At 39.7% G+C, this 393,112-nt stretch carries 360 protein-coding genes, 10 tRNA genes, 1 pseudogene and 1 riboswitch; of the genes and pseudogenes, 128 read left to right on the top strand and 243 right to left on the bottom strand.

From position 1 onward, the window contains the following. The first annotated feature begins 155 nt into the window (after nt 1-155). The 3 genes from PVK63_RS08155 to grxB all read left to right on the top strand — a co-directional run bounded on the left by PVK63_RS08155 (nt 156) and on the right by grxB (nt 1,945). Entirely contained in the window at nt 156-344 is a 189-nt protein-coding gene (locus tag PVK63_RS08155) for a hypothetical protein (RefSeq protein ID WP_130045558.1), read from the top strand. A gap of 87 nt (nt 345-431) precedes the next feature. Further along, the gene (gene xthA, locus PVK63_RS08150) at nt 432-1,238 is read left to right on the top strand and encodes an exodeoxyribonuclease III (protein ID WP_130047451.1); all 807 of its coding nucleotides are present in this window, start codon (nt 432-434) and stop codon (nt 1,236-1,238) included. A gap of 56 nt (nt 1,239-1,294) precedes the next feature. Then, nucleotides 1,295-1,945 (top strand): glutaredoxin 2, encoded by a 651-nt coding sequence (gene grxB, locus PVK63_RS08145; RefSeq protein WP_130086161.1) that lies wholly within the window; start codon nt 1,295-1,297, stop codon nt 1,943-1,945. Nucleotides 1,946-2,284: 339 nt separating this feature from the next. Here grxB and PVK63_RS08140 read toward each other — a convergent pair whose 3' ends face one another. The 4 genes from PVK63_RS08140 to PVK63_RS08125 all read right to left on the bottom strand — a co-directional run bounded on the left by PVK63_RS08140 (nt 2,285) and on the right by PVK63_RS08125 (nt 5,464). Then, a complete protein-coding gene (locus PVK63_RS08140; protein ID WP_130045555.1) occupies nt 2,285-2,962 on the bottom strand; it encodes an ABC transporter permease in 678 nt (225 codons plus the stop codon). A 2-nt stretch (nt 2,963-2,964) separates the two neighbouring features. After that, a complete protein-coding gene (locus PVK63_RS08135) occupies nt 2,965-3,705 on the bottom strand; it encodes an ABC transporter permease (protein ID WP_130045554.1) in 741 nt (246 codons plus the stop codon). Nucleotides 3,706-3,840: 135 nt separating this feature from the next. Continuing rightward, nucleotides 3,841-4,617: an ABC transporter substrate-binding protein gene (locus PVK63_RS08130; protein WP_130045553.1), complete on the bottom strand. Its 777-nt coding sequence runs from the start codon at nt 4,615-4,617 to the stop codon at nt 3,841-3,843. Nucleotides 4,618-4,693: 76 nt separating this feature from the next. After that, the gene (locus PVK63_RS08125) at nt 4,694-5,464 is read right to left on the bottom strand and encodes an ABC transporter ATP-binding protein (protein ID WP_130045552.1); all 771 of its coding nucleotides are present in this window, start codon (nt 5,462-5,464) and stop codon (nt 4,694-4,696) included. 610 nt (nt 5,465-6,074) lie between these two features. Here PVK63_RS08125 and PVK63_RS08120 point away from each other — a divergent pair. The 4 genes from PVK63_RS08120 to PVK63_RS08105 all read left to right on the top strand — a co-directional run bounded on the left by PVK63_RS08120 (nt 6,075) and on the right by PVK63_RS08105 (nt 12,276). Continuing rightward, on the top strand, nt 6,075-7,583 hold the full coding sequence (locus tag PVK63_RS08120) for a DUF3360 family protein (protein WP_130045551.1): 1,509 nt from the start codon (nt 6,075-6,077) through the stop codon (nt 7,581-7,583). A 285-nt stretch (nt 7,584-7,868) separates the two neighbouring features. Continuing rightward, nucleotides 7,869-10,145: a formate C-acetyltransferase gene (gene pflB / locus PVK63_RS08115; protein WP_130045550.1), complete on the top strand. Its 2,277-nt coding sequence runs from the start codon at nt 7,869-7,871 to the stop codon at nt 10,143-10,145. Nucleotides 10,146-10,306: 161 nt separating this feature from the next. After that, nucleotides 10,307-11,044 carry a pyruvate formate lyase 1-activating protein gene (pflA, locus tag PVK63_RS08110; protein ID WP_130045549.1) on the top strand — a complete coding sequence of 246 codons (738 nt, stop codon included), beginning with the start codon at nt 10,307-10,309 and terminating at the stop codon, nt 11,042-11,044. 65 nt (nt 11,045-11,109) lie between these two features. Further along, complete coding sequence (locus PVK63_RS08105; RefSeq protein ID WP_165371145.1) at nt 11,110-12,276, top strand: cupin domain-containing protein; 1,167 nt, start codon at nt 11,110-11,112, stop codon at nt 12,274-12,276. 275 nt (nt 12,277-12,551) lie between these two features. On the opposite strand, the gene oppF is transcribed toward PVK63_RS08105, so the two are convergent. From oppF to PVK63_RS08080, 5 genes are all read right to left on the bottom strand, one after another. Further along, the gene (oppF, locus tag PVK63_RS08100) at nt 12,552-13,547 is read right to left on the bottom strand and encodes a murein tripeptide/oligopeptide ABC transporter ATP binding protein OppF (RefSeq protein ID WP_130047445.1); all 996 of its coding nucleotides are present in this window, start codon (nt 13,545-13,547) and stop codon (nt 12,552-12,554) included. After that, nucleotides 13,547-14,512 (bottom strand): ABC transporter ATP-binding protein, encoded by a 966-nt coding sequence (locus tag PVK63_RS08095; protein WP_130047444.1) that lies wholly within the window; start codon nt 14,510-14,512, stop codon nt 13,547-13,549. The genes oppF and PVK63_RS08095 overlap by 1 nt, the downstream gene beginning before the upstream one ends. Nucleotides 14,513-14,562: 50 nt before the next feature. Next, a complete protein-coding gene (gene oppC / locus PVK63_RS08090; RefSeq protein ID WP_130047443.1) occupies nt 14,563-15,465 on the bottom strand; it encodes an oligopeptide ABC transporter permease OppC in 903 nt (300 codons plus the stop codon). Between the two features lie 14 nt (nt 15,466-15,479). Then, on the bottom strand, nt 15,480-16,400 hold the full coding sequence (gene oppB, locus PVK63_RS08085; RefSeq protein ID WP_130060003.1) for an oligopeptide ABC transporter permease OppB: 921 nt from the start codon (nt 16,398-16,400) through the stop codon (nt 15,480-15,482). Nucleotides 16,401-16,504: 104 nt separating this feature from the next. Next, on the bottom strand, nt 16,505-18,169 hold the full coding sequence (locus PVK63_RS08080; protein WP_130047441.1) for an ABC transporter substrate-binding protein: 1,665 nt from the start codon (nt 18,167-18,169) through the stop codon (nt 16,505-16,507). A gap of 619 nt (nt 18,170-18,788) precedes the next feature. Between PVK63_RS08080 and PVK63_RS08075 the strand changes: the two genes are divergently transcribed. Next, nucleotides 18,789-21,326, top strand: a complete 2,538-nt coding sequence (locus PVK63_RS08075; protein ID WP_130086159.1) for a glycosyl hydrolase family 18 protein — start codon at nt 18,789-18,791, stop codon at nt 21,324-21,326. Between the two features lie 95 nt (nt 21,327-21,421). Here PVK63_RS08075 and PVK63_RS08070 read toward each other — a convergent pair whose 3' ends face one another. Both PVK63_RS08070 and cysS read right to left on the bottom strand, forming a co-directional pair. Continuing rightward, nucleotides 21,422-22,000, bottom strand: a complete 579-nt coding sequence (locus PVK63_RS08070) for a thymidine kinase (RefSeq protein ID WP_122033096.1) — start codon at nt 21,998-22,000, stop codon at nt 21,422-21,424. Nucleotides 22,001-22,089: 89 nt separating this feature from the next. After that, nucleotides 22,090-23,478, bottom strand: a complete 1,389-nt coding sequence (gene cysS, locus PVK63_RS08065; protein ID WP_130047439.1) for a cysteine--tRNA ligase — start codon at nt 23,476-23,478, stop codon at nt 22,090-22,092. Between the two features lie 148 nt (nt 23,479-23,626). Here cysS and PVK63_RS08060 point away from each other — a divergent pair, with 148 nt between their 5' ends. From PVK63_RS08060 to PVK63_RS08045, 4 genes are all read left to right on the top strand, one after another. After that, on the top strand, nt 23,627-24,124 hold the full coding sequence (locus PVK63_RS08060; RefSeq protein ID WP_130047438.1) for a peptidylprolyl isomerase: 498 nt from the start codon (nt 23,627-23,629) through the stop codon (nt 24,122-24,124). Between the two features lie 66 nt (nt 24,125-24,190). Further along, on the top strand, nt 24,191-24,916 hold the full coding sequence (lpxH, locus tag PVK63_RS08055) for a UDP-2,3-diacylglucosamine diphosphatase (protein WP_130086158.1): 726 nt from the start codon (nt 24,191-24,193) through the stop codon (nt 24,914-24,916). A 114-nt stretch (nt 24,917-25,030) separates the two neighbouring features. Next, on the top strand, nt 25,031-26,233 hold the full coding sequence (locus PVK63_RS08050) for an EAL and HDOD domain-containing protein (RefSeq protein WP_130086157.1): 1,203 nt from the start codon (nt 25,031-25,033) through the stop codon (nt 26,231-26,233). After that, nucleotides 26,217-26,648 carry a YchJ family protein gene (locus PVK63_RS08045; protein WP_242511036.1) on the top strand — a complete coding sequence of 144 codons (432 nt, stop codon included), beginning with the start codon at nt 26,217-26,219 and terminating at the stop codon, nt 26,646-26,648. The genes PVK63_RS08050 and PVK63_RS08045 overlap by 17 nt, the downstream gene beginning before the upstream one ends. Nucleotides 26,649-26,995: 347 nt before the next feature. Here the strand turns inward: PVK63_RS08045 and PVK63_RS08040 are convergent, their stop codons facing one another. After that, nucleotides 26,996-28,426, bottom strand: coding sequence for a sodium-dependent transporter (locus PVK63_RS08040; protein WP_165367179.1), 1,431 nt, complete (start codon nt 28,424-28,426; stop codon nt 26,996-26,998). A 308-nt stretch (nt 28,427-28,734) separates the two neighbouring features. Here PVK63_RS08040 and cls point away from each other — a divergent pair, with 308 nt between their 5' ends. Then, nucleotides 28,735-30,189 carry a cardiolipin synthase gene (cls, locus tag PVK63_RS08035; RefSeq protein ID WP_130047435.1) on the top strand — a complete coding sequence of 485 codons (1,455 nt, stop codon included), beginning with the start codon at nt 28,735-28,737 and terminating at the stop codon, nt 30,187-30,189. Between the two features lie 71 nt (nt 30,190-30,260). Here the strand turns inward: cls and folE are convergent, their stop codons facing one another. After that, nucleotides 30,261-30,914 carry a GTP cyclohydrolase I FolE gene (gene folE / locus PVK63_RS08030; RefSeq protein WP_130086156.1) on the bottom strand — a complete coding sequence of 218 codons (654 nt, stop codon included), beginning with the start codon at nt 30,912-30,914 and terminating at the stop codon, nt 30,261-30,263. A 154-nt stretch (nt 30,915-31,068) separates the two neighbouring features. On the opposite strand from folE, the gene moeA reads away from it, so the two are divergent. The 8 genes from moeA to PVK63_RS07990 all read left to right on the top strand — a co-directional run bounded on the left by moeA (nt 31,069) and on the right by PVK63_RS07990 (nt 38,206). After that, entirely contained in the window at nt 31,069-32,313 is a 1,245-nt protein-coding gene (gene moeA, locus PVK63_RS08025) for a molybdopterin molybdotransferase MoeA (RefSeq protein ID WP_130086155.1), read from the top strand. A 10-nt stretch (nt 32,314-32,323) separates the two neighbouring features. Further along, on the top strand, nt 32,324-33,073 hold the full coding sequence (moeB, locus tag PVK63_RS08020; RefSeq protein ID WP_130086154.1) for a molybdopterin-synthase adenylyltransferase MoeB: 750 nt from the start codon (nt 32,324-32,326) through the stop codon (nt 33,071-33,073). 257 nt (nt 33,074-33,330) lie between these two features. Further along, nucleotides 33,331-34,152 (top strand): phosphate ABC transporter substrate-binding protein, encoded by an 822-nt coding sequence (locus PVK63_RS08015; RefSeq protein ID WP_130046078.1) that lies wholly within the window; start codon nt 33,331-33,333, stop codon nt 34,150-34,152. A gap of 75 nt (nt 34,153-34,227) precedes the next feature. Then, nucleotides 34,228-35,154, top strand: coding sequence for a phosphate ABC transporter permease subunit PstC (gene pstC / locus PVK63_RS08010; RefSeq protein WP_130046077.1), 927 nt, complete (start codon nt 34,228-34,230; stop codon nt 35,152-35,154). A gap of 4 nt (nt 35,155-35,158) precedes the next feature. Then, nucleotides 35,159-36,016 carry a phosphate ABC transporter permease PstA gene (pstA, locus tag PVK63_RS08005; protein WP_130086153.1) on the top strand — a complete coding sequence of 286 codons (858 nt, stop codon included), beginning with the start codon at nt 35,159-35,161 and terminating at the stop codon, nt 36,014-36,016. 53 nt (nt 36,017-36,069) lie between these two features. Next, entirely contained in the window at nt 36,070-36,819 is a 750-nt protein-coding gene (gene pstB, locus PVK63_RS08000) for a phosphate ABC transporter ATP-binding protein PstB (protein ID WP_130046075.1), read from the top strand. A 148-nt stretch (nt 36,820-36,967) separates the two neighbouring features. Next, nucleotides 36,968-37,600 (top strand): YccT family protein, encoded by a 633-nt coding sequence (locus PVK63_RS07995; protein ID WP_130086152.1) that lies wholly within the window; start codon nt 36,968-36,970, stop codon nt 37,598-37,600. A gap of 42 nt (nt 37,601-37,642) precedes the next feature. Next, nucleotides 37,643-38,206, top strand: a complete 564-nt coding sequence (locus tag PVK63_RS07990) for a pilin (RefSeq protein ID WP_130086151.1) — start codon at nt 37,643-37,645, stop codon at nt 38,204-38,206. A gap of 62 nt (nt 38,207-38,268) precedes the next feature. Here PVK63_RS07990 and PVK63_RS07985 read toward each other — a convergent pair whose 3' ends face one another. Both PVK63_RS07985 and torS read right to left on the bottom strand, forming a co-directional pair. Beyond that, nucleotides 38,269-39,909 (bottom strand): methyl-accepting chemotaxis protein, encoded by a 1,641-nt coding sequence (locus PVK63_RS07985; RefSeq protein WP_130086150.1) that lies wholly within the window; start codon nt 39,907-39,909, stop codon nt 38,269-38,271. A 133-nt stretch (nt 39,910-40,042) separates the two neighbouring features. Beyond that, nucleotides 40,043-42,922: a TMAO reductase system sensor histidine kinase/response regulator TorS gene (gene torS, locus PVK63_RS07980; RefSeq protein WP_130086149.1), complete on the bottom strand. Its 2,880-nt coding sequence runs from the start codon at nt 42,920-42,922 to the stop codon at nt 40,043-40,045. 74 nt (nt 42,923-42,996) lie between these two features. Between torS and torT the strand changes: the two genes are divergently transcribed. Both torT and PVK63_RS07970 read left to right on the top strand, forming a co-directional pair. Next, nucleotides 42,997-43,992: a TMAO reductase system periplasmic protein TorT gene (gene torT, locus PVK63_RS07975; protein ID WP_130086148.1), complete on the top strand. Its 996-nt coding sequence runs from the start codon at nt 42,997-42,999 to the stop codon at nt 43,990-43,992. 70 nt (nt 43,993-44,062) lie between these two features. Further along, entirely contained in the window at nt 44,063-44,518 is a 456-nt protein-coding gene (locus tag PVK63_RS07970; protein ID WP_130046070.1) for a methylglyoxal synthase, read from the top strand. Nucleotides 44,519-44,598: 80 nt separating this feature from the next. Here the strand turns inward: PVK63_RS07970 and helD are convergent, their stop codons facing one another. Beyond that, nucleotides 44,599-46,662, bottom strand: a complete 2,064-nt coding sequence (gene helD / locus PVK63_RS07965; RefSeq protein ID WP_130086147.1) for a DNA helicase IV — start codon at nt 46,660-46,662, stop codon at nt 44,599-44,601. A gap of 167 nt (nt 46,663-46,829) precedes the next feature. On the opposite strand from helD, the gene yccS reads away from it, so the two are divergent. Then, nucleotides 46,830-49,007, top strand: coding sequence for a YccS family putative transporter (gene yccS, locus PVK63_RS07960; protein WP_130086146.1), 2,178 nt, complete (start codon nt 46,830-46,832; stop codon nt 49,005-49,007). A 130-nt stretch (nt 49,008-49,137) separates the two neighbouring features. Then, nucleotides 49,138-49,635, top strand: a complete 498-nt coding sequence (locus tag PVK63_RS07955; RefSeq protein WP_130086145.1) for a glycine cleavage system protein R — start codon at nt 49,138-49,140, stop codon at nt 49,633-49,635. A 124-nt stretch (nt 49,636-49,759) separates the two neighbouring features. On the opposite strand, the gene nspC is transcribed toward PVK63_RS07955, so the two are convergent. The 13 genes and pseudogenes from nspC to PVK63_RS07890 all read right to left on the bottom strand — a co-directional run bounded on the left by nspC (nt 49,760) and on the right by PVK63_RS07890 (nt 63,191). After that, nucleotides 49,760-50,908 (bottom strand): carboxynorspermidine decarboxylase, encoded by a 1,149-nt coding sequence (nspC, locus tag PVK63_RS07950; protein WP_130086144.1) that lies wholly within the window; start codon nt 50,906-50,908, stop codon nt 49,760-49,762. A 65-nt stretch (nt 50,909-50,973) separates the two neighbouring features. After that, a complete protein-coding gene (locus PVK63_RS07945) occupies nt 50,974-52,218 on the bottom strand; it encodes a carboxynorspermidine synthase (RefSeq protein ID WP_130086143.1) in 1,245 nt (414 codons plus the stop codon). Next, nucleotides 52,218-53,717, bottom strand: a pseudogene (locus tag PVK63_RS07940) (pyridoxal phosphate-dependent decarboxylase family protein); the annotation flags it as partial. The gene PVK63_RS07945 and the pseudogene PVK63_RS07940, both read right to left, overlap by 1 nt. A gap of 618 nt (nt 53,718-54,335) precedes the next feature. Then, a tRNA-Gly gene (locus PVK63_RS07935) sits at nt 54,336-54,411 on the bottom strand. Nucleotides 54,412-54,443: 32 nt separating this feature from the next. Then, nucleotides 54,444-54,530, bottom strand: a tRNA-Leu gene (locus PVK63_RS07930). Nucleotides 54,531-54,638: 108 nt separating this feature from the next. Continuing rightward, nucleotides 54,639-54,714, bottom strand: a tRNA-Gly gene (locus tag PVK63_RS07925). 22 nt (nt 54,715-54,736) lie between these two features. Further along, a tRNA-Cys gene (locus PVK63_RS07920) sits at nt 54,737-54,810 on the bottom strand. Nucleotides 54,811-55,127: 317 nt separating this feature from the next. Beyond that, complete coding sequence (pgsA, locus tag PVK63_RS07915; RefSeq protein WP_130047417.1) at nt 55,128-55,682, bottom strand: CDP-diacylglycerol--glycerol-3-phosphate 3-phosphatidyltransferase; 555 nt, start codon at nt 55,680-55,682, stop codon at nt 55,128-55,130. Between the two features lie 45 nt (nt 55,683-55,727). Then, a complete protein-coding gene (uvrC, locus tag PVK63_RS07910) occupies nt 55,728-57,554 on the bottom strand; it encodes an excinuclease ABC subunit UvrC (protein ID WP_130047416.1) in 1,827 nt (608 codons plus the stop codon). Then, the gene (uvrY, locus tag PVK63_RS07905) at nt 57,554-58,198 is read right to left on the bottom strand and encodes a UvrY/SirA/GacA family response regulator transcription factor (protein ID WP_060991346.1); all 645 of its coding nucleotides are present in this window, start codon (nt 58,196-58,198) and stop codon (nt 57,554-57,556) included. Before uvrY ends, uvrC begins: the two co-directional genes overlap by 1 nt. Before the next feature lie 150 nt (nt 58,199-58,348). Then, nucleotides 58,349-60,718 carry a DNA polymerase II gene (locus PVK63_RS07900; protein WP_130086141.1) on the bottom strand — a complete coding sequence of 790 codons (2,370 nt, stop codon included), beginning with the start codon at nt 60,716-60,718 and terminating at the stop codon, nt 58,349-58,351. Nucleotides 60,719-60,721: 3 nt separating this feature from the next. Further along, complete coding sequence (locus tag PVK63_RS07895) at nt 60,722-61,498, bottom strand: nucleotidyltransferase domain-containing protein (protein WP_130086140.1); 777 nt, start codon at nt 61,496-61,498, stop codon at nt 60,722-60,724. A 106-nt stretch (nt 61,499-61,604) separates the two neighbouring features. After that, nucleotides 61,605-63,191: a Na+/H+ antiporter NhaC family protein gene (locus PVK63_RS07890; RefSeq protein ID WP_130086139.1), complete on the bottom strand. Its 1,587-nt coding sequence runs from the start codon at nt 63,189-63,191 to the stop codon at nt 61,605-61,607. 79 nt (nt 63,192-63,270) lie between these two features. After that, a riboswitch (Lysine riboswitch) is annotated at nt 63,271-63,454 on the bottom strand. Between the two features lie 244 nt (nt 63,455-63,698). Here PVK63_RS07890 and PVK63_RS07885 point away from each other — a divergent pair. After that, nucleotides 63,699-64,103 (top strand): H-NS family histone-like protein, encoded by a 405-nt coding sequence (locus tag PVK63_RS07885; RefSeq protein ID WP_165367178.1) that lies wholly within the window; start codon nt 63,699-63,701, stop codon nt 64,101-64,103. Nucleotides 64,104-64,273: 170 nt separating this feature from the next. On the opposite strand, the gene PVK63_RS07880 is transcribed toward PVK63_RS07885, so the two are convergent. Next, nucleotides 64,274-65,026 (bottom strand): MipA/OmpV family protein, encoded by a 753-nt coding sequence (locus PVK63_RS07880; RefSeq protein ID WP_130086137.1) that lies wholly within the window; start codon nt 65,024-65,026, stop codon nt 64,274-64,276. 245 nt (nt 65,027-65,271) lie between these two features. After that, nucleotides 65,272-66,114 carry a fatty acid metabolism transcriptional regulator FadR gene (gene fadR / locus PVK63_RS07875; RefSeq protein ID WP_130086136.1) on the bottom strand — a complete coding sequence of 281 codons (843 nt, stop codon included), beginning with the start codon at nt 66,112-66,114 and terminating at the stop codon, nt 65,272-65,274. A gap of 448 nt (nt 66,115-66,562) precedes the next feature. Here fadR and nhaB point away from each other — a divergent pair, with 448 nt between their 5' ends. Together nhaB and dsbB are read left to right on the top strand one after the other, a co-directional pair. Next, nucleotides 66,563-68,158: a Na(+)/H(+) antiporter NhaB gene (nhaB, locus tag PVK63_RS07870; protein WP_130047409.1), complete on the top strand. Its 1,596-nt coding sequence runs from the start codon at nt 66,563-66,565 to the stop codon at nt 68,156-68,158. Between the two features lie 72 nt (nt 68,159-68,230). After that, nucleotides 68,231-68,746, top strand: coding sequence for a disulfide bond formation protein DsbB (gene dsbB, locus PVK63_RS07865; protein ID WP_130086135.1), 516 nt, complete (start codon nt 68,231-68,233; stop codon nt 68,744-68,746). An 83-nt stretch (nt 68,747-68,829) separates the two neighbouring features. Here dsbB and PVK63_RS07860 read toward each other — a convergent pair whose 3' ends face one another. After that, nucleotides 68,830-69,444, bottom strand: a complete 615-nt coding sequence (locus PVK63_RS07860) for an SEC-C metal-binding domain-containing protein (protein WP_130086134.1) — start codon at nt 69,442-69,444, stop codon at nt 68,830-68,832. 102 nt (nt 69,445-69,546) lie between these two features. On the opposite strand from PVK63_RS07860, the gene PVK63_RS07855 reads away from it, so the two are divergent. Together PVK63_RS07855 and dusC are read left to right on the top strand one after the other, a co-directional pair. Next, on the top strand, nt 69,547-70,077 hold the full coding sequence (locus PVK63_RS07855) for a type II secretion system protein (RefSeq protein WP_130086133.1): 531 nt from the start codon (nt 69,547-69,549) through the stop codon (nt 70,075-70,077). 55 nt (nt 70,078-70,132) lie between these two features. After that, nucleotides 70,133-71,080: a tRNA dihydrouridine(16) synthase DusC gene (gene dusC / locus PVK63_RS07850; protein ID WP_130047405.1), complete on the top strand. Its 948-nt coding sequence runs from the start codon at nt 70,133-70,135 to the stop codon at nt 71,078-71,080. Between the two features lie 26 nt (nt 71,081-71,106). Here dusC and PVK63_RS07845 read toward each other — a convergent pair whose 3' ends face one another. The 4 genes from PVK63_RS07845 to PVK63_RS07830 form a co-directional block, all read right to left on the bottom strand. Further along, a complete protein-coding gene (locus PVK63_RS07845; RefSeq protein ID WP_130086132.1) occupies nt 71,107-72,579 on the bottom strand; it encodes a sensor domain-containing diguanylate cyclase in 1,473 nt (490 codons plus the stop codon). Between the two features lie 170 nt (nt 72,580-72,749). Then, nucleotides 72,750-73,574, bottom strand: coding sequence for a DUF5718 family protein (locus PVK63_RS07840; RefSeq protein WP_130086131.1), 825 nt, complete (start codon nt 73,572-73,574; stop codon nt 72,750-72,752). Between the two features lie 85 nt (nt 73,575-73,659). Next, nucleotides 73,660-75,603, bottom strand: a complete 1,944-nt coding sequence (locus tag PVK63_RS07835) for a DNA topoisomerase III (protein ID WP_130086130.1) — start codon at nt 75,601-75,603, stop codon at nt 73,660-73,662. Nucleotides 75,604-75,696: 93 nt separating this feature from the next. Continuing rightward, entirely contained in the window at nt 75,697-77,700 is a 2,004-nt protein-coding gene (locus PVK63_RS07830; RefSeq protein WP_130086129.1) for an NADPH-dependent 2,4-dienoyl-CoA reductase, read from the bottom strand. A 215-nt stretch (nt 77,701-77,915) separates the two neighbouring features. Between PVK63_RS07830 and sppA the strand changes: the two genes are divergently transcribed. Further along, complete coding sequence (gene sppA, locus PVK63_RS07825; RefSeq protein ID WP_130086128.1) at nt 77,916-79,772, top strand: signal peptide peptidase SppA; 1,857 nt, start codon at nt 77,916-77,918, stop codon at nt 79,770-79,772. 92 nt (nt 79,773-79,864) lie between these two features. After that, nucleotides 79,865-80,878 carry an asparaginase gene (gene ansA / locus PVK63_RS07820; protein ID WP_130046044.1) on the top strand — a complete coding sequence of 338 codons (1,014 nt, stop codon included), beginning with the start codon at nt 79,865-79,867 and terminating at the stop codon, nt 80,876-80,878. 109 nt (nt 80,879-80,987) lie between these two features. On the opposite strand, the gene asd is transcribed toward ansA, so the two are convergent. After that, nucleotides 80,988-82,103 carry an aspartate-semialdehyde dehydrogenase gene (asd, locus tag PVK63_RS07815; protein WP_130047399.1) on the bottom strand — a complete coding sequence of 372 codons (1,116 nt, stop codon included), beginning with the start codon at nt 82,101-82,103 and terminating at the stop codon, nt 80,988-80,990. A 623-nt stretch (nt 82,104-82,726) separates the two neighbouring features. Here asd and nhaC point away from each other — a divergent pair. Beyond that, the gene (gene nhaC, locus PVK63_RS07810; protein WP_130086127.1) at nt 82,727-84,163 is read left to right on the top strand and encodes a Na+/H+ antiporter NhaC; all 1,437 of its coding nucleotides are present in this window, start codon (nt 82,727-82,729) and stop codon (nt 84,161-84,163) included. A gap of 127 nt (nt 84,164-84,290) precedes the next feature. On the opposite strand, the gene PVK63_RS07805 is transcribed toward nhaC, so the two are convergent. Further along, nucleotides 84,291-85,496 (bottom strand): chemotaxis protein, encoded by a 1,206-nt coding sequence (locus PVK63_RS07805; RefSeq protein ID WP_130086126.1) that lies wholly within the window; start codon nt 85,494-85,496, stop codon nt 84,291-84,293. A 143-nt stretch (nt 85,497-85,639) separates the two neighbouring features. Further along, nucleotides 85,640-86,656: a nucleoid-associated protein YejK gene (gene yejK / locus PVK63_RS07800; protein ID WP_165367181.1), complete on the bottom strand. Its 1,017-nt coding sequence runs from the start codon at nt 86,654-86,656 to the stop codon at nt 85,640-85,642. Between the two features lie 76 nt (nt 86,657-86,732). On the opposite strand from yejK, the gene PVK63_RS07795 reads away from it, so the two are divergent. From PVK63_RS07795 to PVK63_RS07750, 10 genes are all read left to right on the top strand, one after another. Then, nucleotides 86,733-86,963: a YejL family protein gene (locus tag PVK63_RS07795; protein WP_130046040.1), complete on the top strand. Its 231-nt coding sequence runs from the start codon at nt 86,733-86,735 to the stop codon at nt 86,961-86,963. A 19-nt stretch (nt 86,964-86,982) separates the two neighbouring features. Beyond that, nucleotides 86,983-88,791: a DUF3413 domain-containing protein gene (locus PVK63_RS07790; protein WP_130086125.1), complete on the top strand. Its 1,809-nt coding sequence runs from the start codon at nt 86,983-86,985 to the stop codon at nt 88,789-88,791. Between the two features lie 207 nt (nt 88,792-88,998). Continuing rightward, a tRNA-Ser gene (locus PVK63_RS07785) sits at nt 88,999-89,089 on the top strand. Nucleotides 89,090-89,127: 38 nt separating this feature from the next. Next, a tRNA-Asp gene (locus PVK63_RS07780) sits at nt 89,128-89,204 on the top strand. 362 nt (nt 89,205-89,566) lie between these two features. Next, nucleotides 89,567-89,657 (top strand) — tRNA-Ser (locus tag PVK63_RS07775). Between the two features lie 38 nt (nt 89,658-89,695). Beyond that, nucleotides 89,696-89,772: transfer RNA gene (locus PVK63_RS07770), tRNA-Asp, on the top strand. A 347-nt stretch (nt 89,773-90,119) separates the two neighbouring features. Then, entirely contained in the window at nt 90,120-90,827 is a 708-nt protein-coding gene (locus PVK63_RS07765; RefSeq protein WP_130086124.1) for a carbonic anhydrase, read from the top strand. A 121-nt stretch (nt 90,828-90,948) separates the two neighbouring features. Next, a tRNA-Ser gene (locus PVK63_RS07760) sits at nt 90,949-91,039 on the top strand. 249 nt (nt 91,040-91,288) lie between these two features. After that, nucleotides 91,289-91,630, top strand: a complete 342-nt coding sequence (locus PVK63_RS07755) for a hypothetical protein (RefSeq protein ID WP_242511035.1) — start codon at nt 91,289-91,291, stop codon at nt 91,628-91,630. Between the two features lie 552 nt (nt 91,631-92,182). Further along, a complete protein-coding gene (locus PVK63_RS07750) occupies nt 92,183-95,029 on the top strand; it encodes an Ig-like domain-containing protein (protein ID WP_130086123.1) in 2,847 nt (948 codons plus the stop codon). 664 nt (nt 95,030-95,693) lie between these two features. On the opposite strand, the gene PVK63_RS07745 is transcribed toward PVK63_RS07750, so the two are convergent. Continuing rightward, on the bottom strand, nt 95,694-96,182 hold the full coding sequence (locus tag PVK63_RS07745; protein WP_130086122.1) for a GNAT family N-acetyltransferase: 489 nt from the start codon (nt 96,180-96,182) through the stop codon (nt 95,694-95,696). Nucleotides 96,183-96,497: 315 nt separating this feature from the next. On the opposite strand from PVK63_RS07745, the gene PVK63_RS07740 reads away from it, so the two are divergent. Further along, the gene (locus PVK63_RS07740) at nt 96,498-98,852 is read left to right on the top strand and encodes an AAA family ATPase (protein WP_130086121.1); all 2,355 of its coding nucleotides are present in this window, start codon (nt 96,498-96,500) and stop codon (nt 98,850-98,852) included. Nucleotide 98,853: 1 nt separating this feature from the next. Continuing rightward, complete coding sequence (locus PVK63_RS07735; RefSeq protein WP_130086120.1) at nt 98,854-99,729, top strand: mechanosensitive ion channel family protein; 876 nt, start codon at nt 98,854-98,856, stop codon at nt 99,727-99,729. Nucleotides 99,730-99,791: 62 nt separating this feature from the next. Here PVK63_RS07735 and PVK63_RS07730 read toward each other — a convergent pair whose 3' ends face one another. The 3 genes from PVK63_RS07730 to PVK63_RS07720 form a co-directional block, all read right to left on the bottom strand. Next, complete coding sequence (locus tag PVK63_RS07730; RefSeq protein ID WP_130086119.1) at nt 99,792-100,631, bottom strand: 2OG-Fe(II) oxygenase family protein; 840 nt, start codon at nt 100,629-100,631, stop codon at nt 99,792-99,794. A 250-nt stretch (nt 100,632-100,881) separates the two neighbouring features. Further along, the gene (locus tag PVK63_RS07725) at nt 100,882-101,181 is read right to left on the bottom strand and encodes a hypothetical protein (protein ID WP_130048169.1); all 300 of its coding nucleotides are present in this window, start codon (nt 101,179-101,181) and stop codon (nt 100,882-100,884) included. Beyond that, nucleotides 101,181-101,621 carry a YcgN family cysteine cluster protein gene (locus PVK63_RS07720; protein WP_130086166.1) on the bottom strand — a complete coding sequence of 147 codons (441 nt, stop codon included), beginning with the start codon at nt 101,619-101,621 and terminating at the stop codon, nt 101,181-101,183. Before PVK63_RS07720 ends, PVK63_RS07725 begins: the two co-directional genes overlap by 1 nt. Nucleotides 101,622-101,944: 323 nt before the next feature. Between PVK63_RS07720 and PVK63_RS07715 the strand changes: the two genes are divergently transcribed. Further along, on the top strand, nt 101,945-102,196 hold the full coding sequence (locus PVK63_RS07715; protein WP_045102448.1) for a YkgJ family cysteine cluster protein: 252 nt from the start codon (nt 101,945-101,947) through the stop codon (nt 102,194-102,196). An 18-nt stretch (nt 102,197-102,214) separates the two neighbouring features. Here PVK63_RS07715 and PVK63_RS07710 read toward each other — a convergent pair whose 3' ends face one another. After that, nucleotides 102,215-102,445 carry a TIGR02647 family protein gene (locus tag PVK63_RS07710; protein WP_130045460.1) on the bottom strand — a complete coding sequence of 77 codons (231 nt, stop codon included), beginning with the start codon at nt 102,443-102,445 and terminating at the stop codon, nt 102,215-102,217. Nucleotides 102,446-102,591: 146 nt separating this feature from the next. Continuing rightward, nucleotides 102,592-103,485 carry a Tim44 domain-containing protein gene (locus PVK63_RS07705; RefSeq protein WP_130086118.1) on the bottom strand — a complete coding sequence of 298 codons (894 nt, stop codon included), beginning with the start codon at nt 103,483-103,485 and terminating at the stop codon, nt 102,592-102,594. Nucleotides 103,486-103,709: 224 nt separating this feature from the next. Between PVK63_RS07705 and PVK63_RS07700 the strand changes: the two genes are divergently transcribed. Further along, nucleotides 103,710-104,309 (top strand): TetR/AcrR family transcriptional regulator, encoded by a 600-nt coding sequence (locus PVK63_RS07700; RefSeq protein ID WP_130048171.1) that lies wholly within the window; start codon nt 103,710-103,712, stop codon nt 104,307-104,309. A 22-nt stretch (nt 104,310-104,331) separates the two neighbouring features. Beyond that, entirely contained in the window at nt 104,332-106,200 is a 1,869-nt protein-coding gene (locus PVK63_RS07695; RefSeq protein ID WP_130086117.1) for an MFS transporter, read from the top strand. On the opposite strand, the gene menE is transcribed toward PVK63_RS07695, so the two are convergent. The 6 genes from menE to PVK63_RS07665 all read right to left on the bottom strand — a co-directional run bounded on the left by menE (nt 106,180) and on the right by PVK63_RS07665 (nt 113,322). Beyond that, nucleotides 106,180-107,580: an o-succinylbenzoate--CoA ligase gene (gene menE / locus PVK63_RS07690; protein WP_130086116.1), complete on the bottom strand. Its 1,401-nt coding sequence runs from the start codon at nt 107,578-107,580 to the stop codon at nt 106,180-106,182. The two genes, PVK63_RS07695 and menE, sit on opposite strands and share 21 nt — an antisense overlap. Further along, on the bottom strand, nt 107,568-108,542 hold the full coding sequence (gene menC, locus PVK63_RS07685; protein WP_130045465.1) for an o-succinylbenzoate synthase: 975 nt from the start codon (nt 108,540-108,542) through the stop codon (nt 107,568-107,570). Before menC ends, menE begins: the two co-directional genes overlap by 13 nt. A 77-nt stretch (nt 108,543-108,619) precedes the next feature. Further along, nucleotides 108,620-109,486 carry a 1,4-dihydroxy-2-naphthoyl-CoA synthase gene (gene menB, locus PVK63_RS07680; protein ID WP_012533733.1) on the bottom strand — a complete coding sequence of 289 codons (867 nt, stop codon included), beginning with the start codon at nt 109,484-109,486 and terminating at the stop codon, nt 108,620-108,622. Between the two features lie 5 nt (nt 109,487-109,491). Continuing rightward, entirely contained in the window at nt 109,492-110,286 is a 795-nt protein-coding gene (menH, locus tag PVK63_RS07675) for a 2-succinyl-6-hydroxy-2,4-cyclohexadiene-1-carboxylate synthase (RefSeq protein WP_130086115.1), read from the bottom strand. Continuing rightward, nucleotides 110,270-112,003, bottom strand: a complete 1,734-nt coding sequence (gene menD, locus PVK63_RS07670) for a 2-succinyl-5-enolpyruvyl-6-hydroxy-3-cyclohexene-1-carboxylic-acid synthase (protein ID WP_130086114.1) — start codon at nt 112,001-112,003, stop codon at nt 110,270-110,272. Before menD ends, menH begins: the two co-directional genes overlap by 17 nt. Beyond that, nucleotides 112,000-113,322 (bottom strand): isochorismate synthase, encoded by a 1,323-nt coding sequence (locus PVK63_RS07665; protein ID WP_130086113.1) that lies wholly within the window; start codon nt 113,320-113,322, stop codon nt 112,000-112,002. Before PVK63_RS07665 ends, menD begins: the two co-directional genes overlap by 4 nt. 382 nt (nt 113,323-113,704) lie before the next feature. Here PVK63_RS07665 and PVK63_RS07660 point away from each other — a divergent pair, with 382 nt between their 5' ends. Next, nucleotides 113,705-114,919, top strand: a complete 1,215-nt coding sequence (locus PVK63_RS07660) for a pyridoxal phosphate-dependent aminotransferase (protein WP_130045469.1) — start codon at nt 113,705-113,707, stop codon at nt 114,917-114,919. An 80-nt stretch (nt 114,920-114,999) separates the two neighbouring features. Here PVK63_RS07660 and PVK63_RS07655 read toward each other — a convergent pair whose 3' ends face one another. Both PVK63_RS07655 and PVK63_RS07650 read right to left on the bottom strand, forming a co-directional pair. Further along, on the bottom strand, nt 115,000-115,533 hold the full coding sequence (locus PVK63_RS07655) for a dihydrofolate reductase family protein (RefSeq protein WP_130086112.1): 534 nt from the start codon (nt 115,531-115,533) through the stop codon (nt 115,000-115,002). 48 nt (nt 115,534-115,581) lie between these two features. Continuing rightward, nucleotides 115,582-116,466 (bottom strand): AraC family transcriptional regulator, encoded by an 885-nt coding sequence (locus PVK63_RS07650; protein WP_130086111.1) that lies wholly within the window; start codon nt 116,464-116,466, stop codon nt 115,582-115,584. A gap of 355 nt (nt 116,467-116,821) precedes the next feature. Here PVK63_RS07650 and PVK63_RS07645 point away from each other — a divergent pair, with 355 nt between their 5' ends. After that, entirely contained in the window at nt 116,822-117,970 is a 1,149-nt protein-coding gene (locus tag PVK63_RS07645) for an iron-containing alcohol dehydrogenase (protein ID WP_130086110.1), read from the top strand. A gap of 104 nt (nt 117,971-118,074) precedes the next feature. Here PVK63_RS07645 and PVK63_RS07640 read toward each other — a convergent pair whose 3' ends face one another. Together PVK63_RS07640 and PVK63_RS07635 are read right to left on the bottom strand one after the other, a co-directional pair. Then, complete coding sequence (locus PVK63_RS07640; protein WP_130086109.1) at nt 118,075-118,959, bottom strand: DMT family transporter; 885 nt, start codon at nt 118,957-118,959, stop codon at nt 118,075-118,077. A gap of 101 nt (nt 118,960-119,060) precedes the next feature. Next, nucleotides 119,061-120,458, bottom strand: coding sequence for a coniferyl aldehyde dehydrogenase (locus tag PVK63_RS07635; RefSeq protein ID WP_130086108.1), 1,398 nt, complete (start codon nt 120,456-120,458; stop codon nt 119,061-119,063). A gap of 170 nt (nt 120,459-120,628) precedes the next feature. On the opposite strand from PVK63_RS07635, the gene PVK63_RS07630 reads away from it, so the two are divergent. Continuing rightward, nucleotides 120,629-121,975, top strand: coding sequence for an anti-phage deoxyguanosine triphosphatase (locus PVK63_RS07630; protein WP_130086107.1), 1,347 nt, complete (start codon nt 120,629-120,631; stop codon nt 121,973-121,975). Nucleotides 121,976-121,998: 23 nt separating this feature from the next. On the opposite strand, the gene PVK63_RS07625 is transcribed toward PVK63_RS07630, so the two are convergent. Then, on the bottom strand, nt 121,999-122,625 hold the full coding sequence (locus PVK63_RS07625) for a tRNA-uridine aminocarboxypropyltransferase (protein ID WP_130086106.1): 627 nt from the start codon (nt 122,623-122,625) through the stop codon (nt 121,999-122,001). A 14-nt stretch (nt 122,626-122,639) separates the two neighbouring features. On the opposite strand from PVK63_RS07625, the gene rrtA reads away from it, so the two are divergent. Beyond that, entirely contained in the window at nt 122,640-123,203 is a 564-nt protein-coding gene (rrtA, locus tag PVK63_RS07620) for a rhombosortase (RefSeq protein ID WP_130048185.1), read from the top strand. Here the strand turns inward: rrtA and recR are convergent. The 6 genes from recR to PVK63_RS07590 all read right to left on the bottom strand — a co-directional run bounded on the left by recR (nt 123,175) and on the right by PVK63_RS07590 (nt 128,766). Next, a complete protein-coding gene (gene recR / locus PVK63_RS07615; RefSeq protein ID WP_130045478.1) occupies nt 123,175-123,777 on the bottom strand; it encodes a recombination mediator RecR in 603 nt (200 codons plus the stop codon). The two genes, rrtA and recR, sit on opposite strands and share 29 nt — an antisense overlap. Before the next feature lie 103 nt (nt 123,778-123,880). Next, nucleotides 123,881-124,216, bottom strand: coding sequence for a YbaB/EbfC family nucleoid-associated protein (locus PVK63_RS07610; protein ID WP_130045479.1), 336 nt, complete (start codon nt 124,214-124,216; stop codon nt 123,881-123,883). Nucleotides 124,217-124,319: 103 nt separating this feature from the next. After that, nucleotides 124,320-126,449, bottom strand: a complete 2,130-nt coding sequence (gene dnaX / locus PVK63_RS07605) for a DNA polymerase III subunit gamma/tau (protein ID WP_130086105.1) — start codon at nt 126,447-126,449, stop codon at nt 124,320-124,322. A 103-nt stretch (nt 126,450-126,552) separates the two neighbouring features. Further along, nucleotides 126,553-127,098 (bottom strand): adenine phosphoribosyltransferase, encoded by a 546-nt coding sequence (apt, locus tag PVK63_RS07600; RefSeq protein ID WP_130045481.1) that lies wholly within the window; start codon nt 127,096-127,098, stop codon nt 126,553-126,555. Between the two features lie 143 nt (nt 127,099-127,241). Then, on the bottom strand, nt 127,242-127,607 hold the full coding sequence (locus tag PVK63_RS07595; protein WP_130086104.1) for a YbaN family protein: 366 nt from the start codon (nt 127,605-127,607) through the stop codon (nt 127,242-127,244). A 58-nt stretch (nt 127,608-127,665) separates the two neighbouring features. Further along, on the bottom strand, nt 127,666-128,766 hold the full coding sequence (locus PVK63_RS07590; RefSeq protein ID WP_130086103.1) for a response regulator: 1,101 nt from the start codon (nt 128,764-128,766) through the stop codon (nt 127,666-127,668). Between the two features lie 251 nt (nt 128,767-129,017). Here PVK63_RS07590 and PVK63_RS07585 point away from each other — a divergent pair, with 251 nt between their 5' ends. Beyond that, on the top strand, nt 129,018-129,893 hold the full coding sequence (locus PVK63_RS07585) for a LysR family transcriptional regulator (protein WP_130045484.1): 876 nt from the start codon (nt 129,018-129,020) through the stop codon (nt 129,891-129,893). An 83-nt stretch (nt 129,894-129,976) separates the two neighbouring features. Here the strand turns inward: PVK63_RS07585 and purF are convergent, their stop codons facing one another. From purF to fabB, 10 genes are all read right to left on the bottom strand, one after another. After that, the gene (gene purF / locus PVK63_RS07580; protein WP_130048190.1) at nt 129,977-131,491 is read right to left on the bottom strand and encodes an amidophosphoribosyltransferase; all 1,515 of its coding nucleotides are present in this window, start codon (nt 131,489-131,491) and stop codon (nt 129,977-129,979) included. A 34-nt stretch (nt 131,492-131,525) separates the two neighbouring features. After that, a complete protein-coding gene (locus PVK63_RS07575) occupies nt 131,526-132,017 on the bottom strand; it encodes a CvpA family protein (RefSeq protein WP_130045486.1) in 492 nt (163 codons plus the stop codon). 61 nt (nt 132,018-132,078) lie between these two features. After that, on the bottom strand, nt 132,079-132,639 hold the full coding sequence (locus PVK63_RS07570) for an SPOR domain-containing protein (protein WP_130086101.1): 561 nt from the start codon (nt 132,637-132,639) through the stop codon (nt 132,079-132,081). 9 nt (nt 132,640-132,648) lie between these two features. After that, nucleotides 132,649-133,929: a bifunctional tetrahydrofolate synthase/dihydrofolate synthase gene (folC, locus tag PVK63_RS07565; RefSeq protein ID WP_130048193.1), complete on the bottom strand. Its 1,281-nt coding sequence runs from the start codon at nt 133,927-133,929 to the stop codon at nt 132,649-132,651. Nucleotides 133,930-134,029: 100 nt separating this feature from the next. Further along, the gene (gene accD, locus PVK63_RS07560; protein ID WP_130086100.1) at nt 134,030-134,914 is read right to left on the bottom strand and encodes an acetyl-CoA carboxylase, carboxyltransferase subunit beta; all 885 of its coding nucleotides are present in this window, start codon (nt 134,912-134,914) and stop codon (nt 134,030-134,032) included. Nucleotides 134,915-135,091: 177 nt separating this feature from the next. Beyond that, nucleotides 135,092-135,880 carry a tRNA pseudouridine(38-40) synthase TruA gene (truA, locus tag PVK63_RS07555; protein WP_130048194.1) on the bottom strand — a complete coding sequence of 263 codons (789 nt, stop codon included), beginning with the start codon at nt 135,878-135,880 and terminating at the stop codon, nt 135,092-135,094. Nucleotides 135,881-135,970: 90 nt separating this feature from the next. Continuing rightward, complete coding sequence (locus tag PVK63_RS07550) at nt 135,971-140,203, bottom strand: FimV/HubP family polar landmark protein (protein WP_274440184.1); 4,233 nt, start codon at nt 140,201-140,203, stop codon at nt 135,971-135,973. Nucleotides 140,204-140,387: 184 nt separating this feature from the next. Then, entirely contained in the window at nt 140,388-141,401 is a 1,014-nt protein-coding gene (locus PVK63_RS07545; protein WP_130086098.1) for an aspartate-semialdehyde dehydrogenase, read from the bottom strand. Next, a complete protein-coding gene (locus PVK63_RS07540; protein ID WP_130086097.1) occupies nt 141,401-142,531 on the bottom strand; it encodes a 4-phosphoerythronate dehydrogenase in 1,131 nt (376 codons plus the stop codon). Before PVK63_RS07540 ends, PVK63_RS07545 begins: the two co-directional genes overlap by 1 nt. Before the next feature lie 126 nt (nt 142,532-142,657). After that, the gene (gene fabB, locus PVK63_RS07535; RefSeq protein ID WP_069593894.1) at nt 142,658-143,869 is read right to left on the bottom strand and encodes a beta-ketoacyl-ACP synthase I; all 1,212 of its coding nucleotides are present in this window, start codon (nt 143,867-143,869) and stop codon (nt 142,658-142,660) included. Between the two features lie 120 nt (nt 143,870-143,989). On the opposite strand from fabB, the gene mnmC reads away from it, so the two are divergent. Beyond that, on the top strand, nt 143,990-146,032 hold the full coding sequence (gene mnmC, locus PVK63_RS07530) for a bifunctional tRNA (5-methylaminomethyl-2-thiouridine)(34)-methyltransferase MnmD/FAD-dependent 5-carboxymethylaminomethyl-2-thiouridine(34) oxidoreductase MnmC (RefSeq protein WP_130086096.1): 2,043 nt from the start codon (nt 143,990-143,992) through the stop codon (nt 146,030-146,032). A 125-nt stretch (nt 146,033-146,157) separates the two neighbouring features. Here mnmC and PVK63_RS07525 read toward each other — a convergent pair whose 3' ends face one another. Together PVK63_RS07525 and PVK63_RS07520 are read right to left on the bottom strand one after the other, a co-directional pair. Continuing rightward, nucleotides 146,158-147,132 (bottom strand): lytic murein transglycosylase, encoded by a 975-nt coding sequence (locus PVK63_RS07525; RefSeq protein WP_130086095.1) that lies wholly within the window; start codon nt 147,130-147,132, stop codon nt 146,158-146,160. 3 nt (nt 147,133-147,135) lie between these two features. Further along, the gene (locus tag PVK63_RS07520) at nt 147,136-147,417 is read right to left on the bottom strand and encodes a YcgL domain-containing protein (RefSeq protein ID WP_130045496.1); all 282 of its coding nucleotides are present in this window, start codon (nt 147,415-147,417) and stop codon (nt 147,136-147,138) included. 183 nt (nt 147,418-147,600) lie between these two features. Here PVK63_RS07520 and minC point away from each other — a divergent pair, with 183 nt between their 5' ends. From minC to minE, 3 genes are read left to right on the top strand one after another with little or no spacing between them, the layout of a single operon-like run. After that, on the top strand, nt 147,601-148,266 hold the full coding sequence (gene minC / locus PVK63_RS07515; protein WP_130086094.1) for a septum site-determining protein MinC: 666 nt from the start codon (nt 147,601-147,603) through the stop codon (nt 148,264-148,266). A 24-nt stretch (nt 148,267-148,290) separates the two neighbouring features. After that, a complete protein-coding gene (gene minD, locus PVK63_RS07510) occupies nt 148,291-149,103 on the top strand; it encodes a septum site-determining protein MinD (RefSeq protein ID WP_130048201.1) in 813 nt (270 codons plus the stop codon). Between the two features lie 2 nt (nt 149,104-149,105). Then, the gene (gene minE, locus PVK63_RS07505; RefSeq protein ID WP_130086093.1) at nt 149,106-149,366 is read left to right on the top strand and encodes a cell division topological specificity factor MinE; all 261 of its coding nucleotides are present in this window, start codon (nt 149,106-149,108) and stop codon (nt 149,364-149,366) included. 84 nt (nt 149,367-149,450) lie between these two features. Here the strand turns inward: minE and rnd are convergent, their stop codons facing one another. The 7 genes from rnd to PVK63_RS07470 form a co-directional block, all read right to left on the bottom strand. Next, nucleotides 149,451-150,572, bottom strand: a complete 1,122-nt coding sequence (rnd, locus tag PVK63_RS07500; protein ID WP_130048202.1) for a ribonuclease D — start codon at nt 150,570-150,572, stop codon at nt 149,451-149,453. Between the two features lie 141 nt (nt 150,573-150,713). After that, nucleotides 150,714-152,396, bottom strand: a complete 1,683-nt coding sequence (gene fadD / locus PVK63_RS07495) for a long-chain-fatty-acid--CoA ligase FadD (RefSeq protein WP_130045501.1) — start codon at nt 152,394-152,396, stop codon at nt 150,714-150,716. A 182-nt stretch (nt 152,397-152,578) separates the two neighbouring features. After that, nucleotides 152,579-153,448, bottom strand: coding sequence for an alpha/beta fold hydrolase (locus PVK63_RS07490; RefSeq protein ID WP_130048203.1), 870 nt, complete (start codon nt 153,446-153,448; stop codon nt 152,579-152,581). Between the two features lie 5 nt (nt 153,449-153,453). Continuing rightward, entirely contained in the window at nt 153,454-154,005 is a 552-nt protein-coding gene (locus PVK63_RS07485; RefSeq protein WP_130048204.1) for a Slp family lipoprotein, read from the bottom strand. Nucleotides 154,006-154,025: 20 nt separating this feature from the next. Further along, nucleotides 154,026-154,325: a chromosome partitioning protein ParA gene (locus PVK63_RS07480; RefSeq protein ID WP_130045504.1), complete on the bottom strand. Its 300-nt coding sequence runs from the start codon at nt 154,323-154,325 to the stop codon at nt 154,026-154,028. A 59-nt stretch (nt 154,326-154,384) separates the two neighbouring features. Then, nucleotides 154,385-155,086, bottom strand: a complete 702-nt coding sequence (gene tsaB / locus PVK63_RS07475) for a tRNA (adenosine(37)-N6)-threonylcarbamoyltransferase complex dimerization subunit type 1 TsaB (protein WP_130086092.1) — start codon at nt 155,084-155,086, stop codon at nt 154,385-154,387. A 7-nt stretch (nt 155,087-155,093) separates the two neighbouring features. Beyond that, nucleotides 155,094-157,055: an ATP-dependent DNA helicase gene (locus tag PVK63_RS07470; RefSeq protein WP_130048206.1), complete on the bottom strand. Its 1,962-nt coding sequence runs from the start codon at nt 157,053-157,055 to the stop codon at nt 155,094-155,096. Nucleotides 157,056-157,399: 344 nt separating this feature from the next. On the opposite strand from PVK63_RS07470, the gene purU reads away from it, so the two are divergent. Next, a complete protein-coding gene (gene purU / locus PVK63_RS07465) occupies nt 157,400-158,233 on the top strand; it encodes a formyltetrahydrofolate deformylase (protein ID WP_130048207.1) in 834 nt (277 codons plus the stop codon). Between the two features lie 74 nt (nt 158,234-158,307). Here the strand turns inward: purU and PVK63_RS07460 are convergent, their stop codons facing one another. The 10 genes from PVK63_RS07460 to PVK63_RS07415 all read right to left on the bottom strand — a co-directional run bounded on the left by PVK63_RS07460 (nt 158,308) and on the right by PVK63_RS07415 (nt 167,084). Further along, nucleotides 158,308-159,105, bottom strand: a complete 798-nt coding sequence (locus PVK63_RS07460; RefSeq protein WP_130045508.1) for an alpha/beta fold hydrolase — start codon at nt 159,103-159,105, stop codon at nt 158,308-158,310. Nucleotides 159,106-159,233: 128 nt separating this feature from the next. Then, the gene (locus tag PVK63_RS07455) at nt 159,234-160,091 is read right to left on the bottom strand and encodes a hypothetical protein (RefSeq protein ID WP_130086091.1); all 858 of its coding nucleotides are present in this window, start codon (nt 160,089-160,091) and stop codon (nt 159,234-159,236) included. Continuing rightward, nucleotides 160,088-161,230: a beta-ketoacyl synthase N-terminal-like domain-containing protein gene (locus tag PVK63_RS07450; protein WP_165371144.1), complete on the bottom strand. Its 1,143-nt coding sequence runs from the start codon at nt 161,228-161,230 to the stop codon at nt 160,088-160,090. The genes PVK63_RS07455 and PVK63_RS07450 overlap by 4 nt, the downstream gene beginning before the upstream one ends. Nucleotides 161,231-161,235: 5 nt before the next feature. Further along, nucleotides 161,236-161,505, bottom strand: coding sequence for an acyl carrier protein (locus PVK63_RS07445; protein WP_130045511.1), 270 nt, complete (start codon nt 161,503-161,505; stop codon nt 161,236-161,238). Then, a complete protein-coding gene (locus tag PVK63_RS07440) occupies nt 161,502-162,668 on the bottom strand; it encodes an ABC transporter permease (RefSeq protein ID WP_274440183.1) in 1,167 nt (388 codons plus the stop codon). The genes PVK63_RS07445 and PVK63_RS07440 overlap by 4 nt, the downstream gene beginning before the upstream one ends. Then, entirely contained in the window at nt 162,661-163,578 is a 918-nt protein-coding gene (locus tag PVK63_RS07435) for an ABC transporter ATP-binding protein (protein ID WP_130086088.1), read from the bottom strand. Before PVK63_RS07435 ends, PVK63_RS07440 begins: the two co-directional genes overlap by 8 nt. After that, entirely contained in the window at nt 163,578-164,594 is a 1,017-nt protein-coding gene (locus PVK63_RS07430) for a BtrH N-terminal domain-containing protein (protein ID WP_130086087.1), read from the bottom strand. Before PVK63_RS07430 ends, PVK63_RS07435 begins: the two co-directional genes overlap by 1 nt. A gap of 9 nt (nt 164,595-164,603) precedes the next feature. Then, complete coding sequence (locus PVK63_RS07425) at nt 164,604-165,020, bottom strand: hypothetical protein (protein WP_130086086.1); 417 nt, start codon at nt 165,018-165,020, stop codon at nt 164,604-164,606. Next, on the bottom strand, nt 165,020-166,168 hold the full coding sequence (locus PVK63_RS07420) for a beta-ketoacyl-ACP synthase III (RefSeq protein WP_130086085.1): 1,149 nt from the start codon (nt 166,166-166,168) through the stop codon (nt 165,020-165,022). The genes PVK63_RS07425 and PVK63_RS07420 overlap by 1 nt, the downstream gene beginning before the upstream one ends. A gap of 1 nt (nt 166,169) precedes the next feature. Further along, complete coding sequence (locus tag PVK63_RS07415; RefSeq protein ID WP_130086084.1) at nt 166,170-167,084, bottom strand: dialkylrecorsinol condensing enzyme; 915 nt, start codon at nt 167,082-167,084, stop codon at nt 166,170-166,172. A 323-nt stretch (nt 167,085-167,407) separates the two neighbouring features. Here PVK63_RS07415 and PVK63_RS07410 point away from each other — a divergent pair, with 323 nt between their 5' ends. Continuing rightward, nucleotides 167,408-167,566, top strand: a complete 159-nt coding sequence (locus tag PVK63_RS07410) for a YqaE/Pmp3 family membrane protein (protein ID WP_122033882.1) — start codon at nt 167,408-167,410, stop codon at nt 167,564-167,566. A gap of 119 nt (nt 167,567-167,685) precedes the next feature. On the opposite strand, the gene metE is transcribed toward PVK63_RS07410, so the two are convergent. After that, on the bottom strand, nt 167,686-170,019 hold the full coding sequence (gene metE, locus PVK63_RS07405; RefSeq protein ID WP_130086083.1) for a 5-methyltetrahydropteroyltriglutamate--homocysteine S-methyltransferase: 2,334 nt from the start codon (nt 170,017-170,019) through the stop codon (nt 167,686-167,688). A gap of 220 nt (nt 170,020-170,239) precedes the next feature. On the opposite strand from metE, the gene PVK63_RS07400 reads away from it, so the two are divergent. Beyond that, on the top strand, nt 170,240-171,151 hold the full coding sequence (locus PVK63_RS07400; protein WP_130045518.1) for a LysR substrate-binding domain-containing protein: 912 nt from the start codon (nt 170,240-170,242) through the stop codon (nt 171,149-171,151). A 35-nt stretch (nt 171,152-171,186) separates the two neighbouring features. On the opposite strand, the gene PVK63_RS07395 is transcribed toward PVK63_RS07400, so the two are convergent. Both PVK63_RS07395 and PVK63_RS07390 read right to left on the bottom strand, forming a co-directional pair. After that, nucleotides 171,187-171,381: a DUF4250 domain-containing protein gene (locus PVK63_RS07395; protein ID WP_130045519.1), complete on the bottom strand. Its 195-nt coding sequence runs from the start codon at nt 171,379-171,381 to the stop codon at nt 171,187-171,189. 67 nt (nt 171,382-171,448) lie between these two features. Next, nucleotides 171,449-172,156 carry a hypothetical protein gene (locus tag PVK63_RS07390; RefSeq protein WP_130086082.1) on the bottom strand — a complete coding sequence of 236 codons (708 nt, stop codon included), beginning with the start codon at nt 172,154-172,156 and terminating at the stop codon, nt 171,449-171,451. A gap of 341 nt (nt 172,157-172,497) precedes the next feature. Here PVK63_RS07390 and dcuC point away from each other — a divergent pair, with 341 nt between their 5' ends. Next, complete coding sequence (gene dcuC / locus PVK63_RS07385; protein ID WP_130086081.1) at nt 172,498-173,865, top strand: anaerobic C4-dicarboxylate transporter DcuC; 1,368 nt, start codon at nt 172,498-172,500, stop codon at nt 173,863-173,865. A 387-nt stretch (nt 173,866-174,252) separates the two neighbouring features. Continuing rightward, a complete protein-coding gene (locus PVK63_RS07380; RefSeq protein ID WP_274440182.1) occupies nt 174,253-176,628 on the top strand; it encodes a YgiQ family radical SAM protein in 2,376 nt (791 codons plus the stop codon). Nucleotides 176,629-176,747: 119 nt separating this feature from the next. On the opposite strand, the gene tyrS is transcribed toward PVK63_RS07380, so the two are convergent. Further along, nucleotides 176,748-178,028: a tyrosine--tRNA ligase gene (tyrS, locus tag PVK63_RS07375; protein WP_130048214.1), complete on the bottom strand. Its 1,281-nt coding sequence runs from the start codon at nt 178,026-178,028 to the stop codon at nt 176,748-176,750. Between the two features lie 358 nt (nt 178,029-178,386). Here tyrS and PVK63_RS07370 point away from each other — a divergent pair, with 358 nt between their 5' ends. From PVK63_RS07370 to PVK63_RS07345, 6 genes are all read left to right on the top strand, one after another. Further along, a complete protein-coding gene (locus tag PVK63_RS07370; protein ID WP_130048215.1) occupies nt 178,387-179,157 on the top strand; it encodes a phosphoribosylglycinamide formyltransferase in 771 nt (256 codons plus the stop codon). Between the two features lie 15 nt (nt 179,158-179,172). Further along, the gene (locus PVK63_RS20035; RefSeq protein WP_443111683.1) at nt 179,173-179,385 is read left to right on the top strand and encodes a hypothetical protein; all 213 of its coding nucleotides are present in this window, start codon (nt 179,173-179,175) and stop codon (nt 179,383-179,385) included. A 158-nt stretch (nt 179,386-179,543) separates the two neighbouring features. Further along, nucleotides 179,544-180,125, top strand: a complete 582-nt coding sequence (locus PVK63_RS07360; protein ID WP_274440181.1) for a porin family protein — start codon at nt 179,544-179,546, stop codon at nt 180,123-180,125. A gap of 359 nt (nt 180,126-180,484) precedes the next feature. Continuing rightward, nucleotides 180,485-181,951, top strand: a complete 1,467-nt coding sequence (locus tag PVK63_RS07355) for a sodium-dependent transporter (RefSeq protein ID WP_130045527.1) — start codon at nt 180,485-180,487, stop codon at nt 181,949-181,951. Between the two features lies 1 nt (nt 181,952). Next, entirely contained in the window at nt 181,953-182,048 is a 96-nt protein-coding gene (locus tag PVK63_RS07350) for a MetS family NSS transporter small subunit (protein WP_130045528.1), read from the top strand. Nucleotides 182,049-182,140: 92 nt separating this feature from the next. Next, complete coding sequence (locus tag PVK63_RS07345) at nt 182,141-182,767, top strand: glutathione S-transferase (protein ID WP_274440180.1); 627 nt, start codon at nt 182,141-182,143, stop codon at nt 182,765-182,767. Between the two features lie 91 nt (nt 182,768-182,858). Here the strand turns inward: PVK63_RS07345 and ptsG are convergent, their stop codons facing one another. The 14 genes from ptsG to yceD form a co-directional block, all read right to left on the bottom strand. Then, entirely contained in the window at nt 182,859-184,286 is a 1,428-nt protein-coding gene (gene ptsG, locus PVK63_RS07340; protein WP_130045530.1) for a PTS glucose transporter subunit IIBC, read from the bottom strand. A 450-nt stretch (nt 184,287-184,736) separates the two neighbouring features. After that, entirely contained in the window at nt 184,737-185,507 is a 771-nt protein-coding gene (locus PVK63_RS07335; protein ID WP_274440179.1) for a TatD family hydrolase, read from the bottom strand. Between the two features lies 1 nt (nt 185,508). Continuing rightward, entirely contained in the window at nt 185,509-186,480 is a 972-nt protein-coding gene (gene holB / locus PVK63_RS07330) for a DNA polymerase III subunit delta' (protein WP_130045532.1), read from the bottom strand. Continuing rightward, the gene (tmk, locus tag PVK63_RS07325; protein WP_130048219.1) at nt 186,470-187,102 is read right to left on the bottom strand and encodes a dTMP kinase; all 633 of its coding nucleotides are present in this window, start codon (nt 187,100-187,102) and stop codon (nt 186,470-186,472) included. Before tmk ends, holB begins: the two co-directional genes overlap by 11 nt. A gap of 2 nt (nt 187,103-187,104) precedes the next feature. Then, complete coding sequence (gene mltG / locus PVK63_RS07320; protein WP_130048220.1) at nt 187,105-188,115, bottom strand: endolytic transglycosylase MltG; 1,011 nt, start codon at nt 188,113-188,115, stop codon at nt 187,105-187,107. After that, nucleotides 188,109-188,915 (bottom strand): aminodeoxychorismate lyase, encoded by an 807-nt coding sequence (pabC, locus tag PVK63_RS07315; RefSeq protein ID WP_130048221.1) that lies wholly within the window; start codon nt 188,913-188,915, stop codon nt 188,109-188,111. The genes mltG and pabC overlap by 7 nt, the downstream gene beginning before the upstream one ends. A gap of 107 nt (nt 188,916-189,022) precedes the next feature. After that, nucleotides 189,023-190,267 carry a beta-ketoacyl-ACP synthase II gene (gene fabF, locus PVK63_RS07310; RefSeq protein ID WP_130045536.1) on the bottom strand — a complete coding sequence of 415 codons (1,245 nt, stop codon included), beginning with the start codon at nt 190,265-190,267 and terminating at the stop codon, nt 189,023-189,025. A 92-nt stretch (nt 190,268-190,359) separates the two neighbouring features. Next, nucleotides 190,360-190,593: an acyl carrier protein gene (gene acpP / locus PVK63_RS07305; protein ID WP_017051317.1), complete on the bottom strand. Its 234-nt coding sequence runs from the start codon at nt 190,591-190,593 to the stop codon at nt 190,360-190,362. Nucleotides 190,594-190,762: 169 nt separating this feature from the next. Then, a complete protein-coding gene (fabG, locus tag PVK63_RS07300) occupies nt 190,763-191,497 on the bottom strand; it encodes a 3-oxoacyl-ACP reductase FabG (RefSeq protein ID WP_165366894.1) in 735 nt (244 codons plus the stop codon). Between the two features lie 19 nt (nt 191,498-191,516). Beyond that, nucleotides 191,517-192,440, bottom strand: coding sequence for an ACP S-malonyltransferase (fabD, locus tag PVK63_RS07295; protein ID WP_130045538.1), 924 nt, complete (start codon nt 192,438-192,440; stop codon nt 191,517-191,519). A gap of 68 nt (nt 192,441-192,508) precedes the next feature. After that, complete coding sequence (locus tag PVK63_RS07290) at nt 192,509-193,462, bottom strand: beta-ketoacyl-ACP synthase III (RefSeq protein WP_130086073.1); 954 nt, start codon at nt 193,460-193,462, stop codon at nt 192,509-192,511. 5 nt (nt 193,463-193,467) lie between these two features. Further along, on the bottom strand, nt 193,468-194,493 hold the full coding sequence (plsX, locus tag PVK63_RS07285) for a phosphate acyltransferase PlsX (RefSeq protein WP_130048223.1): 1,026 nt from the start codon (nt 194,491-194,493) through the stop codon (nt 193,468-193,470). Between the two features lie 10 nt (nt 194,494-194,503). Beyond that, nucleotides 194,504-194,674, bottom strand: coding sequence for a 50S ribosomal protein L32 (rpmF, locus tag PVK63_RS07280; protein WP_060991458.1), 171 nt, complete (start codon nt 194,672-194,674; stop codon nt 194,504-194,506). 16 nt (nt 194,675-194,690) lie between these two features. After that, the gene (yceD, locus tag PVK63_RS07275; protein ID WP_130045541.1) at nt 194,691-195,212 is read right to left on the bottom strand and encodes a 23S rRNA accumulation protein YceD; all 522 of its coding nucleotides are present in this window, start codon (nt 195,210-195,212) and stop codon (nt 194,691-194,693) included. Nucleotides 195,213-195,509: 297 nt separating this feature from the next. On the opposite strand from yceD, the gene PVK63_RS07270 reads away from it, so the two are divergent. Continuing rightward, the gene (locus PVK63_RS07270; protein ID WP_130086072.1) at nt 195,510-196,091 is read left to right on the top strand and encodes a Maf family protein; all 582 of its coding nucleotides are present in this window, start codon (nt 195,510-195,512) and stop codon (nt 196,089-196,091) included. A 71-nt stretch (nt 196,092-196,162) separates the two neighbouring features. On the opposite strand, the gene rluC is transcribed toward PVK63_RS07270, so the two are convergent. Then, a complete protein-coding gene (gene rluC, locus PVK63_RS07265; RefSeq protein WP_130048225.1) occupies nt 196,163-197,110 on the bottom strand; it encodes a 23S rRNA pseudouridine(955/2504/2580) synthase RluC in 948 nt (315 codons plus the stop codon). 443 nt (nt 197,111-197,553) lie between these two features. Between rluC and rne the strand changes: the two genes are divergently transcribed. The 3 genes from rne to cobO all read left to right on the top strand — a co-directional run bounded on the left by rne (nt 197,554) and on the right by cobO (nt 202,998). Further along, on the top strand, nt 197,554-200,544 hold the full coding sequence (gene rne, locus PVK63_RS07260) for a ribonuclease E (protein ID WP_130086071.1): 2,991 nt from the start codon (nt 197,554-197,556) through the stop codon (nt 200,542-200,544). A gap of 175 nt (nt 200,545-200,719) precedes the next feature. Then, on the top strand, nt 200,720-202,267 hold the full coding sequence (locus PVK63_RS07255; RefSeq protein WP_130086070.1) for a SulP family inorganic anion transporter: 1,548 nt from the start codon (nt 200,720-200,722) through the stop codon (nt 202,265-202,267). A 125-nt stretch (nt 202,268-202,392) separates the two neighbouring features. Next, nucleotides 202,393-202,998, top strand: a complete 606-nt coding sequence (gene cobO / locus PVK63_RS07250) for a cob(I)yrinic acid a,c-diamide adenosyltransferase (protein WP_130045545.1) — start codon at nt 202,393-202,395, stop codon at nt 202,996-202,998. Between the two features lie 85 nt (nt 202,999-203,083). On the opposite strand, the gene PVK63_RS07245 is transcribed toward cobO, so the two are convergent. The 3 genes from PVK63_RS07245 to apbC form a co-directional block, all read right to left on the bottom strand. Then, a complete protein-coding gene (locus tag PVK63_RS07245) occupies nt 203,084-205,210 on the bottom strand; it encodes an AsmA family protein (RefSeq protein ID WP_130086069.1) in 2,127 nt (708 codons plus the stop codon). Between the two features lie 173 nt (nt 205,211-205,383). Next, nucleotides 205,384-206,031, bottom strand: coding sequence for a uridine kinase (gene udk, locus PVK63_RS07240; protein WP_130044231.1), 648 nt, complete (start codon nt 206,029-206,031; stop codon nt 205,384-205,386). A 105-nt stretch (nt 206,032-206,136) separates the two neighbouring features. Further along, a complete protein-coding gene (gene apbC / locus PVK63_RS07235) occupies nt 206,137-207,204 on the bottom strand; it encodes an iron-sulfur cluster carrier protein ApbC (protein ID WP_130048229.1) in 1,068 nt (355 codons plus the stop codon). A gap of 133 nt (nt 207,205-207,337) precedes the next feature. Between apbC and metG the strand changes: the two genes are divergently transcribed. Beyond that, on the top strand, nt 207,338-209,398 hold the full coding sequence (metG, locus tag PVK63_RS07230) for a methionine--tRNA ligase (RefSeq protein ID WP_130086068.1): 2,061 nt from the start codon (nt 207,338-207,340) through the stop codon (nt 209,396-209,398). A 126-nt stretch (nt 209,399-209,524) separates the two neighbouring features. On the opposite strand, the gene pyrF is transcribed toward metG, so the two are convergent. The 7 genes from pyrF to aroA all read right to left on the bottom strand — a co-directional run bounded on the left by pyrF (nt 209,525) and on the right by aroA (nt 216,115). Beyond that, nucleotides 209,525-210,229, bottom strand: a complete 705-nt coding sequence (gene pyrF / locus PVK63_RS07225) for an orotidine-5'-phosphate decarboxylase (RefSeq protein ID WP_130086067.1) — start codon at nt 210,227-210,229, stop codon at nt 209,525-209,527. 66 nt (nt 210,230-210,295) lie between these two features. After that, nucleotides 210,296-211,465 (bottom strand): lipopolysaccharide assembly protein LapB, encoded by a 1,170-nt coding sequence (gene lapB, locus PVK63_RS07220; RefSeq protein ID WP_130086066.1) that lies wholly within the window; start codon nt 211,463-211,465, stop codon nt 210,296-210,298. 7 nt (nt 211,466-211,472) lie between these two features. After that, nucleotides 211,473-211,757, bottom strand: coding sequence for a LapA family protein (locus PVK63_RS07215; protein WP_130044226.1), 285 nt, complete (start codon nt 211,755-211,757; stop codon nt 211,473-211,475). Between the two features lie 134 nt (nt 211,758-211,891). Further along, the gene (gene ihfB, locus PVK63_RS07210) at nt 211,892-212,173 is read right to left on the bottom strand and encodes an integration host factor subunit beta (RefSeq protein ID WP_045102545.1); all 282 of its coding nucleotides are present in this window, start codon (nt 212,171-212,173) and stop codon (nt 211,892-211,894) included. 59 nt (nt 212,174-212,232) lie between these two features. After that, a complete protein-coding gene (gene rpsA / locus PVK63_RS07205) occupies nt 212,233-213,906 on the bottom strand; it encodes a 30S ribosomal protein S1 (RefSeq protein WP_130048233.1) in 1,674 nt (557 codons plus the stop codon). Nucleotides 213,907-214,001: 95 nt separating this feature from the next. Further along, nucleotides 214,002-214,676, bottom strand: a complete 675-nt coding sequence (gene cmk, locus PVK63_RS07200; RefSeq protein ID WP_130044224.1) for a (d)CMP kinase — start codon at nt 214,674-214,676, stop codon at nt 214,002-214,004. 158 nt (nt 214,677-214,834) lie between these two features. Further along, nucleotides 214,835-216,115: a 3-phosphoshikimate 1-carboxyvinyltransferase gene (gene aroA / locus PVK63_RS07195; RefSeq protein WP_130044223.1), complete on the bottom strand. Its 1,281-nt coding sequence runs from the start codon at nt 216,113-216,115 to the stop codon at nt 214,835-214,837. A 197-nt stretch (nt 216,116-216,312) separates the two neighbouring features. On the opposite strand from aroA, the gene aat reads away from it, so the two are divergent. The 3 genes from aat (at nt 216,313) to infA (ending at nt 218,030) form a co-directional block, all read left to right on the top strand. Beyond that, nucleotides 216,313-217,026, top strand: coding sequence for a leucyl/phenylalanyl-tRNA--protein transferase (gene aat, locus PVK63_RS07190; protein ID WP_274440178.1), 714 nt, complete (start codon nt 216,313-216,315; stop codon nt 217,024-217,026). 2 nt (nt 217,027-217,028) lie between these two features. Continuing rightward, complete coding sequence (locus PVK63_RS07185) at nt 217,029-217,721, top strand: arginyltransferase (RefSeq protein WP_130086064.1); 693 nt, start codon at nt 217,029-217,031, stop codon at nt 217,719-217,721. Nucleotides 217,722-217,811: 90 nt separating this feature from the next. Next, nucleotides 217,812-218,030, top strand: coding sequence for a translation initiation factor IF-1 (infA, locus tag PVK63_RS07180; RefSeq protein WP_005420180.1), 219 nt, complete (start codon nt 217,812-217,814; stop codon nt 218,028-218,030). A 93-nt stretch (nt 218,031-218,123) separates the two neighbouring features. Here the strand turns inward: infA and clpA are convergent, their stop codons facing one another. After that, nucleotides 218,124-220,376 (bottom strand): ATP-dependent Clp protease ATP-binding subunit ClpA, encoded by a 2,253-nt coding sequence (gene clpA, locus PVK63_RS07175; RefSeq protein WP_130044220.1) that lies wholly within the window; start codon nt 220,374-220,376, stop codon nt 218,124-218,126. A 42-nt stretch (nt 220,377-220,418) separates the two neighbouring features. After that, nucleotides 220,419-220,739 carry an ATP-dependent Clp protease adapter ClpS gene (gene clpS, locus PVK63_RS07170; RefSeq protein ID WP_130044219.1) on the bottom strand — a complete coding sequence of 107 codons (321 nt, stop codon included), beginning with the start codon at nt 220,737-220,739 and terminating at the stop codon, nt 220,419-220,421. Nucleotides 220,740-221,135: 396 nt separating this feature from the next. Here clpS and cspD point away from each other — a divergent pair, with 396 nt between their 5' ends. Further along, nucleotides 221,136-221,357 (top strand): cold shock domain-containing protein CspD, encoded by a 222-nt coding sequence (gene cspD, locus PVK63_RS07165; RefSeq protein WP_130044218.1) that lies wholly within the window; start codon nt 221,136-221,138, stop codon nt 221,355-221,357. A gap of 122 nt (nt 221,358-221,479) precedes the next feature. Beyond that, a complete protein-coding gene (locus PVK63_RS07160; protein ID WP_274440177.1) occupies nt 221,480-222,022 on the top strand; it encodes a DUF4136 domain-containing protein in 543 nt (180 codons plus the stop codon). 37 nt (nt 222,023-222,059) lie between these two features. Here PVK63_RS07160 and PVK63_RS07155 read toward each other — a convergent pair whose 3' ends face one another. Continuing rightward, nucleotides 222,060-223,517 carry a protein adenylyltransferase SelO gene (locus PVK63_RS07155; RefSeq protein WP_274440175.1) on the bottom strand — a complete coding sequence of 486 codons (1,458 nt, stop codon included), beginning with the start codon at nt 223,515-223,517 and terminating at the stop codon, nt 222,060-222,062. 110 nt (nt 223,518-223,627) lie between these two features. Then, nucleotides 223,628-223,704: transfer RNA gene (locus PVK63_RS07150), tRNA-Arg, on the bottom strand. A gap of 266 nt (nt 223,705-223,970) precedes the next feature. Between PVK63_RS07150 and folD the strand changes: the two genes are divergently transcribed. The 4 genes from folD (at nt 223,971) to PVK63_RS07130 (ending at nt 229,871) form a co-directional block, all read left to right on the top strand. After that, entirely contained in the window at nt 223,971-224,828 is an 858-nt protein-coding gene (gene folD / locus PVK63_RS07145; RefSeq protein ID WP_130044215.1) for a bifunctional methylenetetrahydrofolate dehydrogenase/methenyltetrahydrofolate cyclohydrolase FolD, read from the top strand. A gap of 185 nt (nt 224,829-225,013) precedes the next feature. After that, the gene (locus PVK63_RS07140) at nt 225,014-226,948 is read left to right on the top strand and encodes a PrkA family serine protein kinase (protein WP_274440173.1); all 1,935 of its coding nucleotides are present in this window, start codon (nt 225,014-225,016) and stop codon (nt 226,946-226,948) included. A 127-nt stretch (nt 226,949-227,075) separates the two neighbouring features. Next, on the top strand, nt 227,076-228,344 hold the full coding sequence (locus PVK63_RS07135) for a YeaH/YhbH family protein (RefSeq protein ID WP_274440172.1): 1,269 nt from the start codon (nt 227,076-227,078) through the stop codon (nt 228,342-228,344). A gap of 9 nt (nt 228,345-228,353) precedes the next feature. Then, nucleotides 228,354-229,871 carry a SpoVR family protein gene (locus PVK63_RS07130; protein ID WP_274440171.1) on the top strand — a complete coding sequence of 506 codons (1,518 nt, stop codon included), beginning with the start codon at nt 228,354-228,356 and terminating at the stop codon, nt 229,869-229,871. A 104-nt stretch (nt 229,872-229,975) separates the two neighbouring features. Here PVK63_RS07130 and PVK63_RS07125 read toward each other — a convergent pair whose 3' ends face one another. After that, a complete protein-coding gene (locus tag PVK63_RS07125) occupies nt 229,976-232,204 on the bottom strand; it encodes an NADP-dependent isocitrate dehydrogenase (protein WP_274440170.1) in 2,229 nt (742 codons plus the stop codon). Nucleotides 232,205-232,374: 170 nt separating this feature from the next. Between PVK63_RS07125 and PVK63_RS07120 the strand changes: the two genes are divergently transcribed. Together PVK63_RS07120 and PVK63_RS07115 are read left to right on the top strand one after the other, a co-directional pair. Next, complete coding sequence (locus PVK63_RS07120) at nt 232,375-232,995, top strand: pseudouridine synthase (RefSeq protein WP_274440169.1); 621 nt, start codon at nt 232,375-232,377, stop codon at nt 232,993-232,995. 102 nt (nt 232,996-233,097) lie between these two features. Continuing rightward, on the top strand, nt 233,098-233,271 hold the full coding sequence (locus PVK63_RS07115) for a hypothetical protein (protein ID WP_054776060.1): 174 nt from the start codon (nt 233,098-233,100) through the stop codon (nt 233,269-233,271). Between the two features lie 94 nt (nt 233,272-233,365). On the opposite strand, the gene PVK63_RS07110 is transcribed toward PVK63_RS07115, so the two are convergent. Genes PVK63_RS07110 through norV form a run of 5 tightly spaced genes read right to left on the bottom strand, consistent with a single transcriptional unit; the run spans nt 233,366 to nt 237,563 of the window. Then, a complete protein-coding gene (locus PVK63_RS07110; RefSeq protein WP_274440168.1) occupies nt 233,366-233,638 on the bottom strand; it encodes a hypothetical protein in 273 nt (90 codons plus the stop codon). Nucleotides 233,639-233,698: 60 nt separating this feature from the next. Further along, a complete protein-coding gene (locus PVK63_RS07105; protein ID WP_130049185.1) occupies nt 233,699-234,034 on the bottom strand; it encodes a DUF1971 domain-containing protein in 336 nt (111 codons plus the stop codon). 46 nt (nt 234,035-234,080) lie between these two features. Further along, on the bottom strand, nt 234,081-234,854 hold the full coding sequence (locus PVK63_RS07100; protein ID WP_274440167.1) for a ferredoxin--NADP reductase: 774 nt from the start codon (nt 234,852-234,854) through the stop codon (nt 234,081-234,083). Between the two features lie 13 nt (nt 234,855-234,867). After that, nucleotides 234,868-236,013, bottom strand: a complete 1,146-nt coding sequence (gene norW, locus PVK63_RS07095) for an NADH:flavorubredoxin reductase NorW (RefSeq protein WP_274440190.1) — start codon at nt 236,011-236,013, stop codon at nt 234,868-234,870. A 14-nt stretch (nt 236,014-236,027) separates the two neighbouring features. Next, nucleotides 236,028-237,563: an anaerobic nitric oxide reductase flavorubredoxin gene (norV, locus tag PVK63_RS07090; protein ID WP_274440166.1), complete on the bottom strand. Its 1,536-nt coding sequence runs from the start codon at nt 237,561-237,563 to the stop codon at nt 236,028-236,030. Between the two features lie 188 nt (nt 237,564-237,751). Here norV and norR point away from each other — a divergent pair, with 188 nt between their 5' ends. From norR to purB, 4 genes are all read left to right on the top strand, one after another. Next, the gene (gene norR, locus PVK63_RS07085; protein ID WP_274440165.1) at nt 237,752-239,290 is read left to right on the top strand and encodes a nitric oxide reductase transcriptional regulator NorR; all 1,539 of its coding nucleotides are present in this window, start codon (nt 237,752-237,754) and stop codon (nt 239,288-239,290) included. A 116-nt stretch (nt 239,291-239,406) separates the two neighbouring features. Continuing rightward, nucleotides 239,407-240,531 (top strand): tRNA 2-thiouridine(34) synthase MnmA, encoded by a 1,125-nt coding sequence (mnmA, locus tag PVK63_RS07080; RefSeq protein ID WP_130044209.1) that lies wholly within the window; start codon nt 239,407-239,409, stop codon nt 240,529-240,531. 11 nt (nt 240,532-240,542) lie between these two features. Then, on the top strand, nt 240,543-241,160 hold the full coding sequence (gene hflD / locus PVK63_RS07075; RefSeq protein ID WP_274440164.1) for a high frequency lysogenization protein HflD: 618 nt from the start codon (nt 240,543-240,545) through the stop codon (nt 241,158-241,160). 67 nt (nt 241,161-241,227) lie between these two features. Beyond that, the gene (gene purB, locus PVK63_RS07070) at nt 241,228-242,598 is read left to right on the top strand and encodes an adenylosuccinate lyase (protein WP_130086050.1); all 1,371 of its coding nucleotides are present in this window, start codon (nt 241,228-241,230) and stop codon (nt 242,596-242,598) included. Between the two features lie 102 nt (nt 242,599-242,700). On the opposite strand, the gene PVK63_RS07065 is transcribed toward purB, so the two are convergent. After that, complete coding sequence (locus PVK63_RS07065; protein ID WP_130086049.1) at nt 242,701-243,129, bottom strand: hypothetical protein; 429 nt, start codon at nt 243,127-243,129, stop codon at nt 242,701-242,703. Nucleotides 243,130-243,436: 307 nt separating this feature from the next. Here PVK63_RS07065 and PVK63_RS07060 point away from each other — a divergent pair, with 307 nt between their 5' ends. The 5 genes from PVK63_RS07060 to PVK63_RS07040 all read left to right on the top strand — a co-directional run bounded on the left by PVK63_RS07060 (nt 243,437) and on the right by PVK63_RS07040 (nt 250,288). Further along, entirely contained in the window at nt 243,437-245,530 is a 2,094-nt protein-coding gene (locus PVK63_RS07060) for a methyl-accepting chemotaxis protein (RefSeq protein ID WP_274440163.1), read from the top strand. Between the two features lie 292 nt (nt 245,531-245,822). Continuing rightward, nucleotides 245,823-246,800: a tripartite tricarboxylate transporter substrate binding protein gene (locus PVK63_RS07055; protein WP_274440162.1), complete on the top strand. Its 978-nt coding sequence runs from the start codon at nt 245,823-245,825 to the stop codon at nt 246,798-246,800. Nucleotides 246,801-246,924: 124 nt separating this feature from the next. Beyond that, on the top strand, nt 246,925-247,425 hold the full coding sequence (locus PVK63_RS07050; protein ID WP_274440189.1) for a tripartite tricarboxylate transporter TctB family protein: 501 nt from the start codon (nt 246,925-246,927) through the stop codon (nt 247,423-247,425). Between the two features lie 16 nt (nt 247,426-247,441). Next, nucleotides 247,442-248,968 carry a tripartite tricarboxylate transporter permease gene (locus PVK63_RS07045; RefSeq protein ID WP_274440161.1) on the top strand — a complete coding sequence of 509 codons (1,527 nt, stop codon included), beginning with the start codon at nt 247,442-247,444 and terminating at the stop codon, nt 248,966-248,968. A 123-nt stretch (nt 248,969-249,091) separates the two neighbouring features. Further along, complete coding sequence (locus PVK63_RS07040; protein WP_130044198.1) at nt 249,092-250,288, top strand: DEAD/DEAH box helicase; 1,197 nt, start codon at nt 249,092-249,094, stop codon at nt 250,286-250,288. A gap of 90 nt (nt 250,289-250,378) precedes the next feature. Here PVK63_RS07040 and PVK63_RS07035 read toward each other — a convergent pair whose 3' ends face one another. The 4 genes from PVK63_RS07035 to PVK63_RS07020 are packed head-to-tail and all read right to left on the bottom strand — an operon-like array spanning nt 250,379 to nt 254,102. Next, nucleotides 250,379-251,263, bottom strand: a complete 885-nt coding sequence (locus tag PVK63_RS07035) for a patatin-like phospholipase family protein (RefSeq protein ID WP_130086044.1) — start codon at nt 251,261-251,263, stop codon at nt 250,379-250,381. Nucleotides 251,264-251,283: 20 nt separating this feature from the next. Further along, a complete protein-coding gene (gene ybaK / locus PVK63_RS07030) occupies nt 251,284-251,754 on the bottom strand; it encodes a Cys-tRNA(Pro) deacylase (RefSeq protein ID WP_130044196.1) in 471 nt (156 codons plus the stop codon). Nucleotides 251,755-251,780: 26 nt separating this feature from the next. After that, nucleotides 251,781-252,455 carry a response regulator gene (locus tag PVK63_RS07025; RefSeq protein WP_130044195.1) on the bottom strand — a complete coding sequence of 225 codons (675 nt, stop codon included), beginning with the start codon at nt 252,453-252,455 and terminating at the stop codon, nt 251,781-251,783. Nucleotides 252,456-252,500: 45 nt separating this feature from the next. Further along, a complete protein-coding gene (locus PVK63_RS07020) occupies nt 252,501-254,102 on the bottom strand; it encodes an ATP-binding protein (RefSeq protein WP_274440160.1) in 1,602 nt (533 codons plus the stop codon). A gap of 215 nt (nt 254,103-254,317) precedes the next feature. Between PVK63_RS07020 and PVK63_RS07015 the strand changes: the two genes are divergently transcribed. Both PVK63_RS07015 and PVK63_RS07010 read left to right on the top strand, forming a co-directional pair. Continuing rightward, entirely contained in the window at nt 254,318-256,072 is a 1,755-nt protein-coding gene (locus tag PVK63_RS07015; protein WP_274440159.1) for a formate--tetrahydrofolate ligase, read from the top strand. 103 nt (nt 256,073-256,175) lie between these two features. After that, nucleotides 256,176-256,676 carry a YfbU family protein gene (locus PVK63_RS07010; protein WP_130044192.1) on the top strand — a complete coding sequence of 167 codons (501 nt, stop codon included), beginning with the start codon at nt 256,176-256,178 and terminating at the stop codon, nt 256,674-256,676. 217 nt (nt 256,677-256,893) lie between these two features. On the opposite strand, the gene PVK63_RS07005 is transcribed toward PVK63_RS07010, so the two are convergent. After that, the gene (locus tag PVK63_RS07005; protein ID WP_274440158.1) at nt 256,894-257,934 is read right to left on the bottom strand and encodes a porin; all 1,041 of its coding nucleotides are present in this window, start codon (nt 257,932-257,934) and stop codon (nt 256,894-256,896) included. A 506-nt stretch (nt 257,935-258,440) separates the two neighbouring features. On the opposite strand from PVK63_RS07005, the gene rlmA reads away from it, so the two are divergent. Then, nucleotides 258,441-259,253, top strand: a complete 813-nt coding sequence (gene rlmA / locus PVK63_RS07000; RefSeq protein WP_274440157.1) for a 23S rRNA (guanine(745)-N(1))-methyltransferase — start codon at nt 258,441-258,443, stop codon at nt 259,251-259,253. Nucleotides 259,254-259,344: 91 nt separating this feature from the next. Here the strand turns inward: rlmA and clcA are convergent, their stop codons facing one another. Together clcA and lpxM are read right to left on the bottom strand one after the other, a co-directional pair. Further along, nucleotides 259,345-260,781: a H(+)/Cl(-) exchange transporter ClcA gene (gene clcA / locus PVK63_RS06995; RefSeq protein WP_130048719.1), complete on the bottom strand. Its 1,437-nt coding sequence runs from the start codon at nt 260,779-260,781 to the stop codon at nt 259,345-259,347. A gap of 251 nt (nt 260,782-261,032) precedes the next feature. Then, nucleotides 261,033-261,974: a lauroyl-Kdo(2)-lipid IV(A) myristoyltransferase gene (gene lpxM / locus PVK63_RS06990; protein WP_130048718.1), complete on the bottom strand. Its 942-nt coding sequence runs from the start codon at nt 261,972-261,974 to the stop codon at nt 261,033-261,035. A 78-nt stretch (nt 261,975-262,052) separates the two neighbouring features. Here lpxM and PVK63_RS06985 point away from each other — a divergent pair, with 78 nt between their 5' ends. Beyond that, nucleotides 262,053-262,478, top strand: a complete 426-nt coding sequence (locus tag PVK63_RS06985; RefSeq protein WP_130086037.1) for an HIT domain-containing protein — start codon at nt 262,053-262,055, stop codon at nt 262,476-262,478. 444 nt (nt 262,479-262,922) lie between these two features. Further along, a complete protein-coding gene (locus tag PVK63_RS06980) occupies nt 262,923-264,815 on the top strand; it encodes a methyl-accepting chemotaxis protein (protein ID WP_274440154.1) in 1,893 nt (630 codons plus the stop codon). Between the two features lie 182 nt (nt 264,816-264,997). Here PVK63_RS06980 and PVK63_RS06975 read toward each other — a convergent pair whose 3' ends face one another. Both PVK63_RS06975 and PVK63_RS06970 read right to left on the bottom strand, forming a co-directional pair. Next, on the bottom strand, nt 264,998-265,258 hold the full coding sequence (locus tag PVK63_RS06975) for a YfcL family protein (RefSeq protein ID WP_130044184.1): 261 nt from the start codon (nt 265,256-265,258) through the stop codon (nt 264,998-265,000). Between the two features lie 7 nt (nt 265,259-265,265). Then, on the bottom strand, nt 265,266-265,796 hold the full coding sequence (locus PVK63_RS06970; RefSeq protein ID WP_274440153.1) for an elongation factor P hydroxylase: 531 nt from the start codon (nt 265,794-265,796) through the stop codon (nt 265,266-265,268). A gap of 173 nt (nt 265,797-265,969) precedes the next feature. Here PVK63_RS06970 and PVK63_RS06965 point away from each other — a divergent pair, with 173 nt between their 5' ends. Further along, complete coding sequence (locus tag PVK63_RS06965) at nt 265,970-266,503, top strand: MgtC/SapB family protein (protein ID WP_274440151.1); 534 nt, start codon at nt 265,970-265,972, stop codon at nt 266,501-266,503. 105 nt (nt 266,504-266,608) lie between these two features. Further along, on the top strand, nt 266,609-267,247 hold the full coding sequence (locus PVK63_RS06960) for a trimeric intracellular cation channel family protein (RefSeq protein ID WP_130048710.1): 639 nt from the start codon (nt 266,609-266,611) through the stop codon (nt 267,245-267,247). Between the two features lie 184 nt (nt 267,248-267,431). Here PVK63_RS06960 and aroC read toward each other — a convergent pair whose 3' ends face one another. Together aroC and prmB are read right to left on the bottom strand one after the other, a co-directional pair. Further along, the gene (gene aroC / locus PVK63_RS06955; protein WP_274440148.1) at nt 267,432-268,517 is read right to left on the bottom strand and encodes a chorismate synthase; all 1,086 of its coding nucleotides are present in this window, start codon (nt 268,515-268,517) and stop codon (nt 267,432-267,434) included. Between the two features lie 598 nt (nt 268,518-269,115). Beyond that, complete coding sequence (gene prmB, locus PVK63_RS06950) at nt 269,116-270,048, bottom strand: 50S ribosomal protein L3 N(5)-glutamine methyltransferase (protein ID WP_274440146.1); 933 nt, start codon at nt 270,046-270,048, stop codon at nt 269,116-269,118. A gap of 52 nt (nt 270,049-270,100) precedes the next feature. Between prmB and smrB the strand changes: the two genes are divergently transcribed. Next, the gene (smrB, locus tag PVK63_RS06945; protein WP_130048706.1) at nt 270,101-270,634 is read left to right on the top strand and encodes an endonuclease SmrB; all 534 of its coding nucleotides are present in this window, start codon (nt 270,101-270,103) and stop codon (nt 270,632-270,634) included. Nucleotides 270,635-270,694: 60 nt separating this feature from the next. Here smrB and sixA read toward each other — a convergent pair whose 3' ends face one another. Further along, nucleotides 270,695-271,165 carry a phosphohistidine phosphatase SixA gene (gene sixA / locus PVK63_RS06940; protein ID WP_130044177.1) on the bottom strand — a complete coding sequence of 157 codons (471 nt, stop codon included), beginning with the start codon at nt 271,163-271,165 and terminating at the stop codon, nt 270,695-270,697. A 165-nt stretch (nt 271,166-271,330) separates the two neighbouring features. On the opposite strand from sixA, the gene PVK63_RS06935 reads away from it, so the two are divergent. Then, nucleotides 271,331-274,108 carry an insulinase family protein gene (locus PVK63_RS06935; RefSeq protein WP_274440145.1) on the top strand — a complete coding sequence of 926 codons (2,778 nt, stop codon included), beginning with the start codon at nt 271,331-271,333 and terminating at the stop codon, nt 274,106-274,108. 123 nt (nt 274,109-274,231) lie between these two features. Here PVK63_RS06935 and fadJ read toward each other — a convergent pair whose 3' ends face one another. Together fadJ and fadI are read right to left on the bottom strand one after the other, a co-directional pair. Beyond that, complete coding sequence (gene fadJ, locus PVK63_RS06930; protein WP_274440144.1) at nt 274,232-276,331, bottom strand: fatty acid oxidation complex subunit alpha FadJ; 2,100 nt, start codon at nt 276,329-276,331, stop codon at nt 274,232-274,234. Continuing rightward, the gene (fadI, locus tag PVK63_RS06925; RefSeq protein WP_274440142.1) at nt 276,331-277,659 is read right to left on the bottom strand and encodes an acetyl-CoA C-acyltransferase FadI; all 1,329 of its coding nucleotides are present in this window, start codon (nt 277,657-277,659) and stop codon (nt 276,331-276,333) included. The genes fadJ and fadI overlap by 1 nt, the downstream gene beginning before the upstream one ends. A 901-nt stretch (nt 277,660-278,560) precedes the next feature. Here fadI and PVK63_RS06920 point away from each other — a divergent pair. From PVK63_RS06920 to PVK63_RS06910, 3 genes are all read left to right on the top strand, one after another. Further along, nucleotides 278,561-279,832 (top strand): outer membrane protein transport protein, encoded by a 1,272-nt coding sequence (locus PVK63_RS06920; RefSeq protein WP_274440141.1) that lies wholly within the window; start codon nt 278,561-278,563, stop codon nt 279,830-279,832. 537 nt (nt 279,833-280,369) lie between these two features. Next, nucleotides 280,370-281,680 (top strand): outer membrane protein transport protein, encoded by a 1,311-nt coding sequence (locus PVK63_RS06915; RefSeq protein ID WP_274440140.1) that lies wholly within the window; start codon nt 280,370-280,372, stop codon nt 281,678-281,680. Nucleotides 281,681-281,845: 165 nt separating this feature from the next. Then, nucleotides 281,846-282,448, top strand: a complete 603-nt coding sequence (locus PVK63_RS06910) for a DUF2238 domain-containing protein (RefSeq protein ID WP_274440139.1) — start codon at nt 281,846-281,848, stop codon at nt 282,446-282,448. A gap of 160 nt (nt 282,449-282,608) precedes the next feature. On the opposite strand, the gene PVK63_RS06905 is transcribed toward PVK63_RS06910, so the two are convergent. From PVK63_RS06905 to flhA, 22 genes are all read right to left on the bottom strand, one after another. Further along, nucleotides 282,609-283,391 carry an MlaA family lipoprotein gene (locus tag PVK63_RS06905; protein ID WP_443111684.1) on the bottom strand — a complete coding sequence of 261 codons (783 nt, stop codon included), beginning with the start codon at nt 283,389-283,391 and terminating at the stop codon, nt 282,609-282,611. 109 nt (nt 283,392-283,500) lie between these two features. Continuing rightward, a complete protein-coding gene (gene ccmI, locus PVK63_RS06900) occupies nt 283,501-284,715 on the bottom strand; it encodes a c-type cytochrome biogenesis protein CcmI (protein WP_274440135.1) in 1,215 nt (404 codons plus the stop codon). After that, nucleotides 284,712-285,227 (bottom strand): cytochrome c-type biogenesis protein, encoded by a 516-nt coding sequence (locus PVK63_RS06895; RefSeq protein ID WP_274440134.1) that lies wholly within the window; start codon nt 285,225-285,227, stop codon nt 284,712-284,714. The genes ccmI and PVK63_RS06895 overlap by 4 nt, the downstream gene beginning before the upstream one ends. Then, nucleotides 285,227-285,778 carry a DsbE family thiol:disulfide interchange protein gene (locus tag PVK63_RS06890; protein ID WP_130048692.1) on the bottom strand — a complete coding sequence of 184 codons (552 nt, stop codon included), beginning with the start codon at nt 285,776-285,778 and terminating at the stop codon, nt 285,227-285,229. The genes PVK63_RS06895 and PVK63_RS06890 overlap by 1 nt, the downstream gene beginning before the upstream one ends. A gap of 3 nt (nt 285,779-285,781) precedes the next feature. Then, the gene (locus tag PVK63_RS06885; RefSeq protein WP_274440133.1) at nt 285,782-287,740 is read right to left on the bottom strand and encodes a heme lyase CcmF/NrfE family subunit; all 1,959 of its coding nucleotides are present in this window, start codon (nt 287,738-287,740) and stop codon (nt 285,782-285,784) included. Continuing rightward, nucleotides 287,737-288,222 carry a cytochrome c maturation protein CcmE gene (gene ccmE / locus PVK63_RS06880; RefSeq protein ID WP_130048690.1) on the bottom strand — a complete coding sequence of 162 codons (486 nt, stop codon included), beginning with the start codon at nt 288,220-288,222 and terminating at the stop codon, nt 287,737-287,739. Before ccmE ends, PVK63_RS06885 begins: the two co-directional genes overlap by 4 nt. Then, a complete protein-coding gene (gene ccmD, locus PVK63_RS06875; RefSeq protein WP_130044165.1) occupies nt 288,219-288,425 on the bottom strand; it encodes a heme exporter protein CcmD in 207 nt (68 codons plus the stop codon). The genes ccmE and ccmD overlap by 4 nt, the downstream gene beginning before the upstream one ends. Before the next feature lie 21 nt (nt 288,426-288,446). Then, complete coding sequence (locus PVK63_RS06870) at nt 288,447-289,199, bottom strand: heme ABC transporter permease (RefSeq protein WP_130048688.1); 753 nt, start codon at nt 289,197-289,199, stop codon at nt 288,447-288,449. Between the two features lie 42 nt (nt 289,200-289,241). Continuing rightward, nucleotides 289,242-289,910 (bottom strand): heme exporter protein CcmB, encoded by a 669-nt coding sequence (ccmB, locus tag PVK63_RS06865; protein ID WP_130048687.1) that lies wholly within the window; start codon nt 289,908-289,910, stop codon nt 289,242-289,244. Beyond that, nucleotides 289,911-290,525, bottom strand: coding sequence for a cytochrome c biogenesis heme-transporting ATPase CcmA (gene ccmA, locus PVK63_RS06860; protein WP_130048686.1), 615 nt, complete (start codon nt 290,523-290,525; stop codon nt 289,911-289,913). It lies immediately after the preceding gene. 287 nt (nt 290,526-290,812) lie between these two features. After that, entirely contained in the window at nt 290,813-291,274 is a 462-nt protein-coding gene (locus PVK63_RS06855) for a DUF2802 domain-containing protein (protein WP_274440130.1), read from the bottom strand. After that, entirely contained in the window at nt 291,274-291,768 is a 495-nt protein-coding gene (locus tag PVK63_RS06850; protein WP_130044160.1) for a chemotaxis protein CheW, read from the bottom strand. The genes PVK63_RS06855 and PVK63_RS06850 overlap by 1 nt, the downstream gene beginning before the upstream one ends. Before the next feature lie 28 nt (nt 291,769-291,796). Continuing rightward, on the bottom strand, nt 291,797-292,936 hold the full coding sequence (locus PVK63_RS06845; RefSeq protein WP_274449249.1) for a chemotaxis protein CheW: 1,140 nt from the start codon (nt 292,934-292,936) through the stop codon (nt 291,797-291,799). Beyond that, entirely contained in the window at nt 292,936-293,703 is a 768-nt protein-coding gene (locus PVK63_RS06840) for a ParA family protein (RefSeq protein WP_130048683.1), read from the bottom strand. Before PVK63_RS06840 ends, PVK63_RS06845 begins: the two co-directional genes overlap by 1 nt. Before the next feature lie 10 nt (nt 293,704-293,713). Continuing rightward, nucleotides 293,714-294,847 (bottom strand): protein-glutamate methylesterase/protein-glutamine glutaminase, encoded by a 1,134-nt coding sequence (locus PVK63_RS06835; protein WP_274440127.1) that lies wholly within the window; start codon nt 294,845-294,847, stop codon nt 293,714-293,716. A 15-nt stretch (nt 294,848-294,862) separates the two neighbouring features. After that, nucleotides 294,863-297,064 carry a chemotaxis protein CheA gene (locus PVK63_RS06830; RefSeq protein ID WP_274440126.1) on the bottom strand — a complete coding sequence of 734 codons (2,202 nt, stop codon included), beginning with the start codon at nt 297,062-297,064 and terminating at the stop codon, nt 294,863-294,865. Between the two features lie 9 nt (nt 297,065-297,073). Beyond that, entirely contained in the window at nt 297,074-297,790 is a 717-nt protein-coding gene (locus PVK63_RS06825; RefSeq protein ID WP_274440125.1) for a protein phosphatase CheZ, read from the bottom strand. 33 nt (nt 297,791-297,823) lie between these two features. Further along, nucleotides 297,824-298,192 carry a chemotaxis response regulator CheY gene (cheY, locus tag PVK63_RS06820; protein ID WP_011262352.1) on the bottom strand — a complete coding sequence of 123 codons (369 nt, stop codon included), beginning with the start codon at nt 298,190-298,192 and terminating at the stop codon, nt 297,824-297,826. 48 nt (nt 298,193-298,240) lie between these two features. Then, on the bottom strand, nt 298,241-298,972 hold the full coding sequence (locus PVK63_RS06815; RefSeq protein ID WP_151654725.1) for an RNA polymerase sigma factor FliA: 732 nt from the start codon (nt 298,970-298,972) through the stop codon (nt 298,241-298,243). Further along, nucleotides 298,965-299,855 (bottom strand): MinD/ParA family protein, encoded by an 891-nt coding sequence (locus PVK63_RS06810; RefSeq protein WP_130048679.1) that lies wholly within the window; start codon nt 299,853-299,855, stop codon nt 298,965-298,967. Before PVK63_RS06810 ends, PVK63_RS06815 begins: the two co-directional genes overlap by 8 nt. After that, on the bottom strand, nt 299,852-301,360 hold the full coding sequence (flhF, locus tag PVK63_RS06805) for a flagellar biosynthesis protein FlhF (protein ID WP_130086018.1): 1,509 nt from the start codon (nt 301,358-301,360) through the stop codon (nt 299,852-299,854). Before flhF ends, PVK63_RS06810 begins: the two co-directional genes overlap by 4 nt. Before the next feature lie 32 nt (nt 301,361-301,392). After that, nucleotides 301,393-303,486 carry a flagellar biosynthesis protein FlhA gene (gene flhA / locus PVK63_RS06800; RefSeq protein WP_130048740.1) on the bottom strand — a complete coding sequence of 698 codons (2,094 nt, stop codon included), beginning with the start codon at nt 303,484-303,486 and terminating at the stop codon, nt 301,393-301,395. Between the two features lie 264 nt (nt 303,487-303,750). Between flhA and PVK63_RS06795 the strand changes: the two genes are divergently transcribed. After that, nucleotides 303,751-304,428, top strand: coding sequence for a flagellar brake protein (locus PVK63_RS06795; RefSeq protein ID WP_274440124.1), 678 nt, complete (start codon nt 303,751-303,753; stop codon nt 304,426-304,428). A 31-nt stretch (nt 304,429-304,459) separates the two neighbouring features. Here the strand turns inward: PVK63_RS06795 and flhB are convergent, their stop codons facing one another. The 41 genes from flhB to PVK63_RS06590 all read right to left on the bottom strand — a co-directional run bounded on the left by flhB (nt 304,460) and on the right by PVK63_RS06590 (nt 346,308). Next, nucleotides 304,460-305,590 (bottom strand): flagellar biosynthesis protein FlhB, encoded by a 1,131-nt coding sequence (gene flhB / locus PVK63_RS06790; protein WP_130048997.1) that lies wholly within the window; start codon nt 305,588-305,590, stop codon nt 304,460-304,462. Between the two features lie 30 nt (nt 305,591-305,620). Beyond that, a complete protein-coding gene (gene fliR / locus PVK63_RS06785; RefSeq protein WP_130048996.1) occupies nt 305,621-306,403 on the bottom strand; it encodes a flagellar biosynthetic protein FliR in 783 nt (260 codons plus the stop codon). A 38-nt stretch (nt 306,404-306,441) separates the two neighbouring features. After that, entirely contained in the window at nt 306,442-306,711 is a 270-nt protein-coding gene (fliQ, locus tag PVK63_RS06780) for a flagellar biosynthesis protein FliQ (RefSeq protein ID WP_130048995.1), read from the bottom strand. Nucleotides 306,712-306,720: 9 nt separating this feature from the next. Beyond that, a complete protein-coding gene (fliP, locus tag PVK63_RS06775) occupies nt 306,721-307,590 on the bottom strand; it encodes a flagellar type III secretion system pore protein FliP (protein ID WP_274440123.1) in 870 nt (289 codons plus the stop codon). Then, nucleotides 307,577-307,963 carry a flagellar biosynthetic protein FliO gene (gene fliO, locus PVK63_RS06770; RefSeq protein ID WP_130048993.1) on the bottom strand — a complete coding sequence of 129 codons (387 nt, stop codon included), beginning with the start codon at nt 307,961-307,963 and terminating at the stop codon, nt 307,577-307,579. Before fliO ends, fliP begins: the two co-directional genes overlap by 14 nt. A gap of 32 nt (nt 307,964-307,995) precedes the next feature. After that, a complete protein-coding gene (fliN, locus tag PVK63_RS06765; protein ID WP_443111682.1) occupies nt 307,996-308,385 on the bottom strand; it encodes a flagellar motor switch protein FliN in 390 nt (129 codons plus the stop codon). A gap of 21 nt (nt 308,386-308,406) precedes the next feature. Then, complete coding sequence (gene fliM, locus PVK63_RS06760) at nt 308,407-309,441, bottom strand: flagellar motor switch protein FliM (RefSeq protein WP_130044143.1); 1,035 nt, start codon at nt 309,439-309,441, stop codon at nt 308,407-308,409. Between the two features lie 7 nt (nt 309,442-309,448). After that, on the bottom strand, nt 309,449-309,934 hold the full coding sequence (gene fliL / locus PVK63_RS06755) for a flagellar basal body-associated protein FliL (RefSeq protein ID WP_130048991.1): 486 nt from the start codon (nt 309,932-309,934) through the stop codon (nt 309,449-309,451). Between the two features lie 66 nt (nt 309,935-310,000). Beyond that, entirely contained in the window at nt 310,001-311,308 is a 1,308-nt protein-coding gene (locus PVK63_RS06750; RefSeq protein WP_274440122.1) for a flagellar hook-length control protein FliK, read from the bottom strand. Between the two features lie 166 nt (nt 311,309-311,474). After that, nucleotides 311,475-311,918 (bottom strand): flagellar export protein FliJ, encoded by a 444-nt coding sequence (gene fliJ, locus PVK63_RS06745; protein ID WP_130044140.1) that lies wholly within the window; start codon nt 311,916-311,918, stop codon nt 311,475-311,477. 56 nt (nt 311,919-311,974) lie between these two features. After that, entirely contained in the window at nt 311,975-313,294 is a 1,320-nt protein-coding gene (fliI, locus tag PVK63_RS06740; protein WP_130048989.1) for a flagellar protein export ATPase FliI, read from the bottom strand. Beyond that, nucleotides 313,295-314,092 (bottom strand): flagellar assembly protein FliH, encoded by a 798-nt coding sequence (fliH, locus tag PVK63_RS06735; protein WP_151654714.1) that lies wholly within the window; start codon nt 314,090-314,092, stop codon nt 313,295-313,297. Nucleotides 314,093-314,192: 100 nt separating this feature from the next. Next, the gene (gene fliG, locus PVK63_RS06730) at nt 314,193-315,245 is read right to left on the bottom strand and encodes a flagellar motor switch protein FliG (protein WP_274440121.1); all 1,053 of its coding nucleotides are present in this window, start codon (nt 315,243-315,245) and stop codon (nt 314,193-314,195) included. Beyond that, on the bottom strand, nt 315,238-316,968 hold the full coding sequence (gene fliF, locus PVK63_RS06725; RefSeq protein WP_274440120.1) for a flagellar basal-body MS-ring/collar protein FliF: 1,731 nt from the start codon (nt 316,966-316,968) through the stop codon (nt 315,238-315,240). Before fliF ends, fliG begins: the two co-directional genes overlap by 8 nt. Before the next feature lie 17 nt (nt 316,969-316,985). Next, a complete protein-coding gene (gene fliE / locus PVK63_RS06720) occupies nt 316,986-317,297 on the bottom strand; it encodes a flagellar hook-basal body complex protein FliE (protein ID WP_130048985.1) in 312 nt (103 codons plus the stop codon). 100 nt (nt 317,298-317,397) lie between these two features. Next, nucleotides 317,398-318,831: a sigma-54-dependent transcriptional regulator gene (locus tag PVK63_RS06715; RefSeq protein WP_130048984.1), complete on the bottom strand. Its 1,434-nt coding sequence runs from the start codon at nt 318,829-318,831 to the stop codon at nt 317,398-317,400. Between the two features lie 2 nt (nt 318,832-318,833). Next, entirely contained in the window at nt 318,834-319,895 is a 1,062-nt protein-coding gene (locus PVK63_RS06710) for a sensor histidine kinase (RefSeq protein ID WP_274440119.1), read from the bottom strand. A gap of 129 nt (nt 319,896-320,024) precedes the next feature. Continuing rightward, nucleotides 320,025-321,506, bottom strand: coding sequence for a sigma-54 dependent transcriptional regulator (locus PVK63_RS06705; RefSeq protein WP_274449248.1), 1,482 nt, complete (start codon nt 321,504-321,506; stop codon nt 320,025-320,027). Between the two features lie 216 nt (nt 321,507-321,722). After that, a complete protein-coding gene (gene fliS, locus PVK63_RS06700) occupies nt 321,723-322,133 on the bottom strand; it encodes a flagellar export chaperone FliS (protein WP_065624088.1) in 411 nt (136 codons plus the stop codon). A gap of 15 nt (nt 322,134-322,148) precedes the next feature. Further along, a complete protein-coding gene (locus tag PVK63_RS06695) occupies nt 322,149-322,439 on the bottom strand; it encodes a hypothetical protein (protein WP_065624089.1) in 291 nt (96 codons plus the stop codon). Between the two features lie 30 nt (nt 322,440-322,469). After that, nucleotides 322,470-324,437, bottom strand: coding sequence for a flagellar filament capping protein FliD (gene fliD, locus PVK63_RS06690; RefSeq protein ID WP_274440117.1), 1,968 nt, complete (start codon nt 324,435-324,437; stop codon nt 322,470-322,472). Between the two features lie 23 nt (nt 324,438-324,460). Then, nucleotides 324,461-324,880 carry a flagellar protein FlaG gene (locus PVK63_RS06685; protein WP_274440115.1) on the bottom strand — a complete coding sequence of 140 codons (420 nt, stop codon included), beginning with the start codon at nt 324,878-324,880 and terminating at the stop codon, nt 324,461-324,463. Nucleotides 324,881-325,004: 124 nt separating this feature from the next. Further along, nucleotides 325,005-326,141, bottom strand: a complete 1,137-nt coding sequence (locus PVK63_RS06680; protein WP_274440114.1) for a flagellin — start codon at nt 326,139-326,141, stop codon at nt 325,005-325,007. 241 nt (nt 326,142-326,382) lie between these two features. Further along, entirely contained in the window at nt 326,383-327,510 is a 1,128-nt protein-coding gene (locus PVK63_RS06675) for a flagellin (protein WP_130048978.1), read from the bottom strand. Between the two features lie 447 nt (nt 327,511-327,957). Beyond that, nucleotides 327,958-329,091, bottom strand: a complete 1,134-nt coding sequence (locus PVK63_RS06670) for a flagellin (protein WP_130048977.1) — start codon at nt 329,089-329,091, stop codon at nt 327,958-327,960. Nucleotides 329,092-329,479: 388 nt separating this feature from the next. After that, nucleotides 329,480-330,613 (bottom strand): flagellin, encoded by a 1,134-nt coding sequence (locus tag PVK63_RS06665; RefSeq protein WP_274440111.1) that lies wholly within the window; start codon nt 330,611-330,613, stop codon nt 329,480-329,482. 56 nt (nt 330,614-330,669) lie between these two features. Next, the gene (locus PVK63_RS06660; RefSeq protein WP_274440109.1) at nt 330,670-331,050 is read right to left on the bottom strand and encodes a hypothetical protein; all 381 of its coding nucleotides are present in this window, start codon (nt 331,048-331,050) and stop codon (nt 330,670-330,672) included. 251 nt (nt 331,051-331,301) lie between these two features. Then, complete coding sequence (locus PVK63_RS06655) at nt 331,302-332,441, bottom strand: flagellin (protein WP_274440108.1); 1,140 nt, start codon at nt 332,439-332,441, stop codon at nt 331,302-331,304. A 607-nt stretch (nt 332,442-333,048) separates the two neighbouring features. Then, nucleotides 333,049-334,242: a flagellar hook-associated protein FlgL gene (flgL, locus tag PVK63_RS06650; RefSeq protein WP_130048974.1), complete on the bottom strand. Its 1,194-nt coding sequence runs from the start codon at nt 334,240-334,242 to the stop codon at nt 333,049-333,051. Between the two features lie 16 nt (nt 334,243-334,258). Further along, a complete protein-coding gene (gene flgK / locus PVK63_RS06645; RefSeq protein WP_274440106.1) occupies nt 334,259-336,139 on the bottom strand; it encodes a flagellar hook-associated protein FlgK in 1,881 nt (626 codons plus the stop codon). Between the two features lie 273 nt (nt 336,140-336,412). Further along, complete coding sequence (gene flgJ / locus PVK63_RS06640; protein WP_274440103.1) at nt 336,413-337,417, bottom strand: flagellar assembly peptidoglycan hydrolase FlgJ; 1,005 nt, start codon at nt 337,415-337,417, stop codon at nt 336,413-336,415. 129 nt (nt 337,418-337,546) lie between these two features. Next, nucleotides 337,547-338,668, bottom strand: a complete 1,122-nt coding sequence (locus tag PVK63_RS06635; RefSeq protein ID WP_130044120.1) for a flagellar basal body P-ring protein FlgI — start codon at nt 338,666-338,668, stop codon at nt 337,547-337,549. 2 nt (nt 338,669-338,670) lie between these two features. Beyond that, nucleotides 338,671-339,462 carry a flagellar basal body L-ring protein FlgH gene (gene flgH, locus PVK63_RS06630; RefSeq protein ID WP_130044119.1) on the bottom strand — a complete coding sequence of 264 codons (792 nt, stop codon included), beginning with the start codon at nt 339,460-339,462 and terminating at the stop codon, nt 338,671-338,673. 12 nt (nt 339,463-339,474) lie between these two features. Further along, nucleotides 339,475-340,263 carry a flagellar basal-body rod protein FlgG gene (gene flgG, locus PVK63_RS06625; RefSeq protein WP_130048971.1) on the bottom strand — a complete coding sequence of 263 codons (789 nt, stop codon included), beginning with the start codon at nt 340,261-340,263 and terminating at the stop codon, nt 339,475-339,477. 55 nt (nt 340,264-340,318) lie between these two features. Next, a complete protein-coding gene (locus PVK63_RS06620; protein WP_130044117.1) occupies nt 340,319-341,068 on the bottom strand; it encodes a flagellar basal body rod protein FlgF in 750 nt (249 codons plus the stop codon). Nucleotides 341,069-341,281: 213 nt separating this feature from the next. Then, on the bottom strand, nt 341,282-342,580 hold the full coding sequence (gene flgE, locus PVK63_RS06615) for a flagellar hook protein FlgE (protein WP_274440102.1): 1,299 nt from the start codon (nt 342,578-342,580) through the stop codon (nt 341,282-341,284). 161 nt (nt 342,581-342,741) lie between these two features. Beyond that, nucleotides 342,742-343,452 carry a flagellar hook assembly protein FlgD gene (flgD, locus tag PVK63_RS06610; protein WP_274440100.1) on the bottom strand — a complete coding sequence of 237 codons (711 nt, stop codon included), beginning with the start codon at nt 343,450-343,452 and terminating at the stop codon, nt 342,742-342,744. Between the two features lie 15 nt (nt 343,453-343,467). Then, nucleotides 343,468-343,884, bottom strand: coding sequence for a flagellar basal body rod protein FlgC (gene flgC / locus PVK63_RS06605; RefSeq protein WP_045102654.1), 417 nt, complete (start codon nt 343,882-343,884; stop codon nt 343,468-343,470). Between the two features lie 2 nt (nt 343,885-343,886). Further along, a complete protein-coding gene (gene flgB, locus PVK63_RS06600) occupies nt 343,887-344,282 on the bottom strand; it encodes a flagellar basal body rod protein FlgB (RefSeq protein ID WP_130048968.1) in 396 nt (131 codons plus the stop codon). Between the two features lie 194 nt (nt 344,283-344,476). Further along, nucleotides 344,477-345,304: a CheR family methyltransferase gene (locus tag PVK63_RS06595; protein ID WP_130048967.1), complete on the bottom strand. Its 828-nt coding sequence runs from the start codon at nt 345,302-345,304 to the stop codon at nt 344,477-344,479. A gap of 83 nt (nt 345,305-345,387) precedes the next feature. Further along, nucleotides 345,388-346,308, bottom strand: coding sequence for a chemotaxis protein CheV (locus PVK63_RS06590; RefSeq protein ID WP_130086015.1), 921 nt, complete (start codon nt 346,306-346,308; stop codon nt 345,388-345,390). Between the two features lie 98 nt (nt 346,309-346,406). On the opposite strand from PVK63_RS06590, the gene flgA reads away from it, so the two are divergent. The 3 genes from flgA to PVK63_RS06575 all read left to right on the top strand — a co-directional run bounded on the left by flgA (nt 346,407) and on the right by PVK63_RS06575 (nt 348,121). Next, nucleotides 346,407-347,129 carry a flagellar basal body P-ring formation chaperone FlgA gene (gene flgA, locus PVK63_RS06585; RefSeq protein ID WP_274440098.1) on the top strand — a complete coding sequence of 241 codons (723 nt, stop codon included), beginning with the start codon at nt 346,407-346,409 and terminating at the stop codon, nt 347,127-347,129. A 199-nt stretch (nt 347,130-347,328) separates the two neighbouring features. Further along, entirely contained in the window at nt 347,329-347,640 is a 312-nt protein-coding gene (flgM, locus tag PVK63_RS06580; protein ID WP_151654688.1) for a flagellar biosynthesis anti-sigma factor FlgM, read from the top strand. 52 nt (nt 347,641-347,692) lie between these two features. Next, nucleotides 347,693-348,121: a flagella synthesis protein FlgN gene (locus PVK63_RS06575; protein WP_130086013.1), complete on the top strand. Its 429-nt coding sequence runs from the start codon at nt 347,693-347,695 to the stop codon at nt 348,119-348,121. 352 nt (nt 348,122-348,473) lie between these two features. On the opposite strand, the gene PVK63_RS06570 is transcribed toward PVK63_RS06575, so the two are convergent. Next, nucleotides 348,474-348,905: an LPP20 family lipoprotein gene (locus PVK63_RS06570; protein ID WP_130044108.1), complete on the bottom strand. Its 432-nt coding sequence runs from the start codon at nt 348,903-348,905 to the stop codon at nt 348,474-348,476. 11 nt (nt 348,906-348,916) lie between these two features. Next, nucleotides 348,917-349,552 carry a FlgO family outer membrane protein gene (locus tag PVK63_RS06565; RefSeq protein WP_130044107.1) on the bottom strand — a complete coding sequence of 212 codons (636 nt, stop codon included), beginning with the start codon at nt 349,550-349,552 and terminating at the stop codon, nt 348,917-348,919. A gap of 162 nt (nt 349,553-349,714) precedes the next feature. Between PVK63_RS06565 and PVK63_RS06560 the strand changes: the two genes are divergently transcribed. Continuing rightward, a complete protein-coding gene (locus tag PVK63_RS06560; protein WP_130047655.1) occupies nt 349,715-350,851 on the top strand; it encodes a flagellar assembly protein FlgT in 1,137 nt (378 codons plus the stop codon). A gap of 139 nt (nt 350,852-350,990) precedes the next feature. Beyond that, nucleotides 350,991-352,469 (top strand): tetratricopeptide repeat protein, encoded by a 1,479-nt coding sequence (locus PVK63_RS06555; protein ID WP_242511032.1) that lies wholly within the window; start codon nt 350,991-350,993, stop codon nt 352,467-352,469. 249 nt (nt 352,470-352,718) lie between these two features. On the opposite strand, the gene gltX is transcribed toward PVK63_RS06555, so the two are convergent. The 8 genes from gltX to PVK63_RS06515 form a co-directional block, all read right to left on the bottom strand. Further along, a complete protein-coding gene (gltX, locus tag PVK63_RS06550) occupies nt 352,719-354,146 on the bottom strand; it encodes a glutamate--tRNA ligase (protein WP_130086012.1) in 1,428 nt (475 codons plus the stop codon). A 169-nt stretch (nt 354,147-354,315) separates the two neighbouring features. Further along, nucleotides 354,316-355,110 (bottom strand): hypothetical protein, encoded by a 795-nt coding sequence (locus PVK63_RS06545; protein ID WP_130086011.1) that lies wholly within the window; start codon nt 355,108-355,110, stop codon nt 354,316-354,318. A gap of 104 nt (nt 355,111-355,214) precedes the next feature. Continuing rightward, complete coding sequence (locus PVK63_RS06540) at nt 355,215-356,264, bottom strand: porin (protein ID WP_274440095.1); 1,050 nt, start codon at nt 356,262-356,264, stop codon at nt 355,215-355,217. Between the two features lie 407 nt (nt 356,265-356,671). Next, nucleotides 356,672-357,466 (bottom strand): hypothetical protein, encoded by a 795-nt coding sequence (locus PVK63_RS06535; RefSeq protein ID WP_130086009.1) that lies wholly within the window; start codon nt 357,464-357,466, stop codon nt 356,672-356,674. Nucleotides 357,467-357,563: 97 nt separating this feature from the next. Further along, nucleotides 357,564-358,628, bottom strand: a complete 1,065-nt coding sequence (locus tag PVK63_RS06530; protein WP_274440094.1) for a porin — start codon at nt 358,626-358,628, stop codon at nt 357,564-357,566. Nucleotides 358,629-359,154: 526 nt separating this feature from the next. Then, a complete protein-coding gene (gene ligA / locus PVK63_RS06525; protein ID WP_130086007.1) occupies nt 359,155-361,161 on the bottom strand; it encodes an NAD-dependent DNA ligase LigA in 2,007 nt (668 codons plus the stop codon). A 153-nt stretch (nt 361,162-361,314) separates the two neighbouring features. After that, entirely contained in the window at nt 361,315-362,283 is a 969-nt protein-coding gene (locus tag PVK63_RS06520) for a phage integrase (RefSeq protein WP_274440093.1), read from the bottom strand. A 42-nt stretch (nt 362,284-362,325) separates the two neighbouring features. Beyond that, entirely contained in the window at nt 362,326-362,622 is a 297-nt protein-coding gene (locus PVK63_RS06515) for a helix-turn-helix domain-containing protein (protein WP_274440092.1), read from the bottom strand. A gap of 101 nt (nt 362,623-362,723) precedes the next feature. Between PVK63_RS06515 and PVK63_RS06510 the strand changes: the two genes are divergently transcribed. From PVK63_RS06510 to PVK63_RS06455, 12 genes are all read left to right on the top strand, one after another. Next, the gene (locus PVK63_RS06510; protein WP_274440091.1) at nt 362,724-362,975 is read left to right on the top strand and encodes a hypothetical protein; all 252 of its coding nucleotides are present in this window, start codon (nt 362,724-362,726) and stop codon (nt 362,973-362,975) included. Nucleotides 362,976-362,977: 2 nt separating this feature from the next. Continuing rightward, nucleotides 362,978-363,205 carry a hypothetical protein gene (locus PVK63_RS06505; RefSeq protein WP_274440090.1) on the top strand — a complete coding sequence of 76 codons (228 nt, stop codon included), beginning with the start codon at nt 362,978-362,980 and terminating at the stop codon, nt 363,203-363,205. Beyond that, on the top strand, nt 363,192-363,452 hold the full coding sequence (locus PVK63_RS06500; protein WP_274440089.1) for a hypothetical protein: 261 nt from the start codon (nt 363,192-363,194) through the stop codon (nt 363,450-363,452). Before PVK63_RS06505 ends, PVK63_RS06500 begins: the two co-directional genes overlap by 14 nt. 14 nt (nt 363,453-363,466) lie before the next feature. Continuing rightward, complete coding sequence (locus tag PVK63_RS06495) at nt 363,467-364,390, top strand: hypothetical protein (protein ID WP_274440088.1); 924 nt, start codon at nt 363,467-363,469, stop codon at nt 364,388-364,390. Next, nucleotides 364,387-364,521, top strand: a complete 135-nt coding sequence (locus PVK63_RS06490; protein ID WP_274449247.1) for a hypothetical protein — start codon at nt 364,387-364,389, stop codon at nt 364,519-364,521. The genes PVK63_RS06495 and PVK63_RS06490 overlap by 4 nt, the downstream gene beginning before the upstream one ends. Then, entirely contained in the window at nt 364,518-364,646 is a 129-nt protein-coding gene (locus PVK63_RS06485; protein WP_274440087.1) for a hypothetical protein, read from the top strand. Before PVK63_RS06490 ends, PVK63_RS06485 begins: the two co-directional genes overlap by 4 nt. A gap of 59 nt (nt 364,647-364,705) precedes the next feature. Further along, on the top strand, nt 364,706-365,266 hold the full coding sequence (locus PVK63_RS06480) for a hypothetical protein (RefSeq protein WP_274440086.1): 561 nt from the start codon (nt 364,706-364,708) through the stop codon (nt 365,264-365,266). 147 nt (nt 365,267-365,413) lie between these two features. After that, nucleotides 365,414-365,602, top strand: a complete 189-nt coding sequence (locus PVK63_RS06475; protein ID WP_274440085.1) for a hypothetical protein — start codon at nt 365,414-365,416, stop codon at nt 365,600-365,602. 15 nt (nt 365,603-365,617) lie between these two features. Then, nucleotides 365,618-366,601 carry a replication initiation protein gene (locus tag PVK63_RS06470; RefSeq protein WP_274440084.1) on the top strand — a complete coding sequence of 328 codons (984 nt, stop codon included), beginning with the start codon at nt 365,618-365,620 and terminating at the stop codon, nt 366,599-366,601. Between the two features lie 656 nt (nt 366,602-367,257). Next, the gene (locus tag PVK63_RS06465; RefSeq protein ID WP_274440083.1) at nt 367,258-367,635 is read left to right on the top strand and encodes a hypothetical protein; all 378 of its coding nucleotides are present in this window, start codon (nt 367,258-367,260) and stop codon (nt 367,633-367,635) included. Nucleotides 367,636-367,760: 125 nt separating this feature from the next. Further along, nucleotides 367,761-368,039, top strand: a complete 279-nt coding sequence (locus tag PVK63_RS06460) for a hypothetical protein (protein WP_274440082.1) — start codon at nt 367,761-367,763, stop codon at nt 368,037-368,039. 792 nt (nt 368,040-368,831) lie between these two features. Further along, nucleotides 368,832-369,083: a hypothetical protein gene (locus PVK63_RS06455; protein WP_274440081.1), complete on the top strand. Its 252-nt coding sequence runs from the start codon at nt 368,832-368,834 to the stop codon at nt 369,081-369,083. An 86-nt stretch (nt 369,084-369,169) separates the two neighbouring features. On the opposite strand, the gene PVK63_RS06450 is transcribed toward PVK63_RS06455, so the two are convergent. From PVK63_RS06450 to PVK63_RS06335, 25 genes are all read right to left on the bottom strand, one after another. Next, on the bottom strand, nt 369,170-370,156 hold the full coding sequence (locus PVK63_RS06450; RefSeq protein WP_274440080.1) for a hypothetical protein: 987 nt from the start codon (nt 370,154-370,156) through the stop codon (nt 369,170-369,172). Beyond that, the gene (locus tag PVK63_RS06445) at nt 370,141-370,821 is read right to left on the bottom strand and encodes a hypothetical protein (protein WP_274440079.1); all 681 of its coding nucleotides are present in this window, start codon (nt 370,819-370,821) and stop codon (nt 370,141-370,143) included. Before PVK63_RS06445 ends, PVK63_RS06450 begins: the two co-directional genes overlap by 16 nt. Then, nucleotides 370,818-371,405, bottom strand: coding sequence for a baseplate complex protein (locus PVK63_RS06440; protein ID WP_274440078.1), 588 nt, complete (start codon nt 371,403-371,405; stop codon nt 370,818-370,820). The genes PVK63_RS06445 and PVK63_RS06440 overlap by 4 nt, the downstream gene beginning before the upstream one ends. Next, a complete protein-coding gene (locus PVK63_RS06435) occupies nt 371,402-372,214 on the bottom strand; it encodes a hypothetical protein (RefSeq protein WP_274440077.1) in 813 nt (270 codons plus the stop codon). The genes PVK63_RS06440 and PVK63_RS06435 overlap by 4 nt, the downstream gene beginning before the upstream one ends. 16 nt (nt 372,215-372,230) lie before the next feature. Beyond that, nucleotides 372,231-372,665, bottom strand: coding sequence for a hypothetical protein (locus PVK63_RS06430; RefSeq protein WP_274440076.1), 435 nt, complete (start codon nt 372,663-372,665; stop codon nt 372,231-372,233). Further along, complete coding sequence (locus tag PVK63_RS06425) at nt 372,665-374,548, bottom strand: phage tail-collar fiber domain-containing protein (RefSeq protein WP_274440075.1); 1,884 nt, start codon at nt 374,546-374,548, stop codon at nt 372,665-372,667. The genes PVK63_RS06430 and PVK63_RS06425 overlap by 1 nt, the downstream gene beginning before the upstream one ends. Nucleotides 374,549-374,567: 19 nt before the next feature. Beyond that, nucleotides 374,568-375,101, bottom strand: coding sequence for a phage tail protein (locus tag PVK63_RS06420; protein ID WP_274440074.1), 534 nt, complete (start codon nt 375,099-375,101; stop codon nt 374,568-374,570). Then, entirely contained in the window at nt 375,094-376,287 is a 1,194-nt protein-coding gene (locus PVK63_RS06415) for a baseplate J/gp47 family protein (RefSeq protein WP_274440073.1), read from the bottom strand. Before PVK63_RS06415 ends, PVK63_RS06420 begins: the two co-directional genes overlap by 8 nt. Further along, nucleotides 376,278-376,595 (bottom strand): DUF2590 family protein, encoded by a 318-nt coding sequence (locus PVK63_RS06410; protein ID WP_274440072.1) that lies wholly within the window; start codon nt 376,593-376,595, stop codon nt 376,278-376,280. Before PVK63_RS06410 ends, PVK63_RS06415 begins: the two co-directional genes overlap by 10 nt. Continuing rightward, nucleotides 376,595-378,931: a phage tail tape measure protein gene (locus PVK63_RS06405; protein ID WP_274440071.1), complete on the bottom strand. Its 2,337-nt coding sequence runs from the start codon at nt 378,929-378,931 to the stop codon at nt 376,595-376,597. The genes PVK63_RS06410 and PVK63_RS06405 overlap by 1 nt, the downstream gene beginning before the upstream one ends. Continuing rightward, nucleotides 378,928-379,590, bottom strand: a complete 663-nt coding sequence (locus PVK63_RS06400) for a DUF7217 family protein (protein WP_274440070.1) — start codon at nt 379,588-379,590, stop codon at nt 378,928-378,930. Before PVK63_RS06400 ends, PVK63_RS06405 begins: the two co-directional genes overlap by 4 nt. Nucleotides 379,591-379,601: 11 nt before the next feature. Beyond that, entirely contained in the window at nt 379,602-379,733 is a 132-nt protein-coding gene (locus tag PVK63_RS20030; protein WP_443111681.1) for a DUF6890 family protein, read from the bottom strand. A gap of 53 nt (nt 379,734-379,786) precedes the next feature. Continuing rightward, nucleotides 379,787-380,140, bottom strand: coding sequence for a putative phage tail assembly chaperone (locus PVK63_RS06395; RefSeq protein WP_274440069.1), 354 nt, complete (start codon nt 380,138-380,140; stop codon nt 379,787-379,789). Continuing rightward, nucleotides 380,130-380,312 carry a hypothetical protein gene (locus tag PVK63_RS06390; RefSeq protein WP_274440068.1) on the bottom strand — a complete coding sequence of 61 codons (183 nt, stop codon included), beginning with the start codon at nt 380,310-380,312 and terminating at the stop codon, nt 380,130-380,132. The genes PVK63_RS06395 and PVK63_RS06390 overlap by 11 nt, the downstream gene beginning before the upstream one ends. Before the next feature lie 7 nt (nt 380,313-380,319). After that, entirely contained in the window at nt 380,320-380,670 is a 351-nt protein-coding gene (locus PVK63_RS06385; RefSeq protein ID WP_274440067.1) for a hypothetical protein, read from the bottom strand. Next, nucleotides 380,667-381,092 (bottom strand): M15 family metallopeptidase, encoded by a 426-nt coding sequence (locus PVK63_RS06380; RefSeq protein ID WP_274440066.1) that lies wholly within the window; start codon nt 381,090-381,092, stop codon nt 380,667-380,669. The genes PVK63_RS06385 and PVK63_RS06380 overlap by 4 nt, the downstream gene beginning before the upstream one ends. Before the next feature lie 10 nt (nt 381,093-381,102). Beyond that, the gene (locus PVK63_RS06375; RefSeq protein WP_274440064.1) at nt 381,103-381,432 is read right to left on the bottom strand and encodes a hypothetical protein; all 330 of its coding nucleotides are present in this window, start codon (nt 381,430-381,432) and stop codon (nt 381,103-381,105) included. Further along, nucleotides 381,433-381,900, bottom strand: coding sequence for a phage protein (locus PVK63_RS06370; RefSeq protein ID WP_274440063.1), 468 nt, complete (start codon nt 381,898-381,900; stop codon nt 381,433-381,435). A gap of 2 nt (nt 381,901-381,902) precedes the next feature. Then, nucleotides 381,903-383,060 carry a DUF2586 domain-containing protein gene (locus PVK63_RS06365; RefSeq protein WP_274440062.1) on the bottom strand — a complete coding sequence of 386 codons (1,158 nt, stop codon included), beginning with the start codon at nt 383,058-383,060 and terminating at the stop codon, nt 381,903-381,905. A gap of 3 nt (nt 383,061-383,063) precedes the next feature. Beyond that, nucleotides 383,064-383,717, bottom strand: coding sequence for a hypothetical protein (locus PVK63_RS06360; protein ID WP_274440060.1), 654 nt, complete (start codon nt 383,715-383,717; stop codon nt 383,064-383,066). Then, a complete protein-coding gene (locus tag PVK63_RS06355) occupies nt 383,707-384,225 on the bottom strand; it encodes a phage tail protein (RefSeq protein ID WP_274440059.1) in 519 nt (172 codons plus the stop codon). Before PVK63_RS06355 ends, PVK63_RS06360 begins: the two co-directional genes overlap by 11 nt. Further along, nucleotides 384,222-384,683: a head completion/stabilization protein gene (locus PVK63_RS06350; protein ID WP_274440058.1), complete on the bottom strand. Its 462-nt coding sequence runs from the start codon at nt 384,681-384,683 to the stop codon at nt 384,222-384,224. The genes PVK63_RS06355 and PVK63_RS06350 overlap by 4 nt, the downstream gene beginning before the upstream one ends. Before the next feature lie 95 nt (nt 384,684-384,778). After that, nucleotides 384,779-385,471: a phage terminase small subunit gene (gene gpM, locus PVK63_RS06345; protein ID WP_274449246.1), complete on the bottom strand. Its 693-nt coding sequence runs from the start codon at nt 385,469-385,471 to the stop codon at nt 384,779-384,781. A gap of 50 nt (nt 385,472-385,521) precedes the next feature. Beyond that, nucleotides 385,522-386,850, bottom strand: a complete 1,329-nt coding sequence (locus PVK63_RS06340) for a phage major capsid protein, P2 family (protein ID WP_274440055.1) — start codon at nt 386,848-386,850, stop codon at nt 385,522-385,524. Between the two features lie 39 nt (nt 386,851-386,889). Then, nucleotides 386,890-387,918 (bottom strand): GPO family capsid scaffolding protein, encoded by a 1,029-nt coding sequence (locus PVK63_RS06335; RefSeq protein WP_274440054.1) that lies wholly within the window; start codon nt 387,916-387,918, stop codon nt 386,890-386,892. Nucleotides 387,919-388,075: 157 nt separating this feature from the next. On the opposite strand from PVK63_RS06335, the gene PVK63_RS06330 reads away from it, so the two are divergent. From PVK63_RS06330 to PVK63_RS06310, 5 genes are all read left to right on the top strand, one after another. Beyond that, nucleotides 388,076-389,875 carry a terminase large subunit domain-containing protein gene (locus PVK63_RS06330; protein WP_274440053.1) on the top strand — a complete coding sequence of 600 codons (1,800 nt, stop codon included), beginning with the start codon at nt 388,076-388,078 and terminating at the stop codon, nt 389,873-389,875. Beyond that, entirely contained in the window at nt 389,875-390,903 is a 1,029-nt protein-coding gene (locus PVK63_RS06325; RefSeq protein WP_274440052.1) for a phage portal protein, read from the top strand. The genes PVK63_RS06330 and PVK63_RS06325 overlap by 1 nt, the downstream gene beginning before the upstream one ends. A 394-nt stretch (nt 390,904-391,297) precedes the next feature. After that, nucleotides 391,298-391,633, top strand: coding sequence for a hypothetical protein (locus PVK63_RS06320; protein WP_274440051.1), 336 nt, complete (start codon nt 391,298-391,300; stop codon nt 391,631-391,633). A 1-nt stretch (nt 391,634) separates the two neighbouring features. Then, the gene (locus tag PVK63_RS06315) at nt 391,635-391,826 is read left to right on the top strand and encodes a hypothetical protein (protein ID WP_274440050.1); all 192 of its coding nucleotides are present in this window, start codon (nt 391,635-391,637) and stop codon (nt 391,824-391,826) included. A 174-nt stretch (nt 391,827-392,000) separates the two neighbouring features. Then, complete coding sequence (locus tag PVK63_RS06310; RefSeq protein ID WP_274440048.1) at nt 392,001-393,062, top strand: DNA-methyltransferase; 1,062 nt, start codon at nt 392,001-392,003, stop codon at nt 393,060-393,062. The last annotated feature ends 50 nt before the right edge of the window (nt 393,063-393,112 follow it).

Here is a 393,112-nt window from a genome sequence, read left to right as displayed (position 1 = left end):
ATCTCGTAAGAGATCGAAAAGCCAATTCAGAAATGAATTGGCTTTTTTTGTGTCTGTAAGAAATAAAACGTCTGATTCTCTTTTTATTCCTTGCCAAAACCACTGTTCAAATATACAGTTAGTTTGTTTTCGATAATATAAATAGAGGCATTAAAATGCACATAGCACAAACTCAAAAGCAGCAAGAGCCTTCACAATGGAAAACCTGTAGCTTATGTAACAAAGAGGCTTTTTGTAACCCATCGACTAGCGTAACAATGGCATGGATAAAAGCGGGCTTTGGACAACAGAAATGCACATGGCATTGTGAGACATGCAAGCCTACGGCTAAGTTAATGAATTAACTTATCTATCAAATTAATGGTAATATCGTTGTATTAAAAGATCCTTTCTTCATAGGATTCAAAATAAAAACAAGGATTTTAACCATAATGAAAGTAATCTCATTCAACATAAATGGCCTCCGTGCTCGCCTTCATCAACTTCAAGCGATTATTGATAAGCACAACCCTGATGTTATTGGTCTTCAAGAGATCAAAGTACATAACGAAATGTTCCCTGTCGAAGCCGTCGAGGCGATGGGCTATAAAGTGTACTTCCATGGCCAAAAAGCACATTACGGTGTTGCTATGCTATGTAAACAAGAGCCTATCTCTGTTCAGTATGGGTTTGATACGGATACCGAAGAACATCAAAAACGTATGATCATGACAACACATCAACGTGAAGATGGCTCACAATTCACGGTTATGAATGGTTATTTCCCACAGGGTGATAACATCAAGCATGAAACTAAATTCCCGTACAAACGCCAGTTCTATAAAGATCTCATGACTCACCTAAACACTCACCATAAGAGCGATGAAGAACTGATCATTATGGGTGACATTAATATCAGCCCTATAGATTCAGATATTGGTATTGGTGAACCAAATGCGAAGCGCTGGTTAAAAACAGGTAAGTGTTCATTCCAGCCAGAAGAGCGAGAATGGTTACAAACATTAAAAGACTGGGGTTTTGAAGACACCTTCCGTAACCTTCATCCAGAAGTGACCGATCAGTACTCATGGTTTGATTACCGCTCTAAAGGCTTTGTTGATAACCGTGGCCTTCGTATTGATGTGGTAATGGCTACACCAACACTTGCAGCTAAATGCACAGAGTCGGGTATTGATTACGAACTACGTGGCATTGAAAAACCGTCTGATCACGCCCCAATCTGGTCTACATTTAAATAACGATTTAAAGCCCTACCTTATATTCTAGTGTGGGGCTTTTTTAATAAGGAAGTAGTATGAAATTATTCTTATTTGAACATTGTCCGTTTTGTATGAAAGCTAAAATGGTTGCTGGTATTAAAAATCAGTCTATTGAATTCATCTATATGCAGAATGATGATGTAGATAGCCGAATTGAGAAAGTCGGTGCAAACATGGTACCTATTTTAGAGAAAGAAGACGGCAGCTACATGGCGGAAAGCTTGGATATCGCAGAGTTTCTGGATAAGCACGATCATCACTCTGTTATTGAGCAAGCGACTCACGCCGATGAGATTTCTGAGTGGTTAGATACAGCTCGTCCTTTATTCTTTAATCTTACCTTCCCTCGCTGGACTCAACTAAATTTACAAGAGTTTCAACGACCTGAAGCAATTACTTGGTATACAGAGAAAAAAGAAGCGTTTATTGGTATGCCCTTTGAGCAAGCGCTAGCTCAAAGTGATGATTATATTAAACAATTAAATCCATTATTGGTTGATGTTAATTTCATTACGCTACCATCAGAAAAAGGCAATAAAATCACATGGGATGATATTAACTTTTTCCCATTTATTCGTAATTTAACTGTCGTTAAAGGATTAGACTTCCCACCTCATTTAAAGAATTATCTTGATGAGGTCAGTGAACTGACTGGTGTTAATTTATTTTTAAATGACGCAATATAGTCATCATTTTAATTAGTGGTTATAAAGTAAAAAAGAGCACAGGACAGTGCTCTTTTTTATACTTAGAACCAACGTTGGTACCAAAGAATTTCGCCATGCTCAATAAAATCAAAAACGCTTAAAAATACAGCACAGATAATCGCTAATTTAACTAGTCTCACCAATAAAAACGATAATCCCATAATCACCACCTCAAAAGTATAATCTGACCATACTATCATGATATCTATCTGGATAAATATCTGACTATATACTTATGCGATTTGCTCTTATACCACGGATTGATATGAATAAAAAAAGAACACATCTTGTGCTCTTTTTTCTGTGTTTAAAATACAGTTAACTTAACGGCCTCATAAATCTAAGCAGTCGAGTTTCTAATTGCTTAAATACAAAAATGATAATAAACGTTAAGCACATATAGAATAAACCAGCCGCTATATATGACTCAAATGGCGCGTAATATCGTGAATTCACTAAGCGAGCTGCGCCTGTTAAATCCATTAAAGTAACGATACCTGCAATCGCTGAACCATGGAGCATAAAGATCACTTCATTACTGTAAGCGGGAAGCGCTCTACGCAAAGCACTTGGTAAAATAATGCGCTTATAGGTCTGAAATTGACTCATTCCATACGCTTTTGCTGCTTCTATCTCACCTTGTGGTAATCCATTAATTGATCCACGAACAATTTCAGCTGTATATGCGCCCGTATTTAATGCAAATGCCACTAAAGCACAAAATGATGCGTGCTCCCATAGTGTATCTTTCACGGGAAAAAACTGATCCATCCCATAATAAATTAGGTATAGCTGAATAAGTAATGGTGTCCCACGGAAAAAGTAAATATACGCCCAAGCGGGCACCCAAATTAATGGATTATTACTGTTTCTTGCTATTGCTGAAGGGACAGCAATACATAAGCCAACAATAAGAGAAAGAGTCACTAACCAAACCGTAGTCCAAAGCCCTTCTAAATACACAGGTAGGCTCTCAATAATGATTGAAAAATCCATGCTTACCTCATATGAATGCTGAATTTACGCTCAACAAGTTTTAAAGCACCTGTTGATATAGCAGTAAATAGTAAGAAAATACACGCGACGGACATATAGAAAGTAAATGGCATTTTAGTCGTACCAGCAGCCATTGAGCTGACTCGAACCATATCTTCTAAACCAATAATTGAAACCAGCGCAGTGGTTTTTAATAAAACTAACCAATTATTACCAAAACCTGGTAAGGCATGGCGAAGCATTTGAGGAAAGAGGATACGACGAAAAGCCATCGCTCCACTCATACCATACGCTTTTGCAGCTTCCATTTCACCACGGTCAACCGCCATAATGGCACCGCGAAATGTTTCAGCCATGTAAGCACCAAAGATAAAACCAATAGTTAAAATACCTGCAATAAACGGACTGATTTCAATATAATCTGGAAGGTAAGATATCCATTCATGGTCAGGATTAGAGTTGGTCATCCACTCATTAATCCATTCATTAGTTGCGTATAACCCATTATTAAGCAGCATTTGACCGCCAAAAAATAACAGCATCATCAAAACAAGATCAGGGATACCACGAACAACCGTAGTATAGAGAGTAGCAATACCTCTAGCCCAACGATAAGGTGCCATTTTAGCGAGCGCCCCTAATAGACCTAAAAAAACTGCTAAGATAAGAGACAGTATAGCTACTTGAAGTGTAACCATGGCTCCGTCTAAGATGGAGGATTCATATCCTTGTAAATCTAACATACTGCTTCCAAGCTTTCGCTTTAATACTTAAACCAATAAAAATAATTATCCTTTATTGGTATAAATATAAGTATTAGAAATAGTGGAAGAGACAAAGCTATTGCCTCTTCCCTTTTTATGCTTACCTATTGGCTTTTATTCACCATAAACATCATAGTTAAAGTATTTAGCTGCAATCTCTTGATAAATACCCTTTTCGCGTAAAGATTGAATTGCTGCATTCAGCTGCTTAGTTAAATCTTTATCTTGCTTACGAGTTGCAATACCAAAACCATCGCCAAACCACTTTGGATCCGTTAGTGATGGACCAACAAACTCATAGGCTTTGCCACCTGGTTTATTAATCAGCCCCTCTTCTAATGCTGATGCATCACCAAGAACCGTATCAATACGACCTGCTTTTAGATCCAAATACGCTTCATCAAATGAACCGTAACGCTTAAGATCAACACCTTTACCAAAATTATCAGTTAAATATTTGTCGTGTGTTGTCGCACGCTGAACACCAACAGTGACGCCTTTAAGACCCTCTTTAGTCATGACTAAATCAGTGCCTTTCTTAGCGACAAATTTATTTGGGATCAGTGCGTATTTTTCTGTAAAATCAATTTTCTTTTTACGTTCTTCAGTAATCGACATAGCTGCGATAATCGCATCGTATTTACGAGCCAGCAATGATGGAATAATGCCATCCCAATCTTGCGCTACGATTTTACAGCGCGCTTCCATCTCTTTGCATAAGGCATTTGCCATATCAACATCAAACCCTTTTAGTTCACCTGAAGGCTCAGTCCAACTAAAAGGAGGATATGCTCCTTCAATACCAAATCGAATTTGCTTCCATTCTTTTGCTTGAGCTGCACCAGTGACTGCTGTAGATGCCACAACGGCTGCTAATAACCACTTCTTCATTTCCTTGCTCCTGTAACTAACGATTTTTATATTTATAAGCTGTGTTTCTTTATATTACTCAGCCATCTATCGATTTCTAATAGATAGATGAGATAAACTGCTTTAAACGATCTGATTCTGGATTAGTAAATAGCTTAGCGGGATCGCCCTGCTCTTCTACTAAACCCTGATGTAAAAACATCACATGATTAGAAACATCTCGTGCAAACGCCATTTCATGCGTCACTACCAACATAGTTCGGCCTTCTTCAGCAAGATCTCGCATAACCCCAAGAACTTCACCAACCAACTCAGGATCAAGTGCTGAAGTTGGTTCATCAAATAACATCACTTCAGGATCTACCGCTAATGCTCGTGCTATTGCTGCACGTTGCTGTTGGCCTCCTGATAAGTGCCCAGGGTAATAGTCCCTACGCTCGTAAAGACCGACTTGTTTTAAAAGTTGTTCCGCTTTTTCAATAGCTTCGGCTTTCGGCACACCCAAAACATGTATTGGTGCTTCGATTACATTTTGTAACACCGTCATGTGTGACCATAGATTAAAGCCTTGAAAAACCATAGCAAGACGTGAGCGTATTCGTTGAACTTGTTTTTCATTGGAGGGGATTGCTTCACCTAAACGATTGTTTTTCATCTCAATCAATTCACCATTGACCCAAATTTCGCCATGAGTTGGTGTTTCAAGTAAGTTGATACAACGCAGGAAGGTACTCTTACCTGAACCAGATGAGCCAATAATTGAGATTACATCACCCTTATTAGCCTCTAGGGAAATACCTTTTAAGACTTCATTTTGTCCAAAATGTTTATGTAAGTCTTTCACTTCTAGCGCGACAGCATCCTTCATGCGCCATAACTCCTAATTCAATACACATTAATCGTTTGCTTTTCACTTTATTCTTAGAATTTAACACTCAAAATTATCACAAGCAACAATTTATTAACCAAAGTATGAATAGCGAACAAAAATTAGACACGATAAAAATTTAAATTTAATTTTAAAAGAATATCATTCACTTTTGGCCATTATTTTATAATTTCTATTCAATTTCACATTAACAATATTAAAACATTTATTTTCTGTGTATTTATGTTTAAGTACAGTAAAACTAGCACATAGTATATGTACTACATGTAAACGAATTACTGCTATAATTTGTTTTTTATTAAGAATTATTAACAAGTTCAATATTGTTGATACCATTAATAAAATGCATCAAAAACACTGTAGAGAACTGTTATTAAAGGAGAAATTTAATAACAACTCTATCATTAACATAATAACACCAAAGTATTAACCGTTTCATTTTGTAGTTTTCTTTCATATACAATTATATAGTGATCAAGATCAATCATTGGCTTAATTTTCGTGTGCTACACTCGGCGAAAATAACAAGAACAACATCAATATCTACTTATTGATTTTTTAATACTTAAAATTCTATTATGAGGATTCTATGTCTATAGACAAAGAGCAGAACGAAAAGAGCTATAGCGAGTTACATCGCCCAGCTTCTGAGTTCGATAGCCGTTCAGATTACCTAGATCATGAACTGCAAATTATGAAACCACGCCGCTTTGGTTTAAACCTACCTGGTCGTGACTTCCGCTTTGAACTTGAAGATCTTGTTCCTGCTTTAGCCGGAACTATCGGCATCATTGCAATGTACTCTGCGGTAATGATGTCTTGGGCTGATGGCCTTACTCAAGCATGGCCACACATCAACTTAGGTAAAGAATTTGCCATTGAAGTTGCTCGTGTAGAAATGCTTATCCCTGCTTTTTTATTCTGTATTCTAGCCTCTGGTTTCTTTAACCCTCGCGCTAACCTTGCAGGTAACCATGGCCCAATGATCCCACTTATCGGTGCGATCGCGTTAGCTGGTGCACACCCTCTTGCTCTTGCCATTTTATTAGGTGTATTCGGCTTACTATTGAGTTATTTCAAAGGCGGTTCCAAGTTAGTCAACTTAACCTCTGAAGGGGTTGCTGGTGGTCTTCTTGTCTTCCTTGGCTTCAGTGGAGCAATGGGTCAGATTAGCAATATACAAGCTTGGTCTACTGGTCTTGAAGGCGAGTTAGGCTACATTGGTTTAATCGTATTAGCAGTAAACATTGTTCTATACGCTTATCTTGCTCGTATTAACAAACGCTGGTTAGCAATCCCTGCTTGTGCGTTTGCTGGTTTAGCAGTTGCACTTGCTCTTGGTGCTGGTTTTGATCTTAAGTTTGAAACTGAGATGGGTATCCCTAACCTAAACCCTGTTTACTGGTGGGGGTCAACTGAAGAAGGTTGGATGCTTGGTTTACCAAACCTGCAGCACTTCTTAGCTTCTCTACCTTTTGCTATCCTAGCGGTTGCAATGTGGTCACCTGATTTCCTTGGTCACCGTATCTTCCAAGAACTTAACTACCCTCGTCGTACTGAAAAAGTACTAATGGACGTTGATGACACGATGACAATGTGTTCTATCCGTCAAATGGTAGGTACTGCAGTTGGTGGTGGTAACATCACATCTTCTTGGGGTACGTATATGATCCCAGCAGCAATTGCTAAGCGTCCGATCCCAGGTGGTGCTATCCTTCTTGGTACAATCGTAATGATTATTGCTATCCTTGGCTTCCCTATGGATGTTGCAGTATGGCCACCAGTAATGTGTATGGCTCTATTAGTTGGTGTATTCTTACCAATGCTTGAAGCCGGTGTTCAAATGGTTAAAGAAAACAAAGACGCACAATCTGCAGGTATTTGTATCTTTGCCGCAGCAGTAGCAAACCCAGTTTTAGCTTGGGCTATGACTATGCTTCTTGATAACAATGGTTTGATTGGTGATAAAGAACGTCCTAAGACACTTTCTTTTGTTGACCGTATTGTTATTCCTGGCGGTGTATTAGTAATTTGTTTAATTGCAATGCTTGCAGTTGGCATGCTTGAAGGTCAATACGGCATCAAGGCACTACTATAATAGTGACACCTCACGTATAATACTTATGGGGTAATAAAATAAATTACCCCATTTTATTAAAAAAATTGAAGATTTATTGATTTAGTTTAAGGTTTGCAAAAAAAGTTTAAGGTAGTATTGAAAAATCGAACGGTTAGTCGCAATATAAATGCTTATAGGCTAAATTTTATAATCATTTATATTGTTATTAAATTGAGTGTACTGTTTTACCTCTAACGAGGATGTGGGCAGCTCAAGCCCATTATGAATAGTACGAATTTTTTCTACTAAAAAGGTAGGTATATCATGGCAGAGCAATTTGCTAAAGCTTGGACAGGTTTTGCAGACGGTGAGTGGCAAAACGAAGTTAACGTTCGCGATTTCATCCAAAAGAACTATGCACCTTATGAAGGTGACGAAGAATTCCTAGTTTCTGAAGGTACTGAAGCAACTAACAAGCTTTGGGCTAAAGTAATGGAAGGCATCAAACAGGAAAACGCAACTCACGCACCTGTTGATTTTGATACTTCAGTTATCTCTACCATCACATCTCACGATGCGGGTTACATTGAAAAAGACCTTGAAACAATCGTTGGTCTTCAAACAGAAGCGCCTCTAAAACGTGCAATCATCCCTAACGGCGGTGTGCGTATGGTTGAAGGTTCTTGTAAAGCATACGATCGCGAACTTGATCCTATGGTTTCAAAAATCTACTCTGAGTACCGCAAAACACACAATGCTGGTGTTTTCGATATCTACACTAAAGACATCCTAAACTGTCGTAAATCAGGTGTTCTAACTGGTCTTCCTGATGCATACGGCCGTGGTCGTATCATTGGTGATTACCGTCGTGTTGCACTTTACGGTATTGATTTCCTAATCAAAGACAAACTAGCTCAATTCGCTTCTTTACAAGAACGTTTTGAAAAAGGCGAAGATCTAACTGCTACAATGCAACTTCGTGAAGAAATTGCTGAGCAACACCGTGCTCTAGGTCAAATCAAAGTTATGGCAGCTAAATACGGTTGTGATATCTCTGAGCCAGCAACTACTGCACAAGAAGCAATTCAGTGGACTTACTTCGGCTACCTAGCTGCTGTTAAATCTCAAAACGGTGCTGCAATGTCTCTAGGTCGTACTTCGACTTTCCTAGACATCTACATCCAACGTGATATCGACGCTGGTCTTCTAACTGAAGAACAAGCTCAAGAAATGATCGACCATTTCGTAATGAAGCTACGTATGGTTCGTTTCCTACGTACTCCTGAATACGATGAACTATTCTCTGGTGACCCAATCTGGGCTACAGAATCTATGGGTGGTATGGGTCTTGACGGTCGTACTCTAGTTACACGTACTAACTTCCGTTTCCTAAACAGCCTTTACACAATGGGTCCTTCTCCAGAGCCAAACATCACGGTTCTTTGGTCTGAGCAACTGCCTGACGGCTTCAAACGTTTCTGTGCGAAAGTATCTATCGATACTTCTTCTATCCAGTACGAAAATGATGACCTAATGCGTCCTGACCTAGCATCAGATGACTACGCAATCGCTTGTTGTGTATCTCCAATGATCGTTGGTAAGCAAATGCAGTTCTTCGGTGCTCGTGCTAACCTTGCGAAAACGATGCTTTACGCAATCAACGGCGGTGTTGATGAGAAGCTAAAAATCCAAGTTGGCCCTAAAGAAGCGCCAATGACTGATGAAGTTCTTGATTACGCTAAAGTAATGGATCGTCTAGATCACTTCATGGATTGGTTAGCAACTCAATACGTTACAGCATTGAACTCTATCCACTACATGCACGACAAGTACAGCTACGAAGCGTCTCTAATGGCTCTTCATGACCGTGACGTTCGTCGTACAATGGCTTGTGGTATTGCTGGTCTATCTGTTGCTGCCGATTCTCTAGCTGCAATCAAGTACGCTACAGTTAAACCAATTCGTGACGAAGATGGCATCGCTATCGATTTCGACATCGAAGGTGATTACCCTAAATTTGGTAACAACGACGCTCGCGTTGATGATATCGCATGTGAACTAGTTTCTACGTTCATGGGTAAAATCCGTAAGCTTAAAATGTACCGTAACGCTATCCCTACTCAATCAATTCTTACTATTACATCTAACGTTGTATACGGTAAGAAAACTGGTAACACGCCAGATGGTCGTCAAGCAGGTGCTCCTTTTGCTCCTGGTGCTAACCCAATGCACGGCCGTGATGAGAAAGGTGCTGTAGCATCTCTAACTTCAGTAGGTAAACTACCGTTTGCTGATGCACAAGATGGTATCTCTTACACATTCTCTATCGTTCCTAACGCACTAGGTAAAGACGATGACAACCGTCGTTCTAACCTTGCTGGCCTAATGGATGGTTACTTCCACCACGAAGCTAACGTAGAGGGTGGTCAACACCTTAACGTAAACGTTCTTAACCGTGAAACTCTAGAAGACGCAGTTAAGCACCCAGAGAACTACCCACAACTGACTATCCGTGTATCGGGTTACGCTGTGCGTTTTAACTCTCTAACTACTGAACAACAAAAAGACGTAATCGCACGTACTTTCACTGAAACTCTATAATTTCAGCGTTAATTAAGTAGCATTAAGCCCTGCCATTTTGGTGGGGCTTTTTTATTTCCACTTTCCTCATAATTCCCCCTATTTCTCTCTGGTTTGCCCTACTTAATTGGTCCAAAGTGTAATAAAATGGCCACATAATTATAGTTCGGAGAAATGTCGTCATGTCTGTAGGTCGTATTCACTCTTTTGAATCTTGTGGTACCGTTGATGGTCCAGGTATTCGCTTTATCATCTTTTTACAAGGTTGTTTAATGCGTTGTATGTATTGCCATAACCGCGATACTTGGGACACGCATGAAGGTAAAGAAGTTACCGTTACTGAATTAATTGAAGAAGCAAAAAGCTATCGTCACTTTATGAAAGCATCTGGCGGTGGCATTACCTGTTCTGGTGGCGAAGCAATGCTTCAACCTGAGTTTGTACGTGACTTCTTCCGTGCTGCACAAGCCGAAGGTATGCATACCTGCCTAGATACGAATGGCTACATTCGTAAACACACTGATGTGATTGATGAAGTATTAGAAGTTTCAGATCTTGTTATGCTTGATCTAAAACAAATGAAAGATGATGTTCATAAAGAGTTTATTGGCGTATCTAACACTCGAGTTCTTGATTTTGCTCGTTATTTACATAAAATCGGCCAAAAAACATGGATCCGTTACGTTATTGTCCCAGGTTACACTGATGATGAAGAATCCGCTCATCTACTTGGTGAGTTCATTAAAGACATGGACAACATTGAGAAAATAGAGCTGCTTCCATACCACCAATTAGGTGCCCACAAATGGCAAGCTATGGGACTTGATTACCCTCTTGAAGGGGTTAATCCTCCTTCTAAAGAAACCATGGAAAAAATGGTAGAGATCCTGAGCCAATACCATAATAACGTGAAATTCTAAGCTCTACTTTCACTTTACATTTATTTTAAATGCCCGACTATCGGGCATTTTTATTGGAAACAATTATGTATCAATTAAGCTTTTCGTTAAAAGAATTCCTTGCTGAATATTGGCAAAAGAAACCCGTCATTATCAAAGGCGGTTTTGAAAACTTTCAAGATCCTGTTACACCTGAGGAACTCGCTGGCTTAACGCTAGAAAATGATGTGGATTCTCGCTTTGTTTCTAACTTAAACAACGAATGGAAAGCGGAACACGGCCCATTAAGCGAAGAACTGTTCGATACGCTTGGTGAAACCAATTGGTCTATTATTGTTCAAGCGGCTAACCACTGGCACGAAGGTGCGGCTGAACTATTCAAGCCATTCAAACAAATGCCAAACTGGTTATTTGATGACATCATGATCAGCTATTCAGTACCTGATGGTGGCGTAGGTCCACACATTGACCAATACGATGTATTTATCATTCAAGGTCAAGGGAAACGCCACTGGCGAGTTGGTGATATTGGCGAATATCAAGAAGAACACCGCCATAGTGCACTAAAACAAATCACGGGTTTTGACCCTATTATCGATCAAATCTTAGAACCTGGTGATATTCTTTATATCCCACCAGGCTTCCCACATGACGGTTATGCATTAGAACCATCAATGAGTTATTCTGCAGGTTTTCGTTCACCAAAAGAACAAGAGCTAGTGAGTAACTTTGCTGACTTCATTATTGAGAATGACAAAGGTGATGTGCATTACCACAATCCAGATCTTCAAGCGCAAAGTCACGGTACTGAAATTAGCACGCAGAGCTTTGAAGATTTAAAAGCAATGATGTTAAATGCTATGTCGGATGAACAAACGCTAAAGCAATTTATGGGTGAATATTTAAGTAATTCACGCCATCATTTAAATATCCTTCCTGATTCTGAAAAATGGACAACTGAGGAATTAATTAGCTATTTACAGTCAGGTCAAGCTCTGATTAAAGTCGCTGGAATTCGAGCTTTCTATCATGAAATCGAAACATGTGAAGATAACATGACACTTTATATTGATGGTGAAAGCTATGTTTTCCCTTTAAGCGTAAAAAATGATGTGATTGCTTTATGTGAAACGTCAGAATTCACACAACTCGATGTTGAGGGTTTATTGCAAGATCCACATTCAGTGGCTAATTTACTGCAATTTGTAAATATCGGTTACTGGTTTGCTGACATTGACGGCGAAGCAGAATAATACCATTCTGGATAAGTAGTTGTTCAGATAATTGCGTAGGAAAAATCGATTAGAGCAAGGCATAAATTGCAGTAACTAGTGGATCTAATTACAAAAGTTATAACGCAGATATAATCGATTTTAACAAGTAAGAATGATCAAATACTTATGTAGATTGGTATAGACATAAAAAAAGCGCGATATAAATAGATTATCGCGCTTAAGCCTGTCACAGGCTGAATGATTAAAAACTGAAATTGCCATCATAATTCATCGAATTATGATGGCTTTTTACATTAGATATCGGTTACCGCTAAACAAGAAACGGCGTGTACATCTGTTCCTTTTAGCTCTGGTTTAGTCTGTGCACATATATCTGTAGCTTGAGGGCAACGAGTACGGAATACACAACCAGATGGTGGATTAATAGGTGAAGGTAAATCCCCTTCTAGCATCTCAATCACTTTTGCTCTCTCAAGCTTTGGATCTGGAATTGGAACCGCTGACATCAGCGCTTTAGTGTATGGGTGCTTAGGGTCACTAAACAACGCATCAGACTCGCCAAGCTCAACCTCATTGCCCAAATACATAACCAATACGCGATCTGAGATATGCTTAACGACAGATAAATCGTGGGCAATAAAGACTAAACTTAAGCCAAGCTCTTTTTGCAACTCTTTAAGTAAGTTTACTACCTGTGCTTGAATCGATACATCTAGAGCAGATACAGGCTCATCACAGATGATCATTTTAGGCTTTAGAATTAGTGCACGAGCAATACCGATACGCTGACACTGACCACCAGAGAATTCATGAGGGTAACGGTTGATTACGTTTGGTAATAACCCCACCTTTGCCATCATCTCTTTTACTCTATCTTTCACTTCATCTTTTGTCAGTTTTGGATAGAAAGTCTGTAGTGGCTCAGCAATGATATCGCCTACCGTCATACGTGGGTTAAGAGATGCCAATGGATCTTGAAAGATCATTTGGATCTCTTTACGTTTTTGACGCAAAGGCTCGTCATCTAATTTAGTTAAATCTTCACCCAGCCAAACTACTTCGCCTTCTGTTGCTTCTACCAAACCGATAATTGCACGAGCAAATGTTGATTTACCACAGCCGGACTCACCTACGACACCCAGTGTTTCGCCTTCATATAAGCGAACATTTACACCATCTACTGCTTTTAAGTTCGCAGGTTTAGCCCATGGCCATACTGATTTTGATGCAATGCTAAAGTGAACTTTTAGATTCTTTACATCTAAGATTAAATTTTTATCTGCTGACATTACCACGTCTCCTGATCAGAAAAACAAGCACGTAATCTATCTTGACCAAACGGCAATAAGATCGGAGCTTCTTGCTTACAACGGCTCATTACTCGATGGCAGCGCTCTTGATAAGGGCAACCCGTAGGTAAACGAAGTAAGTTAGGTGGATTACCAGGAATCGTTGGTAAAATCTCACCTTCTTGATCTAAACGCGGAATCGCTTTTAATAGACCTTCTGCATATGGGTGACTTGGTTCATAAAATATTTCATTTACTGTGCCGTATTCCATTGTACGACCAGCGTACATTACAAGCACTTTGTCACATGACCCTGCAACCACACCCAAATCGTGGGTAATCATAATAATTGCCGTATTAAATTCACTCTTCAGCTCATTCAATAATTCCATGATTTGTGCTTGTACAGTTACATCAAGAGCGGTTGTTGGCTCATCTGCAATAAGTAACTTAGGACGACATAATAACGCCATTGCTATCATCACACGCTGACGCATACCACCTGAGAATTCATGTGGGTACATAGTAATACGCTTACGAGCTTCTGGAATTTTAACCGCTTCTAGCATTCGGACAGATTCTTCAAACGCTTCTGCTTTACCCATGCCTTTATGTAGCATTAATACTTCCATTAGCTGGTCGCTAACTTTCATGTATGGATTAAGCGATGTCATTGGATCTTGGAAAATCATCGCCATCTGTTCAGCACGAATACTGTTTAGCTCTTTTTCAGGAAGGTTAAGAATTTCTTTGCCTTCAAACTTTGCACTACCCGTAATAATACCGTTTTTAGCTAATAGGCCCATTAGTGCAAATACTGTCTGTGACTTACCAGAGCCAGATTCACCAACAATGCCTAATGTCTCACCTTGTTGAAGTGAGAAGTTTAAATCGTTTACTGCGGTTACGTTACCATCTTGAGTTGTAAACTCTACACGCAGATCTTTTACATCTAATAAACTCATAATTCTTTCCTGCTCAAATTTGTTTAATAATTAACTGTCCACACAGAGAGTTATCTGTCTTTTGGATCCAGCGCATCACGTAAACCATCACCCACATAGTTAAAGCAGAATAAGGTAACGACCATAAATAAAGCGGGGAAAGTTAACTGCCAAATTGCCACTTCCATTGTTTGAGAGCCCTCTTGAAGCAAGGCACCCCAACTTGTCATCGGCTCTTGAACACCTAGACCTAGGAAAGATAGGAAAGATTCAGTTAGGATCATACTTGGAATAAGCAATGTTGAATAAACAGCAACAATACCTAATACGTTTGGTACGATATGGCGAGTGATGATGCCCCACTTACTCACACCACACACGTGTGCAGCTTCGATAAACTCTTTGCTACGTAAACTCAGTGTCTGACCTCGAACGATACGAGCCATATCTAGCCAAGCAATCGCACCGATAGCAACAAAGATAAGTACGATATTACGACCAAAGAATGTCACTAATACGATGACTAGGAACATAAATGGAACCGCGTATAAAATCTCAATGAAACGCATCATAACTCGGTCAACTTTACCGCCAACAAACCCTGATGTTGCGCCATAAAGAGTCCCGATAAGTACCGCAACTAACGCACCTAAGATACCAACCATCAATGAGATGCGGCCACCAACTAAAGTACGAACAAACAAATCACGACCTAAGCTATCGGTGCCAAATAAATGCTCTGCACTTGGAGCAGCATGCAGCGCATACCAATCGGTATCATCATATGCATATTGACTGAACATCGGCAGAAAAATAACCGCTAACGTCATTAAAGTAAGAATAAAAAGACTGATCATCGCCGCTTTATTTCGCATAAAACGCAGACGAGCATCTTGCCATAAACTTCGACCTTCAATCTCAAGATTTTCTGAGAACTTTTCGATCGCTTCTAAATTTTCTTTTTTAGTTAACATACGTCCGTTCCCTATTAATAACGAATTTTCGGGTCAATTATTGCTAGTAACACATCAACAATGGCGTTGAATAAAATGAATAGGAAACCAATTAAGATGGTCACCCCCATTACTAACGAATAATCACGGTTAAAGGCTGCGTTTACGAATAACTTACCAATGCCTGGTAGACCAAAAATAGTTTCGATAACGACTGAGCCAGTAATAATACCTACAAACGCAGGACCCATATAAGAAACAACAGGCAGCATTGCTGGTTTTAACGCATGTTTTAGAACGATATAGCGGTAGCTTAATCCCTTTGCTCGAGCTGTACGGATAAAGTTACTGTTAAGAGTTTCAATCATGCTACCGCGGGTAATACGAGCGAAAGTTGCAACGTAAAGAAATGACATACCCAAGATTGGTAAGAACATGTATTTGAATGAACCATCATGCCAGCCACCTGCAGGGAACCAACCAAGTTCAATTGAGAATAAATAAATAAGGGCTGGTGCCAACACAAAGGATGGCATTACCACCCCGACCATGGCGGTGGACATGATACTGTAATCGAGCCAGGTATTTTGCCTTAATGCTGCTAAGGTACCAATAGATACACCAAGTACAACGGTAAAGATAAAGGCAAAGAAACCCACTTTTGCAGATACAGGTAACGCCGCTTCAACCAACTCATTAACTGTGTAATCTTGGTATTTAAATGATGGTCCAAAATCACCTTGCAGAATGTTTCCAAGATACGTTGTGTATTGTTCAAAGACAGGCTTATCTAAACCATACTTTGCATTGATGTTCGCCATTACTTCAGGCGGAAGTGGGCGCTCTGTAGAAAATGGATTACCCGGTGCGAATCTCATTAAGAAAAATGAGATAGTGATCAAAACCAACATAGTTGGGATTGCTTCAAGGATCCGTTTGATAATGAATTGAAACATAATTCACTCTTCCAGTCTGTGACAAAAATAAAATAGAGGTAGATCTAGTCACTACACGCTATCCTGCGTGCAGTGACTTTTTTTATAGTTTTATTTGCTAATGATTAATTAGCTTTGATGTATAGATCTTTTGAGTAGATTTTTTCTTCCGCATTTTCTGCTGGGAAGCCGCCTACTTGTGGAGACAATAGACGAGAACGAACATACTGATAGATAGGTGCGATTGGCATGTCTTCTGCTAAAAGCTGTTCAGCTTGTAGATAGATAGCAGTGCGCTCTTCTTCAGATGTTGATTTTAGTGCTTTGTCAATTAATGCATCATACTCAGCGCTTAGGTAGTGTTTACCACCTGTTGTGTTCTTACTTACCATTAAAGTTAAGAAAGAAGACGCTTCATTATAATCACCACACCAACCGGCACGGGCAACTTCAAATTGACCTTGATCTTTTGAGTCTAGGTACGTTTTCCATTCTTGGTTTTCTAGTGAAACTTCTAGACCAAGCGTCTTCTTCCACATAGAACCAGCGGCAACTGCGATTTTTTTATGGTTTTCAGATGTGTTGTATAGAAGGGTAAACTTAAGTGGATTCTCAGGACCGAAGCCAGCTTCTGCTAGTAAACGTTTCGCTTCAGCATTACGCTCTTCTTGAGTCATCTTACCGTAAGCAGGAAGCTCAGGATTAAAGCCCGCTGTGATTTCAGGTGTTAAGAAGTAAGCCGGTTTTTGACCTTGACCTAAGATAGCACCTGACACGATATCACGGTCGATAGCGTAAGAGATTGCTTTACGAACACGTACATCATCAAATGGTTTCTTTTGAGTATTGAACGAGTAGTAATAAGTACACAGGCTGCCTTCAACAGATACAGACTCTGGTTCTTCTTTTTGAAGACGCTTAAAGTGCTCTGTTGGAAGCGTAGAAGTGAAGCTGATTTCACCAGATAAGAAACGGTTCATTTCAGCTACTGGGTTTTCGATTGGTAAGAACGTTACTTTATCAAGTTTTGTATCTTTATTATCCCAGTACTGTTCGTTACGAACTAGCTCTAAGCGCTCGTTTACAACCCAGTTTTTAACAACAAATGCACCATTACCAACAAAGTTACCTGGTTTAGTCCACTTATCGCCAAATTCTTCAACTGTTGCTTGATGCACAGGCTTCACTGTTGTGTGGCCCATCATCATTACAAAATATGGTACTGCTGTATCAAGTTGAATCTCTAGTGTATTAGCATCAATCGCTTTAACACCTAATTCACTCTTATCTTTTTTACCAGCAATGATGTCTTTTGCATTTACCATCTTAGTATATTCCATATACCAAGAGTATGGAGATGCTGTAGCAGGATCAACAGCACGTTGGAAACTGTATACAAAATCATCTGCTGTTACAGGATCGCCATTTGACCATTTAGCATCTTTACGTAAATGGAAAACAAAATTTTTGTTATCTGTCGTTTCCCAGCTTTCAGCCACACCTGGGATCGTATTACCGTCAGCATCTTGATTTACAAGACCTTCCAGCAGATCACGGATTACGTGGGATTCGGGAACACCTTGCGATTTATGAGGATCAAGCGTTGCGACTTCAGTACCGTTACCACGAGTCAGTTCTTGAACGTCAGCGTAAACAACTTCTGTTGATACTGGTTTTTCAGCAGGTTTTGTTTCTTTCACTGGTTGCTCTGCAGGTTTATCTCCACAGCCAGCTAGTGTTAGTGACAGGCCACCAAGCAAGATTGCTTGTGTAATTTTATTCTTATACATGCATTAACTCCAATACATTCTATTTTGCATCCATGACATACTTCGGGCAGAACGACTTGCCAATCATTTATCATCTAAAAAACGTTAAATGCGTCTTAAAAAAGATAAATCCATCGAAGATTCGAGGGCAACATTATCAATCATTGAAGGAATTTGCCACATTTTTGTCACAAAACACCTGATAATTTTTAAAAACATCACAATTAACAGCATAAATGACCAACTTTTAAACTTATTGCGGATTGAATATATAGAAAACTATAAAAATATAGAATCCATCGCTAATCAATCTAAAAAACACTCATTATTTAGAATAAAAACCCAACAAAAATGCTACATGTCGCATTAAAAAACAATATAAATGAACACAAATTAGACAGATATTTATATTTTTAGAAGCAAAATAAGCCTAATGCATCTAATGCAATCTTTAAAAATCATAATTTAGAACCACCCTTCAAAAAAAATCATCGCTTACAAATTAACCTCTTCAATACTTTTAGGCTGCTGCCAAACAGCTACAACCAACTGGAAGTTTATAAAATATGAATAATTATAAATAGCACTGCGAATATTTTGCGGTAATCCGTTTTTGGATTCATTATCAAGGATGTTATTTATGTTAAAGAAAAAACTTGGGCTTTGTTCTGGAGCTGTCGCTCTTGCTCTATCAATGCCTACCTATGCTGCAGCACCAGGCCAAGCGATTATCTCTTGGATGGAAACCGATTTTGCCATTATTGAAGTTGATCAAGCCGCAACATCATATAAAAATCTTGTCACAGTAAAAGACTTTGCTGAAGTCCCTGTTACTTGGGATCGTTGGTCTGGTGAATCTGCAGAAAAATGGCGCGTGTTATTAAATGGCGTTGTTGTTCATGAAGAAGTGATTTCTCCTACTGCTTCACAAAAAGCCTCTACGGTTCTACAAGTTCGTCAAGGTGGCCAATACGAAATGACGGTAGAACTTTGTAATGGTTCAGGTGCAACAGAAGAATGTAGCACCAGTGCAGCCAAAGCAATTGTTGTTGCCGATACTGATGGTAGCCATTTAGACCCGCTACCAATGAATGTCGATCCTGCCAATGGAAATTACACCACACCTGATGGAATGGTTTCTGGAGCTTATTTTGTTGAATGGGGTGTTTATGGTCGTAAATTTGCCGTTGACCAAATTCCAGCACAGAATCTAACGCATATTCTTTATGGGTTTGTTCCTATCTGTGGCCCTAACCCTTCTTTAGGTGAAATTGAAAATGGTAATAGTCTAGCAGCATTAAACCGCGCTTGTGCTGGGACGCCTGATTATGAAGTCGTTATTCATGACCCATGGGCTGCAGTTCAAATGCCACAACCTCAATCTGGCCATTCTTTTAGTACGCCTTATAAAGGGACTTATGGTCAAATGATGGCACTGAAACAACGCTATCCAGATCTTAAAATTGTTCCATCAATCGGCGGTTGGACTTTATCAGACCCTTTCTACGACTTTGTTGATAAATCCAAGCGAGATATTTTTGTCGCGTCAGTTAAACAGTTCCTTAAAACATGGAAGTTTTATGATGGTGTAGATATTGATTGGGAATTCCCTGGTGGTGACGGTGCAAGTGCAACCGGTGGTGACCCTGTTAATGACGGCCCTGCTTATGTTGCTTTAATGCAAGAACTAAGAGCAATGCTTGATGAATTAAGTGCCGAAACAGGAAAAACCTATGAGTTAACTTCAGCAATCGGTGCTGGTTATGACAAAATTGAAGATGTTGACTATGCTGCTGCATCGCAATATATGGATTACATTTTTGCAATGACATACGATTTCTTCGGCGGTTGGAATAATGTTGTTGGTCACCAAACAGCACTAAACTGTGGAACACATATGTCTCAAGGCGAATGTGATGGTACAGGTCTTGATGATAAAGGCGAACCTCGTAAAGGACCTGCTTATACAATCACTAATGCGATTGACTTATTACTTGCTCAAGGTGTTGATGCTAAGAAGCTGGTTGTAGGTGCTGCTATGTATGCACGTGGTTGGACTGGTGTTACACGTGATAGCATGACCGATCCGACAAATCCAATGACAGGGGTTGGTAACGGTAAAGTTGCAGGCTCATGGGAAGCTGGCGTAATTGATTACAAAGATGTGGTGACTAATTACGTAAATAAAGCAGGCGTTGAAGTGGGTTATGATGATATTGCTCAAGCCGCTTACGCTTATGATCCAAGCAATGGTGACTTAATCACTTATGATAATAAACAATCTGTACTCGCTAAAGGTGAATACGTTCGTTCACTTGGCTTAGGTGGTTTATTTGCATGGGAAATCGATGCAGATAATGGTGACATTCTAAATGCGATGCAAGAAGGTCTTGCTGGCGACGGAACGGTTACGCCTCCTGCAAACAAAAAACCTATAGCTAAAGCCGGCGTAGATCTTTCAGTGACTGCACCTGCATCTGTACAACTTGATGGTTCATTATCATCTGACAGTGACGGTTCTATCGTTTCTTATGCATGGACACAAACTTCTGGACCAAAAGTGACATTAACTGGGGCAGATTCAGTTAACCCAAGCTTTGCTACTGATACCTTTGCTCAATCTGAAACACTTCAGTTCACGTTAACCGTTACAGATGATAAAGGTGCAGCGGCATCTGATTCAGTAGCAGTCTCAGTAACAGTTGAAGGTACAGGACCGGTAAATACCGCGCCTGTAGCTGTTATCGTTGCTCCAACATCGGTAAACAAAGGCGATGTTGTTACTCTTGACGCATCAACATCAACTGACGCAGACAATGATCCATTAACCTATTCATGGGTAATCCCTACTGGTATTGATGCTACTGTTGTTGGTTCTCAAGTAACCTTTACAGCAGGCTCTTATACTGTAGATACGCCTTTCACCTTCTCTGTAACAGTTAATGATGGTCAAGCATCAGATACTTCAAATGTTACCGTGACTGTTCTGAAAGATGCTGGTGACCCACCATTAACTTGTGACAACGCATGGGATGCTTCAGCCGTTTATACTGGTGGTGATCAAGTATCACAAGCAGGTAAAGTATGGGAAGCGAAATGGTGGACAAAAGGTGATGAACCATCAAAATCTGGTGAGTGGGGAGTATGGAAAGAAGTCGGTATTTCTACTTGTAACTAACCTTCGACATTAACCTTATAAATAATAAAAAGACCAAGTTCATTCATCTGAGCTTGGTCTTTCTTTTCAAAACAATAGAATTACTTAAGTAAACTTTACTTACCTAGCGCTTCTTTATAATGCAAACGGCAAACTGATACATACAATTCATTACCACCAATAGCAACCTGATCGCCATCAGCAATAGCAACCCCATGCTCATCAGTACGAATAACCATATTCGCTTTACGCCCACAATGGCAAATCGTTTTTAACTCGACTAATTTATCTGCCCAAGACAATAAGTATTTACTGCCTTCAAACAACTCACCTAAAAAGTCCGTTCTTAAACCATAACACAATGCTGGAATATCTAATTTATCAACCACTTCAGTCAATTGATAAACCTGCTCTTTCGTTAAGAATTGGCATTCATCGATTAAGACACAATGAAGCTTCTCTTTTTCATGAAGCGTTTTAATTGCTTCAAATAAATTCATATCAGTATTAAATAAATGCGCATCAGCATCTAGACCAATACGAGAGCTTACTTTACCCACACCGTAACGGTCATCAATCGCTGCGGTAAAAATAGCAGGATTCATACCTCGTTCTTGATAATTAAAAGACGATTGAAGAAGTGTCGTTGATTTACCCGCATTCATTGCTGAGTAATAAAAGTACATTTGAGCCACAAATGTGTCCTCTATTAAAGTTTAAAAATTTATAAAATTGGCAATAAAAAAGGCTGGAAAACCAGCCCCTTTAATAAAATTAGTTAAGATTACTTACGACGCCATGTCGTCCCTTCAGGGCCATCTTCAAGTACAATATTTAGTGCAGCAATTGCATCACGAGCCGCATCAGCAGCTGCCCAATCTTTTGCGGCACGAGCGTCATTACGTGCTTTAATTAACGCTTCAATTTCAGCGACTTCATCATCACTGCCATTATTACCTTGTAAGAAAGCTTCTGGCTCTTGTGATAACAAACCTAACACATCAGCAAGTTCGCGCATTAACGCACCCAATTTAGAAGCGGCTTCTACATTTTCAGTCTTCAGGCGGTTTACTTCACGAGCCATTTCGAATAATACCGAATAAGCTTCAGGCGTATTAAAGTCATCATTCATTGCCGTAGAAAAACGGGTAACAAACTCTTCGCCACCAGCAGGAGTTACCGTTAAATCAAGACCACGTAATGACGTATATAAACGCTCTAATGACGCACGAGCTTGGTTCAAGTTATCTTCACTGTAGTTTAATTGGCTACGGTAGTGACCAGACATTAAGAAATAACGAACCGTCTCTGAATCGTAGTGTGCTAACACATCACGGATAGTAAAGAAGTTACCTAATGATTTAGACATCTTCTCACGATCAACCATAACCATGCCACTGTGCATCCATGTATTTACATACTTAGAGTCATGAGCACAGCATGATTGCGCAATTTCATTTTCGTGGTGTGGGAACATTAAATCAGATCCACCACCATGAATATCAAAATGATTACCCAGAATAGAAGAGTTCATCGCTGAACATTCAATATGCCAGCCAGGACGACCAGGTCCCCAAGGTGATTCCCATGTAGGTTCACCCGGCTTAGACATTTTCCATAAAACGAAATCCATACCACTGCGTTTAACGCTTGCTTCTTCAATGGTTACACGAGAGCCCGCTTGAAGCTGTTCAAGATCTTGGCGAGAAAGGCGACCATATTCATCGTATTTTTTCACTTCAAACATTACATCACCATTTGATGCAACATAAGCAAAGCCGCGTTCAATTAGACGATCAACCAATTCAATAATTTCTGAAATGTATTCAGTCGCTCTTGGTTCAACATCTGGACGTTTCATATTTAACGCATCAAAATCAGCGTGCATATCGGCAATTAAACGCTCAGTAAGTGCATCACATGTTTCACCATTCTCAGCAGCACGCTTAATGATCTTGTCATCAATATCGGTAATATTACGCACAAAAGTAAGGTCGTAACCTAAGAAACGTAAATAACGAGAAATCACATCAAAAGAGACAAACGTACGGCCGTGACCAATGTGGCACAAGTCGTAAATGGTAACCCCACACACATACATACCGACTTTACCTTCGGTAATTGGTTTAAATTCTTCTTTTTGACGTGTAATTGAGTTATATATTTTCAACATGCTCTTTTTTTACTCATTATTTGTTTAAAGGATATATAAAGGCTATTAAACCTATATTAAGTAATGATAGCAAGAAAATTCCCTGTAGATCCTCGTTAATCTTAGGTAAAATCAAATTCTATTTAAATACAATTACAAAGGTAATTTCATGATCATCCTTCACACATCATTTGGTGACATCACAGTTAAGCTTCATGAAGATAAAGCACCTGCAACTTGTGCTAACTTCCTACAATACTGTCAAGATGGTTTTTACGACAATACACTTTTCCACCGTGTAATTGATGGCTTTATGGTTCAAGGCGGCGGCATGACTTCTGGTCTTGAAGAGAAAACAGGTCGTGCTACGATCAAAAATGAAGCAAATAATGGCCTAAGCAATAAAGTAGGTACATTAGCAATGGCTCGTACTATGGAACCGCATTCAGCAAGTTCTCAATTCTTCATCAACGTAAACGACAATAAATTCCTAGATTTTAAATCTGAGTCTATGGATGGTTGGGGTTACTGTGTATTCGCTGAAGTAGTTGAAGGCATGGACGTAGTAAACAAGATCAAAGGTGTTGCTACTGGTAACTACGGTTACGTACACCAAGATGTTCCAGTTGAAGAAGTATTCATTACTGGTACTACAATTACAGAATAATTCTGTTTATGCTGGCTCTTATTCCTTAAGGGCTAGCATCTTCATCACTCCAACAAAAAGCATTCTATGACTATTTTATTTATTTCTGATCTTCACCTCTCGCCTCTTCGCCCTGATATTACTGATTGTTTTTTAGACTTTATGAATACAGAGGCTATCCATGCAGAGAAACTGTATGTGTTAGGTGATTTGTTTGAGTTTTGGATCGGTGATGATGATAACTCTCCCTTTAATGTAGTAATTAAAGAAGCATTTAAAGCATTAACCCAACATGGTGTTAAGTGTTACTTCATTCAGGGTAATCGTGACTTTTTATTAAATAAACGCTTTTGTAAAGAAACTGGAGTTCAACTCCTAGCCGATCACACGGTGATTAATATCAATAACGAAAAAGTACTTATCATGCACGGTGATACTTTATGTATTGATGATATCAAATATCAAGAGTTCCGCGCTAAAGTCCATCAGCCATGGTTACAATGGGTATTTAACCGTATTCCTCTGTTTATTCGCCAGCGTATTGTGAAAAATGTGCAAGATAAAATCAAAGAAAAGAAACAGCACAAAAAACTCACGATTATGGACGTTACTCAAAGTGAAGTAGAAAGAGTAATGCGACAAGAAGGCGTTAAAAGGCTGATCCACGGGCATACACATCGTCCCAATGTGCATACTTTTAATCACAACTCAGAAGAGATGACGCGTATTGTGCTTGGTGATTGGTACACTCAAGGATCTATTCTTGAATTTAAGAACAATAAATATACACTTCAGAATAAAAGTTTTAAATAAATCACATTAATTACCGCTCCTTATCTATCCAATAAGGAGATTTATAGTCTTTTTACCGTAAAAAGACTATGATGAAACAAGTTTCGATCCAACACGCTGTAGAGAATAGTTGTTATGTACTCATATGTTGCTCGTCAACCGATCCTAGACTTGAAAAAAAATACGATTGGTTATGAATTATTGTTCCGTGATGGTCCAAAAAACACCTTTCCTGCAGTTGAAGCAGAAGCAGCAACGAGCCGATTACTGTCAGACCACTTTCTAAGCTCTCAGTGTAATGCAACAAATAACAAACTTGGATTTGTAAATTTTCCTCACCAAAGCTTAATTAATTTGGTACCTACTCTATTCAGCGCCAATAATTTAGTGGTTGAAATCCTCGAAGATTGCATTCCAAATCAAGAGCTACTAGATGCCATTAAAACATTATCTGAACGTGGCTATAAACTCGCTCTAGATGATTTTGAGCCAAACCCACTATGGACGCCTTTTTTGCCTTACATCGATATCATCAAGTTTGATATTCGAGCAATCCCTATTTTAAAAGCAAAATTATTTATCCGTCATTGTGAAAAATATAACATCACATTTTTAGCGGAAAAAGTAGAAACTTACGAAGAATTCGAACAAGCAAAAGCAGCAGGTTTTACTTATTTTCAAGGCTATTTTTTTAGTAAACCTGAAATGTTGCAACAGCGAGCGATTCAACCAAATCAATTGTCAATAATGCAGCTATATAAAGAAATCTCAGCACCTATTGTTGACTTTAATGCCGTTGAAAAATACTTAGTTCAAGATGTCTCATTATCTTATAAATTACTGCGTTTTGTTAATGCCTCTTCAGTCATTGATAAACCAATCACCTCTTTTAAGCAGGCTCTTGTCTATTTAGGTGAAACTAAGTTACGTCAATTTATCTCTTTAGTTGCCGTTGCTCATGCCACGCAACATAAACCGCAATCACTGTACACATTGTCGATTCATAGAGCGAAATTGTGTGAGCTGATCGTAACCAAAACAAACATTAAACTTGAACCAAGCCAAGCATTCTTAGTCGGCTTATTTTCATTATTAGAGCCATTATTAGACCAACCTTTAAATAGCTTAATTCAGCACTTACCTATTTCGACAGAGATAAAACTCGCTCTTACTGAACGTAAAGGGGCACTTGGTATGCTCATTTTAGCCATTGAAAGTTATGAGAAAGCGAATTGGAGCGTCGTTTCAAAATGCTGTGCCACCTTGAAGATTACTGAAGAAGAATTTACAAACTGCTACAAAGAATCTGCCGAATGGGTAGATGACATGGAAAATTAAAGAGCAAATATTATCAATGTCTAAATCGAATCATTGCCCGTGTGGTACTAAAAAAAATTATTCAGTGTGCTGTGAGCCTATTCACAACAACCATGCTTTAGCAATAACACCAGAGCTATTGATGCGTTCACGCTACAGTGCTCATGTAAAGAAACTTACTCAATATATTATTGATACTTATCACCCAACTTGTAACGCCGAAGAGTTTAGAGAAGGTATTGAAGATTCAATCCAACTCGATTGGCGCAAGTTAAAAGTAATCTCTGCACACCTATCTGACCAAATTGATAATGAAGGTTTTGTTTCATTTAAAGCAACCTATTCAGAAGATGGTCAACTGCATCAATTGAAAGAACACTCTCGTTTTTTAAAGGAAGGTGGAAAGTGGTATTACATTGATGGTGACGTTGAATAACCTAATTGAACATGCATAGTAAAATTAAAGCCTGATTATTTATCAGGCTTTTTTATGTTTGTATAAATAAAGTAAGAGTTACAATCATCTACTACTGATTAATATCCCTATATTTAGTTAGGTATAAAAAAACGAGAACCATCAGGCTCTCGTTTCTATTTATTTCTTTATACCATTCTGGATAAGTCGTTGTTCAGATAATTGCGTAGGAAAAATCGATTAGAGCAAGGCATAAATTGCAGTAACTAGTGGATCTAATTACAAAATTTATAACGCAGATATAATCGATTTTAACAAGCAAGAATGATCACATACTTATGTAGATTGGTATTACTGGTTATTTCAGATTAAAACTTCTTCGAGATTAACGCTGAGCCAGCAATAATAGCTACACCTAGCAGCATGATAGGGCCTTTACCACTATCAAAACCAGATGAAATACCCATGAATGCAACGATTGCGATTGCAACAGGGATAACGTACTTAACTAAAGCGTACCATAAGCCGAACAGTGGGAACTTCACTTCGCCGCCGTTTGTCACTTCATTTTCTAAATCTTCACGCGTCAATCTCCAACCGGCAAAGATACATACCAACATACCGCCAACCGCTAAGAAGATCTTATCTGTAAGAAGATCGAAGATATCGAACGCACCAGTATCAAACAATGTTGGTCCAACACCGCCTAAAGATAGTGAAGCAAAGATACATAGAATTGCCATCACTGAACTTGCTGTAATAACCGCTTTAACTCGTGATAAGCCTTTCTCATCAATTAAGTAAGAAACTACAACTTCTAGTAGTGAAACAGAAGATGTTAATGCAGCTACACTTAAACCAATGAAGAACATCAGAGCAAGTAGAAGGCCAATAACGCCACCCATTTCAGCAAACAGCTGAGGTACAACTACAAATACAAGACCAGGGCCTGCTGTTGGGGCCATACCAAACGCAAACATTGCAGGGAACATTGCTACACCAGCAAGGATCGCCACACCCGTATCCATTGCTGTAACCATTGCTGTTGTTTGAACTAGGTTTTCTTTCTTCTTCAGATAAGAGCCATATGTCATCATACAACCCATACCAAGAGATAATGAGAAGAATGCTTGACCAAGCGCAGCAAGAATAACGTTACTATCAATTTTAGAAAAGTCAGGACTGAACAAGAATTCAAGACCCGCCATCGCTCCTGGAAGCATGAGTCCCTTAACAGAAACAATAATCAGGATAATGAAAAGTAACGGCATTAATACCTTACCCGCTTTTTCAATACCGCCTGAAATACCCTTCATTACGATAACGATGTTTAGAAGTAAATATGCGCCCATCCACATTAACGGTTGAACCGGATCAGAAATGAATCCACCGAAACTATCTCCAATCGCCTCAGGAGCATCTAAAAGACCTGTCCCTACTTTACCGATATAAGCAATTGCCCAACCACCAACAACTGGGTAAAAGCCCATGATCAACAGACCACTCACGACACCAATCACACCAGCGAACGTCCAACGACGATCCGTCGACTTAAATGCACCAACTGCCGATTTTTGAGTACGACGGCCGATAGCAAACTCGGTTAGCATTACGCTAAAACCAATAAAAATCACAAAGAATAGATAAATAGCAACAAATGCACCACCACCATTCTCACCCGCTGTATATGGAAATTTCCAAATATTACCTAGACCAACAGCAGAACCTGCTGCAGCCATTACAAATCCTAATTTTGAACCCCAGGTATCACGGGGCTTAGTGGTATTACTCATAGCCACAAATTCTCCAAATATTCTATATTGTTGTGTATGCACTGTGTTTATATATGAGCATCAAAATGGTGTATAAAATTATGTACACTCTAAAAAATGTTGAATAACGCTCAATATTTGCAAGTAAAACAGTTTGAGAATAAAATTGAAACCCCAGCAATCATATTTTTTAACGTACAGCCCTCTTTTTTAACTTAAGTGTTTACAAAATCATCAATACGCTTTATTTTGTAAATATTTTCCTTATACCCTACTTATTTCCTTCGACTCCTGATTTAATATAGATTCACTTACCACTCTTGCGATCAAGGTTAATGGATAAATTTTATCAAGCGCTTACTCTTATCGGTTTCATCTTATATTGGTTATTAGTAGCTGGTGTAACAATACGGGTGGTTTTCAAACCAAGACCTGTTGGTGTCTCACTTGCGTGGCTAATGATCATATATATCATTCCTGTTCTTGGCGTTATCGCCTACTTTCTGATCGGTGAGCTAAACTTAGGACGAACAAGGGGAGAGCGTGCAAAGGCCATGTTTACGCCTTATGAGGAGTGGTTCGCACAAGTCCACCATTGTCAGCACCACCAACCACAATCAATCTCTCATCGAATTTCGTCAATACATAATCTCTGCTCAAATCGTGTGGGCATACCTGCACTCAGTGGGGACACTTTATCTTTACTTAATACACCATCAGAGATCCTCACCGCTATTGTTCGAGATATTGAAAAAGCTGAACATGAAATCAATATGGAATTTTATATTTGGCACCATGGTGGCTTGGCAGATAGTGTTGCGAGTGCATTAATTAAAGCAGCTAAACGTGGAGTGACCGTCAACGTACTTTTAGATTCGGCAGGCAGTATCGATTTTTTCAAAAGTCATTGGCCAAAGCTGCTTAAAGATTCAGGTGTTAACATAGTAGAAGCGTTAAGTGTAAGTCCATTTCGTATGTTCTTTCGTCGACTGGATCTGCGCCTACACCGTAAAATTGTGGTTATCGATAATCAGGTTGCTTACACAGGTTCAATGAATCTCGTTGACCCACAATACTTCAAGCAAAATTCAGGAGTTGGGCAATGGGTTGACGTCATGATCCGCATTACTGGCCCTAATGTTGCTGTTTTAAATACGATTCATGCATGGGATTGGGAAGTGGAGACAGGGATCAGAGAATTGCCTGCACTGCCTGAATGTCCAATATCGATTGACCCATTCAACCATACGACACAAGTTGTTCCATCAGGCCCAGGGATGCCTGACGATATTATTCAACAAGTATTGATTACCGCGATTAATCAAGCAAGAAAATCAATCACTATTACTACGCCTTATTTTGTACCTAGTGAAATATTGCTGCATACGTTACGAACTACGGCTCATCGTGGCGTGGAGGTAAAGCTTATTTTACCAAAGAAAAATGACTCTTTAATGGTCAGTTGGGCATCTAAATCATTTTTTGAAACGCTATTAAAAGCAGGCGTTCATATTTATGAGTTTAATGGTGGCTTGCTACATACCAAATCAGTAGTGATTGATGATAGCTATTGTATTATTGGTACCGTAAATTTAGATATGCGTAGCTTTTGGCTAAATTTTGAAGTCAGTTTGATCGTTGATGATCCTGAATTTACCAAACAATTATCATGGGTATTAGACGGTTATCTAGAACAATCTACCCCGATAGAACTCGCAATATGGCAACAGCGTAACTTACCTCATCGCTTTACTGAACGATTCTTCTCAATGTTCAGTCCGCTGCTTTAAATACATATTAAAAAAGCCCGTAACTTATCGACTAAGTTACGGGCTTTTTACTGTCTATGCTGTCGTAATATCTAGCGGATACCGCTTAAAAATTCATGCCTTGTTGCTGGGTTTCTCTTAAAAATCCCACCAAGCGCAGTCGTTGTTGTGCTGCTTGTTGCATCCATAACGCCACGAGACTTAACACAATAATGCGTCGCTTCCATTGTGATCGCTACATCATCACAACCTAATAAGGTTTGCAGAGCCACTAAAATTTGTTGAGTCATGCGCTCTTGTACTTGTGGACGCTGCGCAAAAAATCGAACAATGCGGTTAATTTTAGATAATCCGATGATCTTTCCTCGCGGGATATAAGCCACTGTAGCCTTACCATCAATAGTCACTAGATGATGCTCACAAGTACTGGTTAACGTAATATCGTTAACACGCACCATTTCATCACAATTCATTTTATTTTCAATCACTGTGATTTTCGGAAAATTTGCATAATCTAAACCAGAGAAAATTTCATCCACATACATCTTTGCAATACGGTGTGGTGTCTCCTCTAAGCTATCATCACTAAGATCAAGGCTTAATAGCGTTAGAATTTCACGCATATGCTCTTCTATGCGCTCTTTTTTTTCTTCTCGACTAACACCATTTTCTTTCATTGGCGTCTCAAGACCACGTGCAACAAGGGCATCACGCACTAATACGGCTGATTCACTAAGTGATGACATCGTATACTCCAAAATTCCATAATCAATTGAACTTCGCTAAGGATACCTGCTCTGTCAAATAAATACACCCTGATTTTATTAGGTCTATTAGATGTTAAAGGTCAAAATATGGTAATGTTCAATCATTATTACGATTAATGTAGAGAGTACCCTAATGGATTGCTGCGCAACTCAAGGTTTAATTCCAGTAGAAACCGCTTTAGAAACCTTATTATCTCAAGTTTCTCCAGTATCAAAGACCCATTCTTTAGCGCTTGCTGACGCCATTGGCTTTGTATTAGCTGAAGATATTCGTTCTCCTATTAATGTTCCCCCATTTGCTAACTCGGCAATGGACGGTTATGCGGTACGTATTGCAGATTTAGAGCAATCTTTAACCTTACCTGTCGCTGGTAAATCTTTTGCTGGTGTGCCATTTGAAGGTGAATGGCAAACACAAACTACCATTCGCATTATGACAGGAGCTAAAATCCCTGAAGGCTGTGATGCGGTGATTATGCAAGAATTAACAGCAGAATCAGATGCCGGCATTACCTTTGAACTTAATCTTGCAGATGTAAAACCACAGGCGAACATTCGTCCGATTGGCGACGATGTATCTCAAGGTCAAACTGTCCTTGCTAAAGGTCATCGTTTAACGCCACGCGACATTCCGTTAATTGCATCATTAGGTATTAATGATATTCCCGTAGTAAATAAGCCAAAAGTCGCTTTCTTCTCAACAGGTGACGAGCTTAAGCCCCTTGGTCAGCCATTAGAAGATGGTCAAATCTACGACAGTAATCGCTACGGTATTAAAGTATTAATTGAACGTTTTGGTTGCGAAGCGATCGATCTTGGCATTATCCCAGACTGCCCAGAAACACTAAAAGAAGTATTCTTAAAAGCTGACAAAGAAGCCGATGTTGTTGTTACTTCTGGCGGCGTAAGTGTTGGCGAAGCGGATTATACTAAAGATATTTTGGATGAATTAGGTCAGATCGGTTTTTGGAAATTGGCGATTAAACCTGGCAAACCTTTTGCGTTTGGCCAGTTACCTAACGCTTACTTCTGTGGTTTACCTGGAAACCCAGTATCAGCAATGTTAACCATGTATGTACTTGTACAGCCAATGCTTGCAAAACTTGCGGGCCATACAAAATGGGAAGCACCAAAATCAATCCCTGCAAAAGCAACATCTGCATTTAAAAAACACCCTGGCCGTACTGACTATCAACGTGGCATTTATTCTATTAATGAACAAGGCCAATTTGAGGTATCGACGACGGGTAATCAAGGTTCTGGTGCCTTCAGTTCAATGAGTGTTGCCAATTGCTTCGTTGTATTAGAACGTGAGCGTGGCCGTGTTGAAGCGGGTGAAACAGTTAACATCGAACTTTTCAACGCATCACTATACTAAGAGCTTATTCATGAGTGAATTAACTGATAATGAAATGCTTCGTTATAACCGTCAAATCATCTTACGTAATTTTGATTTTGATGGCCAAGAAGCATTAAAAACAAGCTCTATACTTATGATTGGTGCCGGTGGCCTTGGTTGCGCATCCAGCCAATATTTAGCGGCAGCGGGTATTGGAAATTTGACTCTGGTTGATGATGATACCGTAGAGCTTTCAAATCTTCAGCGTCAGGTATTACATTGCGATGAGACCATTGGTGAAAAGAAAGTTGTATCTGCTAAAATGGCGTTAAATCGAATTAACCCAAACTGCCACATCAACACTGTAGATAAGCGTCTATCTGATGACGAGTTACGCTCATTAATTGCCTCTCATGATCTTGTCCTTGATGGCACCGATAATGTCGATACACGTAACCAATTAAACCGATTATGTTTTGAATCTAAAACACCATTAGTTTCTGGTGCTGCAATTCGTATGGAAGGTCAAGTCAGTGTTTATACTTATCAAGATGATGAGCCTTGCTACCAATGTTTAAGCAGCTTATTTGGCCAACAAGCATTAACTTGTGTAGAAGCGGGGGTAATGTCTCCTGTTGTTGGAATTATTGGCTCAGTCCAAGCCCTAGAAGCGATAAAAGTATTAGCCAATTACGGTCAACCTTTAATCAGTAAACTGCTAATTCTTGATGCCCTATCGATGAATTGGCGAGAAATGAAGTTGGCTAAAATGACTAATTGCTCTGTTTGCAGTCATTAAAAACACATTTAATTATTTATTTAAAGGCGGTGAAACCATAAAAGGTTACCGCCTTTTTTATTTTCAATATCCATAAAATCCCCAATAAAAACAAACACAAATATAAACCTTCCCCCTCGAAATGGTAAGAATCAGAGTTAACCTTTCTTCTCATGTAATACACATTTAAGAAAACTGAAATATAACTGTCACATAATTTTCCTAAAGTGACCTCGTCAACTTAATTACGGCATGAATGCCAGACAAAGGAAATGAAAATGAAAAAGTCAGTAATCGGCGCACTAGCAATTATTAGTTCAGTAGTAGCAGCACCAACTTTAGCAAAGGAAACCATTTCTGCAGTAGGTTCAAGCAGTGTCACTCCTCTTATGGAAGTGTTTTCTGAAACTTACATGAAAGACCATTCAAACGTATTTATCGAAGTTCAAGGTCCAGGCTCCTCTGCTGGTGTAAAAGCAGCAAAAAATGGGTCTGCTGATTTAGGTATGTCTTCACGTAATCTAAAATCATCAGAAAAAGAACCAGCACTTAAAGAGCTGATTGTCGCTCATGATGGTATCGCTGTTGTAGTAAACCCAAGTAACAAACTTAAAGGGTTAACATCAGAGCAAGTAACGGCTATCTACAAAGGTGAAGTGAAAAACTGGAAGGAAGTAGGCGGCGCAGACAAACCTGTTGTTGTAATTACTCGTGATACTGCATCTGGTACTCGTGGTGCATTTGAAGACATCATGAGCCTGAAGAAAAAAGTATCAGGCATGAAAGTATCAGCGATTTCACAACGAGCTCAAGTTGCTAACGGCAACGGTGCTCTAAAAACAATGGTAGCAAGTAACCCATACGCAATTGGTTACATCTCTTTAGGTACTGTTGATAGCTCAGTACACGCACTAGCAATTGATAATGTAGAGCCAAGTATTGCAGATATCAAAAACGGGACATACAAAGTATCACGTCCATTCCTTGTTCTATACAAAGAAGGCCAACCATCAGCTGAAGCACAAAAATTCCTTGATTGGATGACAGCTGAAACCGCTCAAAACCTTGTTGAAAAGAAAGGCTACATCTCAGTTAACTAATTTCTACCCTATTGCCTGACCTGCGAAGGTTGGGCATTTTTCCATTTCGAATTTTTCGACATGTGAGTATTTATTATGACCATCGCAATGAATAATCAAAATACAGAAAATCAAGTAAAACCATCTAACAGTCCATTACGAGAAAAGAAACGAGTAGATTGGAGAGAACGCATTTTCCACGGCTTATTTTTAAGTTGTGCTGTTATTGGTATTGTTTCACTAGCGACTATCGCTTATTTCATCATTAAAGAAAGTATCCCTGCATTTCAGCAAGCTGGTGTGAGTGGTATTGTATTAGGCCAAGATTGGTTGCCACCTGCACTGTATGGTGTATTCACCATGATCGTTGCCTCAGTTGTGTCTACTTTTGGCGCGGTATTAGTTGGGGTTCCCGTTGGTATTCTTACCGCTATTTTTATTGCTGAAATTGCACCTAAACGAGTCGCTGATATTATTCGTCCAGCCGTTGAACTTCTCGCGGGTATCCCATCAGTTGTTTATGGCTTCTTTGGCCTTGTTATTATTGTTCCATTAATTCAAGACATATTCCAAGTCCCTGCAGGTAACACTATTCTTGCTGGTATTATTGTTCTTGGTGTGATGATCCTTCCAACGGTAATTACGGTATCTGAAACATCCATCCGTGCGGTTCCGTCAACATACCGAGAAGGTTCACTGGCACTTGGCGCTTCTAAAATATTTACTATTTTTCGTATCCTTCTTCCTGCTGCTCGTTCAGGTATCATGACAGGCGTAATTCTTGGTATTGCTCGTGCATTAGGAGAAACCATGGCAATCATCATGGTAATGGGTAACGCCCCAGCAATGCCGGAAGGAATTTTAGATTCAGCTCGAACATTAACCGCAAATATCGCAATTGAAATGTCATACGCAAGTGGCATTCACGCCAACGCCCTATACGCAACCGGTGTGGTATTGCTTGTATTTATCATGTCTCTTAATGGCATTCTTCTTTACTTAAACCGTGAAACGGCGAAATAAGATCATGAATAAATTAAAGAAACAGCGTCAAATTAAAGACCAGATTGCTTCAGGATTCATTTGGTTATCTGCTGCAATTACCGTAGGTTTCCTATTTTGGATTATCTGGTACATCCTTTCGAATGGCATGCAACACGTAAGTTGGTCATTCATTACCGATAACTACACACGAACAGGCGAAGAACACGGTATCTTCCCTATGATAGTCGCAACCTTATACATGGTGCTTGCTTCTATTGCTGTTGCTGCCCCGCTTGGGATCATGACGGCAATTTACCTAACCGAATATGCAAAGGTAGGCAGTAAACTGGTTAAAGTGATTCGCTTTTGTACTGAATCGTTAGCGGGTATTCCATCGATTATCTTTGGTTTATTTGGTATGACTTTCTTTGTGGGTATTCTAGGTCTTGGATTCTCTATCCTATCTGGCGCTCTAACACTGAGTATTTTGATACTGCCAGTAATAATTCGTACAACAGAAGAAGCATTAATGGCTGTGCCTCAAACATTTCGTGAAGGTTCATACGGACTTGGCGCATCAAAAATTTATACGATTTGGCGCTTAATCTTACCAAGTGCAATGCCAGGTATTTTAACTTCCGTTATTTTGAGTATTGGTCGTGTTATCGGTGAATCGGCGCCTGTATTTTTAACGGCTGGTATGGTGGCTCGTATTCCTGATTCATTACTGGATTCAGGTCGTACTCTAACCGTTCACCTTTATAAGCTAACGACAGAATTATTTACTATCGACGAGTGGAACCAAGCATATGGAACGGCAACCGTACTTATCGTTCTTGTTCTTATCATTAATATGCTAACCAAGCTATTGGCTCGAAAAATCAATAAAGCATCTTACTAAAATAAATTAAATCAGTGGCACGACAATAAGTTGCGGCTGATAAGGAAAATACAATGAATAAATTTAATATTGAAAACCTAGACCTTTTTTACGGACAAAACCAAGCGCTTAAAAACATCAATTTGCCAATCCCTGCAAAGCAAGTAACGGCACTTATTGGTCCTTCTGGCTGTGGTAAATCAACCCTTTTACGTTGTTTAAACCGCATGAATGATTTGATTGAAGGCGTAAAAATCACAGGTCTTGTCAGTCTAGATGGTAACGATATTTACGGTAACATTGATGTTGCTGACCTACGCATCAAGGTTGGAATGGTTTTCCAAAAAGCGAACCCATTCCCAATGAGCATTTATGAAAACGTCGCTTACGGCTTAAAAGCACAAGGCGTTAAAGATAAGAAAGAGTTAGATGCTGTAGTAGAGAAATCATTACGCAGTGCAGCATTGTGGGATGAAGTGAAAGATCGCCTAAAATCACATGCTTTTGGATTATCTGGTGGTCAACAACAACGCCTATGTATTGCACGAACGATTGCAATGCAACCAGACATTATTTTAATGGATGAGCCAACATCAGCACTTGATCCAATAGCAACGCATAAAATTGAAGAGCTAATGGAAACCCTAAAGAAAGATTACACCATTGTTATTGTGACTCACTCAATGCAGCAAGCACGCCGCATCTCAGATAAAACGGCTTTCTTCCTAATGGGTGAATTGGTTGAGCACGATGACACTCAAATTATTTTCTCAAAACCAAAAGATGACCGCACACAAGGTTATGTAAACGGTGACTTTGGTTAATTGATTCAAAGAATAATAACAAAGCGATGGAAACTCTTGCCCCTCTAGTTAGGGGCTTTTTTGTTTTCTACATTCTCTTTTATAACCATTTCCTTATCTTCATAATCTAAGTACACTTGGTTAAAATTATTATGATGAGGTGTACTCAATGAAAATTCATTCTCTTTTTGCTGCTAGTTTCTGTCTTCTTTCATCCATTTCAGCAAACGCTGCCATTCAATTAACGGTGCCAGACAACGTTGAACTATTATTAGTTGATAACCAAGAAGTTGAGCTTAAGAGCTCTTTTTTCTCAACCACATCAACCCTTGAGTTAGAGAATGGCGAGCATCAAATTGCATTCCGATATAACCCTGTATTTAAGCAAGGTAAAGACAACATTATTGTATCTAGTGATATTATCGTCTCTAAATTTTCAGCTTCAGATAAAGAGTTAGCCTTTAAATTCCCTACGTATAATTCTCCAGAGAAAGCCGAAGCCTTTAATACTGAACTGAATTGGAATTTAATTGACCAAAATGGCGAAACCGTCCCATTTACTCAGGCGCAATTAATACATCATGGTGTTCAAGTGGGTCGCAATATTCAATTTGAATTAGCTCAATTTAATTCCACTGATGCGCCAGCAGCCTTTAAAGAAGGCATGGTGACAGTAACTCATAAAGAAATTAAAAATGAACAAGGCGAAAATACAGCAGAACAAATGCTGCATTATTGGTATGAAAAAGCAGATAAAGAAACAAAGGAACGCTTTGCCTCTTTTGTATTAAAAACAAAATAATACCTATACTTCTTTTGTATGTCATAAAACACGGAGGTTTATATGAAAAAGAAGGTTATTGGTTTTACGCTTATTGAATTAATAGTGGGTATTGTTCTTATTGCTATTCTAGCGATTGTTGCCGTACCTAAATTTCTTAACTACTCCTATAATGCCTACGTATCTCAAGCAGAGGGAATTGCCGCTAACTTTGAACAATCTGTTATTTTTACGCAATATCGCTGGATAACTAGCGGGGATTTAATTGCACAAACGGATCTTGAAGGGTTTGCAAGTGAGGACTTAGATGTAAATACATTGGGCTTTCCTCTTGGTATCAAAAAGAATCGAGTTATGGCCCAACCTAAAAATATTGGTAAGGGCAAACAAGGCTGCAATGATTTATGGAATGCTCTTTTGATCGATCCACCAACAGTTTCTCATCGCCAGAAGGATGAAACCGATTTTCTTTCAGTTCGTTATCGCAGTGAAGGGCAAAGTTTTCAAGATTCATGTTATTACATAAATCGCTTGTACGGTTTTAATAGCAGTAACCCTGAAGAGTCACAAATTAAAATCTCTTATAACTCCTCCAAAGGAACCGTTGTCGTTATTACTAAAAAATAAAAAAATAGCCTACCGTTAATGGTAGGCTACTTGTTTTCAATTTATTGAATCTATTGAATTTATTACACTTTAAATTGAGATACCAAATTATCCAACTGTTGACACTGCTCAGAAAGTGATTCGCACGCATTACCTGAGTTGCTCACCATGGTAACCATTTGTGAACTATTATCCGCAATGCGTTGAACATTTACGTTTACATCATGGCTAACATGACTTTGCTGATTTGCTGCTGTTGCTATTTGCGTATTCAAATCATTCATAGTAACAATTGCATTCGTAATTTGTTGTAATGACTGTGAAGCTTGGTTTGCTAACTTAATGGTATTTTCACCACTCTTTGTGCTAGATTCCATAGCAACAACCGCTTCTTTCGCTCCTGACTGCAGGCGTTCAATCATTTTCTGAATCTCGCCAGTACTGTCTTGAGTCTTACTCGCTAGCGCCCTAACCTCATCAGCAACAACGGCAAAGCCACGTCCTTGCTCTCCAGCACGAGCCGCTTCAATCGCTGCATTCAATGCTAATAAATTCGTTTGCTCTGCAATCCCTTTAATCACATCAAGAATAGATGCAATATTAGATACATCGCTGTCCAGCGTTTGAATGACATCCCCTGCTTGTGAAATCTCATCAGCTAAGCTCTGAATTGAAACTACCGTTTGTTGTAAAATTGCCTCTGTCGTTTCAGATTCAGTTGTTGCTCCAAGACTTGCTTGTGCTGCCTCATTCGCATTTTCATTAACCGTATCACTGGTTACCTGCATCTCATGGACAGCCGCTGCAACAACTTCACTCTCTTGTTGCTGGCTGGTAGAAAATTCAGCAATGTTTCGTGTTATTTCTTGAATATTGTCCATTTCAGAGCGAACCGCATTAGATGAGACAATCACATTCGATACTGTACCGTGAATTCTTGATACAAATTGGTTAAACGCTTGTGCCAACTTACCTATTTCATCTTCAGATGATACGGCAATTCGCTGCGTTAAGTCAGCATCACCAGAGGCAACCTCTGACATGGCTTTCTCAAGTGATTTAATCGGTCTTACAATTCCATTACCTAATGACCAAATGGCTAGCAAAGCAAGAATAACAGCACCCGCGGCACCAATTTCTGAAATTAATTTTACGGATTGAACCCCTTCGTAGCTCTGCTCCCTAAGCTTAACCTGTTCTGCTACAATAAGACGGCTAATTGACTTTAACTGCTTACGCATCGTCTTAAATTGCTCATCTAATTGATCGCTATTTTTTTGATAATATTCTTGTGAATTATTCGGGTCAGAGAATAGAGGTTCGTATAACTGTATCCACTTTTCAGCCGCTTTAATCAAGGTAGTTAATTCAAACTGGGTATGAGAAGGTAAAATATTGGCTTCATAAAGCTCTTGAACTTTCTTCATTCGAGGGAGTGCTTTATATGCATTATCTTTAAATTCAAAAGTATGGTGCTCAATATCAGCCACAGTTGTCGATAGCATTAGTCCTTGTGCTGCTGCTGTGACTTGATAAAGATCTCGATAAGCATCTTCCAAACTTTCATTAACTGGTTGAACAAGATCAACAAGTTTATAGTTAATGCCTTCCTGTTGATTCAACTTAATTACATTTAGAATTGAAATCGTACTAAATAATAAAACAATCGCCAACAATGGAATTGCGATTTTATGACCTACTGATAAACGTCCAATTAGTTTCATGACCTCTCCTAAGGCAAACCAGTTCTGATATCCTCGGACATTATCATTAGAATTCTCAAAAACAATACATAAAGAGGGCGAATAATCGACGCAGTTCACAATTCAATGAAGACTTTCACTATCTACATGTTTATTAAGTAAAAAATTTATTTATCGCCAAAATTGCAGCGCCATAAATCTGACTTAGTTCATCATTTTTACACTGTGATATATCATTATTTTTTCCATGCTGCTCGTAAGCATGGCAAAGCGAATGAAATTGCATTAGTCCTAAACTTCCTGCTGAACCTTTTAATTTATGTGCTAGTTGATTAACTTGATGCGCATCAGAACTGTCTATTGCTTCTTTTAGTTGAAGTACATTCTCTTTAGAAGACTGTTTAAATAAATTAATGATTTTAAGCATTCGCTCTTCACCTAATACCGCTAAATCACTTTGAAGTACTTTCTCGTCTAATATCATTGCTATTGTCTCTTCTTTCACACCATTATTCATTTGAATCACTTTTTCAGATTCAGAAATCTTACTCAATTCTGAAACTTGATGGGCATCACTCAAAAAACGATTCAACATTTTTATAAGTTGGTTTTCCACCAATGGTTTTGCCAAGAACCCATCAAACCCTGCAGCTAAATAGCTCTCAACATCTTCATTAAATACGTGCGCAGAAACAGCCAACATCGGTGTATTTCCTTCAGTATTCTCTTTTGATTTCTCAATATCTCTTAATCTTTTTTGTAATGATACGCCATCAGTGTCTGGTAAATTAATATCTAGAAGTAACATATCAAACTGCGTCTCTTTCACAGCTTTTTCCGCAAGAGCCCCTGTATCTACCGCCGTTACTTTATGACCTAAGCGCTCAAGAAAACCAACCGCGACCATTTGATTAACAGGGTTATCCTCAACTAAAAGTAAATGGGCTGGCGCCACAGTAGGTTCTATTCCTTCATCATTAGAGGTTGTAATACTATGGCCCTCTTCTAAATCTAAAGAGAACCAAAAAGTACTGCCTAACCCTTCTTTAGAGTCCACCCCAATTTCACCACCCATAGCTTCAATAAGGCGCTGGCTGATAGCTAGTCCTAATCCTGTCCCGCCATACACTTTCTGGCCTTCTTCTGCTTGAGTGAAGGCCTCAAATAAACTATTAATTTCATGCTCAGCAATCCCAACACCAGTATCCACCACTTCAAATAATAAAGTACTGTCTAAAATAGTATGCAACTGGATAGTCACGCTTCCGGTATGAGTAAACTTAACCGCATTTCCCACAAAATTATTAAGAACTTGCCTAATTCGAGTGCAATCCCCTAACCACCATGCTGGGATATCAGCAGGCACGTCAAATGATAAGGTTATTCCTTTTTGTTGCGCTCTTGAGCTAAATAAATGATGGACATCGGTGATCATTGAATGGACATTAAAGTTCACCGTTCGGATCGATAAATGACCCGCTTCTATTTTTGAGTAATCCAAAATGTCATTTAATAAATCAAGAAGGTTTTCACCACTGCGATTAATGATATCTACATATTGCTTTTGCTGTGCTGTTAAACCACTGCCACGAAGGAGTTCTCCCGTACCTAAAACGCCATTAAGAGGTGTTCTAATTTCATGGCTCATTGTGGCTAAAAAAGCAGATTTAGCTCGGTTAGCTTGTTCGGCTAAATCTCGCGCTTTATCATGATTAATGATCTCAACATTTAGTCTTTCATTACTTGATTTAAGCTCTTGTGTTCGCTGAGCAATTTGTAACTCTAAACTGTCTTTATAATCTTGAAGCTCTTGAGCGGTATCGCGAGCAACTAAGATTGATCGTCCCATTTGTGCCAATTCATCATCACCGGAGGTATCTAATTCAATATCAAGCTGTCCATTAGCAACATCCGTAATCGCTTGTTCATATTGGTTCAACCTCATGATCACTCTGGCATATACATAACGCCACATGATATAGATAACTAAACAGAGCCCTAACAAAGTAATAGAGATAAGCAGTTGTTGCACCACTTTAAGAACAAAATTCACATCAGCAACCGCCTGCTGAGTCACATCATTAGCTTGGTCAAGTAGTTGAGCAATCGTAAGGTTTAACTCTTGAAATTTATGTATGTTTTCATCACTTAATGCTTTCAATTTTTTATTAATATTAACTAGCTGAATAAGTTCACTAAAAAGACGTTCACTTTTTGTTAGGTTATTTGCCAACGTTAACATTTGTTGAGTGCGACTCGGATCTTCAACCGCTTGCACACGACGAGTAATGATGGTCATATCGCGAGTAAAGTCTTGACGCAATTTTTCTACTTTAGCAATATCATTACTGTTTCTTGCATCATCAAGAGTATTAACGACTTTGAACGTCAATAAACGCAATTCATGTAATCGTTCCGCTAGGTCTAGGTCGATTTCAACAAGCGTATCAAGCGCTCTATAAACAGAGTCTTTATCTCCGTTGTCAACTAAATCATAAATTTTAACGACATTGGCAATAGTGATGGTATTAGAGTTCAATACTTGAGAGCGAGATAACTCCTCTAGCTGCAGTGCGGCTTTTGTTAGTTTTTTGCTTTTTTCTTGAATGAGGCGATGTAAAACTACCTTTTCACCAACGTTATTACCCATTGTTGCTAAGTTATCGACAATATCTTGTACTTGATGATCCAACCGTGTCAGTAAGGCTTTATCAAACGGATAAACACCTAACCCTTTTAAACGGTCGTATAAGCTTTCAATTGAGGTGAATAACTCTTTACCATAAGTCTTTCTCTCTTTTTCAGAATCAACTTGAGAGAGCAGTTGAGAGGTCGAAATGATTTTAGTACTTAAGTCTGAAATATATCGAGCTTCAATGACGGCTGGGATAGCAGAATCAATTACGGTTCTTTCGGTTTTTTCAACGTATGAGAACCCTAAAACCCCCACCACGGACCCAAAAGCCATGAGGGCAATCATTACCATAAAAGTAAGAAACAGCTTGCGACCGATCCCTGTAGAAGCAAATAACATAATCTTGAATGCACTTTAGAAAAGAGAGTAATGCGAGTATCATATCACCAACCTAAAGTCAGTGCGAAGAGACCATGAAACTTACTTTTCATTCAATAGCAATTCTATTACTTTCCATTTTATTATCCCCTATTGCCTCAGCAAAAGAACCTTGGAAGATATGCGCTATTTATCCTCATTTAAAAGACTCATATTGGCTATCAGTTAATTATGGGATGGTAAAAGAAGCAAAACAAAATAACGTTGAACTCACCGTATATGAATCAGGTGGATACCCAAATGTTAACCGTCAAAAAGAACAAATTAAACAATGTGTGGCTATTGGTGCAGACGCGATCATTTTAGGTACCGTTGACCCTGTTGCCTTTCAATCAGACTTAAAAAAACTAACTAAAAATATCCCTGTCTTTGCTAGTGTAAACGAATTAGTGAGTTCGCTTCCACCTCGCCCTCCTCTTCATCTTGGCGAAGTGGGAGTAGATTGGTACAACATGGGGTTTAAAGCTGGCGAGTTTCTAGCAAAGCAGCACCCAAAAGGGTCAGGTATTACCTATATTGGCTGGTTACCAGGGCCTAAAACTCGAGGTGGAACCAAACCTGTGACTCAAGGGTTTAATGATGCTATTAAAGAAAGTGACATTATTGTTAGTGCAACTTATTGGGGAGATAATAGTAAAGAATTACAACGAAACCTAATTCAAGATGCGCTTGAGAATGAAAAGCTAGATTACTTAGTTGGCGGAGCTGTGGCCATTGAAGTTGCGATCAGTGAGTTAGCTAGCAGAAAAATGCAAAACCAAGTTGGTTTAGTTTCAACTTACCTAAGTCATGCGGTATATCGCGGTTTATTACGAGAACGTGTGCTATTTTCCCCTACAGATCAAATGGTACTGCAAGGTCGATTAAGCATTCAGCAAGCTATTGGCTATTTAAACCACCACCCCTTGCCTTTTAAAATATCACCAACGATTGAAACGTTAACACCCGATCATTTACCTAAAAATATATTGCAAGATTCTTTATCTCCAGCGGAATATCGACCTACATTCTTTGTTGCTGCTCAAGATTAGTATGATTGTCATGTAATTGAGATGAAGAAACACTAGGCTAGGTTAAAGTAAAACTAAATAAGGAACCTTAATGAAAAAAACAACACGGATTATCCCTGCGCATAAAAATATTGCACTTGTCGCTCATGACCATTATAAACCAGAGCTACTGCGCTGGGTTAAGGAGAACAAAGACGCATTGCAGGGACATTTTTTATTTGGGACAGGGACAACAGGAAACCTACTCAGCCGTGAAACAGGACTTGCTATTAAGAGTTTATTAAGCGGCCCTATGGGAGGCGACCAACAATTAGGTGCATTAATCTCTGAAGGTAAAATCGACATGATGATTTTCTTCTGGGACCCTTTAAATGCAGTACCTCATGACCCAGATGTAAAAGCATTACTACGTATTGCAACGGTTTGGAATGTCCCGGTTGCCATGAACCGTGCTAGCGCAAAATTAATGATCACATCCCCTAATATGACGCAAGAAGTTGAAATTGAAATTCCTGATTACGATGCTTATTTAGCTGAACGCTTATAAATATTAGTGGAAATCAAATACAAAAAATCCCTTACTGCACCAATAGCTCAGTAAGGGATTTTTTATTGGTTTCTAGTTAATTATTCAATGATCACTGGATAATCTTTATCAACTAACTCTTGAACAAAAGGAGAAGGCTTACCATGGTATACCACCCACACTTTTCTTTTTGCTCTAGTTAGAGCTACATAAAATAAACGACGCTCTTCTGCATAACTAAAATCTTCTTCATGAGGAAGCAGTGCGCCATCCAATGACTCAGCTCTTGATTTCATTGGGAACTGGCCATCGGTCATCTCCACAATAAAGACGTAATCTGCTTCTGTTCCTTTACTGGCATGACAGGTTTTATATTCTAAGTTTAAGCCTGGATAATACTTTAACCATTCATCAAAATTATCTGGCTTATGGTTGTGATTGCGCCCTAAAATAACGACATTTTCACCTTTGCGCGCATTTTTAGATAAAGACAGTAACTCTTTTTCTATTGAACAATGCTCAATAACTTTAACTGCCTTTCTCTTCTGCTTAGTAAAACTAATCAGCTCTTTTTTAAGCTGCATAGGGTTTTCTTGAATAAAGCGATTCGCGACTGCACCAATTTGATCATTAAAACGATACGTTGTAGATAAATGTGCAATTTGAGTCGATTGAAAACGTTTCTCAAACCCAGTTGTTAATGATACATCTGCCCCGGCAAAACGATAAATAGCTTGCCAATCATCACCCACAGCAAACAACGTCGCTTTGGTATTGTGCGTATTTTCGTTATGACAAATCGCTTCAATTAAATCTAAGCGTTGAGGTGAAATATCTTGGTATTCATCAACCATGACAAAAGACCAAGGCAAATCGTATTTTTTATCATTAATGTACTGCTTCGCTTTTGATATCATCAATTCATAATCAATCGCATCTTCATGCTTTAACGTTCGCTCATACGCTTTGAAAAATGGCCAAACAATATTTAGCTCACTTTTTAAACGAGCAGCATCTATATGCGTTTCTATTCGTTCAATGATCTCTTTTTTATCAAGTTGTAATGCATTCAATTGGCATATTTGCTTATATAGCCATTCTTGCAATTTCTCATTATGCGATTCTTCTTTTAAATCGACATCCCCTCTCAAATAAGCAATTGGCCACTTTTTAAGATGTTTTTTCCAGCGATTACTTGCTGTCGCATTTTTCCATTCAGAATCAAGTACATGGATAAACCACTCTTTACGCGATTTAACATCCGTTACTAAACAAGAAAGTCTTGGCTGTTGATATTCAACATGGCGAATAATATCCAAACCCAGTTGATGAAAAGTGGCGACTTTTACTTTTTGTCCAATGTCGAATCCCAATTTTTCGATAATACGAGCTGACATTTCTTGTGCCGCTTGACGACCAAAAGCAAGTAATAAAATTTCGTCTGCTTGTGCATGGCCACTTTCAATTAAATAGCGCACTCGTGCTACAAGTACACTGGTTTTTCCAGAGCCTGCGCCTGCAAGTACTAACGTATGGTCTTCATTTAATAATAGCGCGCTTTGCTGAGATTCATTTAATGGCTGAGACTCACACTCAGAAAAGAAGGTTTTCCACTCTACTTTTTGTTCTTCTAACCATACTTCATTTAACTTTTTCAGCTGCTCTTCAGGCTCAGTTAACCAATTTAATACTGGTGCAATACTGTCTGGTTGCAGTTGCTCAGCCAATGGTATTGAAAGGCCTGTTTGCTCAAAAAGATCGTACAGTTTTTCGACCATCATTAAGGCTTCGGTTTGTTTAAGAAAACGGCGTTGAGAAACAAAATCATCAACCAATTCCAACATTTGTGGTTTTAATTGATTTAACATTACTATCTTTGATTCTTTCCAATCGGCATACGCATTTAAGACGTTATTAATAATAGCGTCACACTCTTGCCACGGTAGCCCTGAAACTCGCCATGCGACCTGATCATTTCGATTGTAAAAACAAAGAGAACTCCAAACCAACCCTCTTTGAAAAGTCACCTTCCCACTCCATTTATCAAATGGGACTGATACTTGGAATTTATGTGAGGTAAACAACAGCTGCTCTGGTTCTAATTCAAGTTGATAATAATCACCCTGAACTAACCACTGAGCGAAAGTGGTTGCTTTGATCTGCATTATTCAATACTACCTAAAGAAAATTTAACTCGAAGAGTGCCTAGGATATCAGGTTCTTTTTTTGTTGTCCCAGATCAGTATTAAGACAATGATCTTGTCGCTTATACTTTTTTCTCGATAGGACTTTGTTATGATAGATTTTTTCCACTCGTTAGATACTGCTTATTGTGACTTATCGACAAATTTTTCGCCAATACTGGGCTAATAAAACCATCAACTTTAGTGTTCGTGTATTGCTCGCTTTAGTCGGTGCCGTCATTCCATGTTGGTATTTGGAACAAAACACAGCTATTACTCCTTTAATTCTGGGTATCATCGCTGCTGCTTTAGCTGAAACAGAAGATAAATTATCAGGCCGACTTAAAGCATTATTTTTAACCTTTATTTGTTTTGCTATTGCCGCATTTTCTATCGAGTTGCTTTTCAATACACCTATTTTATTTGCGATTGGTCTCTTCTGTTCAACCGTCTCCTTTATCATGCTTGGTGCATTAGGGCCCCGTTACGCCAGTATCGCGTTTGGTTCATTATTAATTGCGATTTATACCATGTTAGGCGCAGCCGACAGCCCAAACCTTTGGTACCAACCAATGTTATTATTGGGGGGGGCTGCTTGGTATTATTCGATATCCCTGACTTGGCAGATTTTCTGGCCTCTGCAACCGGTACAACAAAATCTAGCGACCGTATTCGAAACGATGGCACGATATTTAGAAATTAAAAGTGAACTGTTTCACCCTGTAACTAACTTAACGCCTCAACCTTATCGTATTCAAGAAGCTAAGAATAACGCACAAATGGTAACGGCATTAAACAACAGCAAAGCCTCATTACTTACTCGAGCTCAAGGCGGGCATGTTGTCGGTGCTAGCGACCGATTTTTAAAAATATACTTCATTGCTCAAGATATTCATGAACGTGTCAGTTCTAGCCATTACCGCTACCAAGACCTTGCGAATACGTTTAATCGTAGTGACATTCTTTTTCGTTTTAAGCATTTACTTCATAGCCAATCTTTAGCCTGTAAAGAGGTTGCTCGCTGCTTATCTCTAGGTTTATCCTACCAACATGCACAAACGTCCATTTTTGCATTAGATGAACTACAGCAATCTTTAATCGCAATAAAAGAACAACAACGACCTGAATGGCGACTCTCCGTTATTCAACTTGAATATCTGTTTAATAACTTAGCAACCGTTGAGCGTCAATTCGCTAATATTAGTAATCCAGAACGTAGTCTTGATATTGAAGAAGATACGGTATTAGCAGACCAAGGAGCACACACACCAAAGGCAATGTGGCAACGCTTAAAAGCCAATATGACTACTGATTCCGTTCTATTTCGCCATGCTATTAGAATGGCTCTCGCACTTACTGCCGGTTATGGCATTATCCAAGCGTTTGATTTAGAACGTGGGTACTGGATTTTATTAACCACTCTTTTTGTGTGCCAACCAAACTACAGTGCAACTAAAGAGAAATTAGTCGCTCGTGTTGCAGGCACGATTATTGGTTTATTGGCAGGAACGGCACTCTTAGTTCTGTTTCCCTCTCTTGATAGTCAACTGGTTCTCATGGTTATCGCTGGAGTGTTATTTTTTGCTTTCCGTCTTGCTAACTATGGCTTTGCAACAGCCTTTATCACCATTTTGGTTTTGTTCTGCTTTAACCAATTAGGTGAAGGCTATGCGGTTATCCTTCCTCGTTTAGGTGATACCATTGTTGGCTGTATTTTAGCGGTTATCGCTGTCACTTATATCCTACCCGACTGGCAATCAAAACGTTTGCATAAGGTAATGGCTGATACAGTGAATGCGCATCAGGATTATTTAGCTAACATAATTTCGCAATATCGAGCTGGTAAAAAAGATTCCTTACAATATCGATTATCCCGCAGACAAGCACATAATAATGAGGCGGCACTCAGCTCTGCCATCAGTAATATGTTGATTGAACCGGGTAAATATCAAACAGCGGTGGATGAGTCATTCCGTTTTCTTTGTTTATGTCATGCCATGCTGAGTTACATTTCGGCACTTGGTGCTCATCGAACCCGTTTAAAAGATGAAGAAACACATCAGTTAGTCGCAGAATCTCATCGCATTATCCATTCACATTTGAACCAAATTCAATGCCAACTCAGTAATACGGATTGTAATGATAAATTGAATATTATTGCTGAAGAAAGTATTGAACAACGCCTCTCAGAATGGCGAGATGAGGATGAAAATTCAGTAAGAATGGTGCTGCAGCAACTGCATTTAATTCATCAAATTTTACCTGAAATGCATTCACTCTCTGAAATACTAAGCTCACGCACTAAAGAGGTAAAAGTAGAGCGATAAAGTTTGAAGTAGATCATTGTCTTACCTCGGTAAGTTGATACTTATCAAACATTTTTCTACTTAGGCGTCTACACTAAATAGTAGCTACTCTTTACTATAAAAAGATAATAACTCTGTTGGAGGCGTCACTATGAAAAGTGTATTTATTGCTGCGTTTGTTGGTATTTCTAGCCCTGACTTAATTAAGCGCCTTGCTTCTGTAACTCATGAAGAAGGGGGAAAGTGGTTAGTCAGTAAGGTTCACTATCTTGATGCGCATATTTCAGCGGTCATTAAAATTGAAGTACCTACAAGCCGTAAAAAAGCTGTGCAAGATTATTTTTCTTCTCAAGATGATCTCATCGTTACGTTTAGTGATGCCTTAGAAACCATTGTAGAGCATCAGCACACTCGTCTAAAAGTCGATGCTGAGGACAGAGCTGGTATCGTAAATGACATCAGTAATATACTGCAAAAAGAGTCTATTGAATTAATAGATATGGATAGCCATCGTATTGGTGTTCCCGCAAATGGCAGCAGCGTGTTTACGGCAACATTAAGTTTAAAACTACCAATCAGCGCCAATATTAATGACTTAGCCGCTGAGATCGAAGCGCTAAGTGAAGATATGGTCGTTACCGTTATCTAATGCTAACCAGCGTAGCTCTTTGATTATTTTTGTTAACTCATAAAAAATGACCGCCTAAAAACGGTCATTTTTACTGTGTTTGATACTTACACCAATTCCATTAATTATCTGATCTATTTAGAATTTACGAGCTTACCGCCCATTGGGATAAAGAACGTTTAAAATCAGTGTAACCAAACTCATTTAATTTTTCGATCTTTCCTGTTGTACGTTCACAGTACACCGATGGCATTTTCAAACCATTAAACCAGTTTAGCTTCACCATGGTATAACCCGCACTATCCAAAAAATGCAGTTTTTGACCTATTTTTAGTGGTTGCTCAAATTGCGTTTCGCAAAACTGATCGCCAGCTAAACATGAACATGAACCAATAACATAATGGTGCTGCCCCTTCTCTGACGCTTCTAATATTGAGGCTGGCTCATTATAAATTAATGTATCAAGACGATGAGCTTCAGTAGCGGAATCTACAATGGCCGTTTTTTTGCCGTTTTCAACAATATCTACCACACTTACCACTAAGTCTGTCGTTTTGGTAATGATCGCCTCGCCCGGCTCCAGGTATAATTGAACTTGATGTTTTTCAGAAAACGCTTTTAACACCAACGCCAATTTCTCTACATCATAATTAGGCCAAGTAAAGAAGACACCGCCGCCTAAACTAACCCACTCCAAGCCATCCAAGTATGTGCCGAATTTAGCTGAAATAGCCTCTAGCAACGATGAAAATGCATCTACGTCTTTATTCTCACAATTCATGTGAAACATAACGCCATTCAAATTTTCAAACACAAGAGGATCGAGTTGATCAGCTTGTACGCCTAAACGTGAAAATTCACGTGCAGGATTAGCAAGATCTTGCCCTGCATAACTAACCCCTGGATTTAAGCGAAGACCAATCGATGCTTTACCTTCAACTAAGTGGCGATAAGCAGCCAATTGCGACTGCGAATTAAAGATCATCTTATCGCAAATATCGACCACTTCTTTTACATCATCCTCGCTGTAACCCACACTGTACGCATGTGTTTCTCCACCAAAGGTTTCATGGCCTAATTTGACTTCATATGGACCACTGCTAGTTGACCCATCAAGGTAAGGCTTAATGATGTCAAAAACGCCCCATGTTGAAAAACATTTCAATGCTAGTACAAGCTTTACACCAGAAAGATCTTTTAAGCGTTTAGCGACTTCAAGATTAGCGATTAGCTTACCTTCATCAATCATGAAATATGGCGTTTTTAACTCAGTTTTATTTAATTGAGTTGTCATTATTATCTTCTCTAAAAATCGAACAAAGCCAATGTGTAATACATCGGCCTATAAATTATTGATTATTATTTTAGAATATTAATCTTTGGTTGCTCTGGCGTTAACTCTTGCACATGCCAATCTAAACCAATACTTGGCATTGTTTCTAAAAATGGATCGGGGTTTAACTGCTCCATATTAAATACACCGGCATCAGCCCATTCACCACGGAAGAATTGCAGCGCCGCAGTAATCGCTGGCACTCCTGTCGTATAAGAAATCGCTTGGTGCTCTACGTCTTTATACGCAACTTCATGATCAGCATTATTGTAGATAAATACGCTACGCTCTTTTCCGTCTTTTTGGCCTTGCACCCAAGTACCGATACAAGTTAACCCGGTATAACCCGGAGCTAATGAAGTTGGATCGGGTAATAGCGCTTTTAATACATGCAGTGGTTGAACAACTGTACCATCATGCAATGTCAGCGGCTCAGGACTTAACAAACCAATATCGCGCATACAGTTAAAGTAATTTAAATATTGATCACCAAAGCCCATCCAAAATTCAATCCGTTTTGCCGGAATAAACTCTTTCATGGAGCGCACTTCATCATGTGCCATTGAATATACTTTATGGCGACCACAATGTGGGAAATCAAACTCTAGCATACGAGTATGGCAAGGTACTTGTTTCCACTCTTCGTTTTCCCAATAAAAAGAATCACCTTGGATTTCTAGCATGTTGGTTTCAGGATCAAAGTTTGTCGCAAACTTTTTACCGTGATCACCATTGTTAATGTCCATGACATCAATCGTTTCAATCTCATCAAACAAATGCTTAACTGCATACGCAGCAAATACACTGACTACGCCTGGGTCAAAGCCTGCACCTAAAATACCGGTAATGCCTACTTCTTTAAACTTCTGACGATAACTCCACTGCCAATCATAAGCCTCGGGTACTTGTTGTCCCTCTGAGCATAAATCCACTGCGACTGATGTATCTAGGTAAGAAACCTTTGCTTGATAACACGCTTCCATGATTGAAATATTAACCCAAGGAGGACCCGCATTAATAACAAGATCAGGCTTAACTTCTTTAATAAGAGTAACGAGTGCCTCAACGTCATCAGCATTCACAACTTTTGCTTCCAGTTTCTTAGTCGTATCTTTTAAGTTGCTTTTGCCCTTAATTGATTCGATAATTTTTTCACACTTTTCAATTGTGCGAGAAGCAATCGTAATGTCGCCCAGTGTGTCATTATTTTGGGCTGCTTTATGTGCAATAACCCATCCAACACCACCTGCACCAATTTGTAGAATAGACATTATTGTTTTACCCTTATTTTTTCTTGTTCAATTACTAAGTTATCAATTTGCTTCAATAAAGATTCAAAATCTGACATATTCAAACATGGATTTAAGATGGTGAGTTTTAACGCGACATTATGATTAACGATCGTTTCGCCTAAAACGGCTATACCACGCGTTAACGCTTCTAGCCTGACCGTTTTATTTAGATCATCTAACTCTTTGACCGTTGTACTTTTAGAGCGGAATAATACGGTTGAAAGTGATGGTTCTGCCAGTAACTCAAACCGATCATTATTTTGAATTAAGGTTGCAACTTGCTTGGCTTGAATTAGCAGATGGTCATACATTTGTCCTAATTGTTCTGCCCCTACATTTTGCATTGTCATAAACACTTTTAAGGCGTCAAAACGTCTTGTTGTCGCGATGGATTTATCGACCAAATTGGGCAGTTCATCATCTTCACGATTTAGATAATCAGCATGATGTCGTAGATAACCGAAATTAGATTTATCTTTTATTAAGATCGCACCACAACTGACAGTTTGATAAAACAATTTATGAAAATCGACACTAAGAGAATCAGCATGTTCAATACCCGTTAATCGCCGCTTGTCCTGACTTAATATTAACGCTCCACCATAAGCGGCATCTACATGAAACCACATACCTTCAGCCTGTGCTATGGAAGACAACGTAGATAAATCATCAATAGCCCCATGATCTGTTGTACCAGCGGTCCCCACTAAAACAAACGGAATTAACCCTTCTGCTTTCAATTCACCAAGTGTTTCCTCTAATGAATTGATATCAATAGTGCCATTTGAATGTGTTTCAACACAGCATACAGAACGCTCACCTAACCCTAATAAAGAGGCCGATTTTTGTACGGTGAAATGTGATTTTTTAGAACATATTATGCGTAATTTATTTGAATACTCTGGTAAGCCCATTTTTTGAATTGAATGTTGGCTTATTTTGTCAGCTATCCAATCACGAGCGAGTAATAATCCCATTAAGTTACTTTGCGTACCACCACTGGTAAATACGCCATCAGAGCACATACCTAACTGGTATTTCTCACATACCCAATCGATTACCTTTTGTTCTACATAGGTTGCTGACGAAGCTTGATCCCAAGAATCCATTGATTGATTAAGCGCTGCAATCATCGCTTCGGCAGCGATAGATGAAAGTAATGGCGGAGTATGAAGATGCGCAATACAGTTTGGATGCTGAACAAATATTGAGTTTTTAACAACTAACTCTGTTGTTCTATCAATAACATGTCGTAGATCTGATGGTTCACTATCTAGATTTACGCTTTGAATGGCTTTTTCAATCAGCTCAGGCTTTACTCCTGAATACGGTGATTGTACTTTTTCAAATACTGCAGCTAATGTCCGATTGGTATGATTCAACATAGAAAGAAATTCATCGCTGCCCCCCTCACCTGTTTGAATAAAATATTTTTGCCATTTTTCCTTCTGGCTAGGCTCTTTTTGACTATTTTCTTCTACGAATTGAGTTGATAAATGCGATACAGAAATAACAGTATTCGCATCGATAAGTGTGCTCATTTTTATAACCCTGAAAACTCGTTTTCTTTATACTTCTGTGATCTCTAGTTAGGCCTATATGCATTGATATAGTCTAAATAAGAAATTTAAGATGTGGAAATGCTGTCCATAGCATGATAGATATGGATTGATATATGCCATAAAGACAGTAAGTTTTTAAAGGATCAAGGCTCGGTGATGCTTCCTGTTTCTAATACAGGGCATAATGGAAGTATTAAGCAGATTTGAGTGTGTAATTTAAATGTATTCAATGTTGGGTTTCCCATAAATATGACGTTTCCGTCACTAGTATCCCTTCTATCAACAAGCTTTTGTTGATACCTACCCTACGTATTCACTCTTTAAGTTTTAGACAAATATAAAGGTAAAACGCGTCTCCCCCAGAACAGTTCCGAGATTGTGAAGAAAAATAACACAGCTGTTCATATTTTGGAAATTTTTATTCATAATCATGAAATTGATACGCAAAAACAATTATTTCTGGCGGAGCTTGCCGCTTTTTATCTTGCTTTAAACGTAAAAAAGCCTGCTCATTTCTGAACAGGCTTTCTTGTTTGGAGCGACACACGAGGTTCGAACTCGTGACCTCAACCTTGGCAAGGTTGCGCTCTACCAGCTGAGCTAGTGTCGCATGCTATATTTTTCAATATAGACTTTTATCGATGGTGCCCCGGGCCGGACTTGAACCGGCACAGCGCGAACGCCGAGGGATTTTAAATCCCTTGTGTCTACCAATTCCACCACCAGGGCACGCAATTCTTTATTGCGATGCTCCTAACCAATGTGTTCTAAAAAGAACGGTTAGACACCATCTTTAAAACAGTCTGCCAATGTTACGTGACTGCCTTTTACAAAATCTGGAGCGACACACGAGGCTCGAACTCGTGACCTCAACCTTGGCAAGGTTGCGCTCTACCAGCTGAGCTAGTGTCGCAAAGTCATCTCTAAAAAGAGATTGGAGGCGCCTCCCGGAGTCGAACCGAGGTCCACGGATTTGCAATCCGCTGCATAGCCACTCTGCCAAGGCGCCAATGTATCCTCAATTGGCTAGCTGCTTATTTACTGCCTTCCTCTTGGGTACGGGATGCATTCTACTGAATCAGAACTTAGAGTCAACACTATTTTTCTGTTTTTGTTCCGTTTGGATAAAATGCGATCAAAATGAATATAAAACAAACGAAAAGATGTGTTTCTTGGCACAGATAACACTAGATAAGTTAAAAAATAAGCTCTAATCATTCCAATTAAGAGACAACAAAAGTAAGGAATATCAATTCACTATAAAAAACGAAATGCATTAACATAAAAAAAGCGAACCTAAGTTCGCTTTTCATATATTTAATTCAATCAATCGTCTGCATTAAGCAAATCATCTTTCGCAGCAGCCAAGTATTGGATCATAGACCAGTACGTTAGAATAGTTGCGACATACAAAGCAACATAACCAACCCAAATCATCCAATCATCATAGCGCCAAATTAGCACCCATAGTGCAAACATTTGAGAAACTGTTTTTACTTTACCAACCCAAGAAACAGCAACACTGGCTCTTTTTCCAATCTCTGCCATCCACTCTCTCAAGGCAGAAATAATCAGTTCACGCCCAATCATAGTGATGGCTGGAATTGTCACCCAAATCGAATGATAATGCTCTGTTATCAAAATTAAAGCAGCAGCTACCATAACTTTATCAGCCACTGGATCTAAAAAAGCACCAAAGCGAGAAGTTTGGCCTAACTTTCTTGCTAATAGCCCATCAAGCCAATCAGTAAAACCTGCAACCCAAAAAACCATTGCAGCGGCAAAAGCCGACCATTCATAAGGCAGATAGAAAACAACAACAAACACTGGAATAAGTGCAAGTCGGATAAACGTGAGTATATTTGGTATCGTTAATCGCATAATAATTCTTTAGTTTTGGTCCGCTGGGCCTATGGTGCGCTTTTTTTATCCGTGTTTCAACGCATCCTGTATTTTTTCTGCCAAAGAACGGCTAATGCCGGGGACTTTGGCTATTTCTTCAACACTTGCACTTTTTAATTCTTGTAGACCACCTAAATACTGCAATAATGCTTGTCTTCGTTTTGGACCAACACCGTCAATGTTTTGCAATGTACTGGTTTTCCTCACTTTAGCTCGTTGAGCTCTGTGTCCACTAATTGCATGATTATGACTTTCATCCCTAATATGCTGTATTAAGTGTAACGCAGGAGAATCACTTGGCATAGAAAACTCTTCACCAGATACTTTGACTAATGTTTCAAGCCCATGTTTACGTGTTACACCTTTGGCTATACCTAACAACAATGGTTGCTTTGGCCAATCAACCCAATGCTTAGAAATGACTTCATAAGCTCGGTTTAATTGCCCTTTCCCTCCATCAATAAAAACAATATCAGGAATTTTATCTACATCAAGCTGCTTACTATAACGACGCTCAAGCACTTGAGCCATTGCAGCGTAATCATCGCCTCCTGTAATACCTGTTATATTATAACGTCGATACTCTGCTTTTACTGGTCCTTCCTGATTAAACACAACACAAGAAGCAACGGTTTTCTCCCCCATAGTATGACTAATATCAAAACATTCCATTCGTTGAATTGAATTTAACGACAGTGCTTCTTCTAATTGCTTAAAGCGTTGATGAATCGTTAACTTATGGTTTGATTTACTGGTTAGTGCCGTCAATGCATTGGTATCAGCTAACTTTAAATAGCGCCCTTTCATTCCTTTAGGGTTTAACTGAAATTGTACTTTACGACCAGAAAGCTCGGTTAATGCTTGCTCTAGTCCTTTTTCATCAAACTCAAAACTGGTTACAACACGATTAGGAATGGTTCGCCCTTGTGAGTGATTCAAATAATACTGAGTTAAAAAACTTGAAAACACTTCCTCTTTATCTGTCTTAGCCGGTATTTTAGGAAAAAAACTTCTGCTTCCAAGTATCTTACCTTGTCGGATCATTAATAAGTGTATGCAAGCCAAGCCATTTTCAATAGCAAAACCTAATACATCCAAATCATCACCGCTGTCGTCTGATACGTATTGCTGCTCTTGCATACGTCTCATTGCTTGAATTTGATCACGAATAATCGCAGCCTTTTCAAATTTAAGCGATTGACTTGCCTCTTCCATTTGTTCTACAAGAGTTTGAATCACCTGCCGATCTTTGCCTTGTAAAAACAAACGAATAAACTCGGTTTGCTCTTTATATTCATCGTCACTCACAATGCCTTTTACACACGGTGCTAAACAACGACCAATTTGGTGCATTAGGCAAGGACGAGCACGATTCGAATAAACAGAATCTTCACACTGACGAATAGGAAACAACTTTTGAATTAAGTGGAGGCTTTCTCGTACCGCTCCAGAATCAGGATATGGCCCAAAATATTCCCCTTTCTTTCGTTTCGTACCACGGTGGATTGAGATCCTAGGATGCTTATGGTTTGAAATAAAGATATAAGGATAAGATTTATCATCTCGCAGTAACACATTATATTTAGGCAAATATTGCTTGATATAATTATGCTCAAGAATAAGAGCTTCCGTCTCAGTATGGGTTACCGTCACATCAATATGATCAATATGACTGACTAAGGCTTTGGTTTTTTCAGATGGGATATTGCTACGAAAATAGCTAGATAATCGTTTTTTTAAGTCTTTTGCTTTACCAACATAAATAACCTCAGCCTCGGTGTTATACATACGATAAACACCGGGCTGATGTGTTACAGACTTTAAAAAAGCATTTGAATCAAAAGAAGGCACTAAAGCGTCTCAGCATCTAAAATACCATGACGAATAGCAAGATGGGTTAATTCAACATCCCCACTTATATTCAATTTACTGAATAAACGATAGCGATAGCTGTTTACCGTTTTAGGGCTTAAGTTTAATTGCTCGGAAATATCCGTCACTTTTTCGCCTTTGGTAATCATCATCATAATCTGCAATTCACGCTCTGAAAGCTCCTTGAATGGATTTTCAGAATCAGGTGTAAATTGACTTAATGCCATTTGTTGCGCGATTTCTGGTGATAAGTAACGCTGACCACTCTGAACCATACGAATGGCATTAACCATTTCGTCCGGACCAGCCCCTTTTGTTAAGTAACCAGCAGCTCCGGCTTGCATTACTTTTGTTGGGAATGGATTTTCAGTATGAATAGTTAATACGATTACTTTCATATCTGGGTTGAAGCGTAAAATCTTTTTCGTGGCTTCTAAGCCACCAATACCAGGCATGTTCATATCCATTAGGACAATATCTGCCTGCTCTGTTCGACACCATTTTACGGCGTCTTCACCGCTGTGAGCTTCCCCTACTACTTTAATTCCACGGACGTCTTCAAGAATACGTCGAATCCCTGTGCGAACCAGCTCATGATCATCTACAAGGAAAACTTTAATCACAACTGACACTCCGATATAAATCTACTGCAACCTCACTTGAGGTTAATTTCAGTACCTATTTTACCTTAAAAAATAAGACTGTCGCATATTGATTATGCGTTAGGACGCAAATTTTTACTATTAAAAATCTATTGACTTTATAAGTGATTGTTAAAACAAACCTAATTGCGATGCTGATAGCTCAGAAAAATCCAAACCAATAAAAGGCAGTATCCCATCAGCAATTGGTTTTAGTTGTTTTTCAACATAATGGTCATAATCGACCGGATTTTTTCTATATTCAATTGGCTCAGGACCTGCTGTTGTTATCACATACTCAATCCAACCACCATATTGATATTGAGCAGGTTTACCCGCTTGTTGATTATAATAATCTGCTAATCGAGCAGCTTTAACATGAGGCGGTACATTTTTTTGGTAATCGTCTAATTTTCTTCTAAGGCGCTTGCGATAAATAAGTTGTTCGTCCAGTCGTCCTGATTTTGTATCGTCAACATACTTACGAACATACTCTTTTACCTCTTGCTGATGGAATACTTTGTCAAAAAGCACTTTTTGAAAAGTTTGTGATAAAGGAGTCCAGTCAGTACGAACGGTCTCTAACCCTTTAAAAACCATTTTCTCTACGCCATCTTTTCGGATTAAACCTGCATATCGCTTTTTTGATCCTGTTTCAGAACCACGAATAGTAGGCATTAAAAAAGTACGGTAGTGGGTTTCATATTCAAGCTCTAGTGAAGACTCTATGGCGTAAGTCAAAAGTAAGTATTCGCTCCACCACTCATTAATATGTTTCACTAAATCATGTCCAATTCTGTCAGCCTCTTTAGAAGATACTTTTTGTCCTAATGTGACAAATGTTGAATCCGTATCACCATAGATTACCTCATAGCCTTTCTCTTCTATCAACTCACGAGTGGTTTTCATGATCTCATGCCCTCTCATCGTAATAGAAGAGGCCAAGCGATGATCAAAAAAACGACAGCCTGACGAGCCTAAAACCCCATAGAAAGAGTTCATGATAATTTTTATCGCTTGAGAAAATGCTTTCTCATCATTCTTTTTAGCGACATCTCGTGCTGACCATAAAGATTCAATTAAACTCGGTAAGAAATGCTTTGTTCGATGAAAACGTCCACCTCTAAAGCCATCAATCGCTTGATCTTTTTCTATTCCAACTTCCTGCTTTAACCCCTCTATAAGACCGAGAGGATCAATCCGAAACGTTCTAATTATTGAAGGGTAAAGTGATTTAAAATCGAGCACCAATACAGAGTCATATAACCCTGGTTTTGAATTCATCACATAGCCACCAGGGCTAGCAATCCAATTTTCACTTTCAAGATTAGGCGCAATATAGCCCGAGCGATGCAACCTTGGTAAATATAAGTTTGTAAATGCAGCAACAGAACCACCAACGCGATCCAGCTCTACCCCTGTTAGTTTTGTTCTTTCAATCGCAAACTCTAACAAATGGGTTTTATCAAAAATTCGTGATACTAAAATACAATCTTGAAGATTATAATTGGCAAGCGCTTGCTTATCTTCTCGATACATACGGTTAATTTCACCCATACGATCGCTTGGATCATGAATTGATTTACCTTCATTAAGTAACTCTTGCGCAACATTCTCTAGAGACCAACTCGAAAAGTGATAAGTCGCTGTTTTTAAAGCATCAATACCATCAAGAACCACTCGACCAGGAAACGAAAGAAAACCTTGCTGGCGATTCTTATCTGAATCCCGCCAATACAAATTACTGTTACTTCGCCCTAATCGAAATGAGAGGTTATGCCATTTAGCACGCTGAATAAGCAAACGAAAATCAAAATTAACGACATTCCAGCCAATAACGATATCGGGGTCAAAGGTTTGAAACCAACGCTCTAATGCAAGTAATAATGCTTTTTCATTTTCTACCCATTCAATTGATAACTCAGTTTCTTCTGGTTTTCCAACCATAATGATACGAGTGTCTAAGTCGCTATGTAGGGCAACGGAATACAGAATACCTTTTTCAGAACACTCTATATCCAATGATACTTTACTGAAAGACGGGGTTACCTCGGCGGCTTTAATTTTGACATTTCGATACTCAATATGGTTTTTTCGTTGTATAGAAGTTCCTATAAAAGAAAGCCCTCCACAGATAAATCGCTCCATTAAATAGCGATCAGCTAATCTAATATCGTTTTCAAAAATGGGTAATTCGGCTTGCTCAAAATACTGAGCGACTTGACGCTTTTGATGTGTGCTTGTGAAATAAATAGCAGTGACGGCTTGATGATGAAAAGTACTTAATTGTGTTTCTTTAAGTGTGTATGAGATCTGTTGGCTATGTAAAACACGCTTATACTCAGATAAACGCTCTGTCAAAATAAAAGCGACAGCAAGTTCACTCTCAATTAAAAGATGAGCAATATGGTTATCACACTTAACCCATAAATCGACCAAGCTTTGTGAGTTTATTTCTTTGTTTTGTCGAGTAAGTAAAAAGCCTGTCTGATGTGAATTCAATCTTTAGCCTATTCTTCTTTCTATTTTATTAAATTCACTAACAACCCAACCACCAAACTCTTGTAATAAAGCGATGGTTGAGCGTTTTGGTATTTTACGTCCCTTCAATAACATAACAACACGTTCAATTTCCGTTTGTTTTTCTGGGTAATACTCTAAAAATTTTCTTGCACATAATATAGGGTGATCATACCAACCTTTATCTTTATGCATAACCAAAGAATAACAACTACGTAATAGCTTTTTAGCGATCGTTTTTTGCAGCTCAACTTGAAGATCAATGTCTTGGCTAGCTAAGATTTTTTTCGTGTAAGCATCTAACCACTCTTCAATATCCATATTCATATTCTTAGCAATTTCCCAACTTGGTTCAAAATCACCAAATCGAGTCGATAAATCATCGCCAAAAATACATACACAGCAATGACGAAGCCAAAAACCCCAACTAAAAATAGATTCAAGTTGTAATACATCGTTTGTTTCACCGATATTAAATGTCACGCCAGTAATTTGTGGATATTTAGATTGAAAACGTATTTTTATTGTATTTATTAAGGTTTGCTCTTTATTTGTTAACGGTACGGTGGTTATTAAGGTTACGTCTAAATTTGAACGTGTTGGAATTGCTTCACGTCGTGCCACACTGCCATATAGGTAAATACTATGAACCGATTTAGGGGCTGCTGAGCGAATATGCAGAATGAGATCTCGAATGACAGGTTCAAACTCTATTTGAAAAGGAGAATGTTTATCAATAATAGGTAAAGTATAACGAGACACAAAGAACTCCAATCATAAATAACTTAATGTAATGATCGCGACTTCATGAATAAAAAGCAATAAAAAACCGGCCATATAGACCGGTTTGTTTATATAATAATTAACACTATGCTGTAACTGCACGTTTTTTGGACAGAACCATTAAACCACCACATACACAGATGAATGCGGCTGTTGCTGCTATAAAGGCAATTAACACAGAAGCGGTAAAGCCAAGAGCAATATAACCAACAGCAGAAACCCCTGCAATTGAAAGCGCATAAGGTAATTGTGTAGCTACGTGGTCAATATGGCTACAACGAGCACCAGTAGAAGACAGAATCGTTGTATCTGAAATTGGAGAACAATGATCACCAAATACAGAACCCGCTAATACCGCACCTAGCATTGGCAAAATAAGAGCAATGTCTGTCGCACCTGCCATGTCACCTGCAATTGGTAACATGATACCGAATGTACCCCATGATGTACCTGTACTAAATGCCATCAAACCTGATAGTAAAAATAGGATAACGGGGATCCAGTGAATACCAATACTGCCTTGCGCTAAACTAGATAAGTAAGAGCCAGTTTGCATATCACCAATTACAGAACCAATTGTCCATGCAAAGAAAAGGATCAAAATAGCACCGAACATTGACTTCGCACCAATCCACATTGTCATACCAATGTCTCTTGGAGAGATACCTTGACGGAAAACAGTGATAAGCGCAGAGCCTAGACCGATTAATCCACCGTAACACAATGACGCGCCAACATTCGTATTTTCAAAAGCACCAAGAATATTAAATTCTTTACCGTCAGCAATTAATGCTTGTCCGCCGGTATAAATCATAAAGAATACCGTTGCGACAATTAACGTAATGATAGGGAAAATAAGATCAGACACTTTACCCGTTTCACTTTCCGTAATATTCAGTTCTTCGTTTAAATCTTTAGATTCTTTATTAACTGTTTGATCATCAAAACCATTACCACGAGCGGCTTCATTTTCATGATCGCGCATTGGCCCTACATCAAGTTGGAACCAAACTACTGCAAACACCATTAATAAAGCAAAGACTGCATAGAAGTTCATTGGAATTAAACGAACATACGCACCTAGTGCAGAGTATTCAGTAACACCATGCGACACCAAAATACCACCAATAATAGTAATGATGTACGCACCCCAACTTGATGCTGGCATTAATACACACATAGGGGCAGCAGTTGAGTCAAGGATATAAGCTAGCTTTGCTCTTGATACATAAAAACGGTCAGTTACAGGGCGGGATATTGAACCAACAGCTAAGCTATTAAAATAATCATCAACAAAAATGAAAACACCAAGGAAGGCGGCAAGAAGTTTCGCACCACGCTTGCTTTTAATTCTTGTCTGAGCCCACTCAGCAAAAGCGCGAGTACCACCAGAAAGAGTCAGAAGCGCAGTTGTCATTCCCAATAAAATAAGGAAAGCAACAATACTCATGTTCCAGCTATTAATTGCGCCATCATCGATGAACACGCCTTTAACAGAAGTAAATACATAAGAAGCGGTACCAGAAATAGAATAATTAGACAGCAAAATTGCGCCTAAAACGATACCAACACCAAGAGAAAGTAAAACTCGGCGAGTTAAAATTGCTAAACCCAATGCGATTAATGGGGGCAATATTGATATCGGAGAATTTGAAAAATCAGCTAAGTTCATGATCTACAACAACCAGTTTGGTTGGAGATCTACTGTTGATACGGCAATGCCGTTAAAGGAAGTGAATGTTAAAACAATTCCCCACAGTAGCGCTCCATAGTTAAAAAATAAAATTGACTATGGCAGTGTTATTCCTTTTCGAAATAACCCCAGCTAACACGTCTGATTAACGTAATTAACTTCGGCACTGACTCCTTTCGATTGCTGTCATCAGAATCACCCTCTAACAATCTACTCTTAGGCAATGCGCCTCTACCCGTTTAGGTGAAAGTCATTGTACGGACTGAACACAATTTTGCAATACTATATCTGAGTATTTTAACATTAACTCATCACTACGGTCAGAATGAGATACTTTATCTTGGCGAATAGTCTACAAATGTATTATTAAATCTCACTTTTAATATTTCTATCACTATCAAATTATTATTTCTTTATTGGAAAGTTTGTTATATTATTTTCTTGTTATATAATAAATGTATTATCAAAATAATTATGGAATCAATCATGTCTGATACAATTAAAACACTATTAAACCTACGTAGCCTTCGTGTATTATCTCGTGAAATGACACTAGAGCAACTAGAAGAAGCTCTTGAGAAATTACAATCAGTTGTTGCTGAACGCCAAGAATCTGAAGCTGAAGAACGCTCTCAACTTGCTGAAAAACAAGCAAAACTTGAAGAGTTCCGTCAAATGATGCTTGAAAGTGGTATCGCTCCAGAAGACCTACTAGATACTATGTCTTCTACTACTGTTAAAACAAAACAAAAACGTGCACCTCGCCCTGCAAAATACAAATTCTTAGATCATGCTGGCGCAGAAAAAACGTGGACAGGCCAAGGTCGTACTCCATCAGCACTACAAACTCAACTAGATGCAGGTAAAGCACTAGAAGATTTCTTAATCTAAGATTAATATGCTTTTGATTCAAAAAAAGCCACTCATTGAAGTGGCTTTTTTATTACTACTACTTACTTTTTTTTCATAAAAGTATTCGATTAAATTGTTTCAAAATTTTAATCATATCAATACTCTTTAATTAAAATGCTTCGTTATTGGTATTCAACACATTACTTGCTCTAAAATACATACGCTATACCAACATTACCCGTCGTACTTGCCGTGTGTTCTATCATTGAACTCTTTTCTAAATTGCCTTCTAAGTTCACATATCGAAGACCACCAGTTACACGAATATTTGACGTTAAATGAAAATAAGTAGATAAGCCAACAAAGAATTGTCCATCCCAATCAGCATCAAATTCTTCAATACCACTTCGTTGCGCCTCTTCAGCAGACACGCCATATAAATGATTATTTAGGCGCTCACTATTATATGAGTAACCCAGTGACGGAGTAATTGCCCAGCCCTTTCTTCGAATTGGTAATTTCCATACTGCTTCTGCATAAATTCCATTATGCGTATTACCAATATCTGATCCTGCACCTATTTCAAATAAGCCAATATGAGTAATTGCTTGATAAGTAACACCTCCTAAAATAGTTGCTTTACGTTCATCCAATTTCTGCATTTGAATATTATCGGAATCTTCAGGCTTAAAGGTACGTGGGTCATAAACAAAACGAAGAATAATATTTTGAGGTGTTCCTACAGGGTAAAGACGATATCCACCGCTAAAACCACGTAAAAAAAGGTGCTCTCCCTCATAACCAACAACTGGAATTACCGTTGTATTTGAAGGAGTTTCTTTATAAAAAGAAGGCGAATAGGCTGCTGCTGCACCAATCGACCATTGAGAAATATTTGCACTTACGTTAGCAGCAGCAACTAATGCTGCTCCAACAATCAATCCATTTACGAGTTTATTCACGATAAAAACCTTTTTATTACTTTGTATATTTTAAACACTCTAGAACATAACAAAGACACCATACAGCACGTCGTACCATTTTAACAGTTTTTTAGGTTTATTTTGTAAATTAATCGTGAAAATACAATTATTGAACTCAAATAAAATAACAATCAGTATTAGTTATCCCTTCATTTATCTTCAAATTTCAGATATAAAAAAAGCAGGCTTTTATAGCCTGCTTTTTTATATTTTTAGCTAATAAATTAACTATCATCTTCTCTAAAGTTACTTGGTAAGTTCAGTTTCATCTCATTCCAAATAAGATTACCTTCCATACCATATTGACGCATTCTTGGCATTACTGCGTCTTTTCTTTCTTCTTCACAAATTTGTTTTAAATCACGGTAAAATTGTAACGCAAGTTCACGTGCTTCTGGGTTTGAAAAGTAATAACTACCAACCCGTGCATATAGCTTTTTAAGTCCGTTAAAAATTAGTCCATAAATTTGGTTTCCAGATTTAAAAGCCACGCCTTGAAATAACATATAATCGTAATAATTAAATGTTTTAGCGATTAAGATTTCTTCACGCTTAGCAGGATCTTTTTCATTATCTTCTTTTACTTCAGCTTTAATTTTAGCGCCAAAAGGTGACTCTTCGATAAATGCATTCCAACTTTCAGCCGCTAAAAGTTGATCGCATGAATCAATAACACGGTCAAGAGTACGCAATGAACCTTCTTTATTAGCTTTAAAGGCTTGTCTCATGAATATACAACTAATATTAGTTCGAGCGGCTAATAAGTCTTCTACGATTGATGTCGCATTGTTCGCATCAACCAATGTCATTAACGTATCTAAAATATGAAGACCCGATGTCTCCATATAATTATTTACCTTCGTTGGCTTACCATGTTGAATTGTTAACCAACCATCACGAGCTAAACGCTGAAGAACTTCACGCAATGTTGTTCTAGTCACACCTATAAGCTCAGAAAGCTCACGCTCAGCGGGCAAAATCGACCCTGGTGGGAAACGACCGTTCCAAATACTTTCAATAATGTATTTTTCAGCAAATGCTGCTGGACTTTTAGCCTTAATAACCATACAAGTTTACAATCCAATCTTTATATAAAATAACTTCACTCATCATACCACCAGTTCAATAAATTCTTAACCACTTATTAATTTAACTCTCAATGTAGAAACATTTGCTCTATTTCTTAACCCTTACTTACCTTGAACAATCAAGCAGTAGCTATCTTTTTTTTATCGCTTTCTATCAGTTTTACTCATAAAACCGAGCAAAGGCACATTTTGATCAATTTACCTCTTTTCGAATATTGACTATTAATGATTTAAGAGTAAAGTTCAGGCGTTTGGTATAAGGGCGGATTTATATAGGTAGTTATTTGGCAAAGCAGTAAGGTATTTTTTGTTGTTTTTCTAAATAGTTGTTTATCTTTCAAAAAAAATAATACGTTAGGCGATTATTATCAACTTCCTACACCTCCTTATGTTTATAGAATCAATGTAATAATCTAGAGAGCATCACATGTCTATTTCACTAGGGAATGCATTTATCAAAAACTTTCTTGGTAAAGCCCCCGACTGGTACAAAATTGCAATACTGTCATTTTTAGTTATTAACCCTTTTGTATTTTTCCTAATCGACCCATTTACTGCTGGTTGGTTATTGGTTATTGAGTTCATTTTCACACTGGCAATGGCTCTTAAATGTTACCCATTACAGCCAGGTGGTCTACTTGCCATCGAAGCGATTGCAATAGGAATGACAAGCCCTGAACAAGTAAAACATGAACTTGTGGCTAATATTGAAGTATTACTTTTACTTGTCTTTATGGTTGCTGGTATTTATTTCATGAAGCAATTGCTTCTATTTATCTTTACCAAAATTTTGATTGGCATAAAATCGAAAGCAGCTCTTTCTGTTGCATTCTGCTTTACTGCTGCTTTCTTATCCGCGTTCCTTGATGCTTTAACCGTTATTGCTGTTGTTATCAGTGTTGCTGTTGGCTTCTATGCTATTTATCACCGAGTGGCTTCTGGTCAAGGTGGTACTCCAAGCCACGATCATACATGTGATTCAAATGTAACCGATGAACTGACTCGTGATGACCTTGAAAACTACCGTGCATTTTTACGCAGTCTTCTTATGCATGCAGGTGTGGGTACTGCACTTGGTGGCGTAATGACCATGGTAGGCGAACCTCAAAACTTAATCATTGCAGATCAAGCTGGTTGGATGTTTGGTGAATTCATTATTCGTATGCTACCAATCACTGCCCCTGTATTTATTTGTGGTATGTTAACGTGTTTTGTCGTTGAGAAATTAGGCATCTGTGGCTACGGTGCAAAACTTCCAGAAAACGTACGTAAAATTCTAGAAGAATACGATGCGGAAGAAAGCAAAAACCGCACAAATATCGATAACGCTAAATTAATCATCCAAGGTTTAATTGCAGTATGGTTAATTGTAGCACTTGCTATGCACCTTGCAGCTGTTGGCCTAATTGGTCTATCTGTTATCATTTTAGCGACGGCATTCACTGGTGTTATTGAAGAGCACTCAATGGGTAAAGCGTTTGAAGAAGCATTACCATTTACCTCACTGCTTGCTGTATTCTTCGCGGTTGTTGCGGTAATCATTGATCAAGAGCTATTTAAACCTATTATCGACGCTGTACTTGCAGTTGAAGATAAAGGCACTCAACTTGCGCTTTTCTATGTTGCGAACGGTTTACTGTCAATGGTATCGGATAACGTATTCGTAGGTACCGTTTACATTAATGAAGTAAAATCGGCATTATTAGATGGTGCGATTACTCGTGATCAATTTGATCTATTAGCGGTAGCGATCAATACAGGTACTAACTTACCTTCTGTTGCGACACCAAATGGTCAAGCGGCATTCTTGTTCCTATTAACATCAGCTCTAGCACCGTTAATTCAATTATCATACGGTCGTATGGTATGGATGGCATTGCCATATACGATTGTCTTGGCTCTTGTTGGCTTATTCGGTATTGTATTCTTCCTTGAACCAATGACTGCAATGTTCTACGATTTAGGCTGGATCACACCAGGTGCAATTGAAAGTGCAACTTCTGCGGTTTCTAGTGGTCATTAAGAAGGTATAATCACTTTTGATATGAAAGGCTCTGTTTATACGGAGCCTTTATTTTTTATTAAGGAATAATTAATGCAAGCCCTCAACCATTTCTCCCGCATTCGCTTATCTTGGCTGCTATTGCTTCTTTGTATCGCTGCTTTTGAAGCTGCAGCTCTTACTTTTCAACACGTCATGAAATTACCACCTTGTGTAATGTGTATTTATGAACGTGTTGCTATGATGGGAATTGGTGGTGCCGCAATTATTGGATTATTAAACCCAAATAATCTCATTATTCGCTGGTGTGGTTTTGTTGCTTGGGGGATCAGTGCAGGATGGGGATTAAAGCTCGCTCTTCAACATGTGGATTTCCAATTAAACCCATCACCTTTCGCTACCTGCGATTTATTCGTCACCTTCCCTTCATGGGCACCACTCAACAAATGGGCACCATGGATGTTTGAAGCGTATGGTGACTGCAGTAAAATTGTATGGCAATTCTTAACGTTAACTATGCCTCAATGGTTAGTTATTATCTTTGCTGGTAACTTAGTGGCTTTGGCTATTTTTGTTGTCGCTCAATTTTTTAATAAGAAATCAGCCTAACAACCTTTTGATTTAACACAAAAAAGCCATCAATCAGTTGATGGCTTTTTTATTCTATTTTTTACTAAGAAATAGCTTCGTGTTTATTTACCACAACACTTCTTAAACTTCTTACCGCTTTCGCACGGGCAAGCATCATTACGGCCCACATCTTTATATGGATTTACCTTTTGGCCTTTATAGCCAATTTGGTATTCATCCGCAGCCATTGCTACTTCTTGTATCATAAAATCAATTTTCGGTAACATCTGCTCTAGCGTTGGTGGCGTATCAATTCCTGTTTCAGCCATTTGACGATGAGTTTCTTTTTCATCAACGGCAAGCATCATAGTCGTCAGTAATGCAGACAACATTCGCATCGTACCATCCGCTACTTGAAGATCTGCCCATAACTCTTCAACCGTTGGCCATAGCGTCATAAAGCCTTCAGCAAATTCTGCTACATCATCAAGATTATCAAAATTTACAACCTCAGTGACTTCATATTCATGACGCTTTAGTAATGTGTATTGATGCTCTATTTGCTGAGATACTGGTTTTAGTATTGCTTGTACATTATCAGCACCAACCAAGTCGCTTAACCACACTTCAGGGTCTAATGGCTTGGTTGCCATATTTGCAGCAAGTACCGCTCCTTCAAGAAAGAGGCCAGAGCAGTTCAAATCAACACCATCTAGTGCAATTAATTGATACTTCATTATTTATTCACTTCCGAAATTAAGTTTTCGGCGTAGTATAGCGCAAATAATTATTAGAGCCTAAGTGCCGTTATTATTAATTTTTTGCTGTCGAGAAATATTATGAAAAAAAACCGAGGATTTACCCTAATTGAATTAATTGTTGTTATTGTAATTTTAGGAATTTTAGCTGTGATTGCCGCGCCAAAATTTTTAAATTTGCAAGATGATGCCCATGAGTCTAGAGCTGATGGTGTTTTTTCTGCCTTTACTGCCGCGGTGAGTATGTATCATGGCGCTTGGATTCTGCAAGGTGAACCATCAGCAAGTTCTGCTGTTGGTGTTACTTTCGCTGATGAAACTATTTACCCATCAAATGAAGGTTTTCCATTAGGTACCACTTATCATGGTAAAATTACAGGTGAAGGTTGTGGTGAACTTTGGAATGCATTATTAAATCAAGAATTAACTATCGAACCTTATAATACTTTTACTAATATTAACGCTGATATTCAATATGGTTATACAAACGCTGGTGAATGTTTCTATTCATATGTTAGCGATTATAATAATGGAACCTCTACCGGAAATGAGCTTTTCTATTCTCCAAGTACAGGGGAAACATATGTCAAACCATATAACAAATCAAAATAAGTGACATAGCCCCCCTTTCCCCCTACAATCCCACCTCCAATAAAAGAGGTGGGATATGCAAGTAATACTAGGCCCGATGGAGGGCGTACTCGATCACTTAATGCGTGAGCTATTAACCGAGATTAATGACTATGATTTCTGCGTTACTGAGTTTGTTCGCATCGTAGACCAGTTGTTACCTCCACACGTGTTCCACCGTATCAGTCCAGAACTACTCAATGGCAGTAAAACACAATCAGGCACTCCTATCCGCGTACAACTATTAGGACAAGAGCCTAATTGGATGGCAGAAAATGCCGTACGTGCTATTGAACTCGGCTCTGATGGTATTGATCTTAACTTTGGTTGCCCAGCAAAAGCGGTAAACAAAAGTCGAGGTGGTGCTGCGCTATTAAAAGATCCTGAATTAATTTATCAGATCGTAAAATCGTGTCGTGATGCCGTTCCAAGTGATAAAAAAGTCACAGCGAAGATCCGCTTAGGTTGGGAAAATCCAGAAGAGTGCTTTGCTATTTCTGATGCGATAAAACAAGCTGGCGCAAGCGAGCTAACCATTCACGCAAGAACTAAAGTTGATGGTTACCGCGCAGAAGAAATAAAGTGGGATTACATTAACCAAGTTCGTCAAAAAGTTGATATCCCAATTATCGCAAACGGTGAGATTTGGAACTATGAAGATGGACAACGTTGTATTGCAGCAACAGGTATTGATTCATTAATGGTGTGTCGTGGCGCATTCAACATTCCTAACTTAGGTAATGTTGTAAAACACAATCACACTAAGATGCCATGGCCAGAAGTGATCGCACTTTTAATTCATTATTCAAAATTACAAATGGCAGGTGACAAAGGCCAGTATTATTCAAACCGAGTAAAACAATGGTTAGTTTATCTTCGCCAAGAATACACTGAGGCAAAGGACATTTTTATGGATATTCGAAGCCATAAAAAATCAGACCCTATCGTTGCAAGACTACACCAAGAGCTAGAAAAAGTAAGCTAACTCTTTAAAACAAATATAAACCGAGTTTATGAAAAATACACTCGGTTTTTACCATCTTGTTTTGCTTTATAAAGAAGATCATCTGCTTTTTTGATGACATGCTCAAATGAGAAGTCTTGTTGAGAATCAATTACTGCAACACCACCAGAGACAGTAAAGCCACCTTTCACCACTTTACCAGAAGAGTCTTGAATAGATTTTCTCACTCTCTCGCAAATATTTTCCAAACTGGCTCTTGATTCTGCATTAATACAAATCACAAACTCTTCACCACCAAATCGTGAAACAATGTCGCTATCACGAACACTTTTATTCAGAATTTTGGCGACATATATAATCGCCTCATCGCCCACATCATGACCAAATACATCATTAATTTGTTTAAAATCATCAATATCATACAAAGCAAAACCAACATACTTCTTAACCACCCGATCTTGTAAGCTCATTTCAAAGCCTCGACGGTTGTACAAGCCCGTCATTGGATCTTGCTTTGCTAAGTCGCGATAATAGCGCTGAGATAAATGAGTTTGATAATAAAACATCGATAAAACAGCAAGAATATAGGTTACAAATATCAAGGTTAACGATTTAATGTCGTGGGTCAAAAAACTAATTAGTTCTTCTTTTATTGAGCTTTTGTAATATAGAAAGTAGGTAAAATTAGTATCCGCAAGTGTCACTGGCTGCATAAAACGATACTGTTCAAATCGTTCATATTGATCACTCTCTAATAGCTGAATATGCTTTGAAACATCATTATTTGAACGTAACAACTTCTCAACCGACAAATCAATAACTAATACCCCCTTAAAGAAGTCTTTATAATAGATCGGTGTAGAAAAGGTGAGAACTTCTAAACCATCAAAAAAAGCATCGGTATAAGGTGGTGTAAAGGTGATATGTTTTTGATTTTTATTCTTCATACTGTTTTTCCAGTATGGTCGAGAATAGATAGTGTCTAATGTCTGTTTCGTTAAATTTTCTGCGATTTGCTTTGGTGATGAAATAATATAATCGTATTTGGAGATAAAGTAGATACCATGAAGATACTTTTCATAATCATGGATAAAAGAAATAACGGGGGCAAGAATTACCTTCTTAGAGGCAATCTCATGAAGCTCGGAGTTTGGTTCACACAACGCTTCAGAACCTGCAATACTGTAATCTAAACGGCTATTTGGTACAGAAACATCTTGATTCGCCATTACTGCACTTTGATCATTACTCGGACGAATAACACAAAGACCAGCCTGTTCATCTAATTCAAAATTATGATTATAGAAACCACCTGAGCTTTGTTTGTAAAGCTGAGATAAGTTGTAATCAAGCGAAATCATTACTTTAATTGAACGCTGTAGAGAATCAATAATACGATCATACTCTCGGTTTACTTGTCGTTGAACCGACCCAATATGATTATCTAAAACAATGCTTAGCAACAACACTAAAAATAGTGTTGGTATAATAAAGATATGTTTTAAATTAGATTTCGGCATATATAAATTATTTAACAGAAAATGAACAGACCATATTACCTATTTCTTTGCTGAATATCTCGCAAAAACACTTCTTTTTACATTTAACTGACAGTGATACCAATACCAGTAATTAGATAATATATTTATGCTTGGTATTGGTATTAATTTCGACAAGAAACATTCAGTTACTAGCGAACCATTTGAGAAAGTACAGAGATACCAGACTTAGAGAATGCTTTTGAAGTCACCATATTTTCAATCTCTTGTGAGTCATAGCGTTCACCGTCATAAACCACAACAATACTTTCATCTCCTGATTGTAAGAAGTTAGCTTCGCCAAACTCCGTGTATCGTGTCGCTCCAATACTAATAACCGCTTGTTCTGGATAATTTGCATTAGATAAATATAAAGCTAGATTTTCAGCGGGACCTTCATCTTTCTGGTTATTCATTCGGTCAATCATCCACTCACTCAATTGTTCATGAAAATAACTGTAATCAATCGCAGCACTGTCTTCTCCATATCGATTCATTTGACCGTTACGAATATGAAAACTTGCAATACGGTAGGAGTCTAGCTCACATCCTTTAGTGAACGAAGTTAACCCAATAAAATCTTGTGAGATCCCTTTGGTATTTTCACCCCAGTTTTTCTTCTCACTTATCTTTTTTGCATTGGGCTTTCTAATTGAACAATCATTGTATGCCGCAAACTTCACAGGGGTTAAGGCCACCACTTTATTGTCTTGATAAGTGATATCAAACACAATCGCAACTTCTGGTTCAATTTGCAGGTTATCAGCATCATTAGGTGGAATAATAGAATCAGACGACAAAGGATATTGAGATAAGAATCCTGCTTGTTGTGATGGGATATAAAATGGAAACAGTGCTTTTGGTTGAATGGCATTTTCAACTTTCACATTTAAAAAATCAGTTGCTTCCCCTGCTTGCTCCAGATGCCCAGCAAAGTTACCTGCTACACCAAAACCCACTGCATGTTTAAATGTCATATTGCCTTCTTAATTATTCTAAAAGTAACGTTAAGAAGGCACCTTAATTTATTCTTTAATTCTGTTCGATGATACGGATCTAATTTTATGATTTCTTTGCTTTTCTACGACGTTTAAATTGCGGTTTTGTCGGGCTTTTCAACGTTTTTAATGATTCTGGTACCGGACCTTGCTGAACCCTTTGCATAAAGTTTAAGACTTTAGTTTCTAATTCAGACATAAAAGGACGATATGCACAGGTTCTTTCTGTCATTCCTTGTAGCTGAAACTCCCAATGAGCCGTCATATCTGGGTAAGTCGCCTCATTCGGTAACGCATTAATCAAGCCTTTTCCGGCCTCACTCGCATGAATATTTTTACCATTGCGAGTTAATAGTTGGCGTTTAAATAAAGTATCTAATATCCCTGCTCGTGTGGCCTCGGTTCCTAATCCATCCGTATCTCTTAGGATCTTTTTCAGCTCTTTATCTTCAACAAAACGAGCGATTCCTGTCATGGCTTGTAATAAAGTTGCTTCAGTAAAATACTTAGGAGGCTCCGTCATCTTGTGTTTTATTTCACCTTCACGACACGTATGTACTTCGCCTTTTTTAAGCGGAGGAACTTTATTCGCTACATCATCATCGCCATTTTGCGCTTGAGTTTTACCCAGCAATACTCGCCAGCCTGCAAACAACATCTGCTTGCCTTTGGCTGCAAAGACGCCCCCTGCAATATCAAACACCAACTCCGCTTCTGCGTAAACCGCAGCAGGATAAAACTGCATTAAATACTGACGGGCTATTAAGTGATAAACCTTCTCTTCAAGCCCAGAAAGTCCTGCCGAACCACTCGATTTTGGGGTTGGAATAATCGCATGGTGAGCATCTACTTTACTGTCATTCCATGCTCGTGATTTCAACGTTAAATCGGCATTGCTTACGGCGCTAGATAATTGCTTATCGTTATTACCAATTGCAGCGCATACTTGTTCACGCTGCTTATAATGATCTTTGGGTAAATGACGGCTGTCTGAGCGTGGATAAGTAATTAATTTGTGCTTTTCATATAAAGCCTGACACGCATCTAATACTTGCTGTGCACTTAGGTTGTAACGTTTTGAAGCATCTATTTGTAATGACGATAACGAATAAGGTAAAGGCGCATTTTGCTTGGTTTCTTTATTTTCAGCTTTAGTGACGGTTGCTGGTTGATTCTCAATTCTCTGAGCTACGTTTTCGACCAATTTCAGACTGAGCACGCGCCCTTCTTCGTCTTGCCATTGCTGACACGCTTCACTTGGCTTCCACTTCGCTCGAATATCAAACGCTTGTCCGTCATTCAACTGAGGATTTTGATAAGGAATTAATGCGTCTAAGGTGAAATATGCTTTAGGAACAAAATTAGCAATCTCTTCATCACGGCGAGTCACTAAACCTAATACAGGCGTTTGTACACGGCCTACGGATAAGACACCTTGATAACCACCACGTTGACCTAATAAGGTATAAGCGCGTGTCATGTTCATACCATACAACCAATCGGCACGAGAGCGTGCTAAAGCTGAAATAGAGAGAGGAATAAACTCTTGGTTACTTCGCATTGACGTTAATGCACGTTTTACTGCCGGTAAATTTAAATCGCTGATTAATAACCGTTGAGTTGCGGCTTTTTTCGTTTTAGACAGTTTTAAATAATCCAAAACTTCATCAACTAATAACTGTCCTTCTCTATCAGGATCACCCGCGTGAACCACTTGAGAAGCGGTTTTCAATAACTTTCGGATCACCGTTAATTGTTTGCTCGACGATTTTCTTGGACGAAGTTGCCACTGTTCAGGAACAATAGGTAAATGCTCCATACGCCACGATTTGTATTTATCATCATAAGCATCAGGCTCAACTTGCTCTAATAGGTGACCAATACACCAAGTTACAATGTCGCCATTGCCACATTCTATGTAGCCTTGTTGATTCTTCTGTGGCTTTGCTAGGCCTGCGGCAATCGCTCGACCTAAACTCGGTTTTTCTGCAATAAATAATCGTGACATAAAAAAGTGCTGATGTTGTGAATAACATCAGCACTATACCTGTGTAAATAGACAGTTATCAAGTTTTGTTGCCTAACTTGTTGGAAGTTTAGCTTAAAGTTTCGCGGCTAGTTCAACCCCTTGACGGATTGCTCGCTTCGCATCCAATTCACCTGCATGCTCTGCACCACCAATAACGTGATGCTCAATCTTTTCTGAAATTAATATTTCAACTAAGTCATTGACGGATACTTGGCCTGCACACATTAAAACATGATCAACATCGAGCAGCTTAACCTCTTCATTTTGACGAATATACAAACCTTCATCATTCACTTTTAAATATTCAACACCTGCTAGCATATGTACGCCACGTTTTTGTAAGGTGCGTTTGTGGATCCAACCCGTCGTTTTGCCAGGACCTTTGCCGATGCTGCCTTTTTTACGCTGCATCAACCATACTTCGCGGGTGGTTTGATATGTTTCTTGTGGCTTTAAACCGCCTTCGAACTCAATATTTTTATCGATATCCCAATCTTTTAGCCATGCATCAAGAGTGTGATCTTCAGGCTCAGTGATCATGGTCGCAACATCAACACCAATACCACCCGCCCCAATCACCGCCACTTTTTTACCAAGCTTGGGTTGGGTCTTAATGTAAGTTTGGTAATCAATCACTTTAGGATGCTCACTGCCTTCTAGTTGAGGAGCTCTTGGCTTAACGCCTGTTGCCACTACCACCTCATCAAACTGGCGCAGTTCATCCATTTCAACGGTATAATTCAACTTAACGATAATGTTCTTATGATCTAATTTATTGGAGAAATAACGAATGGTCTCTTTAAACTCTTCTTTCCCTGGGATCTGCATTGCTAAATTAAACTGCCCACCAATGCGATCACTTCGCTCAAATACTGTTACTTGATAACCACGTTCGGCCGCTGATGTCGCACAAGATAAACCAGCCATTCCCGCACCAATCACTGCAATTGACTTCACTTTGTCAGTAGGAGTAAGTACTAACTCGGTTTCATAACAGGCTTGAGGGTTAACCAAACACGTAGCTCGCTTGGCTTTAAATACATGATCCAAACAGGCTTGATTACAGCCAATACAAGTATTAATTAATTCTGATTTGTCTTGCTCTGCTTTATTTACAAATTCTGCATCCGCTAAAAATGGACGCGCCATTGACACCATATCGGCCTGTCCCGATGCCAATATATCTTCAGCGACTTCAGGTGTATTAATGCGATTACACGTCACTAAAGGAATAGAGACTTTATCTTTTAATTTTTCTGTTACCCAACTAAAGGCAGCTCGCGGCACTTGAGTCGCTATGGTTGGTATTCTGGCTTCATGCCAACCAATCCCTGTATTTAAAATTGTCACACCGGCTTTTTCTAACGCTTGAGCAAGCTCCACCACCTCATCAAACGTGCTGCCTTGTTCCACTAAATCAAGCATAGATAATCGGAAGATAATAATAAAATCAGTACCTACTTTTTCACGTATCGCTTTAATAATTTCTAATGGGAAGCGTATTCTATTTTGATAATTACCGCCCCAATCGTCATATCTCATGTTTGTTCTAGCACAGATAAATTGATTAATGAGATACCCCTCAGATCCCATTACTTCAATGCCATCGTAATTGGCTTGTTTTGCATAATGCGCACTATTAGCAAAATCATGGATAGTTTTTTGAATTTGGCGCTCACTCATTTGGCTTGGAGTAAACATACCTATCGGTGCTCTAATGTCAGAAGCACTCACCGCTAAAGGATGCATCGCATAGCGACCCGCATGAAGAAGCTGAAGGGCAATTTTTCCGCCATTATCATGTACAGCACGAGTTAACGCTTTATGTTTCTCCGCTGCACGAGAAGAGCTAAACTGCGCACTAAAGGGCGTTAAACGCCCACGAAAATTAGGTGCAAAACCACCAGTGACAATAAGCCCAACCCCACCCTTTGCCCGCGCGGCATAAAAAGCTGAGAGTTTTTTAAATCCATCATTACTCTCTTCTAATCCAGTATGCATAGAGCCCATTAAGACTCGATTCTTTAATTGGGTAAATCCCAAATCTAACGGCTGAAAAAGGTGTGGGTACATCATAACAATCCATCGCTTATAATTATTGTGGTCTGACCAGAATAGTAGCTATAGGCTTCTGCTACAATTAAGTATTTACAAATATGCAACATCCATCAATGTTTTTATTTTAATTTATTAATAGAAATAATTCTCATTTGAAACAATTTAGTCTAGTTACTTTCTGATTCAGTTAGCGTAGGATAGTGACAGAGTTCAAACTAATAATAAGGAACAATATGAAAGGGTTATTCCACTTCATAGGAAAATGTTTTAAAGCCATATGGAAGTTACTTTCCTTTACCCGTCAACTGGTATTAAACCTATTTTTTCTTGCTTTTGTGGGAGTGATTGCATTCACTTTCCTAGCCAGTGATGAGTCTAACGTTGAAACTCAACAAGTTGAGAAGAAGGCGTTAATCCTTAATTTATCAGGTCCCATTGTTGAAGAGAGTAAATTTCGCGAGCCATTAGAGCGTGTTACCTCTGATTTATTAGGCAGCCAAAAATCACAAGAAAATGTCTTATTTGATATTGTCGATACTATTCGCTTTGCGGCTCATGATGACAATGTTTCGGGCTTAGTACTTCATTTAAAAGAAATGAATGAAACCAGCTTAACTAAACTTCGTTATATAGCTAAAGCCATCAATACCTTCAAAGCAGCAGGTAAACCGGTTTATGCGATTGGTGATTACTACAATCAAAGCCAATACTATTTAGCAAGTTACGCTGATAAAGTTTTCATGGCACCTGATGGTACGGTTCTATTACGTGGCTACGGCGCTTATACGCTGTACTACAAAGACCTACTTGAAAACCTGAATGTCTCTACGCATGTTTTCCGTGTTGGAACCTATAAATCGGCGGTAGAACCATATCTTAGAAATGACATGTCTGATGCTGCAAAAGAATCAACGTCAGTATGGTTAACTCAATTATGGGATGCCTATTTAGATGATGTCGCTACTAACCGCCAAATTGATGCAAAAACGTTAACCATGCCAATGGAGCAATTCATTGCAAAATTGAAGACGGTTAATGGTGATTTATCACAAATGACAGTAGAGCTCGGTTTGGTGGATAAACTGGCTACACGACAGGAAGTTCGTAAAGATCTCATTGAGCAATTTGGTTCAAATGGCTACGACAGCTTTAAACAGATCAGCTATTACGATTATCGCCCGCAAGTTCGCCCTGCGATCATTCCTAATGCTCAAGATATTGCGGTTGTTGTCGCAAGTGGAGCTATCATGGATGGCACTCAACGCCAAGGCACTGTTGGTGGAGACTCTACAGCAGCACTACTTCGTCAGGCTCGTGGTGATGACAACGTAAAAGCAGTCGTTCTTCGTGTTGATAGCCCTGGTGGTAGTGCTTTTGCTTCTGAAGTGATCCGCAATGAAGTGGATGCCCTTAAAGAAGCAGGGAAACCTGTGGTTATTTCGATGTCGAGTGTTGCAGCCTCTGGCGGGTATTGGATCTCTGCAAGTGCTGATAAAATCATTGCTCAACCAACCACGATTACGGGTTCAATTGGTATCTTTGGTATTTTAACCACCTTTGAAAAAGGCTTAAATAAGATGGGGATCCACAGCGATGGGATATCAACCTCTCCATTTAATGGCGTTGGCTTAACTCGCCCGTTAAATGATGATGTTGCTCAAGTAATGCAGTTAGGTATCGAACATGGCTATCACCGCTTTATTAAACTGGTGAGTGATCATCGTGATCTATCCTTAGAAGCGGTTGATAACGTAGCCCAAGGTCGTGTTTGGACAGGTAAAGATGCGCTAAAATATGGTTTAGTTGATCAATTAGGTGATTTTGATGATGCAGTACAAGCCGCAGCTCAATTAGCCAATATGGAGTCATATAACCTCTACTGGGTTAAAGAGCCGCTATCTCCAATGGAGCAATTCCTTGAAGAGTTAAGTATGAGCTTTAACGCTAATATCAAGACAGAATTATTTTCACTTGCTCCTGAAGCATTGCAACCGACTATCAGCAAAGTTGCAACAGACATCAACATGTTGAATAACTTTAATGATCCAAAAGGGCAATATCTCTTCTGTTTGAACTGTAGCAATCTTTAAAAGCATGACGAGCCCGACACATGTCGGGCTTTCTTTATGCCAAATGCACAGTATAATCGCACCACCTCCCATAACTCTGTACCGTTGTTATTATGGAAAGAAAACACATTTACATCGCCTACACTGGCGGCACAATCGGCATGTTAAAATCAGATGATCATGGCTATGTTCCTGCTGCAGGATTCATGCAACATCAATTAAAACAAATGCCTGAGTTCCATCGTGCAGAAATGCCTATTTTCACCATTCACGAATATGAGCCACTGATTGACTCATCTGATATGACGCCTGAAGATTGGCAACGCATTGCAGATGATATTCGTGCTAACTACGATAAATACGACGGATTTGTAATTCTGCATGGTACGGATACCATGGCCTACACTGCCTCAGCACTGTCATTTATGCTTGAGAACCTTGGTAAACCAGTTATCGTTACTGGCTCTCAAATTCCTCTTGCTGAGCTACGCTCTGATGGTCAAAGCAACTTATTAAACGCTTTACACATTGCGGCGAACTACCCTATCAACGAAGTGACATTATTCTTTAATAACAAGTTAATTCGTGGCAACCGCAGTACAAAATCACATGCTGATGGCTTTGATGCCTTTTCATCACCAAACCTGCCACCACTATTGGAAGCGGGCATTAATATTCAAATCAATGGTGCCGAAATAAATAAACAGCCTGAAGGTGCATTCACGGTTAATGACATTACCCCACAGCCTATTGGTGTAGTAACCATGTATCCAGGAATTTCAGCGGAAGTGATTAAAAACACATTACGCCAGCCAGTTAATGCCATGATCCTTCTGACTTTTGGGGTAGGTAATGCACCACAAAACCCAGAGCTTCTTGCGCAATTAAAAGAGGCTTCTGAGCGTGGTGTTGTGGTTGTTAATTTAACTCAATGTCTATCAGGAAAGGTAAACATGGGAGGGTATGCAACAGGCTGTGCATTGGCTGAAGCGGGCGTTATCAGTGGTTATGATATGACTCCTGAAGCGGCTTTAGCGAAGCTGCATTATATTTTAAGTAAAGATCTGCCTTATGAGACCATGCGTACCATGATGCAGCAAAATTTACGTGGTGAGTTAACTCACTGATCTTCTAGTAACAATGATTGATTCTAATAAAAAGGCTTCCCTGATATTCTCATGGGAAGCCTTTTTTGTTCTATTAACTAATGTAATTAACTAACGAATGCAATTAACGCTATTTCTTTTCGTTAAGAATTATACGTAATGTACGACGAAGTGGCTCTGCTGCACCCCACAGTAATTGGTCACCAACCGTAAAGGCATTTAAGAAATCGTTACCCATCGACATTTTACGTAAACGACCAACAGGAACAGATAGCGTACCAGTCACTTTTGCTGGCGTTAGCTCTTGTGCGGTAATATCACGTTCATTAGGAATAACTTTAACCCAATCATTGTGGGTAGCGATGATCTCTTCAATCTCATCCATTGGCACATCTTGTTTCAGCTTAATCGTTAATGCTTGCGAGTGACAACGCATTGCACCAATACGCACACAAGTACCATCAATCGCAATAGGTGAATCTTGTAGACCTAGGATCTTGTTCGTTTCAACCGTTGCTTTCCATTCTTCTTTGCTTTGACCATTTTCACGCTTCACATCGATCCAAGGGATCAGTGAACCAGCCAATGGAGCCCCAAACTCTGATGTTGGGAAAGAATCAGAACGAATTGTCTCTGCTACTTTTCTATCAATATCTAAAATAGAGCTAGAAGGGTTTGCCAATTCAGACGTGACACAATCATTCACGACACCCATTTGAGAAATCAGTTCACGCATATTCTTCGCACCAGCACCAGAGGCTGCTTGATACGTCATTGCACTCACCCACTCAACTAAACCCGCTTTATATAAGCCACCAAGACCCATTAGCATCAAGCTTACTGTACAGTTACCACCAACATAAGTATTTGTGCCAGCATGAATGCCTTGCTGAATTTGCTCAAAGTTAACCGGATCAAGTGTAATAATTGCATCATCTTTCATACGCAGTGTAGAAGCGGCATCAATCCAATACCCTTTCCAACCCGCTTGGCGAAGTGCTGGATACACCTTCTCTGTGTAACTTCCACCCTGACAAGTAATAATTGCATCCAACTTTAACAATGATTGAATATCAAATGCATCTTGCAATAGACCCGCGTCCTTTCCAAGGTTTGGTGCTGGGATACCAACTTGTGATGTGGTGTAAAATACAGGTTCAATATGGTCAAAATCACGTTCTTCAACCATACGTTGCATTAAAACTGAACCAACCATTCCACGCCAGCCGACTAAACCTACTCTCATTGTACTCTCCCTGTTAATACTAAAAATATGAAGTCTCTATTCCATCTATATGATGAACAGAAGAAAATCTCAAGCACTATTTGCCTTACTCTCTCCATTTTACGCTGAAAATTTTATTTACATTTTAATTTATCCTTCAAGATAAAAGCGCAAAAAAACAGCATATATAAAATTAACTTCTCTAGTCATCAAATTAAAACTTAACATAAATAATACTTTTAGCCACTTGAGCTAACTTAGTAATCTAATACCTTATAAACCAATAATTAATAATATTTACATTGCGTTACACTTCACAAAATTTCATAATTTAACCATTATGCAAACGATTACCCTGCATTTAGGTTAAATACCTCCAATCAAATCAGTACATACGCTAAATTTATAATACAAAATAAAAACATTTAATTAATTGGAAATAAAAGCAATGATAAATTAAAACGTAAATTTAACCATTTAATTACCTTGAACTTAGTCCAGTAACACAGCTAGAGATAAGAATCACAAATCAACTAGAGTTAATCGACCTCTTGTTGATCATAAGGTAAAGTGCATCTCGTTTAGAAAACACAATCCCTTATCGTATGAATATTATTCATACATACAAAAAAGAGGCTTTTTACATGAAGCAAGCAACGACAAAGTTACCTTCGCTGACGCAGGTAATTATATCTTTAGGGCTATTTCTACTACTTGCCTTTTCTTTCACGGCACAACTTGATCTACCTATCCAACTAGCTCTTTACATTGGCTGGTTCATTATTATTACTTTAGGTATTAAGTTGGGTCATGATTACAAATCTTTAGAAAAAGCAGCCCTAAACGGCATCTCCAATGGACTAGGAGCGGTATTAATTCTCTTGGCTGTAGGTGCCTTAGTAGGTACTTGGATTTCTGGCGGTATTGTTCCAACCATTATTTATTATGGTTTAAAAGCAATTCATCCATCAATCTTCCTTCTTGCAACAATGATCATCTGTTCATTAACCGCTCTTGCTACAGGTACCTCTTGGGGTGCTGCAGGTACCGCTGGTATTGCAATGATGGGGATTGGGCAAGGCCTTGGTGTTCCTGCACCAATTACTGCTGGTGCGGTTCTGTCTGGTTGTTACTTCGGTGATAAAATGTCGCCGCTTTCAGATTCGGTAATCCTTGCTTCTTCAATGTCTAACGTTGAAGTTATGGAGCACATTAAAGGCATGCTGCCTGTTGCTCTTATCAGCTACATCATCACTGGTATTATGTTTACTGCATTCGGTTTCCACTTTGCAGGTAACGTGGACATGAGCCAAGTTGATTCTGTTATCTTAGCAATGGAAGAGCAATTTGTTATTTCTCCATTCTCATTTGTTCCTGTGGTTATTGTTCTTGGCCTACTGGCAATGCGTATGCCTTCTTTCCCAGTAATCAGCTTTGGTTCACTGCTGGGGATTATCTGGGCGGTAATGGTTCAAGACATTGACTTCTTAACAGCATTTAACACAGCTTGGGCTCCGTACTCAATTTCATCAGGTGTTGAGTTTATTGATGCGATCTTAAATCGTGGCGGTATGTCTTCAATGCTTGGTTCAGTGGCAGTTATCGTATTTGGTTTAGGCTTTGGTGGTTTACTGGATAAAGTTGGCGTATTAGAAACCGTTGCTAAACTATTCGAAAAACGCGTTCAAGGTCCTGGCTCTCTAGCAACAAGTACTATTGCTACCGCTTTCTTTGGTAACATCTTTGGCTCTGCGATGTATGTATCACTTATTCTTACTCCAAAAATCTGTGCGAAAAACTACGACCGTTTAGGCTACAAACGTAAGAACCTTTCTCGTAACGCAGAATTTGGTGGTACGCTAACCTCGGGTATGGTTCCTTGGAGTGATAACGGTATTTACATGGCGAGTATCCTAGGCGTTGCTACCTTATCTTACGCACCATTCATGTGGTTAAGCTTCGTATGTATCATCGTAACTATTGTGACATCTTACATGGGCTGGTTTGTTGATAAATGTGAACCAACTATCACAGCAGAAGAAACAGATGAAGCCATTGCTGTAGAAACAAAAACAGCATAATTACCTCATCTCGCTCCAATAAAAAATGCCAGTGATTACGTCACTGGCATTTTTGTATCTAACGGTTTAATTCTTATACCAATCTACATAAGTATTTGATCATTCTTGCTTGTTAAAATTGATATAATTAAACAACCGTTTTCTTTATTGCAGCTCGTTTACCAAGGAAATAACCCAGACCTAAAGGAGCAAAGAAAATCGCTAAGATAAACAAGATAAAGTAAATGATGGTACTTTTAATCAAATCAATCACTTTATCTACCGCTAGTGTCAGCACATCTTGTGATACTTTATCTAGGTCTTGAGTGAATTTTTCACGCTCTTGAGACACAATAATGGCAATAGCCTTACGCTCTCTCTCAACCATATTTACGAGCTCTTGGCGTTCACGAGCGACCATAATTTCTAAAGCAACACGCTCTGCACTAAGCTGATTTAATTTATCATCCGTTTTCATGTCCAAATCATCAAGCAGTGGTTGTAATTGCATACTCATTTGTTGTGCTAGATTTTGCATGTACTCAGGATTATTTTTCACAAAGTCTTGGAATGACTCAGAGGTATGACGCAAACTCTCCATCGTTTTATTTATATCATTCGCATTTACGTTGCTATTCATGGCGATCAATTGTGCTTTCCATGTCATTATCTTTGGCGTTTGCTCAGAAACTAAACCTAAACGGTCGGACACATCGCCTAATGCCTCTGGCATTGTCCCTAACGTTGCTACCGCTTCTGTTTCATCGATATTTTGATGTGCTAACCATGCTTTTAAAGCGGGTGTTCTACGCATCATTAAGCTATCAAAAGAGTGCTCTGCAACGAACCCTTTAATAAAATCTTGAGCATCACTAAACTCTGAACTCGGCAATAGCTTTTCTGCCATATTCTTTATGTCATTGTTCAATAATTGGCTTGTTTGAAAATCCACATCCCCCTCAAATAAACCCGAACCTTTTCCTTCTGGTGAGAAGAATTGTTCCATTTGTGCAGCAAATATCCAAGTATCGATTAACGCAATTTTTGGAGATACTTGATATGCAGCTTGTTGAAGCCCTTCTTCCGCATGGATTTTCCATAACAAAACATACGATTGATGTAAGGTGTCGTCTTTAGGGTACGTCGCTGATATTTGATCCGCAGTTGATTCCACTTCACTAAAGAAGTGTTTGCTGTACTCACGAGTTAAAATACGAGTATTAAGTTCTGCCGTTGTTAACGGTTCTGATTGAGACTCTATTTTAAGCTCAAGTAAAGAACACCCATTAAGTAGCAAAACAGACAAAACGATAGAAAAGAATTTAGAAGCAAAAAGCTGAGAGGTGTATTTCATGAACAACCCTACCTAAACCAAAATTTTATAATTAAAGGATAGATAGGGTATCATTTTGCAAAAATCAAGTTATCAAATATTTGAGAACAAATCGCCAATTATGATTAAATCAGCGCATTTATCTTTGACAACATAATCACTCGTTATGACTCAGAAGAACCTAAACGTCGTGTTAATTGATCTTTTAAGTTAGGTGGCGTGCCCTTAATGGTCAAAGTATCTGTTTCTGGATCATAGAAAACACGCTCTCCCAGTAACATCGCGTCAAAGTTTAATGATAAACCACCACCGGCACCAACAAACTTCGTTAATTTACGCATTGCTGTACGATCAACAGGGAAAGACTCTTCAAGCTCATACCCTTGCTCTTCCGCAAACTGATAAAAGTTAGAGCCTGATTCAGACGTTGGTAACTCGCCTGATAATTCTTTAAGTGTTAGCTCTTCTCCAGCTTGAAGTTGACCATTACAGTAATCATAAACTTGTTTACGGTATTGTTGTTTTTCGTCTTTTTCTAAACGTTCGTCAGCACAGAAATCTTCAACCGCTTGCATTAATACTTGGTTTTGAACCTTAGTATCCATACCTACATCAGCTTGTAAAAAATCTAAGAAGAAATCAGAAACTTTACGCCCAACACGCCCTTTAATGAACGTCAGGTAACGATTTGAATCCGCATTAGTTTCCCACGTTGATAAATCAATACGCGCTGCAATATCCATTTTCGCGATATCGAGGTAATCCGTAGAACTAATGTCTAGTTGTTCCGTTACCTTCATACTTTCGTTTGATGGCAATACCGCAACAAATAGATACTCTGTTGCCAGTGATTGATACTCTGCAATCACTAAAATACCTTCTTCAGCAAATGGGTATTTAATCAGCTCTGATTTTAATTTTTCTGCCGATTTATTACTGAATTCTAAAAATGGCGTTTCATTCTTACGAACAGAACCTAGCCAATGCCCAAACTCGCTCTCAGTCTTGAATACACCAAAGCCTTTGCCTGCTTTAGAGTTAAAGACACGATGCAGTTCAGAAACTAATGCTTCAGTGAACTCTTCGTTCTCAAGAGTTTGATTTCGTAGACAAACTTCGAGTTCATCTTGCTCATTTTTTACTAATTTATGTAAAATTACGTTTGAAAGGGTTAAACTCATAATAGAAAAGGTTTTTAGTTGACGTACATAGTAGGTTATCATAAGCCGCTTTCACTATCATTAACTGAAAAGACTTATGGCTATTAATACTTCGAAATACAGCAACAAACAAATTGAACAAATGTTAACAGAGATGGTCGATGTACTTGATAAACATCGTGCACCAGCAGATCTATCTCTAATGTTGGTTGGTAACATTGCGACAAATGTACTAAACCAAGAAGTGCCTGCAGAACAGCGTAAAATCATCGCTGAAAAATTTGCTCAAGCACTACTTAGCTCATTAGATACACCAAAAACTCACTAAGAGCGAGAATTCAATTACCATGGTTGATAGCGGAAATACCTACGGCGAAAAAGTCTCCAAGTTAATTACTTGGGGTCACTGGTTTAGCTTTTTCAATATCATTGCTGCAATGCTTATTGGCACTCGTTATATCGCGCAATCACCATGGCCTGAAACGCTACTTGGACAGACCTATCTGGTATTAAACTGGGTAGGTCACTTTGGCTTTTTGGTCTTTGGGTTTTACATTCTTGTACTCTTCCCTCTGACCTTTATTACGCCATCTCAACGCTTAATGCGAATTTTAAGTGTCATTATAGCAACTGCTGGTATGACATTGCTGCTGCTAGATACTTACGCTTATCAAACCCTTCATTTGCATATCACACCATTGGTTTGGGATATGCTTCTGAACAACGATAAATCAAATTTAAACACTCAATGGCAATATTTGTTTATTTTGGTTCCCGTAATGTTCCTACTTCAACTTTCTCTCTCAGAGTGGGTATGGAATAAATTACGTAAACTTGCTCATAAACATGTTGGTCGCCCTTTTGCGATCACTTTTGCTGTTGCGTTTATTGGTAGCCATTTAATTCATACATGGGCTGATGCTTCAGCTTATGGACCAGTAACGGCTCAACGCGCGACATTTCCACTCTCTTATCCAATGACCGCTCGTTCGTTTTTAGAAAAACACGGTTTTATTGATCGCGATGCATTGGCAAAACAAATTCAAGAAGAAGGAACTGGCGGCGCAAAAGAAGCAATGCGTTACCCACTTGAACCAATTAGATTCAAAACAAAACAGACAGGTTATAACTTACAAATCATTATGATCGATAGTCTCCGTGCAGACACTCTAAATCATACTGATACACCAAACTTAACTCGCTTTGCTCAGAATAACCTGAATTTCAATAATCATTACAGTGCCAGTAATAACCCAACCAGTTTATTTGGTTTATTTTATGGTTTACCTGGTAACTATGTTGATAACTTTAGAAACTCAGAAATTGAATCGCCAATATTAACGGAATTACATAAACGTAATTATCAGTTTGGTTTGTTCAGTGGTGATGATTTTACTTCATCAATCTATCAACAAATTATCTTTACTAAAGGTGAGATTGGCAAATCTAAAGAAAAAATGTCGGATAGCAAAGCTATTACTCAGTGGCATGATTGGTTTAGAGCTCAAACGCCTAATAAACCATGGTTTAGCTATTTAGAACTAACGTCAGTCTCTGAATATGATGCGACAAGCCCAATTTCAACAGAAAACTCAGATCAAAGTGCTTTTGAAGTTAACTACCGTAAAGCGGTTAAAAAAACTGATCAGCAACTTAAAACAGTATTGAGCGCATTAAAACAATCTCCTGATTGGGAAAAGACCATCGTTATCATTACATCAAATCACGGTATGGAATTTGATGAGACAAATACTAATAGCTGGGGCTCAAGCACTAACTTCAGTCAATATCAGCTTCGTGTTCCTATGTTAATTCACTGGCCAAACGTTGAGCCTGAATTAATTATGTCTCGTTCAAGTCACTTAGATTTAGCGCCAACATTGATGGAGTCGTTTTTAAAAACAACAACATCACCAGAGAGCTACAGCAGTGGTTTAAATTTATTAAATCAAGACAATGAGCGTAATTGGTTATTAGCTGGCGACAGAAAGAATATCGCCTTAATAACAGATACAAACACTGTCGTTATCGATACGTTTGGTAATTATAAAGTCTATGACGAAAACTATAATCGCCTGACAGATGAGAAACCAAAACTCTCCTTACTCATGCAAGGTATTTCAGAGCTGAAGCGGTTTTATCACCCTAAAAAATAAATAGCCTCATAAAAATCCCTTTCTCATAAAGGGATTTTTTATATCTACCATTTAAGAAAAACAGCGTCTAATGCCCACTGTTTTAAATAGAAAAAACAACTTAATGAGTTAAAAACAAAGCACAATGCACAAAAATAACGCAGTCAGCCGTTTTTTTTAATTTTATCCTTTACAAGAAGTAAGGATATTACTATTATTCACCGCACTGGAGGGATGGCTGAGTGGTCGAAAGCACCGGTCTTGAAAACCGGCAACCGTTAATAGCGGTTCTAGGGTTCAAATCCCTATCCCTCCACCACTTTTGAAAATTCAGATAGAGTCTGGGTTTTAAAAATTGGAGCGGTAGTTCAGTTGGTTAGAATACCGGCCTGTCACGCCGGGGGTCGCGGGTTCGAGTCCCGTCCGCTCCGCCAACATCAACGAAGCCTTGTCAGAAATGATGAGGCTTTTTTGTATCTGTTGAATATGAGATCCCAGTAAATTTCATTAAACTACTAACTCTAGAATTCAAACCCTTATCCCTCCACCACTTTTGAAAATTCAGATAGAGTCTGGGTTTTAAAAATTGGCTCGGTAGTTCAGTTACCCTTTATGCGTTATCTAATTTACTCGCCATTATTTCTACCTATATCTAGCTAAAGTATACTTATTTTAATAACTAAGCCTTCAATATTGCTTTAAACGCCCTCAAATTGTTTAAAATTAAATCAAACAGAAACTTTTTTAAAATTAGTACTTTACAATAAAAGTGGTTCAGCATATTATGCTCGGCATTGGAGGGATGGCTGAGTGGTCGAAAGCACCGGTCTTGAAAACCGGCAACCGTTAATAGCGGTTCTAGGGTTCAAATCCCTATCCCTCCACCACTTTTGAAAATTCAGATAGAGTCTGGGTTTTAAAAATTGGAGCGGTAGTTCAGTTGGTTAGAATACCGGCCTGTCACGCCGGGGGTCGCGGGTTCGAGTCCCGTCCGCTCCGCCAACATCAACGAAGCCTTGTCAGAAATGACGAGGCTTTTTTGTATCTGTTGAATATAAGATCCCAGTAAATTTCATTAAACGACTAACTCTAGAATTCAAACCCTTATCCCTCCACCACTTTTGAAAATTCAGATAGAGTCTGAGTTTTAAAAATTGGATCGGTAGTTTATTGCACCTTCTCATAATCTCCTTATTTCCAGCAATAATGCCTTAGAAATAAAACAGATTTTCAAACCGTTTCATATAAATGGAAGTAGTTAGCTAAATTCTATTCAAAGCATTTTTAACTCAACCTCATCTGTACTAGCCTAACGTCAAATTTTATAAAACAAAAAAGGCTAGAAAAACATGAAACATATTATTTCAACGTTGGCAATTATCACCGCTCTATCAACTAGCTCATTCGTTTCTGCTTCAGAATGGAGTTATGCAGGAGAAACCGCCCCTGCTAATTGGCACGGCACTTGTCAGAGTGGGCTAAATCAATCACCTATTGATATCACCAATGCTATAGAAAGTACTTTAAAGCCCATCACATTCGATTACGCACAAGCTGGTAAAAATATCGTTAATAACGGACATACCGTGCAAGTAAACTTTGATGGTAAACAATCCATTCAGGTTGAAGGTAAAACATTTAACCTATTACAACTTCATTTCCATGCCCCAAGTGAAAACCTGATTGCAGGTCATTCATACCCATTAGAAATGCATTTAGTGCATGCTGATAAAGATGGAAACCTAGCAGTGGTAGGTGTGATGTTTAAAGAGGGTAAAGCAAATCCTGAATTAGCAAAAATTTGGGCTCAAATGCCAAAATCAGGTGATGTTAAACTTGATAACAAGTTACGCCTTATCGACTTACTACCTAGCGATCAGGCTTATTACCGATTCAATGGCTCGCTAACAACTCCACCATGTACAGAAGGGGTTACATGGTTAGTAATGAAAAAACCTATTACTATATCAACAGAGCAACTGACTCAATTTAGAACGTTATACAAAGGCAATAATCGCCCAGTTCAGTCAATTAACGCTCGCCCTGTATTAAAATAAACAGCTACACCACCAGTTCTGCTCTAACTTTCATCAACATGATCAAATTTAGAGCAAACGGTTTTTATATTAGAAAGAATCCTTTACAAGTAGAAGGGTTACCCCTATTATACGCGGCATCGGAGGGATGGCTGAGTGGTCGAAAGCACCGGTCTTGAAAACCGGCAACCGTTAATAGCGGTTCTAGGGTTCAAATCCCTATCCCTCCACCAAATTAAAAGATTAAACCGCTGTTTTTACAGCGGTTTTTTTGTATCTGTACTATCGAAAATCACCTTGCACAGAAAGGTGGCACAGATGTACTTATTAAGACTCCCCAATAGCGTCTACTATACTCGTATCGCTACTCCAGTTTCACTCAGTTCTCGGATTCGGGTGCCGCTCAGAAGCTGAAAAACCAGTTATCCAATCGAACCGTACCCATTCATCAAACATTGTTAGATATGGGGTTTCTGTCCTTCGTGAAAGCTCGCCAGCGAGTAAAAGAAACACAGCTCTTTAATGTAAAGCCTCGCGGTGCAGATAATGATTGGTCAAAGGATTATAGAAAGACCTTCGGCAACATTCTTAATGACGTGGGCTTTAAGGCAGGACAACGCGCTACCGCCTATTCATTCCGTCATACCTTTATTGATGAGTTAAAACGATCGAATATCGAAGAGTATGTGGTTTCTGAAATTGTAAGCTATAAGCATCAAAACATGACCTACGGAAGATATGGTAAACGATTGGAGCCTAAGCAGCTTGTAGAGGCTGTAAATTTATTCCTCTTAGACGACATAGATATCACCTTAAGTGCATAGACAAGTATTGAGGACAACCTCGAAATAGACGTTCACTGAAAGTGTGACGACAATGCAACCCGCAGCTAACACCTTGCAGGAGCTAACTATGTCGCATTAAGCCCCCTTATTTGTTTGTAATGTTTGTTACTAACAAACAAACTCCAATAACTATAAAAATAATCATACTTATCCCAAAATGAAGTCGACGATAATCTAAACTACGTCCAAAAAGAGCTAGACGATATAAGAAATACCAAGTAAGTATTAGAAAAATCATCTTGAAGCCTTAAATGTTTATGTAACTATCCCGCCGAATTTTAAGACTACCCAATGTGCCGTTAGCTTCGACGTACCAAACCTAATCAATTACGAATACGTTTCTTGAATAAAACTCACATAACTGTCTTTTGTTGGGATCTTTCTACTTTACTTTTTTTCTTTATTCTTCAAAATCAGCCACTTATTAGATATTCAAATGCCCTACACAATAGCATATTCATTAACTGTAACTTACCTACTGTTTAATGCACGGCTAATAATCTAAACAATATTAATAACAAAGGATATTCCATGAAAAAAATATTAGGATCAACATTGCTTCTTGTCGCGGGGTTTAGTTTAAGCCCTGTTGCTGCAGCTATTGCTGAAACTGTAAATATTGAGACTTCAGCAAATGAAAGTCAGTGGTGGAGCACTTATAGCGTTGAAATTCAAAATACTTCAAATCAAGCTATTGATATGAAAGGGTCTACCATTGAGTTTCTACTGCCTAATGCTATCAACGATGTGAATTTTGTCTCTTCAGCGCTCTCATATCCGAGCTGGACGATTGAACATGAATTCACATCGGAAGGTGTTTATCACACTATCACTTATAAATTTGATGACGATGTATGGGTTAAAAATACACTTCCTCACGATGGTTCATTCAGTTTCACCTTTGGACTAAATAGCCAACTTCCAGATTTCCAATCGTTTGAAAATTCCATCAAATTCAATGGTTCAGGTGGTGGACAACCGCCAACACCAGAGCCAGAATTAGAATTGTCAATTCTTTCTCCTGTTGATGGACAAAAATTGGTATCCAATGAAGTAACCGATATTACGATTTCTATTGCTGGTGAAACCGCGTCTAAAATCGAATTCTGGGTCGATGGCAGTAAAATTGCAGAACAGAATGTCGAGCAAGATAAAACAGATTACTCGCAATCTTGGACACCAAGTGAACTCGGTTCTGCAACCATCAACGTGCTTGTGTTTGATGAGAAAAACCAACAACTCAAACAGCAATCTGTTACGGTTGAAGTGGAATCTGATCATAATTTCTCAGCACCAGAAGTTCGTTTCATTACACCAGAAAATGACGCCATTTTTAATAAAACAGAAACAGTATCAATCTCTATTGATGCGTTCGATTCTGATGATGACTTAACCTCTGTTGTCATCAAAGCCAATAACGCTCAAATTTGTGAATTTGATGCTAAGCAAACCGATCACTTTGCTTGTGATTGGCAACCATCACAAGCAGGCTCAGTGACACTGAGCGCGATTGCCACCGATGAACAGAACCTAACGAACACGACAAGTGTACAAATCACCGTTACCGAATCGAGCAACAGCTGTGGTGATGTTGCACCTTATCAAGATGGGAACAGCTACCAAGTTGGCGATCGCGTTTCGAATATTGGTGAAATATTCTCATGTACAGTATCTGGTTGGTGTGGTAACCCAGTATGGGCACCAGGAACTGGACATCCTAGCTACCCTGATGCTTGGAAAGACGCTTGGCAATCAGAGGGAGAATGTGATCCAAACGCGTTACCTAAAATTGGTTTAGAAACACCTTCTAACGGTGACCGCCTATCTCCGAATAAACCTTTTGACGTCATTATCAATGCGATTGATGAAGATGGCGAAATCGTAAAACTAGAAGCTCTGCTTAACGGTAAGGTTGTCGCAACAGCTACGCAACCAACATCAAGCAATCAATATAAACTAACAGTTCCAGGTCAGGCAGAAGGTGCTTATGAATTAGTCACAGCAGCTTATGACGACAAAGGTGCATCAGCGGCAACTGCACCAATTACATTGGCGATTACCGACCAAGATCTTGTCGTCGGACTGACATCTCCAGTTGATGGTTCAAAATTCACGCAGGGACGTAGCATTAAACTTGCCGCTGACGCAGAAAGCTTCGTTGGCTCAATTCAGTCAGTGACTTTCAAAGTAAATGGAACGGAGTTAATCACACTCAATAAAGCACCATACGAATATGAGTGGGTTGGTGCACAAGAAGGAACCCACACTATTGAAGCTATTGCCATCAATACTGAAGGTGACACGCTAGCAAGCCCAGTGTCAACGATTGAAGTACAGGAAGCGAAACCAGAAACAGGTTTACGTGATAACCCTGACCGTTCAATTACTTATTTGACGTCGTGGGGACTGACTAATATTGAAGAACTACAAAAATCTCAAGGTGATGCATACTTCTTGTCTTTTGGTAAGTGGGACTCGAACGGAAACATTCAAGTAACGGATTCAATGATTGAACCAAGTTACAACGACTCTTGGATGGCTCCAGGCTACCAATCATGGACAGAGCTAAAACATAGCCACCCAAATAAAACCATGATGGTTGCATTTGGTGGTCAAACACATGAAAGTATGTGGGCTTATATGGCCTCTCCTGCTGCACGCGAGTCGATTGCCAATGGTCTTGTTGAAATGATGAACAAGCCTTATCCAGTGTATAAGAAAAACCTTAAACCAGAAGAAATGGTTGGAGAATGTCTTGCGACGAACTGGTCTGGCGAGTGTGATTACAGCAAGTATCAACTGGCTGGCTATGTAAGTCTTGATGGCATCGATTTCGACTACGAAAAAGCGGCGCGCCTTACTGAACAAGAGAACCGTAACCTAGAAGCGTTGATTGAACTGATTCGCACCAAAGTCAGTAAGAGCAAGATTATCTCTTTGACAACTTACCATGTAGGTGCTGACCCTGTAGAGTGTGCAAATCCAAGCGTTACTGAAAACTGTTCATTCATCGAACCCGATCGTTCTAGCCACCATGGTGAAGTTATAACACTACTTCAAAATACGAAAGATAGTGTTGATTTCTTCAACGTAATGACATACGACGCAGGTAAAAACTTCAAGTACGATGTTGCTATGGCAAACTATGCTAAACACGTAGGTGACCCATCAAAAATTGTGCTTGGTGCAACCATCAATAGCCAATGGGGGCCAGATGGTCGTTTTGTTGAAACTCGTGAAAATAATATTGAACGAGCAAAATGGCAGAAAGCTCAAGGATACGGCGGTTTCTTTATTTGGACGTTAGGCTCAAATACTGAAAGCCTTTCTATGCAAGAGCAAGTTGAATACTTCAACGACATGATTTCTCATAACTAAACCATCACTAAGAGGCGCTGTCTAAACGCAGTGCCTCGTCTTTGCTACTCGCTGGACACATTGCTAATGTGAAATTAAGCATAAACTTCGTTGTAGTGATCGATTCAAAGCAATTGCATATTGTGTACGAATTTAAGAGGTCTGAATCGTCAGCTTCTTTTTCATTATCTAACGCGCAACTAAAGGTCCCTTACTTTTTTTAGCACATTTCAGCGTAAATCTATGTTACATTTTTATATAACTATAGCCATTACTATGACTCACTTTCTTTTTTAGTCAGTAAAAGCTTCCATCTTCGTTCTGAATCCAAATGGCGCTATCGCCAGCCTGCCAGTCAAGTTCCGCTATATACTCATCTGGAATTTCGAAGTAATGCTCACCTTGGTTGGTAACTTTAATTGGGTTCTGTCGTTTCATGGTTGATTTTGATATTTTCTTTAGTAGCTATTATCAGATCATAAATGAAGCTTTTTTCTATCTAAAACAAGCGCTTATTGCTTAAATTCCTGTCTATGCTCAGGAAGTAATTGATGATATAAAGGCTCAAGGTTTGAGGTTATTACTCTGGAACAATATCAAGAAATTTATTTTAGACTTTAGCCATAATGAAAACCGAATAGTTCCATAATCAATTCAATAATTAAATATTGAGACTTTCTGGTATCTACTTGTTTAAATCCTTCATCATCCATACATCACAGCCATTATGAACGGTACCATCAAGTGGCTTTGATAAATGGCTAAAACCCAAGTCTTCATATAGATGGATGGCTGATTTCATACTTGATAAAGTATCCAAATAGCACTGAGTGTAACCAAAATTGACCGCATGTTTGAGTACCTTTTGAGCAATTGTTTTACCAAACCCCCTTCCTCTAGCCTCCGGTAATAAAAACAATTTACGTAACTCACATACTGTTTTACTGCCATTAAATGCCGCTAAACCACAGCCACCAACGACCCTACCATCAAGCAATAAAATCAGATATTTACTCTTAAATGCAGGGTTATAATATTTACTCATCTCCAATACTTCATCGTCTGATGGACCAAAACCTTCACCTACCGCACCAAACTCAACCCCAACGTTTTTTATGATGTAGCAAATATCATTATCGTGCTCACTACTAATTGGAACAATTCGATATTCCATACCCTGACTCTCCACAAATTTCCTTATTTCATTATAGAAAAACAAATTAAACAAAATATTATCGATATTACAGAGTGAGTGCTTAATACAAACCTTGATCACAGAGATAACTATTTTTTTGTAACAATAAAACCAACCAAACAGTGCAATTAATTATCAAAAAAGCACACAAATACACGACATTTGATTCATATTTAATGTTTTCTTAGAGAAAAACTATAAATTGCAGCAAAGATCACATTTCTAATCAATCAACGAATTTCCACATATAAATACTCATTATAAATTTTATCTATTGAGACCCTTTTATTGCCTATGAATAATATCGTTAATCGTTTTCTTCTAGTGTTAGTCCTATCCTACTCACCATCTCTAATGGCTGAATGGGGAGTACATGCTTATAACTCTGTATCTATATCTGAGTCTGCTCAAAATATCGCAACGGATATAAAACAGCTCCCAGAGCAACATTTTTTTTCAAACCAAGAATACGGACAAGTCAAAAGACTGATGTCTCGTACTTTGCTGGCACAAAAGAAACAGGCCCAAGAATTAAAAGATTCATTATCAAATTATCAAGATAATGCCACGGATGACACCTGGGCTCGTGTAGAAAAAGACCATCGTTCATTGACCTCTTTAAATACGAGTAAAGAGTCACTTCTGCACCTAACAGAAACAAGAAATCGAGATCAATTAACCGGGTTTGGTCCTCGTGGGGTTACTCAGTTTTATGCCGAATTGCAAATAACTAACCTTAACATTAAATATTATACCTATTATCAAATTCGCAGTTTTAAAAAATTACTTAATGACCTTGCTATATCGCCAGTGCCAGTGATCAGTGTCCTGCTCAAAGTATTAGGTATTTTCTTTATTTTTAATTGGTGGATGCGAAACAGCGACCGACTAATCCATGATTTTAAAACATCAAAGCTAAAGAGTACCTCAAACCCTAGCTTATTCGTTCGTACTATTTGGTATTGTAGCCGCGCACATAAAGCTATCGCGTATTTATTATTAATTACAGCGACATTACGTATTATTTCAACACTTCCGAGTTTGCAGCATTTGATCTTTCTAGAGATATTTACTTGGTGGATACTTGGGGGGTCTATTGCTGTCAGTTTCATTTTGGAATTTGCTTATAGAAACAGTAAACATAATAAAAAAGACACTATCGCTTTAAGGCTATCAACCATTCGCCGATACGTTTGGGGCATAATTGTTGCTGGCGTTGTTTTACAAATTTCATCAAGAACGTTAGGTGAAGGGACTATTTATGCTTGGATTAACTCTATTGTTTATCTATTTTTTGTCTTACTAACAGTCATTACCCTAAAACGATGGAACCAGACCATTTTTAACCGTATAGAACAGTTAGAAACGCATCCATTATCAGTTCAATGGGCAATAAGAAATAAGAATACAGTATTGATGTCTATTCCTGCTACCGCGTGTGGCTCGGCATGGTTACTTGGTCGAACAATTCAGCATCAAGTCATTTCTATACTCTCTCAATATGCAGCTTTTAGCCATGTGCTTGCCTATCTCTTTAGAATAGAAGTAGCGAAACAAACAGAAGTTTCACGCGAGCAATCAAATCTAGTCCGCATAAAGGGAGAAAATGCATTTAATTATATCGCTCCTGGCTCAGAGACATCTGAATTAATCGAAGAATATGCGGAAGAAGAAATTGCTTCATTATCCCGTTACTTATTAACAGATAGCCCTGCTGTATGTGTATTGTCTGGCGAGCGAGGCATTGGTACAACAACCGTATTAAATCGTATTTTAAATAAAGCTAAAAACGTAATTCCACTATATATAAACTGCCCTTACGATGGCTACTCGGCACTATTACCTGAACTTTCACAATTATTAGGATTAGAGGAAGGGGCAACAGAGAAGGATATCCTACAGCATCTTAGAAACAGCGAACAATGCTATCTAATTGCGTTTGATAATACCCAACGATTAGTAAAACCAAAAGTGAATGGATTAGTTGATTTAATGAAACTAACCAATTTACTTAGACGTGCGAGAAAAAGTCATCGCGTTGTCTTATCTATTGATAAATCAAGCTGGCGCTTTATCGATCGTGCCCGTGGAGAGCGACTATTATTTGATCTTGTTACTTTTATGCCCAAGTGGAATGAAAAACAAATTGGCCAACTATTAGATTCTCGTATCATTGAAAAAAATGGAGAGAGCTCAATTTCTTTTGATGGATTAGTTCTCCCAAGACAATGGGATGAAGATACCTTAACTGATGAAGAACGAGCTAAGAATGGGTTCTATCGTATCTTGTGGGACTATTCAGATGGTAACCCTACTGTTGCATTACGTTTCTTTAGACTTTCTTTATACAAAGATAAAGAAACAGATACGGTACTAGTTCGTTTATTCCGAGCTCCTCAATCTGATGATCTAGAAACGATGCCAAAGCCTATGCTTGCTGTACTGCGTTCAATTGTACAGCTTGAAGTTGCTTCACCTATCGATCTTTGTGATTGTAGTCGACTCAGCATTGCTGAAGTAATCAGTACGTTACGCTACTTTCAAAGTCGTGGATATATTGAGTGGAATGATGAAAAAGCACGTATATCAGATCATTGGTATCGCCATATTACTAACGCTCTTCACCGTCAACATCTATTGGTAAAATAATATGATTCGTTTATTCATACTTTGTTTGTCTCTATTTTCAGGTAGCTTTGCATTTGCAGAAGACCCTCAATCTATCGATAATTTACAACAATTTACTAGCTTAATTCGTTGGAGTGGCGTTGTTTTCTCCTTCTTTATTATTGTAGGCGCATGGCTATTTCTACGCTTTATTCAGTCCATTGTTGATGGCGTAAGTAGTCAATTTGCACAACGTCGTATGTTAATGCAAAAGTTGCAATCCTTCTTTCAATTTTTCATTTACATGTCGACAGCTGTTGCCGTATTCATGCTCAGTTTCAGAGTTGATGAGCGTGTACTCGCTCTGATCGGTGGTACGATCGCAGTTTCTGTTGGTTTTGCATTAAAAGATCTTACCGCCTCATTTATCGCGGGTTTGACCGTCATGATCGACCGACCATTCCAAGTTGGAGATCGAGTAACGTTTGAAGGGCATTATGGGGATATCATTGCCATTGGTTTACGCTCGGTACGAATGCAAACTCTTAATGATGATATTATTACGATACCTAACAATAAATTTTTAAATGACGTAGTGGTGAGTGGAAACTATGGCGGACTTGATATGCAGGTTGTTATTCCTTTTTATATAGGAATGGACCAAGACATTAATAAAGCTCGTGATATTATCCAAGAAGCGGCATCTTCAAGTCGTTATATCCACTTACCAAAGCCTGTAGTAGTTTTAGTTAAACAAACGATAACCGATAACTATCTAGCGATACAATTAACCTGTAAAGCCTATGTAGTAGATATTAAATTCGAAAAATTATTTGAAACTGATATTACATTGCGAGTAATGCAGGAATTTAGAAAAGATGCTATTACTCCTCCAACCATTGCTATACAAAATAAATAAATCTTCTTTTTCTTACTGACAAAAAATAGGTAGAGAACATCTCTCTACCTATTAGTTCTACCTTAAATCACACCTAACTCGCGTAGACGTTCCATTAAGTAACTATTCGCAGTATGACGATCAGACAATACAACTTCAGGTTTTGGATGTAAAAACAACGGCAAAGAGATACGAGATTTCGTTTTATCTGCACCTTCTGGGTTAATCACTCGGTGCGTTGTTGATGGGTAATAACCCCCTGACGCTTCTTGCAACATATCACCAATATTAATGATTAGGTTACCAAAATCACAAGGTACATCTAACCAATCACCTTCTTTAGTCTTAACTTGTAAACCCGGCTCATTCGCGGCAGGAAGCGCTGTTAATAAGTTAATGTCTTCATGTGCACCAGCTCGGATAGCACCAAGCTCCTCATCGCCTTCTAACGGTGGGTAATGCAGAACACGAAGCAATGTCTTATCACTTTGCTCTACCATGCTAGATAATGATTGAGAGTACAGTGCAGAAACATCTTCCGGAGAGTGCACTTCAACCCAAGATAATAGCTCACTAGCAAGTACATTAGCGTTATCGTAATACTCTTGAATTTGAGCTTTCAATTGAGCAGGACATTGACCTGTTGGGTAATAATGATAGTACTCTTTAATGTCTTTTTTAGTGTGCCCTTTTGCGACTTCTGATACTGATGCAGGGAAAAAGCCATCTTGAGTATCTACATTAAACTGGAAGTTTTCTTTTTCTTCGCTGTTAAAGAATGCATACCAATTGTCGTAGATGCTTTGTACAAGCTCTTGTTGAATCGGATGATTTTTTAACACGCCAAATCCTGTTTCACGCAGTGATTTAACAAACAGCTCCGCTGCATTCTCAGCAGTGTAATCAATTGCTTCTAATTTCATAATTATTATCTTATCGTTGGCTGACTGGTTTTTATAATGTGTTTTTATAATGTACTGTTAAATTGTATTAAGATGAGCAGAGAGCCTCAAGCGCTAATGTCTAAAAACAGACAACAATTCGTTTACACATAGAAACACAACTATTCTGTGCAACAACAATAAAGAGAAAAAGAAGAATATTTATGGTGGGGTATTACCCAGCTATCGATTTAACAATAGCGGGTAATTTTTAAATTTCGTTAGCGCTGGGTTACCTTGGTAGTGGCTCTAAAATTCCATTTCTAACTAAGCCACGGCGAACGTTTTTGCACAGTTTAGCGAACTTGTCGATCTCAGAGAAATTGGGCGTTTCACCGCGCTCAATATAAGATTCCCAATACAATAATTCACTTTCAACTAGCTCTATCAATTTACGTGGGCAACCAACACAGGTATCACCGCATATCTGAGCTTCAGGCGCATCAAATGGAAAGTCAGCTTTTACCAACTCAATGATGTTACGCATTGCCGTTTTTAGGTCAGGCTTTTGTGTTTTAGGTTTATTGGTCATTAGCTTCTATGAGGGTGATTTGTAATGTGGTCTTCCCAATTTTTCACATCAATCGCATAAACAACCTTGTTTCTTACGCTTTCGCCAGCGGCATGCATTGCTGATTTAGACCCAGTGATCAGTGGGTGCCATTCTGGAATGTCTTTGCCTTCTGCCAATAAACGGTATGCGCAAGTCACTGGTAACCAGTTAAATTCAGCGATATTTTCACGGCTTAGTTTTAGGCAGTTTTCACCTGAAGTAAAACGCTTAGGATAATCTTTGCACGAACACGTTTTACTGTTTAACCAGCTACATGCCACGTTAGTGTAGTAAACCTCATCTGTATCTTCATCCATTAACTTGTGTAGACAGCACTTACCACAGCCGTCACAAAGAGATTCCCACTCTTGCTCTGTCATTTCTTCTAATTTTTTTTGTTGCCAAAATTGCTCTGTCATTACTTTACACTCGTTATGGGAAGAGGCGGTTTTATACCCATCTTGAGCTAAAAGTGCAAGTGGTTTACAGATCACATAATAAGAATCCGGAGTAATACCAATCTGGATAAGTAGTTGAGCAGATAATTGCGTAGGAAAAATCGATTAGAGCAAGGCGTAAATTGCAGTAACTAGTGGGTCTAATTATAAAATTTATAACATAGCTATAATCGATTTTAACAAGCAAGAATGATTAAATATTTATCTAGGTTGGTATAGTTTTGACCTGAAAGGGGAAGAGTGCTATTTTGCGCATCCTTTAATTGATGCAATGAGATAGTGTTATGGAATGTAGATTATATTGCGGAGCTTGCTGTATAGCCCCAAGTATTACGTCATTTATTCCGGGAATGCCTGATGGAAAACCTGCAGGAGTACGCTGCGTACAATTAAACGATGAGAACTTGTGTAAGTTGTTTGGTAAGGCAGAACGCCCGAAGGTGTGTCATCAATTTAAAGCTTGCCCTGATGTATGTGGGTCAACCCCAGAGCAAGCTATTCAAACCATCACTGAACTAGAGTCAATGACGCTATAATTTTTTAACGGAATTCGATTACGATAATACGCGAATTACGTTTTGAATGTGCTCTGCTGTTTCAATGCCGTGGTTTGTTAAATAACCACCATCTTCTTGTGTTACCAATCCTTTACTGAAAAGACGCTTCATTGCTTCGATTGCTTCGGGTGCAGCGTCAGAATGTACTTTTAAACCCGATTGAGTGCTTTCTAGTGGGAATTGCTTGAGAAGGTTCATTTCTTCAATGATGTCTTTATTAAATGGCATAATTTTTCTCTCTTATTTATTAACTGAATTCAGCATAGACTGTCTTTGAAATATTAAAACAGAGCTAGATCACACCTATAAAAAATCCCCATAGGATTACTCTCTATGAGGATATTTTTTAATCAGATTATTATGTATTTAGACAGTTAAGCTTGAATACCAATAATTAACCACGGTGCATTTGGTTGCGTAAGATCACGCTCCAAGTGCCAAATATCAGTAATGTCTTCTTCAACACCTTCAACCGAATCACGGTAGCGACCAGAAAACTGCAAACTAAGCTGTGCGCGGTTTGCATCATGATCAGCACGAACAACTTCAGCATCAACAAACATTACATCTGTATGTTGCTCACCTTCTAGATTTGCACGTTCTTGCACTAAATCATTATATAGGCTGATTGATACGTACTCTTGAATCGTTTCTAGTTGGTTGTGGTTCCAAGCACCTTGTAGAATACGGTAATGCTCGCGTGAACCATTAATGAATGCTGCCACATCAAAGCCCGGTGGGTAATTATGCGGTACGTCATCAGCAGCAGGAGCACCAAAACCACCAGTTGGTTGTGATTGCGCTTGCTCACCTTGGAAGTATTGCTGGTTATCACGGAAGCTTGGCTGTTCGTTATTCGACGCTTGCGGGCCTGCGTATGCCGCCCCTTGCCTCTGATTTATGCTGCTTGCCTTTGATGCCATAAACATACGGAATAGCTTAAACAGCATAAACGCCACACCAGCAATAATAAGGATATCCATGAACTGAATACCTTCAAAACCGCCACCAGCAAAAATTGATGCTAAAAGACCCCCCATAAGAAGACCACCAAGCAAACCACCCATTAGGCCCTTTTTACTTGATGCGCCTTTTGCTGTGTCTTGCTTACCAATAGTATTGGTATTTTGTTGTTTTTGTTTTGGCGCTGGTGCTGTTTTAAAGCTTTTGCCAAATGATTTACCACCACCAAATTTCTTTGCTTCTGCATGAGGGGCAGAAAGAACAAAAACAAACATTAGGGCAGCAATAGATAAAAGACGTTTCATTGTCTGTTCCTTTACTGTATTAAAATAATTTGAACTGATAATAGCCTGCATCGCTTCATATTGGGAGCATTAAAACGCACGACTGTGTTTCAGAGTGTTAAAAAACGCCTCTTTTATTCTCAACATTGTGCTTTGCGCCCTAATTGACAAAACTCTTACTTGAAGAATAATGGGATGCAATTAAAATTAAGAACAATGTTCACAATTTTTTAAATCAGGTTTATATGGCGCGCAGAAACGACCATACTCATCAAGAAATACGCGATATGGCATTAGATAATGTGAAGGTATTTCTCAACGAGCATAGTCATCACGAACTCAGCTTAAGAAAGCTAGCAAAAAGCATTGGCTATGTACCCAGTACATTGGTCAATATTTTTGGTAGCTATAATTTGTTGTTACTGCGCTCTATCGCTCAAACGTTAGATGAACTAATGCAGCAAGTAAATCAAGGGTTGGACAATAGCACGACACCAGAAGAAGCACTTAAAGCCATCGCCTATTGCTATTATGACTTCGCGCAACGGCATCCTAATCGCTGGAAATTAGTGTTCCAACACAACATGAATGGTGAGGCCTTACCTGATTGGCAAGAGAACCGCATTAGTCAAATGATGGGTGTGCTTGAAGAAATAATTAAAACCATTAACTCACATAAAAGCGACTCTGACGTAGAAAAAAGCAGTCGTGTTATTTGGGCTAGTGTCCATGGTATTACGTTATTAAGTCTGGATGATTTGTTATTTTCATCAACACCTATTGATGGTCATCTCCTCATTGATAATCTACTATTGAACTATATCAACCAATGGAAGCAGCACTAGCTTTGTAATTAAAGGATTATTCATGGCAAAGCAAGCCAAGCTATTAACCCAACGTCGTTTTCTGCCTTACTTTTTAACTCAATCTTTAGGTGCATTTAACGACAACATTTATAAAAACACACTGCTACTTTTTGTTGCCTTTGCCAGTGTGGATAGCTTGCCTATTTCATCTAATTTATTTATTAACCTTGCTGCTGGTTTATTTATTCTTCCTTTCTTTCTTTTCTCAGCTCCCGCTGGCGTTTTGGCTGATAAATATGAAAAATCGGCCTTTATTCGCAAAGTAAAACTTGCTGAAATCGTGATCATGCTCTTTGGCGCGATGGCGTTTATCCTCCAAAATTACACCTTATTATTAATTCTTCTTTTTTTGATGGGTACACAATCGGCTTTTTTTGGTCCGGTCAAATACGCTCTGCTTCCTCAGCAATTAAAAAAAGAAGAGTTAGTAACGGGTAATGCCTTAGTTGAGACAGGAACTTTCCTTGCTATTTTATTCGGAACCATTGGTGCAGGTTTCATTGCTTCACAAGATAATGCGGAGTACATTGCAGCGGGTGCGGTTGTTCTTTTTGCCGTGCTTGGTTATCTTTCAAGCCGCCATATTCCTCACACAAAAGCCATTGCTCCTAATTTGGTTTTTAAATGGCAGCCTATCCAACAAACAAAACAGACGCTTAATATTGCCAAAGAAGATCCCTCGGTATTTTTAGCTATCATGGGGATCAGTTGGTTCTGGTTTTTAGGCGCAAGTTATTTAACTCAGTTCCCAAATTATAGTCATCTACACCTTAACGATAATGCCATTACTGTAACGGTATTATTAGCTTTATTTTCTATTGGTATCGCAATAGGCTCTCTGGCTTGTGATATGTTGTCTAAACACAGAGTTGAAATTGGAATTATCCCATTAGGCTGCTTAGGCATCTCTCTATTTGGGATGAATCTTTATCTTTCAACACCAAGCTCATCTATTGATGCCACTGGCTTTATCGCTACACTTTTAAGCCCAGAATTACTGCCTGTTTTTATTAATCTGTTATTTTTAGGTATTTGTGGCGGACTTTATATCGTTCCTTTGTATACTTTAATCCAACAACGACCAAAGCCAGAACACCGCTCTCAAATCATTGCAGCCAATAACATCTACAATGCGCTATTTATGGTCGCTAGTGCCATTTTAGGCATTGTGTGTTTATCTGTTCTTGAATTATCTATTCCTCAGTTCTTTGCCCTTCTCGCTATTATGAATGGCGTTGTTGCCTTATTTTTACTCTGTAAAGTTCCTGTTTTTGTGATCCGATTTTTATTGTGGATAATAACTCACACTTTATACCGCGTTAAACATAAAAACTTATATCATCTTCCTGAAGAAGGTGGCGCTTTACTGGTTTGTAATCATATTACTTATATGGATGCCTTTATTCTAAGTGGTGCATGTCCACGTCCCATTCGCTTTGTTATGGAAGAAGAGTACGCTGAATTGCCTTTAGTTAAATATTTCTTTCGCTTAACCAAGGTCATTCCCATTAATGCCACAAAGAGCAGCTCTATTCGTCGTGCTTTTTTAGAGGTTGAAGCAGCACTATCTGAAGGAGAAATAGTCTTAATTTTCCCTGAAGGGGTATTAACTCACGATGGTGAAGTGGGGTCATTTTTGCGAGGAATAGATATTATTTTGAAACGCTCACCTGTGCCCGTTGTACCAATGGCGCTGCGTGGTTTATGGCAAAGTTTCTTTAGTCGTCATGGCGGGAAGGCAATATTAAAACGACCAAGCCGCTGTTGGTCAAAAATAGAAGTGGTAGCCGGAGAGCCCGTACCACCACATCTAGCAACATCAAGCGTAATGCGTGAAAAAGTAATTCAATTACGCGGTGATTGGCAGTGAGTTAACCCACTCTTTTACTTGTGGACGAGAGATCTTAATGCCAGTTCCAAGTAGGTGTTCAGGCATAGTTTCATAGCGAATTGGACATTCAAACTGAGTTAACCTCTCTTTTAAGAAAGAATGCAGCTCGTCATGGCTAATCGGTTGTGTCATTTTAATAACGGCAACAGGACGTTGTCCAAACTCTTCATCTTCCACATCAACAACAATCGCTTGCTCTATTTCGTTATGCGTTAGCAAAGCGAGCTCTATCTTTTCTGGATGAATATTCTCGCCGCCAGAGATAAACATATTGTCAGCTCGGCCTTGAATATGCAGCTCTGCGCCCATCACATAACCAAGATCGCTAGTTTGATACCAACCCTCTTCGTTAGTGATATTCATAATGCCAGATGAACGATAATAACCTAGCGCTAAGCACTCACCACGAACAAGAACTTCACCTTTTTCAATACGTAATTCACGATAATGAAGTACATTACCCACACCCGGCTCTCCATCTGCCAGTTTTGCGGTTACCGTAGAAGCCATTTCTGTCATGCCATAACCTAACCAACACTCAATGCCATTTTCTCTTGCGGCATCAGTTAATTCAGTCGGTATAACAGCACCGCCAAGTAACACGCGTTTTAACGCCAGACGAGAGACATCACCACTGTCTAAAATTCGCTGCAACTGAGTAGGAACCAATGAGGCATGAGTAACACCACATAAGTCATTTAACAAACCATCTTCGGTTGGCATCACAATGGTTGCGCCCGTTAATAACCAACGCCATACAATCGCGAGTCCCGAAACATGGAATAAAGGCAAAGATAATAGCCACGAATCACAATTATCAAACTCCATCGTGCTAAGTAAGCCAGCAGCTGAGTACAAATGGTTATTTATGCTGTGTGCAACCGCCTTTGGTAACCCTGTTGAGCCAGAGGTAAAGGTTAAGGTCGCTAATCGATTTGGTTGCCATGTCGCAGCAATAGCACTGTATTCAGCGTTGATTAATTGCAGATGATGCCAAGTGCCTGAAATGCTCTCTTGCCCTTCACCAAACCACATATGTTGAGCAGAAATAGTCGTCACTAACTGATGAAGTTGAGCTTTCGGTGTTTTAGGATTAATTGCTGAAAAGCGAGCACCAATACGAATACTGGCTAATTGCAGCCAAATGAGATCAACACCACTTTTTGCGACCCCAACAACTACATCATCACGTTTGACGCCTTGTTGAATAAGACCATTGGCGTAGCGATTCACTTGAATTGATACTTCAGCCCAAGTCCACACTTTGTTGCCATCACGAAGCGCTATTTCCACTTCTCGCTCTTCACTCCATTTTGCCCAAGGCCAAGTAGTAAAAAGCGGTGAGATTAATTTTCCCATATAAGTGTCAGCTCTGATAACTCATTCATTGGTAACTCACAATTAGGCCAAGGTGTGTCTAATTGCATTTTAAACAGATCAATCGTATCTAAACCTGGGATCGTCTCTGGTGTTTTCCATGCTGCCAATCGTGCTAGTTGGGTTAAAGCAAGGCTAGATTCTAGGCTTGAGCTAATCACGGCCTGCATACCTAACTTATGCGCATCTTCAACAAGAGAAAGGCACTTATCAACTGAACCAATCATGGTTGGTTTAATGACAATCGCTTTTACGCCATCTTGAGCCGTAATTTCAAAGCCATCATCACGCACCGTTTCATCCCAAGCAATGGCGATGCCTGTAGCTTGAGAGAATGCCAAACTTTCTTCTGGCGTGTGGCAAGGCTCTTCTAAAAACTCAATACGAGAACGAAATTCTGGATTAACATAATTAGCAAATTGTTCGGCTTTCTTTGATGTCCAATTACGGTTAGCGTCAAGGCGTAAAGAGAGATCGGGAATAAGCTCTAAGAACATATTTACAACCATGCCATCACGAATCGGTTCATATAAGCCAACTTTGATTTTCGCAATTTTTTTGCCACTCATCTCGTTCAGCTTAACGACTAAATCGTCTGGGTCACCTGAGCATAATGGCGCAGCTTGATAATTACCTTCTTGTGGTAAACCATTCTCTAGCTCTAATAGTGCCATACTAAAACCAAAGGCTACCGATGGGCAATTAGCATCAAGATCCAGCTCTTCATCATTGAGCCACGCTTGCGTTAAAGACAATAAATCTTCACGTGCCTGCTCTAACGTCTCTTGGCTAAACTCAGGAAGAGGAGAAATTTCACCTTTACCACAATGTGTTCCATCACTTAATTCAATGACCAATCCATCTCGTTGTTGAAGACGTTGTTCACGAAGAATAACTCCACTGTCCATAGGGAGTTGGTATTGATATATCTTGGCTGTTTTCATTTGTTACTCCAACCAATAAAAAGAAAAAAGAGACTCATAAAGAGCCTCTAATACTTAATTGAATCAGTGATAGGTGCTTATGGATTACGAGGGAATTTATCGAAATCAGGACGACGTTTTTCATTAAACGCGTTGCGACCTTCTTGACCTTCTTCTGTCATGTAGAACATCATAGTTGCGTTACCCGCTAACTCTTGAAGACCAGCTTGACCATCACAGTCTGCATTTAATGCCGCTTTTAGGCAACGCAGTGCCATTGGGCTGTGTTGTAATGTTTCACGACACCAACGAACCGTCTCTTTTTCTAAGTCAGCAACAGGAACAACCGTGTTTACTAACCCCATATCCAATGCTTCTTGAGCATCGTAGAAACGACAAAGGAACCAGATTTCACGCGCTTTCTTTTGACCAACGATACGAGCCATGTAAGAAGCACCCCATCCACCATCAAAAGAACCCACTTTAGGGCCTGTTTGACCAAATTGTGCATTTTCAGCGGCAATGGTTAAGTCACACATCATATGTAAAACGTGACCACCACCAACAGCGTAGCCTGCTACTGCTGCGATAACTGGTTTTGGACAAGTACGGATCTGACGTTGGAAATCCAACACATTTAAGTGGTGTGTGCCGCTATCATCACGGTAACCGCCGTAATCACCACGGATCTTCTGATCACCACCTGAACAGAACGCATCTTCGCCTAAACCTGTAAGAATGATAACACCAACTTTCTCGTCATAACGAGCATCAGCTAGTGCATCGATCATCTCTTTAACCGTACCAGGGCGGAAAGCGTTACGTACTTGCGGGCGTGCGATAGTGATTTTCGCAATGCCATCTGCTGATTTATGGTACTGAATGTCTTCGTATTGCGCTGTGCAATCTGTCCAATTTACTGGAGCGTAAAGTTCTTCTTCTGAAATGCCAACAGTTCTTGCCATGGGTTTTATTTCCATTGTTGTAAGAATGTATTAAGTACATGTGTAAAGCGTTCGGGCTGTTCCACATGAGCGTTATGCCCCGCCTGAGCAATGATTTGATATGTTAATTGACTTTGCTCAGCCAGGTGTTGAAATTTTTTATCTGCTTCTCCGCAAATATATAACATGGGGATGGTGCTACGATGTAAGGCTTCAAGCAAATGCGGTTGCTTAGCCAGTGATGTAGATCTCAACATCATCCCAATTGACTTACCAAGATTATCACTTCTTTTTACTACTAAATCTTGTCTTTGCTCAGGGTTTAGTGAAGAAAACACCTGTTGTTGATACCAATCGTCTAAAACATCAACAATCGGTTGTTGTTCAAATCGCTCAGCCCAAGCGATATCGTTTTTTAGTCGAGCGTGTTTCTCTTCTGCGTTAAGTAATCCAAAATTACCACCTTCAATACATAAACCACGTAAAACAATATTTTCTGGTAATTTAAAGCAGGCATTTAGGTACATGGCAATTCGACCGCCTAAAGAGTAACCCACAAAAATAAACTCTCGATAAGGGCTATTTTCAAGTTGTTCGACTATCAAGCGGCAAGTTTCTTCAAATCCATCGTCTTCTAAAACATGAATTGCGCTGCTCTTACCATGCCCAGGAAGATCGATTAGTAACGCAGGATAAGTATTTGTGACTTCCTGTGAGATCTTATCCCAATCAGCTATTGTCCCTAATAATCCATGTAAAAAGACCACACAAGGGCGCGTTGGATTTTCTTTGGGTACACTTAATTTAGAATAAAGTGGCATGCTGAATCGTTTGGAATAAACGCGTTAATTCTTCACCCGCTTGGCCCGCTGGAGTGTTAATTTCGACTAAATGCACCCCAGACTCTAATCCTTCATTAATCATTGATATTGCACAGCTTAGTGTTTCTGGCCTATGGTAGGCCAAACCAAACATCGCTGCGGCATGACTAAACTCTAGTTTATGAGGCATACGGTAATAATCGTCTTTTTTCTTTTCATCGACAGGCAATAAATCAAAGATACCACCGCCATCATTGTTCATCACAACAAGAACAACTGGAGCTGTTGCTTGCTTTAATAATGCCAATGAATTCAAATCATAAAGTAATGACGTATCGCCAACTAATGCTAATAACGGCTTTTGATTTGCTTTTTGAACCCCTACTGCTGTAGCAACAAGTCCGTCAATACCTGAAGCACCACGATTAGTATAAGTATGTTGTTGATTAAGCTCGCCAACCATATCTAATAAACGAACAATTAAACTATTGCCGATAAACCAGTCACACGATTCGACCTTTTGGCCTATCGTGAGCGCAAAGCTTAATTCAGATAAGGTTTCACTGTTGCATGCCATTGAGCGAGCCAACGCCAACGCATTAAGAGAAGCCACTTTTAACGACTCGCTCCATAACAATGAAGGAGCATGATCGAAATAACAATCACGCTCGACTAGGCTATCAATATGCGCCTGACACCATGGTCTGATATTGGCACGATAACGGACATGAGAGTGGCTGCTTACATCCAATAATTCCGAGTGAGGATCGATCAAATAATAATCGTTATGATAGTTATCTAACCATGCAGCTAAACGTTTAGACACTAAGCGAGCACCAAACTGGAGTACGCATTCAACATCAGACAGTAACTCTATGCAGTCACTATTTTGCAACCATAAATCGTAGTGCGCCCACTCTGAGTAATAACCTGATTGCGGATCCGCCAATACAGGCCACCCTAACTCTTTCGCTAATTCCGCAGCGGCTTGTGCCTCTTCCAATGAGACTTTACCAATGATGACAATGCCTTTCTTTTGGGCTGTTTTCATCCATTGAGGAGAAACGGTCATTATTGAAGAGTAACGAGGTTGTTGAATATAGGCTGAGAAGGCCTCTTTCCATTCTTGAATTGGCGCAAGATACTCTCGTACAAATGTATTATCTTTCTTGCCATAAAAGGGTTCAGGAAAAGGACAATTAATATGAATAGCGCCACCTTGTTCTTGCTGAATAAAGCAGGCTTGATCCAATCGACTCAATAGCCATTGTGCGGGAACGTTAATAGTTGGTGATGGCAATTGGAGAGAATGGCAGACATGTGAAGAAAATATTCCCTGCTGATTAATCGCTTGGTTTGCACCACAATTAATCAACTCTACTGGGCGATCTGCCGTAAGTAGGATTAACTTCTCTTTGGTTAATCCTGACTCTGCAACTGAGGGCAATAAGTTTGCTACTGCAGTGCCAGAAGTAACAATTACAGCAACCGCTTCATTTGACGCTTTGGCAATACCCAGAGCTAAAAACCCTAAGCCTCGCTCATCAAAATGCGTATGAATCGATAAATGTTGATGTTCGGAAGCGGCAAGCGTTAACGGTGTTGAACGAGATCCCGGAGCAATACAAACATGCTTTACTCCATTTCGAACTAACTCTTCAATAATCAACTCAGCCCAAACTTGATTTAGCATTACCTGCTGCTCTGGTTGCATCATGCGACTTGCGACTCCTTGATCTCTGCGCTCACGGCAGGATCAGATTCTAATAAGGTACATAGGGTTGAGGTTTTCTTATCTAACTCTTCCCATTCACTGCTCGGTTCAGAGCCAGGTACAATCCCTGCCCCTGCGAATAAATGCAATTTATTTCCCATGACTAATGCGCTACGAATCGCGACACAAAACTCACTGCGTTGTTGGCTTAAAAAACCAACGGCACCACTGTACCAACCACGGGCAAACGGTTCGTTATCAATAATGAAATCCAATGCGGACATGCGAGGCAAGCCAGCAATTGCTGCGGTTGGCTGTAAATTATCCAATAATTGTGAATCACAACACTCAGCGTTGATCTCTGCAGAAATTGGGCGTTTCAAGTGCTGAACTTTACGTAACTTCACGAGTTCTGAGCTTTCCGCTACCGTCATTGATAAGCTAAATTTAGATAAGCGATTGATAATATCATCGACCACAAGACGGTTTTCATATTGATTTTTCTTATCCGCAATAAGCCAAGAGGCAAGCTGGTTATCCTCTTCTTCATCGTGGCCACGACCAATGGTTCCCGCTAAAGCCTCTGTTTTTAAAGCATAACCGTTACGAACATATAAGCGCTCTGGTGTAGAGCCAATAAAACAATGTTCGCTATCTAGCGCCATCATAAAATGAAAGCTATGGCTGTTTGCTTTACGGCTTGCTTTTAAAAATTGAGCTGAAGATAAGGTCTGATCAAGTGTTAAGGTCGTTTTACGCGCAAGCACTACTTTCTCAAATTGTTGGTTTGAAATTGCCGTCAACGCTTTATTGACCATGTTAGTCCAATCAGATTTTTCTGGCGTATTAATTCGTTGTGTTACGTGACAATGCAATTCAGACAGTGATGAAAAATGCTCTACCAGTTTATCCAACGTCGATAGCAGACGTGAATTATCGTCAGATAGATTAACCATGATCTGCCAAGATGAGACTAAACGGCTGATTTCAACTTGTGGTAAAAAGAAAAAAGACGACATACAACGTCGATTACGCTCGGTACGCCCATCAAAAGAACGCCCACCCCAAATTCGTTGCTTTGGTGCTAATACTTTCTGCGCGGCGCTTGGGTCTGTAAATGTCTTCACTTGCCCGATAACCGCGACTTCTTCTTGGCCATCACGAGACTGCCAATAAAATTTAGGGAATACGGGTTGAGCTTCTAGCCAATCAATCAGTTGATCGCCAATCGACCAATCTAATTCAAGACAAATAGTATGACGTGACGTTGCCTGCGTAATTTGATGACGAATCGATTCAATGGCATTTTGAAAAGTGGACAAATTAACCTCTCTTGATCGTTTTCAGCCATCATGGCAACCGTATTGCACAAGCGGAATTGCTTGCTATTTCCTTGTATGAACCAGTGATTCTAGCAAAAGGTTTGAAAATAAAAAATAATTCACATCAATTGTATGTATAAAAAATAAAACTCTTATCAAATTTTGTTGATTTATGTAAATCTAAAACAATGTAAAATTCCCTTTATTGCCCACATATTAATCAACACTCACAAAAGCCATAAGAAAAGAGAATACGTCTAATCCCAGTAGGAAATATTGCAGACACAAATTTGGCGTGATTATTTTCTAAAAATTGTTTCTCACTCCTATAGAAATAGTGTAATTTGAACCTATAACGTATTTTTTTCATCAGGGTTTCACCATGCAAAATATTGGAATGTCATCAAAACTTAGCAGTGTATGCTACGACATCCGTGGTCCAGTTCTTAAACATGCTAAAAGAATGGAAGAGGAAGGCCACAAGATTCTTAAATTAAACATTGGGAATCCCGCCCCATTTGGTTTTGACGCCCCTGATGAAATCCTAGTTGATGTGATTAAAAACCTACCAACGTCGCAAGGTTACTGTGACTCAAAGGGTATCTACTCTGCTCGTAAAGCGGTGGTTCAACATTATCAACGTCGTGGTTTATTAGATTTAGATGTAGAAGATGTTTACATCGGTAATGGCGCATCTGAGCTAATCGTAATGGCAATGCAAGCGCTATTAAATAATGGCGATGAAATGCTAGTTCCTGCTCCTGATTACCCATTATGGACGGCTGCAGTGTCACTTTCAGGTGGTAAACCTGTGCATTACATCTGTGATGAAGGGGCAGATTGGTATCCAGATCTAGACGACATTAAAAAGAAAATCACACCAAACACAAAAGGCATCGTGTTAATTAACCCGAATAACCCAACTGGTGCGGTATACAGTCGTGATTTCTTATTACAAGTTGTCGAAATTGCACGTCAAAACAACCTAATCATCTTTGCTGATGAAATTTATGACAAAGTACTTTATGACGGTGCGGTTCATACTACATTGGCAACATTAGCGCCTGATATTTTAACGGTAACATTCAACGGCCTATCTAAAGCGTATCGTGTATGTGGTTTCCGTGGTGGTTGGATGTTCTTAAACGGTCCAAAAGATCACGCTCAAGGTTATATCGCTGGCCTAGATATGCTTGCTTCAATGCGTTTATGTGCAAACGTACCTATGCAACATGCAATTCAAACGGCACTAGGTGGTTACCAAAGCATTAATGAACTTCTGCTTCCGGGTGGCCGTTTATTAGAGCAACGTGATAAAGCGTATGATTTGATCACTCAGATCCCAGGTGTAAGCTGTGTGAAACCAAAAGGCGCGATGTACCTGTTCCCTAAACTTGATCCTAAGATGTACAAGATTAAAGATGATCAGAAGTTTGTGCTGGATTTCTTAATTAAAGAGAAGGTTCTACTTGTTCAAGGTACAGGCTTTAACTGGCCAACGCCTGATCACTTCCGTATCGTGACATTACCACGAGTTGATGATCTAGAAACCGCGATTGGTCGCCTAGAGCGCTTCTTGCATACTTACAAACAATAGTATTTCTGGTTATAAAAATTCAAAAGCCTGCTCACTTCACTTGCAGGCTTTTTACTATTCGTAGCACTAAATTTTAATGACTAACGCTCACGCACAAAATGGTTTTGAACAATCGCACCAAGGAAGGTTTCGCTCTTCACAAACTTAAAGTTTAGCGGCTGCTCTAAATCACCAAATAATGGTGAACCTCCACCTAAAAGTACAGGAATAGTGGTAATAATAAGCTCATCAATCAAATCTTCTTTTAAGAAATTTTGGATCGTCACACCACCATCGATATACAGATCTTTAAAACCTTTCGCATGAATATCGTTAAGAACTTCTTTTAACTCCCCCTTAACTAAAAAGACTTTATCTTCATACCCTTCAGGTACTGATGTCATGGTATTACTCAGAACAAAAACGGGTTTGGAATACGGCCAATCAACACCAAAACTTAATACCATATCAAGCGTGTTACGCCCCATGACCATGGCATCAATACGATCAAAATGTTCAACAAACCCCATCGAATCTTGTTCTGGGTTTGGAATGGCATGTAACCAATCAAGGCCTCCATTTTTATCAGCAATATAACCATCTAAACTTGTTGCTATAAATACACTGTTTGACATTAAAAGCTCCGATATATCTAAATTTACTCTATTCTTTGGTAATAATTATTACGCAATACTGCCCTTAGGCGTCATATTAAAATGACGCTTAAACTCGCGACTAAATTGTGAAGTACTGGTATATCCAACTAAATGCGCGGCATCAGTTACTCGTCGCCCTTCTAGTTGAATTAATTCTTTGGCTTTATTCAAGCGTACTTTTTTTAAATACTGCAATGGGGATTCAAATGTTACTTTACGAAAAGCAGAATGAAAGGCAGAAACACTCATGTTCGCCTCTTCCGCTAAATGTTGCACGGTTAACCCATCCGCATAAGATTGATGCATCTTATTCATCGCTTTAGCAACTCGCGCATATTGGCTGTCATGATGAGCCAAATTAAATAAAACGTGCCCTTCAGGACCTGTAAGTGCTCGATACACAATTTCTGTAAGTAATGACTCGCCTAGCATTTTTGTATCTAATTCAGAATGCAATGCAATCATTAATCGTTTACAGCTTTCAAGCATCTCGTCTGCCATTTTAACTGACGTTAAACCAAAACCATCTTGCTGCGACTGTTTACTTGGCTGAAAATTAGCCTCTTCCAATTCATTAACTAAGCGATGAAGCAACGACGAATCAACATCAATACTTAGCCCTAATAGCGGCTCTCCATTTTCAGGAAATGCTTCACACTCTAATGGCATAGGTACACCAACAACCAGATAATCATCAGGTCCATAACTGACAGGCTGATTGCCAATATGTATGTGTTTATGGCCTTTTCCCATCACTATGATGCCTGATTGATAAACAAAAGGCTGCCGCTGGTTACCTTTACTGCTGCGATAAAACCATACACCGGGAATAGCCGTCTCTCTAATCCCTTCAAGATCATTAAAACCATAATGTTCAGCATAGCTTTGCATTAATTCACCAAGAGAGCTCATCCTATTTCCTTTATCTAATCAAGATCACATCTATTACTTTATTTTTTGAAAATACATGCAATTGTAGAAATAGGCAATAAAAAAGCAGAAATCCACCTTTCTAATGTCACAATTGAATACTAATATGCACTTATTGAAATGATAATACCATTCTGGATAAGTAGTTGTTCAGATAATTGCGTAGGAAAAATCGATTAGAGCAAGGCATAAATTACAGTAACTAGTGGATCTAATTACAAAATTTATAACGCAGATATAATCAATTTTAACAAGCAAGAATGATCAAATACTTATGTAGATTGGTATAAGTTCTAGAAAATAGAACATCACCTTTTGGAAGAAATGAGGTACAGCAATGAAATTCTCTTACGTTAACCCGACACAAATTCATTTTGGCCAAGGTCAAATCGCGGCAATTGCTACATCAATCCCACAAGACCAAAAAGTATTAGTCATTTATGGTGGTGGTTCAATTAAAACAAATGGGGTTTATGACCAAGTTGTTACAGCACTGGCTAACCATTCTTGGATCGAGTTTTCAGGCGTTGAGCCAAACCCAACAGTTGAGACACTAGACAAAGCGGTTGCTATCGTTAAAGCAGAAAACGTAGATTATATTCTTGCTGTTGGTGGCGGATCTGTTATTGATGGTTCTAAGTACGTTGCTGCTGCTGCAAAATATGACGGTAATGGTTGGGATATTCTACTTGGTAAGCACGCCGTAATTGAAGCTGTTGCTTTAGGTGCTATTTTAACGCTACCTGCCACAGGCTCGGAGTCTAACTCTGGTGCGGTAATTACTCAAAAATCAACACAAACTAAAATGGCATTTATGTCATCTTATGTTCAACCTAAGTTTGCAGTTCTTGATCCAGATTCAATGAAAACACTGCCAGAACGCCAACTAACGAATGGTTTAGTCGATGCTTGGGTTCATACCTGTGAGCAATACCTAACCACACCAACGGGTGCAATGGTGCAAGATGGTTACGCTGAAACTCTACTTCGTAATTTATTAGTTCTTGGTGCTCAATACGACAACCGTGACAACAACGAATGGCGCTCAAACCTAATGTGGACTGCCAACCAAGCATTGAATGGCTTAATTGGTACTGGTGTTCCTCAAGATTGGGCAACGCACATGATTGGGCATGAATTAACGGCTCTTTATCATGTTGATCACGCACGTTCTTTATCTATCATTCAGCCTTCTTTACTTCGTAATCAAATCGAAGCAAAACGCGCTAAACTAGAGCAAATGGGTAAAAACGTATTTGGTTTAGAGATGTCAGATGATTTAGCAGAGCGCACTATTGTTGAAATCGAAACCTTCTACCATAGCTTAAACTCGCCAACAGAGTTAACGGAACATGGCGATGATAAAGCAACAGCGATTGATGCCATCATCAAGCAACTTGAAGCTCACGGAATGGTAGCCTTAGGTGAACATCAAGCGATTACCCTTGAAGTGTCACGTGAAATTCTAGAAGACGCAGTGAAGTAATATCGCATCTCCATCGTTCTAGATACAAAATAAAAAGCCGATTTAGCACACTGTAATGCTAAATCGGCTTTTCTTATTCTTAATGGATTAAAATAATGAATAGATCACTTAATCACAGGCTTCTTTCTACGCTCCCATTGAGTAATGAAAGCAACAGAAGCTATGATTATTGCCGCACCTAACCATAAGCGTCCTGGAGGTGCCCAACCAAATACAACCCACCCAGCTAACACATTTAATGGCAATTTAGCGTGATCAAACGGCTGCACAAACGACGCATCAGCAACAGCATAGGCTTTTACGATAGCCCATTGCGCTAATGCTGTCATTACCCCAGCACCAAACAACAATAGCCATACGTTCATACCGCTTGGTGTTTGCCAATCGGGTAGCGCCAGTAAGATATTAAATGGGGTAATAAGAACCAAAAGATACACCACCATAGTCGATGGTGAATCGTTTGACGACATCTTCTTAACCATTAACGAATAACAAGCCCAGAAGAAAGCAGCGCCAACAGGTAATAGTGTTGCCCATGTAAAGCTATCTGCCCATGGCTCAAGAATAATCATCGCCCCAACAAAACCAGCTAATGTTGCACACCAACGAGCCACACCGACTTTCTCTTTTAAGAATAAGCCAGAGCCAATAGTCGCAAATAAAGGAGAGGTCATTAAAAGGGCGATGCCTTGCCAAATCGGAACTGGGTAAGCTAATGCCCACAACCACAGTTGAATACCAATTACCGACAAGAATACACGCAGCGCATGCATACCAAAATGCTCAGTACGAAGTGAATTACGAAGCCCTAATGTGCGTAAATACGGCAAAATAACAACAAGTGCTATCGCGTATTGAACCAGTGCTACCATGGTTGATGGTAAGCCAAAGTTCATACTGACGTATTGAGCAATACTGTTAACTATCGCAAAGGCAAGGCCTGCAGTTAACATCCAAGACGCACCTTGGACAGGTTGATGCTGAGACATAAAGGTCATTATTCACATTGAAAAAAGGGAAACAAATCATACGACTGTTCCCCTCATTTGCCAACCGTTAACCCCTAACAAACCCCTATAAACTGGGCTTATTAGCTCATAAATTTATGACTTAAGATTTTTAGCATCCATTTTTTGTGTTTTAACAGCAACCTTGCTCTTGGTAACCAATTTGGTGTATTCAATATGGTTTTAGCGTGAGAGAAGGTTTGAAAGCCTTCAATGCCATGGTAACTCCCTACGCCTGAATCACCAATGCCTCCAAAAGGAGCATCATCAGCAGCCACATGCATCATAGTGTCATTAACGGCTAAGCCACCACTGTGTGTTTTCTGACTAATGTCTTTAACCAGCTGTTTATCTAATGACATCACATATAATGCTAATGGGCGCGGACGCGCCTGAATATAATTCAAGGGTTCTTCGATTTTGTCATAACCCATAATTGGCAATATCGGCCCAAAAATCTCCTCTTTCATCACTTGCATGTCGTCAGTTACGTTCGTTAGTAAACGAGGTAAGAATGAACGCCCGTCTATTTTCTCAACATCACCAATCGCCGTAATTATGGCTCCCTTCTCTTGGGCATCTTCAAGGTAGTTATTTAGGCGATTATATTGAGCTTGGTTAATGATATGGCTGTATTCTCGTCGTCCCTTTTTCTCAGGAAAAGCTTGTAAAAATCGACGAGAATAAAGCGAGATAAAGTCATCCACTTTATTTTTAGGAACAAAGACATAATCAGGCGCAACGCAAATTTGGCCTGCATTCATCGACTTGCCAAGCATAATCGCATCTACCGCTGACGTTAAATCGGCATCTTCTGCGATGATCACTGGTGATTTCCCACCTAGCTCAAGAGTCACTGGTGTCAGATTTTTAGCCGCAGCACTGGCGACTAGCTTACCGACTTGAGTTGAGCCTGTGAATAATAGATGGTTAAAAGGCAATTGTGAGAACTCTGCCGCGACATCCCCCTCTCCTTCAATAATACAAACGTGCTGAGAAAGCTCAGCGAACACACGGCGAAGCACTTGATTTGTTTGAGGCGTGTATTCACTTAACTTGACCATGACACGGTTGCCCGCAGCAATTGCAGTTACAATAGGCGCTATACTTAAATAGATAGGAAAATTCCAAGGGACAATAACACCAACAACGCCAAGCGGCTGATAACACACTGACACCTTTGAAGGAGAGAGCAATAGTCCTGCATGGCGCTTTTTAACGTTAAGCCATTTAGGCAAACGCTTAAGCGTATAATTGATGTGTTGAATGGAAGGCATCAAATCACAAATACTTGAATCAAAATGACTTCTAAACCCATAATCTTGTTCAAGTGCTGAGACTAAAGCCCCTTTTTCAGCTAATAGCGCAACTTTTAATTTGATAAGTAGTGATAGCCGATCTTCTTTTACAGGGTAAGGAGAGGCTTGATATGCCTGTTGAAGCTGCTCAAATTCATACGATAAATTAACGACACTGTTCATGGTCTAAGTCCATTTATTGGCCAAAAAATCATTATAGCAATGCCATTTAATTCGCGAAATCATTCTACTTTAGGCCTGTGCTCTTCTTCTCTTTTTTAAATAACTCATTGATCTTTTTGTAACAAGGCTGTAATGATATAGAGATAGTAATAACTGTGAGAACAATAATAATGAATAAACCAACCAATATTACTCTGTCCCCACAATGGGAAGATCGCATAAGTAACGAACAAAAGTTACGTCGTAATGATCAGCGCAGCGTTTTTCAACGAGATCGTGCTCGTATTCTCCATTCTGCTGCTTTTCGTCGCCTTCAAGCAAAAACTCAAGTTCACGGTCCAGGCAGTGCCAATGATTTTTATCGCACGCGCTTAACACATTCTTTAGAGGTTTCACAAATTGGCACTGGTGTAGTTGCACAACTTAAATTAAGGCAGCCCGAGTTTCGTAACCTATTAACCTCTACCAGTTTAATGGAAAGTATCTGTTTAGCTCATGATATAGGCCACCCTCCTTTTGGTCATGGTGGTGAGATTGCGCTTAATTATATGATGCGTGATCATGGCGGGTTTGAAGGCAATGGGCAGACGTTACGAATTTTAAGTAAACTAGAGCCTTATACTGAACATTTCGGTATGAACTTAGCAAGAAGAACTCTACTTGGTGTTCTTAAATACCCTGCATTTTTAGACCAAGTTCACTCTAGCTTTCACCCTGAACCGGTCACTAACTTACGTCACTTAAAATCCATTGAATGGCATCCACCGAAAGGAATTTACCGTGATGATGAACAGATCCTTAATTGGGTTTTGACCCCACTATCTGATCACGATAAAGACCTGCTATCTACACTTCGGTTCCAAAAAGAAGGCGATAATAGCCATAGAAAAACACGCTTTAAATCCATTGATTGCTCAATCATGGAGCTAGCTGATGATATTGCTTATGGTGTTCATGATTTAGAAGACGCGATTGTGATGGGGATTGTCACTCGTAACCAATGGCAAGAATCTGTAGCAAGTAAACTTGCCGAGTGTGGTGATGAATGGTTTGAAGCTAATATTGAAACCATCAGTGACAAGCTGTTTTCAGGTCTTCAATATCAACGTAAAGATGGGATTGGTAGTATTGTAAATGCATTATTAACCTCTATTAGTATTAAAAAAACGACGTTCGAGGAAGAGCCTGAGTTCGATTCAGAATTACTGCGTTGGAATGCATATTTAAGCCCATCCATGACTTATGCCTTAGAAGTGCTTAAAAAGTTTGTAGGTAAATACGTAATTCACCACTCTGAAATGCAACGGATTGAGTACAAAGGTCAGCAAATTGTGATGGAAATATTTGATGCGTTAAATTCTGATCCTGAACGTTTATTGCCTGAAAATGATAAACGAGAATGGCAAGAAGCAATGATCTCAGGTGGTAATGCGCATCGAGTGATTGCTGACTATATTGCTGGCATGACCGATGGTTATGCTCAGCGTTTATATAATCAGCTTTTTGTTCCTATTTGATCGAATACCGAACAATAAAAGAACTACTCTGAACGGTAGTTCTTTTGATACACCCCTTCCGGCATTTGGCTAATATGAAATTCTATCATGTTGTCAAAAGCCGTTAGAATCGAACCAAATTTATCGGCAGTTTCTGATGCTGTCGATTCATTATCTAATTGACTGAGTACATGGTAACCCGCTTCTGCTGTTGATAGCGCGTTGTCTTTTGGCGCTTTTCGAACACGATAATTGCCCGATAACTCAGTATCAAGATGCACCTTGGGTAATGAATGCAGACTCGTCGAGAGCTGCCACATCTTGTAGGCTTTCTTCCACGTCCCATCCAATAAAATTACACGCTGTTTTTTCTCTGATGTATTCGATGCCGATGAAATCACCTGGCTTGTGTTGTCTAAAAAAAGCACTTGATGCTGATAATTATCATCACTTAATAATTGGTTTAATTCAGAATGCTCAGTAAAATTCTCACCAATAAAAGTGCGACAGTTTGCCAAACTTAGCGATAGGATCTTCGCTGTCCCTAATGGCCGCTTAGCTTCTGTTGGATGCTGTAGTATGATAAGTTCAATCTCAGTAGAGATCGGGGTTATCCATTTACAAATGCAGGCTTTTTTTGTTTTTAAACATTGAAGACAAAATCGAATCACAAGGAACCTTTGTTTTGTTGAAATTACTTTTTCCCATTTTAGTTATGCTTGGGTTTGCACAACTAACACCAGTATCTGATTTTTTTACTTGGGACAGAAACTTAATTCTACAAGGCGAGGTTTGGCGATTAATTACGGGTAACTTTACCCATACTAACCTTGCTCACCTAATAATGAATGCTGCCGCACTAATGGTATTTTGTTTTATTTTTAAGGACATATTAAATCCAAAAAAATTGTGGGGCCTACTGCTTTCTATCAGTTTAATGACTGGAGGGCTTCTCTTATTATCTCCTATCCAATCTTATGTAGGCTTATCCGGTGTATTACATGGCTTATTTATCTGGGCTGCGATTGAAGACATCAAACAGCAACGAAGTACAGGGTGGTTATTACTCGTCGGTGTCGTCGCTAAAATTGCTTGGGAACAATACTTTGGAGCAAGCGCTTCAACCATATCTTTAATAAATGCTAACGTTGCTATAGAGGCTCACCTAATTGGAGCATGTTGTGGTGCAATACTCCAATTACTCTACTATTTCTATACACTTAGTACAGCCTCTGACGCCCCAAAATAGAATGAGATAAAGTTGTACCGTCCACTAATTCTAGCTCTCCGCCCATAGGGACACCGTGCGCAATTCGACTTGCAGGGACTTGGTGCTCCTGACACACTTCAGCAATATAGTGAGCTGTCGCTTCGCCTTCTACCGTCGGGTTCGTTGCTAAAATCACTTCGGTAATATCGCCACGGCCTAAACGGTGGTCAAATAAATCTAAACCGATATCACTTGGACCGATACCATCAAGAGGAGAGAGATGCCCCATTAAAACAAAATAACGCCCAGAGAATTGTCCTGTTGCTTCTACCGCAACGATATCGGCAGGACTTTCTACGATACACAACTCACCGCTGGCTTGACGTTTTGGGTTTAAACAAATTGCACACGTATCTTCTTCAGTAAATGTTCTACATTCTGAGCAATGTCCAATCTCAGACATCGCACGAGACAAAGAGTCCGCCAGTTGCATTCCCCCTTGACGGTTACGTTGTAAAAGATGAAACGCCATTCGTTGAGCTGATTTTGGACCAACGCCAGGTAGGCATCGTAATGATTCCATTAATTGTTCTAATAAACCACTTGTTCGCATAGTTTTTTTATATTCCAGAAAAGAAAAAGGCAGCCACTTAGCCGCCTAATTTTACCAAGATAAATATGAATAATCTGTCTTGATTTTTATCATTTAAGATAAATTAGAATGGCATTTTAAAGCCTGGTGGCATTTGCATTCCACCAGTAACACCAGCCATTTTTTCTTTTTGTGTTTCTTCAATACGACGAGAAGCATCATTGAACGCGGCTGCGATCAAATCTTCTAGCATCTCTTTTTCGTCTTCTTCCATTAAGCTTGGATCGATTTCAACACGACGAACACTGTGAGAACCTGTGATAGTAACCTTAACAAGGCCAGCACCTGATTCACCAGTTACTTCCATGTTTGCGATTTCTTCTTGCATTTTTTGCATGCGATCTTGCATTTGCTGGGCTTGCTTCATCAAGTTGCCCATGCCGCCTTTTCCACCGAACATAATTATTCTCTCTTAAATTTACTTCTTTGTTACTAAGAAAATGGGGATGAATATTACAATTTCAACCCATATGTATATTTTACTTTATTTGTATAAGAACGAATTAAATCGGCCTTACACTTTCTTGATCCATTTCTGCACCAAACCTCTGTATAAAGAAATTCACGTGTGGATCTTGTTGTAAACTTTGGTACGCCGTTTGTAATTTGGTTTGATACATTTGCTCACGCAATTCTAAAGGCGTCGTACCCTCAGTACTAATATCAATCAATACTGTGATGTCTTTATTAAGCGCCTGACTCAATGCCTGAGCTACCAATTCATTGGCTTTATCGCCATTCAAATGAGACTGCGCTGCTCTCAAATGTAATGTTACTTGGTTGTCTTTCTCAACAAACGACGAATTTAACACTAACTGTTGAACCAATTTTGGCAGGGGTAATGACATGGCCAGTGCTGACCATTCATCTTGCTTTGATGATTCTTCCACCAGTAATTTTACCATCTCTGGTGTTTTTTCATGCTCTAGTGCTTGCTTTAACTTGGTTGGAGTAATATCACTCACGACCTTTTTCTGTTCAGGTTGTGTTGATTTCCAACGATAAGGCTCTTCTGGTTTTTTCTCTTGTGCTGCTGAACTTCCAATTTGCGACACCTGAGCACGAGGGGCTAAATGCTGTTTTTCAGCAATGCGTTCTAGCACTGAACTCGTTTTTTTCTTATCGGATGCCGCACTAGACTTTTTTGAGCCAGTACCATTGTTTGTGTTAGCTAAATTATTTTTTGCACTGCGTAACTGGTTACGAACGCCAAGCAAACCCGTTTTTGGTGCAACAGCAGGCTCTTGCTGTACAGGAGGTACAGAAGATGACGTTTGCTGCATTGATTGATGCGAATCCCCCATAGGCGGCGCATCATACATAGGTGGTTGCTCTGACTGTACTGGTGGTACGTATTGATTCTGAGTATTCGCTTGTTGTGGTTGAGCGATTTGAGATGCCTGACGCTGAACTGGCGTTTGAGGTCTCATCGTTGCTGGATTTGAGTCTACAAGCGGCGCTGACTGCTGCCTTGGCATCGCCATAGGTTGAACAACTTGAGGCTCTGTTGATGGTACAGCAATCGGCTGAGCATCTAACTGTTGTGCATGAACGGGACGAAACGCAACCATTCTTAGCAGCATCATTTCAACGCCCGTTTTTTCCGTTGGCGCTAACGGTAAATCTTTACGGCTTTGTAAGGCAATTTGATAAAAAAGCTGTACTTCTTGTGGTGATAACTGACCACTTAATAGCTCAATACGCTCTGCATCTGGTTGAGATTTATCCAAGGTTGCAGGCAATGCTTGATACATGGCTAATTTATGCAATTGATTAGCGATTTCTTTTGCTAATCCATCCCATTCAATCCCCATATCAGCAAGATCATTCACACAGCTCATTAATGTCTGCATGTTTTTCGTGCTTATAGCCTCTAAAATCCGAACCGCTTGATCCGTGTCTAAAGTGCCTAGCATCGCTGAAACAATATCAGTGGTAACAGAGCCATTACCCAATGCTATCGCTTGATCTGTCAAGCTCAGTGCATCACGCATACTGCCGTCAGCAGCATGAGCAATCAGGCCTAATGCTCTTGCGTCTTTTGTTACTTCTTCTTTATCTAAAACAAAATCTAGCTGCTCATGAATTTGATCAACACTGATGTGCTTTAGATGGAATTGCAAACAACGAGACAATATCGTTACAGGCAGTTTCTGTGGATCGGTCGTTGCTAATAAAAATTTGACGTACTCTGGCGGCTCTTCCAATGTTTTTAATAACGCATTGAAACTATGGCGCGACAGCATATGAACTTCATCGATCAAATAAACCTTAAAACGACCACGCGCAGGTTTATATTGAACATTATCAAGCAGTTCACGAGTATCTTCTACTTTGGTTCTAGAAGCGGCATCGATCTCAAGTAAATCAACAAAACGTCCTTCGTCGATTTCCTTACAAGTAGAACACACACCGCAAGGGGTTGATGTGATCCCTTCTTCACAGTTCAACCCTTTCGCGAACAAACGTGCAATGGTGGTTTTACCCACACCACGAGTTCCGCTAAATAAGTAAGCGTGATGAAGTCGATTATGGTCAAGTGCGTTTTCCAACGCCGTAAGCACGTGAGGCTGGCCAACCACATCTTTAAAATGATGCGGACGCCACTTACGTGCCAGAACTTGATAGCTCATAGAATACAGCCCAAAATAAAATAGATCTAAATCGTAGCACAGCAAAAAAATGAGATCTCCCTTGATAGAGAGATCTCACTCAATTTATTGTGTATATGAGGAATTAGTGACCAGCAAACTCACAGATGCTGTATACGTTTAGGCCTAAACCTTCTAAACGAGTTTCGCCACCAATTTCTGGTAGGTTAATAACAAATGCTGCGTGCTCAACTTCACCACCAAGTTGACGGATCAGTTTTACTGTTGCTTCAATCGTACCGCCAGTAGCTAGTAGGTCATCAACCACTAATACTTTATCACCTTCAACAATTGCATCAGTATGAATTTCTAGCGTATCTGTGCCGTATTCAAGATCATACGTTTGTGCGATTGTCGGGCGTGGAAGTTTTCCAGGCTTACGTACAGGAACAAAACCAACACCTAACTCTAGCGCTAATGGTGCACCAAATAAGAAACCACGAGCTTCAGTACCAACAATCTTAGTAAAGCCACCTTGTTTATATTTCTCTACAAGTAGCTGAATTGTCGCTTGATATGCTTTTGGGTCTTCCATCAAGCTAGTTACATCACGGAACATGATGCCTGCTTTTGGGTAATCAGGAATAGATTTGATGCTGCTTTTAATCAGTTCAAGTGTTTCTGTCGACATGATTTTGTCCTATTCTGCCTAAATCCGGCATTAAAAAAAATTAACCGACTTATGTTATTCACTTTCTGTGTTGTGAGCAAGTATTACCCGTCGAGATAAGCAGTTGATCTAATGCCTATTGCGCTAGTCGATTATTTTAAAAATTAAGAACTTGGGATGGTTGAAAACCAATATAGAAGTGTAATTGCTAATACTAACAATAAAAATTTCACCCACAAAACTGGCGCTATTATGATAGAGAGAAGAAAGCTAAGCACTATCATTACAAACGCCTTCTTTTTAATGGAGGCCTTGATAGTTTTACACGCCTGCCACTCAACAATAGGAGGGCCTAAATAAGGGTGCTTAATAAGCCAAGCATGGATTCGAGGTGAAGCTCGCATAAAACATGCGCTAGCAAGGATCAAAAATGGCGTCGTTGGTAGGAGAGGTAAAAATACACCAATAAGACCTAGAACTAATGCGATAACGCCAATAAAAAACCAAAACGCCTTATGGGTAAAATGCAAATCTGTCTCTCTAAACCAAAACTATACTCTAACGTGAGGCTATCACTAAACAATCAATCTATGAAGAACTTAATTCAAGCTTAAAACTGCTACACCCTAAACTGTTTAAAAGTAAGCTATTTTCCTGTGTAATAGGGAAACGATGTACCTTGTTATTTTCGGCTCCCTGAGTTAATTGTTCGCTTCCTCGTACCACACTGCGCTCTTTCTGATTATCCCATACGGCATCAAGTCCTGCAGATAAAATAAAGATGGCCTCATCAGAAAAATCGACATACCCAAACATACCTGACATGGGGTAAGAATGTGCCATCGTTGCCATTCCTTTTTCAATCGAAGCAACCATTTTTGGTATTGTATTTAATGTAATGTTTTGATCTCGGATCAAATCATTAAAAAATGCTCTGATCAACAGACAAGAAACAACACCACTCTCCTCACCTGATTTTGAGTCGACAAGATAAAAGAATAAACGGCCATCTAACAACCACTCATAATCAAAAATCAGTGGCATTCCATCTGCTGGTTGTAATAATCGATAACTTAATTTCCAATTACCTTGCTGTGCATCATTTTCTGGCAACAACTCAAATAAAAGATCTCTGCCTATATTAGGTTCATTTTGTAAATGGTCTAAGTGCCAATGCAGCTCATCATTACAACTTTTATCAAGTTCTGATGTTCTGAACCATTGGCTAGAAAAGTCCTGCATCCGCTGAGAACTCTCTTCACTTAACTTTAACGCCGATACCAATGATTTAATCAAAATAGAAATATCATTGATAGGCTTAACTAAAAAATCTTTTGCTCCTAAACGCAGCACTTTTGCCACATCTTGCATATCTCCACTGCCTGAAATGACAATGATTGGCAACATTGGGTATTCTAAAACGGCTTCCTCAACAAACTCGATGCCATTTAAGATTGGCATCGCTAAATCACACAACAACACATCTGGTAATGCGTTTTGTAATATTTTCAACCCTTCTAAGCCATTACAAGCTTCTTTAACATTGCATGAATAACTTTCTAAAACCGCTTTTACCATGGATCGAAAAACAGGATCGTCATCAACAATCAATACATCTTTATTAAAAAGTAAATCTTCTACTGGTGCTTTAACTTCATCTACATTTTTTTCGCACTGCTCTATCGACATACGACAACCCTCTGCACGTTCCTTAGCAAATAATGGATACTTCCTTTATTTTTGTTATTACTCAGAATAAATTTAGTTCTATATTGGGTGGAGCACAAATATTTTTAGATAAGATTATTAATAACTGCTAAGAAATTGGCGAAAATGCTCTTTTATTTATAGAATTTCACTTTAGTTGACTTATAACAACACGTCCCTTACTGTTTTAGTTACACTTTAGCGCTCGAAAAAACAGAGAGTATCTTAATATAATGAAGTTAGATGATTTAAATTTGTTTCGACAGGTTGTTGATAATGGCAGCTATACTGCCGCCTCAAGAAAAACCCTAATCCCTGTTGCGACAATTACTCGTCGGATTCAAGCCTTAGAAGATTCTTTAGATATTCGCTTACTTAATCGCCACGCTCGCAAGTTATCACTAACAGAAGCGGGACAAAAGTTTTATGATGAATGCGCCCCAATTTTAGCGACCTTAGTTAATACCAGTGAATGCCTAGGTGAAGAGTGCCGTGGCGCTGCTGGTAAATTAAAAATCGCAGCTCCCTCAAACCTGACCAAACGCATGATTCAACCTATCTTAAATAAGTTTATGCTGATCTATCCTAATATCAGTATTAACTTAACTATGAGCAACCAACCAGAACAGCTTGACCCAACTGATTGGGATATTATTTTCCGTGTTGGAAAGCAAAGAGACTCGTCACTTATTGCTCGTCAAATTGGATCTTTAGAAGATATTTTAGTCGCTAGCCCTGCTTATTTAGAAGCAAATTCAGAGCCAACACACGCACAAGAGTTACATGAACACCATTTACTAAAAGGCAACCCTTTAATGCGTTGGCGTTTAACGAATAATGATGGTGAATCTGTCACAATTACTGATGCAGGGCGTTTTGAGGCGAGTGAACTTAATGTGATTCGAATGGCTTGTTCTGATGGTTTAGGGATAACGCTGATGCCAGATATCATGATCCGCCAATACCTTGCTGATGGCTCACTAGTACGCGTTCTTAAAGACTGGTCAGCGAACCCTAGAGATATTTATATGATTTATAACCATAAAGATCATCAACCTGAAAAAGTCCGTCTTTTTATTGATTTCGTAAGTAGCCACGTACCAAGTTAATACGACAACACATTTCAGGACAAGACACACATACAAAAAAAGCCTGTGATAACAGATATCACAGGCTTTTCTTTAGACGAAATTTAAATTTCTTCGTTATAAATATCTAAGCTTGCTACATTTTGAGCTTCATGATCTTTTTTTGCATCGTCACCACGTAAACTTTCTAAATACTCTAAGTAATTTTGGTCTACATCACCAGTTACATAATGCGCATTAAAAACCGAGGTTTCAAAGCGTTCAATTTCACGGTTACCACAACCGACAGCATCAACTAAATCTGACAGATCTTGGAATATTAATGCGTCAGCACCAATTTGCTTACAGATTTCATCCACTTCACGACCATGAGCAATTAACTCATTTGCACTTGGCATATCAATACCGTATACGTTCGGGAAACGAATCTCTGGCGCAGCTGATACCATGTAAACATTTTTAGCACCTGAATCTCGTGCCATTTCAATGATCTGCTCAGAAGTAGTACCACGAACAATTGAGTCATCAACCAGCAGTACATTCTTATCTTTAAATTCTGAACGAATAGCGTTTAATTTACGACGTACCGATTTTTTACGCTCTTGCTGACCTGGCATAATAAACGTACGGCCAACATAACGGTTTTTCACAAACCCTTGGCGGTAAGGCTTATTAATAATTTGAGCAATCTCAAGGGCAATATCGCATGAAGTTTCAGGGATAGGTAAAACTACATCTATCTCTAGATCTTCCCATTCACGTTTGATTTTTTCACCCAAACGCTTACCCATTTCAACTCGTGCACTGTATACCGAAATTTTATCAATAAATGAATCTGGACGAGCAAAGTAAACGAATTCAAAGATACATGGATTTAACTTTGGATCATGCGCACATTGTTGTGTATATAGACCACCTTCAAATGGTGCATATATAGCTTCACCTGGCGCTACGTCACGTACAAAATCAAAACCGACAGCATCAAGAGCGACGGATTCAGACGCCACCATATACTCTGTACGGCCTTCTACTTCACGTTTACCTAGGCATAATGGACGAATGCCATTTGGATCACGGAAAGCAACCATTCCATGACCAATCACCATTGCCGTTACCGCATAAGCACCACGAATTTGTTCATGTACTTTAGCTACTGTTTTAAAGATATCGTCTTGAGTGAGTGGGTAATTCTTAGATTCATCAAGATGGTGAGCAAAGATGTTTAATAATACTTCTGAATCAGAAGTCGTATTAACATGGCGACGCTCTTGTTCAAATAAAGTCTCACGGATTTCATTCGCATTGGTTAAGTTACCATTGTGCGCTAATGTGATCCCAAAAGGAGAGTTTACATAGAAAGGCTGTGCTTCTGAGGCACTAGAACTACCTGCTGTAGGGTATCGAACATGTCCAATACCAACGTTACCTTGTAGGCGTTGCATGTGTTTTGTTTCAAACACATCCTTCACCAAACCGTTCGCCTTTCTCAGACGGAAACGATTGCTTTCTATGGTAATAATACCAGCAGCATCTTGGCCACGATGTTGTAGCACTGTTAAAGCGTCATAGATTGACTGGTTTACTGGTGTTGCGCCCACGATTCCAACAATACCGCACATGTCCTAGAGTCCTCAATTTGCTAAAAAACTGGCGCTATTTAGCGCCAGGAAGAAAACTTGATGTATCCTTTAAGTAATCAAAGAACCACGCAATTACAACCTTAAACTGAGGTATTAATTGCGATTGCTTCCACCACTCTGAATCTGATAATGATGTAAAGGCATCAATGAAGAATAGAACCGCTGCAATAATTAGCACGCCCCTTAATCCACCAAAGACAATCCCTAAAATCCTATCTGTTCCTGACAACCCTGTTTTTTGTACTAATTGACCAACAACATAGTTAACAACAGCACCAACAATTAAGGTTGCCACAAACAAGGCAGCTATCGCACTGCCATTTCTTATCATTTCATCATGTATATTTGTAAAATACGCTGCTAATTTAGGATAGAAGTTACTGGCAACAAAAAAGGCACCAAACCATATCACTAATGACAATGCTTCTTTTACAAATCCTCTAACCAAACTGATTAAAGCTGATAGGCTAATAACACCTAAAATGACAAAATCGATCCAAATCATAATTTATCTTTTCTCTGTTGCTGCGCATTTTAACAGAAAAATCCGCTACGCAAACGTTTTCTTATGGGTTTAGTGGTGTAAATTTAAGCAATTGACCATTTAAGCCAGTTATTTCTTTTAATTTCGGTAGTTGTTTTTCAAGATCCGATTTTGAAATATCTGGGCCAACAGCAACTCTCACTAAATCTCCTTTCTGAGGTTCTTTAGGGAAAGTATGCGCCTGGAAACCTTGCTTACGTAATTTAAGCGCTAGATTTTGAGCATTATCTGCATTTCTAAACACGCCAAGCTGGATTATCCATGCGCTCTTTGCGTAATCAATTTTCGGTGCTTCAACTGCTGGTTTTTTCTCTACAATGTGAAGTACTTCTTTTTCCGGCTCTGTTTCTGTCGACTCAATGGTCACCTCTACAGGCTCCCCAGGAAGTTCAGCATCAAAATCTACTGGCTCTTGTATCTCAAATTGCTCTACATCTTTAGAGAGCTCTGGTTTAATTGGAATGCTTGCAAATTCTTCTTGGTAGTGTTTTTTCTTACCATCAAATACATCAGGTAAAACAATTACCCCAATAGCAACCAATATAATAGTTCCGACTAGACGTCGCTGAAATGGACTAGACACTTATGTTCCTTATGCTTCTTGTTTCCAGTAATCCCATACCTCACCAACCGTATGGAAAGAACCGAAGACTAAAATTAAATCATCATTTTCAGCCTGTTGTAAGGCTACTTTAAAAGCATCAACTGGTGATGAATATTCTGTTATTTCTTCTGATAAAACCGCAGTTAACTCACTTGCATTCGCTGCTCGTGGGCCAGATAAAGATGCAGGATACCAAACATCAATCACTCCCGTGAACTCACTCAAGGTCGATTTAATGTCTTTATCATGTAACATGCCGACTACTGCATGTACTTTCTTATTTGGGAAACGCTGTCTTATTTGTTGTACGAGATAATTTGCTGAATGTGGGTTGTGCGCAACATCAAGAATAATTGTTGGCTCAGCTTCTCCGTTGCCACGACTTAAACGCTGCATTCGGCCCGGTAAACTAGCAAGTTTCAAACCTTCGACAATATTCACATCACTCAGTTCTAATCCAGACGTACCTAACGCCATTATCGCTGTTGCTGCATTCGCTAAAGGTAAATTTGGTAACGGTAAGTTATCTAGATCAAACGCCCCACTTTTCCATGTCCATGTTTGTGTCTCAGGATTCACGCTATAATCAAACTGGTAGCCTACTTGATATAAATCCGCTCCGATGTCATCAGCATGAGCTGCGACACTTGATGGGGGATTTGGTTGGCCACAGATCGCTGGCTTTTCAGAGCGATAGATCCCTGCTTTTTCAAAACCAATCACTTCAATGTCATCACCAAGCCAATCAACATGATCAACCGCGAGACTCGTGATAATAGAAACGTCATGATCCACCACATTTGTCGCATCTAAACGCCCGCCTAAGCCAACTTCTAAAAGGACAACATCAACTTGATGTGCTTTAAACGCCCACAAAGCAGATAGCGTTCCGAACTCAAAAAGACTTAATGATGTTTCTTTACGCCACGCTTCAATAGCAGCAAAAGATTGAGAGATAAGAGAATCAGATAAATCGTTACCATTAATACGAATACGTTCGTTATAACGAATAAGGTGAGGGGAGCTATAAACACCAACACGATAGCCCGCATTAATTAAAATAGATTCCATTAATGCACAGGTTGAACCTTTACCGTTCGTTCCTGCAACTGTAATTACCGTTGATGCTGGTTTTGTTAATTTTGCTCGTTGTGCAACACGCTGAACGCGCTCAAGGCCTAAATCAATTGCACTTGTATGAATGCTTTCTAAATAACGAAGCCACACCGATAAATCAGATGTGGCTTTCGGAGAATCAAATGATGTCATAATTCAACTACTTCACTGACGGAATAGAGTGACAGTATATATGACTTAGGTTGCTGTTTTAAGTAAGAACTAGCAACCTTGCTCGCATTTGATTTAATTTTTACTTTGCACCGTCAACAGGAACAACTAATGGCGATGGCTGGTTTGTCATTTTAGCCATTAAGCCACCAATACGTTGACGCATTTCACGACGATCAACAATCATGTCTATCGCACCATGCTCAAGTAGGAATTCACTACGTTGGAAGCCTTCCGGTAGATCTTCACGTACAGTTTGCTCAATAACACGACGACCAGCAAAACCGATTAGGGCTTTTGGTTCACCGATATTAATATCACCTAGCATTGCTAAACTTGCAGATACACCACCCATTGTTGGGTCGGTTAATACTGAGAAAAATGGTAGGCCTTTACGAGACAAACGTGCAAGAGCAGCACTTGTTTTTGCCATTTGCATTAGAGACATAAGTGCCTCTTGCATACGTGCGCCACCACTTGCAGAGAAACATACAAGAGGACAGTTATTTTCAATTGCAGCATCTACCGCTTTAACAAAGCGAGCACCAACAACAGAGCCCATTGAACCACCCATAAATGAGAATTCAAATGCACAAGCAACAACTGGAAGCTCTAATAGAGTCCCTTTCATTACCACTAACGCATCAGTTTCATTGCTTGATTTTTGCGCAGCAGAAATACGATCTTTATAACGCTTTGAGTCTTTAAACTTCAAAACATCTTTTGGTTCCAGCTCTTGGCCAATTTCCACACGACCTTCAACATCTAAAAATGTTTCTAAACGTTTACGTGCTTTCATGCGCATATGGTGGTCACACTTAGGACACACTTCTAGGTTACGCTCTAACTCTGCAGAATATAGAACCTGTTCACATGACGTACATTTCGTCCAAACCCCTTCAGGGATCGATGCTTTACGTGAACTAACAATATTGCTTGTATTAAAAATCTTTTCAAGCCAACTCATGGACGACCTTTCTATTAGTGATCTCTCGCACCATCGCAAGAGAAATAAATTCAATTAATTAGATTAAACCATAAATAACAGCCAGTGTAGATAAAAAACTGGTTGTACCTATTTTCAATATTGAACCTACATCAACTTTTTGTTTATTAAATAGGCGTATTTAATATAGATGTAATATCAGTTATCAGCTAAAAATAATGGGCCGAGTGGTACTCGCGGTAGTTCCCACTCCTGCGGATAATCAACATCAATGAGATATAGTCCTTCTGCTTTTGCTGTTGCTCCGGCTAATTTACGGTCTTTCGCTTCTAGTAGCCACTGTATCCATTCTGGTTTTTGTTTGCCTTTACCAACCTGAATTAAACTGCCAGTAATGTTACGAACCATGTGATGAACAAAGGCATTTGCTTTAATATCAATAACAATAAAATCACCATGACGAGTGACTTTAAGGTGCATTAAATTACGCCAAGGACTACGAGATTGGCAGTGTATTGCTCTAAAAGAAGTAAAGTCATTCTCACCGAGTAAATACTGCCCAGCTTGATGCATTAGGTCTGCATTTAACGGTTCGTGATAATGACTAACACCGTGCCCTAAGATTGCTGGACGAAGACGGTTGTTGTAAATAATATATCGGTAACGTCGCGCTGTTGCTGTAAAACGAGCATGGAAATCTTCGTTCACTTCCTTTGCCCAACGAACGGCGATGTTCTTTGGCAAATTAGCGTTCGCTCCCATCATCCATGCTGCGAGTTTGCGAGTGCTTGTTGTATCAAAATGAACAACTTGTCCGGTGCCATGCACACCAGCATCTGTTCTACCTGCACACATCACTTCAATTGGTTCATTTGCAACAATTGTTAAGGCTTTTTCTAATTCCGCCTGGACGCTATTAACGTCTTTCTGACGCTGCCAACCATAGTAATCGGCACCATCGTATTCAATACATAAAGCTATTCGCATGAGATTTGATTCTTTTTATTCAATTATACGTCATTATAAAAAAAGGCGGGGCTCACTGCCACCGCCTTTTTTAAGATTGTTTTCTTAAAGTTAGCCTAGTTGTTTCATTAATTTTTCAGCTTCAACTTTTAGTTGCGCATCATCACTGCGAAGAACCTCTTCAAGTAACTCTAAAGCACCTTTATCATCAGACATTTCAATATAGGCTCTTGCTAAATCAAGCTTACTTTGAACGTCACTATTTACATCAACATCATGAGAGCCTACGTTACCTAGCATATCGGGAAAGTCATCTAACCCAACATCTAAATTAAGGTCTTCTTCTTCGAAGGTTGATTTATCTCCGTTTTCAGTTTCTGCAATTAATGCTTCAATACTTAAAAAACGATCATCACCATGGGGATCATTAGCGAAGTTTGGTTGTTCTGCCCAATCTTCATCTTCCACCTCAGAGTCCATGCTTGATGTATTATCAAGATTGAATCCACTCCAATCGCTAGCACCATCATCAATCATGCTATCAATGTCTAAACCAGCACTATCTAAGTGAGTTAACGCTTCTTTTTCTTCATCTGACACTCGTGAATGAAAATCAAAGGGCGCGACTTCTTTCTCATCTTCAACAGTTAATGACTCTTCTGGTTTGTCATCTTCGGTGGCATCAATATCGTCTTCTAAAGCAGCTAACGCATCTTCAATCGATAATCCTTCCAGATGATCTTCATCTGCTTCTTCATCTAAATCATCATTAGGCTGTGAAAAATCAACCGCACTACTTTCTAAAAAATCATCTAATGAGAAATCATTTTCATCAAGATCATCTTCAATTTCTGACGCACTATCTACAGCTAGAGTTTCTTCCTCAAGGGCATTTTCTGTTATCGCATCTTCTGCTAACAGATCGTCTTCTAACTCAATTGGCTCTTCAGCTTGAAGTTCATTCAACTCTGTTGCTTCTAAAGACTCATCAAGATCAAACGAGAAATCAGTATCTTCATCTAACTCAGACTCTGTATTCTCTTCGATGTCTGCTTCTTCAGTTTCTAGTGAAAGCGTTGTTACTTCATCGGCTTCCAAGTCATCTTCTAAATTAGCAAATACGTCTTCTTCTGCCTCTGCCTCTACGACTAACGGCGCTTCTTCAGTAACTACTTCTTCTGCTAACAGATCGTCTTCTAGCTCAATTGGCTCTTCAGCTTGAAGTTCATTCAACTCTGTTGCTTCTAAAGACTCATCAAGGTCAAACGAGAAATCAGTATCTTCATCTAACTCAGACTCTGTATTCTCTTCGATGTCTGCTTCTTCAGTTTCTGGTGAAAGCGTTGTTACTTCATCGGCTTCCAAGTCATCTTCTAAATTAGCAAATACGTCTTCTTCTGCCTCTGCCTCTACGACTAACGGCGCTTCTTCAGTAAGTACTTCTTCTGTTAACAAATCGTCTTCTAGCTCAATTGGCTCTTCAGCTTGAAGTTCATTCAGCTCTGTTGCTTCTAAAGACTCATCAAGATCAAACGAGAAATCAGTATCTTCATCTAACTCAGATTCTGTATTATCTTCGATGTCTGCTTCTTCAGTTTCTGGTGAAAGCGTTGTTACTTCATCGGCTTCCAAGTCATCTTCTAAATTAGCAAATACGTCTTCTTCTGCCTCTGTCTCTGTCTCTGTCTCTACGACTAACGGCGCTTCTTCAGTAACTACTTCTTCTGTTAACAGATCGTCTTCTAGCTCAATTGGTTCTTCAGCTTGAAGTTCATTCAACTCTGTTGCTTCTAAAGACTCATCAAGATCAAACGAGAAATCAGTATCTTCATCTAACTCAGACTCTGCACTCTCTTCGGTTTCTACTTCTTCAGTTTCTGGTGAAAGCGTTGTTACTTCATCGGCTTCCAAGTCATCTTCTAAATTAGCAAATACGTCTTCTTCTGCCTTTTCTAATGAGTTATCAAGATCCAATGATGATTCTGGTTCTGAGACTAACTCTGACTCAAACAATGGGATATCATCGATTTCGTCATCTTCAGCTTCAACTAGCCAATCTTCATCTCTAGGCGTGTCTTCTGAAAGCGATTCTGATGCTGCTACACCTTCAACGTCAACATCATCGCCAGTCTTTCCCAGCGCTTCATCATCCTCTTCAGAATCATCGCCAATTAACTCATCTAATAGAGCAGTGCTGTCTTCATCAATCTTAATATCATCGTCGTCGTCACCTTCTGATAAGTACTCATCAAGTAATGAAGTGCTATCTTCATCAATTTCAATATCATCTTCATCAGTTAGTTCATCATCGTCACCCAGTAACTCATCCAACAATGATGTGCTGTCTTCATCAATCTCTAAATCAAGGTCATCTTCATCGTCTGATTCATCTAACAGGTCATCTAATAATGCGGTACTGTCTTCATCAACATCTAAATCAAGATCGTCTTCATCATCTGATTCATCTAACAGATCATCCAATAATGCGGTACTGTCTTCATTAACATCTAAATCAAGATCGTCTTCAATATTTAAGCTAGTGTTATCTTTATCATTTGAGTCATCCAATAACTCATTAAACATTTCTGTATCACTATCCAAATCGATACTTTCAGAGTTTTCTTCTGGTTTATCTTCAATGCCTGAAAGCAATGTATCGAAATCTAACTCATCTTCAAGCGAATCACGGCTTGGCTCATCAACTAGTTTTGTTTCTTCTTTTTCATCAAGGTCCCAGCCTTGATCTAGTTCCGACTCTTCTTCATCGTCATCCATTGATGAGAACAAATCATCAAGCATTGATTGATCTAATTCTCCGCCCTCTAGATCTTCATTTTCTTCTAGTTCAGGGGTTGATTTATCAAGTGCTGAAAGATCAGAATCATCAATTAATGATAAGTCAAAATCATCATCTTCCGTTTCAAGATCGCTTTCTGAGAATAAATCACTGTCAAAATCATTAAGCGCTTTTTCCATCTCTTCAAGACCTAATGCTTTTTCTTCCGCATCAACGGTTAATGCACTTGAAGACATATCAAGGTCATCGTCAAGATCATCTAAACTATCAAGGTCAAGATCATCAGATAGCATTGACTCTAAATCATCATCGTCATCTAATGAAGCAAATGGGTCATCATCATCTTCTGAATCTGTTTTTTCTGTTTCAAATTCAGCAAACAAATCATCATTAGAGTCTGAGTCATCATTTCCAAATAAGAATTCATCATCGTTGAGATCACCTAAGATATCGTCATCATCATCTAAGCTAATTTCTGGAATATCATCATCCATATTAAAATTATCTTCTGGCATTGCTAATGCAGACGGCAATGGTGTGTCTGGCGAACTTTCTGTCGTTTCTTCGTCTTCTTCTTTCTTACGTCGAGAGAAGAAGAAAGCAATTAAGCCAGCAATAAGCGCTCCTGGAATAAGTGCAAGCAATGCAATTAAACCCGGGCTCGACGCTAAATTATCCATTGCGCTTGGTTCTGCTTTTTTCTCTGCTACCGCTAACTGTTTTTGTTCATTAATGAATTTTTCGACTTCATTTCGAATACGATCTTCATCACTTAATTCATTTTTTAAGTTATCAACTTCATGCTGTACTTCAGCTAATCGTACACGTAACTGATGATTATTTTCTTGAAGTGCGGTGAACTCTTGCTCTGTTGTCTCTAGTTCAGATTTTAGAGCAACCACTGAAGGAGCTGATTCAACAACTGGCTCAATTGATTTAACCGTATTATTGACGGTTTTTGACTCTTGAATTTTCGTTTCTGTTTTAATTGGTGCTACTGTTGATTTTGGTTCTGTTTTTTCAACTTTAGCAATATGTTCAACTTTAGCTTCAGGCGCTTTTTTAACTACTGATTTTTTACTATGCGCAAGCAATAATTGTTTCGCATCATCTGTATTTTCACGACGAACTTGTTCTAATGTCGGTAAACGTAATCGGCTATTTGGCTCTAATCCATGAATGTTGTTATTTTCAAAAGCATGGGGATTTAAACGATAGATAGCTAATAAGGTTTGCTGAACTGATGTGGTATTCGATGGATTTACTCGACTTGCAATCGACCACAAAGTTTCATCTTCTCTTGTTGGCCCATACACTTTTGTCGGGGCCGCTGCCGATTGTTTTTCTAATGCTAAGTTTTGTGATGCAACAGTAGCGGTTCTTGTTGATTGTGATGGCGTCACTACCTGTGAACTGACGGTTTGATCCTTTCCTTCCGGACCTACAATTTGAATTGTACCCGCAGCGTTCGCAACCGAACACTGTGATGCAACGAATAACGCTAAAGGAGTCAGCGTTTTAAACATTTTTTTGGATGCGTCAGACACTAGAGATGCCTCTTAGTAAAATGAAAAAATTAATATCTGTATAACTATATCGGATAATAATAAAAAAACTGTAGCTTTTAAGCAAAAACTGTGTGGTTTATGGGAGAAAAAAGCCTTAGTTTTCACTAAGGCTATAATTCAAAGCAAACCATGCTCTTTATTTATAAAAGAACCGTCATATTAATCAGTAGTAATCGCGAATTAATACTTCTGCAATTTGAACCGCGTTTGTTGCTGCACCTTTACGTACGTTATCTGCAACAACCCACATATTAAGCCCCATTGAATGACTAATATCTTCACGGATACGAGCAACCATTACGTGGTCTTTACCTGTAGCATCACTCACTTGTGTTGGGTAGTCATTGCCGTGGAATACTTCAATACCATCGGTTTCTTCAAGTAAACGTGTTGCTTCTACTGCATCGATAGGTGCACGAGTTTCAATATGAACGGCTTCAGCGTGACCATAGAACACTGGAACACGTACACAGGTTGGGTTCACAGTAATCGTATCATCTGCAAAGATTTTTTGTGTTTCCCACACCATTTTCATTTCTTCTTTGGTGTAGCCATTATCCATAAACTCATCAATATGAGGTAAGCAGTTAAATGCAATTTGCTTATCGTAAGCTTTGTTCTCTGCTGGTAAACCGTTTAATAGCTTCGCAGTTTGGCCCGCTAGTTCATCAATGCCCGCTTTACCTGAACCTGATACTGATTGATACGTTGATACGTTGATACGATCAATACCCACAGCATCATGAATTGGTTTTAGTGCTACCAGCATTTGAATCGTTGAACAGTTAGGGTTCGCAATAATATTACGGTTACGAAAATCAGCAAGCGCCTCTGGATTTACTTCAGGGATCACTAACGGGATATCATGATCGTAACGGAAATGTGAGGTATTATCGATAACTACAACGCCAGACTCAGCTGCGATCGGTGCCCATTTTGCCGATAATTCACCACCCGCAGAAAATAGACCAATTTGTACTTGGCTCCAATCAAACTCTTCAACATTTTCAACCGTTAATGTTTTACCATTAAAGCGAACTGTTTTACCTTCACTGCGCTCTGACGCTAAAAGGTATAAATTGCGAACTGGAAAATTACGCTCTTGTAATACATCCATAATAGCTTCGCCAACGGCACCAGTTGCGCCAAGAATGGCAACATCAAATTCTTGAGTCATTAGACTTCCTCGATTGTAAATCCAAGTTGTTTTAACGGGGTTAAACCACAGTGTTTAGTTCCTGTGATTGTGATGGCACTGTATTCTCTTCTATCCCAATACTCTTTACGCATTTTATCAAATGCACCAGGTGTTGAGATTTCTGCTCTGAATATGGCATCATCTTTTCGCACATCATAGACTAACTGAATCAAATTGTGCAGTGTTGAATGATCCCATTGCTGATTTAGTGTCACATTAGGGATTGGGGCTATAGGTAATAACGCTTGTGGGTCTGCGCGCTCTTCTCTATTTAAAAACTCACAATAAGAATTAAATATCATTGTGGTTCCGCGAGCCTTTCCTTCTAATCCATACCCTGCAATATGCGGAGTAGCAAAAGAAAGTAATGGCAATAACGTCATATCAACGTCTGGTTCAAACTCAAACACATCTAATACCGCTTTAAAGCCGTCTTGTTTTAATAAGCGCTGTTTTAGTGCTTGGTTATCAACCACTGGGCCACGCGCTGCATTGATCACTATCTGGTCATTACGCAGTGCCGTGAGTCTTTTTTCATTCATCAGGTGGTGAGTTGGAAATTCACCATCGCATGTGATCGGCGTATGGAAACTAATAACGTCTGATTTTCCAAGTAACTCATCTAACGCGACAAATGAACGTTTGTCGCCTTCTTGCTCTTTAATTGGGTCATTAAGTAAGTATGGAATACCTAACGCATCAAGACATTTAGCTAAATAAGAACCAACTTGACCTGCACCAACAATACCAAACGTTTTATCAAAGATAGAAAAGCCGTGTTGTTGAGCCAATACCATGACACAACTTAATACGTATTCAGCAACACCCACTTTATTACAACCAGGAGCTGCTGTGAAAAATATCCCTTTTTCTTTCAGCAAAGTTTGATCAACATGGTCCATGCCTGCTGTTGCTGTGCCTACAAATTTAAGTTTATTGGCTTTTGAGATCAGCTCAGCATTCACTTTAGTTACAGATCGAATCATTAATGCATCAACATCAATTAAATCATCTGCTGTTAGTGTTCTTCCTGATTTAGCAACAACCTCACCTAGCTCACTAAATAGTTCAGCAGCATAAGGCATATTTTCATCAATCAATATTTTCATTTTTTAATCAGTTATCCTTTCAATTCATGAATTCAGTTTATCACTTCCGTAACAAAAAACAGGTATAAAAAAACCCAGCCAATTTAAGTGACTGGGTTTTACTGTCTTTTTTTAGTGATTACGCGATTACGCTTCGTATTTCTTAATGACTAGCGTTGCGTTTGTACCACCAAAACCGAAGCTGTTAGACATAACGGTTGTTAGTGCTTGATCACGTTTTTCAGTTACGATATCAAGACCTTCAGCTGCTGGGTCTAATGTTTCAACGTTGATGCTCGGCGCGATAAAACCGTGCTCTAGCATTAGCGTTGAGTAAATAGCCTCATGAACACCGGCTGCACCTAGCGCGTGACCAGTCATTGCTTTAGTTGCAGAGATAGCAGGGCTGTTCGCACCAAATACTTCTTGGATAGCGCCTAGTTCTTTTGCATCACCAACAGGGGTAGATGTACCGTGAGTATTCACGTAATCAACACTGTCTACGTTTTGCATTGCCATTTTCATACAACGAACTGCGCCTTCGCCTGATGGTGCTACCATGTCGTAGCCATCAGATGTTGCACCGTAACCTACGATTTCACCGTAGATTTTAGCGCCACGAGCAAGAGCGTGTTCAAGTTCTTCGATAACAACCATACCGCCGCCACCAGAGATAACGAAACCGTCACGGTCTGCATCGTACGTACGAGATGCTTTTTCTGGTGTGTCATTGTATTTTGATGATAGTGCGCCCATCGCATCAAACATCATCGTTAATGACCAATCTAGTTCTTCACCACCACCAGCAAACATTACGTCTTGTTTACCAAGTTGGATAAGCTCTACAGCGTGGCCGATACAGTGTGCAGAAGTTGCACAAGCTGAACTCATTGAGTAGTTCACGCCTTTAATTTTGAACGGTGTTGCAAGACACGCAGAAACCGTTGACGCCATTGTACGTGGAACCATGTAAGGACCAACACGCTTAACGCCTTTCTCACGCAAGATATCAACCGCATTTACTTGGTTTAGTGATGATGCACCACCAGAACCTGCAACAATACCTGTGCGTTCATTTGAAACTTGATCTTCTGTTAAGCCAGAATCTGCTACTGCTTGCTCCATTGAGATGTACGCAAACGCAGCCGCATCACCCATAAAACGCATTTTTTTGCGATCAATGTGATCAGCAGGGTTCATTTTCAAATCGCCCCAAACATTACTGCGCAGACCCTTTTCAGCGAACTGCTCAGAGAAGTTAATGCCTGATTTACCAGCTTTCAGAGACTCTAATACTTCTTCTGCATTGTTACCGATACTCGATACAATGCCCATGCCTGTAATTACGGCTCTTTTCATGATTCTTTCCTAATAAGTCATAAATCTTGGTAGATAATAGCGAAGATAGCACAACAAAGTGGTCAGCTTTCCTATAAGTCGTTAAAATCCGACGTAGATTATCTTTAATGGTGCAAATTTATGTCACGAAATCACATTTTACCACAAAACAGCATCACAAATGCAATTCTTGATTGGAATGAATCTGGGACACCTATCTCAAATGATTTTGATGATGTGTATTTTTCTAATGATAATGGCTTAGAAGAAACACGTTATGTCTTCCTACAACAAAATAATCTTCCGCAACGATGGAAAGAATTTGATCAACGCCGTTTTGTTATTGGTGAAACCGGATTTGGGACTGGATTAAACTTTCTTGCTGTATGGCAGTGGTTCAAAGCATTCCGTTCACAATACCCTGACGCCCCTTTAAAAGAACTTCACTTTGTTAGCTTTGAAAAATTCCCTGTAACCAAAGCTGATTTAGTTAAAGCACATCAAGCATGGCCTGAACTGGCTGAACTCGCAGAGCAACTGCAAGCGCATTATCCTGCTGCTGTACCTGATTGCCACCGTTTAGTATTAGAAGATGGCATGATCACGCTTGATCTGTGGTTTGGTGATATAAAAGATTGTATGCCTCAGATTTGGATGGACGATTCTGGTGTTATCGACGCTTGGTTTTTAGATGGTTTTGCACCAAGTAAAAATCCTGAAATGTGGAATCAAAATCTATTTAATAATATGGCAAGTCTTGCTAAAGAAGGCTGTACTTGCGCCACTTTTACAGCAGCTGGTTTTGTTCGCAGAGGCTTAATTGAAGCTGGCTTTGATATGAAAAAAGTCAAAGGCTTTGGACATAAACGCGAAATGATTGCAGGAACATTATCGGAACGTAAAGCCAAGGCTAATCATGAGGTTTGGTATGCACGCACGACACCCGAAAACATCACTGACGTTGCGATTATAGGAGGTGGTGTAGCCAGTGCAGCATTGGCGACAACATTGCTTCGTCGCGGTGTGAGTGTCACTGTTTACTGTAAAGATGATAAAGCAGCACAAGGGGCGTCAGGTAATAAACAAGGCGCGGTATACCCACTGCTTAATGAGAAATTCAACTCCCTTTCTCGCTTCTTTGCTCCAGGATTTATTTTTGCTCGTCAGTTTATCGACCAAGCCGCTAAACACGTAGAATTTGATCACGATTGGTGTGGCGTTACTCAGTTAAAATGGGATGAAAAATCCGCCAACAAGCTCAATAAAATGCTTGAGGGAAATTTCCCTAATGAACTTGTCTCTTCTTTTGATATCGACAAAACCAATCAAATGGTTGGCTTACCGATTAATATGGAAAGCGTCCACTACCCATTAGGTGGCTGGTTATGTCCAAAACAATTAACTCGTGGATTATTTGAACATTTATCAGAAAACCCACTATTTACTCTGCATAATAACGCTGAAGTGACGCAATTAACTCAAACGGACGATAAACAATGGAACCTTGTTCTTGGTGAAAAAACCAATAAACATCAAGCCGTTGTGGTTGCTAATGGGCACAGATTTACTGATTTTGAGCAAACTAAAGATATTCCAGCGACACCAGTTCGAGGGCAAGTGAGTCATATTCCTACAACGGAATCCTTGAAAAAGCTGAAAACGGTGTTGTGTTATGACGGTTACTTAACGCCTGAAAATACCAAGCATCAAAGCCATTGTATTGGTGCTAGTTATGATCGTCGTGATTTAGACTTAGCGTTTAAAGGATCAGATCAAATAGAGAATGGCGAACGCTTACATAAATGCATCCCTAACGAAGATTGGGTGAAAGAAGCTGATACGTCTGATAATTTAGCTCGTGTCGGAATTCGCTGCGCCAGTCGTGATCACCTGCCATTTATTGGTAATGTGGTTCGTTTTGAGGATATGCAAGAAGAGTACAAAAATATCTATAAGAAACGCCATTGGTTACGTGAAGCCAAAGATATCCCTGTTTATGACGGTTTATTCTGCATGCTGACATTGGGCTCTAGAGGATTAAGCTCTGCTCCACTATTGGCAGAAACATTAGCATCGCAAATAATGGGTGACCCAATTCCACTGCCAAACTCAGTACTTGAAGGATTGCACCCAGGGAGATTATGGGTGAGAAGGTTATTGAAAGGGAAGCCGTTGGATATTTAAGAGCTAAAGCAGAGTTCAGATCGCTTCGCTTAAAGAATTCAGAGGTGTTCGTTGTAAGTATATAACTAACAACACTAACCTCTGAATTCTGCTAGGGAGCTTGCGACCGATCTGAACTCTATAATTTACTTAATAGAATCAGCCAAGTGACTCACCGCCAGCGCAAAATAATGCGAACGGTTCCAATCCATTAATACTTGGTAGTTATTGTAAACAAGGTACGCACGGCCATCTTTGTCGTCGGGTTGCACTAACCATGCTTCGATATCTACATCAGGTAATGCTTTGCCCGTTAAACGACGAACACCCAATTCTTGCCATTGAGCTAACGTCTTACCTTTTTCTTCCGACAACCCTTTTAAGCTTTCCGCATCTAATGATTCAGGTAACTGAACTTGACGACCCCAAGTATAAGTATCATCCCAGCCTACTTGTTTTAAATAATTTGCAGCTGAAGCAAATACATCGGCTTCGGTAGTCCAAATATCTTTACGCCCATCATCATTACCATCAACCGCATACGCTAAGAATGACGTTGGCATAAACTGACACTGGCCCATAGCACCAGCCCACGACCCTTTCATATTTTCTGGAGTAATGTGCCCTTGCTGTAAAATCGTTAAGGCTGCCATGGTTTGTTTTTTGAAGAATTCTTCACGACGGCCGTCATAAGCTAACGTCGTCAATGCTTCAATCACATTATAACCACCGGTCAGCTTACCAAAGTTACTTTCAACGCCCCATAACGCAACAATAAAACGAGGTTGAACCCCATATTCATTACCAATTCGGGTCAATTCTTTATAGTGCTTTTGGTATAAATCATTCGCTTGTTTGATTTTCCATTTTGGCACAGCTCGTGGAATATACTCATCTAGCGTTAATTTTTTTTCTGGTTGATTACGATCTGATTTAACCGCTTTTTCTTTAAAAGCGATATCTTTAAATGCACGCTCAAGAATCGGTTCTGAAATGCCTATTTCTCTCGCTTCATTTTTTAATTCGACAATATAGTCCTGAAAGTCTCCTTCAGGTGTGCCCGCAGTTACTGATGTTGCCATTAATAAACTGACTATCCCTAGCAGTAATTTTTTCTTCATAGGTTATTTCTCATTTCTTTGTGCTTTCTCTTGCTTGTATTTCTCAAGCAGATTCTCTGGAGGCGGTGGTAACTGTAAAAAGAAGCCTTCATTTTGAATTGATGCTTTTACTTTTTCTACGTCAACTGAAGCTAATGTTCTGCCTGCCAAATTTACGACCATTACCATGGTTGGCGTACCAAACATTGTCATTAATTCTTTCGGAACGGGAGTAAAGTCATCTTTTTTTGCAATATAAAGATAAGCACCTTGTTTCTTGGTACTTTTATAAACTGAACAGAACATTTTATAACCTATTTTTGATAGAATTGATCTTACTCTCAACTTCAAACATACATTTAATGTCTATTTGATGAGAGCCTTACTAAAAAGTACACTTAAGACAATAAGATAACTTGCTGTACGCTTAAACTGACTATAACATGGTATCAGATTTGTGGTATTAAATTTATCAAGATACAGAATAGTATGACAAAAACAGCCGATTTAAAGGGCAGTAATTTCACCCTTTCAGTATTACATTTACCTAATGATGACGTTGCTTTGGCATTAAGTATGCTTGAGCAGAAAGTAGCTCAAGCTCCCTCTTTTTTTGCTTCAGCGCCTGTCGTGGTCAATATTGAGAATGTATCGAATGAAATTAACTTTGTTGAGCTAAAATCTGGTGTCGAACGCACTGGGATGATCCCTGTTGGGATCACTGGCTGTAAAGATAAAGAAAAGCAGGCTCAGGCAACAGCAGCAGGGTTTGCTGTTATGACTTCATTTACACCTCAACAAGTAACACAAAAAGCCAGTATGCAGCCAACGAAAGTGGTAAAAACGCCTATTCGTTCAGGCCAGCAAGTGTATGCAAAAGATGCAGACCTTGTAATTTTAAATCACGTAAGTCCAGGGGCAGAAGTGATTGCAGATGGCAGTATACATATTCACGGCACATTACGTGGCAGAGCAATTGCTGGCGCGAGTGGTCAAACAGAGGCAAAAGTCTTCTGTAAAAACTTACAAGCTGAACTGATTTCCATTGCGGGTAATTATTGGTTAAGCGACCAAATTGACAAAGAGTATTGGCATCAAAATGTCATGATCACTATGGTTGAAGACCGTATTCAGATCGATACCCTAACGTTATAGCACAACTGAAAAGGAATAATAAAAATGGCACGTATTGTCGTTGTGACTTCAGGCAAAGGCGGTGTAGGTAAAACTACTTCTAGCTCTGCTATTGCATCCGGACTTGCTTTAGCTGGCAAAAAAACCGCGGTAATCGATTTTGATATTGGTTTGCGTAACCTTGACTTAATCATGGGCTGCGAACGTCGCGTTGTTTACGATTTTGTAAACGTAATCAATGGCGAAGCAACTCTGAACCAAGCATTAATTAAAGATAAGCGTGTAGGTAATTTATTTATTCTACCCGCTTCTCAAACTCGTGATAAAGACGCACTAACAAAAGAAGGCGTTCGTCGAGTTCTTGATGAACTTATCGAAATGAATTTTGATTTCATTATTTGTGATTCTCCAGCAGGTATCGAAGCGGGTGCTTTAATGGCACTTTACTTTGCAGATGAAGCGATCATCACAACTAACCCAGAAGTTTCTTCTGTTCGAGATTCAGACCGTATTCTTGGTATTTTAGATTCTAAGTCTCGCCGCTCAGAAGAATCATTAGAACCAGTTAAGCAACATTTACTACTTACTCGTTATTGCCCTGCTCGCGTAAATCAAGGTGAAATGCTGAGTGTAGGTGATGTTGAAGAAATTCTGAATATCCCACTATTAGGGGTAATCCCTGAGAGTCAATCAGTACTAAACGCATCGAATAAGGGTGTTCCTGTAATTTTTGATGAGGAGTCTAATGCTGGCGCTGCATACCAAGATGCTGTTGACCGTCTATTAGGCAAAGAAGTTTCATTCCGTTTCTTAGAAGAAGAGAAAAAAGGCATCTTTAAACGACTATTTGGAGGTTAAGCATGGCATTGCTTGAGTTTTTTAGACCACAGAAAAAAGCCACTGCTAACATAGCTAAGGAAAGGCTACAGATCATCGTTGCAGAACGTCGTAATGGCGGACCTGCTCCATCCTATTTACCACAACTTAAAGAAGATATTCTTAAAGTGATCAGTAAATATGTTGAAGTAAACCCTGATATGGTAACGGTTTCTCTTGAACAAAAAGAGGAAGATTTATCAGTATTAGAGTTAAACGTTACTCTTCCTGAAGATGATCATTAACGTCTAAAAAAATTCGATATTGATAAAAAAAGGTGACTATTAATAGTCACCTTTTTTCTTAAGTGGAATTAGGTCGTATTGCTACTATTTTTCAAGTACCGCCATGAAACCCGTTTCAAGTAAATCACCGCGCCAACCATTCAATGCGTCAGGTTTTAACTCTGGTGCGCTGTTCTTTTTCCACTTCCAAGATAATAACTGATTTAACTGCTTTTTAGAGGCTAAGAACTCCGGCATCAATCCTGATTTATCTGATGCTAGCTTCACTTCATCTTTCAATAATTTGAAGATCTGCTTATAACCAGGGTAGTCCATTAAACGAGTGATCTCTTTTGGGTATTCAGCCGGGTTTAAATCATCTGCTAGATAAGAGAAACGCAATAATTTTCCACCGTGACGCTGCACCTCTCTTGGATCAAAACCTTCTTTTAACATTTGCTCTTTACTGCGAATGTTAAAACGTGCCAATTTCCATAAACTTAATTCATGAACAACAAAGTTAACCGCAAGATCACGCTTTCTTGCTTCTTCTAGACGCCATTTCGCTGCCATTTTTAACACAGCTAACTGTTTAGGATTTAACTGCCACGCATTTTTAATATCTAAAAACGCTTTTTCTGCATCAGGCTGTTTTTCACGCTTTTTAACCGCAAGAGCAGATTCTTGATACGCTGCCGATTCCCATTGAGTTTGTGCTAATTCGGCTTGAAGTTTTTCAAACAATGGCAGTAAATAATGTACATCTGCTGCTGCATAGTTTAGTTGCTTTTCAGATAAAGGTCGTGCCATCCAATCAGTTCGAGCTTCACCTTTATCTAAATCAATACCTAAATAATCAGAAACAAGCTTAGCAAAGCCCGTTGATAGTCCATAGCCTAAAAATGCCGCCATGATCTGTGTATCAATCATAGGCGTTGGCATGCAACCCGCGTAATGCTGGAATACTTCTAAATCTTCACCACACGCATGAAGCACTTTAGTTACCGATTCATTTTTTAATAAATCCCAAAGCGGTGTTAAATCATCAATTTCCACGGGGTCGACAAGTGCTAATGTCTCGCCATCAAACATTTGAATTAAACCTAAGCGAGCATATAACGTTCGTGTTCTTACAAACTCAGTATCTAACATTAAAAATGGTTTACTACTTGCTTGCTGACAGATCTCAGCCAAACGCTGACTCTGAGTGACGATTTCAAATTTCACTATTCTTCCTTAAAAGATCGATAAGGCAAGATAGCTTAACCTCAATAAAAACTAAGCTATCTTGTCTCTAAAATTTCATAACAAATAAAAATAATGCCAGCGAGTAAGCTGGCATTATCGTGTTTTTACATTGTAACCAAATTATGCGTTTTCTTCTGCTTTATATTCATCACGCAGTTCACGACGCAGAATTTTACCTACGTTTGTTTTTGGAAGATCGTCTCTAAACTCAACAATACGTGGGATTTTATAACCCGTTAGATGCTTACGACAATGAGCAATTAACTCATCTTTCGTTAGGCTTGGATCACGTTTAACAACACAAATTCGAACCACTTCACCTGATGTTGGGTGTGGTTTACCTACAGCTGCGACTTCTAGTACTTTGCCATGAAGCGCAACAACATCTTCAATTTCATTTGGGTATACGTTAAAACCTGATACTAAAATCATGTCTTTTTTACGGTCAACGATATGCAGGAAGCCTTCATCATCAAATTTAACGATATCACCCGTGCTTACCCAACCATCTTCAGTGATCATTTCTTTGGTTGCTTCTGCACGGTTCCAATAGCCTTTCATCACTTGAGGGCCACGAACTTGAAGCTCGCCGATTTGATCGTTAGCAACAACATTACCTTCTTCATCAACCATTCGAACTTCAGTTGACGGTACAGGTAAACCAATCGAGCCATTGTATGACGTTAGGTTATGCGGATAAGCTGCAACCAATGGAGAACACTCAGTTAAGCCGTAGCCTTCTAGTAGGTAACAACCTGTATGTTGCTGCCATTTTTCAGCAACAGCACGTTGCACAGCCATACCACCACCTACAGATAGGCGAAGGTTACTGAAATCTAACTCATGAAAATCTTCGTTGTTCACTAGAGCATTAAACAGCGTATTTACACCAGTAATTGCAGTAAATGGGTATTTTTGTAGTTCTTTAATAAAACCTGGGATATCACGAGGGTTAGTGATAAGCAGGTTACGACCACCCATTTCAATAAACAGTAAACAGTTAACCGTTAACGCAAATACATGGTAAAGAGGAAGCGCAGTAACAATAAGCTCACGCCCTTCAGTCAACACTGGGCCATAAGCGCCTTTTGCTTGCATTACGTTTGCAATCATATTGCGATGAGTAAGCATTGCGCCTTTTGCTACGCCTGTAGTACCACCCGTGTATTGCAGGAAGGCTAAGTCTTCACTATCAATGAATGGCTTGATGTACTGCATTCTACGGCCTTTACGTAATGCATTACGCATAGAGGTAGCATGAGGAAGATCGTACTTTGGTACCATTTTCTTCACGTACTTAACCACGAAGTTTACAATTGTACCTTTGGCACGCGGCAGTTGCTCACCTAAGTTCGTTAAAATAACGTGTTTTACTGGTGTGTTCTCAACAACTTCTTCTAGCGTACTCGCAAAGTTTGAAACAATAACGATTGCAGCCGCACCTGAATCATTCAACTGATGCTCTAACTCACGTGGCGTATATAGTGGATTCACATTTACCGCTACCATACCCGCACGTAACACACCAAATAATGCAATTGGGTATTGCAGTAAGTTTGGCATCATTAACGCAACACGATCACCTTTTTTAAGCTTCAGTTCATTTTGTAAATAAGCAGCAAAAGCACGACTGCGCTCTTCCAACTTACGAAATGTCATTACTGAACCCATATTGATAAATGCAGGCTGATCGGCGTATTTATGAACCGATTTTTCAAACATATCAACCAATGAGCTATATTGGTCAGGGTTAATTTCTGCTGGTACGTCTTCTGGGTAACGTGAAAGCCAAACTTTATCCACGCTTTTCTCCTATTTTATATACGATTTATTGCTTATTTCACAATAATTCAAACAGTGATCACTATCACTTTTTATGTGTAGACTATTTACTCCACAATTATAGTCAACTTATTTTATTATCAATTGTATATTCGATGAATATTTGACCATAAACGGGGCGTTTTTTTAAATATGTGAAGCGGTTATGTGTTTATTTTGTTAACTAACGCGCTAATGTAACTACTTACCTGAATAGGATTTTCTAAATGGCAATGGTGACCACCTTCAATTTGATAACAATCAAAGTGTGAAATATAAGCATATCGATGCATTTTTTGCTTCAAATGTCCGTAGCCCTCAGCGCCAATAACTGCAACCACTGGGCACTCTATTTTTGAAAGTAATGCCAAAGCGTGAACTTCACTCATACGATACAGAGCATCGCATTTTACTTTTGCATCGGTTGTCCATTGAAGCGAGTTTGAATTGATACTCAATGATCGCATTACCATTGGTTCAACTAACCGTTCTGGAAGTTGATTCACGCTAGCTCTTAATTCAATGGCGGTTTGAGTATTTTTTAAGGTTCTCTGAGGCTTATTTCTATATCGCTGACGGCTTAAAATACCTTGTCGGATCCTATCTGAAATTGCCTCTTCTTCCTCACTTAAAGGGCCAAGTGCCTCTATCATCACCAATGCTGCTACTTTTTCAGGAAACACGGCACTATAAGCACTGGCGACTAAAGCACCTAAAGAATGACCAATAATAACTATAGGCTCTAATTTTAAATGAAGAACTATTTGGTGAAGATCATCGATATAATCAAAGAAGTGATAAAAATTATCACCGCCTTTATGGCTTGAGCGTCCATGACCAAACCAATCAATAGCAATTAAATGATGATGTGGGTTTTCTTGTGCGTATGCTTCCATCGTCGTTTTAAACGTCGCTGCATTATCTTGCCAGCCATGCAAAAACAGCAATGTTTGGTGCGTATTTTTGGGTTTTATTTCCATCATTGCAATGGTGCCATGATGAAGTTCAATACTTGATTCTTGAAATGGGCTCATGCTGATTATTGTACTTCTTGTACCACTTTTCCACGACGGGTTTCAAGGCGGCTACGCTGATGTAAACATCGACTACCAGTACATGGCATATAATTCATATTGAAATCGTTAGTCACAACGTACTCTTGAACTTGCCATAAATGGATGCCAACGCCGGTAATGATGGGGAAAGAATAAAGATAATCTCCCACAGTGGCTTTTTCAATTCCATTTGATTGCCCTAAGACAGTAATTAATCGTCCTTTGGCATAAGTAACCGGATCGATAAACCCATCAAAATAAACCACGAATCGACCGTTTGGCTCTTGAGCAATGTCTGGCTTCCCAGAAGAAGAAATAGGTAGGTTAACCACTTCAATTCGAGTGGTTGTTGTTAAATTATCAATTCGAGCAATCACACCACCTAAGCGCACATCACTCTCTCGATTACTTTCTGCTACTGTAGAAAAAGCACTGTACTCAGTGATAACGACAGCTTGAGAAGAAGTCAATTCTTGAGGCAATGAACTACAACCAGCAAGTAATAACACTAAAAAAAAGCACACTGTCTGTTTCATATTAATCCTTACATATCGGGTTAGATATAGAGATCGACACCGACGAGTTGAGCAAGTTCCTCTCTACGCTTTTGTAACATGATGTCCATATACTCTTCCATTGCTTTACGGTTTCCCCCTTCAGGCAAATCGTATTGAATGCGAGAGTTTGCGTATTCTGATGCATTCAGCTGTTTTACTTGTGTTGTTACCGCTGTCGCCACTTTTGATGGTTGTGCAACTAAAGATTTACTTCCCGTCGCCTTCTTGACTTGGTTCTTTTTTCCAACCGCTTGCTGTTTTTGTATCAGCGCGGGCGGTAAGCCTTGAATCGATACCATAATGACCTTTTAAAGAAACAACTAAGCGAGGTATAAACTCCTCGCTTTAATTATAAAAACTATTCTCGACCCGGTAATTTCTTCCATGTCACCGTATCACGAACATAAACAGGGGCAGACTCTTCTGCTGGTAACGCCAATCCTTGTTCAAATTTTTGCTGTGCTAAAAACGCCATGTCTTCAGCATCAGGGTACAATACCTCTGAAGCTTTACGCTCTAATGGTAACTCTGCTAACGCTTCTGCATATGCATCCCATCCGGTGCCTACTGTTAACCACTCACCAGACTGCTCTGGTAGATAAGTTAATAACGCTTCTGGCTTAAAGACGGTTTCTGCCACATTATAAGTCCATGTTGCATCGTCATTACGTTGATACATACCAAAGTACACTTCACCCATACGAGCGTCGATAGCGGCAGCGACTTGCGTTGCACCATTTTCTCTATAACCCGCTTGAGCCATCGCTTCTAACGTTGAAATACCTATCATAGGTAAATCGGCACCAAACGCCAAACCTTGAGCAATACCAATACCAATACGAACACCAGTAAAACTACCTGGGCCTTGACCAAAAGCTAATGCGTCTAAGTCTTGTAAGCGCACACCCGCTTCTTTTAACACTTCATCAACAAATGGCAATACTTTAATCGTGTGCTCACGCGGTGCCACTGCACGTCGAGAATAGACTTTCCCATCAACAATTAGTGCGACAGAACAGTTTTCAGTGGCGGTATCTACCGCTAAAATTTTTGCGCTCATTAATGCCTCAATTTTCTAAAATAGCTTCTTGTTTTTCTGATTCATTTTCACTGCTCTGATTGGCTTTTGCCAAAAATTCAGACACATTGCGTAAATCTCGTGTTCTTGGTATTGGTGGTAAACTCTGTAAAAATGTTGAACCATAAGGTCGTGTGACTAAACGGTTATCACAAATCACCAATACTCCTTTATCTTTAGTGTCTCGAATAAGACGACCAACACCCTGCTTCAACGTAATGACAGCATCTGGAATTTGTACTTGCGAGAATGCATCACCACCACTCAATTGACAATCTTCAATTCGAGCTTTTAACAATGGATCATCGGGTGCTGTAAAAGGAAGTTTATCAATGATAACACAGCTTAGCGCATCACCTCTAACATCAATTCCTTCCCAAAAAGCGCCCGTAGCAACCAATAAAGCATTCCCTAGTTCCATAAACTCAGACAGTAATTGCTGCTTAGTGGTTTCACCTTGTACTAAAACTGGCAGATCCAGTGTTTCTCTAAATTTCTCAGCTAAGTCACGCATCATTTGATGTGAAGTGCATAAGAAAAAACAACGACCATTATTTTGCTTAATCACTGGCTGCAATAACTCGACTAGTTTTTCAGCAATACCGTAACTGTTCGGTTCAGGCAAGAAACGAGGCACGCACAATAGCGCCTGTGTCTGATAATCAAACGGGCTTGGTAAGGTAAATTGCTTCTTAGGCTCTAACCCTAAACGCTGAGTAAAATGCGAAAAATCATCATTTACCGCTAACGTTGCTGACGTAAAAATCCACGCACCTTCTTTATCGGCGAGATGCTCTTTAAATTTATCAGCAACAGAAAGAGGGGTTATATTTAAACTAAAATGACGAGGAGTACATTCATACCAATATGAATAACCACCAATCGTTGTATCACAAACACGCTCGAGTCGATTTTTTAGTAAGGTGCAACGCTCAAAGGCGGCATCCAATAGTTGACTACGACCTAATGCCAATTTTAATACGTCATGTGCTAACTCGAAGGCATCATTGATTCTTACAATTTCGCGCTGAACCGCTTGAGACTTAATCGCTTCTCGCCAGTTACCTCTAAAATTGGTATCGCCTAAAATGATACGCAAATCCATTGCTGAGCCAGCTAAACGCTCCGCTACTTTTTGCAGTTGGCGCATGTCTTTTGCTTCAGTGCGATAACCAATTTCGATATCTTTGGCTAATTCCGTTAATTGTCGGCTTGATAAATTCTGTCCAAAGTACTGGCTGGCAATATCTGGAAGCTGATGGGCTTCATCAAAGATAAAAATATCTGCTTCTGGAATTAGCTCACCAAATCCAGTTTCTTTAATTGCTAAATCGGCTAAAAATAGATGATGGTTTACCACCACGACATCGGCATCCATTGCTTTTTTACGGGCTTTAACCACAAAACACTCTTCAAAGCTTGGGCATTCTTTCCCTAAACAATTATCATTTGTTGATGTAATACTTGGGATAATTGGGCTGTCTTCTGCAATTGCAGTGCAATCACCTAAATCGCCTGTTTTAGTTTCAGAAGACCAAGAACGTACCTTTACTAATTGAGTTAATAATTCAGGATCTGCTTGAGGCGTGTGGCTTTCTACCAATTGTTGATTCAAGCGTTCAGGACATAAATAATTTGAGCGCCCTTTTAATAAAGCGACTTGGCCATAAAAACCCAAGGATGACGTCATTAAAGGTAGGTCACGATGAAACAGCTGCTCTTGTAAGTTTTTAGAACCAGTACTGATGATGGTTTTTTTTCCACTCACTAATGCAGGAGCCAAATAGGCAAAGGTTTTTCCGGTACCCGTACCCGCTTCTACAACAAGCTGTGTGCCATTTTTAATTGCATCATGCACGGCATGAGCCATATCAAGCTGAGGTTGACGAGGTTGGAAACCTGGGATGGCTTTACCTAACGCGCCTGAAGAAGAAAATATCTTGGCTATCATATCAACCTGCATTCATTGTGAGTTTAAAAAATAAGGTTGAGATTATGCCAAGATTTTCGAAAAAACTAAACGCTAAGTTTTGAGAGTTACGGTCTAAAACGGCAACTTCCAGATAACGACTTTCGCTAGTATTTTGATTTGATTTAGTAAAAACCCCTTTACGCCCTCTTCATTTATCGGTAAAAGAATAGAGAGCATACTATTTATAATACTATTCTGGATAAGTAGTTGTTCAAATAATTGCGCAGGAAAAATCGATTTTAACAAGCAAGAATGATCAAATACTTATGTAGATTGGTATACTTACCAATTTAGGTAAAACCATTGCAAACACGAGAGATAAAATGGAAAAGAAAATACTACTAACGGATTGCCCTGATTCTCGTGGGCTAATAGCGAAAATAACCAACATTTGTTACAAACATCAGTTAAATATTATTCATAATAATGAATATGTTGATAATGTCACAGGCCAGTTCTTTATGAGAACCGAGCTAGAAGGCATTTTTAATGATGTCACTTTTTTAACTGATATTGATGAAGCACTTCCACCAGGGAGCCATCGTAAGTTAGTGACAGAACCGCGAAAGAAAGTAGTCATTCTGGTAACAAAAGAAGCACATTGTATTGGTGATATTCTTATCAAAGCCTATTCTGGTGCAATGAATATTGATATTGCCGCAGTTGTTGGAAACCACGATACTTTAGGTGGATTAATCGAAAAATTTGATATCCCATTCCACCATGTCTCTCATGAAGATCTGTCGCGCGAAGAACACGAAGAAAAAATGCTTGAGGTCATTAATTCTTATGAGCCTGAATACGTGGTTCTAGCAAAATATATGCGTGTATTAACGCCAAACTTTGTGGCTCAATTTCCTAAAAAAATCATTAATATTCACCACAGCTTCTTGCCTGCATTTATTGGTGCTAAACCCTATCAACAAGCGTACGATCGCGGCGTAAAAATCATTGGTGCAACAGCACACTTTGTAACAAATGATTTAGATGAGGGTCCAATCATCAAACAAGATGTTATCCCTGTAGATCACAACTTTAGTGCTGAAGATATGGCAATGGCAGGGCGTGATGTTGAAAAATCCGTACTCAGTAAAGCACTGACTAAAGTCTTAAATGATCACGTTTTTGTGTATGGTAACAAAACCGTTATTCTTTAATTTTACAACGAATAAAAACAAAAATGGCGATCATAATGATCGCCATTTTTATTTTAGACTATTGCTATAAGCACTTATTGAGCTGCTATAAATTCTATTGCGTGTTTATTAAATTCTTTTGGTTTATCTATATTACACACATGTCCACATTCAGGGATCTGTAATAATTGACTGTGTTCATGTACTGCTACCATCTCTTCAACAGGCTTCATAAACAAATAGTCATTTGCCCCCATCACATACAGTGTAGGTATAGCCAGTTCTTTATCTTTAAAGTAACGCATCAATGGGTTTACATCGGCCGCTAATTTGAACCAACGTTTAAACTCTTTTTGACATAATTTTTTGGCTTCACGAGTAAAAATGTGACGAGATTCTTTTTGACTCTTCTGTGGCATAACAACATAAGAAAACAATTTATATAACCACATATAAGGCATGATATTTTTCGTCATATCTCCCATTTTAATCAGAAATTGAGATCGAAAATTAAAACGTGTTATCGCACCAGCTAGCACCATTGAACTCACTCTTTCTTGTGCAAGTTCGGCAAGATTTCGAATGATAATAGTACCCAAAGACATACCAACAAAATGCGCAGATTTGATATTAAGGTGATCCAGCACATCCAAAATATCTTGGCTAACGGCTTTAAAAGAGTATTGTTTATTAATGAATTCTTTAATTTTAGAAAAATTATTCGAGCGTCCATGACCACGTAAATCAATGAGTAATACATTGAAGTTTTTTCTAAAAGCAGCAACTTGCTTAAACCATGTTGTCGAACTTCCACCAGCCCCATGAACAAACACTACCCATTTAGAGCTTGATTCGTGCTCATAAGCTTTGTGGAATAATAAAGAATCAGTCATCCATTTTACTTTCATATAAAATACACATTGCGATGACTATATCACTTCAAGGGACTAATGAATATACATCCTCTCATTTCCTTTCACAGGCCTAACAAAACAAAAATATAGAATCATAACCCATTGATTTAAAAACTTAACCTTAGGGTTATTACTCTATATTTGTCATCAAAACCATCAATAAAAAGTAAACTATTGTGTTTAGCATTAATAAAGCGATTCAATACATACAAAGAGTTCGTCTCATAAAAGTCATAACGTGTTCGGCAATCAAATTTTTTACTGGATACTCGCTCTAGAACATCACTTCTAAAATTACTTGATACTCGTTGACCAAATGCGACATGAGTTGTTGGAATTAACAGTGCTAAGTAGGCCAATAACGTTTGTTGATTAAATTGCGGTGTTGCAACCTCAATGCTTGCTTGTGCGCCTTCAACTTCCCCGCTCAATAACATCCAATTAGAGCCTTCTCCCAATTGAGTATTAAGAGGCAAATCAAGATAGTCATGAGGGCTATTGGATGCATCGACTTTTTCATCAACACCACCCAATAAAATGCACTTCTCTTGTTTGGTTTTTAAATTTGCATCAGCAAGCAATAACGCATTTTCAACCAAAAAACCTTGCTGAGCTAAATTCAAGTTTTTACTTTCAAGCTCTAAATACTTAGCAATATAAAAGCCTGCGGTATTACTTAATGAGTTGATAAAATCCACTGGCTTTGGTGGCATTTTTTCAACATAACGTTGTTGGCATAAGCGGTTAAATACCGATAAATTCCCCTGACCTGAAACCATAAAAAGAGCGGTATTTTTATCAAGTGTTTGTTGCTCTTTAATGCCAGAAACACCTAATAACCCTAGTTGAATAAAACGATCAGTACGACGCACAAAACTTGAAGCGACTTTTTTGCACTCTGCTTTTACATCAATAGGTTGGTCTTGTTTTATATTCACACTGGCAGTGCAATGAACATACATCATACTGATTTTCTCTCCACCACCAAGGCGTTATTGTTTCCACCAAAACCAAAACAATTCAGTAAAAACACGCCAGAATCACATGAACTTAATTCTTGAGTTGGTATCCATTGAATTTCATCATCCTGAGCTTCAAAGTTAGGTGTTTTAGGAATAAAACCATTATCAATGGCATTCATCATTATCACTAATTCACTAACACCACACGCCCCTAAGGTATGACCGATATAGGGCTTTAACGAGAAAAATAACGGCGCTTGTAAAAACACCTCTTTCATACCATTAATTTCGGCTAAATCGCTTAGATTACTGGCGGTGCCATGTGCTTTTACTGCCGTGATCTCATCAAGACTCATATCACTGTTCTGTAATGCTTGTTTAATTACCTGAGTTACTCCAGAACCATCAGGGTTTACCCCCGTGACACTGTGTGTTTCACATTGACTACAACCACCACGAAAGTGCCAAGGCGATGCTTTAACATCATCTCGGCTCATTAATACAACACTTAAAGATTCACCTAAGAGCAAACCATCACGGTTTGCATCAAAGGGTTTGGTTTGCTGCTCTGCCAATAACTGCATAGAAACAAAGCCCTCAAAAGAGTGAGGAGCAAACATTTCCATACCAACAACTAAAGCATAATCAATAACACCGGCTTCTATCATGGTTGCTGCATCTAGAATGGCATTCGAGCTTGATGTGCAAGCGGTATTATAAGTTAGGCTCAATGAATTCAATCCAAACGCATTTGCCAACTTATCAGCATAAACCCCGTTACCGACTCTGCCATCTGAAAATTGAGGTGAATTACCATCTTTAATGCTGTTTCCTAGTGGGATCATTAAGGAGATATCATTAGCCGCACAACCGATAAATAAGCCACAACGCCCCCTCTCTTGAGCTGACAGATTGTGCTGTTCAAGCAAAGAGGCGATCAATACTTTTAAATGAGGAATAGGATCAAACAAGGTCTCAAAATTTCCGTCATTCTGAATCGCGTAATAAGGCAATGTTTTTACTTGTTCAAATACATTCACCGACTTATCAACGGTAAGGTATTTTCCCGCTTTCATTAAATTCAGTTGTTGTGTTTTATTGCCAAGAGCACTTAACACTTCACCGCCAAGGAGTGTAATCATAGTCATTATTCAGGTTGTAGGTGATCAGCAAGATGATTAATCGTTGTGACAATACGGCGGAACTCTTTCGGGTCTACCAAGCGTAAATTAAAGTGGCGCTGCAATAACATAGAGATCTGTAATCCATCAACCGAATCAAGCTCTAAGCCGCTCTCATCAGAAAATAGTTCCACATCATCTGCCAATTCATCAGCGGTGATCTCTTCTCTATCACACTCTTCAAGGATCATATTTTTAAGTTTTACTTTGAATTCTGTATCTAATGACCCTTTCATGCGTTTTTCCTTTGTTTATAAGTAAATACAATGCTGGCTATCAGCAATGAGATAACACCAAATAAGCTTAAAGCAATGACTTCATTTAACACATCTGACACCGTTCCTCGGCGTAAGAATATATCTAAAAAACCTTCTAGTCCCCAAGACATGGGTGAAATAGCAGAGAAGGTTTGCATCGCTTCTGGCATCACAAACTTAGGCACCATAACACCACCAATAGCCCCTAATAAAATATTGATAATTCCGCCAATGGTTGTCGCTTGCTCGATACTATCAACCGCACTGGCTACCAAAATAGACAAACCAATCGCGGAGAGACTTAAGGATAATGAAACCAAGATTAACCCCAAGATAGAACCATCAATCGTTAATGGAGCTGCACCAAATAAAGGGACGATATACATACCAACCCCAATCATCAGCCAAACTTGAACTTGATTGATCACCATATAAGGCAATATTTTCCCACCAAAAAGAGCTGACAAACTTAAGTTCATGGTGCTTAAACGCATTAAAGTATTTTGTTTACGTTCACTAATGAAGATGGTCGACATAGGTATAATCACAAAAAACAGACCAAACACGATCCAGGATGGAACACTTTGCTGTGTTGAGGTTGGCTTTTCATCTTGTGACAATTTTGCGTATTGGACATCCATCAACGTTGCCTCATCAAAAGGCTTTGTTTCTACTTCATCATCTAAAAACGAAAACGAATCTTGATTGGCCAAATTCACTTCATCCAGCTTATTCCCCATCCAACTGAGCGCGATCTGATTTTTAAAAATAGTCAGTAATGAAGGGGACGTATCTGCAGCAACACTAATATCTAATGGCTGCTCACCTTTAGAAAAGCCCACCGGAATATCAATAATAAATTGCACGCCCTCTTCTTCTGGAGATCGATATTTATCTGAATTCAAAGTGTGTTTGGTCAATGTAGAAATCGTAGATAGTTTATTAATTAATGCTTCACTTACGACACTTTGGTCATGATCAATCAAAGCATAAGTCATAAGTGATTTGTCTTCATTCATCACATCTTTTAGTGCTAAAGACATGATCAAAATAAATACCGCAGGCATAATAAATAAGGCTGCTAATGCGTGTTTATCACGACTCACTAACAGGAACTCTTTTATCAACATCGCTTTAGACATCTGTTCTTCCTTTTGATGTTAAGTTGATAAACAGAGATTCAAGGGTTGTCGCACCGTAGCGGATTTGCTTTATTTTGATCCCTTGCAGCTCTAATTGATGCAGAACTTGAGCGATAAGCTCACTGCTCGACTGCGTTAATAGTAAAGTAGTTTGATCAACGATCGTCACTTCAGCTCGACTCATTGCAGAAAGATAAGTGGAAGAATGTGGATACAGTTCAACAATGACCTGCTGACTTTCTTCGTTATTTACCATAGAAGAAATCGAGCCTTGTTTTACAATTTTCCCAGCATTCATTATCGCTACTTCATCACAAATCTTTTCTATTTCGGGCATATAATGAGAGGTATAAATAACGGTTTTATTATCCGATTTATACGCTTTAATAGTGTCGAGAATATCGTTGCGTGATTCAGGATCAATACCAACGGTAGGCTCATCAAAAAAGAGAATATCGGGGTTATTCAGCAGCCCAATGGCGATATTTAAGCGACGTTTTTGTCCACCAGATAAAGTTGCAGATTTCTGATCCATCATGGAAGAAAGACGATTAGTCTCAACCGCATAAGATAAATTAGATTTTAACGTGTGACCTTTTATCTTTTGTACACCGGCAAAGAATTGCAAATTCTCTTTAACGCTTAAATTCTCATAAAAAGCTAAACTTTGTGGAATAAGAGAACAACGTTGACGAATAGCCGAAAGATTCTTTTTTAGCGGTAAATCAAAAAAAGTAACCTCACCTGAGTCATACGAGACAAGACCATTTAGAATCGAGATCAGCGTAGTTTTACCTGCACCATTAGGGCCAAGTAAACCATAAATACTATTTGATGGGATAGAAAGCGTTAGATTATCTAGCGCTTTCTTCTTACCGTAGGATTTATTTAATCCACTAATATTGATCATTAAAATGCTCGCATTAATAATAAGTACAGTTGCTTTTCTTGCTCAGCAACTGACTCTAATTTTGCAGCAATCACATCAAATTCAATCGTTTTTTTATTTCGAGGTCGTATTGCCTTCGCGATCAATAAAGCAAATTCACGCCATTCATCACCAATCGCCGTCATCTCAGCAGATGCAATTTTTAGGTTCTCGTTACCAATAAGCTCCGCCGCTTCTTGTAAAAAAGAAGCATAGATATAACGGAAACCAGCACCGCCAGTGCCAATCTCTTCTTGCATGCGAATGATGTGACCTAAAAACAGTTTTGCGTAATGCTCATCTTTATTTTCTAACTGACGAATATGCTTAGCTAAAAAATGCATTCCCTTTAAACCCGCAATCGGTACTGGCGTTTTCAGCATCGTCTTTGCCGTTTTTTTAATGCTTTTTTCAATCACTTTTGGGTAATCAATCGAGCTTGGGATGTGAGTCGGATAATACAATGACCCTTTTGGTGCCATTACCCCTTTCACAAAGCGCGCTTTTTGCAGTGCTTTCTCTTCAGCCTCAACTAAGTGTTCAAAAACAGGATCGCTGATTTGATAACTTCCCTCTTTCTTATCAACCACAATAAGATTATGGGCATTAAAGTGAAAACGCATCTCTTCAGGAAAGTACGGTAACCAGAACACCGATGTTTGAGCGCCCACAATTTTACCTTGTTGAAGTAGCTCATCTAATCGCTTGGTGCCTTGCTCTGGTTTTGAAAATTTCTCTAACTTCATTTTCAAACCGATGCTTTTCTGTAATCCCTTCATGATGGATTTTGGCATTGAACGATAGGCAATAAGCGGCATGCCACTGAGCTTTACAAAAGGAAGATAAGCAAAAACTAAAGCACTAGATAAACCAAATACCATTGGCTCAGACAGAGGTAAACCATGATGAGTAAGCATAGAAGACATCACGCCACTCTCACAATGAGCATAATGCTTATGTTGGAACTGAGAATTGGTGTTTTTCAAAATAGAGGTCATGAGCACGCTTTATTTATTTTTATTTGAAAGGTTAGGTAACTTGGTTAATTGCTTAACTGAAATACCTAATGCATCACTGTAGGCCGAAAGCTTCACAGGTGATAATTTAGCAAAAATCTTCGGTGAGAAATGACGCTTAACACGCCACTGAAACCAACCAACAGATTGCGCTAGCACCATTAAATCCATACGCTGAGCAAACATATGATAATACAAGGGTGACTTTTCCCCTGTTCTTACTAAGTTATACGCTACTTGTGCTTGTCGTTCAAATTCATTCAAGGCTTGCTTTGTCACTTCTTCTTCTACTTCCCAACCAGTAGAAGCAACAACCGAATAATCACCATTTTCATCCGTTGCATACACGGCTTTTGCGTTATTGGCATACGTAGAGATATTATCTTGTGGTACTTTTTTCGCTTCCATTACACCACCTTCAATTGCATAAAGGCGGTAGAAAATCTTCCACTTTCAGGAACATAACAAAGTAGAGTATCCCCCACTTTTAAGTCACCAGAATGAAACAGCTCTTCAAGCATGATATAGATAGACGCTGAACCTGTATTCCCTTTACTTGGCAAATTAGTAAACCAACGATCTTGTGGAATATCACATCCTGCTTCTAGCATGCCTTGATATAGGCGGTCACGGAAATAACCAGACGAGTAATGAGGTACAAAATAGGTGATTTCATCAGCCTTCACTTTGCCTTGATCAACTAACTCTTTTAACGGCTTAGTTACTGTGTATTCAACGATATTATCGTTTAACTGCTTAACGTCTTGTTTTACTGAGAAGATAGATTGGTCTAGCCATTCTTGTGAGCTGTATTCACGCCACCCTTTGAGGCTACCGTCCGCCTGTTTTTCAGCACCTGCATACATACAAGCATCAAGCTCATTCGCATAAGATTTTTGCATCATCCATTCGATTTCAAGAGAGATGGAATCCGAATTAGGTTGAGAGGTTAATAGCGCGGCACCCGCACCATCACTTAACATCCAACGTAAGAAATCTTTTTCAAATGCGATTTCAGGCTGACGTTCTAAATCGTCCACCACACTTTCAATTTCAGCTTCAAACTTGTTAGCACGCATCATAGCCGAGGCATTTTCAGAGCCAGTAACTACCGCATTATTACTTTGTCCACTCAAAATTGACATATAGCCATATTTTAATGACATGGTACCGGACAAACAGATGCCAGATGTCGCTATCACTTCACAGCTAGGAATGCCAAGCTCACCATGCACCATTAATGCGTGATTAGGTAAAATTTGATCGGCAATCGTCGTACCACAGGCCAAAAGCTCTGTAGAGTTAATATCAAAAGAGGTTGAATTGAGTTTTCTGATCGCTTCGGCGGTTAATTCTGTATTGGTGTGCGTGGTTTCACCCGTTTGAGGATTAATCGCATAGTAACGTTGTTTAATTTTATTGGATCGCAAAATAAGGCTTTTTGCACGAGAAGGACGCGAACCAACTTGCCCTAGGACATTTTCTATTTCTTTATTACCAACAGCATCATTAGGCAAAAAAGCCTGAATGTCATTGATATATACCTTTTGAGTCATCTTAACGTCCTGATGGTTTTTCGTAATAAGTAATGCTTTCTTCTACCGCTTTCTTTCTAAAAGGCGAGATTAATTTCTTCACTAATAAATTAATCGGCACCAAGGTTAAAACCATAAGGGCTAAAAATATCGCATAGATGGTAATGACTATTTTTCGAGGAAAAGAGCCCGGTTTACCTGACTTCTGAATTAACTTTCCCCACACCATAAATGAACGAGTAGCAATTTTTTCAGAACCAATCAGTTTCCCATTAACCGTTACGGCATGAAGGTTTTTAAGCAGTGGTTCTTTTTTCTTTTCTAAATCTTGTTTTAGCGCCGATACCAAACGGTGACCAAAACGTTCACTCTCTTGCAAATCTTTTTCAGAAACGCCAGCGGCTGGGAATATCCAAAATGGATCTTTTTTACCGGTTAGTAACCAACGAGGCGTTGTGATAAATGCATAAACAGAGCCACCTTGATCAGTCAGTACAGCATTATCAATCAAGGTTCCACCTAACTCAGCAATGACAGTTTTCATTTTCTCTTGAGCCATTACCCACATATCACGACATGCAATAAAGGTAATAACAGGCTTACCGTTAATTAATGACTTAGCTTGTTCTGTCTGAAGAAATCCAGTCATTGGTATTGAAGGTGATAAAAACCACACCGTATAACCTAAAATAATTAAGTCATACTCCTCTTCTAAATTTTCAGCGGGTTTTACTTCGCAGCCATTCATATAAATCGCTTCAGGAAAAGCATCGAAGAAAGGATAAAATGACCATGGATATGGGTATTTATTGACGGGCTCTACGCAATGATAATCAATTTTCACTTCGTCACTTTGACGTAACGGCGCTGTTGCTAACTCAACAAATTTTGCAAGCTGACCACTTTGGGAGTGAGAGATAACTAGAACTTTTTTCATAAGGAAGAGTAAGCATTGCCATAGATAGTTTATTTGCAACTATTTTATAGCAATCATGATTAATATAAATAGCTAATCGCCATATTTAACCACTTCATCATGAGCTTAGAGTATTTTTAATAAAGCATTATGAAAAACTTGCGAGTGATATTGTAAAACTCGCTGCCTTACAATTAAAATTACTAAGACAATTTTTCAAAACCAGATAAAAATACGCAAATTATCACTTTTCGACTTGAACAAAAGAAGTACTCGTATTATTACTATGTTAACCAATTTGCTCATTTTGTTAATCATAATGACTTAATTTATAGAGGCATTTTATGAACAAGCTTGTTTTAATTATTTTATGTGTATTGCTTCCACCACTTGGAGTGTTCTTTGCTAAAGGTGTGGGTAAAGATCTTTTAATCAATATCGTATTAACTCTTTTCTTCTGGGTACCGGGCATGATCCATGCTCTGTGGGTAACGACTCGTTAAAAAAGTATCACTGTAAATACGAAAAATAAAAGCGAAACCCTAAATGAAGGTGTTTCGCTTTTTATTTAGCCTTACGTAAATGAACGTTATTTACTAATCATATTGGTTTCGCTACCGAATTAAGCCGCGTTAACTTGCCATTTCTTACGCAACGTTTTTGCCGCTTTCACCATATTCTCTAGCGCCGCTTCTGTTTCTTTCCAGTTACGTGTTTTCAAGCCACAATCTGGATTTACCCATAAACGCTCAACAGGCACTTTTGCTGCTGCGGTTTCAATCAAATCAACAATCCACTCTTCGCTTGGAATATTTGGTGAGTGAATATCATACACACCCGGTCCAATTTCATTTGGATAGTTAAAATCTTCAAACGCTTTTAGGAGTTCCATATTTGAGCGAGAGGTTTCAATAGTAATCACATCCGCATCTAACGCCGCTACTGATTCAATAATCTCATTAAACTCGCTGTAACACATGTGAGTATGAATTTGTGTTTCTGATTTCGCACTTGCTGCTGAAATCTTAAACGCTTCAACCGCCCAATCTAAATACGCTTTTTGATCACTCTTTTTAATTGGCAACCCTTCACGGATTGCAGGTTCATCAATTTGAATAATATTAATGCCTGCTTGTTGAAGATCAGAAACTTCATCACGCAATACTAATGCTAACTGCTGTGCAATTTCTTTACGAGTAATGTCTTCACGTGGGAACGTCCATCCAAGAATCGTTACAGGTCCGGTTAGCATCCCTTTCATTTGTTTAGTCGTTAACGATTGAGCATATTGCGTCCAATCAACCGTGATTGGTGCTTCACGTTCAATATCTGCCACCACGATTGCTGGTTTTACACAACGAGATCCATAACTTTGCACCCAGCCAAATCGCGTTGCTTGAAAGCCGTTTAAATTCTCCGCAAAATATTCAACCATGTCATTACGCTCTGCCTCACCATGCACGAGCACATCCAAATCTAAACGTTCTTGACGCTCAACTGCATCGGCTATATGCCCTTTCATTGCAGTAACATAATCTTGCTCGTTCAACTTACCAGTACGGTAAGCACTGCGCTGTTGACGAATATCAGAGGTTTGTGGAAATGATCCAATTGTCGTGGTTGGTAATAATGGCAAACCTAACTTTTCAGCTTGGTGCTGCGCACGGATTGCATATACTTCTGCTCGCTCTGCTAATGCAGGAGTGATAGCGGATAAGCGTTGCTGTACCGCAGGCTTATTAATGTGTTCTGCACTCTCACGTTCACGCAGTGGCTGACTGTATTGATGGCAAGCTAGAATTGCATTTTGGTTACCATCTAAAGCATCACCTAATAATGTCACTTCTTTTAGCTTTTGTTTTGCAAACGCAAACCATTGAACCGTCTCTTCCGATAATTCTGTTTCTTGTTCTAAATCAACCGGACTATGCAGCAATGAACATGAACTTGCGATCCATAACTTATCACCCAAGACTTCTTTTACTGGTTGAAGTTTTTCATGCAAACGTTCTAAATCTGCACGCCATACATTACGTCCATTAACCGCACCTACGGATAATACCCACTCTTTTGGCAATGCACTCACTATTGCATCTAACTGGTGTGGATCGGCAGAGATATCAATATGTAAGCCATTTACCGCAAGTTTTGTGATTTTATCTAAATGATGTTCAACGCCATCAAAATACGTTGTTAAGAGTAATTTCACATCACTTTGAATCACTTGATAAGCCAATTTGAATGAATCAGCCCATGCTTTTGGTAGTTCTAGTGCCAGAATTGGCTCATCAATTTGAACCCATTCAACACCTAATGCATTTAATTTAGAGAAAATAGCTTGATAAGCCGTCAATAAACGAGGCAAAAGAGACAGACGATCAAACCCTTGTTCTACCTCTTCGTCATTTACTTCTTTACCTAACCAAAGGTAGCTAAGCGGCCCTAGTAACACCGGCTTCACTTTATGGCCTTGCTTTTGTGCTTCAGCAATTTCATCAAAAAGTTGTGACCAACTCACATTAAATTTATCGTTTTTAGAAAATTCTGGCACGATGTAATGGTAATTAGTATTGAACCACTTAGTCATATCCGACGCTGCTTCACCGCAACCACAGCTGTTTTGAGATTGACCACGCCCCACCTTGAATAAGGTATCTAAGTCAGGAAAACCAGTATTGTGACGAGCAGGTACGTGACCTAAAAGTAAACTTGTGGTTAATACATGATCGTACCAAGCAAAATCACCCGCAGTAACAAAATCTAATCCTGATGCGGATTGATCTTGCCAATGGCGCTGACGTAGCTCACTGCCCACGGCCAGTAATTCTTTTTGTTCTATCTCGCCACGCCAATATTTTTCCTGAGCAAATTTTAATTCTCGTTGAGCACCGACTCGTGGATAACCTAAAATATGAGTGACTGTTTTTCCTACTGTATTGTTTAATTTTGTTGTCATTTGTCTAATTCCCTTAGCCGTTTGGATGGCTAAACAATGACCTTTTTTCGAACTATCTACAACGTCGAATACTTCATTTTGATTATGAATTTATTTCAACTAAGCTAGATTTTATTTAAATGCACTAATTTTATTTAGCCGTCTAGATGTTTACTTTATGGCCTTTTCACTTTACTGTGAAGATTGTTGAACTTACTCAAACGGATCTTGAGGTACAGTAATGATTGAATTAAAACACCTAAAAACCTTAACTACATTACGTGACACTGGCTCATTAACCGCAACAGCCAATGCACTCCATTTAACTCAATCAGCGCTTTCTCATCAATTGAAAGATTTTGAAGCTCGACTTGGTAACCATGTTTTTTTACGAAAAACTCGTCCTGTAAAATTCACATCAGAAGGTGAAATACTGTTAAAACTAGCGGATGATATTTTGCCTAAAATGGCCAGAGCTGAATACGATATTGCAAGCTTGAAAGAAGACTTACACGGACGATTACACATGGCGATTGAATGCCATTCTTGCTTTCAATGGTTAATGCCTGCGATTAAAGAATATCAAGTGGGTTGGCCAGAAGTAGAATTGGATTTTTCATCGGGTTTTGGATTTGAGCCTTTACCAGCCTTGGTTAATGGCGATTTAGACCTAGTGATTACCTCTGATATCCAGCCCCGTGGCGAGGTACATTACGAACCATTGTTTGATTTTGAAATGCGCCTAGTAATGGCAACTAACCACCCGCTTGCCAATAAAGAATATATAGAACCAGAGGACTTACTCGATCAAACAATGCTGACTTACCCTGTACAAAAACAGCGTTTAGATGTAGTAAAACATTTCCTATCGCCAAACAATGTAGAACCAGCAAAATGGAAACAAGCAGAGAACACACTCATGTTAATACAAATGGTATCGGCAGGTTTAGGGGTTGCAGCATTACCTAATTGGGCTATCAGTGAGTTTTCAAGACAAGGCTTAATTGAGAGTAAACCGCTAGGGAAAGGTTTATGGCGAAGATTGTTCGCTGCCGTTAGAGACAGCGAACATGATAAAAAATATTTACAAGCATTTTTCTCTACTGCGAAACAGCAGAGCCAGAGTCATTTAGATGGAATTAAAATGACTTAAACGAAGTGTGTTTTCTATTGCGTGTATTAAAAAACCTATTTATTTTTAAATTGATTCGTTAATGGGTCATATTGATAACCCAAGCCACTGAGCTTGTCTTGAACTCCTTGTGTATCAAGCTCATACATACTAGATAATTCTTCTAGACTGTGACATTCCAATCGCAATTTTTCATTAATTATGCCGAGTAGAATTCCACTTTCTAGTCCGTGAGCATTACTTAAATCCAATCTTCACCCTCCATGTTGCTTAAGAGACATACTTAGAGTAGACCAGTTTTAAGAATGAATGCGTGGACTACATCACAAAAAACAACTGAAATTGATAATAACCAGAAATAGCCATAATTACGCTTGCTAACGCTAGATTTTGCCACTTCACGGCTTGCTGTTTGAATAAGTGAAAACTCCAAAAACCAATACTTACTAACATCAAACTTAACGCAATACCGAGCTTAACGGCCATTCGGTCCAAGAAGATTTCATGAATACTTAATGTCTGACATAACAAGATAACCGACATAACTATCCCACTCACTATTCCACTAATAGGTAATAATTTATGAAACGCCTGCAAGCGAGTTCTCGCTAGAGTTAATAGAAGATGCGCTAATAATGCCCCAAATAAGAATGGGCCAGTAACAGCAAAAAATAATTGCGTAAATGAACCTGAACCCAAAGCTAAATTAACAAAACTTGCTGCAGCAAAACCATTCGCAAGCGCCATAACTATTAAGGGGCCTTTATCACGCGTTTTACCCGTTTTAACACTTAAGTAAAAACCAGCAATGGTGATGGCAGGAACAAAATTAATCGCAAAAATTGAAGCGTAAGTCATACCTACACCGGCAATAACACACCAGCCTAGAATCAACACTGGCAACCATTTATGTATACGACCTCGTTGACCTGGGCAAATATCCCCTTTATGCAAAATGATCGTTAATAATATTTGCGCCCCTAAAAGAGCTGGAATAAGAATATATTGTAAGGTTTGAAAGAACATAATTATGGCCGGATTTTAGAATGCTAAATAGTAGAATGACGATAGTATAAACGCTATTTTCACTTCGTCTAGTAGCGCTCAAAAAAGAACCAACTTATGTTAGGTTCTCAAATTTCAGCTTATTAATTTTCAACTCGTTATCCTTTCCTCGCAACAAAAACAACAGTTAAGCATCATCTTATTAACAGAATTATTTTTTATTTGTTTTAGATCATGATGGTGCTAAGTAGCAGATGTGCTACAGGTGAAAATTAGGTAAGTTTCTATTACGAAATGTGTAAGAATATGTAGATAAGTTACACAATTTTTGTATTTTAATATTTTAATTAGAGGGAAATTCCATGTTGGAGTTAATGATTGGTTTAGTAATTACCGTTTTGGTCGGTTACTTTATCGTAAAAGGATATAAAGCCGCTGGCGTACTACTCACTGCTGGTTTGGCACTACTTATTATTGCTGGCTTATTAGGTCATACCGTTCTACCAGCAAAAGTAACCGCGACAGGTAACTTACTAACTGATGCGTTAGAGTACGTGAAATATATGCTGCAATATCGTGGGGGCGGCCTAGGTATGCAGATCATGCTACTTTGTGGTTTTGCTTCTTACATGACTCACATTGGCGCAAACAATGTGGTTGTAAAACAGTTTTCTAAACCATTAGCATTTATTAAATCACCTTATGTTTTGCTGGTTGCTGCTTATATCGTGGCATGTTTAATGTCTCTTGCAGTGAGTTCAGCAACGGGTCTTGGTGTGCTATTAATGGCAACACTATTCCCAATGATGACAGCAATGGGTATTTCTCGCCCAGCAGCAGTAGCCGTTTGTGCCTCTCCAGCGGCAATCATTCTTTCTCCTACTTCTGGTGACGTTATTGTTGCAGCAGAAAAATCTGGCCTTCCTCTACATACATTTGCAGTTGAGACGGTATTACCTGTTTCAATCTGTGCAATCATTGTAATGGCAGCAGCGGCTTTCTTCTGGAATAAATACCTAGATAAGAAAGAAAATACGCCAATGGAAAAAGTAGATATTTCTGCAATGGAAGTAAACGCTCCTTCTTACTATGCGATTTTACCTTTCTTGCCAATCGTTGGTGTCTTTGTCTTCAATGGCGAAACTATCCCTGGTTTATCTTTAGATATTTATACTATCGTTGTGGGTTCAATCTTCATTGGTGCAGTCATTAACTTTATCACTAATAAGCTAGATGGCAGAGCAACGCTAGAAGATCTAGAGTCTTGTTATGCGGGTATGGCTGATGCCTTTAAAGGCGTGGTAATGCTATTAGTTGCGGCAGGTGTATTTGCACAAGGCCTAATGTCTGTTGGTGCGATTGATAACTTACTTCACCTTGCTGATTCTGCGGGTGCTGGTGGTGTTGCACTGATGCTTCTTCTTACTGGTCTAACAGTAGCAGCGGCTATTGCAACAGGTTCTGGTAACGCGCCGTTCTATGCATTCGTAGAACTTGCACCACAATTGGCTGGCAAAATGGGTCTTAGCCCTGCATTCCTTATCATCCCAATGCTTCAAGCATCTAACCTTGGTCGCACAATCTCTCCAGTATCTGGCGTTATTGTAGCGACATCTGGTATGGCGAAAATCAGCCCATTTGAAGTTGTGAAACGTACTTCTGTCCCTGTTATTTGTGGTTTAATCACTGTAATTGCAGGAACCATGGTACTTGTTCCAATGTATGCATAATTAAGTTAGATAGATAACGATTCTTAAACGCCAGTGGTTAATACTACTGGCGTTTTTTTTGATTTTATTCGTTTTATTCTGTGATGCTTTAGCCAATAGGCACTTTCCTTACAAACAATTTACCTAATGCTCACGTAAATCTTATGAAATAAAGCTAAATTTAGCTTATCAATACATACGACAAAAACAGGCACAACCATCATGATCAAAGATACGACTATTATTTTTACCCTATCCTTTCTGGCGATTTCTATCACCTACCTATGTCGTTTATATCTATAACTTTAATACCCAATGAAACTCCCTTACTAATATTGAGGGCTTTCTTTTCTGGTTAAACTCACCTCAAATCGGTATAATTCGGCCTCCAAATTCTGAGGTGAACTAATGCATAACGTAACTCCAATAAACGAATACCCTAAATTCTGGGCAGAATGCTATGGAACAGCCCCTTTCTTTCCTACTTCTCGTAAAGAAATGGACCAACTTGGTTGGGATAGCTGCGACATTATCATTGTAACTGGGGATGCGTACGTGGATCACCCAAGTTTTGGTATGGCGATCATCGGACGTTTGCTAGAATCACAAGGCTTTCGCGTTGGTATCATTGCCCAACCAAAATGGGACAATAAAGACGAATTTATGGCTCTTGGTCAACCAAATCTATTTTTTGGTATTACTGCGGGTAACATGGATTCAATGATCAACCGTTATACCTCAGATAAAAAACTTCGCCATGATGATGCTTATACCCCAAATAATGAAGGTGGTAAGCGTCCTGACCGTGCTGTACTGGTATATTCTCAACGCTGTCGTGAAGCCTTTAAAGATACGCCTATTGTTTTAGGTGGTATTGAGGCAAGCCTACGTCGTTTAGCACATTACGATTACTGGTCTGATAAAGTTCGTCGCTCAGTACTGTTTGATGCGAAAGGTGACATTCTTCTGTTTGGTAATGCTGAACGTGCATTGGTTGAAGTGGCTCATCGCCTTGCCAATGGCGAAGACGTAAAAACAATGACTGACATTCGTGGTACTGCAGTAAACTTACCAGCAGAGCCTGAAGGTTTTAAAATCATTGATTCTTCTCGTATTGAAAAACCAAGCAAAGCTGTCTTTGTTCCAATCAATCCATACGCAACAGAAGAGCAGTGCGAAACCAACAAATCGGAAGTAAAAGAAGAACAACCGCAGGTTATTACGGTTCGTGCTTCAAGCCATGATTCAAAAACAACAGCGATTCGTATTCCACCGTATGAAAAACTAAACGGTGACCGTATTCTTTATGCTCACGCTAGTCGTATTATGCATTTAGAAACTAACCCATACTCTGGCCGAGCATTAATTCAGCGTCATGGTGATCGTGAATTATGGGTAAACCAAGCACCAATCCCTCTAACAACCGAAGAGATGGATTTTGTGTTTGACTTGCCTTATGCGCGTGTCCCACACCCTATGTATGGCAAAGCTAAGATCCCTGCGTATGACATGATTAAAACATCAGTCAACATTATGCGTGGTTGTTTTGGTGGTTGTTCATTCTGTAGTATTACTGAACACGAAGGTCGTATTATTCAAAACCGCTCTAAAGAATCTATTATCAATGAATTAGAAGAAATTAGAGATAAAGTTCCAGGATTTACCGGCACAATTTCAGATCTTGGTGGCCCAACCGCGAACATGTATCGTTTAGGTTGTTCTATTCCTAAAGCAGAAGCAACCTGTCGTCGCCCTTCATGTGTTTTCCCTAAGATCTGTGACAAGTTAAATACTGATCACGTACATACAATTGATTTGTACCGTGAAGCACGTAAAGTCAAAGGCATTAATAAAGTATTAATTGCTTCTGGTGTTCGTTACGACTTAGCCATTGAATCTCCAGAATACGTGCGTGAGTTAGTGACCCATCACGTTGGCGGTTATTTGAAGATTGCACCAGAGCATACCGAAAAAGGCCCATTAGATTTAATGATGAAGCCAGGTATGGGTACGTACGATCGCTTTAAGTCTATGTTTGAAAAATACAGCCAAGAGGCCGGTAAGAAGCAATATCTTATCCCTTATTTTATCTCTGCTCATCCGGGTACAGAAGATGAAGACATGCTGAACCTAGCGATGTGGCTGAAGAAAAACAACCTTGAGTGTGATCAGGTTCAGAACTTCTATCCATCACCAATGTGTAATGCAACGTCAATGTATTACTCAGAAACAAACCCACTGAAACGCGTGAAATATAAAAAACGTGAAGATGTAACAGTGGCTAAAGGTGAACGCCAACGTCGACTGCATAAAGGCTTATTACGTTATCACGATCCTAAAAACTGGAAAATGATCCGTGAAGCACTAACAGAGATGGGGAAAAAGCACCTTATTGGTGACAAGCCACATTGTTTAGTGCCTGAAGACGATATCGATACACAAACACCTGCTGAACGTCGTCAAACAGGACGTCACGGCGCGAAACGTTTTGCAACTAAGCATACTCAAGCACAGTTTGATGGTGATCCTCGTAATAGTAATAGTCGCGGTGGTCAAAATAAGAATAACCGTAACGGTAAGCCTAGCTCTCAAGGTCAAAACCGCAATGGGAATGGTGGAAAACCTAGTGGAAATACAGGTTCAGATAAGCCAGCATCAAGCGGACAAAAAAATGGCGTTCGTAATGGTTATTCAAATAATAAACCAAGTGGCAATGGTAAACCTAAAACCGCTGGTAATAAACCAAATGGTACAGGGCCTAAACGCAAGCCTAAACACCGTTAATTAAATAGAAAAAATTAACAAGTATAAAAAAAGCGAACCAATTCGGTTCGCTTTTTTTATTGTCTGAATATAAAGTAATGAAACAGAGTTATCTACTCCACCCCATTACTAATTTATTCTTATTTCCAAACGTATAAATTAAACAGTTTTTTACCACGCTTAATTACGCTGTATTTACCGAATAATGCGTCTTCTTTCTTAAGAACAACTTCAGAATCAGCAACTTTCTCACCGTTTACTGAAACTGCACCATTACCAATAAATTCACGCGCCATCTTATTCGATTTTGCTAGTTCAGATTGAGTCAGAATTTCAACGATAGTTTGCTCAGAAGCGTCAAGCTCAGTCGTTGGCAGACCATCTTGCGCTAGTTGTGCTAAATCAGTTTCAGTTAGTGATGCTAGGTCACCTGAGAACAGTGCTTCTGTAATACGGATAGAAGAAGCTAAACCTTCCTCACCGTGAACCAAACGAGTTACTTCTTTAGCAAGGACGCCTTGACCAGCAGGACGACCTTGAACACTCTTATCACTTTCTTCAATTGCAGCAATTTCGTCTACAGATAGGAAAGTGAAGAAACGTAGGAAGTTATATACGTCAGCATCCGCAGTACCCAACCAGAATTGGTAGAAAGCGTATGGTGATGTTTTGCTTGGGTCTAACCAAATTGTACCTGATTCAGTCTTACCAAATTTAGTACCATCTGATTTAGTTACTAGCGGTAGCGTTAAACCAAATACTTTATTGCGGTTCATACGACGAGTTAGATCGATACCACCAGTGATGTTACCCCACTGATCAGAACCACCAATTTGAAGCGTACATTCTTTTGCTTTGTTTAGCGCAGCAAAGTCATACGATTGAAGTAGCATGTAGCTGAACTCAGTAAATGAGATACCAGAACCTTCACGGTCGATACGTTGTTTTACTGATTCTTTTTGAATCATTGCATTTACGCTGAAATGCTTACCGATATCACGCATGAATTCGATTACATTGATTTCACCAATCCAATCTAGGTTATTCACCACTTCTGCGCCATTTTTCTCTTCTGTAAACTCAACAAAAGCAGAAACTTGAGCACGGATTTTATTAACCCAATCACCAACAACATCAGAGGTGTTCAATTGACGCTCTGCCGCTTTAAAGCTTGGATCACCAATTAGACCTGTTGCGCCACCAACAAGTGCTAATGGTTTATGGCCCGCTTGTTGAAAACGCTTAAGAACTAACAAAGGTACTAGGCTACCAATATGTAGGCTGTCTGCTGTCGGATCGAAACCACAATAAAGAGTACGACAGTCAGTAGAAAGGTGCTCAGCTAATTCTTCGTCTGCTGTGCACTGTGCAATAAGCCCACGAGCTTTTAAATCCTGCAATAATTCATTTGTTGCTGTCATAGATAACCTACTTGTACTCTAAATTTAGGTATAAAAAAGAAGACTCGATTTTACACATTTAGCCGCTAAATAACAGACTTTGTGAGTAAAAAGCCACTTTGAACTAATATCTATTTTATCTCCCCATTTGATTAACAATTTCCTAGTTACAATTGCTTTCAATTTCAAGAAGAAAAAGTTCAAAAATTGACCTTAATTTAACGTCAAGAATTGTAATTCTGTGATGCTTAACTCAAACCAAAACAATGATAATTTTCACCTCTTGAATCTGCTAAGTGTGCCCATATTTATTTAGTAGGTGTTGCTAAGATGCAGTCTACTTAGTTGCTATTTCTTTCTGTCTTGCTAAGGAAAAAGAATGAAAAAGTTTGCCCGTGCCGCAGTCCTAATGGTTTTAGTATTTGGACGTCCTCAAGCACAAGCTTCCTCATTAATTGAGTTTATTGAACCTGATTATCAAGAAGCAAACCAATCAGAGATCGATCATCAACATGTCCTTCACAGCCTAAATGGTCTACTTTCGATTCAAAATTGGAACTATTTCTCACATCAGCCTTACGATGATTTTGATATTTTAAATTCAAAAGCACATCAAGCTCAAAGAGAGCTAGAAAATCTGTGTAAAGAAACCGCTTTGATCTCTAATTCTCAGCCTCAATTTGCTGGAGTGAAGAGCGCAGAACGTGCCTTATTAAAAATTGAACAAGAGTTAAATGGTCAAGTTAACCAGTTAACTGACATGGCAAGAGCGACCATCGTTGCCGATTCAATACCTGATTTGGTGACGGCGTATGAATCAATAAATAGAGAAACAACCGTCCTGAGTGTCACTAACCGTTTTGCACAGCCAGCAAAATCAGGCTACCGAGACATAAAATTACTCGTCGAATTACCAAAAACAAAACTGGTCGCAGAAATACAGCTGCATTTAAAAGACATTGCGACAGTAAAAAATGGTGCAGAGCATAAATTGTATGAAGAAATTCAAAACATTGAACGTTTAGCTCTTCTGGAAAAGCGAGAATTCACTCAGTTTGAAGATGCTCGAGTGACTAAATTGAGAGCTCTATCTCAATCACTATATACAAATGCATGGCAAACCTACTTACCACTTCAAGCACTCGCGTAATGTTCCACTATTAACATGCCAGCAACTAAAAAAGAGCAACCACTGCGTATTGGTTGCTCTTTTTATTTAATAGCGTTTATTTTTATGTCATCAAAACTAATTTATGCCATTAAAACCAAGCTTCCGAAAAAAGCTAAGCCAGAAAATACGGCTATAGTTGTAATGAGTGCAAATTTGAAATCACTATCCATAACGACTCCTTGTTATTGTGCAGTAACAAAAAATTAACACTAGTTTGAGGTATCTTCAAGGAATCAAAGAAAATTGACTGCCAAGTTGGTATTAGCATCACAATGTCAGCATAATAAATCAAACTTAGGGATAAGATTAGTCGCTATGTGGCTAAATACAAATTATCAAAATTAAAACCTATTTTAGGAGGAAAAATGAAACGGACGTCATTACTGGGGCTGCTAGCCATCCTGCCTTTACCAATATTTGCTCAGGTATATCTTACACCCTCTATTGGGTTTTCTTCTGGTGGTGAGGTGACAAACAGTGCAGGAGATACTTATAAAATCAATGGAGATAACGCTTTATCTTTTGCTATAGAAACGGATTTTGATACAGGCCGTATTGGACTATTTTATAGTACTCAAAGCAGTGAGATAAAATCACTGGGCAATAAAACACGGTTTGATTATTTACATTTCCAAAGTGCTTTAGATTATTCCCTTACCCCTAAACTAAGTTCATTTTTAGGATTAAGCCTTGGCGCAACTTATACCGATGTCGACTGGAGCGATGAAAATTTACGCTTCTCTGCCGGTGCTTTTACTGGGTTGCAATATCACTTTACTGACAATTTTGCCTTACAGTTAGAAGCCCGTTGGTTAGGCACTTCTGTTGATAGTAGTTTTGACAGCGCTTGCGTTTCTGATTCAACACAAAGTAGATGTGTTATTCGTTATGAAGGCAGTTGGATGAATCAAGTACAAGGGAATCTTGGCTTACGATTCAGTTTTTAACTTTCTCACACCACCTATTATTTTATAAATTCCAATTAATGCGGTTACTTTCCCATCAATTGGAATTTATTTACAAAAACACAATCATTTACTTAACCTTTATTTAACAATAATACACTCTAAACATCCCACCCCAAACAAACCCATTCTCTAAAAAAAGTTACAACTTCAGCATAATTGACTAGATAGATTACATTAAGCTACCTTTTTGTCATATTGCCTTAACAAGTATTAATGGGTAATCTGCCTGTAATGCTTAGCTAATACCTCTAGTTTGAGCAAATTGATTTCAAATTTAATAGAGAATGATACTAAGTTAGCTTCATTTCTCAGGGAAAAGTTTTTAAAAGGAGTATTTTATGAAGCGTGAACAATGGGGTTCTCGTGCAGGATTTATTCTTGCTGCAGTAGGATCTGCTATCGGTCTAGGTAATATTTGGCGCTTTCCATACATGGCGTATGAAAATGGTGGCGGTGCTTTCTTTATTCCTTATTTATTTGCCATGTTAACTGCTGGTATTCCATTTATGATCATGGAATTTGGTATGGGCCATAAATTCAGAGGCTCAGCACCGCGAACTTTTGCAAAAATAAATCAAAAATACGAATGGCTTGGTTGGTTTCAAGTATTAATAGCCGCTGTTATCGCAGTTTATTACGTTGCCGTTATTGGCTGGGCAATCTCTTATTTCAGCATGTCTTTTTCTCAAAGCTGGGGCCAAGATACAAATGCCTACTTCTTTAGTGAATATTTAAAGCTAGGCGATAACTCACCAACAAAACTGGGTGGTATTCAATGGCATATTGCCATTCCTATGATTATTGCATGGAGCATAACTTTTGCTGCTATTTTTGGTGGTGTAAAAAGTGGTATCGAGCGTGCTAGTAAGGTTATGATGCCATTACTATTTATTATGGTTATTGCGCTTATCGGCCGTATGATTTTCTTACCAGGCGCATTGGATGGTCTTAATTACCTGTTCCAACCAGATTTCAGTAAAATAACAGACCCAAAAGTATGGTCAGCCGCTTATGGTCAAATCTTCTTTACGTTAAGTGTCGGTTTCGCAATCATGCTGGCTTATTCAAGTTACCTACCTGAAAAGTCTGACGTAAATAACAATGCTTTTATGACAGTATTGATTAACTGTGGTTTCTCTATTATCGCTGGTATTCTTATTTTCTCTATCCTAGGAAATATGGCGCATGAACAAAGCAAACCATTAACTGAAGTCGTTAGTGCTGGTGTTGGTCTTGCATTTGTTACGATTCCAGCAGCCATCAATTTATTACCTGCTCCTTATATTCTTGGTCCTCTGTTCTTCTTTGCTTTAGTTGTTGCAGGATTAAGTTCTCATATCTCAATTATTGAAGCCGTTACCTCTGCATTTATCGACAAACTAAAATGGTCTCGTAAAAAAGCCGCTTCTGTTGTTTGTGGTACAGGGCTGGTTGTTTCTATGGCCTTTGCGACTAATGGCGGACTATTACTGCTTGATTTAGTTGATTATTTCATTAATAACATAGCTCTACTAGCAAGCTGCTTGATTGAATTATTTATTATGGGTTGGTTGGTAAAACTTGCTGACATACGTTCACACGTAAATAAAATCTCTGAATTTACCGTTGGTAAATGGTTTGAGATCTGCTTACGCTTTATTAGTCCTGCATTTCTAGTGGTTATCTTAGGAACTAATATTGTTAATACATTAACCGACGGATATGGTGGTTACGCTCAATCAGACTTGCTATTACTTGGTTGGGGATTAATTGCTGCAATGTTGGTTGTTGGTATCGTTATTAATAAATCAAGCAAGGAGGCTTAATATGACAACTGGTGCAATCATTATGATGGTTATTGGCTTAGGTATCACGTGGGGAGGCGCGGCCTTCTGTATCCGTAAAGCGATGAACAGTAACTAGAACTTAGCCTATAACAAATACAATTACTTAAAGCAGATCTTCGGATCTGTTTTTTTTCGCCGTTTCATTTTAAATTAATTTAGAAGGTAAAAATGACCATTCTCTATTCATTTCGACGTTGCCCTTACGCGATGCGAGCACGACTTAGTATCGCCCTTTCCAATAAATCAGTCCACCTTCGTGAAATCATATTGAAACATAAACCTGAAGCAATGATACAGGCATCCCCTAAAGGCACTGTTCCTGTCTTAATTGAAAAAGATGGACACGTGATAGATGAGAGCTTAGATATCATGAAATGGGCTTTAGAGGATTCAGAATTACTATTATCAACAACAGCGTCCATGTATTTATTAATAGAAGAAAACGATCATGTGTTTAAAGGATGGTTGGATAAATACAAATATGCAGATCGTTACCCTGAGAACACAGAACTCTATTATCGTGAACAAGGGGAGCTATTTTTAGAAAGGCTGGAGCAACAACTCTCTACTTCGAGAATGCTATTTAGTGATGAATACAGCTTAGCTGATTTAGCTATCCTTCCTTTTATTCGACAATTTGCGTTCGTTAATATTGAATGGTTTAACCAAAGTAAGTATCAACACGTAAAGCACTGGCTTACGACTTTCATTGATTCAGAGCTGTTTCTCTCCATTATGAAAAAATACCCTACTTGGCTAGACTCAAATCAAGACATCTCATTTCCTGAAAGATAATAGCTTTGCTTATCTTCGATTTTCTTCAAGCCAGAAACAGAAAAAGGAGACTCGAAAGTCTCCTTTTATTATTCATCGATAGAATCGCAAATTAGTTATGACTAATCCACTCATTCATATCTGTTTTCAAGTTATCAGACTTAGTACCAAAGATAGCTTGAACACCTGAACCCGCAACAACAACACCAGCTGCACCAAGTTTTTTCAGTTTATCTTGGTCAACGGCTTCAACGTTTGCTACCGATACACGTAGACGAGTGATACAAGCATCAAGGTTTGTGATGTTTTCTTTACCACCAAATGCAGCAACTAACTCACCAGCAAGCTCAGAACCAGTTACTGTTACACCAGCTTCTTCTTCGTCTTCACGACCTGGAGTTTTCAGGTTCATTGCTTTAATTACAAAGCGGAATACGATGTAGTAAACAACAGCGTAAACAAGACCAAGACCGACTAGAAGTAGCATATTCTCTGCACGTGGAGATTGAACTACAAAGTCAATGAAACCATTTGAGAACGTGTGACCGTGTACAACACCTAATGCGTTAGTTAGCATGTATGCAACACCAGCAAGTACAGCGTGGATAGCATAAAGAACAGGAGCAACAAATAGGAATGCAAATTCAATTGGTTCTGTGATACCAGTAAGGAATGAAGTTAACGCAGCAGATGCCATGATACCCATTACTTTTGCACGGTTTTCAGGTTTCGCTGAATGTGCAATTGCGATTGCAGCAGCAGGAAGACCGAACATTTTGAATAGGTAACCACCCGCTAATTGACCAAAACCATTGCCCGCAGCACGAGATGCGTCATCAGCAGTTAGGAAACAAGTCATGATACCATTTACTTGCTCACCAGCGCTGTTCACACAAGAACCGGCTTCGTAGAAGAATGGTACGTTCCAAATATGGTGAAGACCAAAAGGAATTAGAGAACGTTCGATTACACCGTAGATACCAAATGCCATTACTGGGTTTTGGTTTGCAGCCCAATCAGAGAACGCTGCAATTGCGCCGCCAATTGGTGGCCAAATTACAGAAAGAACCAAACCTAGAGCGATAGATACAAAACCAGTCACGATTGGCACTGCACGCTTACCAGCGAAGAAGCCAAGGTACTCAGGAAGTTGGATACGGTAGAACTTGTTAAAAGCCCAACCAGCAACACCACCAGCAAGGATACCACCAAGAACACCAGTCTCGATACCATCAACACCCATTACTGTCGCCATCACTTTAAGTGTAGCAACCATGATGCCGTAACCAACAACAGCAGCTAGACCAGCTACACCATCATTGTTTGTAAAACCAAGTGCAGTACCCACAGCAAATAGCAAAGCCATTTGGCCAAATACAGAACCACCTGCTTGTTCCATTAAGTGAGAAACCACTTCTGGAAGGAAACTAAAGTTGGCAGCACCAACCCCTAAAAGAATACCAGCTACAGGAAGTACTGATACAGGCAGCATAAGCGCCTTACCAACTTTCTGCAGGTTGGCAAAAAGGTTTTTAAACATGTTTTGCTCCTAATCATTATAAATACAATTGAAACATTCAATTACTAACTAGCTCGTTACGGCAATATCCCCCTCGCCTAATGTAACTAACATAATTGTAAGTAATCGTGTCTCTAATCAAACTGTCGCTAAATATAGACCTATGTAAAAACAGTTTCTAGCATGTTTTCATTTATTGTTTTAAAACCCTGCAGTGATCACAAAAGCAAGGCGTAGCAAAAATAACAAAAAAAATGCAACTTTACTATAAGTCACTGATTACAATTAATAAAAATAAAAATAAGCAGGGTGATAAATGTTATTTTTAGCAACAAAAATAGATAGTATAAATAAACAGCTACCGCAACCGATTACTTAGAATTTTATTAACGAAAACTTGCTAAAAATCAAATCCATAAAAAAAAGAGAAGTATAATTCTCTTTTTTGGTTACTTTGTGAACTTATTTAATTTATTTGTTCAAAAAAAGATTTTTAAAATTATTCGTCGTTATTTGAGCAACTTCCTCAAAGGATTTCCCTTTTAGTAAGCCAATATACTCAGCAACTTCTCTGACATACGCTGGCTGATTCTCTTTTCCTCGATAGGGAACAGGGGCTAAATATGGGGAGTCTGTTTCAACTAAAATACGATTTAATGGCAAGCGACGAACAACATCTTTCAACTCAGTGGCTTTGTTAAATGTAACAATACCTGAAATTGAAATATAAAAACCTAAATCCATTGCCGCTTCAGCAAACGCCCAGTCTTCAGTAAAGCAGTGAATAACACCACCACATTTGTTTGCTTGACCATTTTTTAGAATTGCTAAGGTATCTTCTCTAGCTTGTCTTGTATGAATAATTAGTGGTTTATTGTACTCAACAGCCACCTCAACTTGTTGTTCAAACAAGTCGCGTTGACGAGACGCGCTTTCAGGCTGATAAAAATAATCTAACCCCGTTTCACCAATAGCAATAACACGATCATTGGCCGCATATTGACGGAAAATAGATAAATCAAATTCCGATTCCACATCTAATGGATGAATACCACAAGACGCATGAACTTCAGGGTGATCTTTGATCATTTCCATCATATTGGGAAAAGTATCTAAAGTAACACCTACGGTTAGAAACTGCTCTACTCCACGTAATTTTGCTTTTTCAAGTACATCACCCACATTAGTATGCAGATCATTATAATTTAACTTGTCTAGGTGACAGTGTGTATCAACTAACACATTATTCTCCAATAAACTCAAATAACCACTGAGTTAATAATAATTCTTTGTTTAAGCCCGGATGATCATTGAGTTGTTGCCTTAGCGTATTTAGACTCAAATATTGCTTATAGATAAGGTTAGAAGAGATACTTTTTGCTAGTCTCTCTACCGTCTCTTTTTCATCACAATGAATCCAATCAGTTACAATTCCTAACTGTCGTTTCTGTATATCAGACAACAAGTAACTTAACCAACATAAGCCTTCATCCTCTAATTTTAGCAAGGTTTTAACCACATCGGCTGTATTACAAAAAGAGGATTGAACACAAACACTAAAGTGTGAAAGAAGCTGCTGATGGCTTACTTGTTTCTTATCTTGATAAAAGCTCTTCACCGCTAGCGGTAAATATCGATTCAAAATAATTGACTGCGTATTTACCGTTAGTTCTTCAGTTTCGAGTAACCATTGAGTAATCACTTCAGCACTGATCACTGGCTGTTGCCAAGTTTGGCAGCGACTACGTATTGTTGGTAATAAATGATGCAAAGAGCTAGCAAGTAAGACAAATTGGCAGTTTTTCGGTGGAGCTTCTAATGTTTTTAGTAATGCGTTTGCAGCAGACTCTGTCATTTTTTCTGCAGGCTCGATAATAATCATTCGCTTAGCGTTAAATTGCGATGACTCTAGTGCCCATGAGTTACATTGACGGATCTGTTCTACAGAAATCGATTTACCTTCCACTTCTGGTTTAATCCAGTGCAAATCAGGATGATTACCAGATTGAATCAAATCACAACTATGGCAGAAACCACAAGGTTCAGTGCCTTGAGTTAAACAAAGTAGAGTATCAGAAAAATACTGAACTAATTTATCTCGCCCAGTCCCTTCTGGCATTGCACATAAGATAGCGTGAGGCAGCCTATCATTTGCAATAAGCTGCTGCCATTGATGCCAAATATCTTCCTGCCAAGGGTAGAGTTTAGTTGCCATTAGTCACTAACCACGCTTCTAGCGCATTCACAATAGAGCGAGTTACCGTATCTAAATCTTGTCCTGCATCAATAGTAATAATACTTTCATCGCTGTTTGCGAACTCTAAGTAACGCTCACGGCTTCGTTCAAAAAAATCTAATTTCATTTGTTCAATTCTATCAAGCTCTCCACGAGCAGAAGCTCTTTGTAATCCAAGCTTAGGGTCAATATCCATGTAAATGGTTAAATCTGGTTTGAAGTCGCCTAGAACCGTGTCTCTCATCGTTTTCATTAAATTACGATCAAACCCACGACCACCGCCTTGGTATGCCTGCGACGATAAATCATGACGATCACCGACGACCCACTCACCTTTTGCAAGAGCAGGTTTAATCACATTTCCAACTAACTGTGCGCGAGCAGCATACAACAATAGCAATTCAGCCATGTCTGTTAACGGTTCATCTGGGTGCCCTTGCTTTACCAGCTCTCTCATTTTTTCAGCAAGAGGGGTTCCGCCTGGCTCTCTTGTTGTTACAGGGTTTTCAATACCATGCTTAGCTAATGTGGCTAATACATTTTTAATAGCTGTACTTTTACCTGCGCCTTCTAGGCCTTCGATTACAATAAATTTAGACATGATTAATTTCTTAACGTTCTTAAGTAAGCTCTAACTGCTTTGTTATGCTCTACTAATGATTTAGTGAATTTATGACCACCTGTACCATCAGCAACAAAATAAAGATAACGACTTGTTTCTGGATGTAATGCTGCTTTTATCGATGCAGGACCCGCCATTGCAATCGGTGTTGGTGGTAAGCCATTAATGGTATAAGTATTGTATGCCGTTGGTGTTCGGAGATCTTTCTTGCGAATATTACCGTCGTATTTATCACCCATACCATAGATAACCGTTGGATCAGTTTGTAAACGCATTCCACGCCTTAGGCGATTAACAAACACAGATGAAACTCGCTCTCTTTCAGAATCGATAGCGGTTTCCTTTTCAATGATAGAGGCTAAGATCAACGCTTCATAAGATGATTTTAAAGGTAAATTGGCTGATTTTGTTTTCCACTCAGCATCTAATAATGTCACTAGCGCATTATGAGAACGCTCTAAAATATCAAAGTCACTCATGCCTGCCGTATAATGGTACGTTTCTGCTAAGAAAAGACCTTCTAATTTAGACCGTTCAATGCCTAATTTACTCGCAATGTCTTCTTCTGACATACCTTCAAGTTCATGTTCTAGGTAAGGCGCTTGTTCTAGTTGTTGTTGCCACTCAGAAAAACGACTACCTTCAACAAAAGTAATTGAGAATTGATGCTCTTTACCCGTTTTTAATTGAGTCAGTACTTCTGCTAGCGTTTGATTTGGTTCAACCCAGTACGTACCGGCTTTTATATTAGTTAACTGAGGGGTTAATTTATGGGTAAATCGAGCCCATTGAGTGTCTGATATCCATTGCTTTTCTTCAAACTGACGAATGAGTTTTCGGTAACTTGTTCCTGATTTAACTTCAACAAGTTGAGCTTTCTCTAGCATTACAGGTTGTTGAGTAAAATTAATTGCCTGCTGATAAGCCCAAAAGCCAGCACCAAGTGCAGCGACCGCCAAAAATAAAATAATGATAATAAGTTTTTTCAACACGAGTACAGTTTCTCCTGAAACCAATAAGTTAATGTATGCTTGGTAAAATGAATGTCTTTGATTTTATTAATAGGTACAATTTCAAATAAAGAGTTAGTGATAAACACTTCATCAGCAACAGCTAATGTATCAAAATCACAATGTACAGATTCAATCCCGATATGATGAATGCTCGCAATCTTCTTAATATGCGCTTTCATCACACCTTCAACACCTGCTAATGATAAATCTGGAGTGAATAGTTTATCATTCTTAACCCAAAAAAGATTACCTATAGATGTCTCAACGATATTGTTACTAATATCGAGAACAATAGCATCGAGATAATCTGTTTTAGATATTGATTGCTTTATTAGTACCTGCTCTAGGCGGTTTAGGTGCTTCATTCCAGCTAATAATGGATTTAGTCCCAACTGAATATCTGATACACCTAAATCTATCCCTTTCTGCTTCCATTCTTTGTAATAAATAGGAAGAGAAAAAGTGGATATAATAACTTGAGTATCATCGCAATCTTGAGGGGAATAGCCTCGCCCCCCGCTTCCTCTAGTAATTAACACTTTAATGCCACCACTAATTACTTTCGTTGCAAGCTCAGTGATTTGTTTATCAAGTGCATTCCAATCAGGCTCTGTAATATTTAAGCGTATTGCGGAGGTTTTAAGTCGGTTTAGATGCAGCTCCCACAAACAAACTTTCTTATTTAATACCTTCATGGTGGTAAAAAAACCATCACCATACTGAGTTGCTCGGTCACTTATGGGAAGTGATTCAGATTCCATTCCATTAACCCAAAACATGACAGCTCCTAACCACTGATAAATAAAAAGGCGGTTTGATATAATATCAAACCGCCTTTAAAGTGTAACTGACTCTTAGAAACTAATTAAGTCTCACAAACAAGTTATTACATTTTCTTGAAGATCAGTGAACCGTTTGTACCACCAAAGCCAAATGAGTTACAGATAGCATATTCCATATCAGTAACTTTACGAGCCGTATGCGGAACAAGGTCAATATCTAAACCTTCTTCTGGATCGTCAAGGTTGATCGTTGGTGGAACGATTTGATCAACCAAAGACATCGCTGTAATGATTGCTTCAACAGAACCAGCTGCACCTAGTAAGTGACCTGTCATTGATTTTGTTGACGATACTAATACTTGTTTAGTACCCGCTTCACCAAGAGCACGCTTAATGCCCTTAACTTCCGCAACATCACCTGCAGGTGTCGATGTGCCGTGTGCATTTACATAACCGATTTGCTCACCCGTTACGCCTGCGTCACGCATCGCTGCTTCCATTGCTAGTGCACCACCAGAACCATCAGGCGTTGGTGAAGTCATATGGTAAGCATCACCACTCATGCCAAAACCAACTAATTCACAGTAGATTTTCGCACCACGAGCTTTTGCGTGTTCGTATTCTTCAAGAACCATCATGCCAGCGCCATCACCTAGAACAAAACCATCGCGGTTTTTGTCCCAAGGACGAGATGCGCCTTGAGGGTTTTCATTATTTGTTGATAGTGCTTTTGCAGCACCAAAACCGCCCATACCTAGCTCAGTAGATGCTTTTTCCGCACCACCCGCTAGCATTGCATCAGCATCACCATAAGCGATCATACGAGCCGCATGACCAATATTATGAAGACCTGTAGTACAAGCAGTTGAAATTGCGATATTTGGACCACGTAGACCGCGCATGATCGACATATGACCTGCGATCATATTAACGATGGTTGAAGGCACGAAAAACGGACTGATCTTACGAGGACCTTTTTCACTAAATGCTTTGTAACCAGCTTCAATTAAGCCAAGACCACCAATGCCTGAACCAATTGCAGCACCAATACGGTGAGCATTTTCTTCAGTAACTTTAAAACCCGAGTCATCTAATGCCTGAATGCCAGCAGCCACGCCGTACTGGATAAATAAATCCATCTTACGAGCGTCTTTCTTAGACATGTACTCTTCAGCATTAAAGTCTTGAACTAGACCTGCAAAACGAGTAGTAAACTCAGTGGTGTCAAAGTGCTCGATATTAACGATACCACTTTGGCCTGCTAACAGCGCTTTCCAAGATGCTTCAACAGTGTTACCCACCGGTGTTAGCATACCCATGCCTGTAACAACTACACGACGTTTGGACACGATATATTTCTCCGGAATTATTTGAAATTTAGATAGGGATTGTAGCGTATTAAAAACTCAGGCGGTCAAGATGACCGCCTGGAGGGTATTTCTTACTGTGCGCTAGTTACGTAGTCGATAGCAGCTTGAACAGTAGTGATTTTCTCAGCTTCTTCATCTGGAATCTCAGTGTCAAACTCTTCTTCTAGAGCCATAACTAGTTCAACTGTATCTAGTGAATCTGCACCTAGGTCATCAACAAATGATGCTTCGTTTTTAACTTCAGCTTCATCCACACCCAGTTGCTCAATGATGATTTTCTTTACGCGTTCTTCAAGATTGCTCATTTTAATTTTCCTAATTACAGACTTCGCTGATTTGCGATACTTGCTGTATTCTATTCATTAATAAGAAAGTTGCAAGGCTAAGATTGCTGGTCAAACCACGAAATTCGTGATTTTTAGTGCAATTTTGACCCAAAATTGACCTAAGTCACCCTTAAATCAATTTTAGTGATTAAACCATGTACATGCCGCCATTCACATGCAATGTCTCACCTGTGATATAAGCCGCTTCTGGAGATGCTAAAAATACAACTGCAGCTGCGATTTCTTTAGGATCACCTAAACGACCAGCAGGTACTGATGATAGTGTTGCAGCTCGTTGGTCATCATTCAAGGCTTTTGTCATGTCTGTTTCGATAAAACCTGGAGCGACAGTATTCACCGTTACGCCACGTGAAGCGACTTCACGAGCCATCGATTTAGTAAAGCCAATTACGCCTGCTTTTGCAGCAGCATAGTTAGTTTGACCTGCGTTACCCATAGTACCAACAACAGAACCTACGTTGATAATGCGACCATTACGTTTTTTCATCATGCCACGAAGTACGGCTTTAGATAAACGGAAAATAGACGTTAAGTTGGTATCAATAATATCCATCCACTCGTCATCTTTCATGCGCATAAGTAGGTTATCACGAGTAATACCCGCATTATTCACTAAGATATCAATCGCACCAAACTCATCATTGATGGTTTTTAGTACTTCAGCTACAGATTCTGCATCTGTTACATTCAAAGCAAGACCTTTACCGTTCTCACCTAGATATTCACTGATAGCAACTGCGCCATTTTCAGAAGTTGCAGTACCAATAACCGTTGCACCGCGAGAGACTAATTGCTCAGCAATAGCGCGACCAATACCGCGGCTAGCGCCAGTAACTAAGGCAATTTTGCCTTCTAAATTCATCATTTACTATTCCCTTTAATTACTTAGCAGCTTCAAGAGAAGCGGCATCATTTACCGCTGCAGCGCTAAGTGATTTAACGATTCGTTTAGTTAAACCAGTAAGAACTTTACCTGGACCAACTTCATATAAGGTTTCTACGCCTTGCTCAGCCATTGTTTCTACTACTTCTGTCCAACGTACAGGGCAGTATAGTTGACGAACAAGTGCGTCTTTAATTTTTGCAGGATCTGATTCGGCCGCAACATCAACATTGTTGATAACAGGCAGTACTGGTGCTGAAAATTCAATGCTTTCTAGCGCTACCGCTAGTTTGTCAGCCGCTGGTTTCATTAGTGCACAGTGAGAAGGTACTGATACAGGTAAAGGTAGTGCACGTTTTGCGCCCGCTTCTTTACATAATACGCCAGCACGCTCTACTGCATCTTTGTTACCAGCGATAACAACTTGACCAGGAGAGTTAAAGTTAACTGGTGAAACCACTTCCCCTTGTGCTGCTTCATCACATGCTTTTGCAATTGATTCATTATCTAAACCAATAATCGCATACATTGCACCAACACCAGCAGGTACTGCTTCTTGCATCAGTTGACCACGAAGCTCAACTAATTTTATTGCATCTTTAAAGTTAATAACACCGGCACATACAAGTGCTGAATATTCACCAAGGCTATGACCAGCTAAAACAGAAGGTTGTGCTAACCCTTGTTCTTGCCATACACGCCATAAAGCAACAGAGGTCGCTAATAATGCAGGCTGAGTACGAAAAGTCTGATTTAGATCTTCTGCTGGACCATTTTGAACAAGTGACCATAAGTCATAACCTAATGCTTCTGATGCTTCAGCAAAAGTTTTAGTTACCACTTCGTGTTGCTCACCTAGTTCAGCAAGCATGCCAACAGCTTGAGAGCCTTGACCTGGAAAAACGATAGCAAAATTGCTCATGAATATTATTTCCTTTAAATAAGCACATAAAAGAAGCTAGACCATCAAACAGATGTCTAGCTCTTCACTTAAAACTTAACGAGTGCAGAACCCCAAGTGAAACCACCGCCGAATGCTTCAAGCAATAACGTTTGGCCACGTTGAATTCTGCCATCACGTACCGCTTCATCCAATGCCGTTGGCACTGTTGCAGCCGAAGTATTACCGTGACGATCGAGAGTAACAACAACCTGATCCATCGACATTGATAGCTTCTTCGCTGTTGCTTTAATAATTCGTAAATTGGCTTGATGTGGAACTAACCAATCAAGCTCAGACTTATCCATTTGGTTTTCTTGAAGTGTTTCTTTCACCAAATTAGAAAGCTGTGTAACGGCAACTTTAAAGACTTCATTACCAGCCATATGTAGCCATTTGTCTGCTTCTTCATTTTGTCGAGAAGGGACAGGTAAAGAAAGTAATTCACCGAACTTGCCATCAGCGTGCAAGTGAGTTGAAATAATTCCAGGCTCTTCACTTTGGCCAATAACAACCGCACCGGCACCATCACCAAATAAGATAACCGTAGAGCGGTCTTCAGGATCACAGGTATGAGATACTGCATCAGAGCCAATAACAAGTGCGTTTTTTGCCATACCCGTTTTGATATGTTGATCAGCAACACTCAATGCATAAACAAACCCTGAACAAGCAGCCGATAAATCAAATGCTGGACAGCCCTGAATTTCTAATAACCCTTGGACTTCACAAGCCGCAGAGGGGAATGAATATGTTGGTGTGCTTGTCGCTAAGATAATAAGATCAATATCGTTCTTATCTATACCGGCCATTTCAATTGCATTTACAGACGCAATATGACCCATAGTCGCTACAGATTCATTTTCACCGGCAATGCGACGCTCACTAATACCAGTTCGAGCTAAGATCCACTCATCACTAGTATCGACCATTTTTTCTAAATCCGCGTTTGTGCGAATTTGTGCTGGTAAATAGCTACCAGTACCTAAAATTTTGCTATACATGAAGACTAATAATGCCTCTCGAGTAAAACTGCCTCCAAGCGATCACTAATACGGTTAGGTATTTGTCGCTTGACCTCATGAACCGCTTCCTTGATGGCATTGTTAAAGGCAGAAATATCTGCACTTCCATGACTTTTCACAACAATGCCGCGCAATCCTATCAGACTTGCGCCGTTATACTGGTCGGGGTTCAGCTCTTTTAAGCTAGAAATGACATCACCAAAGAGCCATTTCGCTAAAATTTGTTTGAATTTTGATGTAACTAGGTGTGATTTTAGTTGATCTAAAAATAAATGTGCAACGCCTTCACTGGTTTTCAGACAAACATTGCCGACAAACCCGTCACAGACTACTACATCTGCAATGCCTTGATAAAGCTTATCACCTTCGATATAACCAATAAATTGAATATCTTGGCATTGATGCAGCATCTCAGCACAACGTTTTATTTGATCATTACCTTTTATTTCTTCTTCACCAATATTCAATAATGCGACTTTCGCTTTACGCCCTAAGGATTGTTCTGCTAATTCAGAACCCATTACGGCAAATTGAAACAGGGTTTCAGCATCACATGACACATTAGCGCCAAGATCTAACATCCAAGTACGTTGATTATTTTTCGTTGGTAATGGACTGATCAATGCTGGGCGTTCTACACCAGGAAGAAGTTTTAGAGTAAAACGAGATAATCCCATTAGTGCCCCAGTATTACCTGCGCTAATACACGCTTGGGCATCTTTACTGGAAACTAAATCAAGGGCGACTCTCATTGAGCTACCACGACTGTGTCGAAGCGCTTTTGAAGGTGGTGTATTATTGCCAATAACACTATCGCTATGGACAATTGAAAATCTAGAGCTGGGGGTATAATTTAGATGTGCTAATTGTGTAGAAATCGCATGACGATCTCCAACAATAGTGATTTTTAGCTCTGGGAATTGTGACAATGCCTGCACGGCGGCAGGCACTGTAACTTGGGGACCGAAGTCCCCACCCATCGCATCAATTGCAATGGTTAGCTGCTGCAAAGCGTCAACCTTACTTGTTGATTACCTTGCGGCCACGGTAGTAACCGTCAGCTGTAACGTTGTGACGAAGGTGAGTTTCGCCACTAGTTGCGTCTACAGATAATGCACTTGTAGTTAGTGCATCGTGTGAACGACGCATGCCACGCATTGAACGTGATTTCTTGCTCTTTTGTACGGCCATGGACCCTACTCCTCAATTACTGTTGTTTTAAAGATTTTAAAACATCAAACGGATTCGGTTTCTCTTCCTCTTCAGGAATTTCACCAAATACCAAATTGTTAGATTTGACCTGACAGTCTTTTATGTCATGCATAGCGACTTGCGGCAACGCTAGAATGAACTCATCAGTTACCAACTCAACGAGATCAACTTCACCCATTTCATTTAAATCTACAAGCTCATATTCCTCAGGAATTAGAGCTGCCTTTTCTTCGCTTAAAAAAGGCGTACACTTAAATGATACATTTAGGTGATGTTCAAAATTTTCATTACAGCGTTGACATTCCAACAACACGGTGACGTTAGCTTTACCAGAGATAACGGCTAGTCGTTGTTCGTCAACTTTAAATGACATAGTGACTTCAGCATCACTTTTCACATCTACAGTAGATTCAGCCAAACGCTTTAAAATATTAGATTGGATGATTCCATCGTAGTCTAATCTTCGTTGAGCGGTTTGGAATGCATCAACTGTTCGTGGTAATTTTACCTTTTGCATAGGGCGCGCATCTTATCTTTCTAAAGCCTTCGAGTCAAAGAAAAATGGCAAAAATTATGCTTTTTTTCTTCCCAGTTGCTATTTCAGCAGAGTTATACCAATGTAATTAATTAAGTGATCTATTTATTACGTAGGAAAATCACTTAAGAGTAAGACAAAAAATATGATAAGTAGTTATTCTACAAGCCTATTTTTTAACGCAGCTATTAAGTGATTTAACCAGTAATAATGAGCAGATAATTACTGGAATTGGTATCACTAATAATAAACGAAAAATTTAAGAAGAAGAACCTACTTATGCAATCAAAACTCATTCTAGCCTCAACATCGCCTTTTCGACGTTCGATCTTAGAGAAGATCCAGTGTCCTTTTGATGCAATTTCACCCGTTTGTGACGAAACTCCGCTTAATAATGAATCACCTAAAGAACTAGTCATTCGATTAGCGGAACAAAAAGCACGCTCTTGTGGAATAGAAGATCCACACCATTTGATCATTGGATCCGACCAGGTGTGCGTTATTAATGGCGATATTATTGGAAAACCACTGACTCGCGAAAAAGCCATTTCCCAACTTCAAAAAGCCAGCGGCCAAATCATTACCTTCTATACAGGGTTATCTTTATTAAACACCACCACAATGGTTGCTGAAACCCTTTGTGAAGAGTTTCACGTACACTTTCGATCATTAGATACACAACAAATAGAAAGCTACGTAGATAAAGAGATGCCACTTCATTGTGCAGGAAGCTTTAAGTGTGAAGGACTAGGAATTGCGTTATTCAATAAATTGGAAGGAAAAGATCCCAATACATTAATTGGTCTTCCTCTGATCACATTGATTGATATGCTAGATCGTCAAGGATTTTCAGTGCTTTAGTTTTTATATAACAAGTACAAAATGCGATAAGTGCCTATAACACTTATCGCTACCATTGCATTAGTACGTAACTATTTTTTAGCTCGTAAACCTTTTAGTACTCGTTCTAATTTGTTTTCCATTGGTGCGCTAATATCCATTAACTCTTCCGTACTTGGGTGAGTAAATTTGATATTTGCCGCATGCAAGAACAATCGATCCAAACCAAACTGTCCAGAATAAGCATCAAATCGTCTGTCACCATAACGATCATCCCAACCAATAGGATGGCCAGTATATTGGGCGTGCACACGGATTTGATGCGTTCGACCGGTAATTGGGCTTGCTTGGATTAAGGTCGCTTGTTCAAATTTTTCTAAAATTTTAAAACGCGTCTCAGAAGGCTTACCATTCGGATTAACTCGAACAATACTGTTCACTTCATTTTTTAGCAAAGGTGCATTCACGACCTTACATGTGCTTTTCCACTGTCCCATCACTAATGCAAAATAGTATTTTTGTACTGTCTTATTGCGGAACTGCTCTTGTAGTCGTCGTAATGCTGAACGCTTTTTAGCAACAAGTAGAATGCCAGAAGTATCTCTATCAATTCGGTGAACAAGCTCTAAAAAACGCGCATCAGGGCGTAAAGCTCTTAATGCTTCAATTGCACCGAATTTAAGACCACTACCACCATGAACCGCTGTGCCTGAAGGTTTATTCAATATTAGAAGATGATCATCTTCATAAATAATACAACTTTCAAGCTCAGACACTTTAGCTAATTTAACACTTGGTAAATCAGGCGCTGTAGATTCTGGTACTTTTACAGGAGGAATACGAACCATATCGCCCTCTTGTAATTTATACTCTGGTTTAATGCGTTTTTTATTTACGCGAACTTCACCTTTACGCACAATTCGATAAATCATGCTTTTAGGGACATTTTTTAAGCGGGCAAGAAGAAAATTATCGATTCGTTGCCCTGCAAAATCGTCATCAATATCGACGAATTGCACTTTAGGTTTATCATCAGTCATTTTTACATTCTACTGTCTTAATTCTAATTGATGAACCTTTTTTAGCTCACTTTCAAATAATGAAGATTGCTGCGGTTTAATCTGACTGTTATAGTTAGCCCCTGAAATTAGCCCAGATGGCTATTTCTTCACCTTGGTGAGCATAAAAGCACCAAAAGAACTAAAAATATACTGCTCGAATGCGGTGATGCGGCAATTGGCGTAAGACATCTATACTGCTTTGAGTTTTTTTGCTTGTTATGCCTAAACCATTTTTTATGTTTTAACGACCGCGAATAATTGCGGATCAGCACTATTTTATAGATAGTGTTGATGTGGATTGTGCCCTAGAGCATCCCTGAGTTCCAGCCGTGAGGCTGCACATGTAATCAGCCTTGGGATCTGGCACCATTTGAAATGGAAGTGGACAAACAAGCTCGACAATTTGTAATGAGTATTCCCTAATGAAAAGAATGTTGATTAACGCAACCCAAAAGGAAGAGTTGCGCGTCGCATTAGTTGATGGCCAACGCCTTTTTGATCTAGATATCGAAAGCCCTGGTCACGAATCTAAGAAAGCAAATATTTATAAAGGCAAAATCACACGTATCGAACCAAGCTTGGAAGCAGCTTTTGTTGATTACGGTGCTGATCGCCACGGTTTCCTTCCCCTTAAGGAAATTGCAAAAGAATATTTCCCTCAAGGTTACACTTATCAAGGCCGTCCAAATATCAAGGACGTTTTGAAAGAAGGCCAAGAAGTAATTGTTCAAGTTGAAAAAGAAGAGCGTGGCAACAAAGGCGCGGCTTTAACAACTTTCATTTCTCTTGCTGGTAGCTACCTTGTTCTTATGCCAAATAACCCTCGAGCTGGCGGTATTTCTCGTCGTATCGAAGGTGAAGAACGTACTCAACTTAAAGCAGCATTAAGCACATTAGAACTACCTCAAGGTATGGGTCTAATTGTTCGTACTGCTGGTGTTGGTAAATCTGCAGAAGAACTTGAGTGGGACTTAAACGTACTCCTAAATCATTGGGAAGCGGTTAAGCACGCATCAGAATCAAATCAAGCACCTTTCCTAATTCACCAAGAAAGTAACGTTATTGTTCGTGCAATCCGCGATTACTTACGTCGTGATATTGGCGAAATCTTGATTGATAGCCCAAAAATCTTTGACCGTGCTCGTCAACACATTCAACTTATTCGCCCAGATTTCTTATCTCGCGTTAAGCTGTATGAAGGCGAAATCCCACTGTTTAGCCACTATCAAATCGAAAGCCAGATTGAATCTGCTTTTGAACGTGAAGTACGCTTACCATCTGGTGGTTCTATTGTTATTGACCCAACAGAAGCACTGACATCAATTGATATCAACTCTGCTCGCGCAACGAAAGGCGGTGATATCGAAGAAACAGCATTAAATACAAACTTAGAAGCAGCTGATGAAATTGCACGTCAATTACGTCTACGTGATCTAGGTGGCCTTGTGGTTATCGACTTCATTGATATGACGCCAGTTCGTCACCAACGTGAAGTAGAAAACCGTATGCGTGAAGCGGTTCGAATGGATCGTGCTCGTGTTCAAATCGGTCGTATTTCTCGTTTCGGTCTTCTAGAAATGTCTCGCCAACGCTTAAGTCCGTCTTTAGCTGAAGCAAGTCACCATATTTGCCCTCGCTGTACGGGTACTGGTGTTGTTCGTGATAATGAATCACTAGCACTGTCTGTTTTACGTTTAATTGAGGAAGAGTCTCTAAAAGACAATACAACTCAAGTTCTTGCAGTTGTTCCTGTCTCTATTGCTTCTTACCTGCTCAATGAAAAACGTCGTTCAGTTCAGCACATTGAAAAATTCCACAATGTTCGTGTAATCATTGTTCCTAACTCTGATATGGAAACGCCTCACTTTGAAGTGATTCGTATCCGTGATGGTGAAGAACAAGAAATGCTTTCATACCTTCTACCTAAGAAACTAGAAGCGTTACGTGAAGCAGAAGCAAAAGAAGCCCCTGCGGTTAATATTGCTCCTAGAAAACGCGAAGAACCTGTTCTTCAAGGCTTCAGTGCTCCAGCTCAAGCAGCTCCAATTGCGAAAGTACAAGAAACAAAAGCACCAGAAGTAAAAGCAACTGCTGAAGAAAAACCGGGTATTATTAGTCGTTTCTTCACTGCGATTGCAAACTTCTTCTCTGCACCAGAAGCAGCACCTGCTGAAACTGAGAAAAAAGTAGAAGAAGAAAAACCAACTCAGCGTCGTAATCAAAACCGTAATAATGATCGTCGTCGTAACGAAAATGGTCGTAATAACCGCAACAATCGTCGTAACGGTAATGATAACCGCAACAACAACGAAAATCGCACTGATAATCGTCGTGGTAAAAAAGTTGAAGATAATGTAACTAAGCCAGTTAAAGTAGCGGCTGAAAGCAAACCAACGAAACAACCTAAAGCTCGTAAGGAAATTGCAGAGCAAGGGCTTCAATTAGCAGCAGAAGCACAACAAGTACCTGCGCAACCTTCTGATAAACCAGCTGAAAAACGCGAAAAAACGGTTCAAGTTAAACAACGCCGTCAACGCCGTCAGTTGCAAAAGAAAGTACGTACAGGTAAAGCAGTAGAAGCGGAAGTAGAAGTTCCTGTTGAAGTAGCAACAACAACAGAAACCCAAGCACAAGTAACTACGCCTGCAGAAGCAAATACTGAGAAGAATACAGAACGTAAAGAAGGCCAACGTCGTAACCGTCGTTCACCTCGCCACTTACGTGCAAGTGGTCAACGTCGTCGTCGTCGTGATCGTCGTCCTGTGAATCCTGCTCGTCTATTTGCTGGTGTTGCGTCTCCTGAAATGGCGATGGGTAAAGCTTACCCTGACTATGCTCGCATCTTAGAGATGAAACAAGCAAAACGCCAACAAGAGAAGTTCATTGATAATGAAACTCAAAATGCACAAGACCAAGCAAGTCAAACCACTACAGTAAAAGCTCAAATCGGTGGTGTTGCATTCCCTGAAATGGCTATGGGCAAAGTGTTACTGCCTTATGTTCCTGCTAATAAAGCAGAAGCAATAGTAGAAACACCGGTGGTTGAACATGTTATTGCTGAAGCGCCTGTAGCAACAACTCAAGCTGAGGCTCCAGTAATCAATGAAGTACCAGCAATTGCAGAAGCACCAGTAGCGGAGCAGAAGGTTGAAGTAACAGAAGCTCCTGTAACTCCTGCTGAAGTTGCAGTAGCAGAGACATCAGTACCAACGACGACTGTTGTTGCTGAAAAACCTCAATACAAAGGTCACGCTTCTTCTGGAATGACTAAAGCAACAGGTCCAACAGAGATTAAAGAAATCACTGTTACGGCTGCTGCATTTAGAACTGAGCGCTTTGAGCCAAAACAAGCTGGTAGTCAAACTGCCACTTCTCAAGCAAGTGCAGCAATGGCGAAAACAGCGGGTTTATAATTTTTTAGGCAAACGCCTTTAAAATAAATAACCAATAAAATTAAGCAAGTTACATTTCGATGTAACTTGCTTTTTTTATATCTAATTCCGAATATACATTGAAGTTCATCACGCTTTTCTGTACGATTCGCCGCATACTATGCTTGAAAAACAACCAAGAAGATATCTAAAAATAATGTTTGAATTTCCAAAATTTTCTAATCATTCAGTGAAGAATGATGTTCTATCAGGGTTAACCGTTGCGTTAGCTCTAGTCCCTGAAGCTGTTGCTTTCGCCTTTGTTGCTGGTGTTGACCCTATGGTTGGCCTATATGCTGCTTTCATTGTCGGCTTAATTACATCAGTTATTGGTGGTCGCCCTGGAATGATTTCAGGCGCAACTGGCGCGATGGCTGTTGTAATGGTTAGCTTAGTTGCAGTTCACGGCGTACAGTACCTTTTTGCAGCCATCTTACTCGCTGGTATTCTGCAAATTACCGCAGGTTTATTTAAACTAGGTAAGTTCATTCGTATCGTTCCACATCCTGTAATGATCGGATTTGTAAACGGCTTAGCTATTGTTATTTTCCTTGCTCAACTTGGTCAATTTAAAGCCCCTGACGCACTAGGTAATTTAGATTGGTTACAAGGTGACCAAATGATGCTAATGCTTGCCTTAGTTGCTGTGACTATGGCTATCATTCACTTCTTACCTAAATTAACAACAGCTGTGCCTTCTTCCTTAGTGGCTATTATTGTTGTAACAGGGTTAGTTCAAGGTTTAGATTTAGATACTCGTACTGTTGTAGATTTCCTACGTACAATGAGTGGCGATGAAGCTGCAACATTAGCAGGCTCTCTTCCTACTTTCTCTGTGCCTAATGTCCCATTATCTTTAGAAACACTGTACATCATCTTTCCTTACGCGCTTATTTTAGCAGCTATCGGTTTAATTGAATCATTACTAACTTTAACGGTTATTGATGAGATGACAGGTACTCGTGGTCAATCTAACCGTGAATGTGTTGGTCAAGGCGTAGCAAACGTTACTTGTTCTGTATTTGGAGCAATGGGCGGTTGTGCGATGATTGGTCAATCAATGATCAATGTTAACTCTGGCGGTCGTGGTCGTTTATCAGGCATTACTGCGGCACTTGCGTTGCTTGGCTTTATCTTATTTGCTTCTGGCTTAATTGAGATGATCCCTCTAGCGGCATTAGTTGGTGTAATGTTCATGGTTGTTATTGGTACGTTTGAATGGGCAACGTTTAAATTGGCTCGTCGTGTACCAAAACAAGATTTCTTTGTCATTGTATTGGTAACCGTCGTAACGGTTCTTACTGACCTTGCTGTTGCTGTTGGTGTTGGTGTTATCGCCTCTGCATTAATGTTTGCATGGCAACACGCAAAACACATCTTCTCAACAAACTCAGTAAACGAAGAAGGCTCTAAAGTTTATGAAATTAATGGACCGATCTTCTTTGGATCAGCGGCTAATTTCTTAGAGTTATTCGATGTAGAAAATGATCCTCAAGACATCATTATTGATTTTGCGGCCTCACGTGTTGTTGACCATTCAGCTATCGAAGCCGTTGATACTATTGCTGAGCGTTACTCTAAAGCAGGCAAAAAAGTACATCTTCGTCACCTAAGCCAAGATTGCCATGCCCTTCTAAACAAAGCGGGTAGCTTGGTTGAAATAAATGTACAAGAAGATCCAATCTATAAAGTGGTTAGTCAGTAAAGAGACATTCACTTTTATCATTGATAGATAATATAAATCCCGATATGGTTCTCCTATCGGGATTTTTTATATCTCAAATAACTTCAATAAATGAACTCCCCCCTATTTTTAATGGAATAGAAATCATGATAGAACAAGATAAAAAAGATGAACGCTATAAGCAACGCCAGTCAAAGATCAAAGAAAATGTCGACAAGCGTGTTGAAGATGCGCAGACAGAAAAAGGCTTGTTAATTGTTGTTACCGGTAATGGGAAAGGAAAAACTACTTCTGGCTTTGGCACAGTAGCAAGAGCGGTTGGACATGGCTTGAATTGTGTTGTAGCTCAATTTATTAAAGGGACATGGGACTGTGGGGAAAGAAATTTACTAGAAGGTCATGGTGTCCCTTTCTATGTTATGAAAACAGGATTTACTTGGAATACTCAAGATAAAGCAGCGGATACCGAAGCAGCACAACGTGTATGGCAAGAATGCAAAAAAAGCTTATCCGATGAATCTGTCGATCTTGTTTTGCTTGATGAAATGACTTATATGGTCACTTATGGTTATATCGGACTTGATGAGTTAAAAACAGCATTACAAAACCGTCCCAAAATGCAATCGGTAGTTATTACTGGTCGAGCTGCGCACCGTGAGTTGATCGAAATGGCTGATACGGTATCTGAAGTTCGAAATGTAAAACACGCTTTCGATTCAGGCATTAAAGCACTGAAAGGCGTAGATTGGTAAATTATCTATCTTACATAACAAATAAAAATGGCCTGTATCAATAACGATAACAGGCCACTTTTTTAACTGTTATTATCACAGTAAATTAATTGAAAAGTCCTTTCAGCAATTTATTTGCTGCGTCTTTTACTTTTTCATCTTTAATCTTATCGCCATATTTCTCTTCAAGTTTTTCGATACCGCGATCAATTTCTTTCTTTGCTTTTTGCTGCATCACATCATCAAATTCAAGCTTATACTTTGGCTTAGCCCATGGACCTGTAATTCTAATTGGGATCGTAACATCTTTAAGATCATCAATACCTTTACCACCCTGGCCTTTTAATGAGCCAACGATTGATGTTTTAATTAGCATGTTTGCCGTTTCATTTACATAATGAGCAGAACCTTCGCCATGAATACGAAGTAATGGCGATACCATTTTAATATTTTTGGTTGTCGCATTTCCTTTTGATAAATAAAAGTCGGCAGTTAATGCACTGAAGTCTGTTTTCTCAGCTTCTTCGCTGCCTTTAACTTTTTCACCTTTAATTTTTGCATAAGTTGTACGGATCAATAATGGGATATTAACGCCGTTAACCGCACCATCGGCAAAATTAATAGAGGCTTTACCTTTAAGGTTTTCTTTTAAAGCACTTGGTTTTAAGCTCTTACCTGAAACATTCAGCGCCATATTACCATTGCCTTCAATCAGGCTTTCACCCATAACATCTGTCAATAAAGGAGCAACTTGTACCCCTTTGATTGATTGCTTAATACTATACGTAGGCGTGGTTTTACGAGCATCCAAGGTCGCAGTCATATCAATAGCACCATCGTATAGATCAGAGTGGAATTTCGTCAGTTTTAACACCCCACGATTAACTGAAAATACAAAGGTTACATTTTGCATCTTGGCATTACTTGCTTTGAACTTATCTATAATAATGGTTCCTGCGACATCAAGCGTTTTTAATGCACTTAAATCAGGCTCCACTTCTGTTGCCTTACTCGCTGATAGCTCTTTATTATTACTTGCTGTTTTTTCCGTTGCTGTTACTTCACTTTGAGGCAAGGTCGCTAATAAAGCATCAACATCAATATTCGGACTACGTAACTCAAAGCGTACCTTAGGTATATCATTTAGCTGTACGCTCATCTTGCCAGTAAAATCAGTATCCACCGCTGACAGAGAAAGTGTATTGATACTCAGAAACGATTTTTTTAAATCAAATGTACTGTTAAAGCCAATAACGGCCGTAACATCTTCGTTTGGTATTCCTTTACCTTTTATGTTGTTAGTGCTTGAAAAGTCTTTAACTTGAATAACATCTAATGCTTTTGGTACATATAGAGCAAAGGTAGAGATAGAGTTAACATTAAGCGCATTCGCCTTACCTATCGCCTTTAGGCTGATATTGGCCCATGTATCAAAAGAAAACTGATCAATGGTAAAAGAGATATCATTAAATTTATTTGATGCATCTGAATAAGAGACATTAAACTCTGTCTGCTTTAATGATGCATCATCTAATGTCACTGCAATATTTAAATCAGTCTCACCTTTTAAAGCTACGTTCTGTTGGCCTAAATCCCCTTTTAAATCAAACTCTAAATGAGCCCATTGACCAGGACTAAATTGAGACAGTGATAAATTCATATCACTAAAATACATTTTAGTGCCCGCTTTATCATCCTGAATAAGTACTTCTGCATTCGTTAGTGCAATGCCTTCTAATGTTACTTTCCAATCATTAAGTTGAGTACTTGGTTGAGTATTATCCGTTATTTTTGCTACTGGCTCTTCTGATGTTGTTTCAATCGTCTCAATCTGTTCTTTAGTTGGACCAATATTGTCTAAGTTCGTCGTACCATTTTTTAGTGTATGTAGCGTAAAAGAAGCGCCATCCAAAGTAACTAAACCAATATTAATTTCATGTTGAAATAATGGACGAACATTAAGGTCTAATACCGCATTATTAAATTTCACAAGATCAGGAGTTGAAAACCCCTTTGGATTACTTAAAGCAACTTCACCAATAGAAAAACCAATTGATGGGAAGAAACGCCATCCAATATCACCATTAATGGTTAACTGGCGACCAGTCTGCGCTTCTACCTGCTCTTTTATCAGTGGTTTAAAATCATTTGGATTCACAAGCAGTACTAGCACTAAAAATGTAATAATAACTGCGATGAACGGTATGCTAATCAATAAGGCTATTTTTTTCACGACCAAAATCCATCTATTGTATTTAAAGGGTTACATGAGTGTTAATTATGCCATCAGTAAGACATAAAAAACATAAGCTTATCCATAGTTATATACCTAAATATTTCAAAGTGACAGAAACGAAGCAAAAAAAAAGGCCAACAATTATGCTGGCCTTTTTCAAAATCATAATATTACGCTTTAAGTAATCGCGAAATATGCGCTTTCAATACATCGATCGCAATACGGTTTTTACCGCCACGTGGAACAATGATATCAGCATGCTGTTTAGATGGATCAATAAACTGCATGAACATTGGACGTACTGTTTTCTGATATTGCTCAAATACAGATTCCATTGTGCGACCACGCTCTTCTACATCACGTCTAGCACGACGTAATAAACAGATATCTAAAGGCGTATCCATGAACACACTTGCGTGCATTAAATTACGTAAACGAGGATCAGTTAAAAGCAGAATACCTTCAAGAATGATCACTTTTTTAGGAGTCATCACATCAACTTCAGAAGTGCGTGTGTGCTCAGTATAGCTATAGGTTGGAATATCAACCGCTTCACCACGCATAAGCTGTTCAAGATGTTCACAAAGTAATTCGTGATCAAGAGCACTTGGGTGATCGTAATTTGTTTTGACTCTTTCTTCCATGGTCAGGTGGCTTTGGTCCTTGTAGTAACTGTCTTCAGTTATTACACCAATTTGATGATCGCCAACTTTTGCTCGTAGTTCGTTATAAATAGTAGAAGCGATCAGACTCTTACCTGAAGCTGATGCTCCTGCAATACCTACGATAATACAGTTTTGATTACTGTTCTCTGACATAAAAGATACCTAAAAGTGTGCGAGATGCGGTTATTAAAATAAAACCGCCTAATTATAGGGATTACGAACGATACTTTCCACCGATAATTACGCTAAACACCGACACTATAAAGACTTGAACATTATTTGGTCAGCAATAACCTCTCCTTGCCAATATAATCGACTAGATACTTGTTCTGCGAGCTGAATATAAAGCTGACTATGGGCACTCGCTAGGTTTTCGGCAACACTTGGCGTACCTGAATCAGTCTCACTGCGAATATCTATATGCAATGGCAACTTACCAAGTAATGGAATTGAATACTTCTTCGCCATTAACTCTGCACCACCGGTTCCAAAAATGGCTTCTTCATAACCGCATTGTGAGCAAATATGCACACTCATATTCTCAACGATGCCAATAACAGGAACATCTACTTTCGTAAACATGTTCACTCCTTTAATCGCATCAGTTAATGCAAGATCCTGTGGTGTAGTAACTATTACTGCTCCAGTCGTTGGTATCTGCTGAGATAGCGTTAGTTGAATATCTCCTGTTCCTGGTGGCATATCAATAACAAGATAATCCAGCTCTGGCCACCATGTTTCATTAAGTAATTGAGATAATGCCTTTGACGCCATTGGACCACGCCACACCGCCGCTTCTGCTTTATCTACTAAATAACCAATTGAATTACTGTAAATACCATGAGCCTCTACTGGCATCATGCGGTTATTGTCTACAATGTTTGGTTTTTTATCTTCTACGCCCAACATTAAAGGAACAGATGGCCCATAAATATCCGCATCTAATATTCCAACTCGAGCGCCTAAATGATGTAACGCTAATGCCAAATTCACCGCAGTTGTTGATTTACCAACCCCACCTTTGCCAGAACTAACAGCAATGATATTTTTCACCCCTTTAACTGCAGGTTTATCTGTTTTTAAGGTTGCTGGTTTAGTCACCACATCAAAAGAGAGTGAATCCAGTTGTAAACTCTGTTTTTGTTGCTCAGCCCAAGCCAATAACTCTTGCTTTAAGGAGATAGAGACAAAAGGGAGGGTTACAGTAACAGTGCCGTTAGCTGTCAGTGATACCAAGTTTGGTATATCAGCCCATCCCTCACAAAGTTGCGAATGCGTAAATTCATTTAACCAATTTTTAATCTCAGCCATCGTTGTAAATGCCATCTTACCTATTCCTTGATTATTTTTACTCATCCTAGCACTAATTGAGTCTTTGATCCTCTATGCTTTCTAGCTCGCTTCAGGTACTATTTATCTCTTAAAATTTTCACCCATCACATTAAGCGAAAGAGAAGATATGGCTACAGATCCGAGAAAAATTCTGGTTACATGTGCCCTACCGTATGCAAACGGTTCAATCCACCTAGGTCATATGCTTGAGCATATCCAAGCGGATATCTGGGTTCGTTACCAACGTTTACGCGGCAACGACGTTAACTTTATTTGTGCAGATGACGCTCACGGCACACCAATCATGCTTAAAGCTCAACAGATGGGTATCACTCCTGAAGAAATGATTGCAGCAGTAAGCGAAGAGCATCAGAAAGATTTCGCAGGCTTCGACATTAGCTTTGATAACTATCACAGCACACACAGTGATGAAAACCGTGAGTTAGCCTCTCATATCTATTTAGAGCTAAAGAAAAACGGCTTTATTACTAGCCGCACTATTTCTCAGTTATTCGATCCTGAAAAAGAAATGTTCTTACCTGACCGCTTCGTAAAAGGCACTTGCCCGAAATGTAAAGCAGAAGAACAATACGGTGATAACTGTGATAACTGTGGCGAAACATATAGCCCTACTGATCTGATTAATCCTAAGTCGGCAGTGTCTGGTGCAACTCCAGTAATGAAAGATTCTGAGCATTTCTTCTTTGACTTACCTCAGTTTGAAAGCATGCTGAAAGAATGGACTCGCTCTGGTTCTTTACAATCAGAAACAGCAAATAAGATGCAAGAATGGTTTGAATCAGGTTTACAACAATGGGACATCTCTCGTGATGCACCTTACTTTGGCTTTAAAATTCCTGGTGAAACAAATAAATTCTTCTACGTTTGGTTAGACGCTCCTATTGGCTATATGGGTTCTTTCAAAAACCTTTGTAACAAACGTGACGATCTAAACTTTGATGAATACTGGAAAAAAGACAGCACGACTGAGCTTTACCACTTCATCGGTAAAGACATCGTATATTTCCACAGCCTATTCTGGCCTGCAATGCTTGATGGCGCAGGTTTCCGTAAGCCAAACAATGTATTTGTCCATGGTTATGTCACGGTGAATGGCGCGAAAATGTCTAAATCTAAAGGCACTTTCATTAAAGCGGGTACTTACTTAAATCACTTAGATCCTGAGTGTCTACGTTACTACTATGCCGCTAAACTAAATAGCCGTATTGACGATCTTGATTTAAACCTTGAAGACTTCACTCAACGTGTAAACTCTGATGTAGTAAATAAGATTGTTAACCTAGCTTCTCGTAACGCTGGCTTCATTACTAAACGCTTTGATGGCAAACTAGCAGATAACTTTGCAGAGCCTGAGCTTTACAATGAATTTATTGCAGCAGCTGATCGTATTGCTGAGCTATACGAAACTCGTGAATTTAGCCGTGCTATTCGTGAGATTACCGCGCTTGCAGACAAAGCAAATCAGTACATTGATGAAAAAGCTCCTTGGGTATTAGCAAAAGAAGAAGGCAAAGAGCAAGAGCTACAAGAAGTTTCTTCTGTAGGTATTAACTTGTTCCGTGTCCTAATGGCTTACCTAAAACCTGTAATGCCAGAGCTTGCTGCACGTACTGAAGCTTTCTTAAACGAAACGTTAACGTGGGAAGGCGTTACACAACCATTAACGTCTCACGAAATCACTACGTTTAAAGCGCTATTTGCTCGAATCGACCCTAAGAAAGTTGAAGCTATGGTTGAAGAATCAAAAGAAGATGCAGCTGTAGAAATGGCCGCAAAAGAGAAAGCTGAAGCGGAAAAAGAAAAAGCAAGCCAAACTGAACTAGATAAAGACCCAATCGCAGATGAGATTGAGTTTGATGCATTCGAAGCGGTTGATATGCGCATTGCACGTATTATCTCTTGTGAAGAAGTGCCAAAAGCAAACAAGCTACTTAAATTCCAACTGGACATTGGCGGTGAGACTCGTCAAGTGTTCTCTGGAATCAAATCAGCATACAAACCTGAAGAGCTGGAAGGCAAGTTAACCGTGATGGTTGCTAACCTTAAACCTCGTAAGATGAAGTTTGGTATGTCTGAAGGCATGATCCTAGCTGCAGGCCCTGGTGGTAAAGATCTTTGGATTCTTGAACCACACGAAGGTGCTCAACCTGGTATGCGTGTAATGTAATTCTTTTTCTAAAAGATAATACCAATCGTAGTAAATAACTTACTTACTGTGATTGGTACAACTTACAAACAAAAATAGAGACCAAATGGTCTCTATTTTTTTATCTATTTATAAGCGATTACACACTTATAAAACTGACGCTAGAGACAGGTTAATCTCACTTAATACTTGTGATGGATTCTCTGCCTGTGTAATTGGGCGACCAATCACTAAATAATCAGAACCAGAGGTAATTGCATCAACCGGCGTCATAATACGTTTTTGGTCACCGATATCAGCACCTGCTGGACGAATGCCAGGAGTCACTAACTGAAAGTCTTTACCTAGGTCAGCCTTCAACATTGAAGCTTCTTGTGCTGAACATACTACGCCATCTAAACCACTATTCTTAGTCAATGCAGCAAGACGTTTCACTTGTTCTTGTGGAGCAATATCTAAACCAATGCCCGCTAAATCTTGTTGCTCCATACTTGTTAGTACTGTTACACCAATAAGCAATGGACGATCTTTTCCATATGGTTCTAAAATTTCACGTGATGCCGTCATCATACGTTCACCACCACTAGCATGAACATTCACCATCCACACACCCATTTCAGCGGCTGCACGCACTGCTTTTGAACAAGTATTAGGGATATCATGGAACTTTAAATCTAGAAAAACAGAAAAACCACGTTTATGAAGTTCCTTTACAAACTCAGGGCCAAATAAAGTAAACATCTCTTTACCCACTTTCAAGCGGCAAGAGCTAGGATCAATTTTATCAACAAACGCTAATGCATCTGCTTGATTATCATAATCCAATGCAACGATCACCTTTTGGTCTTTCATTTTCTCTCCTTTGGAATTGCTCATTTTGTTTTACTCAAAAAAAGAGGCACTAAGAGCGCCTCTTCATTATTCACCATCTAAACCCTTTATAGGCTTAATTGCTCCCCACCCTTTACAGGATGGACATTGCCAAAATAATCGATGGGCAGAGAAACCGCATTTACAACAACGATAATTCGGTTTCATTTTTAATTGCTCACCAACTAGGTTTTGTAAACTCGATAAACTGGCTTTTGCTCTACCATCTTCAGCTTCATCAACATGATAGCCCATAAGACGATAGAAGCCTTTCATTGTCGGATTTTTTAGCAGTTGCTTAGTCATATAACCTTGAGCTAATGCTGTACCTTCATGCTTTGCAATTAAATTAGACAGCATAAGCTCTGCACTTGCACCTGCGCCTTTTGCTATCGCTTCTTTTAAAAAGTTAAGCAATGAACCTTCTCTATCTAAGTGTTCATAACACTCTGCAAGTAATGGTAATGCCTCACTGATAAAATCAATATCTTGATCTAAAACGGATTCTAATTGCGCTGCAGCCGCTTTATAGCTTTCTTCTTCTATTAATAATTTCGCCATCATTATTGATGCTCGAACGCAGTTATTATCAATAGATAAGGCTTTTTTCAAATTCTGTTTTGCTTTATTTAAGTTACTATCAGCAAGCTCTTGCATTGCTAATTCACAATAATAATGAGCAATGTCGGGTTTTAGCTTTTTCTTACCCATTTTCACTAAACTATTAGCAAAGGTAATGGCTTGTTCCCATTCTCTTGTTTGTTGATGAATAGCAACTAACTGAAGTAAAGCGGCTTCTTTATGATCAGGCTCGTCCACTAACTGCTCAAATATTTTTTCGGCACGATCCAAAATACCAGCAACCATATAATCTTTTGCAAGTTGTTGAAGTGCTATATTTCGTTGATCTAACGTTAAGTTTGGACGAGCGATGAGGTTTTGATGAATTTTGATGGCGCGGTCCACTTCACCACGGCTTCTGAAAAGGTTACCTAATGCAAGATGGGTATCTATCGTATCGCTATCGACCTGAAGGAGCTCGATAAAGTGATCTACTGCTTTATCTGACTGATCAGACAGCAATAGATTCAGACCCGCCACGTATTGACGTGACAGGTGATTTGTATCTCTTTGACGTTGTTGTGTCGCACTCCTATTACCCATATACCAACCATAACCGGCCGCAATAGGTAATAATAGGAATAGCAGTTCTAACATTTAGTCACTACCCTTTGGTTGAATCCAAACGCAGTTTATTCAACTCTGCAGTTTGTTTATCGAGACGCTTACGTAAACGACGCTGCGTCATACTCACTTTTAAATACATACTGCCACAAATCAGCCAGCCTAAACCAAAACCAGTCGCAAAGAATATTCCTAGCAAGGTTGATAATTGAAAATCACCCTGTGCCAACAAATAGTTAAAATTAACAATAATCTGGTTTTGTGCACCGACCGCTAATGAGATCAGAAATAAAGATAATAATAAAATAGCTACAACAATTTTCACTGGTATTCCCTCCAGTTAATGAACATCTAACAATATCTTATTTTACAGCTCTAAAGATACACCTAAACGCACTGAAAATGAACATAAAAAAACGGCATACTAAAAAGTATGCCGTTTTTATATGCCAATTTACATTAGCTGAAATTCACACGTTCACGCAGTTCTTTACCTGGTTTAAAATGAGGAACGAACTTACCGTCCAATTCTACTTTATCACCAGTTTTTGGATTACGACCTAAACGAGGCTCTCGATAGTGTAGAGAAAAACTACCAAAACCACGAATCTCTATACGATCACCGCCCTCTAGCGTTGTTGCCATCTGTTCAAGGATTTCCTTGACTGTATCTTCAACCTGCTTAGCAGAAAGTTGAGGCTTTTTACTACACAGTTGTTCAATCAGTTCAGATTTTGTCATAAATGACCTCTCCTACGTTATCGAAAGAAAAGGGAGCATTACGCTCCCTTTAAATTTACTTATTCGCCTTTAGCTGCTTTGAAAGCGTCAGCCATTGCGTTACCGAAACCACCGTCTTCAGACTTAGTGTTCAGTGAAGCCATTGCTTCTTGCTCGTCAGCTTCATCTTTAGCTTTGATAGATAGGTTAACTACGCGGTTCTTACGGTCTACACCAGTGAACTTCGCTTCAACGCTATCGCCAACGCTTAAGATTAGAGATGCATCTTCAACACGGTCGCGAGATAGCTCAGAAGTACGGATGTAACCTTCTACGCTGTCTGCAAGAGTGATTGTAGCGCCTTTAGCGTCAACAGCTGAAACAGTACCGTTTACTAGAGTACCTTTCTTGTTGTCTGCTAGGTAGTTGTTAAATGGGTCTTCTTCCATTTGTTTAACACCTAGAGAAATACGCTCACGCTCTGCATCTACTGCTAGAACAACAGCAGAGATTTCGTCGCCTTTCTTGTACTCACGTACCGCGTCTTCACCTGTAGCATTCCAAGAAATGTCAGATAGGTGAACTAGACCGTCGATGCCGCCGTCAAGACCGATGAAGATACCAAAGTCAGTGATAGATTTGATCTTACCAGTAACGTGGTCGCCTTTAGCTTGCGCTTCAGCGAATGTCTGCCATGGGTTAGCTTTACATTGCTTAAGACCTAGAGAGATACGACGACGTTCTTCGTCAATCTCAAGAACCATAACCTCAACTTCGTCGCCTACATTAACAACTTTAGAAGGGTGGATGTTCTTGTTAGTCCAATCCATTTCAGAAACGTGTACTAGACCTTCAACGCCTTCTTCGATTTCAACGAAGCAGCCGTAGTCAGTTAGGTTAGTAACACGACCAGAAAGTTTGTGACCTTCTGGGTAACGCTTAGCGATAGCTACCCATGGATCTTCGCCAAGTTGCTTAAGACCTAGAGAAACACGAGTGCGCTCACGATCGAACTTAAGAACTTTAACATTGATCTCGTCACCAACATTTACGATCTCAGATGGGTGCTTAACACGCTTCCAAGCCATATCTGTGATGTGTAGTAGACCGTCAACGCCACCTAGATCAACGAATGCACCGTAGTCAGTAAGGTTCTTAACGATACCTTTAACTTCCATGCCTTCTTGTAGAGAAGCAAGTAACTCGTCACGCTCAACACTGTTTTCAGATTCGATAACAGCACGACGTGAAACAACAACGTTGTTACGCTTTTGGTCAAGTTTGATTACTTTGAACTCTAGCTCTTTGCCTTCAAGGTGCAGAGTGTCACGTACTGGACGTACATCAACAAGAGAACCAGGTAGGAATGCACGGATACCGTTAAGTTCAACTGTGAAGCCGCCTTTAACTTTACCGTTGATAACACCCATAACTGTTTCAGCATCTTCGTATGCTTTTTCAAGTTGGATCCAAGCTTCGTGACGCTTCGCTTTCTCACGAGAAAGTTGAGTTTCGCCGAAACCGTCTTCAACAGCGTCAAGAGCAACGTCTACTTCAGAACCAACTTCAACTTCAAGTTCGCCAGCAGCGTTCTTGAATTGTTCAGCTGGGATAGCTGCTTCAGACTTAAGGCCAGCGTCAACAAGAACGAAACCGTTCTCGATAGCTACTACAGTACCTTTAACGATGCTGCCTTGTTGGAATTCAGTTTCATTCAGAAACTCTTCAAAGAGTTGAGCAAAAGATTCAGTCATTAATTTGATCTTCAATATTAAACGTCCATGGGTATCCTACCGCATGGGGTTGATAGTAAGGTTAGTTATCATCCTTGCAACTAACTAAGTTTTCATTATAGCTTAGATTCAATAAAAGTAATGGCTTGCGCGACAACTTCATCAATATTCATTGAAGTTGAATCTAATACTAAAGCGTCTTCTGCAGGACGTAATGGCGCGACAGCTCTATTGCGGTCTCGATCATCACGTTCTTGGATTTCGCTTAAAAGACGGTCAAATTTAACATCTAACCCCTTCTGTTGCAACTGCTTCATACGGCGATTCGCACGTTCTTCTGCACTTGCATCTAAAAATATCTTCACTTCAGCGCTTGGGAACACCACTGTGCCCATATCACGGCCATCAGCAATTAGACCAGGCTGAGCAGAAAATGCACGTTGGCGACGTAATAATGCTTCACGTACTTGTGGCAACGCTGCAACTTTTGAAGCCGCCATTCCTGTTTCTTCTTTACGAAGTTCAGCCGAAACATCCTCACCTTCAAGAATGACTTTAACAAGTTCGCCTTCCGCTTTAAATTGCACGTCTAAATTAGCGGCTAAAGGAACAAGTCCATCTTCTGAGTTTAAATCTACTCCGTGATGAATCGCAGCTAGTGCTAACACACGATAAATTGCACCGGAATCTAATAAGTTATAACCTAGCTTTTCTGCAAGTAACATACACAATGTGCCTTTACCTGCTCCACTTGGACCATCAACAGTAACGACTGGTGAATGAGTTGTCATGGAGTTCTCCAATTAATTATTGTGATTGGTTTCTACGGGCGCATTATACCCAAGTCAGATTATTTATATACTCTAGATTATTAAAAACTAAAAAAGCCCTGTGTTTTTTTACACAGGGCTAGTATCAACAAATCTTAAGCTTGTTTATTGATAATTAATTAGACACTCAGTTCTTTTAATTTTTCAAAATAGTCTGGAAATGTTTTTGATGTGCAGCCCGGATCGTTAATAGTGACTGGTGTATCACTTAATGCCACAAGCGAAAAACACATCGCCATACGGTGATCGTCATAAGTATCAATCGCTGCATGCTTTAATGATGTCGGTGGCGTTATCGTAATGTAATCCTCACCTTCTTCGACTTCTGCACCCACTTTTCTTAATTCTGTCGCCATCGCCGCTAAGCGATCTGTTTCTTTTACACGCCAGTTATATACATTGCGAATAGAGGTCGTGCCCTCCGCGAATAACGCTGCAGTCGCTATTGTCATCGCGGCATCAGGAATATGATTAAAATCCATATCCACGGCTTTTAGCTCACCTTTACGAGCAATAACATAATCATCACCCCATTCAATGTCAGCACCCATAGCCGCTAACGCATCAGCAAACTGAACATCGCCTTGAATGCTTTTTTTGCCAATTCCCGTGACTTTAACTGAACCACCTTTAATGGCTGCCGCCGCTAAGAAATAAGACGCTGATGATGCATCACCTTCAACAAGAAAGTCACCGGGTGCAACATACGTTTGATTCGCAGGCACAACAAACGTTTTATAATTTTGATTTTCAATCTCAACACCAAACGTCGCCATTATATCCAAAGTGATGTCTATATAAGGTTTTGAAACCAAGTCGCCAATAATATTAATGGTCGTCTCTTGTGTTGATAGTGGTGCAGCCATTAAAAAAGCAGTTAGAAATTGGCTTGAGATAGAACCATCAATATCAACCGTTCCTCCGCTAAGGCCTGTGCCTTTTATTTTTAGCGGTGGATAGTTTTCATTTTCTAAATATTCAACATCTGCGCCTGCGGCTTTTAATGCAGTGACAAGATGCCCAATTGGACGTTCTTTCATACGAGGCTCACCAGTAAGGACAAACTCACCCTTACCTAAGCATAACGCTGCCGCTAATGGGCGCATTGCCGTTCCTGCATTACCAAGAAACAATTCTAATGCCTCATTGGGTTCAAAAGCACGACCTAAGCCTGTTACTTCACACACTGTTTTATCTTCGGATAATGTATATTCAACACCAAGTGCTTTTAGCGCATTAAGCATATGACGAATATCATCACTATCAAGCAGGTTGGTTAGTTTTGTTTTTCCAGATGCCAACGCCGCCAGTAACAATGCACGATTGGACACACTTTTTGAGCCAGGTAGGTTTATTTGACCATCAATTTTTGAAATTGGTTGAAGAGTTAAGCTTTCCATGTTTATGTAAAAATTCCTATACAAATAAATAATAACGCTATGCTCGGTATTTCACCTCATGATGACATAGCTGTTTCAGCTTTCATTGTTATTTTTTGTTATTCTTCATTCCTTCAGAGTAACGAAAACCAAAGCGTTGTACCAGAGGCAATGTCGTCTCTTTACTTAAAAATAATGAATACTTATTTCTTTTATTTATGACTATATATTTACAACAACTTGATTCAGATATGCACAGCGCTTTTCCTTCAATAGAAAGTGCATTAACCGAACCTGATGGATTACTTGCTATGGGAGGCGATTTATCTGCCAATCGTCTTATCAATGCTTACCAACACGGTATTTTCCCTTGGTATAGCGAAGGCGACCCTATTTTATGGTGGAGTCCTTCGATTCGAGGTGTCTTTTTACCTCGTCAATTCTCGCCATCTAAGAGTCTTAAAAAGTATTTTCGTAAATCCAACTATCGCATCACCATAAATACAGTAACTGAACAGATCATTGAATTATGTGCATCAACAAGAGGCCCCGAAGAAACTTGGATAATGCCTGAAATGATCTTTGCGTATAAACAACTAGCAGCATTAGGTTATTGTCACTCTGTTGAAGTATGGGAAAATGAAACACTAATTGGGGGATTATACGGACTTCAGATTGGCCAGATATTTTGTGGCGAATCTATGTTCTCATTAAAGACGAATGCTTCAAAAATCGCACTATGGAAATTTTGTGAGCATTTTTCCGCAGCCGGTGGTGAGCTCATTGACTGCCAAATGATGAACCCTCACCTCGAAAGTTTAGGCGCTACTGAAATGAATCGCTCTGAATTTAAAATGAAACTAGGAGAGCTTACCGACAAATTAGTCGCACCAAGCTGTTATGCACCACAATCAATAGGGAATAAACCGTAGCCATGAGTAAATTTTCTCTTCAAGTCGGACTTACTCCGGAAGGCACTTGCAGCTACCTTCCGGGGCAACAAGAACGATTAGGTGTAGCAATGGAGCAAGAACTGCATTCGCCTCTTGGTTATCAGGCGCTTATTCGTTTAGGATTTAGACGTAGTGGAGGCACGATTTATAAGCCAATGTGCAATGCCTGTAACGCTTGCCAACCTCTACGCATCAATGCTAAGGAATTTGCACCTAGCAAAAGTCAAAAGCGTATATTAAATAAAATATCGTCATTCACTTATAAACTAAAAAATGAGATGGATGAAGAATGGTTCGAGCTATATGACAGATACATCAGTACTCGTCACCAAACTGGCAGTATGTTCCCAGCAAACAAAGACCAATTCTTTGAATTTTCTCATGCCGAGTGGTTACCAAACCACTTTCTTCATATTTATGAAAATGACACGCTAATTGCTATTGCTGTCACAGACATTCTTAGCGATTCTATCAGTGCTATGTATACCTTCTTTGAGCCTCTACACCCGCTTTCTCTTGGAACCGTATCTATACTCATTCAGTTAAAATTATGCATTGAGCTCAATAAGAACTGGCTTTATCCTGGTTACCAAATAGACGATTGCCCAGCGATGAAATATAAAGATCGATATAAACCTAACCAAAAGCTAGTAAATATGGTCTGGCAAGGGTAAAATGCCCACCAAACTTTACATACATCATTTTTAAGGGCATTATTAGCCGCTTAAAAATCAGCCAAAGCTATCTATATTAAAGAGGATTCAATGGCAAAAGAAGACGCAATTGAACTACAAGGCACGGTTCTAGATACTCTGCCAAACACAATGTTTCGCGTAGAATTAGAAAACGGTCACGTTGTTACAGCTCACATCTCAGGTAAAATGCGTAAAAACTACATTCGTATTCTTACTGGTGACAAAGTAACAGTTGAAATGACTCCTTACGATTTATCTAAAGGCCGTATCGTCTTCCGTGCTCGTTAATTTGTCATTTTTAGCAGATTAATTTTCAGTCTGCTTTAAAATAATATAAAAAAACCCAGTCAATGACTGGGTTTTTTATTATCTAGATATCAATTAATGCACAGCTTCTGCTTCGCTGGTAAATTCAAATGCTAATTCACCTTTATTTAATTTAACGCGAACCGTACCACCATCTACTAATTCACCAAATAAAAGCTCGTTTGCCATTGGTTTTTTCAAGTTTTCCTGGATAACTCTAGCCATTGGACGTGCGCCCATGGCCTTGTCGTATCCTTTCTCAGCTAACCATGCTTTCGCTTCTTTTGATACTTCCATTGACACACCACGAGCATCCAGCTGTACTTGAAGCTCGACAATGAATTTCTCAACAACAAGTGAAATCACATCTTTGCTTAAGTGTTCAAACCAAATAATATTATCTAAACGGTTTCTAAACTCTGGCGTAAAGACTTTCTTAATCGCAGCCATCGCATCAGTACTGTGATCTTGCTGAATCAAACCAATTGATTTCTTAACCGTTTCTTGAACGCCTGCATTAGTTGTCATTACGAAAATTACATTTCGGAAATCCGCTTTACGCCCGTTATTATCTGTTAACGTACCGTTATCCATAACTTGAAGTAACAAGTTAAAGACATCTGGATGTGCCTTTTCAAGTTCATCCAATAATACAACAGAATGTGGGTGCTTAATTACCGCATCTGTCAGTAGGCCACCTTGTTCGTAACCAACATAACCAGGGGGAGCACCGATCAAGCGGCTCACGGTATGACGCTCACCGTATTCAGACATATCAAAACGAAGAAGCTCAATACCAAGCGCTTTAGCTAACTGAACCGTCACTTCTGTTTTACCAACCCCTGTAGGGCCTGCAAATAAGAAAGAACCAACAGGTTTATTATCAGCACCTAAACCAGCTCGACTTAGCTTAATCGCTTCACATAAAGCATCAATACCTTGATCTTGACCAAACACCAACATCTTAAGCTTATCATCCAGCTTTCTCAGAACATCTTTATCGCTTGATGATACCGACTTCTCTGGAATACGCGCCATCTTAGCAACCATAGACTCAATATCAGCAACATTGATGGTTTTCTTACGACGACTAACCGGTGTTAAACGACAACGCGCTCCGGCCTCATCAATAACATCAATCGCCTTGTCTGGCAGATGACGTTCATTGATGTATTTCGCTGACAGCTCAACAGCGGCACGAAGTGCTTTATTGGTATAACGAACATCATGATGTTCTTCATATTTGCTCTTCAGCCCAATAAGGATCTTCGTTGTGTCATCTAATGATGGTTCTAAAATATCAATTTTTTGGAAACGACGAGCCAATGCACGCTCTTTTTCAAAAATAGTGCTGTGCTCTTGATAAGTCGTCGAGCCAATGCAACGCAACTTACCACTACTTAATAGCGGCTTAATTAAGTTAGCGGCATCCACTTGTCCGCCTGACGCCGCACCCGCACCGATAATCGTATGAATTTCATCAATGAATAATACCGCATGTTCTTCATTTTCAAGCTGTTTTAAGATAGCTTTAAAGCGTTTCTCAAAGTCACCACGATACTTAGTTCCTGCAAGCAATGAACCTATATCTAATGAATAAATAATGCAGTCTTTAATTACATCAGGAACTTGTCCCTCAACAATGCGCCACGCCAAACCTTCAGCAATGGCCGTTTTACCAACGCCCGCTTCACCAACAAGTAATGGATTATTTTTACGACGACGGCATAGCACTTGAATTGTACGTTCAAGCTCTTGATCACGTCCAATAAGAGGATCAATCCCCCCATTTTTCGCTACTTGATTTAAGTTCGTTGCGAAACTTTCTAATTTATCTTCTGAACTTGCTTCTACTGCCGTTTCAACATTATTTGATTCTGCATTTTCATCGCGATGCTCTGGAGCACCATGAGAGATGTAATTAACAATATCTAATCGACTAATGTCGTTCTTTTTAAGGAGGTATGCGGCATGTGACTCTTGCTCACTAAAAATAGCAACCAGAACATTAGCACCCGTAACTTCACTACGGCCTGATGATTGAACATGAAAAACAGCACGTTGGAGAACGCGTTGAAAGCTTAATGTTGGTTGCGTTTCTCGACTTTCATCATCGGCAGGAATTAAAGGTGTTGTTTGTGTTATGAATTCATCAATTTCAGTTGCCAATGCTTTTAAATCTGCATGGCACGCTAAAAGAGCTTCGTGAGCTGATGGGTTCTCTAATAGAGCCAGTAATAAATGCTCTACCGTCATAAATTCATGACGTTTTTCTCGTGCACGAGCAAACGCACTGTTTAAACTCGCTTCTAATTCTTTATTTAGCATAGGAACCTCCCAAAACACCAAAAGATGGTGTAACGAACAAGCTTATACTTGCTCCATTGTACACAGTAGTGGGTGCTCATTATCACGCGAATACGTATTGACTTGCGCAACTTTAGTTTCAGCAACTTCAGCAGTAAAAATCCCACATACTGCTTTCCCTTCATAATGCACGGTTAACATTAATTGTGTTGCTTTTTCCAAATCCATGGAAAAAAATTTATCTAAAACTTCGACAACAAACTCCATCGGAGTGTAATCATCATTATTTAAAACCACTTTATACATTGCTGGTGGTTTTAATCCTGTTTTCTCCAATTCTAGTACATCTGAATCAGGAGAAATCCATTCATATAATTTGCTCATGTTGACAACTAATTAGTTAAATAGCATTTCTGATACGTCAAGGTATCCCCTTACTATTGAGCCTAATCTAGACGAAGAGTTACATCAAACAAAAGATGTCAATTTAGAGCCTTTATCACTTAATTTCCTATTAATTGAATAGAAAATCATCGATAACAAATTAAAGAATAGAGCCTTTTTTTAGTTAACACCACTTTAATTTATCACATTGTTATTACTGATAATTATGTTAATCGCAAAAATGATATTGAACGTAAATGTTAACAAAGTAAACAAAATGTTCTTGACTCCCTCTTTAGATTTAATAGAGTGTACTTGTAGTGGTTATCAATTAAGCAGATTCTTAATTGATAAATATTATGCTAGGTAATTAAAAAATGCAGAGGGATGTATAGCATGGCAACAGGTACAGTAAAATGGTTCAATAACGCCAAAGGGTTTGGCTTCATTTGTCCTGAAGGTGAAGATGGTGATATTTTTGCGCACTATTCTACTATTGAGATGGATGGCTACCGCACACTAAAAGCAGGTCAATCTGTTACTTACGAAATCCACGAAGGGCCAAAAGGTTTTCACGCCAGTGAAATTAAACCACTTGAAGGTGAAGCGGTTAAATAACCTTACCTCGAGTAATTATCTTAAAGGTGAGTAATGATACTCACCTTTTTTGAACCTATCTTAATCATAAAACTCCAACCCTCATTACTACCCTCAAATAGGTTATCACTTTGAAATATTTCTTGTCTTTTTTACTCCTCACTTTTCTTACTGGTTGCGTGTCCGAAACGCATCAAGAAAAAAGTACTGTAAATCTTGTAACCATTGGCAACATTAATGATGTCATCGCAGGCAAACGTACATTTGCTTGGCATCCAAGTATCAATGCCAATTATTTAAATAGCACATTAAATGAAAACAATACTGAACAACGCTTCATCAAGTCACTAAAAAATGAATTAACACAGAAAGGATTTATTTATACAGACAACCCTACATTCGCTGACTTTTATGTTGGCTATGGACTTGGAGTTGAGAGTGCTATTAGTGATACAAAAATTTTAAATGAAACAGGATTATTGACAGGTTTACAACCTGTAGATAATAAGAATGAAACGGATAAAGCCAGTATATTTATTGCTGTATTTCTACCAAACCAAATCAATTCTTCTTGGAGTGTCTTAGCGCAAGGTTACACAAACACAGAGGATAATCGCAAAACAGCAATGGATGAATTACTTCACTTTATGTTTCATAGCTTAAATAAAACTTCGAATCCAAGCTAATGCTATATTGTGTATAAAAAATTAAATTAACAATGAGTTAAGATGAACAACTAATCTCCATTTTCTTTCCCCATTCAGGTGGTAATTGAGCATATGATTCAAACCTAGGATGCTCATCAAAGGGAGAGTCCAGCAACATAGATAATGTCTTAATCTCACTATAATCACCGTCTTTCGCTTTATTAATGGCTTGTTGAGCAAGATAATTTCTAAGAATGTATTTAGGATTTACCCTTCTCATTTCTTTACAGCGTATCTCTGCACTCTTCTCTTCTTTCTCACATCGTGCCAAATATAGCTCAACCCAGAGTGTTGCTGCTTCTCTATCTAAAAACAAATCGACAACGGTTTGCTTATCTTGACTATCTAAATAAGACAACGCTCTCATAAACCGTGTGTAATCTACAGAGTTTTGTGACAATAATTCAAACATCGACTCAAATAATCGGCTATCTCCTTCTTGTTTAGAAAGTAACCCCAATTTCTTTCTCATTAGTTGACTAAAATAATGACCCAAGCGAGTTTCATACTTCTCTAAGGAGGATTCTAAGTCTGATTTTTCAATCAATGACGAAAGAGAATGCGCTAATGCCGATAGATTCCATAGTCCTATTCTCGGTTGTTGATTAAATGCATAGCGGCCTTGGTAATCTGAATGATTGCAAATATAGCTCGGTTCATAATCATCTAAAAAACCAAATGGGCCATAGTCAAACGTTTGCCCAGTGATCGACATGTTATCTGTGTTCATTACCCCATGAGCGAACCCAACAGCCTGCCAATGCGCAATCATATAAGCTGTTTTGTCTGCGATTTCATCGAACATTGCTGCATAGGGTTTATCCTTAGCTATACATTGAGGGTAATGCCACTCAATCACCTTATCCGCCAATAATTTCTGCTCTGATAATAAATTTGAATAAAACAGATGTTCGAAATGTCCAAATCGAATATGAGTTTCAGCCATTCGGACAAGTAATGCTCCTGTTTCATAACCCTCCCTAAAAACGGGAGTATCACTCGTCATCATCCCTAATGCTCGTGTTGTAGGGATACCTAATCCAGCCATAGCTTCACTGCACAAATATTCACGAATGGTAGATCGAAGTACTGCTCGGCCATCGCCAGATCGAGAATAAGGCGTTAACCCTGCCCCTTTTAAATGAAGGTCAACACTGTTTCCTTCTTTATCCTTAATTTCAGCAAGTAATAATCCTCGCCCATCACCAAGTTCAGGGTTATATCCACCAAATTGATGGCCTGCATATTTCATTGCTAGTGGAGAAAAAACAGCAGGAACATGCTCGCCAGAAAAAGAAGAAAGTAACTCTGTATTACTCTCAGGATCTTCAGGTAAACCAAACTGTGCCGCAAGTTTACTGTTCCATATAACCCAACGTGTATTTTCCAACGGCGTTGGTTGAACATAAGTAAAAAAACTGCGAGGTAATTCAGCGTAACGAGTTGTAATTGAAAAAGCATTCCAAAAAGACATGAGCGTAATCCATTAACAGTGTAATGAACTAACGCTAACACATTGAAAAGTTATATGACAGAAATGAAAAAAGCCGCACTAACCATAAGGTTAATGCGGCTTTTTCAATTTGGTACGCCCTGAAGGATTCGAACCTTCGACCACCTCCTTAGAAGGGAGGTGCTCTATCCAGCTGAGCTAAGGGCGCTCTATGGGGTAGGATTATACGAATATCCGAAAACAGATCAATCCTTTTCTTATCATTATCTTACCGAATGATGAAAAAAAGGGCAGATCGTGCACTCTTTGATCTAATCATTAAATAAAAAATCATTTTTACCTAAAAAACAAATCATAGTTCTCATTTTAACGAGAGTATCCCACCAATAGGCAAACGTTTGCGCTATGGCTATTAAGTTAACTTTCTGCGACAATACGGGGGTCAACCTAGTATTAGACCTTCAAAGGATCACTATGACCGCTCAAATTATCGATGGAAAACTCATTTCTCAAACCGTTCGCTCTGAAGTTGGTGCTCGCGTTAAAGCTCGCGTAGAAGCAGGACTTCGAGCTCCTGGCCTTGCTGTCGTTCTTGTTGGACAAGATCCTGCCTCTCAAGTTTATGTTGGAAGCAAGCGCCGTGCTTGTGAAGAAGTTGGCTTTATTTCAAAATCTTACGATTTACCAACCACCACAACAGAAGCTGAATTATTGTCTATTATTGACACATTAAATCAAGACGCAGAGATTGATGGTATTTTAGTTCAACTTCCTCTTCCGGCAGGAATGGACAGTACTAAAATTTTAGAGCACATTGATCCAGAGAAAGACGTTGATGGTTTTCACCCCTATAACGTTGGTCGCCTTTCTCAACGCATTCCAAAATTGCGTTCATGCACACCTAAAGGCATCATTACCCTGCTTGAACGTTACAATATTCAGGTACGTGGAATGCATGCGGTTGTTGTCGGTGCATCAAACATCGTTGGTCGTCCTATGACACTTGAATTACTTCTTGCTGGTTGCACAACAACAACCTGTCATCGATTCACTAAAGATCTTGAAAACCATATTCGCCAAGCCGACCTTGTTGTCGTTGCCGTTGGTAAACCAAACTTTATCCCAGGAGAGTGGATTAAAGAAGGCGCAGTCGTAGTCGATGTAGGTATCAACCGTTTAGACTCAGGCAAGTTAATCGGTGATGTTGAATACGACGTAGCAAAAACAAAAGCAAGCTACATTACTCCTGTTCCTGGTGGCGTTGGACCTATGACAGTTGCTAGTCTTATTGAAAACACATTACTTGCCTGCGAGCAGTATCACAGTAAATAATTGAACTACTGATAAAAATATTAACTGGCGAACTTTTCAAAGTTCGCCTTTTTTATATCTGCGCATTGCCACATTTCTTGATTAATTTTCATTCTATTTTTAGTTTTTTCTTGGACAAAATAAGGGTTTAGTAACTAACCTTATAGAAGCTTAATTAAAAAAACGGATGACGAGAGGAAATGGATATGAGTATTTTTGACCACTATCAAGCCCGTTATGAAGCGGCAAAAGATGAAGAGATGTCACTGCAAGATTTCTTGTCCCTATGTAGTAATGACAAAAGTGCTTATGCCAATGCAGCAGAAAGACTCCTTATGGCTATTGGCGAACCTGAAGTCATAGACACTGCACTTGATCCTCAGCTTAGTCGTATTTTTTCTAACAGAGTTATTTCTCGCTATGAAACCTTTAAAGACTTCTATGGGATGGAGGAACCCATTGAACAAATTGTTTCTTATCTTAAGCATGCTGCTCAAGGTCTTGAGGAGCGTAAACAGGTACTCTACCTATTAGGTCCTGTGGGTGGCGGTAAATCATCGCTCGCTGAAAAACTAAAAAGCTTAATGCAGAAATTGCCTATTTATATATTAAGTGCCAATGGAGAACGAAGCCCTGTAAACGATCACCCTTTCTGTTTATTTGATGTAATAGAAGATGGTGAATTACTAAAACAAGAATACGGCATCGAGCCTCGTAACCTACGCTCAATAATGTCTCCGTGGGCAGCAAAAAGATTACATGAATTTGGTGGCGATATAACCAAATTTAAAGTAATTAAAGTGCATCCATCAATTCTCGACCAAATAGGGATAGCAAAAACAGAACCGGGGGATGAGAACAATCAAGATATCTCCTCTCTTGTTGGTAAAGTAGATATTCGTCAATTAGAGCATTTTGCCCAAGATGATCCTGATGCTTATAGTTATTCAGGCTCCCTGTGTAAAGCCAACCAAGGCTTAATGGAGTTTGTAGAGATGTTTAAAGCACCAATCAAAGTACTTCATCCTCTATTAACAGCAACCCAAGAAGGTAACTTCAACGGTACAGAAGGATTATCCGCTCTGCCTTTTGACGGCATGATTTTGGCTCACTCGAATGAATCAGAATGGCAGACGTTCAGAAACAACAAAAACAATGAGGCCTTTCTAGATAGGGTATACATAGTTAAAGTTCCTTATTGTTTACGAGTATCTGAAGAAGTCAAAATCTATCAAAAGCTATTGGAACACAGTGATCTATTTCATGCGCCTTGTTCTCCAAGTACCTTAGATATTTTGGCTCAATTCTCGATACTTTCGCGCCTAAAAGATCCTGAGAACTCATCTCTGTTCTCAAAAATGCGCGTTTATGATGGTGAAACACTTAAAGACACCGATCCAAAAGCCAAAAGCTATCAAGAGTATCGTGATTTTGCAGGAGTCGATGAAGGCATGTCAGGGCTTTCAACACGGTTCGCTTTTAAAATTCTATCTCGTGTATTTAACTTTGACCAAACCGAAGTTGCCGCCAACCCTGTTCATCTATTCTATGTTATTGAACAACAGATCGAACGAGAGCAATTTGCTCAAGATATTGCTGATAAATACACAGAGTTCGTTAAAGGTTTCTTAGTCCCTAAATACGTAGAGTTTATTGGTAAAGAAATTCAAACCGCTTACCTAGAATCTTACTCTGAGTACGGACAAAACATTTTTGACCGTTATGTCACCTATGCCGATTTTTGGATTCAAGACCAAGAATATCGAGATCCTGAAACGGGACAACTGTTTGACCGCTCTGCCCTCAATGATGAATTAGAAAAAATTGAAAAAACCGCAGGGATCAGTAACCCGAAAGATTTTCGAAATGAAATTGTTAACTTTGTTCTAAGAGCGAAGGCAAATAACAATGGCCAAAATCCAAATTGGACAAGTTACGAAAAACTTCGTGTCGTTATCGAGAAGAAAATGTTCTCAAACACCGAGGATTTACTTCCTGTCATCTCCTTTAATGGAAAAACCTCCACTGACGATCAGAAAAAACACGATAACTTCGTTGCTCGTATGATGGAAAAAGGCTACACCAAAAAGCAAGTCCGTCTATTAGCAGAGTGGTACTTACGTGTTCGAAAATCTTCATAAGTAAACAACAGGACGTTGCAGCCCATAATCAATTATGGGCTGACCCAGTAACATTTTGATTAAATTACTGTCTATATAAGTAGGCAGAATACTTTATCAAGGTGGTATGAATTAGGAGGGCAATATTATGGCTCAATTTATTGACCGAAGGTTGAATGGCAAAAAGAAAAGCACGGTCAACAGACAACGCTTTATTCGTCGCCATAAAGATCAAATTAAACGTGCAGTCTCTGATGCCGTAAATCAACGTTCAGTCACTAATACTGAGGGTGGTGAAAGCATTTCGATTCCAAAAGGAGACATTTCCGAGCCAGTTTTTCATCAAGGGCAAGGAGGCATTCGTGAACGAGTTCTTCCTGGTAATGATCAATTTATTAAAGGCGACAAAATTGAACGACCACAAGGAGGTAATGGTGGAGGTGCAGGCGCTGGAGATGCTAGTGCAGATGGCGAAGGTGAGGATGAATTTAGTTTTCAGATCTCAAAAGATGAGTACTTAGACATTCTATTTGAAGAGCTTGAATTACCTAATCTTGAGAAAAATCAAGTTCAAAAAATAACTGAATGGGAAACACACCGAGCAGGTTATCAAACCGCTGGGGTTCCTTCTAATATCGATATTGTTCGTTCATTACAGCAATCTCTTGCTCGACGTACTGCGATGACCGCAGGAAAAAAAAGACTGCTAAATGAATTAGAGCAAGAGCTAGACAACATTAAAACCAGCGAGCCTAGCCGCCCACTTGCTATTCGAAAAATGCAGGAAGAAATAGAAGCCTTACGGGAGAAGATCAAACACGTTCCCTATATCGACTCTTTTGATTTACGTTATAAAAACTACGAAAGAACACCCATACCATCAAGCCAAGCTGTGATGTTTTGTTTAATGGATGTCTCAGGCTCAATGGATCAAGCGACTAAAGACATCGCTAAACGTTTCTATGTACTCCTTTATCTGTTCCTTACCCGTACTTATGAAAATGTAGAAGTGGTTTTTATACGCCATCACACCCAAGCAAAAGAAGTTAATGAGCATGACTTTTTTTACTCTCAAGAAACGGGCGGAACCATGGTTTCAAGCGCACTTAGACTAATGAAAGAAATTGTTGCTGAGCGCTTCCCAAATAACGAATGGAACATCTATGCCGCTCAAGCGTCAGATGGCGATAACTGGGCTGATGACTCACCAAAATGTAAAGAACTACTGACTGCTTCTATTTTACCTAACTGCCAGTACTACTCTTACATTGAAATAACCAAACGTCACCACCAAACATTATGGACTGAGTACGAAAAGCTAGCACAAGGATTTGATAACTTTGCGATGAAAAACATTCGTTCGCTTGAAGACATCTACCCTATTTTTAGAGAATTATTTAAAAAACAGCTGGCTTAGGAGGCAAGGATGAAGAACAAAAAAATGCTACCTGATGGGCCAGATTGGACCTTTCAAATGCTAGAACAATATCATGTAGAGATTAAACGTGTAGCTGAGCATTATCGCTTGGATACCTATCCAAACCAAATTGAGATCATTACTGCCGAGCAAATGATGGATGCCTACTCCAGTGTGGGTATGCCTATCAATTATCATCACTGGTCATTTGGTAAAAAATTTATCCAAACAGAACAAAACTACAAACACGGACAAATGGGATTGGCCTATGAAATAGTGATCAACTCGTCCCCCTGCATCGCTTATTTAATGGAAGAAAATACCATTACAATGCAAGCCTTAGTAATGGCACACGCCTGTTATGGCCATAATTCTTTTTTTAAAGGCAACTACCTTTTTCAAACATGGACAGATGCGAGTTCTATTGTCGATTATTTACTTTTTGCTCAACAATATCTCACTCAATGCGAAGAAAAGTATGGGGTTGATGAAGTCGAAAAGATCCTCGATTCTTGTCACGCTTTGATGAATTATGGGGTCGATAGATACAAGCGCCCAGAAAAAATCTCAATTGCAGAAGAAAAAATTCGCCAAGAAGACAGAGAGGCCTATCTTCAGTCTCAAGTAAATGACCTATGGCGAACCGTACCAAAAGCCAAAGAAGAAAGTACCGAAGAGAAGATCCGCTTCCCTTCTGAGCCACAAGAAAACATTCTTTATTTTATTGAAAAACACGCGCCTCTTCTGGAATCATGGCAACGAGAAGTGGTTCGTATTATTCGAAAGATAAGCCAATATTTTTACCCACAAAAACAGACACAAGTGATGAACGAGGGCTGGGCAACGTTTTGGCACTATACGATTCTTAACCATCTTTATGATGAAGGCTTAGTCTCTGAAAAGTTTATTCTCGAATTCTTACACAGCCATACAAATGTCGTCGCTCAACCTAGCTATAACAGTCCTTACTACAGTGGTATCAACCCTTACGCTCTTGGTTTTGCTATGTTCCAAGACATTCGTCGGATTTGTGAAGATCCAACCGATGAAGACAAGGAATGGTTTCCTGATTTAGCTGGCAGTGATTGGCTCGATGCGGTTCACTTTGCAATGCATAACTTCAAAGATGAGAGCTTTATTAGCCAATATTTATCCCCGAAACTTATTCGAGAATTTAAGCTATTTTCTATTTTAGATAATGATAAAAATAAACATATCGAGGTTAATGCAATTCATGATGAAAGTGGTTATCGAGAGATCAGAGAAAAATTAGCAGCTCAATATAACTTAAGTAATCTTGAACCCAATATTCAGGTGTGGAATGTTGATGTTCGTGGGGATAGATCGTTAATTCTTCGTCATATTCCACATAACCGTATCCCTTTAGATAAAGGTCATGAAGAAGTAATGAAGCACCTTCACCGTCTATGGGGGTTTGACGTTGTTCTAGAAGAGGTTATTTCATTTAATCGCGCAGAAATTATCTCCTCTTGCCCAAAACGTAATTATTACAATACCAGTATTTAATACCAATCGTAGTAACGCCCTAGCGGTTAAATAGAAAAAGCCTTGAGATATCGCTATCTCAAGGCTTTATTTTATCTACCGACTATTTATATGTAATCGATGAATTATAGTGATGCTAATGCTGCATTTAATGTAGCACTTGGACGCATTTCTTTCGCTGCTAGTTCAACAACAGGTTGGAAGTAACCTCCCACATCTCCTGCTACGCCTTGCGCTGCATTTAACTCATCAACAATCTTAGTTTCATTAGACGTTAAGGTTTCAGCTAATGAACCAAAGTAAGCTTGAAGCTCTGCATCTTTGGTTTGTACTGCAAGCTCTTGAGCCCAGTACATTGCAAGATAAAAGTGACTACCACGATTATCTAGCTCACCTACACGACGTGATGGCGATTTATTTGTTTCAAGGAATTTAGACGTTGCGGCATCTAATGTGTCTGCAAGAATTTGTGCTTTTGCATTACCTGTTGTCACACTTAAATGCTCAAATGAAGCAGCAAGCGCTAAGAACTCACCTAAAGAATCCCAACGTAAATGGTTTTCTTTTTCGAACTGTTGTACGTGTTTTGGAGCAGAACCGCCCGCACCCGTTTCAAACAGACCACCACCATTCATAAGAGGGACAATAGACAGCATTTTCGCTGATGTACCAAGCTCTAAAATTGGGAATAAATCCGTTAGGTAATCACGTAACACATTACCTGTTACTGAGATCGTATCTTCACCTTTAATGATGCGCGCTAATGTATATTCTGTTGCTTCTACAGGTGAAAGGATTTGAATATCAAGACCTGCTGTATCGTGATCAGCAAGGTAGGTATTTACCTTCTTAATCAGTTGAGCATCATGAGCACGGTTTGCATCAAGCCAGAAAACAGCCGGTGTTGCTGTAGCACGAGCACGATTTACCGCTAATTTAACCCAATCTTGAATTGGAGCGTCTTTTGCCTGACACATACGCCAGATATCACCTTCACCAACAGAATGCTCAATCAAGGCGTTACCAGCACCATCAATCACTCGTACCGTTCCTGCTTGAGGAAGAATGAACGTCTTATCATGAGAACCGTATTCTTCTGCTTTTTGAGCCATCAAGCCTACGTTTGGCACAGAACCCATCGTTGTTGGATCAAATGCACCATTGGCTTTACAGAATTCAATCACAGATTGATAAACACCTGCATAACAACGATCTGGAATCATCGCTTTCGTGTCTTTAAGCTGACCATCTGGTCCCCACATACGACCAGAAGTACGTAGTGCAGCCGGCATAGAAGCATCAATAATCACATCACTTGGTACATGGAGATTAGTAATACCACGATCTGAATCAACCATTGCAAGTTCTGGTTGGTATTCATAAACGGCAGCTAAATCCGCTTCAATCGCTGTTTTTTCTGCTTCTGGCAGTGAGGCGATTTTAGAGTAAACATCACCAATACCATTGTTTGCATCAACGCCTAATTTTTCAAAAGTCGCTGCGTGTTTTTCAAATACATCTTTGTAGAACACTTTTACAGCGTGACCAAAGATTACTGGGTCCGATACTTTCATCATGGTGGCTTTCATGTGCAGAGAAAGTAACACATCTTCTTCTTTGGCTTTTTTAGTTTCCGCTTCAAAGAATTCAACCAATGCTTTCTTACTCAAACAAGAGCCATCAATGATCTCTTTATCTTTCAGTACTAACCCTTCTTTAAGAACAGTGATATCACCATTTTCAGCCACAAACTCAATACTTACATTCGTTGCACCATCAATCGTTACTGATTGCTCACTTGAGTAAAAATCGCCTTCACTCATGCTTGCAACGTGTGACTTAGAATCCGCAGACCAAGCCCCCATTGAGTGTGGGTTATTACGAGCATATTGCTTAACTGCACCAGGCGCACGGCGGTCAGAGTTACCTTCACGTAGTACCGGGTTTACTGCCGAGCCTTTAATTTTATCGTAAACCGCTTTAACGGCTTTTTCTTCATCTGTTTTTGCTTCTTCTGGGTAGTTAGGCAGAGCATAGCCTTTTGCTTGAAGCTCTTTAATTACCGCATGAAGTTGAGGAATTGATGCACTGATATTTGGAAGTTTAATGATATTTGCTTCTGGTGTTTTTGCTAATTCACCCAGTTCCGCAAGTGCATCACCAATGCGTTGCTCTTCTGTAAGATACTCTGGAAAGTTTGCAATAACACGGCCCGCAAGTGAAATATCGCGTGTATCAACATCAATATCTGATGATGCTGCAAATGCTTGAATAATTGGAAGAAGTGAATGCGTCGCCAATGCTGGCGCTTCATCAGTGATGGTGTAGATAATCGTAGATTTTTGCGTTGTCATTTAATTTCCCTATTTAATCCACAAAACCCATAACAAAACGTATAATAGGCTTTGTAATTTACCGACTTTATTTTTATTAGTCTCTTGTTTCACGCGCGTACTATAGCGAAAAGCGGCGAACTTTAAAACTAAACGCCACAAAAGCTTTACAATTTTGCAAGGTAGTTAACATGACATTCAAGCGTTCCCCTAATTGGAAAAAACCAGCCTTTAAGAAAAAAACGGCTCAAAAACCACGCCCTGCACCAAAAGATCGTAAAGTCCTTATCTTTAATAAACCTTTTGATGTATTGAGTCAATTTACTGATGACCAACATCGCCAGACGCTCGCAGATTTTATTTCAGTAAAAGATGTTTATGCTGCTGGTCGCCTTGATCGCGATAGCGAAGGTTTATTAATCTTGACCAATGATGGTGCCCTGCAAGCGCGATTAACTCAGCCAGAATCTAAATCGCCAAAAACCTATTGGGTACAAGTTGAAGGCGCTCCTACTGAAGAAGATTTAGAGAAGCTTCGCCAAGGTGTAGAGCTAAAAGATGGCATGACACTTCCAGCAAAAGTGGAAGTAATGGCAGAGCCTGACGTATGGGAGCGCAACCCTCCTGTTCGATTTCGAGCGGCCATTCCAACCACGTGGATTGCGATAACGATTATTGAAGGCCGTAATCGTCAAGTTCGACGCATGACAGCACATATTGGTTTTCCTACATTGCGTTTAATTCGCTACTCAATGGGCGATTGGACCATTAAAGATGTAGAACATGGTACATGGAAAGAAGTATCACTTTAAAAACAATTGATTAATATGTAATAAAAACGTTAATTTATGCTACCTGTTTGGTGCTTTTTAAATTAGACTGATTACATCAATTATAAAAATAAAGGCATCATTATGAATACTATGATTAAAGCAGTAGGAATTGCTAGCGTACTGCTGTTAAGTGCTTGCGCTCCAGCAGACAGAGCTGACATTAACTCGACAGAATTAACTAATGAGCACTATAAAAACCAAGAGAAACAGCAGCAAAACTGTATGTTAACTGGTGAAATAGGGTGTGCTGATTAAGGTATTACTTTATACAAAAAGGCCTGATAGCTTCAACACTATCAGGCCTTTTTATTTCAACATCAAAGACAATTACTGCCTATTAATATTGAGATTATTCATCGCCCATAAAGCTCATATCAGGTAATGATTCTAAGTTTTCTTTATAACGCTTTTGATTAAACTCTGCGCCATTCTTCATTACATCAAACACTTCAATAGCAAGTGCACACGCCATCATTTCAATCGCTTCTTCACGCGAATTACCCGTCATCACTAGGCGCATTAATGTTTCTTTTACCGCGATTGGGCTGCCATCTTCAATTTGATTCTTTACGGTTTCAATCAGTGTTTCTTCAGTCATGAAATCGTCTTCTTGATCTGTCATCTTACTTCTCGCTTAATAATTTCGCCTACTATGCCATAAATGCAAAGAAAGAGGCGTAAATTATTTAGCATTGAACATTTTCTTTCCTGTTTTATCTTTATCAGACCAGAAGTTAATATTGAATTGAGCATCATCACTTAACTCAATTCTATGCCAATATTGCGGTGGACTTGTAGCAAACTGCCCAGCATTAATAACCACTTTAATTTCAGGCTCTGTTGCTTCTGCATTGGCAAAGCCATAATAAGTGACAACTCCTTCCATTACACATAACTGGCCAAACACCTCGGCAGCCGTATTATGATGAGTGAGTAATGCGTCTGGCACATTATCTTTTGTAAAAAATGGGGTAGAACGTTGAATTGTCCAATTTTTTGGAATACGTAAATGGCTCATAATAATTTCTCCAAATAATTTATTCTTGTCATATTTTTATTGATGATTACCAATAGTTTTCAGAACTAAACTGCCCTGGTTTACGACGAAGATGCTTGTTAAAACCTAACTCTTTTAGCGCATCAGATGTGTCTTTAACCATGTTAGGGTTGCCGCAGATGTATAAGAAACTACGCGTTTTACTAAGCTGGCATTGGGCACGGTTTTCGATTTCTCTGCTGAGCAATAAAGTCGGGATTCGTCCACATAAAGTTCCGGTGACATGTTCTCTAGAAACAATTGGTACATAATGAAACCTCTTGTTGTATCTATTAATTAATTGTTGGATCCGCTCTTGATAAATCAATTCAGATTGCATTCTTACTGCATGAACTAACACAATATTTTTAAATCGAGATTCAAGTAATGGTGTTTCTAATATTGAGATAAATGGCCCTATGGCCGTACCTGTTGATAATAACCATAAATCCTCCACACCTTCAGGCATCTCATTAATAGTCATAAACCCTGAAGCTTCTTTACCAACAAAAATCTCGTCACCAGAATTAAGCGCTTTAAGGCGAGGTGATAACTCCCCGCTTTCATCCGCAATGATCAGAAATTCCATCTGTTGGTGCCCTTCCGTCTGCTTTGGATTGTTTACTATGGAATAAGCTCTTCTTACCCAATCACCATACCCATCAGGTAGTGCTAATTTAGTGAATTGTCCCGCTTGATAAGCACTAATTGGCGCTTCAACAAATAAACTGAATAAACGTTCAGTCCAGTCATAACGACGAAGGACAACCCCTTTAATTAATCCATGTGGAATTTCTGTCATAGCTCACCTCTCATTATTTCGTATTATGTATCTCTCTAAATAAAGGAAATGCGTTCTTAACTAATTCATTGGTTACCACAAATCCAGTTAACTGATTATTGGCATTGTAAGCTTTAGCACATAACCCTTGCGTATCAATATCAACAGCCCAACGTTCAATGTCGACTGATGTATTACCCGCAAGCTGTATTGGATAATGGGGCGTTTTCACCTTCACCATCATATTTGGTAATTCAAGTATCGTCTCAGTTCCTAATAAGGTTTTTGCCAACGCATTCGCACTTAATAAGATAGGTTGTAGGTAGGCCATTACCTTGCCTTCTATTTCGGCACAGTCACCTAATGCATAGACATTATTCGCTGACGTTTGCAGTATTGAGTCAACAACAATCCCTCGATTAACCATAATGTTCGACTTTATGGCTAGCTGTGTATTAGGCTTTAGCCCAGCGGCTGATATAACACAATCCACTAAGTACGATTGACCATTCGTTGTCGTTACTCGATACCCGTTATCTTGTTTATTTACCGCTTGCACACAATCCGACAAGGTAACGGTAACTCCTTTTTCTCTGCATGCTTTTTCAAGTGGCAGTGAAATAAAGTCAGGGATCATATTGGCCAGTAGATGACTATTTGGCTCAACCAAGGTCACCATTTTTCCTGCATTTGCCAAATCCATTGCGAGCTCTGTACCTATTAAACCACCACCAACAACAAGTACTTTTTTAGACTCCAATACTTTTTGTTGAATACCAGCAAACTCTTTTAGGCTATTTAACGTCAGGATCTCTTCACATCCATCACCGTGAAAAGGGGGGATAAATGTTTGAGAGCCTGTCGCTAATACCAATTTTCCATAAGCGAATTGATCACCATTTACAGTAATGGTTTGGTTCTCAGCATCTATCGACTCAACGAAGGCATGCGTATGTAAAATGACATTGTATTGCTCAGCAAAAGCTCCTCCAGTTAATGTAATCATATCTTCTGGATTTTGTTGCTTTGAAAATACGTGACTCAAATCTGGCTTGTTATAGTCATCACCATTGTCATTCGTAAACACATGGATCGGACAATCACTATTAGTTCGACGAATAGTTTTAATCAACTGGTAAGAGGCAAAACCACTACCAATAATAACGATAGGTAAACTCATCATTTATCCTCCAACTACTTAATTTCAACAAATACGTCTTTACCTAGATGACACTCAGGGCATAAGAAATAATCAGGTACTTCTGACCAAGGGGTATTAGGCTCTACACCTTGATTTGGCTCACCAAGCGCAGGATCGTATACCCAGTTACATACTGTACATAACATGCACTGTGTAGCGCTGCTTTCTCCGGTAGCTCCGACTTCTGTATCGTTTACTGCCAATTCAACAGCAGGTTCGATCATGACGACTGGATCTTGGGCTGTTACTTCTTTAGCCACCGTTGGTTCAATGACTTTTGTTGTTTGTTCTTTTTTTTCTACATTAATAGTATTAAACGTTGTGGTTAGTGGTTTTAGTGCCCACTGTTTTGCAATAAACTGCCCATGCTCTCGACATAACTGCATTGCTTTACCATCTGGACGCCATTTCGCTTTTAGACCCACCGCGGTTTCAAAACCAGCATCAGTTAAGCGAGAATGAATTCTATCAACAGCACCACCATTCCAACCGTAACTACCAAATGCACCTGCTTTTTTCGCTCTAAATCTAAGACCAGTAATCTCTTCTAACATGCCCGCAATTTTAGGCATCATCACATTGTTCATGGTTGATGAGCCAACGAGAATCCCTTTTGAGCGGAACACACTGGTTAAAATGTCATTCTTATCTTGGCGAGAAACATTGAATACTTTGACTGCAACAGCAGGGTCAATATCATGAATACCTTGAGCAATCGCATCAGCCATCATTCGAGTGTTGTTTGACATAGAATCGTAGAAAATAGTAATACGATCTTCTTGATAATTATCAGCCCACTCTAAATATTGATGAATGATTTGAGTTGGATTATCTCTCCATACACAACCGTGAGAAGTTGCGATCATATCGACAGGTAAATTGAAGCTTAATACTTCTTTAATTTTAGCGGTAACCAGAGCACTGAATGGCGTAAGGATATTGGCGTAGTAACGCAAGCATTGATCCATCAATTCCGTTTGATCTACTTCGTCATTAAACAAACGCTCATCACAATAGTGTTGACCAAATGCATCATTACTAAACAAAATTGCATCACCGGTTAAGTACGTCATCATGCTGTCTGGCCAGTGCAGCATCGGCGCTTCAACAAAAATCAATTGCTTGCCATTACCTATATCTAACGCATCGCCCGTTTTAATTGGATTAAAATTCCATTCAGGGTGATGATGGTGACCAACAATTGAATCAATCGCGTTTTCAGTGCAATAAATTGGCGTTCCAGGGATCTTTTCCATTAACGCAGAAAGCGCACCTGCGTGATCTTCTTCTGCATGGTTAATTACGATGTAATCAATGCTAGCAAGATCAATTTCCATTTCTAAATTCTGAATAAACTGGTGGCTAAAACGATGGTCCACCGTATCAATGAGTACTGTTTTTTCTTCTTGGATAAGGTAACTGTTATAGCTTGTGCCTTTGGTCATTTTAAATTCAGTACCATGGAAGTCAGACACTTCCCAATCACGTTGGCCAACCCAGTTAACATTATTTTTAATATGAATAGTCATTGTTTTTTCTCATTTAATTATTAGCGTTACTACTCATATTGCATTGCGCATGCCAACTTTTATCTCATTGTTTTATAATAACTTTAATATAAATCAGCAAAAATAAATGTCATAATGACAATTGTTTACTTTTGTTAAAATGACAGTACAATAGTCAAATTAACAATATTTATGATAATGAGTATTCAATGAAAAACATGAAAGAGGAATGGGCTCAAATTGCATTAGATTTAACGTCAGGACTAGACAGCAAAGATCGTTTCGAACGCTTATTATCAACCATTCGAAATGCGTTAAAATGCGACGCTTCAGCTTTACTCTTATTTAAAAATCAATACTTCTCACCACTTGCAACCAACGGCCTGGACAGTGATGTGATTGGACGTCGTTTTGCTATTTCACAGCATCCTCGTTTAGAAGCCATAGCACGAGCTGGGGATATTGTTCGCTTTCCTTCAGACAGTGATTTACCCGACCCTTATGATGGGTTAATAAAAAATAAAAAAGAACTCCTCCACGTACACTCTTGCATTGGCCTCCCTTTATTGATTAACGAACGATTGATTGGTGCGGTAACTATTGATGCGTTCGATCCCGACCAATTTAATAGTTTTACCAATAAAGAACTTAGGATCATTAGCGCCTTAGCTGCAACCAGTCTGAACACAGCCCTATTAATGGAAAGATTAGAGAATCAATCTTCAGAGAGTTCTACAAGCTCATCTTTTGAAACCGCTCAGCAGTACAATGTTGAGATGATTGGTGAATCAAAAGCGATGAAAGAGTTAAAAGCCAATATCAAAGCGGTTGCCAATACAGAGTTATCTGTCTTAATCACCGGAGAAACAGGCGTAGGTAAAGAGCTAGTAGCAAGTGCCTTGCATGAGCAATCTTCAAGAGCAAATCAAAGCTTAGTGTATTTAAACTGCGCCGCTTTACCGGAATCGGTCGCGGAAAGTGAGCTATTTGGCCATGTAAAAGGCGCATTTACTGGCGCAATTAGCAATCGGAAAGGTAAATTTGAATCGGCTGATAATGGCACGTTATTTTTAGATGAGATAGGCGAATTATCATTAGCTCTACAAGCTAAATTACTCCGAGTTTTGCAATATGGTGATATTCAGCGTATTGGTGATGACAACCACATCAAGGTAAATACTCGTATTATTGCAGCAACCAATAAAACCTTAAGTGAAGAAGTCAAAGAAGGCAATTTTAGAGCTGATTTATACCATAGGCTAAGTGTCTTCCCCATTTTTGTCCCTCCCCTAAGAGAGCGAGAAAATGACATTACCTTACTCGTTGGTTACTTTGCTGAAAAAAGTCGTGTAAAACTAAGAGCATCAAGCATACGCATTACTCCAGAAGCCATCCGTGTACTTAATACATACCCTTGGCCTGGTAATATTCGAGAGTTAGAGCATGTAATAAGCCGAGCGGCGGTACTCTCTAGAGCACAAAGTATTGATTCAGATTTAACGCTATCTACATGGCACTTTTCAATTCAAAAAGAAGCGATTAGTGACGAGCCAATACATCAAGTAACAGAAGATACGCTTTTAGAATGCCCCCAAGGGCTACGTATCGCAACAGATGAATTTCAAGCTAAATTGATTCAACAAGCCTATAAAGAAAATAAACAAAATTGGGCAGCAACAGCAAGAGTATTACAAGTTGATACTGGAAATTTACATCGTTTAGCAAAACGATTAAAACTGAAAGAATAAAGCTCGAAATTTATCTGTTTTTCGCAGATATAATTATGTGATTTTACTCTCGGATCTGTCACGAGCATATTCTTTCTGTTAGAATCTGCCTCAAGTTTTATTAGTGGTGTTAAAGAATGTCAGACAACAGCCAAAAGAAAGTCATCGTCGGTATGTCCGGTGGTGTGGATTCTTCAGTATCAGCCTATCTACTTCAGCAACAAGGATACCAAGTTGAAGGTCTTTTCATGAAAAACTGGGAAGAAGATGACAACGAGGAATATTGTACAGCAGCCGAAGATTTAGCCGATGCACAAGCGGTGTGTGACAAATTAGGTATCCACCTTCACACCATTAATTTTGCATCTGAATATTGGGACAACGTTTTTGAATATTTCTTAGAGGAATACAAAGCGGGTCGTACGCCAAACCCTGATATTCTATGTAACAAAGAAATCAAATTTAAAGCTTTCTTAGAGTTTGCTGATGAAGTACTTGATGCTGATTTCATTGCAATGGGTCACTACGTTCGTCGTACCTTCCCAACAGCAGAAGAAATCGCAAATGGTGTTAAACCACAAATGCTACGTGGTTTGGATTCAAACAAAGATCAAAGCTACTTCTTATACACATTAAGCTCTGAGCAAGTTGCTCGCAGCCTATTCCCTGTTGGTGAACTAGAAAAACCAGAAGTACGCCGCATTGCTGAAGAGCAAGATTTGATCACAGCGAAGAAAAAAGACTCTACAGGTATCTGCTTTATTGGTGAGCGTAAATTCACTGAATTCTTAGGTAAATACCTACCAGCACAACCAGGCAATATCGAAACCCCTGAAGGCAAAGTGATTGGTCAGCACCAAGGTTTGATGTATCACACTTTAGGTCAACGTAAAGGTCTACACATTGGCGGCACCAAAGGCGGTGGCGGTAATGAAGACCCATGGTTTGTTGGTGAGAAAGATTTAAAACGTAACGTGTTAATTGCCGTTCAAGGTAAAGATCACCCATTACTGAAATCTCAAGGCCTACTAGCGTCTCAACTTCACTGGGTTGATCGCGAAGTCATTAAAGCGCCATTGAGCTGCACAGTAAAAACACGTTACCGTCAAACCGATATCCCTTGTACGATCATCCCTGTTGATGATGAAAACATTAAAGTGATTTTTGACGAACCGCAAATTGCAGTGACTCCTGGTCAATCTGCTGTTTTCTACTTAGGCGAAGTGTGTCTAGGTGGCGGTATTATTGAAGAGCGTATTTAAGGAGCTAATACGTGGCGAATACTTTATTTGACAGAACCATTGCATTTGCAGGCATCTGCCAAGCAGCAAGCCTAGTACAAAAAATGGCGAAAGATGGGCACTGTGATCAAGCTGCGTTTGATACTGCTATTCAATCTATTTTAGAAACCAACCCAAGTAATACGCTAGCCGTATACGGCAATGAAGCTAACTTGCGCGTTGGTTTAGAATGTCTGGTTCAAGACTTTGACAATACCCCATCAGGCAGTGAGTTAACTCGCTACCTGATCAGCTTGATGGCGCTAGAGCGCAAACTTGCTGGCCACCGCGATGGCATGAGCAAGCTTGGCGAACGCATTAGCACCATTGAGCGTCAACTTGAACATTTTGATATTCATGACGAACAAATGCTAAGCAACATTGCCAGCATTTACTTAGATGTGATCAGCCCAATGGGACCTCGCATTCAAGTCACTGGCACACCGTCTATTTTACAACAATCAATGACACAACATAAGGTTCGAGCATTATTACTTTCTGGTATTCGCTCAGCCGTATTATGGCGTCAAACGGGGGGCAAACGCCGCCACTTAATTTTTGGTCGTAAAAAGATGGTTGAGCAAGCAAAAATAATTTTAGCTCGAATTTAAAATTAAAGCCTGTTTATAATAAGCAGGCTTTATCCACTAACCTTTATTACACATCTAGGAGATTTACATGGAATTGTCAGCATTAACTGCTGTTTCACCTGTAGACGGTCGCTACGGAAGTAAAACAATTTCTCTACGCAGCATCTTTAGTGAGTACGGCTTACTGAAGTATCGTACTGTTGTTGAAGTTCGTTGGCTTCAAAAATTAGCAGCTACGCAATCGATTGCGGAAGTAGCTACATTAAGCGCAGAAGCGAATCAATTCTTAGATGACATCGCAGCAAACTTCAGCGAAGAAGATGCTATGCGTATCAAAGACATTGAGCGCACAACTAACCACGATGTTAAAGCTGTTGAATATTTCCTAAAAGAAAAAGTAGCTGACGTTCCTGAGCTTCATGCTATCAATGAATTCATTCACTTTGCATGTACTTCAGAAGACATCAACAACACATCTCACGCTCTAATGCTTAAAGAAGCACGTGATACGGTGATTCTTCCTGAAATCCGTAACGTTATTGATGCTATCAAAGCACTAGCTAACGAATACCGTGATGTTCCTCTTCTTTCTCGTACACACGGTCAGCCAGCTTCTCCATCAACAATGGGTAAAGAAATGGCTAACGTTGCATACCGTATGGAACGTCAATACAAGCAAATCGAAAACGTTGAAATCTTAGCAAAAATCAACGGTGCTGTGGGTAACTATAATGCTCACCTATCTGCTTACCCAGATGTTGATTGGCATGCATTCAGCGAAGAGTTCATCACTGAATCTCTAGGTGTAACTTGGAACCCATACACAACTCAAATCGAACCGCATGATTACATTGCTGAACTATTTGATGCGATTGCTCGTTTCAACACTATCCTACTTGATTTTGACCGTGACGTTTGGGGCTACATTGCTCTTGGCCACTTCAAACAAAAAACGATTGCTGGCGAAATTGGCTCTTCAACAATGCCGCATAAAGTTAACCCAATCGATTTTGAAAACTCTGAAGGTAACCTAGGTCTTGCTAATGCTATCTTTAGCCACCTAGCACAAAAACTGCCTGTATCTCGCTGGCAGCGTGACCTGACTGACTCAACGGTTCTTCGTAACCTAGGTGTTGGTTGTGGCTACGCTATCATTGCATACACATCGACTCTAAAAGGCATTAGCAAGTTAGAGATCAACCGTGCTGCACTTGAAGCTGAGCTAGATAAAAACTGGGAAGTTCTTGCAGAACCTGTACAAACAGTAATGCGTCGTTACGGCATCGAAAAGCCATACGAAAAACTAAAAGAACTGACTCGTGGTAAACGTGTAGACGGCGAAGGCATGCGTGCATTCATCGACGGTTTAGAAATCCCTGAAGACGAAAAAGTTCGTCTAAAAGAGATGACGCCAGCAAACTATATCGGTCAAGCTATCGAGCTAACTGACAAGCTGTAATCTTTACGGTTATTTTTAACCAGATAGATTAACAAGCACTAAAAAGCCCTGTATCAAACGCCTTTAAAGCGTACTGTTACAGGGCTTTTTTATTCGGTTTAATTACATCACACACGCTTGCATTTCTTTTGCGCTTTCAATGCCTTTCTCAATCAAGCTCTGCGCTTCTTGGTTTGAAATCGTCGACATCACTTTATTTACTAATTTCTCAGCACTTGATTCTGATGACGCCTCAACTAAACAACTGTATGCGTTAGCAATATGCTCTTGAATTTCAACTAGAGCTTCAGGGTTACTGTAATCCGCATTTAACGCTTCATCAATTGACTCTGCAAGCTCAGATGCAGAGCTTGCAGCATCACCAAATTGTTCAATATTAATCGCTTCTAGATCTACTGACTCTAGCTTTTCTTGAGCCATATCTACGGCTTTATTTGCAGCCTCTTGGGCTTTATCAATCGCTTCACTTGCGTCGTCACACCCCATTAAAGCCACAGAAAACAACAAAGGTACCAACAATTTTTTGTTCATTTTTTTCTCACTATAAAATAGTTACTATAACCGCATAAGAATAACAGAAAGCCATTAGAGAAGTGTTCATTATTTTATATATATAAAAGCACATTAAATAAATTATTACTTAATATACACACATAATATATACATAGTAATACGAAAAAATATGAATGATATAAATACAGGCAATCTATTACATTCATATAAATTACCTTCACTTACATAAAATAGTTATTTCAAACTATAAACAACAAAACACCTTAATGACATTTGACTTAATGCCGCTATATATTACACAACCTTACTTATTATTTAAAAAATCATGTTTAAATCCATCAAAACTCGAATTGCTGTTAGTGCCGGAATTGCGATATTTATTACGCTAAGTACCGCCATGTTTTTTACTACTATTTCTTATGATAAAGTTAATAAAGACATCACAGAGCATGTATCCTCACAGCTTTCAGATAACATTGACTATAAGTTACTCTCCATTGCCAATCAACAAAGCGCAGAACTTAATGGGCTTTTTTCCCCTGTAATCAGCAACTTAAAACAACTCAAATCAGTTTTAGAGTTATCAAATGATACAAATACAGATGCCGAGCTTCTAATTAGACAATTTACATCTTCATTAAAAAATCAAAATGACAGTGTTTTTGCGGGCTTTATGGTGTGGGAGCACAGCCGATTTAATTATGATGATTCTGAATTAACTCAAAAAGCGCTTAACAAACAAGGTGTCCTTGCTCCCTTCTTCTCACCGACAGACACAAGTTTTGAAGCTCTTGGAATGGAGAGTTTTAAAAATACGTCACTAAATGATAATGGTGAGCGTATTGATGAATGGCATTTAACGCCTTTTGAAACAGGTAACAGCTTTGTAATGGAGCCGTATTATTACAATGTAAGAGGCAACCAAGAGCTAATCACGACAATTAGCCTACCATTACGATCAAATAACAAAATAGTCGGATCTCTTGGTTATGATTGGTCCATCAAAAGTTTTCAAGCTATTAGTAAACAAGCAGCAGACACCATTGGGATCCCTGGAGCTGTAGTTTCTATTGCCTCTTGGGAGGGTCGCTTACTTTCTTTTAGCCAAGATGAAAATCTAGTTGGCGAAAAAGTAAAAGATGATTTTGCAAATCACTGGAATGATATTCAGCGAGAATCACGCAACAACGCCTCTTTTCTAAAAAATATAGGCCATTTTAAAACCGCTATTTCTACAATCAATACGGGCGCAAAGCCATGGATTGTCATGGTATCTATACCAACTGAAGTGCTACAACAAGAAATTACTGATTTTAATCACTTTAGTAATGAGCTAAGCCAACAAGCACTTTCTAATGGCTTATTAAGTGGCCTAGTGTCATCTATTATTGGCATCGTACTGATTTTCTTTATTGCCAAAAGTATCGGAACAACACTTATTAATCTAACCAACCACTTTGAAAATATTGCTCAAGGCGATGGTGATTTAACACAACGTATTAATGTTGCCTCTAAAGATGAAATCGGCCAATTGGCGTTCTGGTTTAATACCTTTATTGAGAAGATTCAAAATACACTGCACAATGCAAAAGAAACCGCAGAGTTAGTTTCTCAGTCATCGGCAAATACCATGACAGAAACAGAAAAATCACAAATAAAACTTCAAAGCCAAGTTAATGAAGTAACACAATTAGCAACGGCAATTAATGAGATGAGCGCAACAGCTCAAGAAGTAGCATCGTCAGCATTACAAGCTGCGACAGCGGCAAGTCAAATACAAGCAAGCAGTGAAGATGGTCAAAAGATCATGAATAATGCAGCAGCTTCCGTAGAAGAATTGGCATCGTTCATTAATGAAGCTCAAGAGCAAGTGGTTAACTTAGCCGCATCAAGTAATGATATCCAAAAAATCCTGCTTGAAATCGGTGGAATTGCTGAACAAACAAATCTACTGGCATTAAATGCTGCAATTGAAGCCGCTCGTGCTGGTGAGCAAGGACGTGGATTTGCAGTTGTTGCAGATGAAGTTCGTAACCTAGCTAGCCGCACTCAAAGCTCAACTCAAGAAATTAATAGCATGCTTGTGATACTACAACAAAATACTCAAAGCATTGTAACGGTAATGGACAGCAGTCAAAAACAAGCATTAGCTACAAGAGAAGAAACATTAATTGCACAACAGAACTTACAAGAGATCAGCTCTGCTATTCTTGTTGCAAATGATATGAATAATCAAATTGCTTCAGCGGCAGAAGAACAAAGTTCAGTCTCTGAAGAGATCAATCGTAATGTAACAAGCATTAACGAAGCCGCTAACGAAGTGCTTTCAGATATGCATAACTCATTAAATGATACTGCTGAGCTAACAAAAGAGAGCCACTCATTAACTCAGAAATTAAGCGCTTTTAAAACTCGGTAAGTTTAAACAATACTAAGTCTTAACCTACCTAAGCCATGCTTTTTAACGATTGCATGGCTTTTTCTTTATCAAAAAGTAGCGTGAACTTTATGAACAAAATTCATTTTATGTTCTAAATAGCCATTATCTCTTCTATCTAGTCAAAGCCCTCTCAAATGAATAACATTTACGCAACAACTAAGAAAAAGCAGTATGTACCTAGAACGACAACAACCCAAAGAGGTTGCTCACTCTACAATCAGGTCTCACAAGATAATTACAGCGAGATTTGAACCATAAGGAAATGTTATTCATGCTTACTTCATTTAAAAAACAGTTCACGGCTTCAATAATTGCAGCCTCTTTTGCACTATCAGGCTCAGCAATAGCGGCCGAACTTGAAAAAATTCACTTCATCATTCCAGGTGGTGCTGGTGGTGGTTGGGATATGACCGCTCGTGGTACTGGTGATGTATTACTTAAATCAGACATTATTGAGCAAGCGTCATACCAGAACCTTTCTGGCGGCGGCGGCGGTAAAGCCATTGCACATTTAATCGAAACAGCAGAACGCCAACCAGACACTTTAATGGTTAACTCTACACCTATCGTTATCCGTTCTCTCAGTGGTATTTTCCCACAATCATTCCGTGATCTAACGCCTATTGCGGCAACCATCGTCGATTACGGAGCGATTGTTGTAAATAAAGACTCTAAATACACAAGCTGGGAACAAGTCGTTGCTGATTTTGAAAAAGATCCTCGCTCAGTGAAAATTGCCGGCGGTTCAGCGCGAGGCAGTATGGATCACCTAGTAGCGGCGGCTGCTTTTAAAGGCGAAGGATTTGATGCAAGAAAAGTACGCTACATTGCTTATGATGCCGGCGGTAAAGCCATGGCTGCCTTACTGTCTGGGGAGACACCTCTGCTTTCAACAGGTCTAGGTGAAGTGCTTGAAATGTCAAAAAGTGGCCAAGTTCGCATTCTGGCTATCACAGCACCAAAACGTTTAGAGAGTGCACCTGATATCCCAACACTAACTGAATACGGCAATGACACCGTCTTTGCAAACTGGCGTGGTTTCTTCGCCGCGCCTGGGACGCCACAAGCGAAAATCGACGAGTACAGAGAAGCCTTTGATAAAATGTATGAAACAGAGCAATGGGCTGTCGTTCGTGACCGTAATGGTTGGATTGATAATTACAAAGCAGACAAAGACTTTTATATCTTCCTTGAAGAGCAAGAACTACTAATGGGTAACCTAATGCGTGAGCTTGGCTTCTTGAAGTAAAACCTTTAGCTGTCTTGAATAATTAATGATTCCCGGATATGACTCATTAATGTTCCTGCTACATCCTCCTTGCACCGTTAGTTCAAGGCAGCTTTCTTTACCCGATTCAATCTACCTTTCTTTAATGGACTTATGGAGAGAACTCATGTCGTACTCTAGATCTTCTCTACTATGCCGAGACCGTGTTGGCGCTATCATTTTTCTACTTGTTTGCCTCTGCTACGGCTACCAAACCAGTTTGATTCCTTTATTTCCCGGCGATGAATACGAACCCTTCACCGCTAGAACCTTGCCTTATATGCTCACTTTTGCTGGCATTTTTCTCTCACTCATACTGATTGTTTCAGCTCAACCCGATGAAAAAAGTGGTGCCGTTTTAGGTTTTAATTGGAAACTCTTATTTGGTTTTATCACTTTAATGGTGCTGTATGGCATTGGCTTAACTTGGCTTGGCTTTGTATTAGCAACAAGCTTATTTCTGCTTGCTGGCTTCTACTTATTAGGAGAGCGACGCAAACCAGTACTATTTGGTGCTTCTTTCCCATTTGTTACTGGCTTTTGGTTACTTCTTACTAAAGGTTTAGATATCTATCTAGAACCTGGTTATCTTTTTCTTGCTTGGTAAACCCTAGGACTTAATTATGTTAGATGGAATTTTAGCAGGCTTATCAACAGCGATTATGCCAACCAACTTAATGATGGTTATGATTGGCTGTTTTGTGGGTACATTCATTGGTATGTTGCCAGGCCTTGGCCCTATCTCTGCCATTGCCTTAATGATCCCTATCAGTTACGGTCTTGACCCAGCGTCAGGCATGATCTTAATGGCAGGTGTTTATTACGGTGCCGTTTTTGGTGGTTCAACCTCGTCAATACTGATTAATGCTCCCGGTTGTTCATCAACCGTAGTTACAGCTTTTGATGGTTATCCAATGGCACAAAAAGGCCAAGCAGGTAAAGCTCTCGCACTTGCGGCCTATTCCTCTTTTACTGGCGGAACACTCTCTGCAATCATGCTTTTAATCGCTGCGCCAGCACTAGCAAAAGTGTCGTTAAGCTTTCAATCCTCCGATTACTTTGCCCTAATGTTAGTCGGTTTATCGGCTGTTGCTGCGTTTGCAGGTAAAGGCCAAGTCATTAAAGCTTGGATGATGACAGTGCTTGGTTTAATGCTTTCAACAGTAGGCATCGATAAAGGGGTTGGCGTAGAGCGCTTTACCTTCGGCTTAACCGATTTAATGGATGGTTTCAGCTTCTTACTACTGGCAATGGCAACTTTCGCATTAGGGGAAACCTTAATGGGAATACTCAAACCAGAGCAAGACACTCGTGATGATGAACAGAGTAAAATGTCAGATCTTGGTAGCATGAAAATAACCAAAGAAGAAGTAAAAGAGGTGGCGCCTGTTGCGATTCGCTCATCCATTCTTGGCTTCTTTACCGGTGTATTACCGGGTGCTGGCGCAACCATTGCTGCATTTTTAAGTTACGGTATGGAGCGAAATCTAGCACCAAAAGAGAAAAAAGAAGAATTTGGTAAAGGCAGTATTCGTGGGTTGGTAGCCCCTGAATCAGCAAATAACGCCGCATCAAGTGGGTCATTTGTTCCACTACTGACTCTTGGTATTCCAGGTTCAGGTACGACAGCAATCATGCTAGGTGCCCTTATTGCTTACGGTATTCAGCCAGGTCCAAGATTGTTTGTTGATCACCCTGATATTTTCTGGTCGGTTATTATCTCAATGTACTTTGGTAATATCGTTCTGGTTATCCTAAATTTACCCTTGATTCCATACATCTCAAAATTGCTTGCGATACCAAGAACCGTATTGATGCCAATGGTTTTATTCTTCTCAATCACAGGGGTGTATTTAGTCTCTTTTAATACAATTGATGTTTTCATCATGATCTTAATTGCGATGGTCGCTATTGCGCTTCGGCTAGCTAACTTCCCCCTCGCCCCCTTATTACTTGGCTTTATCTTGGGTGGAATGATGGAAGAGAACTTACGACGAGCATTAATGATAAGTGATGGTGAGTTAAGTTTCTTATGGGAGCGTCCAATTACCTTTACCTTTACTGCAATCGCAGCCGTCGTACTAATCCTTCCAATGGTACTGACATTCGTTAATAAAATTATCCGACCTAAGTTCGCGGTAAAATCGTAATCAATTAATTTAATCGTCTACACATAGGCGCCAATGATAAAGGATCATTGGTGCCTATTCCCCTGCTGTCATTTCTTTTTTTCATGCTACAATCGCCCTCTATTTATATATCTGAGATTTCACATGCCATTTTCCAAACTTGGGTTAAGCGATCCAATTTTAAAAGCCATCGACGAGCTGGGTTATAAAGCCCCTACTCCAATTCAAGAAAAAGCCATCCCCGTTGCGCTTACTGGAAAAAACCTGATTGCTGCTGCGCAAACAGGTACAGGTAAAACAGCTAGCTTTGTATTACCTATTTTAGAAATCCTCAGCGAAAATCAAACTAAAGTTCGAGCTAAACGTGTTCGTGCATTAATTTTAACGCCAACGCGTGAGCTAGCAATTCAAGTTGAAGACAACATTCAGAAGTACAGCAAGCACATTGATATTGCATCATTAGCTATGTATGGCGGTGTTGATTATAAAAACCAAAAAGAACGCCTAATTGAAGGGGTTGATGTTCTGGTTGCGACGCCGGGTCGTTTGCTTGATATGTACACACAGCGTGCAATTCATTTTGATGAGATTGAGATCTTAGTTCTTGATGAAGCCGACCGTATGTTAGATATGGGCTTTATTGAAGACATCAACAAAATCATTGAGCGCTTACCATTAGATCGCCAAAACATGCTGTTCTCAGCAACACTGTCTGATCAAGTTCGTTATTTAGCAAAAACAGCGGTAAATAACCCAATTGAAATTACTATTTCGCCAAAAACGACCTCTGCACCACAGATTGACCAATGGCTAACAACGGTAGATAAAGATAAAAAATCAGCACTACTGAGCCACCTAATTAAAGAAAACAATTGGGACCAAGCGCTGATCTTTATTGAGACAAAGCATGGTGCAGCGAAGCTAGTAAGCCAGTTAGAGAAACGTGATATTCGAGCTGAAGCTTTCCACAGTGGCCGAAGCCAAGAAGCACGAGCAAAAGTGCTGAATGACTTTAAAGAAGGCAAATTACAATACTTAGTTGCTACTGGTATTGCGGCTCGTGGTATTGATATTGATGAACTAACGCGCGTAGTAAACTATGACCTACCTTTCCCGGCAGATGACTATGTGCACCGTATTGGTCGTACTGGCCGTGCGGGAGCAAAAGGTGAGGCTATCTCATTTGTTTCTAAAGACGATTTTAAGAATCTATGTATGATTGAAAAACGTCTTGGCCACTTAATTGTGCGTAAAGAAATTGAAGGCTTTGCGCCACGTAAAGAAGTGCCTATTTCTATTTTGAACTTTAAGCCAAAAAGAAAACCAGAATCAAAAGCGTAATCACTTAATCACGTTTTCATCTTTATTAAGATAAATAAAAAACGCCCAAGCTTAATAATAAGTTCGGGCGTTTTTATATCGATTGTTCACTTATAGCAAATATTTTAAAGCGTGCTCCGCTCTCTCATAGCCTAAATCGATCATCTCTGCCGTACGTTCGAACTCAAAAGTACCGCACGCGTCTCGCGCTATTTCAACCGTAATATCAGGCGGGTAAGCGGCCAACTTTTGTCTTGCAATGGTGCTCTGCATTGCATCAAATGCTTGGTTGGCAATATCATACATTCCTAAGTCAATTCTTGAAGTTTTTGCGGTTAACGAACCAAAATAGTCACTGACTTTTCGGTGAAATGGCATCTCTTCTTCAGGCTCTTGTGCTGAAATATCCACCTGATTAATTTCAAAATCATCAAGTTTATGGGTCATCTCACCCGCTAAATTGACCGCTAAAGTGATATCCGAATGATCACCAAACGTTGGTGCAATCGGCACTGGGTTTAATACACCACCATCAATTAACGTTTTGCCATTAAACTCTATAGGCATTAGATACAAAGGCAATGAGATAGACGCTCGAATGGCTTGCAATAACGATCCTTTTTGCAGCCATACTTCTTTTTCGTTACTAATATCAGCCGCTACCGCGGTATAAGGAATGGCTAAATCTTCGATATGCAAATCACCAAGAATGTCACTCAAACGGTTCATTACTTTCTCGCCTTTAATAAGCCCGCCTTTTCCCCAGTTAAAATCCATCAAAGAAACAATATCAAGCTTGGTAATGGTTCGCATCCAATCTTCAAATTCATCCAGTTTTCCTGCTGCGTACACTCCACCAACAACCGTACCAATAGAACAACCAGAGACAGATACAATCTCAAAATCATGTTCTTCTAACCAGCGGATCACGCCGATATGAGCAAGACCTCTCGCGCCACCACTTCCAAGAACAAGTGATACTGTTTTTTTCTTCATAGGGCTTCTCCCTTCCATGATTACTCTGCTTTAATATCCATAAACTGTGCGTTTAACACTTGTTGTAAAGCACTAGGAGCCAAGCCAATATCTAGCCCTCGTTTACCACCACTGACATACATGGTTTCAAACTGTTCAGCACTATTATCGATCACGGTTTTCAATCGTTTCTTCTGACCAAGAGGACTCACGCCTCCCATCACATATCCAGTGGATTTTTGAACTAAGGCGGGATCTGCCATTTTGGCTTTTTTTCCACCAACGGCTTTAGCGATTAACTTCATGCTTAAATGAGCAGCAACAGGAATAATGCCCACAACAAGTTCTTTTTCATCCACTTGAACGACTAAGGTTTTAAATACCTCTTCATGAGGCAAACCCAGCTTTTCTGCCGCTTCTAACCCATATGCTTGAGCTTTTGGATCATGATGGTACTCAAGCACTTGGTGATCTATTTTTGCTTTCTTTAATAATTTCGTTGCTGGTGTCATTTGTTGTTAATACCTTAAAAAATAGGCTATGCCTTAAAGTATGTTCGCTCTGGTCGCCCAACGCTGCCATAAGAGAGGTCAGCACTTAATTCTCCAGAGCTAATCAAATATTCTAAATAACGGCGAGCTGTGGTTCGACTTGCCCCAATTAACTCTCCAGCCTGATCTGCAGTTAACTGTTTTTCATGGCTAAATAGTTGGCGAACTTTCTCTAACGTGACGCCATCAATGCCTTTAGGCAGCCTTGCTACTGACTGTGCTGTAGTAGAGTGCAACATTGCATCTACCATGCTTTGATCAATATCAACACGATTAATAAATTGCTGCTTTTGGCTTAAATATTTATTAATTGCTTCTTCGAGTCGACTAAATATAACAGGCTTTAGCAGATAATCTACCACACCACCACGCATGGCTTCTTGCAGCGTATTCACATCTCTATCTGCGGTAATTAATATTACATCAGGGGACGACTCTTTCTGGCGTAATTCACGCAATATATCAAGGCCATTACCATCAGGAAGATAAATGTCCAATAACACCAAATCTGGATTTAGCACCTCAAACAAGAGAGTCGCTTCTTCCTTACTGGCAGCAATGCCAATCACCTCGACGGAATCAATTTTTTCAAGATTACGACGGTGTATTTCTGCAATACCAATATCATCTTCGACAATAACAATGCTGATTTTACTGCTCACACAATACCCTTTTGTTTATTCTTTATATTTATAAGATTGGCTGCTCTATGAATGCAACTCTTTTGGCAAATAAATGGTCATCAAAGTTCCTTTCCCTACTTCACTTCTGACCGTAAATTCTCCGCGATAATGGTCGACTAATTGCTGAATAAGATGTAAACCAACACCACGACCTTTATCTGATTTTGTTGATACTCCTCTTTGAGTCAACTGTTTAAAGGTAAATGCCTGTGGTAGGCCACACCCTTTGTCTTCAACCTCAATAATAACTTCTTGCCCAAAATCAGTAATGCTCACCACGATAGGTGCAAAATCCCCCATGGGTTTACTTAACGTTGCCTCAAAGGCATTATCAATTAAATTTCCAATAATGGTCACCATATCCTCCGCTCGAATATGCAGAGGAAGCACACTTAATTGCGTACCGTCTTCAATATCAAGCAATAGTCCAAGCTCTCTAGCGCGTTCACTTTTACCAAGTAAGACACCCGCAATCATCGGCTCTGAGATACTCTCTCGTAAAAATTCAATCAGTTTTTGATAACGCTTACTCTCTTGCCCAATGATCTGCTGCACCTCTTCAATTTTTCCTAACTGAATTAGCCCACTAATTGTATTTAACTTATTTCGATGCTCATGAGTTTGTGAACGCAATAAATCGGCATATTGTTTGACTTGAGAAAGCTGAGTCGTTAATTCACTTATCTCATCTTTACGTCGAAAACTGGATACCGCGCCAATCACGACACCATCCATTTTAATCAACTCTCGATTTGCAATTACAGCCTGACCATTTAATAACAGTTCAATATCGTGTTCTGATTGCTGTGTTACTAAAAGCTTAGTTAAATCACTGTCTGGCAACACTTCAATAAACAACTGATTTAAAGATTGCTTAGGATCGATCCCTAATATGTCACAGGCACTTTTATTGATAGATCTGAGCTTACCATTGGCATCAATACTTAACACGCCTTCACGTAGCGTAGACAAAGTAACTTGCTGCTCTTTGTATAAACGCCCAAAAGCTTCAGGTTCAAAGCCAAAAATAGACTTTTGAAAGCGTCTTGCAATAAAGTTGGCAATAATCGCATTAGCAAAAATCACCAATACCGCCATCCCAAGAAAGAAACTAAGAAAATGAGATACCTTGCTGTCTATAGTAGTTAATAGATAACCAACAGAAACCACCCCGATAATATTACCTTGCTGGTCGAAAATTGGCGTTTTGCCTCGCACAGAATGACCTAAGGAGCCTTTAGCATAGGAAATATAAGATTCTCCCAACTGTAAGGCTTGTTGGTTATCTCCACCTTGCATCGCTTTTCCAATACGCTCCTTAATTGGGTGAGCAATACGTATTCCTTTTTTATTACCAACCACTATAAATGCAGCACCAATAGAGGTTCGTAATCGCTCTATTTTCTCTTCAATTAATGTCGGTGCATTTTGTTCTACTGCTGAAATGACGATCGGGGATTGAGCAAGAAACCGAGCAACCCCTAATGCTTTATCCCCACTGTCTTGAGATTCCCAGTGCTTGATATACAAAAAGGCACAAAGAGACAAAATGAGTAATTTACCGATACCCGAAATGGTCATCACTACTAACAATCGACGTCGAAAACTCAGATCACGCCAAGACATTCACACCTCACACTTCCCTATAGATAAACAAAGGGTATCACAACCCATTAACCTAATCTTAAACCTTGTTCATACTCTTGATCACATCAAATAAATATTTCCATTTATTCCATAGTAAACCTAGGGAATTAATTCAATATCACCTAAGTTCTGTGGTATAAAAAGCGCGCTTCTTTTCAGCATTTTTAACTCTTCCCTAAAAGGTTCCCGTTACTATGAAAAGCGATATTGAAATTTGCCAAACTGCGACACTTACCAGAATGAAAACGATTGCGTCAAACTTAGGACTGCATGATGATGACATTACCCCACAAGGTCGCTATAAAGCAAAAGTCAATATTGACGCCTTAAAACACCTTGAAGATAAACCAAATGGTAAGCTTATTCTTGTTAGTGCGATTACTCCAACACCGCTTGGCGAAGGAAAAACAGTAACAACTATTGGATTGGCTCAAGGTCTAGCAAAATTAGGGGAATCCGTTAGTGCCTGTATCCGACAGCCGTCTATGGGACCAGTATTTGGTGTAAAAGGTGGTGCTGCAGGTGGTGGTTATAGCCAAGTAGCTCCGATGGAAGAATTAAATTTACACCTAACTGGTGATATTCATGCGATTACCGCGGCACATAATTTAGCTTCTGCGGCCATTGATGCTCGTATCTACCATGAGCAACGCCTAGGTTACGAACTATTCTCTGAAAAGAACGATCTTCCTGCATTACGAATTGACTCTAACCGAGTAGTTTGGAAGCGAGTAATGGACCATAACGATCGTGCGCTTCGTATGGTGACCATTGGTAAAAATGAAGATGGAAAAGCCATTAATGGTTACGAACGTGAAGATGGTTTTGATATTACCGCTGCTTCTGAATTGATGGCTATTCTGGCACTGGCAACCGATCTTCAAGACTTACGTCAACGCATCGGCCGTATTGTCGTGGCTTATAACCTGGATGGTGAACCTATCACTACAGAAGATCTTCAAGTCGCAGGTGCAATGACCGTTACCATGAAATTTGCTATTAACCCAACCTTGATGCAAACGCTAGAAGGTGTCCCTACCTTTGTTCACTCGGGTCCTTTTGCTAATATCGCCCATGGTAACTCTTCTATCATTGCAGATAATATCGCTTTAAAACTAACGGATTATACCGTTACAGAAGGTGGCTTTGGCTCAGATATGGGTTTAGAGAAAGCCTGCAACATTAAAGTACCATTAGCAGGAAAAGCACCTGATTGTGCTGTGCTTGTTGCAACGCTTCGAGGTATAAAAGCGAACTCAGGCCTATTCCCGTTATCACCAGGTCAAGCTTTGCCTAAAGCTCTATTCACTCCAAACCAAGAAGCCTTAAATGCAGGGCTAGAGAATTTACAATGGCACATTAGTAACTGTGCTAAATACGGTCTTCCTGTTGTTGTAGCCATTAACCGTTTCCCTGAAGACACTCAAGAAGAGTTGGATTTCTTACAACAATGGATTTCAGCACAAGCATCAGAAACGAATGTCGATGTCTCTATCAGTGAAGCATTCGTAAAAGGTGGTGAAGGCGCAAAAGAGCTCGCTTCAAAAGTTATCGCAGCTTGCAAAAAAACCACTCAATTTACCCCACTATACACAAGTGACATGAGCTTATTTGATAAGTTAAATGCCGTTGCAATAAAAGGTTACGGTGCAGAACGAATCGAATTATCAGAAAAAGCACAGCAGCAATTAGAACAGTTTGAGCAATTAGGTTACCAATCTTTGGCTGTTTGTATGGCAAAAACGCCCGCTTCTATTTCTACCGATGGCAACATTAAAGGTGCACCGACCGATTTCATTGTACCTATTCGTGAATTAAAACTGTGTGCCGGTGCTGGATTTATATACGCATTGTGTGGCAATGTGATGACCATGCCTGGCTTACCTGAAAAGCCTGCTTTTATGAATTTAGACATTGATACAGACGGAAACATCATCGGACTCAGCTAAGATCACATAACTTAATATAGATCATATTCTATGTGCTACATTTACTGTTAATCTAGCTTCAACTTTTTATACAATTTTACTTATAATTTTTGAGGTTATCCTGATGGATATGACAAATGCTCAACGCTTAATTCTTTCAAACCAGTATTATTTAATGTCACAGATGGATCCTGCTAATGCAGCAAAATACCAACGCCAACAGTTAATTGTTGAGCGTGGTTATGAACTGCAGATCCGCGAACTGGATAAAGATTTTGGTTGTATTACAGAAGCAGAATGTCGTGAGATCATTGATTTCATGGAGATGTACCATGCAATGCAAGAGTCTTACAACATGCTAGTACCTGAGTGTCAGGCAAAGGTTGATGCTCGTCGCCTTCAGTTCTTAGGGTTTGATGTAGCTACAGAAGCACAACAAGTAAATTACGTTCGCTTCTTAACAAGCTCTGAAGGTTTATACCCTCAGTTTGATAAAGCCGATCACCACTTTAACAGTCAAATGCCGATGATGGATAAATACCGTCGTATGCTAACGACATGGCGCAACTGCCCACGTCAATATCACTTATGCTCGACTGAATTAGCGCAAATTTTTAACGCTTAATTTCTATATAAATAAGTTAAAGCATAAGAATTCTATTTAAAATCCTCGCATTAGCGGGGATTTTTTATGCCTGCAATTTACTATTTTTACCTTTTTATCTAAAAGAAAAAAATCCCCACTGACGGATCAGTGAGGATTTTGGTTTTCTAACCTGATTGATAGTTAACTAAGAATCCACCCTTATAGATTTAAAGCAATATCAATATTGTTGGTCAGATTAGAATTCATAACGAAGACCTAAGTGGTAGTAATCTTCTTCAGCATCGTTCCAGCCAGACCAGATATTTGTGTTACCTGTCCCGTTGTCACCGTTACGCATTACGTAACTTGTGTAGATAGAAGAGCGAGCTGTTAAGTGATATTGAACTTCTAACGTTGTATCTTTGTATTCTGCTTCATCACCACCGGTGTTTTCTAATGCGCGGTAACCAGCGCGAGCAGTCCAATCATCATTAATATTATATACAGCTGTTAATTCGTAGCTCTTATCTTTTGATTTGTCAGAATATACACCTTCAATTTCATCTTGGTTATACATAGCACCAAGAGTTAATGCATTTAACTTATATTGAACACCAGCACCCCAGAATGTGTAATCGCGATCGGCATTATTACCAGTATCACCTGTACTATTTACTTGATATGCCGCAATAGGAATTAACTGTCCTGCATCTCCCATATCAAAAGTATAGCGAGCTACCGCATTATAAGAACCATCTTGGTTTGATTCTGAATTACCTAAAATATAAGCAACAGACATGTCAAATGCACCAAAGCTGTTTTGGTATTGAAGTGTGCCATCTTGACGGAAAGTTTGAGCTGCTGAATTATCAACAAGTTCAAGCTGACGACCAATTAATACATCAGATGCCGCAAATACATCACCTACATCAGAAAGCATGATGATACCAGATGCTACACGACCAAAGGTTACTTTACCCGCTTCTGAAGCATCAATACCAGCCCAAACATAACGAGGGTCTAAACCACCATCACCACGAGATTCAGCAGCGTTTACTGAATATTCAGCCCAACCAATTACAGATACTTGATCATTAACAACTTGAGAGCCACCAAGACCGATACGTGCATCAAAATTACCAACAGCATCATCAGATTGACGGTCAGTTATGTTAAAGCCTAAACGGCTATACATATCAATTGTTGAACCATCTTCGGCAGTATAAACCGTTGCTGCTGTTGCAGAACCAGCCATTAGAAGTGCCGGTACTGCTAGTGCTAAAAGTGTCTTTTTCATAAAATCGCCCTATATATTTAAATTGGTTTAGTTCTTTAATTGAGACCATCAATCTTATTAAGACCAAACTCTAAAATTTTTGTAATCCGTTTAAATGTTTCTCTAAATCCGTTGAGATGAATCATGCCTTATTAATTCGCCCTGAAAAATAAAGACCAAATAAACTATGATCAACTTCAAAAACGGCCTACATAAAAAAACATAAATCAATTTATAACAATGAGTTAACGGAATTACTTCATTTTATAATTTATAACTATTGCGATTAGCTCCAAGTCAGATCACATTTTTCGCTGCTCTAATTAACAAACAAAGAGATCTAGATCACTCTAGATAGAGAACAAAAAAGGTCTTGTTAGTTTCTATTAGGTACTGTATTTGAAGTGGGTCGCATTATTAATTTTGAGACAAAAAATAAATAGACCGATATTATTTTCACTGCTAGCTCTTTTTATTAGATAAATGAAGAAGTACACTGCTGCCTCAATCTAATTTCAGGTGTGGTTATGTTTTATCAGTGCCCTTTATGCCAACACGAGTTGCGCTTTGCCAACAATCAATACCGTTGTGAAAACAACCATCAGTTTGACAACGCAAAAGAAGGTTATGTAAACCTAATGCCAGCTCATCACAAGCGTTCTAAAAATCCAGGTGATAATAAAGAGATGATGCAAGCTAGGCGTGCTTTTTTAGAAGCTGGACATTATCAGCCTATGCAACAACACGTTGCCGAGTTATGCCAAAAATATGTGACCAATGATGAAGCAAGCCTACTTGATATTGGTTGTGGTGAGGGCTATTACACCTCAAAAATTGCAGAATATTTACATAGTGAAAATGCTAATGTCTATGGATTAGATATTTCCAAAGTCGCGATTAAATTCGCAGCCAAGCGTTATCTAAATTGCCAATTTAGCGTTGCCTCTAGCCATCGTTTGCCCTTCCCTGATCAAAGCCTAGATGCTGTTGTTCGTATTTATGCACCATGTAAAGCAGAAGAATTACACCGCGCAATTAAAAATGGCGGTTATCTAATTACCGTTACCCCAGCCAGCCATCATTTATACGAACTTCGTGAAGGAGTGTATGGTGAAGTTCGCCTGCATGATGAAACAGCAGAAGCTCTTACTGACTTTGAACTTATTGAAGAGAAAAAATTAACTTACGATATGCGCTTGAACGGCTTAGAAGCATTGCATTTATTAGATATGACACCATTTGCTTGGAAAGCAACAGCTGACTTTAAAACTGAGCTGAAAGAAAAGTCAGAATTTGATTGTAAAGCGGATTTTATGATTAGAGTGTATAAAAAAGCATAGTCTATTTATCATTATTATAACCATCTGAAAGATGAAAATTCAGATGGTTATACCAATGTAACTAACTAAATGATAATTCTTGGAAGTGAAATTACTTATTTTCTGTATTCGCATTAGCAATACTTTGATCAACCTTCTGTAACCCACTCTCCTCCGCCCTCAACTCTTTATCTTTCAATAAAGACTGTTTTAAAAGTGCAGAATATAACGGTTGCCCGCCCAATGCTTGAGCAATAAACGTCGCACCAAGTGTTGTCACTAATAGCGGTAAGATCAACTGATAATTATTCGTCATTTCAACCACAAGGATAACACCTGTCACAGGGGCTCTTACTGTGGCGGCAAACAATGCTCCCATCCCTGCGATAGCATAAACTCCGGGATTTGATATCCAACCGGGAAACCATGCTGACATTACCACACCATAAGATAAACCAAGTAAGGTACCTAGCGCTAACATTGGGGCAAAAATTCCTCCCGGGGCACCTGATGAAAAACAAGCAACGGTAACAATCACTCGTAGTACAAAGAAACCAACCATGATCATCCATGCCATTGGGCTATAAAACATCTCAGTAATGATTTCCATCCCACTGCCAGATAGTTTAGGAGCCACTAAATGCAACAAAGCAAAAGTACCGCCAAACGCTGCGCCCATAAGCACAATACGAGACAATTTATTTTGGTGGTAGTCTTTAACCTTACTCGTTCCTTTTAAAATCCATTTATTAAAGTTCACCCCAATAATGCCAAAGATAATCCCCAAAATGGCAAAAAGAATCAGTGAACGTAATGGCGGGACATCAAAACTTGGAATCGTTAAAAATGCTTCTTGTCCATGTAAAGAACGCATCACTATCGTTGCTACCGCTGTGGCTAATGTCACACACTTTATTGAAGTGATGTTATAACGAAACTGAGGACGCATCTCTTCAACCACAAACAAAATGCCAGCAAGAGGCGCGTTAAATGCCGCAGCTAAACCTGCCGCCGCCCCTGCTGCTGTTAATATATGAGAAGAGTGACTAAATCGTTTACCTTTACATGCGATCATTCTACCAACAGCACCACCAATTTGAATTGATGGCCCTTCACGGCCAAGCACCATTCCTGAACCAATCGTTAATGTGCCTGCAATAAATTTAATCGGCAATACACGAGCCCAACGGATCTCTTGAGTGCCATCAAGAGCCCCTTCAATATGAGGGATCCCACTACCCGCAGTCTCTGGTGCAAATCGAAAAGTAAGCCAAAAACCAGCAGCAGCCATCGCAGCCCCCGCTAATACCGCAGCAACAGGCGCTAAATACTCAGAATAAGGAAATGAATGAATGAAGTTGAGACGTTGTTCACTGATCAATCGAATTGAGGCTTCAAATAAAGCGACGACAGATCCGGCAATACCGCCAACCAATGCCGATAAGAAAAGCAGCGCATAATAATCAGTTTGTGTGGTTAGAAATTTTGGCGTAGTACGATGCTTTAGCATCCCACCTTGAAAAAAACGAAAATTGGGTGATTTTGGCATTTATCGTATCAACTTAGCACGTAAAGAGCATTGGCAGCGTAATTATAATAAGAACACAAATAATTATACGCTTCGGCAACGGATAGACCCTAACCATTTACAAAAACTTAGATTGATTAAATGACCAAGATCGACTTTTGATATAAATCAAATAAATCACTTCTTCATTTTTCGTTACAAAGTTCATTAAAATAAAAAACCCGTAGAACGGTAAATTCTGCGGGCTTAAAAATACATTGAATAACTAATTGTTAATATAAACGACTACCGTCAGGTCTAGAACGCAGTAAGTTTAACACCCACATGTATTGCTCAGGACGCTCAGTAACCAGCTGTTCAATAGCAATATTCATTGCACGAGCATCGGTCTCTTCATCTCCTGATGGAAAATCCGCAATCGCTGGTAATGTAATGATCTCAAACTGTCCTGTTTCTGCATTATACGATGGCAACATTGGAACCACTTTTGCTTTTGATAAACGAGCCAGTTTACCAAACCCTTTTAACGTTGCTTTTTGTGTAGCAAAGAAAGGGACAAATACACTGTTTTGTGGTCCATGATCTTCATCAGGTAAGTAATACGCTAAGTAGCCTTCTTTAATCGCTTTGATTAATGGTTTGATCCCCGCGCTACGAGCATAAATCTTACCGCCATATTGCATACGCTGAACATGCATTAACCAATCCGTTATTGGGTTCTTTTGAGGTTTCATCATGGTTGTTACCTGATAGCCACGAGAAGCCAAAAGAATGGCAGGGAAATCAATAGCCCAAGCATGCGGCGCTAAAATAATAATATTTTCTTTTTGCTCAAGCAGAGGGAATAGATTCTCTGCACCAACAAAAATCCCGCGTCCTTCATTATGCTTACGACTACGAACAAGCAACTCAGAAAAACCAAGCATCACCTGAGCACCTGTAATATAGGTATCTTCAAGCAATTTTTTCTGTTCTTCTTCTGATTTTTCAGGAAAACAAGTCGCAATATTCAACTTAGCTCGCTTAATACCACCACTTGGCTTTTTAAGTACTAACTTAACGATACTAGCGGCTAACTTATCGCGTAATCGAAATGGAATAAAAGCCAAAATAATAGCAAATCCGATCCCTAACCATGTTGGCCAATACTTAGGATGAAGAAATGCCCATTGAAAAGTGGGGTTATAAACGTTTTTATCGACTTTTTCACTCATGAATTGCTTCACTTATTCTTTATTATGAACCGATTATGATATAACAAAGCATTGCTGATAGAAACCAAGGAAATACAAATGGCTTTTCAATTACACCCCCGTTTGCAACAAGATTGCATCTTTTTGGGCAATCTTCCGTTATGTTCTGTTTTACTCATTAAAGAAAACATCGGCCCTTGGGTGATTTTAGTTCCTCGAATTGAAGACTTAAAAGAAATTCACCATATGAGCCCAGAGCAACAAATTCAATTTATTCAAGAATCAAGTTCGGTTGCTCAACTGCTCGAAGATAACTTCACACCAGATAAAATTAATATTGGAGCACTAGGTAACTTAGTTCCTCAGTTGCACATTCACCATATTGCACGCTTTATCACTGATATCGCATGGCCAGGTCCAGTCTGGGGAAATACTAATGGGGAGATTAGAGCACAGTCAGATCAAACTCAATTGGTGGATCTACTTCGAGATAAATTAAGTGCATTGGCAGGATTTAAGCAATAAAGCAAGACTTACATTTAACTGAAAAAGGAGATTAACTACCTCCTTATTTTCTCTTTATCCTTCTCACTTACTTTTTCAACACCCAAAATTAAATAAAATTTCACTTTCTGCTATATTGTATACCGTTAGCAATACATCATGATAAATAATATAATTAATAATGTTAACATATAAATATTTCTTACAAATAAAAATGTTGCCATTTATTATTTTAGTCACGTAAAATATAAAGATACCAATATAAATAAAAGGTAATTATTTTCTGACATAGCGAGAATTACAACTCCTCATATAACACAACATTTAATCCAGAAAGAAACAAAATAAAAACAATTTATCATCAAAGAAGAAATAATTTTTTTATTTCCAATTGAATATATTTATTTTAATTAAAAATATTCATACATTTGATTTAGTTCCTTTACGATGTTTAGAAGATAAAAAATGAATTTAAGCTTAAAAAATACCGTTCTAATATCAACCATCTCTCTATTATTGATTATTTCTATTATTTTGACCGGAAATGGTTATTTTACATTTAAAAACTTTAACGTTAACTCTGTTGAAGGCCATAAAAAAGAGATCGGCTCCCTATTATCAACCACGTTAGAAGAAAACATTAATAGTTACTTCAACGCAATGAACTCCATCTCCATCGAGTTTGATACTAATGGAAACATTAAAGATATAAACCAAGCCAACGCAAGCTTAAACTTATTACAAAAAAGCACAAATGTACCACTGGCTTCAATTGGATTAAAAAATGGGGCAACTTTTGAAAATGGCGCTTTTATCCCTAATTTTAATGCCAAAGAAATGAACAGAGAATGGTATCAACGCGTATTTAATGGTGAAACCAAAGTAATTACTCAAACATATAAAGATGCAGCAACTAATCGAGATGTGTTTGCATTTGCCTCCCCTATGTACCATAACAACAGTATTGTCGCGGCAATGATTGTGACGATAGAGGTTGAAACCATTCAACAATTTATCAATAAACTAACCTCTCAAAACCAAGTGTTCGTTTATGATAATAGTGGATATATTGTATCAGCTCGTAGAGATGATTTAATAGGTAAAAATATGTTTGTTGAACGCCCTGAATACAATAACTTCGTCAACAACGAATTACACTATCAAATTGATAATAAATTGGTTTCTGCTTATAAAAACGATATTCCATCCATCAATTGGAGCGTCGTGAGTTATGAATGGGATGAAGTTATCGCTCAACCAAGTAAAGAAATGCTAATCAACTCCATCATACTGTTTGTGATTGTATTAAGCATATCGCTTATTTTTGTTTATATTTTATTAATTAAACTAATTTACGCCCCTATCGGTGGAGAGCCTGCTCATATTTCTGCTATTTTATCTAATATTGCAAATGGCGACCTTTCTGAGAAATTTGAAATTAACGGTAAAGAAACAGGGATCTATGCATCAACTATTGCTTTAAATCAGAAACTAGCTCAGATAATTAAAAACAGCTTATTATTATCAGATAGTGTGGCATCTTCTTCTGAAGAATTAACCTTAGTGATGAACGAAACATCAAATAATTCTCACCAAGAACTGTCACAAATTGAAGGTATTTCAACGGCCATCAATGAACTATCTAGCACTTCAAAAGAGGTCAGTATCAACGCATTACATGCGGAAGATGAAACTCAAAAAGCAATGCAGAATGTGACGCAAGGTCGAGATATTCTTGAGTCATCGATTGTCTTGGCGGGTAAAATTAACTCATCAGTACAAAATACTGCAACTATGATTTCCGATCTTAAGGTTAACTCTATTAACATTGGTGAAGTCACTACGGTGATCAGCTCAATCTCAGAGCAGACCAATTTACTTGCATTAAATGCAGCTATCGAAGCCGCTCGTGCAGGAGAGCAAGGCAGAGGATTTGCAGTTGTTGCCGACGAAGTGAGAAACTTAGCTGCTAAAACACAAGAATCAACTAAAAATATTCAAGAGATCATTGTTAAACTTCAAGAGCAATCTGAAATAGCAAACAATAACATGGCTTCAAATGTTGTCGCGATTCAAGACTACATTAATTTGTCTGAAGATGTGAAACGCTCGTTTGATAATATTGTCTTGTCTGTTCAGTCTATTTCTGATGTAAACACACTTGTAGCCACTGCATCACAAGAGCAATTAGCCGTAACAGATAACATTGCGCAAAATACCACAATGACGTTTGATCTTGTTCATCAAAATGTATCTGCGATTAACCAAACACAACAAGCAGCAAAAGAATTATCTCAATTAGCTGCGTCACAAAAAGGAGAATTATCTTTCTTCTCAACTGAGAAAAATACAAAGTAATACCAATCACTATTAGTAAGTGATCAAAAATAGCGTAGGGAAATGCTTGAGAACAAAGTAGCAGTTATCGAGCATTTCAACTAGTTACGATGTTCTGTTACTTACTACAATTGGTATAAGGGCTGCTCACTAAAAATAGTAAGCAGCCCTTTTATTTTATATAGACATATAGCTATCGCGAATTATGCGTTTTGAAGCTCATTCCATAGATCAGCTACAATAATACGATCAGCAGGAGATAACTCAGATTTAGCGGCTTCAAGACTTTCATTGATATGTGCTTTTAGTATCTCAAGATCAGCAATTTCTTGTTCTTCGCACTTAGCAACTGATAATGAAATATGTCCACGTAAGTAGCCACCAGCAAACAGTTCATCATCTGATGCAGTTTCAATTCGAGCATCAATCAGTTCAAGCATTTTTTCTTCAAATTCAATGATCATCTTTTTCCTATTGGACAATAAATTGTTCTTTGGTAAGTGGAGCTATTTGATAAAACTCACGTAATGCGTTGGATAATACCTCTACGCGTGGAGGTAATCCATTATCTAAAATGCTCATCACTTCATTATGTACTTTAGCCATGAATGCTAAACGATCTGGCTCAAAATCGCCATTTAAGTTGTCACAACTCACATTAAATTTTAACCCAGCACTTAATGATAATATCCATTCATAGGCTTGAGGACGGATCTCTACTTTTTCAAACTCTGATTGAACTTGCTCTGTTCGACCATCAGGCTCATACCAGTAACCAAAATCTTCCAATAGACGACGATCAGGGCCAGCAACACACCAATGGGCAATTTCATGCATGCCTGATTGATAAAAACCACGCGCAAAAATAATACGGTGATAATTAAATTCACTATCCGCTGGTAGGTAAATGGGTTCATCACCACCCAGTTCTAGCTTGGTATTAAACGAATCAGAAAAAGTAGCATTAAAAACAGTAATTAAATCTTGATATTGGTGAGGCATACAACAGGCTTAGCAATAATAATAGAAGCGTATTCTACCTCACCACATACTAAAGGCCTATCTAGATAAATTTTTTTTATCCTCCTTCTCAAAATTATTCATTATCTGTCAAAAGAGTGAACTGATACTCTCCAAAATTATCTCTCCCCCTTTAGATTGGAGTTTCACCACCTGTGAATGACATCACTTTACAACTTGCTCAATTACTGGATTTAGGGCCTTTTTCTTGGTCTGCTATTGCCGCTTGTGCTTTCAATGGTTTGTTAATTGGCGTTGAACGGCAAACTCGAGGCAAACCCGTAGGAATAAGAACCTCTATTCTAATTATTTCAGGTACTTACTTTTTCTTAGCGATGGCAATGTCCCTATCTGTAAACTCTCTGGATCACGCTCGAGTACTAGGCCAAATTATTACAGGAATTGGTTTTCTTGGCGCAGGAGTAATGATGACTTTAGATGGTAAAATTCATGGTGTAACCTCTGCGGCCATTATTTGGGTGTTAGCAGCATTAGGGATGATGATTGCATTAGGATACATTCAGCAATCAGTCATTATCACTTTATTAGCTCTTTTTGTTTTACTCGGCATTGATAAGCTTGAAAATTCATTCAAAAGCCTTCGTCGCGGCGTGCATCAAAAAATACTCAATATTAGAACTCATAAACCAAGGGCTCATAGTCTCGAGAAAATGCATAAAAAAAACTAATCTGAAAAATGTCGGAATAGTTTTTTTCATTCGTCATTATTCGTTTAATCCCATAAAATTCTCGTCCTATTATTTGACCATTATGATATGACACGGTATTAGAAAATGTTATTAACAATTCTTTATATTATTGGGATCACAGCTGAAGCAATGACAGGTGCATTAGCCGCTGGTAAGAAAAAAATGGATTGGTTTGGCGTAATGTTAGTTGCCAGTGCAACAGCAATTGGCGGTGGTACTGTTCGTGATATTCTTCTTGGTCACTACCCTGTTGGTTGGGTGAAAAACCCACAATTCCTTGTGATTACCTGCATTGCCGGCGTATTAACAACATGGATCGGCCCATGGGTAGCCAAAAACCATCGCTTCTTTGTATTTTTAGATGCTATTGGTTTAATTGTTTTTAGTATTATTGGCTCACAAGTCGCATTAGATATGGGCCTTCACCCACTAATATGCGTTGTTTCTGCCATTGTAACAGGCGTGTTTGGTGGGTTACTGCGTGATCTCTTCTGTCGCCAGATGCCAATGGTATTGCATAAAGAATTATATGCTTCAATTTCATTACTATCCGCTGTGCTATACATCGGATTACTTCACTTTGGTGTTGATGAATTAATCACAACGATTGCGACTATTGTTATTGGTTTTTCTGCTCGTATGGCCGCAGTAAAATTTGGTTGGTGTTTACCCGTGTTTCATTTAGATATTACCGAAGATCAGCCAGAAAGCGTTAAGAAGTGATGAATGTTAAAGAGACTAGGGACGAGATATTAGGGGCTAGGAAGAGCTAAATATCAAATACAAACAGAAAGAGCCAGATCGAATGTAACTTCAATCTGGCTCTTTTTATTTGTGTCTATTAATAGTAGAGGAAGATTCTTCCGCTCTTAACTCGTCCCTAAAAACTAGTCCCTATCTCCTGCCACTAAATCTTTGGTGTTTCTGTTTGTACACCAAAATTTTGACCACGATGACGAACTAAATGGTCCATAACCACTATCGCTAGCATAGCTTCAGCAATAGGCACTGCTCGAATACCAACACAAGGATCATGACGGCCTTTAGTAATCAATTCTGTTTTTTCACCGCTGCGAGTTATCGTTTCACCCGGAACCGTAATACTAGACGTTGGTTTAAGGGCAATGTGCGCCACAATATCTTGACCAGATGAAATACCACCCAAAATACCACCAGCATGATTTGAGCTAAAGCCTTCAGGTGTTAATGGATCACGATGCTCTGAACCGCGCTGCTGTACAACGTCAAAACCATCACCAATCTCAACCCCTTTTACGGCATTAATACCCATCAAAGCGTGAGCAACATCCGCATCTAAACGATCAAAAACAGGCTCACCTAACCCTACCGGCACACCTTGTACAACCACGGTAATTTTAGCGCCAATAGAGTCCCCTTCCTTCTTTAGCTTACGAATAAGCTCATCAAAGGCCTCTACTTTGCTTGCATCAGGACAGAAAAACGCATTATTCTCGATTTCATTCCAATCAACTGAATCAATCGCTACGTCGCCCATTTGTGATAGGTAAGCGCGAATTTCAATTCCAAACTCTTGCTTCAAGTATTTCTTAGCAACAGCACCAGCTGCAACACGCATTGCCGTTTCACGAGCAGAAGAACGACCACCACCACGGTAGTCTCGTTGTCCATATTTCTGGTGGTAGGTGTAATCTGCGTGTCCCGGACGGAACTTATCTTTAATCTCAGAATAATCTTTAGAACGTTGATCGGTGTTTTCAATCAGTAACCCAATTGAAGTTCCTGTGGTTTTTCCTTCAAATACACCTGATAGAATTTTCACTTCATCCGCTTCACGACGTTGAGTAGTGTATTTTGAAGTACCCGGCTTACGACGATCTAAATCGATTTGCAGATCCGCTTCACTCAACTCTAGACCTGGAGGGCAGCCATCCACAATACAGCCCAAAGCCAAGCCATGACTTTCACCAAACGTTGTTACTCGAAAATGTTGTCCAATAGAATTTCCAGCCATTACTTCCTCTGTAAATATTGTTGATTGGCTATAAATAGCATAACTTTAATCAATCCATATTGGCTTGAATCTACAGCAGAGTAAAGCCCCTAGTAATGGTTTCTCTTTAAATTAGTGAGCACACTCTTTTTCTTAGATGTGATTTTCTTTGCCGTAAAAATAATTTAAAAAATCAAAAGCGGCAATTTGTGACCTTAATCCAAAAATTCTTAACTGATAAAACTCTCATTTTACAAAAATACCTCTTTACTGTTATTCATATCACAACGTATAATTAACACTTGGCTCATTAATGAGCCAGAAACTAAAAATAAAACATAAAGTGTTGATAAAAAAAGCAATACATGGATGGAAATTTTAACGTAAGGATAGCAATAAATAGTTGGCATTATTCCTGCTAATTACTAAATATCATTAACGGTTAAGAAAAAAAATGAAACTACTTCGTCTAGTAAGAAAAGCATTACGTAAAAATAACATCAGCGAAAAACAACAAAACCTTCGTAATCGACTTGATTTTGCAATGTCACAAAGTAAAGAGATATAAAAAAGCCCGATGCGAGCATCAGGCTTATTATAATAAGTCGAATTTAGTGACTTAATCGCGGTATAGAACAAACTCTTCAGCGCAATCTAGAAGCTGCTGTTTAGTTAGCATGAATACACCGTGTCCACCTTCTGCAAACTCAATCCAAGTGAATGGAATTTCTGGGTATTGTTCCATCATGTGAACCATAGAGTTACCTACTTCACAAATCAAGAAACCATTATCCATTAAGTAATCTGGTGCATTAGCTAGAATACGACGAACTAATTTCAGTCCATCACTACCAGCAGCCAAACCTAACTCAGGTTCGTGCTCAAATTCTTCTGGTAAACTGTTCATGTCTTCTTCATCCACATACGGTGGGTTAGAAACAATGAAGTTATACTGATCTTTTGGAATATCACGCAACAGATCAGAACGCATTGGGAACACTTGCTGCTCCATACCATGGTCTTGAACATTTTGTTCAGCAACCATTAACGCATCAGTAGAAATATCAATTGCATCTACTTCTGCATTTGGGAACGCATGAGCACATGCAATCGCAATACAACCACTGCCCGTACATAGATCCATAATACGTGTTGGATCTTCGGTTAACCATGGTTCAAATTGCGTTTCAATCAATTCAGCAATTGGTGAACGAGGCACAAGAACGCGCTCATCAACAAAAAACTCAAGACCACAAAACCACGCTTTATTAGTCAAATAAGCAGTAGGGATACGCTCATTAATACGGCGAACGACACGCTCAACAATACGTAGGCGCTCTGTTGATGTTAAACGAGATTCACGTACATGAGCAGGTACATCAATAGGTAAATACAGCGTAGGAAGCACAAGTTGAACCGCTTCATCCCATGCATTATCTGTACCGTGCCCATAAAAAAGACCCGCAGCATTAAAGCGGCTTACCGTCCAACGTAACATATCTTGTAACGTATGAAGCTCAGAAACGGCCTCTTCTACAAAAATCTTATCCAAAATTGCCCCCAAAACAAGTTATAATACTGCTGTTAATTATTGGAATTTAAAAATGAGCAAAAACGACCACCTATCAGATGACGAACTTTCGCTGTTCCGTGAAGCAGTACAAGGCTCTAAAAAGTTGCAACAGGATACCATAATCCATCAACCGAGTAAGAACTTTAGCGAGCAACAACAGCAAAGAAAGTCATTAAAAGAAGGGAAAAATGAAGAGTTTTTCTTTTCTGACGAATTTGTGCCACTTCTTAATGAAGATGGGCCTGTTCGTTATGCCCGTGATGACGTATCAAAATACGAAGTGAAGCGATTACGTCGCGGTGTGTATGTCCCTGATGTCTTTTTAGATATGCATGGAATGAAACAGGATGAAGCAAAACGCGAACTCGGTTCAATGATTGCTTATTGTTTAAAAGAGAATATTTCTTGTGCCAGTGTTATGCACGGAATAGGAAAACATATTCTTAAACAAAAAGTGCCTCTGTGGCTAGCTCAACACCCAGATGTGATGGCATTTCACCAAGCGCCTTTAGAGTTTGGTGGCGCAGGGGCCATATTAGTTTTACTGTCTATTCCTGATAGATAAAAAAAAGATCCCATAAGCCTTTGCTTGGGATCTTTTTTTATACCGAAATACAGCGTGTCGTTATGCTTGTTGCAACCACAATAGATCGCTTTTTCCTGTTGAATGACTAAACTCAACACAAGAAATGGCTGACGTTGGAAACATTGGAGGCATAATTCCCGGAACAAAATCCGCCGTCAAATAACCCACTAGCGGCAAATGAGAAACAATTAAAATATTCTCAATATCTTCTACACTGCCTAGTGCTTTCACGTATTCCACCACATCATCAGAATCACCGTATGGTGTGATTTCATCTGACGTTTCTACCTTTGCATCGGCAACGTTAAGAATAGGCTTAATCGCATTCCATGTTTGTTGAGCTCGCACATAAGGGCTCACCAATACATAGTCAAACTGCACTTGATGAGTTTTCATTAACCACTGTGCAATTTTGGCTGATTGACTCTCGCCATGAGGTGTCAAATTACGTTCTTCATCACTTGGCGCATACATCTCAGCTTCGCCATGACGCATTATGAATACTTTCATTTATTCATTCTCAAATCATTACTAACCTCACAATAGTAGCAAGCAATGACAAAAAGGGGAAAGAGAGAGTTTGCTAGTCTGTGGGTTCAGCGCCATAATTAGAAAAATAAATATAAAAATGAGGGTATTAAATTGCCCATCTCTGCCTTAAAACAGGAGCACCCTGTGCATATCAGCCCAAATGATCAAAAGAAATATCGTTTTATCGAACTCGATAATAAACTGCGAGTATTGCTGGTTCAAGACGATACGGCTCCACGTTCTTCTGCCGCCCTTTCTGTTAATGTCGGTCACTTTGATGATCCTGACCATCGCCCAGGTCTTGCTCACTTTTTAGAGCATATGCTGTTTCTTGGTACAGAAAAATACCCAAAAGTGGGAGAGTTTCACTCATTTATTAACCAGCAAGGTGGCTCAAATAACGCATGGACAGGCACTGAACACACTACTTTTTTCTTTGAAATTTCGCACCATGCGTTTGAAGAAGGTCTTGATCGCTTTGGCCAGTTCTTCTATGCCTCATTATTTAACGAAGAAGCCGTAGATAAAGAACGTCAAGCCGTTGATTCAGAATATAAATTAAAACTTAAAGACGATGTTCGTCGTATTTATCAGGTACACAAAGAGACCATTAATCAAGCGCATCCATTCGCTAAATTCTCAGTAGGAAGCATCGATACATTAGCCGATAACGACACTTCTTCTATCCGTGATGAAATGCTGGCTTTTTATCAAGACCATTATTCTGCCGATTTAATGACCGCTGTGGTTTTAGGGAATCGTCCACTTTGTGAATTAGAACTTTTAGCCACTCAATCTTTCTCTGCCATCCCTAATCAAAATTTAGGACATAAAACGATTGATGTCGCTTACGTAACAGAAGACCAACAAGCATGTTGGATAAATATTGAACCATTAAAAGAAGTTCGAAAGCTAACTCTCGCTTTTTCTTTGCCAAATCAAGACCGTTTTTACAAAACCAAACCGTTAAATTATCTTGGTCACCTGCTTGGTTATGAAGGCGAAGGCAGTTTAATGCTGTATTTAAAAAAACTCGGTTATATCCATTCGCTAACCGCTGGTGGTGGTGTGAGTGGCAGCAACTTCCGCGAGTTTACTCTGGCTTATAACTTAACGGAAAAAGGCATCGAACATACTGATGAGATCATTACACTCACTTATCAGTACATTGAACTTATCAAGCAGCAAGGCTTTGATGAATGGCGATACAGTGAGAAAAAAGCCGTTTTAGAGTCGGCTTTTCAATTCCAAGAAAAAAGCAAGCCACTTGATTTAGTTAGCCATCTTGTCATGAATTTACAACGCTATCATGCTGAAGACGCTATGTATGCCGACTATATGATGGAAGGCTACCATGAGCAGCAAATTAAAGATCTGTTAGAACAACTGACGCCAGAAAAAATGCGAGTAACCTTAGTGGCTCAAGGGTTAGAGTATGACCATAAAGACAAGTGGTATCATACCCCCTACTCAGTTCACCCACTGACAGAGAATCAATTGGCACTTTGGAAAAATGTTGAGCCGCATCCTGAGCTTTTCCTTCCAGAGAAAAATCCTTATATTTGCTACGATCTTGAACCTCAAGCGTTAATAGATACCACCGAATTTCCAATGTTGATTGAAGACTTACCGGGTTTTCGTCTATGGCATAAGCAAGAAGAAGAATTTAGGGTACCAAAAGGCATGGTTTATATTGCCATTGATAGTCCACATTCCATTTCTGACCCACGAAAAATAGTGAAAACTCGCCTATGTGTCGAAATGCTGATGGATGCCTTGAGTGAACAAACCTATCAAGCTGAAATAGCAGGAATGGGCTACAACCTCTATTGTCACCAAGGTGGAGTCACTCTTGCTCTATCTGGCTTTAGCCAAAAGCAGCCTTTATTATTGGAGGTTATTTTAAAGCGCTTTACTACTCGTGAGTTTAGTAGTGAACGTTTTGATTTCATTAAGAATCAACTGATACGTCACTGGAGCAACGCTTCGAAAGAGCGCCCTATTTCACAACTTTTCAATGCATTATCAGGAATTTTACAACCAAATAATCCCCCTTACCCTGTCCTTCTTGAGGCGTTAGAAAGTATAGAGGTCGATGACCTACCTAACTTTGTTCAAGCGATGTTTGCAGAGTTACACGTTGAGATGTTTGTCTATGGCGACTGGTCACAGCAACAAGCTCTAGACTTAGGCAGCTCACTAAAAAATGCACTTCGTATGCAAAACCAAACTTATGAAGAGTCATTTCGACCACTGATTATGTTAGGAGAATCCGGAACCTTTCAGCGTGAACTATTTTGTGACCATTCTGATTCTGCTTTATTGGTCTATTATCAATCAGCTCAAGAAGACCCTCGCAGTTTTGCGCTTTATACGTTAGCAAACCATTTAATGTCGGCTTCTTTTTTCCATGAAATTAGAACCAAACAGCAATTAGGCTACATGGTTGGGACGGGAAATTTACCGTTAAACAAACACCCAGGATTGATCTTATATGTTCAATCACCTATGGCTCCTCCTGCCATATTATTAGATGCGATTGATGAGTTTCTTAACGCCTTCTACATGGTGTTATTAGAGCTAAATGAAGAGCAATGGCAAAACAGTAAACAAGGATTGATTGATCAAATCTCTGATCCCGACACTAATCTTCGTGGGCGAGCTCAGCGCTTATGGGCCTGTATTGGCAATAAAGATTTAAATTTTGATCATAAAGAGCGTGTTGCTGACGAACTTAGTTTGCTGACGCGAACTGAAATGCTGCGTTTTGTGGTTAACGTACTAAAACCAAGAACTGCGAATCGCTTAATCATGCATTGCCAAGGCACCGAGCATGAACAATACGATCGCTTAGATGTTGGGTTAGAAATTGATTCTATTGATGAGTTCCAATTGCGAGCGAAAGACGTGAATCTTGGGTAATTCCAATCGTTTAAACACTAAAAAAAGCCATCATAATCTTTGACTATGATGGCTTATAACTCATCTAATAAAGGTTGAACTTATTATCTCTAATAAGAATAAACACCATTATTTGAATTGGTATTATAAAGAAAACCTATCCCCATATTTATCAGCGTACTTCTTCATTAACGCCGCTAGCTTTTCTTCACCGATACTGTTCATATAAGTAAATGGGCCACCTAAGAAAGGAGGGAAACCGATACCAAAGATAGCGCCAATATCACCGTCTCTTTCTGAGCGAATAATACCTTCATCTAAGCAGCGTTTTGCTTCAGATAACATAGGCAATACACAGCGCATGGCTATTTCATCTTTGCTTAGCTGAGATTGCGGTTTAATGTTAAGTAGTGAATAGACATCTTGGTCCGGCGCTTTCTTCTTACCTTTGTAGACATAGAAACCACGCTTAGTTTTCTTACCTAGGCGCTTATCATCAATTAAGGTTTGAAAGACGTCAGGGCTGCGGAATCTATCGCCCAGCTCTGCTTCTAATATCGGCATGATCTTCGCGCCAATATCTACCCCAACCTCATCTAATAATGAAATTGGCCCAACAGGGAAACCAAAATCTAATAAAGCCTCATCGATGGCCTCTATCGGCTCACCCGCCAACAATAATCTTGCTGCTTCATTCATGTAAGGCGCTAAAATTCGGTTTACATAAAACCCAGCACAATCTTTAACAACTATCGGCGTTTTACCTTGTTGCTTCGCTAAAGATACCACGGTAGCGATGGCTTCATCACTGGTCGTTTGATGCGGAATAACTTCAACCAAAGGCATTTTCTCTACTGGGCTAAAATAGTGTAAACCGACAATATTCTCAGGTTTTTCAGCACCCTCTGCTATTTGGCCTATGGGAAGCGAAGAGGTATTGGTAGCAAAGATAACGTCTTCTTTTCCTTGCTCTTGCACCGCTTTTACCATCTCTTGTTTCAGCGTTAGATCTTCAAATACGGCCTCAACCACCACATCCAATTTTTTGAATCCGTTAAAATCGGTCACTCCCGTTAGTTGCAACATTTGTTGTTGCAGCTTAGCTTTACTAATAATACGGCGTTTTCTTAACTTATCTAAACGTTGGTAATGGTACTGGTAGGCATTTAGCAAGCCATCATTATTAATGTCTTTGATGGTGACGTTCTTTTTGGCTTTAGCAATAGAGACATGAGCAATACCACCGCCCATTAACCCACCGCCTAGTACGCCAACTCGATGAATGATTTTAGGCTCAGCTTCGCTGCCTTTCTCTTTTTTCATCTCTGTCATTGCAAAAAATAAGGAACGCAATGCAGCAGATTCAGGAGTCATGGCAAGCTTACCAAATTGCTCCGCTTCTCGTTGAAGCCCTTTTTTAATCCCTTTTTCTAACCCGTATTTAATGCTATCTAAAATTGCCGTAATCGCAGGGTAATTACCGCGTGCTTTTTTCTGCGCTTGTTTTTCTGCTTGAGAGAAAATCACATTACGACCAAGAGCGTTTCTTGATATCGCCCACTCTTTGGTTGCTACTTTATTTTTTGATTTTTTCTTTACTGCAAATTCAGCGGCGGTTCGTGACAAAATAGTTTGTGGTACCGAGGCATTAACAACGCCTAACTTTAGGGCTTTTTTAGGCCTTAATTGCTTACCCGTTAAAATAATATCCAAACTGGCAAGCAACCCAATAAGTCGAGGCAATCGCTGTGTGCCGCCAGACCCCGGAAGCAACCCTAATTGGACTTCTGGCAAGCCTAATTTTGTTTTATTGTCATCACTGCACACACGATAATCACACGCCAGTGCCAACTCTAATCCACCACCGAGACAAGGACCATGAATCGCTGCAACAGTAGCAAATGGTAGATCTTCAATGCGTTGAAACAACTGCTGACCTTTTTCAGCCAACGCTTGCGCTTCTGCTGCGCTTTCACAGTTAGCTATCATGCTAATGTCTGCGCCCGCAATAAAGTTATCGGGTTTACCTGATTGAATGACCAAGCCTTTAATATCTGAATGTTGTGCTTCTATGTCATTGAGTACTTGAGTCACTTGTTCTGCAAATGCTGACTTTAGTGTGTTCATTTTTTCATTAGGCACATCAATCGTCAGCCAAGCGATACCGGCATCGTCTTTAAACCAAGTAAACGCACTGCTGTTTTCTACTGCTTCAATAGCACTGTTATTTATTTCTAATGTCATTATTCAGCCTCCAAAACCATTGCTGCACCTAGTCCACCTGCGGCACATGCGGTATTTAACCCAAAGCCACCACCGCGGCGTTTTAGTTCTCGCAATGTTTGAATGATCATTCTGGCTCCCGTTGCCGCAAAAGGATGCCCATAAGCAATTGACCCACCAAGCACATTGAATTTATCCATGTCTATTTCACCAATGGCTTTATCTCTGCCTAAACATTCTCTGGCAAACTTATCAGATGCAAACATTTTTACGTTCGACAGCGTTTGTGCTGCAAATGCTTCGTGCATATCAATAAGCGTTAAATCCGATAAAGAAATACCGGCTTTATCGAGAGCCATTGGTGTGGCATAAGATGGTCCCATTAGCATATCGTTATGTACATCTATCGCGCTAAACGCAAAAGATCGAATATAGCCCAACGGTTCATAACCTAGTTCTTTGGCGCGCTTTTCACTCATTAATAATATTGCTGCACCACCATCGGTTAAGGGGGTGCTGTTGGCTGCAGTTACTGAACCGTATTTTCTATCAAACGCGGGACGTAATTTGGCGTAACTTGCAAGATCTGAGTCGTGGCGAATATTGTTATCCTGATCTAGCCAGGTTTTATACGGCTCTGGAAAAGCGGTCATGACTTCATCTTGTATCAACCCCTCTTGCCATGCTTTTGCCGCTAATGAATGCGAACGGTGCGCTAACGCATCTTGCTCTTCACGTGTTATGCCGTGAGTTTTCGCCATTTGCTCTGCGGTTTGTCCCATTGAGATCCCTGTTGAGTATTCAGCAACAGCAGTAGGTACAGGCGCAAGATCTTTCATTGATAAAGTACGAAGAAGAGAAAGTTTCTGACTTATGGTTTTGGTTTTGCTAAGGGCAAGCAACGTCGCGGCCATTTTTTTTGATACCCCAATAGGCAATACAGAAGAAGAATCTGCACCACCAGCAATACCAATATCAATGGTGCCAGCCATGATGCTTTCCACTACGTTTGCCGTGGTTTGAAAACTGGTCGCGCACGCTCTAGTCACACTGTAGGCATCGGTTGCGATATCCATCCCTGTGCCTAATACAATCTCACGCGCAATGTTTGGTGCTTCTGGCATTTGCACTACTTGGCCAAAGACAACTTGATCAATCAATTTTGGATCTATGTCTGTTTTATCCATCAATGCTTTTACGGCAAGCTTACCGAGATCTACCGCAGGCGTAGAAATAAAAGCCGTGGATTGCTTAGCAAATGGGGTTCGAATACCTGAAACAACCGCTATGCGATCACCTTGTCGTGTCGTTAGTGGCTGATAGGTCTTTGAAAATTTGGCGTTTGACATTGCATCTCCTTGCATAATATCAACCTAATAAGTGGTCAGACCTCAAATTGTAACCAGTTTGTTAATTTTGAGAAGTGCGTTATAGTAGAAATGTGAGCGGCGAATTATTAATCACTCATAAATTCTTGTTTACTGGTTAGAAATGAAGGTAATTAGATAGGAAAGTAGAAAAAATATGAGAGCGATTAAGCTAACGATCTGACCCGTGAAAATGTAACCTACTGACTATTTTGATAAAAAAAAACCACATCAATCGATGTGGTCAGAATAAAAAACAATTAACGATAATAGCCAATTGTAAAATCAGTTTCACCTGATAAGGAGAAAGTAAAGTCAGCCTTCAAAAGGAAATGTTATCTTGCTCAACGGGTTGATTGCTCAACCAGATAACGAGATCAACTATAACGCGTCTCAGAATTCATTTATTGAAATAGATCAATTTTATGTTCTTTTACTACCTTCCTGCTTAATTAATGAATTCAAAACCAAGCAAACACCTCGTGAATGCTTTGTAACCACTAACCAACATTCCTCCCAAAAAAAGTGAAAAAATTAAAAGTTTTCATCAATTTAACATTAGAAAATGACCAGTATAGAGCTTAAACTCTAAATACCACAAAGGGATAGAAATAATTTAAATTAATCAATAAGTTAACTATATTATCATTAATAAAAAATTAGGCTTAAAATAGAGTTTTAGCTCTAGTATTGTTAATTAAGAGTGGCATTTAAGAGCAAATCACGACCAGATCACGAATTTTAATGAATTTTTAGCAGTGGTCGGATTTGTCGTCTATGATCTGATCGTTATTATCTCGGCATCGAGATTTCAGTCTCAACTAAAAAAATCTTTTCAGTCGCAGAATTGAAAGGAAATAACAATACATGGAATATAATAATTATGAATAAGAAGCGTCTGTTTTCAAAAACACTTCTAGCAGCAACCATCACTCTTGCAACACAACAAGCTACTGCTGCCGGTTTCCAACTAAACGCACAATCAGCAACGGGCCTAGGCCGTGCATTTGCTGGTGATGCAGTAATCGCTGATAACGCATCAGTAATGTCACGTAACGCCGCTGCCATGGCTCTATTTGATTCATCACAGTTTTCAGGCGGTGTTAACTACATCAAAACTGATATTGATGTGACTGATGTAAATTATGCGGGCCAGTTAGCTGGCGGAGCTCCTGTAGACGATGCGAATAATAGCAGCGGCACACCAGTTCCAAACATCTATTATATTCATCGTTTAAATGACCAATGGGCTTTTGGTGCGGGTATTTATTCTAACTTTGGTACAACCAACAATTTCGATGATAATTTTGGAGCAGGTTCAGGCAACCTTGGGCTTGGTATTCCTGATGCTAGTTTATTTGGTGGCACAACTGAAATAAAAAGTATTAACTATGCTTTAACCGTATCATATCGTATTAATGAGCAATTCAGTGTCGGTGGTGGTTTAGATATCATTCAAGGTAGCGGAAAATTAAAGCGAGATATGGCCCCTGGTATAAACGCATTAGATGTTGAAGCTGATGGTATTGGCCTTGGCTGGAACTTAGGCGCTGTATATGAGCTAGATGAACGTAACCGTTTTGGTTTCTCATACCACTACAGCCCAGAAATTGAAGCTGAAGGTGATATGTATATGCTTGACGCTGATCCTACATCCTCTACATTTGGCCAAAATGTAATTGATGGTCAAACTCTACTAATGCCTCTTCCAAGCATGGCTGAGTTCTCTGGTTATCATGAAATAAAAGACACTAAATTTGCAGTTCACTATTCTGTACAATGGATTGGTTGGAGCGCATTCGATGAATTAAACACCAAAGAAGGTGTAAACATCAATAATTACAAATGGCAAGATGGCATGCATTACTCAATTGGTGGTACTTACTTCCTAAACGAAGCATGGACATTACGTGCTGGTTACATGTATGACACTGCTGCACAGGATAATTTAACCTCGATTTCTGTTCCTGATTCAGATCGTCAATGGCTTTCTGGTGGCTTTAGCTACCACTTCCAAAAGAAACACACGGTTGATTTTGGTTTCACTTACCTAATGGGTGATGAAGTTGATGTTAGTGAAAAAGATGGCGCCCTAACAGCAAAAACTCAAGCAAATGCTATTCTTGCTGGTGTTCAGTACAGCTACAGCTTTTAAGATTCATTCTTAAAAGTGTAAATACAAAAGGTCAGCATACGCTGGCCTTTTTTGATCGCCACGTATCTAAAAACAATGCCATATAAACTAGAAACGATACGCTGCGCTAACTAGAACGCTTCGCTCTATAAGAGCAAACAACCCCCTCTAACTCCCCCTTCTATTTACTTTATCGATCTCAATAACTCATCAATCAAGGGGGAGAACCTTCTTTGATGCTGTTCGTTCAGCGATCACCTCTAAAACCTGCAAGCGAAGCGATCTGAACCCTGCTCTTCCTAGTCCCTAACTTACTTGATTTTCAGCGTACACATATACCCTCAAATACCAATTAAGATATACACCTGTACGCCAAATAACACATCCGACCAGATAAATACAGAAAATTTAGCTAAATCTGAAACTTTTTACAGAAAAAAGCACTTAAAACTCGAATAAATCAATTTTTTGTTTGAAGTTTTTACTCTAGAACGTATTATCCACTTCAACTTATTACCACGAAATTCAGCGTACACTTGTACCAATATGGAAAAATCAATGAACAATAATAAAAACCGCCTATCTCTTGCTATTGCACTTGGTCTATTAGGCTCAGTAACAAGCACAACGTCTATGGCAGCAGGCTTCCAATTGGCAGAGTATTCAGCGACTGGTCTTGGTCGTGCGTATGCAGGTGAAGCAGCAATGGCTGACGGTGCTGATGCACAATGGCGTAACATGGCAATGCTGACTTACCTAGAAGGTACGCAGATTTCGGTGGGTGGTATTTATGTTGACCCTAACGTTGATGTAAATGGAAAGATCAATGACACAATATCAACGAGCTCTAAAGATTTTGCTCACAGTGCTGTAATCCCTAACTTTTATCTATCGCACCGTGTTAATGAAAAGCTAGCTCTTGGTGTTGCTCTTGGTACTAATTACGGCATGGAAACGGATCTTGATGACAACTTTGCCGCAAGCCACTTTGGTAATACCGCAAGCATCATCACTAAAGAATTGAATCTAAACATCGCTTACCAAGTAATACCACAGCTAAGCGTTGGTGGTGGCGTTCGCTATGTGATGGGCGAAGGTCACTTTGGTGCAACCGCTCCTAAAGGTGCCAAACTGCCAATTCCTGGTACTCCCGGCTTACCAATACCTCAAGGCGATACATTAAAATACATGGAAGGTACGGATGAAGCGTTTGGTTGGCAAGTGGGTACCGCGTGGCAAATCAACGACGCAAACCGTATTGGCTTTACCTATAAGTCAGAAGTAAAATTAGATTTAGAAGGCCACGCTGAAGGTATTGGATTTAAATTACTTCCAAATACCACGAAAGATGGTTCTATGGCCTTAGCCATGCCTGCAACAGCTGAATTAGCAAGTTTCCACCAACTAACCGATTCGGTTGCTATTCATGCAAGCGTTAACTGGACGGATTGGAGCAGCTTTGAAAAACTAGAAGCCGATTTCCATGACGGTAAAGCACCAACAATGGTTAAAGAAGAGCATTGGGAAGATAACTACCGCATCGCGCTAGGTGGTACTTACCAACTGAACCAAAAAATCACCTTACGTTCTGGCATTGCTTACGATACTTCAGCGGTTAGTGATAAAAACCGTACTATCACAATTCCTGAAACGGATCGCACTTGGTTAAGTATTGGCGCTGGCTATGAGTGGTCACAAAATCTATCACTAGATGCCGGTTTTACTTATATTATTGCTAAAGATGCGCCTATCACAGAATCTCGTGGCTATGAATCAGATAACGAAGCTCAAGCTATCGGTGGTTCTTTCAACGGCGAAACAACTGGTAGCGTATGGCTACTAGGTGTTCAAGCGAACTACCGTTTCTAATCAGTACTGACTGACTACATAGAAATTTCATTAGGCCTCTTTATTGAGGCCTTTTTTATTTATAGCTGTATCTAACATTCAAAAACTAGACCTTGCCGATATAAATCAGCACGCTACACTCAATTTATAGCGTTTTTAAGCACCATTATTTGGAGCCATTTATTCATGACTTTCATTACGACACTTAAACAACAACCTATATTATTACTGCTTACGATTATTTATAGTGCTGTATTTTCATTCTCAGCTTTTGACCCAATATCACGCGCCGTTTGGGTTGCTGAGATATTGCCAGCATTATTAATCCTCGCTGGTATTTTTTATATGGCAACACGTTTTGAGTTTAGCAAAACCACTTATATATTAATGTTTGTCTGGCTTACTCTTCATACTATCGGCTCAAAATACACCTTTGCTGATGTCCCTTTTGACTGGTTTAATAATTTAATTGGGTCTGAGCGTAATAACTTTGATCGCGTCGCTCATTTCTCTATTGGCTTTTATGCTTACCCTATTGCAGAATATTTAATTAAAACCAAGAAATGCTCTGCACCACTTGCGATGGCGTTTGGTTTGTTTACCCTAATGAGCGTCGCTGCAGGCTATGAGATCGTCGAGTGGTGGTATGCGGCCATTGCAGGCGGTGAAGAAGACATTGCTTTTTTAGGATCACAAGGTGACATTTGGGATGCACAGAAAGATATGTTGTGTGATACTGCGGGGGCATTAAGCGCTTTATTGTTAATGCTAATCCAACGTAAAAAATAGACAGAGTTCAGAGTTCAGAGTTCAGAGTTCAGAGTTCAGAGTTCAGAGTTCAGAGTTCAGAGTTCAGAGTTCAGAGTTCAGAGTTCAGAGTTCAGAGTTCAGAGTTCAGAGTTCAGAGTTCAGGAAAATGGTGAATCCTGAACTCTGATAATACTAAATATTATTCGTCTATTTCATCTAAGTAATCGTCAAGATCGCCTTCTGCATCTAAGTCTACTTCTGGTTCAACTTCTGCTTTAAAGTCTTGACGTTGTAAATACACATCTCGCGTTAATGCGTATGGATCTGGCGAGGCTTCTAACATTGGCTCTTGTGAGATCAACTGAACACGAGATTCCATTCCTTCTAAACCCCATTTTCCAAGACCTTGCCAGAAGTTTAAGTAAGAAAGAGGCATATAAAAGCCATCAACAAAATCCCCTGCTTCACGCAATGTCCAAGGGCCATAACCCGGTAGCATAAAGTACGGTCCATTCCCAACACCATAATGACCAAGCGCATCACCAAAGGATTTACTGTCTGGTTTATTTATCTCAGCAGCACTGGCTATATCAATTAAGCCTACCAAGCCTAATGTTGTATTTAACCAAAATCGATTAAAGTGAACCATGGCTACGTTGCCATTACCCATGATTAAATTATTCACCATACTCGATGGCTCATCTAGGTTAGCGAGGAAATTGGCTATCCCCATTCGAATTGGGCTTGGGGTGTATTCAACATAACCAACCGAGACAGGACGCACTAAATACGGGTCTAAAATATCGTAATTTAGCCCCCACATTACACGGTTGAATCCCTCTAACGGATCACCGCGATGAGAATCATCGTACTCTACCTCTACGACTTCTGTTGTTTCTACTTCATTATTATCTTGTTCTGGCGTTTGAGAGCAACCTACAATCAAAAACAATAACGAAAAAGATATCCCTATTCTCTTCAGCACAATACACCTTCGCCTAGCTTTATTAATATTATTATAGTTTATTCAAAAAAAACGGGCAGAAGCTCAATGCCTCTACCCGTCGTAGTATGCCACTTGTTAAAAGATATTAGTATTGCTTATCTATCTCAAGCGATACATTCTTTCCTAGCGTACTTACTGCACTTTCACCGTACCAGTCGCCGTCTTTTGTTGATACGTTACCATCTTGATCGATACGAGCTCGAACAATAAAGTTTGGCATATCAGACAATTTACGCTGCTCCATCATATTATTGTCATCTGACATCATGATGCTAAGTGGGAAGCGACTTAGTGGGATACGAGCCGCTGCCACAGGCATTGGTGAACCGTCAGCAGGATGAATAGAAACAATCACGACACCTTGTGATGGCAGTGTCACATTACTGCCAAGGTTAATCGTAATAGGCACTTGCTTATCAAGATTCGCTTCAGGGTTCATCTTAGATTTTGCACGTTCGATACTGCGAGTCAGCATTTCATAGCGAGAGTCATCAGGACCAATCAGCATTTGCATTGCTTTCCATGCAGATACTGCACCTTTATAGTCTTGACGTTCAAACGAACTGAACGCAAGTAGCGATAAAGCGCGTAAATTGGTCGAGTCACCACGAAGTACTTGCTTAAGCATTTGCTTGGCTTGATCTGCTTTTGCGTCATCACCTGAAAGCATTAGTGCTTGTGCATAGCCTAATTTGATATCAACATCTGTTGGTTTTAATGCATACGCTTTTTTCATTGCGCCCACAGAGGTATCAATATCACGATTTGACATACCAATACGACCTAACAAGAACCAGCCCATTGCATCATTAGGCTCATGGTGCAACTTGGTACGTAGTGCTAAAGTCAGGTTTGCCATTTCAGCGTCACTTAGCGCAACACCTTCTGGGTTCATTAGTTGTTGAGATAGTTCAGGTAAGCGTGCACTTACTTCTTGCCACTTTTCAACTTTATCTAAGCTGCCAAATTTAAAATATAGCCCATACGAGATAACGATAAAGATGATGATTGAAGGCAGGATAAATAATCGTGCATTCAAGCTGTCTTGTTGTGCTTTCTCTGTTGCGGGAATATCATCTAGCAAAGATTGCTTTAGCTCTGTAATTAACTCATCTTGGTTATTCACAAGGCCTTCGGCGTCTTCTTCTTTCAGTTCAGCTAAGCGATCTTTATAGAAGGCTTTGTTCAATTCATCTCGGCGTGCTTCATCGTCTTGCGCTTTTGCTTTCCATAACGGAAGCGCGATAAATACAACACCAACAACAATTAGGGCTAAGGTCGAAATCCAAAACAAAATCATTTGTTTACCTTCCCATCTTCATTTTTATTCTCATTTAATAAGGCGTTCAAACGTTCTTCATGTTCGTTATCCCACTCTTCTGAATTATCTTCTGTTACCACTTTTGATTTACGGCTACGAAGCACAATAAAACCAAAGCCAAACACAAGTACACCTAGCGGGCCTAGCCATAAAACCAATGTCCCAGCAGTTAGCGGTGGATCGTAAGTAACAAAGTTACCGTAACGATCAATCATATAGTCGACAATTTCTTGGTCTGATTTACCGGCTTTAGTCATTTCATACACCTTATGGCGCATGTCTTGAGCAAGCTCTGCATTTGAATCAGCAATGTTATTGTTCTGACATTTAGGGCAACGTAATGTTTGACCTAGTTCTTTAAATTGCTGCTCTTGCTCTGGCGAATCAAACTTATATAAATCAATGGTTGCGTAACTTGCTTGCACCGTAAAAAAACTGAATGCGATAGCAGCAAAACTACGAAGTCTCCATTTACGTAAGCTAGTTTTCATTATTTAGCCTCCGCAATCAGTTGATCATACATTGGCTTTAATACTTCGTTCCAATTGCGATCATTTACATCACCAACATGACGATAGCGAACGATACCGTTGCTGTCGATTAGGAAGGTTTCAGGTGCGCCGTACACACCTAAATCCATACCCAGCATGCCATCACCATCAAATAGAGTGATTAAATACGGGTTACCTAACTCAGTTAGCCATTGAATTGCACCGGCTCTATCGTCTTTGTAGTTCATACCGATAATCTTAACACCTTGAGTGGCAAGGGTATTAAGATACTGATGCTCGGCATAACACGTTGGACACCACGTTGCCCATACGTTCAGTAATAAAGGTTCTCCTTTAAAAATACTTTGATCGTATAGTTTGCCTTCTTGTGCTAAATCTTCTAAACGAAACTCTGGCACGTGCTTACCAACTAACACTGATTCTAGCTTTGTTGGATCATCGCCATTTGAGTTGCGTGTTAACTGAGTAGCAAACACGGCAACTAAAATTAAAAACAGTGCTAGAGGTGCAAATAAAAACTTCTTATTCATAATTTAAGCTTCCTGTTTTTTATCTGTTTTACGGAAACGGTAACGCTTATCAGATAGCGCTAACATACCGCCAAGAGCCATAAATAATGAGCCCGCCCAAATCCAACGTACAAATGGTTTGTAGTAAATACGAACAGCCCATGAACGGTTATCATCCAAGCGCTCACCCATTGCGATGTATAAATCACGAGTGAAACCACGATCAATCGCCGCCTCGGTCATCATTGAACCTGCCGTTTGGTAAAAACGTTTTTCAGCATGGAGCGTATTAATCGCTTTGCCATCTAACGTAATGTCAAAATCAGCAGTATAACCATCATAGTTAGGACCATCTGTATCACGAACACCAGCAAAGTAGAACTGGTAACCGTTCATTTCAATGTGTTCACCCGGTGCTAAACGAACATCTTTTTCGATGCTGTAGTTTTGTACCATTGCAATACCAATAATACTTACGGCTAGACCAATGTGCGCGAACATCATTGCCCAGTGGCTGCGACCCAGTTTCGTTATACCTACAGAGAATGAATGACGATGAGTTGCACGCTCGTACAATTCAAAACCGTGTAAAATCACAATCCAAATAGACATCATCCAGCCAAGGTATGGCATGAATTGGAATCTATCGGCAAAGATAACCATGAAGATTGCGGCTAGTGGGATGGTAATCGCACCAGTAATCACCATGCGTTTTGCTAAGTGACTTAAATTGTCACGCTTCCAACGGATCAGAGGACCAATACCTAGTAGGAAAGCAAATGGGATCATTAACCATGCAAACAGCATATCAAAGAACGGCGCACCGATAGAAACTGAGCCTAAACCTAGTTGTTTATGCACTAACGGTAATAACGTACCAACAAGTACAACAACTAAAGCTGTCATTAATAAGATGTTGTTAGCTAATAACGCATTTTCACGTGAGAACAGTGAGAAGTTACCACGAACTCGTACTGATGCACCTTTTAGAGCGAACAGCAGTAATGAACCACCGATCACCATAACTAGGAAGCCAAGAATAAACATACCTCGTGCAGGATCAGAAGCAAAGGCGTGAACCGATACTAAGATGCCTGAACGTACAAGGAATGTGCCTAATAAACTTAATGAGAAGGCTAAAATCGCCAGCAATACTGTCCACGCTTTAAAGGTGCCACGTTTCTCAGTTACCGCTAATGAGTGCATTAGTGCGGTACCAGCAAGCCAAGGCATGAATGATGCGTTTTCTACTGGATCCCAGAACCACCAGCCACCCCAGCCAAGTTCATAATATGCCCACCATGAACCTAAAGAGATACCTACCGTTAGGAATGACCATGCTGCGATTGTCCAAGGACGAGACCAACGAGCCCAAGCCGTATCTAAACGACCCGCCATTAGTGAAGCAATAGCGAAAGAGAACGCAACTGAGAAACCTACATAACCCATGTATAGCATTGGTGGGTGAATGATTAGACCTGGATCTTGAAGAAGCGGGTTCAAATCACGACCATCAATTGGGAAGAATGGCAAAGTACGTAAGAATGGGTTTGACGTTAGAATAATGAAAAGTAGGAAACCAACGTTAATCCACCCCATTACTGCTAATACTCGTGCAATCGACTCTTGTGGCATACCACGACTGAAGGTTGCTACGGCAACGGTCCAACCTGCTTGGATAAGAACCCAAAGCAATAAAGATCCTTCGTGAGCACCCCAAACGGCGGTTAAACGGTAATACCAAGGAAGTAAGCTGTTTGAGTTACTTGCTACATATTGCAGAGTGAAATCGTTAATGTAGAAGGCCCACATTAAGATCCCAAATGATAAGCCAAGGAGTAAGAACATTCCCCATGACAATGGTCTTGCACTTTGCATTAATGCTTTATTACCACGGCTCACGCCATATATTGGTAATATACTCAATAGGATTGAAAGCCCTAGAGAAGCAATTAAGGCAAAATGACCGAGTTCTGCGATCATTGACCTGTTCCTTGTTTTTGTTGTTCTGTGTATTGAAGTGGTTCATGCGTTTTCTTCATTGCTTCTGCAACTTCAGGTGGCATGTACTCTTCATCATGTTTTGCCAATACTTCATGAGCCTTAATCGTTGTTGCATCTACAAGAACACCTTGTGCAACAATACCTTGGCCTTCACGGAATAAATCCGGAAGAATACCATTATAAGTTACGGTCACTTCAGGGCCAATATCAGCAACCTTGAATGACACTTCTAATGAATCACTGTCACGTTTTACTGATCCTGCGACAACCATACCACCGATACGAAGACGCTGGCCAACCTCTGGTTTTGTTCCATCAGGTTTACCATTAACCAGTTCAGTTGGTGTATAGAATAAATCCATATTTTGATTCAATGCGTAAATCATTAAACCAACGGTTGCACTGACCCCAAAGAATAGAGCAAGGATCAATCCTAGGCGCTTTTTACGTCTTGGATTCATAGTGTGTTCTCCATAGTTTTTGCTTTTTTAATTCGTTCTTCTCGTGCCATTTTTTGTTCAATCTCTTTTAGCAATTGACGACGCTTGCCTAAGCTAGAGAATAAAATCCAAAATAAGGAGAGAAAAGTGGCACCAAAGGCACCCCATACATAAACGGCATAACCGCCCATGGCTAAAAAATCACTGAAAGTTTCAAAATGCATAACAATAATTCCCTTCTCTTGTTATTTAGACGCGGTAGATTTTGGTTCTACTAGCGCTCTAACCCAAGGACGATGGCTCTCTTTTGCTAAAATTTCATTCCTAAAACGAATAAGAGTCACAGAACCAAAGAAAGTTGCAAAGCCAATGATATTTAATAATAAAGGCCACAACATATCGGCAGAAATGGAAGGTTTATCAAACTTTGTAATGCTTGCGCCTTGATGAAGGGTATTCCACCACTCTACTGAGAAGTGAATAATTGGTAGGTTTATCACACCAACAATGGCAAGAATACCTGCGGCACGAGCTGCAGTACGCTGATCATCAAATGCGTTATATAACGCCATTACACCTAGGTATAAGAAAAGAAGAATCAGTTCAGACGTTAAACGTGCATCCCATACCCACCATGCGCCCCACATTGGTTTACCCCAAACGGCACCGGTAAGCAAAGCAATGAACGTGAATACAGCACCAATCGGCGCCATTGCCGCTGCTGCCATGTCTGACAGTTTCAACTGCCAAACGAGACCAATAAATGCCGCAATTGCCATCGACATATAAGCACCCATTGACAGAATGGCCGAAGGAACATGTATGTAGATAATTCTAAAACTATCACCCTGCTGATAATCAGAAGGAGCAAACGCCAGTCCCCAAATGGTACCTACCGTTAAACTGATAATTGAAATCACCGCAAACCACGGCAATAGCGTGGTACTTAATTGATACGCTTTCTCTGGTTTAGCGTAAGGATGAAGCCATTTCCACATTGGTTTATCTCACTTACTCAAATATAAAATTATAATTATGATTTATTGAACACTCACTCGCAGTGCCGAACTAATGGCAAATGGAGTCAATGTTGCGGAGCCCATAAAAAGAGCACCTAAAATTGCTAGTTGGCCATTATAAGCCATACCGAGACCAGCAGCATCAATTGCTGATGTCGCAAAAATTAGAACCGGGATATATAAAGGTAGAATCAATAAGCTAAGTAAAACACCACCCTTTTGTAGTCCAACGGTTAACGCCACTCCAACAGCACCAAGAAAACTTAACGTTGGCGTCCCAAGTAATAATGTTAATACGATAGCCAGCCACGAATTAAAATCCAAAGACAACAATATGGCAAGCAATGGACTAATAATGATTAACGGTAGACCTGTTAGTACCCAGTGAGCAAAGACTTTAGCTAAAACTAATACCGACAAAGGAGTTGGCATTAACATCATCTGCTCTAATGAACCATCTGAAAAATCGTCTCGAAACAATCGCTCTAAAGAAAGTAAGGCCGATAATAAAGCGGCTACCCACACAATACCTGCTGCAATACGCGCTAGAAGTACTGGCTCAGGACCAATACTAAGTGGGAATAAGGTAATTACGATAATAAAAAACCACAAAGGGTTAAGAATATCTGCTTTACGACGAAAGGCGATTAATAGCTCACGTCGAATAATTGTTGTCATTGAAGCAAGCATCTATTCACCTAATCTGATTTTTTTAAGTTCATTACTGTCTGTAAATAGATCTTGGTGCGTGGTAAGCAAAACAATGCCCCCTTGTTTTGCGTGATCCATAAATAGCTGTTCAAGCACTTTAACCCCTTGTTTATCAATCGCAGTCAAAGGCTCGTCTAAAATCCATAGCTTTTGTTTACTAAGCCAAAGTCTCGCTAAAGCAACTCGACGCTGTTGGCCTGCAGATAATTGCCCTGCTGCAACATCTTCACGCCCAGCTAAACCCACTCTTGCTAACGCATCCCAAATGGCATTTTCATCATATTGGTTATGCATAGATTGATAAAAAGTGAGGTTTTCAAATGCAGTTAACTCACGTTTAACGCCGGTATGATGACCTAAAAAAAGCAAATCGCTATGAAATTCTTCACGACTTTTCTTTATAGATTCACCCTTCCAATAGATCTCGCCTTCATCCGCATAACCTAAACCTGCAATAATGCGAAGCAATGTGGTTTTACCTGCACCATTTTGCCCTTCTATCTGAATTAACTCACCATCTGAGATAGTAAAACTCAATTGTTCAAATAGAACGCGTTCATCTCGAATACAGGTAACGTTACGAATTTCTAGCATAAGTATCTATTGTTGAAAAATATTAGGGGCATTCTAGCACAGCAAAAACGGGGAAACTTAGATATAAAACAAATCTATTTAGATAGATAAGTAAATAAGTATGTCCGATCGTTTCACTTTATCAATTCCTTTATATTTGTATGGGTATCAATAAGTTGCTTCACACAAAAGTAATATACTACTTAATGGTTAGTTAATTTAAAATTACAGATCGGGATACTATAAGATGAATAAAAAAAAGCCCCTCAATGAGGAGCTTCTATGTGTTCTGCAAAATTAGAAAGCCGTTATTCTTCGTCTTCTAATCGTAATGGTGGCATAGAGCCTTTACCAGCTGCTATTTTGGCTTGTAAAGACATCATTAACTCGGCTTCTGCTTTAGGCAACTCACACTCTTCCATCAACTCATTGATTCCTGCGCCTAACTGAACCAATTTGTTGGCTCTTGAATACAAACGGCTATCCGCATCTGTATTTTCTAGTTCATTTAAACGATCATCAAAATGTTGACTTAACTGAGTCATATCCGCTACTTTTTGTCCCAAATTGATTGAGCCAGTACGGAATTCAACAAATTGCTTTTGTAGCTTTTGTTGCTCATCTTGAAGTTGTTTGTTTTGCGCCTGAGCTTGAGTTAATTGTAATTCTAATTGCTTGTTTTTACGGTTTAATAAAACATAAACCACAAGCACTAGGATCATTGCTGTTGCTGCAAATAGCTCTGAGAGCTGAGTTAAAATATCAACCATTATAGGCTTGCCATGTCATCCCATTCGTCTTCAGACAAAAGTTTGTTAAGGTCAACCAAGATAAGTAACTTGCCGTCACGGTTGCTAACGCCTTGGATGAACTTAGCGCTTTCTTCCGTACCAACACTTGGCGTAGTGTCAATCTCTGATGAACGTAAGTATACAACTTCTGCCACGCTATCAACAAGGATACCGATAACTTGACGCTCAGATTCGATCACAATAATACGTGTATTGTCTGTGATTTCACCTTGCATTAGACCAAAACGTGAACGAGTATCAATAACAGTGACTACATTACCACGAAGGTTAATGATACCTAGAACGTAATCTGGCGCGCCCGGAACGGGTGCAATTTCGGTATGACGTAATACTTCACGTACTTGCATTACATTGATACCGTAAGTTTCTTCTTCTAGTTGAAACGTTACCCACTGTAATACTTCATCATTAACTTGATCTTTACGGATCTCTACTTCATTAACCTGAGACATTTTATTTCCTCGTACTCTTAGAGTTATTTTACTCTATTCCCTTAATGTCCAAACCGGCATTAAGCATCGCAATCATCGCCTCAACATGAATCAAGGCACACATCTTTTCTTTTACCATTCCTGATAACCACGGACGTTTTCCTGCCGTTTCTCGCCAACGAATTCGATCACTGGTAAGGGTTTCAGTTCCAGCTAGCGCATTACACGCTAAACCCCATTTGCTCTCACCAAGCATAACAAGGTATTGATAATCTTCTTTATAGCTTTCATCTTTGATGCTTTGTGGCATCACCCACTTTGCAGTATCAAGCGCATCAATTTTAATTTCTCTATTTGTTTGCAAACCAAGATACCAATCCGGGCGACCAATTAGGTGACTCAGCTCGGTAATTTGGTGAATACCGCCTAACTCCGCTAATGGTACAGCAAACATAACTCCCATCACTTCAAAAAATAGGACTTGAAATTCTTCTTGATGCTCTGCGTTTTCCCAATCTAGCCCACTTGGTGGTGGCGCTTTTCCTGCTTGGGTTTTTAACTGGGTTTCAGTAGCTTCTTCACTCTCATTATCGACAATGGGTTCTACTTCTTCAATCTGAGGTTCAGAAGAAGAAGAAATATTCACTTTATCTGAAATATCCCATGCTGATAAGTCGAGTTCTTCTTCAGCTTCCTCTTTAATAATCGAGTCGCTTTTAATATTTGAAGAAGCAACGAGAACGTCTTGAGTTTCGGTTTCAGCTTTTTCAATTGCTGGTTCGATTCTCATTGGTTCTGTTTCTACATCGTCAATAATCAGGGCGTCAATTTCAACTTGCGCTTCTAATTGTGAGTTTTCTAATTGACTTAATAATCGTTGAACGTCCTCTAATTGAGGTAATTCAAACGGGTAAGTGTCATTATCATCCTCTACTGGTGAGAACTGCGGTTGATATTGAGGCTCTGGTGTATTAATAGTTACTGACTCTGAGTGCCAATAAATAGGCTCTGGCTCTGGCTCTGGCTCTGGCTCTGGCTCTGGCTCTGGCTCTGGCTCTGGCTCTGGCTCTGGCTCTGGCATAATGCTATCTTCAGCGTCATGCTCAAGTTCAATAGCTTCTTCATCTAACAGTGATGAAAAATAATCATCAAGTGCTTCTTCACTGGTAAATGTTTTAAAGTCAGCCATTAAGCTAATCTCTCTAGATAATTCAATAACGTTTTATATGCAAAAACACCACGGCTATTTGGTGAAACAAATGACGGCGGCATTCTTTTTAAACTTGCGTCCCTAAACTTTGTATCAATTGGAACCGCGGATGCCCACACTTGATCTGAATAGGTCGACTTTAGATCCATTAACGTTTGTAGTGACGCGTTAGTACGCTTATCGTACATAGTTGGAATAATAGTAACATCAAAACGAGAAGGCTTATTTCTTTGCATTATCGTTAACGTTCGCATCATTCGCTCTAGCCCTTTCATAGCTAGAAATTCTGTTTGAACTGGGATCAGTATTCGAGTACTTGCTGCTAATGCATTAACCATCATTACCCCTAATATAGGAGGGCAATCAATCAATACATAGTCATATTCATCTTTTAATGCCGCCAATGCTCTTTTAAGTACTAACCCCATCCCACTACGGTTGCCCATTACTCGGTCAAGAGTGGCTAGTGACATATGAGCTGGAATGATATCTAACCCTGGAATGTCACTTTTTAATACAAACGGAGAAACAGTGGCTTTATTAATTGTCGGCAGTTGAAATAATTCAAATAAGCTGCAAGGCAAGTCATCAGAGTCATAGCCAAGATAAGTAGTCAACGATCCATGCGGATCAGTATCCACCATTAGGACACGTTTACCTCGTTGGTTCAATAAACCAGCTAATGTAATCGTTGTTGTTGTTTTACCAACACCACCTTTCTGGTTCGCTATGCTCCAGACAACCATTATACTTTTCCTACTTCAATCCAACTTCCACGAGCATTCTTTCAGCTACGCGTTCTAGAGGTAAACTTTCTGACGATAAGCCTGCTTTATCAATCGCTTGAGGCATGCCATAAACAACACAACTTTGCTCATCTTGAGACCAAATGGTTGCTCCTGCTGCTTTGAGCATTCGGCAGCCTTCACGGCCATCAGCACCCATTCCAGTTAAGATCATTGAAAGTACTTTATCGCCATACACTTTCGCGGCAGACCCAAAAGTAACATCCACGCAAGGCTTGTAGTTCATGCGCTCACCGCCGTCTAAAATCTTCAAACGAGAAGAGCCTGGACGACCATCAACCATCATCTGTAAACCACCCGGAGCAAGATACGCACAGCCTGGCTTTAATACATCACCATCCTCTGCTTCTTTCACTTGGATCTTACACAAATTATTTAAACGAGCCGCAAATGCTGCTGTAAATGTTGCAGGCATATGCTGAACTAAAATAATCGGATGCGGGTAATTAGCAGGGATTGCCGTTAATATCTTTTGTAATGCAACAGGACCTCCCGTTGAAGTCCCAATTGCGGTTAACTGATATTTTTTACCTGTTGCTTTAAAGCGCTGCGCGACTGCTACCGGTGCAACAGGTACACTTTTAGCAGGCGCTACCGTTGATGCTGTAGCACGAACAGTAGAACGAACTGTTGACGTTGTCGTTTGCGTTGTCTGCGTTGTCACAGATGGACGACGCATAAACAATTTTTTACGAGCAATTTCAGCAATACGCTTTTGCAATAAACTAACGGCTTCATCTCTATTACGAGCGATGTCTTCAAATTTCTTAGGTAAGAAGTCCAAAGCACCTGCGTCTAATGCATCCAATGTTGCTTTTGCGCCGTCATGGGTAAGAGAAGAAAACATCAAGGTTGGTGTTGGGCAAGCCTTCATGATTTCTCTTACTGCTGAGATGCCGTCCATGACAGGCATCTCAATATCCATAGTAATGACATCTGGTTTCAATGATTTTGCTTTTTCTACCGCTTCTTTACCATTAACAGCCACGTCGATAACTTCAAGACGAGGATCGGCATTAATGATTTCACTTACTCTGCGACGAAAAAAACTAGAATCATCTACAACTAATACTTTTATTGCCATGTGTATCCTTGTGCATTAACGCATGCGAACAGCGTAACGCTTAAGCAAATTTGGAACATCAAGGATCAATGCAATATGACCATCAGAAGTAATGGTTGCACCCGCCATTCCTGGCGTGCCTTGCAATAATTCATCAAGCGGCTTAATAACAACTTCTTCTTGACCAATTAAGGTATCTACAACAAAACCAACTCGTTGAGCACCTAATTGGATAATAACAACATGGCCTAATCCTTGACGTTCTGTTTGACGAGAACCTGGAACTAACCAATCTTGTAAGTAGAATAATGGAATCGACTTTTCACGAACAATTGTCGTTAGTTGGCCATCAACCATGTTTGTTTTCGATAGATCAAGATGGAAAATCTCATTCACACTTGCTAATGGCAAGGCAAATGGTTGATTAGCAACGCCAACCATTAAGGTCGGTAATATTGCTAACGTTAGTGGCACTTTAATGACAATTTTAGTGCCTTCACCCATATTTGAGTCGATATCGATTGAACCATTTAACTGATTAATCGCTGTTTTCACAACGTCCATGCCTACACCACGACCAGAGATATCTGAGATCTCAGTCTTAGTAGAAAAGCCTGGTGCAAAAATTAAGTTATAACACTCTTTATTGGTTAAACGTGATGCTGCATCGTTATCCATTAGGCCACGATTTACCGCGATACCACGAAGTTTATCTGCATCCATACCGCCACCATCATCGATAATGCTAAGTAGAATGTGATCACCTTCTTGAGAGGCAGACAGAATCACTTTACCTGTACGTTCTTTACCTGATTTCTCACGTACATCAGGCATTTCGATACCATGGTCCACAGAGTTACGCACTAAGTGAATCAGTGGATCGGCAAGCGCTTCAACCAAGTTTTTATCTAAATCTGTTTCTTCACCGCGCATTTCTAACACGATGTCTTTTTTCAGTGTACGCGCTAAATCACGTACCACTCGTGGGAAACGACCAAATACTTTCTTGATCGGTTGCATACGAGTTTTCATTACTGCGCCTTGAATATCAGCAGTAACAACATCAAGGTTTGAAACCGCTTTTGACATTTCTTCGTCATTGCTATTCAAACCTAAACTGACTAAACGGTTACGAACAAGAACTAACTCACCCACCATATTCATGATGTTATCAAGCGTTGATGTATCAACACGAACGGTGCTTTCCGCTTGAGGCTTAGACTGTGGTTTAGCAGGTGCTTTTGCTACAGGTTTTGCTTCTGGAGCTGGAGCTTGAGTTCTTGTTGGTGCAGGAGCAGTCGTTCGCGTTGGTGCTTCTTGAACTACCGCTGCAGGAGTTGCAGGAGCCATTGCTGCCGCTGGTTTTACTGCTTGATCAAGTTCTTCATCTGTTGGTCCTTTACCTGAACCATGCAGTTGATCTAACAGTTTTTCAAACTCGTCATCACTCATAAGATCAGCATCACCAGCCAATACTTCATCAACAGATTGAGTATTAGCAGTTGGTGCTACTGGTGTTGGTGCTGTTGTTGAATTGGTTGGACTTTTACCCGAACCATGAAGCTCATCAAGTAGACGCTCAAATTCATCATCAGTAATATCTCCATCAGCTACTGTATCCATTGCTGGAGTCACTGGTGCTGAAGCTGCTGGTACCGAAGCAGAAGAAGTACTTGATGGAGCTGCACCTTTGCCGTGCAATTCATCGAGTAATTTTTCAAATTCATCTTCAGTAATATCATCTACCGAATCATGAATATTACTTTCAACAACAGGTTCTTGAGGAACTACAACTTCAACAACTGGAGCCGCAACTTCTACTGTTGCAGCAGCTATTTCATCTTCGGTTGCAGGCTTACTTAAATGATGAAGCAGATCCAACAATCGCTGTTCCGCTGGTTCTACTGTTTCGCCATTTTGAACTGCGCTGAACATTACGTTTACGCTATCAAGAGTTTCTAAAATGGTGTCCATTAGTTCAGAAGTAACTTTACGCTTACCCGTTCTAAGAATATCGAACACATTTTCAGCACCATGACATGCATCAACTAGTTCTGTTAATGAAAGGAAGCCAGCGCCCCCTTTTACAGTATGGAAACCACGGAAAATAGCATTTAATAAATCAGAATCATCTGGACGTTGTTCTAATTCAACTAATTGTTCAGAAAGTAGCTCAAGAATTTCTCCTGCTTCAATTAAGAAATCTTGCAGGATGTCTTCATCCATTTCAAAGCTCATAATGTTCCTCTAAAATCCTAGACTGGCTAATAGGTCATCAACGTCATCTTGAGATGCAACAGCATCTTCACGTTCATGTGGGTTTAAAATAGGACCTTCAGCTTGGGAAGGTTTATTAAGCTCGTCTTGTTCACCAAGTCGCTCTTCTACTTTAAACAAAGTCAAAATATCAACCAATCGGTCTTCAACTTCTTGAACTAACGTAATTACTCGTTTAATAATTTGACCGGTAAGGTCTTGAAAATCTTGCGCCATCAAGATGTTAGTCAGCTCATTACGTAGTTCTGAGCTATTCCCTTCAACTTGAGTAAGTAGACCATCAATGTTGTGACATAACGTTTTGAATTGAGTAAGCTCAATTCTGCCTTTCATTAAGCTGTTCCATTGAGGACGTACTTGAAGTAGCCCTTCATGCAACTCGTCAGCAATAGGAAATGAACGGTCGACAGCATCCATGGTTTTATTGGCTGCCATTTCAGTCTTATCAATCACATATTGCAAACGATCACGTGCATCTGGGATCTCATCATTAGCGATAGCAACGACTCGGTGATCAAGCTTAAAATTCTTTAATGACTCATGAAGATCACGAGTTAAAGAACCAATCTCTTGAAGCATTAGAGGTTCACTAGCAAGCGCTAATGAAGCAACGATTTGATCCGCTTCTTCTTGCTTGCCTGCTTCTAATAAAGCAACAAGCTCTTTGGCATCAGTTAATGAAATCATCTTATTGCTAATCCTTTACCGCGCAACATTTACTTATAAACGTTCAAAAATTTTGTCTAATTTTTCTTTTAATGTTGCAGCCGTAAATGGCTTAACAATGTATCCATTTACACCAGCTTGAGCGGCTTCAATAATTTGCTCACGCTTTGCTTCAGCAGTGATCATTAATACTGGTAAATGTTTTAATTCGTCATCGGCACGAATGGTTTTTAGCAAGTCGATCCCTTGCATTCCTGGCATGTTCCAATCGGTTACAACAAAGTCAAAGCCACCTTTTTTAAGTAGTGGTAATGCTGTTAAACCATCATCCGCTTCTTGGGTGTTATTAAACCCTAGGTCACGTAATAAGTTTTTTACAATACGGCGCATTGTTGAGAAGTCGTCAACAATAAGGATCTTCATGTTTTTATTCAAAATCGCCTCCAGTGAGGGCAAAGTAACGGGATTTAATTATTCTACTGTCCAAGTTGATAACTTGGCCCGTAGTCGTTGCATTGATTGACTGTGTATTTGGCTGACGCGAGACTCGCTAACACCAATAACTGCACCAATTTCTTTTAGGTTTAACTCTTCATCGTAATAAAGAGATAAAACCAGAGCTTCTCTTTCTGGAAGTGTTTTAATCGCTTCCACCAGAGCAACTCTGAAGTGTTCGTCGGCAACACCTTGAAATGGGATATTATCATCAGCTTGTTCTTCGGTTGTGATTACATCATCCGAAACGCCTAAATCTTCCATGCCGACTAGTTTACCGCAATTTACATCATTAAGTATCTGATAATACTGTTCTAAGGGTAATTCTAGATGTTCAGCTATCTCTTTATCGGTCGGATCACGAGAAAGTTTAGCTTCAAGCTCTTTAATTGCTGAATTTATCATCCGACTGTTTTTATGAACAGAGCGAGGAACCCAGTCACCACGTCGGATTTCATCCAACATTGAGCCTCGAATTCGAATACCAGCGTAAGTTTCAAAACTTGCGCCTTTGCTACCGTCATAATTTTGCTGTGCCTCTAACAGACCGATCATACCAGCCTGAATAAGGTCATCCACTAACACGCTTGCTGGCAATCTTGCCATTAAGTGGTGAGCAATGCGTTTTACTAAATCAGAATAACGCTCTATAAATGCCTTCTGACTATTCACATTGCCTTTATGATCGTAAGTTAAGCCATCAGACATAGTCGTCCTCTGCTTCACTTCTCTTTTCAGTTCGTAGTAATTTCTCAACAAAAAATTCTAAATGACCACTTGGCGCTTTTGGTACCGGCCAAGTCACCACTTTATTTGCTAACGATTTCATCGCTAGTGCAGCAGGTGAGCGAGGATAAGCATCAACAACAACCTTCTGTTTTCTAACAGATAATCTAACTTTTTCATCAAGCGGTATACAAGCCACTAATTCCATATTTGCAGATAAAAAGCGATCTGTTACTAGCGTTAGTTTCGCAAATAATTCACGACCTTCACGGTAACTTCTTACCATGTTAGCAACTACTTTAAAGCGCTGTACGTTATGTTCACGGCTTAATAGCTTAATAAGAGCATAAGCATCAGTAATAGAAGTCGGCTCATCGCAAACAACCACAAGTACATCTTGTGCTGCGCGCGAAAAGCTAGTTACCATATCCGATATACCAGCAGCTGTATCAATTAAAAGTATATCAATATCGTCTTCTAAGCTACTAAAAGCACGGATAAGCCCTGCATGTTGCGCAGGACTAAGCTCTGCCATCGATTTAGAACCTGAAGTAGCTGGAATAAGTTTGACACCGTATGGGCCTTCAACAATGATATCTGCTAATTCGCACTCACCATCTAAGACATGCCCTAAATTTTTATTTGTGCGAATACCTAGCATAATATCAATATTAGCTAAGCCTAAATCGCCATCCAACACCATCACTTTCTTTCCCTGTTGAGCAAGTGATAATGCTAAATTAAGTGTTACATTTGTTTTACCTACGCCGCCTTTACCTCCCGTTACCGCTACTACTTTTGTTAGTGTCGGTTGAGTAAGTCGTCGTAATCCACTAGCCTGATCGTATATATTATTATCAATCATAAGTTGTCTGCCTCTGGCATGTCGCTATTCCAGAAATGAGGGTCCTTTTCCGTCGATTTTTCTAGTAATTCATTTGCTTTTGCTACTAAGTATTTAGGTTGAGCTAAAACAATATCTTCAGGTACACGTTGTCCATTTGCAATGTAAGCTATTGGTAAGCCATTTTCTATTGTTACGCTGATTAATTCACCTAAACTTAGTGATTCATCAATCTTGCTTAAAATACAACCCGATAATGGGATGCGTTTAAAGTGATCAATGGTCTCTTGCAGTACTTGGCGCTGTGCCGTCGCTGGCATCACTAAATAGCTGCTGATCTGAGAACCACTGTTTTCCATTAATGTATCAAGTTGTTCTGTTAATCGTACATCTCGCTGTCCCATACCTGCAGTATCAACTAACACTAAACGACGATTACGTAATTGATATAGTACCGATGCCAATTCATCAGCATCTTTTGCGATACGTACAGGGCAACCCATGATACGACCATAAATAGCCAATTGTTCTTGAGCACCAATACGGAAAGTATCCGTTGTAACTAAAGCGACTTGGTCTGGTCCGTATTCCATTGCTGCTCTTGCTGCTAACTTAGCAATAGTGGTTGTTTTACCAACACCTGTAGGACCAAGAAGCGCCACAATTCCACCGCGAGATAAAGTATCTACTTTTGCTGTAGGAATTTGCTCTGCAAGTAACTTTAATAGTGCTGACCATGCGTCTTTTGATGGTGTATTTTCCGGAATGTAACAAGCTAATTGATCTGCAAGCTCTGCCGATAAACCCATTCTTTCTAGACGTTTAATCAACATTGCGCGTAATGGTTCACGTCGTTCGACTTCTTGCCACATCAAACCTGATACTTGATGCTCTAAAAGACGACGAATAGACGACATTTCTGAACGCATATGTTCTAAATCTTCATTTGATTCATTTGATGAACGACGGCCTTTTTCGTAACGAGAAGGGTCTAATCGAGGTTGCACTCGGTCTTCTTGGCCTTTGATTGGATCATCAGAAATAAGGTGCGCTAAATTTGGATTATTTTGAATCGCACGAGTCATCTCTGATGTATCAAGTTTTGCTGAAGATCTATTCAAAGAACCATATGAATGAGAATTCGTATTTGATAGTTGAGACTGAGGTTGAGCTTGCCCTTGAAACTTCGATTGACGTTTCAATAATGCAGCTAAGCTATCTTCTTCTCTCTCAGCTTTTACTGGCTCAGCATCAGCTGAGGTACCATTTGAACCGTATTGTTTAATCATGTTTGCAAAACGTCGTGTCATCGATCCTTTGCCTACATTCACTTTATCTTCTGCTATTTGACGAGGTGCAGGAGTTTGTGCTGTATGTGATGATGCACTCGGATCAATCGCGGCTACGATTTCAATACCGCCGGTTACTTTTTTATTTGACATAATGACTGCATCTACGCCTAGTTCTTCTTTTACTTGAACTAGAGCTGAACGCATGTCTTTTGCAAAAAATCGTTTAATTTTCAATATCGTATTCCTGCGCTAATAAGTCGACGCGATTAGTTACCAACAGCTTGAACAATTCTAATTTGCTTCTCATCTGGAATTTCTTGATAAGAAAGCACACGTAAGTTAGGAATCGTATTCTTAACAAACTTAGCCAATGTTGAACGTAATACACCTGAAGTCAATAAGACTGCCGCTTCTCCTTTTAATTCCTGCTCTTGAGTTGCTAAAGTTAAAGAAGCTTGTAAACGTTCAGCTAGGCCTGGTTCAATACCTGTGGTCTCGCCACCTGATGCCTGCATTGTTTGATGCAATATTTGTTCCAATTCAGGAATCAATGTAATCACAGGCATTTCAGCCTCTATCCCATTGATTTCTTGGACAATTAATCGTTTCAGTGAAATTCGAACAGCCGCCGTCAAAATGTCAGGTTCTTGACTTTTTGGCGCATATTCCGACAATGTTTGAACTATAGTACGAATATCACGCACTGGGATCGCTTCATTTAATAAGTTTTGAAGTACTTTAACAACTGCACCTAATGGTAGCTGATCTGGGACTAACCCCTCTACTAGTTTAGGTGAGCTTTGTGAAAGTAGCTCTAACAGATTCTGAACTTCTTCATGGCCAAGTAATTGCGCTGCATTATTTGTCAGTAATTGGCTTAAGTGCGTTGCTAATACTGTTGCGGCATCCACTACAGTATAGCCTAAAGCTTGAGCATGCTCTCTTTGCTCACCGTTAATCCAGACGGCCTCTAGACCAAAAGCAGGATCAAACGTTGGTTCCCCTTCAATCGACCCATAAACTTGTCCTGGGTTAATCGCAAGCTCTTTATCTGGACGAATTTCAGCTTCACCACCAGCGACACCCATTAATGTAATTCGGTATACATTTGGTGGTAATTCTAAGTTATCACGAATATGTACAGCAGGAACCAAGAAGCCAAAATCTTGTGATAGTTTCTTACGTACCCCTTTCACGCGATCAAGTAACTCACCACCTTGTTCTTTATCTACCATTGGAATTAAGCGGTAACCCACTTCAAGTCCGATAACATCAACGGGTTGAACATCATCCCACGACAGCTCTTTTGGTTGCGATGATGATATCTCCATTGGTGGCGCGGCTTTTTTATCATCACCCTCTTTTTCTTTCTGCTTATTCAGGTAATACGCCCAAGCACCCGTCATTAACGCAAGTAGGATAAATGGGAAATGGGGCATCCCAGGCACAATACCCATCACAAACATAATACCAGCGGTCACCATTAGTGCCTTTGGATTATCAACGAGTTGAAATACTAATTGCTCCCCCATATCTTCATCTGTGTTTTGACGAGTAACCATTATCGCCGCACCAATAGACAAAAGTAACGATGGGATCTGAGCAACTAGACCATCACCAATGGTTAGCAAAGTATAGATTTGGATTGCTTCACCAAAACCGAGACCAAATTGACTCATACCAATGGCTAGACCACCGATGATGTTAATAAATAGAATAAGAATACCGGCAATGGCATCCCCTTTTACGAATTTAGACGCACCATCCATTGAACCGTAAAAATCGGCTTCTTTGGTTACTTCAAAGCGACGTGTTCGTGCTTGCTCTTGATCGATTAATCCAGCATTCAAATCCGCATCTATCGCCATTTGTTTACCTGGCAATGCATCCAAGGTAAAACGAGCACTTACTTCAGCAATACGTCCCGCACCTTTGGTTACAACCATAAAGTTAATGATCATTAAGATAATGAATACAATCAAACCTACGGCGTAGTTACCACCGATAACCACGTTACCAAACGCATCGATTACATGACCTGCTGCACCAGGGCCTTCATGACCATGCAGAAGTACAACTCGCGTTGATGCAACGTTCAGTGCTAAACGAAGTAATGTTGATACCAAAAGAATGGTAGGAAAAGCAGCAAAATCAAGAGGTCTACGTGAATAGATAGTAACCAATAACACCACCATTGCTAATGCGATATTAAAAGTAAACATTAAATCAAGTAAGAACGCCGGAATGGGTAAGATCACCATTGCTAGCGTAGATAGCACTAAAATCGGTGCTCCTACAGCTGGTAATGTTTTACCTTGCAAGGCAGACAGCTTGTTCGGGAGTGGCATTTGAAATTTCATTACTTCGGCTTCTTTACTCGACTTCATTATTGAATCATTATCAATAATAAATAACTGATAACAGGATGACCCTCCCAATAAAGCAAGTTTCGAGCCAAATTAATGTCACTTTTTTGGCTTTACTTATTCTCTTTTCTGACGAGTAAAAAAATGATGGTTACTGTTGAATTAAGCACTTAATTATTAAGGAAAAATATCAATCATTATTGCAACTTACTTCTTCCTTTGTATAATCGTAACCTTCTTTACTTACTTGGTGTTTATATGGCTGATGTATCGCTTAGTACAGACCAAAATGTGCTTAATAAAATGGATATTGGAGGCAGAGTGATCCTTGAGGTTACTTGCCCAAACGGTCAATCTGCTCAAGTTCAATCTACATTAATTGGCTTTAAAAAAGGTCAGTATGTTTTTCTTGAATACCCAATAGCACCACCTTTAGAGTTTAATAAAATTTATCTAGAGGGGGCTGAAGTTACGTTTAGGGCGATCACCAATACTACGCATCGTGATGTTATTGCATTTCGCACACAAATTCATTCTGTGATTTACCGCCCTATGGAGATGATTTGTCTTCATACTCCTAGCAGTATTTCCATGCGACAGATCCGTACTCATCAGCGTCTTGAGACCAAGTTTTCATGTAATTTAGCCGTGGGAAGTCATAACCTAACTGGCATAATGACCGATTTTTCAGCCGGCGGTTGTGCTATTTCATTACCAGCAAAACTGAACCCGAGTAATCTCCTAAATCAAGAGGTCTCTGTCGCAATAGAGCTTGGTGGAATTAGTTCGATTACAGTTTCAGGCATTATTAAAAATATAGACCCAAAAGAAAAGCAATCAAAAATTGGGATTATGTTTGATTCAAATAGTATTGATGAATCAAGCATACAGACGCTTCATCATCAATCTATTCTTAAAAATTGGAGTATAGACTAGCAAAAAGAAAGGCTAATCGAATTGGTATTCGCTACTTTTTCAACTCGTCAGGAATAGTCAGTGTATTTTCATCGAGCTCAGGTTTGGTTCCACCTTTCTTCTTATATTGCTTCATCTGAAAGATATACGCCAAGATTTGAGCAACGGCGGCAAACAAACCATCAGGGATTTGTTGTTCTAGCTCTGTTGAATGATATAAAGCACGAGCCAATGGCGGCGCAGGCAAAATATCAATATTGTGCTCTCTTGCGATTTCTCGAATTTTCATTGCAATGTGATCGACCCCTTTAGCGACAACAATAGGAGCAGCATCTTTGCTTTGATCATAGCGCAATGCCACTGAATAGTGCTCAGGGTTAGTAACGATGACATCGGCTGAGGGTACATCTGCCATCATGCGTCGTTGTGTCATCTCGCGCTGAAGCATACGAATACGACCTTTAACTTCAGGCTTACCTTCTGTCTCTTTATATTCATCTTTAATTTCTTGCTTGGTCATTTTCAGCTGATTTGCGTGTTGCCAAATTTGAAACGGAATATCAATCGCGACCACAATTAATAAGGTACAGCTGATCAATAAAATAAAGTTCAGCAAGATATCAAGGGAATGAAAAATATTTGCAGGATACGTATCAAGGCTAAGCTGAAATAGATCTGCTTTACTTTGATTAATCAAATAAAAAGCCATCCCACTGACTAAAGATACTTTTAATATCGATTTTAAAAGTTCAACCCAACTTTGCATGCCAAACATTCGCTTAATGCCTGACATCGGATTCATTTTAGACGGTTTTGGCATTGCCGCTTCTGCTGAAAAGCTAATACCACCAAGACCCGCAGCACCAATTAAGGCCGCAACAAATAATGTGACAAGTATAAGCAGAACTGGGAAAGTTAATGCGACTAATCCACCACCTACGATTTCAAGTAATTTATTAGTGTCATAAATCTCTTCTCTAGAAATAGAAAAGAAACGCTCCATGATAGAAAAGAGTGCTTTGGCAACGCCTTCTCCAAACCACATTAATGCAACCGCACCACACACCAAAACAGAGACTGAAGCGAGCTCTTTTGACCTTGCAACCTGCCCTTTATCTTTGGCTTGTTGCAAGCGTTTGGCCGTGGCGTCTTCGGTACGTTCTTGACCGTCACTTTCAGCCATGGCTGACCTCCACGAGTCTTAATTTGGCCATTAGCAATCCAGCCTTATCATGCTACATATTTGCGCTTCGGCACGACCCCAGTGCAAATCATAGTGAGTAAATAAACCAAGAATGATATACGAGGTCAGTAATAAACCGACTAATAATGCAAAAGCAAAACCTAATGAGAATATATTTAGCTGTGGTGCAGCACGCGTCATTACACCAAAAGAAAGGTTGACCGTAAGTAAGGCGATAATGCCAGATAGAGACATGCTTAACCCGGCTTTCATCATGATACCAAGCCAACCAGCCATGGATTGATAATCGACACTTGTCAATTTTCCGACACCAACCGGTAACGTAGTGAAACTCATCACAACAAAGTTAATCATTTTTAAATGACCATCAGTTCCTAAGAAAAACAGTATCGATAGAAACATAAATAGCTGACCAAGTAATGGCGTATTTTGACCATTTGCAGGGTCAACCATTGAAGCAAAGCCTAAGCTCGACTGCATACCCAAAATTTGCCCAAGAAGAACAAAAGTTTGAGTAACAAATACAGTGACCATTCCCATAGCAACGCCAATAATAATCTGCTCTGCTGTCGTCATAAAACCTTGAAAAGACATTAGCTGAATTTCAGGAGGCATGGCTGGAATGGCAGGCATAACCGCAAAAGTAATCGTTAACCCAAGATAGAGTCGAATTCTAGGCGACACAAATCGTGCCCCGAATACTGACATCACCATTAACATGGCTGAAATGCGAGTATAAGGCCAAAAATACGCAGCAATAAAATCTAATACTATCTGGCTTGGGTATTCCATAAGTCCGCTTAAATTATCTCGAGTTGAAGTTATTTAGATTAATAAAGAACTGTTGGCATTCGAGCAATCAATTCGTAAAAATATTCCATCAACATTCGAGTCATCCAGTGACCAAACAGCATTAACGCTAATAAGGTGACAATCAAACGAGGCAAAAAACTTAACGTTTGTTCGTTAATTGACGTCGCGGCTTGGAATACCGCCACCACTAAACCAATAAGCAAACTTGGGATAATAATGGCGCACACCATGATAAGTACCATGTACAGCGCGCCACGGAATAGCTCGATGGCCATTTCAGGTGTCATGTTCGCTCCTTATGTACTAAAGCTTCCGGCAAGTGTCGAAAGTATTAAGTTCCACCCATCCACCAATACAAATAACATAAGTTTAAAGGGCAACGATACGATCATAGGAGAAAGCATCATCATACCCATAGCCATTAATACCGAGGCTACGACTAAGTCGATAATTAAGAAAGGTAAGAAAAGCATGAAACCGATTTGAAACGCCGTTTTTAGTTCTGAGGTAATAAACGCAGGAATAATAACAGTAATAGGGACATCTTCAGGGTTTTGCGCCTCTACTCCAGACATATTGACGAATGTCTCTAGATCTTTCACTCGCGTTTGCGCCAGCATGAACTCTTTCATTGGTACTTGTGCAACATCAAAAGCTTCGCGCGCCGTAATTTCTTCATTGATGTAAGGTTGAATAGCGGTGTTATTTACCTTATCAAAGACTGGAGCCATAATGAAAAAGGTTAAAAACATTGCGATACCAATGATAACTTGGTTTGATGGGGTTTGTTGTAGACCCATGGCTTGTCGTAATATCGACATGACCACCACTATACGCGTAAACGACGTCATCAAAATAACCATGGCAGGCAAAAAGCCTAGCATGGTCATTAACCCTAATATCTGCAGGTTAACAGAATAGTCTTCACCACCATTAGCATTAGTTGTCATGGTGAATGCAGGCACCCCACCACCAGAACTGCTGCCTTTAGCGATAGTTTTAGAAGCTCCGCTGTCCTTTTCCATCGAAGTTACAGTCATGCCTTCCGCACTGGCTGCTGTTGCAGGAATAGCGCTTGCTAAGTCATCTACCGCCCACGCCGAAGATGCCATGAATAAGAGTGAAAAAACCGCCAAAGTGGCGGCAATTAAATTAGTTTTTAGCATTTTTCTTCATCAGTTGGCTTAGTTGAGTTGAAAATGGTGTCAACGTCGATTCACCGACATCTAACGGTTTTTCAAGTTTACTTAGCATATTGATATTTTGAGAGGTAATTCCAATAAGGAACTGCTCCTCTCCAACTTGAACCACTGCGACTCTTTCTTTTGTTCCCACAGGTAATTGCTTAACAATACTCATGTTGCTACCTGGAGATCCTGTAACACCAGGAAAACGCATTCTCTTTAATAGCCAAGCAAAAAAGAGAATTAGCGCGATAACAAAAATCAAAGAGCCTAATGTCGCAGCTAAATCGACATTAGGTGCATCTGCGGCAAATAAAGGAAAAGGCATCAATGCCAATAACCATAGCTGTTTCATACCTTTCCTTTTATTCATCTATTGGTTCCTGATTAACGTAGTTTCTTAATACGCTCAGTTTGGCTAATAACGTCTGTTAAACGAATACCAAATTTGTCATTCACGACAACCACTTCACCGTGAGCGATAAGAGTACCATTAACCATAACATCCAGTGATTCACCTGCAATACGGTCAAGTTCAACGACTGAACCTTGGTTCAATTGCAGCAAGTTACGAATGCTAATATGTGAACGGCCTACTTCCATAGAAATAGTCACAGGAATATCTAAGATCGTATCAAGCTTGCGACGTTCATCTTCATTGAACTCTGGTGTTTTGTTTTCTAAGTCTTCCAGTGGTGCGGTTACCGCTTGGCCTTCTGCACTTTCACTTAATGCTGCTGCCCATTCGTCAGCCATTTGTTGTTCATTTGAATCCATGATCCACTACCTTCTCTACTCTTATTCTTCATCTAGATCAAACAATACGTCTTTGCCTAGGAAGGCTAAATCCGTTTTCACCATATCTGGGCGTTTGATTTTCTCTGTGATCTGTACTGCTAATTTATCGTTCGATTTACCTACTTTACCGCGGTAAGTTGGCAACTCTTCTACAAATACGGTGGCGGCTTCTGGCATTTCAACAGGGATAATATCGCCCGCTTCTAAATCCATTAAGTCACGTAATGAAATTTGGCTCTCTAAAAGATTCACTTTCATTTCAACTGGCACATCCATGATTTCATCACGCAGTGCCTTACTCCAACGAACATCAGTGTCCATCTTGTCACTCTGAACACCCGCATCAAGTAATTCACGGATAGGCTCAACCATTGAATATGGGAAGACTACGTGGAAGTCACCACCACCGCCATCCACTTCAATATGGAATGAACTTACAACGATCACTTCTGTTGGGCTAACAATGTTTGCCATTGTTGGGTTTACTTCTGAGTCTAAATACTCAAATTCCACCCCCATTACTGGTGACCATGCTTCTTTGTAATCTTCAAAAATCACTTTCAATAATAATTGAATAATACGTCGCTCGGTTGGCGTAAACTCGCGGCCTTCAATTTTCGCATGGAAACGGCCATCACCACCAAAGAAGTTTTCTACCAAAATGAAAACTAATCGAGCTTCCATAGTGACTAATGCTGTGCCTTTTAATGGGCGAAAACGCACCATATTCAAGCTAGTTGGAACATACAGTGTGTTTTGATACTCACCAAACTTCACCATAGATACGCCATTAATTGATACTTCGGCGGTTTTTCTCAACATATTAAATAAGCTAATACGCATATGACGAGCAAAACGTTCGTTAATCAATTCTAGGGTTGGCATTCGACCACGAACGATTCGGTCTTGTGATGAGAAATCAAAGTTCTTCATTGAACCTAGGTTTTCTTCAGGACCACCCGTTACATCATCTTCTACGTCATCTACACCATGGAGTAGAGCATCAATTTCATCTTGGGATAATAGATCTGTCACATTGAACCTATTGCATTACAAAGTCAGTAAATAATACTTTTTCAACTACAGGCTTGGCTGTAATTTTAGTAAAGGCATCTTGAATATCACGTGTTGCCTGCTCGCGTAAATCGATTCGACCACGAGGCTCTCTTAATTGCTCAACCGTTGCGGCAGCGAAAGTCGATAATAAAGCACTTTCAATTAAAGGGGTGTGTTGTTGTGCAATACTTTCATTATCAGTACCACGCATCATCACTTGCACTTTTAATTGTACTAAACGATCACGCTTATCGCCTGTAACATTAAAAATAAATGGCTGAGGTAAGTTTAAGTACAATGCTGGCATTTGAGCTTCTAATGCTGCAATGTCTTGTTCTGTTGCCTCTTCTTTGGTATCTCCCGCTAAGAAGAACCAAGCAGCAGCACCGCCACCCACAAGCAATAATACAATCAATGTGATGATAATAATCAGTTTATTTTTACTTCTAGGTGCATCACCTTGGTTTGCCATTGTATTTCCTCTTGGATAAATCGTTAATTATTATTTTAAAATCATGATGCTTTTTTTTTAAAATTCTTAGGCGTAAAAGCTAATCCCATCATTGGGTTTTGATACTTGTACGTTAATCTCTTGTTCTTCAGAAAACTCTTCATTAAATCCAGAGCCTTGACGAGAAGACTCTTCTTTCTGATAAGCGTATTGAGATGACTCACCAGAGTTTTGTTGCTGAACAGAGGTATCGGCTAATTGGATCCCTTGTTGAGCAAACATTTCACGTAATCGCGGTAAACTTTGTTCAATAGCATCACGAGCTTGTTGGTTTGATACCGTAAACTGAACCCCCGCACTATCTGCTCCCATGTTTAGGCGAATATGCATACGTCCCATTTCTGGTGGATCTAAACGAATATCAACATGTTTTAAGTTTTTTGCCATCATCATATTGATGCGTTCAGCAACTTCGTCACTGACTTGTTCTTGACGAATATTCAGCGGTGCCATTGCAGGATCCATTTTCTGAGCAGCGGTTGCTTGTTGTGTTGCTGTTACTCCTGATGCCGTCGCTAGCTGCTGAGCAAAACTATCTGTCGTTTTAGCTTCGGTTAGATTCACCGTTTCACCATTAGCAATCTGTGTCATGCCAAGTGCTGAGATATCGATCTTTGCTTTTTTTGCCTCAGCAAGTTTTCCGGCTTCAGCTTCTGCCTTACCGATAAGTGCTGTAGAGGTTAATAATTCTTTGGTTGATTCTTTGTTGCCTGACGCCTCACCTTTGCTCTGTGTTTCGCCCTCTACTTGAGTTGACGATTTAGCACTACTTCCCCATTGAATTTCTTTTAAAGGGTCCGTTTTTTCAGCTACCGTTTTACTGCTGTTTTTCTCACCTTTAGCCGCAATACTGGCTTGAGTTAGCATCACTTCTGCATCAGTTAGTGACTTTGAATCTTCAGATGTTTCTTTATCATCTGATTCTTTTTTATTCACTAACGTACTATTCGATTGCTCTAAACGAGGTAATAATTCAGAATCTTGACTTGCTTTTTCTTTTTTCGTTTGATCTTTTTCATCAACTAGCGTGCTATTCGCTTGATCTAAACGAGAGAGTAATTCAGAACCTTGGCTTACTTTTTCTTCTGTTGTTTCTTCTTTTGTTTCAACAGATTCAGACTCTTTCGATTTTTCAGCCGCTTCACCTTTTTCAACGTCGCCTTTTTCTTCTACCGCTGTTTTTTTGGCGTCGTCTTTTTCTTTTAATCCCATGACTTCTTTAAGCTCTTCTACAAAGCCTTCAGATTCTGTTTTTTCTACCGCAGCCGTTTTAGTATCTGTTTTTACTGGTGCGGTTTTATTGATACTGCTTAAGGATAAGTCATGACTGCTCATAGTATATTCTCTACATTGAGTGTGAATTTTTTGACGAGCACTGTAGCGGCCCAACGTTGATTATTTTAAAGCAAATATTAAGCCACTTTTATATTTAGTGTAGTTCTGGACAATAAGAAGAAGGGAGTTAACTAAAGTAAAGCAATCGAAAAAATAACCAAATTGCTTATTCAGATTTAATTCGTCGGGCAAACTGGAGTGTCGAAAACTCATCCATCATATTTTGCTCTTGTTTATCGAGTTTTTTTTGACGCTCGGTTTTCTTTTTATCGATCATCCATTCGTAAGAGCGACGTTGCTTACGAGTCTCTTGCCAATAGCTTTGACAATTATCCACTTGGGAAGTGAAATGAGACTCTGCACTTTTTTGTTTTGTTAGCGTTTCATCTAACTGCACCAAAAACTTATTTAAATGACTGTATTGGCTCGCAGTAAGACCTTGCTGACCACGCTGTAAAAGTTGATTACAGTAATCAAGACGATACTTTTCGATTTGTTTTACTTGCTCATAGAAATTATCCAACTCAGCTTTGGCTTTACTTAATGCCATTACCGCTTGGTTCTCTCTTTCCTGAGATTGTTCTAATAAAAAATCAAAGGTATTACTCATGTTCTTTCTCTATTTATCGTCTTATCCATGCGCACAATTCTCGTACCTTTAACCTGTTAGCCACTTAATAGCATTTTCAACATGCTCTTACACATATCGTATGGCACGCTTTCTTTCATTTTCTGCTGTAGATATTCATCAAGTCGTGGTTTTAACGTAAACGCTTGATCAATAGCCGGATCGGTGCCCGGTTTATAAGCGCCGATTGATACCAAATCTTGGTTTTTACGACAAGTAGATAAAATTTGACGAACCACTTTAGACATCAACATATGCTCTTCATCAGTGATTTGTGGCATAACACGACTCACTGATTTTTCAACATCAATCGCTGGATAGTGGCCTGCATCAGCCATTTCACGTGACAATACAATGTGTCCATCCAAAATGGCACGAGAAGCATCAGCAATAGGATCTTGTAAGTCATCCCCTTCAGTCAGAACCGTAAAGAAGGCAGTAATAGACCCTTGGTTTTCGTTACCATTACCCGCTCGTTCAACCAAAGCAGGTAATTTAGCAAATACGGAAGGCGGATAACCTTTGGTTGCAGGTGGCTCACCAACTGACAAGGCAATTTCACGCTGTGCCTGTGCAAAACGTGTCAGTGAATCCATCAATAATAATACGTCTAAGCCTTGATCACGAAAGTACTCCGCAATAGTCAGGGCTGTCTGGCAGCCTTTTAATCGCATTAGCGCTGATGAATCGGCAGGCGCTGCGACAACAACTGAACGTTGTCGACCTTCTGGGCCTAAAATCTCTTCAATGAATTCTTTTACTTCTCGCCCACGCTCACCAATCAGACCGACGACAACCACTTGTGCTGTTGTACCACGAGTCATCATGCCAAGTGTTACCGATTTACCCACACCTGAGCCTGCAAATAGACCTAAACGCTGGCCTTTACCAACCGTAAGTAAACCGTTAATGGCTTTTAATCCAACATCAAGTGGTTCTGAAATTGGTTTTCTCGATAATGGGTTAATAGGCTCAGAGGTAAATGACGCGGTTTCTTCAGTATACAACTCTCCAAGACCATCGATAGGATTTCCTACACCATCCACCACTCGACCAAGCAGTTCCATACCAACAGGAATGCCACTACCACCAACAATTGGAGTGACTTTCGCACCTGGAAGTACGCCAGAGACTTGTTCATTCGGCATTAAAAATAGGTTATCACCTGAAAAACCAACCACTTCTGCTTCTATTTCACCATTGATGGTTTCTACCAAGCAGGAACTGCCAATTGGCGCTCGGCATCCTGTGGCTTCTAAGGTTAAGCCAACAACACGTACTAGCTTGCCTGACGCTATAGCTCGTGTGGTTAACCCTGTTGTTTTATATTGAGAAAGGCGTTCAGATAATGGCAGCATTTACTGATTCCCTTGATGACGATTTACACCGCAGAATTTATTTAAAACGGTTTTAATTCGCTCTTCAAGTAAGTAGCTGACTTTTGAATCTGATGCTTGAATATTAATATCACCAAGATTCATTGAAGGCTCGGCAACCAGTGTCCACTGCTTTTGCGCTAACGCTTCTTCGCCATACGCCTCAATCACGCGTTGGTGATCTTCTGGGTTTAATGAAATAGTAATTTCACGTTCAGTAACCGGCAAGGTTTCGACAGATTCACGAACCGTATCAAGTAATACTTGAGGATTGGTTTTTACTTCAACATGAATGACTTCTTTAGTTAGCGCTAATACCATATCGATAAGCTGTTTTTCTACTTGAGAATCAACTAACTCTAATGGCGTTGCAAACTTATCAGCCATTTCAATTAAATGCTGTATACGCTCTTGAATTTCAGCCTGCCCTGCTGCAATACCTTCATCGTAGCCAGCTTGGTAACCTTCTGGTTTTCCAGCCTCAAAACCTTCTGCTTGGCCTTTTTCTAGACCTTCTTTATAACCAAATTCTTGCCCTTGCGTTAACCCTTCATTGTAAGCGCCTTGCTTTATCTGTTCGATAATCTCTTCGGTGAGTACAAATTCTTCAGGCTCTTCTTCTTGAGGAAGTGATGGTGTCCAGCTAGGATCATAATTTAATGCAGTTTCACGAGCTGGCTGGTTAGGATCAGAATAATCAGGGGATTCCCAAATATTAGTTTTTTGTAGCTCACTCTCATCGGTAATGCGAATAAAGCCACGTTTTTTGCTGATACTCATGATAATAACCCGTAAAAAGAAGAAGATTAAAAAGCATAACGGCTATTTAGATTAACTCTTAAATAGCCGTATAATTATAACTCAATGAAGCAAAAACGTATTATACGAATTCGTCTGCACCGCCAGAAAGCATTAGATCGCCAGAATCGGCCATTCGACGTGCCACTGCCAGAATTTCTTTCTGAGCGGCTTCAACGTCTGCCACACGAACTGGCCCCATTGCTTCAAGATCATCACGCATAAGTTCCGCTGCACGTTTCGACATACACTTAAACATTTTCTCTTTAAGTGCATCATCAGCACCTTTAAGTGCTTTTTGCAGAACTTCTTGTGGAACATCACGCAATAGCATTTGAATACCTGTATCTTGTACATCGATAAGATTTTCAAATACAAACATAAGATCTTGGATCTGCGTTGCAGTCTCTTCATCTTGGTCACGGATTTGATCCATCAACATACCTTCAATACTGTTATCTAGGTAGTTCATGATTTCTGCCGCTGCTTTCAGGCCGCCAATTTTCGCCGCTTGTGCACCAGATTGACCCGCAAACTGTTTCTCCATGATTTCATTTAGCTCAGCAAGTGCTGATGGCTGAACTTCTTCAAGGTGTGCAATACGCATCATAAGGTCAAGACGTACACGCTCAGGGAACTGAGATAAGATCTCGGCTGACTGATCAGGATCTAAGTACGATAATACGATAGTTTGGATCTGTGGGTGCTCATTCATGATGATGCTTGCCACTTGACGAGGATCCATCCATTTCAATGAATCCAAGCCTTTAGAACCACTGCCTAGTAGAATTTGGTCGACTAGATTATTCGCTTTATCTTCACCAAGAGCAGCAACCAATGCGTTACGCATAAAGTCTTCACTGCCCATACCGATGCTTGTGTACTTCTGAATATCTTCTAAGAAAGCACGGTGAATTGCTGACACTTTAATCTGATTTAAATCAGATACGGTTGCCATTGCTGCACCTACTTTCTGAACCTGCTTTGGTTCTAAGTGACGAATGATACTTGCGGCATCATCCTCACTCAAACTAAGTAGTAAAATGGCAGCACGTTCTGAGCCTGCTAGTGACGAAAGATCAAACTCTTGGTTGTCTTCATCTTTTTTTTCTGCTTCTACAATCTCATTAGCCATTTTCAGATACCCAGTTACGAACCACTTGTGCTGCTAACTCTGGTTCATTTGCTACAAGAGCACGAACCGCTTTTAATAAATCTTCGTCTTTATGCAAGTTTGGTAGATCAATGCCGGAACCAAACTCGAAGCCGTCACCATCCAAATCACTGCCAATTAAGCCCATTTCGCCTTCAACGCCTTCACCTTTCGCAACGGCATCGTCTTCTGCTTGGTTAGGGAACAGCAATTTATTCATTGCTGGGCGAACAAGGATAAGTAGCACAGCAATAATCACTAAAGCGCCAGCTAACCATTTAATCCAGTCGTTGAAGTTTGGATGCTCCCAAATCGGTACATCAATAGTAATTGGTTGCTCTTCAATCGCAAATTTAACGCTTAATACGTTTAATAAGTCGCCACGTTGCTCATTTAAACCAACACTACCAATGATGATTTGACGGATCTTTTCAATTTGCTCTGTCGACACTGGTGTATAAGTCACTTCGCCTGTTTCAGGGTTAACACTTTGACGCTCTTTTACGGCAACTGAAACCGTTTGACGTGCGACTGTTCCCGTTTGTTTTCGCTCGTGACTGATGGTTGTATCTAATTCAAAGTTACGTGTTGCTTCTTTATGAACCGAACCTTGACCTAGTACTGAACCATCTTTTAATTCAGCAATATCCTGAGGGATTGCCGAATCTACTGGTGGCTGATTACTTAGGGCACCCGGAACACCGGCAATCACGTTACCATTGTTGTAATCTTCTAATGTATATTCACTTCGTGTTGATGCAGTTTGTGGATCAAACTGTTTACGTGTTTGTTCAATAGCACTGAAGTCCATTGATACATCAACTTGAGCAGTATAGTTACCCAAGCCTAAAATTGGGATAAGAATCGCATCAATTTTATCACGCAGTGATTGCTCTTGTTTACGCTCTAACTCTTGCTCTTTTCGATGAGCCATAGCCATCGGATCTTGCGTACCAGAGCTAAGAAGACGACCATGCTGATCCGTTACGGTAACACGTGTTGGTTTCATTCCTGGAACCGCACTTGCGACCATATCAACAATCGAATCTACTTCTTCTTGTTTTAGCATTGCACCCATTCGCATAGTCAAAAATACCGTTGCCGATGCTTCTTGGTTATGACGAACAAATACGCTTTGTTTTGGCATTGCGAGTAATACTTGAGCTTTACGAATTGGACGCATTTGCTCAAACGTACTTGCTAATTGGCGTTCACGACTTAACTTTAGACGCTCTTGTTCTAAACGCTGTGATACACCAAACCCCATATCTTGCAGTAAGATATCATCACCTTCTCCTACTTCTCGGTTTAAACCGGCACGAGAAAGATCAAGCTTCATTTTACTGAATTGAGAAGCGGGAACTAGAATGGTATTACCTTCTAGCTTGTATTCTGCTTTTTGCGCATCAAGGTGATCAAGAACTTGAATTAATTCATCCGTCTCATACGCACCAAGTGGTCGCATTTCAGGTTCTTGAACCCAAAAGAAAAGCATTACGATTAATGCGACACAGATAGATACAGATAACACAAGGATAACTTGACGCAATAAATCAAGATTACCCAACGCTGAATCTAACTTCGAAGAACTTTGCTCATCAGTATCTGGATTTTGAACATCCATTGAATTATCTAACGCCATTGAACCACCGGCGGATACTCCATCAGATACTGCTAAGTCTGTGTTTTTATTTTCTTCTGACACGCTTTAATTCCTAGAAATTATACTGGCATATTCATGAGTGCTTTATAAGCATCTACAAGCTTATTACGCACTTGTATTGTGGCATCAAATGCAACACTTGATTTGTTACGTGCAATCATTACATCGGATAATGAGACCCCTTCATCACCTCGATCAAAACGCACAGCTAAATCACTTGATGCTTGTTGTAAGCCATTTACGTTATTCACTGCTTTTGCAAACATAGCACTGAAGTCCGCACCGACTTCTTTACCTGTTGCTGGACGCGTTGTATTTGACGCGTCAAGCATCATTGCTTGCATTTCGCCTTGTAAACCACCAATTTTCATTTCTATTCTCCGACCCAGTCAACTAATTGACTTTATTTTACGACCCGAAGTATATAAAGCAATTTACATACCAAAATATCAAACACGGTAACCCATTGTTTTAACTTGGGATATCTATTCCAGCATCACGCATCTTCGCTAATTTGTAGCGTAACGTTCGCGGGCTAATGCCCAATTTTTCAGCGACATCTTTTCGTTTACCGTCACACGCTTTTATCGTTTCAAGGATAATGATGAATTCTTGCTCACGAAGTTCACCACCTAGCCCACTAGATGCGGTTAAAATCTCACCATCTTCAGATAATGGCATTGCAACTGTGTCATTTATTGACGGTGCTTGCTGCTCAGGCTTAATTGTTGGCGCTTCACCACTAACCACTTGTTGCAAACCTCGAGCATCTACCCAGTCAACGCCTTCTAATAAGATATCATCCGCGGTAATTTGATGCTCTTCAGCCAAGATCAATGCACGTTGCACAACGTTATCTAGCTCACGTACATTTCCTGGCCAAGGGTAACTTTCCAGTTTTTGAGTAGCTTCAACACTAAAACTGGGTACGGGTAAGCCTTGCTTTTGACAGTGACGCTCAATAAGGTGCTTAGCAATAGGTGCGATATCACCTTTACGCTCTTTAAGTGCTGGCCATGCAATTGGGAATACGTTTAAGCGGTAGTATAAATCTTCACGGAAATTACCTTCTTCTACGTATTTTTTTAAGTCTCGGTTGCTAGTCGCCAAAATTCGGACATCAAGCTTAATACTCTTACGACCACCTAAACGTTCAACTTCGCGTTCTTGAAGTACGCGCAGTAATTTAGCTTGTAGATTAAGATCCATTTCACTGATTTCATCCAACAAAATGGTGCCGCCTTGAGCTTGTTCAAATTTACCCGGACACGCTTGAACTGCGCCAGTAAATGCACCTTTCTCATAGCCAAATAAGGTGGCTTCTAGCATATTGTCTGGGATAGCAGCACAGTTAATCGCAACAAATGGGCCGTCACTACGCTGTGAGTTGTTATGGATATAACGAGACATCACTTCTTTGCCTGAACCACTTGGGCCAAGGACCATCACGTTTGCATCAGTTCGCGCAACTTTATCTGCAAGCTTAAGTAATTTCAGACTCTTTTCGTCCGCAACAATGGCATCACCCGTTTGCTCATTTTTAACTGGTGCATAACGGCTAACCATGTTTAACAACACTTCTGGCGCAAAAGGCTTCGCCATGTAATCTATTGCACCGTCTTTCATTGCAGAAACCGCATCTTCAATATTGGCATAAGCTGTCATTAGAAGAACGGGTAAATTAGGCCAATTTAACTTGATGCTACGCAACAATGCTAAACCGCCTATTCCTGCCATTTGAACATCAGAAACAACGATATCAACAGATTCTTTTTTCAAAATAAGCAACGCGGCTTCTGCGCTATCCGCTTCTATCCATTCGTAACCAGCTAACTCTAAGGTGTCAATCAAGGCTTCGCGTAGGCCTTCATCATCTTCTACGATCAATACTTTACTTTGAGCCATGATTATTCTCCAGATTCTGTTTGAGTTGCGGATTCAGCATAGGTTGCTGTTAATGGAATAGACATGGTGAAGCACGCACCATCATCCGGTTCTGAATACAATTCAAGTTGTCCTTTATGTGCTCGACAAACCATTTGAACTACGGCCAAACCAAGACCCGTGCCTTGAGAGCGTGTAGTGAAAAATGGTTCCATAATTTTATCTTGTAATTCAAGTGGGATACCTGGCCCATTGTCTTGTACTGATATTTTCAAATAACCGTTAACCGGTCTAAAGAAAACATCAATTTGGCATTCTTTTCCAATGGCTTGTATCGCATTCATAATCAAGTTACTAATGGCACTGGCAATAGCGTTGGCATTACCCATTAATAAAGTATCTTGCTCTTCTACTTCTAAGTGATAATCCACTTGATTTGATTGCAAAGCGGTTTCTACCATTGGACGATATTCTGCAACAAGCTCTTCAATCGTAAATGATTTAACAACCTTGTTATCGCCACCTTTAGCAAACAACAACATGTCATTCACTTGTTTTTCGAGATCATGTAAACGATCAACCAATTTGGTTTGAAAACGTTTGTGTGTTGCTGCGGGCAAATTGGGGGAACCTAAGTTTGAAGCATAAAGCATCGCACTTGAAAGTGGCGTTCTTACTTGATGAGCAAGGGAGGCAACCATTTTTCCTAACGATGACAAACGCTGCAAATCACTGACACGAGATTGCAGTAAACGGGTCTCGGTTAGATCGGTAATAAGAATAAGTTGACCCGTTTCTGAGGCTGAGATCGCTAAACGTACTTTACGTCCATTACGCAATGAGATCTCATGCCCATCATCTTCTCTTGGATCAAATGAGCGTTGAATGACTTCAAACCAACGTTCACCTAATAATGGGGTACCAAGAAGCTTAATGGCTTCTGGGTTTACTTCACATACAACGCCTTGTGTATCAAGCAATATTACCCCCGCAGGCATAACATCTAATACTTGCTTATAACGTGTATTTTGTTCTTCTACTGTGCCAAGGAGTGAATTGATCTCACTCTCAGAGTTACCTTGCATAATTTGATCCCCGCCAAAACAACAAAAGGGCTAATGCATTTAACATGCCAGCCCTTTTTATCGTTTTAAATCATCAAGTTATATCAAAATAACATCTTTAATGAGTCAATTATTTGTCAGTGTAGATTATTAACGCATATCATCTTTATTTAGATTATATTTACGCATTTTCTCAACTAAAGTCGTTCTACGCATACCTAACATATCAGCAGCACGAGCAACAACCCCGGCTTGCGCTTCAAGTGCTTGGCATATCATATTAACTTCTACATCAGCCAACATTTCTTTTAGATTTAGACCATCTTCAGGCAAATCATTAGATGCTGGACCGAAGTTTTGGTTTGATATTTGAGGCACTCCACCATCACTAAAGTTAGCAAACATATCTGCTAGTGCAGCTTGTTCTTGCTCTTCAATACTTTGTTTATTGTTATTCTCTGGTTGGAACTCAGGAATATCACTATAACGATATTTTGTCGGTAAGTGATTAACATCAACCGATTCGCCAGGGAATAAGATCATTAAGCGCTCAATGAGGTTTGCTAGCTCACGCACATTACCCGGCCAATGATGCTCCATTAATGAGTTCACCGCACGTGGCGTTAGACGGACACGCGCACTGCCTTCTGCTTCCATTCTCGTTAGCAGTTCTTGCAATAATAACGGAATATCTTGCTTACGTTCACGCAATGCTGGCATTTCGATTGGAAATACATTTAATCGATAATAAAGATCTTCACGGAAAGTTCCTTTCTCTATCATCTCATCAAGATTGCGATGTGTTGCAGCTACAATACGAACATCCGCTTTAATACTTTGATTGCCACCAACACGTTCAAAACAGCGCTCTTGTAATACTCGCAACAGTTTTACTTGCATCGGCATTGGCATATCACCGATTTCATCCAAGAACAGCGTACCGCCTTGAGCCAGTTCAAAACGACCTTTACGTGCTGTTATTGCACCAGTAAAAGCCCCTTTTTCATGGCCAAACAACTCACTTTCAAGAAGATCGGGTGGAATCGCACCACAGTTTACAGGCACAAATGGACCTTTACGACGCGGTGAATGATAGTGAAGATTTCGTGCAACGACTTCTTTACCGGTCCCCGACTCACCTAAAACAAGAACACTTGCTTCAGTACCAGAGACTTGCTCAATTAAATGTCGAACCGTGCTGATCGCAGGACTTTGTCCAACCATACTACGGAATAAGGTAATTTTACGCCCTAGCTGGGGTACACCTAAGCCACGGCGTCCCATAAACTCTTGACAATGGCGCAACGCATCGGTCAATTGAGGGTAATTTACCGGTTGATTTAATTCACCGACATAATTAGTTAAATCCTCAAGATCAAACATAGCCCCTGTAAGCATAATAATAGGGACATGATTATTAGTAATTAAGGATTTTTTGATTAATTCTTTTTGTGAACTATCTGTTACGTTACCTAAAAAACAGGCACTCCAAGGGTCATTCCAGTCAAAAGTAGACAATTCTGAAGTCGAAATGGCATGACAATGCTCACCGATAAACTCAAGAATGATCTTAAGGTTATGACGGTTTTGCTCGTCATCTTCAATAATTAGTGTCTTTGCTAAACCTTGCATAGATGTGTTATGTGCCTTAATTCTTTGATTTAAGTGGCCTATTCATTGAACAGCAACGAAATTATATCGCTATTTTATAGCATAAGAAAAATAAGGCAACTATGACTGCCAATAAATCGACAGCCATACTGTAAATGAGAGGTTAGTATAAAAAATCAAAAATAAACTTGATTTATAAAACTAATGGTATTTTATACCAAATTACGTAGCCTGAACTTAAATACCAACTTGGTCTGCAGTAAGGTTATGGAACTCTGCTGGAATTTGATCCCATGCTGATTTTATCTCACGCAGCATCTCAACAACGTCATCAATAGCTTGACCATCGTTATTTTGGTTTGCATGGGAGATCTGGCGGATCATGAAGTCATACAAAGAATCAAGATTACTTGCAATGTCACCACCATCATCCATAGAAAGACAAGAACGTAAACTGATCACGATATCTAATGCTTTACCAAGACGCTCACCTTTTACCGGGGTATTTCCTTGCTGCATTGCAGCCTTACCTTGGATTAAACGCTCAATCGCGCCAGCCATTAGCATTTGAATGACCTTATGAGGTGATGCAGCACTTAATTGGCTATCAATCGATACCTTCTTATATGCTTGTAGTGAACCTCTCATTGTATTTCCTCAGTATTATTGAAATTTTCTATAAAGTTGAACCGACTTTTGTCCATGATTCAATTTTTGATAATCTGTAGCAAATTGCTGTCCTAATTGACTCATTTCATCAACGATCAATTGAGTTCTTGCAATTGCGCTTTGCCATTCAGTGGAATGCACTATTTCTGACACTTGCATACACTGATGCAAAAGTTGTTCCCGATTTGATAAAAATATCGCCAACTGTTCAAAATTAATATCATCTGAACGATATGAATTTTGCAACTCTTGATCCAGTTTTTCTAATTGCTGTATTAATATCATCGAAAACACCTAATTATCACTGACACTCTATTAACCTAACGCGTTCATCATTCCTGACAACTGAGCTTTCATTTTCCCAGTAACGTCTTGCATATTGGCAAACTTGTTTCGAGTTCGTTCTTGTAAACTCTCCATACGGCGATCTAAATCCACTTGTTGATCATTTAAGCGGTAATTTTGATCTCGCATCGTGTTCATTCTGGTACGAATTGGGCCAGTTACCCCTGTCATACTCTGAATGACGTCTTCAATTTTTTTAGCAAACCCTTTAGAACCGCCAAAAAAAGTATGCAATTGACCAAAGTTTTCATTCAATTGACGATCAAGCATTGTATGATTTATTTCTAACGTTCCTTGACGAGTCGTAGAAATACCCAGTTCAATCAGTGTTTTCACATCTTTTGGTGCCGACTCTACTGGTGCCACGAAAGCGGATTTCAAACGCGATTCAGCAGAACGAACAACACTATCACCAGCAAGAGGACCACTTTGGCCAGTTGCCGGATCAAAGCCACTCAGTGCTTGAGTCGTTTCATAGAACTGATTATAGGTGGCAACAAATTGCTCAATAGCAGCTTTTACACCATCTCTATCAAATTGCACATCAAGCTCAACACGCTTGCTTGCTTCTGCTGTCGTTCCTTTTAAAGTGATATCTACGCCATGAACCGCATCTTGAATCACATTAGTATCACTGCTTATTCGAGCAACACCATCTAATACTACTTTTGCACTACTTGCTGTTTGCACTTCTTGAAGACCAGAATACAACGGTTTACGTGGGCCTTCAGGCTTAATTGCCTCTACAACTTTTTCAATCGGTTCTAATTTTTCTTTTGCTATTTCTTTAATTGTCGGCGGTAACTGCTCAATTTTTTCTTTCGCTATTTCAACCAATTCTTTTTTAGGTGCGACTTGAGGTGCTTCATAAGTAATACCAGCAGCTTGAAAAACAACATCTGGCGTTTGACCAATTTCAGCTAAGGCTTCTGCTGCATCTTGATCGCCTTGCTTGGCGGCTTTAGCTAACTCGATCTTTTCAGCTTCGCTTGGCAGTGCCGCTTGCAGAGTACCCGCAGTGCGCTCGCTCCACCCTGACATGCCCGATGTTGGATCGGTAGGGTCTTCCAATGTTGATAATGCTGCCGTTGCTTCTTGTTGAAGCATGATCTCTTTCGCCGCTTTTTCTTCTCGCGCTAATTCACGATTGGCATAATCAATAAGCGGCTTAAAGTACGCGTATTTTTCTTCATCACTTAATTCAGGAACTTCTTGTGCCGTTATTGGCTCTTGTATTTGCTGAGCGGCAATTTCTGGTACATTTTGATATTCAAGCAAGGTTGGAATATCAAATTTTGTTGATACCGTAGGATCAAAATTAGGATTAAAAGCAAGACGATGTAGCTGATTATTGTATTCAGCATCGACTTCAATTTTAACTTTATGACTTTCGCCTGGTTTATCCGAGGCGAGGATAAGACGTGAACCACCATCGTCTTTAACGATAGATGCTTGTACACCTGGATTTGACGGTGCACCATTGATCTGCTTTAACAGATCGGTAATTTTGTTATTTTTACCAATAATTTCAATAGTGAATTCTTTATCACCTAATGAAATCTCCAATTTACCTGGACCAAATTTAGCATCATCACGGATTGGCGATGATGCTAGTTTTTGAGCTTGAGCTAATTGTAAAACATCAATTGTGTATCGACCCGCCAAGGCTTCTGGCGTTGCCGTCGCACTGACTACTTCGTCATCACTGCTTGAAATAGTTCGAGATGCAAACGTATCCTCTTGGCGAAACGTCGACATGAGGTTTTTCATGGTATCTAACGATTCTTGCAGACGGCCATAGCCACTGATATTCATATCTATATCTGAGCGTTCACGGTCGATGCGCTGCTGCTTTGGTAAGCGCTCGCTTTCAACTATTTTACTCACCATAGAATTAATATCTAGGCCACCACCCATCCCCATCGGGCTCATACTCATGAAGCATTTTCCTCAATTAACGATTATATCTTCTCAGCTATTAATCCAGACGCACTGGCAGCTAATTCTCTGGCAATTTCCAACATCTTTTCATCGGGGATCTGACGAATAATTTCACCGCTATTAACTTCAAAAACGGTAATAACCTGCCGCCCAGACTCTTCATCTAAGCGAAACGATAATCCTCGATCCATGCTCTTAACGTATTCATTCAGCTCTTTCACTGCATGATAAAGTTCTTCTTTCTTTTTCGTTTCAAGCTGTTGCTCTGCTTCAACTATAATCGCTTGGCTTGGTGTCAATAACTCTGACGGTTCACCTTTTGCTATTTGATTATTGATATTCACAGATGATGTTGGTTGTACATTAGGACTAGCAATTTGCGTGCCGTTATTGGAAGAGGGAGATGTGAGGATTGATGAAGATACAAAAGAAGGGTTCATAACTCTTTCCTCCTAATACGAAAAAAGACAGCAGGAGAGCGGTCCGGCTGTCATATTTCAGTAAGTGGGTTGACGATGAAGCCGCCCACCTACCTATTTTAGTATTATCACTTAATCAAAGAGATTAACGTAATAGACCTAGAGCAGCGTTTGGCGCTTGCTTAGCTTGAGCTAAGATAGAAGAGCTTGCTTGCTGTAGGATTTGTGCTTTAGTCATTTCAGTTGTTTCTTTCGCGAAATCAACGTCTTTGATTTGGCTCTTAGCAGCAGAAACGTTTTCGTTAATGTTGTCTAAGTTGTTGATTGTGTGACCCATACGGTTTTGAGCTGCACCTAGCTCAGAACGGTGGCTATCAACAAATTTCATTGCAGCGTCAACAACCGCTACTGCATCTTGAGAACCAGCTACAGTTGTAACGTCGATGTTGCCAACTGTTTTTTGAGCTTGAACAGCGTCAGACATACCAGTTTCGTTAGCTAGAGCGCCAGAGAATTCGATTTCGCCTTCGATTGTGCCTTTAGCTGCGAATACTTGCAGTTTGCCATCTTCACCAACAGAAGCGCTAACTTTATCAGTTTGGCCGTTGATGTAAGTTGCTACTTCTTCAATATCGTCGCCAGCTTTAGCTGTGATTGATACTGATTGCTCTTCACCAGATTTGTCTGTGAAAGAAATAGTCATTTCTGCATCTTTACCAGCAGTCCAACCCGCAGCAACACCTTCTTTCGCAGTGAAAGATTGGCCACCCATGTTTGACTCATCTGCACGTAGGTTGTTCAGTGTAAGCATTACCGCTTCACCAGAATCAGCACCAACTTGGAAAGATTTAGTACCAAAGCTACCGTTTAGTAGGCGAGTGCCACCAAAAGAAGTTGTTTCAGCAATACGGTTCATTTCATCAGAAAGAGCCGTTACTTCTTGTTGGATTGCGCTACGGTCAGCGTCAGTGTTTGAACCATTTGACGATTGCAGTGCTAGGTCACGTACACGAGAAAGGATGTTTGAAGTCTCTTTCATTGCGCCTTCAGCAGTTTGCATCATAGAGATGCCGTCATTTGCGTTACGAACCGCTACGTCTAGACCACGAGTTTGCGTGTTTAAACGGTTAGAGATTTGTAGGCCAGCCGCATCATCTTTAGCACTGTTGATTTTGTTGCCAGAAGACAGACGCTCCATTGATTGGTTAACGTCAGATGTTGCGCTGTTTAAGTAACGCTGAGCTGTCATTGCTGATACGTTAGTATTTACTGTAATAGACATAAATAGATCTCCTAAGGGATAGTTCAATGGTGGTTGGTCTCATCCTCCGAACCAGCCATTGTTTCTCACATATATTTAAAAGCGTATCTCTATGCACTTGGTAGACTCTCACCTCTACAAAATACATCATGAGATAGCCTAAGCTTAATTTTATAAAGTAAGTCAAACTTACTCATAACCTGTTGGGATAGAACTTTGCAGATAGCTTAGCTCTCATTCTCACAAGTGTTTACTATGCTGATTAGCCCAACAGGCCTAATGCTGCATTTGGTGCCTGCTTAGCTTGAGCAAGGATAGACGAGCTCGCTTGTTGCAGGATTTGAGATTTCGTCATTGCAGTAGTTTCTTTCGCAAAATCAACATCTTTGATTTGGCTGTTTGCTGCACTCGTATTCTCATTAATATTTTCTAAGTTGTTGATAGCGTGACCAAAACGGTTTTGGAAAGCACCTAAATCCGCACGATTTGAATCAACATATTGCATTGCTGAATCTAGAATCGCGACTGCTTTTTGTGAACCACCAACCGTCGTTACATCGATGCTCTTAACCGTATCAGTAACCTTGTTACCCATACCTAATTCGCTGCTTAGTGAGCCGCTAAATGCAATGTCAGTTGCTTCAGCTGCTGCAAATACTTGCAGTTTGCCATCTTCTGTTACAGAAGCATTTACTGCACTGCTTTGACCATTGATGTAGGTTGCTACTTCTTCAATGTCATCGCCCGCTTTTGCATTAATGGTGATGTTTTGTTCTTGGCCATCTTTATCAACAAAGTTCATTGTTAATTCTGTGCTTTCTGCATCTACTTTCCAGTTTGCATCTTTACCTTCCGTCGCAGAGTAAGTGTGTCCACCCATTGCCGTTGTGTCAGAGCGCATATTGTTCAGAGTAAGCATTACCGCTTCACCTGAATCCGCACCGATTTGGAAAGATTTAGTGCCAAACTGACCGTTAAGTAAGCGAGAGCCACCGAACGATGTTGTTTCTGCAATACGGTTTAATTCGTCATTCAAAGCAACCACTTCTTCTTGAATTGCTACACGGTCAGCTGTTGTATTTGAACCGTTAGAAGATTGAAGTGATAAATCACGCATACGTTGAAGGATGTTCGTTGTTTCGTTCATCGCGCCTTCAGCAGTTTGCGCCATTGAGATACCATCATTTGCATTTCGAACTGCTACATCTAAACCACGAGTTTGAGATGTTAGACGGTTAGAAATTTGTAGACCCGCTGCATCATCTTTTGCACTGTTAATTTTAAAGCCAGAAGACAAACGCTCCATTGAGCTGTTTAAGTCATTCGTTGCGCTGTTTAGGTAACGCTGTGCTGTCATTGCTGATACGTTTGTGTTTACATTGATAGACATATTTTATTTCTCCACTTTGGTTCCGAATCACTCCGCTCCTGGACCGGAAACCGTATTATTCATCGTTGATACTTAACTTAACGACCTGACTTCAATTTACTTTAGAAAAACTTTTAATTTTTTTAAGTTTTTCTTTTTAAAGCACTTTCTGTTTATTCAGTCGTTCTGCTTTGTACTTAGGTTATCGCTCAAACTCGGAAACTCTTTAGGAGAAAATGCAAAAAAAATGAAATTAATTTAAATAAAGGGGGAAAAGTAAGAAAAAACGCTATAAATCAACAAAAACAGAACAAAGATCACTCAAACAACATACAGATAAACACATTATAAGCCAGTATACAGCCCAGTGTGCTTTATATTGATATAAAAAAAGCCGAGGTAGTCCCCGGCTTTGGTATAGTGTGAGAGCACTATTACCTTAGAAGTTTCTTTAATTAGCCAATATAATTAGCGTAACAGGCCAAGAGCAGCATTTGGCGCTTGCTTAGCTTGAGCTAAAATAGATGAACTTGCTTGCTGAAGGATTTGAGCTTTAGTCATCTCAGTGGTCTCTTTCGCAAAATCGACATCTTTAATTCGACTATTTGATGCTGATACATTTTCATTAATGTTATCTAGATTATTAATCGCATGACTAAAGCGATTTTGGAATGCACCTAAACCCGCTCGATTCTCATCAACAAATTGCATTGCTGCATCAAGGACAGCAACTGCTTTTTGTGAGCCACCAACCGTTGTTACATCGATACTCTTAACCGTTTCAGCTTGTGCGGCACCCATGTTTAGTTCACTTGCTAGTGAGCCACCAAATTGCACTTCACCTTGCACTTTATCGTTCGACGTTACAATTTGTAGCTCGCCGTTCTCTGAGACAGAAGCATTAATAGAATCAGTCTGACCATTAATGTAAGTCGCTACTTGTTCAATGTCATCGCCCGTCTTGGCATTAATTGTCAGTTCTTTCTCTTCGCCCGCTTTATTAACAAACGAAACCGTTAATTCTGAATTTTCTGCATTAACACCCCAGTCAGCATCAAGCTTGGTTTCGGCTTTATAGCTTGTACCCCCCATTGATGCCGAGTCAGAACGCATATTATTTAGGCTTAGCATTACCGCTTCACCAGAATCAGCACCGATTTGGAATGATTTAGTACCAAACTGACCGTTAAGAAGACGTGAACCACCAAATGAAGTCGTTTCTGCAATTCGGTTTAACTCATCATTAAGCGCGCCAACTTCTTGTTGAATCGCTTCACGATCAGCTGAAGTATTTGAACCATTAGAAGACTGAAGCGATAAATCACGCATACGTTGTAAGATGTTTGTCGATTCGTTCATCGCACCTTCAGCTGTTTGTGCAATAGAAATACCATCATTTGCATTACGAACAGCAACATCTAAACCACGAGATTGAGAAGTTAAACGATTTGAAATTTGCAGGCCTGCTGCATCATCCTTCGCACTGTTAATTTTAAAGCCAGAAGATAGACGTTCCATTGATTGATTAACGCCATCCGTTGCATTGTTCAAGTAACGCTGAGCAGTCATTGCTGATACGTTAGTATTTACTGTAATCGACATAGTGGTATCTCCGTTTAGTTTTCCGATTGTTTTCCGTAGTTCGGAAAACTGAGCTTTATTATTTGGAACTAACAACGTTGCTATTAGTGCCTGATACTTAGCTTAGCGACGGTTAAAAATAAACCTTTATACTTTTTTTTATAAAACAGATGATTACTTTATGAACTATGATCATGCTTCAAAGTTTTTTACAATTGACTAAAAAACAGCTAAAGTTTTTCCGATTTTGGCCAAGTATTAATCAGAACCTTGATACAAAAGAGCTTTAGTCGTCTCTCTCTTTGAATTTAGAACCTTATTTCTTTATTTATTTCACTTTATTTTCTTTAGGCGAAAAAAAACCAGCTGTCATTGCTGGTTTTTAAATAGTTATATCTGTTGGTATAAGTTACCCAAGCAGTTTTAACGCAAGATCTGGTGCTTGTTTAGCTTGAGCGAGTACCGTTGAGCTTACTTGTTGTAAGATTTGCGCTTTCATCATCTCAACCGTTTCTTTCGCAAAATCCGTATCTTCAATACGACTGTTTGATGCTGAGATATTTTCATTAATATTGTTTAAATTATTAATCGCATGACCAAAACGGTTTTGGAACGCGCCTAATGTCGCACGCTCTTTATCAACAAATCCCATGGCGGCATCTAACGTTGCAATGGCTTTTTGAGAGCCACCGACTGTCGTTAAATCCAAATCATTCACGGTATCAAATACAGCGCCACCAATAGCCAATTCCGCAGATAGCGAACCACCAAAGGTCACCGCACTAGAAACTAAATCCCCTGCCGTAAATAACTGTAACTGACCGTTCTCATCGACAGAGGCGTTAACAGTATCATTTTGCCCATTGATGTAGGTTGCCAATTCCTCAATATCATCACCCGCTTTCGCTTCAATTGTGATTTCTTGAGCTTTACCATTTTCATCATTAAATGACATGGTAAGCGTCTGCCCGCCTTCTGGTACTGTCCACCCTTTGTTTAGTTGGTTTTGAGAGGTGTAATGAAAGCCACCCATTGCTAAGGTGTCAGAACGCATACTACCAAGCGTTAATTGCACTGCTTCACCCGCATTAGCGCCAATCTGAAAGGTTGATGTTCCAAATTGACCATTCAATAAGCGGCGACCACCAAAAGAGGTGGTTTCTGCAATACGATTTAATTCATCATTTAAAGCATCCGCTTCTTCTTGTATTGCCTGGCGATCTTGTAAAGAGTTAGAGCCATTTGATGACTGTAGTGCTAAATCACGCATACGCTGAAGAATGTTAGTACTTTCATTCATCGCCCCTTCCGCCGTTTGGGCAATAGAAATACCATCATTAGCATTACGAACCGCCACATCCAAACCACTCATTTGTGATTTTAAACGGTTTGATATCTGCAAACCTGCCGCATCATCCTTCGCACTATTAATTCGACTTCCTGAGGAAAGACGCTCCATAGACTGGTTTAGATGCTCCGTCGCTTGATTTAAATATCGCTGTGCCGTCATTGCAGACACATTGGTGTTTACCGTTACAGACATAACAATCTCTTAATATATTTAATCTTAATAATTATAGCGGCCAAATAACTCAAAGCTTAACTGATATTTTGATGATGGCAGCGGCTACTGCTTTCTATTTGATAATGGCTAGGATCAATACCTTCAGACTTCAATAAGTTAATAAGAGCAGGATCTGAACATTCTTCTCCTAAATAATGCTTTAGATCTTTTCTGGCCTTACGTTTTACTTTATGAATAGGAGAGTTAAAACATTCTCCATAGCCTTTAATATGGCTATTTCTAGGAGTGATGCCTTTTTCTTCAAAGTAGTGCTCGATATCAGAATCGAGGCATGACTGAGCTAAAATAAATGAATCATATTCCACATTGGATAAAAGATCATTATTGTGCAGCTGGGCACTAAGCGTAGAAAAAGATAAAGAAGTTAATAATAAAAATCGTAAGAATGAACTCATAACATGACCTTACTTATAGAATAGACAGTAAGTCATCGACCGAAATAAGATTTTCTAAATTAAAAAGAATGTTTTTAGAAGGGTAGCCCCAATTAAGGGGCATAAAGCTAGGCTGGTTTTTTATGAGGAGATCTGTGAGAAGAACACAAAAAACCAGTTACCTGAAGCTTGCCAACAATCAAATGAACAAGAGGATGATGAGAGATGAGAGCACCTCTTGTTCACTAAGATGACTGTTGTTAGTTACTCAATTACTGCAGTAAAGTTAGTGCAGCGTTTGGTAACTGTTTCGCTTGAGCAAGAATAGAAGTACTAGACTGCTGAAGGATTTGTGCTTTTGTCATGTTTGTTGTTTCTTTAGCAAAATCAGTATCTTTGATTCGGCTGTTAGAAGCAGACACATTCTCTTGAATGTTTGACAAGTTGTTGATGCTGTGGCCTAAACGGTTTTGTTTAGCACCTAAATCAGCACGCTCACGGTCAATGTAAGCAAGAGCTGAATCGATAACACCGATAGATACTTGAGCATCACCAACAGACGTTACATCTAGTTTATCAACCGTTGCTTTAATACCAGCACCGCCAGCTAAACCTAACTCAGAAGCAAGGTTACCAGACACCGCTAACTCACCTTGGATAGATGGTTCAGCAACAAACAGTTGAAGTTTACCTTCATCACCAACAGATGCAGAGATCTTGTCTGATTGACCATTGATGTACGTTGCTAGCTCTTCAATATCGTCACCAGCTTTAGCGTTGATATCAATAGAAACTGCTTCACCTTTTTGAGTTGTGAACTCTAGTTTCATGTCACTTTTGCCAGCTTCTACATTCCAAGACGCGCTTTTGCCGTTCTCAGAAACGAAACGTTGGCCACCCATGCGGCTATCATCAGCACGTACAGAGGTTAATTCGATTAGAATTGCTTCACCCGCGTTTGCACCAATTTGGAATGCAGATTCGCCGAATGTACCGTTCAGTAGGCGACGACCACCGAATGATGTAGTTTCTGCGATACGGTTAAGCTCATCAGACAGCGCGTGAACTTCTTCTTGGATAGAAGCACGATCTTGGTCTGAGTTAGAGCCATTTGCCGCTTGTAGTGATAAATCACGCATACGTTGAAGGATGTTAGTCGATTCGTTCATCGCACCTTCAGCCGTTTGAGCGATAGAGATACCATCGTTCGCGTTACGCATAGCAACATCAAGACCACGAGTCTGAGCTGTTAAGCGGTTAGAAATTTGTAGACCAGCAGCGTCATCTTTTGCGCTGTTGATCTTAGTACCTGAAGACAAACGCTCCATTGAATTGTTTAAATCGTTTGTTGCGTTATTTAGGTAACGCTGCGCAGTCATCGCAGATACGTTAGTATTTACATTTACAGCCATCGTTGCTCTCCTTTGGCTTCGCTTTCGCGAAAACTCATTTCTGCTCTATTCAGAAATATTTAAAATTCATATCAGCCACAATTGGCCAATAGTTATTAAGTGTCATGTAATTTACATATCAAATCTCATGCCAAGATGAGAAAAATATGCACATTAATGACTGACATACAAAAGCAAAGTCATTAACTCTACTCTGCAACTGCTATGCCACTATTTACCATTGGCAAACTGTGAGCGTCTCAGTCATAGTTATTAATTAGCATAAGGTGTGCCAGTTTTTTAAATAAAAACTCAAACATAATGAAAAATAAATTAAATTAATAAATAACAACAACTTAAAAATTACATTCGTTATTTATTGTCTCTTTTTATAGAAAAAACCAAGACTAAAAAATAATGTTGCCGCTTGATTAGCAATAGCTATTGCCGCTTTTTTTCACCTTTGCCTCAATCAATAAATGACTATTTGCCAGCGACTACAAAGCGGCAAAAAAAACAAACGATGCGGCAAGGCCTTTCCTATGTAATATATTGATAATTCAATTAGTTATAGTCATAAAAAAGCCTAGCACGACTGCTAAGCTCTCTTTTTATTTAATGGTGGTATTTACACGTAATTAAATAAAGTAATGTCTTTTACTTTACCAAACGCTTGTTGAGATGCTTGAAGCGCACGAGTATTTTCATTAAATTCAATGACCGCTTGCGCATAGTCTAAGTCTTCAATAGAACTTAATGATTTAGAAATAGTTAAATCAAAATCTTGATGCTGCATCTCTTGTTGATCTAGCGTATTTTGTCTCGTACCAACTTCTGCTCGCGCTTGGCTTAAATGAATGAATGCCGCGTGAAATTCATCCGTTACTTGATGTAATTCTGCCGTTGTTGAGGCATCAGACACATCATTTAATGCTAATTCTTGTGCTCTTTTGAACGAATCAAAAATACTAATGGTCTTTTTTGGCTCTAAGGTGATGGTATCACCCGCTTTTAATTGACCACGGATTTGAATATCTACCCCTTCGTATTTAATGCCTTCAGAAGGGTCAAACTGGGCCGTTTTTACCGTACTGCCATCTTTTGATAGCTCATAGTTATACTGACCGTTAGCGGCTGCATTAAAAGTGATTTCATAAGTTGCAGGATCGGTGTAATTGGTATTAGTCGCTTTTGACAGCAAAAGCTCTGAACCTTCTTGCAGTGCGTACTGTGGATCATAATCTCCAAATGGATTTTTGATTTCAGTAAACAGCTTACTGCCAGAATCATTAACAGCAACTTCAATCGAGCCTGATACTTTTAAATTACGTTGGTATTCATCTCCGGCATAAGCAACTGTCCCATCATTTGATCTAAAAAATGGTTGGGTTTTAGGCTTAGTTCCAGAGAAAAGGTAATTTCCTGATTCATCTAACATATTCGTTAGGTTTAAGAAATTATCTGCTAATCCTTTTACGTCCTGAGCATGAGCGTAACGGTCTTCTGGTGCAAGAGAGCCGTTAATCATTTCCATTACACTGCGCTTTGCATCATCGGCAAACTGCTCCGCATTGGCAATCGCCACTTCATGACGCTCTAAGCGGTTGCGAGCAAGAATAATGGTATCGCTGTATTGACGTAGTTCTTCTTTCTTTTGCGTTAGGTTTTGAGCGTATAACGCAGCAACGGGGTCGTCTCCTGCCGTTAATAGCTTTTTACCTGACGCTAATTGCGCGCTGTTTTGATGCACTTTGGCTTCTTGGCGCGAAATATCATTCTGAACTGATTGGTAATTATGAAAGCTTGAAATACGAGTTAACATATTGAATGCCTCCTAGTTACGAAAGTTGCAAGATTGAGTTAAACGTTTCGTCTGCCGCTTTCATAATACGAGAAGAAGCCATATACGCCTGTTGGAACTTCATCATATTTGCCGCTTCTTCATCTAAGTTTACGCCAGCAACAGAAGCGACACGACTTTGTGCTGCTTCGTTTTCTACACGAGAAACTTCAGATAAACGAGACGCTGTTGCTTTTTTCAGGCCAATTTCAGTATTTACGTTTTCGTATAGGTCAATCACCGTTGAGCGGCCTTCGTCCATTACTTTACGTGTCTGTAAGCCTTGCATTAACAATAAGTTACCGTTGTCACCTTCTGATGGCACTAAGTTAGCAGCAAACTTATCATTTGCAGCTGCACCACCTGTTAGCTCAAACGTTGTACCACCAACGCTTACCGGACCTTTTGGTGGGTAAGTTTGTGGTTCTAGTAACATTTTTCCTTTCATATCTAACACTGCAAACTGATTTGCTGCTGGAGATATAACGACTTGGAACTCTTTTAGCTCACCTGCTTGTAACACTTTAAATTTCGCATTACCTGTCGCAAAAGTGGCAGAGCTTGCGTAACTTTGTGCAGCAATTTTCTCTGCTTCATTCATTTCAAGCTTCATTTCGCCAGCCGCAATACGGGTTGGGCGAAGTAATACACGCTCACCGGCACCTAGTGGTTCACGAATTTCAACTCGCATACCGTCTAGGAAAAAGGTCGATGGGTTACCGGTTGGGTCTAAGCGCTGTACTTCACCTGTAGGTCGGGTCACCGTATATTGGCTACCGTCATACTTAAGTGTGTAATCACCCGCCTTTAGTAAGCTAATATCATCAATAAATACGCCTACTTCTGCAGATGAACCACCTTGTACGATGGCACGACTACGTGCTGCTTGTTCTGAGTTCACATCAGAGAAAATATTAGCACCAATCTGTCCACGCAGATCTATTGCTTGGCTTTGTAGACGGTTAACTTCACTGCTGAAGCCAACGGCCACACGGCCTAATTCATCCATGATGGTAGGAATAGTGCTATCACGCAATTCAAATAACGCTGACATTTTACCGCCAATGCTATCATGCTGAATTGCTTTCAATCCTTTACCTTCAACCATTGCTAGTCGGCGCTGTAATGGGTCAGGAGTCCCTGCTATCATTTTCAATTCACTTGCATTTGTGCCAGACACTAGCATGTGCCCACCACCAATTAATACATTAAATGAATTCTCGTTTTGACGCTTTGTAATGGTTACTTTTGTGTACTGAGATAGCTCTTTAATTAACTTATCATGACGGTCCATTAGGTCATTGTGCGGACCTGGGGTCTTGACCATCATTTGGTTAATGTCTTTTAACTCTAGAGCAATACCATTCATACGCTCTACCGTTAGATCCATCTTTTTATTTACGTCTGAATTTTGCTGACGTACGTTCTCATAAAAGTCATTTAAGCTTTGCGAAACAAGACGTGATTTTTCAAGGACTACTTTACGTGCACCGATTTCGTTAGGGCTATCGGCAAGTGTTTTTACTGCATCAAACCAATCATTAATGTTTTCTGGAATACGTTTTGCGCCAATAGACGACATCATATTCGTTAGAACATCAAGATTTGCCTCTGTATCCATAGAGTAATTTAAATTGGTTGTCGATAGGTTCAATTCGTTTGTAGCGAACTGATCAAACGAACGTCGCACAGCGGCTACATGCACGCCTGCGCCGAGGTTTGCACCTGACACCCAATGAGGCATATTAGTGTCTTGAACAACCGATTGACGACTGAAGCCTTCAGTATTAACGTTGTTAATATTGTGACTGGTCGTATTCAGTTGACGCTGCGCCGTAAGCACACCTTGTGTACCTAGATTTAGCAGATCAAGTCCCATGTTGCCTCCAAAAAAACTCTATAAAAGATGCGATAAAAATTTCCTAACGAATCTAATATAGCAATCAGTGTGCCAACTTTTAAACCCTTTACTTTCAACAAGATAACTAAAAACGCAGACTTAAAACTTTATCTTTGCCACTAAAATTATGTATTTATTGCCTTTCTTTGCCTCTTTTGGTTTTTAAGCGGCAATAAAACAAAAAATCCTGCCGCTTAGCCAGTCAATATGGCTAAGATGCAGGATTTTAATGGTTTAATTTTTTAGTTAAGTTTATTTAGTTAAGCTTTCTACGGTCTTCATTACACTCATTACTTTATCGGTATAATTTGGATCGGTTGCATAACCAGCACTGTGGATCCCTTTAATAAAGCTTTCTGAACTTTCTGTTTGCTGTAGCGCTCGCTCATAACGTGGGTTTTGATTTAAGAATCGAACAAAATCACTAAAGCTCTCTTCATAGTTATCGTATGAACGGAAAGCGGCATTTTCAGTAACGGCAATATTATCGTGATACTCCAAGGTATTCTTAGCGATCTTATCACCTTGCCAACTTCTGTCTGCTTTGATATTAAATAAGTTATGACTTGAATCGACTGAGTTTTGAATCACTTTCTTACCCCAGCCGGTTTCTAATGCCGCTTGAGCGATCAAGACATTCGAATCAATACCCAGTGCTTTTGCTGCTTTCTCTGCGTATGGTTTCATGGTTTCAACGAATTGCTGAGGTGAATCAAATTTCTGAGGCTGCTGTGCCGGTCTTGCCGCTAAGGCTTTTTCTAATTGAGCGACAGACCCTGATTCTGTTTGTGATGCTTTCTTGGCTTCAGACATTGCCGGGTATTGATAATCAACTGGCAAACGCAATGTTTCGTCGGTTGCCGCTTTGCGCATTGCCATACGCGCATCTTGCTCTAAATTCTTACCGTTATGTACAGGTGGCTCTTGATTCATTGATGCACTAAGTTGAGCAACAATCATGTCTGCTAAGCCTAATGACCCTTTTTTCGACAACTCAGTTGCCATTTGATCATCACGCATTTGCTCAAAGAACTGTTGATTATCACTGCTCATCATGTCTGACTTGAATGAATCATTGGCATTACGCATTGATTTAAAAAGCATTTGTGTGAAGATTGATTCAAACTGCTCAGCCGCCGCACGCAGCGCTTTGTCTTGGCTTTCTTGATCGCCGCTCACCGCACTTTTACGTAATTTATCTAGACCACCCACATCATGGATAAAGCCTACGTCTGTCATGTTTACTGAATTATTCATCTTTACACTTACTCTTTTAATCAGGGTAATAAAGTTACGGTCTCTACGTTACTAATAGAGCAAATTTAATGCCAAAAAAAACGCACTCCCTAAGAAGTGCGTTTATTGTCTTTATTTAACAAGCAACTATTAAATGATAATTAGTTGTCCTTCAATGGCACCCGCTTGTTTCAATGCTTGTAGAATCGCCATTAAATCTGATGGTGCAGCACCAACCTCATTCACAGCTCGAACCAAATCATCAAGAGTCAGCCCCGGCTCAAACTTAAACATCTTTCCTTGTTCTTCCGTTACTTCAATATCAGAATCAGGAACAACAACAGTTTGACCGTCACTAAAAGGACCTGGTTGACTCACTTGTAAGTTTTCTTTAATTGCAACCGTCATACCCCCGTGGGTTACCGCTGCGGCTTTCAATTTCACGTGTTTACCAACAACAATAGTGCCAGTACGAGAGTTAACAATGATTTTTGCAGAGCCATCTGCAGGGTCAAAATCTACGTTTTCAACTGCAGATAAAAAAGCAACTCGCTGACTAATATCACGAGGAGCACGCACACGGACTGAGGTTGCATCAACCGCTGACGCCATGTTCGGACCTAAAAAGTTATTTACCGCATCAGCCATACGTTGAGCAGTAGTAAAATCAGACTCTAATAAGTTAAAGGTAATGAAATCACCACGACCAAACGGAGACGGGATCTCACGTTCAACCATTGCACCACCAGAAATACGACCTACGGTTGGGTTATTACCCACCAATTTTGAACCATCTGCACCTTCAGCACTAAAACCACTTACAATTAAGTTACCTTGTGCAATTGCGTAGGTTTTACCGTCCAAACCTTTCAAGAAGGTTTGTAGCAAAGTACCACCACGTAAGCTTTTCGCTGAACCAACAGAAGAGACAGTAACATCAACTACTTGGCCTTGTTTTGAAAAGGCTGGCAACGTTGCGGTTACCATTACTGCTGCAACATTTTTTGTTTTTGGTTTTGTACCAGGCGGTAATTGAATACCAAAGTTTTGCAGCATGGCATTAAAGCTTTGATCGGTAAATGGTGTTGATTCACCAGTACCCGGTAAGCCTGAGACCAGACCATAGCCGATTAATTGGTTACTACGAACCCCAGCAACTTCTGCTACGTCTTTAATACGTGCCGCTTGTGCTGTAGAGATACTTAGGCATAACCAAGTAAAAATTAAGGTAACTAGGTTTTTATTCACGTCAAAACTCCAACGATTCGTCATTATTACAGTGCTACATTAAAGAATCGTGCCAAGAATCCAGGTTCTTGCATATCTTGTTGATCACCCGTACCTGAATATTGGATACGAGCATTTGAAATTCGTGTTGATGCGATGGTGTTATCAAATCCAATATCTTCAGGTCTGATGGTTCCGCTTAATCGAATGTACTCATCACCCGTATTCAGTGTTAACCACTTTTCACCACGGATCAATAAGTTACCATTTGATAATACTTCAATCACTTCAACCGTAATTGACCCACTTAAACTGTTGCTTTGGTTGGCTGATGTATTTCCTGTGAAATTATTGTCATTTGATAATTCATAAGAGAAGTTATATTGGCCGCCCATCTGCAATTCTTGTCCACCAACTTGCAGCGGGTCCATGCTTGAATCATTCGATTTTGATAATTCTGCATCGGCACTTTTTGCCGCTTTGGTATTTTCAGCCAAAGTAACCGTAACAATGTCACCTAACCCACGTGGTTTTGTGTCATCGTACATATCTTGTGCATGATCAACATTAAACAGAGATCCAGTTGCTGCCGCATAATGCTCTGGTTTTTCTTTAGGATGAATTGGAGCCCAAGCAGGATCACCTGATATAGGATCATTACGACCACGCAGTGTATCAATAATGCCGCCGCCCTCTTCTTTTGCTTTATCTCCCTCTACTGCATCAACATTGGTTGTCGCAGAAGTGACTTCGCTCTCTTGTAAGTTTGGATTTTGCACCAATAATGATTCACAGCCAGTTAAAGCAGTTAGCATTAATAAACAAAGAAGACGTTTCATCCTAATCACCAATTACAGTTGTTGGTTAACAAAGCTTGCCATCTTATCAACAGCAGAAATTACTTTTGAGTTCATTTCGTAAACACGTTGCGCTTCTATCATGTTCACTAACTCTTCTGTTACGTTTACGTTTGATGCTTCAAGCATAGATTGGCGAATGGCACCTAAACCTTCTAGGCCTGGTGTTCCTTCTTGCGGATCACCACTTGCACCTGTTGGTAAGTAAAGGTTTTGCCCTACTGGCTCTAGACCACCTGGGTTAATAAAATCAACCGTTGTAATTTGACCAATCACTTGGTTATCTTGCTGACCACGTAAACGAACAGAAACTTCACCATCCGTACCTACCGTTACATTAATTGCATCTTCAGGAACGATAATTTCTGGTTCTAAACGGTAGCCAGCGCCTGTTGTTACGATTGCGCCTTCATCGTTCAGTGTAAATTGACCATTACGAGAGTAACCAATGTTGCCGTCAGGCATAGTCACTTGGAAAAAGCCTTTACCTTCGATCATCATGTCCATACCGTTTGATGTGGTTTGAGCATTACCGTTAGTGAATACTTTTTGAGTTGCCACAACTTTAGAACCAGCACCTAGCATTAAGCCTGTTGGTAACTCGGTATTTTGAGTTGATTGAGCACCGGCTTGGTTTACATTTTGGTAAAACAGATCTTCAAATACGGCACGGCTCTTTTTAAAGCCAACCGTTGAGGCATTCGCCAAGTTGTTTGAGATAGTAGCAATGTTTGTTTGCTGTGCGTCTAAACCTGTTTTACTTACCCATAATGCTGGATTCATTGTGTGTTCCTCTAAATTTTTTAATGTATTAAGTTAATCAAAGTTAATTATTCAATTAACCCATACGTAATAATGAGTCTGATGCTTTATCCATTTCTTCAGCGGTACTCATCATCTTGACTTGCATTTCGAATTGACGTTGCAAATCAATTAAATTGGTCATTTCACCTACGGCATTAACGTTACTGCCTTCTAATGCACCTTTTAATACAGTGACACTAGCATCCGCTTGGAATGCATTATTAGGATTTTTCGAACGGAACAAACCATTCGTGTCTTTAAATAAATCACGATTATCGGTTTTTACTAATTTAATACGGTCAACTTCTGCCATCGCTTCTGCTGGCGCACCTTGCTCAAGAACAGAGATAGTACCGTCTTTAGCAATTTGAATTTTTGAGATAGGAAGCGGCAAAGTGATTGGCGCGTCATTTTCACCTAGTACTAGATGACCGCTGCCATTCATTAATAAACCTGTTTCATCAATTTTTAGATTACCGGCACGAGTCAAACCTTCACGGCCCGTGTTGTCCATCACTGAAATCCAGCCATCGCCTTCAATCGTTAAATCTAAATCACGACCTGTTGTAATCACAGAGCCTTGAGAAAAACTGCTTCCTGGACGCTCAGTCATATTGAACACACGAGTAGGCAAACCTTCACCATACGCTTGCATTGAACGCGCTTGCTCTAAATCGGCACGAAAACCAGTCGTACTTACGTTGGCAAGGTTGTTTGAACGCAGCTGCATAGCTTGCATGTTTTGCTTTGCGCCACTCATGGCTAAAAATAATGCGCGATCCATAATGAACTCCAATAATCTATCTGAAGTTATAATAGCAATGAGTGTGCCAACTTTTATTTGCTATATTTTTCAATAAATTAAATGTATGACAGGATGATTTTATGAATATAAGAGATTCAAAGAGGAAAGACTTAGGGGAGGAGAGGCAAATAATTTGGGTAAAAAATTGCCGTCAACATTGACGGCAATTCGATAATAACAATCTCGTTTAGATTAACGAATTTGCAGAATATTTTGTTGCAGTTGGTTGTGTACATCCAGTGAACGTGAGTTCGCTTGGAAGTTACGCTGTGCAGAAATCAAATCAACTAACTCTTGAGTCATATCGATGTTTGATTGCTCTAGGGTACCACTTTGAATATCACCAAATGAACCTTGGTTTGCTTCACCCCAAATTGCATCACCTGACGCTTGTGTCGTTGACCATTGAGTGCCACCGTTTTGAGCAAGGCCTTGTTGGTTAGTTACACGAACCATTGCTACGCGACCTAATGTCACATCTTTACCATTTGAATAAGAACCAACAATGTTACCACTCTTATCGATATCTACTTTTGATAAGTAACCTGTTGTTGCGCCATCTTCACTAAAGCGACGCATTTCAAACGGTGCAGAGAATTGTGTTGGGTTATCAAACTTCATGGTTAATGTCTGAGAAGGATCAGCACCATTTAAGTTTAAACCATTCTCACCTAACGTGGTCGTTGCAACCGGTTGACCGGCATTGATACTTTGAGTTGTACCATCATTATTAAAGACAATAGAGTGACCAACTTGGCCAGCAGCATTTGTTGTATCACCTGCATTAATGTTTACTGGCTTTTCACCATCAACATCAGTAGAAGAGTAGAACACATTCCAACGGTTTGGTTGTGTTGCATCTTTCACATAGTACGTTGTCATTTTATATGGCTGACCTAAAGAGTCATACGTCGTTACCGATGTTGACTTGTTATAAGTGTCAGGATCATTCATATCAAAAAGAGCAGGATCTTTTGGTACTTCAGTTGCTGGTAAGTTCATACCAATTTCAACGTTTTCTGTTGGTTTTGGCTTACCGAATTGGTCTGGGATCTTAAGCGCTTTAGGCTCATAAGAAGACACATTACCAGATTCAGGATCGACTTCGTAACCCAGTAAAAACTCATCATTTGATGTCGTTACGTAGTTTTCGTTATCTAGGTGGAATGCACCATTACGGCTTAATTCATTCGTTGCAGGTTGTAGGCGATCTTTTGCCACTGCGAAGAAACCTTGGCCAGAGATACGTAAATCCATTGGATTGTTAGTATAGATGCTAGAACCTTCATGGAACTGTTGTGCTACTTTAGTCGTCTGAGCACCACCACCAGTTGTGGTTTTTGCATTTGAGAACAATGACGATGAATACACATCACCAAATTCTGCACGAGATTCTTTAAAGCCAAACGTATTTGCATTGGCAAGGTTATTTGATGTTGTGTTTAAGTCTTTTTGAGCAGCGGCTAGACCACTTAATGCTACGTATGACATTTGATATCTCCTATCTAGCTACGCTTATGTTTTCCAATTCCATTAACGATCGCAGTCAATGGGGAATGTTAAAGGAATTGGCATAGCTCTTTATTGAATTAAAATATAACGTTATTGAAAGTATTCAGGCAGCGTCATGCTGCACTGAATATTCGCCCTTATTATGCTTTACCAACTTCTAGCACTTCTGCCAGTTTCATTGGTGAAGCAAAACCAGCAAGATTTAGCAGAACATTGCCATCACCTTTGCCTAGAAGAACACTGTTGACGTTAGCGTATGTTGATACGCCAAACTCTTTGTTTTCTCCATCAAGCACACCAGCAGCTTTAATGTTATAGCTACCAGCAGGCATTGCATTGCCCTTGTCATCTTTGCCGTCCCACTCAACACGAGTGTCGCCAGCAGGTTTAGCGCCCACATTTAAAGTACGAATTAATTGACCTTGTTCGTTTTCTACACGAACCATTAGGTTATTAATCGCTTGTGGCAATTTAACCATTGCCGCCATGCCTTTATCTGCTTCTTTTAAGCCTTTAGCGCCAGGTACTAGAACATCACGACCAACAAGCGAAGACGCTTGTAATGCTTGGTTAGATGTCATAGATGAATTCAAGCTATCAAACTGTGTATTCATCTTGCCGATACCATCGACGGTTGCAAATGATGCCATTTGCGCAATCATCTGGTCGTTTTCAACCGGCTTAAACGGGTCTTGTTGAGACAATTGTTTGGTTAATAATGAAAGGAAGTCTTCTTGCTTCAGTTCATTTTTACCACCTGTTGCTTTTTCAGGTTTATTTGCCTCTTGAAGACTTTTAAGCTGGTCGATGTAGGACAAGCCGTTTTGACCAACGTTATTGATTCCAGTCATAGCTACCTCCTATCCTTATTGACCCATTCGCAGAGTACTCTGCAACATTTGTTTACTTGCATCTGCTACTTGAACATTCGTTTGGTATGAACGAGAAGCAGAAATCATGTTTGCCATTTCTTCCATTACATTAACGTTTGGCTTAAAAATGTAGCCATCGTCATTTGCCATAGGGTGATCAGGGTTATATTCAGCACGTAGCGGTTTTTGGCTTTCAACAATACCAAGAACTTTTACAGGTACTGTATGTTCTTGTTTGTATTTAGCTTTACTCAATTCCGCACCAAAGACAGCTTGACGAGCCTTATAAGTTTCAGCAGCAGAGCTACTTACACTGTCAGCATTTGCCATGTTACTTGAAGTGGTGTTAAGACGAACTGACTCTGCACTCATTGCAGAACCCGTAACGTTGAAAACATTAAATAAGCTCATCTCTATTCCCCTTTAATTGCTTTGGTTAGGTTTTTGAATTTACTACCTAAAAACTCTAATGATGCTTGATGACGAAGTTGGTTTTGCATAAATAAATTACGCTCCAAATCCACATCTACCGTGTTGCCATCACCTGTATCTGGTTGAGTTGGTACACGGTATTGAATTTCCCCTGCCACTCGTGTTGAGGCATTAATGTGCCGACCATCTGTACGGCTAAGACCCATGCTTGCCTTTGATGTTGCCGACTGTAATGCTTTTTGAAAATCCATTCCTTTTGCTTTATAGCCAGGTGTATTCGCCTGAGCGATATTCGTCGCTAGCATCTCTGCGCGCTCTGAACGAACACCAACAGTATGCTGATGAATACCTAATGCGTTATCAAAAGAAATTGCCATTTCAAACCCTCCACAAGAACTGACTAGCAGTATATATAATTTCTATATAGCAACCTGTATGCCAACTTTTCAATTCACAGAGCAGATTGACGATACTACTGATAAATAATTAGCAATATTTACGCCAACTATAGATTACAGATACAAAAAAAGCGACCTAAGTCGCTTTTTGTTTAATAATCATTCAAATGACATTACTTTAGTTTGTAAATAATACCTGGGTTACAACGAACCATTTCGAATTTATCAGTCAAACCAGTTAATGACTCAGAAGCACCCAGTAATAAATACCCACCAGGGTTAAGACTTGCCGCCATTTGGTTTAAAACTTTAGATTTCATCTCTGGTGAGAAATAGATAAGTACGTTACGACAGAAAATAATGTCAAATTTACCAAGTAAGCTATAGCTGTCCATTAGGTTTTGTGGACGGAAATTTACCATTCGCTTAATTTTATCGTTAATTTTCATTTTTCCATCACCAGCGTCTTCAAAAAATGCGCGACGACGCTCTGGTGACAAACCACGGCTTAACGCCAAGTTATCATAGACACCCGCTTTACAGTTTTCTAGCATTGACGGTGAAATATCGGTCGCGGTAATACTGATGTTTGGAAGGAAACCCGGTTTACGCGCTTGAATCTCAGCAATGGTCATCCCCATTGAATACGGTTCTTGGCCTGATGAACTTGCCGCTGACCATATTTTTAATGGGCGACGATTTGCCGCTAACTCTGGCAATAGTTTTTCAGACAATACTGTAAATGGGTAGCCATCTCTAAACCATAACGTTTCATTGGTTGTCATGGCATCGACTGCTGCAACACGTAACTCACGGTTACTACCTGAGATCACTTGCTTTAATAAATCAGATAATGAAGCTAATGAAAACTTAGCAACTAAAGGACTCAGTCGGCTTCTCACTAAATATTGCTTACTGTCACCAAGGACAATACCACATTGAGATTCAAGAAAACGGCTAAAATCACGATACTCTTGTTCGTTGATAGTTATAGTTGTCATTAACGCTTTTACTTCCAAATAAAAAATGAATTGCCGCTTAATATTACTACGACAATAGGATTTAGCTTATTACTTTATGCTGTTTATTTTTCAACAGCCCTTTTCACGGCCGCACCTAACTCATCAGGATTAAATTTAGCGATGAATTGGTTTGCACCAACACGTTCTACCATTGCTTGGTTAAATACGCCACTCAATGAAGTATGTAGTATAACATGTAAGTCTTTAAGTGCTGGTTCACGACGAATTTCAGCCGTTAATGTGTAACCATCCATCTCTGGCATTTCAACATCAGAAATAACTAAGCCAATTTGCTCATATACACTGCCAGCATTTGCCATTTCTACCAATTTGTTCAACGCTTCTTTGCCATCTTTCACCATAATGGTTTCAAAACCAATAGATTCAACAGCACGTTGAACTTGTTTACGGGCAACACTTGAATCATCAGCAATAAGTACTCTACGAACAACTTCTTGACTCATCGCCGTCATTTCTTCAACTAACTCTTCATTCATCGTTTCGTCGATTGGTGCGATTTCAGCTAAGATTTTTTCAACATCTAAAATCTCAACCAACTCATCATCAATGTTAGTTACTGCAGTTAGGTAGTTTGCACGACCAGTGCCTTGCGGTGGCGGTAAAATTGCTTCCCAGTGCATATTTACAATACGCTCAACAGACTTAACAAGGAAACCTTGAATAGTACGGTTGAACTCAGAAATAATGATAAAACATTTATCAATTTCTGTAGTAGGACGACCACCGGTAGCAAGACTTAAATCAATAACAGAAATAGTTTGACCACGAATATGAGCAATCCCTTTTACTAAAGGGTTTAAATTAGGCATTGAAGTCAGCTTAGGACACTGTAATACTTCTTTTACTTTAAATACGTTAATACCATAACGTTGGCGTCCCATAAGACGAAAAGTAAGTAGCTCTAAACGGTTTTGCCCTACAAGTTGTGTGCGCTGATTCACCGAATCCAGTATGCCTGTCATATCTGACTCCATCTTGTGCCATTATTAATGAACCGTGAGCCTAACATAAACCCATTAAGAACACGATATACCATATGGCATTTTATAATAAATTTTTGATGATAAAAAAAACAAAGGGTAACCCAATAGATTTTTATCGACTTGTGAGCCTTATCGGCATATTTGTAAGTTTCTTTAGTGTGAATGTTCATGCTGCCACAGATGAGCAACTAAAGGCAATCAAACAGGCTGCAGAATCTTTCATTGAACAGCAAATAGATACTCCTAAAAATGGAACTCTGCAAGTAGAAGCGGTTCGAGTTGATAGTCGTATTCACGCAACTGACTGCCCTACCCCTTTAACGACCAGCTTACCAGGTAAACTCAATACGAGTGGAAATACCTCAGTGTTAGTTGAGTGCCCAGAAGACGATTGGAAAGTCTATGTTCCGGTTAAATCGGAGCTTATGATGCCATTAGTTACCGCTATCACCTCCCTATCGCGCGGACACTCGATTTCGCCTCAAGATTTAACATTAACGCTCGTTGGTAGTCGAGTATACCGCCGCGGAGGTTATATAAATCAAGACGATATCATTGGTGCGCGCATAAAACGCAGCGTTCGAGCGGGTGAAGTTGTCGAAAAAAACGACATCTGCATGGTATGCAGCAATGACAGTGTTATAATTAAAGCAGTAAAAGGCGAATTAAGCATTCTCACTAAAGGCACAGCACTCGGTGATGGTGTACTCGGTGAAAAAGTAAATGTAGAGAATGACAAATCAAAACGCATTGTTAGCGGTATTGTTACTGCTGTAGGTGAAGTGAGTATTCGTTTTTAACAAATAATCACTTTTATTTTCTAAACTATCTGCAAACAATGCCGATATATTTTTTGTGGCACTATTTATGCTTAGTTTTACCACAGCTGAAAATAATGAAAAAAGCGTCAAAAATTTTCATTATTTGCTTAAGTTATTTTTTTGACAGCCGATAGATAGATTAGAGAAATGTATTAACCCGGCTAAAAGGCTTGAATATATGACAAGTATTGACCAACTACGTGCTAGCCAAGCAATGGCAACATTACGTAATCAAGCTCGTGTTGATTCTGGTGATAAATCACCTGTAAATTCAACACCTGCAATGTCTGCGAAAATGGATGCGGTTTCTTTAAGTAACCAAGGTAAAGAGATTGGCCAAATGCACCAACAACTAGCAACAGAGCCTTCGTTTAACGAAGATAAAGTTGCCGCAATTAAAGCAGCTATCGCAAATGGCTCTTATTCTGTTGACCCTGAGCGCCTAGCAGACAACATGATTAAATTTGAAGATGAATTAGCCGGCCTATAATAACCTAGGCTGGTTACTCATCTAGCACTAACCTAATAAATATTGAGAGAATATGGCTCAAACATTGACTGAATTATTGGATCTGCAACGCAGTGTTGCTTTGTCTCTTTCGACGGTATTACATCGAGAGAAGCATGCTATTGCCAGTAGAAAACCAGCAGAAATGGAAAGTATTGCTCACGATAAACTTGGCTTACTAAACCAACTGCGCCAATATGATCAGCTATTAGGTAGCCATGCTGAAAGACAACTCCTCTCTGAGGACAATGCACTAACAGAAAAAGTGACGGAAATTAAATCCATCATTCATGACTGTAAAGAAGAAAACGCAGTAAATGGTGAGGCACTGCAACGTGCACAACTTAGCTTTAATAAGCTAAATAACCTGATGCAACAAAGCCGTGGTAAAAATGGCATGACTTATACCGCTGAAGGTCAAACTCGTAACATCACTACATTAGGTACTAACGTAAAGGCATAACCTCTTTCGTTATTTCCAACGACCAATTAATATCTACAGTGTTCCCCATATAACACTGTTACGCTTATTATCGCTATCCTTTGCTTCTACTAAACTTCCTTTCCTCTTTTATTTCCCCATATTTTTTATCCTTATCATTTCTTATTCAAATTTACTCCTTATACCATTCTGGATAAGTAATTGTTCAGATAATTGCGTAGGAACAATCGATTTTAACAAGCAAGAATGATCAAATACTTATGTAGATTGGTATAAGTTCCAAACATAAAAAAGCCCTCAGCACTTTAAGCACTAAGGGCAATAACGTTATGTCGAATGAGAGTTTCTAACTAACCGTGTTTATCACCATTAATTAAAATAACGTTGTTCTTCGTTGGGTTGACGGTACATCATAAACCTGGCCTTGGTTTTTCATGCGCTCCATCTTTTTCAAATCTAATTTTAATTCAGTTACATAACTGTCACCAACGGGGTAAGTTCTTACCACTTCAGCTCCGCGGATAATACCATCAACACCGGCAGAGGTCGTTTCCTCTCCTAGCTGTTGATCATTCATCTCAACTTTGCCGCTGATACGCATACCATACACTTGCTCAGCTAACTCTCTATAAGCATCAACCTTAGAAGCACGCATTGCACGCATACGTTTTTCATCCATATTTTTTCCAGCTTGCTCACTAATGCTAGCGTAACCGACCGCGGTCAAGTGATCGCTTTCACGCATGACACCGATTGGTTGGCAACCAACTAATACTAATAGAGCTAATAAAAACCAATGTTTCATATCTGCTTCCCCTATGGACGTAGGATAATGGTATGACGCTCTGCTTTTTGAACATCAGAACGAATAATCACACCATCTTCCATACGCACTGTATTTAGTGTGTCTAAATCACGGCCAATTCTATCCGCCGGAAGGAACCCTTGTGCCGATGCGACAACAACTCGAGTTTGCATACCAATAACACGAGCGTTAATTAACACCCCGCCATCTTGACGAAGCATTGTACCCGTTAGTACGTAATCAACTTGCTGCTCTTGAACTAATTCTTTCCAATCACGGCTAAAAGCAAAATCACCTTGTTGAGTAACTCGGATATTGCCCGTTGTTTTATAATCAATAACTTTAAAGCCACGGCGCTGAAGCTGGAAAATAAAGCTCTCAGTTACTGAATTGCCTAACCAGTTTGTTTGATCCATTTGTTGTAAATCAACAAAAGACGTAATGGCAATTGGTGAACGAGCAGATAACGTCGTATTTGATGTTACTAACTGCTCAGTTAAACTTTCAATGAAGTAATCCATTGTATGTCTCGGCGTATCCGCCAACATAAAAGGACTGCCATTATAAGGTTCTTTACCATTATAAATTGGTGAGTAGGCGCACGCACTCATCACCATTGATAGCAGGATTACAACTAATACTCTCATTCTATTATCTCCAGATAATGTTTTAATATACTTATTGGTTAAGCGTCAAATTCAAACTAGGAACAAAACTTGCAATAGTTTATGAAACGCAATTTGTAAGTACTTTTATCAATCAACAAATATTAGTTAGCAAATTTCATACCCATTTGGCAGATATCAGCAATGAAAAATATATTATTATTACTTACCTCAATATTAACAATGAGTTACGCACTACCTTCAAAGGCTGAATGGTTTGAAGTAACTGGCTCTGCAAGTGTATTAACTAGCAAAAGTGCGGCAAGATCACATGCACTAGAAGATGCCGCTTACCAAGCGATGCTGTTTTCAGGGGCTGATATTAGCCGCTTAAAAGATTTAAAAACCTTTTTAGAAAATGATGAAAAGCACTATCAGTTCAGTGGAAGTGAAATTCGCAGTATTGAAGTAATAAAAGAGAAGAAGAAAAACGGTAAGATCTATATCACGACTCGAATTGATATCTACCCTTCGGCAAACAGTTGCCATATTGGGCAATATAAGAAAACCTTTATGACCAGTGAGATCACAATCGACTCACCGCAACAAGCAGTAATGGGTAAGGTATATCAATTAGGTGAAGATCTAAGTACGGTCTTTTCACGCCAACTCGATAAAGAATCACAAAGCTTTGTTTCTGTTGGTAATTCTCATATTCGTATTGATAAGCGTCAACCAGACGTTGTCAAAATGATTGCTGATGATCATGGAGCACAATATATTTTCTCAGGAAACATCACCGATTTAAGTGCGACTGTTGAGCAAAACTTACTTAAAAAAGACACGATAAATAGACAATTTGCCATTGAAGTTGCTGTATTAGATGGCAAAACAGGCCAAACCGTTTATAACAATAATTACCGTGAAGTCGCACAGTGGGACTTTCCTAAAACCAGTGAAGTTGATACCCAAAGTGCTCGTTTTTGGACTTCAGCTTTCGGTGAAATGGTGCTTAGAGTTAACCGAGATATGATGCTTGATTTGGAAAACCAATTCGCATGTAAAATGACGCTACCTCAAATTGTCAGCATCAATAATAATCGTATATCGATGGATCTAGGTCGCATTCACGGCGTTAAGAAAGGCGATAAATTAGAACTTTGGCATACCGGATCATTTATTGATCAGAACGGTTTGCCGCGTAATAAAGTCTCTAAAACAGAAATTACATTAACCGTTGCTCGTGTGTATGAGCAAAATGCTGAGCTAACTATCGATCAACCACAATTGCTTAACAGTATCCAAATTGGGGATGTAATGCATAAAGTCGACATTAAATAGATTCAATGACGTCTTTTCTTAAAATAGAAACCACAGCTTTATGTGGTTTCTTTTCTTTTTGAGTTATGCGTCCCTCGTTTTTCCACTTCTCTTGCGATATTCTTTCCATACAATCAGAACAAAATGCTAATTATATATTATGCTAAGAAAATTTGGCTTGCTTATTAGTGGCTTACTGCTAATAAGCTTTTCTTTATCCGCTAAAACACAAATGGAGGATGAAGAGTGGCAGAAACAATATCATCACAATAGAGTCGCCTCTCCACACAGCGCATTAGCTATGCTTAAAGAGGTATATTTAACGATATCTCCCAGTGCTGAACGTATTTATGTCGCGACCCGCATTCATGGTTTTGTCACGCGCCGTGGGGATAGTTATACCCATCAAACCTCTGAGAACAGTAAAAATCCTTATGAAAAGCTTGAATGGTTGATTCTAAAATCAATGGATCTTGATGATAAAGGAGAACAAGAAAAGACCCTCGCTACCATCAAGTTAGCACAAGTCACGGCAGCAACACTCAATGATCCTGATTTAGATGCATTACTCCTATTAAAGCAGTGCAAAACTAATCTTGCTCTCGGTAATTATTTTATTTCTGAATTTTATTGCCAATCAAGTATCAAGCAGTTAGAAAAAACCAGCAGCCATTATATTGATATCAAATGGGCCTATCGCTTACTCGCGTTAAGTTATCAAGGCAGTAGTAACCTAGAAGCAGCACTCACGGCTAATGAAAAAGCCCTCAGTTTTAGTAAGCCTTATGATATTAATGATACCAGTTATTCAAATATTGCAACTTTATTGCTAAATATGGGTCATTTAAGCAGGGCTGAAGAGTACGGGAAAAAAGCTCTGGATATTCGAATAAAACGGAATATTCCTCAAAAAATAGCTCAATCAAAGATCTTATTAGCCAAAATTAATTTAACATTGGCTAAATATGATAAAGCAGAAAGCCTTGTTCGCTCTGCGTTAGAGGGCTTACAAGAATCAACACATACTTACTCTACTTCCCTGGCTTATTATACTCTGGGGAGTATCCTTCATAAAAAAGAATTAAGTGATGAAGCTATTGAGTTCCTACTACTTGCTTTAAAAGCACAAGAAAGAAAATCGAATGCCACTCTGACAATTAATATCCATCAATCTCTTAGTCAGATCTATTTAGAGTATCAAAATCCAAATAAAGCGTTAGAGTTCATAGAAATCGCTATAGAAAAATCAAAAACAGCGCAAAACCAAATAGAGCTTGCTAACTCCTATTTATTTCAATCGAAAATTCAAGAACTTACTCAGGACTACAAAGATGCGCTAGAAGCTCAAAAAAAGTATCGAGAAACTCTAGATCTAATTTACGCTAAAAACACTCGAAAAGCCTACGAAGCACTTGAATTTCGAAATAGTGTAATTAAAACAGAAGGGGCATTGATTGAAACTTTACAAAAACAAACTAATCAACAACTAAATTTCAATCAAAATAAATACTTATTCGTTCTAATCCTAATTATCATTGCTATGGTTTTTCTTGCAATAACTCTACGCTCTAGTCATTGGCTAAAGAACAAAAGTACGGCAGTTAAGCCACTAACTGATAATAGCAACCACAGTAGGTAATACCAATCTACATAAGTATGTGATCATTCTTGCTTGTTAAAATCGATTATATCTGCGTTATAAATTTTGTAATTAGATCCACTAGTTACTGCAATTTATGCCTTGCTCTAATCGATTTTTCCTACGCAATTATCTGAACAACGACTTATCCAGAATGGTATTAAAATCTCACATAATTTGTAGTGGTAAATAAAAAAGCCGCTGAACGGTTAGTCCAACGGCTTTGTTTATTTATGTAATCATTTATTTTTACTGTGCGTTAGCTTCACGCTCAGCAATAAACGCTAATGCCATTTTGATACGAGCAACTACGCGCTCTTTACCAATCAATTGCATTACCGCATCAACCGATGGAGATTGACCGCCACCTGTAACTGCAACACGTAATGGCATACCTATTTTACCCATGCCAATTTCTAGCTCAGCACATACTTCTTCAATCACATTGTGAAGGTTTTCAGTTGTCCACTCTTCTAGAGCTTCAACTTTTGCTAATGCTAACTCTAGCGGCTCTTTTGCTACGCCACGTAGGTGTTTCTTCGCTGCACCAGCTTCGAATTCTTCAAAGTCTTGGTAGAAGTAGCAAGATTGATCTGCTAATTCAATCAGCGTATTACAACGCTCACCTACCAGTTTAATTACATCAGTAATTGCTGGACCATTCTCTAAAGAGATCTCTTTTTGATCTAGGTGCCATTGTAAGTATTTTGCAACGTACTCAGGCTCTGATGTTTTAATGTAATGGTTGTTTAACCATAGAAGCTTATCAGTATTGAACGCTGATGCTGATTTACTTACTGCATTTAAACTGAATAAGTTAATCATCTCTTCTTGTGAGAAGATCTCTTGGTCACCATGAGACCAACCTAAACGTACTAGGTAGTTATTTAGTGCATTTGGTAAGTAACCTTCATCACGGTATTGCATTACCGATACAGCGCCATGACGCTTAGACAGTTTTGCACCATCATCACCTAAGATCATTGCACAGTGTGCAAATTTAGGTACTGGAGCACCTAATGCTTCATAGATGTTAATTTGACGAGGTGTGTTGTTGATATGATCTTCACCACGGATAACTTGAGTAATACCCATATCCCAGTCATCAACCACTACTACGAAGTTGTAGGTTGGTGCACCATCAGTACGACGGATGATCAAGTCATCTAATTGGCTATTTGAGATTTCGATACGACCACGGATTTGGTCATCAAATACTACCGAACCTTCTTTAGGGTTACGGAAGCGGATAACACACGCATCGCCTTCTTTTGCTGCAGCATTAGCTTCAACAATTTTAGGGTGGTTTGCATCGTAGCGAGCCATTTCTTTATTTGCTTCTTGCTCTGCACGAATTTCATCTAGCAGTTCTTTTGATGCATAACACTTGTATGCTTTGTCTGCAGCAAGCAGTTGGTCAACAACTTCGTTGTAACGGTCAAAACGCTTAGATTGGTAATAAGGACCTTCATCCCATTCCATACCCATCCAGTGCATACCTTCAATGATTGCGTCTACCGCTTCTTGAGAGTTACGCTCTAGATCCGTATCTTCAATACGTAGAACAAATTCGCCACCTTGGTTTTTAGCAAAAAGCCATGAGTAAAGTGCAGTACGTGCACCGCCAACGTGAAGATAGCCTGTTGGGCTTGGAGCAAAACGAGTTTTAACCGTCATTGTTATTACCTTTTTGAAGAGGTTGAGCTGAATCTGTCAGCACCACATAATTTATGCGCTATTTTAGCACTATAAGGTAATTCTACAATGGGAAAGAGGGACTGTGTTTAATTTAAAAAATAGAAAAAGTGGCCAAGTTACTCACTCAGCCACTTTTAAAATTCAAAAATTATTTATTTAATAACCAAGTTAGTATTTGAGCTTTGTCTTCGGTAGAGGCTTTCTCATACCAATAGCTCAACATTTCTAATGATTTAGAATCAGAATTCAGCTTTGTACTAATTGATTTTCTATTTGCGAACGCCCACTCAGTAAATTGCTCTTGCTCTACAGCTGTCGCTTCATTAAACCAATATTTGGCCATTTCTACTGGTTTTGTTTCTTCTGCCTTTGTTTCAATTATTGGTTGTGCCATAACTACGGCTGGCGTGTATTGAAATTGAAGTGCTTTTTCATCTAGCACTGCTTGAAAGTAACCAGCAGGAATGGTGAAAGATAGTTTTGATATTTCATTTTGAGTTTTCGCAACATAAGTTAAGCCCTTTTGAGCAGCCAATTCAATTTCGTTATTATCTATAGGGAAAGTGAAGTATTGAGTCGCTGTACAATGCTCTGAGCACGATTCTGTTGATACTGAATAAGGTTCTATTTTGCGTTCATTTCCATCAATGACCACTGAACTATATGAATAACTCGCTTTAAAATAGCTTAATTCAACAGCCATGTATGATGATGGGGATTTCTTTTCACTTGTCGCGTAATTCGCGATAAGTTGCGATGTGTTTTTTAACGCACTCGCTCCCACGCTTTGATTTTCAATTGGAACAATGTCTTTTGCTTCTATCGACACATAATTGTGTTTACGAGTGACTTCTTTTATTGCATCAGAAAAATCATCATCACTCGATAATGTTGAGCACCCACTAAGTAATACGACACTCAGTCCTAAAATTCTTTTATACATCTTACTATCCTTTAAATTTTAAATTTTAAATTTTAAATGCCCAAAGTAAAAAACGCCGACAAAAATTGCCAGCGTTTTTAAAGTTAGCTAAGTAACAACTCTTCTTAGAAGCCGTACTCTAGACCAACACGTGTTACGATATCTGTATCATCATCACCAACAGTACGGCCAGCTACACGAACATACGGTACGAAACCATTGTGAACGTACATGATTTGACCAGAAATAGTGCTTGAATCTAACGTTTCTTCAGTTGCTCCAGCGCCTTTTGTTGTTACGCCATCAGCATCTAAGTTCGCAGCATAACCCAGTTTAAAGCCAAGTGAGTCTGCCCAGTATTGACCGATAATAGAGAATGAGCCTTGATCTACATTTTCATCAGTACCAATAACTTTTCCATCTTTATCTTTGTGCTGGTACTTATCTACACTTTCTTGCTTATATGCTGCTGCTAAGCTAAAACCACCTGGTAAACCAACTTCAGCACCAACTAAATATGATAAGTTGTCATTACCATCAATTCCACGGAAATCAGAACCGCCTTCAACCGCACCCATTAATGTAACAGTGTTGATTGTGTACTTAACATTACCACCAAAGAAGCGAGAGTCACGAGTTGCTGTACCGCTTGGGTTACCATCACGACCTGCAGAAACTGCAAATGTTAAACCACCAAAACTTGGAGAATCGTAACGTACTTGGTTTGATTGACGATCGTAGTGACCATTCACACCACCCCAGTCAAATACAGAGCCAAGACCTGGGTTAGAGAAAGGCCAGTCAATAATTTCGTACATTGGTGTAAGAACACGACCCGCACGGAAGTTACCCCAATCACCTGAAAGACCTAGGTAAGTATCACGAGCGCCTAGCGCACCACCTTGACCACTATCTACATAACCAGATTCAATTTGCATTGTAACCAATACATTTTCAAACATTTCTTTATGTGCACGGAAACCAATACGAGATTCGTTTTCTAGTACATAACCATCTGTACCTGCATCATTACCAGTCGTATTGTAGTTAACCGCAGACATTGCAGCAACACCATATACATCTACATTGAAATCAGAGTTAACACCAACTTCTTTTGCTGTAACACCAGTTGCAACTAATGCAATTGCAGCACCTAAAAGTGTTTTCTTGAACATAGTCATAATTCCTTCATTTAACTAATTAAGTAATGCACAGTCATTTAACTTGGTCGCCGAAATGAACCATGCACTAGATTTGTTGTCTGGAGTGGACTATGACAATGTTTTTTCACAAAGAAAATATAGTTACGTTTTTTGAGTGACGCACCTCAAATATCAATATTTATAAAAAAACATAACGCCTAAATATCAACAACTTAAGCGCAATTAAAAATATAACTCACTGATTGAAAATAAAACAAAAGAGACAAAAATCTCAAAAAAAGCACACATTCATGCAATTTCAGTCGATCTTGATCACATTGAATTTAGCTAAAATTATAACTATTTATTTTAAATAAAAAAAAAGTGCGAACTAAGTCGCACTTGATATTTTACGAAAATTAATTAGCCTATAAAAACAATTAGATATTCAATAACCAAGTTAGTATTTGAGCTTTGTCTTCGGTAGAGGCTTTCTTATACCAATAGCTCAACATTTCTAATGATTTAGAATCAGAATTCAGCGTTGTACTAATTGATTTTCTATTTGCGAACGCCCACTCAGTAAATTGCTCTTGCTCTACAGCTGTCGCTTCATTAAACCAATATTTGGCCATTTCTACTGGTTTTGTTTCTTCTGCCTTTGTTTCAATTATTGGTTGTGCCATAACTACGGCTGGCGTGTATTGAAATTGAAGTGCTTTTTCATCTAGCACTGCTTGAAAGTAACCAGCAGGAATGGTGAAAGATAGTTTTGATATTTCATTTTGAGTTTTCGCAACATAAGTTAAGCCCTTTTGAGCAGCCAATTCAATTTCGTTATTATCTATAGGGAAAGTGAAGTATTGAGTCGCTGTACAATGCTCTGAGCACGATTCTGTTGATACTGAATAAGGTTCTATTTTGCGTTCATTTCCATCAATGACCACTGAACTATATGAATAACTCGCTTTAAAATAGCTTAATTCAACAGCCATGTATGATGATGGGGATTTCTTTTCACTTGTCGCGTAATTCGCGATAAGTTGCGATGTGTTTTTTAACGCACTCGCTCCCACGCTTTGATTTTCAATTGGAACAATGTCTTTTGCTTCTATCGACACATAATTGTGTTTACGAGTGACTTCTTTTATTGCATCAGAAAAATCATCATCACTCGATAATGTTGAGCACCCACTAAGTAATACGACACTCAGTCCTAAAATTCTTTTATACATCTTACTATCCTTTAAATTTTAAATTTTAAATGCCCAAAGTAAAAAACGCCGACAAAAATTGCCAGCGTTTTTAAAGTTAGCTAAGTAACAACTCTTCTTAGAAGCCGTACTCTAGACCAACACGTGTTACGATATCAGTATCAGCATCACCAACAGTACGACCCGCTACACGAACATACGGTACGAAACCATTGTGAACGTACATTACTTGCCCTGAAATAGTGTTTGAATCTAAAGTTTCTTCTGCTGCTGAACCATTCGTTTTGATACCTTTAGCATCTAGGTTTGCTGCATAGCCCAGTTTAAAGCCTAGTGAGTCAGCCCAGTATTGACCAATAATAGAGAATGAGCCTTGCTCAACATTTTCACCAACTGCACCAGCATCACCTGTGTCTGCATCAGCATCTCTAGTATAGATATCTACCGTTTCTTGCTTATATGCAGCTGCTAGACTAAAGCCACCAGGTAAACCAACTTCAGCGCCAACTAGGTATGATAGGTTGTCATTTCCAGAAACACCACGGAAATCTGAACCACCTTCAACCGCACCCATTAGTGTTACAGTGTTGATTGTATATTTTACATTACCACCAAAGAAGCGAGAATCACGAGTTGCTGAACCACTTGGGTTACCATCACGACCAGCAGAAACTGCAAATGTTAAACCACCAAAACTTGGAGAATCGTAACGAACTTGGTTTGATTGACGATCGTAGTGACCATTCACACCACCCCAGTCAAATACAGAGCCAAGACCTGGGTTAGAGAAAGGCCAGTCAATAATTTCATACATTGGTGTAAGAACACGACCAGCACGTAAATTACCCCAGTCACCAGAAAGACCTAGGTAAGTATCACGAGCACCTAGCTCACCACCTTGCCAGCTATCTACATAACCAGATTCAATTTGCATTGTAACTAATACGTTTTCAAACATCTCTTTGTGAGCACGGAAACCAATACGAGACTCATTTTCTAGAACATAGCCATCTGTACCATCGCCATTTCCAGTCGTATTGTAGTTAACCGCAGACATTGCCGCTACACCGTAAACATCAACACTAAAGTCAGAGTTAATACCAACTTCTTTTGCAGTTACACCTGAAGATGCTAAAGCAACCGCAGCACCTAATAACGTAGTTTTAAAAAATTTGTTTTCCATGGAATAAAGCTCCTAAAAATGGATATAGCTGTGTTCGTTATTTACTGGCTTTAAGTTGGCCGCCGAAAGCAATAAATAACTCTCCTAATTCACACAATTTTTAAATAAGAAAAGGAAAATTTAAAAATCGTAATTACCTTATATTTTTTCCTGCATACACACTGTGCATCCATGTAATTAAGACTAAACCCAGCTAAAAAAACATAAAACAAAAACTTAATTTTTCATAAAAAAAACATGAGCGAGCGCAAACTTCTTTCGCGTTAGTGATTAAGATCAAATTAAATAGATCAAAAAACATCAAAAAATAGTTTTTAAAGCTAAAACAGTAGGTTATAAATATAAAAAAACACTAAATGCGACGAATATCACCTTATTTTGAAAACGGTTGATCGAACCATATAATTAGTTACAACAAGTGTCGATACAAAAATTTTAAGTTATACCAAACAATGAAAACCATTAATTTCAGATATAAAAAAAGGAGCTCTAAGCTCCTTTTATATAATGAATGGCTGTTTTATTGTTAATTTAATAACTCAATTAACTGTTCTTCATTCATCACTTCAATACCAAGCTCTTCAGCTTTTGCTAATTTAGAGCCAGCAGCTTCACCCGCAAAAAGAATGTCGGTTTTTTTAGAAACACTGCCTGTAACTTTTGCACCAAGTTCTTGTAGAGCCGCTTTAGCTTCATTACGTTTTAGTTTATGAAGTGTACCAGTAAGAACAACCACTTTTCCCGCTAATGGTTGCGGCACTGATTCATCAAGCGCTTTAATTTCAGGCCAATGAATTCCCATTGCTTGCAAGTCTTCAATTACCGCTTGGTTATGTGGTTCTGAAAAGAAGTTTAAAACATGTTTAGCAACAATATCACCTACATCACTCACTTCTATTAATTGCTCAAACGTAGCCGCTTGAACCGCTTCTAATGTATAGAAATGAGCGGCCAAGTTTGCAGCGGTTGCCTCACCAACCTCTCGAATGCCTAACGAATATAAAAATCGAGGTAAGGTCGTTGCTTTAGCTTTGTTTAATGCATCCACCACATTTTGAGCTGATTTTGGCCCCATTCGTTCTAATACTGTGATGACACCTGCTGAAAGCTTAAATAAATCCGCAGGAGTCTCCACCATTTCTTTATCAACTAATTGCTCTACTACTTTATCGCCTAAACCATCAACATCGAGTGCTTTACGAGAAACAAAATGCTTTAGTGCTTCTTTACGCTGTGCTTGGCAGACTAATCCAGCGCCACAACGAGTAACCGCCTCACCTTCGATTCTTTCAAGATTAGAATCACAAACGGGGCAATTAGTTGGGTAAACAATGGCTCTACTGTCCACAGGGCGACGAGCTTCGACGACTGATACTATTTGCGGAATAACATCACCCGCACGACGAATAATAACCGTATCACCGATATGAACACCTAAACGTGCAATTTCATCAGCATTATGTAACGTAGCATTACTTACCGTAACCCCACCAACAAAAACCGGCTCCAGTTTTGCCACTGGGGTTATAGCCCCTGTACGGCCGACTTGGAATTCCACATCATTTAAAACCGTTAATTCTTCTTGAGCTGGAAATTTATAAGCGATTGCCCAGCGAGGTGCTCTAGCAACAAAGCCTAGTTGCACTTGAAGTTCAATGTCATCAACTTTAATTACAACCCCGTCGATTTCATATTTCAATGCATCTCGACGTTCTAGAATGTCTTTATAGTAGGCTTTTACTTCTGTTAAAGAGTGACATTGTTTTGTCTCTTCACACATAGGTAGGCCCCAGCCTTTAAGCTGAACAAAACGTTGATAGTGACTTTTTTCTAATTCGCCGCCATCAATAACACCGACACTATAAGCATAAAAACTCAATGGACGTGTTGCTGTTATCTTTGAATCTAATTGACGTAAGCTACCTGCAGCTGCATTACGTGGGTTTGCAAACGGTTTTTCACCACGCTTTAATGCTCGCTCGTTTAACGCGTCAAACCCTGCTTTTGGCATAAAGACTTCACCACGAACTTCTAATCGCGTTGGCCAGCCTTCGCCTTGCAGTGTTAATGGTATACAACGAATCGTTCTTACGTTTTCGGTTATATTCTCTCCTGTAGCACCATCACCACGAGTTCCTGCTTGTACTAATTTACCATTTACATAGAGTAAACTTACTGCAAGACCATCTAGCTTAGGCTCACAACAAAAAAGAGAAACGGGTTTAGAGATAAGGCGATCATTCATTCTTTTCTCAAATGCTGCTAATTCTTCATCATTAAACGCATTATCTAAAGAAAGCATTGGAATTTCATGTTGAACTTGGGTAAAGCCATCAAGAGCTTCACCACCAACGCGTTGACTTGGAGAGTCGACAGTAACAAGTTCTGGGTGTTCAGATTCAATAGAAAGCAATTGCTGCATCATACGATCATACTCTGCATCAGGCAGCTCTGGGCTATCTTCTACATAATATCGATAAGCGTGGTAATTCAATTGCTGTCTTAGCTGATCTAAGGTCTGTTCAATAGTCATGATTCATCAACTTCTTGTTCTGTCTTTCTAAAAATAAAAAAAGGCTCATAAAGAGCCTCCTCTTAATGGTAATAATCAATAACTTATATTATCAATCAATTAGTTACGAGCTGCAACTATGGCAGACTATTGCATATTACTTCACCTGTTGGGTCATAATGTGGACAAAGGATTTAACTCCATCGCCTCACTTAAATAGTCAGGAGCAAGATGCGCATAAGTCATAGTTTGCAATACTGATGAATGCCCTAGAATTTTTTGTAATGTCAAAATATTCCCTCCATTCATAATAAAATGACTTGCAAATGTATGCCTTAATACATGGATGGCCTGACCTTTTGGTAGTTCAAAACCAAGACTTTTAAAGATCTGGTAGAAGTCCTTGTATCGTAACTTAAATAACAACCCGCTCTTCCCTGTATATATTTCATCAAACAATGATTGAGTTATAGGTACAGTCCTGTTTTTTCCATTTTTGGTATCTACAAAAATAACCTTTCCTGCAACTAAATTCGTGCTTTTCAGGTTAATAACCTCACCCCAACGACATCCAGTTGCTAGACTAAGCTTCGCTATTTTTAACGCGTCCCCTTCTAGGTGCGCTAACAATTGCCGAATTTCATCAATACTCAAAAATCCCATTTCAGTCGACGCTACTTTTAAGCGAGTAATTCCTTTTAATGGGTGCTCGCCATTAATCTCTCCCAGCCCAATAAGAACAGTAAATACTCCACTTAATCTAGTGTGATTTCTGTTTATTGTAGAAGCCGAGTTTCCTTTCGCTAACATATTTGCACGATAATCTGAAAATAAATTTTTTGTCACTTGATAAACCTTAGGTTCGCCTAGTTCTTGATTTAATTTCAGTAAGTGCATTACATCTTTGCTTCCGCTTTTTAACTGCTGCCCATGATGCTTGTGCCATAAGTGAATCAATTCAGATAAAGGCCTTTTATCTTTTTCCGTTTCTATCCAACCCTTCTGATTTTTCGTTGCGATAAGCCATCGTTCATACTGAACGGCTTCTGCTTTGGTTTTAAATCTTTTTCTATACCGTGTACCACTTCGACCTTGCGGACGACAATCGACCTCATAACCGTTAGGAATGGATTTAATAGACATTGAAATGCCCTCCCCAACGATAAAAAGTAATGGCTAATACCGTTAAGCCATTTTCTGAGAATCTACTTCTCCAGTAGTTAATCCGCACTTCTCTTGAGTTGAGAAGGCCGGGCAAATTTGTCCGGCATCTGGTTTAACATCACCAGTCATTAGCCACAGTGTGTACTTTTTAAATTGTTCGTGATTTACAATTCTTAACATAACTCCCCCAGCAGGCTCCTGCTTTCCAGAAATATACTTTTCCACAGTTGATGTTGATATCCCGATTTCGCTTGCAAAGCCAGCTTGCGAATAACCCTCTTCTTTAATTATAGCTTTTAGTTTTTTTTCAAAAGACATGTTGACCTCCTGATGATTGTCTGGAATAATCCAGACGTATGGGTGGTATTGCAGGCTATTGCACCAGACTGCACCAGTAAAACTTTTAGAGGATACAACAAATGAATGGAAATAGTGAGCGTCCAGTAATAATCATTCAGCCAGATATGGCTCCGATTACTTTAAGGGAATACGCTCAAAAACACGGATTAACACTTGAGGCTGTGCGCTCTATGGCCCATAGATGCCAAATACCAACACTCCAAATTGGAAAGTGTTCCACGCTTTATGTTAACCAAGCGCAAATGGTTATGGCTTCATTAGAGGCTGCAGGTTGGGATGTAAAAATCCCTAAAGATACTTACGCGGCATAAGCATGATTTCAGTACAAATATTCTCAGCAACAAAGCACAAGCCAATTAGCATTGTTCCTGCTTATGAATATTCGTCGAACTTCTACCGCGCCATTGTTGAAATGGAAATAAAACACAATAAATTCGCTGAGGAAATGCTCATATTTCCCCATGAAAAAATCGCCATTATTACGTTAAACAACGACCGACTGGTTGTTATTCGAGAGAATACGGATCATGACAAGCACTAGCGCACTTACTGTTGTATACAACGGATTGCTTCAAGGTTATCAATTCCAAATGGAAGCCATGAAAGAAAATGGAATGCCTGACAGCACTTTTCATTTCCGCTCTGAAAAAATGCGCGAAAGCCTAACAAATCAAATCGGCTCGCTATCTCAGATGGCTTACGATTTAGGTGACCATGATCTAGCTTCAACGCTTTTATCGGTAGCAACAGAGTTTGGCTCTGATGCCACTCCACCAATGCCTCTTTAATTCAGGGCTGTATTATGAATATTTCCTTAGCTTCACTAGCTAAAGCATTCTGCACGCTTGTATTGCTCTCATGTGCAATTACGTCTGCATATCTAACGTATTCATTCATGTACGAATTAGGCTCTGCCATTGGTGTGGCGGCTATATTTGCGATCATTGGGATCACTCTTGATTTGGTGAAAACCATTTCACCTACTTTTATACCCACTGTCGCTAAACAGAATTCATTTATCGCCCTACTTCTTGTTGCTCTAACAGGCTCACTTATGGTGATAAGTACCATCGCTTCTATCTCAGCTATTGAGAAAGGCGCAAATCAAATGACGGTAGCCACCAAACAGAACGTAGCCATAACCGAACAAATCAATAATAAGAAACTGGAGTTAGAAAACTTACAGTTACTTTCTAAGACGCAACTCAGCGCAAACCAAATATCAAAAGCGGATAGAACGGCAATCACTGTTTCTCGTGTCACTGACGAGTTGAATGCGCTTTATCACGCGCAATCAAACACAAAAGACTCCTCAATTTTGAGCCAGTACGACTCAAAAATCACCTTGTTTATAGCGGTATCTATCGAGGTGGTTTCTGTCGTCATGGCTCTCACTTTACACTCATTAAATACACTTGAGGCAAGCGTAAGAAGTGTATCAAGCCAAGTAAATACAACGGTTACACCACCAAGTGTAAGTCAACAAATTCAAAGTGTATTGCCAGGTGTAAATACAGACAAAACACTTGAGATGCACTTTGCTGCAAGTGTTTTAAGCGAAGCAAAAGAGGCTATTTTAAGTGGCGCAGTAAAACCTAGTTATCGAGGGTTAAAAGCGGCTTTTGGAATACCACAAGAGCAAAGTAAACATATATTAAACCTACTGCACCAACAAGCCATTTTAGAACCTTGGAATAACGGCGGCTATCGCTTGAGGGCTACATGATGCTGAGTTTGGAAGCTTTCTTGGTAAAAATGACGATTGCTTATATGCAGAATCATAACCGAGCCCCTGTTGACTCGCAGTTAGCGGGTTGGACTGAATTATATAAAAACTATTTAGGTGCAGCATCATGACCCAACAAGAATTTATCGCAAAGATGGCGATTGCATATATGCAACATCATGGCTGTACCGCCTCAGTTGCTAACTTAGAAGATTGGGCGGGGCTATGGCATGTTGCTGGCTGCGTAGCTTGTTAATGAAGACAATCTCAGTACGCAATAAATGCTGAGATTGTGGTGTTAATGGAAGGTGAATAATGAAAAGTAACTCATCAATAAAAACAAGCTACAAAGAACTCTATGCAGCCGTTCGCACAGAAGGTGTTCTTGCTCTTATTGCGGTTCTTGATAAGGCTCGCGCAAAACACGGAGCGATGGTTGCGTGTGATTTATCTGAAAAAGCGCACATTGTTTTTCATAGAGAAACGGAAATAAAACGCCGTGAGTCGTTATCTGAACGACTAGCAACGTATAAGCACCAAAAGCAATTCAAGCGCCACATTTATGTAAAAACACCGATTTGTACTGATACGCCTTTATGGCAACACAGGGTGGCAGTGAGTATGAAAACAACAAATAAACCAATGACAACTAAACAAGCTTACAAAAAGATTTACTCCGCCAGTCGAGGTGGCGGATTGCTTGAGTTACTGCTTGCTGTCGATGAAGTGGAAAAGAAAAGCGACCGCTTTACCTCATGTAAAATCGTAGGCTGCATAGACCGTATGCGTAATGAAAACATCGTCAAAATTAAGTTTAATTTAGAAGAAAGGCTGCGTCACTACAAATTTGAAAAGCACATTGGCCAATATCTATAGAGTTCCTGCAGTTAAGTAATCAAGGTAAGTATTGATATGAAAACAACAAATAAGCCAATAACAATTAAACAGCTCTACAAGGATCTGTATTCAGCAAAGCGATTTGGCCAAATGCTTTTAATACATGAGGCTGTTCAGTGAGCAGTATTGGCTTGTGGTGCGCGAGCTGCGGCCAGATTAGCGCAAAGTGCTGAACGCGTTTACCGATGCGAAATGAATGTATCTCAAACTCACGATGCATTCCCTTTAGAGCTGCGATTATGGATCTATAAGAGCCGTGATCATCCAGTAAAAATCAACATGAACAACGGCAGCAGCATTACCTTTATTAAATAATTTAAGAGATACACAGTGAATACACCCAAGCACATTAACGACACAAATAAGCACAGTGAGCAACCGCTCGCTGCGCTTAGTCGTATGCGCTCGGAAAGTAACGACACTGCACCTCTTGAGTTAAAAACAAATCACTCTCGCAAGTGGGCAATTGCACCTGTTTGGCATCCACAAGAATCACTGAATGCTGAGCTCGAAGTTATCCCTTATGCGCAGCGTAAGAAGAAACACATACCAACACTGAATCGTAAAGTGTTCAACACTATCGAGAAGCACGGTGCATGGGTAAGTGCTCAGTGGCCATGTTTAGTGCATAAGCTAATTGAAGTTGGTATGCGCAAGCGTAACCTGTCATTTAGATCTGATCATAAACAAAACATCGAGAATACCCTGCGTTGGATTTCATACAACTCAGACGCAGTTACAGGCTGCATTAACGTAACGCGCTTATGCATTGAGATCGGTAAAGAGATCAATGTATCAAGTTCGACCATTGCATGGATCATGAAAGAGCTTGTTGTTATGGGGATCTTATATGAGCCAGAGCACAGTGGGCAATCAATCCAGGATATAATGCATGATGGTCGCCTACCAAGAACGCTGTGTGCAACACCGTTGTACTACGAACTCATGGGTATCAAAGGTGAGGAACTTGAGCGCTTACGTTCAATCGAGATCCAACGCCGTCAAATAGAGGCCGCCAAACGCTACGAGCAATACGATGCGGACATAGCCTTAAAGACATACTGCCAAAGCAATATCCTGCGCGTATGGGAGCACAGGCACGCACAAGCAACCTCAAGCTACACTATTAAACTGGCAGACATGAAGCCAGTAGATCGTCTTACTTACATCTCTCGCAAGCTAGTTGAGCGCATCAAAACCAAAGGCTGGGCGGTCAGCACAGACATAGCTAACATCACCAAGATGGCCAACAACCTACTAAGCCGCATGGGGCTCTCTGTTAAGCAGAGCGAGCTCTCACTCTCAATACCCTAATCTATCGTTACCTTGTCACGCTCTTAGCTGAGTGGGCATTGTTACGCCTGCTGCCTATTACTGTATAAAAAGCAAACGATGCGCACCAGTAACGTGATCCATTATGGCCACATTGAGATCCTTTTTAGATCGTATTTTATCACTTATCAACAGATGTCGGAATAGCCCCCTTTTTAGATGGGTATAGCCCTTTTGTTAGTCCTGCTAATATTCTTTTGTTATATATTTCAAAAATATCTAACTCCAACAGTGCCTGTTGTTAAAAATACTTCCCATTAATTTTTTAGTTGGCTTATACGAAAATAGAAACCACAGTGGTAAAAATTAACGGGCCCCACAGCCAACGTTTACCACCGCACAAGAACGCAGGCTTACCTGTGTTCGTTGGCTGCGCTGAAAGTGCTTTTTGTCATTCGACAGGAAGACTGGACTCACCCTACTTGATGGAGTGGTAGTTCTTATCGCTTCGCGATGATTCTGGTAGTAAAACAAATGCGAATTTAAAATCAGTAATTAGCGCAAGATTCGATAAGATATATTGATATCTTTTGAAAAGGCTGTGGTAGAATTGAAAACTAATGCAGTCTAGTGCAATAGTATGAAATAGATTTAAAGCAAAACAACACTGTAATCACCAATACTCAAAGGGGGAAATTATGCCTAATAACGAATCGACATCAGTAGCGCCTATCACGCTAACAGCAGAGCAAATTATCTCTCTTGTTGGTCACGGTGTAACGCAAGAGCAACTTGATAGCGCGCGTCGTGAGCTTGGGGAAAAGATAGACGCCCAAGACGCAAAGTTTGATATTAAGTTCGACAAGCTCGATGCTAAAATTGATGCGGTAAACAAAGATCTCTCTAGCAAAATTGATGTGGTAAACAAAGAGCTTTCTACTAAGATCGATATTAAGTTTGACCGATTGGATGATAAGATTGATAAGAAGTTTAACCTTATTCTTGGGTTTCTACTTACTAGTGTTGCTGGTATTGTCGCGCTTGGCTTCTGGTTGGGTCAAAACGTAATAAAATAAATCCTAGCATTTAAATTAATGATAAAAGATCGCTTATGCGGTCTTTTTTTATGCCTGAAATATGATGCACCCTATCTTTATTATTGCTATATTTCATTGGAATCCAACGAAATATAACAACAATTATGAATGAATTTTTTATTGAACTACAAAAAGCCTCTGGTTTATCGAACTTTGCCTGTGCTCAATATCTTGGTATTAGCGAAGGTGCTGTTGCTGATAGGCGACGAGGTGTTTTTAAAGCCAGGCGTTGCGAGTTAATCGCTCTTGCCATATTTGGGAGTGATGCTGAAAAACAAGCCGTTTCATTGATGCAAAAAAATTGTCAGCATGCATGGAGAGAGCTCGAAATTAATGGCTCATTCAGCCAAGTATGCAAAAAATGCCGTTTTGAAAAAAAATAGAAAACGCCTGTTTTTCAGTTTTTTCTATTTTTCAAATTTTCGGCGTTCCTCCAGGTCTTCGCTCGTTTGGTGCATTTTCTTAATGGCACAGATGGCAATTAAGAAAATGCCAAAATTTACTCTATCTTATTGAATTGTTGTTACTTTCCTCTAAATCACCTTAATGGCAATCGTCACTCAATTTTCTAACCTAAAACTCTGAAAAATTTTAAATCGTTTTTGTTTCAATAGCTTAAATTTTTAAAACGCCTCAAGCGCATGGTAAAGCGATGGTCTTAATTGCCATTTGTGCCATTAAGAACGACACGAATAACTCGCAGAGACCTATACAGGGCGTGCCTTGAGGGGGTATTGGCAGTGCTCCGCTAATGGCAAAAACGATGCACACAAAGCCCCAAGGTGTGGCGGGGATGAGTTATTTTTTTTGAATATTTTTTTTTCGTGATATGGGTCATGTTTTTTCTATCTGATTTTTATATGTAAATTAATAGTTTTTTTGCCGATCGTTTGGATTGGTTACTCGTTGGTTTGGTGGGTTGCGGTTGCTATTTGAAAAAATAAATCACACATGAAAAATCGTGTGAGTTTTGTTTTTTCTTGCGTTTTCTTTTTTATTTTTAGTGGCTATTTTGAGTAGAAAATAAGAGTGATTTTGCTGTGTTTAATGATGAGTAACAGTGGGTTTTGTGGTATAATTCAAGCGAAGATATATGTCCATAACTCGCATTAAATGTGAGTTGTTTTACGTACTATCTACAGCATAATGCGTGCGGATTACGGCAGGAATTGAGATTGATAAAGATACCAGCGGAAATGCTATGTTGTTATTTGAATGAGCTTGCAGAAAAGGATCCTGATTTTATTCAAGAGGTACTACTGCACAAGGTTTATTGTAATGAATTGATTGCTGAATTTAGCAGGGTTACATGTGGTGAAGTTGGGGATGGTTACGTATCATCAGCGCTTGGGTTGCTTAATGCGCTTGTAGATAAACCAATTTGCATAAATGGTAATGGCCAACTGCAGTTGTATGTTGCAGAGTAGCTTCCTGTTTTCGCTCTCACAGTGAGCATGAAAACAGGAAGTGGCTACATAATGACGATATGTAACTAACAAAATGAGGAGATGTATTATTTTACGATGGTCTTTAATTTGTCCATTAGTGTTGTTGACTGAACGCCATAACTAGCTATTGATGCAGTTTCGATGGGTGGCGTTGATGGTCCAACCCCTGTTCCGTGCGTATGTGTCGCCAATGCATTTGATAGCTTGCCCACGATATCAATAAGGGTGTGAAGTGTTTTAACGACATCAACCTTATCGCTGCCTATGCTAATTTTCCCTTTCTTTGTTTTTATATCAAGCCCAGACTCATCAAGAGATAATGACTCAGTCTCTTTAATCAAGAATTGCAGCTTCTTCTCAATCTTGCTAACACGCTCGCCATAGATAAATTCCTCCAAGTTATCACCTGCAGTAAGCGATAGGTTTTTTAGTGCTGATAGCTCTGCATTGCCAGTGGTTAGAAGATAAAGCGCACCATAGGCCGCAAGCTGATAGATACCCGCAACATCATGCTCTGAATCCTCATTAACGGCAGTGCGCAGTGATTGGCTGTGTTTTACTTCATTTCCGGTAGTTGTGTTAGTTTCATTTGATTCTTGATTAATAGCGCCATCTGTCATCGATGCTATTGTGCCATCTTGCTGCAGGTGAATTTTCACACCCTGTCTTGATTGGATAATAATTTCATTTGTATCGATACCAGGTAATGCAATCCCATAAGGCAGCACCTTATCAATATAAGGCTTATCCGGCATACCAAACGCAAACTGAACCGTCACTATCATGCCAGGCTCTGGTAGTTGCATTACTCCACCAGATGAAGAAAACGTACCGGATAGCGCAATATTGGAAAGGATTGGAATGCTCGTTTCTTTTCCATCCTTAGATAGAATGCGAACACTGGCTCCATAATATGGACGATACGCATCTGAAAGTGATCCATTTTGTGGTATTTCGTTAATGCTTGTTACTCTTCCCCACAAGGGGCAATGCCAGCCGTTTGCTATCTCTGGATAATGTTTTTGTATGATTTTTGCTATTTTGTTATCCATGTGATTGTCATCTTACTTTGCTGTTGCTGAATATTACGAACACGCTGACCGTTAATAATAACGCCAGGTCTAAGTGCAGGCATGAGCGGAATGGTGGCGCTATCAATAGTTGCGTTTTCAATCATATCTGCGGGGATAGGTATGTTTGTATTGGCCCACATTGAGTCATTCCAACTTCCAACAAATATTTTTCCATTGCCTTGCTGTTGCCAAATGTATTTTTTTATATTAAAAAGCTGGCCAAGACTATCCATTAATGCGTAACCTTGCCTATGATTAACGACATAGGGCACACTGTTTAGTGCGTAGTCTCGTTCAGGAATAATAAACTCTAGGCCTGTAATGTCACTGATGTTATTTAGCAAATCAGTTAAGGTAATATGCTGATAAAAAACAGGAAGATCATGTCTTAGCAATGCGCTTAATTCACGGCTAAATAGTGAATACTGGCCATTACTTACTTGTCTGAACGATTCGACATAGCCAGTAAACCAACGCACCAGATTATTGTTATAGCCGCATTCATAAGCAATGACTTGCCCAACACTTGGCTCTACATCGGTAACAATATCTGCAGCACCAGGATTGCGATAGCTTAGATAGCAACTAGATGAGATCACGTTTGCCGGTGTATTTCCCACATACAAACGCTCGTTTAATTTCATGACAATAAAACCCCGACACCTTCTGTGTTTTCATTATTGCTTGCTGTTGTTATGCCGAGCTTTTCATTTGTGTAAGCAAACATCGTCTCAAATCGCAATAAATCCGTGCTTGGCGGTAAATGTGGATTATCGTATTTAGCGGCAACATCACCGCCTCCGCCTTGTTGCTTTGCGGGTTTAATTTCCTCCCTTTGGTTTTTTCGCTCAGGAACCGACAAGTGCTCATGAAGTGAAAAACCAACTTGCCAACCCTGTATTGAATCCATTTCATTAATGGAAAGCTCGCCGCTAAATTTACCCTCATAAAATTTAATCGCATTAGCCGCATCATGGCCAATGCGATAAATCACGCGTGCACCAGTTTCTTGCTCTACCGCTTCTGCAAAATTGGCTATCTCTGTAAGCCACGCTTTGCGCTGAAAAGGAATAACCATTGTTACGGTTAATACTTTAGCTTTTGTGCCTGTCTCGGCCATTTCAGTGCTACTGCTAAGGCCGCTTAGGTCGCTATCACCAAAAGGAAGTTTTATTGAGGTTTTAATGTCTTCGCCACGAATGGTCTTTTGATTGAGTTGTAATGTCATAAAGAAAACATCTCATAAAGTAACGACAGGTTATCGCTATCATTTGATAGCAATACAAGTACGCTTGCGTAAGGTTGATTGTCAGTTTGAAAATTAATTAACTGCTTTCTTATCGCACTAGGTGAGCCTGATAATTTCAGGGCGTAACATTGCCCACTAAATTTATTCTGTAGTTGCGATAACTCTCTCTTTTGATGCGCTAATCGCTCTTTTTGTTGCGTGGCTATGCTTATTAAGCGCTCTGTTGCTGCCATGTTGTTTTTGATATTAGATTGATGCGCACCGGCGCATCCTAAAATTTGTGCGCTATTAATAATTGGAGACATAAAAGCAAGTCTTCCTTGCATCCAATAGGGCGCAAGTTTTGTTTTGGGTATTTGCATTTTATTAATAGACAATGCAGCTTCAGCATCCGCTAGAATTGCTAGCTGAACCCATGCGGGGTGATTGATTGTCTGTGATATGATTTTCACGTTATCAGCAAAATTACGCGCATCTCGGCCAGTGACAATAAGAGCTATCCCTTTATTTAATCCATTTACCTCAGAAGATTGCGTAACGCTGTCTCCAGTAACTTGAAGGCCAGCTGACGCAAGTAAGGTTTTGCTTGGACTGATATTGTATTGATATGGATGAACGCAAATATATTTCGTTATTACATTCACTGATACTTTCACTTTCACTTCAGTTTTTTTAATTGAGTTTATGCGCTCTATAGCAGAATTGATTTCTTGAGTTTTAGCATCTATAGATTGCACTATTGCATCAGCTTGTATGCTAATGCTTTGCGGGTATCGTATTACGTGCATTTAAAAATCCTATGTGCTAATTGTATTTATAACTCTTCATGATTTCAGGGCGGTTCGGGATGTCTCTAGTCGCCGCGGTTGGATTTATCGCTCTTATGTATTCTTTTACTTCTCGCATTTGTTTATCTGAAATGTTAGCGAGTTCTAGTCGATAATCTTCTTCAATACGTAGCGCTATTTGTTTCTCTGATTCAAAGAGCATTCTTGCTTCTTCTAGCAAATCTGCTTCAGTTTGAACGTAATGTTCGTATTGCTTAACTGTCCCGAACTCACCGAGGCGAGCACGTTTGTAAAATTCAACGCCATGTGGCATGACATCGAATGCTGAAGCAACGAACTCAACTGGCTCTGTTATTTCAGCAACACCTTCAACCTCGACTGTCATGAGAATTGTCGTTTTATCTTCACTTGCAAATGATAAGTTAGTTGCGCTTATTAGTTTAACTTCCATTATAAAATCCTCTGCACTGCTGCACCCCATACATTACCCGCCGAGTTTGTCCAAAAACGTATAGCCCAAGTCCCTGAAACATGATCACCACCATCAGGTTTCTGGTGGCCTGTATAATTGTCCGTTGCGTATGAATTACCATTATTACTTGTATGCATTAATCGTAAATACGTATGAATATTCAATCTGTTGCGTATATAACCACCATCGACAGCATTTGTAATATGACCGATCGGATAAGTCATATTATTAGCATCAGTACCCTTGTATACACTCGCTTCATAACTTCCAGACACTGCTTTGTTATATGCAGCGTTAGCTCTGTCCATTACATCTTTCAAGCCTTTTGAGTTAGCAACATTAGTCGTTGACGTAGATGATGTTGAACTGCTTACCTGTGACTTTGCTACATAACGCCCGTCACCTTCAGCTTTACTAAAAACGCTCAACCAAGTTCTTATTGCTGCAACGTTATTACAAAAACGAATGTAGTTATCAGATGTACTTTTACGAAATGCTAGACCGCCACTGATTGCGCTTTCATCTTGATAGTTAGAACGAAATAATCGGGCGAACAAATCACCAGAGCTCTCCCTTTCTGCAATCGTACTGCCCGTTGCTGCTGTGCTGTTTGTTTTATTATTCAGTTTCGTTGAGTTAGTTACTGTTTCACCGCGCTTCCAGTACCACGAGTCACCTTGAGCCTTAGTCATTTTACTTGCGGCTAAGTCGTAAGCCTTCTTCACTGCACTTGACGTTGCCGCTAATGCTTCGCTAGTAGAGTTTACCGCCCCTGATAGCTTAGTAGCACCGTAGACTGTGGTTGATGCGACAGCATACGTCCATTTGCTATGTGCAACTGATAGGGCTTCATTAACTCTGTCTTTTATTGGGTTAATCACACGCCACAGCTGCGGGAGTTCAATGAATTTTTTATTCGTAGAATTAGCATCAATATCTTCATTTGTCGCAGCCTTCTCCTTTAATAAATACTGCGCATGAGGATCTTTGTTTTTATCTAGATGTGCCGTTCTCCAGTCAATTGGTCGTAAATCAGTAATGTTGTCAATTGATGTAATAATTGCTATGGGGTTGCTGTAATAAGTAATACCGTTTTCGGTTCTTACTGGTGGATGAGAGTCCGCAATAGTGATATTCGTAACGATTTCCCATGCACTATTAACGCTACCCATTAAACAAGCTTCAAGATAAACCGTTTTAGGTAATATGAGACCATTTAAATTTATAGGCATCGTATCAATGTTTACGCAGCGTAATCCTGCAATATAAGCAATGCCTGCCGCCAGTGATACTGCGCCATTACTGCTTGTTAATTCCCACCCGTCCTGAATAAATGAAGCGTGGCCATACATATCCATACTATCAATGCGAATGCGCTCATCAATCGCTGTGAGTCGATTATTGAAATCAAGCTGCCATACTTCTGCTGTAACCGTAATTTGTGTTAGGTTTGATGCGTTAATATAAGGAGTAATAATATTACGCGCTAACGTGTCCCCCTCTGTATTATTACCTGGCTCAGCTTGCGTTTTGCTTTGCGTTTTAACATGACTAATCGCACCAACAGTATTGGTCTGGCTATTAACTAACCCTATCCAATTAAAATCCCATGAACCAATCTCTGTACCAAGAATAATGGAGTACACCACAGCGTTAGGGTTTATCATCCCTTTTTTCGTTACAGTAAATCGCCCTTTAATGTGAGCGTCTTCTGGCAGTGCTTCATTAGGATTTATGGGTGCGTTGTGATCTTGATTTGGGATAAGCGCAAACACAAACTCATCCATTACCACTGGCTGATTTGTGGCTTCACACTGTGCTTTATACGCCAAGAACGCATTGGTTAATATTGTTCTGCTCATTCAGTTCTTCCGTCTAAAATTAAAATTCACTCGTTAATGCAATATACGTTTGGTGCGTCCAGCTCATTTCACCCACACTTAGGTATTGATTGGTTTCTATTGTGATGCTGTATTCATAGCGCCTGCAGGTTGCGCCATAGGTTTGGATGAGTAAATTAAGCAGTTCTTTATTTCCCGATAAAAGCTCATCATTCATTTCAATAGTGACAACATCCCAGTCCTTACCAGGTTGACGCTCTTTGACGTCATACACAGGAATACCAAGGCGCTCAAAAATGTTATATATGCCTCGATTCATGCCAGCGTCTTGCGCATTAACAAAAGCAAACTGCACTCGCTTTCGATAGATGGATTCTATTTCTCCATCCAGTCGACTTATTTTTCTCTCCCATGCAATGTGATCAACAATAATTAAATCGCATGTCATTAAATCAAACTTGCTTAATGATATGCACATCCATCGCTCTACGGTTTCCCAAAACCCTTGCGCGGCAAGGTTGAGTTTTTTTAACTCACCTTTGTTCATCCAGAATGGCAATTCAATCTTAAGCATTGCCACTCCCTGTATCGGTTATGGATAACGTATTAATGCGAGCAATCTCAAAGGCACTTCTAAAATCACGATTAGAGAAATACAACGTTTCTATTTGAGTAAAATTATTTCGTAGCTCCTGGTTTAATGTTGAAAAGCTAAATAGTGATTGTGGCCACGTTTTTATTGTGTTCTCGTACGCTTGATTTTCTCGAAATACACATCGGATATATTGCTCAACATCAAACAGTAATTGAGTGCGAGCACTTTTCGCAAGGTTGGGTATTGGCATAACCTCAAGCGTAATATTTATTTCTTTCTCAGGTAAGGACATAGCCAGTATGTCATCACCGAGTCCGTGATAGCCACCAATGCGAACCGCGTCATTGATTGCCTTTAAAAACGGCTCAGTAGGTGTTCCGCTATCAAGTAATAAATACGCATTGGCAGAGCCAGGGCCGCGCGGCCCATTTTTTTCGATATAAATCTGATCGGCTTTTACGCCACCAAATTCGCTCATGACAAGTTTGTATTTATCATCAATAAACCAACCAGACGCTGCGGTAAATTGAGCGCGGTAACGCTCCCTTGCATCGGTATTGCTTTCAATATCAGAGCCAGGAGAGGTTAACCAGTCATCAGGGTTATATACGCGAATAAGTCCAGGTAAAGGCGATTGCGGGATGCAGTAATAGCCTCCAGATAAATTAAAGTCATCACCTGTTTTTGTTGCTATGCAATCCACTTGAACTCTTATTGTGCTTGCAGGCAGCGTTACGGCTTCAGGAATAATAACCTGATACACCACGTTATTAATTCGCTCGGTGCTGATCGTAAACCCTGCAGGCAGCGACAGCTCTGGCGCCTCCTCTTCTCGCTCAAAAATAACAAACCCTTTTGCTTTACTTGCAGGTTTTCGTTTAAGGTTTACTGACTCCAAATGCAGATCAAGAAAAAAGCCGGTTGCCGTTTTAACAAAGGATTGCGGTAGCACAACGTTAGTTAAAAGCGAAACAAGCCAGAAATAAGGCTTGCTAATAATGCCTTTAATTAAACGCCAGAACGGTGAGAATTTAGGATCGTTATTAATTAACGATCCTTGCTCTGAAACCTCTTTTTCAAATACCGTATGAATTTCAGTTTCCGTTGTCGGTATATTGTTGTTTTTGAGTATTTGCTCAAACTGAGCGTTATTATTTATATCCATGCATCAATATCTCCAAACTCATAGGTACTCGCTGTCAATAGGCGCTCATCATCAACAATATTGATTGCACCGGTACCTGGAATAATGCGTAAATCATTTTCAGCTAACATGATGAGTTGATGTTCAATATCGCTAATCGTTGTCATGCTTCGCTCTGCAACAAGCTCAACTGCCAACCGACTTTCTAAAATTGCATGCTTAACATCTTGAGCGATGCATTGATCGTTAATGCAAGTAATAGGATTGCGCCCAACATCGAGAACAATGTCACCATCCTCTATGAGTAAGTCTTTATAGGTAGCGTTCATTATGGTGTCCTTAAGCTCATGTAAGAATGAAGATCGGTTAATCCAGGTGCGTGAGTCGTATTGATGTTCATCACGCCAATGCTGTTGCTGTTGCTCTGGTTTTGCGTATGACTTGGGGCGTAGTTCGCTGGAATGGTGCTATGCTCACCATTCTCAATACCTCCAGGAGTTACTTGAAGCTTGCTGTTCATCACGCCAACCTGTTGGTCAATGGTTGCTTTTAAATCGTTATCATCAGAAAAAAAGCCAGTGATTGATGACCACGTACTTTTAAACCAATCACCAATACTGCCTAGATACCCCATAAAAGAGCTCAGAGCGCCCGCTATTGCTTTAAACCATTTTGTGTTACCAAAGGCTGCAGTAAACTCATCCCACTTTGCTACAAGTAAACCAACCCCAATTACGATGGCGGTAATAAGAACAGGTACCCACCCAATCGCTGCAAAAAAAGCGACAGCAAGCGACCATGCCGCCGGAATAAGACTAATCATACCCATAAGCAATGGAGCCATAGCCGCACTCATTGCAACTATTCTTGCTATCGCGCCAGAGCTAAAAGCCACCAAAGAGGCTCTACCTGCTGCAAAAGTGGCAATAGCGAGAGCTTTAGTTGCAATGACACCTGACCACAAAAATGCAATCAATCGAGCTATATTTGTTGCAACGCCTGAGCCAAAAGCCATTAGTGAGGCCTTACCTGTGGTAAATGTTGCAACGGCAAGTGCTTTGGTTGCGAGAGTGCCAGCCCACAAAGAAGCAGTCATTCGAGCAATGAAACTAACAATATCGCCTTTAAAAGTGGAAATATAAGCGATGGATAATCGTAGCGTGCTTAGGATTGATGCTTTAGTTGCAATAACACCTGCCCATAAAGATGTGGTTATTCGACCAATGCAGGCAAACACTAATGAGCCAGCTCTAGTGGTTGCGATATAAGCGACGCACAATCTTAATGTGGTAATGGTAAGTGCTACACCTGCTTTCACCTTCCCCCAAGCGACGACAGTTAATGCAACAAGCCTTACGATCATTAATCCAAGTGCTTTCCATACATCCCAAAGTACAAACTTAAACGCATAGAACGCGTATTTAAGACCTATTTTTGCAATAGCATAAGCACCTGTGAGTAAAGTGACTGACGCAACGACAGCGCCAAGAGTAACAAGACCAAACGTAAGCCATGCAACGCCTGCCGTTATTTTTGGAAAAGCAATCATCCACTGCTGCAGTGTTTTAAATCCACTTGTCATAAAGGTGATTGTGGGCATTAGCGCGGTATCGAGCGCTTGCCCAAAAATGACACGCACGTTATTTACTGTTTGACCTAACATGCTCCACGGATCTGCTATTCGCCTCGCCATTAATGTGGCTTGATCCATGTTGTTTACTTTATCTAGGCTTGAAATGTTAGCGCCAAGCACATCGGTTTGATGCCATAAATCTTGGATAAGTCCAGAGGCTACCGTACCAAATGCAGAGTTTAAGTGACCAACGACATTAACACTTAGCTCATCACCAAGTTTCGATTTTAATTTATCAATAACCGCAACCATGCCAAGCGCTTTACCGTCATCACCGGCAAAGTTAAGTTTTAATCTGTTTTGAGCGTTAGGTAATGCATCCATGAATCCTGCGTAAGCCGTACCTGCTGTACTGCCTGTTTTACCGGCTTGCGCCATACCTAAAATGGCAAACTGCTCTGCAGAGCTAATATTCTGGTTTGACGCACGCGAGCCAAGACCGGAGAACGCCTCGTTCATGGCAGAGCCTGTGGTTTTAAACATTTTTACCGCAACGGCAGTTTGGCCTGCGATTTTCTCAACCCACTGCGCTTTTCCCATCTTGTCAGCGTTGGTTTTAAATACCCCATACATGGTACCCATGTAGCTTGTGATCGTGGCGGTATCAGCTTTTGTTGCCGTTGCTAAGATTGCAGATGCGCTGGTAAATTTTGCAAGCTCGGTACCATTAAGGCCGCTAATGGCAGATTGAATATCATAAGAGGCGCGAACAAATTCCGAGGCGGACTGGCCGTATGAGCTGGCAAACTTCATAGCTTCCCATTGCACTTTATTTAGCGTGTCGCTGCCTGTTTCATCCAATAGAGAATGCAACTCGCCACGAGCCGCATTCATTTCTCTCGCAGGGCCAGTTAGCCCTTGCATCGTTTGACCTACCGCCCAAGCAGCGCCCGCGCCCACTCCCATGTTTGTCCATGCTTTTTGAGTAATGCGGGCTTCTCTTTGTAGAGTTCTCAATCGGCTAGTAACGTTAGCAAACCCTCTCTGCGTTCTATCACGTAGCCATACCTGAAAATTCAATCTTCTGTTCATGGTAATAATTCTTTTAGATCATCAGGAAGCGTTTGCTCTAGTAGCATTTTTGAACACGGATTATTCCAAAGCTCGCTTATCATATTCGCTTGACTGGCGGAGGCTAGTTTGTTTTTCATATCAGAAAACAACGCCTTTTCTTTATCAAAAATAGACGTAATGCTGTTTTTAAGCGGTTCAAATTTCGCAATTAATGCATCAAGAAAAGCACCAAGCTCACCCTCATCAATTACATTGGCAAGGTAATCTTCGATGTGCTGAATTTGAGCAGCAGCAATGGATTTCATCTCATGAAGAAAGTCGTCAATCTCTCCAGTAACGCTACCGGTTAATTCGGTTAAATTCGCACAACCATCTACGCTCTCAAGGTTATTAACAAGACTACTTTGTGTAATACTACTAAATACATTGTTAAGACTCTCTTGAATGCTAAGTGTGGATTGCGTTGTGGTAGCAAGTGCATCAGTTAATGAGTCGGTCATTTTGGTAACCAGAGACTCAGGAACGCCAACGAGCGCAGGAGGAATTAATACAGGTAGGCGATTAACCGCAGCCATTGCACGATTTAATTCGTTGGTTGTTTCAGTGATAACGCCAAGAGAAGGGCTACTAAGGCGTAGCCCTTTATCTTTAATGGTATTGTAAATATCAAGATCCATAGCTCTGCCTATTATTTAAAAAGCATGCCAGCACCCTTATTGACCGCCGCGACCATGCTGTTTGTAAAATGCTCACTGAGCCATATCGCTCTTGCTAGGTTATCAATGCTATCGCTCTCACCTGGCAAATAGTGCGACCGCAATGCAATCGCCTGGCTTAATGGGTTTTTGCGATACGTCGCTGTCGCGGCGTTAACTAGTCCAATACTGCGCTCATATCAGGAGCGACTTGATTAACCACTTCCATTGTAATGTTGTCCAGTGTGCCTGCGATTTTTAGGAGTTCAGTAAGCATCTCTTTGTCCTCTTTCGCTACGGTATGCATTAGTAAATCTTTCGCCGCAATGGTTGGGCTAATTTTTGCATTCTGGCCACTGTTGATGAACGTGTTGTAATCAGAGATGGATACGGTGAATTTCATGCCCTTATGAACAAGAGTGCCATTTAATGAAATAGGCACAATCACTTCACGCGCACCTTGCATACTTTTAATTAGCGCCATCGCTTCGTTAGTGTTAATTTCGTTTTTGCCTTCTGTTTTATTTTCCATTGGAAATTTCCTTGTTATAAATGCGAATAAGGTTTTGTAACCCGACGATCTTTTCGCGGGTAATAAAATACGTTTTGTAATTGTTCGTAATAATGGGCAGCGCTAAATCAAGATTGTTTTTCTTGATGATGTCAGGCTCAATCAGTTGCAACTGCTCTGGAGGTGCAATCATTAATGATTCATCGACCAAAAGCGGCTTCTGATGCTCCACTGGCAGCGAGGTTGTGGAGTTGCATCCACTCAGTATGATCAGGCTGACAAGTAATGACTTTCTCACGGGTAACATAACGAATAACCTCTCTATCAACCGGAATAAAATGCTGCTCCACTCTGACTACGCTATTGGCGGTTTCTTGCTTTGCAACAGACAACGCTTGCATAAGTTGTCGCTCTTTTGTTTGCGCTAGTGTGGCTTGCTCAGTTGCAAGCTCCATGTAATGCAATCTTGTTTTCTCACTTCCAGTTTTATACCCATAAAAATAACTGGCAATCAAAAGAGCAAGAAAAATCAGAGCGACTATTTTTTTCATGCTAAGCCTAAATATTCAAAGTGAGGGCCATCATAACTGCCACGTTGATGCTCATCGGCGCTTGAACCATTTTGGTTCCAATCGCCGCCCCATCGAATGCGAATACCGATGAGTTCGGCAGCCTTAAACATAGCGTCTTTGACTTCAGCGCATCGATCCCAATCAGCTCCGCCACCTTTTTTTAAAGGGATCAAATCGGCAGCATGACCATAACCATCATCTTGCAATAAGTGCTTACTGTTTAATGTCCACGACCGTTTGGGTGTCCCATAAAACAGCTCGCGCTGGCGATCGCTTGTTCGTATAGTTTCACTGACAGAAAAATCTACCGTCGACACCGTAGCCGCAAGAGCAATGCACGCTGCAAACCTGGGGTGCACTTTGTGCAAGTGAGATAAACTTTTTTTCCCTAAGTGATACATGGCTTATCCTTTATTTTTTCCACAGCGCTTTAATGTCTTTGAGCGCTTGTTGTGGGTTAGATACTATTTGAGTGGCCAATCTGTCGAGTAAATCCACGATGTACCGATTGAGATAAGCCGCACCACCAACGCACACAATCCGAATATTCTCTGCAATATCAAAATGAACAAGCAGAAGGTTTACGGAATAAGCAACAAAACCAGACAGAACAACGCCAGTAATAATGGTGAGCAATGAGTGCTTATCAGTCCTTAATAGGCTTGCGACACAAGCCAAAAAGAACATTACAATAAGCGGCAGGCTTTCTTGAATACGCGCAGCAATTGAGTAATCCACCATTTATAGATCCCGCGATAAGTGCTCAATTTCTTTTAAGCTCAAAATAGGCGTGCCATTGATTTTTACAAAATCACGACCACATACTTCATAATCCAGTTTATGCACCAAACCATCTCCGCCTTCCTTTTGGTCAACATCGAGCAAGTTGGTAAGTTTTAATTTGCAATCAAACGCTTCCACTTTTAACTCTAAGTTGGTTTTTGCATACATCATAAAATCAAAGAACGGCAGCTCTCGCCATGAGCCAGCATTATCTGCAGCTTTACTTAAACGATTGAAGTTTTCCGTATTTAACTCAATGCTTCCTTTAGCACCAATACTTCCAGTTAACCAGCCGCTGTTAACGCCGCGAGATTTGGATGCCTTGCCGTTGTCTTCAATATCAAGGGTGATTTTATCGACCGTAATGTCCGTACTGCCAATCGTGACATCAACATCTAAGCCGCTTAAACTTGTACCGCGAGACATGGTTACTCTCCTGTTTTAGATTTACTTAAATCAATGCCAACACCAATCGTGATGTCCTTTTGGCTGTCGATAGGCCGAACGGTGATGTATATTTCCGTTTTCTTATCACTCAGCCAATTGATCTCAACGGCGTTGTCCTTTGGTGGGTGAATTTCACCAGGAAAACGAACGTTATTGATGATCACCGGTGCGCCCATCTGCAGCAGTGGTTTCATGTACAGATTTTTATTTACCGCAATACTGTTGGGTGAGCTATTTAACGAGCGATCAGCAACGGTTGGTATTGCGATCTTGTATACGTTACGACACGCTTTAAGTACGATACGTAAATGCTCAATAACTTTGTAATCACCAGTTTCTAAATCAAGCGTATTGCCATCAGCCCAGTACCATCCGTCTTCACCTGGATAAGTTTGAGGAACTGAGTATCGATTCGCATCAAGAACAGACAGCAACTCTTCAGGGAATGGTTTTCCATCCTTATCAACAAGAGCGGCCCCCATTGAAAGTAGCGGGCCGGTTTTAACGCGCATAGGGCTATCGGCAATCGTTACCGAGCGAATACATAAGCGGCCTGCGAGTATTCCAATGTCATTACTAAATAGCGTAGGGACACACATAATGCGAGCGCTTGTAAAACCCTTTAATAACGCCGTTTGTTTTGCGCTATAGTCACCCCATGCTTCTAGGCCTGTGATAGGCGCAGTACAGGTAATGGCAAACATAAAGCGAGCCTCTTTACTTTCAACCTCAGCCATCTTGCTACTGACAGCCTCTAGATCGGATTTTGTGATCATAAAGTCAGTGAGTACCACCGCTTCAAATGACAACTCTTTATTCGCAGCATCAAGCGCAGCTTTCCAATCACCATTACTCGGTAAACCAACAACGCTTGCGCTCCATCCTGAGCCGCCATTGATTTGCGCAGCAATCAGTACATCACGCAAAAAGGTATCCACGGATGCGACTGATTTTGATTTTTTACTTTCAACCGGTACGGCACTAAAAAGTGCATTAATATCGGTTTGAGCATTAAGAAAAGTAACTTTATTCTGCAACTCTGTTTTTGGGGTTTTACCGATAAAAACAAAACGACGCTCTATTTCATTAATGGTATTTTGATACTGATTTCGGCTACTGACCGTAACGGTTCCTAGCATGAGTTACCCCTTTATCCGCAACACTTCACGGGTGATAATTTGATCTGATTGCTCTCTAGTTAACCCAAGAAACGCTCGTGGGGTATTTCTTATCTCCCACGTTCTAACGGCTTCCTTATCGGTTAACTCTTTCCAAATCGCCCACAGTTGACCTTGCTTTAGGTTCTCCTTAATCCATTTAACTGTTGGGCGCTTCTTTCCTTTGCCGCGTAATTTTTTGATTTTAAACCCGGCATTAAGCAAAATTTTAGCTTGCCTTGCTGTTGCGGGCTTTTTGTAGCTATTAACCGGGCCACGCACTCGCGTCATTCGACGTCCATCCCATGTTTCGCTAGGTGTGCCGTATTGTTGCTTGTGTGCAATCTCGCCTGTTAATCCATTCCCAAAGCCAACATCAACATGATTGGCGTCGGTTTTGCCCCTGAGCTTTTTCGCTATGTTAGGCAGTAATCGACGACGACCTTTTCGCTTTTTGACTCTAGGCGCAAACGCTTGACCGTGAATGTCTCTTTGTTTGCGAATGTTTAGCTTTGCTTGCTTGATAACTGCACGACCAATTCGCCGCAAAATCACTTGCTCTTGCTGATAAGTGAGTCTGCATCGCTCAAGCGCTTTAATGGCCGTATCAACATCTGCTTGTGAAAACTCAACGCTCACCAGGTATTACCTTTGTTGACTCGGCGATATGGATCACATAAGGCTGAATGCTCCAGTGCTTATTGTTGTAAAAAATATCACCCGAAGCCTCATCCACTTCTTTCATCATGACCGGCTCTGAAAATTGAATGGTTACCTCCATGTCACTCATGGGGGTATCACTGTCATTTTCATACGCTTCAACGTCAATTTTTGGCGGCGGGAGTTTCGAGCTTTCTCGATCTTTATCGTTTTCAAATAACCAACACGTTGTTGCTGCCATAAGAATACGAGGATCCATTAATCCTGCTGGCAATCCCTCAAACATAAAGACAGCGGTGTATTCAAACCGGCACGCAATCATGCCATCCCCCATGTCTTTAAATGATGGGAATAAGGTTCCGCCAGTAATGACGCAATCAAACAAGTCTTTACCTGTCGAGCCCATTTTTAATTCAAGAATGCGCTTGTAGTGCTTAGCAAGCTCAGCCATGTAAGTGGTGTTTGCACCAACCACAAGCGCTGTCATAACAATCTCACCGTGGCAATGGGCATGCCTAAAATATTACGAATAGCCAGTTGAGAGAGCGCCATTAATGACTCATGCGTCTCTGTGCTTTCTTTTGCTACATTCTCCGCTTCAGATTTTCTTGATAGCGTAGCGAAGTGAACTAATAAACCCGCCTTAGCGCGTTGGTAAACCGCTTGTCGATAAGAGATCGTGATCATGCTTTCGGTGCCAAGATTGGTACCAATATCATTTGATGAGGAATGACCATTGTTAATTGAGCGCTCTCTAAAGCTGTTTAGCTCAATATTTACTCCAGCCATTGCCATTATCAACATGCTTCGCCCTTGCTCTGCGTTGTAAACCGGTGGAATACGACACGCTTTTACAAAATCAGAAATTGATAAATCAGGCCAAAATTCATCGTTCGCCACATTGTCATCAATAGGGTCATCTAATGTTTTTTTATCTTGAAACATAACGGCATCCTTAGAGTGAGCCGGAGCAGCTCGTCGCAATATTAGCCCCTTGGCCATTGCTAGAGCGTCCGGTCACGGTGTTGCTGTTGAGTCGGTTATTCTTCCGCAGTAAGTGGAAGGTTTAATTTCATTAAGCGCTTGTTAATGGTATCGATGCGAGTGGCCACGCCAACGCTTTTCCATTTTTCATGCGCTTTTTCAAACAGCCCCTTGGCGATATAAAGTGGCTCTGGCTCTGATATATGCTTAACCTCTACACCATAAGCACTTAATGCCATCAAGCCTGCTTGCTTGTAATATTTCGCCTCTACTTGATCGAACATCTTCCATTCAGTCGTAACTAAATTAAACATCTCTTCAAAGTAAGGTGCTGTGCTGTGGCCTTGTTTCCACTGGTTTTCAGACCAATCAAGAGTTGCATCTGCCATGAATGTAGCCACATCTTTCTTATGGCCGCTAGGCATGACTGCGCCGTATTTAACGCAGTACAAACCAAGTGGAATAGCACGTTGTAAATTGCCACTATCGAACAGCCAGATAGTAAGGATGGCTGCCACATCAAGTGGGATATTCTCGCGTAAAAGATACGGCTCGTACTGCAAGAGGCAGCGAGTCTTATACGCAATCTTATCCGCCAGTTGCTTAGTGGTTTTCAATGCAGCGAGGTCTTTGCGAATTGACGCGCGAACCAAGTTCCATTCGTTTTTATTTGCAGGCGACTGGATAACAGCTGGTACGCCACTATCATCCTGAGTGTTAACCAGCTCTTTCTCTTCCTTTGTGCTCAAAGCGATGCGCTGGCGTCTTAGTTGTAGTGGCGAAAGCATGATATATCCCCTTAGCCTGCGTTAACGGTCAGTGTAGCTGCGCTTTGTTTACTTCCCATATCACCGGTGCAGTCAACCGTAACGGCGTACACGCCAGGTTCAAGATCGGTTGTTGTGACCGTACTTGTGCCTGTCGGTGTCATATCAAACACCGCACCATCGAGCGCCCACTGATACTCGTTGGCATTTTCTGCAACAACGGTGAACTCCGCATCAGTCCCTTTCACTACGGTTTTACTCGTTAGTGCGGTCGTGATTTTTGGCTCTTTCGCCACATTAGCTGGCGTTCTGGCACCGATAATTACGCTGTTTTCATCAAAGGCTGCGTACTTAGTTGGCTCTTCAACCATGTACCCTTCAAAACGCCACAAGAACGATTCCACACGACCAAGATCATCATTGTCTTTTGTCTTACGGCGCTTAGTACCTTTTTGCGTATAGATGGATAGATTTTTAAGGCTTGTAACCACCAAGCGCTTACCAGGCATGTAAGGCACAACGTAAGCCGGACGACCCGCAATAGATTTATCCAGTTTTTGCGCAGCATTATGCTCAGTTGGTTTATCCGCTTCGGTATATAAGCGGTATTGAGCGGCAGCAACCAAGTCTTGACCGACAAGAACAACCAAATCAGAGGCGTTACGAAACGCAGGATTAATGTTGTTATTAATAAGATCGGACACCATTGCATCAAGCGTCTTATAGTCAAACAGCTGATTGCCATTCGCATCGCGAGTGCCGTCTGGATCGAAGTAAATCTCAGCCCCATCATCAAGACGAGAGCCTACGATTTGCGCCGGTGCAATACGCAAGATACGAGCGTGCCAACCTTCGTTAATGTCTTCGCCGTTAGGGTATTTTTCTAAATCCGTTACTTTTGCTGCATGCGTACCATTCATGGCCACGCGCAACATGTCATTACCAATCTGTGCGGTAATGTATTCCATGAGTTTTTTCTCAAACTCTTTCTGACCACCCGAGTTCGCCCATTCAGCAAGGCGAGCCCAAGTGATATAAATAACCGTATCCGTCACTGATAGCTTGTATTCATAACCATCAATCTCTGGCGTTGTACCCGCAAAGCGAGTTTTATCACGACCAGTAGAAAGCATATCGCTGCCAACCGTGACGGCTTGACCGACAATTTGCTGCACATCAAACATGTTTACTTTCTTTAGAAAGTCGTTTGACTCCATGATGGCTTTTTTAAGTTTGGTTTCTTTTGGTGCTTCAACCGAGAAGTACATGCCATCTCGCGCTAGGCTGTACGCCTTTTTAGTTTTGGACAGCAGTTTGCTAATGCGCTTACTGGTTGTGCTGTCACAATAAATATCTGACATAATTCACTCTTATAATAAAGAAAAGATACGGCTCAGGGTTTACAGGTATTCGGTATCATCACCGGCACCAAGTTGATCGCTGCCAGGTGTGAAATTAAACTCTGTTGTTTTGGCATCCTTGAATTTCTCAGCAAGCACTTCAAATTCTTTTCGAGTAATGCTTGTTTTACTTTCAAGGCTAAACTCTGCACCTTGCTCGTCGCCATCACTGGCAGGCTCTACAATGCTGAATCCTTTGCCTTTCAGTAATGCTTGAGCAGCTTTCAGCTCGTCGTCACTGGCTTCTTTTTCAACGGAAAAACCTTGCGCTTTCAGCAGCTCTTGTGCTGCCTTTAGCTCATCCGCACTGGCTTCTTTCTGAACCGAGTACCCATTCGCCGCCAATAGTTTTTCAGCAGCAGAGAAATCAGTTGCTGTTGGCTTTTGTGGATCATTCACACCTTGCTGGCTAATGAATGACGACACCTGCTCAGTAAGTGCGTCTACTTTTTTCTCTAATTCTTTGCTCATTTCATTTTCCTGATCATCTGTGGGCTTTTGGTTTTTTTTAAAAAACTCTCTAAGGCCAGCGAACATTTTTTGATCGTCAATATCTTCACTGGTCGATTCGCTAAATGTCAGCTCAACTCGAACAAAGTCGGTGTGCACGCTCTTTTCATCACTACCACCATCAGTCGAGAATAATAGCTGGTCCGTACCTACTGAGGCAGGCTTTGGTGTTACGGCGAGCGCACAAAGGTAGTGCTTACCTGAGCCTCGAAAATCTGGCATTAGTGACATAGAGGTAAACAGCACCTCTTTTTTGCTCATCGCCACCAATTTTTCATTCGGTTCAATATTGGCAAGTAATACAGCTTCACCTTCATCATTTTTTGATAACTTGACGTCCAATACTTTGCCGTAACTTCCTGCCCATACTGGATTCCAGTGATTTAAGTCAATAACGGCGGTGTAAAATTTAGGATCGTAAGAGGCAGCCGCTTCTTTTAGCCAAGACGCTTCGATAACTCGATCGTCTACGGTTTTTCCACTGGTGCCGATATTAATAAATCCACTTTGTAATGACATAAAACCCATCCTTTCGCTTAGGGTTATACAATAAGATGAAAGAGTGAAAAAATGTAGCTATGTCATTGGTTAACATGGGTTTTCACAAACAACAAAAGAGGCGACTAAATGATGAGGTTGGTATGCTAAGGATCTAAATTTGAATAGAGACTAGCGTGTGATTACCGATAGAAAAAGCAGATACGGCGATGAGATAAAAGAAAAAGCCAAAGAGCTGTATTTAGCTAGCCTAACGCCTAAAGAGATCACTGAAAAGCTAAATATCAACAGCGTTAGAACCATTTACAACTGGATAAATAAAGAAGGTTGGAATGATTTACTTAGTGCGTTTAGTACAGAAAACCAATTACAAGCACGTCTTTCTCAGTTAACCAATCGTGATTTAAAAGGCAAAACAGAGCTCGATGAAATCGACCGTCTGGTTGCTAATCTAATTAAACTACAAGACGCAAACATGCGACTTCGTGAGCGCACTTTTGCATTAAAAGAGCGCGAAGCGGGTTTGGCGAACGCTCACAATAGCTCAACAGTGTACGGTGGCACCTCCTCTTCTGGTGAGAATAAGAAACGCAAACGCACTCGTAAAAATGACATTCCAGGTATTGACGATCCTCGTTGGAAAAATTGGATTGATACACTGTATCCTTATCAGCAAGTTCATTTTACAGAGCGTCACCAGAAAGAGCGTTGGACAATCAAATCTCGCCAGATTGGATTTACGTTTGAGGCTGCGGGTGAAGCCCTTTATGTGGCAATGGAGACAGGAAAAAACCAAACATTCCTCTCTGCCTCAAAAGCGCAGTCTCTGGTATTTCGCTCGTACATTGTCCAACTTGCTGAGAAATACTTCGGTATTGAATTAAAGGGTAATCCAATACGATTGCCTAATGGCGCTGAGTTTCGTTTTATTGGCACGAACCGCGCAACGGCTCAATCGTTCAGTTCAGATCTTTATATTGATGAAGCTTGTTGGATAAGTAAGTTTGAGGGGATATACGAAACCGCTGGTGCAATGAGTACGTTAAAGTCTCGCAGGCTAACTGTATTCTCAACACCATCAACTAAGCAACACGGTGCTTATCGTGTGTGGTCTGGGGCGTACTGGAAAAAAGGAAATAAAGATCGCGTTGATGTTCCTTTCCCATCAAAAGATACGCTGAGGAAATACCCACAAGTCTGTCCAGATTTAAAGTGGCGCTACGTGGTCACTTTGCAAGATGCGTACGATGCAGGTAACCCCGATATTGACATCGATGACATCAAAGAGCGCTGCAGTGAAGATGCTTATTTGTATCTTTATGATTGTGAGTTCATGGATGAAGCAGACAGTATATTCACCCTTACAGCTCTGGCTAAGTGCATTCGTGACGATATGCGAAAGGATATTAACCTTTCTGCCATTCTCCCTGTTGGAGATAGTGCTGTTGCTATTGGTTACGATCCTGCAAGAACCACTGATTTTGCGAAATGTATGGTATTGCTAATGCCGAAAGACAAAACAGAAGCATTTGAAGTAATAGAAGAATTTGAGTGGAAAGGTTTTCACTGGTCATGGCAAGCAGAGCAAATTCAAGGCTTACTCAGTCGTTATAATGTCAAGCACATAGGTATTGATTGCAGCGGTGTTGGTAATGGTGTAGCGGAAATGGTTAAGGCGTTTTTCCCTCAAGCGATGCTCATTAGTTATTCGCAACAAGTAAAACAAAACCTAGTTCTTAAAGTAATGGATTTAGTGAGTACAGCAAGAATTAAGTGGCCTGCGGAATATACATCCATAGCGCCCTCTTTCATGGCAATAAAGCGAAAACAAACAGGTCACGGCTCTATGACATTTGCAGCCGATCGTACAGAAGAAACAGGTCATGCGGATAGCTTCTTTGCAATTGCTCACGCCGTTGCTTGTGAAGATCTAAACGTTAACGTTCGACGAGCAAGTACAATTCGGATGAATCTATAATGAAAAAGAAGAAATTCAATAAAAGAAACAAACACCAAGTAACAGAAGAGCATAGTTCGTCATCGTCTGTCTTTGAATTTGGTGGTGTTGAGAGTGTTAAGGTTGATAACCCAGTGGAGTGTAGCGATGTAGAATTTGATGAAGGTGAAGGGTTTTATTCTACGCCTATTTCTCTTTTGTCGTTGTCTGAGCTGCTTACTGCAAACTCATATCATGGTGCGGTAGTTGAGGCGAGAACCCGCATCTTATCTAAAGACTATGTTGAAACGGATTTATTATCCTTTTGTGACATGATGAATATCTGTAAAGACTTAATTACCTTTGGGATGGCTCATGTTCAGATCTTTAAAAATGTATTTGGTGAGCCACTGCGCCTGGGTCATGTTCCAACGTTAACGACAAGGCGTGGCAAGAATAATCGCTTTGTTCGATTAAATAGTGATGAGACTAAAACCTGGTATAAAACCGATGAGATCCATCAAATTAAACTTTACGATACCAGACAAAACATTTATGGCCTGCCGGACTACCTCTCAGGTATTGAGTCGGCGTTATTATCTCAAGATGCAACTCGCTTTCGTCGTCGATACTACAAGAACGGCATGCACATGGGCTTTATTTTATATGTAACCGATCCAAACATGACACCAGAGGCAGAAGATAATCTTGCGGAAGCACTAAAGAAATCTCGCGGTGTGGGTAATTTCTCATCGGCATTGATTAATATTCCTGGCGGTGGTAAAGATGGAGTTCAACTTATTCCGGTTGGTAATATCGGCTCTAAAGATGAGTTTGAGGGCATAAAAAAAGTATCATCCCAAGAGGTGATTGTTGCTCACCGTTTCCCAGCAGGCATTGGTGGCATCTTACCGCCAGAAGGCGCAAGTCTTGGTAATCCGTTGCAATACAGTGAAATGTATTATGAAAATGAAGCAAGGCCACTGCAGAAGCTAATTCTTGGCATTAATCGCATTTTACCTGAGCATAAGCACATAGAATTTGCTGTCCCGAAAAGCAGTGCAGCTTAACTACAAATTAAATGCCAATTGATTTTCAGGGCTATTTTCTTGTGGTTGTGGGTTTGCTTTTTTTTCAAACAGCGTGTGTATTACATGGCCAGTGGTTAAGTCGGCAGTAAAGCGAGTTAGGCAATCCTCATTATTGCAGTCGTAATAAAGAACCTGGTAGGCAGGTGTTATTTTTTTACTTGTGCGTATAGAGGTGTTTCCACTATGGCACATGGGGCATGCGTGCCCTCTGAATTTATAAACGCCCATCAGTAATTTACCTCTAACAAACTTTTGGACATTGTATTGCTAATGATAACAAACGCAAGAAGAACAATTATTGAACACAAAAAATAGACAAGCCAGCCCTAACGTCAAACCAAAGGCGAGTCTTATTTTTGGGCAAAATTAAAGAGTGCGTTCAAGACCTCTTCTTGATAAAGCACCACTCGCTGCTATTGGTGTGCAGAGCTACTGTCATTGCACACCAATTAACAAGGCAAAAACCATGACAACCCAAATAATAAAAGAAAAAATACACCAAGCGACAGAGCTTGCAGATCAATTACGCAATATAATGCTTGAGATAAACAGCGCCGCTTGTGAAGAAATGACGCGAAAAGAAAAAGAAAGCCTATCCGCAACTGAAGAAATGTTACTCAGTGAAATGATAGCCCCAAGCATTCGCAGTGCCTTAGATTTATATGGTCGCCTTGCTTGCCTAGATAACATTTACAATGGGGAGGCATAACATGTTACCCATTAAAAAAGGCCAAGAAGCCACGGTTGAACACATTATGTTAGCCGCCTCTCGTTACCCAATAACCCCTGAAAATATCAAACTTCCAGACCAAAGCAGCAGTCACATTGCCCTTATCTTTGAACAGCTCGCTTTCTTTGGTCATCTTCGACAATTAGATAATGGTGAATATACTCGCGCATAAAAGACTGTATGGATATACAGTTATAATTTAACTTGATATAATCATTCTAGTTTTTATGCCTTGAGTACCTGAGACCCAGATGAATATTTGGAGAGGAAGCATATCAACCCACTCAGCCACTTCATGTGGCTGCGTTTCTTTGCATTCAAGGCTCTTATTTAATTGGAGTAACAAATGCACACTACCACCCTACATAACGGACAACTGCAACTTATTCATGCCGACTGTCTGCATTACCTTAAAGCCTTACCTGATAACTCAATAGATTTAATTTTAACTGACCCACCTTATTTTCAAGTAAAGAAAAACGCATGGGATAACCAGTGGCCAAACGTCGAAACTTTTCTGGCGTGGCTTGATGAGGTATTGGTTGAGTTCTGGCGCGTATTGAAACCCTCTGGCAATTTATACCTGTTCTGCGGTTCAAAGTTAGCGGCTGATACGGAATTGCTTATCCGTGCACGGTTTGATGTGTTTAATCATATCGTATGGGCAAAACCCTCTGGCGTGTGGAAACGAGCGCACAAGCCCCACTTACGTTCGTTCTTTCCGGCAACTGAGCGCATTATCTTTGCAGGTCATTATGATTCGGAAGGGTTCGCGAAAGGATGCAGCCAGTACGCGACTAAATGTACGGAATTAAAGAAGGCCGTGTTTAAACCGTTAATGGATTACTTCAAGAACGCGAAAGATGCACTCAATATTTCAGCAAAAGAAATCAATCAAGCCACCGGCACACAAATGTGCTCTCATTGGTTCTCATCGAGTCAATGGAAACTACCAACGGAAACTCAGTACAAACAACTTCAAACCTTGTTCGCATCAAAGAGTGGCCAACTATCCAAAACGCACACAGAACTCACCAATGAATACCAGGCATTACACAGTGAATATGGAAACCTCGTCAAAGAATACGACGAACTAAAAGCAGAGTATGAAAGTCTGAGGCGACCTTTTTATGTGACTGATGAAGTGCCTTATACCGATGTATGGACGTTCGCACCGGTGCAATATTACCAAGGAAAACACCCATGCGAAAAACCTGCGGATTTACTCGAGCATATTATCTCAAGCAGCAGTCGAGAGAATGCAGTGGTGCTTGATGCGTTTATGGGTTCAGGTTCGACAGGCAAGGCGTGCCTAGCATTAAACAGGAAATTCATTGGAATTGAGATGGAAGAAGATACTTATACAAGCACGATAAACAGCTTTAAATTTACTGAATCAACCGATTAATTTACTGATTTAGCCAAAATTGACCATTTTCATCAAATTAATTTAGTAAC

Origin of the sequence: Aliivibrio sp. S2TY2, assembly GCF_028765525.1 — a bacterium.
Classification (GTDB): domain Bacteria; phylum Pseudomonadota; class Gammaproteobacteria; order Enterobacterales; family Vibrionaceae; genus Aliivibrio; species Aliivibrio finisterrensis_A.
Note: the sequence above shows the minus strand (reverse complement) of the source record. Positions and strands in the feature narration are given on the sequence as shown.

Excerpts from the sequence above, each read along its gene's own strand:
- PVK63_RS08155 (WP_130045558.1), top strand. The coding sequence starts at position 156 with ATGCACATAGCACAAACTCAAAAGCAGCAAGAGCCTTCACAATGGAAA.
- xthA (WP_130047451.1), top strand. The coding sequence starts at position 432 with ATGAAAGTAATCTCATTCAACATAAATGGCCTCCGTGCTCGCCTTCAT.
- grxB (WP_130086161.1), top strand. The coding sequence starts at position 1,295 with ATGAAATTATTCTTATTTGAACATTGTCCGTTTTGTATGAAAGCTAAA.
- PVK63_RS08140 (WP_130045555.1), bottom strand. The coding sequence starts at position 2,962 with ATGGATTTTTCAATCATTATTGAGAGCCTACCTGTGTATTTAGAAGGG.
- PVK63_RS08135 (WP_130045554.1), bottom strand. The coding sequence starts at position 3,705 with ATGTTAGATTTACAAGGATATGAATCCTCCATCTTAGACGGAGCCATG.
- PVK63_RS08130 (WP_130045553.1), bottom strand. The coding sequence starts at position 4,617 with ATGAAGAAGTGGTTATTAGCAGCCGTTGTGGCATCTACAGCAGTCACT.
- PVK63_RS08125 (WP_130045552.1), bottom strand. The coding sequence starts at position 5,464 with ATGAAGGATGCTGTCGCGCTAGAAGTGAAAGACTTACATAAACATTTT.
- PVK63_RS08120 (WP_130045551.1), top strand. The coding sequence starts at position 6,075 with ATGTCTATAGACAAAGAGCAGAACGAAAAGAGCTATAGCGAGTTACAT.
- pflB (WP_130045550.1), top strand. The coding sequence starts at position 7,869 with ATGGCAGAGCAATTTGCTAAAGCTTGGACAGGTTTTGCAGACGGTGAG.
- pflA (WP_130045549.1), top strand. The coding sequence starts at position 10,307 with ATGTCTGTAGGTCGTATTCACTCTTTTGAATCTTGTGGTACCGTTGAT.
- PVK63_RS08105 (WP_165371145.1), top strand. The coding sequence starts at position 11,110 with ATGTATCAATTAAGCTTTTCGTTAAAAGAATTCCTTGCTGAATATTGG.
- oppF (WP_130047445.1), bottom strand. The coding sequence starts at position 13,547 with ATGTCAGCAGATAAAAATTTAATCTTAGATGTAAAGAATCTAAAAGTT.
- PVK63_RS08095 (WP_130047444.1), bottom strand. The coding sequence starts at position 14,512 with ATGAGTTTATTAGATGTAAAAGATCTGCGTGTAGAGTTTACAACTCAA.
- oppC (WP_130047443.1), bottom strand. The coding sequence starts at position 15,465 with ATGTTAACTAAAAAAGAAAATTTAGAAGCGATCGAAAAGTTCTCAGAA.
- oppB (WP_130060003.1), bottom strand. The coding sequence starts at position 16,400 with ATGTTTCAATTCATTATCAAACGGATCCTTGAAGCAATCCCAACTATG.
- PVK63_RS08080 (WP_130047441.1), bottom strand. The coding sequence starts at position 18,169 with ATGTATAAGAATAAAATTACACAAGCAATCTTGCTTGGTGGCCTGTCA.
- PVK63_RS08075 (WP_130086159.1), top strand. The coding sequence starts at position 18,789 with ATGTTAAAGAAAAAACTTGGGCTTTGTTCTGGAGCTGTCGCTCTTGCT.
- cysS (WP_130047439.1), bottom strand. The coding sequence starts at position 23,478 with ATGTTGAAAATATATAACTCAATTACACGTCAAAAAGAAGAATTTAAA.
- PVK63_RS08060 (WP_130047438.1), top strand. The coding sequence starts at position 23,627 with ATGATCATCCTTCACACATCATTTGGTGACATCACAGTTAAGCTTCAT.
- lpxH (WP_130086158.1), top strand. The coding sequence starts at position 24,191 with ATGACTATTTTATTTATTTCTGATCTTCACCTCTCGCCTCTTCGCCCT.
- PVK63_RS08050 (WP_130086157.1), top strand. The coding sequence starts at position 25,031 with ATGTACTCATATGTTGCTCGTCAACCGATCCTAGACTTGAAAAAAAAT.
- PVK63_RS08045 (WP_242511036.1), top strand. The coding sequence starts at position 26,217 with ATGACATGGAAAATTAAAGAGCAAATATTATCAATGTCTAAATCGAAT.
- cls (WP_130047435.1), top strand. The coding sequence starts at position 28,735 with ATGGATAAATTTTATCAAGCGCTTACTCTTATCGGTTTCATCTTATAT.
- folE (WP_130086156.1), bottom strand. The coding sequence starts at position 30,914 with ATGTCATCACTTAGTGAATCAGCCGTATTAGTGCGTGATGCCCTTGTT.
- moeA (WP_130086155.1), top strand. The coding sequence starts at position 31,069 with ATGGATTGCTGCGCAACTCAAGGTTTAATTCCAGTAGAAACCGCTTTA.
- moeB (WP_130086154.1), top strand. The coding sequence starts at position 32,324 with ATGAGTGAATTAACTGATAATGAAATGCTTCGTTATAACCGTCAAATC.
- PVK63_RS08015 (WP_130046078.1), top strand. The coding sequence starts at position 33,331 with ATGAAAAAGTCAGTAATCGGCGCACTAGCAATTATTAGTTCAGTAGTA.
- pstC (WP_130046077.1), top strand. The coding sequence starts at position 34,228 with ATGACCATCGCAATGAATAATCAAAATACAGAAAATCAAGTAAAACCA.
- pstA (WP_130086153.1), top strand. The coding sequence starts at position 35,159 with ATGAATAAATTAAAGAAACAGCGTCAAATTAAAGACCAGATTGCTTCA.
- pstB (WP_130046075.1), top strand. The coding sequence starts at position 36,070 with ATGAATAAATTTAATATTGAAAACCTAGACCTTTTTTACGGACAAAAC.
- PVK63_RS07995 (WP_130086152.1), top strand. The coding sequence starts at position 36,968 with ATGAAAATTCATTCTCTTTTTGCTGCTAGTTTCTGTCTTCTTTCATCC.
- PVK63_RS07990 (WP_130086151.1), top strand. The coding sequence starts at position 37,643 with ATGAAAAAGAAGGTTATTGGTTTTACGCTTATTGAATTAATAGTGGGT.
- PVK63_RS07985 (WP_130086150.1), bottom strand. The coding sequence starts at position 39,909 with ATGAAACTAATTGGACGTTTATCAGTAGGTCATAAAATCGCAATTCCA.
- torS (WP_130086149.1), bottom strand. The coding sequence starts at position 42,922 with ATGTTATTTGCTTCTACAGGGATCGGTCGCAAGCTGTTTCTTACTTTT.
- torT (WP_130086148.1), top strand. The coding sequence starts at position 42,997 with ATGAAACTTACTTTTCATTCAATAGCAATTCTATTACTTTCCATTTTA.
- PVK63_RS07970 (WP_130046070.1), top strand. The coding sequence starts at position 44,063 with ATGAAAAAAACAACACGGATTATCCCTGCGCATAAAAATATTGCACTT.
- helD (WP_130086147.1), bottom strand. The coding sequence starts at position 46,662 with ATGCAGATCAAAGCAACCACTTTCGCTCAGTGGTTAGTTCAGGGTGAT.
- PVK63_RS07955 (WP_130086145.1), top strand. The coding sequence starts at position 49,138 with ATGAAAAGTGTATTTATTGCTGCGTTTGTTGGTATTTCTAGCCCTGAC.
- nspC (WP_130086144.1), bottom strand. The coding sequence starts at position 50,908 with ATGACAACTCAATTAAATAAAACTGAGTTAAAAACGCCATATTTCATG.
- PVK63_RS07945 (WP_130086143.1), bottom strand. The coding sequence starts at position 52,218 with ATGTCTATTCTACAAATTGGTGCAGGTGGTGTTGGATGGGTTATTGCA.
- pgsA (WP_130047417.1), bottom strand. The coding sequence starts at position 55,682 with ATGCGATTAACGATACCAAATATACTCACGTTTATCCGACTTGCACTT.
- PVK63_RS07890 (WP_130086139.1), bottom strand. The coding sequence starts at position 63,191 with ATGAACTTAGCTGATTTTTCAAATTCTCCGATATCAATATTGCCCCCA.
- PVK63_RS07885 (WP_165367178.1), top strand. The coding sequence starts at position 63,699 with ATGTCTGATACAATTAAAACACTATTAAACCTACGTAGCCTTCGTGTA.
- fadR (WP_130086136.1), bottom strand. The coding sequence starts at position 66,114 with ATGGTTATTAAGGCTAAAAGTCCAGCAGCATTTGCTGAAAAATACATT.
- nhaB (WP_130047409.1), top strand. The coding sequence starts at position 66,563 with ATGTCTATTTCACTAGGGAATGCATTTATCAAAAACTTTCTTGGTAAA.
- dsbB (WP_130086135.1), top strand. The coding sequence starts at position 68,231 with ATGCAAGCCCTCAACCATTTCTCCCGCATTCGCTTATCTTGGCTGCTA.
- PVK63_RS07860 (WP_130086134.1), bottom strand. The coding sequence starts at position 69,444 with ATGAAGTATCAATTAATTGCACTAGATGGTGTTGATTTGAACTGCTCT.
- PVK63_RS07855 (WP_130086133.1), top strand. The coding sequence starts at position 69,547 with ATGAAAAAAAACCGAGGATTTACCCTAATTGAATTAATTGTTGTTATT.
- dusC (WP_130047405.1), top strand. The coding sequence starts at position 70,133 with ATGCAAGTAATACTAGGCCCGATGGAGGGCGTACTCGATCACTTAATG.
- PVK63_RS07845 (WP_130086132.1), bottom strand. The coding sequence starts at position 72,579 with ATGCCGAAATCTAATTTAAAACATATCTTTATTATACCAACACTATTT.
- PVK63_RS07840 (WP_130086131.1), bottom strand. The coding sequence starts at position 73,574 with ATGACATTTAAACATGCAGTGGGTTTTGGTGTAGCAGGTAACTTTGCT.
- PVK63_RS07835 (WP_130086130.1), bottom strand. The coding sequence starts at position 75,603 with ATGTCACGATTATTTATTGCAGAAAAACCGAGTTTAGGTCGAGCGATT.
- PVK63_RS07830 (WP_130086129.1), bottom strand. The coding sequence starts at position 77,700 with ATGATGTACCCACACCTTTTTCAGCCGTTAGATTTGGGATTTACCCAA.
- sppA (WP_130086128.1), top strand. The coding sequence starts at position 77,916 with ATGAAAGGGTTATTCCACTTCATAGGAAAATGTTTTAAAGCCATATGG.
- ansA (WP_130046044.1), top strand. The coding sequence starts at position 79,865 with ATGGAAAGAAAACACATTTACATCGCCTACACTGGCGGCACAATCGGC.
- asd (WP_130047399.1), bottom strand. The coding sequence starts at position 82,103 with ATGAGAGTAGGTTTAGTCGGCTGGCGTGGAATGGTTGGTTCAGTTTTA.
- nhaC (WP_130086127.1), top strand. The coding sequence starts at position 82,727 with ATGAAGCAAGCAACGACAAAGTTACCTTCGCTGACGCAGGTAATTATA.
- PVK63_RS07805 (WP_130086126.1), bottom strand. The coding sequence starts at position 85,496 with ATGAAATACACCTCTCAGCTTTTTGCTTCTAAATTCTTTTCTATCGTT.
- yejK (WP_165367181.1), bottom strand. The coding sequence starts at position 86,656 with ATGAGTTTAACCCTTTCAAACGTAATTTTACATAAATTAGTAAAAAAT.
- PVK63_RS07795 (WP_130046040.1), top strand. The coding sequence starts at position 86,733 with ATGGCTATTAATACTTCGAAATACAGCAACAAACAAATTGAACAAATG.
- PVK63_RS07790 (WP_130086125.1), top strand. The coding sequence starts at position 86,983 with ATGGTTGATAGCGGAAATACCTACGGCGAAAAAGTCTCCAAGTTAATT.
- PVK63_RS07765 (WP_130086124.1), top strand. The coding sequence starts at position 90,120 with ATGAAACATATTATTTCAACGTTGGCAATTATCACCGCTCTATCAACT.
- PVK63_RS07750 (WP_130086123.1), top strand. The coding sequence starts at position 92,183 with ATGAAAAAAATATTAGGATCAACATTGCTTCTTGTCGCGGGGTTTAGT.
- PVK63_RS07745 (WP_130086122.1), bottom strand. The coding sequence starts at position 96,182 with ATGGAATATCGAATTGTTCCAATTAGTAGTGAGCACGATAATGATATT.
- PVK63_RS07740 (WP_130086121.1), top strand. The coding sequence starts at position 96,498 with ATGAATAATATCGTTAATCGTTTTCTTCTAGTGTTAGTCCTATCCTAC.
- PVK63_RS07735 (WP_130086120.1), top strand. The coding sequence starts at position 98,854 with ATGATTCGTTTATTCATACTTTGTTTGTCTCTATTTTCAGGTAGCTTT.
- PVK63_RS07730 (WP_130086119.1), bottom strand. The coding sequence starts at position 100,631 with ATGAAATTAGAAGCAATTGATTACACTGCTGAGAATGCAGCGGAGCTG.
- PVK63_RS07725 (WP_130048169.1), bottom strand. The coding sequence starts at position 101,181 with ATGACCAATAAACCTAAAACACAAAAGCCTGACCTAAAAACGGCAATG.
- PVK63_RS07720 (WP_130086166.1), bottom strand. The coding sequence starts at position 101,621 with ATGACAGAGCAATTTTGGCAACAAAAAAAATTAGAAGAAATGACAGAG.
- PVK63_RS07715 (WP_045102448.1), top strand. The coding sequence starts at position 101,945 with ATGGAATGTAGATTATATTGCGGAGCTTGCTGTATAGCCCCAAGTATT.
- PVK63_RS07710 (WP_130045460.1), bottom strand. The coding sequence starts at position 102,445 with ATGCCATTTAATAAAGACATCATTGAAGAAATGAACCTTCTCAAGCAA.
- PVK63_RS07705 (WP_130086118.1), bottom strand. The coding sequence starts at position 103,485 with ATGAAACGTCTTTTATCTATTGCTGCCCTAATGTTTGTTTTTGTTCTT.
- PVK63_RS07700 (WP_130048171.1), top strand. The coding sequence starts at position 103,710 with ATGGCGCGCAGAAACGACCATACTCATCAAGAAATACGCGATATGGCA.
- PVK63_RS07695 (WP_130086117.1), top strand. The coding sequence starts at position 104,332 with ATGGCAAAGCAAGCCAAGCTATTAACCCAACGTCGTTTTCTGCCTTAC.
- menE (WP_130086116.1), bottom strand. The coding sequence starts at position 107,580 with ATGGGAAAATTAATCTCACCGCTTTTTACTACTTGGCCTTGGGCAAAA.
- menC (WP_130045465.1), bottom strand. The coding sequence starts at position 108,542 with ATGAAAACAGCCAAGATATATCAATACCAACTCCCTATGGACAGTGGA.
- menB (WP_012533733.1), bottom strand. The coding sequence starts at position 109,486 with ATGGCAAGAACTGTTGGCATTTCAGAAGAAGAACTTTACGCTCCAGTA.
- menH (WP_130086115.1), bottom strand. The coding sequence starts at position 110,286 with ATGCCACTTTATTCTAAATTAAGTGTACCCAAAGAAAATCCAACGCGC.
- menD (WP_130086114.1), bottom strand. The coding sequence starts at position 112,003 with ATGATGCAACCAGAGCAGCAGGTAATGCTAAATCAAGTTTGGGCTGAG.
- PVK63_RS07660 (WP_130045469.1), top strand. The coding sequence starts at position 113,705 with ATGCAAAATATTGGAATGTCATCAAAACTTAGCAGTGTATGCTACGAC.
- PVK63_RS07655 (WP_130086112.1), bottom strand. The coding sequence starts at position 115,533 with ATGTCAAACAGTGTATTTATAGCAACAAGTTTAGATGGTTATATTGCT.
- PVK63_RS07650 (WP_130086111.1), bottom strand. The coding sequence starts at position 116,466 with ATGAGCTCTCTTGGTGAATTAATGCAAAGCTATGCTGAACATTATGGT.
- PVK63_RS07645 (WP_130086110.1), top strand. The coding sequence starts at position 116,822 with ATGAAATTCTCTTACGTTAACCCGACACAAATTCATTTTGGCCAAGGT.
- PVK63_RS07640 (WP_130086109.1), bottom strand. The coding sequence starts at position 118,959 with ATGTCTCAGCATCAACCTGTCCAAGGTGCGTCTTGGATGTTAACTGCA.
- PVK63_RS07635 (WP_130086108.1), bottom strand. The coding sequence starts at position 120,458 with ATGAACAGTGTCGTTAATTTATCGTATGAATTTGAGCAGCTTCAACAG.
- PVK63_RS07630 (WP_130086107.1), top strand. The coding sequence starts at position 120,629 with ATGAATAAACCAACCAATATTACTCTGTCCCCACAATGGGAAGATCGC.
- recR (WP_130045478.1), bottom strand. The coding sequence starts at position 123,777 with ATGCGAACAAGTGGTTTATTAGAACAATTAATGGAATCATTACGATGC.
- PVK63_RS07610 (WP_130045479.1), bottom strand. The coding sequence starts at position 124,216 with ATGTTCGGTGGAAAAGGCGGCATGGGCAACTTGATGAAGCAAGCCCAG.
- dnaX (WP_130086105.1), bottom strand. The coding sequence starts at position 126,449 with ATGAGCTATCAAGTTCTGGCACGTAAGTGGCGTCCGCATCATTTTAAA.
- apt (WP_130045481.1), bottom strand. The coding sequence starts at position 127,098 with ATGTCGACAGAAACACTTGAACTGATTAAAAGCAGCATCAAATCTATT.
- PVK63_RS07590 (WP_130086103.1), bottom strand. The coding sequence starts at position 128,766 with ATGTCGATAGAGCAGTGCGAAAAAAATGTAGATGAAGTTAAAGCACCA.
- PVK63_RS07585 (WP_130045484.1), top strand. The coding sequence starts at position 129,018 with ATGAAGTTAGATGATTTAAATTTGTTTCGACAGGTTGTTGATAATGGC.
- purF (WP_130048190.1), bottom strand. The coding sequence starts at position 131,491 with ATGTGCGGTATTGTTGGAATCGTGGGCGCAACACCAGTAAACCAGTCA.
- PVK63_RS07575 (WP_130045486.1), bottom strand. The coding sequence starts at position 132,017 with ATGATTTGGATCGATTTTGTCATTTTAGGTGTTATTAGCCTATCAGCT.
- folC (WP_130048193.1), bottom strand. The coding sequence starts at position 133,929 with ATGACATCATTTGATTCTCCGAAAGCCACATCTGATTTATCGGTGTGG.
- accD (WP_130086100.1), bottom strand. The coding sequence starts at position 134,914 with ATGAGTTGGCTTGAAAAGATTTTTAATACAAGCAATATTGTTAGTTCA.
- truA (WP_130048194.1), bottom strand. The coding sequence starts at position 135,880 with ATGCGAATAGCTTTATGTATTGAATACGATGGTGCCGATTACTATGGT.
- PVK63_RS07545 (WP_130086098.1), bottom strand. The coding sequence starts at position 141,401 with ATGACTCAAGAATTTGATGTTGCCATTCTTGGCGCAACTGGTGCCGTT.
- PVK63_RS07540 (WP_130086097.1), bottom strand. The coding sequence starts at position 142,531 with ATGAAAATATTGATTGATGAAAATATGCCTTATGCTGCTGAACTATTT.
- fabB (WP_069593894.1), bottom strand. The coding sequence starts at position 143,869 with ATGAAAAGAGCCGTAATTACAGGCATGGGCATTGTATCGAGTATCGGT.
- mnmC (WP_130086096.1), top strand. The coding sequence starts at position 143,990 with ATGTCACGAAATCACATTTTACCACAAAACAGCATCACAAATGCAATT.
- PVK63_RS07525 (WP_130086095.1), bottom strand. The coding sequence starts at position 147,132 with ATGAAGAAAAAATTACTGCTAGGGATAGTCAGTTTATTAATGGCAACA.
- PVK63_RS07520 (WP_130045496.1), bottom strand. The coding sequence starts at position 147,417 with ATGTTCTGTTCAGTTTATAAAAGTACCAAGAAACAAGGTGCTTATCTT.
- minC (WP_130086094.1), top strand. The coding sequence starts at position 147,601 with ATGACAAAAACAGCCGATTTAAAGGGCAGTAATTTCACCCTTTCAGTA.
- minD (WP_130048201.1), top strand. The coding sequence starts at position 148,291 with ATGGCACGTATTGTCGTTGTGACTTCAGGCAAAGGCGGTGTAGGTAAA.
- minE (WP_130086093.1), top strand. The coding sequence starts at position 149,106 with ATGGCATTGCTTGAGTTTTTTAGACCACAGAAAAAAGCCACTGCTAAC.
- PVK63_RS07490 (WP_130048203.1), bottom strand. The coding sequence starts at position 153,448 with ATGAGCCCATTTCAAGAATCAAGTATTGAACTTCATCATGGCACCATT.
- PVK63_RS07485 (WP_130048204.1), bottom strand. The coding sequence starts at position 154,005 with ATGAAACAGACAGTGTGCTTTTTTTTAGTGTTATTACTTGCTGGTTGT.
- PVK63_RS07480 (WP_130045504.1), bottom strand. The coding sequence starts at position 154,325 with ATGGTATCGATTCAAGGCTTACCGCCCGCGCTGATACAAAAACAGCAA.
- tsaB (WP_130086092.1), bottom strand. The coding sequence starts at position 155,086 with ATGAGCGCAAAAATTTTAGCGGTAGATACCGCCACTGAAAACTGTTCT.
- PVK63_RS07470 (WP_130048206.1), bottom strand. The coding sequence starts at position 157,055 with ATGATAGCCAAGATATTTTCTTCTTCAGGCGCGTTAGGTAAAGCCATC.
- purU (WP_130048207.1), top strand. The coding sequence starts at position 157,400 with ATGGAAAAGAAAATACTACTAACGGATTGCCCTGATTCTCGTGGGCTA.
- PVK63_RS07460 (WP_130045508.1), bottom strand. The coding sequence starts at position 159,105 with ATGACTGATTCTTTATTATTCCACAAAGCTTATGAGCACGAATCAAGC.
- PVK63_RS07455 (WP_130086091.1), bottom strand. The coding sequence starts at position 160,091 with ATGATGTATGTTCATTGCACTGCCAGTGTGAATATAAAACAAGACCAA.
- PVK63_RS07450 (WP_165371144.1), bottom strand. The coding sequence starts at position 161,230 with ATGATTACACTCCTTGGCGGTGAAGTGTTAAGTGCTCTTGGCAATAAA.
- PVK63_RS07445 (WP_130045511.1), bottom strand. The coding sequence starts at position 161,505 with ATGAAAGGGTCATTAGATACAGAATTCAAAGTAAAACTTAAAAATATG.
- PVK63_RS07440 (WP_274440183.1), bottom strand. The coding sequence starts at position 162,668 with ATGTCTAAAGCGATGTTGATAAAAGAGTTCCTGTTAGTGAGTCGTGAT.
- PVK63_RS07435 (WP_130086088.1), bottom strand. The coding sequence starts at position 163,578 with ATGATCAATATTAGTGGATTAAATAAATCCTACGGTAAGAAGAAAGCG.
- PVK63_RS07430 (WP_130086087.1), bottom strand. The coding sequence starts at position 164,594 with ATGACCTCTATTTTGAAAAACACCAATTCTCAGTTCCAACATAAGCAT.
- PVK63_RS07425 (WP_130086086.1), bottom strand. The coding sequence starts at position 165,020 with ATGGAAGCGAAAAAAGTACCACAAGATAATATCTCTACGTATGCCAAT.
- PVK63_RS07420 (WP_130086085.1), bottom strand. The coding sequence starts at position 166,168 with ATGACTCAAAAGGTATATATCAATGACATTCAGGCTTTTTTGCCTAAT.
- PVK63_RS07415 (WP_130086084.1), bottom strand. The coding sequence starts at position 167,084 with ATGAAAAAAGTTCTAGTTATCTCTCACTCCCAAAGTGGTCAGCTTGCA.
- PVK63_RS07410 (WP_122033882.1), top strand. The coding sequence starts at position 167,408 with ATGAACAAGCTTGTTTTAATTATTTTATGTGTATTGCTTCCACCACTT.
- metE (WP_130086083.1), bottom strand. The coding sequence starts at position 170,019 with ATGACAACAAAATTAAACAATACAGTAGGAAAAACAGTCACTCATATT.
- PVK63_RS07400 (WP_130045518.1), top strand. The coding sequence starts at position 170,240 with ATGATTGAATTAAAACACCTAAAAACCTTAACTACATTACGTGACACT.
- PVK63_RS07390 (WP_130086082.1), bottom strand. The coding sequence starts at position 172,156 with ATGTTCTTTCAAACCTTACAATATATTCTTATTCCAGCTCTTTTAGGG.
- dcuC (WP_130086081.1), top strand. The coding sequence starts at position 172,498 with ATGTTGGAGTTAATGATTGGTTTAGTAATTACCGTTTTGGTCGGTTAC.
- PVK63_RS07380 (WP_274440182.1), top strand. The coding sequence starts at position 174,253 with ATGCATAACGTAACTCCAATAAACGAATACCCTAAATTCTGGGCAGAA.
- tyrS (WP_130048214.1), bottom strand. The coding sequence starts at position 178,028 with ATGACAGCAACAAATGAATTATTGCAGGATTTAAAAGCTCGTGGGCTT.
- PVK63_RS07370 (WP_130048215.1), top strand. The coding sequence starts at position 178,387 with ATGAAAAAGTTTGCCCGTGCCGCAGTCCTAATGGTTTTAGTATTTGGA.
- PVK63_RS20035 (WP_443111683.1), top strand. The coding sequence starts at position 179,173 with ATGCCAGCAACTAAAAAAGAGCAACCACTGCGTATTGGTTGCTCTTTT.
- PVK63_RS07360 (WP_274440181.1), top strand. The coding sequence starts at position 179,544 with ATGAAACGGACGTCATTACTGGGGCTGCTAGCCATCCTGCCTTTACCA.
- PVK63_RS07355 (WP_130045527.1), top strand. The coding sequence starts at position 180,485 with ATGAAGCGTGAACAATGGGGTTCTCGTGCAGGATTTATTCTTGCTGCA.
- PVK63_RS07350 (WP_130045528.1), top strand. The coding sequence starts at position 181,953 with ATGACAACTGGTGCAATCATTATGATGGTTATTGGCTTAGGTATCACG.
- PVK63_RS07345 (WP_274440180.1), top strand. The coding sequence starts at position 182,141 with ATGACCATTCTCTATTCATTTCGACGTTGCCCTTACGCGATGCGAGCA.
- ptsG (WP_130045530.1), bottom strand. The coding sequence starts at position 184,286 with ATGTTTAAAAACCTTTTTGCCAACCTGCAGAAAGTTGGTAAGGCGCTT.
- holB (WP_130045532.1), bottom strand. The coding sequence starts at position 186,480 with ATGGCAACTAAACTCTACCCTTGGCAGGAAGATATTTGGCATCAATGG.
- tmk (WP_130048219.1), bottom strand. The coding sequence starts at position 187,102 with ATGTCTAAATTTATTGTAATCGAAGGCCTAGAAGGCGCAGGTAAAAGT.
- pabC (WP_130048221.1), bottom strand. The coding sequence starts at position 188,915 with ATGTTTTGGGTTAATGGAATGGAATCTGAATCACTTCCCATAAGTGAC.
- acpP (WP_017051317.1), bottom strand. The coding sequence starts at position 190,593 with ATGAGCAATCTTGAAGAACGCGTAAAGAAAATCATCATTGAGCAACTG.
- fabG (WP_165366894.1), bottom strand. The coding sequence starts at position 191,497 with ATGAATTTAGAAGGCAAAATTGCCTTAGTTACTGGCGCTAGCCGCGGT.
- fabD (WP_130045538.1), bottom strand. The coding sequence starts at position 192,440 with ATGAGCAATTTTGCTATCGTTTTTCCAGGTCAAGGCTCTCAAGCTGTT.
- PVK63_RS07290 (WP_130086073.1), bottom strand. The coding sequence starts at position 193,462 with ATGTATAGCAAAATTTTAGGTACTGGTAGCTATTTACCAGCACAAATT.
- rpmF (WP_060991458.1), bottom strand. The coding sequence starts at position 194,674 with ATGGCCGTACAAAAGAGCAAGAAATCACGTTCAATGCGTGGCATGCGT.
- yceD (WP_130045541.1), bottom strand. The coding sequence starts at position 195,212 with ATGCAAAAGGTAAAATTACCACGAACAGTTGATGCATTCCAAACCGCT.
- PVK63_RS07270 (WP_130086072.1), top strand. The coding sequence starts at position 195,510 with ATGCAATCAAAACTCATTCTAGCCTCAACATCGCCTTTTCGACGTTCG.
- rluC (WP_130048225.1), bottom strand. The coding sequence starts at position 197,110 with ATGACTGATGATAAACCTAAAGTGCAATTCGTCGATATTGATGACGAT.
- rne (WP_130086071.1), top strand. The coding sequence starts at position 197,554 with ATGAAAAGAATGTTGATTAACGCAACCCAAAAGGAAGAGTTGCGCGTC.
- PVK63_RS07255 (WP_130086070.1), top strand. The coding sequence starts at position 200,720 with ATGTTTGAATTTCCAAAATTTTCTAATCATTCAGTGAAGAATGATGTT.
- cobO (WP_130045545.1), top strand. The coding sequence starts at position 202,393 with ATGATAGAACAAGATAAAAAAGATGAACGCTATAAGCAACGCCAGTCA.
- udk (WP_130044231.1), bottom strand. The coding sequence starts at position 206,031 with ATGTCAGAGAACAGTAATCAAAACTGTATTATCGTAGGTATTGCAGGA.
- apbC (WP_130048229.1), bottom strand. The coding sequence starts at position 207,204 with ATGGCATTTACAACGATGGCTGAGATTAAAAATTGGTTAAATGAATTT.
- metG (WP_130086068.1), top strand. The coding sequence starts at position 207,338 with ATGGCTACAGATCCGAGAAAAATTCTGGTTACATGTGCCCTACCGTAT.
- pyrF (WP_130086067.1), bottom strand. The coding sequence starts at position 210,229 with ATGAAAGACCAAAAGGTGATCGTTGCATTGGATTATGATAATCAAGCA.
- lapB (WP_130086066.1), bottom strand. The coding sequence starts at position 211,465 with ATGTTAGAACTGCTATTCCTATTATTACCTATTGCGGCCGGTTATGGT.
- ihfB (WP_045102545.1), bottom strand. The coding sequence starts at position 212,173 with ATGACAAAATCTGAACTGATTGAACAACTGTGTAGTAAAAAGCCTCAA.
- rpsA (WP_130048233.1), bottom strand. The coding sequence starts at position 213,906 with ATGACTGAATCTTTTGCTCAACTCTTTGAAGAGTTTCTGAATGAAACT.
- cmk (WP_130044224.1), bottom strand. The coding sequence starts at position 214,676 with ATGACAACTCATTCACCAGTCGTTACTGTTGATGGTCCAAGTGGAGCA.
- aroA (WP_130044223.1), bottom strand. The coding sequence starts at position 216,115 with ATGGAAAGCTTAACTCTTCAACCAATTTCAAAAATTGATGGTCAAATA.
- aat (WP_274440178.1), top strand. The coding sequence starts at position 216,313 with ATGACTATATATTTACAACAACTTGATTCAGATATGCACAGCGCTTTT.
- PVK63_RS07185 (WP_130086064.1), top strand. The coding sequence starts at position 217,029 with ATGAGTAAATTTTCTCTTCAAGTCGGACTTACTCCGGAAGGCACTTGC.
- infA (WP_005420180.1), top strand. The coding sequence starts at position 217,812 with ATGGCAAAAGAAGACGCAATTGAACTACAAGGCACGGTTCTAGATACT.
- clpA (WP_130044220.1), bottom strand. The coding sequence starts at position 220,376 with ATGCTAAATAAAGAATTAGAAGCGAGTTTAAACAGTGCGTTTGCTCGT.
- clpS (WP_130044219.1), bottom strand. The coding sequence starts at position 220,739 with ATGAGCAAATTATATGAATGGATTTCTCCTGATTCAGATGTACTAGAA.
- cspD (WP_130044218.1), top strand. The coding sequence starts at position 221,136 with ATGGCAACAGGTACAGTAAAATGGTTCAATAACGCCAAAGGGTTTGGC.
- PVK63_RS07155 (WP_274440175.1), bottom strand. The coding sequence starts at position 223,517 with ATGTCTTTTTGGAATGCTTTTTCAATTACAACTCGTTACGCTGAATTA.
- folD (WP_130044215.1), top strand. The coding sequence starts at position 223,971 with ATGACCGCTCAAATTATCGATGGAAAACTCATTTCTCAAACCGTTCGC.
- PVK63_RS07140 (WP_274440173.1), top strand. The coding sequence starts at position 225,014 with ATGAGTATTTTTGACCACTATCAAGCCCGTTATGAAGCGGCAAAAGAT.
- PVK63_RS07135 (WP_274440172.1), top strand. The coding sequence starts at position 227,076 with ATGGCTCAATTTATTGACCGAAGGTTGAATGGCAAAAAGAAAAGCACG.
- PVK63_RS07130 (WP_274440171.1), top strand. The coding sequence starts at position 228,354 with ATGAAGAACAAAAAAATGCTACCTGATGGGCCAGATTGGACCTTTCAA.
- PVK63_RS07125 (WP_274440170.1), bottom strand. The coding sequence starts at position 232,204 with ATGACAACGCAAAAATCTACGATTATCTACACCATCACTGATGAAGCG.
- PVK63_RS07120 (WP_274440169.1), top strand. The coding sequence starts at position 232,375 with ATGACATTCAAGCGTTCCCCTAATTGGAAAAAACCAGCCTTTAAGAAA.
- PVK63_RS07115 (WP_054776060.1), top strand. The coding sequence starts at position 233,098 with ATGAATACTATGATTAAAGCAGTAGGAATTGCTAGCGTACTGCTGTTA.
- PVK63_RS07110 (WP_274440168.1), bottom strand. The coding sequence starts at position 233,638 with ATGACAGATCAAGAAGACGATTTCATGACTGAAGAAACACTGATTGAA.
- PVK63_RS07105 (WP_130049185.1), bottom strand. The coding sequence starts at position 234,034 with ATGAGCCATTTACGTATTCCAAAAAATTGGACAATTCAACGTTCTACC.
- PVK63_RS07100 (WP_274440167.1), bottom strand. The coding sequence starts at position 234,854 with ATGACAGAAATTCCACATGGATTAATTAAAGGGGTTGTCCTTCGTCGT.
- norW (WP_274440190.1), bottom strand. The coding sequence starts at position 236,013 with ATGAGTTTACCTATCGTTATTATTGGTAGTGGTTTTGCCTCTTACCAG.
- norV (WP_274440166.1), bottom strand. The coding sequence starts at position 237,563 with ATGACTATTCATATTAAAAATAATGTTAACTGGGTTGGCCAACGTGAT.
- norR (WP_274440165.1), top strand. The coding sequence starts at position 237,752 with ATGAAAAACATGAAAGAGGAATGGGCTCAAATTGCATTAGATTTAACG.
- mnmA (WP_130044209.1), top strand. The coding sequence starts at position 239,407 with ATGTCAGACAACAGCCAAAAGAAAGTCATCGTCGGTATGTCCGGTGGT.
- purB (WP_130086050.1), top strand. The coding sequence starts at position 241,228 with ATGGAATTGTCAGCATTAACTGCTGTTTCACCTGTAGACGGTCGCTAC.
- PVK63_RS07065 (WP_130086049.1), bottom strand. The coding sequence starts at position 243,129 with ATGAACAAAAAATTGTTGGTACCTTTGTTGTTTTCTGTGGCTTTAATG.
- PVK63_RS07060 (WP_274440163.1), top strand. The coding sequence starts at position 243,437 with ATGTTTAAATCCATCAAAACTCGAATTGCTGTTAGTGCCGGAATTGCG.
- PVK63_RS07055 (WP_274440162.1), top strand. The coding sequence starts at position 245,823 with ATGCTTACTTCATTTAAAAAACAGTTCACGGCTTCAATAATTGCAGCC.
- PVK63_RS07050 (WP_274440189.1), top strand. The coding sequence starts at position 246,925 with ATGGACTTATGGAGAGAACTCATGTCGTACTCTAGATCTTCTCTACTA.
- PVK63_RS07045 (WP_274440161.1), top strand. The coding sequence starts at position 247,442 with ATGTTAGATGGAATTTTAGCAGGCTTATCAACAGCGATTATGCCAACC.
- PVK63_RS07040 (WP_130044198.1), top strand. The coding sequence starts at position 249,092 with ATGCCATTTTCCAAACTTGGGTTAAGCGATCCAATTTTAAAAGCCATC.
- PVK63_RS07035 (WP_130086044.1), bottom strand. The coding sequence starts at position 251,263 with ATGAAGAAAAAAACAGTATCACTTGTTCTTGGAAGTGGTGGCGCGAGA.
- ybaK (WP_130044196.1), bottom strand. The coding sequence starts at position 251,754 with ATGACACCAGCAACGAAATTATTAAAGAAAGCAAAAATAGATCACCAA.
- PVK63_RS07020 (WP_274440160.1), bottom strand. The coding sequence starts at position 254,102 with ATGTCTTGGCGTGATCTGAGTTTTCGACGTCGATTGTTAGTAGTGATG.
- PVK63_RS07015 (WP_274440159.1), top strand. The coding sequence starts at position 254,318 with ATGAAAAGCGATATTGAAATTTGCCAAACTGCGACACTTACCAGAATG.
- PVK63_RS07010 (WP_130044192.1), top strand. The coding sequence starts at position 256,176 with ATGGATATGACAAATGCTCAACGCTTAATTCTTTCAAACCAGTATTAT.
- PVK63_RS07005 (WP_274440158.1), bottom strand. The coding sequence starts at position 257,934 with ATGAAAAAGACACTTTTAGCACTAGCAGTACCGGCACTTCTAATGGCT.
- rlmA (WP_274440157.1), top strand. The coding sequence starts at position 258,441 with ATGTTTTATCAGTGCCCTTTATGCCAACACGAGTTGCGCTTTGCCAAC.
- clcA (WP_130048719.1), bottom strand. The coding sequence starts at position 260,781 with ATGCCAAAATCACCCAATTTTCGTTTTTTTCAAGGTGGGATGCTAAAG.
- lpxM (WP_130048718.1), bottom strand. The coding sequence starts at position 261,974 with ATGAGTGAAAAAGTCGATAAAAACGTTTATAACCCCACTTTTCAATGG.
- PVK63_RS06985 (WP_130086037.1), top strand. The coding sequence starts at position 262,053 with ATGGCTTTTCAATTACACCCCCGTTTGCAACAAGATTGCATCTTTTTG.
- PVK63_RS06980 (WP_274440154.1), top strand. The coding sequence starts at position 262,923 with ATGAATTTAAGCTTAAAAAATACCGTTCTAATATCAACCATCTCTCTA.
- PVK63_RS06975 (WP_130044184.1), bottom strand. The coding sequence starts at position 265,258 with ATGATCATTGAATTTGAAGAAAAAATGCTTGAACTGATTGATGCTCGA.
- PVK63_RS06970 (WP_274440153.1), bottom strand. The coding sequence starts at position 265,796 with ATGCCTCACCAATATCAAGATTTAATTACTGTTTTTAATGCTACTTTT.
- PVK63_RS06960 (WP_130048710.1), top strand. The coding sequence starts at position 266,609 with ATGTTATTAACAATTCTTTATATTATTGGGATCACAGCTGAAGCAATG.
- aroC (WP_274440148.1), bottom strand. The coding sequence starts at position 268,517 with ATGGCTGGAAATTCTATTGGACAACATTTTCGAGTAACAACGTTTGGT.
- smrB (WP_130048706.1), top strand. The coding sequence starts at position 270,101 with ATGAGCAAAAACGACCACCTATCAGATGACGAACTTTCGCTGTTCCGT.
- sixA (WP_130044177.1), bottom strand. The coding sequence starts at position 271,165 with ATGAAAGTATTCATAATGCGTCATGGCGAAGCTGAGATGTATGCGCCA.
- fadJ (WP_274440144.1), bottom strand. The coding sequence starts at position 276,331 with ATGACATTAGAAATAAATAACAGTGCTATTGAAGCAGTAGAAAACAGC.
- fadI (WP_274440142.1), bottom strand. The coding sequence starts at position 277,659 with ATGTCAAACGCCAAATTTTCAAAGACCTATCAGCCACTAACGACACGA.
- PVK63_RS06920 (WP_274440141.1), top strand. The coding sequence starts at position 278,561 with ATGAATAAGAAGCGTCTGTTTTCAAAAACACTTCTAGCAGCAACCATC.
- PVK63_RS06915 (WP_274440140.1), top strand. The coding sequence starts at position 280,370 with ATGAACAATAATAAAAACCGCCTATCTCTTGCTATTGCACTTGGTCTA.
- PVK63_RS06910 (WP_274440139.1), top strand. The coding sequence starts at position 281,846 with ATGACTTTCATTACGACACTTAAACAACAACCTATATTATTACTGCTT.
- ccmI (WP_274440135.1), bottom strand. The coding sequence starts at position 284,715 with ATGATTTTGTTTTGGATTTCGACCTTAGCCCTAATTGTTGTTGGTGTT.
- PVK63_RS06895 (WP_274440134.1), bottom strand. The coding sequence starts at position 285,227 with ATGAAAACTAGCTTACGTAAATGGAGACTTCGTAGTTTTGCTGCTATC.
- PVK63_RS06890 (WP_130048692.1), bottom strand. The coding sequence starts at position 285,778 with ATGAATAAGAAGTTTTTATTTGCACCTCTAGCACTGTTTTTAATTTTA.
- PVK63_RS06885 (WP_274440133.1), bottom strand. The coding sequence starts at position 287,740 with ATGATCGCAGAACTCGGTCATTTTGCCTTAATTGCTTCTCTAGGGCTT.
- ccmE (WP_130048690.1), bottom strand. The coding sequence starts at position 288,222 with ATGAATCCAAGACGTAAAAAGCGCCTAGGATTGATCCTTGCTCTATTC.
- ccmD (WP_130044165.1), bottom strand. The coding sequence starts at position 288,425 with ATGCATTTTGAAACTTTCAGTGATTTTTTAGCCATGGGCGGTTATGCC.
- PVK63_RS06870 (WP_130048688.1), bottom strand. The coding sequence starts at position 289,199 with ATGTGGAAATGGCTTCATCCTTACGCTAAACCAGAGAAAGCGTATCAA.
- ccmB (WP_130048687.1), bottom strand. The coding sequence starts at position 289,910 with ATGCTTGCTTCAATGACAACAATTATTCGACGTGAGCTATTAATCGCC.
- ccmA (WP_130048686.1), bottom strand. The coding sequence starts at position 290,525 with ATGCTAGAAATTCGTAACGTTACCTGTATTCGAGATGAACGCGTTCTA.
- PVK63_RS06855 (WP_274440130.1), bottom strand. The coding sequence starts at position 291,274 with ATGGTTGATATTTTAACTCAGCTCTCAGAGCTATTTGCAGCAACAGCA.
- PVK63_RS06850 (WP_130044160.1), bottom strand. The coding sequence starts at position 291,768 with ATGTCTCAGGTTAATGAAGTAGAGATCCGTAAAGATCAAGTTAATGAT.
- PVK63_RS06845 (WP_274449249.1), bottom strand. The coding sequence starts at position 292,936 with ATGGCTGACTTTAAAACATTTACCAGTGAAGAAGCACTTGATGATTAT.
- PVK63_RS06840 (WP_130048683.1), bottom strand. The coding sequence starts at position 293,703 with ATGGTTGTCTGGAGCATAGCGAACCAGAAAGGTGGTGTTGGTAAAACA.
- PVK63_RS06835 (WP_274440127.1), bottom strand. The coding sequence starts at position 294,847 with ATGGCAATAAAAGTATTAGTTGTAGATGATTCTAGTTTTTTTCGTCGC.
- PVK63_RS06830 (WP_274440126.1), bottom strand. The coding sequence starts at position 297,064 with ATGAGCTTTGAAATGGATGAAGACATCCTGCAAGATTTCTTAATTGAA.
- PVK63_RS06825 (WP_274440125.1), bottom strand. The coding sequence starts at position 297,790 with ATGATTTCATTAACTGATGCCAAAGAGCTTGTTGCTTTATTAGAAGCA.
- cheY (WP_011262352.1), bottom strand. The coding sequence starts at position 298,192 with ATGAAGATCCTTATTGTTGACGACTTCTCAACAATGCGCCGTATTGTA.
- PVK63_RS06815 (WP_151654725.1), bottom strand. The coding sequence starts at position 298,972 with ATGTCTGATGGCTTAACTTACGATCATAAAGGCAATGTGAATAGTCAG.
- PVK63_RS06810 (WP_130048679.1), bottom strand. The coding sequence starts at position 299,855 with ATGATTGATAATAATATATACGATCAGGCTAGTGGATTACGACGACTT.
- flhA (WP_130048740.1), bottom strand. The coding sequence starts at position 303,486 with ATGAAATTTCAAATGCCACTCCCGAACAAGCTGTCTGCCTTGCAAGGT.
- PVK63_RS06795 (WP_274440124.1), top strand. The coding sequence starts at position 303,751 with ATGGCTGATGTATCGCTTAGTACAGACCAAAATGTGCTTAATAAAATG.
- flhB (WP_130048997.1), bottom strand. The coding sequence starts at position 305,590 with ATGGCTGAAAGTGACGGTCAAGAACGTACCGAAGACGCCACGGCCAAA.
- fliR (WP_130048996.1), bottom strand. The coding sequence starts at position 306,403 with ATGGAATACCCAAGCCAGATAGTATTAGATTTTATTGCTGCGTATTTT.
- fliQ (WP_130048995.1), bottom strand. The coding sequence starts at position 306,711 with ATGACACCTGAAATGGCCATCGAGCTATTCCGTGGCGCGCTGTACATG.
- fliP (WP_274440123.1), bottom strand. The coding sequence starts at position 307,590 with ATGCTAAAAACTAATTTAATTGCCGCCACTTTGGCGGTTTTTTCACTC.
- fliO (WP_130048993.1), bottom strand. The coding sequence starts at position 307,963 with ATGAAACAGCTATGGTTATTGGCATTGATGCCTTTTCCTTTATTTGCC.
- fliN (WP_443111682.1), bottom strand. The coding sequence starts at position 308,385 with ATGGATTCAAATGAACAACAAATGGCTGACGAATGGGCAGCAGCATTA.
- fliL (WP_130048991.1), bottom strand. The coding sequence starts at position 309,934 with ATGGCAAACCAAGGTGATGCACCTAGAAGTAAAAATAAACTGATTATT.
- PVK63_RS06750 (WP_274440122.1), bottom strand. The coding sequence starts at position 311,308 with ATGAGCAGTCATGACTTATCCTTAAGCAGTATCAATAAAACCGCACCA.
- fliJ (WP_130044140.1), bottom strand. The coding sequence starts at position 311,918 with ATGAGTAATACCTTTGATTTTTTATTAGAACAATCTCAGGAAAGAGAG.
- fliI (WP_130048989.1), bottom strand. The coding sequence starts at position 313,294 with ATGCTGCCATTATCTGAACGCCTTTCTCAATATAAAACAACAGGGTTA.
- fliH (WP_151654714.1), bottom strand. The coding sequence starts at position 314,092 with ATGAGTATCAGCAAAAAACGTGGCTTTATTCGCATTACCGATGAGAGT.
- fliG (WP_274440121.1), bottom strand. The coding sequence starts at position 315,245 with ATGGCTAATGAGATTGTAGAAGCAGAAAAAAAAGATGAAGACAACCAA.
- fliE (WP_130048985.1), bottom strand. The coding sequence starts at position 317,297 with ATGAAAATTGGTGGTTTACAAGGCGAAATGCAAGCAATGATGCTTGAC.
- PVK63_RS06715 (WP_130048984.1), bottom strand. The coding sequence starts at position 318,831 with ATGGCTCAAAGTAAAGTATTGATCGTAGAAGATGATGAAGGCCTACGC.
- PVK63_RS06710 (WP_274440119.1), bottom strand. The coding sequence starts at position 319,895 with ATGCAAGGTAACTCTGAGAGTGAGATCAATTCACTCCTTGGCACAGTA.
- PVK63_RS06705 (WP_274449248.1), bottom strand. The coding sequence starts at position 321,506 with ATGCAAGGTTTAGCAAAGACACTAATTATTGAAGATGACGAGCAAAAC.
- fliS (WP_065624088.1), bottom strand. The coding sequence starts at position 322,133 with ATGAGAGGTTCACTACAAGCATATAAGAAGGTATCGATTGATAGCCAA.
- PVK63_RS06695 (WP_065624089.1), bottom strand. The coding sequence starts at position 322,439 with ATGATATTAATACAGCAATTAGAAAAACTGGATCAAGAGTTGCAAAAT.
- fliD (WP_274440117.1), bottom strand. The coding sequence starts at position 324,437 with ATGAGTATGAGCCCGATGGGGATGGGTGGTGGCCTAGATATTAATTCT.
- PVK63_RS06685 (WP_274440115.1), bottom strand. The coding sequence starts at position 324,880 with ATGAACCCTTCTTTTGTATCTTCATCAATCCTCACATCTCCCTCTTCC.
- PVK63_RS06680 (WP_274440114.1), bottom strand. The coding sequence starts at position 326,141 with ATGTCTATTACAGTAAATACTAACGTATCAGCAATGACAGCTCAGCGT.
- PVK63_RS06675 (WP_130048978.1), bottom strand. The coding sequence starts at position 327,510 with ATGTCTATCAATGTAAACACAAACGTATCAGCAATGACAGCACAGCGT.
- PVK63_RS06670 (WP_130048977.1), bottom strand. The coding sequence starts at position 329,091 with ATGTCGATTACAGTAAATACTAACGTATCAGCAATGACTGCTCAGCGT.
- PVK63_RS06665 (WP_274440111.1), bottom strand. The coding sequence starts at position 330,613 with ATGTCTGTAACGGTAAACACCAATGTGTCTGCAATGACGGCACAGCGA.
- PVK63_RS06660 (WP_274440109.1), bottom strand. The coding sequence starts at position 331,050 with ATGAGTTCATTCTTACGATTTTTATTATTAACTTCTTTATCTTTTTCT.
- PVK63_RS06655 (WP_274440108.1), bottom strand. The coding sequence starts at position 332,441 with ATGGCTGTAAATGTAAATACTAACGTATCTGCGATGACTGCGCAGCGT.
- flgL (WP_130048974.1), bottom strand. The coding sequence starts at position 334,242 with ATGTTAACTCGTATTTCAAGCTTTCATAATTACCAATCAGTTCAGAAT.
- flgK (WP_274440106.1), bottom strand. The coding sequence starts at position 336,139 with ATGGGACTTGATCTGCTAAATCTAGGTACACAAGGTGTGCTTACGGCG.
- flgJ (WP_274440103.1), bottom strand. The coding sequence starts at position 337,417 with ATGAATAATTCAGTAAACATGACAGACGTAGGCTTTATCCATGATGTG.
- PVK63_RS06635 (WP_130044120.1), bottom strand. The coding sequence starts at position 338,668 with ATGACGAATCGTTGGAGTTTTGACGTGAATAAAAACCTAGTTACCTTA.
- flgH (WP_130044119.1), bottom strand. The coding sequence starts at position 339,462 with ATGAAACGTCTTCTTTGTTTATTAATGCTAACTGCTTTAACTGGCTGT.
- flgG (WP_130048971.1), bottom strand. The coding sequence starts at position 340,263 with ATGAATCCAGCATTATGGGTAAGTAAAACAGGTTTAGACGCACAGCAA.
- PVK63_RS06620 (WP_130044117.1), bottom strand. The coding sequence starts at position 341,068 with ATGGATCGCGCATTATTTTTAGCCATGAGTGGCGCAAAGCAAAACATG.
- flgE (WP_274440102.1), bottom strand. The coding sequence starts at position 342,580 with ATGTCATACGTAGCATTAAGTGGTCTAGCCGCTGCTCAAAAAGACTTA.
- flgD (WP_274440100.1), bottom strand. The coding sequence starts at position 343,452 with ATGACTGGAATCAATAACGTTGGTCAAAACGGCTTGTCCTACATCGAC.
- flgC (WP_045102654.1), bottom strand. The coding sequence starts at position 343,884 with ATGAGCTTATTTAATGTTTTCAACGTTACGGGTTCTGCAATGAGTGCA.
- flgB (WP_130048968.1), bottom strand. The coding sequence starts at position 344,282 with ATGGCAATTTCTTTTGATAACGCATTAGGTATTCATCAGCATACTGTT.
- PVK63_RS06595 (WP_130048967.1), bottom strand. The coding sequence starts at position 345,304 with ATGACAACTATAACTATCAACGAACAAGAGTATCGTGATTTTAGCCGT.
- PVK63_RS06590 (WP_130086015.1), bottom strand. The coding sequence starts at position 346,308 with ATGACAGGCATACTGGATTCGGTGAATCAGCGCACACAACTTGTAGGG.
- flgA (WP_274440098.1), top strand. The coding sequence starts at position 346,407 with ATGATAAAAAAAACAAAGGGTAACCCAATAGATTTTTATCGACTTGTG.
- flgM (WP_151654688.1), top strand. The coding sequence starts at position 347,329 with ATGACAAGTATTGACCAACTACGTGCTAGCCAAGCAATGGCAACATTA.
- PVK63_RS06575 (WP_130086013.1), top strand. The coding sequence starts at position 347,693 with ATGGCTCAAACATTGACTGAATTATTGGATCTGCAACGCAGTGTTGCT.
- PVK63_RS06570 (WP_130044108.1), bottom strand. The coding sequence starts at position 348,905 with ATGAAACATTGGTTTTTATTAGCTCTATTAGTATTAGTTGGTTGCCAA.
- PVK63_RS06565 (WP_130044107.1), bottom strand. The coding sequence starts at position 349,552 with ATGAGAGTATTAGTTGTAATCCTGCTATCAATGGTGATGAGTGCGTGC.
- PVK63_RS06560 (WP_130047655.1), top strand. The coding sequence starts at position 349,715 with ATGAAAAATATATTATTATTACTTACCTCAATATTAACAATGAGTTAC.
- PVK63_RS06555 (WP_242511032.1), top strand. The coding sequence starts at position 350,991 with ATGCTAAGAAAATTTGGCTTGCTTATTAGTGGCTTACTGCTAATAAGC.
- gltX (WP_130086012.1), bottom strand. The coding sequence starts at position 354,146 with ATGACGGTTAAAACTCGTTTTGCTCCAAGCCCAACAGGCTATCTTCAC.
- PVK63_RS06545 (WP_130086011.1), bottom strand. The coding sequence starts at position 355,110 with ATGTATAAAAGAATTTTAGGACTGAGTGTCGTATTACTTAGTGGGTGC.
- PVK63_RS06540 (WP_274440095.1), bottom strand. The coding sequence starts at position 356,264 with ATGTTCAAGAAAACACTTTTAGGTGCTGCAATTGCATTAGTTGCAACT.
- PVK63_RS06535 (WP_130086009.1), bottom strand. The coding sequence starts at position 357,466 with ATGTATAAAAGAATTTTAGGACTGAGTGTCGTATTACTTAGTGGGTGC.
- PVK63_RS06530 (WP_274440094.1), bottom strand. The coding sequence starts at position 358,628 with ATGGAAAACAAATTTTTTAAAACTACGTTATTAGGTGCTGCGGTTGCT.
- ligA (WP_130086007.1), bottom strand. The coding sequence starts at position 361,161 with ATGACTATTGAACAGACCTTAGATCAGCTAAGACAGCAATTGAATTAC.
- PVK63_RS06520 (WP_274440093.1), bottom strand. The coding sequence starts at position 362,283 with ATGTCTATTAAATCCATTCCTAACGGTTATGAGGTCGATTGTCGTCCG.
- PVK63_RS06515 (WP_274440092.1), bottom strand. The coding sequence starts at position 362,622 with ATGTCTTTTGAAAAAAAACTAAAAGCTATAATTAAAGAAGAGGGTTAT.
- PVK63_RS06510 (WP_274440091.1), top strand. The coding sequence starts at position 362,724 with ATGAATGGAAATAGTGAGCGTCCAGTAATAATCATTCAGCCAGATATG.
- PVK63_RS06505 (WP_274440090.1), top strand. The coding sequence starts at position 362,978 with ATGATTTCAGTACAAATATTCTCAGCAACAAAGCACAAGCCAATTAGC.
- PVK63_RS06500 (WP_274440089.1), top strand. The coding sequence starts at position 363,192 with ATGACAAGCACTAGCGCACTTACTGTTGTATACAACGGATTGCTTCAA.
- PVK63_RS06495 (WP_274440088.1), top strand. The coding sequence starts at position 363,467 with ATGAATATTTCCTTAGCTTCACTAGCTAAAGCATTCTGCACGCTTGTA.
- PVK63_RS06490 (WP_274449247.1), top strand. The coding sequence starts at position 364,387 with ATGATGCTGAGTTTGGAAGCTTTCTTGGTAAAAATGACGATTGCTTAT.
- PVK63_RS06485 (WP_274440087.1), top strand. The coding sequence starts at position 364,518 with ATGACCCAACAAGAATTTATCGCAAAGATGGCGATTGCATATATGCAA.
- PVK63_RS06480 (WP_274440086.1), top strand. The coding sequence starts at position 364,706 with ATGAAAAGTAACTCATCAATAAAAACAAGCTACAAAGAACTCTATGCA.
- PVK63_RS06465 (WP_274440083.1), top strand. The coding sequence starts at position 367,258 with ATGCCTAATAACGAATCGACATCAGTAGCGCCTATCACGCTAACAGCA.
- PVK63_RS06460 (WP_274440082.1), top strand. The coding sequence starts at position 367,761 with ATGAATGAATTTTTTATTGAACTACAAAAAGCCTCTGGTTTATCGAAC.
- PVK63_RS06450 (WP_274440080.1), bottom strand. The coding sequence starts at position 370,156 with ATGGATAACAAAATAGCAAAAATCATACAAAAACATTATCCAGAGATA.
- PVK63_RS06445 (WP_274440079.1), bottom strand. The coding sequence starts at position 370,821 with ATGAAATTAAACGAGCGTTTGTATGTGGGAAATACACCGGCAAACGTG.
- PVK63_RS06440 (WP_274440078.1), bottom strand. The coding sequence starts at position 371,405 with ATGACATTACAACTCAATCAAAAGACCATTCGTGGCGAAGACATTAAA.
- PVK63_RS06435 (WP_274440077.1), bottom strand. The coding sequence starts at position 372,214 with ATGCACGTAATACGATACCCGCAAAGCATTAGCATACAAGCTGATGCA.
- PVK63_RS06430 (WP_274440076.1), bottom strand. The coding sequence starts at position 372,665 with ATGGAAGTTAAACTAATAAGCGCAACTAACTTATCATTTGCAAGTGAA.
- PVK63_RS06425 (WP_274440075.1), bottom strand. The coding sequence starts at position 374,548 with ATGAGCAGAACAATATTAACCAATGCGTTCTTGGCGTATAAAGCACAG.
- PVK63_RS06420 (WP_274440074.1), bottom strand. The coding sequence starts at position 375,101 with ATGCTTAAGATTGAATTGCCATTCTGGATGAACAAAGGTGAGTTAAAA.
- PVK63_RS06415 (WP_274440073.1), bottom strand. The coding sequence starts at position 376,287 with ATGGATATAAATAATAACGCTCAGTTTGAGCAAATACTCAAAAACAAC.
- PVK63_RS06410 (WP_274440072.1), bottom strand. The coding sequence starts at position 376,595 with ATGAACGCTACCTATAAAGACTTACTCATAGAGGATGGTGACATTGTT.
- PVK63_RS06405 (WP_274440071.1), bottom strand. The coding sequence starts at position 378,931 with ATGAACAGAAGATTGAATTTTCAGGTATGGCTACGTGATAGAACGCAG.
- PVK63_RS06400 (WP_274440070.1), bottom strand. The coding sequence starts at position 379,590 with ATGGATCTTGATATTTACAATACCATTAAAGATAAAGGGCTACGCCTT.
- PVK63_RS06395 (WP_274440069.1), bottom strand. The coding sequence starts at position 380,140 with ATGGAAAATAAAACAGAAGGCAAAAACGAAATTAACACTAACGAAGCG.
- PVK63_RS06390 (WP_274440068.1), bottom strand. The coding sequence starts at position 380,312 with ATGATTGCACCTCCAGAGCAGTTGCAACTGATTGAGCCTGACATCATC.
- PVK63_RS06385 (WP_274440067.1), bottom strand. The coding sequence starts at position 380,670 with ATGAAAAAAATAGTCGCTCTGATTTTTCTTGCTCTTTTGATTGCCAGT.
- PVK63_RS06380 (WP_274440066.1), bottom strand. The coding sequence starts at position 381,092 with ATGTATCACTTAGGGAAAAAAAGTTTATCTCACTTGCACAAAGTGCAC.
- PVK63_RS06375 (WP_274440064.1), bottom strand. The coding sequence starts at position 381,432 with ATGGTGGATTACTCAATTGCTGCGCGTATTCAAGAAAGCCTGCCGCTT.
- PVK63_RS06370 (WP_274440063.1), bottom strand. The coding sequence starts at position 381,900 with ATGTCTCGCGGTACAAGTTTAAGCGGCTTAGATGTTGATGTCACGATT.
- PVK63_RS06365 (WP_274440062.1), bottom strand. The coding sequence starts at position 383,060 with ATGCTAGGAACCGTTACGGTCAGTAGCCGAAATCAGTATCAAAATACC.
- PVK63_RS06355 (WP_274440059.1), bottom strand. The coding sequence starts at position 384,225 with ATGACAGCGCTTGTGGTTGGTGCAAACACCACTTACATGGCTGAGCTT.
- PVK63_RS06350 (WP_274440058.1), bottom strand. The coding sequence starts at position 384,683 with ATGTTTCAAGATAAAAAAACATTAGATGACCCTATTGATGACAATGTG.
- PVK63_RS06340 (WP_274440055.1), bottom strand. The coding sequence starts at position 386,850 with ATGTCAGATATTTATTGTGACAGCACAACCAGTAAGCGCATTAGCAAA.
- PVK63_RS06335 (WP_274440054.1), bottom strand. The coding sequence starts at position 387,918 with ATGTCATTACAAAGTGGATTTATTAATATCGGCACCAGTGGAAAAACC.
- PVK63_RS06325 (WP_274440052.1), top strand. The coding sequence starts at position 389,875 with ATGAAAAAGAAGAAATTCAATAAAAGAAACAAACACCAAGTAACAGAA.
- PVK63_RS06315 (WP_274440050.1), top strand. The coding sequence starts at position 391,635 with ATGTTACCCATTAAAAAAGGCCAAGAAGCCACGGTTGAACACATTATG.
- PVK63_RS06310 (WP_274440048.1), top strand. The coding sequence starts at position 392,001 with ATGCACACTACCACCCTACATAACGGACAACTGCAACTTATTCATGCC.